The sequence below is a fragment of the Ensifer sp. EB106-05-01-XG146 genome, from assembly GCF_058791875.1.
Window position 1 is genome coordinate 852559 of record NZ_JBYTDX010000002.1, and the last position, 461373, is coordinate 1313931.

A 461373-nucleotide genomic window follows, 5' to 3' on the forward strand; every position below is an offset into this window, starting at 1 on the left:
AAATGCTCTGGACGCGCTGCATCTGCGGCAGTCCGTGCGAAACGCAGGCCGGGCACAGCATCTGAAACGCATGAAGGAAAACGACCCGGCCGCGAAGCTGCGCAAGGCTCGGACGTTCCTGTGTGTTGAACCAGGTCGAAACGGCGAGTTCCGGAGCCGCGGTCCTGTGATTGCTGTTCATTGTTCTCATCTCCAAGACGGCCGGGCGAACGCTCGTCGCCCGACCTTTGCGACATGTGCGGATCAGGCGGCTTCGCGAACGAGCTTCACGCCGGGGAAGTCGACCGGAACGGCAAGCGCGACGTTGATGTAGTTGGTGAACAGGTTGAGCGCGACATGCGCGATGATCTCGACGACGTCCTCGTCATCGAAGCCGGCGTCGCGCAAGGTGCGCACATCCGCGTCGGATACCTGTCCGCGCGCCTCGACGAGCTTCTGAGCAAAGGTAAGGGCCGCCGCCGTCTTCGGATCGGAGGACTTGCCGTGCTGCGCTGCCGTCATCTCCTCGGCGGTCGCGCCGGCCTTGCGGCCAAGTGCGGTGTGCGCCGCCAGGCAATAGTGGCAATCGTTGCGATCCGCGACGGCAACGGCGATCTGCTCGCCGAGCTTGGCGCCGAGGCGTCCCTTGCCGAGCGCGCCGAAGGAGCCCCACATGCTGGCAAGGGCCGCCGGTGAATTGGCGACGGCGCGGAACATGTTGGGTGCTACCCCGAAGGCGGAGCGGATTTCGCCAAGCAGTTCGGCGCTGGGGCCAGTTGCCGAAACGGGGTCGACTAGATTAATTCTGCTCATGGTTTTCTCTTTCTATTTGCTGGAGGGAGAAAATTGCCGGTCCGCCGATGGCAGTCGTCGGACCGGCGCCGACATCATCGTCTGTCCGCTTGCGACGCAGGAAACAGCGCTCGCGAATTCCGATGGTGAAGCTTGTGGCGAGGCGCCGGGGGGGAGCGACGCCTTCGGGACCGCCGGCATTGGCGCCGGCGGCTGGATCGCATGATCAGACCGTCTCGCGATTGAAGAGACGCCAGGCCGCCCTTTGTGCTTCGGGTTCTGCCGTTTCGTATTCGCCGCAATCGACGCGCAGTTCCGCCGGTCCGAACGCAGCATCGACGAACGCGCAGTGATGCGGCGCCTTCGGGTCGTCATAGACATGCGGCCGGAAGTATCGACAGTTGACGCACATGCGCTGTTCCGGGATGGCGCCAGCCGCCTGCAGACCACGGATGATCTTGACGAGATGCATGAGCAGATCCTGCTGCTCCAGCCTCGAAAGCGAAGCGATGGCATCCTCCGTGGCCGATGCGAGCCGCCCCGCCTGTCGTACTGCGTCCTCGCCGGCCGGCGTGGTGGCAACCGAAAGGGCGCGCGCGTCGCTCGGATCCGGCCGCTTCTCGACCAGCCCCTTGCGCAAGAGCGCGTTGACCGAGTCCGTCGTCGTCGGCTGGCTGACGCCGAGATAACCGGCGATCTGTTTTACCCGCATTCCGCCGCGTCTACGGGCAACCAGGAAGGTCAGGATCTGCAATTGCGTCGGATTGAGGCCGATCGCTTCCGCACTCGACCAGGCCTCCGTGCGCATGGCCGTCGCTACGCGGGAAAGGCCGTCGCCGATACGGTCGATCAGGGGCGGTGTCGTGTCAGGTTCCTTGCTCATGCGGTCGTTAATATAGGAATCCTATGTATTGTCAATGCCGACAAAAAAGCGGCGCGAATTTGACGCGCATCAAAGTGGAGGGGGCGTCTCAGGCTTAATCCTCTTCTCGAACAACCCGAGCACGGGCTGGTCGCTCAAATGGAGAAGACGATGTTGAATGCAATCAAGAGCGGATTTGGTATCGCGATCGCGGCAATGCTGGTCGCCGCACCGGCAGCCGCCGCGGACTTCGAAGTGCACATGCTGAACAAGGGCAAGGACGGCGCGATGGTTTTCGAGCCGGCGTCGCTGAAGGTTGCGCCTGGCGACACGGTCACCTTCATCCCGACCGACAAGGGACATAACGTCGAAACCATCAAGGGCATGATCCCCGATGGCGCCGAGGCTTTCAAAAGCAAGATCAATGAAAACTACAAGGTGACTTTCACGGCGCCGGGCGTCTACGGCGTAAAGTGCACGCCGCACTACGGCATGGGCATGGTCGGCGTCGTTCAGGTCGGCGATGCGCCGGCCAACCTGGAAGCGGTCAAGGGAGCGAAGAACCCGAAGAAGGCTCAGGAACGCCTGGACGCAGCCCTCGCGGCCCTCGGTAACTAAGCGACTTCTAGCGCTTCGGAGCGGGGTGGGGACAGGCCGCTCCTGGCGTCTGCGCACTGGGTGAGGCTCGGGCGCCATCATGCGGAACCAATGCGAAGCATTCGCGTTGGTTCCGCATGGATCAGATCACTGCCGAATTGTTCCCGCCATCGCAAATTCCCTATCCGGTCATTTTTGCGCGCATTCTTGGAGCGCTGCTGATGGGCGCGGTCATCGGCTTCGAGCGCGAGGTCAAGGCACGACCAGCCGGCCTCAAGACCCATATGCTCGTCTGCCTCGCAGCCTGCACCTTCGGCATCATCTCGATTGAAAGCGTCCGCCTCGGCGGCTTCTTCGACGAACGCGTCCGCATCGATCCTCTGCGCGTGGTGGAGGCGGTCACAGCCGGTGTCGCCTTTCTTGCAGCCGGCACAATCGTCTTGTCTCGCGGCGAGGTTCAGGGCCTGACGACCGGGGCCAGCCTCTGGCTTGCCGGCGCGATCGGCATTTCGGTCGGCTTCGGCCATTGGATCGTTGCCGGCCTGGCGGTCGGTTCCGCCTTCGCCGTTCTCACCATCATCGGCTACTTCGAAGCCAAGGCCGTGCGACACCAAAAGCCTGACGTGGAGCCGGAGGGTAAGGCGAGCGACGAGGGCGGCAAGAAGCAAGCCTAACGATAGGTTTGCGATAGTCCTGAGCGCCGTCTCGCGGCGGGTTCTGCAAGCCTTAGGGTAATCCCCCGCCGTCCCAGGCTAGGTGCAACGCAATGCTATTCTGCACAGAAAGGTTGTGTCCCGCTGGCGCCCTCGACCCGGCGTCGCCATCGTGTCTTCAGGGGCGAGCCCATCTGTTTATGGTCCGGTGAAAGCCGCCTGCGCCATATGGCGTGGCGAGGAAATGTGTTCGGCAATCCCGATCGAAACGGCTAAGCTCGTAAGCGGCCTGTTTCCAAGGAAGGTTCAATGGACGCCACCGGTTCCCTTGCTGCCAAGCTGTTGTCGGAGACCCTGATGTTCGACCAGACGTCATTGGCTGCGTTGGAAGCCTTGGCCGCCAATTCCGATCGCGGCATCGTGCGGCGTGGCGAGATCCTGGTCCGCCAAGGCGAACCGTCGGACCGGTTTTTCGTGGTCCTGTCCGGCCGCTTTACCGTGCACCGGGATGACGTCTCCGACCCTATTGCCGAGATAGGGCAGGGCGAACTCGTTGGCGAGGTCGGTTTCTTCGCCGGGCTGCCGCGCATGGCTACGGTCGTTGCTGCTCGCGATTCCATTGTTCTTTCGATCTGTGACCACCAGTTCGAAAAGGCGGCGAGTGCCCTGCCGAGCCTGCGCCAATCGGTCACCACGTTTCTGGCGCGACGGTTTGCCAAGCAGGCACCGGCTTCGCCGCATGCCAAGGGCGCCTGCCGGATAAGGACGCTCGCAATTGTTGCTGCCGGAAACAGCCGGGTTTCTCCCCGCTTCATCGACCTACTGCGCAAGGCTTTTTCCGGATCCACGCGCACGGCATTCCTGGCGAGGGCCGACATCGAAGAGCGCTTTCCCGGCGTTCCGATCGATGATCAGCCGGTGCTGGACTGGCTCAACCAATTGGAAGCCAAGACCGGAGGCATCGTCTACATCACCGACGACGAACCAAGCGACTGGACGCGTGTCTGCATCCGCCAGGCCGATGGTGTCCTGTTGGTCGGCGAGCCGTCCAACTCTGCAAAACTCAACCCGTCAGAGCAACTGGCGCTGTCAGTGCACTCGCCATCAAGCGTGCGGCTCGTTCTGGTGCATGACAAGCGCGCCGCAACGGTCGTCGGCACCAGCGGCTGGCTGAACGAGCGCCCCGGACTCCGGCAGCATCATCACGTGGCGCTCGAAGACATTGAGGATGTCGAGCGTCTCGTCCGCTTCATTGCCGGCGAGGCGAGGGGCTTTGTCGCAGCCGGCGGGGGCTCGCTCGGATGCGCGCATCTTGGCGTCCACAAGGCTTTTATCGAGGCCGGCACCTCCTTCGACTATCTGGGCGGCACCAGTTCGGGGGCGGCGATGATGGCGGGCTTCGCCCGCGGCATGAACGCCGACGAGATCAATCGTGGGACGCACGAGATCTTCGTCCGCAGCCGCGCGTTCCGTCGCCTGACCGTGCCGCAATATGCGCTGCTGGATCACAAGGTGCTCGACCGCACCCTGCAGGCGGAGTATGGCGACGTTCTTATCGAAGACCTCTGGCTGCCATTTTTCGCACTGTCGACCAATCTCAGCACCGGCCAGGCCCATGTCCATCGCCGCGGAAAACTGTGGCAGGCTGTCAGGGCGTCGGGCTCGATCCCCGGTATTCTGCCGCCCTTCTTCACGGCCGACGGTGACATGCTGGTCGACGGAGCGATCATGAACAATCTGCCGCTGGAGCAGATGAAGGAACTGAAGACAGGGCCGAACGTCGTCGTGAGCCTGGGTGGGGGTGGTCCCGGAAAACAGCACATCGACTATGACAGTATTCCCGGCGCGTCCGAACTGACCGTTCGGTTGCTCAACCCCTTCGGCCGCTCGGGCCTGCCGAAAATCCCCAACCTGATCCAGGTCATTGCCGCAAGCATGCTGGCGCACCGACCGCAGGAGATCGTTCTCGGGGAAAAGGACATCCTGATTTCCCCGCCGGTTTCAGCCGCGATCAGCTTTATGGATTGGAGCCGGCACTCCGAACTGTTCGTCGAAGCCTATCATTGGGCGAAATCATGGATTGATGAGCGTATTGTCGAGAACGACCCGAGGATGGAAGCCATTTGTGGCCTGCCGGCTCGCTATGGCTCGCCGGAAACACATGGCAGCGCGCAGGCGCATTCCGCGCTCTAGGATGCGCCCCGGCATCCGTGGCCTGATCGTGATGTAAGGCCCGCGAGTGCTTTGCATGCGCATGGATTTTCGACTGATCTTGCCGCCCCTGTTAAGTTGTCACTGTCCTCTTGCGGTTGTGGTATTTTAGGATAGCCTTGCATCGGGAGAGCCAGTCGCGGTTCTTTCGTTTTGCAGTGAAAAGACCAATGAATAGAGGGCCATCGGAGATATAGCGGCTCGCATTCGAAAATGTTTCGTCCCCGAATTGCACTGCCATTTGGGTTTCCTTGGATGTAACTGCGGGACGTCCCTGGTCATGTGATGCACGGAAGCCGTGTATCGCTTCGTCACAGAGCGCCCATTTGCTTGAAGTGGATCGACGTGATGTCTGACAACAAGAATGCCGGCGCACCTCCAAGTGCACAGGACCTCAGAATGCAGATGCTCCAGCGTGAAATGGACGAGATGGACAAGGAGCGGCGACTAAAATCCATCGAAGAGCAAAAGCTCGCCGACTTTGCCGCGGATTTTCTCAAGAAGCATGTAACGGAAGAGGAAATCGCCATCGTTCGCCGGCTGGTCGCGAACGCCGTGAAGGCCGGCAAGTTCGAAGCGATGGTCTACAGCTTCCCGTCCGAGCTTTGCACCGACAGCGGCCGCGCGATCAACAGCGGCGACCGGGATTGGCCGAACACGCTGCAGGGAAAAGCAAAAGAGTTCTTTGACCGCTATCAGGCCTTCGGCAAGCCAAGTGGCTACAAGTTGAAGGCGATGATCATCAACTTCCCGGGTGGCGTGCCCGGTGACGTCGGGTTCTTCTTGAACTGGGCTCCCGAAAAAGCCTGAGTACGACCGTCCCGGCGTTGCATCGCGTTGTCGCGCTGCGGCACGTCCCGATCGAAAGCGTTCAAAGCCCGCACCTTTGGTGCGGGCTTTTCAGTCTTATAAAACGTCGGGCACGTTTCTACGCACGTGGTCGTCCGCCGCAAAGTCATCCGGCCGCTTCTGGCGCTTGCCGAGATCGGGCTCCGAGAATTTCACGCGCTCGTATGGGATCGACGAGAGAATGTGCGAGATGCAGTTGATGCGGGCACGCTTCTTGTCATCCGACGGTACGATCCACCAGGGCGCGAAATCGGTGTCCGTCATACGGATCATCTCGTTGTAGGCGCGGGTATAATCCCACCAGCGGCGATAGGATTCGACGTCCATCGGGCTGAGCTTCCACTGGCGCAGCGGATCGGCAATGCGCTGCCGGAAGCGCTTTTCCTGCTCCTTCTCGCTGACGTCGAGGAAGTATTTGAGCAGGATGATGCCGCTTTCGACCATGGCCGCTTCGAAACGCGGCGCGAGCTCGAGAAAGCGTCGGGCACTGTCATCCGAGCAGAAACCCATAACGCGCTCGACGCCGGGGCGGTTGTACCAGGAGCGATCGAAGATCACGATCTCGCCAGCGGCGGGCAGGTGCTGGATATAGCGCTGCATGTAGATCTGCGACTTCTCGCGGTCGGTCGGCGCCGGCAGCGCGGTCACGCGGAAGACGCGTGGGCTGACACGCTCGGTCAGCCGCTTGATCACGCCGCCCTTGCCGGCCGCATCGCGGCCTTCGAAGACGATGACGATGCGCGCGCCTGTTTTCTTCACCCAGGCCTGCAGATGGGCGGTTTCCTGCTGCAGCCGGGCGAGCTCCTTGGCATAGCCCTCGGATGACAAGTCGTCCGAAGTCGTCGCGTCGGCGGCTATTTCGCCTTCGCTCTTGTCTTTGCCCTTTTTCTTCTTGCCGTCATGCTTGCCCATTTTTCCCTCCCGTTCGGACATGGTCATCTGGCTTGATCTCGATAGAACCGGTCGGCTGACCGTCGTTCCGCCCGTACTTGGTCTCGTAAGCGTCGAGCGCATCTTCCATTCCCTCGAAGATCATACCCGGGCCGATCTTCTCGACGACCCCGGAGCGCTCGAGCAGGGCGCGCGCATCGGTATGCAACTCGGCCAGGCCGAGCGTGACGCCGCGGTTCTTCAGGTCGCTCTGCAACTCTCCAAGCATGTCCGCGGCGGTGCTGTCGATTTGCGGGATGGCGCTCGCATCGATCACCAGCCAGCGAGTAGGTTTCGGCAAGCTCTCGGCGATCACCTCGAGGCGCTCGCGGACGTAATCGGCGTTATAGAAAAGCAGACTATCTTGAACCATGCAGGCACCGAAGCCTGGAACCGGGCGTGCCTCGGTCATGCGATGCAGCTTGTAGAAGCCGTCGCGCCCGGGGATGCGGCCCAGCATGGCGTCGTGCGGATACATGGTCTGCAAGATGAGGTAAACCAGTGTTGCAGCGATGGCGATGACCACGCCGTTCAGCACGCCGAGGCCGATCGGTCCCCAAAGGGCAATCAGCGCGAAAATGAACTCGATGCGGTTGACGGTCCAGATCCGTCTGAGGCCGTCGATGTCGATCAGGCTGAGCGCCGTTGCCGCAAGGATCGCCCCGAGCGCGGCGACCGGCAGAATGCGAAGGACGTCACCAAGAAAGAGCAGCACCACCATCAGGGTCCCTGCCGCAACGAGGCTCGCGATCTGCGAACGCCCACCCACGGCGAAGTTCACGGCCGTGCGTGAATCCGAGGCGGTCACCGGAAACGTCCCGAACAGTCCTGCCGCAATATTGGCGGCGCCGAAGCCGCTCAGTTCACGGTTCGGATCGACGCGGTAGCCGCCGAGCGCCGCAAAGCTGCGCGCTGCGATGACGCCGGAACCGAAACTGACGAGGAAGATTGCCGCGCCGCCGGTCAGCAATCCATCGATCGGCAGACCCTCGAGACGAGGCAGGACGAAGGTCGGCAAGCCGTCGGGAATGTTGCCGACGACCGTCATGCCGCGCCCTTCGAAGTCGAAGAGATATGACAACAACACCGCGACGAAGACGACGATAACAGGACCTGGAACGGGTGAGCGATAGAAGCGGGCGACCTGCAGCAGCGCAAAACACGCCAAGGCAAACACCAGAGTGGGCCAGTGGATGGAGCCGGCCTGCCTCAGAAGTTCGAGAATAGGGCTGATCAGCCCGTCCGACTCGATCTGGACGCCGGTGACGCGCTTGATCTGTCCAACCAGAATCGAGAGGGAAATTCCAGCAAAGAAGCCTGTGAGGATCGGGCGCGAAAGAAAGGTCGCGAGCACGCCGAGACGGACGAGGCGTGCAATCAGGCAGAGGAAGCCGACGATCAGGGCCAGCAGGGCCGCCGCCGTTACGCGGTCAGCGCCACCGGCAGAGGAGGCGAATACCGTCGTTAGCACGGCCGCCAGCACCGTCATCGTCGCCGCATCCGGTCCGACGATCAGTTGCCGCGACGGACCGAAAAGGGCGTAGGCGACAAGCGGCGTGATGCTCGCATAAAGGCCCGTCTCGGGCGGCAGCCCGGCGATGGCGGGATAGGCGATGGCGCTCGGCAATCCGACCGCGGCAATGGCGACGCCTGCGGAAATGTCGCTGCGCAACCAACTTCCCTGATACCCCTTAAGGTTGTCCAGAAGCGGCAGGCGAGGCAGGTTCAGCATGCTGACGGTCCCCGGGGGCACAGCCCTCTTAAAGTGCTCTAAACGCTACAAATCAGGCCGCGCGGGAAGCGCAAACAATGCACTCTACCATTGCGTACATTAGGGTTGCAAAACTTTCCTTTCATCGGCTTCGACAAAAAGACTAAAGTTGCAGACATTAGAGAGGCGGCCTGCCACGTCGATCCGGCAAGTGCCGAACCGAGGAATCTGCAACAAGTTATGAAGCCCGTGTCAGCTGAGCTTCAACGCTTCAGTAGTAGGGGGAGACACACGCCTGCCGCGGACCGTAATACGGCTGGAACGTGTCGTCATAGGCCCTGTAGGACCGGTAACGAGCGTAGCACCAGCGGGTGTGGGCGCTGCCTCCGTAATAGGTTTGGCGATAGTAGCGCGGCGCATAGTAGCGTGGGGCGGAATAGGTCGGGCCGTAATAGCCTTCGTCATAATAGCCCGGGCCATAGTAGCGAGGCTGCGCGAGCAGCCCGCCGATGATCGCGCCGGTTGCCAATCCGCCGAGCGCCCATGCCCAGTCATCGCCACCGCCGTGGTGATGCCCGTGGTTGTAGCCGCCGTGATAGCCGCCGCCGTGGTGCCTGTACTGAACCGGTTGGACTTGAGATGCCTCGATCTCCGCCGTAACGGCTGGAGGAAATGCCATGGCCGGCGGAACACTCGTAGCCACCGCCGCCAGTGACAAGGCAAAGATTGCTAGCCTCTTCATTGGCTTCACCTTCTTTCCACCCCGCGCCCGATTATAGCGCGGAACCGGTTCGATGGCACTTCGTTTTCCAGGGTGCTTCCGCCGCCCGACCAAGCGGCTGTCTATTTGACGACAGTCACGCTCAATACGCCTTCTTCGATCTTTCCGTCTTCATAGGGGGAGCGAATGACAAGCCGGTCGCGGCCGGTATAGCCGGGGTTCGGCGTATAGTAGGCGACGACGCCATTCACCTTGGTTGTCGCGCATTTTGACTGCTTGCCCACCAGTTTCGGATAGACCGCCTCGTGGACAATCTCCAGGTGGCCATGCTTGGGCTTCTCCGCAATCGTCATCGCCGGATAGTCGATCTGGCTGCAGTTATCGTCGATATGCCAGTTCTTGGCGACGAGCGTCTTCACCCCGCTGCGCGCCGTGATCGATAGCGCCTGTTGCCGGGAATCGTCGGAGGTTGTGGTGCAAGCCGACAAGGCGACAACGATTACGGGCAAAAAGAGATATCTAAAGGTTTTCATGAGGAATCCTGAGAATACTTTAAGTTTGGATTTAAGTCGCATGAGGGCCCGGGCCGCACCCGTTTCATCGAGATGCACCCCTTGGATCCACACGTCTTGCGTGTGCGATCATGCATTTTTTGGTCTCGGGGGACAGGGGGTGTCCTTCGCTCGTCGATCACGTGACTTTCAAACATTCCGGGCAAACCGGATGAGAACCTCGTTCACGACATCGGGGCGCTCCTGCGGCAGCCAATGGCCGCTGCCGGGCACGATGATGCTTTCCTTGAGCTGCGGGACGAGCGTCGGCATCGCATCGACAATTTCGCGCATCCCGGGGATGGCGATGCCCGTGTCGCGCTCGCCGACCATGAACAGGGCAGGAATTTCGACCTTTACGCCGGCGAAAGCGGCCTGCAGCTGCCAATTGCGATCGAGGTTTCGATAGTAGTTCAACCCTCCGCGAAAACCGGTCGTGGCAAAGGCGCTGATGTAGGTGTCGAGGTCTGCAGCGGTGAGCCAGTCGGGCATGCTGTCGGGCAGCGGCGCAAGCAGTCCATGCCGGCGCGATACCATGCCGAACGGATTGGGTGTCTGGTCTCCGGCCTGTCGCGCGCCCGCGTCGCCGGAAGCCGCAAAGAGGATCTTTCGCAGCGTCTGGCCGATGTCACGCTCCAGCTCCGCCTCGGCGACATCTGGCTCCTGGAAATAGAGCGTGTACAATTCTGCGTCGTCGGTCCGCGGGAAGATCCGGGTCGGCGGAACGGGCGGCTGGCCCATCATCGGCACGCTCATGGCGACGACGCCGCAGAAACGGTCGGGCCGCATCTGTGCCGCCTGCCAGGCAACGGTCGCGCCCCAATCGTTACCGACGAGGATGGCCGTTGATAGGTCGAGGGCATCCAGCAGAGCAATCATGTCGCCGACGCTGTGAAACACGCTGTATTCGTCGACCGATGGAGGACATTCCGAGAGGCCGTAGCCGCGCATGTCAGGCGCGATCGCGCGAAAGCCGGCCTCCGCAAGTGCCGCTATCTGGTGCCGCCAGGCATGGGAGGTCTCCGGGAAGCCATGGCAGAGCAGAACGGCCGGGCCGTTTCCCTGTTCGATAAAGCCCATGCGGATGGTTCGGGTCTGGATTGTCTGGGCCTGCATCTTCGTTCCTTCTCGACACTCTGATACCGTAATTGTATAAGTTACGGAAACAGGTGACGTCAAGAGTGCGTAACTTATATTGTTACGCTATGGGGAGTCGAATGAAGCAAGACAGCCGGTTGGCGCGGATGATCCATGTGCTCATTCACATGGCACTGCTCGGGGGACGGGAGACGTCAGAGACCATCGCCAAGATGCTGAACACCAACCCGGTGGTTGTTCGCCGGACGATGGGGGCGTTGAAGCGCAAGGGTGTCGTCGGTTCCGAAGGCGGCCGGGGAGGGGGCTGGGCGCTTCTGCGGCCGCTTGAGGAGTTGACGGTGCTCGATGTGCAGCGGGCGCTGGACGATGGGCAGGTTCTGGCGGCAGGCGTGTCCGAGGACCATCCGACCTGCCCGGTGGAGCGCGCAGCGAATGCGGCGCTGGTGGACGCCTTCGAAAAAGCGGAGCGGACCCTGCTGCAGGAGTTTGCCGAACTCAGGCTTTCAACGATTGCGGAGCGTGCGATGAAGGATGCTGCGGGGTCTCAGCGGGCAACGCACCTGGATCATCAAGCCTGAAGGCGCCACGCATGTGGGCGATGAGCCGGCGAAGCGGCAGGATCGAGCGAGCTTGTGGTCAGGCCCTTTCGCCAAAACTGAGCCGGCGGCTCTGCATGATCGTCCGGCAGGACAAGCGGCTTGATCTCGGCCTTCGAAAGACGCTGGCTGCTCTCATATCGCTGGCGGCGCCTGAGCGGCCGGTCAGCGAGCAGGACTAGGCGCGCGATACCGACGACCGTCTCGCCAGCTGATGCTCGCGCCAGATCGTGAAGAGACCGGCGCCGACGACGATGAGCGCGCCGACGATCATGTTGTGAGTGATCGTCTCGCCGAAGAGCATGACGGCGAAGATCACGTTGAGGACCAGCTGGAAATAGGTAACGGGCTGGACTTCGGCTGCCGGCAGCAGTCCGTAGGCTTTGATGAGGAAAAAGTGACTGAGGGTGCCACAGACGCAAAGCGCGGCAAGGGCAAACCAATCGGACGGCACCACCTCTGTCCAGTAGAACGGGCCGACCAGCGAGATCGCCACGGCGCCGACAACGCCGGCATAAAAGAGGCTCGTGACGGCCGAATCCTCGCGACTGACGGCGCGGGTGGCAATGCTGTAAAGCGCGAAAAGCACGGATGCTGCGAGCGGCAGAAGCAGCGACATGTCGAAGTGCACGTTGACGGGATTGATGATCACCAGAACGCCGATCAGACCGATCAGAATGGCCGCACCGCGCCGCCATCCCACGGTCTCCCCGAGAAGAGGGATCGAGAGGATGGTGATTATCAGTGGTGTCGCCTGAAAGATCGACTGGCTCATGGCGAGCCCGGCGTGAACGTAGGAAATGACGATGACGACGATTTCGGCGACGAGCAGCAGGCCCCGCACGACCTGCAGCCAGGGGTGGCGCGTGTGAGTGGTCTTGCGAAGTCCACCCGATGACGAGGCGGCGAAAGCGAACACGAAGAGCGCAAACGCCCAGAATCGGATCATCGTGATGAACAAAGCGGGGTAGCGGTCGCCAAGATACTTGGTGATGGCGTCCTGGCCAGCAAAGATGCAAATGGCAAGGAAGGCAAACAGATAACCGCGGGTCTTGGGGCTCATTGCACTACAAACTCAGAATCGCTGGCCCCCTGAATAGCATAGTCTTGTCGCCGGGGCTTGAACCAAACGACTTTGGTTTGATGATCCTGGATCCGCGGCAGCAGGCGAGGGGCGCGTCGAGCCGGGACTGCCCCCGCGAAGGGGCAGCCTGCCTCAGCTCAATGATATTTTTCCTGCTCGCGCGTGAGGATCGCCGGAGCGTTCAGCCCGGCGATCGGTTGGTTGACATCCGTCGGAATGTCACCTGACAGCTGCAGGTCGAGATAGCGCGCGCAGCAGACCCTCAGGAATGATGTGAAGTTCCCGAGATCATGCCCGGCATCGATGGACTCGTGGTGTAGCTTGGTGATCAGCTGCGTGACGTTCATACGATCGCGCCGCGCGATCTCCTCAAGCTTCGACCAGAAGAAGTTCTCCAGCCGGACGCTCGTCACCATGCCATCAATGCGCAGCGACCGGGTGGTGCTCTCCCAGAGCCGCGCATCCGCCTTTATGAACAACTCGCACATCTCGCCCCTCCCGTGGCTGCCTTCTCAGGCGGCGTCCGTTTGTAGCAGGGCCGAGGCGTCGAGCACAGCCATGAACTGGCGCAGCCACGACGGATGGGCGGGCCACGCCGGCGCGGTAACGAGGTTGCCGTCGGCGACCGCGTCGCTGATCGCGATATCCGCATAAATGCCGCCGGCAAGTTCGACCTCCGGACGGCACGCCGGGTAGGCCGAACAGGTGCGGCCCTTCAACACGCCGGCCGCCGCCAGCAATTGTGCGCCGTGGCAGATGGCCGCCACCGGTTTTCCCGCCGCGAAGAAATGCTGGACAGCCTTGATGACATCCGGGTTGAGACGCAGATATTCGGGCGCGCGACCGCCGGGTATGACCAGCGCGTCGTAATCTTCAGCGCGGATGGCGGAGAAGGTGGCGTTGAGCGCAAAATTATGGCCGCGCTTTTCGGAATAGGTCTGGTCGCCTTCGAAATCATGGATCGCGGTCGCAACCGTCTCGCCGGCATTCTTGCCGGGGCAGACGGCATGCACCGTGTGGCCGCAGGCGAGCAAGGTCTGAAACGGAACCATCGTTTCATAGTCTTCGGTGAAATCACCGGTGATCATCAGAATTTTCGAGTTTGCCATTTGTTTCCTCCCAAAAACCAATGGGCGGAGCTTAGCAATCCGGCTGAGGCAACGGGTACTAGCGGAATACTACAAAGGAAAATTCCGGGCAGGGCCGCGGACTATTTCACGGCCGTCGTTATCTTGGCGATCCCTTCCAGAGTGCGATGGACCGGGCACTTGTCGGCAATCTCGGCGATCTTGGAGCGAAGCTCGTCTGCGACCTCGCCCTCGATCGCTATGACCCGCTCGAACCGGTCGATCTTCCCGCTGTCGGCGCGCTCCGTTGCAGCGCAGTCTTCGCAATCCCGCGCATGGATCTTGGAATGCGAGACCTCCACCTTGATGCGCCCGAGCGGCAGCTTCTTGTGGTCGGCGTAGAGGCGCAGCGTCATGGAGGTACAGGCAGCAAGCCCGATCGACAGGTAGTCATAGGGCGATGGCCCGGAATCGAACCCGCCGACGCTTTGCGGCTCGTCGGCAAAGAGGCGATGCCTGCCGGCATGAACCGAATTCTGAAATTTGCCTTCGCCCGTTTCCGTCACCTGGACCTGTTCCACCGGCTCCGTGCCCTGCGGACTGTCGGCCACGAGATAGCGGCTCAGCCACTCCGCAATCACCCGGGCGGCGTAGGCGGCATCGGCAGGATCGGTGAGCAGATGGTCGGCCTTGTCCAGCGAAACGAAGCTCTTCGGATGTTTGGCCACATGGAAGAGGTCGCTGGCGTTTTCGATGCCGACCGTTTGATCCAGCGGCGCGTGGAGAATGAGAACGGGTTTCCTGAGCGTGGCCACAGCCTCATGAAGGCGCTGGGCGCAAGCGTCGTCGACGAACTGTTTCTTGATCAGGAATTTGCGACCGGCAAGATCGACTTCGGCGGCACCACTTTCCTCTATTTCCTTGAGGCTCGCTCCGAAGTTCTTGAGCACATGGCCGACGTCCGCGGGTGCGCCGATCGTGGCCACGGCGCGAACTTCCGGAATTTCGTTGGCAACCGCAAAGACGGCTGCACCGCCAAGCGAATGGCCAATCAGGAGCGACGGCGCCTCGAAGTGTAGCCGCAGATAGTCGGCGGCCGAACGGAGATCCGCGATGTTGGACGAAAAGTTGGTCGAGGCGAACTCGCCCTCGCTTGATCCGAGGCCGGTGAAATCGAAGCGCAGGACCGCGATCCCTTCGCGCGCGAGTTCGGCCGAGATCTGACGCGCCGCCGCCAGATCCTTGGAGCAGGTGAAGCAGTGGGCGAAAATCGCATAGGCCCGCACCGGGCCGTTTGGAAGGTCGAGTCTGGCGCCAAGAGTGGCGCCGGAATGGCCGGTAAATTCAAGTCGTTGACTATTGAAGTTCATGTGATGCTCCAGGAAGGAGAACAATCATCCCAAGGTCGCAACGACTGTCCTGAATTCGATTGATGCGGCCGGCATCCATGTCCGCCGAACCTGGCGGCTGCATGCGGACACGGTTCGCCAGACGCTCGCCGGGGCGTTTGTTACTCCGCGGCGGACCGTCGCGGCAGCACCCAGTTCGGACGCGGGAAGTGGCAGGTATAGCCGTTCGGATAGCGCTCCAGGTAATCCTGGTGCTCCGGCTCCGCCTGCCAGAAGTCGCCGACGGGTTCCAGTTCCGTCACCACCTTGCCCGGCCACAGGCCAGAGGCTTCCACATCGGCAATGGTGTCCTCGGCAATGCGCTTCTGTTCGTCATCGACGTAGTAGATCGCCGAACGATAGGAGGTGCCGATGTCGTTGCCCTGACGGTTTTTCGTGGTGGGGTCGTGGATCTGGAAAAACAGCTCCAGAATCCGCCGATAGGAGGTCTTCGCCGGATCGTAGAATATCTCGATGCCCTCGGCATGGGTTCCGTGGTTGCGATAGGTCGCATTGGGCACGTCGCCGCCGGTATAGCCCACACGGGTGCCGGTGACGCCGGGGAGCCTGCGGATCAGATCCTGCATTCCCCAGAAGCAACCGCCGGCCAGAACAGCTCTCTCGGTCATTCAGATATCCTCCACCTGGTTCGTGAGCGCGTCTTCGCTTTGTCTCCCACTGGCTGCGGGCCAGCGCGGGAGATGGACTGTAATATAGGAACTCCTGCTGCCAAGATCAGGAGGGCGGTTCCAAATCCGCGTTTTGGCTCGGCACGTGTCGAGTTGGACGCGCAAGCGCACGCGGCCCGTCAGGATCGCGGGAAGGGCGAGTTAGCTCTCCTTCCTATGCAACCGCAACGGTGACGATGCGCGCGCTAGTTTGCTGTCGGGGCGAGCAATCCATTCTATCGGGCGGCTGCCTCGCTTCCACGGGCTGCAGCCCTTCAGCTCGCCATCGGCATTCCAGGTGCGCGGTAACCTGTTTTCCCGAAACGGCGCCCAAGTAAGCAATCAAGAATTGCATGGCCGCGGGAAATAAATCTTCACTTGCCGCCTAGCTTCCGATAATGCGCGAGGGGTTTGCGCCTAAGAAGCTGCGCGCATGAGGAGAACCATCTTGAATGTCGATGAGAAGCTGGAACCAATTCTAACGGAAGTGCTGAGGCGCAACGCCGGCGAGCTGGAATTTCACCAGGCCGTACGGGAAGTGCTTGAAAGTCTGGGGCGTGTCATTGCCAAGCATCCGCGCTATGCGGAACAGGCCCTTATAGAACGGATATGCGAACCCGAGCGGCAGATCATCTTCAGGGTGCCTTGGGTCGACGACGCTGGGCAGGTACAGATCAACCGCGGCTTCCGCGTGCAGTTCAACTCCGCACTTGGGCCCTATAAAGGCGGGATACGCTTTCATCCTTCCGTCAACGTCGGGATCATCAAGTTCCTCGGCTTCGAGCAAACCTTCAAGAACGCCCTGACAGGCATGCCGATCGGCGGCGGCAAGGGCGGCTCCGACTTCAACCCGAGAGGGCGAACGGATGGGGAAATCATGCGATTTTGCCAGTCGTTTATGACCGAGCTCCACCGACACCTGGGCGAATACACGGACGTTCCTGCCGGCGATATCGGCGTCGGAGGCCGGGAGATCGGCTATATGTTCGGCCAGTACAAGCGGCTCACCAACCGGTATGAGGCCGGGGTGCTGACGGGCAAGGCGCTGATTTACGGCGGTTCGCGCGCACGCAAGGAGGCAACGGGCTTCGGTGCGACCTACTTCGTCCAGCGGATGCTCAGCACCAAGGGCCTCGATTTCGAAGGCAGGCGCGTGACCGTATCGGGATCCGGAAACGTCGCTATCTACACCATGGAAAAGGTCGCGGAGTTCGGTGGCAAGATCGTCGCATGCTCCGATTCCAACGGTTATGTCGTCGATGAGGACGGGATCGATCTCGAATTGGTCAAGCAGATCAAGGAGGTTCGCCGTGAGCGGATATCCGAGTATGCCAGGCTGAAAGGTTCCAAGGCACACTATTTCGAGGGCGGCTCCGTCTGGGACGTTCCTTGCGATGTCGCGATGCCCTCGGCGACCCAGAACGAGCTCACGGGCAAGGATGCCCGCACTCTGGTGAAGAATGGCGTCATCGCAGTAGGCGAGGGGGCAAACATGCCGTCGACCCCGGAAGCGGTTCGCATCTTTCAGGATGCAGGGGTCATGTTTGCCCCGGGCAAGGCCGCCAATGCGGGCGGTGTTGCGACATCGGCTCTCGAGATGCAGCAGAATGCCTCTCGCGACAGCTGGACGTTCGAGCAAACCGAAACACGGCTTGCCATTATCATGCAGTCGATCCACGACCGTTGCGCCGAGACCGCCGAGGAATACGGGAACCCCGGCGATTATGTGCTCGGGGCCAACATCGCCGGCTTTGTGAGGGTCGCCGAAGCGATGGACGCGCTCGGCGTCATCTAATGCTTCTGCTGGAGGGAGCCGGCTGGCGCTGGCTTCCTTCAGTAATTCGTCGAAGCTCTTGAGGACGCTGAGACTGTAGTACCACCGGTCACGGCTAGTTTCGCGAGCATGGCGCGCGATCCTATGGGGAGGCCGTACCATGCTGCTGGCTGGTCCGGGCTGCGAGACGGTAGCAAGAGCCAATCGGCGCAGATAGAATTTATGAGGCGACGAGACCGTCGAAAACCTCGAGCATGGCATCGCTGATTGCCTGGCCGAGGGCGGCCGCGGTTTGCGACAGGGCTTCCTCGTCTGCGCCCTGGGCTGCGATTGCGAAGGCTGCGCCTTCTCCCGTCACGATTTCCTGAGCGCGCTGAATGGCCCAAAGGGCAAAGTCGTTACGATCGCTGATTTCTACCGTTTCCATGATTTCCTCTGATTGTCCGTGTGGAAGAATTCTTGTGGCTTTGCCGGGCGGCCGAGAGCCCGGGGTCGGCTTGGCAACCCCATCTAACCGTCAACGGCATCACTGCCAAAGCCCTAGAACCGGGAGCAGGGTGCTTTGAAGCCTTAAAATGGCATCCGGGCTATCCGCCCATTTCCGTCGACTGTCAATCCGCAGTCGATGCCGCTTTGCAATTGGCTCGCCTTATCAGAGGCTTCGGGTCACCTTTTGAGAGACGTCGGCCTCCGTTGCGCAGCTGATGTTGACAATCGTAAGCGCCTGTTTGCGGGCCATCTTTTAGCTTACGTCCCGCTCCGGCGCGCGCTCGACGACCGACCGAGCCACCACGCGCCCTTTACCCGATTTTCAGGGGAGCTCGAAGACTACATGTCTTAGGAAGATGCCGAACATACGGTGCGCACGGTCATAGCGTGGGGCCGGGTCGACGCCGTACCGCCGGTGTCGATCCGCTCCAGCAACCGGCGAACCTGGCGGGTGCTTAGCTCAAGCACGTGCTCCGCCGACGCCAACGTCATGCGTCCGGCGATCACCTTCGACAAAACCTCAATCCGCTGCAGATCGCGCTCGCTCATCGCAATCAATCCCATCCGCAATCTCCCAGGTCATCAAAACCCGGGGAGAGTGACATTCCAACTTTGCAGGATCAGGACACTTTAACTTTGCGGTGTGAGTTCACGCCGAACTGCGACTTGCGCGTGCAACGCTAACCGACACGCCGCATTTGCGCGAGCAGTTTCTTGCGGAAGACTTCCGCAGGCGTTCGATAGCCGAGGCACTTTCGGGGCGTCGAGTTAAGCCGATCGCAAATGTCCTTCAGGTCACCGTCGGTGATTGATAGAGGATCCACCTCTCTCGAAAGCCATTTGCGAGCACGGCGATTGGTGTTCTCAACGGTGCCTTTTTGCCACGGCGACTGCGGGTCGCAGAACCATGTCTGCGTTCCGATGCCAGCCTGGAGATACGGCCATTCGCTGAATTCGGTGCCACGGTCAAAGGTAATCGACCGGCGGGCGAGATGGGGCAGGGACTGCAGCGCCTGGATCAGCCCGTCCATGATCGGCTTCGATTGCCGGTCGTTGTTGCGCAGGAAGACGGCAAAGCGACTGACTCGCTCGACCAGCGACGTCACATTGGCCTTGCCGAACTTCTTGCGAAATTGAATGAGATCGCACTCCCAATGACCGAACTGCTTGCGCTCGTCGACCGCGTCAGGACGATGGAGAATGTTGAGTTCCGGGCTGAAACGGCGGCCGTAGCGCCGCCTGGCATGCCGCGGTCGACGTCTCGCGCGACGTTCCGGCAGATGCCGCCACAGCTTGATGGCAAGGCCGTCTGCGGAATAGGCGAATTTGTAGATCGTCTCGTAGCTGACGGAAATCGGATGACGCTCAAGCCGCATGCGGCCGGCGATCTGCTGCGGCGACCAGCCATGCATGATCCGCTCGATCACCGATCGGCGCACATGCGCAAACCGAGCAAGCTTGCGCAGCTTGGCTCTGCGCTCACGCGCCATCTCGTTGGCCGTGACACAGTAGTAGCCGCTGAGCTCCGGCATTTGCACATCGTCGAAAGCATTGCGGCTGAGTTTGGCCGCCTCATCAACGCTTTCTCTCGTCGCGCAATCACCGCCGGATCGTTCATGAAATCCGTCCGCCGGCCAGGCTTGGGACCACGCTTCTGGTAGCCGTTGGCTGTGCTACCGTCTCGAATGCCGAACATATGATCCGTTTGGCCCGTTCGGCTCGGACCACTCTTGCTGCGCTGCTGTTGGCGTCCGGCCTGCATCTCGGCGACAATTGACAGCATGTCGTCCAGCCGCTTGTTGTCGACGACCTCGGCACGATGCACCGAGCGCAACGTATCGAAGGTCCTGTAGGGCAGGGCAAAGCTCTCGTGCATGATCTCAAGCCGACCGTCCGGATAATCGCAGACAATCACCTTCTGGCCCGCCAATGGCCTGGAAATCTCGGTCGGATCGAGAATGAACAGCACCTTGTCGTAACGCAGCGTCAGGGATTGCGACAGCGTGCGCACTTCCTTGCGGCACATGGCACCATCGAGGTTCTCATGGTCGGACAGCGGCCGGTGCATGTCCTTCGGATTGCGTGGTTGCTTGCCAAAACGAGTGTTGAAATCTGCAATGAACTCAGGCGCATAGACATTGGCAGCTTCGATCGTATCGATGCCGCGAAGTCGCATCTCCTTGACCAGCCGATCCTGCAATGTCTGGTTGGCACGCTCCACTCGACCCTTGGCCTGCGGGGTGTTGGCACAGATGATGTCGATATTGAGTTCATAGAGCGCCCGTCCGAACTGCGTCAGGCCGCTTGTCCGGTCTTTCTTCGACGCATGGAGCGAGCGGAAAACGCCGTGCTTGTCGCTGTAGAAGGCCAGCGGCTTGCCCCATTGCTGCAGATAGGCCTTCGTCGCGTGCAGATAATCGAATGTATTCTCCGATCCAGCAAAGCGAAGATGTAAAAGCTTGCCGGTGGCGTCATCAATATAGACGAGCAGGGCGCATTTGGGGCCGCGGTTCTCGAACCACCAGTGATGCGACCCATCGATCTGCACCAGTTCGCCAAAGCAGTCGCGCCGGCCACGTGGCTGGAAAACCCGTTTCTTGCGTTCCCGACGCGAGATCCAGATGCCAGCCTCGGTCATCCATTGCCGCAGCGTTTCCTTGGCAACAGAAATCCGGTGCAGCTCGATGAGCTTCTCGCGCGCCAGCGTCGGACCGAAATCCAGATAGCGTTCGCGGATCAGATCCAGCGCCGCATTGCGGAAATCCTCGCTGTGGCGCCGATTGCTCGGCCGGGATCGCTTCTTCGAAACAAGACCGGCCGGACCATCTTGATCATAAGCCTGCAGCAGTCTGTGGATCTGACTTCGACTGAGGTTGAGCAGTTCGGCAGCCTGGACAACGCTCAGGCGCTCGTCACGGATCTTCTGGATGACTTCGAGGCGATGCAACTCTTTCTGCGACATGGTGATCAAACAGGACATGACGACTCCGACCGCTCATGGTCTCGACCAGGCTGAAGGTCGTCATCCTTGCTCCCAACGTTGGCTTTGACCAGTGCGTCGAGAGGCGAGACTGTCGCATCTCTAACTGGCCCAACTGTCGCATTACTAAATAGCCACTACATGCAATGTGGCAGCGAAATTGAACTGTCCGCTTTGGCGCAAAGTTAAAATGTCAATTTGGGCGGCGCGTCGTCAGCCATTTAGACATGCGACACTCGACATCTCCGTTGGCGCTGAGGCAAGCCCCCGACCGAACCGGCTGGACCGGGTTGCAAGGGAAGGGAGGGGGCGGATGAGACGCACCCATCGGCTTTAGCTTGGACAGTTGAAGCAGCCGGTCATTCCGCCGCATCGAGGTCAGAGAGCGCCTGTCGCCGCCGGGCAATGACCGCAGGATCGTTCATGAAATCCTTCCGACGTCCCGGGCCGCGCGCGCGTCGAACGTAGCCGTTCTTCTCGCTGTTCGTCTTCACGGCGGGCTTCGTCTGCTGCTCCTGACGTTCCTTGATGTAGGTCAGGAGTTCACCGAGCCGCTTGTTCTCGGTGATCGCCGCATGCGTCACCCGCTGGTCCTTGTCGAACACCCGGTAGGGTAGGGAATGCCCCTTCCAACGCACATCCAGCCTGCCGTCGGCAAGCGCGTAGGTCTCGACATAGCGACCGACCAGCCCGCGCGTCACCTCGGTCTCTTCCAGCATGATCCGCTGGCGCTCGTACGAAAACGTCAACTGGGCACCGACATAACGCTGCTCACGTTTGCATAGCACGTCGCGCAGCCGATCCGGGGCAAGGTTCAGCGGCCGATGCAGATCATCAGATCGGGCAGGGGGAATGGCAAACTGGCGGTTATAGCGCTCCATGAACCGAGGCAGGAAAGCGTTGCCGTCGTCCATGCCGCAGACGCCCTCCAGACGCAGATCCTTAATCAACCGGTCCTGTAGCGTCCGGTTCATCCGCTCGACCCGGCCCTTGGCTTGACTCGAGTTTGCGCAAAGAATCTCGATGTTTAACTCGCAAAGTGCACGCCCGAACTGGGTCATGCCTTGGCCGCCCTTGGCATCCTTCTTCGCAACCCGGAACACCGAATGCTTGTCGGAATAGAAGGCGACGGGAGCACCATGCGCCTTCAGATAGAGTTCCAGCGCCTCGAAATAGCTGAACGCACTTTCCGAGCGCACAAACCGCAACTGCATCAGCTTGCCGGTCGCATCATCGATGAACACCAGCAATGAACATGGATCGCCGCGATCTTCGAACCAGCGATGCTCGGAACCGTCGATCTGAACCAACTCGCCGTAGGCCTCGCGCCGCAGCCGCGGCTGATGGAACGTCCGTCGCTGCTTGCGCGACAGCCACAAGCCGGCCTCCGACATCCATTGGCGCAAGGTCTCGCGCGACACCGTCAGACCATCACGCTCCGCAAGCTTCTCGGCCGCCAGCGTCGGACCAAAGTCGGCATAACGCTCGTGCACGATCGTCATGGCGTAATCGCGTACGCCGTCGCAGATCCGGTTGTTCGATGGCCGGCCGATCGCCTGGTGCCGGATCGACGCCGCACCGCCAGTGCTGATCCGCTCCAGCAACCGGCGAACCTGGCGGGTGCTCAGCTCAAGCACATGTGCCGCCGACACCAACGTCATGCGTCCGGCGATCACCTTCGACAAAACCTCAATCCGCTGCAGATCGCGCTCGCTCATCGCAATCAATCCCATCCGCAATCTCCCAGGTCATCAAAACCCGGGGAGAGTGACATTCCAACTTTGCAGGATCAGGACACTTTAACTTTGCGGGGGAGATCCTAACTGAAGTGCAACACGCCGGTTTTCAGGGTAGGGGTTCAGCCTCCCTCTTGCAAATGTGCCCGGAACACTTCGGCGGGTGTTCTGTAGTCGAGGCACTTTCTCGGCTGGTCGTTGAGATGGCGAGCAAGCTGGATGAGCTTGCGTTGCGACACGCCTGCAAGGTCGGTATCGCCTGGCATGTATCGACGGATGCGCTTGTTGATGTTTTCCACGGCACCTTTCTGCCACGGCGCGCTGGGGTCACAGAACCAGCTCCGCGCGCCGATGCCATCTTCCAAAGCCCTGAAGCCGGCAAACTCCGTGCCGCGATCAAAGGTGAAGCTCTGCCGGGCAAAGGCCGGCAAGGGAGAGAACGTTTCGATGATGTTGTCCATGATCGGCCGCGAGTGGCGGCTCTGGTTCTTGATCATGACGGTGTAGCGGCTCTTGCGCTCGATCAGTGAGGTTACGTTGGCGTTGCCCAAATCACGTTGGAAGATCAACAAGTCGCCTTCCCAATGCCCAAACTGCGAACGATCACCAATGAAATCAGGACGTTGCGATATCCTGCAGTCAGCGGGAAAAGTGCCGTCGCGCGGCTTCCTCGAGCCGCGGGGGCGGCGTTTGCGGCGGCCTTCCGACAGATGCTGATAGAGCTCCAGCGCCTGATCGTCCTTGCCGTAGATGAAGCGATAGATCGTCTCGGTACAGACCCGCACGGCGCTCACGCCATCGGCGAGCAGACGACCGGCGATCTGTTGCGGGGACCAAAGCGCCTTCAGCTGCTCGATCACCAGTTCGCGCAATTGTGGGTGCCGCACAAGCTTCCTCAAACGCTGCCGCCGCTCTTTGCGGATATCGTCAGCAACGGTCGGGAAGTAACCGCTATAGTCGGGCAGCTCGCGATCGCGGAAGGTGTTGCGCCGGATCTCACGATAAATCGTCGATCGATGACGACCAAGTTCGCGTGCCATTTCTTTGATCGGCAGTTTTCGTTCGACAAAGTGGAAGAGGCGGCGTCGATCGGCCAGATTCAGCTGCGAATAGCGTCGGGGCATGCCAAAATCTCCAAGGGGAAACCATTGAAATCATTGGCATGTCGCACTTCAAATTAGAATGTACCCGGCTACAGTTCTGAGTCGCATAACATACATTATGGAACTGGACGGTCATTTGGAAAGTGTTGCTTTTTCGTGCCAAATGACCTTTTAGGCGATCGTCCGAAACTGGCGTGAACGGCCATTTGGCTGTTGCGTTCTCGCGCTACATCGAAATGTAGCGCGTCCTTTCACCTGCAACGCAACATGCCACTCAATCTCAGTTCGACATCGTTGCCGCCAGCGACGGCTGGTTTGATCAGCGCCGGCTCGTCCGGGAACCTCGGCGATGAAAACGTCTTTGCGACCGTCGACACGCCGCAGTCATCTCCAGAGATCGTCGAATGCGCTGCCCATCCATTGAGAGCGTTGTTATTGACAACAACGCCAGAGTGTTGTTATCAATAACAACATGAAGGCCAGACTGATCGAGAAATCGCGAACGGTGATCAATGACAAGACGTATTTTGAGGTCGTGTTATGGCACCTACCCAACCCGGTTCCGGGCAGCACGCACCCGTTCAAGTATCGGCTGGCCCTCGTTGTGAACGGTGAGTGCGTTCTCCGCTACGACAATGAGCGCGGGAAAGGCGATCACCGGCACTTAGGTAACCGCGAAGAAGCCATCGAATTTACGTCCCTTGAAGCACTTTACGATGCCTTCCAAGCTGACATGGAAAGGATGCTCAGATGACAACTTTGACTGTGCGCTTGAGTACCATAGCGGATGCCAAGGCTCGCTTTGTCGAGGCCGGAAGGCGGGCGCTTGCAGGGGAGACAGCAGAGGCCGTACCTTCGGTCAACTTCACCTCCTACGATGACATGCACCGAGTGCTCGCGCCTTCCCGCCTCGCTATCGTCAAGGCGCTCGCGGGACACGGGGCGTTGTCGATCCGGGAGGTCGCGCGTCGGGTCAACCGCGATGTGCAGGCCGTTCATCGTGACGTGACGACGCTCGTCAATGCTGGTGTCATCGACCGGACAGAGAATGGAATCGAGTTTCCCTATGATCGCATTCATTTCGAGTACGATGTGAGCGCCGCAGCGTGATGAGGAAGTGTTGGCGCTGATCGGCTATGCGCGTTTCCACCCCCGAACAAACCGTCGCGGGACAGCTCGACGCGCTACGCAGGGTCGAGCTGTCCCGCATCTTCGAGGGAACCGCCTCGGGCGCGAACCGCGATCGGCCGCCGCCCGGTCATCATGCCCCTGGTCCGATCCAGGCTCTTGGACGGGACCTTGCTTCACACCGCCGTCACTCGGGCCGTCGAGACCGTGGTCTTGGTCGGGGATCCGAACCTCCTCAACGAGGTGATCTCCATGGCACCGAGGAGCCTGCAACGGAACAGTGCCCTGAACTTCGAAACGCAATAAAAAGCAACAACGGCCTCAGTAGGCGGCGCTACAGTGCCGTTCGTTGTTGCGAAGGTCTCCACAATAAGAGCAACAAACGTCCCAAAATCGGTACCGCAACACCGAGATAGAGGGCGTGACGCGTTCAGCCCCTGCCCTGCCGACATTCAGCCACTCACTCACTCAGCTACAGCAGCCGAAACTGCACTCTTTGGAACTTAATTGCTAGCATCCATTCGGGCCGCTTTAGCGGTTCCGTGCCGTGTCATCGAGGTCGATCCCGGCAAGACGCTGGTCTACACGGTTGCTGATTTCGAGCTGCACTGGACAATCCAGCCGGACGGTGACTGCTGCATTCTTCGGCTGGAGCGGCGGGGCTTCGGCCTTGAAAACCCGCAACACCGCTTTGCCGACGAAAACATGCCGACTGTTGGCGCACACTCGTCTTGCCGCGCTTGGCAACTCGAGGCCGCTCACATGACACCTTCGGCTTCTTGATCCGAGGCGCGGCAAACTAAACCTGCTGCGATCAAACTCCGAAGGCCCGGCGCCGATCACGTTGATCGTATTCTGGAAGACTGGCTATCGACCAGGCGGGCGCAAATCGGGCTCCCGCTACTCAGCGCCGGATAGCTCTCGCCGATCTTTAAGGGTGGACAGGAAGTTCTGCCGGAACATCTTCCCCTGACCTTCCGGCCATCATCCATGCCGGTTCCCACTGCCATCAAACATGTGGAGCGCTTCGGTGCTCGCCCCGACCTTCACCTCGTCACCGATCTCGTTGCGCGCGCGCCCGGAAACGCGAAAAACCAACTCGTCGCCGTTTTGGAGGCGACCGTGTATGAGGCTTTCGGCTCCGACCAACTCGATGCCGTCGATGCGCACCGTCGCTTCGAAGGCTCGCGCTGGAGCATCGGCTGACATCGGCGAAATATCTTCCGGACGGACGCCCAGCGTGTAATCGCCAGTCGGCCTGGTCACATCTGCGGCAAGCGACCAGCCCGCCGACATGTCCTTGCCGTGCAGCAGGTTCATCGAGGGCGAGCCGATAAAGGTGGCGACGAAGGTGGTCGCGGGCTTCTCGTAAAGCTCCAGTGGCGTGCCGACCTGCTCTATGCGGCCGGCGCTGACGACGACAAGCCGGTCGGCAAGCGTCATCGCTTCCATCTGATCATGCGTGACATAGACGCTGGTCGTTGCGAGCGAGCGCTGCAACCGTTTGATTTCGATGCGCATCTGCCCGCGCAGCTTGGCATCGAGGTTCGAGAGCGGTTCGTCGAACAGAAACGCGGCGGGTTGGCGAACGATTGCCCGCCCCATGGCAACGCGCTGGCGCTGGCCGCCCGAAAGCTGCCGTGGTTTGCGGTCGAGATAGGGCTCGATCTCAAGCGTCCTTGCGGCCGTGGCAATGCGCTGGTCGATCTCGGCCGGCGGTGTCTTTCGGTTCTTGAGCCCATAGGCAAGGTTCTGGCGCACCGTCATGTGCGGATAGAGCGCGTAGTTCTGGAAGACCATCGCGATGTCGCGCTCTGCCGGCTCGACGTCGTTGACCCGACGCCCGCCAATCAGGATATCTCCGCCGCTGATGTTCTCGAGCCCGGCGATCATGCGCAACAGCGTGGACTTGCCGCAGCCGGACGGCCCGACAAGAACGACAAACTCTCCGTCCTTGATCTCGAGCGAAACGCCCTTGATCGCTTCCACCGTGCCATAGGTCTTGCGCACGTCATTCAGGGTAATTTCAGCCATCACTTTTCTGTCTCCACAAGACCTTTGACAAACCAGCGCTGCATCAGCACGACCACGACGATCGGCGGGATGATCGCAAGGATCGCCGTCACCATCACATAGTTCCAAGGCGTCGAGGCGTCGGTAAAATCGATCATCCGCCGGAGCCCGATGATGATTGTGTTCATCTTCGCGTCATTGGTGACGAGCAGCGGCCAGAGATACTGGGTCCAGCCATAGATGAAGAGGATAACGAAGAGCGCCGCGATGTTCGTTGCCGAGAGCGGCAGCAGGATATCCTTCATGAAGCGAAACGGACCGGCATTGTCGATGCGCGCGGCCTCCACCAGTTCCCCTGGTATCGTCAGGAAGAACTGGCGAAAGAGGAACGTCGCCGTTGCCGACGCCATCAGCGGCAGCGTCAGCCCCGCATAGGTGTCGATCAAGCCGAGATCGACGATCACCTTGTAGGTCGGCAGGATGCGCACCTCGACCGGCAGCATCAGGGTGATGAAGATCATCCAGAAGAACAGCATCTTCAGCGGAAAGCGGAAGAACACGATCGCAAAGGCCGACAGGAAGGAGATAACGATCTTGCCGACAGCGATCGCGATCGCCACGACCGTCGAATTGAACAACAGCCGCTCGAGGCTGACGCCAACGACACGCTCGACGCCGCCGCCGATCGCCTCCCGATAGTTCTCGACGAGGTGATCTCCGACCACCAGCGACATGGGCGGCCGCACGATTTCGATCGAACTATGGCTCGAGGCGACCAAGGTATAGTAGATCGGCAGCGCGACGATGATGATCCCGATGACGAGTATCAGGTGGCTGATCGCAGTTGATATGGGACGGTTCTCGATCATCTGCGCCTCACGAATAGTGGACCCGCTTCTCGACGAAGCGGAACTGGAACGCAGTCAGCGCAATGACGATGATCATCAGGATCACCGACTGGGCTGCCGAACTGCCGAGGTCGAGATTGACGAAGCCGTCGTTATAGACCTTGTAAACGAGCGTCTCAGTGGCCTTGGCGGGGCCTCCGCCTGTGACCGCGTGAATGATGCCGAAGGTGTCGAAGAAGGCGTAGACGGTGTTGACGACGAGCAGGAAGAACGTCGTCGGCGCAAGTAACGGGAATACGATGGTCCAGAACCGTTTGGTGCCACGGGCACCATCGATGGCTGCCGCTTCGATCAGCGACTTCGGGATCGCCTGCAGGCCGGCGACGAAGAAGAGGAAGTTGTAGCTGATCTGCTTCCAGGCTGCCGCGACGATCACCAGAAACATCGCCTGGTTGCCGTTGAGCAGCGGATCCCAAGCGAAGCCATTGCGGCGCAGAATGTAAGAGAAGGTGCCCATTGCAGGGTTGAACATGAACAACCACAGCATGCCGGCAACAGCCGGGGCAACCGCATAGGGCCAGATTAGCAGCGTGCGATAGACGTTGCGCCCGCGCACCACCCGGTCGGCCGCCGTGGCGAGCAGCAGCGCGAGCGCCATCGACAGCAGCGCGGTCGCAAGGCTGAAGGCCACGGTGACCTTTAGCGAATGCAGATAGTCCGGGTTGGCAAGGATTGCCCGGAAGTTGGCGAGACCGACGAAGCCGGATTTAAGGCCGAACGGGTCCTCGCGCAGCACCGACTGGTAGAGCGCCTGGCTGGCGGGCCAAAAAAAGAAGATGACCGTCAAGACGATCTGAGGTGCCAGCAGAAGATACGGCAGCACCTTGTTTGGAAACACGACGGACTGCATGGACTCCCCTCCCCATCAAAGACCGGTCCGCACCGCCTTTCGGCGATGCGGACATTTCGTTTAGGAGGTCAGTTTCCGACAGCAGTCTTGATCGCTGCGTTTGCCTTCACGACACCTTCGCTGAGGGCCGTCTTGGCATCCTTCTGGCCGGCAAGCATCGCTTCGAACTCTTCATTGAGGATGTCGCGAACCTGCGGAAGGTTGACCAGGCGAACGCCCTTGGAGTTTTCGGTCGGCGCCTTGCCCATCATCTGCTTGATCGGCGTCTCGCGGCCCGGGTTCTTTTCATAGAAGCCGGACTTCTTGGTTTCCTCATAGGCTGCAAGCGTGACCGGCAGGTAGCCCGAAACCTGGTGAAGTTGGGCCTGAGTTTCCGTCTTCGAGAGGAAATGGAAGAACTCGGCCACGCCCTTGTATTCGCCATCGCTCTTGCCGGCGAACACCCAGAGGCTTGCGCCACCCGGGATGGTGTTCTGCGGGCCATGGCCCTCATAGTAGGGAAGCTCGCCGACACCGTAGTTGATGCCCGACTTGACGATGTCGCCGAGGCCACCGGAGGATTCCGTCAGGATCGCGCACTCGCCCGACATGAACAGCTGCTTGGCTTCCGAGGTGCGACCGCCGTAACGGAAGGTGCCGTCCTTGGCGAGGTCGGCGATCGACTGGAAGTGGTCGACGAAGAGCGGCGCGTCGATCTTCAGTTCCACTTCGAGCCCGGCAAGCCCGTTTTCGTTCGTGCCGTAGGGCACGTTGTTCCAGGCCGAGAAGTTTTCGGTCTGGATCCAGGTCAGCCAGGTCGAGGTGAAGCCGCAATTTGCCGCCCCGCTCGCCTTGATCTTCTTTGCCGCTTCGAAGACCTCGGGCCAGGTGGCCGGCGGCTTGGCCGTATCGATACCAGCCTTCGTAAAGGCGTCCTTGTTGAAATAGAGAATCGGGGACGACGAGTTGAAGGGGAAGGACAACATGGTCCCGTCAGCCTTGGAATAATAGGCGACGATGCCCGGCAGATACTGGTCCTTATTGAACTCGTAGCCGCCCTTCTTAAGCACCTCCGCCACGGGGACCACGGCACCTTCCGCGCCCAGCATCACGCCACTGCCGGCGTCGAACACCTGCAGGATGGCGGGAGCCTGCTTGGAGCGGAATGCAGCGATACCCGCGTTCAGGGTCTCGCCATAGGTGCCCTTGAACACGGGGACAATCTTGTACTCCGACTGGCTTTCATTGAATTCCTTGGCAAGCCTTTCAACGGTTTCGTTGTTGGCGCCCGTCATCGCGTGCCACCAGGCAAGCTCCGTTGCCGCGAAGGTGTTCGAGGCGGCGAAGATCGAGATTGCAGATGTGGCCGCAAGCGTCCATTTCAAAACTCTCATGGCGGTTCCTCCCAATATTGAGACGACAAGTCTCGGTGCTCAGTCGCGTTGATCCTCCTCAATCAGTCGCGCCTGACTTTCGCAGCGAAAGTGCGCTGATTAAAAACGAACGATAACGAACCTGCAAGAGAAAATAGAATGCAGAATTCGCAATTTTCCGCCTTCGGAATATTCGTTCTGTTTCATATATGAACGCTGGAGGCACAATTGTCCCGGGCGAGATACAAATCGCCAACCACCCACAGCCTGCGCGACCGACTTGCGGCCGATGGACTTGCCCGCCTCCTCGCCTTGATGCCTGTCGCCCTCCTGCTCTGCTAGGGGCGGCCGCCGGGGTTCTGACACTGCAGCCTATCGACGCGCCTTAGGACGTGTCGCGAGCACGTTGCGGATCGCAAAGCTCGAATGGATCCGGGAGACCCCCGGTAAAGCCGAGAGAATCTCCTTGTGGATGCGTTCGAACTCGCCGGCATTGGCGACTTCGACGCGCAGGAGATAGTCCGATCCACCGGTCATCAAAAAACACTCCCGCAACTCGGGATGTCTTCGTACAGCCGCCTCGAACCGGTCGAGATAGTCCTCCGTCTGGCGGTCCAGCGTGATGTTGATGATAACGGCAATGCTGGCCTCGACGTTCGAGGTGTCCACCAGGGCGGTATAGCCGCGGATGACGCCGGACTGTTCCATCAATTTTATCCGCCTTAGACAAGCGGATGGCGAGAGCCCGACCTCGGTCGCGAGGCTGGCATTGCTCCGGCGCGCGTCCAGGCGCAGCAGCCGAAGGATATTGCGGTCTATGGTGTCGAGCGCGGGCATTGCAGATTATTCCAATTCTTCGCTGTTTCATTCAAAGATCACGAATCCGTGCAACGATCAATCGACAATTCGTCGACAATTTTGCGATCGTTTCACTACCCTCCGGACAAGTTGGGAGGCTCGGCCATGGACGGCGCAGTCAGGGAAAATACGCAGCAGAAAGCGATCAAGGGCGGCGCCTCAGGCTACCTCACGATCGATCTTGCGGCGCTGGTTCGAAATTACGACCGGCTTGTGTCTGAAATTGCGCCGGCGCGGGCCGCAGCAGTCGTCAAGGCGGATGCTTATGGGCTTGGCGCGGACCGGGTCGCGGCGCGCCTCTATGACCACGGCTGCCGGCACTTCTTCGTGGCCCAGTTCGTGGAAGCTCGGCGCCTGCGACCTCAGCTTGCCCGCGATGCGATGATCTTCGTTCTGAATGGCCTGCAGCCGGGCAATGAGCTCGCCTGCGCCGACGATGGCATCGTTCCAGTCATCAATTCCCTCGAACAATTGCGGCAATGGGCCGGTGCGGCTGTAAACCTCAACCGTCGCCTTCCCGCGGCGCTGCAGTTCGACACAGGCATGTCGCGGCTCGGTGTCCCGCCGCAGGAACGACCGGCGATCGCATCGATGCTGCGGACCTGCGGCATGATCGACATCCAGTTTGTCATGAGCCACCTGGCCTCTGCCGACGATGTCTTGAGCGAGCAGAACGGCAACCAGCTTGCCGAACTCCGACGCATCGCCACGGAGTTTCCGGAATACGAACTGTGCTTCGCCAACTCGGGCGGCATTTTCCTCGGCGAAGCCTATCACGGCGTGCTCGTTCGGCCAGGGATTGCACTCTATGGTGGTGCTCCGACGGATGGTCATCCAAACCCGATGGAGCCGGTCATCAAGCTCGATGTTGCGGTGGTACAGACGCGTGAAGTGCCGACCGGAGCGCGCGTCGGTTATGGCGGCAGCCATGTCGCCGCAAGCCCGACCCGGCTTGCCACCATTGCTGCCGGCTATGCCGACGGCCTGCCGCGCAGCCTGAGCGATCGGGGTGCGGTCTATTGCGACGGTGTTCGCTTGCCGATCGTCGGCCGGGTGTCGATGGACAGCATCACCATCGACATCTCTGCCTTGCCGGAGGGGCGCCTACAACTCGGCAGCCTGGTGGAGGTCCTCGGGCCCAACCAGACACTCGAAGACATCGCACACGATGCCGGCACCATCTCCTACGAAATCCTGACCGGTCTCGGGCATCGCTACGAACGGCAGTATAGCTGAGCTTCCTTTCCTTTTGAGGACATCATGAAAGTTATCGTTCTCGGCGCCGGCATCGTCGGCGTCACCTCGGCCTACCAGCTTGCCAAGAGCGGACATGAGGTCACCGTCATCGATCGCCAGCCCGGACCGGCGCTGGAGACGAGCTTTGCCAATGCCGGCGAGGTTTCCTTCGGCTACTGCTCGCCCTGGGCAGCACCCGGGATTCCGATGAAGGCGATGAAATGGCTGTTCATGGAGCACGCGCCGCTCATCCTTCGACCGAAGGTCGATGCCGCCATGATCTCCTGGATGATCAAGATGCTCTCGAACTGTACGTCCGGGCGCTACGCGATCAACAAGAGCCGCATGCTCAGGCTTGCCGACTACAGCCGCATCTCGCTCGCTGCGCTGCGCGCCGAAACCGGCATCGCCTATGACGAGCGCATGCAGGGAACGCTGCAGCTCTTCCGCACCCAAGCCCAGCTCGACGCCTCCGGCAAAGACGTCAAGGCGCTCGCCGCCGACGGTATTCCCTACGAAGTTCTGGACCGCGACGGCTGCATTCGCGTCGAGCCGGCGCTAAAACATGTGCGCGAGAAGATCGTCGGCGGCCTGCTGACGCCGAAGGACGAGACCGGCGACTGCTTCAAGTTCAGCAACGAACTTGCGAAAAAGGCGGAAGCGCTCGGCGTGCGCTTCAACTACGGCAGCATCATCCGCAGCCTCGACGTGGAAGGCGGCCGGATCAAGGGCGTCGTCACGGCGCATGGCACGCTCAAGGCCGACGCCGTCGTCGTGGCGCTCGGCAGCTTCTCCCCTCTCCTCGTCAGGCCGCATGACATCCGTCTGCCGGTCTATCCGGTCAAGGGCTACTCATTGACGATCCCGATCACCGACGCTTCGCGCGCGCCGGAATCGACCGTTATGGACGAAACCTTCAAGATCGCCATCACCAGGCTCGGCGATCGCATCCGCGTCGGCGGCATGGCGGAAATCTCGGGTTATACCAACGATCTCGGCGAGCCTCGCCGCCTGACGCTCCAGCACTCCGTCACCGATCTCTTCCCGGGTGGCGACGTGTCGAATGCAAGCTTCTGGTCGGGGCTTCGCCCAATGACGCCGGATGGCACGCCTGTGATCGGCCCGACGAAGGTCGCCGGCCTTTATCTCAACACCGGTCACGGTACGCTCGGCTGGACGATGAGTTCCGGTTCGGCCCGCGTCATCGCTGATCTCGTCAGCGGACGCCAGCCGGAAATCGACGCCACCGATCTCGCGATCGCCCGCTACGCATAAGCGTGTTGCAATCAACCACCAATCTCGGAGACGATCATGATCCAGGAAATCCACACCACCGACGCGCCGGGTGCCGTCGGTCCCTTCTCACAGGCAATCAAGGTCGGCAACCTCCTGTTCGTCTCCGGTCAGCTTCCGATCGATCCGGCCACCGGAGAGTTCAACTCGGACGACGCGATCGCGCAGGCCGAGCAGTGCCTCAAGAACCTTGGGGCTATTGCGACCGCAGCGGGCACGACCCTTTCCAACACCGTCAAGACCACGGTTCTGCTCACCGACCTCGGACAGTTCGCGGAGATCAACAAGGTTTATGCGGGCTTCTTCGCCAAGCCGTTCCCGGCACGCGCCTGCTACGAGGTCAGCGCTCTGCCGAAGGGCGCGAAGGTGGAGATCGAGGCGGTCATCGCTATCCCGTAAAGTTTGCTGGCGCCGAAGCTCTTTCGGGAAAGGCGGGCGAAGCCGGCCGGCGGTCGACAGCCTCGCCGGCCAGGTTTCCGCGTCCGACAAAGTTCTGTTTCGTCATTTGGAAGACGAGGAAGACCTGATCATCCCGCTCATCTATCACCCAGCCCGGTTCCGCGCTTGCCTAGGGCTGTCGCTTGGCCTTGCCTCCTCCCCTCGCCTACGCAAACAATGAGTTGACCGTTTTAAGCGCCGAGGCGACACTTGTGATGTGCATCAAGGCAGGAGGGTAATGATGGCTGAGGCGGACCACTGGCGTCATATGGCAAGCGCACCGAAAAACGGGAGCCGGATCCTCGTTACGATCCGCCCGTCCGAACAGGGCGCCGCGGAAGTCGATCTCGCCTATTGGTCGAAGGGTGATCAGTTCGGGTCCGAAGGCTGGCGCGCCTCCGATTCCTCGCCCGGTCGCATCATCGAGTATCCCGAGCCTGAGCTGAAGTGTTGGATGCCGATGCCCATGGCCAATCTCGACCGCGCCGCTATGCCCCTGCCCTGGGAAGGCGAGGACGAACAGGAACTGGACGGCTCCGGGATCTAGTAGCCCACGCGCCAGCTCGTCAGGTAGCCCTTCGCTGTGCGTTGGCTTAGGCCGTCGCGTTGTCGAACTTTCTTCGCCAGGTCGAGCCGATGTTCTTCATATCGCAGGGCACGGCCGCGGTGGTGCTCACCGCGGCCGCACAATCTGGCTATCGCATCATCGCCGCGACATTGCCGCCGTCGACGGTGATGACCGCGCCTGTGCTCGTGCGTGCCTTGGCGAGGTGCACGAAGGCTTCGGCCACATCCTTGGCTGCGACTTCGCGATGAACGAGATTGCCGCGCATGTAGGCTTCCGGTGTGATGCCGCGGGCGCGGCTGCGCTCCTCGACCATCTGGTCGGTCATGAGACCGGTGCGGATGCGATCGGCGTTGACGGCGTTCGAAGTGATGCCGTCCGCGCCATGCTCGACGGCGTATTGCCGCATCAGCGCCATCAGCGCCGCCTTCGAGGTGCCATAGGGACCGAAGTTGGGGCCGGGATTGACCGCCTGCTTGGAGACGTTGAACACCAGCGCGCCGCCGGTGCGTTGCGCCTTCATGATCCTGGTCGCAGTCCGGGCAATGTAGTGATGCCCCCAGAAATTGAGCGCGAAGGCTTTCTCGAAGAGTTCGTCGGAGACCTCGATCATGGCGCCCTGGAAGGCAGCGCCGGCGTTCGAAATGACGATGTCGACACCGCCGAAATGTTCGGTAACGCTGGCGAGAGCGGCTTCAACGGCCTTGGGGTTGGTCACGTCGCAGGCGACGCCAAGGCCGCCAAGCCGGGCGGCCTCCTTCTTGACCGCCGCTTCGGCAAGATCGACGAGGGCGACTTCGGCGCCTTCCGCACGCAGCGCCTCGGCAATCGCAAGGCCAAGGCCGCCGGCGCCACCGGTCACCACCGCGACCTGTCGGCTGAGCGGCTTTTCCACCTGCTTCGCCAGTTTCACCTGCTCAAGCGACCAGTATTCGATGTCGAAGAGATCCTGTTCCGACAGCGCCTCGAAGCTCTCGATGCCCTCGGCGTTGCGGATGACGTTGATCGTGGCTTCCGCGACATCGGCGCCGACGCGTGCCGCCTTCTTGCTGGGACCTGCTGCGAAGAGGCCGACGCCGGCGACGTAGAAGACGCGGGGCATCGGGTCGAGCATCTTCTTGTTGCCGCCAACACGCGCGTTGTTGCGCTCGAAGTAGGCGCGGTATTCGGCGATGTAATCCGCCACCGCCGTGCGCACCGTCTCTGCCCAGGTGGCCATTTCTCCGGTAACCGGCGCCGGCAGGGCCAGTCCGAAGCGCTTGATGTGGATAACATGCTCCGGCGTCGCATTGCCGCGGCGCGCGAGATCGGCAGCGTTTTCTGCGTTGCAGAACGCGAGCACGGTCTCGCTCGCGCGGTGTTCGAGCACGAAGCGCTTCGGAGAGCCTTCGACACCGGTGTCGATGGCGACGGCGCCCCGCAGGATCGGGGCGATTTCGGCGGCCGACGCAATCGCTGCCGGTTGCTTTGCCTGAACGAACGGGCGCGGATTGCCTTTGGCAATGCGGCGCTCGGCCATGTCGATTGCCGCGATCATCTTTTCATAGGCTTCGCGCGGATCCTCCGACCAGGTGAAGATGCCGTGCTTCAAGAGGATCATGCCGTCGGCGGTCGGATCGGCGCGGAAGGCCTCGTCGCAGGCTTTTGCGAGATCGAAGCCGGGCATGACATAGGGAACGATGATCGTCTTGGGGAAGAGTTCGCGAACGATATCTTCCCCGTGCGGCTGGTTGGTCAGCGACACGATCGCGTTGGCATGGGTGTGGTCGATGTGCTTGAACGGCAGGTTGGCGTGCAGGATCGCTTCGACCGACGGGTTGGGCGCTGTTGGATCGAGCAGCAACCGGCGCTGCAGCATGACCATGTCGTCGTCGCTAAGCGCCTGGAAACCGACCATCGCCTGCAGGGGCTGCAGGCGGACGGCCGGCAGTCCTGCCGGCTCGATCGTGCCCATGTCCCAGCCGCTTCCCTTGACGCAAAGAACCGGAATTTCCGAACCGTCGAGATCGGTAAAGGTGGTCTTCACCGACGTGTTTCCGCCGCCGTGCAGCACCAGTTCCGGATCCGATCCGAGCAGGCGCGTGGTGTAGGTGCGGATCGCCAGGTCGCGGTTGACGCCGTTGCGGACGTAGGCGTCGACGACACTGGCATATTCGGTTTCAGACCATCTCGATTTCATGCAAAGGCTCCTCAGCTTCCGGCAGACATCACCTGCGACGGCTCCGGACAAAAATGACATGGCGGGACCATGCCCACCGAGCCACGGGAGGCTGACGGGAAAGGCCGCTTGGGAAATTTGGGATCGGCGTCTGGCGCGGGCCGCGTCGAAGAGGCGCGGGTCCGATCCTGTCTGCCGCGGTCTCGCCTGCCCATGCGGCCACATTCGCGGCCGCGTGCTCAAGCGCGATTCCGTTCTCGTCGTCCGTCACAACGGAACATAAACAAATGACAACATAGTGTGTCAAATGTCAATTGAGTGTTCGAATTTGTTTGACGGCAGCCGCTTTTCCGGTTTGAGGTGGCGCAAACGGTATCAAGCGGAGTGACGGATGACGGAGAGCGCGCGGGCAAGTTGGATGATCGGCGAAGGCAAGTCGTTGCCGCCCGAGTTCGATGACGGGGTCGTTTGGGCCGCCTGGCTCTACTACGTCGATCAACTGACCCAGAGCGACATCGCCAAGATCCTCGGCATGTCGCGCGCGACCATCGTCAACTACCTTCAGGAGGCCCGCGAGCGCGGCCTCGTCACCATCCGCGTCAACACCGATGTCGGCGGACGCGTCGCCGTGGCTCGCAAGCTCAAGGAGAAGTTCGGGCTCGAAGGAGCGCTGGTCATTCCCGCGGGAGAGCCTGCGTCGCTGGTGACGCGGCTCGGTGAGGCGGGCGCCCGCCTGCTTGCCGACATGATCAAGCAAGGCGACACGATCGGTGTTGCCTGGGGACGGACCGTGCTTGCAGTCGCCGACCAGATATCGCTGACCGAACCGCTCGATGGGCTGACTGTCGTCCAGGTCTCGGGTAGTTCCATCGCCAATCCCGAATTCTCGCCGGAGTTCTGTACCTCTCTGATGTCCCAGCGCATTCACGCGCGCTGCGTGAACCTTTTGGCGCCGGCGCTGCTGTCGACGCCGGAACTGAAACGCTGGCTTCTCTCCGAACCGGTGCTCGTCAAGCAGTTCGAGCTTATTCATTCGACCAACATCCTGGTCTTCGGCGTCGGCGATATCGGTCCCGACACGCTGATCCGGTCGGCCAATGTCGCAAGCCAGGAGGACTTCGACTCCTACCAGGCGCACGGCGCAGTTGCGGTGCTGATCTGCCGGTTCATCGACGAGGCGGGCCGACAGGTGAGCGGCGAACTCGACGATCGCATGGTGGGCATCGAGCTCGACGAACTCGTGCGCATTCCGAGCCGCGTCTGTGTCGCAGGAGGCGCGAACAAGGTAACGGCAATCCGCGCGACGATGAATGGCGGCTACGCCACTCACCTTGTCACCGACATCGAAACCGCCGAGATGCTGCTGGCCGAAGGGGCCTGAGGCGCTCCGTCAGGAGCGCCCTGCCCGCCGGTCAGCTTGCCTTGACGCGCGCGGTGCGCATGAATGCCTGCGTCCCCTCGAAGGAGGTGATGCCGGCATCCGATCCGAGACCGGTCGCCACCAGCGCGGCCGAGGCCTGCGCGAACTTCAGTGATGTCTCCGTGTCCATCTTGTGGTGCAGGCCGGCGATGAAACCGGCATTGAAGGCGTCGCCACAGCCGGTCGTATCGACGACGTCGATCTCGAAGGCCGGCAGTTTCACGGTCTTTCGGTCCGGATCCATGAAATAGACGCCGTCGCCGCCGAGTGTGAAAACGCAATGCTTCACACCGAGATCGCAGAAGAAGAGCGCCGCATCCTCGGCGGTTTTCCGCCCGGAAATCAGCATGGCCTCCTCCACCGACGGCATGAAGTAGTCGATATAGGGGAAGAGCGGGCGGATGAGGGAAAGCGTCTTCTCACTGGCGCCGAGCAGATCGAAGGTGACGATCCGGCCCTTGGCCTTGGCCGCTTCGAGAAGCACGCGGCTCGGCTCACCGTCGAGGCGGTCGAGCAGGCCCGTGCCGCCAAGGTGGACAATCGGCGCCGCCGTCACGCGATCGAGCGCTTCGGCTGCGATCTCGAAATGACCGGACGCGCCGCGGACGTGAAGAGCAGGCCTTTCGCCGTTGCGGCGGATGTTGAGGATCGTGGCAGACGTCGGAACGCCGGGGATCCGCTGCATCTCGGCCGTGTCGACGCCGAAGCGCTGCAAGGTCGAAAGTACGAAATCGGCCTTCTCGTCGTCACCGACGGCGCCAACCGCGAGGCAGTTGAGACCGAGCTTTGCAAGGTCGACGACGGTGCCCCCGGCGGTACCGGCAACCGTCAAGCGGATCTCGTCGATAAACTCGACATTGCCGCCCTCGGGAATGCGATCGACCGGGCGACCGAGGATGTCGAGAATGTAAAGTCCGATGACCGAAACATCGTGCGCCATGCACTCAAACCTTTCTCAAGGAAACAGGGTTGTCGAATGACGCCGGCCCTGACCGCGCTTGGCGGCCCCGGGGCCAGCCGTCAGGATTGTCTGCCGCGGATCGAGAAGATCGCGCCGGCGAGAATGATAAAAATACCGACGATGACGAGCTGCCAGGTGCTCGGAATGCCGACGAGAATGAGGACGTTACTGACGAGCGTGATCAGCACGACGCCCAGAAGCGTGCCGATGACGCTGCCGGAGCCGCCGGTGATACGCGCGCCGCCGAGGACCACCGCGGCGATGATTTCGAGCTCGGCGCCGGCGAGATCGAACGGGTTCGCCAGCCGGTTGCTGGAGACGTGAATGATCCCGGCGATGCCGGCGAGAAGTCCCGCATAGGCAAAGACAAAGATACGGACCGTGCGCAGGTTGTAGCCGAGCCGCTCGGCCACACCGGCGTTTCCGCCGACGGCGTAGACTGCACGGCCGATGAGGGTTCGCTCAAGGATCCACCAGGTGACGACAGCGGCGACGGCGAGGATGAGCACGAAGGCCGGCAACGTCGAGGTCGAGCCATTGGCACTGTAATGGGTGAAGAGTGAGAGCTTTCCGAACGCGTCCATTGCCGCAGGTATGTTCATGAACAGCGCCGTGCCGACAAAGGTGAGCAGGAAGCTGCGGATGACATATTGCGTGCCGATCGTCACGATCAGAGACGGCGCCTTGAGCGCGTGAACCAGAACGCCGTTGAGCGCGCCGAAACAGGCGCCGCCGATTGCGCCGAGCGCGAGGATCGCGACGATCGGCATGTCGGGCACGACATTCACGACCAGCATGGTGACGGCGTACATGACGAAGGCGGCAATCGCCGTGAACGAGACGTCGATGCCACCGGAGGCAAGGACGACGAGCACGCCGAGCGCGAAGAGGCCGCGGACGACGGACGCACGCAGGATGTCGAAAAGGTTCGACACCTGCCAGAAGTCCGTGTTGATCGCACCGACGACGAGCGAAACGGCGACGATCAGGATCAGCGTGAAGGCCGGAGGGTGGCGCATGAGCCACGTCCAGATGCCGGCAACGGCGCCCGCGCTTTCAGACCGGGGTGCTGCCGGGGAGAAGGTGGTTTCGCTCATTGAAGCCTCGCAATGGTATCGTCGGTCAGCGCGCGGGAGAGAACGTCTTCCGCCAGCCCCTCGGCGGCAAAGGTTTTGACGACTCGACCCTTGCGCATAACCATGATGCGGTCGCAGTTCTGCAGCAGTTCGGGCAGGTCGTCGCTGATGATGATGACGGCCATGCCGTCGCCGGCGAGCCGCTGGATGATCCGATAGATCGTGTCCTTGGAGCCGACGTCGACGCCGACGGTCGGGCCGTGCAGGATGAGCAGTTTTGGTTCGATCGTCAGCCAGCGCCCGATGAGCACGCGCTGCTGGTTGCCGCCGGACAACGACTGCACCGGCTTGTCGACGCCGGCCGAGACGACCTGAAGGTCGTCGACCGTGCGCTCGGCGAGCGCTCGGCTGCGGCGCCCGTCGACGATGCCGAAGGCATTGCGCAGCCGGTCGAGGACCGGAACCACGATATTGTCCTTGATCGATTGCGAAAGGAACAATCCCTCCGAGAGCCGGTCCTCGGGAACGTAGCCAATCCCGGAAGCGATCGCATCGGCGGGTTTGCCAAGGCGGATCTCGTTGCCTTCGAGAAATACACCGCCGCCGTCGGCCGGTGAAACGCCTGCAAGCGCAAGCGCCAGTTCGTTGCGCCCGGAATCGAGCAGGCCGGTAATGCCGATGATCTCGCCTTTGCGCAGCGACAAGGACACGTCAGCGAAAAATCCGCTCCGTGAGAGCTTTTCGACATTGAGCAGCTTGTCGCCGAGCGTGATGGCGGACCGCTGGCGGGTGTCGTCCAGCACCTTGCCCGTCATCCAGAAGGCCAGATCGGCCTTCGAATGGCCCTCGACGTCGCATTCGGCGACTTTCTGGCCATCGCGCATGATGATCGCCCGCCCGCCGAGCGACTTGCACTCGTCGAGCTTGTGGGTGACGAACAGCACGGCCACGCCCTTGGCGCGCAGGCGGTCGACGACGCCGATGAGATTGTCGACCTCGTGTTTGGTCAGCGCGGTCGTCGGCTCGTCCATGATGACGAGGCGGGCGTCGGAGGCGATTGCGCGGGCAATGGCAATCAGCTGCCGCGTCGCCATCGGCAACTCGTCCGTCCGCGTTGAAAGAAAGGTCCTGCTCGCCGGCAGGCCGACGGCCGCAAGGGCGCGCTCGGCCGTCGCCCGCATCTTCGGTATGTCGAGCCGCCGCGCAAGCTTGCCCGACGAGGACACCAACTGCTGAGTCAGGCCGATGTTCTCGGCGACGGAGAGATTGGGGAGCAGCGAGAAATCCTGATAGACCGTTTCGATGCCGGCAGCGAGGGCTGCAACCGGCGTCAGTCCGGTGACCGTCTTGCCGTCGATCAAGAGTTCGCCTGCATCAGCCCCTTGAGCCCCGGAAATGATCTTGATGAGCGTGCTCTTGCCGCAGCCATTCTCACCCATCAGGTGATAGATGTTGCCGGCCTCGATCGAAAGGCTCACGCCCTTGAGCGCGCGCACGCCACCGAAGTGCTTCTCGATGTTGCGCACCTCCAGAAAAGGGGTCGCGGGCTTGAGATGCGGTTCACCGCCAGTGGGCTGGGGCTGCATGGCTTTGTCCTGATGGTGCATGAGGGCGTTCGAGGGACACGCCGCCGCGCCGGTTTATGGCGCGACGGCATTAATCGGCAGAACCGATCAGAACGGGTATTTGCCGTAGTTCGACTTGTCGACGTCGACCCAGGCTTCGCCGACGACGATGATACCGTCACCGGCACCCTTCTTGACCGTCACCTTTTCGTAGCCGGGCACGCCGAGATCCATGCCGTCCTTGATCTCTTCGCCCTTGATGACCATGTCTGCCACCTTGTTCATGACGTAGCCGGCATCCTTCGGATCCCAGAAGCTGATGCCATCGACGGCGCCGGATTCAAGATAGGATCCGGTATCCTTCGGCAGACCGATGCCGAAGACGCAGGTCTTGTCCTGCAGGCCGGCCTCTTCGACGGCGCGGCCGATGCCGATGACGTCGATGGCGGAGCCGCCCTGGAAGCCCTTGATGTCGGGGTACTTGCGCAGGATCTCGCGGGCCTTCTCATAGGCGCGGTTGGCGTCGTTGAAGGATTCGTTCTTCTCCGAGACCAGCTCCATCTCTGGGTACTTCTTGGCGTTTTCAGCGCCGCCGTCAGCCCACTGGACATGCGTCAGGCTGCCGAGCGAACCGACGAAGGACGTCCATTTTCCTGATTTGCCCATGCACTCGGCGATCTTCTCGTTGAAGCGGGCGCCGAAGGCCTTGTTCTCGAAGGCTTCGATGTCGACGAGCGTGTTCTTCATGCTGTCGGCCTCGTGGGTCACCACCTTGATGCCGCGCTGGGCGGCGCGCTTCAGCACGCCTTCGAGCGACGACGCATCCATCGGCACGACGGCAATCGCGCTGACCTTCTTGGCGACAAGGTCCTCAATCAGGCGTGCCTGCTGGGCGGCATCCGCTTTGCCCGGGCCGATCTGGCTCGTGGCAACCGTGTCGTTGTCGTTGCCATAGGCGGCGACGCCCTCGGCCATGCGGGTGAACCAATTCTCGCCGGTGACCTTGACGACGGTCACGATGCTCGGCTTCTCCTCGGCCATGGCAGCCGCGGCACTCCAGATGGTGCTGAGAGCCACGGTGCAGGCGGCAATTTTACGAAAATCAGGCATAGTTCCTCCCATTGCGCCTTCGAAAGGAAAGAGCTGTGGCGCGCGAAGGCTCGCGCCCGGCCCTGGCGGAAACGGGGTTAGCTGCGGGCCGCCCTGAACCAGGCTTTGAAGTCGAAGCCGGAGGTGGCGATGAAAACGAGCAGAAGAACGCCCCAGGCGAGGTCTCGGAAGAAGTTCGAGATGTTCATGAAGTTGAAGAGGCTGGAGAGCATCTGCAGCGACGTTGCCGAAAGCACGACGCAGATGACTCGCCCATAGCCGCCCTCGGGGCGAACCCCGGCCATGACGGCGATCAGGATCGCGATGAGGACATAGGAGGTGCCGTAGTCCCACTTCACGCTCGAGGTGCGCGCGGCAATGACGATGCCGGCAACCGACGCCAATAGCCCACAAACCGTATAGGTCAGGAACAGGATGCGCTTTTCCGGGATGCCCGCGTAGCGCGCGGCCTTGGCATTGTTGCCGAGCAGAAGCAGACGTTGGCCGAAGGGCGTGAAACGCAGGATGGCGCCGATCGCGAGCGCGACGACCAGGAACAGAGCGAAGCATTGGGGCACGCTCAGGATCGTGGCATTACCGAAATCGTCGAGCGGCTCGACATAGCCGATGCTGAGCGCCGAACCATTGGTGAGAACGATCGCCAGGCCGGTAAAGAGCAATTGCGTGCCGAGCGTGGCGATGATCGGCGTCAATCCAACCTTCGCGATCAGGAAACCGTTCAGCATGCCGCCGACAAGGCCGATGCCAAGGGCTACGCCGAACAGGCTCCAGGTGAAGAGAAGCGGAGCCTCGTCGGCGGAAATCACGTCGCGCAGAAAGAAGTAGGCGGCAACGCCCGAGAGATTGGCAAGCGCGATGCCGGAAAGGTCGATGCCCCCGTTGCCGGACATCATGGCCAGCATGACGCCAAGGGCGAGGAAACCCAGTTCGGGGACCTGCGACGCCATGGACTGGAAGTTATAGAGCTCGACGAAACTCGCGCCGACGAGTACCGCACCGGCGACAATGGCGGCAACGTTCACAGTGGCGAGAAAGCCGAGCTGCCGATCCATCTGAAAAGCCACGATGTCCCCTCCCATGCTGGCATCTGTGCAGACGGAAATGCTTCCCGGTTCTTCGGCCTCAGGCTCCTGTCTCCCCTGAAACCAACCGATAACCGACGTCCTCTGTACATTTCTGACATTTGCCAGTCATCGGTGTGTTTTGTCAACAGCGTTCTTCTAGCTGTCCTGTAACCGAAGTGGAGGGTGAGCGGAAATGCCGGGTTGCTATCCTTCTCCTCCGTGGAACGTCCTGCTTGGCGAGACTGCCAAAGCGTCCTCAGCCCAAGCGTGACACCCGCCGGATTTGGAACGGCCAGGGCTGCAAACGGCAAGAATTGGGTGACAACGGGAGGCGAACGGTGGAGTTTGGCTCGGGCGCGTTACGCTTCGGCCTTCTGTTGAGCGAGCCATTCCCGAATGATGGTGGCGAGGCGTTGCGGCGCTTCCATCGGGACCATGTGGCCAGTGTCGGCGACGACCTCGAAGCTTGAGCCGACGAGCCCATTGTGAAGCTCCAGCGTTTCGGCGCGCGACCTCAACCGATCCTCTTCGCCGGCAATGACCAGGCTTGGGCACTGGATCGACGCCAGAGCGTCCCGTTCGTCCCTCCGCTCGATGAGAGCTTGTCGGCGAAAGGCGTCGCCTCCCATTCGATGGCCTGCCACCTGGATGCGATCGAGGATATCGGTCCGCCCCGCATTGTCGGGGTGCAGGGACGAGAGGATAGCCGATCGGCTGAGCCCCTTGAATGCCGTGCCAGCGGCCTGCCCGGCGACGACAGCCTTTCGCTGGCGCTCGACGTCGCTGTCGCCGCGCGCGGACGTGGCAATGAGGATCAGTGCGGTCACCCGGTCGGGCGCCTGCCGGACGATTTCCCGGGCGACGTAGCCTCCCATGGAGAAACCGGTGAGTATGAAGCGATCCGGGGCATCCATCAGCGTGCGACGGGCCATGGCTTCGATCGAGCCGTCTTGCGACAGGTCGGCATAGGTCGCGGGACCGTACTCGCCGAGTGCGGGAACCACATCGCGCCAGAGATCGGCGTCGAGCATGAAGCCCGGAACAAAGAGCATTGCCACAGTCGCCACCTCCCCGCACACCTGCTCGTAGATTGACCCTATCGGAAGAAATGGCGGCGGTCGTCAAGCGAGATGCCGCCTTCGGGCGGAAAGCCTCTTGCGCCCTGGCAGTCATGCGGCGCGAACCGTGCAGTGCGCCTGCCCCTTAGTCGACTTCCAAAGATCGGCTCAGCGCCGATTTCCAGCCGGCGATGAAATCCGCCGAGATGCGCGCCTGCGGTACCATCGTGTCGAAGCCGTGATAGGCGCCGGGAACCACGGACATTTCGACCGGCAAGCCGGCCTCGACGAGACGGGAAGCGAAATGTATCGACTCCTGTGCGAACAGGTCGAGTGTGCCAACGCCGATCCAGGTGGATGGCAGGCCAGCAAGATCGACGGCGCGTGCCGGAGCCGCCTCCGCCGGTGGTTCCGCCATCAGCGGCTTGCGACCGAGCAGGGAAGTCCAGCCAAAAGCATTCGACTGCGCGTTCCAGATGAAGGTTCCGACGTGAGCCGGTGGCAAGCGCAACACAGTGCGGTCGTCGAGCATTGGATAACGCAACAAGTGGAACCGGATCGGCCACTCGCCGCGGTCACGTGCCCGGAGCGAGACGGCAGCGGCAACCACCGAACAGTATTCCGACTGGTTAGCCAGATTTACCAGTATGGATCGAAATCGGCGTCTTATCGTTCCAATCTTCCCCGCCTACCTTTTGCGTCGACACTGCAACGCAAGACGGAGGAGGAACTGGACAGGGCCCGCTGACTTTCGGCGCTCCGAATGACAGCGCCTCCCCCAAATTCAGCAGACGCGGATAGGACGCGCGCTTGTCGCGCCCTCCCCGGCATCGAACAGCCGGAGGAATGGCGACGTTCGCGATCGTCTGACGTCCCAACAGACAATCTATCGAGGAGAGAAACGTGCTTGATCGCATTCAATCGCAATTCGCAGCCGCAGGTGCGGCGGTTTTCCTGGGTCTTTCGCCGGAGGTCGCCTTCGCCCAATCCCTGGAGGAGCGTCGCGAACGAGGCGCCGCCGTCATCCGGACCCTCAACAATGGCGTGACGCAGCCCAACCTGGAACGGATGCGGCAGGAGTTTCCCTTCCTTGCCGATGCGACCGAGGCCTATGCCCTTGGCGACGTCTGGGCTCGCCCGGGTCTCGACAACCGGACGCGGCAACTGGCGGCGGTCGCCGCCTTCGCTGCGATGGGCCTGACGGAGCTGATGAATGTCCATGCCGGATACGCGCTCAACATCGGTGTTTCCGAGGATGAGCTCAAGGAAATCATCTACATGGTAACTGTTCCGGCCGGATTTCCCCGCGCCATTGCTGCCTCGCAATCCTTGTCGCAGCTCTTTGCCGAACGGGCCGAAGCGGGCAAGGACAAGCCTGCGGGAGAGCAGCCATGAACAATCTCCCCAAGCTTGCCGCCGCCACCCTTGTTGCCGGTCTCGCATCTCTCGACGCGCCCATCTCCCGTCAAGCCGTCGCGGAGGACGTCATGAGCAGCGAGGCTCAAAGCAAGCAAGCAGATCATCCCTATGTCGGCATGTGGGTGACCGAGGACGGGCGGATCCGCCAGGAGCTGTTGCCGAACGGCCGTTATGACGAGGCGCGCGGAAACCGAAAGAGCGCCTATCAGGGGCGCTACGAAGTGACCGGCAACCAGATCGACTACTGGGATGACACCGGCTTTACGGCCGATGGCGAGTTCATGGATGACGTGCTGCACCATGGCGGCATGGTGTTTTACCGCGAAAGGTGACTGCGGAAGGGGAGCACGTGAAGACCGTCGTTACGGGATCGCCCCGATCCTTTGATGCCAACGATGGTTGCCGCGTGTCTCCCGCCCCGCCTCTGCAGCCGAATGTCCATTGCGGCTGCAGAGGCGGGGCGGGAGGCGGGGAAGAAGTGAAGGCTCTGCCGGGCTCTTGCGATCAGGGCAAGCCTTCTGGAGGCGATCACAGGCGCGGTAGAACTCGCGGTGACATTCTTTGATGCCTTGAAGGTTGTCGATCGGCGGGCCATGATTGCATCATCACTCTGCCCAATCACACCGACACTGGTAAGTTGAGCCGTCCAATGGCCGTCGATCTTAATGCCATCTCCGTCTTCATGGCCGTCGCCGAGGCGCGGAGTTTTCGCGCGGCTGCCGAGCATCTGGGCGTTACCCGATCGGCCGTAAGCCAGTCTCTGCGGCGGCTGGAAGATCGGCTCGGCGTTGCACTCGTGCAGCGGACGACACGCAGCGTCAGCCTTACGGAGGCTGGCGCGCAACTTTACCTGCGCGTTGCCCCGGCCCTCGCGGAGGTCGGCCTGGCCCTGGACGCCACAGCCGACCGGGACATGGCCCCAACCGGGCTGTTGCGGCTGGCGGTGTCCTCGATCGCCGAAAGGTTTATATCAGGGGCGCTGCTCGCAAGCTTTGCCGAGGCCTACCCCACGATCCAGATCGATGTGACCGTCACGGACGAGGAGTTCGACATCGTGGCCCAAGGCTATGATGTCGGGGTGCGGCTCGGCGAAGTCATCGAGCAGGACATGATCGCAGTCCCGGTATCGGCCGAGCAACGCCAGACCGCTGTCGCGGCGCCATCCTATATCGAACGCTTCGGCAAGCCTTTGCAGCCATCGGACCTCGCGCTGCACCGCTGCATCGGCTGGCGTCCGGCGCCTCAAACTGCACCTTATCGCTGGGAGTTCGGCAAGGATGGGCGCGAGTTCGACGTGGCGGTGAACCCGCAGATCACCACCAACGACATGTCGCTGATGATCCGGACCGCCTGCGCCGGGGGCGGCATAACCTTCGGCATGGAGGAAACCTTCAGACCCTATGTTTCCGCGGGACAACTGGTGCCGCTTCTCGAGGACTATTTCCCGCCGTTCGCGGGCTTTTATCTCTACTTTCCCAATCGACGGAACCTTGCGCCGAAGCTGCGCGCGCTCATCGAGCATGTGCGGTGGCGGCCCAACGCCGGATAGAGCGATCCGAAGCAGCTAAGCGACGATCTCGCGTACGAAGTCAAGAAAGGCGCAGAGTTTTGCAGGCATCAGGTCCGAGCGGCGATAATAGGCATGGAGCGGAAAGGTTTCTTCTGACCAGTCCGGCAGGATCTGGATCAAACCGCCGTCCGACAATTCGTCCCTGACATAGAGCTCGAGCAATTGCGCGATCCCCGCGCCGCTGCGGCAGGCGGCAATCAGCGAGCCCGTGTCATTGACCATGACCCGGCCGGTCGCCGCGAACGGTACGGCTTCGCCACGGCTCTGAAACTCCCAGGCGAAGGGGCGCCCGGTCGCCGGGTCGCGGATGAGGACGCACTGGTGCCCGTGCGAAAGATCGGCTGGCACATGCGGTCTGCCATATTTCTTTAGGTATTGCGCCGACGCACAGGTGAACACACGCGTTTCCAGCAGCAGTTCCGTATGCATAGAATAGGCGCCAGGCTCGCCGAAGCGTACGGCAACGTCCGTCCCCTCGCCGACAAAATCGCCGATCGAGTCACGCACGAAGATCTCGACCGACAGTTCCGGATAGCGTTCGAGAAAGTCATTGATCCTCGGGGCGAGCACGAAGTGCCCGAAGGTCCCATCGACATTGATCCGCAGCTTGCCACGCACGTGCGTTTTGGTGCCGCCGGCCATGATCGCGGCCTCCTCGATTGCCGAAAGAAGTGGCGCGACGAGTTCATAAAAGCGCCGCCCCTCGTCCGTCAGCGAGATTGCCCGGGCGCTTCGATTGAAAATACGTATGCCGACGCGCTCCTCCAATCGGGCCACTGCGCGGCTGACCGCAGGCTGAGTCAACCCCATTGCTTCACCGGCCCGGGCAAAGCTGCCGGCCTCGACGACTGCTGAAAGCACTCCGATCCCGCTGAGCAAGCGCGCATCAAACGTCATGACAACTCATACTTTCAGTAATTTATCTCCTGCGAATTATGCATTTTTTCTTCTCTCATGCCAGGCGTATCCTCCTCGCGATCAATAGACGGAACACATGAAAGGCTTGGCACATGAGCAACAGCAACAAGGTCGCGCTGGTTACCGGAGCGTCGCGGGGCATTGGGGCGGAAATCGCCAGGCGCCTCGCCGGTGACGGCTTCAAGATTGTCGTGAACTATGCGGGACGCACTGAGGCGGCCAAGGCGGTCGCGGACGAAATCATCGGCGGCGGTGGCGACGCACGCGTCATTCAAGCGGATGTCAGCGACGCCGGCGCGGTTGCCGCGATGTTCGACACGGCCACGCAAGCCTTCGGCGGGGTGGACGTCGTCGTCAACAGCGCCGGCATCATGAAGCTTGCACCGATTGCCGACGTCACCGACGACGTCGTCGACGATACCATCGCGATAAACCTGAAGGGCGCGTTCAACGTCTGCCGCGAGGCGGCGAAACGACTGCGCAACGACGGCCGGATCATCAACGTCTCGTCGAGCGTGATTGGAATGCGCCTGCCGACCTATGGCATCTACATTGCCACCAAGGCGGCGGTCGAAGGACTGACCCAGGTGCTGGCGCAAGAGATGCGTGGCCGCGGAATTCGCGTGAACGCGATCGCCCCCGGGCCTGTTGCGACGGAGCTGTTCCTGAGCGGAAAGAGCCCTGAACTGCTGTTCCGCATGGCAAAGATGAACCCCCTCGAACGGCTCGCTGAACCCGAGGATATCGCCCGTGTCGTCTCGTTCCTCGCCGGACCGGAAGGCGCGTGGATCAATGGCCAGGTCATCCGGGCAAACGGCGGCATGTGCTGAGCCGCACGCATCTCCTCACAACGAATGCTCATTCATGGAAGGAACTTCCCGTGACACAGGCTACCACGCATGCGAATGCCATGGTTCTGCCGGATCTGGGAGCAGCACCGGACTTTATCTGATCTTCAACCTCACCGCGGCCTTTGTCGCATTACTTGATGCTGAGGATCACAACGGGTGAAGTCGTGAGCTGGTTCGGCTGGGAAAAGCTCTTCAACGGCGACATGCCCCGTGACATCGAGCTTTTCCAGAGTCGGGGCCTCGATCCGGCCGCTCGCCTATCTGACTATCGCCTTGGAGCTTTTCGGCGGTATCGCAATTGCGCTCGGGCTTCTGACGCGCGCCCTCGCCTTCATGCTCTTCATCCAGATGATCGTCATTCTGGTTGTGGTGATGATCCCGCGCGGCACGGGCTTTCAGCTTTCGACGGTATGGATCGGCGTCTTTGCCTATCTCAGCGCCCATGGGATCGGACGCTGGGCGCTGGACCGGCCGATTGACCGGCAGGTCTGAGCGTTCCACCGCAGATCATGTGAGGCCAGGGTCTGCCTTGACCACGAGCGCCTGAATGGGCCGGTCGCGCGATAGCGCGGCTGGCCACCCGGCGGTTCGTTTCGGATACCGATCGGGAAGAACTGTTGTGTTCCCTAAACCTCTTTGCTAGAGGTTCCTTGTCGTATTCAGCTTAGGCGAGCATTCATTCGCATCGCCATGACCCGAACCGTCGGGGTCCGCAGCGCCGACACTCTCCCCCCAAAAAAAACGCTTCGATCCTTCCGGCGCCACGAACGGGCTAGACGTCTTCGCGCGCCGGTTCTCTCCTGCTTCTCAAGCTCAAGGACGATAATCCGTGCCCTCACGCTTCATTTTGCCCACCCTCGCGCTTGCCGTTTTCTTTGTCGGCGCGACCGAGTTCATGCTGTCGGCGATGCTTTCGCCCCTGGCCGTGGCCTTTGAGACGACGCCGGCGCAGGCCGCATGGCTCGTCAGCAGCTACGCGCTATCCTATGCCGTGGCCGCACCGATCTTCGGCTACCTTTCCGATCGCATAGACCGTCGCCGACTTCTGCTCGTGTCGCTGGTTCTGTTCTCGATTGACGGCCTCGCGCTGACGATCGCGCCGAGCTTCGGGGCAGCGATCGTCCTGCGGGTCTTCGGCGGCCTGGCGTCGGCGGCTCTGATTCCGACGGCCTTTGCCCTGGTGGCACACATCATCCCCGCGCACCGACAATCCGCCGCGATGGGAGCGGTGATGATAGGCATGACATCAGGCATCGTCTCGGGCCCGGTCATCGCCGGCGTCCTGACGGAGGCATTCGATTGGCGAACGCCTTTCCTGGTGACTGCCGCCGGCTGCCTCACGACAGTTGCCATAGCCCGGAGTGCGATTCCTGCCCGGGCGGGAAATCCCCCAGTGCCGAAGATGGGGCGCCCTGTCTGGCTCGGCCGTGGCAATTTGATCCGCCCCCTGGCCGCGAAAGGCCTTTGGAACGGAACGGCTGTCGCCGGTTTCCTTCTTGCCGGCGAGGTCCTGCGGCTTCGTTATGACCTCGGCGTTGCGGCCACCGGCGTCTCCATCTCGGCTTTCGGTCTGGGACTCTTGCTTGGCAACCTCGGCGTCGGCCGAGCCGCACGGTTGTTTTGCGGTGACAATCGCACGCTGATCGTTGCGCTGTTCCTCCTGAGTGCGGCGGTCGGCGGCTTCATGCTCAACCCCCTGTCGTTCACGGGGGACCTCGTTTTCCTGACGGCATGGGGCTTTGCCTTGGGGCTCGCCGCACCGACGAGCACCGCCATTCTTGCGAGCCTGGCCGGAGAGGAAAAAGGTCAGGTGCTTTCGCTTTCGGAAAGCCTCAACAACCTGACGATCCTGGCCGTGCTGCCGCTTGCTGCGATGCAGCTCGACGCGACTGGTGCAACTGGAGCGGCGCTGGTCCTTGCCGTATTCCTCGCGATCGGTGTTTTCCTCGCGATCGCGGACCTTGCCACCCGAAAGCCGACAGCGCCGTGAGACCTGTCTCGCGGGGGAAGGCCTGAGTCGGGGCGAACGAGGCGGCGGGGCAAGAACCGCGCCTTGCCGGCAAGCTCCGGGGCGTCCTCAGAGGAAGGTTGGCCAAGAAAGTGCCCGTGCGAGCCTAACCTCCCGCCCCGACAGCTCATTTTTTCGCGCGCAGCGTCATCCGGTGGTTGCCCGCCTATCGGAGGATGCATAAGCTCCCCGCCGCGCGGCATCGCCGCAGGCCGTTTCACGGCATCCTGGAGTCTAGAAATCAACCATGACAGTCGCCATCCCTGCCGTGACACGCCCGAAGACGCATCTGGCCGTCCTGGTCGTTCTCGGGGTCACCCATCTCCTCAACGACCTCATGCAGTCGCTGATCCCGGCCGCCTATCCGATCCTGAAGGACGCCTATGCGCTCGACTTCGTGCAGATCGGCATGATCACCATGACCTTCCAGATTGCCGGGTCTCTGCTGCAGCCGGCGATCGGCATGGTCACGGACAAACACCCCGCCCCCTATTCGCCAGTCGTCGGGATGATGTTCACGCTCTCGGGCCTGGTCAGCCTCGCCCTTGCCGATAGCTATTCCATGATCCTTGTCTCTGTCGCGCTGATCGGCATCGGGTCTTCCATTTTCCACCCGGAAGCCACGCGCATGGCGCGCTATGCCGCCGGCGGCCGGCAGGGATTGGCGCAGGGACTGTTTCAGGTCGGCGGCCAGGCAGGCGGCGCACTCGGTCCGGTTTTTGCCGCGGTGATCATCGTTCCCTGGGGGCAGCCGAGCCTCGCCTGGTTCGCCGCCCTGGCGTTGCTGGCAATGGTGCTTCTCGCGTGGATCGGCGGCAAGCAGCGGGAGATCAGCGCCGCATTCATGGCGCTGCGGGCGGACAGCAAGAAGGCGGGCAGCATCCGCCACGCGCCGGCGACGATTGGCGCCGCTCTGGTGGTCCTGACGCTGCTGATGTTCACCAAGAACGCCTATGGCGAAAGTTTCCGCTCGTTCTACACCTTCTACCTCATGGAGAAGTTCGGCCTCTCCATCCCTTCCGCACAGATGATGTTGTTCATCTTCCTGCTTGCCTCGGCCGCAGGCGCCCTGATCGGAGGGATTGTCGGCGATCGCATCGGACGCTACCGGATCATCTGGATCTCGGTTCTGGGGCCGCTTCCCCTGACGCTGATCCTGCCACATGCCGATCTGTTTTGGACCGGCGTGCTGACGGTGCTGATCAACCTGATCATGGCAAGCGCCTTCGCATCGATCCTGATCTACGCCATCGAGCTGTTGCCGAACCGCATCGGGCTTATCGGCGGGCTGTTCTACGGCTTGAACTTCGGTCTCGGCGGCATCGCGGCAGCGATTCTCGGGATACTGGCCGATAGTTACGGCGTCGAAACGGTCTATTATATCTGCTCGTTCCTTCCGCTTGCGGGGCTTCTCGCGTGGTTCCTCCCGAAGATCGAGGAAGGTCATTCTTGACGAACGTCTCCCGCTCTCTCGACGGAGAGGGCGGGAGAGGACATGCCCGATTGTGGGATGACGCAACGCGTTTCATACTCGCCCTGCGTCGGCGGCAGCAGCGTTCTAAAGAGAGGATAGTGACATGCATGAACTTGCAATTCTTGCCTCCATCCTGGGCGTCTTCCTGCTTGGAGCCATGAGCCCCGGGCCGAGCTTCATCGTGGTGTCGCGGATCGCGATCGCACGGTCCCGCGCCGATGGATTGATGGCAGCGGCCGGCATGGGCATTGGCGGCTTTTTCTTCGCCTGTATTGCGGTCGCCGGCCTGACGGCGATCCTTCTTCAGGTTGAATGGCTCAACATCCTCCTGAGGCTCGCCGGTGGCGCCTATCTCGTCTGGATCGGCATAAGCATCTGGCGGGCCGCACCGCAGAAGATAATGATTGCCGAGACACCCGCCGACCAGCCGAGCACGCTCTGGAAATCCCTGCTGCGGGGGCTCTTCGTTCAGATCTCGAACCCGAAGACGGCGATCTTCTACGCCTCGATGTTCGCCGCGCTGTTGCCGTCGCCGGCGCCTACCTGGATGCTTCTCGCCCTGCCCCCGCTGCTCTTCATCAACGAGTTCGCGTGGTACGCAATCGTCGCCCTCGGCTTTTCCTCCCACGGCCCGCGGGTCGTCTACCTGCGCTCCAAGACCTGGATCGACCGCGCCGCCGGCGCCGTGGTGGGCGCACTCGGGCTGAAGCTGATGACGGATAGCGCACGAACAATCGCCTGACGGCGCTTGTTCGCAGTGTTGCCTTATCCGAACGACCGGCGCGGCCGCCGGCACCTAAATCCGATCACCGGGCGGGCGGCCGCAACAGAGCGATCGTATTCAGCGCAGTGATGATGGCGAGCGGGAACTGGGCGATCCCCGTCAATTCAAAGAGCAAATTATCCGGCAACCGGTACACGGGCTCGGGAAACAGGGACCGTGCTGCATCTGTTCCGAAGCCGAAATAGGCGGCGTTCTTGACCACATGGTTCCAGCCTCCCTCGTAGATGCCGATCATTGCGACCGGAAAGGCGAGCACGACAAGGGCGGCCAGCCAGGTCGCGACACGTCCAGCTGTGGTCCCGCTCCTCGACCGGCCAACGAACAGGGCGGCCACAATGACTATTGCCGCCGGCACGGCCAACTGGACGATATGGAGACGCCACAGTGTTTCATAGATGTAGGCGCCATAGGCGTGATGCAGGCTCGTCAGGGTGAGCAGGAAAAGCGCGCAGGCACCCGCTTTTCGAAATGGGGAAGAGAGAGGGGACGTTGCAGAAAGCGCAACCATGGCTGTTCCTCGATGTTGACTAGACGACATTCGGCTAGCACGATCCGGAACACGGTGTTCGGAAAAGTTGCGAAACAGAAGGGCGCCTCGTGTACCGAATGGGACTGCAACGCGCGCTCGTTCGGAAAAAGGAGAACAAACTTGCCGATCGATCGACGCGTGGCCCGAACGCGCACGGCGCTCTATGAAGCACTTCTCGCCTTGATACGCCGCAAGCACTACGAACTGATCACCGTCGAAGACATCCTGACCGAGGCGAATATCGGGCGGTCGACGTTCTATGCGCACTTCACGTCGAAAGACGACCTTCTGAAACGCAGTCTGGAGCGTCTGCGCGATCTGCTGGTGACTGCAAAAGACAAGACGATCTCATCGCCACGCGAGCGGGAGCGAGAAGAGGCGTGGGATCCCAGCCGCGCCTTGTTCGAGCATGTCGCCGAACACGCGGACATCCAGGTCGCACTTGCCGGCGGACGCGGAGGTGGCATCGTTCGCGATGCGGTTGACGAGGTGCTTGCGGAGGTCCTTCGCCAGTCGCTCCCCGCAACGATGCATGCCGCTCTTCCGCGTGACCTCGTGATCCGTCACATGGTCTCCACGTTCAACGCCGTTCTGCGCTGGTGGCTGGAGGAGCGACCGGAAATGCCTCCTCGGGAAGTCGACGCTGCGTTCCGAAAACTTGTACTTGATGGCCTGCCGCCGGAGACATGCCGGCCCTTCATCATGACGTCGTGACCGACAGCCTGCGCGGCAACCGAGCTTTGCTCCGCCGCGAACACGAAGGATTCGCTGCGAGAAGATCGTGCGCCTAGTTGGCGCACAGCATTCGGGCGTCGAAAGCGCTTTGCTCTTTGTTAAAGCGCACTGCGATGGCCTTCTTCAAACCAACCGGGTGCACTTGAAGCACGCCGTCGGCCTGGCCGGTTTCGGCAGGCGTCTCGATCTGCCGATAATTCACGAGGCCGGGCACGAGATCTACCTGCTCGACATAGCCCGGTACTTAGAAGCTATAGACGATGTCCGTCGAGACGAGTTCGAGGTTCACCACCGCGCCGACGGGAAGCGTGAACCGAGCGCCAACGGCGCATTGGACGGTGGGATCATCTTCGAGACGTTGGCCTGGCTTGCGGTATTCGAGCGTGAGCGCCCCCTTATCCGCCCTCAATAGGATCGTGAGATCGTCGACCGACGACGCGGCCTCCTCTGCTGTTGCCATACCCGACGATACGAAGGCCATGGTAAGAAAGAAGATGATCCTTGACGCCCAAGTCATTGTTCGGTCTCTCCTTTAGATCGGCAGTCGATAGACCGCCGATGGTCCAATTCGACCCAAAGGTGATAGCTTTGCCAGGCTCAACCGGCAAGGCGGTTCGCTGTCACTTGCGCCACTTAGCCGGTCTACTTCCTGCCCGACGCCTGAACAACTGTGACGGCGATCATGTGGAAGACGTCGTCGGCGTTGCAGCCGCGCGAGAGATCGTTGGCAGGCTTCGCAAGTCCCTGCAGGATCGGGCCGATGGCGGTGGCGCCGCCGATGCGCTGGGCAATCTTGTAGCCGATGTTTGCCGCGTCGAGGTTGGGGAAGACAAAGACATTGGCCTCGCCATGCAGCGCCGATTGCGGCGCCTTTGCCGCGCTGACGGCCTCGACAAAAGCGGTGTCGAATTGCAACTCCCCGTCGATCACCAATCCCGGCGCTGAGGCATGGGCCAGGCGCGTCGCCTCCACCACCTTCGAAACGCGCTCATGCGCGGCACTGCCGGCCGTCGAGAACGAGAGCATCGCCACCTTCGCCGGTTTGCCGGAGAGCGCCTCGTAGGAGCGTGCCGAGGTCACGGCGATATCGGCAAGGCCGGTGGCGTCAGGATCCACAACCAACCCGCAATCGGCGAAAACGAAGGCGCCCTTCTTTTCGTGGTGCGGCGCGCAGAGCATCATCAGGAAGAAGCTCGACACCAGTCCGACATCCGGTGCCCGGCCGATGGTCTGGAGTGCGGCGCGCACGGTATCGGCGGTGGTGGCGACAGCGCCCCCGACCGTTCCGTCTGCCTGATCCTCGCGGACCATCATGGCCGCAAAGACAAGAGGCGAGCGTACGGCTGCTGCCGCGGCCGCTTCGTCGACACCCTTGCTACGACGGAGATCGTGGTAGGCAACGGCAAGGTGCTCAGTCAGCGCAGACGAAGTCGGATCCTCGATGCGGATTTCGTCTGGTGCGCCGCCGGCGGCGTGCAACTCCTCCGCGACGATTTTCCTGTCGCCGACGAGCGTGATCTTGGCGATACCGGCGCGCACGGCGCGCAAGGCGCCTTCGACGATGCGTGGGTCTTCGCCCTCGGCGAGCACGATATGGCGCGGGGCGGCTTTAGCGGCCTCGATAATGCGATCGAGCGGTTTCATCAGGCGTGCCCCAGATAGTGAATGCCGACGAGGATGAAGAGAGCGATGAAGACGGTTTCGGCGACGATCAGCGCGACGGCGTCGCCACCGACATCGAGCACGCGGCGAAGCGACGTGCGCATGCCGACGGCGACGATGCCGGCAAGCAGCGCCCAGCGCGACGTTTCCATGCCGGCCTTGGCCACCAGTTCCGGCACGAAACCGAAGGAATTCAGCGCTGCAAAGATCAGGAAGGCGACGACGAAGCCGGGCAAGAGCGGCGGGCGCTTACCGGTCTCGCCCTCAGGCTGCGGTACTTTGCGCAGTGACAGCGAAAAGATGAGCACGACCGGCGCCAGCATGGTGACGCGGATCAGCTTGACGAGCGTCGCCGTTTCGCCCGCCTCCGGCGAGACCGAGAAGCCTGCGCCGACGACCTGCGCGACGTCATGGATGGTGCCACCGAAGAAGATGCCCGTGGCGCGCACGTCGAGCCCCATGGTCTGGGCGAGGATCGGATAGGCAATCATCGCAAGTGTCGAGAGCACGGTGACCGAAAGCACGGTGAAGATCAGGTTGCGCTCGGAGAACTCGTTCTTGGGAAGAACGGCTGCGATCGCCATCGCTGCAGACGCTCCGCAGATTGCGACCGAACCGCTGGTGATAAGCGCCAGCCGCCAGCCACGCCCGAGAAGCTTTGCGGCAAGCAGGCCGAAGCCGATGGTCGCGGCGATGGCTGAGATGAGGAGCAGGATCGTGCTTGCGCCAAGCCCGATGAGGAGGTCGACGCTGATGCGCATGCCGAGCAGCGCCACACCGATGCGCAGCACCTTCTTGGCACAGAAATCGATGCCGGCGACGCAACGCCCTTCCTCGGACAGAAAGTGAAAGGCGATGCCGAGCAGGAGCGCCATGAGCATGGCCGGCGCGCCGTAGTGGTCGGAAAGGAATTGGGCAGCGACGGCCACCGCCGCGGTAACGGCAAAGCCAGGCCAGTAGGCCGCAAAGCCGGAGGGCACGCTTCGGAAGCGTTCGTGGACGGAGGCGACGAAGGTCATGGTTCTGTTCCGGTCATCTGCGGGAGGCTTCGCCCCGCCCGGGTACCGGGCGGGGCTTGACGTAATCGAGGATCAGGCCCGCTTCTGGGGACGCATGTCGGCGCGATCGATACCGGCAACGGGCACCGGCTTCTTCATCGCGTCTCGGCGGAAGGGTTCGCCGAGCTCCTGGTTGAGGATGACTTCGATGAAGGTTGTCACGCCCTTCTTCTGGTCGGCGATCGCAGTGGACAGGGCTTCGGTGAGAGCTGCGGTCGTGTTGACCGCCACGCCCTTCAGGCCGCAGCCTTCCGCCACCTTGGCGTAGGAGAGGTTGGGGTTGAGCTCCGTGCCGACGAAGTTGTTGGCGTACCAGAGCGTCGTGTTGCGCTTTTCGGCACCCCATTGGTAGTTGCGGAAGATCACCATCGTTATCGCCGGCCATCCCTCGCGGCCGATCGAGCCCATCTCGTTCATCGAGATGCCGAAGGCACCGTCACCGGCAAAACCGACCACTGGCACATCAGGGCAACCGATCTTGGCGCCGACGATCGACGGGAAACCGTAGCCGCAGGGGCCGAACATGCCCGGCGCCAGATATTTGCGGCCCGCTTCGAAGGTCGGATAGGCATTGCCGATCGCGCAGTTGTTGCCGATGTCGGTGGAGATGATCGCTTCCTTCGGCAGGGCCGCCTGGATCGCACGCCAGGCCTGGCGCGGTGACATGCGGTTCGGCTCGCGCGAGCGTGCGCTTTCGTTCCATTCCGTGCCCGGATCATCGTCCTCGTGATCCATCGAGGAGAGTTGCTGCTGCCAGGCCGAGCGGGTCTGGTGGATCGCGGCCTTGCGCTCCTCGCGGCCGGCATCGCCGGCAGACGGCGAGAGCAGCTCCAGGATCTGGCGGGCGACCTGCTTGGCATCGCCGCAGATGCCGACCGACACCTTCTTGGTAAGCCCGATCCGGTCGGCGTTGATGTCGACCTGGATGATCGAGGCGTTCTTCGGCCAGTAGTCGATGCCGTAGCCCGGAAGCGTCGAGAACGGATTGAGCCTCGTGCCGAGCGCCAAGACAACATCGGCCTTGGAGATCAGCTCCATCGCAGCCTTCGAGCCGTTGTAGCCGAGCGGGCCGACCGACAGGCGATGGCTCCCCGGGAAGGCGTCATTGTGCTGGTAGCCGCAGCAGACTGGCGCGTCGAGACGCTCGGCGAGCTTCATGGAATCGGAGATGGCATTGCCGATGACGACGCCGGCGCCGTTGAGAATGACCGGGAATTTTGCCTCGGACAAAAGCTTGGCCGCTTCGGCAATCGCCTGCGGGCCACCAGCCGGGCGCTCGAAGCGAACGATCGCCGGCAAGTCGACGTCAATCACCTGCGTCCAGTAGTCGCGCGGAATGTTGATCTGCGCCGGCGCACAGCCGCGCCAGGCCTTTTCGATCACCCGGTTGAGGACTTCAGGGATACGCGAGGGATCGCGTACTTCTTCCTGGTAGCAGACCATCTCCTCGAACATCGCCATCTGGTCGACTTCCTGGAAACCGCCCTGCCCGATCGTCTTGTTGGCCGCCTGCGGCGTGACCATCAGAAGCGGCGTGTGGTTCCAGTAGGCGGTCTTGATCGCGGTGATGAAGCCGGTGACGCCGGGGCCGTTCTGGCCGATCGCAACCGACATCGTGCCCGTGGCGCGGCTGAAGCCGTCGGCCATCATGCCGGCATTGGTCTCATGGGCGCAGTCCCAGAATTTGATGCCGGCCTTCGGGAACAGGTCCGACACCGGCATCATGGCCGAGCCGATGATGCCGAAGGCATGTTCGAGGCCATGCATCTGAAGAACTTTGACGAAGGCTTCCTCGGTGGTCATTTTCATGGGGTGGTTCCTTTCCTGGTATTATTTCAGAGAGTTAGAGGATCTCGTCACGGAGGTAGTACCAGCGGTACATTCCCCATTGGCCGAGCCGTCGGAACGGCGTCAGAAGCCCGTGGCCCGGCAGAGGCGAAGTGAAGATGGGAAGGTCGAGGCCGCCGCCTTTGCCGGCGACCATCTGGGCCATGCGACGGCCGGCCTGGGCGGAATACATCACGCCGTTGCCGCCATAGCCCATGGCGTAGAACAGCCTCTGGCTCCGGTCCGGCTGGAAGATGCGCGGCATCATGTCGTGGCTGACATCCACCCACCCCCACCAGGAGTAGTCGATGTCGATGCCGCGGAGTGCCGGGAACTTGCGGTAGAGACCGGCAAGCAGAAGCTCGAGATGCTTCGGATTGCTCGCGTCGCGTCCGGTGATGGCGCTGCGGCTGCCGATCTGCACCCGGCCATCCGGCAGCATGCGATAGTAGTGACGCAGCGTCCGCGTATCAGTGAGCGGGATGCGCGCCTTGAAGTTCAGCGCCTTCTGCTCGCTTTCCGTCAGCGGCCGAGTGACGATCGAGTTCGACAGGATAGGCATCAGTCGGTGGCGGGTGAGCGCGTTCATGCCGGGTGACGTGTAGCCGGCCGTCGCAATGCAGACGGCACGCGCCCGCACCGTTCCGCCAGGCGTCGTCAGGTAATGCATGCCGCCCTTGGCGGTGCAATCAAGCACCGGGCTCGACGTATGCACCTTTGCCCCCAGCTTGCGGGCAAGCCTGAGGTAGCCGAAGGCGAGCTTGGCGGCATGGATGCCCATGCCATCGGGCTCATACATCGCCCCGCGGGCTTCCTCGTCGCGAACGAAATCGCGGTGGATCTCGTCGCGCGAGACCATGCGGGCGCGATAGCCGAAGGTATCGTTGAGAACGCGAACCTCGCTTTGCAGCGCTGGCAGCATCTTGTCGCGGTGGGCGATATAGAGATGGCCGCCATCCTGCGGATCGCAGTCGATTTCGGGCTCGCGGACGAGAGAGCGAAAGAGGTCGAATCCCTCGGAAATCTCCGCATGCATCTTGCGGGCAACGTCCACGCCCCAGCGGGCGATCCATTGCGAGCGCTTCAGGCGGCCGGCAGAAATCTGTGCCTGCCCGCCGTTGCGGGTGCTGCAGCCCCAGGCGACGCCATTGGCCTCCAGAACCGCTGCTTTGATGCCGTGCTCGCGCGCCAGATGAATGGCGCAGGAGAGACCGGTATAGCCGGACCCGATGATCGCAACATCGACATCGATATCGCCCGTGATCGGACCGTCGTCCTCCGGTTCGGGACCGGCGGTGCCGATCCAGTAGGTCGGCGCATAGTCCTTGCCCGTGCCGGGGCTGCGGGCATGGTTGGGGTCATAGGCCGGGTCAAACGGCTCTCTTTCAGGCTTCAAGGGTGTGGCGCGCAGTTGCATGGCTCTAGCTCCAGGCCATCAGTAGCGGGGTTGCAGGACCGGGCGGTTCTTGCGGAACGCCTGCTTGCGCACGATCTTGCCGTTGCGGAAGGTGAAGAGGTCGCAGCCTTCTGCCTCGATGCGGCTGCCGTCGGCAGCCGTGCCGGAGAAGGTCCACTCGGACACGCCGCGATCGCCTTCGACGAAGTGGCTGTGGTTGCCCCATTCGGCGTCCGGCATCGATTTCCAGACGCCGCTGAAGGCATCTGCGATCGGACCGGTACCGACGAAACGGTTGCCGTAGACCTCCGGGCCGCCGACGGCGTTGAATACGCAATCTTCGGCGAAGAAGTGCATGACCCCGTCGATGTCATGCCGGTTGAAGGCATCGAACAAGGTTTTGAGATCGGTTGCCGTCAGTGTCATGGTCCTGTCCTTTGTCTTGGTCGTAAGGCATGGCTTCGCCGGAGACGGGAAAGGCCGTCTTCAAAAGGCCGCCAGGCCGTATTCAGTTGAAGTGTCGGAGGTGGTCGCCGGTTAGAGGCGGCCCTTCCAGGGGATCAGCGCCTTTTCGAGGTAGCGGATCAGAAGATCGAAGGCGAAGGCGAAGATGCCGATGATGAAGATGCCCATGATCACCGTGTCGCTTTCGAGGTTTTCGGCGGCATTCAAAACCATGAAGCCGAGGCCTCGGTTGGCCGCCACCATTTCGGCGGCAACCAGGGTGGTCCAGCCGACGCCGATGCCGATGCGCATGCCGGTGAAGATCTCCGGCAAGGCGGCCTTCATGATCACCTGACTGATGACCTGCCCGCGGGTGGCGCCCATCGCATAGGCAGCGTGGATCTGTTCCGTCGAGACCGAACGCACCCCTGCCCTTGCGGCAATTGCCATCGGCGCAAAGATCGCCAGATAGATCAGGAACACCTTCGGGAACTCACCGATGCCGAGCCAGATGATGACGAGCGGCAGGTAGGCGAGCGGCGGCAACGGCCGGTAGAATTCGATGATCGGATCGAACAGGCCGCGCACGAAGCGATTGACGCCCATGAGCACGCCAATCGGCACGGCGGTCAGCAGCGCCAGCAGGAAGGCGCCGAACACGCGGCCGATACTGGCAAGCGTGTGCTGCATCAGCGTCGAGTTCGAAACACCGTCGGTCATCGCCAGCATGAACTTGTCCCAGACCGCCAGCGGCGACGGCAGGAACAGCGGCTTGACCCAGCCGCCTTCGGTCACGAGGAACCAGAGAGCGACGATGACGACCGTCGTCGAAAAGCTGATGAGGCCGCTGCTGCCTTCACCGGGCGCGCCGAAGATCTTGCCGGCCTTTACGGGCTTGGCGCGTGTCACTCTGTCAAGCATGGGCCACCTCCGGGTTGCCGGACGCACGTTCGTCGCCATAAATGATGCCGAGCACTTCTTCGCGCATGCGGATGAATTCCGGGCTGGATTTGATTGCGCGCGCATTGCCCTCGGCGTGGAACCGCTTGTTGAAGTTGAGCTCGTAGGTGTGGGTGATGCGGCCCGGGCGCGGCGACATGACGATCAGCCGCGAGCCGAGGAACAACGCTTCTTCCACACTGTGGGTGATGAAGAAGAACATCTTGTTGGTGAGTTGCCAGACCTTGAGCAACAGTTCCTGGATGGTCTCGCGTGTCAGCGCGTCGAGTGCTGCCATCGGTTCGTCCATCAGCAGCATCGCGGGATCGCAGGTCAGCGCCCTTGCGATGCCAACACGTTGCTGCATGCCGCCTGAGAGGTGATAGATCATGTGGCGGTGGAAATCCTGAAGGCCGACCAGAGCTAGGTTCTTGGTGGCAAGATCCCGCCGGGTCGCCTTGTCGACGCCGCGCAGCTTGAGGCCGAACTCGGTATTCTCGATGACGTTCAGCCACGGCAGAAGCGCGTGCTTCTGGAAGACGACGCCGCGCTCGGCGCCAGGTCCGTTGACCTGGTGGTTGCCAAGGGTGATGTCGCCTTCCGACGGGGCCATGAAGCCCGCCATCAGGTTGAGCAGCGTCGTCTTTCCGCAGCCCGATGCGCCCAGCGCAACGACGAAGTCTCCGCTGTTGATGGTAAGGTTGACGCCTTTTAAGGCGATGATTGCCTGGTCCGAATAGAGGCCCGGGTAGGTCAGACTGATGTTTCTGACGCTCAATGTTTCCATGAGAAATGCCTCCCTGCACCTCGGTCACGGTCTATGGTGGTGCGCCGGCCGCTCCTCAACGGCCGGGGCAATCGACAGATTAGCCTATTGTGCGGCCGCCTTGGCAAAGTCGGCGTTCACATAAGGCGCGTAGTCGTCGAGCGACTGGCTGATCTGCTTCTGCTCGACGAGGAACTTGGCGCTTTCGGTCAGTGCACGCGTGGCGCCGCCGCCGAGCCAGACCTCGGAGGCCTGCTCATCCGCATTCGGGAACGAAAGCAGGCGCAAGGCTTCGACGGTGCTCGGGCCATCGCCGCCGATCAGCTTGACGATGCCTTCCACTTGTGGCGACTCCTCCGTCCACGCCGCCTTGTTGGCGTTGTAGTCGGCATAAGCGTCCGCCAGAACCTTGGTGAAGGCTTCCATCAGCTTCGGGTTCTCCGAGGCCCAGGCCTTGTCGACCACCAGCCCGTCGAAGGTCGGCACGCTAGCCGCGCCAATCACCTCGGAATCCGAGATCGTCTTGCCGGTCTTCTGGATTTCTGAGAGCGCCGGCGGCCAGACATAGGCCGCGTCTATATCGCCACGCTGCCAGGCGGCAACGATCTGCGGCGGCTTCAGGTTGAGGATTTCCACCTCGCGCGGATCGACGTTCCAGACCTTGTTCATACCGACCAGCAAGTGAAAATGCGACGTCGAGACGAAAGGCACGGCGACCTTCTTGCCCTTGAGATCGGCCGGCGTCTCGATGCCCGAGCCCTCGCGGGCGACCAGCGCTTCCGACTGACCGATATTGTCGAGGATCCAGAAGAGCTGCAGTTCGACGCCGCGCGTCGCGGCAGCCGCAGTACCTGTCGAACCGAGAACGCCGATCGGCACGTCACCGGAGGCAAGCGCCGTAGTGATGTCGCCGGCCGAGCTGAATTGGCGCCAGTCGATCGAATAGCCGGCCTCCTTGGCGGCTGCATCGAAGCGGCCATCGGCGATCGCAGCCACGAACGGGCCAACGATCTGCTGATAGCCGACGACGAGTTTCGTTTCGGCATAAGCGACGCCGGATGCGGCCAGGCTCGCGACAATGCTGGCGGCTGCGGCCAGTCGTCTGAAATGTCCATGTAGCATTTGTCTTCCTCCTCTTTGTTTATTCGCTGACCGTTTCTCCGGTCTTGCTGATGACGATAAGGCCGAGATCCGGCTTGCGTTATATCCAGTCTGGAAGTTGAATAGATCCAGTTTAGCGCCGTCGGGGGAGCAGGCGTCGTGCAGATGAACGTTTCCGAAACCATTTTTTTCATCGATCGCGACAGTGGGATCGGCCTGCAGGCGCAGTTGCGCGAGACGGTCGTTTCGGCCGTGCTCGCCGGAAGGGTGCAGCCGCGCGCGCATCTGCCATCCAGCCGCAAGCTCGCCGACTATCTGCGAATATCGCGCATCACGGTGACACTCGCCTATCAGGAACTGATCAACCAGGGCTATGTCGAGGCGGTCAACCGCAGCTCCTATCGCATCTCCGGCAATCCGCCGGGCATGGATGTGGAAGGGGAGCGCCCATCCGCCGGCTCCAATCCGATCGACTGGAGCCGCAAGATCAAGATGAGCTTTGGCGTCGTGCGCCAGGTCGCCAAGCCGCTGGACTGGCGGCGCTATCCATTCCCCTTCCTCTATGGCCAGATGGACCCAACACTGTTCGATCTCAATGCCTGGCGCGACTGTGCCCGCCGGGCTCTGGCGCGAGAGGATTTCGTGCTGATGGCGAGCGACTTTGCCGCGGCCGACGATGTGCGGCTGGTCAACTACATCTGCTCGCGCACGCTGCCGCGCCGGGGCATCCACGCCACGCCGGACGAAATCCTCGTCACCGTCGGCGCGCAGAATGCGCTCTGGATCGTGACCCGTCTGATCCTGGAGAAGGGCTCCGCCGCCGTCTGCGAAAACCCCTGCCATCCCGATATCAGCGCCTCGCTGCTGTTGAGCGGCGCCGACGTCACCACCGTCGATGTCGATGTCGAGGGCCTGTCACCGGATGCCTTGCCGGAAAACGTCGATGCCGTCTTCGTGACCCCGAGCCACCACTCGCCGACCGGCGCGACTATGCCAGTGGATCGGCGTACGCAACTGCTGCAGGCTGCGGAAGAACGGGATTTCGTCATCGTCGAGGACGATTACGAGTTCGAGATCAGCTACCTCGCTCCGCCTTCCCCGGCGCTGAAGGCGCTCGATCCGTCAGGCCGGGTGCTCTACATCGGCAGCTTCTCGAAATCGCTTTTTCCCGGGCTTCGGCTCGGCTACCTCGTGGCGCCAGCCCCCTTCATTCGCGAGGCGCGTGCGCTTCGCTCGCTGATGTTGCGCCACCCGCCCGGACACCTTCAGCGCACCGCAGCCTATTTCCTGGCGCTCGGCCATTATGACGCCGTGCTCCACCGGATGCGGACCGAATATCACAAGCGCCACGTAATCATGGCCGAGTCACTGCGTAGGGCGAACCTGAAAGTCGCAGGCTCCTCGACCTTCGGCGGCACGTCCTTCTGGATGGAGGGACCGGAAGGGCTCGATGCCGACCGGCTGGTCAGCGAATTGCGGCAGGACGGCGTGCTGGTCGAATCCGGCTCGCCCTTCTTCCCCAGAAGCGACCAGCCCTGCCGCTACTTCCGGATGGGATATTCGTCCATTCCAAGCACAAGCATTGCCGAGGGCGTCGCCCGGGTTCGCGCCCGCATCGACAGTCTTTGCGGCGGCAGCGAGCAGGCCTCCGTGGCGAAGTGACAGGTTGACCGCTTGTGGCTTTCCCTATCGAGCTGGCCGTAGCGTACCTTGGGCTAAGGCGTCCTCTCCATTGCCCACAATGTTGCTCGCGCCTGTGCAGATCAATCGGTCATTTGGATTGTCGCTATAATCGTATTCAAGATTGTCGACAAAGACGTTGACAAATACTTTTGGCGTGCGATGGTTTCGCTTAGCAGCAACGAGCTAGGGAGGAGCAGGTTGATGCAAGGGCTCCAGAAGACCGCGTACTCGCACGACTTTTCGCAATGCCGCACGTACGAGCCCGCACCGCCGGGCCGGCTCGCCTGACATCTCCTCATTCGATCGCCATTGCGGCGTCCAACCACCGACCTCGGGTTTCTGAACCGCCTCCATGAAGCGGCGCAGAGATATGCCCCTGTTCGAGTTGATGCTTGGCGTTGGCCATCGAATGACCGCCGATCGACAACGGGACTTGGTGCTTCAAGCATCGCCAGGAGGCTTTCGCTTGGGTGCATCGCCGTCCAGGAACGCCAGTTGATCAAGATTCCCGCATAGGCCGCCGAAGGTCTTTGCGGTGATCGACACGACCGAGAAGGTCATGCCGCGCAACAGCAGATCACGCCACTGGCCGCCCCTGTCGGGCGGCGAGATGGACGGCCTGTGAGCCGTCCTTGCCTCTTAAATAGAAGCTCCCCGTTCAAGGGGGCCGGTGACCTCAACAAAGGAGAACAGCAGAATGCTCAAGAAACTGATCCTCGCAGCCGCCATGTCGACGGCGCTTTCCGCGGCTGCTCACGCGGAGACGCTCAAATGGGGCTCTTCGCGCGATATCTACTCGCTCGACCCTTATTCCTATGGCGACAGCTACACGCTGTCTTTCCTCAATCACGTCTATGAAGGGCTCGTGCGCTTTGACGCCGACCTGAAGATCGAGCCGGCCCTGGCGACCTCCTGGGAAACGGTATCGGACACGGTCTGGCGGTTCCATCTGCGCGAGGACGTCAAGTTCCACAATGGCGCTGATTTCACGGCCGATGACGTGATCGCCTCGCTGACGCGGGTCAGCGATCCGGCATCTCCGCTGCGGGGCAACCTCCCGGCATACAAGTCGGCGAAGAAGGTCGACGACCGCACTGTCGATATCGAACTGACCGGCCCCTATCCGCTGCTCTTGAACGACCTGACGAACATCCACATTTTCGACGCCACGTGGCTCGCCGACAACAATTCGCTGAAGCCGACGGATGTCGGCAAGAAGATAGAAGGCTACGCTACCTACCACACCAACGGCACGGGTCCGTTCAAGCTCGAGAGCCGCACGCCCGACAGCAAGACCGTTCTGGTCAAGAACGGCGAGTGGTGGGACCCGGCGAAGTCCAACATCGATCGCATCGAGTTTACGCCGATTGTCTCAGCCGCGACACGCGTGGCGGCACTGTTGTCAGGCGAGATCGACTTCACTGAGAATGCGCCGGCGCAGGATCTTCCGCGCCTTGTCGCGCAGCCGGACCTGAAGGTGATGGAGCGCACCGACCTTCGCACCATCATGATGGGCTTCAACCGCAAACCGAAACTGGCCGACGGCGTCGACAACAAGTTCAACGACCTGCGTGTCCGCCAGGCCGTCGCCCATGCGCTCGACACAGAACTCATCCAGAAGCGGGTCATGCGCGGCAAGTCGAGGACAGCGGGTGCGATCGTTGCGCCGGAAATCCCGGGATATGTCGAAGCACTGGACAAGGTCGTGCCGTACGATCCCGAACTGTCGAAAAAGCTGCTCGCCGAGGCCGGCGCAAGCGATCTCCCCTTCACGCTCGTCTGCACGAACGAGGCCTATGTCAACGAAGAGGAGCTTTGCCAGAGCATCGTCAACATGCTGAGCCGCGCCGGCTTCAAGCCGCAACTCGACATCGGCCCGACGGCGGCACAGGCGCCCAAACGCACGGGCGGTCTGTCGGATGTCTACATCATCGGCTGGGCAAACGAGCCGATGCTCGACAGCTACTCGATCCTGCTTCAGATGATCGAGACGAGGAGCGACAAGGCGGGCGTCTTCAACTGGGGCGGCTGGAGCTATCCTGATATCGACAAGCTGATCATCCAGGCATCGACCGAAATGGATCGGACCAAGCGGCTCGATCTGCAGACCAAGGCACTGCAGATGGTCAAGGACGAGATCATCATGCTGCCGCTGCACCAACAGCCAATGGCTTGGGTGATGAGCAACAAGATCGATAAGGTCGCTCAGCTCGCCGACAACAAGCCGCGCCATTGGCTCACGCATATCGCGGACTAGCCCTGTTGCGGAGCTGGAACGGCGAACGTTCCGGCTCCGACAGGCCGGGACCGGCAGCCCGGACGCTGCCGGCCCCCTTCGTGCTTCTCCGCCTAGATCAGCCAGTCGGCGTCCAGCGCATAGGCCTCGATGGAATCGATCTTTATTTGCGACCCGTCGTCAAAATCGCCATCGGGTGTGCCGGCCATTCCGCCGACCGCGAGATTGACGAGCATGTACATCGGCTCGTGCATGTCCGCGGGGGTATCGGCGCGGGCGATCTCGGTATCGTCGAAATACCAGACGATCTCGTCTTCCGTCCAAAGCACGCCGTAATCGTGGAACCCGTCGGTATCGGCGACTTGCGCGCCGTCTCTGACGATCGTGTGCTCGCCGCTTTCACTGGAATGGGCGGTGGTGATGACGGTGTTGGTGTCCTGCCCGCGCATTTCGACGACGTCGAGCTCCGGCGGCCAGGAGCCGTCGGCGGGCAGCAGCCAGAAAGCGGGCCAGGCGCCCTGATCGTCCGGCATGTCGGCCCGCATCTCGAAGTAACCGTAGGTCTGCGCAAAGGACGAATAGGTCGTCAACATCCCGGACGTGTAGTCATAGCCGCCGATCTCCGACTGGATTGCGTCCGGTGCACGCTCTGCGGTGATCGTCAGTACACCATCCTCGACCGAAAACGGGTTAGCCGATGCGGTCGGCCCGTAACTCGGATTGACGTACCATTGCAGCTCACCGTTTTCCGAGAGCGTCGCCCCCTCTTCCGGCGCCCACCAGTATTTGGCATCCCAGATGCCGCCCGTGCCGTCGGTGAGCTGAAGCGTGTCGAAATCGTCCGAGAAGGTCTGCGTCAGGGCGGATCGGTCCAGGCTCAACTGGAATTGGCCCTCCTGCAGTTGGTCGGCTGTCGTATCGGCCAGGATCAGGCTTTCTCCATCGCCGAGATGGAGGCGGAGATCGTCTCCCTGCTGGCCTGCATTCGCCAGCACCTCTTCGAACGAGGTAATCCCGTATCCGTCGAGACGAATGCTATCGTTGGAGCTGAAGTCGGTGACAAGGTCGCTGCCGTTGCCGTGCTCGAACACGAAGGTATCAGCGCCTCCGGAACCGACCAGCACGTCATTGCCTGCGCGTCCGTCGATGGTCTGGCTGCCGGAGCCACCGGTGATGATGTTGTCGGCGCTGTTGCCGAAGGCGTGTCGACCGTCACCGGTGACGGTCAGGTTTTCGAAGTTCTCCGGTAAGCTGTAGCTCATCCAGGTATCGATCGTGTCTATCCCTTCGCCGGGTGCCTCTTCGGCCCGGTTCGTCGATGAATAGAGATAGTAGACGTCGTCGCCCGTGCCGCCGAACATGGTCACATCGACGGAACCGTCGCCCCAGATCGAATCGTTGCCGGGAGTTCCGTAGAGCGTGGACCCGGATCCGGTTGCGGAAAACCATGCGGTCGAACTTCCGCTGTAATGGAGCGGTTGTCCGAGGGCGTTCATGGCAGTTCTGCTCATCGAGAAGTCTCCTGTTTACTGGAGTGCCCCTTCCCGATGAGCACCTCTAGCATCTCAAGCTGTCGCCCACACCCCCAACATTTGCGGATAATCCGGAGCAGCGGCCTCCCCACGAGGGAGCCGAGCGGACCCAGCCTAGACGTATTTCGACGCGAGAAGTGCTGCGATCTCCGCCTGACAGTTCACGAGCGGACGTGTGTGCTGATTGGCTTTTGCCATCGCCATCGCGCCGGAATAGGCGGCGATGATCAGGGTGGCGAGGCTGTCGGGTTGAATGCCTGCGACGCGCTTCAGGCGGATGTCTTCCTGGAATCGCGCTGCGAGCGCTTCTTCCCAAGCCTCAAAAATTGCACCCAGCGCCTGCTGCATCTCGTCATCATGCCTGGAGACTTCGATCGCCATATTGTTCAGTGGGCAGCCGGAGACGGAGCCGTTTTCGGAGAGCTCGCTGATGATCTCGGTGAAGATCTGATCGATTGCTGTGGGCGTATCGCTCGAGATACGCAGCGGGTCGATCCACGTTTGCCGCACCGCTTCGGCGACGCGGTCGCGGATAACCGCCAATCCAAGTTCCCGTTTGGCCGGAAAGTGATGCGCCATAGCGCCCCCCGAGACGGATGCCTTCGCGCGCAATTCCTGCATTCCCGTCGCGAGATATCCTTGGGTGACAAAGGCCTGGTAGGCCGCATCGACGATCCTGCGGCGCACCGCTTGAGGATCGTTGGTTCTTTTGTGTTCGCTCATGACCGCCGCCTGAAAAATCGTTCGCCATAGTGCCTTGACAAAACAGGTCGATCAACCTGTTATTAGAAACAGGACAATTGACCTGTTTTGGAGGATTCATGGAACCGCACGCCGTTTACGAACTTCGCCGCTACCGACTTCATCCCGGCGGAAGGGATCGCCTGATCGACTTGTTTGACCGCGAATTCGTTGAACCGCAGGAAGCGCTCGGAATGCGTCTTGAAGGCGAATTCCGCGACTGCGACGATCCCGACGCCTTCGTCTGGGTACGTTCCTTTGCCGATATGCAAACGCGAACCGACGCGTTGGCGGCCTTTTATTCGGGCCCGGTTTGGAAGGACCATGGGTCTCGCGCCAACGAGACGATGCTCAACTCGGACAATGTGTTGCTGGTCAAGCCTGTCGCTGGCACGCAGCCGTTTCCTCACAACCTTGCAAGGGAGCAAGAGGTACAATCGACCAGAGGTGTCGTCACCGTGAACCTTTGCTCGCTGGCGCCCGGCACGGAGGACCGTTTCGCTGCATTCTTCATCGCCGAGGCACTGCCGATCCTCGAAGACGCCGGTGCTCGCATCGACGCGGTGTTCGTTACCGAACGCAGCGCAAACGCCTTCCCGAGGCTCCCCGTCCGTGAGGGCGAAACGGTGTTTATCTGGTTTGAAATGCATGAGGACGACGACGGCCTTTCACGGCATCGGGAGCAACTGAACAAGGACGTCAGATGGACCAGTGAGGTCTTTCCTCGAATGGATAGCCAGTGCTGGCGAAGGATCGAGGTTTCTCGGCTGACCCCGACGTCGCGATCGCTTTGCACCTTGTAGCTGGCGCCCATACACGACGGATCGGTACGAACGCACCCACAGCCGCCAGGAACGCATCCTGGCGGAACCAAACCAGCCTCCAAACGTTGTATTGGGTTAGGGGAGGCACGGAATGAAACACGCGGATGTTCGAACAGTCGCCAACTCCCAGATCAGACATATCTGGGACGTCGCGGATTATTGCCGGCGGACCGGTATTCACAAAACCGAAGAGCAGCGCCTGATCAAGATGCTCGGTAGACAGGCAACCAGCCACGAGCTCCAGATGAACATCGTGCGCGTTCAGACGCGTATCCGCTGAAGCTTCGACATGGGAATTGCGCGAGCGGTCACCGCGTGATCGGTGGCCGGTTTCGACTTCTTGCCCGTTCAGAAATTCCTAAACGTCTTCGCTACCTTAGTCGACGAACTCGACAATCACGCCAGGCTTGACCATCCCCGCCAACTCCTCCGCATCCCAGTTGGTCAGGCGAACGCATCCGTGCGATCCCGACTTGTCGATCATCGACGGCTCCGGCGTGCCGTGAATTCCGTAGGTGGGCTTCGAGAGATCGATCCAGACCGTGCCGACCGGACCGTTCGGACCGCCCGGCAAGGTCAAGATCTTTCGGTTGTCGCCCTGCTTGAAGTTGATCTTGGGATTGTAGACATAGGGCGGCATTCGGGCGACGCCTTTGACCTTGTGCGTTCCCGAAGGAGATGGCGTCTCCCGGCTGCCGATCGTTGCCGGATAGGCTGCGATCAGCGTATCGTCGGCGCCAAGTGCCACGATTTGACCGGTGCGCCGGTGCGCTTCAATGCGCTTGACCGTTCCCTGCGTCGATGGACCTGGGTTCACAACGGAAACCGTGTCACCGACCGAGAACGCCGAAGTCTGATTGAGCGCCTTGAGAAGATCGATATCCATGTGGAAGCGCTCCGCCAGCTTCTCGGCGACGCTCGTGTATCCGAGCTGAGCCATCTTCGCCTGCTCGGAGTAGTCTTCGGGGATCTCAGCGACCAATCCTTGAGCATCGTCTTCGGAGATGACGTAGGGCTCGACCACCGTCGTCTGCTCCGGCAGTCGCCCGATGACGTCGGCGTCCAATGTTCCGTCAGCGGACAGGCCTTGCATGGTCTCGAAGGCGGCGATCGCCTTGGCGACATTCTCACCGGCGAAACCGTCGATCACACCGGGCGACGCCCCCGCCCGATCGAGAAGCACCTGGAGCCGGACGATGGCGGGGTCTGGCTTGTCCGAGGTCTCGGTCGTCCGTTCCAACAATGTGGGTGTAATCGATGCACCGTCGATGGCGTCTGGCTGAAGCGTCTGGGCATTGGCCAGCGCGGCGGGGGATAGCAGCATCAGCGCCGCCAATGGAACCTTGTTTTTCATGATCTCTCAATCGATCAGCTCCTGATTTGTTCCCGCCTCGCGGCGCCAAGATGCTGCTTTCTCAGGTGCAAACGGCATTGACCTTGCGGCTTTTTCGCCGCCGCCAATCGGCCCCAGGCCGAGCCTCGATCCGTGGCCCCATAGGCGCACCGACCTCGTGTCAGAGAAAGTCTCTTGACAGAACACGAAAGTCGAAATCTTATTGTAAAGCGTTTTAGTAAATCGGTTTACAACGGCAGGGGATGGAGCCAAGGTGACCACACGACGCGTCACAGGTCTGAAGGATGTAGCCCGAGCTGCCGGTGTTTCCGTGACAACGGTCTCGCGCCTGCTGAACGGATCGCTCGACCTGCCTTTCGAAACGAAGAAGCGGATCTCGGATGCGATCCGCGACCTCAATTACCAGCCCAACCCGCATGCCCGCCGGCTCAGCCGCGGTCGTTCCGAGACGATCGGTCTTGTCGTTCCCGATATCGCCAACCCCTTCTTCGCGACGCTCGTGGCAGCTGTCGAAGAAGAGGCGGATACCCGCGGGCTTGCCGTCTCGCTTTACGCCACCCTGAACCGGGCCGGTCGCGAGGTCGCCTATCTCCAGCTGATCGAACGCAATCACGTCGATGGCCTGATCTTCGTCACCAACCACCCGGACGACGGTCAACTCGCCACGTTGATAAACCGCACCGGCAAAGTCGTGATCGCCGACGAAGACGTTCCCGGCGCGCAGGCGCCCAAGCTCTTCTGCGATAACGAGCTGGGCGGAGCGCTCGCAGGCCGGCATCTGGCGGAATTCGGGCACAGGGATGTGCTGTTCGTCGGCGGCCCGCAAGCGATGATCAGTTCGCGTCGGCGCTCCAACGGTCTTGAGCGGACGCTGCGCGATGCGTTCGGCGAGGATATCCGTCTTTTAAAATACGCCGGTGACTACACCGTGGCCTTCGGTCGGCAGGCGGCGAAGCGCTTCATCGAGGAAGGTCGCCCGGCAACGGCGATCTTCGCCAGCTCGGACGAAATCGCCATCGGCATGATCGAGGTCTTCCGGGACCAGGGGGTTTCGATCCCGGACGATGTTTCGGTCATCGGCTTTGACGACGTCGGCCCGCTCCATCTTTTCGGTCCGCCTATGACCGCCATTCGCCAGCCGGTCCGCGCGATCGGCGGGCGTGCCCTCTCCCTTCTTCTCGAAACAAACTGGCAGGGCAAACAGGCTCTCGTCGAAGAGCTCCTGCCAGTCGAAATCGTCGTGCGGAAATCCGTTGCTCCGCCTGCGAAACGATAAATCACGCAATGGAGAACCAACAGAGGATGAGAACATGAACTGGAATTTGAAACGCAGGACTTTAGTCGCCACGCTTGGTTTCACGGCATTGACGACCCTCGGCGCTGCTCTCTCGCCGGCCCTTGCCGCCGAAAAGACCTTTGCGCTCGTGCAAATCAACCAGCAGGCGCTTTTCTTCAATCAGATGAACGAAGGCGCGCAGAAGGCGGCTGACGCTGCCGGCGCGAAGCTCGTCATCTTCAATGCCAACAACGACCCGGCCGCGCAGAACAGTGCGATCGAAACCTACATTCAGCAGAAGGTCGATGGCATCGCCGTCGTCGCAATCGACGTCAACGGCATCATGCCGGCGGTCAACCAGGCAGCCGAAGCCGGGATCCCCGTCGTTGCCATCGATGCGATCCTTCCGGAAGGCCCGCAGAAGGCGCAGATCGGCGTCGACAACGCCACGGCCGGCGCCGACATGGGCAAGTTCTTCCTCGACTACATCAAGGCCAACGCCGATGGCAAAGCCAAGATCGGTGTCGTCGGCGCGCTGAACTCCTTCATTCAGAACGTTCGGCAGGAGGGATTTGAAAAGACCATCAAGGATGTCGACGGTATCAGCTCGGCCGGCGTCGTCGATGGACAGAACGTGCAGGACAACGCGCTCGCTGCCGCCGAGAACCTGATTACCGGCAATCCCGACCTGACCGCAATCTATGCGACCGGCGAGCCGGCCCTGATGGGTGCCATCGCCGCGGTCGAAAGCCAGAGCAAGCAGGATAGCGTGAAGGTCTTCGGTTGGGACCTGACGGCCCAGGCGATCGCCGGCATCGACGCCGGCTACGTCACCGCCGTGATCCAGCAGGACCCGGCTGCCATGGGTGCCGCTGCCGTCGACGCCTTGAAGAAGGTCTCCGACGGCGGCAGCGTCGAAAAGACCATCGCCGTGCCGGTAACGATCGTCACCAAGGACAACGTCGAGCCATATCGGGCGATCTTCAAATGATGACGACTGAAAGACAGCATCCTCCCGCTGTCGCTGGTGTCGGGGGGGCTCTGCCCTCCCGCACCGGTGTCAGTCCCCGCGTGTCCCTCAAAGGGATCGTCAAGACGTTCGGATCGCACCAGGCGCTGCGTGGCGTCGACCTCGACATCTATCCCGGCGAGTGCCTTGGCCTCGTCGGCGACAACGCCGCCGGCAAATCGACGCTGACCAAGGTCATCTCGGGCACCTACATTCCCGATGGCGGGACCATTACGCTGGAAGGCGAAGAGGTTCGGTTCTCAGGACCTGCGGACGCCCGTAACCGCAATATCGAAATGGTCTTTCAGGACCTGAGCCTTTGCGACCACATCGATGTGGTCGGCAATCTTTTCCTCGGTCGAGAAATCAGCAAAGGGCCATTCCTCGATACGAGGACCATGCTCGAGGAAGCACGCAAGATGCTCGATGCGCTGGAAATCCGCATTCCGCGTCTGACCGGCAAGGTCGCTCAGCTCTCGGGCGGACAGCGTCAGGCGATCGCGATCGCGCGCGCCGCTTCGTTCAATCCGAAAGTCCTGATCATGGACGAGCCCACCTCGGCGCTCGCCGTGGCGGAGGTCGAAGCCGTGCTCGCGCTGATCAACCGCGTCAAGGCAAAGGGCGTCTCGGTCATCCTGATCACCCACCGTCTCCAAGACCTGTTCCGTGTCTGCGACCGCATTGCCGTGATGTACGAAGGCACCAAGGTCGCCGAGCGCGAAATCGGCAAGACCAACCTGGAAGACCTCGTCAAGCTGATCGTCGGGGAAGGAACCAAGCAATGACGGCCTATACCGAACGTGCGAAAGGCTCGCCGGCGGCAGACTTCCTTTCGGAAAACGCCCAGGTCCTGTCGATCGCCTTTTTCTTCCTGGCCTGCGTCGTCTTTTTCGCGGCCACGACCGATACCTTCATGACGCTCGGCAACATTCTGAACGTCATCCGCCAGGCAGCGCCGATTCTCGTCGTCGCCGTTGCGATGACGCTCGTCATCATCACCGGCGGCATCGACCTCTCTGTCGGCTCGCAGGTCGCCCTGGTCAATGCGGTTGCGGCCATTGTCTTGGCCATGGGCTATCCTTGGCCTCTCGTCGTCGTCGCGATGCTCTTCTTCGGCGCCTTTCTCGGCTTCGTGCAGGGATGGTTCACCGCCTATCAGGGTATTCCGGCCTTCATTGTCACACTTGCCGGCCTGTCGATCCTGCGCGGCTTGGCGCTCTATCTGACGCAAGGGTACTCGATCCCGATCAAGGACGCTCCCGGTTTCTTCATGCTCGGCCGCGGCGAATTGCTGGGCGTTCCGATGCCTGCGCTTATCGCGGTTGCGGTCGCGGTCGCCGGTTATGTCGTCATATCCTCCACCAAATACGGCCGCCAGGTCGTCGCCGTCGGGTCCAACATGGAAGCGGCTCGCCGCGTCGGCATGCCGGCGAAATGGGTGATCGCCTCGGTCTATATGATCGCCGGCGTTGCCTGCGCCCTTGCTGGCCTATTGATCGCCGCGCGCCTCGGCTCCGGCTCTTCGAATGCGGCCGTCGGCTTCGAGCTTCAGGTTATCGCCGCCGTAGTGCTGGGCGGGACATCGCTGATGGGGGGGCGCGGCACGATCCTCGGGACCGTGCTCGGCACGATGACGATTGCGGTCATCGGCAACGGCCTGATCCTCATGCATATCTCGCCGTTCTTCACGCAGATTGTTACCGGCGCGATCATTCTCGTTGCGATCTGGCTCAACACCCGGATCTTCACCGCCAACTTTCGCTTCGGCGGCAAGAGATGACCGTCATGAGCAAGGAACTGTCAGAAGGACATGTGCGGTCCGGCAAGGTGATGACGGTGAACGGCGCGATCGACGCGAATCAACTCGGCATCACACTGATGCACGAGCATATCCTCAACGATTGCCGCTGCTGGTGGAACGCACCGCAAACGAAGGAGCGTCAGTATCTCGCCGAAGGCTTCGTCTGCATGGAGATCCTCGGCGAACTGCGCCAGGACCCCTTCGTTAACAAGCACAACATTACGCTCGACGACGAACCCTTGGCTATCGCCGAATTGCAGGCTTTCGCGACCGCAGGCGGCCGTACAGTCGTCGAACCTACCTGCAATGGCATCGGTCGAAACCCCCTCGCCTTACGGCGGATCTCCAAGGCGACGGGTCTCAATATCGTGATGGGGGCCGGATACTATCTTGCCTCCTCGCATCCGGCCGAGGTCGCCGACATGAGCGTCGACCAGATCGCCGACGGCATCGTCCGCGAGGCCATCGACGGTGTCGACGGCACGGGCGTGAAAATCGGACTGATCGGCGAGATCGGCGTCTCCTCCGATTTCACTCCGGCCGAGGAGAAGTCCCTGCGTGGGGCCGCCCGGGCGCAGGTCCGGACCGGTTTGCCGCTGATGGTGCACCTGCCGGGCTGGTTCCGGCTCGGCCATCGGGTGCTCGATGTCGTCGCCGAGGAAGGGGCGGATCTGCGCCACACCGTGCTTTGTCACATGAACCCGTCCCACGACGATTTCGCCTATCAAAGCGAGCTCGCCGAACGCGGTGCGTTCATCGAATACGACATGATCGGCATGGACTTCTTCTATGCCGATCAACAGGTACAGTGCCCGAGCGACGAAGAGGCAGCACGAGCGATCGCCAGGCTGGTGGACGCTGGCCACATGGACCGCATCCTGCTCTCGCACGATGTGTTCCTGAAGATGATGCTCAGCCACTACGGAGGCAACGGCTATGCCTACGTCCTGCGCCACTTCCTGCCGCGTCTCAAACGACACGGGCTGGAGGACGGCGCGCTCGACAGAATGATGCGGGACAACCCCCGCTCGGTATTCCGAACCGGGGCCTGATATCGGCTCCCAACGCAATTCAAGACAGACGGATAGACCATGACAAAGAAAGTGCTTCTCGTCGGCGAGAGCTGGGTAAGCTCCGCCACCCACTACAAGGGTTTCGACCAGTTCGGCAGCGTGACCTTCCATCTGGGCGCGGAACCGCTCGTCAAGGTGCTCAAGGACAGCGAGTTCGAGCTGACCTACATGACCGCACACGACGCCGTGGACCAGTTCCCCTATGAAATGGCAGGCCTCGACCAGTACGATGCGATCATCCTGTCGGATATCGGCGCCAACTCGCTGTTGCTGCCGCCGGCCGTATGGCTGCACTCGCGCACCGTTCCGAACCGGTTGAAGCTCATCAAGGCTTGGGTCGAAAAGGGCGGAGCGCTGTTGATGGTCGGCGGCTACTTCTCCTTCCAGGGTATCGACGGTAAGGCGCGTTGGCGCCGCACGGCTGTCGAAGACACGCTTCCGGTGACGTGCCTTCCCTATGACGACCGCGTCGAGATTCCCGAGGGCGCGGTTGCCGACGTCGTCAAGCCGGACCATCCGACCATGGCGGGGCTTTCGGGCAGTTGGCCGTTGCTTCTCGGCGTCAATGAAGTGGAGGTTCGCGATGGAGCCGAGGTCGTCGCCCGGCTTCCCGAAGATCAGGGCGGACACCCGCTGCTCGTCCTTGGCGGTTTCGGCAAGGGGCGCACCGCCGCCTGGACGTCCGATATCGGCCCCCACTGGCTGTCGCCGGCATTCTGCGAGTGGGAGGGCTACGGCCGCCTCTGGAAGAACATCCTTGGGTGGATGACGGCAACGGAGCGCTAACCGCAGCGAGGAGCGCGTGCTGGGGCAGCCTCAGCGCGCGGCCAGGATCGCTTGCAACTGCTCGATCGATGGAAACGCCGAACGGGTTCCGGGACGGCTGACAGTGATGGCGGCGGCGCGCGTTGCATGTTCGATCGCGGTGCGATCGAGGCGAGTGCCACGAAGTGCGGCGGATGCGAGCGCCACCGCCATGAACGTGTCGCCGGCGCCTGTCGTGTCGACGACGTCGCATTCGACGGCGCCGATCCGGACACTGCTTTCGGCGGTGACGAGCATGGCTCCGTCGCCGCCGAAGGTCAGGACGACTTCGCGAACGCCGGCCGCAAGCAGCTTGCGGGCAGCCTCTTCGCCGCTGGTACCGGTCATTGCCTGCGCCTCACCCTGGTTGAGGAAAGCAATGTCAACCAAGGGCCACAGGGTGCTGAAATAAGGACGCAAGGGAGACGGATTGAAGGCGGTGATCATGTGGCGGGCGCGCGCAGCTTCAAGGACACCGCGCGTCGTTTCGTCCGACAGGTTTCCCTGGAGCACAGCAAGGTCGCCGGGAACCGCGTCGGCCAGCGCTGCCACGGCGTCGGCAAGCGTGAGGTTCTGGGCAGAGTCGGTGGTCGTGATGTTGACGTTTTCTCCATCCGGCGTGGTCAGCACGATCGAGAAGTCGGTGGACTTGCCGAGGACCGGCACAAGTCTGCTGACCACCGGTTCGCTTGCCAGATGCTGGCGGATCATGTCGGCGCGAAAGCCGTCGCCGAAGGCTGCGACAAGGCTCGTCGGCAGGCCGGTGCGGGCCATGACAACAGCCTGGTTCGCGCCCTTGCCACCGAGGTCCCGGGACCGCTGGCTACCGTGGATCGATGCGCCCGCGGCCGGCATTTCCGACACGGCGATGGTCTCGTCCACCGTCACATTACCGATTACGTAAGCGTGCATGAACATACCTTCGAAAGGGAGAGAAATGCAGGAAATATCTGACAAGTCCACAAGCGCCATAAGGGAAATATTTGGGACTGACAAGGTTCTGATCGGCATGATCCATTGCCCGGCCTTCCCCGGTGCGCCGCGCTATCGGGGTGCCGATATGTCTGTTATCTACGATGCCTGCATGCGTGACGCCGAGGCGTTGGTCGAGGGTGGCCTGCATGGCCTGATGATCGAAAATCATGGCGACGTGCCGTTCTCCAAGCCGGAAGATATCGGCCACGAAACGGCAGCCTTCATGTCGGTCGTCACCGACCGGATCGCGCGGGCGACAGGTGTGCCGCTCGGCATCAACGTCCTTGCCAATGCGCCGATCCCGGCCTTTGCCATCGCCATGGCGGGCGGCGCCAAGTTCATTCGCGTCAACCAGTGGGCCAACGCCTATGTCGCCAACGAAGGCTTCATGGAGGGGCGGGCCGCAGAAGCGATGCGCTACCGTTCGCTGCTGCGTGCCGAGCACATCAAGGTCTTTGCCGACAGCCATGTGAAGCACGGCGCCCACGCCATCGTGGCCGACCGATCGATCCAGGAGTTGACGCGCGACCTCGCCTTCTTCGACGCCGACGGTGTGATCGCCACCGGTCAGCGCACCGGCAATACGGCAACCATCGAGGAGATCGAGGAGATCGGCTCGGCGACGCACCTACCGCTTCTGGTCGGCTCGGGCGTGACCAAGGACAACATCGTCGAAATCCTCAAGCGCACCAACGGCGTGATCGTCGCCTCGTCTCTGAAGCAGGGCGGGGTCTGGTGGAACCCGGTCGATATCGAGCGGGTTAAGGCTTTCCGCGCCGCTGCCGAACCCGCGCTGGAGGCGTGACGATGGCGGCTGAAACGCTTTCGGAACAGATCCTGCGGGAAAACGCCACCGTCTTCGAAGCCATGGTGAACCATCGCTTCGTCGAGGACATCGTGATGGGGCGCCTGTCCCCGCAGGTTTTCGAACGCTATCTCGTCTATGAGGGGGCCTTCGTCGAAACCGCGATCTCGATCTTCGCCTTTGCGGCGGCGAAGGCCGAGACGATCGAACAGAAGCGCTGGCTGATTGCCGTTCTGGATGCGCTCGCCAACCAGCAGATCGCCTACTTCGAACGGATTTTTGCCGAACGCAATATCGATCCCGGCGCCTATGATCTCAATGTTGCCGAGGTCGATGCTTTCCGAACGGGTATGCTGGACATCGCCCGCAACGGCGGTTTCCTCGATACCGTCGCTGCCATGTTTGCGGCCGAGTGGATGTACTGGACCTGGTCGAAAAGGGCCGCCCGTTCATCGTTTGCCGATCCACATTTGAAGGAATGGGTCGAAATGCACGCCGATGATGAGTTTGCGGCTCAGGCGAAGTGGCTGAAGCAAGAACTCGACGTTGCCGGCGACGCGCTCGAGGCTTCCGAGCGCAAACGCCTGAGCGCTATCTTCGGGCGAGCGCAGCAACTGGAAATCGCCTTTCATGACGCAGCCTACGTCTGATCAAGGCGACATTTGGGAACGACTATGACCTCTCGCACCACAGTGGACGGCAAGCGCCTGCTCAAGCGTCTTGATGACTTCGCAAAAATCGGCGGGACGCCGGCCGGGGGCGTCAACCGGCAGGCTTTGTCGGTGGAAGATCGGGGCTCCCGCCGGCTGCTAGCGGAACTCGCGCTTGCGCGCGGTTTCCGCGTCTTCCAGGATCCGATGGCAAACCTGTTCATCCGGCGGGAGGGCCTTTTTCCTCAAAGGCCGCCGTTCGTGATCGGCAGCCACCTCGACAGCCAGCCGACCGGTGGGCGCTTTGACGGAGCGCTCGGCACCCTGGCGGCCTTTGAGGTGATGGAAAGTCTCGAAGATGCTGGCATTGAGACTGATTTTCCGCTTGAGGTCGTTGCCTGGACGAACGAGGAAGGAAGCCGCTTTGCCCCCGGCACGATGGGATCGATGGCGTTTGCCGCCGGTGCCATCCCCGAGGCCTGGTCCGATCTTCGCGGCCGCGACGGAGCGTTGTTCGTCGATGAGTTGGAGGCAACACTGAAAGCCCTGCCGGAAGCCGAAATGCGCCCGCTCGGCTTCCCAATCACCGGCTACCTTGAGCTTCATATCGAACAGGGCCCGTCGCTCGAACGGGAGAACATACCGGTTGGCATCGTCTATGGCATCCAGGGCACGCGGTGGCTGGAGGTCAGGATCGATGGGCAGGCAGCGCATGCGGGCACGACGGCGCTCGAATTCCGGCGCGACCCGATGGCCGCGGCCGTTGCCGCGCTTGAACCACTGTATAGGAGCGCCATGCCGGGCGACCCGCGCGCACGCTTTACCGTCGGCCGCTTCGCAGTCGAACCAGGTTCGGTGAATTCGATTCCGGGGTCGGTCACGTTCACCGTCGATCTGCGCCACCCGGAGACCAACGCCATCGACTACCTGGAAGAGCGGGTCCGGCAGGCATGTGACAACGCCTCTAAAGCCAACGGTTGCCAGAGCGCAACGCGGCAAATCTTCGACATGCCGCCCGCCCTCTTTTCAGACGACCTGCTCGCCTGCCTCGATCGCGCTGCCGCATCGCTCGGACTGAAGACCAAGCGTATGCTCTCCGGCGCCTTCCACGATGCCTTGTTCGTCAGTCGTGTCGCGCCGGCAGCCATGATCTTCGTGCCTTGCCGCGACGGGCTTAGCCACAACGAAGCGGAATATGTCGAGCCCGCGCATTCCATCGAAGGTGCCCGTATGCTGCTTGCCGCGACCCTCGAAGCGTTTGCTGCGAGCGCATAGAGCGCGGCGCGGGTGCGGCTCGCCGCCCCTATAGCCAGCGCAGGCGCGCTTCGGTGTTGCCAGCGGGCATGCACTCTGAAACTGCTGCATCCGGCTGAATGATATTTTTTTCGTCGACGATGGATGAGAAATCGCATCGGCTCCGTATATGCGGGTATGGAATCGAAAAAAGGCGCTTTCGACGTTATTGGGCAGCTGGCCGCGCTGCGGCGCTATGCGCGTTCGCTTGCGCGCAATTCGCCTGACGCAGAAGATCTCGTTCATGATGCCTTGGTGAGAGCCTACGAGCGGCGCTCGACGTTCCGGTCGGGAGCGAACCTTCGAAACTGGCTTTTCGCCATCGTTCGCAACGCCCATATCGACCGCGTACGATCGGCGATGTCGCGCGGCCAGCGTGACAGCCAGACGGCGCAGGAAGCCGTGTCATCCTACCCGGCCCACCAGGAACACAGCGTCCGGCTCGCTCAGGTTCGCGAGGCGTTCATGCTGCTGCCGGAGGAGCAGCGCGAAGCCCTACATCTGGTTGCTGTCGAAGATCTCTCCTACCAGGAGGCCGCCGACATACTCGACATCCCCGTCGGGACCTTGATGTCGCGTGTCTCCCGTGCACGAGCAGCGCTCAGAGATTTCGAAAGCGGACGGAGGAAGCCTAACCATCTGAAGCTTGTCGGAGGCGACAATGACTGACGTCGATACGATTACCGATGGCGATCTCGACGCCTACATCGACAATCAGCTCGACGCAACCGGTCGGCTGCGGGTCGAGACCTGGCTTGCCAGGAATCCGGATGCGGCGGCGCGCGTCATGGCCGACCTCGGCATGCGCACCACGCTCAAACTGGCGATGACGTCGGATGTCGTTGCCGGTCGTCCAGAGACGCGCGAGGCGGCCCGGCGCCTTTCTTCTGGGCTTGCGAATGCGCGCGTTTGGAACGCGCTGCAAAAGGTTGCGGCGGTCGGCTTGATGGTGTCAGTCGGGTGGATTGCCCATTCGGCGGTCGGCCCGAGCGAAGTCAATGCCTCGGCCCATCCGCCGGCTTTCGTGGAGCACGCCATCCGCGCCCATCAGACCTCGGTCGTCAGGGCTGGAATGCCGTCGCAGCCTGAGGTTCAGACCTATGACCGGGACGACATTCGTGCCGCGACCGCCATCGTCATGCCGGAGCTCCCGAAGGGCTGGAACGTCGTCGATGTCCAGGTGTTCCCCTCGGAATTCGGACCCAGTGTCGAGATGAGCGTCAAGACCGATGCGGGCACGGTCATTTCACTTTTCGCCGGCAGGCCCGGTCGTTTCGCGGTCGAACCCGTGAAGGACCTCAACCTTTCCAATGCCGAGGCTGCCTGGTGGCAGGTCGGCGAGGTTGCCTATGCCGTCGTTTCAAGCAAGCCGGGCATCGGCCTCAGCGACGAGGCCGAGCTTCTCAAGAACTCACTTTACTGAGGAAACCTTCATGTATCAGAACCAGAACCGCTTCGGCGGCATGAGTCAGGCTTCGGCCGCCGCCCTCGACGAGGGCCTTCGCCAGCACATGCTGCGCGTCTTCAACTATATGGGCCTCGGCCTCGTCGTGACGGGCCTTGTCGCCTTCATCGTCGGCACCACGCCGGCGCTTTACGTGCCGATCTTCTCCACGCCGCTGAAATGGGTGGTGATGCTGGCGCCGCTCGCCTTCGTCTTCTTCTTTTCCTTTAAGATGCATTCGATGTCGGCATCCTCGGCACAGATGACCTTCTGGGCCTTCTGCGCCGTTATGGGCCTGTCGCTCGCTTCCGTCTTCCTGGTCTTCACCGGCGCCAGCATCGCCCGCACCTTCTTCATCGCCGCTACCATGTTCGGAGCGACGAGCCTCTACGGCTATGTGACGAAACGGGACCTCGCGAAGTTCGGTTCGTTCATGATCATGGGTCTGATCGGCGTGATGATAGCCTCGATCGTCAACATCTTCCTCGGTTCCAGCGCCCTTCAGTTTGCCGTCTCGGTGATCGGCATCGTCGTCTTCGTCGGTCTGACCGCCTGGGACACGCAGAACATCAAGGAGCAGTATGCCGACAACTTCGACCAGGAATCCCAGCAGAAGCTGGCGGTCTTCGGCGCTCTCTCGCTCTACCTGAACTTCGTCAACATCTTCCAGCTGCTGCTGAATTTCACCGGCCAGCGCGAAGAGTAACAGTCGCCGATATCAAGGACATATCTTATGGATCGCAATGATCAACAGGCCATAGACGGCCTGTTCTCCAAGCTCGCCCAGGCGGAGCGCCAATCCGCTCCGCGCGACGCGGAAGCCGACCGCTTCATAAAAGAGCGGATAGGCCAGCAGCCGGGCGCGCCCTATTACATGGCGCAGACGATCGTCGTACAGGAACAGGCACTGGAGGCGGCTCAACGCCGTATCGAAGAACTGGAAGCGCACACCGCACAAAGCCAGCAGCGCGGCGGCTTCTTCTCCTCGATGTTCGGCAGCAACGCTGCCCCTCAGCGCCCGGCGCCACAACAGGCCGGGTATGGCCGTGCGGCCCCGAGCTCGCCATGGGGCAACCAGAGCCAGGCTTACGGCCAGCCGATGCAACAGCGCACCGGCGGCGGCTTCCTCGCGGGCGCCGCGCAGACCGCAATGGGCGTCGCCGGTGGCGTCCTGCTCGGCAATGCGATTGCCGGCATGTTGGGTGGTAACGAGGCCCAGGCCGCTCAACCAGCCGCCCCTGCCCCGGAGCCGGAAGCGCCCGTTGACGACATGGATTTCGGCGGCGACGAAGATATTTGACGCCGCTTTTGGCTTCCGGGGACAGTCCCCCTCCCCCGGAAGCCAGCCTTCCCTCAGAGCCAACCCTTTCTCATGATCCCAGCTGCACCAAGCCCACCGCCTGTCCCCCATCCGGTCACGACGACCCGCCACCTTGTCGGTCGCGCAGGATGGGCGGAGTTCGGCTTGCTGTTTGCCGCCCGCTCCATGGCCTATCCGACAAGGCGGACCACGCGGCATGCCTGACGACGCCGACCCTGACCAACGTTCATCAGACCCCACAAGCGCGGCTCCGCTGAAGCGGTTTCGCGGTCACCTACTTTGCGCCCGCAACCGTCGACCAGACGGGCGGGCGACGTTTTTTCTTTTCCCATCAACAATAGAAGGATTGGCCTTGCCTTGAGGGCTGGCCTTTAAACCCAATGATGTTCGAATGGATGTCTGATCCGGCCGCCTGGGCGGGTCTCGCCACCCTCATCGTTCTCGAGATCGTGCTCGGTATCGACAACCTCGTCTTCATCGCCATCCTCGCGGACAAGCTTCCAGAGCATCAACGGGAAAGAGCCCGACTGATCGGCCTCGGACTGGCGCTGGGCATGCGTCTCGTCCTGCTTGCCTCGATCGCCTGGATCGTGACGCTGACCACTCCGTTGTTCACAGTGCTCGGCGCTGAGATCTCCGGCCGCGACCTGATCCTTCTGTTCGGCGGCCTGTTCCTTCTGTTCAAGGGGACGATGGAGCTGCACGAGCGCCTCGAGGGCCATGCCGGTCACAAGGAAGGCAAGGTGGAGCATGCGGTCTTCTGGCAGGTCCTCGTGCAGATCGTCGTCCTCGATGCCGTCTTCTCGCTGGACAGCGTCATCACCGCCGTCGGGATGGTTCAGCATCTCTCCGTGATGATGATCGCGGTCATTGTCGCCGTCGGCGTGATGCTGCTTGCGTCCAAACCACTGATGGCCTTCGTGTCGAAACACCCGACCGTCGTCATCCTCTGCCTCGGCTTCCTGATGATGATCGGCTTCTCCTTGATCGTCGAAGGGTTCGGTTTCCATATCCCCAAGGGCTACCTCTATGCGGCAATCGGCTTTTCGGTGCTGATCGAGGCCTTCAACCAGATCGGACGCCGCAACCGCGAACGCTTCATGACGACGGGTGACTTGCGCGAGCGTACGGCAAATGCCGTTCTCTCCCTCCTCGGTCGACGCAAGAGCGAGACGTCGCTCGGCGAAACGGCCGATGTCATCGCGGAGCGGGCGACGGAGGACGAACTGTTCACGCCGGTGGAGCACGAGATGATCGAAGGCGTACTGACACTTGCAGAGCGCCCGGCAAAATCGGTCATGACCCCGAGGCTTGATGTCGAGTGGCTGGATATCGAGGAGAGTGACGACGAGTTGCGCCGCAAAATCATCGAAACAGGTCATTCGCGCTTCCCGATCGGACGCGGCAATCTCGATGAGTTCCTGGGCGTCGCGCTGGCGAAAGACCTGTTGAGAGACCTGCTCGAGACCGGCAAGATCGACTTCAGCCGATCCCTTCGCCAGCCCCTGGTCGTGCATGAAACCGTCAGCGCGCTGCGCCTGCTTGAGCAGTTGCGCCAGTCTCCCCTTCAGGTCGCGATCGTCCTTGACGAATATGGCTCGATGGAAGGCCTGGTGACACCAACAGACCTGCTCGAAGCCATCGCCGGCGACTTTGCCGACGATGATGATGATCAGTTGACGGTCGAGCGCGAGGAAGACGGAGCGCTCCTCGTCGACGGGTGGATCGATATCCGGCATGTCTCAAAACTGCTGGAGGTCGATCTCGTGGATCAGGCCGACCGCTACTCCACGCTGGCGGGCCTCGTTCTTTGGCGCCTCGGACACCTGCCGAACCAGGGCGAAAGCGTCAGCTTTGGTGGCCTGACCTATGAAGTCGTCGCCTTGGATGGCCGCAACGTCGACAAGGTCAGGATCCGAAGGCCGCAGATGGAGGAACTGACGGGCGCCCAGTTTCGCTGAGCTTCCGCCAGGCTGAGATGAAGCAGTTGCACCGCCGATTTTGCGCCCGAGAGCGGCTATTCCGCCGGCTCGGGCGTGAAAAACACGTCGGCATGCATGTCTGAGCGGTTCAGGCCGCGCGCAAACGCAACCTCCATTGCCGCATCCACCATCGGCGGCGGGCCGGCGACATAGGCTTTCCATCCGTCGAGGTCAGACAGATCCTCGGCCACTGCCTCCGTCACGAATCCACGGCGGTATCCTGCCGAATCCGCCTCCGACAACACGGCCTGGAAGACGAGATTGGCGTGCCACTCGGCGAGCGCGCGAAAATGATCGACGAGGTAGAGATCACGCTCGCTGCGTGCGCCGAAGTAGAGATGGATCGGCTGCTTCAGGCCGTGGGCAAGGGCGGTTTCGACGATCGATTTGATGGGGGCGAGGCCGGAGCCGCCGGCGATGCACAGGATCGGGCCGGAGTGGTTCTCCCGCAGATAGGAGGATCCCATCGGGTATTCGAGCGTCACCTTGTCCCCGGCCTTCAGAGCGCCGTGCACATATTGCGAGGTCGCTCCGCCGACCACGTGGCGAATGTGGAACTCCACCCGGCCGTCGCCATGCCGGTTGGCCATGGAATAGCTGCGGGCGGGGACCCCGTCGAAACTCACCTGCGCATATTGTCCAGCGACGAAACGAGAGCTGCCCCCATCTTCCGCATCGATGCGCACCAGCTTGATGTCGTGCGTGAGGTCCTCCAGATGCGTAACGATGCCGCTTAGCCGTTGGGGCGTTTGGACGGCATCTTCTTCGCCGCCTCCAAGCCATGCCACGGCGGTGTCCGTTACCGGAAGCGCCCGGCAGGCAAGGATGAGACCGCCGGCTTTCTCCTCGTCGGTGAGGGCGAAGGGCGAATGCTGGAGAAGCTCCACCTCGCCTTCGATCAGCCGAGACTTGCAAGCGCCGCACCGCCCGGATCTGCAGCCATGGGGGTAAGGAAGCTTGGCGGCGAGCGCAGCGTCGAGAATGGTCTGGTCGGCGTGCACTTCGAGGTTTGTTCGTGCCGATCGTATGTCTATGCGTTTGACGGTCATATCAAATGTTTCCTCACAGAGTTCGAATTCTCTCGCGGGCCGGTTCCTGACGGCGGCAAGCGAAAATGCCCTCAGGCTGCGGCTTCCAGCGCTGGTAAGGTCAAGGGGTATCGGATCACCGCCGACGTTCTCAGTTTCGGAGATTGGAATGCGACGGCGAACCTGGACCGATCGCCTAGTGGGACTCTCGGCGCGACCACACGAATGACGGTGGCGTGGCGCCCCAGCAAAGAACACAGCTCAGTCGTGGTCGGCGCCCCCCGCCGGAGTGCCAGCCGCGGGGAATACACAAGACGAAAATCCAGATTTTCCAATCTCTTATCGGCAGAACCTGACCATTCGTATCAGGGTGAGCGAAAGAAGTTTCAGGAGGTCTTGACCTTTCCATCGTTGGAAACCGCACCTTCGCGAAGAACTGATCGCTGCCGTGGCCGCTCCGGCCGCAAGCGTGAACAAAATGAAGGTGAACGAGAATGAGTAAAAAGGCCGCCGCCCTGTTCCTAGCCGGTATCGCAACCGTTGGAGGGCTTGCGCTTGCCGACGGCGATGGAATGGGAACCTTCGCCAGTCGGCTTCTTGGGCTTGCCTCCTCGACCAGTGCGTCGGAGGCAGTCGCGGCGACCGGAACCACGGGTGCGCCCATGCCCAAGGTTCCGGTCGCCGAGGTCATCACGCGAGAGGTCGCGCCAGCCGTAGAGTTCACCGGCCACTTCGAGGCGGCAAAATCCGTTGAACTGCGTCCGCGTGTCGGCGGCGCCATCGACAGGGTGAGTGTTCCCGAAGGCGCTCTCGTCAAACCGGAACAGGTCCTGTTCCAGATCGATCCGCGACCGTTCCAAGTCGCCCTGGACGCCGCCAAGGCGCGGTTGAAACAGGCGATCGTTCTTCTCGATCACGCCGACATCGCGTTCCGCCGCGCCAAATCCCTGGCTCCGAACGGGACCGTGTCGCGCAAGACCTATGACGATGCCGAGGCAGTGCGGCGCCAACGGCAGGCCGAGGTCGAAATCGCCAAGGCGGCAGTGGCTGCGGCAGAGCTTGATCTCTCCTTCACGCGCGTCGCAGCCCCGATTGGCGGGCGGGTCGATCGTGTCCGGGTGACCGAGGGCAACCTTGTTTCAGGCGGCAATGCGGGTGCCGCCACGCTCCTCACCACCATCGTCTCCACGGACCCGCTCTACGTCTACTTCGACATCGACGAAGCGACGTTTCTCGATTTTGGCGGGCGAGCGCGTCCTGACACGGGAGAAGGCGGAACCGAGAAGCTGCCGGTCGGGATTGGCCTCATGACGGATGCCGGTTTCCCCCATGCCGGCGTGCTCGACTTCATCAGCAACCAGGTCGAACGCAGCACCGGCACGATCCGGGCCCGCGCGATCGTCCGGAATCCGGATGGACTGCTGGCCCCGGGTCTCTTTGCTCGGGTGAACCTTGTGACGGCCCAGCCAGCCCGCACCGTTCTGATCGACGATCAGGCGATCGGTACCGACCAGGGTCGCCGCTATGTGTTGACGCTGAGCTCGGGGAACAAGGCCGAGTACCGGCCGATCGAACTCGGTCCGATGATCGACGGCTTGCGTGTCGTCGCAAGCGGTCTCAGGTCGGGTGAGAAGATCATTCTCAAGGGCCTCGTGCGCCCTGGTATGGAGGTTGACCCGCAGATGGTTTCGATGGTGTCGGGCGAGGCGGCCGAAGGTGACTTAGCGGCCGCCGCTTCGCAGGAGGCGCGTCGATGAACATTCCACGCTTTTTTGTCGACCGCCCCATCTTTGCGGTCGTTCTCTCCGTATTGATGCTGATCGGCGGTGGCCTGACCCTCCTAAAGCTGCCGCTCAGCGAATATCCCCAGGTGACGCCGCCGACCGTGCAGGTGACCGCAAGCTATCCGGGTGCCAGCCCCGAAGTGATCGCCGAAACGGTGGCGGCTCCGCTGGAGCAGGTGATCAACGGCGTCGAGAACATGCTCTACATGAGCTCGCAGGCCGCAACCGACGGGCGCATGACGCTGACGGTGACCTTTCAGCAGGGCACCGATCCCGACATGGCGCAGATCCAGGTTCAGAACCGGGTTTCGCGCGCGCTTCCGCGTCTGCCGCAGGAAGTTCAGCGCATCGGTGTCGTGACGCAGAAGACCTCGCCCGACATCCTGATGGTCGTGCATCTGGTTTCGCCCGATGACCGCTACGATCCTCTCCACCTATCGAACTTCGCGACGCTGCAGGTCCGCGACCAGCTCGCGCGCCTGTCGGGTGTGGGTGACGTGCTCGTCTGGGGAGCCGGCGAATACTCCATGCGGGTCTGGCTCGATCCGGCCAAGGTCGCGGCGCGCGGATTGACCGCTTCCGACGTGGTTGCTGCAATCCAGGAGCAGAACGCTCAGGTGGCCGCCGGCTCCGTCGGCCAGCAACCGGATGCCTCGGCAGCGCTGCAGGTCACGGTCAACACGCTCGGCAGGCTATCCAACGAAGAGCAGTTCGGCGCCATCGTCGTCAAGACCGGCGCCGATGGCCAGGTCACCCGGCTGCGCGACATTGCCCGCATCGAGTTGGGCGCCGACTCCTATGCGCTGCGCAGTCTTCTTGACGGCAAGCCGGCGCTGGCGCTGCAGATCATCCAAAGCCCCGGCGCCAACGCGCTCGACGTGGCGAGCTCCATTCGCGCCACGATGGAAGACCTGCAGAAAGGCTTTCCTGAGGGCATAGAGTATCGCATCGCCTACGATCCCACCGTCTTCGTGAAGGCCTCGCTGGAGGCCGTGGTGATGACGCTACTTGAAGCGATCGTGCTGGTCGTCATCGTGGTCGTGCTTTTTCTTCAGACCTGGCGCGCGTCGATCATCCCGCTGGTTGCCGTGCCGATCTCCTTGGTCGGCACATTCGCGCTGATGTACATGTTCGGCTTTTCGCTCAACACGCTGTCGCTGTTCGGCCTGGTGCTCTCGATCGGGATCGTGGTCGACGACGCGATCGTCGTCGTAGAAAACGTCGAGCGTCACATCGCGCTTGGCGAAACGCCGAAGGAAGCGGCGCGCAAGGCCATGGACGAAGTGACCGGGCCGATCATAGCGATCACGTCCGTGCTCTCGGCCGTGTTCATTCCGTCAGCGTTCCTATCCGGCCTGCAAGGCGAGTTCTATCGTCAGTTCGCCTTGACGATCGCAATCTCGACGATCCTGTCCGCGGTCAACTCCCTCACCCTTTCCCCGGCACTTGCAGGCGTGCTTCTGAAGCCACACCACGGCGAAGTGAAGCGCGATCTCCTGACGCGCGTGATAGACGGCCTGTTCGGCTGGTTCTTCCGGCTCTTCAACCGGTTCTTCGAGCGCGCTTCGAACGCCTATGTCTGGTCCGTGCGCCGCGCCGTCAGGTTCAGCGCACTCGTCCTTCTCGTTTACGCCGGCCTGGTCGCCACGACATGGCTGGGCTTCCAGACCGTGCCGAACGGCTTTGTCCCGGCGCAGGACAAATACTACCTGGTCGGCATCGCCCAATTGCCGACGGGAGCCTCGCTTGACCGGACCGAGGCGGTCGTCAAGAAGATGTCGGAGATAGCCCTCGCGGAACCGGGCGTCGAAAGCGTCGTCGCTTTTCCGGGGCTTTCGGTCAACGGCATGGTCAATATTCCCAATGCCGCTGTCATCTTCACGATGTTGAAGCCCTTCGACGAACGGAAGGATCCCTCCTTGTCCGCATTCGCGATCGCAGGTCGCCTGATGGGTAAGTTCAGCCAGATACCCGACGGTTTTGCCGGCATCTTCCCGCCGCCGCCCGTCCCGGGTCTCGGTACGACCGGCGGTTTCAAGTTCCAGGTCGAGGACAGGGCCGGTCTCGGCTTTGCGGCGCTCGCCGAAGCGCAAGGCGCGATCATGGGCAAGGCGATGCAGACGCCGGAGCTTGCCGGAATGCTTGCAAGCTTTCAGGTGAATGCGCCGCAGGTGCAGGTGGACATCGACCGGGTGAAAGCCAAGTCTCAAGGGGTGCCGCTCAACACCATCTTCGAAACGCTGCAGGTCAACCTCGGTTCTCTCTACGCCAACGATTTCAACCGCTTCGGCCGGACCTATCGCGTGGTGGTCCAGGCAGACGCGCCATTCCGCATGCAGCCGGAAGACATTGGCCGGCTGAAGGCGCGCAACGCGGCGGGCGCGATGATACCTTTGTCGGCGCTGTTGACGGTCAAGCACAGTTCGGGACCGGATCGCGTCATGCATTACAACAGCTTCCCGTCGGCCGATATCAGCGGCGGTCCGGCGCCCGGCTATTCGTTCGGCCAAGCAACCGCGGCCATAGAACGGATCGCGGCAGAGACGCTGCCACCCGGCATGACCTTCGAATGGACGGAGCTCGCCTATCAGGAAAAGCAGGCCGGAAACACGGCGATGTACATTTTCCCTCTGTCTGTCCTGCTGGCGTTTCTCATTCTCGCCGCCCAGTACAACAGCTGGTCTTTGCCGTTCGCCGTGTTGCTGATCGCACCGATGGCGCTGCTTTCCGCAATCGCAGGCGTCTGGTTTACGGGCGGCGACAACAACATCTTCACGCAGATCGGCTTTGTCGTTCTCGTGGGGCTCGCGGCCAAGAACGCGATCCTGATCGTCGAGTTCGCGCGAGCGAAAGAGGATGAAGGTGCCGATCCTCTGTCCGCCGTGCTCGAGGCGGCCCGCCTTCGGCTCAGACCGATCCTGATGACGTCGCTTGCCTTTATCGCAGGCGTCGTTCCGCTGGTAATTGCTAAAGGCGCTGGCGCAGAGATGCGCCACGTCATGGGCATCGCCGTCTTTGCCGGCATGCTCGGCGTTACCTTGTTCGGCCTCGTATTGACACCGGTGTTCTATGTCCTGGTGCGGAAGTTGGCGATCCGGCGGGAAAAAGGCCGAATCCCTGAAGGGGCGTCGCTGGCACAGCGAGCCTAAACCAACCATAACCATCGCACGCGGTCATGTCGGGAAGCCAGATGGCCACGTGCGATGCCTCCCGTCCGAAGGCAAATCCGATCGGCCTGGCAAACTGAGCGCAAGTGCAAATAATCGTCAGGTTTGCCGGCTAGGGCGCACCTGGTTGCCAGACGCAAACCGCAGGGCTCACGCAAACGTGCAAGGACGTGACCGGCAAAGGATTGCATCGGGTCGAAACCCTGGTAACACCCGGCTCCTCAAGCACCGCGTTGGAAGATCAGCAAGCGGTCGACGTCGGAATTTCGAGTGGGGCGCTGCTTTGCCTGGCGCTCTTCGTTGATCCCGACCGAGCTGTCTCCCATATGCGACGAGCCCGGCCTCTCCTCCCGGCGGGCTCGACAACAACGACCCAGGAAGAATAAAAATGAACTATAATGGACGCCTATCGGGCAACTCCTTCGCTGCGCATAACCTGCGCGATCGCCTGGCGGCCGACGGTCTCGCCTATCTGGTCGCGCTGATGCCCGTATTCCTGTTGCTCTGCTAAGCTCGACTGCCGCGTTTCAGGACGCCTGTCGTGGACGCGCTCTGTTCGCGGCCTCAAAGCCACCTTCGGCGCAAGAAAGATCCCCATTCGGCTTCAATTCTCAGCTTTCGGAGGCGATCGCCGCTTGTGACGTGCGCGGCGTAGGAATTGGTAAAGGTGACGAGCAGGATGCGCGCCATCTTCGGATCTCCTTCGGTTCGCTCAAGTTCGTCGGCGATCTCTCGGTAGAGAGCTTCGCTCGACGTGGGCTCGGCGATACGCCGTTCCGCCATCTCTAGCATCCGTTCGACAAAGGCGAGATCGATCACATAGGCCGGCATCGATTTTCCGATCCTGATGATGCCCCGCTGCCTGCAGAAGAGGTCCGGCATGGTGTCTCGTGCGTGGGAACGCACGGGCGGTCCGTCTGAGAGAAGGTGGGAGTCCGGGGCGTGTCCTGTCCTGTTCGGAAAAGTATCATGCTCCATCTCCTTCTCACGCTATAGGCCCGGAAAGGATCGGGCCGAACGATATCCCTATGGGAGCCCAACCGCCAAAGGCGCGAAGAGTTCCAAGGGAAAATCAATTTTTGCGATCAAAGGCCGCCTTCGCGCGACGACGCCAAACGCATGGAAGGGAGCGCGTGAGACTACCGGCGCGTTTCTAAGGTCAATGCGAACCGCTCGAGCCCAGATGCTCGAACAGGTCTCGCGCCGGCGGGGACAGTTCCTCTTCCGCGCGCACGCAGACGGACAGCCGCCGCGTCGCCCAGTCATCAGCAAGGCGCACGAACGCGGTCTTGGCAGATCTGCCGCCGCGCCGTGCCGCCGTCTCCGGCATGATGGCAAGGCCGACACCCGCCGAAACCATGTGACACATGCCTTCGAAGCTACGCATGCGCGAGCGCATCTTCAGCGTCAGCCCCAATCTCCGAGCTTGTGCATCGATATGGCTCTGCAATGCGCCATCGGACAGGCCGACGAAAGGCTGGTCCGCAATGTCGGCGAAGAGTGCTCGCCTGCGTGCCGCGAATACGTGATCGCGTGGGATGACGACGACGAGCCGGTCGACGGCAAAGGGACGCAGTTGCAGGCCGCCAGTATCGACCGCGTCCGAAAGAATGCCGATCTCCACGAGGTCGGCGGCGACGGCTCTCGCGATCTCGATGCTTTGCCGTTCCTTCAGATCGACGTCGATCCGCGGATGCGCCGTCATCCAGGCGCCGAGCCGCTGTGGCAGAAACTCTGTGAGTGCGGCGGTGTTCACCGCAAGCCGGATTGTTGCTCGAAGGCCATCGGCGTGTTCACCAAGCTCGCCGCGCATCCGCGCCATCTGGCGCAGGATCAGCCGGGCGTGATGCGCGAGCGCTTCTCCGGCCGGTGTCGGCCGCACCCCGCGGCGACCACGTTCGAGCAGTTTGACTTTGCCGATCATCTCCATGTCGCGCAGACGTTCACTTGCCGCCGGCAACGAAAGCCCGGCATCCGCAGCACCATGGGTCATGCTGCCGGCATCCACCACGGCAAGAAACAGACGAAGGTCGATAAGATCGAAACGCATGCAAAGGAGGCTAACGGAAAAGCAGCCTTCGGACCAGCCGAAGTCTGACTGCGGATGATCCGCATTGTGCCGATGCGGGTATACGCTATGCCGATGGCATGCTCGATCTTGCTCCGTCCCTCGTCGTTGCGATTGCCGCAACTTTCTTCGCCGCCGGCATCCTCAAGGGCGTCACCGGCATGGGGTTGCCGACCCTGGCGATGGGCGTGCTCGGTACGCTCATCTCTCCACTTGCGGCCGCCAGCCTGTTGATTGCCCCGTCCTTCGTGACAAATGTCTGGCAGCTTCTCGCGGGCCCGAGCTTCGGCGCGCTTGCGCTCCGGCTTTGGCCGATGATGCTGGCGGTCGTTCTTGGCACGCTCAGCGGTGCTTCGGTGCTTGCCGGTGGCAGCACCGCGCTCACGACGGGCGCACTTGGTGCGGCCCTCCTTCTCTACGCCGCCTTCACGCTCTTTGCGCGCCAGCTTCGCGTTCCGGCGAAGTGGGAGCCGTGGCTGTCTCCCGTGGTCGGCGCGGCAACCGGGATCGTCACGGGCGCAACCGGCGTCTTCGTCATCCCGGCCGTGCCCTATCTGCAGGCGCTAGGTCTTGAACGGGACGAACTGGTGCAGGCGCTCGGCCTCTCCTTCACCGTCTCCACAGTCGCCCTCACCGCCGGGCTCGTCTGGCAGGGCGCTTTCGAGGCCGATAATCTGCTTTTCTCCGGCCTCGCGATTGCGCCGTCGCTCGCTGGCATGTGGGCGGGGCAAGTCGTTCGCAACCGTGTCGACCCGCCCGTATTCCGGCGCTGGTTCCTCATCAGTCTGCTCGTCCTCGGCGCCGAAATGCTTGCGCGGCCGCTTCTGTAGGTCCTCGCCCAGTCCGTGGTTTGGTCATCTTGGGACGGAAAACTGCCGCTACGGGACCCCTTACGCAAGACGCGGATCGCGCTGGCTGACGTTCCCAAGAGCTTTGCTGAGGAACATCGATCAATATATTGAAGAAACTACGTTTTAATGCCGACTCCGGCCCGGAATTCAGGCCGGCACGATCTTCAGCGCGATGACACCGCCGGCGATCACCAGCATTGCGGTTGCCCGCGAGACTGTGATGGTTTCTCCAAAGAGCAGCACACCGCAGAGCACGGAACCGACGGCGCCGATGCCGGTCCAGACCGCGTAGGCTGTTCCGAGCGGCAAGGTCTTGAGCGCCTGGGTGAGCAGGGACAGAAAGATCACCAGGGCAACGATCGAGACCAGCGTCCAGGACAGGCGGCTGTAACCGTTCGAGAACTTGGTGCTGACGGCCCAGGCGACGTCTGCAACGCCGGATAGCACGAGGTAGATCCAGGCAAGCGATGTGGATGACATGGCAATTCTCCAGGGTTCGGCAGATCGCGATCGGTTGCGGCTTCAGACGAGTTTAATAACGGCGACACCGGCCAACAGCAGCACCACGCCGCCCAGGCGCAGCCCCGACACGGACCTCTGCGGCAGACGGAACCAGCCATAGCGATCGACGAAGACACTTGCGACCTGCTGGCCGGCCACGGTGAGACCAACCGCCGCGGCCGCACCAATCGCTGGGATTGCGGTAAAGACCGTGGTGACATAGGTCGCTCCGGCGAGACCACCGAGCCAACCCCACCAGGGCATCGTCTGCACGCCGGTGATGTTGGGACGGGATGTCTTTTGCCCGGCGAGCACCAGAAGCATCACCGCGGCCATGGCGAGCGTGGCGACGAGAAACGAGATCGCACCCACCGCGAACGGCGCACCCCCGAGATCATGGCGCAGGAGCGCATTGACGGCACCCTGGACCGGGAGCACGGCCCCTGCCATCAGCGCAAGGGCAATCCAGCCAAGCCGGTCGACTTTAACATTGTCTTTTCCGCCTTGCCCGAACACCACCATAGCAACCCCGAGGAGCACGACGAGCGTGCCAACGGCGGCCCCGACCCGCAGTCCCGTCGGCGGAACGCCCAGCAAGCCGAAACTATCGAGCGTCAGGGAGGCGAGCATCTGTCCGGCTATGAACAATCCGACGGAAACGACGGCGCCAAGGCGGGGGAAGAGAACGATGGTCGAGACGACATAGACGGCTGAGGCGGTGCCTCCGACGAGATGCCACCACTTGACCGCGGGAATTGCACCAAGCGCGGCGATTGTTCCCGTCAGGAGGGTGACGAGAAGCAGCAGACCGGTACCAATCGCGAGCTGAAGTGTGGTCGCCGCAAAAGGCGATCCGACAGCTTTGGAAAGTTGTGCGTTGGCACCCGCCTGGACAGCGAGCAGACCACCCGCAAACAAGGCCAATGGGACGAACAGGGTCTCCATGACGGGACCTCCTTGATGAGAATGAGTTGAAAATGGAGGAAGGGTTGGTCAGGTGGATGCGCTCTGGTGCGCCCGGACCTGAGGAAGGTGCGGGACGGTCGGGTGATCACTCGTCTCAGGCACCAGATCGCTGAAGAATGGGATCATCTTGCGTCGCTCCACCGATCGGCCCATCCGATCGTGACACCATCTTTAGACGGTGCTCGGTTGCAGAACGATCTGTCGTTTCGCCTACTGCCTCTGCATATTTGCACAGCCGCTTCAATGACGGTACCACAGCGAATAAGGCGTTTGACCGTGGAGCTCGATTGCGCAGAGCGATTGACAATACGCGGTGATAGCGGTGCAAATTCGCTCATCCGATGAACAACCTGTCTTAGGTTTGCCCAATCATGCACAGCCATCACCGTATCGACTGGGAAGACCTCCGCTTCGTTCTGGCAGTCGCGGAGGCGAACTCCCTTGCTGCTGCTGCCCGGGCGCTTGGCGTCAATCACACAACAGTGTTAAGGCGTGTCGGGTCGTTCGAACAGAAGCTCGGGGTCCGGCTGTTTGACCGCCTCCCGTCCGGCTACATGCTCACCGCCGGCGGCGAGGAGCTGCTGGCCGTGGCCCGGCAGATGGCTGAAACGGTCACGGAGCTCGAGCGCCGCTTGACGGGTCAGGATCTGCGGCTCGAGGGTAGCCTGCGGATCACCACCACGGATACGCTGATGGCGTCCATCCTGCCGTCGATCCTGGCGGATTTCCGTCAACGCCATCCCGGCGTCCTGCTCGAGGTCAGCACCTCGAATGCGCTCGCAAACCTCTCGCATCGCGACGCGGACGTTGCCATCCGCCCCGCGGTCGATTCACCGGATGCATTGGTCGGTCGCCGGATCGCGAAGGTCGCTTTCGCCGTCTATGCGGCGCCGTCCTATCTCGATGTGCGGGAGCTGACAGCCGACACGCTGGACATTGCAGGGGAGCACTGGATCGGGCTTGGCGACGCGCTTGCGTCCACGAGCGTGGCACGATGGATGCGCGCGACGCTCGTGGCACCCGCGGTCTTGCGTTGCGATTCGCTGGTCACGGCCCGCGAGGCGGCAAAGGCCGGCATCGGTCTTGCGGCCCTGCCCTGTTATCTCGGAGACACGACGCCCGGTCTCATCCGCATCGGCGCACCGGTTGCCGATATGACGAGAGAGCTTTGGCTTCTCACACACGAGGATCTGCGGCGCACGGCCCGCGTCAGCGCCTTCACCGAGTTTGTTGGCGAGGCGCTCGCGAAACATCGGCCGCTCCTCGAAGGCAACAAGCCCTCCACTTAGAAGTTCCCCCGGGAACGGCCAATGCGGACGGAGCGCTTAAGATCGCTTTAAATCCAGTTGATCAGGGACACGTCAGATGCCAAGCTCAGTTTGCGAAACCTATCCCGGAATATGCGAAAAAAGCCGCCTGAAGTATCCGCGGCCACCCCGCCTCCTGCGTGCTGCCAACCAGAACCTCCGAGGTGCGCCACGGCCGATATCGTTCGCGCCGGTAGCCATTTCACTGACCGTTGAAAGCGAAAGCGCTTCGGCAATCCGGATCGGATCGGCTATCTCGATGCTGGGATTGCTCGTTCTTGCCGCGTACGCCGGGACGACGGCCGTTGCAGGCATTCTTGCCGGCGGATTCGATGGACTGTTGATCGAGGCGTCGTCGAACCTCTGGTGAGTTCGGCACTGGGCGACCCGTCGCCTCAGGCCGTCAGAAGCGATTGACCGCATTGCGGTTCGTCAACGTTCCCGTTGCAAAAGCAAGGCTTGCCGCGGCGACAAGCGTGTCGCTGTAGGCGGTCGCCTTTGCGACTTTCGCCTGGAGCAACGCCGTCTGCGCGATGCTGACATCGGTGATCGTGCCCAGGCCCTGCTTGTAGTAGTCGACCGCAGCATCGTAGGTCGTCTGAGCGGCCGTCGTCAGCTCGCTTGCGGCCGCATAGCCGGCCAGGCTGGTGCGCAGCAGATCATAGGCGACGACGACTTCCCGCGCCGCAGTGTTTTGCAACTGCGCCATCTCCTGCTCGGCAGCGCCGACCTGCGCCATCGCCGACTGCAACCGCGCGTCGCGCAGCCCGCCATCGTAAATCGGGAAGCTCAGGCCGATCATCAGGTTGGCGTTCGGCTGGTTGACGCGGATCGTCGAGCGCTGGTCGAAGCGGGTGTCTTCGACGCTGAGCGAGCCGATATTGCGGTTCACGTTGCCCACCAGCGCGACCTTCGGCATGAACTCCGCGCGGGCGGCCGCAATACCGTTCTTGTCGGCCTGCAGGCGGGCAAAAGCCGCCTGCACATCCGGGCGACGCTGGAGCGATGTCGCAATCAGCCGGTTGAGGTCCTCGGGCACAGCCTTCGGCAGAGCACGATTGCTGCCGTCGGCGATGCGGATCTCGAGCGTTGGCGAGACCCCGACCGCTTCGAGAAGCGTCATATAGGCATTGCGCTCGTGCCCTTGCGATTGGGTCAGGTTGAAGCGCGCCTGCGCCACTTGCTGGTTTGCCTGCGCGACTTCGATCGATGTGGCGATGCCGCGACCCATGCGCGCCTTGGCGGCTGCCTGGACAAGCTCGGCATTCTGCACCGTCTGGCGGGCGATCTTCAGCTGAACACGCGCCGCCGTCAGGACGAAATAGGCGTTGGAAACATCGAAGATCAGCTTCTGGTGCGTACCGTTGAAGGTCACGTTTGCGGCAAACGCCAATTGCGTTGCCGCCTCTCTCCCCGCATCCCGCCCGCCGAAATCGAGAAGCAGCCACTTGACCGTAAGGGATGGAATGAACTGCGCGCCAGTTGTCGTCAGCGTGCCGGGGGCGATCGGTATGGGACCGCCGATGCCGGGCGCAGTCGCCGACGTCTGCTCCAGACCGGCGAGTACATCGGCCGTCAGGAGAGGCAGGTACACCGCTTCGGTGATGCCGACGGCAATCGCCGCCTGCCGGGCGCGCTGCCAGGCGGCACGGGTGATCGGATTGGTTCGCTGGGCGATATCGACCAGTTCCGGCAAGCTGTAATCGTGTTTCGGATCGATCGACGGCGTCGCGATCGTAATCGGGATCTCAGGGTTCGGCGCGAGAGAGAAATCCGGCGCGCCGGCACTCACCTTCGAGGCGTCCTTGGTGCCCGTTCCCGAAACGGCCGGCCGGTCGGCGCTCGGTGGCGCCAGATCATCGAGTGCAGCGGACGTGCAGGCTGCCGGGATCGACAATGCGCCAAGGAGAAGAGAGCCTCGGGCAGCACGGCACATGCTTCGGCAAAGGGCGATCACCCCTACCGAAACCCACCTCGCCCCCGCAGAAACCATCATTCCAAGGCATCCCCCGCTGCCAGCCGCCGAACCACAGTCTCGATCTTCTCGTAGAGTGCAAGCCTCCAGGCGAGCTCGTCGCGAATTCGCCGGGGAAAACCTCCGGCATGTATGCTTGCCTTCCGGGCGCGGGCGAGACGCGCTTTCAGCCGCCGAAGCGCCAGGGCCAGATCCGCACTGGGCTTCGGCCGGTGCCATGCCTCTAATCCCTCGGCCTGATCGTTCAGCCATTGCGCCACCGCGTGTTCATAGCCGAGAACCGCGCGCTTCAGCGGCGTCGGCGCGCCCCGCAACGGACCGAAGGCCCGGTCGTGTTCGCGCAATTCGACGATCGGGGCGGCCAGTTCCTGCAGGCTGAGGGCAATGCGCTCCGTCGTCCGGGCATCGATGTCTCCCCGCCGCACGTTTGCAGGCTCGAAACGCAGCAGTTCACTCTGGCGCAATGCGCCAGCGACACCGCTGATCAGGTCGGCATAGTCGCCGGTGGGGCCGCCGCGGCGCGCTAACAGATTGGCAAGCGTGGCACCGCTCGTAGCAAGGCTCTTGCGTATTCCCTGCCCGATGCTGACCGGCCAGATCGTCGAGAAAACGACCGAAACGACGATGTTGCCGAAGACGATGCCGATGATGCGATCCCGCGCCTCGTTGAGATCCAGACTCGGGCCGAAGCCGTGCAGCACGACGAGAAAAAAGCAGAGCGCCATCTGCCAGCCGATATAGGAAATGCGCTCCGAGCCGACGGAGATCCATGCCGCAATGAGGCTGACCGCACCGACAAGAAAGGCGAGCTGGCCGATATCCGTCATGTGCGGCACGAGCCAGATCGTCGAGCCAATCGCCACGGCGCCGCCAAGGAGGCAGCCCGTCAGCCGCAGTGCCAGCTTGTGCATGGTCTCGCCCGTCGTTCCAAGCGCTACCATGAAACAGGTGATCAGGGCGGTGTGGATCGCAAACCAATCGAGGGCCGTGTAGGTGATGTAGGTGATCATCACCGCAAGCAGAGCCTTCAGCGCGAACTGCGTGTAGAGCGGATTGCTGAAAGCATCCGGCAGGAAGAACCCTCCCTTATGCGCATCTGACACCGGCCCGGGCGGGTCTGCCTCCGATAGGATATCGACGATCCTTTCGACCTCATGCGCCGGGAGCGCATCACCGGCTTCAAAGGCGCGAAAATCGGGTGAGCTTAGCAGCGTCTGTTCCGGCGGCTTCCGCCTGCGGATCGCTTCGGCAATGCGGCGAAGAACCTCCGGCGCCGCAGCGTTTTCCCGCGGCCTTCGTTCATCAAGCGATAGGGCGAGTGCCAGCGTCAGCAAATCATAGGACGCGTCCGTCGCCGCCTGCATGCGCGGCACGTCGTGCTTGTCCATCAACGCCAGAAGCTTTGAGAACCCGGCATATTTCTTGAGCTCGCCATTGCCTTCGGCCAGCAACGTCGCAGCCACGCGTTTCGCCGCGTGGTCTCCACTGGACAGGAGCTGGCCCGCCACCTCCAACCGCTCGGCGATCGCCGAGCGTAGCCGTCGCGCCGGGCTGTGGCCGGTGATGAGATGGATCGCGATCAGGTAGACCACCGGGAAGAACACGACCACCCACATCCAAGCGAGCCCTCGGATCAGCAGTTCCGGGATCGGCACGATATCGTAGAGCGTCATGACGAAGGCAAAGACCATGGCGACCGTACCGATCGGCGGCCCGGCACGGCTTGCCTGCGTCAGGTACATGCCGCCGAAGGTAAAAAAGGCGACAAGTGCCAGGCGCAGTGCCGGTTCGTCCGCCACCACCATCAGGCAGACGATGGCCAGCAGAATTCCGATCGTCGCCCCGACAAGCAAGCCGATGGCGATCAGGATGCCGGAGCCGCCATCAGCTCTGAACGCGAAGAAGACGAGATAACAGGAGATCGCCGCTTCGGGGACCCGCAGCGCCATCGCCGTTACAGCAACCAGCGTGGTGACCAGCGCCATGCGCAGGGAAAGGTCCAGCCGGCCCGGATAGGGTTGCAATTCGTCCCAGAGGATCGACGTGTAGCGGACGCTACTTCGCGGCTGGAACAGCATCGGCGTCGTTATGCGCGGGCCCGATGACGACGACGGCGGAGGCGCCGACGCGCATCAGGTCCTCCGGCGGATTTTCAAGCCGCACATGCACGGGAAAGCGCTTGGCGACCCTCACCCAATTCAGCGAGTTGGAAACGATCGGTATGCCGAGGATCGTGGCGGAGTCTTCCGAACGCACGCCCCAGCCGACACCCTCGACCGTGCCGGAAATACGGCGCTCCGGATCCGCCATCACGAAGACATCGGCGCGGCTGCCGATGGCGATCGCCTTGAGATCTGTTTCGCGGAAGAAAGCGACGGTTTCCCATTCGGCGGTATCGATCAGAGTGAACAGCGTTTCGGCGGGAACCACGACCTTGCCGACCGTCGTGCGCAAGCCGACGATCTTGCCGTCGAAGGGCGCCCGCACGACGGTGTTCTCCAGGTCCCGCTCGGCAAGTGCTACCGTCGCGCGTGCGACATCCGCCTGGGCTTTACGGGTGTCGAGGGTACCGATCACCCGGTTGGCTCCGTGGGCCGACTGCAACGCCTGAGCAAGGCTGACTTCGGCGTCTTTGACGGCGGTTCGCGCCTCGTCAACTTGCTGCGCCGTCACGAAGCGCTTCGGCAAGAGCGGCTCCAGCCGTTCCTGTGTCTGGCGCGCAAGCAAGACATTGTTCTGAGCACGGGCGATCTGCCGGTCCGCAACGTCGGCATTGGCGCGCTCGAGATCGAGATTGCGCTCTCCCTGCGCCACTTCCGACTGCGTCGCCTTCAGTTCGGCCTGCGCCTGTTCGAGACGCAGGCGATAGGGTTCCGGATCGAGGCGGAAGAGCACGTCGCCCTTCTTCACGCTCGCATTGTTACGCACCTCGACGGAGATTATCCGGCCCGGGACGCTCGCGGCGATCGCAACCGTCGGCGCATCGATTTCAGCGACGTCCGTGCGCGGGCTGCGATCGACCTGCCAGAAAGCGAAATAGACCGCAACGGCCGCACTGGCGATGATGAGCGGGCCGAGAGTGCGTGCAACTGCACGCCGGAAGACGTCACCGGCACTCAATGCGGCGCTCCGCCAAAGGCCAGAAACCAGTAGACGATGCTGGTGGTGAGCGCGAGCGAAAGGTAGACGAGAAGCGGCACGGGCAGGTGTTCGTCGATACCGGCGTGGACGAGGATCAGCCTTGCGACAACCGTGGTGACGATACCAAGCCCGGCACAAAGCAGCCAGGCTGGAAAGTAGGACCCAAACACCACGATCGAAGGGGCAAGCGGATCCCGGGCACACCCCGCGGCCGTCAGCATCCCCACCGATAAAAGTGCGCGCCCGATCGTCCACCGCCGGCGGCCGGCACGCATGCTAAGTCGAACCACACCATCCCCCGTGTCATGGCCATTGTCATGCAATTGCCGATACTGGTGAATTACGCGAGCCGATTCAACCATTCATGGACCTGCATCACCAGGGTTCGAGAAACGACCGGTCGTTGAGGGGCTGGTGATCTGTCGTTCTTGGGACGGACGGCCTCGCCCCATGTAGAGGCAATCAAGGGTCGGGCTAGTTGTCGGCGCGCTCCGCCAGGCGCCGCAGCCCGGGAATGTCCTTCAGCGTCAGCTTCTGCCGTCCGCCGACGACCAGACCCTGCCCCTCCCAGGCGCTGAGGATGCGCGAAACCGTGTGCAGCGTTGTCCCGGTCATCTCGGCGATATCCTGGCGTGAGATCGGAAAGTCGATGCGGATGCCGCCGCTTTCGGGTTTACCAGCCTGTTCGGCGAGCCGGAGCACCGTGTGCGCGACGCGGCGCTCGACCTCTTCGGTCGACATCTCGCGGATACGGGTATGCGCCTCGTCGAGCCGCTGGCCGATGGTGTGGAGGGCATTGACCGCAAGGTGAGGATTTTTCTCGACGAAGATGTTCCAGAGCTCCGTCGGCCAGGCGAGAACCAGGCTTTCGGTCGCCGCCGTTGCGGTGCCCGGATAGTCGCTGCGCTGGAGCGCTCGGGCAAAACCGAAGAGATCGCCGGGATTGACGACCCGCACGATGATCTGCTGCCCGTCCTTGGTGACCTGTGTCACCTTCAGCCGGCCATTCAGCAGCAGGAAGAAGAAATCGGCCGTGGCCCCCTGTTCGAACACGGCTTCGTTCTGCGGCACGCGCCGCACCGTGGCGCGCGTCAGCAGCGTGTCCAGTTCCGGGTCGCTCATCTTCTGAAACAGGGGGAGCGATTTGACGAGTGTGCGATCGAGTGCAGCCACGTTGGCCCTATATCCTGCCGATTTGAAATTGCCTTTGCTCTAGCATAGTGCCGGGTCCTGCAAAAGGACCCGGCATTTATGCCCGAGCGACGGTTTTCCCAGCAATTTCATCGGCCGTCTCATCTCAGCCCGCACCGTGGAGCCGCCGTTCAAAGGCATAGAGGTAGCCCGAATACCAGCGGCCGTCGCGCACGAGCCGGAAACCGAGATTGTCGGGCGGCACGCCGACGGCGCAGCCGCCGCTTTTCGGATCCCGGATGAAGAAGCTCATCGACGCCCGGTGCTTGCCGTTGACGACGAAGATGCCGCAAGCGGGAGCCTCCTTCAGCACCTCGCCGTCGTCGCCGATCGTGACGCGGCGGTGGCAGGTCTCGGTCCATTCCCAGACATTGCCGTCGAGATCGGCAACCCCATACTCGTTCTCACCGAAGGCGCCCGTGGGCAGCGGCCTCGGGTTCTTCGCCCTCTGCCGGCTGGATTCGCGCTCGTAGTCCGCAAGCCAGCGCAGCGCCGGATTGTCCTTGGTGCCGTCGATCCCCAGCGCATCGTCGGGGAATTTGGACCCGGCGGCAAACGCCCATTGCTGGTCGGTCGGAAGGCGCCAGACCTCGCCGGTCTTCTTGGTCAGCCATGCCGCATAGTCGGTCGCGTCCGTGTAATTGACCCCGGTCATCGGCACACCCGACAGGCCGGCGCCATGGCCGCCCTCCGGCTGCTGGCAGCCGCCATCGGCGACGCAGCGCTCGTAGTCGTCGCGCGTCACCTGATACTTCATGATCTCGAGCGGCTGCTTGATGGCTGCCACCACGATCGGCGCGTCGACGGCAAAACCGTTCTTCAGGAAGTGTCCCTCCGCCCGATAGCTCATCTGTCGCGGCGCGATCGTCACGGTCACCGGCGGCCTGATCGACGGATCGATGCCGTCCTTGAGATCGTCGAACAGCCCCACCTTCGCCGAAAGCACGCCGCCGATTGCCGCCAAAAGGACGACCGGTGCTGCTAGCGAGAGGAGCGAAACCGCAGTTTTCTTGGTGGTGGGCATGGAAGGTCTCCGGGGGAAGTGGCACGCGCCGGCAAGCGCGTGCCTTTGTTCGCGCGTGGGGTCGCTGTGAGCGCGGCCCCACGATCATCCGCTGTCACCCGGCTACATCGACGCCGGCTTGACGACCGATGTCATCAGATCGTCGTTCCATTCGCCGGTCACCTTGAAGTGGCCGGCGGCACCCAGCTCGAACGCCTCGATCAGGTTGTGGTTGACGTAGGCGTACACACCCGGCTGGCGGAAGGTGTAGAAGGCAGCGCCCGCGGTTCCGCCCGGAATGAGCCAGGTTTCCTGGTCGAGATCCGGCGGGTTGCGGAACTTGCCGGTCGCCCAGACATAGTCACCATGCCCGCCGATCAGGTGCGGCCGCGTATCGCGGTTGGCCTGCGAATGGACGACGAGCACACGCTCGCCCACGGCCGCAGTCAAAGCATGGTCGCCGGTCAGCGCGCCGACCGCACCGTTGAAGACGATGTGGGTCGGGGTCAGCGTGCGCATCGCCTTGACAGCATCTTCATAGGCTTCGCCGGGGGTTTCGTACTTCTTGTAGTTCCCGGCCTCGTCCTTCGGCACGTAGAAGTCCTGCTCGCCGACATAGTAGATCTTGTCGTACGTCAGCGGCTGGCCCTTCTCGTCCTTCAGTCCGTCGCGCGGCAGCACCATGATGGCGCCGTTCATGCCCGAGGTGACGTGCCAGGGCACCATGCCCTCCGGCGCGCAATGGTAGACGAAGACGCCGGGCTTGGTCGCCTTGAAACGAAGCGTGGTTTCCTCGCCCGGGTTCACCTGGGTCAGCGCCCCGCCGCCGAGCGCACCGGTTGCTGCGTGGAAGTCGATGTTGTGCAGCAACGTGTTGGTGTCAGGGTTGATCAGCCGCAGTTCAACATAGTCGTTCTCATGCACCACCATCAGCGGACCAGGCACCGAACCGTTGAAGGTCATCGCGTGGATCTCAGTGCCCTCGCGGTCGATCACCAGCTTCTTTTCCTCGATCGTCATGGTGAACTCGACGACGCGCGGTCCGGTCTTGGCGACCTGGTCATGGGCGTGCACGAAAGGCGGCTTGACGAGGTCGACCTTCACGCGAGACAGGGTCGAGATATCGACGGGGGCAGCACCGGCTGCCGCGGCAGCGCCAGCGGCATGCGCCTGAGCGGTGTGGAGAAGCGGCGCAACCGCGCCCGCCAGGGCAGCGCCGGCAAGCATCGTCCGGCGGGTCATCTGAAGTTGTTCAGTCATCTTGCTCTCCTTCGGCGCGTTCCAGCGGCCGGGATTGGCCTTTTGCGAAACGCGCCTGTATTCAACGAGTTAGGGTGGGCGGCGCCGACTTGGGCGGCCTCACCTCCGGTCTCGACCACCGGTCCCCCAGCAGTCACTAGAGAAGTAGAACCACAGACGAATCTCGTCTTTGTCTTGGAACAAATCGTTGCGAGGAGATCGCTTTTCTTTACGCCTTGCGACGTCGGCGGTCCGACCGGGCAGCGATACTTGCGTTTTCGCAAAGAGGGCCTTCGAACCCATTGATAGATCAAGCCTCATCCGCAAGTCCGCAAGGACGCACGACGAGGAACACGACCATGTTGGACAGATTGATAAGACCGAAACCGAGCGGCGGCATTCCGCGCGGACTCTCGACCACCGGCCCGGTGCTCTTCTCCTATGGCTTTCGGCCGTTCTTCCTCGCAGCCGCCCTCTGGGCGATCGGCGCCATGGCGCTGTGGATCGCCGCACTGATTCTCGGACTAGACCTAGCCGGCGACTACGGTGCCGCCCATTGGCACGCGCATGAGATGCTGTTTGGCTTTTCCTCCGCCGTTCTCGGCGGCTTTCTGTTGACGGCGATCCCGAACTGGACGGGAAGGCTGCCGGTTTCCGGCCGACCGCTCGCTGCCCTCTTCGGACTCTGGGTCATTGGTCGGGTTGCTCTCCTGTCGAGTGGTATCATCGGCCTACCCGTCGCAGCCGCTGTCGAGGCGCTGTTTCTGCCGGTGCTGTTGCTGATCTGCGCGCGCGAGGTGATCGTCGGTCGCAAGTGGAAGGACCTCAAGGTGATCGGCGGGCTCATAATTTTGTCGGCCGCCAATATCTGGTTCCACCTCTCGGTCCTCGGCAATCTCGATGTCGACGCCGCAGCGCGGCTGGCGATCGGGGCCTACACCATGCTGATCATGATCGTCGGCGGACGCATCGTGCCGAGCTTCACTCGCAACTGGCTGAACAAAGTTGGCCGCACCGATTTCCCCGTGCCCTACAACAGGTTCGACACCGCGGCGATCCTGATTGGCGTTGCAGCGCTCGGTGCCTGGACCTTCGCGCCCGTTCACATCGTCACCGCAGCGATTGCGGTGATCGCGTGCGCCTTTCATACGGTACGGTTGCTGCGCTGGCACGGATCACCGACCTGGCCGGAGAAGCTGCTCTTCGTTCTGCACGCGGCTTACGCCTTCGTGCCGCTCGGCTTCCTGGCCATATCGGCCGGCGCGATCGAGCTCCTCAGCGACTACCCGGTCATGCATGTGCTGACCGTCGGCGTGATCGCCTTCATGATGCTCGCCGTGATGACGCGCGCCACTCGCGGCCATACCGGGCGGCCGCTGGTGGGATCGGCACTCACCAGCGCCTCCTATGTCGCGATCGCGGGCGCCGCGCTAATCCGGCCGCTGGCCGAGGTGCTGCCGGAGCATTATCATCACCTGATCGCGCTCTCTGGTGCATTGTGGATCGCGGCCTTTGTGCTGTTCACGCTCGAATACGGACCGATGCTGGTGCGCGAGCGCCGCGCGCCGCGCGCCTCACCCTGACCGGACGTCGATACCCAACGCAAAAGGCGCCGCAGATGCGGCGCCTTTTCTTTTCTAGAAGGCTGGTCCTAGAAGATGCTGCCGTGGCCAAGTTCCAACGCGCCGTCGGCGATCATGTCAGGCGTCCACGGCGGCTCGTACGTCAGCCGGACCTCGGCATATTCGACACCCGGCACATACCAGACGCAGTTCTGCACCGCTTCCTTGAGGAAGGCAGTCGCCGGGCAGCCCTTGATCGTCGTCGTCATGGTGACACGGGCAATGCCGCCCTCCTGAACGTCGATGTCATAGATCAGGCCGAGATCGACGACGTTCTTGCCCATTTCGGGGTCGATGATGATGCGCAAGGCATCGCGGATCCTCGCCTCGAGGTCCAGGGTTTCAGGCGCCGACATGGGAGCGCCTCCCACCGATGCAGATGAGGATCCGGTAGGTCTCGCCGGTCGCATCGAAATTGCCGGCCCATTTGTGGCCGCGCTTGGCGAGCTCCGGATAAAGGAACAGCGGTTCGCGCGCGAGCAAGGCGAACAGAACCTCGCCTTCGGCCATCTTCTCGGCCGCTGCCAGAATGCGCACCATAGGCTCCGGCGGATCGAGCTCCGTCAGGTCGAGCTGGCGGCTCGGGTCGGGCCAGGCGTCGAGATCCGTTTCGCTGACCGAAAGCCTGATCCCCTCGACCTCGCCTTCGGGCGTAAACAGAACCTCCCAGTCGCCATTGTCGAGCGGGCGGTCCTGATGGGTGAAGCCGCGACCCGCCATGACGCTGAAGAGCGGAACGGGCCGGAAGGTCGCGATCAGCTTCAGCGCCTGGCCCGGCGCCAGGCTGTCGACTGCATTCATGATGGCCTGGAACGGGTCGCTGCCGCCGCGCAAGTGCGGTCGGACGTCGAGTTCATAAGGATCTTGGCTCATGGGAACCTCCGTGAGGAAAAGATGGCAGAAACAGGCCTGGTCGAACAAGTCCATCAGGCAATCGAAGTTCGGCCGGAACGTTGATCAGTCGCCGTGTTCGCACGAACTCCAGGATGAGCGCATTGACGGCAATCAACTGGCCGAGGCTTGCAAAACGAAAAATAGGCGCGCTGCCGATCAGGAGGGCGAGCGAGCCAACCGCGACCGTCAGATAAAAGAGCCGGAACCAGCGAAGGGCGGACGTTTCGCTGACGAGGTCCTGGACCCTCGGGGTCGGCATGCGCCCAAGCGCCGGCCCGTAACATTCGAGCCAGGTCATGAACGGCACGATCTTGTAGAGCTGGGCGAGCCCCATGCCCGTCAGCCATCCAAAGGTGGCGAGATAAATAACGGCGCCGATAGCCTCATCAAGGCGGCCGGCCGAGAGCAGCGCGACGAAGAGTATAGCCGCGGCGACCAGTGACACGAAGGCGCCGATGCTGGCGCGGCTGTTGAGTTCGATCGCCTTGCGCCGGCGCTCCCGATAGATACGCAGGATATCGCCGACATAGATCGCGACAACGGCCGCGCCGGAACCGACGGCAAGGAGGAAAAGCGGCGAGCGACCAACGGTGCCCACGAGAATGATGGGCACTGCGGCCGCCAGAACGCTGAGGCAAAAGGCACCAAGCATGAAGACAACACGGCTGCTTGTCCGCTCTTTGTCTGGCGACAGCATGAACATGGTCAAAAGTCGATAGCTGACGCCCATGGTGGTGAAGCTCAACCAGCCGCAGAGGCCGAGGGAGGCATGAAGCGAGAGACCATCGACGGTGAGGTCGATCGCGCCCGCCGCGTCGATCAGGCCCGAGAGCACGCCAGCATAGACGCCGCCGAGCAGCATCGTGCCGAAGAGAGCGGCAAGGCCGACCGCGACGAAGCGGGCCGGTAGTGGCAGGGGGCGTGCATGCCAAAGCGTGACCGCGAAGGAAAAGCCCAGCACCGAAAAGCCAACAATCGAGAAAGCGGCGCCAAGAGGAAGCAGCGTCACGGGAACATCGATCGCACCGGAAAGACCGACGAAGCCGAGGGTCAGGGTGGTGATGCCGCCAATAAGTATCAGGAGCGCCGGCAGGGCGACGCTCGGCAAGGACAGCGGCTGGCCGACGAGAACAGGTACGAATTGCAGCAATGCGCCGGTCATCAGCAGGCTTAGCCAACCGAGAGCGACAATATGGACGAGCGCCAGCGTTTCAGGCGCCTCAAGGGCTAAGACCGGATAACCAAAGCCGAGAACCATCATGGTCTCGCCAAGGACGAGGAAAATCAGCGCGGCCGCGAAATAGGACATGGTCCAGCGGGATAGCGTGGCTGCGAACATGGTGGTTCAACCCTTGGATCACGATGGCTCTGGTCGAGCCGAACAAGCGTGATCGATTCTCGTAAGTGGGAGCGGGATGAGAGCGGAAAATGACGCTCGCTTTTTCTCACCCCGCTCTTGAAGGACACCAGGGGCTCAGTGCCCGCCGCAGCAGCAGTCACAGCCGGAGGACTGTTGCCGACCGATCTCGACTCGCCATACCTCCGGCCCCTGCTCGAGGTATTCCCAGGTGAATTCGCCCGGATAGCGGGTTTCCAGCTGGTAGTGCAGTGGACGCGGATCGTGGTCGTTAACGATGATGAAGGCGCCACCCTCGGCAAGCGCGTTCAACATGCCGAAGATTTTCGGATGGCGTTCTACCGGCGGGATCGTCCGCACATCGATAAGGGGCTTGTCGGTCTCTGCAATGGTCATGGTTGTCCGCTTCTGAGCGCCGTGGTTTGATGATGATCCGGGAAACGCCGGCGCACACGCCCCGGATTTCCGCAACCTAGCGACAGCGCCGCCGCGACATTTTGTCGAAGCGCAAACAAATCTCGCTTTGGCCTCGACCAACCCCGTCCTTGACTTTTCGCAAAGAGGTGCCTGCCAGCGCGGCCTAGAAAAGCTGTATCCATCGCCACCCAGATGAGGACGAAATGTTAGCTTCCGCGCTCCTGAAATACGGTGAAATGCGCCTGCCGCGCTACACGAGTTACCCGACCGCACCGCGCTTTGCCGCTGATGTCGACGATCGCACCTACGGCGACTGGCTGAAGGCGATCCCCGAGGGGCAGAACGTGTCGCTCTACCTGCACATCCCCTTCTGTCGTTCCATGTGCTGGTACTGCGGCTGCCACACGACGATCACCAAGAAGGACGATCCGATCCTCGACTATCTCGATGTGCTCCGAGACGAGATCCGCATGGTCGCCGATACCATTGGCCGGCCGCTTCCGGTCTCGGAGGTACATTTTGGCGGTGGCACGCCGACGATCATCGAGCCACGTGAATTCCTTGCGCTGATGACGTTGATGGGCGAGCGCTTCGCGCTGTCACCATCGGCCAATGTCGCCGTCGAGATCGATCCGCGCCGGCTGACGCTTGCCATGGCCGAGGCACTCGGCGAAGGCGGCGTTAGGCGTGCCAGCCTCGGCGTGCAGAGCTTCGATCCCGTCGTGCAGAAGGCGATCAACCGCATCCAGAGCGAGAAGCAGACGGCCGAAGCCGTCGACCATCTGCGCGGCGCGGGCATCGGTGGCATCAATTTCGACCTGATCTACGGCCTGCCGCATCAGACGGTGCGCTCCTGCGTCGAGACGGTCGAAGCGGCCGTCGCGATGCGGCCGGAACGGTTCGCGGTTTTCGGTTACGCCCATGTGCCGAGCTTCAAGAAGCACCAGCGCATGATCGACGAGAACGCGCTGCCCGACAGTGCCGCCCGCGCCGAACAGGCGATGGCGATCAGCGAAGCGCTGGTCGAAGCTGGCTACCGCCAGATCGGCCTCGATCATTTTGCGCTTCCTGACGACGATCTCGTCACCGCCCAGGAGGCCGGGCAACTCCGCCGCAACTTCCAGGGCTATACGACCGACACTTGCGAAACGCTGATCGGTTTCGGCGCTTCGGCAATCGGCCGCTCGCACTACGGTTATGTCCAGAACGAGGTCCCCCCCGGCGTCTATGCAAGCCGCATCGCATCGGGACGGCTCGCAACCACCAAGGGCTACCGACTGACCGACGAGGACCGTTTGCGCGCCGCGATCATCGAACGGCTGATGTGCGACTTCAGCACGGATATGTCCGCAATCGCCGCAGCGCATGGCCGGGACTGGCAATCGTTCGTCGACGGCAATAGCAAACTGGCCGAACTGCGAAAGGATAGCGTGATCGATATTGCTGATGGCGTCATCACGGTGCGTCCCGAGCACCGCTTCGTCATCCGCGCGGTGGCGGCGGCCTTCGATGCCTATATCGACGAGTCCCAGAGGGTGCACAGCAAGGCGGCTTGAGTGCGCTGATCGCCGGGAAGGTTTGGCTATTGCCGCGCGTTCCCGGCGCAGTCACGCCGGCAAAGCGCCGTCCGTCTCTTCCGTCATGCTCGGGCTCGACCCGAGCACTTCGTTGTTTTGTGCCACGAAATACGTTCGGATGCGCCTTGGATCCTCGCCTCAAGGGCGACGATGACGAAGTTTGGGGCAACTGCGCTCCCTGAAAACGAGCCGTTTCCAAGCTTATCGCCGGCAGCTCAGCGATACACTTTGGCAAAACTGCCCATCCAACACGTCATGCCCGGCTTTTCCGAGCATCGAGACCCAGCCTCTTCCCCCCGAGAATAGCCGCGAGCGGATCGGCAAATCCGTCCCGAATGGCCGCGAAACGGCGCACGCGCGGCTGGCAAACGGCTTCCGTTGAATCAAAGAGGCCCGGCGGTTGCCGGGCCTCTTGCTTCTCTCTCGACTTGGGGACCGCCCTACCCCACCAGATTGCGGTAGATCGCCGGCAGTGCCGCCGGCAGCCGCGAGATGTTGCCGACTACGGAATAGCCGTTCTGGCCGAACATGGCGGGCACGTAGGACTTCGCCTCCCGGTCGACCGTGACAGCGAAGGTGTTTATGCCGCTGCGCCGTGCCTCCGTGACCGCGCGACGGCTATCCTCGAGCGCAAAACGCCCCTCGTAGTGATCGATATCGTTGGGCTTGCCATCGGTCAGAACAAGCAAGAGCTTCTTGCGGTTCGGCTGCCGACGAAGCTCGGCCGAGGCATGCCGGATCGCAGCACCGATGCGGGTATAGTAGCCGGGCTTCAGTGCGGCAATGCGCGCTTCGACCAGCGGCCCCATAGCCTCGTTGAAGGCCTTCACGGTTTCCACCCGCACCCAGTCACGCCGCCTTGAGGTGAAGGTAAGGATCGAGTGGTTGTCGCCGCAGGCCGACAGCCCGTGCGCAAGGATGAGCAAAGCTTCTTTTTCCACGTCGAGCACCCGCCGGTTGTCTGACCAGGAATCGGTCGACAGCGACACGTCGACGAGGATCGTCACCGCCAGGTCGTGCACCTGCGGCCGACTCATCAGATGGATGCGGTCGCTGCCCTGGCCGCCGGCGGCGAGATCGGTGCGGGCACGCACGACCGCGTCGAGATCGAGATCGGCGCCGTCAAGTTGTGCACGCAGCATCTCGTGCCGCGGGCGCAGCACTTCGAACTGGCGCCGCACCCGGCGGATCAAGCTCCGGCTTTCCTCGGTCAGTTCGCTCCGCTCTTCCTGGGCGGAAGCCGGCATTGCCAGCACGCGGCAATGGTCCTTGAGGTAATGCCCGGTCCGGTAGTTCCATTCGGGATAGGTCAGCTCGGCCGTCAGCGGCGTCGGATCGACGGCTTCCGGCGGCAGATCGAGATCGAAGCGGAATCGCGCCGAGGGCCGTCCCTTGCGCTCGCCGAGTGTCATGTCGTCCAGTTCCTCGGCAGCCTTGCTGTCGTGGTCGTCGCTGTCGTCGCCGGGACGGTCGACGTTGACCATCTCGGCCATGGCCAGGATCTTCTCGAAGCGATTGAGGATGAACGGGCTGCGTTCGCCCTTGCGGTTCTCCGGGTTTTCGCGCACCGCCACGTGGCGCTCAACCTCGACACCCTCACTCTGCGTGCCCGCTGTCGCGGCCACATCTTCGTCGCGCACGGTCGTGGTTTCGGCCCGCAACAGCGTGTCCGGCCATAGCGGCATCGGCAGCATCGGCAGGTAGCCGGGCGGCGCACGATGCGGGAAGATCACCGGCAGCGTCGTATCTGCCTCGCCTGTGGCCCTGCGCAACAGCCGCAGGATGCGGTTTTCCAGATGCTGCTCGATCGACGGCAGAGCGCCCCGGTTCCGCTCGGCAAGGGTCGCCTCGGCCAGACGCCGATAGCGCCGCCTAAGGCCTGGGAACCGCTGGAAGACGTCCTCGACCGTTTCCAGCGCGCGCGATATCAGCGCCAGGTCACGACGGAGCGGATCGGTCTCGCTGACGGGGTCGACCGGCATCGTCGCCATATAGGCGACGAGCCAGTGATAGAGATCCTGGTTCAGGTCTTTCGTCGGAAAAATGTCGATCTCGCCCGGCAGCATCAAGGACGCGTGGTCACGCGCCGGCTGGACGAGCTTCTCTTCGCCAAGTCCCATGCGCTGCCGCCACCGCAAGCGATGGGTCGACGTGCGCCCGCGGGCGGGCACGATCTGCACCGCTGGCTCGCCGCCATGTCCGCGAAAGCAAACGCCGAGCACCGGCAGCATGTCGGCGAGCTTCACCGCCTCCTCCGGATAACGCCGCCAGGTTCTGGTGTTGCCGACGAAACGGTGCCAGGCTCGTCCGACGGTTTCTTCGAGCTCGAGGAAATCAAGCATGGCTCACCTCAGGCGATCAGAGAACCGGCCACTTCGAGAAGTGCTGAGCGCACATCCGGTTCGTCGGTCAGAGGCTCGATCATCGCGGCCCGCACCGCATCCTTCACCGGCATTCCGGCATCAATCAGCGAGGCGCAATAGACGAGCAGCCGGGTCGACACGCCTTCTTCGAGATCATGCCCTTTCAGAGCGCGCAGGCGCTGCGCGAGGTTGACGAGCGGCGCCACCTGGCTCTCCAGCAGTCCGCTCTCTTGCGAAACGACTGAAATCTCGGCGTTGCGCGGCAGGAAATCGAACTCGATCGCCACGAAGCGCTGACGGGTGCTCGGCTTCAGGCTCTTCAAAAGGTTCTGGTAGCCGGGATTGTAGGACACGATCAGCATGAAGCTCGACGGTGCTTCGAGCAGTTCGCCGGTCCGTTCAAGCGGTAACATGCGGCGGTCGTCGGTCAGTGGATGCAGGACGACGGCCACGTCCTTGCGGGCTTCCACGATCTCGTCGAGATAGCAGACGCCGCCGTTGCGCACGGCCCGGGTCAGGGGGCCGTCGACCCAGACGGTGTCGCCACCCTTGAGCAGATAGCGACCGGTAAGGTCGGCGGCGGCCAGATCGTCATGGCAGGAAACGGTCGAAAGCGGCAGGCCGAGCTTCGCCGCCATGTGGCTGACGAAGCGGGTCTTGCCGCATCCTGTCGGTCCCTTCAGAAGCAGCGGCAGCTGGCGCACCCAGGCGCTTTCGAACAGCGCGCATTCATTGCCGGAGGGGCTGTAGGCGGGGATATCGAGCGCCGCGCGACTGACGGCAGATTGGACAGGGCTCATGGCAAGTCTCCATGCTGGGAATTTTTGGGGAGATGCCGGCGCGGCGAGCCGCGCCGGCTGGGCAGTTATTCAGCGGGTTGGACGACACCGGCGAGCTTCTCGCTACGCTCGCGTCCGGGCACCAGAACGGCCCAGATGAACATCAGCGCCGAGATCAGGACGACGGCACCGGAACCGAGGCGGATCCAGTAGAACAGCGCCAGCTGGTCCTGGACGTCCATGTAGCTTTCGCCGAGCACGCGCTGCAGATGCGCCTGGAGAACACCGGCAAAGGTCAGCGCGAAGGTCATGACCGACATGGCGGTGCACATGATCCAGAAGCTCACCATCGACAGCCACTGGTTATACGGCGCACGGCCGCGGATCTCCGGGATGGCATAGGCCATGACCGCGAGGTTCAGCATCACGTAGGCGCCGAAGAAGGCGAGATGTCCATGGGCCGCGGTCACCTGGGTGCCGTGGGTATAGTAGTTCACCGAAGACAGCGTGTGCAGGAAGCCCCAGACACCAGCGCCGAAGAAGGCCATGACCGAGCAGCCGATCGACCAGAGGAGGGCTGCGCGGTTCGGATGCTTGCGGCCGGCCTTCCAGGTCATCACGAAGGTGAAGACCACCATGGTGAAGAAGGGGGCCACTTCCAGCGTCGAGAACAGCGAACCGATCCACTGCCAGTAGCCCGGCGCGCCGATCCAGTAGTAGTGGTGGCCCGTGCCGAGGATGCCGGAGAAGAGCGCCAGGCCGACGATGACATAGAGCCATTTTTCGACGACCTCGCGGTCGATGCCGTTGAGCTTGATCATCAGGAAGGCGAGCACCGATGCCATGATCAGTTCCCAGACGCCTTCGACCCAGAGATGGACGACGTACCACCAGTACATCTTGTCGAGCGCCAGGTTGATCGGATTGTAGAAAGCGAAGAGGAAGAAGATCGCGACACCCCAAAGCCCGAAGATCAGGATGTTGGTGACGGTCGTCTTGCGGCCTTTCAACACCGTCAGCGTGATGTTGTAGAGGAACATCAGCGCGACGATGACGATACCGACCTTGATCGCGAAGGGCTGCTCGAGGAACTCACGCCCCTCGTGGATGTGCATGAGGTAGCCGACGACGGCAATGGCAGCGGCGATCAGGAAGATCCAGAACTGCGCGATGGCGATCTTCGTGCTGTAGAGCTCGGTTTCTGCCTCTTCCGGCAGCAGGTAGTAGGTCGCGCCCATGAAGCCCATGAGCAGCCAGACGATCAGCGCGTTGGTGTGGACCATGCGCACGATGTTGAAGGGCAGCAGCTCGGAGAGCGTGTTGGGCAGGACGTAGATGGTGCCGGCAAGCACGCCGAACAGCACCTGGGCGAGAAACAGGCCAAGCGCTCCGTAGAAATAGAGCATCGCGACCTTTTGGGTTTGGTATTTCATGGTGTCACACTCCACTCGGTTCGCTTAACCTGCCTCGTTCGGCGGCCAGTTCTGGGTCTTGATGCGGCTCGTCCATTCGAGGAAGTCAGCGAGGTCTTTGAGTTCCTGTTCGGTGAGATTGAACTGCGGCATCTGCCGCCGTCCCTCGATGCCGGTCGGCTGGGCAGCCATCCAGGCCTTAAGCGTATCGCGGGCGCCATCCGGATCGGCCTCGCCGCCGAATCGCTTCCAGACGTTGCCGAGCTCAGGCGCGAAATAGGCGCCCTCGCCGAGAAGCGTGTGGCAGTTGATACAGGAGTTCTTTTCCCAGACGTGTTTGCCGCGGGCGACCGCATCGGTCAGCGTCGTTTCATCCGTCGAAGTCGTCCGCATGTAATAGTGGCTGTGGGCGGTCAGCCCGACGAAGATTGCGAAGAAAAAGAAGGACCCGCCGTAAAAGACGTTACGGGCCCCGGTTTTGGTGAGGCGTTCTGCCATCACGTGGTCCTTTCGATTTCAGTTGGCCGCTGAGAGTGCGGCCGGCTGATCTGATCCCCTCCCCGTGCGGCGCAGCCGGCAACAATCGGGGCGACCTCATGTCTAGGGAAATCGGCGGCGGCTTCTTTGCGTTTCGGCAAACAAGTCCGCGGCTAGCCTCAGCTGATGAAAGCAGTGCTCAGGACCAGCTTCGCTGCAGCGACGAGGACGAGTGCTGCGGGCCAGATCAAAAGGCCAAGACGAAGGGCCGACGGCGCCTGCCGGAGCCCCATGAAATCGAGCGCGACGAACCGGCTTTTGACGATGGCGAGCCCGAGCAACACGACGATGACGAGGGTGGCCGGCCCGGCGACCGCCATCAGCGCCATGCCCGACATCACGGCTACGGCAAGCAGCAGCCAGGTCTTGAACAATTGTCTGGGATTGCGATCGGTCATGGCACTCACACGAGATAGACGAGCGGGAACATCACGATCCAGACCAGATCGATCACGTGCCAGAGCGTGGTGATCAGCTCGACATTGCCGGGTTTCGGTCGCCAGGCAACGATGATGAGCACGAAGGCACCGAAGACGACGTGCAGCAGATGGAAGCCCGTGACGAGAAAATAGAGCTCGAAGAAGGAGCCGAACTGAGGATCGCCGGCAACGCCGGCCTCGGCGCTATATTCGAAGAGCTTGATCCCCACGAAGGCGAAGCCGAAAAGTGCTGCATTCACCAGCGCCCGCCGACGCTGCTTAAGCGATGCACTCGGCCTCGTCGCCAAGGCCGCCTGCCAGCCGCTTGTCAAAAGAACAAGCGTGTTGATACCGGCAAGCAGCGGATCGAGATGCGAGCGGGCGGCGGCAAACGCGTCCGGCTGGAGAAGACCCACAATCAGGAAGCCGACAAGCAGAATACCGAACGCGGCAAGTTCACTCCAGACGAGCACCCAGAGCAGCAAGGCGTCCGTCGTATCCTCTTCCACCGTTGCGGCAATCGGATGACTGCGGGCATCCATGTCAGCGCCTCCGTTCAAAAAACATCGTTCGAGCTAGGCGCGAGCGCGCACCCTGTCTTTGCGATTGAGCAAAGAAGCCGGCAGGGGGCGGGGCTATTGGCTGACAACAAAGGAGCCTTCCGATGACAGACGCACAGATCGGCCTTTCCGTCGCCACCCCCATCATCATCGTCTTCGCCCTCGTGCTCTATCGCATGGGCGTGCTTCAGCGCGGCGCGGCGCTGTCGGCGATCCTCTCCTCCGTTGCGATCGCCATCGTTCTGTTTCTCGATCGCTGATCTGCAGACTTTGAGAAATGTCAAAGAGGATCATTGCCGTCGGGTGTAGTTCGAACCAACACTCAACGGAGCAGATCGATGCAGCAGCAATTTTCAGAACATCACGAGCTGGGGCAGGCTTACCGCGAGCTTTTATCCCTGTGTGATAGCCTCGAGACGCTGGCCGATTCCATCCCGGCCCGCATCGACCTGACGAGCTGCCGCGTGATCCTGACGGAGCTGCCGGAAAAGCTCCGGCGCGTCCACGCGCTGGAGGAAATGATCCTGTTTCCAGCAGTCGAAATTCAGCGGGCAGACGACGGCCGTTACGCCTTGATCGCACGGCTGCGCGCCGAGCATGACCAGGACGATCGGGCAGCCGTCGAGCTGGTACGTGTGCTGAAGGCGGTTCTCGACAACAGGCCATCGCTCAGCTGGGATGCGATCGGCTACATGCTGCGGGGCTTCTTCGAAACTGTTCGCCGCCATGTCGCAACGGAGCGCCTGCTTCTCTGGCGCCATGCGTGAGACAACCGATATGACCTATTTTCTCCTCGCCTTCGCCGTCTTCCTGCTGCTCCATCTGGTGCCGGCCTGGCCGGCGTTACGCCAGGGCCTGATCGACCGGCTCGGTCGCTCGACCTATTTCGCGGTATATTCGCTTCTTTCCGTGCTTGCTCTCGGCTTCGTCTTTCACGCGGCCCTTCAGCTCGATTTCATCCCGCTCTGGGAACCGGCAGCCTGGCAGGCCTGGGTAACCTTCGTGCTGGCGCCACTCGGCATCTTTCTCGTGCTGGCTGGCCTCTTCAGCGAAAACGCGCTGTCGATCTCCATCTATCAGGGAAACGAGCGGCCCGGCGCCATCGTAACGATCACCCGTCACCCGGTGCTCTGGGGCTTCCTGCTCTGGGCCGCCGGTCACATCGTGCCCAATGGCGACTTGCGCGCGCTGGTTCTTTTCGGCGGTTTCGCACTGTTTTCCGCCGGTGGCTTCTTCATGCTTGAAAAGCGTGCCCGCCGGCGTTTGGGTGACGGCTGGCAAGCGGCCTCGAAGGGCACGTCAGTCTGGCCTTTTGCGGCCATCATTCGAGGCGAAACCCGTTTGCGCGCCGATCCCGTGATGATCATCGCCGCCTTTGCCACCGTCGCGATTGCCGTGTGGCTGCTGCTTGGCGGCCACGAGGTCCTGTTCGGCGCCGATCCGCTGCTTCAGGCCACCGTCTCCTAGATCACGATGATTTTTGGTCCTCACCCTGCCAGGCCATAGCCTGCGGGGTGATCGGCAGTGCCAGCAGGTCGATCGCTCGGGCCGCCAGATGGTCGACGATGGCCGAGACGCTCTCAGGCCGATGATAGAAGGCCGGCACCGGCGGCATGATAATCGCCCCCATTTCCGTGACGGCGCACATATTGCGCAGGTGACCGAGATGCAGCGGTGTCTCGCGTGCCATCAGCACCAGCCTGCGCCGCTCCTTCAGATGCACGTCGGCTGCCCGTACCACGAGGTTATCGGCCATGCCGGCAGAGATCGCCGCAAGTGAGCGCATGGAGCACGGCGCGACGATCATGCCGGCCGTCGAAAACGATCCGCTCGCAATCGCCGCGCCGATATCGGCGTGGTCATAGGTCCGCGCGGCCAGACGCAGCAGGGATGGAAGAGCGCCTGCGCCGACCTCATGCGCGAGCGTGCGGTGCGCCGCCGGCGACAGAACCAGATGCAGCTCGACGCTTTCGATTTCGCTGAGCCGCTGCGCGATGCGCACCGCAATCGCAGCACCCGAAGCCCCGGTGACACCGAGGACGATCTTCAACCGGTTCATCGGGTCAGCCCTCCAAGCCCGAGACCGGCCCAGATCGCATCGACCTGACCCACGACCTCCGGCGACATTTCGAGCACCCGCCCCCATTCACGGTCGGTCTCGGCGCCGATCTTGTTGGTGGCGTCGAGCCCGAGCTTGCCACCGAGGCCGGAGCGTGGCGACGCGAAGTCGAGATAGTCGATCGGCGTGCCCTCGATCACGGTCACGTCGCGGCTGGCATCGAAGCGGGTTGCAAGAGCCCACATTACGTCGGACCAGTTGCGCACGTCGATATCCGGGTCGACGGCGATGATCAGCTTGGTGTAGCTGAACTGCGGCAAGACAGACCAAAGCCCCATCATCACGCGCTTGGCCTGACCGGGATAACGCTTGTCGATCGCGACGACCATGGCTCTGTAGGAGCAGGCCTCCGGCGGCAACCAGAGATCGGATATCTCCGGAAACTGCTTGCGAACCAGTGGCACGAACAGCCTGTTCATCGCCTCTCCGAGCCGCGAAGGCTCGTCCGGCGGTCGGCCGGTATAGGTGGAAAGATAGAGCGGATTCCGACGCATGGTGATCGCCGACAGACGCATGACCGGGAACGGCTCCACCGAATTGTAATAGCCGGTATGGTCGCCATAGGGGCCCTCCTCCGCGGTCTTGCTCGCCGAGACCGTACCCTCGATCACGATCTCCGCATTGGCCGGCACTGAAAGTGGCACGGTCTTCGCCTTCACGAGTTGCGTCCTGCCGCGCCGAAGCAGGCCTGAGAAATTCAGCTCGCTCAGTCCGTCCGGCAGCGGCATGACCGCAGAAAGGATCGTCGCTGGGTCGGCACCGATGACGACCGCGATCGGCATGTCCTGACCCAGGCGTTGCCAGAGACGCTGGTGGCGGGCGCCGCCGCGGTGGGCGAGCCAGCGCACGATGGCGCGATCGGGCCCCAGCACCTGCATGCGATAGATCCCGACATTGACATCGAACGGATCATCCGGCGCGCGCGTGATCACCAGTGGCCAGGTAATCAGCGGCGCCGGCTCTCCCGGCCAGCACCATTGAACCGGCAGGCGCCCAAGGTCGATTTCCTGATCGCGCCAGACGACCTCCTGACACAGCGCACGCGTTACCTTTCGTGGCCGCATATACATCGCCGATCGGAGCAGAGGCAGCCGATCCCAGGCGTCGCGCAGCGACTGCGGCGCTCTCGGATCGCGCAGCTCCGCAAGTTCACCCGCAAGCGCATCGAGCCCGCCCGGCGCCAGGCCGAAACCACGCTCGATCCGGCGTTCCGACCCGAAGAGATTGGTCAGAAGCGGGATCGGTTGTGCGGCGCCTGTCGCATCGACCGGCCGCTCGAAGAGAAGCGCCGGCCCGTCGGCGGCAAGCACGCGGCGGTGGATTTCGGTCACCTCATGCACCAGCGAAACCGGTCGCGAAATCCGCTTCAAATCGCCTTCGCGCTCGAGCACGTCGATAAAATCCTGAAGCGTTGCAAAGCCCTTTGACGGGCGAAAGGTCCTGTTCATGGAGCCTGTTTGTGGCGGCGAATGGTCCTTGTCTTTGACGTGGCGCAAACAACGACCGGCAGCAGGCGACTAGCATGCGCCGCATCGTTCGATTCCGACGCTCCACAGGTAGCAAATGACACTTCCGCTCGCGATCACCGCCCCCCTTAGCTTCGTTCCCATCATCGCCATCGAAAGCGTGGTGCAGCGCGTCTTTGCCCGCGTGATCGCGAGCCATCCGGGCCTCTTCGACCGTCTCGCGGATCATGCAGCCAAGCGCTACGCCTTCCAGCCGTCTGACCTGCCGATCGGCTTCCTTGTCGAACCGGCCGTGCCGCGCATCTCCGTACATCGCAAGGAGCGCGCGCCGGTTTCCGATGCCTGCATGGAAGGCGAGCTCGTACTGCTCTTGGCGCTGCTCGAGGGCCGCATCGACGGCGACGCCGTTTTCTTCTCGCGCGATCTTGCCGTCAGCGGCGACATGGAGGCGATGCTGGCGCTGCGCAACGCACTCGACGATTGCGAGATCGACCTTCCAAGCGATCTCGCTGAGATGGCCGGACCGCTGGCGCCGCTCGTGCGTCGCGCGGGAGAACAGATCCGCGAACGGGCGCTTGGCCGCGTTCTCAAGGAGGAGGCTCCCCAATGGAACTGATCTGCCCCGCCGGCACACCCGCTGCCTTCCGCGAAGCCGTCGATGCCGGCGCCGACGCGGTCTATTGCGGCTTTCGCGACGAGACGAACGCCCGCAATTTTCCGGGGTTGAACTTCTCACGCGACGAACTCCGAACGGCAATTGCCTATGCCAAACAGCGCAGGGTGATGACCTTCGTTGCGATCAACACCTTCATGCGCGCCGGCCAGGAGACGCTGTGGCATCAGGCGGTGGATGACGCCGTGGCGCTTGGTGCCGATGCCGTCATCCTCGCCGATTTCGGCCTGATGGCTTATACGGTGGAACGCCATCCGCAGCAGCGGCTGCACGTTTCCGTCCAGGCCTCGGCCTCGAATGCCGACGCCGTGCGCTTCCTCGTCGAGACCTTCGCGGCAAAACGCGTTGTGTTGCCGCGCACCCTGACGATCGCCGACATCGCTCGCCTTGCCAAACAGATCGATTGCGAGATCGAGGTCTTTGCCTTCGGCGGCCTCTGTGTCATGGCCGAGGGGCGCTGTTCGCTTTCTTCCTACGCCACCGGCAAGTCGCCCAACATGAACGGTGTCTGCTCGCCCGCAAGCCACGTGCGCTATCGCCAGGACGGACGCGAGCTGGTGTCTGAGCTCGGCGATTACACGATCAACCGCTTCCCGGCGGGCGAAGCCTCTGGCTATCCGACGCTCTGCAAGGGGCGCTTCGACATTGCGGAGGACCGCGGCTACGCCTTCGAGGACCCGGTTTCACTCGACGTCATGGACCATATCGATGCCCTGCGCAGCGCCGGCGTCAGCGCGCTGAAGATCGAGGGCCGGCAGCGCGGCAAAGCCTATGTCGCCGAGGTCGTGTCAGTGATGCGGCGGGCACTGACCGCCAGCGCCACCGAGCGGCCCGCATTGATGTCGCGGCTGAAGGCGCTCAGCGAAGGCCAGAAGACGACAACAGGCGCCTACGAAAAGCGCTGGAGGTAATCGGCCCATGACCATATCGACAAGCCCATCCAAGCCCGTCCTGAGCCTCGGCCCGGTCTACTATCTCTGGGATGGCCCCAAATGGCGCGATTTTTATTTCCGCATTGCCGACGAAGCGCCGATCGCCCACGTCACGATCGGCGAGGCCGTCTGCTCGAAGCGGCTGCATTTCATCGAGCCCTTTGTCGGCGAGGTCATCGAACGGCTGGAGAATGCCGGCAAGCAAGTAAGCCTCGCCTCGCTCGCGCTGGTGACGCTGGAACGTGAAAGCCAGTTGGTGCGCGGGCTTGTGCGTGACAGCGCCCATCCGATCGAGGTCAATGACCTATCCGCGCTGCACCTGCTTGCCGGCAAGCCGCATTCGATCGGGCCGCTGGTCAACGTCTATAACGGCGCGACCGCCCGGCTCTTGGGGTCGAGGGGCGCGACGAGCATCTGTCTGCCGCCTGAACTGCCGATGACGTCGGTGCGCGGCATTATCGAGGAAAGTCCGGGGGTCGACTTCGAGGTCTTCGCGTTCGGCCGCGTACCGCTGGCGATTTCGGCGCGTTGCGCCCATGCCCGCTCCAAGGGGCTGATCAAGGACAATTGCCAGTTCATCTGCGGCGAAGACCCTGACGGCCTGACCGTCGAGACCCTCGACAGCCAGCCTTTACTGGCGCTGAACGGCGTACAGACCATGTCGCACACCTGCCAGGCGCTGCTGCAGGAACTGCCGGAGCTTGCCGCTGGCGGCGTTTCCCGCATTCGGCTGTCGCCGCAGGATTGCGACATGGCGGCCGTGGCCCGCATCTTCGACGATGTCATCGCCGGGCGATGCTCACCACGTGAAGCACAGGCGGATCTTGGTGGCGTTTACCCAAACAGGCCGTTTTCCAATGGTTTCCACCACCGTCAGACAGGAGCGGCATGGATATCCGCAGACGCTGCTGCAAGGGCAAGGTAGTCGGTTACTGGGAGGTGTCCCGACCGCCGGTTCGGGCGACCGCCATCGCTTCAGCCTGCCGGGACCCCAATGGGCATTGAGCTGGAGAACAGGTTCAAGGCGGCGTACTGCAGGAGCATGATCGTCTTGCCATCGCGGATGGCGCCAGAGCGGATCATGGCAAGCGCCTCGTCTATGCCAAGTTCGAGAACTGCGATATCCTCGCCTTCGTCTTTGTTGCCGCCGCCTTGCGATGTGCGGTCGCCGGGCTGGTACTCGCCAACGAAGAAATGCAGGCGCTCGGTCACCGAGCCTGGGCTCATGAAGGCGTCGAACACCTGTCGCACGTCGTGCACGCGAAAGCCCGTCTCCTCCTCCGTTTCCGCGCGGATGCGCGCTTCCGGTTCGGCGTTGTCGAGCAGTCCCGCCGGGGCCTCGACGAGCAGATCGTCATGGCCGTTAACAAAGGCTGGGTAGCGAAACTGTCGGGTCAGGATCACGGTGCGGCGGACCGGATCGTAGAGCAGGATCGTCGCGCCGTTGCCGCGATCGTAGGTTTCCCGTGATTGCCGCTGCCAGCTCCCGTCCTCGCGCAGAAAGGAAAAGGTGGTTTTCTTCAGGACGTACCAATCATCCGAGAGAATAGTGACGTCTTCCACTTGAATTCGGTGTGCAATGCTCATGCGCCCTCCATTGATAATGGCTGTCATGCGGTCGTGCAATTTCGTGCATTTGTGTGCAATGTCAAGATTTTTCGTGTACGGACGTCGCAATGCGGCAGGGATATCGGGCGGTGTTTGTTGCGGAAACGGCGAGTGCCGCGGGGGCAATCCCGCGGCACTCGGGTCAGCCGATTATGGCCTAACGGCATCTGCCTATCGCAACGGGAAGGCGACCGGCCGGATCGGAGCTGCGTCGGCGCCGCGGAACTTCAAGGACGCACCAACGAAGGCGAACTCGTAGACCCTGTCCTTGGACAGTTGTTCGAGATTGATGAGCTCGATGATCGGAGCGCCTTGCTGCGCGAGCAGGTAGGTATGAACGGGAATGTAGTTGTTTCCCGTTTCGGCCGGGAAGGCTTCGAAGCTCAGGTTATCGGCGCCCACCACCATGGCGCCGCCGTCCTCGACGAGGAACTTTGCCGCGTCGATGCTGAGGCCGGGAGGGTTGCTCATATAGGCGGACTTGTCTTCGTAGTTCTGCATGCGACCCGTGCGGATCAAGGCGACATCGCCCTCCGCCAGCGTCACGCCCTGGCTTTTCAGCGCGTCTTCGAGATCGTTGCGCGTGATCCGGTAGTTGTCGGGCAGCATCTGCATACCTTTCGCTGCCGCGACGTCGATCATCACGCCGCGCGCAACGATCGCCGGCAGTTTTTCGGCGCCGGTGATGGTCCAACCCTGGTCCCCGAGGTGATCGGCGGCGGCATAGCCATTCCAGATCTTGCCGTTCAGGCCGAAGTGATTGAGCGCGTCAATGTGGGTGCCCATGTGGGCATACATAGAAACCGCCGAGCCGGTGTAGCTGACATGGGCGTTCATCTCCTTGCCGACCTTCATCGGATCGGAGACCAGAGTGCCATTCGGCGTGTGCGTCATCCACATCTGGTAGGGCGGGTCCCCGGCCGCCTCCCAGCTGGGCATGCCGATGAAATACTCGACCGCGAGGTCGTAGGACTTGCTGCCCTCTATCCGCGACAAAATGGCGGCGCGGGAATCCGGCGTGATGAGGTTGAGGCGCCCGATCTCGTCCTTCGGTCCCCACGGGCTCTTGCCGACCTCCTGAGCGAAGGCCGTGCCGCCGAAGAGGCTGGCGACGAGAGAAGCGACCAAGACACGCTCCAGGACTGCGGTGTTGAACATGATGAACTCCTTCTTCTGGTCTTCCATCGACATCAGGAAGCTGGGCTCACGATATTGCTAGCGTTGATGCGAATAATCAGCGATGAACGGAAAACATAATTTACTCTGGAGAAAATATGGATCTGCTGGCCGCCATGCGTTCGTTCCGCCGCGTCATCGAGCTTCAGAGCTTCAACAAGGCGGCGGAGGAGCTCGGACAGTCGAACGCGTCGATCAGCAAGCAGGTCCGGCAACTGGAGGAACGGCTCGGGGCCGTGCTTATCGTGCGCACGACCCGGCGCATGAGCCTGTCGGAAAACGGACGCGCCTATTTTTCCGAATGCTGCCGGCTTCTCGACGAGCTCGATCATCTGGAGCGCACCACCTCCGGCGAGGCAGGCGAGATCAACGGCCGGCTCCGGCTCAATGCGCCTCTCTCCTTCGGATTGACCGTGCTTGCGCCGATGCTCGCGCGCTTCATGACGCTTCATCCGCAATTGAAGGTCGACATGACGCTCGACGACCACGTGCTCGACGTCGTTTCGGAAGGCTTTGACGTTTCCATCCGGGTGCGCGCGGCTCTGACGGATTCATCGCTGATCGCCCGGCGGCTCGGCGACATTGGCCAAGTCATCTGCGCCGCCCCGGCCTATCTCGCAGACAATGGCACGCCCGCGACCGTTGCCGATCTCAAGAGTCACCATTGCCTCACCTATCGCCTGGCCGACCAGCCCGGCAGCTGGAGGCTGGAAGGGCCTGACGGCGCCGTCATGATCGACCTGCCGGCACGTTTCGTCGCCAACAACAGCCTGATGCTCAGCGAAATGATTCAGGCGGGCATCGGCATTGGCGTGTTGCCCTCCTTCATCGCCACGCCGTTGCTTGCCGAGGGCAAGCTCTGCCAGGTGCTGCCTGGTCACAAGCTCGCCGAACGCGGCATCTACGCGGTCTATCCTACCAATCGGCTGTTGCTGCCGAAGGTGAAGGCCTTCACCGAGTTTCTGGCAAGCGAGATGCGACAGGCCGGGCTTTAAGGGCTCGGCGTGACAATACCTCAGAACCGAGTCGTGAGGTTCACGCGGAATATGCGCCCCGGTAGCCGCATTGAGATAGCGGTCATGTTCGGCCAACTGAAGATGGCGCGGGCGCCGTCGATCCCGAACGCCTCGTAATCATGTTACCTGGGTGACAGCTCAGATTATGGAATGGCCAAACTTTCCAAATTCGTTTGACAGCAATCGGCGGCGCGAATATTTTGGAAAGCATAACGTTTCCTTATTTGGCCAACCGTTCATTTCGACGCGCGCCGCACCGGTGAAAGGAACCGGAAATGAGCCAGCAGTCATTCAGCATCGAAAATGCCCAGCCCGTGGAACCGATGGAGTCCGTGCCCGGCGTGGAGGCACAGCGGACGCTGCCTGTCATCCCGACTGTGAACGCCACGAACGCTATCGGAACCCGCAGGCGCTGGCTTCGCAATGTGCTTTTCGCATCCGTTGCCATCGCCGCCGTCGCCGGCGCCACCGATTTCGGTTGGGCTTACTGGACGACGGGTCGCTTCGAGGTGTCGACCGACGACGCCTATGTGAAGGCCGATAGCACGACCATTGCCCCGAAGGTCTCGGGCCATATCGCCGAGGTACTGGTCACCGACAACCAGCAGGTCAAGGCCGGACAGGTTCTCGCCCGCATCGACGATCGCGACTTCACGGTCAGCCTCGAACAGACCAGGGCCGGCGTCGAAGCCGCCGAGGCCAATATCGCAAACAAGCAATCGGCTCTCATCGCACAGCAATCCGTGATCGATTCGGCCAAGGCGACGGTCGAGGCCGACAAGGCGGATCAGACATTCGCCGAGCAGGACGACAGGCGCTATTCGGAGCTCGCAAGGCAAGGCTTCGGCACCCTGCAGAACGCGCAACAGGCGGCCTCACGCATTGCCGCTGCAAGGGCCGCGGTGACGCGCGACACGGCAGCGCTCGCAAGCGCGGTCAAGCAGCTCGACGTGATCAAAGCCGAAGTCGCACAGGCAAAGGCCGCGCTCGACAGCGCGAAAGCGGCCGAGCATCAGGCCGAGCTCAACCTATCCTACACCGCGCTCGCAGCACCGATCGACGGCGTGATCGGCAACCGCACCTTGCGCGTCGGCCAATATGTGCAGGCCGGAACGCAGCTGATGGCAGTCGTTCCCACGCACGCGGCCTACATCGTTGCCAACTACAAGGAAACACAGCTTGCCGATGTCGTTCCCGGCCAGACCGTGGCGATAGAGGTGGACACCTTCCCGGGCCAGGTCTTCGAGGGCCACGTCGACAGCATCTCGCCGGCAAGCGGCCAGGAATTTGCGCTGCTGCCGCCCGACAATGCGACGGGAAACTTCACCAAGGTGGTGCAGCGCATCCCCGTCAAGATCGTGATCAATCGCGACAGTCCGCTCGACGTGGTGCTGCGGCCCGGCATGTCCGTCTACCCGACGATCGACACCCGAACCGCAGGAACGGCGGTGGCCGCCGTGTCGGCAAGCATAAACTGAAGGACGCTCAGGCGCCGTTCCCAGCTTTGAGGGCTGGCAGGAGGATGCAATGTCCACCACCACGATGCCCATGGTTTCACCCGGCGTGCGTGAGCCCGCAGCAACGTCGCCCGACAAGGCAAGTACGACGGCCTGGATTTCCGTTCTTGCCGGCCTGATCGGCGCCTTCATGGCGATCCTCAACATCCAGATTACCAACGCCTCGCTGCTCGATATCGAAGGCGGCATCGGTACCGGCGTCGACAACGGCGCCTGGATATCGACCTCGTATCTCATCGGCGAAATCGTCGCGATCCCGCTCACCGACTATTTGAGCCGCGTCTTCTCGTTCCGGCGCTATATGCTGACGAACGCCATCCTGTTTCCGCTGTTTTCGGCGGCCTGTGCGTTTGCCCATGATCTAGGCTCGATGATTGCGCTGCGCGGTCTGCAGGGTTTTGCCGGCGGCGTGCTCATTCCGATGGCCTTCACCATGGTGTTGACCCGCCTGCCCAAAGCGCAGCAGCCGCTCGGCCTGGCGCTGTTTGCGCTCTCGGTCACCTTCGCCCCGGCGATTGGCCCGACGATCGGCGGCTATCTCACCGAGAATTATGGCTGGCAGTCGATCTTCTTCGTCAACGCCCCGCCGAGCCTGGTGATGGTAATTGCGCTCTACTTCACCCTTGAGAAGAAGCCGATGCAATTGTCCCTGCTCAAGGAGGGCGATTGGGCCGGCATTATTACCATGGCCATCGGCCTTTCGGCGCTACAGACGGTTTTGGAGGAAGGCAACAAGGACGACTGGTTCCAATCGCCGTTCATCGTCAAGCTCGCTTTGACGGCGGCCGTGTTCCTGATCGCCTTCATCATCATAGAGCTCAAGGTCGAAAAGCCACTGGTGCAATTACGCCTGCTCAAGCAACGCAATTTCGGGGTCGGCGTTCTCGTCAACGTGCTTGTCGGCGTCGCCCTGTTCGGCACGGTCTACATCCTGCCGCAGTATCTCGGCCAGGTGCAGCGCTACAATGCCGAGCAGATTGGCCTCGTGCTTGCCTGGACCGGGCTGCCGCAGCTTCTCATCATCCCGCTCGTGCCGGCGCTGATGAAGCGGTTCGACGTGCGCTACATCGGTTTCGTCGGCATAAGCATCTTCGCGGCCAGCTGTTTCATGAACACGACGCTGTCGCTGGACAGTGCCGGCGACCAGTTCTTCATCCCGAATATCGTACGCGCCATCGGTCAGGCGCTGGTGCTGACGCCGATCACGGTGATCACCACCGCCCGTATCGCTCCAAGCGATGCGGCAGCCGCCTCGGGCCTGTCGAACATGCTGCGCAATCTCGGCGGCGCCGTCGGCACGGCCACCCTTGCGACGGTGCTGACCAAGCGTGAGCAGTTTCACTCGAACATCATCGGCCAGTCGGTGACTGTCTATCGCGACGAAGTCCGCGACCGGATCGGCGATCTGACGCGGCATTTCATGGCGCATGGCGTCACCGATGCCGCCGTCGCACAGCACAAGGCGATCGCCGTGATCGGTGCTACGGTTCGCCGGCAGGCGCTGATCCTCGGTTTCAGTGATACCTTCGCGGTGATCGGGATCGTGCTGGCGCTTGCAGCCATCGCGCTGCTCTTTACCCGAAAGATCCAACTCGGCGGCGCCGGCGCGGGTGGCACACACTAATTTGAAGATACGATGGAGGGAGGAAGGCCCATGCAAGGTTCCAGACCGGGTAGTCTCTATCTGGAGGATCTTCACGTCGGACAACGCTTTACCAGCGCGACGCATACGGTCGACGAGGCGCAGATCAAGACTTTTGCCGCACAGTTCGACCCGCAGCCGTTTCATCTGGACGAGGCGGCCGCCAGTGACACGCTCTTCAAGGGCCTGGCCGCAAGCGGGTGGCACACGGCGGCGATCACGATGCGGCTGAACGTGGAGACCGGCCTGCCTTTCGCCGGTGGCCTCATCGGCGCGGGGGGAGACATCACTTGGCCGGCCCCGACGCGGCCCGGCGATACCCTGCATGTCGAAAGCGAGGTGGTCGAGATCATTCCCTCGCGCTCGAAACCCGACCGCGGCATCGCCGTCGTCGTCAGCCAGACGATCAACCAGCGCAACGAGGTCGTGCAGATCCTCAAGGCGAAGCTCGTCGTCGTGCGAAAGCCGAGCTGAAGCGACTGTCTGGATTTTCTGTTGTCACGGTCGTATTTTCTCAACCGATGCCGCGCTCAGCCGGGCAACATACAGAGCAGGCTGCGCAAGCAAGCCTCAAATGACAAGAATGATCTATGCCACCGAACAAACGAGCGTTACTTGAGCGGTCCATTTGCTTTGTTGCCCTCTGGTGTCTTTTCCTGCTGACCTTGCCCCGTTGAAATAATCCATTTTGAAGTAAGCTCTGGCCCATTGAGAGGACCAGGGAATGAAGCGCAACCGTTTCACAGACGAACAGATCATCGTCATTTTGAAGGAGCACGAGGCTGGCACGCCCGTCTCGGAGCTTTGCCGCAAGCACGGCGTCAGCGATGCCAGCATCTATAAATGGAAGGCCAAATTCGGCGGCATGGACGTATCCGAAGCCAAGCGGCTGAAGACGCTGGAAGACGAGAACACGAAGCTGAAACGGCTCCTGGCAGATGCGATGCTCGACAATGCGGCCTTGAAAGACCTTTTGGGAAAGAAGTGGTGACGCCCGCAGCAAGGCGGAAAGCTGTCGCTCATCTGATGGATCACCACCAGATGAGCGAACGGCGGGCGTGTAAAGCCATCGGCTTTTGCCGGATGATGATCCGTTACGAAACCAGGCGCAGCGATGACCATGACCTTCGCGAGCGGATGAAGGCGCTGGCGCATGAACGCCGCCGCTTTGGATATCGACGCCTTCATGTGCTGCTCAGGCGTGAGGGTCACCTTGTGAACCACAAGCGGCTCTTCCGGCTCTATCGGGAAGAGAAGCTGACGGTGCGCAAGCGCGGCGGTCGGAAACGAGCGATAGGCACACGAGCACCGATGCTGATCCCGCTTGCCGCCAATGATCGCTGGTCACTGGACTTCGTGTCGGATCAACTCACCGATGGCCGCAGGTTCCGGATTCTGACGGTCGTCGACGATTGCACCAGGGAATGCCTGGCTCTCGTCGCCGACACGTCGCTCTCCGGCCTGCGGGTCGCCCGTGAGCTGGATCGGATCATCGAGGGACGAGGCAAGCCGAAGATGATCGTCAGCGACAATGGCAGTGAGTTCACCAGTAACGCGATCCTGCAATGGACGGATCGGAGCAAGGTGGATTGGCACTACATCGCGCCGGGCAAGCCGATCCAGAACGCCTTCATCGAAAGCTTCAATGGGCGGCTGCGCGACGAGCTCTTGAATGAGACGCTCTTCTCGTCACTGGCCCATGCTCGATCGGCGCTTTCAAACTGGCGCAGCGATTACAACGATCATCGACCACACTCTGGACTCGGCTGGATGACACCTGCCGAGTTCGCTCAGACAATCAACCCGCGACGTGATGCGGTGCTGCGCAGCCGGAATGGCTCCGCACCGCAACCCGCCGCTACCGCCCCCAATACAGCAACCCAAAACCGCTGGAGCAAACTCAAAACTGGATAAAACTTGGGGGCAAGGTCACTGCTTGTCGGGGCGGCAGCTTTTCGGCGCCCGTGACGGTCCGGCCCTGGTCTCCGAGGTGACCGATCGTCGCATAGCCATTCCGTTCTGATTTCCCGTCGCATTCAATTCTAGAACCGCAGCTAGATTCCCGATCGCTGTTGAAGTACATTCTGTTTTAGCCGCTGCGGGGACGGTCTTCAGCGCGCGATCAGGGGGATGCGGATGAGCAGCATTCTGAAGCGTGTTGCCAGGCGAATACGCAAGCGTATGAGCCTAACCTCTCATGCGATATCGGCGGACGCTTTTCTGATTTCCTACCCGAAATCAGGAAGGACTTGGTTTCGCTTCCTCCTGTCTCAATACTTCGCTGGGGTCGCCGGCGAAGGCGAAGCCGTAAATCTTCACAACATGTTTTCGATTATCCCCAACTATGATCTCGATGGGATAAGAGGCATTCCCGCATTTCGCTTCGAAAATGGTCAGATCCCGAAAATCTTGGTCAGCCATCTCGAGTACCGAACGAGCCATTTCCTCATGCGTCCAGCAATCTTGATGATCAGGGACCCTCGCGACGTGCTGGTATCAGCCTACTTCCATGCGACGCGACACAAGCATCGCTTCGACGGTAATATTGACGCGTTTATTGAAGATGCCATCCAAGGTGCTCCTAGCCTGATAGATTACCTTAACGGCTGGGCGAGCGGCTTGCAGCGCCGGAGGCACCATATTCTCAGCTACGAGGACCTTTCTGCAGATCCAAGCCGCCACACGCGCAACGTTCTTCAGTTTCTAGGTTGCACGGTCGATGACGTCAACCTCGAAAAGGCGGTGCGTGCGGCGCAGTTTGATGCGATGCAAAGCCGCGAGCGCGTTGAGGGAATACCCGCTCACGATTACGACCGCAGCGATGACGAAAGCCTGCGCATGCGTCGAGGAAAAGCGCATGGGTTTATGGATTATCTAAGCGCGAAACAGGCGGAGCGTATTCTCCAACTATGTCGATTACGGCTTTCACCGGGTGCAAAAGACCTGGTTTCCCATTCAGGCCTCGACTTGCGCTCGACTTGATCGCGCGGGTACATTTATAGGCGCTGTCACGATGCTCCAAATCGCATCACTGCGAGTATATATTCGGATGCCGCGCTACTCTGGAGAATGATCTCATGATTTCGGCGCCTGATGACACCATAGTACAACTACGAATTTATAGATTATTGCATTTGTGAATATCCTAGCGGATTACTGCTAACGGCTTACCGAAAATTTTTGTCGCTCGCCAGCATGGCTGGCATTGCACTCTGGAACGCGCGTGACCATCCGCAAGAAACTCCGACGCGCCAGGCAGGCGTTCAAAGAAGTCTTAAGTAAAGAAAGGAGCCTAAAGGATAGGCTGCAGGCGGTTGCGCATCTGCTGGCCGGCAACTTCCTTGGCTCAATAGTAGGGCTCGCCGGTTTCGCTTTGACCGCACGGGCGCTCGGCCCGGCCGACTACGGCACCTTGGCGCTATGCTTTGCCTTCACCCGAGCGGTCGAGCGACTTGTCAGCTTTCAGTCCTGGCAGCCGCTCATCAAGTTCGGAGCCGAAGCGAAGGAGGCCGGGCGCGACGGTGATCTGCGAGCAATCCTGAAGTTCGGGTTGCTGCTTGATGTGGCAGCTGCAATCGCAGCCTGCCTCATAGCGATCATGCTGGTTCTTTTCGCTGCTCCTTTCATGGGCGTTTCGGAGCAAATCAAGGGATTGGCTTTTGTCTATTGCTTTGTCCTGCCTTTCCAGATTTCCGGCATGCCGACCGCCGTCCTCAGGCTGTTCGGTAGGTACGCGTCACTTGCCTATGGCCAGGTAATATCCAGCCTCTTGCGTGTCGCCCTTTGTTTTCTCGGCTATATTGCCGGGGCGGGACTCTTCGAGTTCGCATTGATCTGGATGGCCACACAGATCTTGAACTCCATCTCGCTGGTTGCCTTTTGTCTCCTTGCCCTCAAACGCGAAGGCCTGCTTTCCGGGCTGGCATCGGTCTCGCTGGCGCGGCTCCGAACGCGCTTTCCCGGGCTGTGGCGTTTCGCGATCTCGGCGAATGTGTCGCTTACCATTCGCGCCAGCGCCAATGAGCTCGACACGCTGCTTGTTGGCTATCTCGCCGATCCGACTTCAGCCGGAATGTTTCATATCGCCAAGCGTCTCGGCCGACTTGCACAACAGGCTGGGGTGCAGGTCCAGGCCGTCCTCTATCCTGAGCTCGCTCGTGTGTGGGTCTCAGGCGTCCATTCCGAGTTCCGTCGCGCGGTGTCGCAGACGCAATGGCTACTTCTTGCATTTGGCGTCGCGATGATCATCGGTTTCTACCTTGGCATTGAACCGGTGTTGAAATGGACGGCGGGGCCACAATTCGCCGGCGCCGCACCCCTTGTGATGGTTCAGTCCATTGCAGTAACCCTTACGCTGGTCGGGGCCGTCTTTCGTTCGGCGCTTCTGGCGATGGGTGAGGAGAACAAGATCCTCTCGAGCGTACTCGTCGCGGTTGTCGGATTCTACGCCACGGCATTGATTTTTATCCCACAATTAGGTGCTATGGGAGCCAATATCGCCCATATCGTCATGTCAGTTATCTGGCTGCTGGGAATGTACGTCGCTTATCGCCGGCGCGCTTAGGAGAATACGTCCCGTCTCGGTTGTATACCGCCCTCAATCGGGATCGTGGTGCGTCTCCGGCGGCGCGATGTGCCGTCGGCCGGTCTGGCCTCATCTGTGCGCCGGCCGGCAAGACCGGGTCCGGCAGAAGGAACCTCATTTGCCGGCCGGCGCTTAGGTCGGCCTAGCGCTTGGGTCGGCCATGCGCAGTGTTTGCCCCGGTACGCGAAGCGATTGCCCGGCAAATCCTCGGCACTCGCATCCCAATGCCGCCGCCCGGCAACTCCTTCAGACACTTCAAGGCGCCGCAACGAGCCGGCCCGCATGTTTGCTCGTCTGCTTGATCTCGTCTGGGAAGGCTATCTGCCCAACGGCGCGACATACTACATAGATGTCGTCTCCGCCTACCGGTCGCCGACCACCGACAACATGCTCCGCGGACGTTCGCGCATTTCCGGTGTCGCCAAAAACGGCCAGCATACGCTCGGCACCGCGATGCACTTCTTCCTCCAAGGGACACCAAACTGGCGGCATTGCAGATGCAGGTCGGCGGCGTTGGTTACCATCCCACATCGGGCGCGCCCTTTCGTCCATCTCCGATGTGGGGCTAGTGCGCGCGTGACCGCGCATGTCGCGCCAGGAATTGGTCGAGATCTTCCCGAATGGCAAGACTTTGCATGTTCCGGCCGACGTGAAGCCGCTTCCGGAATACAATGTCTCCACGACACTACGAGCGTGGGTGAGTTCGACCTCCTTTGCGGCCGCAAGTTTAACCGGTCCGTCGCGTTCGAACGATTATCAGCCTCCTCTGCGCTTGCGACAGCGTCACTTCCAACGTTGCCGCAGCCGTCCGCTGCTGGTGAGGACGATGAACCGGCGGTGAGGTGCCTTCCGGCATGCCGGCCTGGAAGTTCGAGCAGCTGGTTTTGCCGGCTGGGCTGCGAGGTTCTGTCGCAAGCGCCGACGACACGAGGCGTGATGCGCAGCGGACGTGGGCATTCAGCGAGCCCATTGGGTTCAACACGGAACGCTTCGGAGGAGACGGTTGATCCGCGGCAACAATCGCTCGGTCATAAAGATCGAACCTGTTCATGAATGGCTCCGGTGCCGGGCGGTTCATTGCCTATAAGCCTTCGCTGCCTCTCCGGCAGGCTAAGGAATCTCCTTCCTGCGACAAAGAGATCGTAAATTCGGTTCTATGGTTCAAAGCGGATCGCGCGATTGTGTCCCACTGAGCGAGTATGTTCTCGGCTGAATATTTTCTTGCACTGGCTTCCGCATTCGCGCCAAGTCGAGCCCTGAGAGCGTCGTTCTCGAGAACATTGGACAGCGCTTCGGCAAGTGCATCGACGTCGCCATTGGAAACGAGGATCCCGTTTTCCCCGTCGCGCACCATGTCCGTCGGCCCCCATTCGCATGCGAAGGAAACCACGGGTACGCCGGAGGCCATAGCTTCAAGCAACGCTATGCCCCATCCTTCGTAGCGTGATGATAGGACGAAGACGTCGGCAGTCTCCACCCAGAGCCCTGGGCGCGCTGTGACGCCGGGCAACTCCACTCTCTCAGTCAATCCAAGTTGATCGCGCAAGTCTTCCAGCTCTTTTCTGGCTTCGCCCTCCCCCCAAATGACTAGCTTCCAGTCAGGGTGTTTAGGGGCGACTTTTGCGAAGGCTTGCAACAACAAATCGAAACCTTTTTGCCACGTCAAGCGTCCGACCGCGGTCAAAGTATTATTGCCACGCCGTTTTTTCCACCCGCTGGGTAGATTGACGGCATTGGCGATCACCCAACCCTTCCGACGAACCTCCCATGGGAAGTAGTCGAGGGCGCCACTTGTCATCGTGACGAGCCCGAACGCACGCGGATACAATCGCGCCTGAAGCCACTTCCAAAGCGGGCCGAACGGCTGCAACTCCGGATTATTGCGCTCGGATACGACAACGGGATATGGCAGGCCGGTGGTGGCCAACAATGCCAACACGTTCGTCCGGGTAAGAAAGCTAAGCACAAAGTCGGGACGTGAGCGCCTTATGGCGGCGCGCAACCGCTGGATTCTCCTCGTCACCAACCACGCGGCCTGCAGCTTCGATGCCTTTTGCGGCGGCAAACCGATTCGCTCGATGGAGACGCTGGGATCAAACTCATAATAGGGCTTGGCTGCCGGCGCTTCCTGGGTAATTAGTGTTACGACACAGCCAATGCGAACCCAATGGTTTGCAACAAGGCTTACCACATGTTCGGTTCCACCTGCACCGAGTGCTGGAACGATAATAGATATCCTTGCACCGGACACGGGCAGGCCACTAACAGCCTCGACATTCGCCCCGGAACTCAATTTTTACAGCCCTCCATCATCTCAACGTACTCAACATTATCGAACCCGGAAACGCAATATAGCATCCGGTATAGATCGCTACGCACCTATCGGGTCACTTGGTTGGTAATCCCCCCGCCGAATAACGGACTTCAAAAGTAGAATTTTCTCGGGCTTTATGATCGAGGAGATTTTGATGAAGACGAGCAGATTCAGCGAACCGCAAATCCTTGCAATCCTGCGCCAGGCGGAGGGCGGCGTTGCCGTTCCTGATCTATGCCGGGAGCACGGGATGAGCACGGCGTCGTTTTACAAATGGCGAGCCAAATACGGCGGCGTGGACGCGTCGATGATCAGCCAGATGAAGGCTCTTGAAGACGAGAACCGTCGGCTGAAGAAGATGTATGCGGAGATGAGCATGCAGGCGGAACTGCTCAAAGAGGCTCTTAGAAAAAAGTGACGCGGCCATCTCAACGCCGGGAGCCTTTCGGCAAATGCGAGCATTTTCCTGTCGGCCAAGGGATGGCCGGGAAAGCGGTGGCGTTGCACGGGGTGAGCATTGCACTCGCCTGCCGCACCTTTGGTGTCAGCGAGACCTGCTATCGTTACAGCGCCAAGCTGAACGACGAGAACGAGCAGATCGCCGATCTCCTGATCGGGTTGACGCGGGCGAAGAAGAGCTGGGGCTTCGGCCTTTGCTTTCTCTACCTGCGTAATGTCCGGGGGCATCGCTGGAACCATAAGCGGGTATACCGCATCTATCGCGAGCTGGAACTGAACCTCAGGATCAAACCACGCAAGCGGTTGAAGCGCGAGAAGCCGGATGCTCTGGCCGTACCGGAGAAACCGAACCTGGTCTGGTCTATGGACTTCATGGCGGATCGTCTTGAGGATGGCAGGCAATTCCGCCTGTTGAACGTTCTGGACGACTTCAACCGCGAGGGGCTGGGCATCGAGGTGGATTTCTCGCTACCTGCCGAGCGTGTCATCCGCAGCCTGAACGAGATCATCGAATGGCGCGGCAAGCCGATGGCAATACGGGTTGACAACGGACCTGAATACGTCAGCGGCAAGCTGATGGAATGGGCAGCGAAATAGGGCATCGCCTTGAGCCACATCCAGCCGGGAAAGCCGCAGCAGAATGCTTATGTCGAACGCTATAACCGGACCGTTCGACATGAATGGCTCGACCAGCACATCATCGAAAGCATTGAGGAGGCACAGGAATTTGCCACGCAGTGGCTATGGACCTACAACAACGAACGTCCCAATATGGGCATCGGCGGCATCACGCCCGCACAGAAACTGAAAATGGCCGCGTGAATTCTACCGCGGAGCCCCGTTGAAAACGGGGGAATTACCGGTTGATAGTTCCAAGCATGATGATGTGTTCATGCTTTGGTGACGATTTTTCAACTGCGATGAGCGTTGCTTTGCGATTTCTATCGGCCATCAATCAGAGCGAGCGGTTGAAGGCAAGGCGGAGTTTCGCGTGGCAGGTTGAGGAAAAGGATGAACCGTCTCGATCTAAGAAAGCCGCAAAAGACTTAGAAAGACTTAAGTCAGCATGAAGCCGCCACCTTACTTTTGGGCTGAAGATGAGCGCGCTCTGACATTGGGCGCCGGGCGGGTTTGGAGACGTCCACCGGAAGCGGGAAAGAAACATCCCGTTGACAATTGAACAGATACTTGTGAGAATTCGCATATACTTAAATAAATTTCGAAGCCCGGGTGCAGCCGCGGGACGGAGTTGCTTATGTCGAGCCTGGATTGCGGTCGCAAGGCGGAAATTGAGCCCACCGCCCTGCCAAACAATATAATCAGGAACCTGGTCCGCTCGCTCGGGGACTGGTTGCTCGGCGCGGAGCCCGAACGCTTGATTAACATTGGCAGGCTGGTGACTGCGGTTTTCGCAATCTTCGCCATCTACCTTGATCCCACCCAGCCGACATCCCTGCTCTATGAATCGAGGGTTCTGCTGGGCTTCTACATTCTCCTCTCAGTTCTGTTGGTCCTGCGCCCGTTGCGCAAGCCGCTCGACAGCGTGGTTCATCTCCTATTCCACGTCGTCGACGTCGTGGTCCTTGCCTGGTTGACGCTGCTGACGAATGAGCTCACCAGCCCGTTCTTCGCCGTCTTGCCTTTCGTTCTTCTGGCAATGACGATGCGGTGGGGTCTGAAAGGGGCAGCATTCGGCGCATTTGTTTTGTTGTTGGTCCAGTTGGTTGTTGGTTTACCGGACCTGAGCGATGGCGACTCGGAGCTCAACCTGTTCATTATGCGGTCCACCTATTTCGTCCTTTCCGCCGTGATCCTTGGCTATTTCGGCGCTTACCGTGAGCGCAGCCGCCAGCACTTGGCTCAGCTCGCCGAGTGGCCATTTGAAGCCGTTGCCAATGACCGTACGTCTTGGCTGGGGCTGCTGTTTAGGCATGGATCCCGTGTCCTCGGGGGGTCTCGGTTGTTCGTCGTTTGGCGCGACCAGGAAGACGAAACTGGTTGCGTCGCCTACTGGGCGAACGACCATTTGAAGCTGGTAGATGTCGGGCGTTCGGATTTCTGGCGGCGCCACGATCTTCAACCCCCGCGACGAGGGGATGGTCTGGCCGCGCTATCGAGAACCGAGGCGGATTTGCTCCTTCTCATCGCGGATTTGCCAGAATTTTCGGCAGTCGCAGGCGAGCGTATCAGACGCATCTCAGCGGCATATTTTTCCAGCGTGCGTTATCGCGGACGCGTATTCGTTATCAATTCGCCTCGCCGCCCGGACGAGGGAAGTGCGATGACGGAGATCATCGCGACCCGCCTTGGCTCGGAGCTCGAGCGGCTCGCGTTGACACAGCGCTTAACGGAAGCCGCCTGCTCCGAGGAACGCGTGCGGCTGGCCTGTGACTTGCACGACAGTGTCTTGCAGAATCTCTCAGCCGCACGATTGAAACTGAAGCTCGTCGGCGAGGCTGCCGGTAGCTACTCGAAGCTCCCGCTCGAAGAAGTGGGGTCGCTCATCCTGGAACAACAGCAACGTATCCGCCACTTTGTGGAGGACAATCGCACCGCCGAAGTACCTGTCACAAACCTGCTCGAGCAAAGCCTATCGGGCTTCGCGAACTTGCTGGCAGACCAATGGAACTGCCAAATCGCCATCGCCATTACCCCACCCGGACTGACCCTACAGTATTGGATGGTGCACGAGATCAAGCAACTGATCTCGGAAACGGTCGCAAACGCCGTGCGTCACGGGCGCGCCACGCTATTGCGAATCTCAATTCGTCAAAGCGACTGCGGTCTGCAAATCGAGTTGAACGACAACGGGACGGGAATGCAGGCCCCGGCGAAATCGCCGAGGCCCTCATCGCTTTCGGCACGGGTGGACAAGCTCGGAGGCGCGCTCACGGTTTTCCGAACCGCGCCTGGCTTCGGCATCAGTATCAGTCTACCGAGGTTGGCGGGGAGGCTCTAATGCATTCAGTGGTTCTCGCTGACGACCATCCTCTGCTGCTCAGCGGTCTTCAACAAAATCTGATGGCCGCACCTGATTTTGATGTGGTGGGAGTTGCCGCCAACGGAAAAGACGCGCTCTACCTCGTTCGTGACCTTATGCCCGATATCGCCGTCCTCGACGTGACGATGCCGAGGATGACGGGGCTCGAAGTGCTGCATGCGCTGAACGACGAACAACTGTGTCTGAAGGTGGTCTTCCTCACCGCAACGATAAGTGGTGCGCAGATTGCTAATGCGATATCCAGCGGGGCGCGGGGAATATTGCTGAAGGAATATGCGCCAGAGGCGCTGCTCGATTGCCTCCGTCATGTTGCTAAGGGCGAGAAATGGCTGCCGGCCGAGATCGCGGCCAAGGCAAGTGAACCGGCTCATGCAGCCTCGAAGAAGATCGAACTGCTTACTGCCCGCGAACGGGAGATAACCGCGCTCATATGTGGCGGCTTGTCGAACCGGACGATCGCCCAGAAATTGGGCGCCTCGGAAGGAACGATTGGGATCCATCTCCACAACATTTACCGCAAACTGGAGATCACCAATCGAACGAGCTTAGCGGCACTGCACGTGCAATATATGGCAGCGCGCAATGGATGAGGCCAGTCAATGTTCCAAGAGCCGATTCGGAGCGATCATCCGCGCTTGCCCTAGTCTTGCCGCGAGTTTCGCATTCATCGTTCACGTCGCGACGTTGATTTCGGGGAAGCCTACGCCTATTGCAGAATGTGGCCGTTGCTCCCCAGGTGGTCGCCACCCTCACCTTTCGCAGATTTCCTCCTACGAGCTGTACGGCGCGACCTGACGCACGCTCCAACCGTGGTACCCGTTCATCGCCGGTTGATAATCGACGCTTGCTTGGCGATGGTTCTCGCGTGGTAGGGTTCAGCCGTCAGTTCCGCATCTCCGCGGGGACGGTGATCGGGAAGGTTATCGTCGAACGCATTCTTAATCTAGTTACGTTCGTGACCGGAGAGCAATCGTTATGGTCTGCTCGATCTTTTGGCCGACCCTCACTGGTGTGGTATTTAAAGCTGGTTCTCGTCGTCGCCCTCGTCGGAGGAGTTGCGATGTTGTTCGCGAACCGGATACTTCTGGCGCTGTGGGATAAAACGGCGACTGCGTCGGCAACCAAGCAACGTCTCGGCCAATCTCCTGTGACCTTCTGCACTTTGGTGTCGATCCCACTGCGACGAACCCGCACGAGCGGGTCGCGCGCACGGTTGCCCGCCTCCGGTATTCTCCAACAGGCGGGATGTCAGAGCGCCCTCCCAAAATCAGAGCTAGCATCGGTGCTGCTGATAGAGCCACCCGTCCCGAAAATGAGGCTCGAAATCCTTGATCTGGTGGACAAGATCGACTTTGGCCGGGTCGTTCACCTCGTCTTCAATCTCCTGGGACGACCTTCAGCATCGGGGGTAAGCGAAGGGACTTGCTAACGTCCATTCTCAAGCCGCTGCACCGCAAAAAGCGCGGGCGTCTGAACGGCGTCGCACGCAAAGACCTTATCGGTGGTGGTCTCAATCGGCTGGGCCACGCCGTCCGGCGAGTTTTTTTCTACCAGTCGCGATTTATTGGCACTTCGCGGGAGACGGCGAACTGTCGTATCGCGACCAGCCTCCCGCCTGCGTCGAGACAGCGCTGCACGAAGGTCTTCGACATGGACTACTTTCAACCGCCGCGGCAGGCATCGACGCTTCGGACCTAAATATTCGAACCTGCACAATTTTCTCGCACCATGAAATGCGGCAGCAGTTCGTCGAGCGAAAGATGACGCGTATCAAACTCGTCGCGCCAATTATCAAGGACGTAGGAGGAAGTGCGGTTGTAAAGCCCGCGCTTGATTTCAGATCCCCGACGCAGCGTCCTATCCGGATAGGCCATGAGTGTCGCGTCCAAGGCGACGTTGACGCAGGCGTTTCGATATTTGTGAAGAACTTCTCGCGGGAGAAATGCGCAGGCCGGTGCAGATACAAGTTCGGTCCTGTTTCCACGATGCGCTTCTTCAGCCTCGCGTCGGTTGTCGGCGCCGTCCAGACGGTGCGAAGGTTTCCCGCAAGTGCGGTTGCCTGTGATGCGGACATGGGCAACGGCTGCGGCGTAACTGTCCGATGTTTGGCAATCTTGGCCTCGATCTCGCCGACGCGAGCAAGCGCCTTGTTCCAGCGCGCTTCGAGCTCCGACGTCACCAGCCTGTTCTCCGGATCAGCCGCCTCGAGGTCGCGTAGTAGGGCATCCTGAAGCTGGTCGCGTTGGCTGGCCATATTACGTTCCGCCTCGATGGCGGCGGCAATGGGTCCTGGTTCGACCACGCCGAGCAGTGCCTCTTCGATCGCGTCATCGACCCGCAGACCGCCGAAGGCATGAAGACGAGTGCAATGGCTTCCTGGATGCGTCGGTCGGGATCCTTCTCGATACTGTCACCGGCCTTTACGAAGCCGACCGGAACAGTGACGACGAGTTCACCGCGGTGAGCCTTCTCATAGCGGGCGGAAAGGGAACGCTGACGCAAGAGATCGAGCTCATACTCGTTGAGGCTGCCTCGTTTCGTGAGAGACCAATGCTGCGCCCATTACCGCTGTTTGCGATGAGGCATCGGCGTCTTCCAGTAACTTTGCCAAAGCATGCAGGGTTGCGAGATCGACGTGCGGAACTGGCAGGCTGAGCCAATATCCGCTCACGGAGCGGTCGAACATCCATGCTGGGACTTCAAGAAGTCGATCAGAAGAAGAACCAGAAAGGCTGCAGCGGAAAATATGCGTCCCTTTGGACGCCTCATGGACGTGAACAAATCGCCCGGACCAGGGCTGCCACGGATACAAAAGTTCGCGAACCTCGGTCCCGTGGGTGTTCTGTCGTCGTGTTGTACAACCGAAACAGACCCCACTCATCGCTCGGAAATATCACGCCCAGCGAATTCGCAAAGAAAATGGCTATGGAAAAACAGGCCGCATGAGGCCAAGACAGCAAACCAAAGACTCTCCCGAAGTCTGGAAGGAAATTGGGTCTCAGGTCATATTCCCTCGCGCTCGAAACCGGACCGCGGCATCGCCGTCGTCATCAGTCAGACGATCAACCAGCGCAACGAGGTCGTGCAGATCCTCAAGGCGAAGCTCGTGATCGCGCGCAAGCCGGGCTGAAACGGCCGGCCGTGCTTGGCGATCGTTCGGGGTAGCGCCGCGCGACGCGCTCTGGATTTTCTGTCGTCGGGACCGTATTTTCCCGGCAGGCGCCCCGCGCAGCCAGACAGCAGCAATGGAAGGCTGTGCAAGAAAGCCTGCAAATGACAAGAATGATCAATGTTACCGAACAACCGTCCGTTTCTTGAGCGGCCCCTCTTCCTTGCTGCCCTTTGGTGTCTCCTCCTGCTTGTCGGGGCCGTGGCTCTCGGCACTCGTGAGCGACAGTCCCTCGTTGCCGAACTGGAGCAGGAAAGTACCATGCTCCATGGGCTGGCCTCCCAGCGCGCCGATCAGCACGATGCCCATTTGACGGCGCTTTCGGCCGTGGCGGTTGCGTCCGAAGGGCGCCGGCACGATCTCTTCCTGGATGTCGCGCGCACGATTACCCGCTTCTATCCGCGCATTGATGAAGTCCAGCTGGTCCCCATCGAGCCGGGAGCAGAGACGATTGGGACCGCGACGCTCGATGCGGCGACAGCCGAGGGAATACGCGCGGCGGCCAAAGCCTCCGATGGCCGGATCACGCTTCTGCCGCATCCGCAGCGCCCCGATCATTACATGATGGTCAAGCGCAGCCCCAACACGAACGAGGCGCGGTACGGGTTGATGCTCGCCATCGATGCCGGCAAGCTGATCGGCGATGGCGGGCCTTTCTGGTCCCGACCGAGCACGGCCGTCCGGCTTTCATTGCCCGATGGGCACAGTCTGCTTCAGCCGGCCACGCTGCCCAATGCCATCCGCTTCTCCAGGCCGCTCAGCAGCGCGTCACAACCTCTCTTGCTCGAAACCGGTATGGATATCGGTCTCTCCGATATGTTTCCGCCCCTACAGACTGGCCTGACGTTCGTCGCCCTGACGCTCGCCTATCTCGCAGGCTTGGCGGCCTTGCGCCAACGGGCGCGAACCCGCGCGGCGGAACAGCAGGCACGGCTGAGCGCGCTCGATTCGCGGCTTAGCCATGCCTCACGGGTCAATGCGCTTGGAGAGATGGCAAGCGGCATGGCCCACGAGTTGACCCAACCCTTGACCGCAATCCTCGCGCAGGCTCAAGCCGGGCGCCGCCTGCTCAACCAGGGGAACCACGCTGCCCTCGCCTCCGTGCTCGACGATACCGTCAGTCAGGCGCGCCGGGCTTCCGGTATTCTGGAGCGGTTCCGCAACTGGTCGCAGCCAAATACGGTACCTGTGAGCGCCTTTGACCTCCGCCGAGCGCTCGGCAATGTCGAGGCGCTGCTGGAGCAGGACGCCCGGTCCCGCAGCATCCTGCTGGAGTTCCACCTGCCGGAAACGCCGGTGATCGTGACAGGCGACCCGGTCGAAATCGAGCAGGTCGCCTTCAATCTGGTGCGCAATGCGATGGAAGCGCTTGACGGTCACGCAGGCGAAGCGCCCCGCGTGGTCGTGACCTTGAGGCAAGAAGTCTCCATGGTGGTTTTCGATGTCGTCGACAATGGTCCGGGAATCCCCGAAGCCTTGCGCCCGCGCCTTTTCACCCCGTTCATGACGACGCGGGCGGGGGGCACGGGACTTGGCCTCGCGCTCAGCCAACGCCTGGTGGAACGCGCCGGCGGCGAGATTACATTGGTGGCCGGCGACGAGGGCGCCACCTTCCGGGTGACACTGTCCAAGGCGCGAGCCCGTCTGGAAGAGACACAATGACCGTTCCCGTCTATCTCGTCGACGACGACGATGCGGTCCGCCGCGCGCTCGGCCTGCTGCTCTCGACGGTCGGCATCAAAGTCATCCCCTTCGCCGATCCGCAGGCTTTTCTCGGGCAATTGTCGCGCCTTGAGCCGGGTTGTCTGATCCTCGACATCCGCATGCCCGCCATCTCCGGGCTGAAGCTGCAGGAAAAGCTCCGCGAAAATGGCGTGGACTGGCCAATGATCGTCATTTCCGGCCATGGCGATATCGAGGCCTGTCGGCGGGCCTTCCGCAACGGCGCCATCGACTTCCTTTCGAAACCCATCGACGAAGAGGACCTGATCGACGCGATCCACAAGGGGCAGGAGATACTGATGCGTACGATGCAGGCACGGGCGGAAAAAGCGGAAACGCTTGCCCTCTTGGCAGCGCTCACGCAGCGTGAGCGCGAGGTTCTCGATCGCATCGCTGCAGGTTTCACCACCCGCCAGATCGCCGAGGGGCTCGGCCTCTCACCGCGAACGGTGGAAAGCCATCGCGCAGCGATCGGCGCCAAGCTCGGCAGCACCTCGCAGGCAGAGATGACCCGCATCTGGCTCGAAGGGACGCAAACTCCGTAGAACTACGGATGGTGATGGAAGAGCTACGAATATCGATGGACGGCGTTCCGCAATAACCTTTCCATATCAACAGGAAAGGAACCCATTGATGATCCGCAATATCGTGCTTGCAGCAGCTCTTCTCGCTCCCGTTGCCGCCACCGCCCAGGAGCTTCCGACCGCCGCCTACCTGCCGCTCGACATGGCCGTCAAGGCGGCCGACGCAGCGCTGAAGGCATGCGCCGCCGAAGGCCACAATGTCAGCGTCGCGGTCGTTGCACGTGACGGTTCGACCAAGGTGCTGCTGAAGGCCGACAATGCCGGTCCGCACACCGGAAACAGCGCACAGGGCAAGGCCTTCACCTCGGCGGCCATGGGGCGCGATACGGCTGGCCTCGGTGAGTTCATCGCTTCCAAGCCCGCCAATGAAGGTCTCCGCGACATGGACGCACGCATGGTCATCCAGGCCGGCGGCGTGCCGATCAAGTTCGGCAAGGCGCTCGTCGGTGGCATCGGTGTCGGCGGTGCGCCGTCGGGAGACGTTGACGCGAACTGCGCGACAGCAGGCCTTGCTGCAATCGGCGCGAAGTAATTCGCTCCAAGGGAGGCTCTTGCTCTTGAAACGGCGGCGGGCCTCTCCATTTAAAGGCCACCACCCGTTTCGAGAGCTCTCAGCCGTCGGCGCCTTTAGCGTGCGATAGCGGCACTCCGGGTTAAAAACAGGGCGCTCCCCGGCAAGGGTCGAGCGCCCTGTTTGCTTTTGCAGGTCACCGATCAGCCGAACGATCTCACCAAGTCTTGCTGAGCTTCAACGTGACGGTGCGTGCATCGCCATATCCGCAGACAAGCAGGCCATTGCAGCCGCTGACATAGTTCTTGTCGAACAGGTTGGTGACATTGAGGGCAGCGCCCCAGCCGTCCTTCTCGTAGCGCAGGGCTGCGTCGAAGACGGTCGACGCCGGCACCTTCGCGGTGTTTTCCTTGTCCGCCCAGCTCTCGCCGCGATAGCGCACGCCGGCGCCGAGGCTGAGGCCTTCCAGCGCGCCCTGCTGCACCGTATAATCGAGCCACAGCGAAGCCTGCGTATCGGGGACGAGATAGGGCGATTTGCCGATCAGCGCACGGTTTGCGTCCTCGGTCACCTCGATATCCATGAAATCGAGGCCCGCAATCAGCTTCCAGCTTTCGTCGAGATTGACCTTGCCCTCGAACTCGATGCCGCGGGAACGCACTTCGCCGGTCTGGGTCGAGATGCTGGTCAGCGGATCGGTGACGAGAGCGTTGCGCTTGGTCAGCTGGTAGATGGACGCCGTCAGCACGCCATCAAAAAAGGTCGGTTCGTACTTGATCCCGGCCTCGAACTGCTCACCCTCTTCCGGCTTGGTGTTGCCGGTCGCCGTTACCGCTACGACCGGATTGAAGAAGGTCGCGGCGCTGACGTAAGGGGTGAGGCCGTTGTCGAATTCATAGGCAAGGCCGGCGCGGCCGCTAAGCGCGCCTTCGCTGTAGTCGAAACTCGAATTCTGGGTCGGCGCCCAGAAGGTCGGCCCGTTGTCGGTCTTGGTGTCGACATAGTCGTAACGGCCGTTGAGCGTGACGAGCCAGCCGTCGCCAAAGCGGATCTGGTCCTGCGCGTAGACGCCGATCTGCTGCTGTGTGATCACCTGGTTGATGTAGATGGCGTTCGCGGGTTGCGGCGCGCCATAGACCGGATCAGTAGCGCTGATCGGCGTTCCCGCCGACGACGCCTGGACGTGGTCCAGCCGGAAGAACTTGTAGTCGAGACCGACGAGCAGCGTATGCTCCAGCGTTCCCGTCTCGAACTCGCCTTCAAGCCGGTTGTCGACGGCGAACGTATCGACCTTCGACGTCGCCTCGAAGCCGAGGCGATAAAGCAGGTTGTCCGGGGTCGCCGGCGTGTTCGAAACCGGAAAAGGAAGGCTCGGATCGTAGTAGCCGTAGGTGTAAGGCCCGTTCTCGTGCTTGTAGAGATGGCCGTAGCGAAGGTTCTGACTGAACTGCCAGCCGCTGTCGAACTCGTGCTTGAATTCGTAGCCGAGCTTCTGCTGCGCATAAGTTCCGGTATCGATGTCCGGCTCGCCAAAGAAGGCCTTGCGGTCGATCTTGCCGAAGGGCGCATCGACGACCGAGCCGACATAGGGCAGGAAGCCGCCACCGGTATGAACCTGGTCGAGGCCCTGCAGCAGGCCGTAGACGGTCAAGCTGGTCGCGTCGTCGGGCTGATAGGTGATCTGCGGCAGGATGAAGCCGCGCAGATCCTCCGAATGGTCCACATAGTTGTCGCCACCTGAGATCTTGCCGGTGACGCGATAGTTGATTGCGTCGTCCAGCTGCCGGTTCACGTCAATCCCGAGGAAGGCATTGCCGTTGTTGTTGATGCCGGTCTCGACATAGGCGGAGGTTTCCCCCGTCGGCCGCTTGCTGATGAGGCTGACGATCCCGCCCGGATTGGCGCCGCCATAAAGCACCGAAGCCGGACCTTTCAGCACCTCGACACGTTCCAGCATGAAGGGATCGATCTGGAACCCGCCAAAGCCGTAGGAGAAGAGGTTGAGGCCGTCGAGGAACACGCCGGTTTGCGTCGCGTCGAAGCCGCGGATGTAGAACCAGTCGGTATCCGGATCGACGCCGAAGGGCTCGGCCATCACGCCCGGCGTGTAGCGCAGCGCTTCGTCGACCTTGTTGACGACGCCGCGGTCGTCAAGCTCCTCGCGTCCGACGACGGAAACGCTCTGCGGGATCTCAGCGATCGGAGTTGCGGATTTCGAGCCGGTCGTCGTCGCCTTGGCGACATAGCCGTCGACCGGACCTGTGGCGTCGTTCTCCGTCCTCGCGCCGGTCGCCTCGATCGTTTCCAGCCTTGTCGCCGGCGCATCCTGCGCCATTGCCGCGCCGGTGGCCAGAACCGCAATGGCGGCGACCCCGCTTGCCAGCCACTCCGTCAGCCGTACTGCCTTACCTCTTACCATCATCTGTCTGCCATCTCACCCGAACCACCGCAGTGCCTTACAGGCGGCGCGGCTTACACCCTCTAATAAGGTGAGTCTTTATATCAACTATTCCGGTGGCTCTTGTCGCGATCAGCGGAAATTGAACGTTTCTGGGCTATTTGATGCGAACAACCGCCCTTCAAGATGGAACTTGCTCAGCTCAATCGGCTGCGTTTCCAAGACGCAGGCGTCGCGCCCACGAGCTTGCGGAAGACCCGGGTGAAGTGCGCCTGGTCGGAGAAGCCGGTCTCGGCCGCAACCGTCGTCAGCGACGCCTCGTTCTTCAGCAACAGTTGCTTGGCTCTTTCAACCCGCGCATTGGTCTGCCACTGGTGCGGTGCCATGCCGGTCGACGCCTTGAAGGCGTGGCTGAAGTGCGACTGCGACAGTCCGGTAAGGGACGCCAGCTCCTCCAGGCGGATGTTGCGCCCCCAGTTCTCGTCGATGTATTCGACCGCCCGGCGGAGTTGCCAGGTGGCAAGCGCGCTGCGTTTGCGGGCATCGCTGCGATTAAGCTTCATCAGGTCGATGAACAATGCGACCGTCAGGCCATCGCCGTAGAGATCGTGCAAGGGCTGCGGATTGAGGCACTCGGCGGCGATCAGCTGTGCAAGCTGCAGGAAGCGTTCGTCGTAAAACATCAGCCGTGGCGTGTCGCATCGCCCCGCATCGAGCTCCTCCTCCAGCCGTCGGCCGAGAACCTCGAGATTGAAATGCAGGTCGAGGTGGCGGATACGCCTGACATCGACCATGTCCGCCCAGATTTCCATGCCCGCCGGGATATAGGAAAGCGCCTGCTGGCGCTCGTTCTCGACCGCGCCGCGCCCATCGGGCGAAAGTCTGACGTTGCAACGGCTACCGCCTTCAGCGTCGAGCACGATGAACATGCGCGGATCATCCGAGAGATAGTGGCCACCTGCCCTCGCCTCACATTCGACGTCCCAGACGTCGGCGATGATCCCGTTCCATTCCCGCCGGTGGAGCCCGCCGATCACCTTGAACCCGGAAATCTTATTCTGCATCCGCGGTTGAAACGACATCTAGGCGTATCCAATGCTCTAGGGACGAGGCGACGCCTCCGGCTAATTCCTTCCTCTATTACTCATCTTTAATGTTTGACGGAAGCCCCATTGACACGACCGGTCAATGGGCCTGGACGTTTAGGCGACCCGCCGCCGGTAGACGAGCCACGCGCCCCCGGCACTCATGGCCGCCAGCGCGAACCAGGTCAGCGCGTAGACAAGATGGCTGTTGCGGAAGCTGACGACTGTGAGACCGCCGATCGGTAGGCCACCTGGGTTTGGCGTCGCGTCCGCGTCGATGAAATAGGGCGCGACATCCGTCAGCTCTTGTGCTGCCGCGATTGCCGCGACATCGCGGGAAAACCAGCGATCGCCAGCCGGATCGTTGGAGCGAAGAAAGGCGCCGACGGGTTCGCTGATGCGCAAGAGCCCGGTGATCCCGGTGGTCCCAGGCGTTTCGCCTTCGGCGCGGGCAGTCCGATCGCGCCGGTCAGCGGGCACGAAGCCGCGATTGACGAGAACCGTCGTGCCGTCTCCGCGGCGCATCGGCGTCAAGACCCAGAACCCGGCGCCCCGCTCGGTTACGGCCTGCACCAGAACCGACTTGTCGTGGCTAAAGGTACCCGTTGCCGTGACGCGAAGGTATTCGTCGTTCTCTCGGGTGATGCCGCCCCAGTCCGGTCGCGACGGGGCCGGGACGGCGTCAGCGTGCACGCGCGCATCGACGCGAGCGATCAGGTCAAGCTTCCAGAACAGCCGCTGGATCTGCCAGGTCCCGAGCGCCACGAAGATGGCGCAAAGAAACAGGAGCGCGCCGGTCAGAAGGAACCTGGCGCGAGAGGATGCTTTCGCACCCTCCCCTTTGACGTCGCGGCCGCCGGTCATGTTCGCGTCTACCCGCCCCTGATCAGGGCATGTTCTTCATCATCTCGTGGGTCATCGGCATCATGTTCGTATTGAGATGATGCATGACCCAGAGCGAGCCGGCGAGCGCAATACCGACGATGATGATAGTGAAGATCAGCGCCATCAGCGTCCAGCCACCTTCCGAACGGGCGTTCATGTGCAGGAAGTAGATGACGTGCACGACGATCTGGACGACGCCGATACCCATGACGAGCACGGCGGTCAGCAACTTGCTGTCGAGCGCGCCGCTCATGACCAGCCAGAACGGGATCGCCGTCAGGATCGCCGACAGGATGAAGCCCGTCATGTAGCTCTTGAGCGAACCATGCCCGGCAGCGTCGCCCGGATGGCTGTGCGCGTGGTGAGGCTCGAACGCGCTTTCGTGGCCAGGATGCTGCGAACTCATCCGAGTACTCCCAACAGATAGACGAAGGAGAAGACGCCGATCCAAATGACGTCGAGGAAGTGCCAGAACATGGAGAGGCACATCAGGCGGCGGCGGTTTTCCGGGTTCAAGCCATGTTTTTTGACCTGCACCATCAGCGTGACCAGCCAGATGATGCCGAAAGTGACGTGCAGCCCGTGCGTGCCGACCAGCGTGAAGAACGAGGACAGGAAGGCCGAACGCGTCGGACCGGCACCCTCGTGGATCATGTGGTAGAACTCATAGAGCTCGAGCGCGAGGAAGATCGCTCCGAACACGCCGGTGACGCCGAGCCAGAACAGCGTCTCCATCTTGGCGTTGCGCTCCATCTGAAGCATGGCAAAGCCGTAGGTGATTGACGAGAACAACAGCATCGCCGTGTTGATGGCGATCAGGTTGAGGTCGAACAGGTCGGCTGGTGCGGGACCTGCCGCGTAGTTGCGCCCGACCACACCGTGCGTGGCGAAGAGAACGGCGAAGATCAGGCAGTCGCTCATCAGGTAGAGCCAGAAGCCCAGCATAGTGCTGTGCTCCGGGTGGTGCTCTTCCTTGAGGTAGAACTGCGGCTTTTCTGTTTCTTGGACTTGGGTTTGGCTCATCGTTTCAGATCCGTTCCGCAAGCAGTTTCGAGCGTGCGTCTTCGGTCGCCGCGACGGTTTCCGCGGGAATGAAGAAATCACGGTTGTAGTTGAAGGTATGGCCGATGGAGACCGCAATCAGGGCGATGAAGGATATCGCCGCCAGCCACCAGATGTACCAGATCAACGCGAAGGCGAGCACGACGCTGATGCCGGATAGAATGATGCCAGTGCCGGTGTTCTTCGGCATGTGGATCGGCTTGAAGCCTTCGAGCGGACGCTCGTAACCCCGGTTCTTCATGTCGTACCAGCTGTCATGGTCGTGAACGACGGGCGTGAAGGCGAAGTTGTAGTCCGGCGGCGGCGACGAGGTCGACCACTCGAGCGTGCGGCCGTCCCAGGCATCGCCTGAGGTTTCACGCAGTTGGTCGCGACGCAGGAAGCTGACGACAAGCTGGATGATGAAGGACGCGATGCCGATGGCAATCAGGACCGCACCGAAGGCGGCGATGATGAACCAGATCTGCAGCGAGGGATCCTCGAACTGGCTGACACGCCGGGTGACGCCCATCAGGCCGAGCACGTAGAGCGGCATGAAGGCGAAGAAGAAGCCGATCTGCCAGAACCAGAAGCTCATCTTGCCCCAGAAGGGATCGAGCTTGTAGCCGAAGGCCTTCGGCCACCAGTAGACAAGGCCGGCCATCAGCCCGAACAGCACACCGCCGATGATGACGTTGTGGAAGTGGGCAATCAGGAACAGCGAGTTGTGCAGCACGAAGTCGGCCGGCGGGATCGCCAGCATGACGCCGGTCATGCCGCCGATGACGAAGGTCACCATGAAACCGATCGTCCACAGCATCGGCAGTTCGTAGCGGATACGGCCGCGATACATGGTGAAGAGCCAATTGAACATCTTCGCCCCGGTCGGGATCGAGATGATCATCGTGGTGATGCCAAAGAAGGCGTTCACCGAAGCACCCGAACCCATGGTGAAGAAGTGATGCAGCCACACCAGGTAGGAGAGGATCATGATCACGCAGGTGGCGTAGACCATCGACGTATAACCGAACAGGCGCTTGCCGCAGAAGGTCGCGACGACTTCGGAGAAGATGCCGAAGGCCGGCAGTACGAGAATGTAGACTTCCGGGTGGCCCCAGATCCAGATGAGGTTGATGTACATCATCGGATTGCCACCAAGGTCATTGGTGAAGAAGTTGAAGCCGAGGTAGCGGTCGAGCGACAACAGCGCAAGCGTCGCCGTCAGGATCGGGAAGGTCGCGACGATGAGGATGTTGGTGCACAGCGACGTCCAGGTGAAGACCGGCATCTTCATGAAGGTCATGCCCGGAGCGCGCATCTTCACGATCGTGGCGATCAGGTTGATGCCGGATAAGGTCGTCCCGACGCCCGCCACCTGTAGGCCCCATATGTAATAGTCGACGCCGACGCCGGGACTGTAGTCTGCACCCGAGAGCGGCGGATAGGCGAGCCAACCGGTGCGCGCGAATTCACCGACGAACAGCGACATCATGATGATGACCGCACCGCCCGTCGTCATCCAGAACGAGAAATTGTTGAGGAAGGGGAACGAGACGTCGCGCGCGCCGATCTGCAGCGGCACGACATAGTTCATGAAACCGGTGACGAAGGGCATCGCCACGAAGAAGATCATGATCACGCCGTGGGCAGTGAAGATCTGGTCGTAGTGGTGCGGGTTGAGATAGCCTTCGTTGCCGTTGAAGGCGATCGCCTGCTGTATGCGCATCATGATCGCGTCGGCAAATCCGCGCAAAAGCATCACGATCGCCAGGATGATGTACATGATGCCGATCTTCTTGTGATCGACCGACGTGAACCACTCGTTCCAGAGATAGCCCCAGAGCTTGTACTTCGTGATCAGCGCGAGGATCGCCAGGCCGCCGACGGCCACGGCTGCGAAGGTCACGACAAGGATCGGCTCGTGGTATGGGATCGCTTCCCAGGTAAGCCGCCCGAAGATGAATTGCGTGAGGCTGGTGTCACCAAACATGGGTCTTCCAATATGTCTCGAATTGCGGCCCGAAGGGCCCTGGCGCTCGCTGGATCAAGGCCGGCGAGCGCGCGAAAGTCCTAGTGCGTCTTGTGGATGTCGTGGTTCATGGGCTCAGCCGCGGGCCGCTCTTCCTTGACGCCCTCGGCCGGTTCCTCGCTCTTGGCGGGGTTACCGGTTTCGGGGAAGGTCGCGGCCGGTGCGGCCGCTTCGGTCACTCCGCCCGTATGGCGGTTGTCATGCTCGAGTTTGGCGCGGTTCTCATGGCTTTCGACGCCGGCTCCGCCCATCATGTCGATGTGCATCATATCCTTCATGCACATCTGGCCTTCGCGCACGCACATGTTGAGAACGGCTTCATAGAGGCCGTTTTCGACGGAAGCGTAGTAGCGCACCGGCTCCTTCACGCTCGGCTTTTCGAGCTTCAGGTAGGCGTCGCGATTGAGCATCGTGCCGTTCTGCTTGACGCGGGCAACCCAGGCGTCAAAGCCCGCCTGGTCCACGCCGTGGAACTTGAAGCGCATGTGCGAGAAGCCGTCGCCGCTGTAGTTGGACGAAAGGCCCTCGTATTCGCCTGCCTTGTTGATGACGGCGTGCAGCTTGGTCTGCATGCCGGGCATGGCATAGATCATGCCGGCGAGCGCCGGAACGTAGAACGAGTTCATCACCGACGAGGCAGTGATCTTGAAGTTGATCGGCACGTCGACCGGCGCCGCCATCTCGTTGACCGTGGCAATACCGTATTCCGGATAGAAGAACAGCCATTTCCAGTCGAGCGCGACGACTTCGACCGTGATCGGCTTCGTCTCTTCGGTCACCGGGCGCGCCGCATCGATCCGATCGAGCGGTCGATAGGGGTCGAGCTTGTGGGTGCTGACCCAGGTGATCGCGCCGAGCGCGATGATGATCGCGAGCGGAGCCGACCAGATGATGACTTCGAGGCCGGTGGAATGGTGCCATTCCGGATCATACTTGGCGGCCGTGTTCGACTGGCGATAGCGCCAGGCAAAAAACAGCGTCAGGAAAAGGACGGGAACGATGATCAACAGCATCAGGACCGTCGAAATAACGATCAGATCCCGCTGCTGCGCGGCGATATCACCGGAAGGCGACATGACCACCATGTTGCATCCCGAGAGAACGGAGAGCAACAGGACGGCAATCGTCGATCGTCCGGCTAAACTGTATGGCTTCGGCATTGCGGCCTCAACTTGCGTTTTGTCTAGTCGGCATTACTCGGGCATGATCGGGCATGGAAGTGAGGTCCATCGTCGCAGCGCAACATTTTGCCGCAGTGCAGTGACGACCGTATCGCTCTATGCGCGTTTGTACGGGCGCAAAGGCATATTGTCGGTTCGATGCCGGCTGTTCCAGCGAACGTTAGGCACGAACTCGAATGAGGCATGTGCGCAGGTACGTGCACGGCATTCTTGATATCAGACGCCAATTGGTCAACACTCTAACGACAAGACGTTCGATCGTCGGAGAAATTCATGGTTTCGGTCGCTAACCCAACATCGTCTGGTCTCGAGCGGGATGCACGTCGCATTCACGAGGACGACAAGCCTCTGTCCCCGGGCAGCATCGCCATCGGCGTGGTCATTGGACGAACCTCGGAATTCTTCGACTTCTTCGTCTACGGCCTCGGCTCGATCCTCGTTTTTCCGAAGCTGATTTTCCCGTTCGCGCCCAATGCGGTCACCGCGACGCTCATGTCCTTCGCGCTGTTCCCGCTCGCTTTCCTCGCCCGCCCGGTCGGCTCCTTCGTCTTCATGTGGGTCGACCGCAACTACGGGCGCGGCACGAAGCTGACGATCGCGCTCGTCATTCTCGGTGGCTCGACGGCGTCAATCGCCTTCCTGCCCGGCTATGACACGATCGGATATTGGGCGGTGGCGCTATTGGCGCTGTTCCGGCTGGGCCAGGGCTTTGCGCTCGGCGGCGCCTGGGACGGCCTCGCATCGCTGCTGAACCTCAATGCGCCGCAGAATCACCGCGGCTGGTACGCGATGATCCCGCAGCTCGGCGCGCCGATCGGCTTTGCGCTTGCGAGCATCCTCTTCGGTTATTTCGTCAGCAACCTTTCGCAGGAAGATTTCCTCGCCTGGGGTTGGCGCTATCCGTTCTTCGTCGCCTTTGCGATCAACGTCGTGGCGCTTTTCGCGCGCCTGCGCATCGTCGCCAGCAAGGAATTCGGCGCCGCCATGGAAGCCAAGGAGCTTGAGGCGCGGCCGGTCTTCGAGATGCTGAGCAAGCACAGCATCGACGTCGTGCTCGGCGCCTTCGTGCCGCTCGCAAGCTTCGCGATGTTCCACCTCGTCACCATCTTCCCCTTGAGTTGGGTGACGCTCAATGGCGGCCAGTCGGCGGCTGAATTCCTGTGGGTGCAGGTCGCCGGTGCCGTCGTCGGCGCCATCGGCATCGTGCTTTCGGGCGTAATTGCCGACCGGGTCGGTCGCCGCAACCAGCTGATGATCGGCGCGATCCTGATCGCGATCTTCAGCTTCTCGGCCCCCTTCCTGCTCGATGCCGGCGGCAAGGGCCAGGACGCTTACATCCTGATCGGCTTCGCCATCCTTGGCCTTTCCTTCGGCCAGTCCTCGGGCGCCGTCTCCTCGCGCTTCACCCAGTACTATCGCTACACGGGTGCCGCCCTGACGTCGGACCTCGCCTGGCTCGTCGGCGCCGCTTTCGCGCCGCTCGTGGCACTCGGGCTTGCCAGCAGCTTTGGCATCATCTTCATCGGCGGCTACCTGATTTCGGGTGCGATCTGCACGATCGCGGCGCTGAGCCTCAGCCGCGCGCTCGACCAGCAGTAAGATCCAGAGGCAGGCGGGGCGCAGTTACAGGCGTCCCGCTTGTTCGTCCTTTCCTCGCGTGACCTTGATTGCGAGGGACGGAAACGCGACCGGATTGACCGGTCCTGCAGCCGTCAAAGGCGGACTTCGACCTCAAACCCCTGCGTCTTGCCGCGCGCCGGCGAAGCGATGAGCAATTGGCCCTGCATCTGCGCGACCAGCCGCTCAACGATGGCAAGCCCGAGCCCGGAACCGGAGGCCTCGGTCGGCCCGCGGACGAAGCGCTTGGTCAGGTTGGCGCGGACGTCCTCGGCGACAACAGCGCTTTCGTTCGTGACGCGGATACCCATTGGGTCAACATGGAGATCGACCCGGCTGCCCGGCGGACTGTGGATCAGGGCGTTTTCAAGAAGATTGCGCAAGACGATCGCAAAGGCGTCCACGCGGATCGGCCGTTCAAGTACGGTGCCCTTGGCGACCTGAACGTTCAGGCGGTTGGCGCCGAGCGCGGATCGCTCCAGATCCTGCATCACGACCATCAACACCGGCAGCAGATCGTGCTGCTCGTCCGAAATGGCAATCTCCGCTTCGGCGCGCGACATCTGCAGCAACTTCTCGGCAAGCCGGCTCAGATGCACGAGCGCACGTTCAATCTGGGCGGTTCGCGGTTGGTATGGCGGCGGCACCTCGCGCGCCAGCCGTTGGGTCTGCGCGAGCGCACCGGCAATCGGGGTCCGCAGCTCATGGGCGCTGTTCGAGGTGAATTCCCTCTCCGCCTCTAGGCCCGCCTTCAGCCGCGCCAGAAGCAGGTTCACGGAACGCGCGATCGCCCGCAGTTCGCGCGGCAGCGTCGCCTCGTCGATCGGCGCCAGATTACCGCTGTCCTTGGTCAGGATATCGTCGCGCAGCTGCGACACGGGCGACAGCGTGCTGCGAACGACGAAGACGATCGCAAGGATGCTGCCCGGTATCAGCACGAGCAGCGGCAAAAGCAGCGCCGTTCCGCCTTCCATGAGCGCTTCTGTGCGATGTTCGATCGCATCGGCAACTTGCACATAGAGTGATCCGTCAGTCGTTCTGGCCGTGTAGATCCGATGGGTGGGGGTCTGCGAGAAGCCGGTCGCAAGGGGAACCGCGAAGGGCTCCGGCGCGCCGTCGTCAAACAGCACGCGGCCGTCGCGGTCGCGCACCTGGTAGGTAAGGAATTGCGAATTGAGCGCGGGCGCCACAACCGACGCCTGGGCCAAGCCACTGGGCGCGTCCCTCGTTGTCTCGTTAGCCACGATCTGCAACAATCGTTCGGCGGTTTCCTGCACGCCGCTGTCGAAGATTTCGGTGAACTCGTCCTGCATCACATAGACGCCAAGCCCGAGCGCAACAAACCAAAAGAGGGCGACGACGCTGGTGAGCGCAATGGCCAGTCTGCGGGTCATGCTCCTCTTGTCGGACATGCGATCACCTGAGGCAGTAGCCGAGGCCGCGCACGGTCTCGATCCGGTCAGCTCCGATCTTCTTGCGCAGGCGGCTGATATAGACCTCGACTGTATTGCTTTCGATCTCGGCACCGAAGGCGTAAAGCGCATCGTGCAACTGCGCCTTCGACACGAGGGCGCCGGGATGCGCGGCCAGCTTGTCCAAAACGGCCCATTCCCGAGCGCTCAGGCTCTGGCTGTCGCCATTAACGGCGATCTTGCGGTGAACCTGGTCGATCTCGATGCCGGGCAGCTTGACCGTCGGCGTCGCGTTGCCCGTATAGCGCCTGGAAACGGCCAGCATGCGGGCCGTCAGTTCATTGAGATCGAAGGGCTTGACCAGATAGTCGTCCGCCCCGCTGTTGAGCCCCTCGATCCGGTCGGATATCTGGTCGTGCGCTGTCAGAATGATTACGGGCGTGCCGTCGCCGCTTGCGCGGAGAGAGCGCAGGAGCGTCAGCCCTTCGCCATCGGGCAATCGCAGATCGAGCAGGATCAGTCCGTAGGTTACCGTATCGGTCGCCGCCACCGCATCGAGGATGCGCTTGAACCAATCGACCGCGTGGCCGGCGGCGGCGCCATGGTCGCGCAGCGCCTCCCCCAGAACCTGATCGTCTTCGACTAGTAGGACTCTCAAGATATCACCGGACACTTGTTCGTCCTTGCCTAGGGTCGATCGGGGATGGCCGTCAAGTCCTTGAGCGCCCAAGCGGCGAAATGCGGTGAGGCCGCCCGTCTCGGCCGCCGCATACGGGGCCAAAAAATGGGAGGATTTCAGGAGGCGACGGGATCGCGAAAGGCCCCGCGCCTCTTCTTGTAGCTGATCACCGCCGTCGCGATCCCGACCAGAGCCATCGCGCCGCCAAGTACGGCCAGCACGCCAACATTCCGGCCTGATGGCTCGTAGGTCGCGAGCTTGTACATCTCCGTTGCGAGCACCGCGATCATGGCCGCCGAGACGGTGGAATAGTCCTTGCCGACGACACGTCTGATGTTGAACGCCATGCCTTCCGTGGATTGGCTGAAGTTTGAAAGGCGCAGCGCCCAGCGCGGCACGTCACGGCAATAGACCTGATAGGCTTCGCCGAAGGTGCGAAGCAGAAAAGCCTCCTCCGCATAGACAATGCATTGGTACATGAAGGCAAAGAGCCCGATGCCGATCACGATGAGCAGCGGGTTGCCGTGTAGCAGGAAAACGCCGCAGTAGAGCAGCATGTTGCCGACATAGAGCGGGTTCCGGCAAACGCCGAACATGCCCTTGGTTGCCAGGTCCTTGGCGTAGACCCTCTTTTTCAGGCCGCCACGCTGGATGTACTTATAGCCGACGACCGTCGCGCGAAGCGCCAGACCGGCCAGAATGACGAGGATCGCGACCGCATCCTTGGCCAGCGTCAGCAGCGGGTTGTCCAAGACCAATGCCGGCGGCGGCATCAGCAGGAACAACACCACGATGATCGTGGGAAAAAGCTGGTTGCGGAAGCGGAAGAGAAAATTGCCGATCGCGATCATGGTCGGTCCGTCCTACTTGATCGCGACAATGCCGCAGAAATTATACCAGCGGAAAAAGACCTCGACGCTGCGGAAACCCACTTCCTTCAGCAGCTGGAAATTTTCCTCCAGGCGGTACGGAATGAGGACGTTTTCAAGCGCCTCGCGCTTCCTGGCGATCTCGATCTCGGAATAGCCGTTGCGGCGCTTGTAGTCGTAGTAGTGCTCGATGAACAAGCGGTTGAACGTCGAGTCCTCGCTGGTCAGCTTCTCGACGAGCAGCACAGCGCCGCGCTCGTTGAGGCCGTCATAGATCGAGCGCATGACGCGCTCGCGGTAGAGGGGGCGCACGAACTGCAAGGTCAGAAGCATCAGGACGACGCTGGCATTGTGGATTTCGATGCCGTGGTGCAGGTCGCCGCCCCTGAGATCAATCGCCCGGTTGGAATTTGCCTGGCCGATCTTTTCCTTCGCCTTCTCGATCATGTCGGGTGCGTTGTCGATGCCGACGAAGCGCACGGCGGGATCAACCATGGCGTCGAGCCCGAGCAGCGTCGTCGCGGTCGAGCAACCGATGTCGTAGAGGTTGGTATCGGCTTCGGCAAAGTCGCTGGCGAGTTCGCAAACCATCCGCTGGATTTCGCCGTAGTAGGGAACCGATCGGCTGACCATGTCGTCGAAGACGGCGGCCACGGTTGCATTGAAGGCGAAGTCGCCGACATTCTGGTCCGGTGCGGCGAAAACCTCGTCCCGGCGGTGGCTGTTGTCGTGCACGTGTAGATGCGGGGCCTTGCCAACCATTCGCACTTTCCTTTCTTTTCCGGAGCACGCCAAAGGAGAGGGCAATCGCCTCTGTCCCCGGAGCGATCGATGCACCACACAAGCCACCCTAACCTGACACGAACCTGAAAGGTTTGGCCGCAGTGGGTTCGGCAGATCGGGGTGCCGGGCGGGGATCACGGCGTGATCACGCGATTTTGCCGGCAGGTGCGCGCGCTTTTGTCGATAATCGGCGGCGCGAAACCGGAGCAACGACCATGCGGCCGAGACTAAGTTGTACAGCGTTGATCGCCAGCCTCGTCATGTCGACGGCCGCTATGGCGTGGGCCGCGGAGCTGCCACGCTCCGGCGAGCCGACATTCGACCGGGTGATCGAACTCGTGAACGCGAACTTCTATGACGGCAAGGCGCTCGACCGTTTCAATACCACCGCCCAGGCTGAGATCACGGATCCCGTGGCGGCACTATCCAGGACGAGTGCGTCTTCCCGCGTCGATGCGGCGATCGCGTCCGTCCTTGCAAGTCTCGGGGTTTCCCATACCGGACGTTTCAAAGCCGACACGATCGACTATTTCGAGCTCGCCGACATTTTTCGCTTCGCCATCCGTGACGATATGCGGCGTCTTTTTCCGCCGGATGGCGCCGCGCGCTATCCCGGCATCGGCATGGTGACGACGGTTAAGAATGGGCAGCGGTTCGTCAGCGATGTTTATGACGGATCGGCTGCAAAGAAGGCGGGCCTCCTCGTTGGCGACCAGATCCTTTCGGTCGACGGGCAGGCTTATCATGAGATCGGATCCTTCGAAGACAAGGTCGGCCGCACGGTCGAACTTCGGCTCCGCCGCCACCGCGATGCGGAGCCATTGTCGCTGCAGGTTCCGGTCGAAAGCTTACGACCACTTCAAATGTTTGAGCACGCGATCGAAGAAAGTGTCGCGCTCATCGAGACCGGCGGCCGGAAGGTCGGCTATGTGCGGCTCTGGACCCTTTCCACGCGAAACGGGCTCAATCTCGTCGCCGAGGCGCTTTCGAGCGGCCGCTTGAAGGATGCGGAAGGCCTCGTCGTCGACTTGCGCGGCCGCTGGGGCGGCGGGCCGGCAGACGCAGCCGAGTTTCTGGTCGGTGGTACGCCGACGTTCCGGCTGATTCCACGCCGGGGCGAAGCCACGCTTGCCAATTTCCGCTGGCAAAAGCCTGTGGTCGCGCTGATCGACAACGGAACCCGCAGCGGCCTCGAACTCTTTGCCTACACGCTGCGGCAACACGGGATCACGCTCGTCGGCGAGCGGACGGCCGGTGCTCTGCTTGCCGGCCGTGCCTATGTGCTACCGGACGACAGCCTCTTGGAAGTGGCGGTTTCGGATGCGGTCATCGGCGACGAGCTAAGGCTCGAGGGGGTGGGCATCGCGCCGGATGTGCAGATGGCCTTTCCGCTTGCCTATGCGGCCGGCAAGGATCCGCAGCGGGAAGCCGCGATCGCTGAGATGGTTCGCGTGCTCCAAGCCACGCCGGCGCCAGAAACCCTGCCGGCGCAAGAACCGGCCGCAACCCGGTGACGCTTGGCGCCTCGCAGAACTATGTGTCAGCCGATGCCGCCGCCTGCGACAATCTCCCGTCCGAGTCTCACAACTTCGCGCACAAACAGGTCCAGGTCCTCCCGTCGCGTCCGGTGATTGTTGACTGCCACGCGCAGGCAATGCTCGCCGTGTACCGTCGTGTCGGAGATGACGGCGGTCCCCTCGTCCTGAAGCCGCAGCATGATTTCCGTGTTCACTGCCTTCAATCGCTCAGCCGTCATTTCCTCCGGATGGTAACGGAAGCAGACGATGTTGATGTTGGTCGGCGCCACGAGTTCGAGTTGGGGCTCTGCCTCGACGAGGCCGCTCAGATAATGGCCTTGAGCAACATTCTGGTCGACGAGGCGGCCAAACTTCTCGATGCCGTGCTCCATCAGTGACACTGCTCGATCGCGCGGCGCAAGGCGCCGATATCGATGCGCGGTTCCGCATCCGTCGCGATGCCTCCATCCTTAATGCTCTCAATCTGATCTATGCGAATCTACTTCACAACTCACGTGGGCTTCCTCGGCCCGATCGTACCCGTTCGCAAATAAAATCAGCAATTGCGGGAACCGCTCCAGTGAAATCGATTTCGCTCTTAAACGCACTAAAGTTGATTTCCGGGATGTTGGTCTCTTTAGGCTCCTCCACTACCACCGTGCCGCCAGCCTCCTTAATCGCCTTCAGTCCCGACCATCCATCCTTCAACAGTCCTGTAAGGGTTACACCAATTACGCGTCTTCCGACGCTATGGGCGAGTGACTTAAAGAGCGCATCTATTGTGAACCCTCGATAATATCCGTCAGCGAGGAGGCGCGTCCGGGGTCCAGGCCCGACTGTCAGCAGCTTGTCCGGCGGTCCGACGAAGCAAGCCCCTGTCTCAAGGGGATCTCCCTCTATTGGAACAACAACACGCAAGTGGGCCACCCGCCTCAAAGTCTCTGGCAGATAGCTATGGGGGAATGGAGACCGGTGAAGAACCACTAGGACGGCCGCCGACAGGTTTTCCGGCAGTCGCCCAACGAGATCAGTGACGCCTTCTACCCCGCCAGCAGGCGCACCAATTGCCACAATGTCAGGTCTCATGGATCAAACTGATACCAGCGCTACGATATATTAGGTCTATCTCATTTTACCGCGCTGCGCGACATCATTTCAAGACACGTGAAGGGTTTGTAAAAAGGCGACGCGCGAGGCGTCGCCATGCCCGAACGCTCAGTCTAGCGATGTTTGGTGGGACCACTTATCGACTGCATCCACCGTCGAACTCCGCTACGAAGACAGTTCTGGTCGCAAACTTCCTATGTCCAAGGCGCGCGCCAGATTGTGGTAACGGAGCAGGGCTGCCGGACAGTTACTCGCGCGAAGATCTGCCCGCCGACCAAAGATCGCGATCTCTCGTACTTCTCCGTAATCCGGCGAAGCACATCTTGAAGGTATCTCCGGACAGCTCAAGTCCGGCTCATCGACAGAGCAGACCTCCTTCGCCCGCAGAAAGCGAGAATTCGGCTTTCTACAAACGGCTTGATTTCGCGGACAAGCGGCAGTCGACAACCGTATGGACTTGCATGATAATACCCACATGGCGCGAGAAAATGGCACGGTCTCACCTAGAGGGGCAGAGTATACCGCAAGCCTGCGACGGGCAACGCTCTTCCTTGGGTTCCTTTACCAGTTGATGCAGTTCGTCATCAGCAACACGCTGTGGGCTTCACTCGGATACGACCCGACAGCGATCTTGCCGATGACGCTCATCCTAATGCTGAGCGGAACACTCATGTCCTACGCGATGGCGGCGGTGCTCTTTCTCTTCCGTGACCAGTCCATCGTCTTCAAGCTTTTGCTCGGCTCCGCCCTGTCGCTCGGGGCCGGAGCGATCAACGCGGGCGTCGATTTCCTCAGTCATGGCCTGATTGAGCATGGCGACCAGATCGGGACTGTCTGGACCAATGTTAGGTACGACGTCATCTACTGCACAGCCCTGTTTCACGGATGGGCTTTTCTCTACATCGCGCTTCTGGCGAATTTCGAACTACGCGGGCGGCGCTGACTGTGCAATAGCGGGCGCTGTGCTACCAGGTCAATCCGCTCTTTCTGTGCAACAGGCCGGCGATTTTGGGCGTTACGACAACCAGAGCTTCTACCCTAGCTGCGATAGAATCAGCCTGCATGCCTCGAAAGAGCGGATTGCGCCGACTTTAAGGAACCGGTAATATAATTCGATGAGCTGAGAGCAGCGAAAGTGCAAGGAATCGGAGTGGCCGACCTCGCCAACGCGCGCATAACTATCATTGTTTCTGCACTCGGCGCCGGCGGCACCGAGCACGTCGTCAGTCTCGTTGCCAGCCACTGGGCCCGCCTCGGCTGCACCGTCACGGTGATTACGCTCGAAGCGCCGACCTCCGAACCCTATTACAGGCTCGATCCGCGCGTCACCATCGAGCGGCTCGACGTGCCGGTTCAGAAGGCTGGTAAGCTGCGGGCCGCCTGGCTGGTGGCAAGGCGGCTCTACCGACTGCGCTCCACGATCAGCCGCACCCGTCCCGACTTCGTGCTGAGCTTCCTGACGCGCACGAACGTGTTGACGCTGCTCGCAACACGAGGCCTCAGGCTCCCGGTGATCGTGTCCGAGCGCAACAACCCGGCGGTGCAGCCCTTCGGCCCCTTCTGGAAATGGCTGCAGCTTCGTCTCTACCCGCGCGCCTTTGCGCTGGTGACCATGACCAAGGGCGCGCTGGACTATTTCCGGCCGAATGTGCGCCGCTCCGGCCGGGTGATCGCCAATGCGATCAATCTGCCCGACGGCTGGCAAAAGAAGCGCGGCAACAATGTGCTCACCGCCGTCGGGCGCCTGACTGAGCAAAAGGGCTTCGATCTGCTGCTCGAAGCCTTTGCCAAGGTGGCCAGCGACCACCCCGAATGGAAGCTCGTCATCTGGGGCGAAGGCAAGGCGAGAAAGGCGCTGGAAGCCCAGCGCAACGCGCTCGGATTGGCCGACCGGGTGGAAATGCCCGGCCTCACCGCAAAACCCGGTCTCTGGGTCGAAACCGCCGACCTCTTCGTCCTGTCATCCCGCTACGAGGGCTGGGGCATCGCCCTGCTTGAAGCGATGGCCGCAGGCCTCCCCGTCGTCTCTTTCGCCTGCGAATGGGGCCCGACCGACATGATTGCCAACGGCGAGGACGGCATCCTCGTCGAAAACGGCGACATCAACGCCCTGGCCGAAGCCCTCTCCAACCTGATGGGCGACGAGACCCAGCGCGCCCGTCTCGCGGCCAACGCCGAAGCCAATGTCAGGCGCTACGACGCCGAGCATATCCTCTCCCAATGGGACGCCGTGGCGATGGCGGCGCGAGAACACACGGCCGGACGCAAAACCGAAATCCTGCGCCGTCCCCGTCTTCGGCTAGACGCTTGATCGCGCTTGCTGGGAGCGGTGTGTTGAAGGCCGTGCGGAGTGCACATGCGAGACATCGCCAACAGGTAGGCTTGTCCCTGTTGGGAGCCCAGACACGAACTCGGTGCCTCAATTGCGGAAGAGTCGCGGTTCGGTCGATCTCCGGAGGGCCTGTCGCTGATGGTCAGCGCCGTCGGCTTCTTTACGTCGTAGCCGCCAAAGGCACTACACGATGGATGTCCGACCAAGCCGACCAATCTCGATAAGCGCAATCCCCAGCGGGCTGCACCGACGGCTTCAGCCTGACGTGGTCCGCGCGTCCCGACGACGGGACCCTGCCACCGGGCGTGGTGGGGGTTACCTGCCCGAGCTTCGGTATCGGTACTTGACGTCGCCGTTTCGCCAGCCCTCAATCAATAAGTGTGTCGGAGGCTTTCTCGCGATCCGCCCTCAGCGACCAGTGATGATAACCGTCCTTGATGGCCGCCTGCCGAACCATCGCCTCACCGAACGGCGCGAGCCATCCGAGCACCAGTGCGTCCCACTTCTTCTAGCCGGGGGTCCCGGGTCTCTCTTTGCTGGTCGCGGATTTGATCGAGATGCGCCGACATGCCGGTTCCTCCCTCAGTGCCGTGTTTCGACCTCGCTCACGAAACTATGAACCCTCTGGGAGGGGTGCAATTCAACTTTCCGGCCGCAATTCGGGCAGCATGCCGCATTGACACGGATTTAACGATCCGCGCTGTGACCGCGGTTACACGTGGGCGCAGCCAATCCGCGCTAGGGAGAGAGGGTAAGGCAGGCTATATTCTACTTGAGGAGACCGGGAAGGAGAGATTCGCACCGATGTCGAACCGGACGAACGGCGAAAATAGCGGCCGGATAGAACCAAGCGACGAACAATCCCTCGGTGATCAATTGCGGATGATGCATCGGGCCTTCATGGCCTCGCCACTGCGCAACAAGATCATTGGGCTGAGCATCAGCATCACCGTTGTCATCGTTGTGACGGCTTTTGGTCAGATCATCCTCAACCGATGGTACAAGCCGTTCTACGACACGCTCGAGCGACGCGACCTTCCGGCCTTTCTCCATCAACTCGTCGTCTTCGCCCAGATCGCCGGCGTGCTTCTCGTTCTCAATGTTCTGCAAACCTGGCTCGGCCAGGTCATCAAGCTGCGCTTGCGCGAAGGCCTGACCCAGGACTTGATCACTGAATGGATGCGCCCGACGCGTGCGTTCCGGCTGGCGAATGCCGGCGCCATCGGCATCAACCCGGACCAGCGCATCCATGAGGACGCGCGCCACCTGACCGATCTCTCGGCCGGACTTTCGATCGGCCTCTTCCAATCCGGCATTCTGCTGGTGAGCTTCATCGGCGTGCTGTGGTCGCTGTCCGACGGTTTCGTCTTCCATGTCGCGAGCTATTCCTTCGACATTCCCGGCTACATGGTCTGGGCCGCGATCCTCTATGCCGGCACCGCCTCCTGGCTGAGCTGGCTCGTCGGCCGGCCTCTGGTGGCGCTCAATGGCGAACACTATGCCCGGGAGGCGGCGCTGCGTTTCTCGCTGATGCGCGTCAACGAACATATCGAAGCCGTGTCGCTTTCGTCAGGCGAAGCCAACGAGAAAAAGCGGCTGCAGCGCGACCTCGCCTCGGTGCTCGAGATCAGCTACGGCTTGCTGCGCGCCGTGACGCGGCTCACCTGGGTGACCGGCGGCTATGGCTGGATTACCGTCGTTGCGCCGATCGTCATTGCCGCACCGGTCTATTTCGCCGGCGATCTGAGCTTCGGTGGGTTGATGATGGCCGTCGGCGCCTTCAATCAGGTGCATGCGTCGCTGCGCTGGTTCGTCGACAATATCGGCGCGATCGCCGACTGGCGCGCCACATTGCTGCGCGTCGCCGCCTTCCGCTCGGCTCTCTTGATGACCGACGAACGGCATGAGGGCGACAAGCGCATCGACTTCAGGACCTCCGATACGCCGCAGATGAGCTTCGACAACATCGAGATCGTCTCGCCGACCGGCTGCATCCAACTTCGCGAACCGAGCGTCACCATCGATCCGGGCGAACGCGTGCTCGTCACCGGCGCGCCGGAGGTGGAAAAGGCGCCGTTCTTCCGCGCGATCGCCGGGCTCTGGCCCTGGGGGCACGGCCGCATTGCGCTGCCGGTCGACGACGGCCTCGCCTTTGTGCCGAAGTCTCCCTATTTCCCGCCGGGCACGCTTGGAGAAGTGCTCGCCTATCCGAGCCCGCCCGATACCTACAGCAAGGGCGAACTCGCCGCCGTTCTCTCGAAGGTCGGCCTTGGCCGCCTGAGCGGCCGGCTCGACCAGGATGCGCGAAAGCAGATGAACCTCAGCGAGGCCGAGCAGCGCCTACTCGCCATTGCTAGGCTCAGCCTGCACAAGCCGCGCTGGCTGATCATCGACGAAGCGCTCGATACCCTTGAGGACGACGCCTACCAGCGCGTGCTGAAGTTCATGGACGACGAGCTTCAAGGTGTTGCGATCGTCAACATCGGACGCACCGAACGCGGCAGCGACTTCTTTACCCGCGTGCTCCACCTCGACAAGAACCCGACCGGCAACACGCTCAGGCGTCTCCAGCCGCGCAGCCTGCAGCCGGCCGATCCGCAACTGGTGGACTGAGAAGGTGAACGTGCCCTTCCGTTAAACAACGGGGTGCGACTGCCGCCATAGTCATCTGATTGCAAAGAAAAACCGCGCGTTCGGTGGAACGCGCGGTTTTGTCTATCCTAGAGTGGGCTCGCTTAACCCGAGCGCAGCTTCATGTGGCGGTTCACGTCCTTGTATAGCAGGTAGCGGAACTTGCCCGGACCGCCGGCATAGCAGGCCTGCGGGCAGAAAGCGCGCAGCCACATGTAATCGCCGGCCTCGACCTCGACCCAGTCCTGATTGAGCCGGTAGACGGCCTTGCCTTCGAGCACATAAAGGCCGTGTTCCATCACGTGCGTCTCGGCAAAGGGAATGATCGCGCCGGGCTCGAAGGTGACGATCGTCATGTGCATGTCGTGGCGCAGGTCCGTCGGGTCGACGAAGCGGGTCGTTGCCCACTTGCCTTCCGTGCCCGGCATCGGCGACGGAATGATTTCGGCCTCGTTGGTGAAGAAGGCCTCCGGCGCGGGCAGGCCATCGACGTACTCGTAAGCCTTGCGCACCCAGTGGAAGCGAACGATCGCTTCACTTCCGTTGCGAACGGTCCAGTTGCTCGCCGGCGGAATGAAGGCGAAGCCGCCCGGCTGCATCTTATGCGCCTTACCGTCGAGCGTGATGGTCAATTCGCCCTCGACGACGAAGATCGCGCCCTCGGCGCCTTCGTCGAGTTCCGGCCGGTCGCTGCCGCCGCCCGGAGCGATTTCCATGATATATTGTGAAAATGTTTCAGCAAAACCGGAGAGCGGCCGGGACAGTATCCACAGCCGGGTCTTGTCCCAGAACGGCAAATAGCTGGTGACGATGTCCATCATCGTCCCCTTCGGAATCACCGCATAGGCTTCGGTGAAGACCGCGCGATCCGAAAGGAGTTGGGTTTGGGGCGGGTTGCCGCCATGCGGCGCATAGTAACTACGGTTGGTCATATCTTCCTTCAGTCTGCTTGCAGGCACCGCCTCCTCTAAAGTGCGGTGCAATGGGTCGCGCGCGCCGCATCAAAGCAATGCGGTGCGAAGATCGCGGGGCTGGTCTTTCTCCTCGTCCAGGTCCAGCTCCGCTTCGACGTGGTTCAGGTGCTCGGCCATTTCCTTGATCGCGCTCGCGACGTCGCGTGACGCGATGTACTCGACCACGGCCAGATGTTCGTCCGGTCCGCAATTGTGCAGGTGGTTCGACCGGTACATTGCGGTGATCAGGGATGTCCGGGACACGAGGTCGCGCAGGATACCGAAGAGGAAGGCAGACCCCGAAAGCTCCGCGAGCAACAGGTGGAAACCACCGGAAAGCCGAACGATATCAGAGAGATTGCCGGATCGGCCGGCAATGCGCTCCTCTTCGATATGGGCGCGCAACCGGACGATATCCTTGGGATTGGCGCGCTCGCAAAGCCGCTCGACGACCCGCTGTTCGATCGCCCTGCGGGCAACGAAGACATCGCGTGCCTCGTCTACCGAAGGCTCGGAGACGAAGGCGCCCCGGTTCGGCATGATCGTCACCAGGCCATCGCGCTCGAGCGCGGTCAGTGCCTGGCGGATGCGAGCCCTGCTGACGGAGAATATTTCGGCAAGTTGTTCTTCTTTCAATCGCGTTCCCGGCCGTAGCCGACGCTCTGCAATCGCAAGCCAGATCTTCTCGCAAATGATCGCCGTCGGAGCACCGGCGACTTCGTCCGCGTTATACATGAAATCTCCCTTAGCCGTTCGCTTACTCTCGCCGTGCGGCGCTCAAAGTCAATTCCATCCGCTGCAGTTAGATATTGACTACAAAATTGTAGACAATATTGTGTACCGCAACTTGATGTGCAATGGCAACCGCTTAAACACGACCGTGCGACCGGCAAATAGACCGGGCCGCGGCGCCAATTGAGAGCTCCGATGGACTTCGATTTCACAGAACTGCCGGCCCAGGACCGTTACCGCCTGCTGACGAACTTCATCGGTCCGCGACCGATCGCGCTGGTCTCGACGCTCTCGCCGAGCGGACAGGACAATGCCGCGCCGATGAGCTTTTTCAATGTCTTCTCGCACGACCCGCCGATCGTCATTCTCGGTATCCAGACCCGCCCGAACGGGGAAGAGAAGGACACGGTCGCCAATATCCGGCGCACCAACGAGTTCGTCGTCAACATGGTGGACATGGCGATCGCCGACCAGATGCTGGTCTGCGGCCTGTCCTTCGAGCCGGATGTCGACGAAGTGGCAATCGCCGGACTGACGGCGGCTGACGGCCTCAAGGTCGGCGCCCGCCGTATCGTCGAGTCACCCTGCTCGATGGAATGCCGCGTTGAGCGGCTGATCGAATATGACCGCCGCGTCATCGTTCTCGGCGAGGTCGTTCATATGCACGTGCGTAAGGACTGCCTCGACGAGGAAGGCCGCTACGTCGACCCGTCCCAATACCAGCCGATCGCACGGCTGCACGCCAACAACTACATCACATCGGATCGTCAGTTCGTCATGCCGACGCCCGACATTACCGCCTATGCCCCCCTTGCAAACGCCATGCGGAAGACGAGCTGATCCATGCGTATCCTGCTGATCAATCCGAACTCCACCCGCTCGATGACCGAACAGGCGCATCGCAGCGCCGAGCGCGTCGCTGCATCCGACACCCAGCTCGAATCGATCAACCCGACATCGAGCCCAGCCAGCATCGAAGGCCATGCCGACGAAGCGATGGCTGTGCCAGCGATGCTTGCGGAAATCCGCAAAGGCGAAGCGCGCGGCATCGATGCCTATGTAATCGCCTGCTTCGACGATCCCGGACTTGGCGCTGCACGCGAGATCGCTCGCGGTCCGGTCATCGGCATCTGCCAGGCGGCCGTGCAGGTGGCGATGAACATTGCGACCCGCTTTACGATCATCACCACCCTGCCCCGCTCCGTGCCGATCATCGAGGACCTCGCCGAGGCCTACGGTGCCGGCCATCGCTGCCGAAAGGTGCGATCGGTCGACATGCCCGTGCTGGCGCTGGAGGAGGATCTCGCCCACACCGAGGAGATGCTGGTTCAGGAGATCCTGAAAGCACGCCAGGAGGATGGCGCCGAAGCGATCATCCTCGGCTGTGCCGGTATGTCTGAGCTCTGCGACTGCCTGAAGGCGCGTACCGGCATGCCTGTGATCGACGGCGTGACGGCAGCCGTGAAGCTTGCCGAGGCGCTCGTCGGGGGCGGTTATGTCACCTCGAAGGTCGGTGCGTACGACTATCCGCGCGCCAAGGAAGCGCCGGCCTGCCGGCTGGTCGACGCCAGCTGAGCGCATCCGAATATGTCAACGGGCGCATTGGCGCCCGGGACATTTTGTTTCCGGCGCCGTGCTGTCAGCGCGTCAGGGCGTCAAGCTGCTCCTCGAGCGTCGCCACCTTCCGCTCAAGCGCTTCCAGTCGTTCTTCGAGAGCCAATAGGGCCGAACCGCTCGGCGCCGACGACACGGCCGCCCTTTCGGCAGGCTGCTCGACTTCACCACACAAGAGATGCGCGAAGCGGTCTTCGCGCTGGCCGGCACCCCGGTTCAGTTGAACGATGAGCGGCGGCCGGCGGCCCATCATCAGATCCAGATTGTCCTTCAGCTCCTCGATCGACGAGAACCGCGCCATGCGCTCGCTGCGCGCCCAAAGCTCGTAGGCCGTCTGCGGGCCGCGCAGAAGAAGCAGGCCGAGCACGACGATCTGCGGCGACGTCAGCGCGAAGCGGTTGGCTGCGAGGTGCTCGTAGCGCTCGACCCGCGAGGCAAATGCTTGCCGGACCAACCCTTTCTGCCCCAGAGACGAGAGAGCGCGGTGGATCTCGACCTGCTCGAGCGCCATGACGGGATCGCGCGCCGTTTTCTGGTTGGCAGCCGAATGCGCCGAATTGAGCGTCAGCGGATAGACGTCGGGCGTCGTTTCCTTCTTCTCGATCAGGCATCCGAGAACGCGGGCTTCAACGGCATTGAGGACGGGGAAATCGGTGTCGGAGGTCGTGTTCATAAGCCAACTCTTCAAATCAACGCATTTCGATCCCGGCCGGATGTCCCGAGCGGGAAGCGGTCCGACCATTGGCCCCTACCCTAACGTGAGTGTTGGAGCCCGGGAATGGTCATCGGTCTATTTCGTTGAATTCCGGTTAGCAGCCTAGCACTTGCCCCACGACAGCGATGCGAAAGGGGCATGCGAACTGCTTGGCGCAAATACTGAAAATCGCCGGCGGCAAAAAAGAGGCTCCGCGACTGGTACGACACGGAGCCCAAGTCTTCAGGGAAAGAGGTGGGCGTTACGCTGCGTTGATCGCCTTCACAGTTTCTTCGATGCGGTGGCAGGCGGCACGCGAGCCGTCAGCGAAGCTGCGCATCTCCGGCCGCTCGCTCTTGCAGCGCTGGTCTGCAAACGGGCAACGCGGATGGAAGGTACAGCCGGACGGCGGGTTCAGCGGGCTCGGCACTTCGCTCGCCGCAATGCTGCGCCCGCGCTTTGGATGGGCAATATCCGGGATCGTCTCCAGCAGCAGCTGGGTATAGGGATGCCTCGGATTGGCAAAGAGCGTCTCGGTGTCTGCCTCCTCGACGATGCGTCCGAGATACATCACGGCGATCCGGTCCGACATGTGGCGAACCACGCTCATGTCGTGGCTGATGAACAGATAGGTCAGCCCCATCTCGTCCTGCAGCTTGCGCATGAGGTTGAGGATCTGCGCCTGGACCGACACGTCGAGTGCCGAGGTCGGCTCGTCGCAGACGAGGAACTCCGGCTCGCCGGCAAGCGCGCGGGCAATCGAGATACGCTGGCGCTGGCCTCCCGAAAACTCGTGCGGGAACTTGGCACCGTCCGAGGGCGCAAGGCCGACGATCGTCAGCAGTTCGCCGACCCGGTCCATGATCTCGGCTTCGGAGTTGCGCAGCTTCAACTCGCGCAGCGGTTCGGCGATGATGTTGCGCACCCGCCAGCGCGGATTGAGGCTTGCATAGGGATCCTGGAAGATCATTTGGGCCGAGAGCGGCTCGCCGTTCTTGCTCGGTGCAAACCGCACCTCGCCTTCGCTGGCGCGATAAAGACCTGTGACCAGCCGCGCCACCGTCGACTTGCCGCAGCCAGATTCGCCGACGAGGCTCAGACAGCCGCCCATGGGCACGCTGAAGCTGATATCGTCCACGGCGCGCACGAACTGCCGCGGTTTGCGCTCGATGACCCGGTTCAGCCAGGGTGCCGAAACGTCGAAGTTGCAGGTCAGGTCGTTGACCGTCAGGGCATCACTCATAGCACTCCTCCTGCATTGAGCCAGCATGCGGCGACGCCGGTCCCGACCGGCGCCGGTTCGGGCCTATCCTTGCGGCAACGCGGCCCGGCATCCGGGCAGCGCGGGTTGAAGGCGCAGCCGGCGGGGATCGCGTTCAGCCGCGGCATGGAACCGTCGATCTGGTTCAGCCGCTCGACGCGGCGGCCAAGCGCCGGGATCGAGCCCATCAGGCCCCGCGTATAGGGATGACGGGCGTTTTTCAGCACCTCGGCGACAGGGCCGATTTCGACGAGCCGCCCGGCATACATGACCGCGACGCGATCGGCCGTCTCGGCAATCACGCCCATGTCGTGGGTGACGAGCATGACCGCCGTTCCGTGATCGTCGCAAAGACGGCGAAGCAGCGAGGTGATCTGCGCCTGGATCGAAACGTCGAGCGCCGTCGTCGGTTCGTCGGCGATGATCAGCTTCGGTTCCGCGGCAAGTGCCAGGGCGATGACGACGCGCTGGCGCATGCCACCCGAGAACTGATGCGGATAGTGGTCATAGCGTGCCTCGGGCGCCGGAATGCCAACTTCCTTCAGGAGCTGGATCGCCCGCGCCTTGGCATCGGCCTTGGAAAGCTTCAGGTGAAGGCGGATGGTCTCAACAAGCTGCGCCCCGACGGTGAAGAGCGGGTTCAGCGAGGTCAACGGATCCTGGAAGATCGCACCGATCTGACGGCCGCGCACCTGCTGCATCTGCTTGTCGTCGAGCTGGTCGATGCGGCGGCCGCCGACCCAGACCTCGCCGCCGGAAATGCGGCCAGGCGGCTCCAGAAGACCCTGGACGGCAAGACCGGTCATCGACTTCCCGGCGCCGGATTCACCAACGACGCCAAGAATTTCGCCGGGGCGAATGCTGAGCGAAACGTCGGATAGCGCCTGCACCGTTCCATGGCGGCCAGGGAATTCGACGCAGAGACCGCGCACGTCGAGCACGGCCGATGAGGTATGTTCAGTCATCGCTGCACCTCCAATGGGTAGCTCGGCGGGAAGATCTCGCTGACAGGCGGGTGACCGAAGCTCCGCTCCGGATACTTGGCAATCAGGCCATCGAACTGGACCTGTGCCTGCGCGCGTGCCGCGTTCATGTCGAAGCCTGCCACCTCGCCATCGCGCATCGACAGACGGCCATCGACGAAGACCGCCTTGGTGACGCGTCCGGAACCACCGACGACGAGCGTCGTGATCGGATCGATCGCCGGCGCCATGTGATGGTCCATGAGATCGAACACGGCAATATCGGCACGGGCGCCCGTTTCCAGGCGACCGAGATCCGAGCGACCGAGGGCCTTGGCGCCGCCAAGTGTCGCAGCATCAAAGAGATCGGCGCAGCTGACGGCTGACGGGTCGCCTTCGACGACGCGGGCAGCGATCAGGCCGACGAGTAGGTTCATGAGCATGTCCGGCGGCGTCGTATCGGTGCCCATGGCAATATTGACGCCGCGGGCCTTGACCGAGCGGAACGAGTTGAGCGTGCTGCCGCCGCGGGCCGAAACCAGCGGGCAGTGCACGATACTCACGCCGTTTTCGGCATAGAGACGCAGATCGTTGTCGGTCGCCTGGGTCGCATGCGGCGCAATCAGCCGGTCGCTCAAGAAATCGAAGCTCGCCAGCCATTCCGGCGCCGTCTTGCCATGCAGGCGGCGGACGGTGTCGACCTCCATCGTGCCCTGCGCAGCATGAAGCCGGATCGGGCAATTGAGGTCGCGCGCCGCATCGGCGGTGCGCACCAGCAGTTTCTCGGTGCAGGTTTCCACCCGGTCGGGAGCCAGCAGGCCCTTCACCAGGCCACCATGGCGACCTTCATGGTCACGGATGAAGCCAATCGCGTCGTCAAGGCCCTTCAGACCCCTTGCCTCGTCGAAGATCGCTTCGAGCTGACCCGGCGCCGTCACCATCATGCCGCCGGCGCGATAGGCCGGGCTCAGATAAACGCGAAGACCCAGGTCACCTGCGGCGTCGGATGCGGCGGCGAATTCAGCAACGGTCTCGCCCCATTCGCGATAGAAAAGCGAGGCGATCGGCGCTGCGGTGGTGATGCCATTCAAGAGAAGCTGCGCGAAGGCGAAGCGCTTCTGGAACGCCAGCTCCTCCTGCGTGTACATCTCATAGGGGCCGCGCTCGATGTAGCTCAGCGGCCAGACGCGACCCTTGGCCCAACCAGGCTGATGGTCGATCGCTAAGATCGTCGTGTCGAGATCGGACAGCGCATCGAGGTCGATGAGCCCGGGGCTGATCATGGCTGCGCCGAGATCGATGCGGCGTGCCACCTCTCCTTCGAAACGTGGGCCGACATAGAGCAGCGTGCCGCCCTCGATGACGACTTCGCCGTTCGGGATCAGCCGGTGCGAACCGTCGCGGTGCCCGAGCACCCATTGTGCTGTCAGAAGCGTGCGTCCTTCGGCGCGCTCACCGAGCGTCAAATCCTTGATGTTGGTCATGGGATCGCCACCTCCGCAACGCCGTTGCGGGCGACGACGCGGCCACGCTTGACGACCAGCGGCCGCGGCGCGACGTCGACGACGGCATGCGCCAGCGTCTCGCCGGTGAGCAGGGTGAAATCGGCATCGCAGCCAACATCGAGGCCATATCCCTTGATATCCATGACGTCGGCGCCGCCCTTGGAGCAGACGTAAAGCGCATGTTCGAGATCGACGTCGCGGCGCAGGCCGTTCTTCATGCCGAGGATCCGCGCACGATCCATCATGTCGGGTTGGCCCCACGGACCCCAGGTGTCGCGGATACCGTCGCAGCCGGCAGCAACCTTCACGCCGGCATCCTTCAGACGCAGGATCGAAGGCACGGTCGAAGACGGAGAGCCTGTCGTGACGATACGGATATCGAGTTCGGCGATCTGTTCGATGAGACCGCCGACGCGCAGATAATCCGGTGCGCCGAGCGCAAAGGCGTGGCTGATTGCGACCTTGCCCTGCATGCCGATCGCGCGGATGCGCTCGAACATCATCTCCATGCTGAAGGCGCCGAGTTCGCCCTGCTCATGCAGGTGAATGTCGATCGGCTTTCCATGTTTTTCGGCAAGGCCGAAGATCGCGTCGAGATGGCCCTTCGGGTCGCGATCGATGCCGCAAGGATCAATGCCGCCAAGGACTTCCGCGCCATTGCTCAGAGCCTTGTCGAGCAACTCGACAGTGCCGGGCCGCGTGACGAGGCCTGACTGCGGGAATGCGACGACCTCGATATCGATGACATCTTTCAGCACCTGGCGGGTCTCGATGATGCCTTCCATCAGCCGAAGGCCGTGGGTGGTGTCGATGTCGACATGGCTGCGGATGTGGCTTGCGCCATTGGCAGCGAGCATGATCGCCTGGCGCATGGACTGACGGTGCGGGTCGATGCCGATTTCCAGCCGCTTTTCGCGTTCGAAATCGATGCGTTCGCGCAGCGTTGCGGTCTTGGCGTTGACGTGCCAGGGCATGCCCCAGACCGACTTGTCGAGATGGGTATGCGCCTCGATCAGACCGGAGATCACGATATGACCGTTGCCGTCTTCCACGGCCACGCCATCGGCGGAAATACCCTTGCCGAAGGCGGCGATCTTGCCGTCGCGCACGAGGATGTCGGTCGCTTCGCCGGCATTGGGCCTGACGTTACGGATCAGGAGATTGGACATCATTCACCTCAATTTCGGATTGAGCGCATCGCGCAGCCAGTCACCGAGAAGGTTGACCGAAACCACGAGAAGGCAAAGCTGGACGACGGGGAAGAGCACCACCCACCATACGCCCGAAAACAGGAACTGGTTGCCGAGACGGATCAGCGTTCCAAGGCTCGGCTGGCTCGGCGGCATGCCGATACCCAGGAATGAAAGCGTCGCTTCGGTCAGGATCGCCATGCCGAAGTTCAGGGTCGCAGCAACCATGATCGGCGTCAGCGTGTTCGGCAGGATGTGCTTCAGCATGATGCGCCGCGCTGGAGTTTTCAGAAGACGCGCCGCCTGAACATATTCCTTGCCGCGCTCGACGATCGTCTGGGCGCGCACGGTACGGGCATATTGCACCCAGGCGCTGAGTGTGATCGCCAGCACCAAAACGGCGGCAGAGCCGACGTCCCGCAGTTCCGGCGGCAGCATCTGGCGCGCGACGGCACTGACGAGAATGGCGATCAGGATCGTCGGGATCGACAGAAGCACGTCGCCGATGCGCATCAGGAAGTTGTCGATGAAGCGGCCGAAATAGCCGGCAACGAGGCCGAGGCTAAGGCCGACGGCGAGCGAAAGCACGACCGAGGCGACGCCGATCAGGATCGAGATGCGCGAGCCATAGAGAATGGCCGAGAGCATGTCGCGCCCTTGCGTGTCGGTGCCGAGCACGTAAGGCCATTGGCCGTCGGCCTCCCAGATCGGCGGCAGCTCGGAGTTCCAGAGCTCGAGCTGAGCCGGATCGAAGGGGTTCTGCGGCGCAATCAAAGGTGCTGCAAAGGCGGTCGCGATCAGGAACGTAAGGATGATCGCGCCGATGATTGCCGAAGGCTTGTGGGTGAAGGACCACCAGAGATCGCTCTGGCGCCAGCGGGCAAGCCGCGAAGGCTTGCGCGCCGGTGTGGTTTGCTGGACGTGATCTGTCATGGCAACGACCTCAGCGGGTTGCATCGCGCAACCGCGGATCGATGACCGCATAGGCGATATCGACGAGCGTATTGAGCGTGACGAAGATGAAGGAGACGATGCAGAGATAGCCCGCCATGACCGGCATATCGAGGAAGGTGACCGCCTGGATGAAGAGCATGCCCATGCCCGGCCACTGGAACACCGTTTCGGTGATCAGCGCGAAGGCGATCAGCGAGCCGAAGTTCATCGCCGTCATGGTGACAACCGGCATCAGACAGTTCCTGAGCGCATGTCGGAAATAGATCCGCCACCGCGGCACGCCACGGGCGCGTGCGAACTTGATGAAGTCCGAGCGCAGCACTTCCATCATTTCTGCGCGCACCAGACGCATGACCAGAGTGATCTGGTAGAGCGCGAGTGCGAGCGACGGCAGAAGCAGCGATGCGCGGCCCGACGACGTCAACAGGCCGGTGCTCCACCAGCCGAGCTGCACCACATCGCCGCGCCCGAAAGCAGGTACGAGGCCGAGTGTTACGGCGAAGACGAGGATCAGAAGGATACCGACGACGAAGCTCGGCAAGGAGACGCCGATGATACTGACGAACTGCAACCCCTCGGAATACCATCGCCCTCGGTGGATCGCGGTCAGGACACCAAGTGGAAGACCGATCAGGAGCGACAGGACGGTTGCGACCAGCGCCAGTTCCATCGTTGCCGGGAAGCGCTCGGCAATGAGCTTCATCACGTCCTGGCCGTTGCGGTAGCTGATGCCGAAATCGCCCTGGGCGGCATTGCCGACGAAGCGGCCGAACTGGGTTAGGAACGAATCGTTGAGCCCGAGCTTTTCGCGCAGCTCGATACGGTCGGCCTGCGACATCTGCTCGTTGGCCATCAACTCGACCGGATCGCCGGCGAAGCGGAAGATCAGGAAGGCGAGCAGCGCGACGGCGAGCATGACCAGCACGGCATTGGCCAGCCGCTTGATGAGAAAGACAATCATTGGGTTTCTCGCTGAATGAGGAGCCCCGGCAAAGCACGCTCTGCCGGGGCAAGAAAACTCAATCGCCGATACGGGTCAGCCAGTGACGCGGCTTGTTGTCGGCCCGAATGGTCACATCCGTGACGTTCTTCGACATTGCCCAGGCCATCGGCTGCTGATGCAACGGGATCATGATGACCTCATCCTTGGCGAACTTCAGCGCCTCGGTTTCGATCGCCAGACGCTTGTCGTGATCCATCTCGAGCGCGGCCTTCTTCACCATCGCGTCGAGTTCCGGATAGGACCAGCCGCCATAGTTGGCGACGCCGGCCGCGCCTTCACGGGTCGAGAGAACCTGAACCAGGATCGAATAGGCATCGAGCGTCGGCTCGTTGGCCCAGCCGATCATGTAGGCGTCGGACTTGCCGCCGGCGCGCTTCGGCGCCTGCACGGCGCGCGGACCGATGTCGAGGGTTGGCTTCAGGCCGACGCGCGACAGCATAGAGACCAGTGCGCTGCAGACGTCTTCTTCGTTGACGCTTTCGTCGTTCATGCAGACGAGCGTGAACTCCTTGCCGACGGCGCCTGCCTCTTCGAGCAGCCTCTTGGAGAGTTCCGGATCATAGGCGGTCGGCACATCGAGTTCGGCGCTGTAGCCCGGGATTTCCGGAGCAACCATGGTGCCGGCGACATGCGACTTGCCGCGCATCACGCGCTTGAAGATCAGTTGGCGGTCGATGGCATGGTCAATCGCCTGGCGCACCTTGATGTTGTTGAAGAAGTTTTCGCGACCGTCGGCGAAGGTCTCGTGACGGTTGAAGACCATGTGCACGGTGCGCAGGTCAGTGCGCTCGATGACCTTGATGTCCGGCGAGCTCTTTAGGCGCTCAAGATCCTGCACCGGCGCACCATCGGTCAGATCGATTTCGCCCGAAAGCAGCGCTGCAACGCGGGTTGCGGCCGAGGTAATCGGCATGAATTCGATGCGGTCGAGATTGTGCTTCGGCGTATCCCACCAGCCGTCGTTCTTGATGAGAACGGTCTTGCTGTCGGGCACGCGCGATTCGACCTTGAACGGGCCGGTGCCGTTGGTGTTGTAGGTGGCGTAGCCTTCGACCTTGGCGCCGACATCGGTCGGCAGCTCGGACTTGTTGTCGACCAGCCAGTCCTTGTCGAACATGAAGATGTTGGTCATGTCGTTGAGGAAGAGCGGGTTTGGCGAATTGACTTCGATGTCGACCGTGTAATCGTCGACCTTGGTGGTCGAGACATAGGCCGGAATGTTGCCGCGCAGCGGCGAGGTCGGATGGCTGACGCGGGCCATGGAGGCGACGACGTCGTCAGCGTTGAACTCGGCGCCGTTTTGGAACTTTACGCCCTTGCGCAGATGGAAGCGCCAGACCTTGTCCTTGACCATCTCCCAGCTCGTGGCGAGGGCCGGCTCGACCTTGAACTCCGGCGTATAGCGGGTCAGGCCTTCGTACACGTGGTTGAGGAAGGCCAGGTTCGAGGTGCTGCCATAGGAATAGGGGTCGAGCGAGAAGATATCCCGCGGGCTACCCCAACGCAGCGTTTCGGCGGAGGCCGAGGATGCGAGAAAGGCAAATGCCAACCCCGCGAGGAGATGCTTTCTCAGTTTCATGTCGTTCCCTCTGTTTTCTCATCAGTCGCCATATGCAGGCGCCCTCACCCACTCGTGAGCAAGTGGCCCTAGATTTGAAGCTGTCGGCGACAATGTCAACTATTTTGTCGACAATTTTGTATGCATGATTGTTTAAAGTCGCATACGGCGGTGAAAACGACGGCCCACCAGCGGACGAGGGCAAGGGAAAAATAAGGGGGAAGCGGCAACCATGGAGCGAATCGAAACCGGAGAAGCGCCCTTGCAAACCGGCGGCGGGCATCCTGGCATGTCTGCGTGCAAACAGGATTCGTTAGGAAACACCCGTATTTAGGAGTGTTTCCGCATGTGAACGTGGCGGAGACCTTGCCACCAACGACCTGCGAGCCTTCCCGTGGGATGGTGCGCGCGCCGGTGGCGGCGGTTGCGATCGCAGCCCCCGCTGACATCGGCTGCAGATCTTGACACGTCCGCATGACCAGCTCGCCCGCGTGGCATGCGCAAATCTCCGGAATTGGCCGAAGGTGGCACATGGCGGGCCACGGGCGTCTCCACCGGTGCGGCAATGCGCTCAGCCAGCATACCTGCTTCCCACGCTCCAAAAAACCGTGGGCAAGCTGAAGTCCATGGCTAGGCTCGGCGCTGCAGCTCTCCTAGATTGGCCGCTCGAAAATGTGAGGAGAAATGCGCGTGAAAGTCTATCTCGCTGGCCCGGAAGTGTTTCTGCCCAATGCGGCGGAGATTCAGAAATTGAAGGCAGAGTTGGCGCGTGCAGCCGGGTTCACACCGCTCGTGCCCGGCGATCTTGAGATTCCGCCGGCTCCGACCAAGCATCAGCGCGGCCTTGCGATCTACGCCGTCGACGAAGGCATGATGCTTGCCGCCGACATGATCATCGCCAACCTGACACCGTTTCGCGGCATCAGCGCCGATGTCGGCACGGTCTTCGAACTCGGCTTCATGTGCGGTCACAGCAAGCACGTCTATGCCTATACGAACACCTCCCGCAGCTACTACGAGCGCATCTTGCACGACCACTACGGCGGCAAGGCCGGCTTGCGCCTCGACGGCCGCATGGCCGGTCCGGACGGGCTCAGCATCGAAGACTTCGATATGGCCGACAACCTGATGCTCGATGGCGGCGTTCTGCGAAGGGAAGGCAGGCTCGTCCAGCGCGAAGTGCCTGAGGCCGATCGCCTGACCGACCTGCAAGCCTTCAAGGAATGCCTTGCGATTGCCGCAAAGCGGCATTTGGCATAACGACCGATTGGGCCGCGGCTTTGTGACGGCGATCAGTCGCTGGCGCAGGGCCAGCCCGCCGGCGTGCTCATGCCGGCGGGAAGCTTGGTCGAGCTGTCACCGCAAGTCATGTCGACCTGCTCCTGTTCAAGTCCGGTTGCCTCGGACAGGTCGACGCCCTCGATACGTGTCAGGAACATGAACGCCCCCTGGAAATCGATCGGGCCGGAAAAATTCGTGCTGGTCAGGTCCGCGCGCGAAAGGTTGGCATGGGTAAACCGGGTTCCGGTGAGCTCCGCCTTGTCGAAATTCGCCCGGCCGAGTTCGGCCTTTTCAAAGCTTGCCCCCGTCAGGCGGGCACCGCTGAAATTGGCCCGCTGCAGCTCGGAATTGACGAACGATGCCTTCTCGGCGGAGACGCCTGCGAAATTGCACCGATAGGCTTCGATTTTGGAGAAGTTCGCGCCATTCGCGGTAGCCCCCGCAATCGAGGATCGAACCAGAGTTGCCTTTTCCAGATTGGCTTCTGTCAGGTTCGCACCGCGCAGATCCGTCAAGGTGAAGTCGGTGTTGACGAGATTGGCACCCTGAAGGTCGCTGCCGCCGAGCATAAGCGCTTTCTTGTTGCAGTCGGTCCAATCGGCTCCAGGCGATGCGGAATCCTTGCAACTGGCGGCATGCGCCATCGACGGCGCTGCGAACGCCACTAGGCCTATAGCCGCCGCCGGAACGACCAGTGCCTTCATGACGTCGGCCACGATCCTCGATGCCTTTGCGCTAGCCGGGCGCAGCGTACCGCGCTCCTGGCCGAGATTGATTTTGAGGATGTTCATGGCGCCGCTCCAGGACCCGAGGGTCGAATCGATTGCATATCAGGTGCTTCGCGCGCCTTTCCGCCGACTGGCATCGCCGGTCATGCGCGCGTGTTCGTTAAACGTATGACGTTGCTCGCCTTTATGCAAATGACAGAAATGAAAACGGTCCGTTTCAGATCGATACGGCCAGCAGCCAGTCACGCAACGCCGCGCTTGGTCCATGGTCGCCGATCGCTGACGGCGACAGCAGATGATAGGCCGTACCGTCTTCGATAAATCCGCATGGCGCGGCCAGGATGCCATTGTCGATATCGTCGCGGACGAGTTGCCAAGGCCCGATCGCCACGCCGATCCCGGCGATGGCCGCCTGAAGGCTGATATAGAAATGCTCGAAGACTTGGCCGCGCTGTTCGGGTGCGGCGCGGTCTGCCGTCGTCCCCCAGGTCTCCCACGCATTTGGCCGCGTTCGCGTATGCAAGGGGATCGCGTCCTTGCGCAATTGAGGCAAAGAGCCGGCCTCAGCCTCGTTAAAAAACAGGGCGATTTTGTCCGTTCGGCAGACCGGACCTATTCGCTCCGGAAAGAGCGGCACGGCATGAGTGCCGCCCGATCGAGGAAAATCATCGCGCCGGATCGCCAGATCGATGCCACGGCCCAAGGACACCGGCCCACCTCCGGTAACGAGGTGGATAGACACCTCAGGATGCCGCGCCTGGAAATCAGGAAGGCGCGGTATCAGCCAGCGCATCAGAAGGGTCGGCTCGCAGGACACCACCAGCGCCGGCGTTCGCGCCACGTCCCTGATCTCCCGGACGGCACTCTCCACCAGACCGAAACCTTCGCGCACGGCCGCCGCCAGCTTTCGCCCCGCTTCCGTCAGGAAGACACGCCGGCTGCGGCGCTCGAACAGCGCCACGCCGAGTTCGTCTTCGATAAGCCGGACCGCGCGACTGATCGCGCCGTGCGTCAGATGGAGCGCGTCCGCGGCGCGACTGAAGCTCTCGAGTCTGGCCGCCGCCTCGAAACAGCGTAGCGCCGCCAGCGGCGGAAGCCACGTCGCCGACATCTGTGAGTGCAGCTCACCAAAATGGTCAGAACTCATCGTTAGTCGCTTCTCATCGATCAAGTTATTTAGACATTAATGAAAGAGACGAACGGGAAAGACAATGACTGAACTGTTAGCTGTAGTAACCATTACAATCTTTGCCGTCGTCAGTCCGGGACCGGATTTCGCGATGGTGACACGCAACAGCCTGCTTTTGTCGCGGCGGGCCGGCGTCCTGACGGCGCTCGGTATCGCCGCCGGCGTCTGGGTCCATGTCGCCTACACTTTGCTCGGCGTCGGCCTCTTGAGCCAGTCGCTATTTCTCTTCACAGTTCTGAAGTTCGTCGGCGCCGCCTATCTGATCTGGCTTGGCATCAGGATGCTACGCACCAAGCCAGCCGAAACGACGGGCTTGGCCGCACATCCCGCCCTCTCCGACATCGGTGCGCTGCGTGTGGGGTTTCTCACCAACGCGCTCAACCCCAAAACGACGATCTTTGTCGTCAGCCTGTTCATGCAAGTCGTCGGGCCGACCACGGCTCTGCCCGTCCAGATGGGTTACGGCGCGTTTATCTCTGCCGCACATCTGATCTGGTTCGCAATCGTTGCCCTGTTCTTTTCCTCCGGCACGGTACGGCTTCGTCTTATCGCGCTTCGCCATTGGATCGATCGCACCTTCGGCGCCCTGCTCGTCGACTTCGGCGCGTTGCTGGCAACGGCAAGCGTGACACGCTAGGCGACGCTTGGTCGCGGGCGCGCCGCTGCATTCCCACTGTTAACACTTGCCCTCAATCGGATAACCATGCAATATCCATACAATTAGCATGAGGTAATCGCGATGGTGGACGTGCGCTTGGGAATTTCGTGGCAACCGGTAATCCGTAAATCGGATGGACCGCTTTATCTCGCGATCGCCGACGCCATCGCTGCCGATATCAGCGAAGGGCGCCTGTCCGAGGGGATGCGTCTGCCGCCGCAGCGCACGCTTGCCGAGGCGCTGGGGATCGACTTCACCACCGTCAGTCGCGCCTATAACGAAGCCCGGCATCGCGGCCTCGTCGAGGGCCGGGTCGGCCAGGGCACCTACGTGAAAACGCGACGCATCCGAACCGGCCGTACGCCGGCAGGCGGCCTCATCGACATGAGCATGAACCTGCCGCCGTTGTTCGACGACCCGATGCTCGCCGCTCGGCTCTGGGACGACATGGCGGCGCTGCAGGCCGATCATGGGCTCGAACTCCTGATGCGATACCAGCCGCCGGGCGGCACCCTGCACAACCGTGCTGCAGGCGCCGCATGGCTGAAACCCAGGCTGGGCGAGGTTCCGGCTGAGCGCGTTCTGATTGCCGCTGGCGCGCAAGGAGCTCTGCTTGCCACGCTTGGCAGCCTGACCAAGGCCGGTGACATGATTTGCGCCGAGGCAATCACCTACCCCGGCCTCCGCGCGCTCGCAGCACATCTCGGCATCAGGCTGCACGGCCTCGCCATGGATCGAGAGGGCCTCCTGCCCGAAGCATTCGAAGAACTCTGCGCGAAGCAAACGCCGAAAGCGCTCTATTGTAATCCGACGCTTCACAATCCCACGACAACGACACTTTCGCTCGAACGGCGCCAGGCGATCGTCACAATTGCCCGGCGGCACGACGTAGCGATCATCGAAGACGATGCCTATGGCGCCCTTCCCGTTTCGACGCCGCGCCCGTTGGCGGCGCTGGCGCCTGACCTCGTCTACTATGTCGGCGGCCTTGCGAAATGCCTGTCGCCGGCCTTGCGCATCGCCTATCTTGTCGTGCCGGACAGCCGAAGCTCGGTCCGCGTCGAAGGCGCGATCCGGGCCACTGTCGGCATGGCGTCCCCTCTTGCGGCCGCTATCGCCACGCGCTGGATCGAGGACGGGACGGCTGACGCCGTGCTCGCAGCCATACGTAGAGAGACGGCGGCGCGACAGCGCATCGTCTCCGAGCTTCTTCCAGCCGGCGTCGCACAAACGCATCCGCATGCGTTTCACGCCTGGCTGCAGTTGCCGCCGCCCTGGACACGCGGCGAACTGAGCGCGCGATTGCAGGCAGCCGGCATCAGCGTCGTTGCAAGCGACGCCTTTGCGCTCGGCGCGCCACCGGAAGCCGTCCGCCTCGGCCTGGGCGCCGCTGCCGGCCAAGCGGAGCTGCGACGCAGTCTTCTCGTCATCAACGACCTCATCGGCCGGCCCCCCGCCGCCTCAAGCTTCGTGGTGTAAATGATCGGCGGGCGAAATTGTCGCAGACATGTATGCATACAATAAATTGACAATGTATGTTTTTCGGCGCCTAATCCTGGCGAGCCTGATGCGGCCCCAAGAAGAAGAAGCGGCCGCATATCCAGGCAATCTCGGCGCAAAACTCCAGCGCCAACCGGAACGCCTGAAAGGAACAAACATGTCTTCCGATAGTGATTGGCCGCCGATCCCGCCCATGCAGACTGGCTTGCGCGGCCGCTGCCCGCGCTGCGGGCAAGGGCACCTGTTCAACGGCTTCCTGAAGATGCGCAAGGAATGCGAAGTCTGTGGCCTGGATTACTCCTTTGCCGATCCGGCCGATGGCCCCGCTTTCTTCGTCATCTGCTTTGCCTGCGTACCGAGTGTTTTCCTTGGCGTCTGGCTGGAAGTTCAATACAGCGCACCGCTCTGGATACACCTACTGGTGACCGGGCCCTTCATGCTGCTGACCTGCATTCCGCCGCTTCGCCCCCTGAAGGGCTGGCTCGTCTCAAGTCAGTTTTTCTACAAGGCTGAGGAAGGCAAGGTCGTAAGGCGAAACACCGAGCCGCCGGTGGCGACGACGCAGTAGGTCCTGAGTGCCGGAGAAGCCTAGAACCTCCAAATATATCGCTAGAAAATAATTGCGCCGCCTACTGTTCATAGTTGACGGCGCTTTCACCGGATGTCTCTCTTCTTAAAGGCCGGCTCTACCAAACGAGGTTTGGAAGAGGATGAAGCCACCGATCTTGAGGCAGATTTCGGTGCCCGGGATGTAGAAGTATCCAGTGCCGAAGCGTCGCAAACGCGAACGTATTCCATGGCTCCGGCTCCGCTGGGATCGGCGGCCTGGGCGCCGGAAAATGCTGCGAGAGCAGCAGCGGAGCCGAGAGCGATCTAGGTGGCAGTCGGACGACCAGGTTCTCGGCTACGTCCGTCTGCAGCGTAACTTCTAACCCGATTAAACTCGGATGAAGGAGGCCCGCAACATCTCTCGACCTTGCGGGCTCTCTATGTGTTGTGCCATTACGGCGGATCGCGTGAGCGGCTTAGTTTGCCGGTGTCGGCTCTCCAAGTGAGAGCATCAGCCGGTTTGCCCAGTTGAAGAAGGCGGCACCATGGATGACGTCGGCGATCTCCAGTTCGTCGAGGCCCGCTGCCGAAAGTCGGGAGATGTGCTCCTCTCCGAAGGCGGGCGGGGTCGCCGTCAACGCCACAGAAGCGGCGACGATTGCATTCCAGCGCTCGCCGAGATCGGTTCCGACGCCCTCGTCGAGGAGCTTCTGCACATCCTCTGTGCGCTTTGAGTGATGCGAAGCGAAGCGCGAATGTACCGAGGCGCAGAAGATGCAGCCGTTATATCTAGACGCGGCGGTCGCCGCCAGTTCGCGCTCGGCGCGCGGCAGGCCCGAGCGGGTGTTGTAGAAGATGTCCTTGTCAGTTTTCGTGCGCGCTTCAAGCACTTCCGGATCGCGCACGAGCAGGCGGAAGTAGGGCGACTTTGCGCGCCCAGCCTCGACCAGGCCTTTGAGGTGACGCTCCGTCAGTTCTTCCTCAGGCAAAGGCTGCAGCCACGGTGTCCATCCGATCTCGGCCTGCGTGAAGGTAACAGGCGGATTTTCAACGATCGGGATGATGGCATGTTCGGTCATTCGCATGTCCTCTTGAGGTCTTAAGCCGTAGCGCGCTTCGTGGCGGTCGACAGTAAGCCAAGACCGGTGATCACGCGGATCTGAAACGCAACGAAGGAAACCAGCTGGGACAGGGTCACGACACCATTTGTCGTCCAGCCAGCGTCGAGCAAGGCTTGCAACGCCTGCGGGCTGGCATCACGCAAATGGAAGACCAGCAGGTGGGCGTGCTCCAGCGCCGCGGACAGCTTACGACCGAGCACCTCGCGGCTTGACCGTGATACTTGATAGAGTGGGCCGGCTTCGTTCTCTCCATTAAGGGGCCCGTCCGGATAGTTGCCGTATGGCCCTGTTGCCCGTCCTGCCCCGATCTCGGCCTTGATAACCTCGATCAACCAGCGATCGGTGTCGCTATCCTCGAAAGGACTGCTGTAAAATCCGAAAATGTCCGGCTGACGGTGCAGGCCGGCAACGAAACTTGCGATCGCATGCCGCTCCGCCGCCGACACGTCGCCGAAATCCGCGGGCTGAAAGAGTGCAAGATAACTATTCTGCGCCTGTTCGCGGGTTTCCGGCCGTTGGGCGCGAGTGCGGTCGAGCGCCGACCCGGCGGTGATGCCGGCCAGCAGATCGATGATATCCGGTGACGTGGTGGTCATGACGTCGTCTCCTTTGAAAAATGGAACCAGCTGTCCGTTTCAACCGACGGCGCCGAAACGCCGGGCATGGAATTTCTCCTGCGGCGACCAGCCGAGCGCCGGAGCGACCTTGGTGGCGATGAGCTCGATGGAGCGCAGAATCAATAGGTGCGGCGGATCAACGGAATGAACCTGGAACACCAGATCGGTGACACGCTCCAGCGTCTCATCTGCGCTGAGACTGGCGATGACGTCGTCAACGGAGCCGACATGTACGTCGAAGGCCGCAATCAGATCGGCAAGCGAATTGCCGGGAACTGTATGACCGCTAGCGATCAGTCGTTCCGCACCCCGTCTCAACCCAACCTCGGCAAGCCGCAACGCTTCGGCGCGGCTGTCGGCAACGAACAGGCTGCGTGAACCGAGGATACGCGGCGCGCGGCCGGAAGGAAGCGCATGCAGATAGGCGTCGATGATCGGGTTTTGCAACTCCGCCAACGAAGCGTGCGGATTGTCTTCTGGCCGCGGTTGGGTGCGTGACAACATCAGGCCGTCGCCGGCCCGCCCAGCCCGCTCGCCACCCGCCACCGAAAAGGTTGCCTGCCAGATACGGCCGAGCAGTTGCGGCGCTGACGGGTAGAGGCGATCTCCGCCTGGAAGGCCACGACCTGCCCAAGCGTCGAGAACCGTTTGGAGATGCCTGCCGAAGATCGCGCCGCGATCGGCGCTTTCCAGGCCAAAGGCCGTGAAGGAGGACGGCGTGCCGCCGGTCCCGAACCCGACCTCCAGTCGCCCGCCGGAGAGCAGATCGAAAACGGCGGCGTCCTCGGCCACCCGGATCGGATTTTCGAGCGGCAGCGTAATGACACCGGTCCCGAGGCGGATGCGCGTCGTCTCCGCGGCGACATGGGCAAGGAAAACCAGGGGCGCCGGAAGGCCGCCTTCGTCCGCGTGGAAATGGTGCTGCGCGACCCAGGCCGTGTCGAAGCCGAAACGCTCGGCGGTGACGATCTGCTCCTTTGCGTAGTAGTAGCGGGTGCCCGCCTGAACGTCGTCGAGCAGTCGGGTAAAAAAGCCGAGGCGTTTGCGTGGCGTCGTCTCAATCATGGTCGGTCCTGTCTGTAGTCCGCTGCTTCAGGCCGCAGCCCGGCGGTTGCGTCCGGGAATGGCATTGATCAGCTCACGGGTGTAATCGCTGCGAGGGTTTTCGAAGACGTGGGAAACGGTTCCGCCGTCGACCAGCCGCCCATCCTTCAGAACCGAAACGGTGTCCGAGATCTGACGCACCACGGCGAGGTCGTGGGAAACGAAGAGGTAGGTGAGCCCGAGATCGCCCTGCAGTTCGTCCAAGAGGTCGAGAATGCGGGCCTGCACGCTGACGTCGAGTGCGGAAACCGCTTCGTCGAGCACAACCAGTTGCGGATCGAGCACGAGCGCCCGGGCGATGGCAACACGCTGGCGCTGGCCGCCGGAAAGCGCATGGGGCCGCCGTGCAAATGCGTCCTCAGGCAAACCGACGCGGCCAAGGATCGCCCTTGCCTTCTCCTCACGATCAGAACGTAGAAGTCCCGGGTAATTCGTCAGCGGCTCGGTCACGATCTGCAGCACGCTTTGACGCGGGTCCAGCGAGCCGTAGGGATTCTGGTAAACGAGCTGGACCTTGCGGCGGAACTGCCGAAGCCCTTCTCCGCTCAGGCCCGAGACATTGGTGCCGTCGATCTCAATCCGGCCGGCCGTCGGCCTGTCAAAGCCGACGATGTTGCGGATCGTCGTCGTCTTCCCAGAACCGGATTCCCCGACGATCGCATGTGTCGTTCCGCGCCGGACGCGGAAGCTCAGGTCGTCGACGGCGCGTAGCGGGGATCCGCCGTCCTTGCGAACGAATTCGCGGACAAGGCCCTCGACGACGACGATATCGTCTGGAGCCTCCGCAACGGGTGGTCGAACCGTTGCCAACCTCGGGGGGGGCGGTAAAGGATGGCGCGTCCGAAAGCAGTTGTTTCGTGTAGGGACTGCGTGGTGCGGCCAGAATAGCGCCCGTTGCGCCCTGCTCCTGGATCCGGCCGCCCTGCAGGACGACGATCCGATCGGCTCGGTCGGCGGCAACACCGAGATCGTGGGTCACCAGAAGCACGGCCGTACCATATTCCGTTCGCAACTCGTCGATGAGATCAAGAATGCGCTTCTGGACTGTGACGTCGAGCGCGCTGGTCGGCTCGTCGGCGATGATCAGCTGCGGCTTCAGCGCAATCGCAATCGCAATCAAGACCCTTTGGCGCATGCCGCCCGACAGTTCATGCGGATACTGCCGCGCCCGAAGTTCCGGCTCGCTCAAGCCGACGCGGGCCAGAAGAGAGAGCACCCGGGCCTCGATCTCGTCGGATCGCAGCGCGCCGTGGATGCGGAACATCTCGCCGAGTTGCGAGCCGATCGTCTTGACCGGGTTGAGCGAACTTCCCGGATCCTGTGGCACGAGGCTGATCCTCGCGCCGCGCACCGTGTCCAGTTGCCGATCCGTCCAGCGGGCAATGTCGGTTCCATTCAGCTTGATGGTGCCGCGTTCCACTCGGCCATTCGCAGCGAGCAGACCGATGATCGACTGTGCGGTCGTCGTCTTGCCGGAACCGGATTCACCGACAAGGGCCACAACCTCACCTGGCTTGATGCGAAACGAAACGTCATGAACGGCGCGGCGTTCGCCGCTGCTGTCAGCGTAGGCAATGCAAAGATCCTCGACCTCGAGAACGGGGGGAAAAGGTCCAGGTATGACGGTCATGCTGCGGCCCTCCCGAAAGATTGGCTGACGCGATTGGCAGCCAGCACGACGAGGACAACCACGATGCCGGGCGCGGTGGTCAGCCACCATGCGGTCGAAATGTAATTGCGCCCCTCGGCGATCAGCAGCCCCCATTCCGGGGTCGGCGGCGGCGCGCCGTAGCCGAGAAATCCGAGCGTCGAAATCTGCAGTACGGCCGATCCGAATTGCAGCGCGGCAAAGGCGACGACCGAGGTTAAGGAATTCGGCAGAATATGGCGCCACAGAACCGAGGCGAAGGTCCCGCCACTGCCGAAGGCCGCCTCGACATAATCGCTGCGACGCACGCGCACGACTTCCGCCCGCGCCAGCCGGGCAAAGCCTGCGACCGAGGTGACCCCAACAGCGATTGCCGCGTTCACAGTTCCAAAGCCGAGCAGGATAATGATGCTGAGCGAAAGCAGCAGCGGAGGGATCGACAGGAGCACGTCGACAACGCGCATGATCGCATCGTCGAAGCGACGCCGCACCGAACCAGCGACGACGCCGAGACCGGTGCCAACCGCAAGTCCCAGCCCAACGGCGACAAAAGCACCTGTCAGGGAATGAACGGCCCCGTAGACGATGCGCGCATAGAGATCGCGCCCGAGCGCATCGGTTCCGAGCAGATGATCGGCGCTCGGCCGCTGCAACTGCGCGCCACCGACGCCCTCAAGCGGGTTGTAGCCTGTGAAGAACGAGGGGGCGACCGCCCAGAGGAAAACAGAACCGAGGATAAGCCAGGAAAGGGCCAGTCCTACGGGTACACGGCGCAGCCGCGATGCCGCGCCAGAACGCCGCTCGCTCTTTGCCCTTGGCGCCGCAATAGCGTCATCGCGAAGCGTATCGAAGGTCGTCATGCAACGGCTCCCGTTTTGGTCCTGAGGCGTGGGTCGAGCACCGGATAGAGCAGGTCCACAGCGAGATTGATGATCACGAAGGCCAGCGCAGACAGAACGACGATCGCCTGAAGCACGGCTGCGTCCTGGCTGCCCACGGCGCGTTCGGTCAGCCCGCCAATGCCGTTCAGCCCGAAGACGGTCTCGGTCACCACGGCCCCGGCAATCAGTTCGCCGAACAACACGCCGGCAATCGTCAGCGTCGGAAGCAGCGCGTTCTTCGCGACGTGCCGCCAGAGAACCCAAAGGCGAGTGGCGCCCTTTGCCCGCGCCACGGCGACGAAGGGCCGCGTCATCACCTCGTCGATATTGCGAACGAGCACCTGCGCCAGTGGCGCGGAAATCGGCACGGCAAGCGTTGCAACCGGCAGGATCAATTCCTGCCAGGGACCAGGGTTGATGACGGGCACGAGTTTCAGGCGGAAGGAGAAGATCTGGATGAGCATGATGCCGAGCCAGAAGGTCGGGATAGAAATGAAGAGCGACGGAACCGACTGCAGCGCGCCACGCAGCCACGCAAACGGCGCGAGACTGGAGAGGAAAGCGATGACGGTCGCCAGGATCGCAGCTAGCAGGAAGCCTAGCCCCGCGAGCTTCAGCGTTGCCGGCAGATGCGCAGCAAGCAGACTTGAAACCGGAACACCGGCTTGAACCGAGTAGCCGAAGTTGCCGGCCAGGAACTTGCCGATAGTCCGCGCGTATTGCACCGGCACGGAGCTATCGACCGCATAAGAGGCGCGGATTTCGGCGACCTGTTCGGCGGTCAGGCCGAGATCGGGGTTCTGGAACTTAATGAGGATCGCATCGCCGGGCATTGCCTGCAGCAGCACGAAAGAGATCGTGAATGCGGCCCAAAGCACAAACAGAGCCTGAGCAACACGATTGAACAAATAGGCGGACATGATCCGTTCCTCGCAGGCGGATTTCAGAGACGACGGCCACCGACGTTGCGGTGGCCGTCGAACCGATCAATGTTCAGCAAGCCAGGTGCTGTAGAAGCTTGGACGCCCGACGGCCTCGAATGCCACACCCTGGACGTAGGGCGCACCTGCATAGGCCTGCGGCTCCTCGAAGATCGGGATCGCATAGGCTTGATCGACGACGTAATCCTGAACCTCGCCGGCAATCGCGAGGCGCTTCTGGCGATCCGGCTCGGACGCGAGCGCATCGAGCAGACCATTCAGCTTGGTATCGACGAAGCTCTGGACCTTGTCGCTAAGCCCGCCCTTCTGGCGCAGCACATCGCGGTTCTTCGGATAGTACTGGCTCTTGATCACATCGGGATCGGCACGGCCGACCATGGCAGGCGACACCGGCGTCTTCAGCGGATCGAGATCATCCACCGTCTTGCTGCCGCTATCGCCGGCAAGAACGCTCAGCTTGACGCCCACCTTTCCCCACTGCTGCGCGACCAGTTGCAGCGTTTCCTTGTTCTGCGGCTGCGGCAGCGATTCATAAGCCGTCAGCACCAGTTCCTTGCCGTCCTTCTGGCGCAGACCGTTGGCGGCGACCGACCAGCCCGCTTCATCGAGCAGGGCCTTGGCCTTCGCCGGATCAAAAGCGAGCTTGGCCGAGATATCCTTGGAGCCGAGGGCCGACGACGCGATGATCGAGGTTGCCTGCGGATAATTGGCAGAAAACAATGTGGTGACGATTTCCTTGGTGTCGGTCGCATGCAGCAGCGCCTGACGCACCCTGATGTCGGACACCAACGGGTTGTCTGGGCGGAAGACGACACTGTTGTTCACCCCGCGGGTGGAAGGCGCGTAGATCTGATAGTCCTGCGCCTCGACTTGGCCCTCGTCATAGGCCTGGACCTGGCGGATGAAATCCGCCTGCCCTGCGAGCAGTGCACCAATGCGCACGCTGTCTTCACCGGTGATGATGTACTTGATGCCGTCGAGATAGGCGCGGCCCTGGTGTTCGAGTTTGGCCGGGCCCCAATTGTATTCGTCGCGCGCCTTCAGGTTCAGTTCCTTGCCGATCGTCTCGCTCTCGACGACGAATGGGCCGGAGCCGATGATTTTCGTGGCGTCGCCGAGTTCTTCGAAGGGCAGTGCCAGCGTGCTTGCCGCGACCAGGCCCGAACCGATCACGGACGTTCCCTGAAGGAACCCCGGCGACGGCTTCTTGAAGTAGAATTTGACCGTCAGCGGATCGACGACTTCGCTGCGCTCGTAGTTGTTGATGACCTCGGAGACCGGCTGCTTCAGGGCTTTGTTGCCGAGGCCGAAGACGTCGTAGTTCTTGGCAACGGCAGCCGCGTCGAGCGGCGAACCATCGGAGAACGTCACGCCGGGACGGATCTTGAACGTATATTCGGTCGCATTCGCGTTGACCGTCCAGGACTCGGCGATCCAGGGCTCGATCTCCAGCGTCTTCGGGTTCTGATAGGTCAGCTTGTCGGTGATCTGGTTGAGGATGCCACCGTTCGGATAAAAGCCGCCGGCCGGCGGGTAGAGGTTCGTATGGGCCTGCTGCTCAAGATAGATCAGCGTACCGCCCTTGACCGGATCTGCCGCTTGCGCCTGCGCGTCGCTCAGAGCCAGGCCAGTGGTCGCAAGTGTGGCGAGCGTCAGTGCCAAGCGTTTCAGTTTCGTCGTCATGAGAGCCTTCCTTCAGAAATCTGGAGGCTATGGTACGACTGCGGCCGGCGTAATCAATTAAATCTAGTAAATTAATATGCTATATGTTTTACCCGAACCGAAAGAAGCATCTAGCTCGCCGTCGCCGGGGGAGATAATTGTCCCTTCCCGCATTTTTCCCACCAATTTTGAAGGGCCGGGATCGACGGAAGTGTGGAAAGAAGCCCGCTGGTAACCACCGCCACATACGCGACATGGACACGTGCTTGATTGCGCGCGGCATTGACACCATTGTCGTCATCCGTTGAAAAATCTTGGCAATTTCTCTGAACCTCCCAAGGATCGTAAGCATCATGGAAAGCAATAAAGTCCTCGTCGTCGGCGGTGCCGGCTACATCGGCTCGCATACGTGCCTCGAACTCGCCAACAAGGGTTTCGAGCCTGTCGTTTACGACAACCTTTCGAACGGCCACGAAGAATTCGTCAAATGGGGCGTGCTGGAAAAGGGTGATATCCGCGACCGAAAGCGGCTCGACGAGGTCCTTGCCCGTCACAAGCCACGCGCCATCCTGCATTTTGCCGCGATGATCGAGGTGGGTGAATCGGTGAAAGACCCGGTTTCCTTCTACGACAACAATGTCATCGGCACGCTGACCTTGCTTTCGGCTGCCCTTGCCGCAGGCGTCGAAGCTTTCGTCTTCTCTTCGACCTGCGCCACCTATGGCCTGCCGGAGAGCGTGCCGATCGACGAACAGCACCGCCAGGCGCCGATCAACCCTTACGGCCGGACCAAATGGGTGTGCGAACAGGCACTGAAGGACTACGGGCAGTACAAGGGCCTGCGCTCGGTGATCCTGCGCTACTTCAACGCCGCTGGCGCCGATCCGGAAGGCCGCATCGGCGAGTGGCACGAGCCGGAGACGCATGCCATCCCGCTCGCCATCGACGCGGCCCTCGGCCGACGCCAGAGTTTCAAGATCTTCGGCACGGACTACGACACCCGCGACGGCACCTGCGTGCGCGACTACATCCACGTGCTTGATCTTGCCGACGCCCATGTGCGCGCGGTCGAACACCTGCTTTCGGGCGGCGACAGCGTCGAGCTCAATCTCGGCACAGGCACCGGCACGACCGTCAAGGAACTCTTGACGGCGATTTCCGAGGTTTCGGGACGCGAATTCCAGGTCGATCTCGTCGACCGCCGCGAAGGGGATTCGACCACCCTGGTCGCCAACAACGACAAGGCGCGCGACATTCTCGGCTGGGTTCCGAAATACGGTCTCACCGACATCACGCGCACGGCCTGGAACTGGCATTCCCGTCGTAATCAGGGTGTCTGAGACACAGACCACGTCTGGCGCGGCGGTGATCGCCGCCCCAGACGGCTCCGATTTGTCAGGCCGTGTGCTGCACCGGCCTTGAGAAAAAGCCCGAGCGCAGCCGTGTGGCCAGCGGCTTCTCGATCAGAAGATAGGCGAAAACGCCAAGCGCAGTCCCTGCAATGACCGCCAGCAGCGCCGATGTGAGCAGCCCTATACCCATCATTCCACAAGCCTTGACCACGACCGAAATCGCAAAGGTGTGCCAGAGGTAGATCGAGTAGGATGCGTCGCCGAGCATCATCGGCAGCCTGCTGGGGCGGAACCAGCCCTGCGCTTCGAGCGCCAGCGTTCCCAAGACGAGCATGACGGCCAAAGGCCCGAGGATGAATTCGTCGAAAGGCAGGCGAAGCACGGCGACCGCCGCAAATCCTGAAAACGCGCCGGCGACAAGCATAAGGCCGGACTTTGCGCCGGGCACCCTGCCTCTCAGCCACAACTCGGCGACGACCATGCCTGCCACAAATTCAAGAATAATCGGCCGCGTATAGGTGACGAAGAGCGCGTTGTCGCTGTCGACGGCAAAGCCGATGGCAACCAGCGCCGAGAAACAGCCAGCGATCGCCGGCAACCGGCTCGACCGCGGCAACAGCAGTGTCAAGGCGAAGATCGCATAGAAGAACATCTCGTAGTTCAGCGTCCAACCCTGCACCAGCACTGGCCAGATTTCGCCGCTGCTTGGCGATCGCATGGGAATGAACAGCAGCGAGGAAAGCACATGCGCGTTGCTCAAGACCAGATTGGGAAACAGGCCAACAAGGCCGCCGATGACCATGACCGCGGTTGCGAGCCAGTAGATCGGCGCGATCCTCTGAATGCGATCACGGAGGAAGGCGAGCGGTGACACCGGCCGCCGTTCGCTGATCACCCACATGATGAAGCCGCTGATGACAAAGAAGACGTCTACGCCGGCAGCACCAATTGCGAAGTGGTGCCCGGTGCGCTCGGCGGCATGAAAGACGACGACCCCGAGCGCTGCGACGGCCCGCAGATACTGAATGCCATAGATCGTCGTCGTCGGGGCGCTGATCATTGATACCTCAGTCGTAGCGGGATCTCCGATACGGCCGGCGCCGGACGATCTTCGACGCTCTGGTGCGTGCGCGCTTCCGGTAAAGTCAGCTTTCCGGCGGCGAAATAGAGCAGGAACGAGCCGATGTGATAGGGGTTCATGATGTCGATTTCGACGAAGGACCGCACCAGCAGAAGCAGCGCTATGCCGAAGAGCACGGAAGATTGCGTGTCATCATCCTGCGTCAACAACCGCTTGGTATGCCCGAGCACGGTTATCAGAAGGATGCCGGACAGAAGCACGAGCCCGATCGCGCCGGTCTCCACCATCGCTTCGATAAAGGTGTTGTGGAAGTGGAAGCCGGAGCGCGTGGCAATATAGAACTCTTCCCACAGGCGTTCGGGCTCCGAGAAGCCCTGGACCCAATAGGCCTGATAGCCGACACCGACCAGCGGTGACGACATCGCCGCCTCGATGCCCTGCTGCCACAGATAGGTCCGTCCGGTTAGGGTGGAATCCTTGCCGAAAAGCCCGAGGACAAGATCGACGCCCCCACCATAGATGGCCGCAACGGCGACCATGACGCCACAGACGGCGGCGGCGAGGAAGAGCCCCTTGCGGTGCGCCGGCGACAATAGTCCGACCAACCGCATGCCCAGCCACAGCCCGATGATGACCACTGTGGTCAACACCGACGTCGCCGATTGCGAGGCAAAAAGTGAATAGGCCGACAGCAACGCGACCAGGCTGGCTGCCGCGAACCACAGGCCGCGTTCGCCAAGCGCGATCGGCGCGACAAAGGCGAAATAGATGCCGAGCGAGGCGTAGAAGCCCAGCTGGTTCTTCGAGGCGAAAGCGCCGACGAAGCTGTAAGTGCCGTCGAGAGGATCGAGGTGGTAGACGCCGAAGAGGAGTGAGTAGACGAGAACGACGCCGGTTCCGGCAATCGCGCCGCGCACCAGGGTCCTGATGTCGACAACCCGCATGGCAATCAGGGCGCAGATCACGTGGGAGAGATACTGTATCCCCGTTCGCGCCGTCATTCCGGGCGCCGCCGACCAGAAGACCGACAGGCAGGCGAAGATCGCAAATCCTAGGATCCAGAGGCGGATTCCGTAGTTGCCGAGCACACGACGGTAATCGACCAGCACCAGCGGCAGCCACAGGCCATAGTAGAGCAGGATCGACGCCTGTCCGAAGCGCGAGGAATAGGCGAAGACGAAGAGCGATAGCGCGATCGCAACAGTGCCATAGACACCATTGCGATCGGGAGAAATCAGGCTCGCCTTCGAAATTTTCACAGCCGTTCCTACTGCGTTGCCAGGTTGGCTTCGACCTTGATCACGTCACCCGGCAATACAGGCGTATTTTCGTCGGCGGAGATCTCCGTCGGCTTTCCGTCGCGCTCGCGCATGATCGAATAGGCGATCGTCGCCTCCGCCGTATTGTCCTTCGACTGCGCGGCTTCGGCCGATTGCAGCAACGCTTCGGCCATCAAGTCGCGGCTGGTGCCGAGCTTGATCGAAAGCGTGTCGAGTTCGGCCTCGGTGTTCTGCAGGTCCTGCGCCAGCTGAGCGTCCCAATCGTTGCGAAGATTGGTTTCGTCCTGGCCCGCCTTGCTGACATCCTGTTTCGCCTTCAGCGAAGCTGTGTCGATGTCGAGAAGGGCGGCCTGCAGTTCGGCTACGCGCTGCTCCAGGGACAGCTTGCGCTGGCTGAGCGCCAGGCCCTTTTCGGCGAGGCTTTCGACCTTCTCGCGGTCTTCAACGACGAGCTCGAGTTGGCGGTTCTGGGTTTCCGTCTTCTTTGCCAGCGACTGGATTTCGCTTTCGAGCAAGGACTTCAGATCGGCGAGCGACTCCAATTGCAGCTTCTGCTTCCTGTCACGCGAGGCCATCAATGCGGTCTCGTTTGCGAGAAGCTTGTCGATACCGGGAACGCCCTGAAGGTCCTTCGGCAGTTCGATGCCATCCTTTTCGGCGATCTCAGCCTGAAGGCGGGCGCGACGGATCAGCAGCCGGTTGCGCTCGGACGTCTGGACGCTCGAATCGCCATGCGCATTTATGTAGTCGCGCGCAAAGCGCTGGCCGCTTTCCGAACGGCGCAACCCGCCGCCAAGGCTTACGGCCTTCAGCACCGTCAGATTGGGGGCAAAAGGATATTCGCCGGGCTTCTGGACCTCGCCTGCGAGGTAAACCGGGCGGTACTGCGCGAGTTCGACGGAGGCGGACGGCCGATCGCGCAGACCGAAGAGCGTCTGCATCTTCTCGCCGATCGCTTCACCAACTTCGGTCGTTGTCTTGCCCGCCGCCGGCAGGTCGCCGATGAAGGGTAAGGATAGAGCACCCGAAGGACCAACGGTGTACTCGCCGCTGACGACTGACCAGTCGCGGACAGCCCCCTCCGCGGTCTGCCATTCGGCCACGCGAATTCTCAGCCTATCCATAGTGCCGAGCTGATACTCATCGGCCCAAGCCGGAAAAGCACAAGTGAGCGCCGCGGCGATGAGCACCGCCCGGCGCAGGAAACGGGGTAGCGTGCGCGGCATGCGCGACTTTCCCGACAGATGATGTTCTCTCATTTGGGCTTCCCGAATGAAGGCGCCTTCCCGCGACCGGTCGCGCGGGCTTTTCAGGCGCTATTTCGTCAGTAGCTGCCGCGCGAAAGGCAAACGGCGGGAATGGTTCTGACAACGATGAAGAAGTCCTTCAGCAGCGACCAGTTCTGGACGTACTGGGTATCGAACGCGATGCGGGTTGCGTAGGATACGTCGTTGCGCCCGCTGATTTGCCAAAGGCCGGTAAGACCGGGTCGGGATTGCAGGTAGTAGACGGCGGCGCTGTCGTAGAGCTCCAGTTCGTCCTCCACCACCGGGCGCGGGCCAACCATGCTCATTTCACCGCGCACGATGTTGACGAGCTGCGGCAGTTCATCAAGGCTTAGTTTGCGCAGGACACTGCCGACGACCGTGACACGCGGGTCGTCCTGCAGTTTGCGCGTCGCGCGCCATTCCTCGTAGGCGGCCGGATTGGCCTTGAGGTAGTCCTGCAGGATCCGGTCCCCATCAGGGCGCATGGTGCGGAACTTAAGGCAACGGAACGACTTGCCGTTGTGGCCGATGCGGCGGTGGCCGTAGAAGATGCTGCCGCCGTCGGAAAACTTGACCAGCGCCATGAGCATCAGGAACAGCGGGCTTAAGAAAACGAGGGCGAGGGAAGCGGCAAGCACGTCGAAGCCACGCTTCGAAACGCCACCCACGGGTGGGATTGCCGCAAACTCTGCGGCACTGAAAAACGGCGAATTGGCCGATCTGGTCGCAGACTTCATAGAGGTGACTCCATTTACGTTTGGCGATTTGTCGGTCTCCCCAGGGGGGCCTACAGCCCACACTGGGGCGCGCTCATCGTGAATAATGAACGTCCGGTAAGGATTTGCTTTTTGAAGGCGAAATAAAGGCGAGTATCCAAGCAGGGGCCAAAATGCGTATATCACCACTTTCGAATATGCAATATTTCTCGTGACGGGCGCTGTTATATTATTGCGAGAAACAGTATCACCTCGCACGTATTCCTGTATTGTTTCTGGCGAGCCAAATTACATTTCCGGAGAAGTGGTGATATCTTCGCAGGCCGATGTTTTCTTTGAGCTTCGGGAGCGTGATTTCCCCTGCTCTAAAATTATCGGTCGTCCGTATTTCACAAATTTTGCTGCGTCGCACCAAGTCTTCGCGGCGCACACAAAGACTCGCAACATCGTTCAAACTTGTAATAAAAGTTGATCAGCACGTGAGTGTGGCGGCAACCATCGGGCGACGCGGAGACCGTCTCCCGACGGGAGGTGGAAAATCAGCTGCCGAGCGCAGGCTCGCGTCACAATGGCGTTCGAGGCCAATCAACTGATTTTGATTCGATCGACGCTGCTCGAAACGCGACATAAAGATTTGCCTGTTTCTATGTGCCAAAGCGGCGGCTATTGCCGGTTGCAGCCGATGTCCGTCGCCAATATATTAACATTTGAGAGGAAAGGCCGATTTTGCGATGACGTCTGCAGCGATAGAACCGATTGCGAGCTAGTGTCATGTACGCACCACGCGTCTTCGTGAGTATGATCGGCGCCCTGACGGTTTTTGCTGTCGTCACCTATTTCCTCAATGGCTCTCTCACATCCACGCTGATCCAGACGGCGATCTGTGCGGTCCTCATTCAGATCGGCTATTTCCTCGCGGTCGTTTTCCTAATCTGGAGGAAAGCGCGTGAGCGCGGAAAAAAAGCGGCTGAAGTGCTGCAATCGGCCAATCACGACAAGCCGGGCAGCAATAGCCACCGCCTGGACCGGCCCGGTCACTTCAATCGTTGACCGCACGGCCGGACAAGCCTGCCTCGCCATTCTTCAAAAAAATCGCCTTTGACGCGGTTGCGACATGATCGCCCTGCATGGTGCGGCCCGTTACGGCAAGATTCCATGCCGGGCTGCATGATCTAGCGGGTCGCCAATGACCCGGCTGCCTCATGCAGCGATCGAGAACTGGTGCAGTCCACTTGGCCCCTAGGCGCCGCGCTGCCCGCGAGACACGATACTGGAGGCCCTCATGACCACAGTCGCCCGGACAGATGTCTGCGTCATCATTGCTGCGAAGAATGCCGAGGCGACCATCGCCCGCGCGGTCGCGTCGGCGCTGGCCGAACAAGAAACCGCCGAAGTGATCGTGGTGGATGACGGCTCCACCGATCTGACCGTCGCCGCGGCGCGATCTGCCGACGATCACAGCGGACGGCTGACGATCGCACGCTTTGAAAGCAATCGCGGTCCTTCAGCAGCGCGCAACCATGCGATGGCCATCAGCCGCGCCCCGGTCGTGGCGATCCTCGACGCCGACGATTTCTTTCTACCGGGCAGACTCGGCAGGCTGCTCGCAGTAGAGGAGTGGGATTTCATCGCCGACAATATCGCCTTCATGGGCGAGGCCGCAGTGACTGGTGCGGCTCCAAGGGTCGATGACTTCCCGCCACGGCCGCGCCTTCTCGGCCTCATTGATTTCGTCGAGGGCAATATTTCGCAGCCGGGCGTGAAACGTGGCGAGATCGGCTTCCTGAAGCCGCTGATGCGCCGCCGCTTCCTCGATAAGCATGGCATCCGCTATCAGGAGGCGCTTCGTCTGGGGGAGGATTATGACCTCTATCTTCGCGCACTGGCCAAAGGTGCACGCTACAAGGTCATTCAAAGCTGTGGCTATGCGGCGATCGTGCGCGGCAATTCGTTGAGCGGCAGCCACCGGACCGAGGATCTAAAGCGCCTCTACGAGGCCGACCGCGTCATACTCGCGGCAAACGACCTCGACGGTGAGGCAGCGGCTGCCGTGCGACGGCATGAGCGTCACGTGCGTGGCCGCTACCAGCACCGACACTTCCTCGACCTCAAGAAAGAGCGCGGTGCTATGGCTGCGATCGGTTACCTCATGCGGCGCCCGGGCGCCGCGCCGGCCGTCACCGCCGGTATTTTCGCCGACAAGACGGAGCGCTTCAGGCCGCGCCAGGATGCGGCACCGGCGGGCGGAGGCGCGGCAGTGCGCTACCTTCTGCCCATCGGCGCGGAGCACGCGCGCTAGCACCACGCGTTGCGGCGTCGGCGCCACGTCGAACCATCGCGAGCGGAATACGCTCCGGTATCTCGTCCGGAGCGTCGTTTGTCACATCCTAGAAGTAGGCGCGCCGTACGGCGGCCAACGCATCCTGGAAGCGTTCCTTGCGTTCGGCGAGCCGGCTGTCGCTGCTCAATTGCGGCTCTGCGCGAGTGGCCTGCCAAAGTGCAAGCGTCGACGGCGCCGCAAGCACCTGCTTGGCCGCGCTGCGCAAGAACGTCTGACGCGGTTCTCTGGCCGCGACGATCACCTCGCCGTCGGCGGATCGCAGGTTCGCAGCCTCCGGCACGGTCTGCGCCTCGAAGCCCATGCCCCAGAAACGTGCGCCCTTGATCATGGCTTCGGTGCGGCTCGAGACCGGAACATGGCGGGGACGGTATTCGACGCCGACGGTTTTTGCCCAGTCGTTCCACTTGAAGCTGTTGATGCTGTCCGACGTCGTCACCGCCACCCAGGGAACGCGGAATGCATCGGCAAGAATCGCCCCATGCATCGATTCGGCGACAATGAACTCCGATTGGGCGATCTCGCGGATCACGCTCTTGGCCTCGCCGCGCGGGTCGATGTAGTGCAGGCCGACGGTGCCGCAGGTGACGGGCCACATACCGGCGATCGCACTTTCCCAATGGGGAATGAAACTGCGCTTGTATAGCTTAGGCAGGTTCCGGAATTCCGGCATGTCGGCGACCATGACCGCGGGATCGACAATACCGCGCTCCGGCGCAAGGCCGATCTTCTCGGCTGTCAACGGCCCGCGCACGCAGCGAAGGTCCCATTCGGCGGCATCCCGCATGTCCGGCAAGCTGCCGTAGCCGAAACCGCTGCCAATAACGAGCTTGCGGACGCCATCAGGCAGAAGCGCGCGGTTGAGCACCGTGCCGACGCCGACAAGGAGGATGTCGTCATGGACATCGCGAAAACCCGGCAGCAGGAAATCCCAAAGCCAGAGGTTGAGGTCGTCGCCGAAATTGCCGTGCTGAGATTCCCAGTAATAGGGCTTCATGGGCGGTCCCTTCTTTCAAATGCGAGATAGGTTCGATGCCGCGCGTTGCGGGCTTGTTCTTCCTCCAAAAGGAGTTTCTGTCCGGATCAGCGTGAACGGGAAAACTTGCCGACGGCAAGCTCGAATGCGCTTTGCAACAGCTTGGGATCGCGCAGGACCCAACGTGCCAGCAGTCGAAACTGCGGCGACTTCCGCCGCTTCAGCCGGCGCGCCTGGCTCCAGAGCGCCTGACGACGGGCCGTGTGTTGGTAGGACTGGATCGACGCGACGGCCGATGGCTTGCGCGAAAGCCGGTGCTCAAGCGTCTCAAGGGCAACAAAGGTGTTGAACTGCTGCTGCAGGAATTGCGGCGAATCGTTGTCGATCGAGTGGAAGATGTTGATGCCCTCCCCGCGCACGGCACCGGCTGCATCGCAAAGCACGACACGATTTGCCGCCAGAATGCAGTCGCAGAAGAACAGCACGTCCTCGGCCGCGAGACGCAGCTCGGCATCAAAGCGCACCGTCTCGAAAAGCCGGCGACCAACCACCATGCAAGACAGGTGCAGGAAGCTCCAGTTCCGCAGCATGACATTGGAAAGATCGGGAATTTCGACGACAAGCGGGCTTTCCTGCAAGCGCACGACCGTATCGCTTGCCTCGAGGTCGGCGACGCCGAAATGGTAGTAGAACGCCTCGCCGCCTGTTATCGACGCCCAGTAACAGTCGGCACCAAAGCGGCTCATGCTGTCGACGGCATTTTGGAGATGATCGGTGGTCCAGAGGTCGTCGGAATCGAGGAACGCGGCGAACGCGGCGTCGGCCGGAACGTTGTCGAGCCCGGTGTTGCGCGCGCCGCCTGGACCCTTGTTGTCCTGCCGGATCACCGTCACGCGCGCCCGCTCGCCATCGGCAAGCGGCCTCAACTCCTCGTCGATCGAGTAGGGAGATTGATCGTCTATCACCAGGACATGGAAGTCTTGATAGCTTTGGGCAAAGACGGACGCGAGCGCGCGCCGAAGAATACCCGGCTCCTTCTGGTAGTAGGGAATAATAACAGTCAGCTTCGCCATCTTTTCGCCCCTGCGGTTTCTCTAAAAGAGTATTTCGTGGTCTCCTCCCACCGGGTCGCGACCTCAAATCTAGCGCTTGCCCTTTGTCGGAAATCCTTCAAAGGCATCACGGGATGCTCACATGCCTTCAAACGTAAATGCCAAGTCTGTGACTCGGAACGTCGGCTGGAGCGTCCTTTCAAAGACAGGCACATTCGGGCTGAAGTTTGTCACCGTGCCGATTCTTGCGCGTATCCTGACGCCCGAGGAGTTCGGAACGGTCGCCGTCGCGCTCACCGTCGTGCAGTTTCTGGCGATGATCGGCGGCGCCGGTCTTGCCTCCGCTCTGATCATCCAGCGCGACGAGGACATGGACCTCATCCACTCCGCTTTCTGGGCCAATCTGGTGGTTTCGCTGATGATGGCGCTTGGGCTTTTCGTCTTTGCCGAACCGCTGGCGAGCCTGCTGGGTGCGCCGGAGGCAAGCCATCTGCTCCAGATCATGAGCCTGCTCATCCCATTGCAGCTTGCCGGCGATGTTGCTTATTCACTGCTTGCCCGGCGGATGAATTTCAGCAAGGACGCGGTCTGGACCATGCTCTCCGAAATCCTCGGCGCGCTCATCGCGGTCGGGGCGGCGCTTCTCGGCTTTGGGGTGTGGTCGCTGCTCGCCCAGCTTTTCGTTTCTGCATTCATCCGTTTGGCCGGTCTCTACGCCGTCTCCGGCTATGTCCCCCGTTTCGTGTTTTCGGCAAGGCGCGTACTTTCGCTCTGCCGCTTCAGCTTTGGCATGATGGGCTCCGAGATCGCCAACTTCGTCACCTTCCAATCGCCGATGGTCGTCATCAGCCGTTATCTCGGCCTTTCGGATGCCGGCGCCTATTCGGCGGCGAACCGCTTTTCCAGCATTCCGAACCAGATCGTCCTTTCAGCAGTCATGGGCGTTCTCTTTCCCGCCTTCAGCCATATGGGCGAGGATCGCCAGCGGCGCTCGCAAGCGCTGATGCTCAGCACGCAGGTCACCACCGTGCTGCTCGCGCCAATGATGTTCGGCCTCTGGGCGCTTGCCGAGCCGGCGATGCTCGTGCTCTTCGGACAGCAATGGGCCTCAGCCTGGCCGGTGCTCGGCCTGCTCGCCCTGTCGAAGGGCCTGCTGACACCCTGCAGCACCTACATTCCGTATCTCAAGGGTATCGGCCAGGGCACGACCCTCTTCTGGTGGGCGGTGATCCGGGCAATCGCCACCACTGCCGCCGTCGCCTATGCCGCGATCGGCGGATCGCTCGTCGAAGCGATGATCGCCCTCTGCCTCGTGAACCTAGCGACGCTTGTCGGCTATTCCTGGGTTGTCTTTCGCGCCGACCTGCTGCCCTTCCTGCGCGGGTTCCTGATTTCGGTGAGGCCGCTGGTCTCGGCTTTCATCATGGCTGTCGTCGTAAGGCTGCTGCTGGACCACTACGGCACGCTTCTTCCAAGCGCGGTGCTCCAGGTTCTTGTTGGCGCCGCGATCGGTGCCCTGATCTATCTGGTGCTGGTACTCGTTACCGAACGGTTGCTGCTGGCAAAGCTCACCGATATGGTTCGTTCCCGTGGTGCTTCGAGCTCGGTACCGTCCGCCGCCGAATAACGGCTGGAACAGCGCTAAAGACTGCCCCACCCTTGCCGCATTTCGGCGAGGAATGAGATCCGCGGCATTGTCTCAACTGAAAAACAGAAGAAAAAGCGCACAACTTTTCGGCGTCAAATATGCACTTTAACAAGCAGAAGCATCAGAAAATCAGCGGCCGTTAATATTCCGCAACTGACGCCCACGTCATGGTTTTTTCCCAGTCCAAGTGCGGGGATAGGCCTATTTTCCTAGTATTGCCGCGATTTCTAATGCTGCATCGCAGCAAACAAAGGCCGATTCGTTTGCTGCAGCGCCATATTTTGATCCGTGCCCGAGCTTAATCTTCTGGATGCGGGCTCTGGTCTGCTCTGTTGAAACGGCCGCTTCTAAACGCGCTGCCAGATGGGGGTGACGGATATCGTTGATGTGAACGCGAATATCTCCTCGCGGATCAATCTGATGCGCATCGTGCTGATCTCAGGCATTGTCTTTGTGCATGTGCCTTACGATCCGGCGACCAGTCCGTATGTCGGCACCTATGGCGGCATCGACTGGTTGCGCATTTTCCTGGGCGACAGCCTCTTCCGTGTCGCCGTCCCTTGCCTCAGCGCGATTTCCGGTTATCTCCTGTTCCGTCGCGGTCTCGAAAATTTCGACTATGGCCGGACGCTGAAGTCCAAGGCTCGGACGGTACTTTTGCCATTCCTGTTGTGGAACCTGGCGTTTCTCGCGCTGGTTTTCGTCGCGCAGAGCAAGGACATCAGTTCGGGCTATTTGCCGGAGGTCATCGGAGCCAGCCCCAGAGAGTGGCTGAGCTTTGCCTTCGCGCTCGAGGATCTGCCGATCAATCTACCGCTCTATTTTCTGCGCGATCTCCTGCTATGTATCGTTCTTTCGCCTGCGCTCGCGTGGCTGATCAAGCGCTATCCGGCACAGACGCTCGCCGTCCTCTTCGCCTATGCAGTGCTGCCCGTTCCGAACGGCATCTTCTTGAAGAAGTCGATCCTCTTCGGGTTTAGCGCCGGCATCTACATGAGCCTGCATCGCATCGATGTCCGCAGCTTCGATCGCTTTTCCTGGCCGATTACCATCGCGTTCCTGAGCGCAGCCGTGCTCCTGTCCATCCTGCTCTATCAGTTTGGCCCGAATTTTCCGGTGTGGCTCGAAATGCTGCGCAGTCTGATTGCGATTTCCGGCATCGTCGGTTCCTGGGCGGTTTCGGCACTTCTCGTGCGAACCAACATCGGCGCTCAGCTTTCGCGCGGCAGCGGTCTCAGCTTCTGGATCTTCTGCACGCACTTTCCGCTACTCGTGCTCTTCTGGATGATCTGGAACCGCTCGGACATCGGCTACTACCCGGCGTTCTACTGCGCGGTTCCGCTCATCACGATCGCCTTCCTCGCCGGCGCCTACGCTCTTTCCGCGCGCTGGCTGCCAGCCCTCACCGCTATTCTCACCGGCAGCCGGACCGGCTCCGCCCGCGACATGCGTGCGCGGACAGGGGCTGTTCGCGCCGGTCCCTCCCCCCAGCAAAGGACCTGACCATGAGATCGAAACGACCTCACCGCCTCGCCCTGCTCACCCTTGTCGCCGTCGGCCTTGCCGGTCCGGCCCTGGCCGAAGAGACCACGACGGGTGCGTCTTTCATCGACAACTTCGATACACTCGACACCGCCGTCTGGTACGTCTCGGACGGCTGGAACAATGGCGCGCATCAGAACTGCACCTGGTCGAAGAAACAGGCGAAGGTCGTCAACGGCATCGCCGAACTGACGTTTGCTGAAGGAAAACTGGGCGAGCGCAATTACGCCTGCGGCGAAATTCAGACGCGCAAGCGCTTCAGCTATGGCACCTACGAGGCGCGGATCAAGACGGCCGACGGCTCGGGGCTCAACTCCGCCTTCTTCACCTATATCGGGCCGGCCGACAAGAAGCCGCATGACGAGATCGATTTCGAAGTGCTCGGCAAGAACCCGGCAAAGGTCCAGATCAATCAATACGTCTCCGCCAAGGGCGGCAACGAGAAGCTGGTCGACGTGCCGGGCGGCGCCAACCAGGGCTTCAACGACTACGCTTTCGTCTGGGAGAAGGAGCGTATTCGCTATTACGTAAATGGCGAACTGGTCCACGAGGTCACCGACCCAGCGAAGATCCCGCCCAATCCGCAAAAGATTTTCTTCAGCCTTTGGGGAACCGATACCCTGACGGATTGGATGGGCGCCTTTGCCTACAAGGGTCCCTCGATGATGCAGGTCGACCGGGTCGCTTTCACCGCGCCGGGAGACGAGTGCCAGTTCCCCGAGTCGATCGCCTGCAAAATAAACTAGCCGACGATGGGAGCCGCGCCGGTGGGCGTGGCTCTCGCCGTTGCAAGGCGCAAAATTTGAACCGGCGCAGCCGGACAGAAAACTGGATGTTCATGCTGCAGATACTTTACTTCGCCCAGGATCTTGCCGACCCCGCCGTTCGCCGACGCGTGCTGATGTTGCTTGCCGGCGGCGCAAAGGTGACGCTTGCCGGGTTCAGGCGCGACGCAAACCCGCTGGCCGCGATCGATGGCATCGTACCTGTCGAGCTCGGCAACACCCATGACGGCCGGTTCGTCCAGCGCGTCGGTGCGATCGCGAAGAGCTGTCTCTCGCTGAAGCAGGCGCTGCGCCGCGTCGAACGTCCAGACCTGATCATAGCCCGCAACCTCGACATGCTGGCCATCGCCAGGAAGGCCGTCAGCCTCTTCGGCGGCGACGTCCCAATCGTCTACGAATGCCTCGACATTCACCGCCTGCTCCTTTCCCCCGGCATCGCTGGCAAGGCGTTGCGGACAAGCGAGCGCCTGCTCGGCCGTGACGCGCGCCTTTTGATCACCAGTTCTCCCGCCTTCGTCGAGAACTATTTCCGCCCGTTATCGGGTATCTCGGCACCGACCATGATGCTTGAGAACAAAGTGCTCGAGCTCGACGAAACCGATGCACGACCATCGGTGACCGCTGCCGCCGCACCGACACATGGCCCATGGCGGATTGGCTGGTTCGGTGCTCTGCGCTGCCGCAAATCACTTGCGCTGCTGGCGACCTTCTCGCGCCGCATGGAGGGTCGCTTCGAGATCGTGCTGCGCGGCCGGCCGGCCTATCGCGAGTTCGACGACTTCGACGGCTTCATCCGCAACGAACCTTTCATGACGTTTCACGGCCCCTATCGTAGCCCGGAAGAGCTTGGCGCGATCTACTCCGACGTGCACTTCACCTGGGCGATCGACTTCTTCGAGGAAGGTCAGAACTCCGATTGGCTGCTGCCGAACCGGCTCTATGAAGGCTGCCGCTTCGGGCGGGTGCCGATTGCACTTCGCGGCACCGAGACCGCGCGGTTTCTGGCCATACGTGGTCTTGGCGTGCTGCTCGAAGAAGCTGATGCCGACGCGCTTGCCGCACTCATGGGGTCGATGACCTCCGAGATTTACGACGCTACATCCCGGCGGATCGCGGCCTGCGCGCCGGAAACCTGGATCTTCAATCGCAGCGATTGCGAGGGCCTCGTGCGCCGTCTCTCGGCCGTCACGTCCGCCGCTCCGCCGCGCATCGCGCTGGACTTCCCGCAAGCACATCAAAACACCTCAACGCCCCAAAACGAAGGTGGATTGTCATGAGCATACGTGTCCTCATCGTCATTCCCTGCCTCAACGAGGCGGAACATCTGCAGGGCCTCGCCGAAGCCTTACTACCCGCGGCAAGGCGCCTCAACGGCGCCATCCTGATCGCCGACGGTGGCAGCACCGACGGCACCCGTGAGATCGCGGCGCGTCTTGCCGAGAAGGATCCGGCCGTGCTGGTGCTCGACAATCCGAAACGCATCCAGAGTGCTGCGATCAATCTCGCCGTCGCACGCCACGGGGTCGGTTTCGACTACATGATCCGCATCGACGCGCATGGCACCTATCCGGACGATTACTGCGAGCGCCTCGTCGAGGAGGCTCTTCTGACCGGCGCGGACTCCGTCGTCGTCGCCATGCAGACGGTTGGCTTCACGCCCTTCCAGAAGGCCACGGCCTACGCCCAGAATTCCAAGCTCGGCAATGGCGGCGCCAAGCACCGTCTCGGCGCGGCGAGCCACTGGGCCGATCACGGTCATCATGCGCTGATGCGCATTTCCGCCTTCCAGGCGATCGGCGGCTACGACGAGATCTTCAGCCACAACGAAGACGCGGAGTTCGACTATCGCTTCCGCCAGGCGGGCTATCGCATCTGGATGACCGACCGGACCAGCATGGTCTACTACCCCCGTGCCAAGGTCGGGCCGCTCTTCCGCCAGTATTTCGCCTATGGGCGCGGACGCGCACGCAATGTGTTGAAGCACCGCGCCTGGCCGAGCCTCAGGCAGTTGCTGCCGCTTGCCGTCGCTCCGGTCGCCGTCGGCGCACTGCTCGCGGTCGTCAGCTGGCTTGCGGTCGTTCCGGTCGTGCTCTGGGCTGTGGCCTGCATCGGCTACGGCATATGGATGGCGCTCGGCCAGAAGAACCCCTACGGCCCGCTCGCAGCCATCTCGGCAATGGTCATGCATTTTGCCTGGTCGGCCGGCTTCTGGCGGGAATTGCTCACCACGCGCAACCGGAGGGTGGCACCATGACCAACACCGTCGCCCGGACACAGATCGACATAGCGGTGTGCACGTTTCGCCGGCCGGAGCTTGCAGAAACGCTGCATTCCCTCGCGCTCATCACCGTGCCTGCCGATGTGGCGATCCGCATTATCGTCGCCGACAATGACGTCACGCCGAGCGCCGAGGCGCTCGTCAACCAGATGCGCCCGACCATGCCTTGCGAGATCCTCTACGTGCATTGCCCGGCGTCGAACATTTCGATCGCCCGAAACGCCTGTCTCGACAACAGCACCGGGCACTATCTCGCCTTCGTCGACGACGACGAGAGGGTGTCGAGAACCTGGCTCGTGCAATTGCTCGATACCGCCGTAACGACCGGCGCCGATGTCGTGCTCGGCCCGGTTCGTGCCGAATACACGCTGTCTGCCCCGAACTGGATGCGCCGCGGCGATTTTCATTCAACCCGGCCGGTCTGGGTCGATGGCGAGATCCGCACGGGCTACACCTGCAATGTTCTGATCGATCTCACTCGCCCGGTCGTCTTCAACAGGCGGTTCAATCTGGCGCTCGGGCAGACAGGCGGTGAGGATACGGAGTTCTTCCGCCACATGCATGCGGATGGTGGGCGTCTGGCCTATGCGCCCGATGCGCTGGTCTTCGAACCGGTACCGGAGAAACGCGCGCGACTTGCCTGGCTTGCAAAGCGTCGGTTCCGTTCCGGCCAAACCCATGGCCGGCTTTTGAGTGAACCGGGCCAAGCCGGCAGCCGAGTTGCCGAAATCGTCCGCGCGACGGCGAAATCAGGCTATTGCGCCATCGCAAGTATGCTGCTGTTCGGATGGCCGGTCGCCCGCTCGCGCTACGCGCTGCGCGCAATCATGCATGCGGGCGTCGTCAGCGGCCTCATTGGCGTGCGCGAGCTCCAGCAATACGGAGCGGCGACCGCTTGATGACGCAACGCGCCCCCGACGTCAGCTTCGTCATCGCGGCCTATAACGCTGCCGACACGATCCGACGGGCCATCGACAGTGCGCTTGCGCAGAAGGGCGTCGACGTCGAGGTGATCGTCGTCGACGATTGCTCAAAGGACGAGACCTGTGCGGTCGTCGAAGAACTCGCTGATCCGCGCGTGCGGCTGCTGCGACTTGCCGAGAACCGCGGGCCTGGCGGCGCGCGCAATGCCGGTCTCGAAGCGGCCCGTGGCGACTGGATCGCCATTCTTGACGCGGACGACACGGTTAGCCCTCAGCGGCTGTCGCGCATGATCGGCCTTGCTTCCTCGACCGAAGCTTCGATTGCGGTCGACAACATCGACGTCCTCAATCTCGATGGGCGGCTGGAGCGCATGTTTCCCGAAGCCGAGCTTGAGCGCCGTCGGACGCTCACGCTTGCGGCCTTCATCGGTTCCAACGTGCTTTTCCGCTCCACCTTCAATTTCGGCTACATGAAGCCGATCTTCGAGCGCCGGTTTCTGAACGAACACCGCTTGCGCTTCGAGGAAACGATCCGCATCGGCGAGGACTACATCCTGCTCGCCTCGGCGCTTGCTCATGGCGGCCGCTGTGTTGTCGATCCCTCCGCCGGCTATTGCTACCACATCCGCGAGGGCTCGATCTCGCGCGTGCTCGAACTGCGCCACATCGAAGCGATGATGACGGCCGACCGGGAATTCCTTGCCAGGCACACGCTCGATGCCGAGGCGCTGGCTATGCAGCGCCGGCGCGACAAAAGCCTCGTCGAGGCGCACGCCTTCCTTCGCCTTGTCGAACACCTGAAATCCAGATCGTTGGCCGGAGCTACCCAGGTGGCTCTGACCAACCCCAGAGCGCTTCGGCACCTCAGAATGCCGATCGCCGTGCGATTGCGCCGGCTCTTTGCGCCAATCGCACGCATGAAGCCTGCCACCTCGACGGTGGCGGCCGAACGACCCACCTCGGGCGAAAGCCCACACGTAAGTAAAGGATAAGACCATGGACCGTATCAGGACCGTCAGGAAAGCTGTGATCCCGGTCGCCGGCAATGGAACGCGGTTTCTTCCCGCGACGAAGGCGATACCGAAGGAGATGTTGACGATCGTCGATCGTCCGGTCGTGCAATATGCGGTCGATGAAGCCCGTGAAGCGGGCATCGAGCACATCGTTTTTGTGACCAGCCGCAACAAGCAGGCGATCGAAGACCACTTCGACGACACGCCTGAACTCATCTCGTCGCTGACCCGCTCCGGTAAGAACGCCCAGATTTCCGAACTGGAGCAGATGCTGCCGCGCGCCGGTTCCGTCAGCTTTACCCGCCAGCAAGCGCCGCTCGGCCTCGGCCATGCCGTCTGGTGCGCCCGCGATCTCATCGGCGACGAGCCCTTTGCACTGCTCCTGCCGGACATGCTCTGCCACGGCGGACGCGGCTGCATGGCCGGTCTTGTCGACCTCTACCGTCAGACCGGCGGCAACGTTGTCGGCGTCGAGCAATGCACTCCGGAAGATGCCTCGAAATATGGCATTGTCGGCAAGGGTGCTGCCGTCCCCTATGGCTTCGAAGTCACCCAAATGGTGGAAAAACCGCTTATGGGCGAAGCCCCGTCCAATTTTTATCTGAACGGTCGCTACATCCTGCAGCCGCAGATCTTCGACATACTCGCCCATCAGCCTCGCGGTGCGGGAAACGAGATCCAGTTGACCGACGGCATGCTGAAACTGTCGCAAAATCAAGCGTTTCACGCTCATCCCTATGATGGGCGCACGTTCGACTGCGGCTCCAAGGAAGGCTTCATCGCGGCAAATGTCGCCTTCGCGCTGGCGCGTTCCGATCTCGGCGACGCGGTCTATGCCTCGGTCAAGGACATGGTCCTGTCTCACGAAGGCCGCATCCGCGCCGCATAACTGGCTTCGGCGCCTCTTTTGAAAACAAGAGGCGCCAGCCTTCGGACCAAAGGGAAACGGACAGAGCGACCCAATGAATCAAAGAAGTCTCCCCTTCAACAGTGTCGTACCGCGCAACGTGGAGGAGCCCGACGGCTTCATCGACCTCGATCGTCTGTTTTCGGTCGTCTTGCGTCGCGCCAGAATGGTCGGCCTGTTTGTGGCGCTCTTCATCGCGCTCGGTGTCGCCTACCTGGTCTTCGCAACACCGCTCTACACATCGGCAACGCAGGTCCTTCTCGACGAGAACCTGTCGAAATTTGCCGAAGAACAGGCGCCGCCGCAAAACAGCGCCCTGCTCGACACCCAGATTGCCAGCGCCGTGGAAATCCTGAAATCCGGCGAACTCGCCCTGCGTGTCGTCGACAAGATGAACCTTGCCGACAACGACACCGTCCTCAATCCACCGCGCTCGCCGTTCGACGTCGTCAAGGACGGGTTGAAGTCCGTTACGAGCATCTTCTCGAGCGGACCGGAGATTTCCGAAGATATGGCCCGCAACGGCCGCAGGCAAAAGGCGGCGGCCCTGCTCCAGCAGGGACTGGCCGTCGAACGCGTGACGCGAAGCTCCGTCGTCTCGCTTGCCTATCGTTCCAGCGATCCGCAGCTTGCCGCCGGCATCGTTCGCACCTATGCCGACGCCTATCTCAACGACCAGCTCAACGCCAATTTCGAGGCGACGGAACGGGCCTCGGTCTGGCTACAGGAACGTCTTGCAGACCTTCGGCAGCGCACGCAGACCGCGTCGCTAGAGGTCGAAAAATTCCGCAGCGAAAACGGCCTGACGCTGGCGCGCGGCGAACTCATGTCGGAACAGCAGCTGGCAGACCTCAACAGCCAGCTGATCATTGCCCAGGCCGATAGCGCGAGCGCTTCGGCGCGCTACAAGCAATTCCAGGCGATCGTCGACCAGGGACCGGAGACGGCCGTCAAGAACGCCACGATTTCCGCCAAGGAAGGCGACAACTCGGTCATACGCGATCTGCGCACGCGCTACCTTGCGGTCAGCAAGCGCGAACAGGACGTGAGCCAGAGCTTCGGCGCCGACCATCCGCAGGCCGTGTCGCTGCGCAAGGAGAAAACCGATGTCGGCCGCCAAATCTTCCAGGAGCTGCAGCAGCTGACGGCAAGCTACCGCAACGAATACGAGGTGGCGCGCTCACGCGAAGCGTCGCTGCGCGAAAACATAGAAGGCACCACCGGCCGCAACGCAAATGCAAATGTCTCGCTCGTGCACCTGCGCGAACTGGAGCAGCGGGCAGCCGCGCTGAAGACGCTCTATGAGACCTATCTGAACCGCTACGAGCAGGCCTCGCAGCAGCGCTCCTTCCCGATCGCCAAGGCGCGGGTGATTTCCAGCGCCGGCGTCCCGGCCTCGCCTTCGAGCCCGAAGAAGACGATGGTGCTGGCCCTTTCGGCGGTGCTCGGCCTGATGGCGGGCGGCGCGTTTGCTGCCTTCCAGGAGTTCCGCGAACGGACGTTCCGGCTCGAAGGCGACGTGCGCGCCATCCTCGGGCACCGGTCGTTCGGCTACATTCCATTGGTCGGCCCACGTCACCCTGGAACGACGGATCTCGTTCGCGCCAAGCTGATGAAGAACAAGATGCCGCCGCCGGTAACGCAAGGGGCGCCGTCGTTCGAGCGCCTCAGCCGCATCGTGCTCGACGCTCCGCGCTCGTCCTTCACCGAGACCTTCCGCAACGCCAAGCTCGCCTGCGACCGGATGCTGACCGGCAACGGTTCACGCGTCATCGGCATCGCTTCGGCGGTGCCCGATGAAGGCAAGTCGATCATTGCCGCGAATTTTGCAGCCCTCCTTGCCGCAAGCGGCAAGAAGACCCTTCTGATCGATGCCGACATCCGCAAGCCGGGTTTGAGCAAGATGATCAATCCGCCACCGAAGGCGGGTCTGGTGGAAGCGTTGACCGGGCAGGCATCCTGGCCGGCGGGCATCAAGATCGACCAGCAGACGAAGCTTGCGATCCTGCCGGTCGGAGGTGAAGCCGTGGACGGAAATGGCCCGTATGACAGCCATGAGCTGCTTGCGTCGCCGGCCATGGCCGAGCTTATCGACAATGCACGCAAGTCCTTCGACTATGTCGTCGTCGACCTCGCGGCACTCGCCCCGGTCGTCGATGCCAAGGCCTTCGCGCCGCTTGCGGACGGCTTCCTCTATGTCGCCGAATGGGGCCGGACGCCGTCGCGCCTGGTGCGCGACCTCTTGCATTCGGAGCCGCAGATCAATGCCAAGATCCTCGGCGTGATCCTCAACAAAACCGACATGCAGGAACTGGCAAAGTACAGCGACTTTGGCGGTGCCGAGCATTATCGCCACCGCTATGAGAAGTATTACATCGAAAGCGCCGGCACGCGCCGCAAGACCGAGGCTGCATGAGGCTCAGCATCCGCCAAATTGCGTACCTCGGATCGGAAATGGTCCGAGGATGCTGAGAGTGCATGGGAGCTGCGGGATCGCGTATGTCATTTGCCGCGTGAGCCCCATAAAATATGATTGTTTTTATCATGTTTAAATGATACGTGCCGCAAACCGTGAGACCGTGGCGATGAACAGCGATATGCCGAAATATGACAGTGAGCTGATTGCGATCATTTTAGCGACGCTCGGAGCGCTGCTTCTGGTCGCAAGCGCTTTGCTTTTTGTCGTTGTCTGAATCGGAACATGAGCTTGGGGGCATCCAGGCGGTCTCACCTGAGTTTGGAGATTGATGCATTTCTGGACGCCCGAGCCCTGCTGGCTCCCTACGGTACCAGGGCGAGTGAACGGGCCATTGTCGTGGCGTAGCGGCCACGTGACGCTCGCTCAACGAGTTCGTTAAAAATGTTCCTTTAGCCGGATATCAGAAACTAACGATTTTCTCGTATGGATTTCCTCAGGCCTCAGCGCCGCCGAAATCCAAACGGGGAGATAAATGGAGAAGCAACGAGAAAGCAGGATTGATCTTCTGCGTGGGCTCGCTCTCCTCTTGATCTTTGTCGGCCACTCCGAGTTCACGTTTTCGGGTTTTGTGCAGCATTCTCGCGGTTTCGCAGATGCTTCCGATGTCTTTGTTCTCTTGGCTGGAATATCCGCTGCCCTTGCCTACTATCGCACCGATGGTTCGGTCCTGTTCCTGCGACCGTGGAAACGCGCCTTCGCCTTGTATCTCGTCCACGTCTTGTTGTTTTCGGTGCTGGCAAGCATCTCGGCCGCACTGATGCTGGCCGTTGGTCCATCGACTTGGTCCGATATGAATTCATTCTGGAGCGCGCCTTTTCAGCACGGAGCCGAGGCCCTTCTGCTCATGTACATGCCGGGAAATCTCGATATCCTGCCTTTGTATATGGTGCTGCTTGGTCTCACGCCGTTTGCCATCTGGCTTCACAGTCGCTCGCGAACGATGTTGCTGAGCTTTTCGTGCCTGCTCTGGTTGGCCGCTGGGATTGGTCACATCAATCTTCGGAACTGGGCCCTAGATGGACGTGAGTGGTATTTTGATCCGTTTTCTTGGCAGTTTTTGTTCATCATCGGGATCGTTGTCGGCATTGGACTGAAACGGTCGACGCCCGTGCTCAGCTACAATCGCGTGGTGTTCCTCGTGGCCGCCATCTTTGCGATCACTGCCATCCCGATAAATCTTGCCGTGTATCTTCGCCTTACAGAGCCGCCGTTCAGCGAGCTGTATCATCAGCTCGTTTCTAAAACGAACAGCGGCCCGCTGCGCATCCTAAATGTACTGGCGATCCTGTATCTTGCCTGGAACATCCGAGCCGTGCAGCTCGCGGCCCGTCAGCCAGCCTTTCGCCTGGTCTGCGCTGCCGGTAAGCACAGCCTTCCTGTGTTTTCCGTCGGCGTAATCCTTGTTTGTGTAGCCAAGACAGTTGTGGCCGCCACACCAAACCCGTCGCTTCTGGTACAAGCGATATTACTGGTTGCCGGTTGCCTCTTGCAGTTGGCCGTCGCGTGGTTACTTGAGGAGCGACAGCGAAAAGCCACCTGGCATGCGCATACCGCAATATCGATCCCAAAACGGTCTTGACCTTATCATTCAGCTGGCGGCCGGAGCATTGCTCCAGATAACAGACACATTGTTGCCCGCAGCACTTAAACCCTGAGCCTAAAACCGGCTAGTTCGACCGCTTCTCGAACTTACGTTCACCTCGCAGATACGCGGGGATCCCGCGCTTTAAAGTGTGCAGACAAAGTCGGATCGCGTTCAAGTAAGTCCCGCCATTCCTGCTCAGTGATGAGCCCGAGCCTAAACTGCTTCAGGAGAAATTTCTGCTCTTCGCTAAGTCGTGGGAGTTCGTCGGGCTCTGACCACCCGAACAACATGTAGTCAACCAATTTCCGTAGAAAGTGCCTCATCCCCATTTCATTCCTAACCACAAGGAGTTGATGCAAGAAATCTAGCATTGCGTGCACGTTTCGCGAAAGCGTCAGCTCCTACACTCAGACGAGTTCATAGCAGCTGGGACAAACCATGATTTCAGACGAAACTGCCATGATGGCCTGGAGCATTTCAGCCCGACATCTGGCACGAGGACAACGTGACCCTACGACGATGGTTGCTGAGGCGATTGCCTTGGAGCGGCAACGCTGTTTGGGCATTGTCACCGAATGCTGCGGAGAAAACAGCGACGTCGCCAGAAAGCTACAACGCTCTGACAGATAAGGTCCAAATTTCGATTAGCCTATTCGCCCGGTTGTAGATGGTCTTAGCCTGCCGCCGCCTCGCTAGTTGTAGGGGTCGTACGACCGACCGCGAAGCACCGGCTCATGCACAACGGAACCCGCCGGATGAGCAACCCTTCTCCAGTTGACGGAAGGAGGATGATTTCAAAACAATCACGACAGTGCTCAATCTCTCCAGAAGAGCGGTGTCAGGATGACCAGCACCGTCAGGATTTCCAGACGGCCGAGCAGCATCATGAGCGACAGGAGATAGAGCGCCGGGTCGGTCAGCGTCGAGAAGTTGCCGGCCGGCCCGATGATCGGGCCGAGCCCGGCGCCAACGTTTGAAAGCGCCGTTGCGACCGCCGACACCGCCGTGACAAGATCATAGCCCATCGCCCCCATGGCGAGGCTCCCGAAAGCCCAGATGAACATGTAGGCCGTGAAGAACATGAACACGGTGCGCTGCACGTCTATGTCGACAAGTGTCTTGCCGTAGCGCACCGTGTGGACCGCATTGGGGTAGATCAGCTTGAAAAGACCGGCGCGGATTGAATTGAAGATGATGATGAAGCGGTAGGCCTTCATGCCGCCCGCCGTCGAACCGGAGCAGCCGCCCATGAAGGTGGCGGCAAAGGCAAGTGCGACGATGAACTCACCCCAGAGCATATAATCGTCGCTGGCAAAACCGGTGGTCGACAGGATGGACGAGACCGTGAAGAAGCCGTGCGCCAAAGCCTCGTGCGCCGAGACCCCGTTGACGATCCGCTGGTAGAGGCTTGCGGCGAGCGCAAGTGCCGTCAGATAGGACAGAAAGACGATGATCTGCGGATCCTTCAGCGTATCGAGCCGGCCACGAACGATAAAGAGGATGAGCACCGAAAACGGCAGGCTGCTCAACGCCATGAAAAAGGTTGCGACCCAGAGGATCGGCACGCTCTTGAAATAGCCGAGCGAGGCATCGTGGGTGGAGAAGCCACCGGTCGCGACCGTCGACATCGCGTGGTTGATCGCGTCGAAACGGCTCATGCCCAGATAGGAGAACATGACCGTGCACGTCACCGTCATCACGACATAGATCAAGATGAAGGCGCGCGTGAAGGTGACGATGCGGGCGAAGGGCTTCTCGGTGGTGTCCGAGGACTCCATCTTGAAGAAGGACATGCCGCCGACCCGAAGATAGGGCATGACGAAGAGCCCGAGCGCCACGATCCCGATACCGCCGAGCCAGTGCAGAACCGAGCGCCAGAGAAGGATACCCGGAGGCGCATGGTCGAGGCCGCTGATGACGGTCGAGCCCGTCGTGGTGATGCCGGAGACCGATTCGAAGAAGGCCTTGGCGAAATCGAGCTTCAGCGACGACAGCCAGAACGGCACGGCGCCGACGAGAGACACGACGATCCAGAGAAGATTGACGACCAGAAAGCCCATCTTGCGGCTAAACAGCGGCGAGCCGCCCTGCGTGGCAGCGATCGCCAGAAGCGACAGACCGCCAGTCGCAAAGGCCGAACCGGCAAATACCCTCCAGTTGGGATGGCCATAGACCAGATCGACTGCGGCCGGCAGCAGCATCGCGAGCGACAGATAGAACGCGGCCTTCGCGGCGATGTTGATCGCGGTCTGATAGAGGGGTGCATGCAACGGTTGATCGCCTCAGCGCTTTGTCCAGGACCGAATCGGTCCTCTGGATTTGCGGCCATTCAACCTCAAAGGCGCGCGATTCGCACCGGCTCGGGGCAGAGAACCCTCTGGTAACCAACAGTCAGTCCCGTATTTTCGTCGATTCTGTCCCATGGGCGCGGCAATCGTGTCCAGGCGTTCCCGGCAAATGCCGCGCGAAAGGCGCCATTTGCATGCTGCGCGGCATTTTGTCCAATCAATTCTAACTCACGAAAAGATCACGGCTTTTGGCCGCGACAAGTCATCACCTTGACTTATTTCCACGTGTAAAGCCTGCTTCATCTATTCCACATGCAACCTTGAGCACAACCGATGACCCCCGCCCGTTTCACCCAATGCCTTCTCGTTCTTCGTTGGACGCCTATCAATCTGGCAAGCGCTCTCCATTGCAACCTTGCATGGATCGAGGCGATGGAGACCGGGGACGAAAAGGTGCCGGAGGAACTGGCGACCTGGTTGGAAACGCTGGCGCGAACCCACGAGGAACTCGGTATCCCCGTTACCTACCGTGGCAAGGGGCTTGAGCCTGCGACGAACCGCGCAATGCGGTGATAACTACTCGCTGGGGTCGTTGGGTTCACCAGTTTCTCCGCGCCTTCAAAAGCCGAGCGCTCGGTGCCGACGATCAGCCGCATCCGCCAGAACGCGGACCTAATTTTGTCTGGAGGTCAGAAATGAACATCAAGAGCCTTCTTCTCGGCTCCGCTGCAGCTCTCGCAGCAGTTTCCGGCGCTCAGGCAGCCGACGCAATTGTCGCAGCCGAGCCGGAGCCCATGGAATACGTTCGCGTTTGCGACGCTTTCGGCACTGGTTACTTCTACATCCCGGGCACCGAAACCTGCCTCAAGATCGGCGGCTTCATCCGTGTTCAGGGTTCGTTTGGTCGTGACGCTGCTGACAGCCGTTACAACCAGGAATTTGACGGCAACCCGGGCGATCAGTCCACCTCGGACTGGGACGTTTTCTCCCGCGCTTACATCTCGTTTGACGCCAAGAGCGACACCGAGTACGGCACGCTCACCGGCTTCTTCGCTGCTGAGTTCAACGCTGACAACGACACCGACATCGGCGACAGCTTCATCGACGTTGACGAAGCCTACATCCAGCTCGGTGGCCTCAAGGCCGGCTTCTTCTACAACTGGTGGGATAAGGGCCTGAACGGCGAAACCGACTCGCTCGGCAACGTCACGGAATTCAACTCGATCGCCTACCTCTATGACGGCGGCTCGTTCCAGGCTGGTATCTCGGTTGACGAACTCGAAGGCACCTCGACCAAGTCGAACGGTGTTGGCGTTTCCGGTATCGTTTCGGCTTCGCTCGGCGGCGTTTCCTTCGACCTGCTCGGCGGCTACGACACTGAATTCGAAGAAGGCGCAGTTCGCGGCTTGCTTTCGGCTGACCTCGGTCCGGGCGTCTTCCAGCTCGCTGGTATCTGGGCTTCCGACCCGAACGCTTACTGGGCACGTTCCGAGTGGTCCGTTGCTGCTTCGTACCGCTTCAACGCTACGGATAAGCTCGCCATCACTCCTGGCGCTCAGTACTTCGGCAGCCTGCAGGATTCGCTCACCAGCTTCGGTAACGACGATGCATGGCGCGCTGGTGTAACGGTTGACTACAAGATCACCGAAGGCCTCGCTACCCGCGTGTCGGTTCAGTACGAAGATGAAGACAACGGCGACGACCAGGTATTCGGTTTCGTCCGCCTGCAGCGCGACTTCTAAGATCGTCTGACTTCGGTCAGAAGCGTGGCCCGCAACTCTTTCGAGTTGCGGGCTGTTGCTGTTTCGCAACGTTTGCATGTCATCGAGCCACCGGATTCGCCCAAGGTGAAGGCATTGGCTTGAACATAGCTGGTTTCTCGGCCTCATTCGCAAGAGGGAGAGGGAAACTGCGAGCGTGGGACAGGACGCTGAAAAACAAGCGGGCGACTTCAGCTTTCCGGATATGCGTTCGGGATATGAAGTCAGTTACAGTTTTAGCCCGCAACGCCCGATCGGGATGGTGAAGGAAACCACTCTGGGCGAACTGCTTCAGCGCTATGCCGATGTGTTGTGGGAAGAGGGCAGCCACAAATATAACGTAAAAGCCTTCATCGGCGAACTTGACGAGATTTTGATCGGCATCAGGTTCACAACGTTCTCACACGACATACTCGACAGCCTTATCGGCGCACTACGCAAACGCGGCAACAGCAACGCAACCATCAACAGGAAGATGGCGGCGCTGAGTAAGTTGCTGCGGAAAGCGTACAAGATGGGTGACATCCACAGTTTGCCCGAGTTCAAGCGACAAAAAGAAAGAGCCGGACGCCTCCGCTTTCTAGAGGCCGCCGAAGAGGAAGCGTTGTTCCGAGAAATCGGCAACCGTTCGGAGCTCTATTTGCAGCTTTCCATCTTCCTCGTGGACACCGGCGCCCGCCTCGGCGAATCCATCGCTCTCAAATGGAATGATATTTATGAGGGCCGCGTGACATTCTGGGTCACCAAATCCGGTCGCAGTCGCACTGTGCCGCTCACCGCCAGAGCGAAAGATGCGATGAACCTGCTTGCCGATAGGTCTCCCGGACCATTCTCTTCGGTTGACCCTCAAAAATACCGTGCGGTCTGGAACGCAGCAAAACAAGAGGCCGGACTAGGCGCGGAAGAGGATATTGTCCCGCATGTCCTACGGCACACCTGCGCGTCTCGACTGGTGCGCGGCGGCATCGACCTTCGGCGGGTGCAAATGTGGCTCGGGCATCAGACACTCGAGATGACAATGCGCTACGCCCACCTGGCCTCGCACGATCTCGACATGTGCGTTCCGGTGCTTGAGCGCCATCTGAAATAACACTCGCTACTGGTCCCTCGGCATGACTTACCAGCAAGGTCGCTGTGCTGAACTTTAGCTGGCGAGCCGATCAGTCAGATGCGGAAAAATTTCCGATTCTGACTAGCAGTCATGAAATACGTATCCCTTCGGCGTGAACCGCCTTGCGAAGTTCCGCGTCTCCCGTGATTCTGCGCTCTTAAGAGTGGACTTAAGAGTGCATTGAGCATGGGACATGCAGTTTTGCTGACGGGGCCGGAGCGGCGTCGGCGATGGTCGTTGGAAGATCGAGCGCAGATTCTGGCCGAGGCTTTCGCGCCAGGCGCGGTGGTTTGCGAAGTCGCACGCCGTTTCGATGTTGCGACTGGGCTGATCTATACTTGGCGACGGCAAGCTTTGGCGCAGGAAGCCGGTCCGGCGTTCGTCCCGGCCAAGCTCGTTGACGTCCCGAACAATGGTGATGCGGCCGAGCCGGCCATGTGCGTGGACTTCCCGAGTGACGTGAAGGTGAGGATTGGCGCAGCAGCGCCATGCGACCTAGCAGCCGCGATCATGCGAGCGCTCAAATGATCCCGATCAGTTCCGGGGTGCAGGTGTGGATCGCAAGCGGTCACTGCGACATGCGCAAGGGCATGCAGGGTCTGGCGCTGCTGGTGCAGGAGGGCCTCGGCCGCGATCCATTCAAGGGCGATGTCTTTGTCTTTCGTGGTCGCAGCGGCCGACTGATAAAGGCCCTTTGGCATGATGGGATCGGTCTATCGCTGTATGCGAAGCGGCTTGAGCGCGGCCGCTTCATTTGGCCGGCGACGGAGGATGGCGCGATCGCGCTGACCGCCGGTCAGATGTCCTATCTGCTGGAGGGGATTGATTGGCGAAACGCGCAACAGACCTGGCGCCCGACCAGTGCCGGGTGACCGTCCGAAGGCGATCATTCCGCAACAAGTTCTTTGAAATGCTGAGCAAATCAGGGCTTCTGTGATTCACTTCGGGCATGGAAACTAGCCCCGATTTGCTTCCCGACGATGTTGCCGCCCTGCGAGCAGAGCTCATCGCGGCACGCGCCAAGGGTGCCCAGATCGAGGCTGAAATACTCCCCGTTTCCATCGAGTGCTTCTCGGGTCGCGTGGGCAACGTTGTTTTTAATCAAGAGATTGCAGAAAGCGGCAACAACTTAGTCTCCCGAAGGCATCTGTCCGCCTTGATGCGAGTCGGTCAGAGCACGACGCCGGGGAGAACGATCGCTAGCGGCTAGTGCGTGGAATGGCCGCGGCTAGCATTCTTAGGAGGTCATGTTCCAACTTTTGGCACAGGGTCTCATATTCTTTCGCCCGAGCTGGGTCCGAGACCCGAGACCTCCTGCTTGCGCAGTTCATCGCGAGCGATAGCAGTTCTGCCGTAGGCTTCGAGTAAATCGGATATAGCGAGGAAGTTTGCATCGGCAATTTGTTTTCGATGTGTTGGGAAGCGTAACATCATCCTCGCTCTGCCGGCCTTCTCCCACTCCATTTCGCTGACCTCCCAGATTGCGAATCTGAATCCGCCCACTCACGTGCGGTATCTCGCAATAGTGTTATACATCGCCTCAAACGTCGCTAAACGGGGTCAGCGAACACTTTCAGTACTGGAGGTCGGTTATTTAGATTGTGCAGCCGTGCATAGGCCCCATTTCGCTGGGCAAGCTCTCGATGTGTACCTTCCTCGACGACCCGGCCATCCTTCATAACGACTATCTTATCAGCGTTGACTACCGTGGAGACCCGGTGGGCTATTACAATAACGGTGCGTCCGCTCATGGCCTCCTCGAGCGCCTTTTGGACGGCCGCTTCCGACTCTGCGTCTAGCGCGGACGTTGCCTCGTCAAGAAGAAGAATGGGGGCATTGCGCACGAGGGCACGAGCGATCGATATGCGTTGCCGCTGGCCGCCCGAAAGCGTCATGCCCTGCTCGCCCACGGGAGTATCATATCCCTTCGGCTGCGCTAAGATGAAGTCATGCGCATAGGCGAGGCGTGCTGCCTCTTCAATCTCAGCGTCCGTGGCTTCGGGCCGACCATAGCGGATATTGTCTCGGATGGAGCCTTCGAAGAGATAAGGCTGCTGCGAGACATACGCGAGATTGTTGCGCAGAGAGTGCTTGGTAACTTCGGCTATGTCCTGACCATCAATCAGGATTTGCCCGGATAAGGCATCATAAAATCGCGGGATGAGGCTAATGATAGTGGACTTGCCGGCCCCAGAAGGACCGACCAGCGCTGTCGTCTTTCCGCCTTCAGCACGGAAACTCACGCCTTTCAGGATCTCATCTTCCTTGCCATAGCCAAAGTGGACGTTTCGCAACTCCACCGTCGCGTCTCTCAGTTTCAGCTCCCTAGCCTCGGGGTGATCCCGCTGATGCGGAACTGTATCAAGGATTTCGTAGAGCATATGGGCATTCACGGCAGCGCGTTCCAAGGATACCTGCAAACGCGCCAGGCGTCGGGCTGGATCATACGCTAGGAGAAGTGCTGTAACGAATGCGAAGAACGCCCCAGGGGGCACGTCGCTATAGATCGCCCGAAAGGCGGCATAGGCAAGCACACTTGAAATTGCCAAACCGGCAAACGTGTCTGTCATTGGGGCTGTGCGCTCGCTCAGGCGCGCAATTCGGTTGGCACGACTTTCGGCACGCTCGATAGTCGCATCGACCTTGCGGCACAACTCCTGCTCCATCGTAAAAGCCTTGACGATAGAAATGCCCTGGATCGTTTCCTGCATCGCCCCGAGGACGCGGCTATTTGCCTCCACTGCCTCGCGAGTTGCCAGTCGAAGCCGCTTCGAGATGTAGCGCAACCCGAGGACCAACATGGGCGCTACGAGAAAAATGATAAGTGAAAGCACCCAATCCTTGCTGAACATCACGCCGATCAACCCGATGAGCGTGAGGAGATCACGAGCGATCGAAGTCACGGTTACATTCAACACGTCGCGGATGCCGCCGACATTTTGATTAATTTTTGCAAGCAGACGTGCCGAGCGTTGCTCGTGATAATAACCGACGCTCAGCGCCATCAGGTGTGAGTACAGCCGCCGCTTATAGTTCGCGACGATGTTGTTACCTATACTAGAGAGGGTGACCGCTTGCCCATAAGTTGCTAAACCCCTCAATACAAAGGCGGCAAAAAGCGAAATACAGACGACAACAACGACATCTCCTCGCTTGTTGGCGAACGCTTCGTTGATCACGGTTTCCATGATCCAGGCTGTAAAGCCCGTCGTCGCCGCCATTATAAGAAGGCAGCCAATAGCGAATGCGTATCCCCAGATGTGGTCGCGAGCGTTTTCGGCGACAACGCGCCGAAGAACTCGCGTGATTGCTTCAGAATCGCCTGTCGGCCGTTTTGAATGCTTCACCCTCAATTAGCTGATCCCTTGTGCATATCAGCGACATTGTCAAACTCCCGTTTCTATATGGCCGTGTTAACCGTTTGGCGAGTCCTGTCGGTTCCAAGAAAATCAAATGTGCCGTTGTATCAGGTCCGGAGGCGTTAGTTTGCGAGATTCGCGATTTCCTCGAACATAGACTTCGCGTCTCGGCGTGCTTTCTGAATGTAGGCAGCAGTTGCATCGTAATCGGCATTCCGCCACTGATCTATTTTATCGAATGCAATCTTTGCATCGTCGGCCAGAAACCTTGTAAGTCCCGCGTCAGTTAACATACCGATCATTTTTGAAGTGTTCGATGACATCCCGACAAATGGCGTTCCAGACAGTATCGACATACATACCGCATGGAAGCGGCCCCCGATGACTCCTCGAGCCGAGGCAATTCGCGAGAGTATCTGTTGGGAAGATAGAGGTTCGCCGAATTGTCGGGTCATCTCCATACGCCGCAACATATTCGGCTTAAACAGCGATTTTCTGAATGCGCGTATGGGACTGATCTGTCGGCGTTGAGAAGGGCGCGGCGCCTGAGCCACCATACCAGAGTCCATGAAAACCAAGTCTGGTATCTCCCCTTCCCCTAAAAACGGATTGTTCGGCTCTGAGGTGTCGAGGTGAAGAAAAGAAGTATGATTTCTCCTCAGCGCCTCCTCCTGGGCATTTTTTGCAACATTTCTGTTGGCGTTGTCGGTCACGATGATTGTAGCTGTCCTTGGTCCGCCCAAGAATGGCTTCATAACATCACTCGACAATGTGAGATCTGGCACAACCTCAACCGTCAATCCGACCTGCCGTGCTTCGTAACCGCTGACAGACTCTCGAACATAAATCTTCTCGAACGCCTGACATGCTTTTGCAATTGCCGCGTCGTTTCGTTCGTATACGCTGTTGATCAGAAAACTTGGGACACCGGCAGCCTTGCAGAAGGGGGCGACCTCGGCAAGCGCACTCGCTTGCCTCGTGCCATCGTGCAGAGTTCCCTCACCATTGACAATCACGAGATCTGCAGATCGCATGGATGTGAGAAGGTCCGGATGCTCTCGCCAGTCGGTGTGAACTGACGCAGATGTAGCGATCCGAATTCCCGCCGATTTCGCCAACCGAGCGATTTGGCTAACGACAACACGACATCCAAGATGTGCTTTTGTGGACGTATCATTGATCAGAATTGCCGTCTTCAACCTGTTCATCCCGAGCAGCCGAACTCGTCGGACGTTGGAATAAGTGACGGAAAGGTCGGCAACAAAGTTGATGAAAATTCCACCCGAAAGCAACCCTACAGCCTAAGCTAATGAAGGCGCAACTAAATTACCTGCCCTTCTCCCGTTAAATACCCATCATCGGTGCAATGCCCGACCTCCCGCCTGCAGACGATCACGGCAGCGAAGAGCCGCGAGCCGTGCTCAGGGTGCACAAACACGAGATACGTCATGCGTCCTAGACGGCAAGGTCCTTGCAACGCTCGAGGCTTTGGTGGTGAGGCTCATGTTCACCCGCAGGCGCGCCGGCGTCACCAAGGAGAACCGGATTTCCCCGTAAGGCCCATCACCGAGGAGGCACGAATTGTTGGCCGCGCTGGCGACGCAAGCTCTGATTGGAGGTTATTCCAAGCATCTGCACTAGCGCCAATCACGATAGTGGGTCTCCGAGAGTGGACGACCTTTGATCGGTGACTGGACCGTTCCGCTTTTGTCCATTGCCCAACTAAGGATTGCATCTGCCTGGGCACGCATCCTAGTTCTGACCTCATTTGGGTCTATATCCTCGGTTGCGAACGAAGGCGTCAGTTGATCAACCCCGCTTAGTACATCGTGCGTTAGGTCGGTGCCAGGGGTGTGTTCCAGCGCCTTCGCTACGAGGCGTCGCAGAACAAATTCCAGGGTTGCAACTCGCAACTGTTCATCATCGATACGCAAAACACCCCCCCACTCAGTGCTGTGTGTATTCAACTTGTACCTTTAACAGCTGCACCAGACGTTCGCAACGTAAACGTCTACGCCAGATCCGCCAGCGCACTCGGGAAGGGGCGCTCACCGGGGAAGGTTTCGTCAACATGGCGTCCCTGATCAGGGACGCAGAGTGTGCCCAGACCGCCGATGGCCCAGCGCTGCTCCCCGCAGAGCTCCAGCAACTAGCCTCACGAATGTCGGATAAAATGAGGATATCAGGAACGCGGTGCTGAGTTGCGAGATAGTTGGCTCACATCGATCAAATCCAGCACCGGACGGAACACCTTGGCAAGACTCGTTGCTCCCTTTCCAGACAAATGATCTTCGTCCTTATACAGCACAGTGCCGCCACGCATGGCATGGCAACGGACTGCGTCGCAAATGGCACTCAGCGGATCAACGAGCAACGATCCCGTGGCCTTCGCGACTTCTGTTAGAACCGCACGTGCCAAGGCCTGTCGTTTGTAGGTGTACTCCAGAGAAGGGGCTATCTCTAGGGTGCTACCGCGGACAACCGCACGGGCGAGTGCTTCGGGAACCTCGTGGCCCATTTCCGGCACATCCATCACCAAAACTGTTGTCGTTCCCTGCCGAGAGAAATGGGCTATGGTCTCCTCGAGACTTTTTTTAACAGGCGCTGACCAGTCCGCTGTCGAGGGTGGAACGCTCGGGTCAAAGACGTGCCCTCGGCGTGGCAACTCCGCTCTGTGAACGTATTTCGGCCAGTAACCCACCATGAACACGTACGGAAATCTCCCCTGTTCGATGAAGGCCATCACTGCCGAATTGTGATCGACACATCGTTTCACCGCCCAGGATGGTCCGAAATCTGCCTCCGGCAGCGGCGGGCAAGAACCTCTACCAACAAAGACACCCGCCACTCCCGCTTCGCGAGCAGCGAGATCGATCGCCGGCGCAAGCGCGGCAGCATGAGAATCCCCCCATACAACAAACAACGGGCTATCCTTGGTCCTGTCTCCTAGTCTGCAAAGCTCACCTTTTCGTATCTGGTCCGGCGTTAGGCCGTTTCCGTTAGAATCGGTGAAACACTCCGCCCGGAAGAATGGGCTGTCGTCGAAGGTAGCTTCATAAAGCGTGCGAGCTTCGTCGGGCAACCTTTGTGGCACCCCATCTAGGTTGTTAACGAAGAGTGCGAAGGCAACGGCGCTGGCAATTGTTGTGCCGCTCAGCATGAACATAGGCGCGCCCGAGAGGGCAAGCCTTCCATGGCGAAAAGGCTGCTCTACGAACCGCCACGAAACATAAGCCGCCACGAAGGAGAGCGCGACGATAAGCAAAGCGAGCTCAGACGTGAGAGCTCCGTCAAGAAGGTAGCGGGCATAAACGAGGAGGGGCCAATGCCAGAGATAGAGCGAATATGATATCCGCCCAATAAAGACGGAAACGGAGTTGTCGAGCAACCGCGCGAACGGGCCGTCTTGGCAATGCGCATGGATTATGAGTGCCGTTCCAAGGCAAGGAAGTGCGGCGGCCAAGCCAGGAAAGGCAGTGCTTGGCGAATAGAGGAAGATGGCCGAGAACACCATGAGGAGCCCGACCCCCGTTAGCATCTGCCTCATCCGTCCCGAACAGGTCGGATGTGGCAAAAGAGCAACGGCGGCACCTATCAACAACTCCCAGACGCGAAAGTGCAGCAGATAAAACGCCTTCTGCGGATTATCGTAGACCTCAACAGCACTAACGGCGAAGGACAAGGCCAAAACTGAAAGAACAACTATGAGTATTTTTTTGCGAGAAACTTTGTAACATATAAATAACGCGACCGGGAATACGATGTAGAATTGCTCTTCGACAGAAAGAGACCAAGTATGAAGCAGGGGTTTCAAGTCGGAATCAATATCGAAATAACCGCTCTCCTGTCGAAACAAAATATTCGAGACAAATACCGCAGCGGCGCCTAGGCTACTGGAAAAATACGTGAGCTCCCGAGGCATGAATATAAACCATGCAGCGACAGCGCAAATCGCCATCATGACGAACAGCGCCGGGAATATTCGGCGCATGCGGCCTGCGTAAAACTCAATGAAACTGAAGCTGCCTCGCTCGAGAGAGCTTAAGATAGTTCTGGCCATGAAGAAGCCGGAAAGGACGAAAAACACGTCCACCCCGACAAATCCCCCACCGAAGATACCGAACCCGGCATGGAAAAGTAGAACCGATAAGATTGCCACGGCCCGCAGGCCGTCGAGGTCGGGTCTGTAACCCCGATGATGTGGAATTCCGGTCAACATGCCCCCTTTGCCAATTTCACTGCACGGAGCAGCGCGGCAGGCCATCTATCGTCGTTAGGTCAGACCGAAAGCTAGGCGACGCCGGCACGCAACAAATCATGCACATGCAGGATACCCGTTGGCTCGCCCAAATCACCTACAACGAACAGAACCGTTATCTTTTGCGATTGCATGAGTTCCATTGCGGCGCTGGCCAGCAAGTTGCGGGGAATAACGCGAGGGCTGTGCGACATTACCAAATCAACGGTCAGGGCCAGAAGGTCTGAGGACATGTGTCGGCGCAGGTCTCCGTCGGTGATGATTCCGGCCAGCTTACCGTCTGCACCCAAAATGCCAACGACTCCGAACCCTTTTGAAGACATCTGGATCACAGCTTCGCTCATGGGCGCGCCGGAAGATAGCAAGGGCATGGCATCACCAGAGTGGGCGAGCTCTTCGGCAAGCATTAACTGTGAACCTAGCTTGCCGCCGGGATGGAATGTCTTGAAGTCGGCGGGCGAAAACCCCCTTTTCTCGAGCAGGGCAATCGCCAGGGCGTCACCAACCGCCAGCTGCAGCAATGCCGACGTTGTCGGCGCAAGTCCATGCGGACACGCTTCCTGCACTTTTGGAAGAACAATCGCGATAGTGGAGTTGCGCGCAATTGTGCTTTCCAAACTAGATGTGATGCAAATCACCGGTACATTGAACCGCTTGGAATAGGTCAGCATGTTGCCGAGTTCGAGCGTTTCTCCCGACCAAGACAAAAGAACCAGCAAATCTTGCGCCGTGATCATGCCGAGATCTCCGTGGCTTGCCTCCGTCGGATGCACGAAGTAGGCGGAAGTCCCCGTCGAAGCGAGCGTCGCCGCGATCTTGCGGCCGATATGCCCGCTCTTGCCAACTCCGGCGACGACTACCCGTCCACCGCGCGAGGCGAGCAAATCGACAGCTTCGATGAAACTTTTGGACAATTCTGCTTGCCGAGCTAACTCGGCGGCGAGCGCCGCTATGCCGTCTGCCGCAGTGCCTAAGGTTCGAGTAATTGAAGCCAGCACTGCGTCACGAACAGTCATTTTGGTATCCTAGTTGGTGAGCCTTTTTAAAGTGCCCGGAAATCAGATCAAAGTGGCAAAATTAGGCAGTTGCCAGTTTTTTGACATATTCCAGTTGGCTGGAGGTGTTTTTCGCATATGGTTCAATGGAAACCTGCTTTGCCGGAAGTCCGTACACAGCAGCCGCGAATTAGTTGCGATCCTGGAACCCGCTGATGACGAGTGAGCTTGTGACGATTGAAGAGCTTCGCGAAACCCATCGCCGCTGGCTGGCGCAACTCGGGATCCTCGACGTGCCTTGGCTGATCTTCGGATCGGCACCTCGTCCCACCCTGCCATCCGACCTGATCGGACATTGTGCCCGCGTTGACGTGAACAACTCTGGCAAGACGGCAAACGCTTTGGGCCTCCCCGCGGCAGACCTGACGTTCCGCAAACGTAAGAAATCCTGGGGAGAGCATCCCTTTGTAAGAACCAGAGGCCTGCTCTGGCTCCACAGAAGACCTCTCTGGGTCATGCATCTCAAACTGCTCTTGAAGCCAAGCGTACGCTACAAGAGCTTGATGCGCGCTACGAAGGCCGAGCGCGAAGCAATCGTGAGCCATGTCACCGGGGGCCTTCCTGCTGACGTGGGAGACGTCGGCAAGGTGACGAACGGCGTGGCGGCTCTCTGCTACGGGCTGTTCGTCGGTGTACCCTCTGTCACCTTGACCGGCTTCTCGCTGACCCAGATGGGGCATTCCTACAACGACAAGGGCAAGGAGCGACGTCAAATTGCGGAAGACACTTTCGTCCTTAATCTCCTGAAGGAGCGGGGTGACGTGTTTACGACAGAGCCGGAGCTCTCTGAACAGATCGGCCTCCCCTTCATTCGCAACAAGGACGAGCTTGCGGTCTGTATGTCCCGCCGCTCTGGAAGTCAGTTGGAATTCGCCCACATGTAGCCGAACGCGTAAACATCGCCGGGACGCCCGGCGTTGTATGGAATTGACACGAAGGCCGGCTCTGGACTGGTAACAGCGAAATTCTGTTCCGCCAGTAGCCTCTCAATACGCGGCGGAAGCTTTTCGCGGTTCGCACCTTCCGCCGGCCATACGGCCAAGATTCGGCCTCGCGGCACAATGCTCTCGCCCTCTAGGTCCGGGGAAAAGCCCGGGAGAATGATTGGGGTGCCGGGGAACTGGATCCTCAGATTGCCCGCCACGATCCGATCGTCAACCACAATCGCGGCAGGCGGCACTCCCCTCTCGGCGCTCACGGCTCGTGCAAAGCCATTATAGGGCGTATGCGCAAAGGAGTAGTCGCCGATCACAGGACCAATGAAAACCCGCGCCCACAGCATCAGGATAACGCCGACCGAGGTAACACCGGCGACCAATAAAAGTACCGGGAGCCGCGGGCCCGGATCGATGCGGGCAGCATCAATCTTGAGCGTCAAATAGAGTGGCAGAAGCGCAGTAAAGAGTGCCAGCCATTTCACGCGAATGTGCGTTGCACCCATTGCAATAACAATCAGCGCTACCAGAACGAAGCTAGCAACGAGCATTCTTCCGACGACCCGTGTCCAAATGCTTTCGGCGCGCAGGATCTTGCCTATATCCGCATAGAAGGCTGCAGCGAAAACCAAGACAGTCGGCGCGACACCTTTGATTGCGGCAATCACAAGGGAAACTAGCCCTTCGATCGAATGCGGCAGAAGAGCGGTCTCTGCCCCCTCTTTCATCTCCGCGACGGTCACACCGGTCGCATGCCCAAGGTTGTTGATCACCCAATAGGCGTGCGGTCCGACGACGGTGGCAGCGGCGACGGCGCAGGCGAGCACGCGCCAGTCGAAAATGCGCTTTCGCAACGCTGCTTCCGGAAGAATGGCGATCAAAGCCGCCGCAGGTACGATGACGAAGTTGTACTTGGACAAGATCCCGATACCTACCACTGCGCCAACGAACAGATACCCGCCAATCCTCGGAGGATGCTTGAGGACGCGGAAGAAGCAAAAGAGGAACAGCGACACCGAAAAGAGCGCGGCAACCGTATGAGACAGATCGCGCTGAGACAGAAGGAAAACCGGGGGAAGCGTCAGCGCTCCCAGGATGGCGACTGCCGGAAGTAAGCGGCCGTCGGTGAGCGTTCGAACCGTCAAGCCGTAAAAGACGAGGAATCCGCACATTAGGGCGTTTTTCAGGATTGTCAGCGACGCGACAGAGATCCCGAAGACTGCGGCGACGCCATATTGGAGCCAATTGTAGAACGGCGGTTGAGCTCCATATCCGAGCATCAGATACTGCGAAAGAAATGCCTGTTCAGACTCGTCAATTTCGAGGGAATCCGGGCGGAGAATTTTCAGAACAACGCTCAACAGGCAGTAACTGGCGACGAGCACGTAAATAGCATCCGCTCTTTTTAATAGGAGGCTGCGCATATTCTCTCCGGGCTCGAAGTTCATAAGTGCGGCTGTTCGCACTCCGAAAGTAGCTACTAAGATAACTAGAAGGGATTTGCCAGATACGATCGCGTCGGTTACGAAACCATATGGTAGAGCAGATGGAATTTTGGGGAGAGAGATGATGACATACGAAGGCCGGATTCATGCCGCGGGCCAAGCTCGCGATTGTCCTAGGCTTCACGTTGCCATCTTTTTTGGTTAAACCAGCCAGGCCTTGGACATTTTGAACCAACTAGAATCGGAAGTGTCATGACGCAAAGCGCTAATATTTACATCGGTTTCGACAGCAAAGAAGTAGTAGCATACCACGTTCTTTGCCAAAGTATTCTTGAGAAGAGCTCCATTCCGGTGAAGTTCACGCCTATTTCTCTCAACAACGTTGAGAACATCTTTACCCGCGAGCGCAATCCTCTTCAGTCGACGGAATTCTCTTTCTCACGTTTTCTAGTGCCCTACCTAAGCAATTACGAAGGCTGGTCGCTGTTTGCCGACTGCGACATGTTGATGCGGACTGACATCGCAAAGCTCTGGAACTTGCGAGACGACCGCTACGCCGCGATGTGCGTCAAGCACAACTATGTTCCCAAGGTTGAGACGAAGTTCCTGGGCCAGGTTCAGACCAAATACGAAAAGAAGAACTGGTCCAGCGTAATTTTGTTTAACAACGCAAAGTGCCGCAAACTGGATCTTGACTACGTCAACACCGCAACCGGCCTTGAGTTGCACCAGTTCAAGTGGCTGGAATCCGACGATCTCATCGGCGAACTGCCTGCCAGCTGGAATTGGCTCGTTAACGAGTACGAGCATTCGCCGGATGCGAACCTCGTTCACTTCACGGATGGCGGGCCTTACTTCGACGAATACAAAAACGACGATTACGCCGATGAGTGGTTCGCTGCACGTGACCGCGTTTTGCATGTAACGCAGCGCGCCGGCTAAGGCGCAAAAAGTCACCGGATGTCGAGCCGTTTGGGGGGCGCAGCGGTCTGCATCGCGCGGCCCCCAAATCTGCTAACTTCAGTCGGGTTTCGTTATTTTGTCGCTGAAACCAAAGCCGAAATCCTTCAGAGCCGAGATAGAAGAGTGGTTGAAGATTTCGATGCCACTTTCGGCCGCCACATTTTTCGCCAGGACAAGGTGATCGATGATCCGAACCTGCGCTCTGCGAATGCCGGAATAGGCTTTGTCTGTCGTCTCGTAGAATCTCGCCTGGTCAGCATTGCCAATATCAATTCCCAAAAGCCCGATTTCACGAGGCTTCCACCCGACGGCGAATTGCATCGCCGAGACGGCCACCGAGCCAGCCTGAAACACAGCAGTGAACGGGCTTTCGGAAAACCCCGCTGCACCATCGTCAGTAAGCCTCGTGTAGGGAAGCCCGCGTAATTCCGCAGTCGCCCGGCGACCGATACGGTACGGTTTCCGGACATTGTCGATCAAGGCAATCCGTCGGCCCTTTAGCCACGACGTGTCCAGTTCACAGATCGCCCTGATCACGCTCACCGAGAACAGACAGAGACTCTGTCCCGGAATTTTCTGGACAAGCTCGAAGTGCCTCCAGATGAACCGCTCGTCTTCGATAGCAATTGCTAAAGGCTCTTCTATGACATCTGGAACGAGGCTCAAGGCTCCGTTGAGGAGTATGCAAGAAGATCCATCAACGCGGGTCAGATCGTTCTGCTCGATGGAGGGCCCGGAGCCAACGATCATCAGCTTCGATGGACGCGATGGTAAGCTGTGGGAAGCAGACAGAAGCGTTCCGACGTGCCTTCCCCGGTACCAGATGGCGCCGTCCTGAGTTTCGGTCGCAAGATTCAGCTTAAGACCTGGAAACCAATCCTGAGCATGCGCTCGCGAGCCGCCCAGCGCGAGGCGGACGGCAATTTTGATGAGCGAACGGGCGAATGGACGATTTGAGCTCATTACTCTTCCTGAGGTGACGCCGATCCTTTGACTGAGGTCGACTCCGCTAAGCTAACTACCTAACCCGTTCCACAAGGGGATGCCGAGCTCCTCTGACACCAGGGGGTCAGCCGTATAGATTGGTCGACCGGCTTGCAGGAGCTTGGCGACGAGCTGTTTGTCCATCTGCGTATGAAGCCGTGTGAGGCCTGCCTGATTGTAAACATGCCCTGCTGAATTGGGATTGATCCCAGTGATGATGACCGCCGGCGCTCCGTTATGAAGAGCAAAGAGCACTGCGTTCATTCCGTTTGAACATTTAGAATCCGCATCCAGCTCCAGCGAGCGCAAGCCTGCTACCCGGTCAAGCAGCGCCATGCGCTCGTAACGATCGACGATCTGCAGGGTGTCATAACTGTAGTCGAACGCGCGCAGACCCTCTTCCAGCCGCTGAAGGTCATCCTTTCTCCAGAGCAAGACATAGAGAGCGCCCGTTCGCCGCCCCTTTAGCACGCGCCGGACTTCGATAGCATTGGGCGTCGTGCCCTCGACTTGATTGAACATCATCATCGTTACAGCCGGGATCTCAACTCCCCATCCAGCGCTGACGGACTGGGAACCGTTCACAGTAATAACTGCGAAGTTCTCGTTGAATCCAGCAGGCTTGTGGGAGACCGGCGCAGACCCAACAACCACGACCGGTCCAATGAAGGGACTGGGCGCCGATGGGGGCGCCGGGCGCATCAGCCAGTACTTCGTGTTTCTGTATATGCGCTTGCGCGTGTCTGAGATCCACGACCCCATACGAACCTCGCTTACTGTCGTTGCAAAAACGACAGCTTCCCTCTAGCGTTTCTTTAAGAACTTTGGCTTCAGTCGACGCAAGAATTCGTCGAGCGACCGCAGAACGTTCGTCAATGAGATCAGCTTGTCGACTTGGGCGTCTGTCTGGCTGAGACGTGAGGACAAGACTTCAGCGATCGTCGAGGTAATGTCAGCCGCCGTCAGTTCCGGGAAACGGGAGGCAAGCGAAGCATAACTGTTTTTCGCGACGCCATCATGGATTGACAACTTTCCCACCCTGGCAAAGAGACGCAGAAAAACCTGCTCAAACGTCCAGTCATGGACGGCTACGACCCGCCATTTGTCGCTCCGCTTGGCGGAAAACCCCGCCAGCACAATTTTGCTCGGTAGCTGCTGGTCGACCAGCCACAGCGCAATTGCGAAGCCGCTGGTCGGCAACTTCTCCTGAGGGTAGAACTCACCGCAGAAGCCGGTTAGGTCGAGATGCCCCGTCGAGGTGCCTAGATAGTCCGCACTCGTGTTCAGGCGCTCGCTCCTCGCCAAGCGAATATTCATGATCCCGAGGAACCGTTCGGGCGCAAACAATTTGACGACGTCGGCAACCTCGTGCCGGTAAACAATGTTCGCGCCTCCGGGCTGCGCGCGCGACACCAGCAGGGCGTTTCCGGAAAACTGCTCGTCGAGAACTTTGTAAACTTTGTTGAAAAAGACGAAGAGCGCCGTCTGCGGGTATTCGGCTTGAAGCTCCCGGATATTCACCTCTTCGCTATTCGCGACAAGGACGATGTGAGAGAAGCTGGCAAGGAGGGTACGCCATTGACCTGCCTCCGTAACATTCGCCGTCGCTCCGGGGGCGCGGAAATCCATCGAGCATCAACCCTAGGTTACTGTACTTCTGGAGCACCACTACGACGTTTGCGCCCGTGACGCTAGGTTGTCCTCTCTATACTGATGATTTTTTTCGAATTAAAGCAAGGATGCTTGATAAAATGCGAAATGCATGTTCAAGAAGCCGACAGGTCTTCACCTTCCTTCACGCAGGTCGCTGGACGCAATGCTCGACAACCAAGGAGCGTCGATGTTTGGACTGAAGGGTAAGCGGCATCTTACCAGAGAGCTGGGTATCACCCCTCCGGTGCCAGAGCCGGGCCGACACGGGATCGCGCTTGTCGCCTGCGTCAAAAATGAAGTTCGCTATATCGAGGAATGGGTACGCTTTCATAAGGCCGTAGGCGTGTGCCATTTCCATCTCTATGACGACGCTTCAACTGATGGGACGTTCGACTTACTACGGAATGTCTTGAGCCAGGATGAACTGACTGTCATCCCGTGGAAGATGCGCATGCGCGACGAAGAATGTGGCGAGCATCTGAATGGCCAAACCATTGCTTTCGCTCACGCGATCCTGAACTTTGGCGGCAGGTACGACCGTATGGCGTTCATTGACGTTGACGAATTTCTTTTGCCGAAAAAAGGGCGGACCCTACAGGATGCACTGCGTGGTGCAGAAGGGTTTCCGAATGTTTCACTGCCATGGCACATGTTTGGCCACGGCGGGCATGTTGAACGACCGGCAGGGCCTGTTTGCCTCGAGTATACGATGCGCGTTGCCGACCCCCTGCGCCAGCATCTCGACGCCAGCAATTTCAAATGCATTGTCGATCCCGTCGAAGTTACGAAAGTGGCGGTACATCACTTCCAGACACGGTCCCACGGTGACCGGACGTCGAACGATGCGGGGAAAACGTTTGCTAAGAAGCACAGGAAAGCTGCCGATTTTTATTCGGCGGAGTTTCTTCAGCTCAACCACTATTACGCAAAATCGGTCCAGGAGCTGAAAGAAAAGACGGAACGAGGCTGGTCCTTTGATAGTTCAATCGACAAATACAGAACTAAGGTGTCGGCAACAATTAAATACATCGAAGACAACGTTGTGGAAGATCGAAGCATGGTGGACTTCATCAGAAACAGCGGAATCACACTAATCTAGTGAACTCTTCCACGGGCGTGGGCTCCAAGAGTTATTCGGAGGAAAGTTCGGATTGGAATGAGTGGTTTGCAAGAGCAAAGTGGCGGAGGCCGATCATCAAACCTGAGCTGTGTATGGGCGGTCGCGGAAAGCAAAGCCGGGACGCTTACGCAATGTCTCGGCGTCGGAAGACAATTCGATCCGGAACCGGTTGCCAAGCTAATCAGTAGAACCCGCGGCATAAAGCGGCTGTTTGAACCGCCCCTCTTCCGCAAAAGGGAGAAGCGTCCTGAACTTGTAATTTCCTGTGGCTTCCGCGCCGAGCCCGCAGTCCTTCAGATCAAATCCGCCTATGGCGGGCGGCCCCTTACAGTCCACCTTCAGCGTCCGCGCATCGAGGGGTATGATTTGGTCTTCGTGTCGCGCCATGATTGGGTGGATGAGTTGGCTGATCGGCCGAACTATCACAAGATGGTGGGGGTACCGCATCAAATCACCTGGGCACGACTTGCGCCGCTGAGAGAAGAGGCGCGCCAGCGATTTTCTCCCGACGGGCGCCCGATCGCGGCGCTCTTTGTTGGGGGATCCAACGGCGCATACCTCTATGACGAGGGCGCTCTTGAAAAAATCAAACACGCTGTCCGTCAACTGAGCGATGCGGGCTGGTGCGTTGTGGCCTCTGTCTCACGCAGATCCGAGGACAATACGCAGCAGGCCCTCATGAGCCTGAAAAGCGAGCATGTCTTTGTATGGGATCGGCTGAGCGACAATCCCTATCTGGCCTACATGGCTGCCGCAGATGCCTTCGTTGTTGCGAAGGATTCAATCACGATGCCATGCGAAGCGCTGGCGACTGGTAAGCCAGTCTTCTCGCTGGACCTGACTAACGTTGAAGGTCCGCGGCTCGAAAAATTCGAGCGCTACCACAGGGACCTTCAAAACACCTTGCAACTGACCAGGCCATTTGAAGGCACGATCTATCCCTACACCTACGAGCCACTCGACGAAACGAAACGCATTGCCTCGGTCATCCGAGCCGAAATGAAACAAGATAAATCTTAGCCTCGATACTCATGCTTACTCGCGCCAATGCTCGGCCACCCAGGCCGTCGGGCGTATATAGTGCCGCAGGTACTGAAAGGCTCCTTTATTTTTCCTTTGCTGCGGATCGAAGACACCAGCGACATGTTCGAGTGCCGATTTGCGAGGTCCCTTCGTTCCATATCGTCCCTCGATCGCATGCTGCGGGTGAAGACCTCGCGGGAAGATCACCACGAGCGCGTCTTTGGGGAGACGGGGAGCGAGGAAATAATTGAGAGGGAAAGGCCAGCGGCAATCCTGACGGAAATGGAGAACCCACTTTCGTGGGAAGAACTTTGCGCCGCCGGGCGCATTCCGGCTCACGAAGCGCTGCTCATAGCGATACTCGTCAGCGACGCCCTGCGGGTCGGATCGAAACTTTTCCTGAAGCGGGAGGAGTTTGCCCACGGGGAACCGGAAGAGCGACGTCTGGCCAAGACGCTCAAACGGCGTCGTTTGATTTCTCGTCATCACCACATCCTCGGCTTCGCCGACTTCGAAGAAGGGATCAAGCGACGAGACGATTACTAGGTCAAGGTCGAGAAAAAGCACCGCTCCCTTTAGGTTACCGAGCGTCGGCCCCCAGAGTCGCGCCTTCGGCCAGATACCTCGTGTATTGACGGGCATGTTCTCAATATCGAGAGGCGGCAGATCTTCGCACCGGATTTCCGAGTTAAGCCCCACACGGTTGTCGGTGAAACAAGTAAACGTGAAAGGAGGCGTTATGTTGCGCGCAACCATCGCATAGAGTCTGTTGATGAACGGCGCGCCATATTTCGTACCCCAATTGATGCAAATGACCTGCTTTACACCACCGCTTGCCGCCAAAATACTCGAAGTCATAATGCTCGATCCTGTTTTCTATCGGTTTTCTCTTCAGTCTTCGCGCAAATCGGTCGGTTCTTCTATGAACTTTATCTGATTCAACGTGTTCTCACGTATTACTTGCCACTAGGCCCCACGCCAAGTGTGTTCCGGATTTTCTTTCGGTTTAGATGATCGGAGGTTCCGCGTTTCTGCGCGTTGCAGCGAATCACTTGAACGTTTCACAGACTTCGCCACGCACCCCTTCAGGGGTTGACTTGCGATGGCACGTAATCGCCGCCTTTCTGAGGACGCGGGATATACCACTTTCGAAAGAATAGCGCATGGTCTATGCCAACTAAGTCGTAATCGGGAGAGAGGGATGCGCATCATCGTGGTGATTGGGTTAGTCGCCGCCGCAACTCTGGCAGGCTGCTCTTCTGCGAGGGAGATGGCACGGATGAATACCTATAATTTCGAAGGTGAAACAATTGAATTCGAGGGCGACACCTTTCGAGTTTATCGGCACAAATCGGAAAAATCTCTGATGGTTTCGCCGGTCGCGGCCTCTCAGGCCTCGCCCAAATTCGTTACTCCCTTAACGTTTGATCAAAAGCTGGAGAGCACCGCCGAGAGATATCTTAAGGATCGAGGCGAACGCGGATGTGTAGTCGGGGCCGCGAGATCTCTTGGAAACGAGGTGTATGAGTTCTCGTATAAGTGCAAGTAGAATCCGCGCTGCGAAGTGTCCGAAGGTCGCAAGAGCTGCGCGGGCCGGTGTCTAATCCCGCGGGGTGATTGACTTGCCAATCCGACCGCATCGACGAAAGTGCGCCCCATGATGTTACCTGGTGCCCCAGGCCAACCCCAGGCATGATATGGCGGTCTCGACCTACGTACCGCGCCGCGATCCGCGACGCGCATTTCGACACCCATGCCTTTTCATGAATGATGACGCGGCCAGATTTTGAGCCCGCGTTGACGACGATATCATCCATGAGACGTAAAACATTCCAGCAACGAACACTTTCGGGACGCGGTGTAATACGGTCAAAGTTCCATCGCCATGTCCGCCGCAAATTGTCGGCTTCTTCACCCGAGCTGCGTACTACGGTGCGATGGCCAAAGCCCCGGCTGGACTGAGCCCGCCACAGCGCCATAGCCGGTAGTTCTGTTGGGTGTCCCAGTCGTAGTAGTAGGCGGCATCCAGGCGTTTTTCTTCGGAAAACCGCTCGAACACCGTCCGCATGGCCGTCATCGCCCCTTCGCGTTCGCGATCGTCGACGGGGCAGCTGCGCGCCGTGTTGGCAATCCCCCATTCCGTCACCCAGCAGGGCCGACCCCGCTCGGCAGGCGCGCAGAAATCGAGAAGTTTGGTGACGATCGAGGTGATTGCAGCCTTATCCTTGCGCGCCGGGTAGATGTGAATGCCATAGGCATCGACGAGCGCGTCCATGCCCCGCGCCTTCAAAAGGGCGATCACCTCGCCCGGGTCCAGCCGCTCCATTCCCTGGCGGTCCGCTTCCTTGGCTCCCATGTCGGAGAGCCCGGCAGAGACGATGATCGCCTTGCTGTTGCCGCTCGCTCTTACGGCGTCGCGGGTGATCTTCAGCGCCTCGACGTAGTTGTCGAGGCCCTTTCCGAACGCGTGGGCATCCTTGAGTTCGCCGAGATGTCGCGGCGTCGCTTGGCCCGGCTTCTCGTAGACGGCGAGGTCGCCGTTATAGCCGGCGAGGTTGATCTCGTTTCCGGGTTCTACCGCGTCCAGACGGATGCCAAGGGCATCGATGCGCTGCAGAGCTGACGCCAGGCCGACGCGGTAACGATCAAGGTCCAGATCGGACAACCGGTTGATATCCCAGATGCGCCCGAAGCCGGTGCGCGGGCGAACGCTGTCCGGATAATAGCTTTTGTTCGACAGCTGGATTTCGAGCAGGATCCGCAGACCCAGCCGGTTGGCAATCTCCAGAGCGTCGATGCTTTTGTCGACAGGGCGCGACAGCGATAGCCGCACATGCGTGGCGCCGCTGTCGGCGATTTCGCGAAGGATGCGTTCCTGATCCGTGCGCTCCAGCCAGGCGAGATTGAGCCGATTGACGCCGTAGCGCGCAGCCGCAGCCTCGCCCGCGAACGCCGGAGCGCCACGCGAAAGCGCCGCCCAGAAGACCAGGGCGGCAAGGAGCAGCGCCAACGGCGCTGCCCGGGTCAGGGGCAGATTAAATGCCAACCTGTTTAAGCGCACTTTGGAAGTTCGCCTCGCATGCCGAATAGCGTTCGGTAACCGCCTGCGCATCGATCTTCGACAGGAAGTTGGCGAGATGCGCCTTCTTGTCCGCCTCACGATTCCAGACGCCCGCCTCGATATAGGGGAAGCCGATGAATTCGAGCATCTCGCGCATACGGTCGTCGACGGCGATCATCAGCGAAGGCGTGCCCGCCTGCATGCCAATGACGCAGCCATGGAAGCGCCTGCCCATGCAGAGGTCCCGGGTCGATGACCAGGCGCGCCACTGGTTGGTGTCGAAGAACACCATCAGTTCATTCTGCCGCTGCCATTTTTCCTGATGCTTGTATTCGGTCTTGCCGGTGATGCGGCCGCTGGAGCGGTCATAGACCGGCGCGTTGTCATCCACGGGAAGCGTCAGGTTATAGGCGACGATTTCGTCCTGGATGACGTAGCTGGCCACGCTCTCCGGCTTCAGGAGCGCGTGGGCATCGACGATGGTGTCGGCGACGCTACCGAGATAGCCGCCGAGCGCGAGCTTCTGTGCCGAGGCAAGGTCTGCGTTTGCAAGCGACGTCAAGGAGTGGCGCATCTCGTTGGGAGCGAAGAAGAGCGAGGGGCAGCCGGTCGGCTTGACGAACTTCATGCCCTCCGCGCGCAGGAACTCGGCGGTGAAATAGCCGCGGGTCAGGAAGAAGCTTTCCTTCTGCTTCAAGACCTCGAGGAACCGCAACGTACCGGCCGGCAGGTTTTCTTTCAGACCTTCACGCTTCTGGATGCCGATGCCCATCACCAGAACCGGCATCTTCAGCTTCTCGAACACATCCGCTTCGAGATCGGCCGAGTATCCCGGACGCAGCAGGTTCGCCGAAGCGAACACGCACATGTCAAATTCCTTGTTCAGGGCATCGTAGACGTCGTTGGCGCCGCGGCTGTTGACCAGATGCCAGAACGGCACATAGGTCACGTCATGACCGCGCAAGGCATAAGCTGCGCCCTCGCCGATCAGGTAGTTGCCGGTGTTGGCGATCTTCTTGACCTGGTCGACCAGATCCTTCTTGCTTCGGATATCGTCGAAGTAGGGTTTGTGATGAACCGTCGCACCGGAAACGCGCGCCACGGTACGCTGGAGGTAGGAAGGGATTCCGGTGAGCAGGATACGCATCGATACACCTGGTTTGTGGACTGGCCCACAGAGTTGAGGAAGAGGGAGGGCGGCACGAGGAAGCGGATCTGCAAACCTCACCGTGCCGCCCGAACATCATGAATTGAGCGCCTCGGATCGAACGCGTCCGAGGCATCACGGCTTAGAGGCCGATGCCGATCTCGCGCAGCACCGTACGGAAATTGCGTTCGCGATCGGAGTAACGGTCGACCAGTTCCGATGCGTTCAGCCCGGCCAGATGGCTGGCAACGAACTCCGCCCGGTTTTCCGCCTTTTCGAGCTCCTGGACGTCGACCGACGGCAGGCCGGTAAAGCCCAGCATTTCGCGCATGCGGTCGTCGACGGCCACCATCAGGCTCGGCACGCCTGCCTGCATGGCGATGATCGAGCCATGGAAACGACGGCCGAAATTGAAGTCCATGTGCGAGGCCCAGGCGCGCCACATGTTGGTATCGAAGAAGGTGCGCACATCGAAGGGGACCTTCTGGCGCTCAGCGCCCGGAAAAGCCAGTTCGCCGAGCATCTTGCCCGAGCAGGAATCGAAGACCCTGCCATCGGCATCCGGCTCGACCTTCATGTCGAAGTGCAGGAATTCGTCCTGGATGATGTATTGGGGCTTGGCGCCTTCTGGGTTGAGCGCGATCGCATCGACGATGCAATCGTGATTGGCGCCGAGATAGCCCGAAAAGATCGTCTTTGCCTGACCGATCTTGACGTCAGGCAACTTCTTCATCGAGGCGCGCATGTTGTTCGGCGCGAAATAGACCGAGGGGCAGCCGGTTGGCCGGACGTACTTGAACCCCTGGTCCTTGAGGTAGCCGGCGGTTTCGTAGCCGCGGGTCAGGAAATAGTGCTCGCGGTCCTTGAGAACATCGAGCAGGCGCTTCGTCCCCTCCGGCAGGCCTGTTTCCAGGTCCTTGCGGTTCTGGTGGCCGATGCCGAGCATGACGATCGGCATCTTGAGCTTGCTCAAGACATCAGCCTCGGCATCCGCAGAAAGCCCCTTGCGCAACAGATTGGCGCAGGTGAACACGCAGATGTCGAAGTTGTTGTTGAACTCATCGAAACCGGTGCCGTTCTTGTGGGCGTTGTAAAGATGCCAGAACGGAATCTGCTTGGCGTGCGGCGCGATGGCGCGCAGAGCCCCCTCACCGATCAGATAGTTGCCGGTGTTACTGATGTTGCGAAGCTCCTGAAGAAACTCGTCCTTGGATTCGGGTTGTTTTTGCCGTTCCGAATAGGAAACCGACAGGCCATTGGCGCCGTTTGCGAGGCGCGTGTAATGACCAGGAATACCCGTCAGGAGGATTCTTGGACGCATGCGTAAGTCCCTTCTCTTTGAAAAGTCGTACGGGTCGATCAGCCTGCAGCTGCGACGCCGGTATTGGATGTGTCTCGCGCCCGGATGACCTTGGCACGCGAAAGCGAGGAATTGTTCACGGCGCCGTCGCACCAGCCGAGGAACTCGGAGAAGGAGTTGGACCAGGCGCGGCGCGCCGCTGTTCTCAGGCAACCTTCCATGATCGGCGCCAGCAGGTTGCGATCGCGCGAAACCTCGGCGATCGCCTTGACCATGTCGCGCACCACCTGGGGATCGGACGAGGCATTGATTAGGATGCCGTCCTCGCGATCGACGATCAGTTCGTCGACGGCGCCAACCGCGGTTGCGATCGGCACGCAGCCGAGCTGTTGGGCTTCGGCGATCATCAGCGGGGCACCTTCCCAGCGCGAAGGCATGATCAGAACATCGGCCCAGCCGAGCGCCTTGATCAGGTCGCGGCTGGCAAAGACCGGTGGGCGCACGTCGACGCCCAGTTCCTTGAGCCGGTCCGTCCAAGAGAACGAGGCATCCGCCAGGATCTCGCCACCGATCGCCCGCGCATCGAACGACACGTGTGCGGCCCGCAGTTCGGCGATCGTCGCGGCCAGGCGGTCGATGCCCTTCTGCTGGTCGAGACGGCCCATGTAGAGCAGCCGCAGCCGGTCGTCCTTGCGCTCGATCCGCCGCACCTGCAGCACGTCTGCAAGCACCTTGGGCGGCACGGAGAAACTTGCGCCGTTGGGAACGGCAAAGATCTTTTCGAGCGGCACGCCGAAGCTGTGCAGGTAGAACTTCAGTTGTTCCGAGCAGGTGAGGAAGGCGTCGTAGCAATGCTCGTGGGCGATGGCTGCAAAGGGCTGGCCGGCCGGGCGCTTGAACGGCGTGTTGTCGACGACGTGCAGATAGCAAGCCGTGCGTGTCCCTTCCGAGCGCAGCCGTGCGATCAGCGGATGCATCGCCATCACGTGGTTGTTGATGACGAGATCGAAGCCTGAGAGCTGACCTTTAAGCGCACCCCAATCGACTTCATGATGGTCGGCAATGAAATCCTGGCCGAGGAACGAGCCGGAGCCGCCCCAGGCCGGGATGCCCTGATCCCAGAAGTGAACATAGTCGAAGCTCGAATCGAACTCATCGATCACGTCCATCCGGCTGGTGCCGAGCACGAACAGATGCGTCTCGTAGCCCGCGGCCCTAAGTTCACGCGAGGCGGCGTAGATGACCTTCTCGGCGCCGCCAAACGACGCGTTCGGCACGAGAAGCGCTGCAGTCTTCTTACCGGCTTCGCTGTGCCCGAGCGGCAGCACCGGCGAGCCGCCGATTTCTGTTCGCAAGGCCTTGTGCAGGTCGGAATAGGGCATGAGCCGCGCGGGTCGCCAGGTCCAGCGACGGCCGGCCGTGCGGCGAAGCGGACTGGTGGCGACCGCGTTGACGCAGTTGATCATCACCTGTTGCGGCGTGATCAGCGTGCGGCGCGGCAGAGCGCGCGGGAACGGGAAGCGCACATTGAGAACCGCCGAGGTCGGCCAGACCTGCTGCGTGCCGATAGAGGCAAACCAGTCGAGCGCATTGTTGCGGATGACGTCGCGCAGGAGCGCCGTCGAAATGAAGATGAGATCCGGTTGGCCGAGATGCTGGGCGCCGGCGTCGAGGAAGGTCGGCTCGATCTTGCGCTGCGTTGCGTCGTTGCCGAGATGAACGAAAACGACGTTGGCCTTCTCACTCAGGCGCTCCAGGTGGCAAAGCACGTTGGGCAGCATGCGCGAGCGCAAAAGCAGATCGATCGTCGCACCGCTGCCGGCCATGACGAAGGGCGGGAAATGCACGTTGTCGGGCTCGCCGGTGCTTGCCCAGAAGGCTGGGATGATGTCGTCGAGGCGCAGCCGCTTCGGTTGCTTCGTCGGATCTGTGAAGAACGAGATCGCCGCGTCTTCGGTGCGCGCGAAGAGATAACGCGGGCACTCCTCATGCTCGAAATCGACGAGCATTGGCCGCTGGAACAGAGCCTTGTGGCGCTTTCTGAGGAAGCTCACGGATGTCGCGCGGTCGCGGTTGGCTTCCTTGAAACGGCTTTCGGCGCGCAGGCGGTATTCGAACGTCGTGTCGTGGCAGGGGGTTCCGACAAAACCGTGCTCGACGCAGGAAAGCCAGAACTCCCAATCCTCAAAACCGTTCTGTCGGTCGTCGTTGAACCGAACGCCCTCCTGGAAGACCTCGATCGAGATCATCGAGCCGGTGTCACAGATGTTGTCCGTGATGCAGTGGACGAGCCGCGAATACTGGTTGCCGTAATGCGCTCGCCAGCTCACCGAGAAGGTGTCGATGTTGGTATAGACCCAGCCGGCGCCGCTTTCGTGCAGGCGCCGATAGAGGGTCTCGATCGTTCCCGGCAAGACTCGGTTGTCGGCATCGAGGAAATAAACGGCCTTCGCCTCGGGCAGATTTTCGAGCACGTAGTTGATGGCGCGGTTGCGCGCACCGCCGGGGCCGGCGTTACGCCCGAAGACCACATGGATATCAGGGTGGGCCGCGGTATAGAGCAACAGCTGATCGAACGTTTCCTGCCGCGGGTCGCCGTCGACCGAAACGACGATGGCAATACGGCAACCCTCGAGATCCGATGCAAGCGCTGATTCGAGCGCTTCGAGCGCCAGCGCCGCGTGGCCATAGAGCGGCATGGCGATCGCGATGAGGTCCCTTGGATCGCTATTGCTGTGCATGAGACGCACCACCCGACTGCTTGACCATCCGGAAGCCCGACACCTTGAGCCAGGAGAAATCGACCGAGTCGGTTACGGCGCGGCTGAGGATCATCAGATCCATGGGCTGGCGCACCGGCTCGTCGAGCTGGAAGTTGATGTTGATCGGCTGCTCGTTGGTGACCTCGCGCCAGCCGCTGAAGAAGGCGGACGGCTTGACCACCCCCTTGCGAGCCAGTTCCGCCACTTCGGAGCGCGCGTTCGAGCCCGCTGGAGCGAGCAGGAAGCTGACGGCCGCCGGGGCGCCCTTGGGATGATCGACCACAGCGCTTGCGGAGAAGGATATGGTGCCGGGCTCGACAGCGCGACCGACGGCGCCGGCCGACACGCCATTTGCAAGCGGATGGCAGACGACGGCGTGTTCGTGTTCGAGAAAGCGTACCGTCTGGAATTCCGGCACGACCGGCGTCACCGATACGTCGACGATCTGGCTGAGCAGATCGACCGACAGGCGATAATCCTCGATGAAGTGGCCGTCGAGCAGCGCGGTCGGCGCGATCATGTTCGGCATGCGCGTCGGCTTGACGCCGGGCAGACCGGTATAGACGCGGAACGCTAGAGGGCGCAGGTCAAGGTCGGCGTGGCGGGTCTCGGACCGAGCCGTATAGTGTTCACTGGCGATGGGATAGCCGAGTGAAAGCCCGACCGTTTCACTACCGGTCGTCGAAACGCGCAGCCGCAGGGTCTTCGCGCCCCCCCCGCAGGTGCGCGGCAGGGCAAAGAAGTTCCAGCCTGGAACGAGCTGCGAGAATGGAACGGCCCACTCGGCAACCCCCTCGCCGCTCTCGACATAGCTCAAGACGACGACCAGTTCGCCGCCATCCCGCGGGACCGAATTGAAGTGAAGGGCGATGCCGGCGACGCCATGGCTGGAGACCGGCAGGAGCTGTTCGACAAAGGCATTGGCAATCAGATGGCCGATGCCCTCGTCCTTGGGGTCGACATAGGGGTCGTGCGCAAAGACTTCGGCGACCGGCTCCCAGTTGCGTGCCTGGAACGCATCTTCAAGCGCGCGGTAGTTTTCAAGCAGCGTTTCACGCTCGCGGCGAAGCAGCGCAAGCTCGGATGTGATTGCCGACGAGAACCGGGCAAGCCGCCCGACACCCCCGTCGACCAGCGCCTGAATGAGCCCAGCGCTTTCGCTGACGGCCTCGGCGCTCAAGCGCTTGATCGGGATATCCGGGACGGTCCCAAGTGCTCGCAGCGAGACAATGCCGTCGGCCAGATCCGCCTCGCCCTCCCTAGAAAAGGCGAGCCCGATCAATGGAAACACGTTTTCGAGGGTCGCATCAGGCCGATCGCCTGCCGGAAGAAAATGAACCAGGTGCTCGATGCCACTGCCCTGGACACTCGCCCTATCGTGATCCGAGGCCAACACCAGCTTTCTCTTCGCCTGCGAATACCTCACGCCAGAAGACACCAACCCTTGCACGCGCCACCCTCAATTCAACCGAATTCTCTCTGTAGTTGAATCCCCCGATCCGAAATAAACCGGCGAATTCAACGACCTAGAGAAAGCATATCAAGGTTATTTGCACTGCACAATAAGTTATATTTGCGTTTCTCGTGAAATAATAGTTCGGGTTTTGAAGTATTATACAGATGAGACCCGTAATATTTGAGTGGATCCGGGGGTTCCCATTGCCTTATCCAGCAATGTCATCTGTCGCGCAATGCAATCGCCCAGACGGAACCTTTGCTCGACGGTGCGGCGGGCGGCTGCACGCAAGTCGGAATACTTCTCCGGTTGCTGCAAAGCGCCAGAGATCGCCTCCGCGAGCGCATCCGTATCGAAGAACGGCACGAGCAGGCCGTTGCGGCCGGAGCTCAACACCTCCTGCATCGGCGCGGTGTCCGATCCGATGACGAGAGCGCCGCAGGCCATGGCCTCCAAGACCGACCAGGAAAGCACGAAAGGATAGGTCAGATAGATATGGGCGGTTGAAATCTGGAACAGCTGCTTGAGGACACCATGCGGCACCACGCCTGGAAACAGGAACCGGTCGGCCGGGATATTCAGGGATTGAAGCAGATAGTCCTTCCACGAGCCGCCACCGGGCGGTGGGGCGCCGTAACTGACGCCGTCGCCACCGACGAAAACGAAAAGCGCATCGGGATGGCGCTTCGCGACCTTTGCGGCCGCCTCCAACGCCTGCGGGAAGCCGCGATAGGGCTCGAGATCGCGGGCGACGAAAGTAACGATCGGCGGATCACCCGCCTTTAGCACCCGTCCGTCCGGAAGCTTCAACGATGCCGACGGATCGGGACGGAAGACGCGAGTGTCGACGCCCTCGTGGCAGACGGCGATACGGGCGCGATGCTCCGCCGGATAAAGGCTCCGTTGCCATTGGGTCGGGCTGAAGCCGCCATCGATCGCATCAAGCGTCAGGAGTTGCGCCATGTTGCGCAGCCGCAGTCGCTTACGCGTATCCTGGTCGGGCTTGTCGTCGGGAGCAAAGCCGATATCGGCCCCTTCGGCGCGGTAGAAAAACTCGCAATAGCCGAGTGCCGGGACATTCGGCAACACATCCTTGACGAAGGTCATACCGCCCCAGCCGATGTGCCCGACGATAACGTCGGGCACCTGCCCCTGGCGGGCCATGGCATCGAAGGTTTCGGCGACCCGGTGACCGATCCGGACATGATGGTCAGGCACACCAAGGTGCCTTGCCATCTGCGAATTGGCCTGCGGGCCGGGTTCTGCTCTGTGGCGAACGACACGCGTTGCCGGAATCCGCTGATCCACGGTTTCCGTCACGAGTGTCACTTCATTTCCGGTCTGCGCCAAATGAGACGCGAGAGCGGCGAACTGGCAGAAGCCGCGCCGGTGTACAAATGCTACGTGCATATTCCCTGCCTATAGCCGTTGAAAGGACAGCCTGTGCGCGGGCATCTCAGATGCCGTAGCGCGTTGCATTCCCCCAAACCAGCTCGAGCCGGTGCAGTGTTTGAAATGCGGTTTCGAGATTGCGCCGGTCCTGCTCGCCGTGGCTGAGGACACGTTCATAGGCGCCAGCCGCCTTGCGTAAGGAATCGCACAATTGCTTGCCCTTCTCCGAAAGCTTGATGCGGGCCGAGCGCCGATCGCGCTGGGAGGCGGCCCTGTCGATATACTCTCCGTCGCCCAACTGCTTCAGGTAGTAGGAAACGTTGGAGCCGACATAGTGGCCACGGTCCAAAAGCTCCGCCACCGACACTTCCGCGTCGCCGATCGCCAGAAGGACCATCGCCTGTGCCGGGCCGATATCGTCGACGCCAAGCTTCGTCAGCTCGGCACGCAACAGGCCGGTAAAGCGCCGGCTGGCCCGCTCCATCATCCGTGCCAACTCGAAATATGTGACCACGGACGCTTCGCTCTCCTGGTCAATATTGTCATGTTCAGGGGCACTTCCAGCTGCGTCATCCCCGGGGCGGATGGCAACAGCGCCGCCAAAATCTGCGAACGGATAGAGAATCCTTTGATTCATCCCTCTCTCCAACTGAGCATTACTACAATATTCAAAAATTACTTCAAATTTTGAAGCAATTTTTCGCCCCCTTTACTCCCCCCGAATACGACTATCTTGAGCATTCCACCATTATTGTGTCACACTTATCACGGCAACACTGTGATTTAAGTGATAACAAACAAAATAGCTTCCTCAAGACCCCAACGAACTTATCCAGAAAATCGCCACGCGTGACAGCAAACGAGGCAATATGATTAGCAAGAACCAAATTGGGCCAAAGAAGGCACAAAATGGAGCAAACGATCCGCGGCTGCTTATTTTGAAGGCGCGCCGCGTGTTCGTTTTGGCACTTATTTATGCAGCCGTGCTGAGTGCTTGCATCGGCATATTGCAGCTCTCGACACCACTCTACATGATGCAAGTTCATGACCGCGTTTTGAACAGCCAGAGCATGGACACGCTGACCATGCTGACGATTCTCGTCATCGGCGCGCTCGTGATCTACGGCGTGCTCGAATACATCAGGGCTTTGACGTTCCAGGCGATGGGTAGTGCGGTCGTGCGCTGGCTGAACCTGCCGGTGCTGACCGCCGCCGTTCAGGCGGCCGCCGATCAAGGGCTGACCCGGGCGACCCAGTCGCTACGGGACCTGGCGGAATTGAGAAGCTTCCTCACAACCTCTGCCGTCAGCGCCCCACTCGATGCCGCCTGGTCGCCGATCTTTCTCGGGGTGCTCTTTGCGCTGCACCCAATGTTCGGCCTTCTTGGCGCCATTTCCATTGCCCTGCTCGTATGCTGTGGATTGCTGACTGATTTGCTGACTCGCCGGCTGATGAAAGAGGCCAATCAAGCCAATATCGAGGCCGTTTCGAAAATTGGTTCAAGCTTGCGCCATGCCGAGGCGATCGAGGCCATGGGCATGCTGCCGGCACTTGCCCGCCGCTGGCGCACCGCACAGCTGCACGCGCTCGACGCGTTGGAAACCAGCGGAAGCCGCAGCAAGGCGATGGCTTCAATCACCCGTTCGCTGCGCTTCATGATCCAGGCGGCCGCACTGGCAACAGGCTCTATCCTCGTGATGAAACAAGAGATTTCCCCCGGCGCGATGATGGCGACGACCATCCTCGTCGGACGCCTGCTCGCCCCGTTTGATTCGATGATCGAGAACTGGCGTCAGTGGGTGCTCGCCATCGCAAGCTGGCGCCGGATAGAGACTGCGCTGAACCAGGATCTGGCCGTACGCCAGACCATGCCGCAGCCGCGCACGCAGGGCGATCTTGTTGTGGATAAGCTCGTTTACGCGGCGCCCGGCCTCGATGTGCCGATCATCAAGGGCGTTTCCTTCTCGCTCTCGCCCGGCGAAGTTCTCGGCATCGTCGGCCCCTCGGCGGCGGGCAAATCGACACTGGCCCGGCTCCTCGTCGGAATTCAGAAGCCGACCACCGGCGGCGTCTTCCTCGACGGCAACAATGTCTATCTGTGGGAGCGCGCTTCCTTTGGCCAGATGACCGGCTACCTGCCGCAGTCGGTTTCGCTGCTCGAAGGAACCATCCGCGACAACATCTCGCGCATGGAGGAAGGCGAACCCCAAAAAGTGCTCGAAGCGGCTCGGCTTGCTGACGTGCACGACATGATCGGGCGCCTGCCGCTCGGCTACGACACTCCGGTCGGCGATGGCCACCTGACGCTTTCGGGCGGCCAGCGCCAGCGCATAGCTCTTGCCCGCTGCCTTTACGACCATCCTCGCCTGATCGTTCTCGACGAGCCGAACGCCAATCTCGACGCCATCGGCGAGCGCGCATTGATCCGCGCGATCGAGCGGGCGCGCAACGACGGTGCGATCGTCATCATGATCGCCCACCGGCCGACGATCATGCAGGCCGCCGACAAGCTGCTCGTTCTTGAAAACGGGCGCATCACCCAGTTCGGCCCGCGCACCGACGTGGTCGCATCCATGACACCCGGCGAGCCGAGACGGGAAGGCGTATCCGCATGACGAACAAACAGAACCTGCCAGCCTCTCGCGACGCACGCACACTCGTGGCCAAGGACGACCACGCGAACTTGCCCGCGATCCCCGAGCGGCCCCACCCTCTGCACGGGCTGGATGCGGACGCAGAAGGAAGCGCCACCGCGCCGCTGCGCGGCGTGGTCCTTGCGGGCCTGACGACGATCCTCGTCGCCTTCGGTGGTTTCTTCGGTTGGGCGTTTTCAACGGAACTCAGCAGCGCGTCGGTCGCAAGCGGCACGATCGTGGTCGATTCGAAGCGCAAGACCGTCAGCCACTTCGAAGGCGGCATCCTCGACCGCCTCCTGGTCCAGGAGGGTGACCGGGTCGCAGCCGGCCAGCCGTTGCTCAAGCTCGAAGATACGCGCGCCCGCTCCGACCTTCAGGCACTGCAAAGTCGCCGCATCGGCCTGATTGCAAAGCTCGCGCGCCTACGCGCGGAGCAGAGTGGATCGCAATCAATCGCTTTTCCTGATGACCTGACAGCAACATCTGACGCTACGGCCGAGGACGCGATCAAAGCGGAAACGAACTTCTTCGACAGGCGCCGTGAAGCCAAAACCGGTCGCCTGGAGATTCAGCGCAAGACGATCGAGGAATTCTCGGAAAAAGCGAAATCGCTGACGGAGCAGATCCGCGCAACCGATCGGCAGGTCGAACTTATTACCGAGCAGCGAACATCAATCGCAACGCTGGTCGCGAAGGAATATGCACAGCGCTCGAAGCTGATCGAGATCGATGCAAAGCTCAGCGAGTTGGCCGCAACCCGCGGTGAGCTTGCGGGCAACAAGGCCCAGGCAGAAAAGGCGGAAGCCGGCGCCGAGCTCGGCTTGACCGGGATCGAGAATGAGTTCCAGTCCGAGATCGCCGGGGAAATCACCACGGCCCGTCTTGAGCTTTCCGATGTCGAAGAACGATTGGTGTCAGCCAAAGACATCCTGACGCGCCTCGACATTCGCTCGCCGCAAGCGGGTATCGTCACCAACATCCAGCTACGCACGGCAGGCAGCGCCGTCTCCGCGGGGCAACCGCTTCTCGATATCGTGCCCGAGGACGAGCCACTGCTGGTAGAAATGCATGTCGGCACCCGTGACATCGACAGCATCGATATCGGTTCGAAGACGCAGATCAGGTTGACAGCCTACAACCAACGCACGCACCTGCCTCTCGACGGCGAGATCAGCTATGTGGCGGCCGATCAGTCGGTGGATGAGAAATCGAACGTCTCCTACTATGTGGCGCGTGCCCGCATTGCGGCCTCGTCGCTCAGCGCCAACCCGGACATTCGCCTCTATCCCGGCATGCCCGCCGAAGTCCTGATCGTCCATAAGCCGCGCTCGGCGATCGACTACATGGTCTCGCCGATTGCGGACAGCCTGAACCGCGCATTCCGGGAAGACTGAACCAGATCTTCAGAGAGCATCCGAAGCCGGCGAAATTTGAATTCGCCGGCATTTTATTTCTAATTTTGAATTGAATTCCAAGTAATATAGAAGATACTTACCCCTTATATCGTGGGGATAATCATCAAAAAGACACAAAATATACATCACAGGTAGAGCTTTATAATACAACACAGCCGAATTTCTTTTGTTTTTGCTGTTGCCATATGTTTTTTTGCAGTGCAATGTCCCGGCGCTCATCCAAGGTTTGAGGCCAGAGATGGGCGTAAGCAACAACTAAGAGGAGTAGCATATGGCCACGTTGGAAGGCGGCGCGTATGATGACGCCCTTTTTGGCTCACGCTTCGACGACTTCATCCACGCTCGCGCTGGAGATGACTTCGTGAACGGAGGCAATGGCGACGACACCATCTTCGGTGATGAAGGTGATGATCTGCTGTTTGGCGGTAACGGAAACGATGCCCTGTTTGGCGGCTGGGGAGACGACGTTATCCATGGCGAGAACGGGAACGACGTCCTGTTCGGCGGCCAGGGTGATGACCTGCTTTACGGCGACAACGGGAACGACATTCTCATTGGCGGCGGCGGCAGCGACCTGCTGATGGGCGGCCGAGGCAGCGACATCCTGTTTGGTGGTGCCGACAACGACATCATCAACGGCGGCCAGGGCGACGACGTCATGACCGGCGGGGAAGGCAGCGACGTGTTCGTGTTTGACGGCGGTGGCGGCAACGACGTCATCCTCGACTTCACGCCCGGCGAAGACCTTCTGCAGATTTCGAAGGACATCAACGGCCTCGACATTTCGTCGCCGGAAGATCTGGCATCGCGCGTCACCCAGGTTGGTGGCAACGTGGTCATCGACTTCGGCCATGGCGATACGCTGACGCTCGTCAATGCGGACGCCGACGACATCCAGGCGAACCCGAACCACTACTTCACGATCCATTGAGATTGACTGGCGCGCCCCACTTCCTCCCGTGGGGCGCCCTCCCTTTTCGTCCTTCAGGAGTAGCGCGTGACGGCAGACGACCGTATCAGAAGCTTCGGCCTCGACTTCACAAGCGCCGCAGCATTCAGGCTCGGCTTCGACGTTGCTGTGCTGATCTGGGACGCACCTTCCGAACCTCCGGCAAAGACCAAATACGCTCTTTCCGCGTCGCGGTCCCTCGTCCCTCTCGTCAGCATGGCGCTTCCGCGCGCTCTAGGTGGCCAACGGATCTTCTGGGCGATGCGCCCCGGAACCGAGCGTGAGCTCGCCGAAATCGCCGCGGATGGCGCGGTTTTGCAGACGGTGGTTCTGGAACCAACCGCCAAGCTCCCGTTCCTCGATCTGGCGGCCCAGCTTTCCGATCTTAAGCCCGAAGGTCGTCTCAAGTTTCTCAACAATCTGTTGACGGTCTGGCGAAGCGCGTTTCGCCTGTCTCGTGACGAGTTCTTTATTGGCCTCGTCGATGACGTGATCCACGCCCTGAGCCTTGGGCAGCGCCCCGCAACCATCGCCTGTCGGCTCGCGCATGGACGCTATCTGGCAGAGACGACCGTCAATGCCGAGCTCGGCGAGATCAACGCCATCTATGCGCTCGGCGCCGAGGCAATTTTGCCGCTACCGCAGCAATTCGCCATCACCGGCCGAACCGAGCGCGGTCAGCGCCGCTGCCATTTCGTTCTTGAATCGCCGCGCGCGCCCCAGGCGCTCTCACTCATCATCATGGGAAAGCGCGGTATCGCCGTGCGCGAGCTTTCGCCGCGCGGTTCCCGATATCCCAACCTCCAGCAATGGTGGCCTGAGCACGGCGCAGCGCCGGGCTTGCGCGAGTTCGTCGTGCGGTCCTTGAGCGAGGTTCCGGAGAGCGGCACGGCGCTTGCGATCGACCTGCAGCTTCGCTCCACCCTGCCGGCAAGGCAGGCCGGCAAGTCCGCACTCCATCCAGGTGCTGAGATTGACCTCGCCCTTGCTATGTCGGAAGGCCTGCTCATCGGCGGATGGACGCGGGACGCGAACGGCGTCCTTGCCGGCATCGACTATCTCCAGGAAGACGGCACGGCCTTGCCGCTCGATGGCAACTGGTATGAATTTCCGGGCTGGGCCCGCGGCGCCGAAGAAGGCTCCAAGACCGACGTGACCGGTTTTGTCAGCTGGCTGCCGATGCGCGATCCGCTTGGTCCCCTTCTTCAGCCGCGCTTCCAGTTGCGGCTGGCGTCCGGCGCAGTCAAGCCGCTGGTGCCAAAACCGCAACCCTTCGATCCTGCAACGCAACGCAACCGCATCCTGCGTGCCGTTCCGCCCCAGCACGCCAACGATCAGGCATTCCGCACGATCCTTGCGCCGGCGCTGAGAGACGTGGAACAGCGGCTGGGCAAGACGATCAGGGTCGACCAGACCAAGGACTTCGGCCCGATGATGGCCGCGCCAATCGTCTCGATCGTCGTTCCCCTCTACCGCGTGCTCGACTTCCTGCGCTTCCAGCTGTCGGGACTTGCGACCGATCCTTTCGTCGCGGCCAACGCCGAGATCATCTACGTGCTCGATTCTCCCGAGATCCACGACGAGACGGAGCACCTGCTCGGTGGCTTCCATCTGCTTCACGGGCTTTCGATGAAGCTCGTGGTGATGAACCGCAACGGCGGCTATGCCCGCGCCTGCAATGCCGGCGCACGCTTTGCCCGCGGTTCTGTCATCGTCATGCTCAACTCGGACGTCGTGCCCTGTGGGGCCGGCTGGCTGGAAAAGCTTGCGCTGCCGGTGCTGAAGGAAAAGTCGATCGGCGCCATCGGCCCGAAACTGCTGTTCGAGGACGGCTCCCTGCAGCATGCGGGCCTCTATTTTGCCCGTAACAAGCAGGACATCTGGCTCAATCACCATTTCTACAAGGGCATGCCGGGCGCCTATGCGCCGGCGCAGGAAATGCGGAGCGTGCCCGGCGTCACCGGCGCCTGCCAGGTGATGCGCAAGGAGGTGTGGGACCTCGTTGGCGGCTATGCCGAGGACTTCGTCATTGGCGACTACGAGGACAGCGATCTCTGCCTCAAGATCCGCCAAGCCGGCTTCGACATCGTCTATGAGCCGGCAGCCTGTCTCTATCATCTGGAGCGGCGCTCGATCAGCCGCAGCCAGGATTACACGCGCGGCGTCGCCAGCCAGTACAATGCATGGCTGCATACCGAGCGCTGGAACCAAGACATTACCACCCTGATGCCATCCTACCTCGGCGCCGAAGAGGCGGCAGCGCCGAGCACCCGTAAGCCTGCCGCCAGGAGCGCCGCATGAACCAGCCCGCACTTCGCCACGCAGACAACCTGCAGCCGGCCTGGCAACAGAACGAAGACCGTATCGAAGGCATGCTTCAGACGGTTCTCACTAATCGTTTCTTGCCGCAGCCGGACCAAAACAGCGTCTTCGTCGGAGATGGCAACTACCGGGCTGTCGGCGCGGAGTTTCTCGGCCACTTCATCCGCATGGGCGGATTACAGCCGAAAAGCAGCGTGCTCGACATCGGCAGCGGCATCGGCCGCATGGCCGTTCCGCTGACTCAGTATCTCGATAGCGATCACGGGCGCTACGTCGGTATCGACCCGGTGGAAGGCGGCGTCACCTGGTGCCGTCAATCCGTCACGCCGGTCTATCCGAATTTCACCTTCCAGCATGTCGACATCGCCCACGAACTCTACAACCCATCAGGCAGAATCAACGGCAAGGCGCTGAAGCTGCCCTACCCCGATCGCCAGTTCGACTTTGCCATCATGACGTCGATCGTCACCCATCTGCCGCCGGACGAGGTGCTCGTCTATTTCAGCGAGATCAACCGGATGCTGAAGCCCGGCGGGCGGCTCTTCGTCACCGCCTTCGTGGTCGATAGCATCGCCGCGAAGGATGAACACGGCCGGCGGGATCCCCGCCTTGCCTTCGTTCGCAGCGGCGACGGCCCCTGCTGGTTCGTGCCCGGCCTGCCGCCGCTTGCCGCCGTCGGTTTCGACGACGGCTTCCTCGACCGGGCGCTGGAGCGGGCAGGCTTCACGACGGTCCTGAAATCGCTCGGTCACTGGCGGGGCCAAAGTGCCGGTCACTACCAGGATGTCTTCGTCGCCGAACGCCGGAGTGTGAGCGGATGAAGAAGCGTATTCTGGTCGCCGCGCACAACCATCCAGCACTTCACCCCGGCGGCACGGAGATTTTCGCGCACGACCTCTTCCGTGCCTATCAGCGGGCCGGTCACGAGGCGCTCTTCCTCGGCGCCACCAACCAGACCCACCGCCAGGTGCGGCCCGGCACGAGCTTTCAGGCGATCGGCCCCGAAGGCGACGAGGTGCTGTTGTGGTCCGGCCATTTCGATCGCTTCTTCATGAGCCAGATCGACCTCTATGGCGTCGTGCCTGACCTTACCGAGCTTTTGCGCGATTTCCGGCCGGATGTGGTTCACATCCACCATCTCCTGCTGCTTGGCGCCGAGTTTCCGCACATCGTCCGCCGCACCCTGCCCGACTGCCGGATCGTGATGACCCTGCACGACTACTACCCGCTTTGCCATCACGATGGGCTGATGGTGCGCACCAGCGGCAAGGAGCTTTGTCACAAGTCGAGCCCCGACCGTTGCCATAGCTGTTTCAAGGACATTCCGCTCGATCGTTTCGTGTTGCGCGAGCAGCATCTGAAAGCATTGCTCAGAACCGTCGATCGCTTCATCTCGCCGAGCCAGTTTCTGAGACAACGTTTCATCGACTGGGGTCTTAACGGCGACCAAATCGACGTGATTGCTAACGGCCTGCCGCCACGAGACGCGCCGTCGCGCAAGGGCCAGCCGGAGAACGATCGGCCGGTCTTTGGCTATTTCGGCAATCTCAATCCGTGGAAGGGCACGTCGGTGCTTCTCGAGGCTGCGCGGCAGCTAATCGACGAGGGCCTGCGTTTTGAGCTGCGGGTGCACGGGGGCGCCCCCTTCCAGGCCGACAGTTTCAAGGACGAGATCGCCCGGCTCTTCAAGAAGACGGCGCCTTCGGTCCAACAGCGCGGCGCCTACAGGCGCGAAGACATCGGCGGCCTCATTGCCGCTGTGGACTGCACCATCGTGCCTTCGATCTGGTGGGAGAACGCGCCGCTCGTCATCGGCGAGGCCCAGTCTCAGCGCAAACCGGTGATCGCCAGCAATATCGGCGGCATGGCCGAAATGGTGCAGGACGGCGTCAACGGCATCACCGTCTCACCAAACGATCCGCGTGCGCTGGCCGCCGCCATGCGCCGCATGGCGGAAAGCCCTGACCTTCGGCGCCGCCTTTCGGCCAATGCCCGCAAGCCCAACGATATCGATACCACTGCCCGGCGCTATCTCACGCTCATCGACGCGATCGAGCCCCGAGAAACCGTCGCCGCCTAGAGGGAAGACCATGTCTGTAGCAGCCGACAAACCGGACGTCGCACCGGAGCAAAACAATGCAAAGCCGCTGAAGGGCCGCGTGGACGCGATCGACCAGGGCCGCGTCTTCGGCTGGGCATTCGACCCGGAAACTCCGGAAAAGCGGCTTGCCATTCGCGTGCTTCTCGACGGCAAGGTGATCGCCGAGGCGCTCGCCGACCGCAACCGGCCCGATCTCAAGCGCAACGGCATTGGCGACGGCAACCACGCGTTTGAAATCGCGTTGCCCGAGATGGCGAGCGCGCGCAGCGGCGAACTCGTCGTGCTTGCGGCGACCGGCAAAGGCGGCGAACTGCCGCTTCGTGTTCCCAAGCCCGACGAACAGGCGGCCGAAGCGCTGATTGCAGCACCGCTTGCAAAAGTGCTCGACAAGCTCGACGTGCTGATGGCAGCGCAACGGCAATTGCAGGTCTCGCAGCGTTCCGCCCTGCGGTCGAAAGTTGACGACGGCGATGAAGCCGAAAGCCCCGGACTTGCAGCAATCAGCAATGATGTCGCGAACCTCCGCGGAGAAATCACCCAGCGACTGACCGATCTCGACGTTCATCTGATGCGGCTCGACGGTGTAATCGCGGGTATGGAAAAGAGCCTCAACGCACTGAAGCAGCGCTCGAATGGCGATTTGAAGCCGGCGTTTCTGCTTCTCTTTGTCCTTGCAGGCTTTGCGGCAGGCGCGATCCTTTCCGTCTTCCTTCGGACCTGAGGCGCATCTCATGCCCAGTACGGAACTCAGCCTGTCCGCAAGCCCTGCACCGCTTGGCCGCATTGCGCGCAGTGGACGGATCATCGCCTGCCCGATCGACGAAACACTGCTGCTCGTTATCGGAACCGGTGGCCCGATGGCCGATCAGTTGCCGGTCGAGATCAATGAAGATGCGTCAAGCCAGGTCATGGCGTCGGTCGTCGGCTGGCGGCTGGCGACACCCCAGTCTTCCGCCACGCATGGCTTTGCCGCGCTGTTGTCGGTCGAAGGTTCTGAGCGGCTGCCGACTACGCTGCGCTTCGGCAAGGCGGGTAACGGCAAGCGCTATATGGTTGCGCCACGCACCGTTTCGATCGGTGAAGTCACGGCGATGCTAAAGGATTTCGCCGGTCCGCAGCTGGTACACGTGCTCGGTCGTCTGGTGGACGTGCTTATCAAGCCGCCGCATGCCGATCAACGGCTCGCGGCCATTACGACCCTGCTTAAGACCGGAGCGGCGAGCGACGGATATATCGAACTGCTCGGCGAGGGGCATGATGGAACCATCGCCCTGAAAGGATGGGCGCACGACCTGCCCGCCGGCGTCTGCCGGGCGATCGTCAAGAGCGAGGATACCTTCCTTGCCGATTGCAACGTCGCCATTTTCCAGCGCAACGACGCGCCTGACGGCTCGGCCGGTTTTGTCGGCCTCCTGTCCGCAAACGATCTGCCCCGCGCGCGCGACATCAAGGGCATATTCTATCGCGGCCGCGGCGCCTGGCGTTATGCCGGGCTCCACGAACGCCGGGTCGTGACCGGTCCGCTCGAGACACCCAGCCATATCCGCGCGATGCTGCTCCAGAGCCAGAGCTCGCCGCAAGTCATGCTTCGCCTGCGCGATGCCGCGAGCGGATACGATGGCACCGAGACGATCTCAAGCCTTCCGGTTCCTGTCCGCCTTGGCGTGGATGCACTCTACCAGGGTGGGGATGGTGCCTTCCTGATTTCGGGCTGGCTTTTAGACCCTGATGGGCATGTTGAAAGCGTGCGACTTTGCCGACAGGGTGGCGGAGTGCGGCTGGACGCAGCCTGGACGCGCACCGAACGATCCGACGTCGAAGAGGCCTTCGTCGATCGGCCGGAATTCAAAAGCGCGATTTCCGGCCATCGCCGGTCCCATGGCTTTATCGGTCGCGTCGAGGCGCTTGGTGGCGAGGCGGAGGGACCAGTTCACCTCGAACTCACCCTCAGAGACGCCCGCCGCGCCTACATGCCACTTTTCCCCGTGCGGCTACCGGCACGCGCCGCCGCCCTACGGCTGCTTGGCTCGATCGATCCGACAAGCTGGGCCCTGCCCGATATCATCGACCGGCAGATCGTCCCGTTCCTGACGGCGGCGCGCAGCACCGCACCGACCATCGAGACCGTTGTCGACATGGGCCCCTTCGACCAGGCCGAGGGTACCGCCATCCTTCTTGTCGCCGGAGAAACCGAGACGGATTTCGCACCGCTTTTGGGGCTGCTCGCGCTTGATCCGCAAACGCGCCGGGCGCCGATTGCGCTCGTGCTCCAGGCCGAGCAGTTCCGACGGCACGCGGTCCACATCCGTCAAGTCTCCGAATTCTATCGCTTGCCGCTGCGGCTCGTCTCCGTCGAAGGCGCCGGCGATGCATGCGACCTGGCGCAAGCGGCCGCTGGGAGCACGAACAGCGATGCCGTCGTCCTGCTTTCCGCGTCGCTGACGCCAGCCAATGCCGGGTGGTATCAGGCACTCGTTGCCGGTTACGAGATAAAGACGGGAAGCATCATTTCGCCGACCCTTGCCTATGAGGATCACTCGATCCGCTGGGCCGGCAGCACGTCGCTCGATCGCCACGACCATCTTCAATCTAGCCGCTACGCCGGCTATCCTGTCGGCGCCGTCAATCGCCTGAAGCTGACCCGGGTCGCAACTGCATCGCTCGATTGCTGCATCCTGCCGCGTGAAGCGCTTATGGAGGACGCAGGTCTGTCGCCGACCTATCTCGGCGCAGCGCTGAAGGGCCTCGATCTCGCCCTTCGCCTGAGCGGAAAGGGCTATGAGGCTTACTGGCTTCCGTCCCTGCAGATGGTGGGGTCGGACGAGGTACCCGGAGCGGGCTCTGCCGCCACCGCCCGGTTCGTGGAGCGTGTCGACCGGACGCTCTTCCGCGCCCGATGGATGCCCGCCCCCGAAACCGCCCAAACATTCTTCGAGGAGACCGACGCATGAGCGAAAAACTCCGCGTACTCGTGGTCTCCCATGGCCACCCGACCCATTCGCTTGGCGGGGCGGAAATTGCTTCGCATGGTCTTCACAAGGCGCTGAACGGCCTGTCGGGTGTGGAATCGATCTACCTCGCCCGCGTCGGCAATCCGGTTCCGCGCCATGGCGCTTCCGCGCTGATGAGCCTGCGTCTCGCCATGGACGAAGTGCTCTACCACGCCGAAGACTTCGACCATTTCTTCCTGTCGAACGGCGATACGGACGCCATCCGCCGCGACCTCTTGCGGTTCGTCGGTGACATCAAGCCTGATGTCATTCACTTCCATCATATTCTCGGCTTCGGCCTGGAAGCGCTCTATGCCGTTCGTGATGCCCTGCCCAAGGCACGCATCGTCGTGACGTTCCATGAGTATCTGCCGATCTGCCACAATCACGGGCAAATGGTGAAACGCCCCTCGGGCCAGCTTTGCAACGGCGCCTCACCGATCAGTTGCCACACGTGCTTCCCCGAAATCCCGGTGTCGCGCTTCGTTCGCCGCGAACAGTTCGTGCGCGGCATGCTCAATCTCGCCGATGCCTTCATCGCGCCGAGTGCCTTTCTCGCCAACCGCTATGTCGAATGGGGTCTTGAAGCCGCAAAGATCTTCGTCATCGAGAACGGCATCGTCATGGGCGACAAGGCGCCAGCCCGCGAATTGCCGTCGCCGACGGCGCGACGCAACCGCTTTGCCTATTTCGGGCAGATGACGCCATTCAAGGGCGTTCACGTGCTGATCGACGCGGTATCACGGGTGCCCGACGACATCTGGGGCGATGATTCCTCGCTGATGATTTTTGGCGGGAACCTCGAGCGTCAGCCAAACGACTATCAGGAGAAGGTAGCGAAACTCATCGAGGACGCCGGTCGTCGCGTCCGCTTCTATGGCGCCTACCAGAACCAGGACATGCCAAGGCTGATGCGCTCGGTCGACTGGGTGGTAATGCCCTCCGTCTGGTGGGAGAACTCCCCTGTCGTTATCCAGGAAGCGCTGCATCACGGCCGGCCGATCCTGTGTTCAGACATCGGCGGCATGGCCGAAAAGGTTCGCGACCGGCTGGACGGCCATCACTTCCGCGCCGGGAGCGCCCAGGATCTGGCGGACCGGCTGATCGACGTCTTGGCCGCCCCGCGGGCATGGGACAATCTGCGTGCGACACTTCGACGACCGACGAGCCACGTCGATTGCGCACGCGAGCATGTGGCGCTCTATCGCAAGATGCTCAAGGGCGAGCAATCCGCCCTGCCCAGCGCGGCAGTGGCCTGAGGTAGAGTCGAGGCAATGCCAAACGGCTCAACCAGATCGCGACATACTGCCAAGAACGCCTTGGACCTCGGCGACGTTCGAAGGCCCATCGATCGACCCTCTATCGTTGCCCCACCAATGATGAAAATGATGCACTGGCCCATGCCCCTGGCCGATGGCCAGGCCGTCGGCCGCGACCAGCGCATCATGCAGATAGACCTTGGCTGCGACGACCGCGTCGTCAATCGGCTTACCTTTGGCAAGCGCCGAGGCGATTGCGGCCGAGAGGGTACACCCGGTGCCATGATCGTTCCTGGTTTCGATCCGCGGCCGCGACAGGTGCAGGACCGTTTCCCCCCTATAGAGGCTGTCGACAGCATCCCTGCCCTTGGCATGTCCGCCCTTCATCAGCACCGAACGCGCACCGAGCTTCAGAAGCATCTCGGCCTGGCGCGCGATCTCAGCCTCCGTTTCAGCGATCGCACGTCCGGTCAGCAGCGCCGCCTCGGGCAGGTTCGGCGTGAGAATGAGCGCCAGCGGCAGCAACTCCTCCTTGAGCGTCGCGATCGCGTCCGGGCGCATCAGGGGATCGCCGGAGGTTGCCACCACCACCGGGTCGATGACAGCCAGCCGGTCGTAGCGCTTCAGACCAGCTGCGATCACCGCGATCGTCTCGCGCCGCGAGACCATGCCTATTTTCACCGCTCCCACGGCGAGATCCGAAAACACCGCGTCGATCTGAGCCGCAACGACGGTCGGGGAGATATCTTCAACCGCAGAAACGCCACGGGTATTCTGCGCCGTGACCGCAGTGATCACGCTTGCGCCATAAACGCCGAGCGCAGAGAACGTCTTCAGATCCGCCTGGATGCCGGCCCCGCCGCCGGAATCCGAGCCTGCGATGGTGACGGCGATCGCGGTCATAGCCCCACCTCCTTGAGACCTGAGCCTTTTCGGTTTGAGTCAAGAACAGACACGAGCAAAGCGACCTCCCCGAAATGGACGGAGATCCGGTCGACAAGCGCAGAGACGGCTGGTGAGCAGAAGGGCCCTCGCCGTTCCTACGCCGGTATGATCCGGATCAGGTTCAAGGGTCTGGCTCACCGCCATCTCAGCACCGTGACAGTGCGCCCCTCGGCAGGAGGGATGCTAGGGGGGCATGGGCGGGGATGTCAATTGATAGATGCAGCGGATCCAAGCCGCATCTTTCCACACAGGCCCTGCGGACCAAGCGATCGAGAAAGAGGCCGTGGAATGGCACGTCCGCTTCGCGATCCCATTTTCCCGGGATCGTCAGCAATACAGACGCAACATATCGTTAGAACGCCACAAGCGCCGTATGATTTCGCGCACGGGAAACAACGATGAAGGACGATACGATGCGGATCGAAGAAACGGCCATTCCCTCTGTTTTCTTGATTAAGCCTAAGCGATTGGTCGATACGCGTGGCTACTTCGCCGAGACCTTTCGGGCTGATCAATTCGCCGAAATCGTCGGGACGCACTCTTTCGTCCAGGACAATCAATCGCTGTCGCTTGAAGCCGGCACTGTGCGCGGACTGCACTTCCAACTGCCGCCGCGCGCACAGGGAAAACTGGTTTCCTGTAACGCCGGCGCGCTCTGGGATGTGGCGGTGGACCTTCGCCGCGGATCACCGACCCACGGGAAGTTCGTGGCCGCTGAGCTTTCCGAAGAGAACGGTCACCAGCTCTGGATTCCGCCGGGTTTCGCCCACGGCTTCTGTACCCTGAAACCCGCAACCGTGGTCAGCTACAAAGTGACCGACTACTACAGTCCTGAGCACGATCGCGGGCTTCTTTGGAACGACCCAGAGCTCCGGATCAATTGGCCCGTATCTCCGAATTACGCCATCCTGTCTGACAAAGACAGGAACCAGCCAAGACTTTCCGAGCTTCAATCCAAGTTCGGATCAGAACTCTAGTCTCGATATTTATCTTAGAAGGACTTCACTGAGATATGCGTGTACTTGTTACCGGCGGGGCTGGTTTTATTGGTTCAGCGGTTATTCGACACCTCATTATCGACAAGGGATATGACGTGTTGAACGTTGATAAGTTGACCTACGCGGGAACCCTCAGCTCCCTTTTGCCCGTCGCAAACAACCCCTCCTATCGCTTCCTCAAAGCTGACATCAGCGATGGGCGAGCGATCTCGGAGGCCTTTTCCACCTTCGGACCCGATCGCGTCATGCATCTCGCTGCCGAGAGTCACGTCGACCGGTCAATTACCGGAGCAAGGGACTTCATCGAAACTAACGTTGTCGGGACATTCAACCTGCTAGAATGCGCAAGGGCCTATTGGCAGTCCATGGAAGATGAGGGCAAACGCAGGTTTCGCTTTCTTCACGTTTCGACGGATGAAGTGTACGGCTCGCTCGCGGATGACCAGCTCTTTTCCGAGGAGACGCGATACGATCCGAGCTCGCCTTACTCGGCATCGAAGGCCGCCTCCGATCATCTCGCCAAAGCATGGGCACGCACCTACGGCATGCCGATCTTGGTTTCCAACTGCTCAAACAATTACGGTCCCTATCACTTCCCCGAAAAGCTGATCCCGCTGACCATCCTGAATGCGCTCGAAGGCAAGCCACTCTCGATCTATGGCGACGGCACGAACATTCGCGACTGGCTCTTCGTTGAGGACCATGCCCGTGCGCTTGAGCTGATCGCCGAGCGCGGCAGAATCGGCGAAACCTACAATGTCGGTGGGCGCAACGAACGGCGGAACATCGATGTAGTCAGGCACATCTGCGCCACACTCGACGTGCTTGCCCCTGCATTCCGCCCCCGGGACGAGCTCATTCAGTTTGTCGAGGACAGGCCGGGGCACGATTTGCGCTACGCTATCGACGCGACGAAGCTGGAAGAAGAGCTCGGCTGGGCGGCGGAAGACAGCTTTGAAAGCGGGATGGAGAAGACGATCCGCTGGTATCTGGACAACGAATGGTGGTGGGCCCCTCTTCGCAAGGGATATGACGGCGTTCGCCTGGGTGCGCTGCATGCGGGTGTCGGGCAATGAACCAGATATCGCGCATCGTTGTCACCGGGCTGAACGGCCAGGTCGTTCAGTCGCTTGTCGAGCAGGGAAAGAGCCGCGGCGACTTCGAGGTGGTTCCGCTCGGTCGCCCGCAATTCGATTTGGAGGATCCAGGAGGCATAGAGGGGGTCGTCAGGGCAGCGGTTCCTGACGTCATCATCTCGGCCGCCGCCTATACCGCAGTTGACCAAGCCGAGACCGACAAGACCAGGGCATACGCAGTCAACGCGGTCGCACCGCAAGAATTGGCGCGCGTCGCAAAAGCCCTGAATATCCCGATCATCCATCTATCGACCGACTACGTCTTCGACGGGACAAAAACCATGCCATATACCGAAGGCGATACGGCGCGCCCGGTAAACGTCTACGGCAAAAGCAAGTGGGAAGGCGAGCGAACGGTCGCCGCCGCCACCGATAATCATGTCATTCTGAGAACCGCTTGGATCTACAGCCCGTTCGGCAGAAATTTTGTCCGGACCATCATTCGCAACGCCCGCAACAGAGCCGAGCTATCGGTCGTTACGGACCAGACAGGGAACCCGACATCCGCGCTGGATCTGGCAACCGCGATCATCGGTGTCGCGAAGAATCTGCTGGCATCAGATGACCTGGCACTGCGCGGCACGTTCCATCTGGCGGGAACTGGTGATGCGACTTGGGCCGACGTGGCGGAAGAAATCCTCGCCCAGTCTGAAGGGCTGGGCGGCCCGTTTGCCAAGGTCAACCGCATCTTGACGGCAGACTACCCAACTGCGGCCGCGCGGCCCTCAAACTCACGCCTGAACTGCAGCAAAATCGCGCGACACCACGGCATCACCCTGCCCCACTGGAAGAACTCCATCGAAGCCACCGTACGCCGCGTCATCCAGCACCAGACGGACCTGGAGGTGACGAAATGAAGGGCATTATTCTTGCAGGCGGAAGCGGTACCCGTCTGCATCCGATGACATTGGCAAGCTCGAAACAACTGCTTCCAATATACGACAAGCCGATGATCTACTACCCCTTGTCAACCCTGATGCTCGCGGGGATTCGCGACATCCTGATCATCACCACACCGCGGGACCTCCCCAGCTTTCAACTCCTGCTGGGCGACGGGTCGAAATGGGGAATCAACCTGAGTTACGCCGAGCAACAATCCCCCGATGGCCTTGCCCAGGCCTACGTAATCGGCGCCGACTTCGTTGCGGGCCATCCCTCATGCCTCATTCTCGGCGACAACGTCTTTTTTGGACATGGCATCACAGAGCTCTTCAAGCGGGCGATGGAACGCAAGGAGGGCGCGACTGTCTTCGCCTACCATGTCAGCAACCCGGAACGATACGGCGTCGTCGAATTCGACAGCGAGCTGAAGGCTGTCGCGATCGAGGAGAAGCCTGCCAAGCCCCGCTCCAACTGGGCCGTCACGGGCCTCTATTTCTACGACGAAGAGGTCGTAAACATCGCTGCCGACCTGACACCTTCCGCCCGGGGCGAGTATGAAATTACGGATGTGAACCGCGCTTATCTCGAACGGGGCAAGCTTCACGTCGAAAGAATCGGGCGGGGATATGCTTGGCTCGATACGGGTACGCCCGACAGCTTGCTGGAAGCATCAGAGTTCGTAGGAACCTTAGAGCGGCGACAGGGATTTAAGGTGGCTTGCCCGGAAGAAGTTGCGTATCGCGCCGGCTACATCGATGGTGATCAGCTGGAGACCCTTGCACGACGGTATGGCGAGACGTCCTATGGTCACTATCTGTCCAACTTGTTAGAAACGCCTGAGCATGCGTAAGCTGTCGCTTCAATCTAGTCGCCTTCGATAGCTATTCGAACGGATCGCTACGGCTGCCTATAATGAAACGCGACTTTCGAGATTGGTTCTCTCATGACGAATGAGGTCGCCACGGGCAAATCACATCCGATCGCGTTACGTAGTCGCGAAGAAGTGCGGCGGGCCTCCGAATCAAAAAGGCTCCCATTGCTTTCGGAGCGCAGGGAGCCTTCAGTCTGAGCGTTCGAATTCACAGACGCCGAGGAAGATATTCCGCTTATCGAAAAGAGCAAGCGAAATCAGAAATCCGCTGAGACCGTAAAATGTCTGTTTGGATGGCTTGTCCAGATTTGAGAGTGGCGCCTTGAAGATCGTCACAGCTCTAATATCCGAATTGCCCGCTACGGCGATTCGAGATGGTTGAATTGAACCCTATTGGGCAGCAGAACTGCAATTTTTCCGGCCGCTTGGCATAACGACAGACACCGGAAGAACAGTCTAGGGAAAGAACATACGGCCTTACAAGATCTACCGAGCAAGGATGCTGCTATCTCTGCTTCTTCATATCTGAATACGAAGAACCCTTCGGCGTCTGTCGCGAGATCGTTACCGCCCCTGCTCATGCCGAGCGCCTCGATGAGACTGAGATCTCGAGAGCCAAAGGCCTGCCGCTTGTTGGATTTAACAGCGCCCAGAACCGTAAACTGCCGAGGGTCGCGAACCAGGGTTATCTCGTCACCGGATTGAACCCAGATGTTTTCTGTAGGATTGTCGATGAGCGCGCTCTTCAAGACGGTGCCAGATTTGTTCCCTCGGGTTACAGTGACAAACGTGTCATAGGTCTCACCGCGTACACCTCCCGATTTCGTGATTACGTCAGTGAGCTTCTCGCCTGCCAGGCTGAGCGGAACGACAGAAGCAGCGTTGACCGCGCCGGTGTCCGTGACGTTGCGCGATGCGGTGTCCAGCGAAGTGACAATGACGTCAGGCTCAACGGCGTACCCCTCCGGTGACGGCCGCCTTGCTGAGTTAGGCTGAAGGCTGCAAGTCCTAGTGCAAGCACTAGACCGTATGTTCGTCGCGTGAAGGCGGCTCGTCCCGATTATGCTGCGTGCGGGGATTGCTCTGGATGGGCCAGAGCGGAGCCCCAAGCTTAGCGAGGGCGAACATGAAGGAAAATAACGCAATATTCGTCGGGCTGGACGTTTCAAAACTGAAGATTTCCGTCGCGGTCGCGGAGGGAGAACGCAGTGGCGAGGTCCGTTTTCTGGGCGAGATTTCCTCAAAGCCCGCATCAGTGGCTGCGTTGGTCCGCAAGCTCTCCAAGCCCGCGCGTACACTTCACTTTTGTTACGAGGCGGGTCCTACAGGTTACGGTCTCTACCGCCAGATCGTGGAATTGGGACATGAATGCGCTGTAATGCTCCGTCCCTTATTCCCAAGCGCCCAGGCGACAGGGTGAAGACAAATCGTCGGGATACAATGAGCTTGGCACGGCTGCATCGTGCGGGCGAATTGACGCCGGTCTGGGTTCCTGACGAAAGCCACGAGGCTATGCGCGATCTGGTGCGTGCACGCGATGCGGCTCAAGAAGCCGCTGAAGCAATTGCGCCAACAAGCTCCAGTCCTTTTTACTTCGTCACGGCCGCATTTATACAGGGCGCAAGCCGTGGACACGGGCGCATGCCCGCTGGCTTAATGGCATATCTAGGCTTGGTGCCGTCAGAAAGCTCGACGGGCGAACGCATCAAACGTGGCGGGATCACCAAAGCGGGCAACATCCGGGCGCGCCGCGCACTCATAGAAGGGGCTTGGACATATCGCTACCCGGCGCGTGTGAGCCCGACGATCCAGGCTCGGCTTGTAGGCCTGCCGAAGGTGGTCCGGGACATAGCGTGGAAGGGACAGGTGCGGCTTTGCACGCGTTATCGCCGGCTAATCAGCGCCGGCAAGGCAAAGACAGTCGCGGTAACCGCTATCGCGCGGGAAGCCGCCGGTACCCTTCCATGTGACGCCGCGGGGCTTCGCCGGGCCGAACCTCTTGGCAATGATCCTGTTTGAGAAGTTCGGTCAACATCAGCCGCTGAACCGGCAGAGTGAGCGCTATGCCCGCGAGGGCATCGACCTCAGCCTCTCGACGCTCGCCGACCAGGTCGGGGCCTGCGCCGCGGCGCTGAAGCCGCTGCATGGGCTGATCGAGGCGCATGTACTTACCGCCGAGCGTCTGCATGGCGATGACACCACCGTGCCGATCCTCGCCAAAGGCAAGACCGACACGGGACGCATCTGGACCTATGTCAGGGATGACCGGCCGTTCGGTGGGCAGTCGCCGCCGGCGGCGCTCTACTATGCCTCGCGCGATCGGCGACAGGAGCACCCCGAGCGTCATCTCAAGAGCTTCACCGGCATTCTGCAGGCCGACGCCTATGGCGGCTACAATCCGCTGTTTAAGGTGGATCGTGTGCGGATTTCGGATTAACGGGACAGCGATTCCGGTAAATCCCGGACAGTCGTTTCACTAAATCGCGGACAGTCTCGCGGGATCGACTTTCGTTCGCCTGGTTGATGTCATTTGTTATTGATTTCGGCGTTTCGCGTTTCGGTCAAGAGCGAGGTTTGCTTTTGCTTCCTCATGCTATCGCCTTCGAGCGCAATTCGGTGAGAGTTGTGAACGATGCGATCGAGGATGGCGTCAGCGATGGTTGGTTCGCCGATCATCTCGTGCCACTGCGCCACGGGGAGTTGGGCGGTGATCAGAGTTGATTTCCTGCGGTAGCGCTCTTCGAAGATTTCCAGGAGATCCAGCCGCTGCTGATCGCTGAGCGCATGGGTTCCCCAGTCATCCAAGATGAGCAGTTGAACACGTGCGAGCTTGTCGACCAATCGAGGGAACCGACCGTCGAGGCGCGCCAGTGCCAAATCCTCGAAGAGACGAGGCATTCGGACATAGAGAACGGAATAATCGAGGCGGGCTGCTTGCCGTCCGATGGCACAGGCAAGCCAGGTTTTGCCGGTTCCCGTTTGTCCGGTCAGGATCAAGTGCTCATGGGCTTTGAGCCATTCGCCTTGTGCCAGGGAGAGAAGCTGTCTGCGGTCAAGGCCGCGATGGGCGGCGAAGTCGATGTTCTCGATGCAAGCGTCGGGGAAGCGCAATTTGGCGATTGCAAGCCGGTTGGTCAGGCGCTTGTCACCGCGCACGGCCATCTCCCGGTCGAGCATCAGACCCAGCCATTCGTCGCGGTTGAGATCGCTGCCCTCGGGCTGATTGGCCAGTTCACGATAAGCTGCTGCCATGCCGGATAGACCGAGTGCGTGCATCTGGTCGAGGGTTGGATGTGTGAGCATTCAAGTGTCTTCCTTTCTTCACTGGTAATAGGAACTGCCGCGGATGTTGCCATGCGGCGGGGCTGGCTTGACCGGCTCGGCGGCTGGTGGAGCTTGATCGAGGCCGGATTTGAGGATGGTGCTGACGGAGGAATAGCTGGTCGCATTGATCGTCAGCGCCCGATCGCACGCGGCTTCAAGACGCTCAGGTCCGTACCGGCGCGCGAGTGATAGAACGCCTTGAGCGGCGCGGTATCCCTGCTGGGGATGGGGCCTGTCGCGCATCAGCCGTTCGATCAGGATCGCAGCGTTGCGGCCAATCTTTGCGGCCTGCTTGATCAGGCTCGCCGGGGTGGTGTTGGCATAGTGCTGATGCGTCTTGGGCATGTGTTCGTTGACGGTGACGTGACCAGCCCGCTGCGACGTCCGGCGGTGACTGGCGACGCGTTGGTGATCATGGAAGACCTCGACGATCCGGCTTGTGAGCCGGACATCGACCTGGCGGCCAATCAGGCGGTGCGGCACGGAGTAGAAGGCCTTATCGACCTCGACATGATAGTCGGGATGAACCTTTGCCGATTTCCATTCGGAATATTCGAATGGCGTTGCTGGCAAGGGGGCGAGCGCGTCGCGTTCGATCGCTTCGAAGAGTTGATGTCGGGATTTGCCAACACGCCGCATCGGCCGGTTATTGAGATCGTCGAGGAGCTGGCTGATCCGCACATTGAGATCAACGAGGCTGAAGAAGCGCTCATTCCTCAGTCGCGCCAGGATCCAGCGCTCAACGATCAGAACGCTGCCTTCGACCTTGGCTTTGTCCTTCGGCCGTTTTGGGCGGGTCGGCAGGATCGTCGTGTCGTAATGTTCGGCGAATGCTGCAAAAGTGGCGTTGATGGTCGGCTCGAACCACAAGGGCTTGGCAACGCCGGCCTTGAGGTTGTCGCAGACGATCGCTTTTGTTACGCCACCGAAGAAGCTCAAAGCCCGTTGCTGACCCTCGATCCAGTCTGGCAGCCGTTGAGTGAAGCTCGCATAGGCGAAGGTGTACAAAGAGGCCGGCAGAACCGCGACGAAGATCTGCGCCGGCCGGATCTCGCCCGTCGCCGGATCAATGACGGGGACGGTGTGACCAGCATAGTCGGTCTGCATCGCCGCGCCGGCGGTGTGGCGATTGCGGAAAGTGGCGCTGGCGCGCTGTTCGAAAGCGGCGAAGCGCTCACAGAACCAAGTGTATCCATAACCGTTCGGGTGCCGCTCGCGATATTCCTGCCACAACAGCGTCAGCGTCACGCCCTTTCGCTTCAGTTCACTGGCGATCTGGCTCCAGTCAGGCGCGTGCATATCCTGGGGCGGGCGGCCGCGACGATGGAACAGGCGACGCTGCAACACAGCGTCCTCGTCAAGGCCAGGCGGCAACGGCCAGCCCGTCAGCCCGGCCTCACGCGCCCGCAGCAGGTAGGTCGAAATGGTCGTTTTGCTGATCTTCAGCCGTTCCGATATCGCACGAACCGAAAGCCCCTGTTCGTGCGTCAGTCGCAATATCGATCGAATGTCCTTCACGTCAGTAAGTCTCGCCTGCTTCCGTTTCGCCATTCCCCGCACCCCTCTCAAATCGGGGTCCAGAATGGCAAAACGGCGCGTGCGAAAGTCGATGTTTTAATCGCCGAAAGACTGTCCGGGATTTACCGGAATCGCTGTCCGGGAATTAGCGGAAATGCTGTCCCGGATTTAGTGAAATCGCTGTCCGGGATTTAATGGAAACCCTGTCCGCGAATTACCGAAACCCGCAGGATCGTGATCCTGGTCCGTTGACCCAGGCACTGTGTTGGGCGCATTCGCGACGCAAGTTCTTCGTGCTTGCCGACATCGCCACCAACGCCAAACGCGGAAAGCATGCTGCCGCGATCTCGCCGGTTGCCCTCGAGGCGGTCAAGCGCATCGACGCGCTGTTCGACATCGAGCGCGACATCAACGGACTTTTGGCCAACGACCGGCTGCAACGACGTCAGCAGGACAGCCGTCCGCTCGTTGATGAGCTTGAGGTCTGGCTTCGATCTGAGCGAACAAAGCTGTCGCGCAGTTCACCGGTCGCCGAGCCGATCGATTACATGCTGAAGCGCTGGGACGGCTTCACATCCTTCCTCAGCGATGGCCGGATCTGCCTCACCAACAACGCCGCCGAACGGGCGTTGCGCGGCTTCGCTCTGGGCAGGAAGGCATGGCTCTTTGCCGGCTCCGACCGTGGTGCTGATCGCGCCGCCTTCATGGCAACGCTGATCATGAGCGCCAAGCTCAATGACATCGATCCACAAGCGTGGCTCGCCGATGTGCTCGCTCGCATCGCCGACACCTCGATCACCAGGCTCGAGCAATTGCTCCCGTGGAATTGGCAGCCACCGAAATCCCGACAACATAAGGCTGCTTAGCCTGCGGCCCTGGCCGGATGGTTACGCTCTGTCACAATCCGTCTTGAAGAAGGCGCGTCTGACGCCCGGATCGCCGCTGTCGTGCGTGCATCCGCAGGTTCGGCATGATTTTTCCATCGAACCGTGTGCGGATCATGGTGTCGACCAAGCATCAGCAAGTCAGCAAGTCGGCCGTCACCGGAAGGTGCGGTCAAACACCGCTTACTTAATTACCGGGCGAAGTCAATTTTCGGACTGTGGAAGGAGATGCTAATGTCGAAGACTTGAACGCTCCGAGCTTAGGGTTCATTCCTCCCGGAATGTCCGATGCAGCTGGTCCAAGAGTGGTTTTACAAGATAAGAAAGTACGGTTCGGTTGGCCCCATGCATGAAGACTTCAGCAGGCATACCAGGATACATGGACAAATTGTCGGCCGTTGCGGGGTGACCTTTGAAGGGTCGGATCTGAACGGAATAGTAGCTAACACCTGTTGCTTTATCGGTGACGAGATCAGGTGCAATTGTCTTAATCTGTCCACTCACTTCCGGAGTAGTCCGCTGATTAAATGCAGTAAATCGAATACTAACAAGCTGACCCGCCCGCACTTGGTCAATGTCTTTCGGCGCCAACCGCGCTTCTAACTCGAGACCCGCATCGGTCGGGACAATCTGCATCAGCGTTTCGCCCGGATTGATCACACCGTTCACGGTATGCACGGCGAGTTGATGCACCCGGCCGGAAATAGGCGCCACGATATCGAGCCGGCGCAGCTGATCCATGGCAGCTGTACGCCGCTCCTCGAACTCGACAATCCTCACCTCGGCCTCGGACAGCTCTTTCGAAACTTCAACTCGCCGATCTTCGTCCAGCTGGAGCATCTGCAGGTCGATCTCGTCGGATCTTCCGCGCACCTGCGCCCTGGCAGCGAGTTTCTGACCACGGTCCCCCTCAAGCTCAGCCCGCTGACGCTTCAACGCCGTCACGCGCTGGATTGGTGTCAACCCGTTCCGATAGAGCGCTTCGACACCGACCAATTCGTCAGCGATCAGCGACAATGCATCGTCTATGGCTCGAAGCTGAACGGTGAGCCCCTCACCCTCATCGGCGAGTTGCGCCTTACGTGACCGGAGTTGTTCCTTCATGCCCGAGAGGTTTGCCATTCGGTTGATCAAAAGCTGGCGTTCGCTTTCGATGAGGTCTTGAGACGAGATGCGCGTCCCAACAGCATCGAGCCCAAGATCGAAATCCACCATCGTGCCGCTGGAGCGCTCTACCAAAAGGCGCGCGCGCCGCGCATACAAATGAGCAAGCGAACTTTCTATAACCTCGAAATTGGATCGAACCACAGTGCTGTCCAAACGAAGCAATATCTGTCCGGCATCGACCGCCTGGCCTTCGGCGACCAGGATCTGCCCGACGATGCCTCCCGACAGGTGCTGGACCGACTTGGCGTTTCCTTCTACGGTCACGACCCCGCTCGCAACCACGGCGTACGACAACTCTGTTGTATAGGCCCAGCCGGCGACCCCACCAACCAGTGCCAAGGCCAAGGCGTAGATCGCTAATATGTGAACTCTTAGCGTCCTGAAGCTACTGCTCGGGCGTCCTTCACCGGTCATGCGTTTTCGCCCTGATTGTCGCCCACGACCTTAAGCGCGCCACCCCGTTCTGAATGTTGGGGCCGTCCTTGCCGCAACACGGCAGCGAGGACTTGATCTTTCGGGCCTATGGCCTGCGCGCGGCCGTCACTCATCATCAAGACAAGGTCCACGCTCTCAAGCGACGAGGGTCGGTGAGCTATGACAATCACGATACCGCCGCGCTTGCGAACACCTGCAATTGCTTCAATGAGCGCAACATCGCCCTCGGCGTCGAGGTTCGAGTTCGGCTCATCCAACACCACAAGAAATGGGTCGCCGAAGAGTGCGCGCGCCAATGCGATCCGCTGGCGTTGACCAGCAGAGAGCGCTGACCCTTCTTCACCAATCTCTGTCCCGTAGCCATTGGGAAGGCGCAGAATAAGGTCGTGCACGCCTGCTGCTTGAGCAGCTCGCACAATCGCCTCGGGATCTTCCGGCTCGGAGAAACGGGCAATGTTCTGCGCCACAGTGCCGCCGAACAACTCCACATCCTGCGGCAGATATCCAAAATGGCTGCCAAGGTCGTCCGATCCCCACTGATCGAGGGCGGCTCCATCGAGACGAACCGCACCGCGGTGTAACGGCCACACCCCGAGTATCGCACGAGCAAGCGATGACTTACCGGACCCACTTTGGCCGATTACGCCCAACGCACTGCCTGCAGACACTGAAAAACTAACGTCCTGCACGATGATGCGCCCCGCCGAGGGAGGCCCGCTGCTCACACCCTCAAGCCTCAAGCTATTTTTTGGGGCAGACAGGGCCATTGGCTTGGGTTGTTCCCGAAGGGCGACAAGGAACTCATCGAGGCGCCGCCAGCTTTGTCTTGTTGTGACAAGGTTGCGCCAGTTCCCGATAGCGAGTTCCACTGGCGCCAACGCTCGGGCGCATAAAATTGAGCCGGCGATGATGATTCCAGCTGACGCTTTGCCCTCGATCACGAGAACCGCCCCAACGGCCAGCACACCCGACTGAATGGCCATCCGAAACATCTTGGAGGTCGCACCATACCGGTTCACGACGTCCGATACGTGCGTGTTGAGCCTGCGCACCTCGCTGCCGACCTGCTCCCAACGAGCGGCCAGTGCTGGAATCATTCCCATGGATTGAGAGACTTCTGCATTGCGCTGCGAGAGCTTCGCAAGTGCATTTCTCTGACTGACCGCTTCGGTTGCCTTGGCAGCTGCTTTCTGCATGCCCCGGTTTGTCAGAAATGTCAGAAGTAGGAGTATCAGGGCGCCGGCAATTGCCGTGAAGCCGATCGCCGGATGAAACAGGAAGCAAACCGCGATGTAGATCGGCAACCACGGGAGGTCAAAAAGCGCGGCCGGCCCGGAGCTCGACAGGAAGGATTTGACCTGGTCAAAGTCCCTCAAAGCCTGGAGCCCGTCGCCATCCATTTTCGCGCGCAACGGGGCTGCGACCAGAGCGCGGAACACGGAGCTCGTCAGGCCCTCATCAACTACCGCGGCGATGCGGATAAGCATGCGTCCACGAAAAACCTCGAACGCGCATTGGAACGCGTATAGGAGGGCCGCAAGGAAGCTGATTGCTATGAGCGACGGGATGCTATGACTGGGCAGAACCCGATCATACACCTCCAGCATAAAGAACGAGCCGGTCAGGTAGAGAATGCTGATCAAAGCGCTGGCAACGCCAATCGCAATGAAGGCTGACCGACAGTTTCGGAGCAAGTCACCTGGACGCTCAGCCTTCATTCCATGACCCTGAATTCAACTCTCCTTCGTCCTGCTAGAGAATGAAGTAGTCTTTGGTGAGCGTAATCGGATCGTCAAAGTGTATCTTGAGGTCCGCAACCTTATCGCCATTTGCATCAGCGTAGACGTATGTGTCGGATGCTTCCTTCACATATCGAACTTGGCCGGCCGCACCAGTGAACCCACCCGTGCCAATAAACGCGAATGCTTGATCGCCTGCCGCCGTCGTGCTCGCGTCTATCTGGGAGAGATCTATGCGGTCGCCATCGCTCGGCTTGAAGTCGAAAACGGAATCAAATGTCGCTCCGGCCGAATCCGCGGGAGATGCGAACACAAACTTGTCAGCGCCAGTTCCACCATAAAGCCGATCGGTGCCGGCTCCACCGAATAGCCAATCGTTGCCGAGCCCCCCGCCAAGAACATCGTTACCGTGTCCTCCAGTCAGGGCATTCACGCCCCCATCACCGGTGAGTACGTCCGCAAAACGCGAGCCGAGAAGATTCTCGATGCCATAGTAGGTATCGCCCTTAGCGTCCCCGGTGTTGCTTGCGAGGTCCGCCAAGTTTGCTCTAACAGCCGCCGATGCTGAAGCGTAGGACGCAGTGTCACTGCCGTTGCCACCGTTCAAGACATCGCCTGCGGCCCCGCCGGCGAGCGTATCATGACCTCCTCCTCCAGTGAGAACGTTGGCGGCCGCATCACCAGCGAGAACGTCATTGAAGCGTGAACCGGAAAGGTGTTCGATCGAAATATACGTGTCACCTTTCGCATCTCCGGTGTTGCTGGCGGGCGCCACAAGGCTAGCGCTTACACCGGCCGCAGCTGTCGCGTACGAGGCCGTATCGCTACCGTTGCCACCATCGAGACGGTCGCCGCTGGCACCGCCAACGAGAGTATCGTTTCCTTCTCCGCCCTTGAGAACGTTGCCGCCGGCATTGCCCGTGAGCACGTCGTTGAAGCGCGAACCTAGAAGGTCTTCCACGTCGAAGTACGCGTCGCCGGCTGCATCGCTGGTATTGCTTGCGGGATCAACGAGACTCGCGTGCACGCCTTGATCAGCCGTGGCATATGAAGCGGTGTCGGTTCCAGCGCCACCATAGATCCAGTCGGCACCCTTCCCGCCGATGATCGTGTCATTACCGGCATCGCCATAAAGATCGTCGTCACCACGGCCTCCGTTGAGCGTATCGTTACCGTCGTAGCCCATCAAGATATCAGCGAGATTGCCACCGGTAAGTGTGTCGTTCCCTCGGAGCGCATTAGCGATAACCGCGGCGTCATCCGAAAGGCTCCAGGTATCGGCAGCAGCAACGATGCTGCTCGCAGAAACACTTATGCTTTCGAAGATAAAAAGGTTCGCGCCATTGTAGGTGCCGCCGTAACTGGCCACGGTGCCGGCATAGGGAACGCCGTCTGCGTCATATTTGAACCCCGTCCCCCGAAATTCGTCAGCGGTCCCATCCGCGTAATTCACGCGAAACACGGTCGATGAACGTGAATAGGTCGACCCGTAAAATAGGTTGCTGAAATCGAAGATGGTTTGATCGAAACTGAAGTTTCCCGCGACCGTAAGCTTGGCCATGCCATGTTCCCCTAACCCCAATGCCAAAGTGATAGAACAAATCTAAGTTGCGTTCAATCTCGCTCGTCTGAACCAAAGACGACGTCTTTGGAAACGGTCGGATGGCCTAGTTCGCCGACGTCATTTCGACGTTCGTATTGATGCTTGCGTCGAAGACCTGGACCAGGGAGTAGTCCTTATCATAAGCATTAAATTGAGGTCATTACGTCGATCGAGCGGCTGCACTGGTCTCGGGACCTCGTTGGCCGCGGCGACGCCTCCGGCGCAAGTGTTTTATAGATCGCCCAGGCGGCTGGCATCCATGTGAGCTGAATCTTCCGCTGGCGCAAGAAGCTCTGTCAAATCTCCGCGCCGCCTTGCTCGTAGAAGCTAGAGCCGTCATGATCAAAATCAGGTTGGCAATTTGCTCGCTGGCGCTCTTTTCAACCGCCTCCAACCGCGCGATCTCCGCCCGGCCGCCTTCAGACGGGCGCGGTACCGATGGTCTGGCACCTGTCGTCAGCAGTGAACATGGAAGCGCCGGGCTCCGGAGCGATCTTACGCTTCCGCGGGAAGCACGGAAGCACGCCGACCGGATCAAGCTTCGATGGTGGGATGGCCAAGGGTTCTGTCTATTCTACAAGATTTGCGGGCGCGGCTACTTTCCTTCGCCGACGGCAAAAGATGATGTTGCGAATCTAACCGAGGCTCAGTTGTCGACGCTTGTTGAAGGGATTGACTGGTGCCAACGAGCGTGGACTTGCGCCGTTGGCCGCGCTGGATAAAATCTATATCTTACAGTGACATCCGGTCAAGACGCTAATGCTTTCGCTGTAAACCGGCCATGTTTTGTTACTTGTCCCACGAAATGGCGCGCTCGAACCACACGCCGCTGAGTGGGTACCGAGGACAGTAACCTCGAGGATTTAGCTAGGGAGAGCGACTTTTGCTGTGCGACTAACCCGTTGAGTTGCAGCCTAAGTAACACTAGAAGACGTCGTGATCAACTGAGGCGAACAATGTCATTCCTTAAGACTCATGTCCAAGTAGTTGGCGCCTTGCTCGTTCGTGAGGTTACGACTCGATACGGCGGGAAGCCTGGCGGTTATATATGGGCCATCCTTGAACCGGCGTCCTACGTCATAATGATGACCCTCGTCGTGGGCGGCATTGCTCACCAACCGGCTCTAGGAACGAGCTTCAGCGAGTTCTTTGCGACTGGCTATCTAAGTTTCTTCTATTATGCTGGGTGTGTTGGATACCTGACCTCGGCAGTTCGCGCCAATAAGACCCTGTTGAGCTACCCAAACGTCGCTCCGATCGACACGATTCTAGCGCGCCTAATCGTTCAGACGCTTACGACCACCTTGGTCAGTGTTTTGGTGTTAGGAACCATTATATACTCACAGCGATTCCCGGTATCCATCCGTTGGGGGTACATTCTCGAATCTGTTGCCGCGATGACAATTTTGGCGGCAGGGGTGGGGCTTGCCAATTCGGTACTCGGCCCGAAGTACCCTCTATATGAACAAATTTTTGGGATAGTTTCGCGCCCGCTGATGATCCTCTCGGGCGTCATGTATCTGCCGGATTTAGTGCCTCATCCGTTCCGAGACGTATTGCTGCTAAACCCCCTATGTCATGCAACGATGCTATTTCGCGAAGGTTTTTATCCAGAATACCGGGCGACTGAGTTCAATTCGACGTACATGTGGTTGTTCGTTCTTTTCGTATTTGCAGTAGGCAATATGATTTTCACCTCCAGTCGAAAAACCCTTCGGGATGACTGAAACAGGTCTCACGCTTCAGGGCTGCTAGCCGCCCCTTTCTCCAGTTGCCGCTCTCGCAATCGGTATTCAATCGCCGCAAGGCAAATGGCGATGGCTGGTGTAGCCGCTTCTTCCGGATGCGCGTCGCCAATTATAGCCTTTGCACGGCCGGCCCCGCTCCAACTGAAGCCGCCGAAACCGACATGGGGACAAACCCTGTTGAGAAACAGGAGGGCGGCATCCGTTGATCCTGTAAAAAACGGGAGTTTGAGTAGGACGACTCCATCCAGCTCCCAAGATGCACTGGGGAATTGTTTTCCGTTCCGAACCAGAACATCTTCCCTCTTCACCCAGCCGCCAATACGGGCAATCTTCTCGTCCATAATGCGGTCCGGACCGCTCAGACCACGAAGGTCGTTCAAGAAATTGACTACACTCACTTCATGCTCCGTTCATCTGGATGTGGGGTTATAATGTAGGAAGTTGGTGATGTCACTCTAGCCGTAGCCGGTGGGTGGTTCGCGCGACCGGCTCGAGCAGGATCTCGCCAGGCCGACGTCGATCGCATGCCTGTCCGGCAACGACAACGCGAAAGCCGCCGTTGGTTGCGATGATCGTAAGCGGTGTTTTTACCGCACCTTCCGGATCACTTCGTGATTGACGATGTTGAGCCCGAACGAGGGCCTGGAATATATGTCGATTTCACAGCTTACGCCTACATCTAACGATGACGAGCCGGCACGTTGGTTTGAGGTTTTCACTGGCAGCGGCCGGCGGCGGGAGTGGAGCGACGAGCGCAAGGCGCAGATCGTCGCGGAGAGTTATGAGCCGGGCGTGACGGTCTGCACCGTGGCTCGACGTCATGGATTGACCACGCAGCAATTGTTCACCTGGCGTCGGTTTGCCCGCAAGCCGCTCGAAGATGTGCTGGTCGTCGAGGACGTTCCCATGTTTGCACCAGCGGTCCTGGATATGCCTGCGAAGGCTGTAGCGAAAGAGTGTGGACCGGCGCGCGCATCGAGAAAGAAGTCGAGCGGCGAAGCAATCGAATTGGAGAACGGCGGGGCGATCGTGAGGATCGCGTCCAGCGCGGACGCAGCCACGATTGCCGCCGTCATCCGGGCTGTGAAGGCGAAGTCGTGATCGGGCCGTCGGGAGCAGTAAAGGTCATGATCGCCACCCGGCCTGTCGACTTCCGCAAAGGCGCGGAGGGTCTGGCGGCGCTGGTCAAGGCAGAGATGGGTGCAGACCCGTTCTCCGGTACGACCTACGTGTTCAGAGCCAAGCGCGCGGATCGGATCAAGCTGGTTTTCTAGGACGGCAGTGTATCTGGTGTCCAAGCGGCTTGAGGATGGTGGTTCCACTGGCCAAATATGAAGGGCGGTGCGATGCGCCTGACAACGGCACAGTTCTCGGCATTGTTCGAGGGGCTGGACTGGAAGCGCGTTCGCGCACCGCTCGAGGCGCGTGTTCCGAAGCAGGCTAGCTAGTTGCCGCGACCCATTGAAGCACGTTGCCCAACGCCCTCGTTTTTAGTCGCCGGATTATGCTGTTGTCGCTCCATGGCGACAACGGCCGACGAACTTCCTGAGGACCTGAGAGCACTCAAAGCCATGGTGCTTTCGCGGGATGTAGAGAATGCCCGTCTGCGCCAGATCATCAAGGAATTACAGCGTCATTGCTTCGGTCGCCGGGCCGAGACGCTTCCCGAGGATCAGCTTGTCCTTGGGCTCGAACAAGCCGAATATGTCGAGGCAAACGGTCTGGCAGATGAGGAGTAAGCATCGAGCGATCTGCGCCGGGAACAGATCGCCAAGCGGCGGACAAACCGCGGTGCTCTTCCCGCTCACGTACCGCCCATCGATGTGATCATCGACATTGAGAGGCATGACTGCCCCTGCTGCGGCAATGGCCTGCAACGGATCAGCGAAGACGTCAGCGAGAAGCTCGACATCGTGCCGGCCCAGTTCCGAGTTCTGGTGACGCGCCGTCCCAAATATGCCTGTCGCGCCTGTGAGGAGGTGGTCGTCCAGGCGGCAGCTCCCTCACGGTTGATCGAAGGCGGCATTCCGACCGAGGCGACCGTTGTCCAGGTACTGGTCTCCAAATATGCTGATCACTTGCCACTTTACAGGTAGGCGCAAATCTACAAGCGCCAGCGGATCGATCTTGATCGCTCAAAACTCGCAGACTGCGTCGGCCGAGCCGCCTGGCATCTGCGCCCAGTTCATCAAAAGTTGCTTGAGCATCTGAAAGCCTCGACGAGACAACCGCCCCGGTGCTCGGTCCGGTTCGGGGACGACGAAGACCGGGCAGTTATGGGTATACACCCGCGATGACCGGCCATAGCAGGGAGCCGACCCGCCCGGTGTCGTCTATATCTATGCACCCGATCGCAAGAGCGAACGTCCTATGGCGCATCTCAGCGGCTTCGTCGGCGTGCTGCAGGTGGACGGCTACGCCGGCTTTCAAGCGCTCGCCGCCGCAAAACTGTATCTTGGCATTCTGCTAGAGCCATGTGCGTCGGCGTTTCTACGAGTTGCCGGCTGCCGGTCCCGCGCCCATCGCCAGTGAAGCGCTCAGACGTATCGCTGTGCTTTACAAGGTCGAGGATGGCATCCGTGGTTGGACCCTTGATGAGCGCCGCGCTGTCAGACTGGAAAAGAGTAACCATCCGGGCAGGCCGCAGGCTAGGCAGCCTGATGTTGTCGGGATTTCGGTGGCTGCCAATTCCAAGGGAGCAATTGCTCGAGCCTGGTGATCGAGGTGTCGGCGAGCCACGCTTGTGGATAAATGTCATTGAGCTTCGCGCTTTTTACCGACCGGCGAACTATGCCGAATGCCTCTTCTGATGCTGACGGCACACCGTGCGTTCCCGGCCAATTCGGCGGGGAGCCGTTGGGTGGCACTCGGCATAGTTCTCATGCTCAGAGCGTATTCAGGAATTCCAGAAGCCGGTCGCTTGGTCGAAATCGTTCGGCCTTGGCGCGTTCGTAGGGCGGCAGCTTTGCGAGTGCGGATTCCTTCAGTTCAAGATGTGCATGAGGATAGGTCAGCGTCGTTTCCACAGCCTCATGGCCCAGCCACGGGCAATGAATGAGCAGTCGACGCCCGCCTGTAGCAACGCCACGTGCATTGCCGACCCAAACCTTCTTTCGACATCTTGGCGGCGTAGACACGCGCAAACTCCTGATACCATGGAGCAGCTTCCTTCGCGTCAATTGCGACGGAGAGATCCTAAGCTATGCCGGCTGGGCGACGACCGCTATGCTGCCGGAAACGTTGAAAAAACTTGATTAATCGGCATTGTTCGCCGGTCGGCATAAACGGCCAAACTCAACGACGTCGAGCCAAGTCCTATCTCATCGACGTGCTCGCCAGGGTCGCCAACGGCCATCCTAACAGTAAGATCGACGAATTGCTGCCGTGGACCTAGCTTAAGAAGCCAGAAACCGTAGAATACCGCTTACGTAACTAACGGGATCGACTAATATTCACCGCTGATACGAGTTACGCAGTTTTTAGCACAGGTTTCGCACACGGAGGAAGATCAACTGCCATAGTCACGTCTGCGGAAATTACTCAAGAGTGCCCAAGTTGCTTTTATCCCACTCAATGCACTATTAGTGTGCCTCGGTGGTGGGATTTTTCGGAAAAGCACTCTGTCAGAATGAATTGAGCCGTCGAACGTTTCGTGGGTGAACATCTGGCTATCATCCAAGAATAGTTCACAGACTAGTCTCAATTGTTGCGTAGCTGTTTGCTTGATTGTGAACCATTGGCTGACTTGGAGATTCTTTGCAGGATGCATTGTTCTCGAGGAATCATAGGTCCAATTGAGGTCATCAATCAAAATATATCCTCCAGATTTCAGCATGCGGATGCATAGAGCAACAGCAAGTCCATCCGTGGGAAAGTTGTGTTCACCCTTTAGGAAAACGAAATCAAAGGCCTTTGCTTTACGCGATTTGATGTCGAGTAACAGTGGCGCCAAACTCCAGTTGTAGCTGTCCAGAGTTTTCCGCGAGTGTCCATGCGGGCGAATATTCTGGATTCCCTTGTTCTTCAAATCCCTTGTCAGCTCGGTTACTGTCTCGACATAGTCGAAAATATGCAGTTCGCCGCGATTGCGCATCATCTTGGCCATGGCAAGGGTTGTGGCGCCTACCCCGACGCCGATTTGAGCAACCCGCGGGTACTCATTGTTGTTCAGGACGTGACGCAATGTAAGAACTGCGTCTCGACAGGGTTTGGACATTTGCTGAAACTCCACTGTTCCAATTCGCTCAAACAAAAAATTACTGAAGCATAATTCTTAGTTCGCTTATCACGATTCTGTCTTCTATCTCTGGTTCCCCTGAATGTCTAAATTCTGTTATCCAGAAGTTCGGACACGTCCTCGCCGATGCAATGCGGTCATCTACCCCGTGCGCAATAAGGCTTTTAGGCTCCATGATCTCTTCGGTGAGAGAGTGCCGCGATTGTCTGCACGTGGCTTGGAGACCAAAGGCAGCCTATTTGAAAGCCGCGACCAGCTGCTCAAGCCGCTGAACGCTGCCTTGCGCGGCGATCAGCGTCGCCTTCAATGCAGCAATATCGTGGGCAAAGTCGGCGGCGCCCAACATGTCGGAAGTTTTTCTAATTCCCTCCGTTTCATCGCCGGAATTTGCAGCCCAAGTCATCGTGACGCACCTGTTCGATGGAGTGTGGCGCTCTCGACTCCACGGCACGGACCCGAGCAGTCGAGCCCAGCAAAAACAGCGCCTCGAAGCGGCACGCCCAGTTCGTCGCTCACGGTGGATCGCACGTCCAGGCTTACTGTCGTGAAAACCTCCGAAGTAGTCGCCTTGGAGAAACGTCCGTTGCGCGTCCAAATCAATCTGATCATAGATTGGATTGGCGAGCATAACGTGGGAATGGCATACAGGTTACGCAAATGAAGCATCGTTGTAGATCCTCTTGCAATTCTTAGTGCACGACCCAAGACACATCGGTGTTTGGCGATTGGGGAATGTCGTACAATGTAGCTCATGCCTGCCATTTTCGGGAGGGGCGGTCAGGTACCGAAATGTCTTCTACGCCGGCTGGCCCAGCGGCGTGATGCTAGGTTCGTTCCTCGTTCGGCCGTCATGCAACCGCCCGCGGTATAGCGGGCGGTTGCAACGTTCAGGTAGGCCCTACTGAGCAGGGGGCGTTGTTGCGGGTTGCGTCGTCGACGGCTGGGTAGTCGAGGGAGTCGTTGTTGACGGTTCAGACGTTGATGGTGCGGTCGTCGAAGGCTGGGTGGTTGTTGATGGTTCTGTAGTCGATGGGGGCGTCGAAGTTGAGGGAGTAGTCGATGGTTGAGATGTCGTCGCCGGCGGTGTTGACGTTTCCGTGGTCGCTTCCTTCTTGGGCATGAGGAAGATTATTGCGAGGATTGCCAACACGGCAACAAGGATTCCGATGAGCGTATTCCGGTTCATTATTGGCTCCTCTTTGGATGCGTCCGACTCGATAATTGTCGCACAGCAACCGAAATGTCAGTTCCCGGTGCTCGGTCGGAGACGGTCGTTCTCTCAGACGAAAAATAGAAACAAGTTGGAGCCATGAGAATGCGAGAACGGCGCCTGCCGTGAAGTCGCACAGCGACAGGGCGTTCTCCGGCTACGAGGATGAATTTTTCCGACAAGTCAGAAGAAACAGAGGGCGAAAATGACCGCCGCAGCAGGCTAGAAATCGGTACGCGGTGCAGAGAGCCCGTCTGGCGACAGCACGAACCGGGCTTATTCGTGTGCGCTCGGAGAATGAGCGTTGGCATGAATAGCTATGTCTGAACGTATGTCCGAACATAGAGACTTCCGTATGAGCGAAGCCGTTGCGGATCTGTTGGAGGGCGCTCAGCGGCAGTTTCGACGCCGGTCAGATGAATTCAAGGCGGCAAGTTTGGAGTCTGGGGCGAGCGTTTCGGCGGTGGCGAGACGCATCGGCTTTGATCCCTCGCAGTTTTTCACGTTGCGGCGCAACGCCGCCTGAAAGCCGAGGTCGTCGTCGGTACGGCTGGAATGGCCTGCTCCACTGTGGACATCATCAACGGCGGCGTCGTGATCTGCGTGGATGTCGGATCGACGAGTCTCACCTTGTTAGGCTGATCCGCCTTAGCCGGAGCCATGGTCTGCGCGCCGGTTTGCTTAAAACAGAGGTAAATCCAGGGCGCGGCCACGCTTTTTCAGGCGCTATTCTAAACGGACCAGAACAACAGGGCGCCTTCGCTAGGCGGCCGAAATCGCAGCAATGATCAATCAAAGTTGTTGGCCGCGCACATCGCGACTTATCCCGATCAAACCCGGCTAGTTGCCAGGACGCCCAAATATGCGATCGAATAGTCTGTTTCGAGGGAGTGTGGCTGAATGTCGCGGCAGCTAGAAGGGTCGATGTTTTCGCTTGTAAGCGACCAAGAGCAGCAAAGCGAACACCACGATCGCGACTGACCAGAAATCTGTGGTCTGATCCCAGTTCCAAAGCCAGAACTTGTAGGCTTCGAGATGCGGCGGCGGCATATGCACACTCATCTCGTAGTCTCTCTTCTCGCGCCCATGAAAGTGGCCGGCGCCGAAGGCAAGCCCGATGATGATTGCGTCGCGGCAGGAGTAGAAGAGCATGCCAGGAACGGCAACGACAGCGGCAATGCACAGCGCCTCAACAATATGGCCAATGACCTTGCCCCCAAGTTTTATCCAGTTTTGAGTTTGCTCCAGCGGTTTTGGGTTGCTGTATTGGGGGCGGTAGCGGCGGGTTGCGGTGCGGAGCCATTCCGGCTGCGCAGCACCGCATCACGTCGCGGGTTGATTGTCTGAGCGAACTCGGCAGGTGTCATCCAGCCGAGTCCAGAGTGTGGTCGATGATCGTTGTAATCGCTGCGCCAGTTTGAAAGCGCCGATCGAGCATAGGCCAGTGACGAGAAGAGCGTCTCATTCAAGAGCTCGTCGCGCAGCCGCCCATTGAAGCTTTCGATGAAGGCGTTCTGGATCGGCTTGCCCGGCGCGATGTAGTGCCAATCCACCTTGCTCCGATCCGTCCATTGCAGGATCGCGTTGCTGGTGAACTCACTGCCATTGTCGCTGACGATCATCTTCGGCTTGCCTCGTCCCTCGATGATCCGATCCAGCTCACGGGCGACCCGCAGGCCGGAGAGCGACGTGTCGGCGACGAGAGCCAGGCATTCCCTGGTGCAATCGTCGACGACCGTCAGAATCCGGAACCTGCGGCCATCGGTGAGTTGATCCGACACGAAGTCCAGTGACCAGCGATCATTGGCGGCAAGCGGGATCAGCATCGGTGCTCGTGTGCCTATCGCTCGTTTCCGACCGCCGCGCTTGCGCACCGTCAGCTTCTCTTCCCGATAGAGCCGGAAGAGCCGCTTGTGGTTCACAAGGTGACCCTCACGCCTGAGCAGCACATGAAGGCGTCGATATCCAAAGCGGCGGCGTTCATGCGCCAGCGCCTTCATCCGCTCGCGAAGGTCATGGTCATCGCTGCGCCTGGTTTCGTAACGGATCATCATCCGGCAAAAGCCGATGGCTTTACACGCCCGCCGTTCGCTCATCTGGTGGTGATCCATCAGATGAGCGACAGCTTTCCGCCTTGCTGCGGGCGTCACCACTTCTTTCCCAAAAGGTCTTTCAAGGCCGCATTGTCGAGCATCGCATCTGCCAGGAGCCGTTTCAGCTTCGTGTTCTCGTCTTCCAGCGTCTTCAGCCGCTTGGCTTCGGATACGTCCATGCCGCCGAATTTGGCCTTCCATTTATAGATGCTGGCATCGCTGACGCCGTGCTTGCGGCAAAGCTCCGAGACGGGCGTGCCAGCCTCGTGCTCCTTCAAAATGACGATGATCTGTTCGTCTGTGAAACGGTTGCGCTTCATTCCCTGGTCCTCTCAATGGGCCAGAGCTTACTTCAAAATGGATTATTTCAACGGGGCAAGGTCACCTCCAACGCAGTCTCCATGGAGAAACTCCTTTCGCTCGTCCATAGAAAGGCCATCACAGATCATAGCGACGAGGACAATGTGGGAGCAGAGCACCGGTTACCGCCTGAGAACACCGCTTACCGATGATCGCTCGCTCGTAGCGTTCCGAACCCCCCCACCTGTTCGAGCCTCTGCTGGAACAGTAACTTCTCCGGCAGCATCCGCAGAAACTGCTTCGGCGCTGCGGAGCGCGAGATCGGCCACAGACGTGTGTCTTTTCCGCCCGCCATGATGAGAGGAACAATTTTCGACGTCATGCAGTCTACCGTGAGGTACACACTTTTTTCAGCGTGTTGGGACTACGGTGTAGCCAGCCACGACCTAACGCCGATTTTCAGGCTGACGTCGTGAAGGAATTGACGCTGTAATGGTTCCAACTCCTGCTATAGCAGCGTTTGAATAACAGCTTTTGATATCCGTCTTCTCGTTCTGATTTGACAAAGAGATCACGTTCAATTGTTACTCGACCAAAGCTTTGCGCCTAGTGCTGCCGCGCATAGCGCCAGAGCGGGAGTGGAAGCCCTGTGGTATGGACCATTGTTAATACGAGCCACACTGCCGCTTTCCTCCCAACTTACGCCTCCGAGACTGACGGGATCTATGAGTAGGGCAAGATCATGCGCCCGATCCACAGAAGCCGTGAACTGGGGAACCTTCCCAAATTCTCCATTGAGCGGATCGGCCCAAACAACAGTTCTAACCGTCTCCTTCGATCCTTCCCTTTCTACATACTCAACTTTCTTTTTGTAACCAACCTGCTGGGCAATCTCAATGTCGAGCGATCGATCCGCTCCCTCCGCGGCCTCTATCTGACGAATTAGTTCCTGGAGCGACATACGAATCTCCAACTCCGGCCCGTTTTGTTTCTACCAAGCTGCCTTTTGGGGCTGATATACTGCGCTACAAACTTCTATGGTTCGCGAACAACGCGGTCTCAGTAAATTCTCAAGACATTGCAGTTTCGAGATTTTCCTCGTCACATACCACACGAGCCGCTTTGCTGCTCGCAGTCTCGACCACGTTCACCTTTGGCCCACGATCATTAGATGCGACGGCCTGCTTGTGAGATGGCCGGTAAGACGCGATCTCTCGGCCATAATAATGAGCGAATAGGGTTCTCATTACGTGGTTCACGCCGGGTTCCGTCACAGAGCGAAGATCTTTCTCATAATATCCGCCCCGAGAGTAATTTCCGGTTATAATCTCATAAGATGGGAAGTAGTCTATCCTTTGGTCTTTCTCTGCAATCTCTCCGGCCACGGCCCGAAGGACGGACTTGGAATACGTAGTAGACGACAGAACGTGACGTGGCTCTGCAGTCGCCACCAAGGGTACTGGCGATACCGTGAGTATAACCTTAAGATTCGGATTGATATCGAACAAGCGAGACAGCGCGCTCTGCAAATCGGCGTAGGTCTCCGAGAAATTCAAGTTCTTGAAACGGTGCAGCGTGGGGTCGAAATTCCCGACTCCACATCCAGGGCAAATCGGATAGACTGCGCCGTCTACGGTAGACTCCCAACATTCGGTTAGACCGAGCGTGAAGACGAACACATCCATTTCCTCGAAAAGGGATCTCACCGCAGCAAAATGCCTCTCCCTGTCAAGTCTATACTCACGAAGCGAGCCGAACCCGCCCGGCTGTATGAATGGTCGGAAAGGGTCCACGAACCCATCCTCGGTCACCCAGACGTCATCATTGGGTACAAATTCGCCGTAGGCCCTTTTGATTAGTTGAAGCAACTGTCGAGTTGTATAGATATTGCCATATCTGGCTGAGAACGTGCCGTAGTTGAACTCTTCGAGTATCTCGCTTCCTAGAACTCGGTTCCCTGGCTCAGTTACAAAATAACTGCCACCTTCCTGCTTAAGGTAGCGCGCAACATGTTGGGCGAAGCAGCTACCTGCGGTGGCTATTTTTTCCGAAGATTCCAGTCCAAACTTAACGGAAACCACCGGATCCACGTCGTTCGCCTTCACGGCTTCAATTGCCTTACGCCAATTGGAAGTCGCCGGCATTTCCCTATAGGGACAGTTGTATGATTTGCCCATCAATGGTTCCAATCCTGCACAATGCGCTCACAGCAAGAAAGCAGTTCGACGCCGTATAGAAAGTTAGCGTGAACTGCGTCCTTCTTGTACTCATCCGCTAAAAAGCCCGCCTCATTCGAGGTCGCGGGTACTTCCCGAACATATCGCACACCAGCTGCGTCGCAAATCTCTTGCATGATGAGTGTTTGGGTCAGCCACAACTTCAAACGCACGTATTTATCATTAACAATGGCAGTGGAGTTGTTAATCTCATTATTTTGGCGAAGCTTCTCGGCTACAAAATCGCCATCTTCGATCGGCGGAGGCGCCTCAAAATGCATAATTCCGGCGTACCCAAGTTTGCTCAAACGGTGCATGAGCGCCGTCAGACCAATACACTGTCGTTGTATCAGGCTTTTGATTGCGCCGAATGGTACCAGGTCAGCACCATCGTTTAACGGCAGCGCCTCATAACCTGGTACGACAAAGTCGAAGGCAGGTCCTTCGAGCAGCAATCCGACTGCATTGTACGCGTTTCCCTGACATACGGACGCTAGATATACGTCATTCGCTCCCGCAGGCGGGTGTGTATTTAGTACAGATAGCAAGGCGGCGTTGATCTGCTCAGCCCCTCTGGCATTGTAATTGATGAGATCTCCTGGGAACTGTTTGGTACCACAAAGCGGGATCTCTAGGCTGAAATGATCCGTATTTGGCGTGAAACTCCCGGTCTTCCATGCCGCGCGCAGAGCCCAGACATGGCTGTGACCAAATATTATGACGCGTTTCGCTTTTACGGTACTCACCAGCGCTTCCATGCCTTTACCTCGTTTGAAATCCGTGCCGCAAGAACCAATGCTCGCGAATGGTCATCAAAAACGGAACCACCTGCGGCCCTTTCGGATCGCGGACAACAATCCTACGGAAATTCCGATCCGATTCCGTTTGCCATAAAGACGCTGTCCTAGTGGCTTAGTCTGCTCACCAGATTTCGCCGTTGCGTCACCGGCGACGCTGCTCTTCTTCGAAGCAGCAGACTTCTTGTCGCTCGCTTCGATCAAGAGATCCAGAAGCTGCCCCAACTGAGCCGACACAACTGCAGGGCTATAGTACTCGGCGCGCTCCAACAAGTCTCTCACGATCGCTTGATGGTCCTCTGCTGAAAGGCCCGCCACCTCAAGCACAGCACGGCGAAGATCTCCGTGCACATCAGGGTCATAAAGGAACCTATGCACGGAAGCCGGAAGGACCTCAACAAATTGCGGCGTTCGTGGACCGATTACGATTTTTCCGAATGAAATACCGAGGAGTGCTGCACCGGAGGTTAAGAAGCGATCATACGGAAGAACCAAACACCCGGCGTTGGCCATCAAATCCGGTATACTGGCGTCAGGGATGTGACGAAGATCGAAGAACACATCGTCCCTCCCGGCACACGATGCCTCTAGCTCCGCTCCGTACCCATCTCCTGAAATTGCGGCTCCTGCGACGTGTATTCGCAAGTTGTTTTCCCGGGTGAAAGTCGGATCAATTTCCAAGAAAAGACGCTCTAGATTCTTATATCTTCGCACCAAACCGAACGACAAAATAGTACGATTGCACGACAAAGCTCCGACGTCGACGGGATCGGCCATCTTCCCGCCGTATACTCCTAAATAAGATGGATGCGGAAGCATAAAGACTTTGTTCGCGTAATTAATACCCTGATCCAACAAGAGCGCGATCGTCCTTATGTTATGAACCAGTATTCTATCGCATCTCTTCGCAATTTCCGCTCGTAAATTCAAGAATATATCTACATACTCTAATTCGTGCGGAAGGGAATTGTGTACCGTCCACAGAACTACGCCACCAAGTTTCTTATAGTAATCGAGTCTCGCCACAAAATATCTGACCAAGTGCTGAGCTTCTTCCTCGCTGCAGCAATGTCGAATGAGGTGTTCCTCCCAATGAATGTGTAGAGCCCCTACTCCATGCTCCCTTAGCTCCTTGACTGCAAGATCAATATCGCCTTTTACTGGTTCATACTTGTCTACGATAGAACTGTAGATTGCCTTCGTATACGGGTTACCTTGAAACAGGGTGCAATTAATAACCTTCATTTCCAACCTTTAGGGCAATATAATTTCTGGAGCTTTGAACCGCCGTTCAATTAAAGGAAACGGCATAAAGGAGCTCTCCCCACTAGAGATTCGGTCGTGATACTGTCTAGAATTGAAGTGGTATAATTGACGCGGCTCTGTGAATCCGGTTCGCGTAATCCCAAATTCCTCACTCGCGGTCAACGAACCAGACCTAGCCCGACCGAACAGCAGCGGCATCCGAAGGCGGGCCACTGACAAGGGGCCGTAAGAGAGCGTCATCCGCTCAATATACTCAAGGTCTGCCGCGATACGTACACTATCGAAGAACCCTAGCTTCTCGATGGCGGCCCGCCTAAACACCAATGAAATGCAGCAACCGTGGGAGACCTGTCCACCCGCCTTAATCACAATCTTTCCGTCTGACGCCATCCGGAACCAATCCGTTGTGAGACCGATCAACTTACTCCGAGTCAGCAACGCCTGAACACTGACTGCAATTCGATCCGGGTGAGACCAATCATCGGAATCCTGTAACGCAATATATTCCCCCCGTGAATGCAGTATGCCGATGTTCTTGCTGACGTACGTACCGTCGTTGGTGGTTTTGAATATCAATTTCACCCGAGAGTCCTTCTCCTGAATCTCTCGCAAAACTGAACGCGTTTCATCGGAGGAGCAGTCATCTACTATCAACAACTCCAAATTTTTGTAGGATTGCCGTAGTATCGAATGTACTGCAGTTTTCACAAATGGCCCCACATTGTAAGTTGTCATGATCACAGACACTAGGGGGCCGTTGTCCAGCAAGCCAGAAAACTCCGGCTCTCGAGGATAAGTTCCCACACCAAGCAGGCGATCAAATTCGAATACCGCTCCATTAGAGCTCGAGCGGACACACTGGACCCCCATCTCGTCAAATATCGGGTCCAAGCATCCGAGCGAGGCCTCAAAGCCGCCAATTTCTCGGACTACGGCGCATTTGATCAGTGGCAACTCCAGCGAAAGGTGCCGCTCGCCTTCTTGGGCGGGCGGGAACGCTTCGAGGGCTACCTCTCCCGCTCGCCCTTGCTCGACCAAGGCAGCGGCAAGCAGAAGCGGAAACTTTAAAGCGTCCGGGAACGTGGCAGATAGTTCGCGAGCGAGATCCTCGGCTTCCCTGAATTTCCCCGCAAAGAAGAGAGTCCGTACATACTCGAATGCCGTGGAATCCTGTGTGTTCCAGTTATCCCCAAGTGCAGTCAACGCCGCTTCGAAATCACCGGTGTCACGTAAAGCTTCGCTGTGGAGAAGACGCACCCGTTGGGATGTTTCGAAGCTGATCATATCCGTAGCGAGATCTAAAATCTCGCGGGGATCTTTCTTGCGGTGTTTACGTGCCCGTATATAGTCCCATAATATTGCAGGATTACTTGGTTCCTCAATTCTTAGGGCGGCTAGAATGTGCTCAGCGGCCTTGAAGTCTTCCGCATACATTAAGGCTCTCGCCAAGTTGTGACGAGCACCAATCTCTTTTGGTCCCTGCGCGAGTTTACGTTGGCAATTCTCAAGCTTCTTTTTCAAATGTCGATCGAACGCAATCGTCGACCGAAGGGGCGCCTTCTTCAGAGAGTCGTACTCTAACCGGAGCACACGATCGAGTAGCGCTTCGTTCGAGGGGCGCAGTGACAAGGCTTTGTTCAAATAGGGTAGCGCACGCTCGCCGGCTCTGACTCGGTCGTAAAGGCTGCCGAGCAACGAGTTGTGATCGTAGTCATCTTTTGCAGGCTCGCCGTAACGCTCCAAGCGAACCAATGCCGCTTTATACTCCTTTCGAGCTTCCAACCGTCTGCAGAGAAGTACCGCTGTGCGCTTACTGCACCGGTAGCTCTCCACATACGCGAGCGCATCAAGAACCTTATATCGCTCATTCCTATCCGAGTACGATTTCGCGAATTGCTCGACGTCGAAAACCCTGTCGTTCGAGAGTTTCTCCATGCACTTCCCCAATTCAGCGGGATGGAGAAATGAATCCACCAATGCCTGAACCGCGACCATTTCGCCCAGGCCCTCGCGCCTTGCCCAAGCAAGCGCTTTCCTAGCAACGTCGGCATCGCCGACTGCGGTCATATGACCCTTGAACTCAGAAACACACTCCCGCGCAACTAAGCGAAGCAAGCTGTCCGTCGTCGGGAGATTTGCCAAGGAGGTGGCTAGCTCGTAACGATCGAGACATTCCTGCATCTGTTGGCGCGAAAATAGCACGCGCGCAGACATTATCGCCGCGTCTTGGAAGTCGGGTGAGGCTGCAAACAACCTATCAAGCTCAGCTAATTCCCCGGATTCCCGGGAGAGGAGTTCAACTCGAAGGATCTCACATGGAAGATCATTCGATGAGTTGCCTGCGCTACCCCCCAAGATCTTTACCGCATCGGCAAACCGGCCTTGATTGGCCGCATGGATCGCTTCACTTCTTAGCTTGTTCATCAGCTTTATCCAGTCATTGCGGATCGGGCACGGCCCAACCGTGGTCATGCATCAAACGCGCGCTCCACGCTTGGATGGCTATCTCCAGCTTTCTCGCGGACAGAACGCGAGCTCATCGATGCCATCATCCCACTGCCACTGCACCCACACTTTATCGAGGAATCATTTTCCTGCGCCGGTGGCGGAATGCATCTGCTCACGGTACTTTCTTGGCCAGACCCGGAACCCAGAATATGCATACTTCACGCCGCTTGCCCCAAGAATAATTAGTAAACACCTTTAGGCCTCTTGCCCCGACCTTTCGGGTGAACTCTTTATCGATGGAATTTAGATGATCCCTCGTAGTCAGTGGAAACTCGCGCCAAGGACACGCTATGATGACGAAGTCGGTCGCGAGTTCCTGCATACGTCGAACAAACTGCGCCGGCTCAGATACATGCTCGATTACGTGGGATGCGATGATGAAATCCCATGTGCGCTCCTTGATTTCGAAGATGTCAGACACCAACAAATCAACACCTGGCGCAATGATTTTACCAAAATCCTGAAACTTGTCCGTGATGTCCAAAGCTTGAACATCGAGTTTGAGGCGATTGTACGACTCTGCCGAATGAATATCACGCAGCAATGCAGTTCCCGCCAGATTTTGCGGCCCGACGTCAAGGACAGATTTTCGAATATTTTCAGGCTCATGCGCATACAGCTCATGTATTACAGGGATAATCTCCACCATAAAGAGCAAAGACTGAGGTACGCCTTTCTGAATAAACAAATCGGCATCCATGATACCTTTCGAGTGCAGTGATTCTCGAAGGAGTGCATTTCGTTCGTTCGTGTGCGCTTCGATGCGACCCTTTAGTGGCGCGTTTTCTTCTTTGTGTTCGCTTGCGGTTTTCACGTTCAACTCCAAGTCATCAATCGAGCATGTTCAATCATCTATGTATCGCTAGGGCGAGCATATTAGACAATAAATCGTCTGTTGATCGCGTTGCATTCGTTGATTCTCTTTTTTCCGCGCGAGGGCGACTGATGTTTTGTATTTGCGATAACGCGCATCTTTGATGTCGAGTCCGAAAAGCGGGCCGATCCAACCCATCGCAAGAAGCTCAGAAAAACGTCCGAATTCTTTGTGCAACAATTGTTCGCGGAGAGCTCTCAGTAAAAACCTACGGGCAAAGGTGTATTTTCCCAAGGCCTGTAGGTCTTCAGCAATATTTCTGTAGAGCTCCCCCCTATTCACTGCTGTATCTCCTGATATATATTTGCGAAACATCAACATATGCGAAATTAAGCGCTTCCGACCATTATTGCTGATGCGAATGCTCTGATGATCCACATAAACGCATAAAGGCTCGGAGACACCGACATACTGAACGTATTCCGACAGCCTTATGAAGAAGTCCCAATCTTGACAAGCCGAGAGCGTTTCGTCGAAGCCGCCGATGAAACGCGCCACCCACGTCTCCACGATAATTGAACTTAGTGTGCCAATGAAGTTGGACGCGAGCAATTTCCTCCGACGTAGACTCTTACCGCCGAACTGAAGCGCGATGACGTTTCCGCGTTCATTGACGCGGTATCTTCCTGTTGCCGACAAGATTGGCCGACCGTCCATATTTCGGGCATTTCTGACCGCGCCCATTTGAACTTCGATTTTGTCCGGCAACCAAAGGTCATCGCTATCCAAAAACGCTACAAATCTGCATTGGCACGCCCTTAGACCGACATTACGACAATAATTAGCACCCCGATTCTCCGAATTCTCAATCAGTTGGATATCTAATGCCGTACGAAATTCTGCAATCACCAGCCTTATTTGCTCGAGTGCATCTCGATGAGAACAATCATCAACGACAAGCACTTGTCGGGGCAGAACGGTTTGCATCACAATTGATTGCAGCGCGGTCCGCAGCGGCTCTACTCGGTTGAAGTTGGGTATCACAACTGCGAGATCTTCGGTGAAGCTATGCATAGTCAAGATATTGCCCTGATAAACTCTTCGGTCTGCCGTCGTTGGTCGTGATACTTGGTAGCATGCGCCAGTGCGCGCTCAGCGATTCCGTTCAGTTTCTTTGCATTACTGAGGCACTCGTTGATAGCAGACGCCAATGCGTCTGGGGAGGCCTCGTCAACCAGAATGCCGGTCTCCTCATTCTTGATCACCTCAGGGATTCCCGAGTGGCGCGTCCCGAGCACTGGTAATTTTCGTCTCATCGCCTCCAGGATGACAATTGGCAACCCTTCGGAATCCCCGTTTTGTGCTGTTTTGCTCGGCACGACGAGCAGGTCGCACCGTTGAAGAATGTCGTTAACAAATTCCTTTGGCTTCGCCCCATAAAAAATGAACTGTCCACTATTTGACTGGAGGGCGAGTTGCTGGTGTCGCTCAAGATCAGGGCCATCACCAACGCAATGCACTCGAATTTGAGCTGACGTAGTCTCCGTTAACGTGTGGATCGCAGCGGCGAGGTCGTCGAATCCTTTTTTCTCTGTGAATCGCCCGACGAAGAGAATATTGAATGCCTCGTCGCTGCACAGCTTCCCTAAAACCGGGGTGGGCGCTGAGGTACCTAAGTAGATTGTTTTAATATCTCTTATTTCAGTCGCATCTCGCAATTTATCAGCCCAAACGCGGTTGACGCAAACGGCCAAATCGATGTGTGGAGCTGCCGCTCTATAGTGAGCCCAGCCATTCTTGACAATGTAGGAGGAGATATCGTGCCCATGGAAGACAACGACGTTTCTCGCTTCGGGAAAGAAGTGCTTTTTTAGAGCGACCCCGATACGATAATTACTTCCAAAGTGAGTAACAATCACATTAGGGGGCGCTGGAAGCGTGACCGCAAGGTAGAGGCTCGGATAAGAAATCTTTCCGCGACAATACAGAACTAGCGCTGTGATCGCACGCGAGGGCCTACGGAAAATAGAACCAAGTAGTCTCTTTAAACTCCTAGTATCAGCGGGCCGCGCGTATAGCATCTGATCCGTGTAATCCGCAGGCCCTGCTTCGAACCGAAACTTTGTTTTCGATCTAGCGAATACGACAACGTGCCCCATCGATAGCCGTGAGATCGACCGGATTTGGTCATCAACAAAGGTCTGCGAGTACTGGGGGTACAAGCCATTCAGAAATAGAAAATTCATGCTCACGCCCTGAGGCTACTTTTCGTACGCCGCTGCGCGTTAGTTGAGATTTCACGCAACAAGAGACTGTATCGGTCCATACCTTGGCAAACGCCAATCCGGCGCTGCCACTTGCGACACGCCCCGATCAGGCGCGATCGCGGATATTATAGTATCCCATCACCGCGATTCCCCAAGCAAACAATAGCCCAATTGCGACAAGTCCGACATTGAGGAGCCTCATAGGATACTGAGCCATTTCCGAAAGAGTGGGTTCTATAAACAAGGCGAGGTAGCGTTGACGATTGTTCGCTTCCAAACGCGCCTTCTCCAGCGCGCCCAAGCTGGACGTGTAAGCCCGCTCTGCGAATTCGCGCTCCGTTTCCAATCCTTCGTACTCTTGAATTCGCCCAGCAACATCCAAGGAGCTGGCGCTTTCTCCTGCGGAAGTAGACGTGACGCCTGCCCCCAGTCGCTGTCGCTCGTAGTTTATTTGGCGCTTAAGACTGTCAATACGAGTGGTTAAAACTTTCATGCGTGGTGCGTCGTCGTTCATTTGACTCTTCGCGGTAGCGAAGTCCGCGTTCAGCTTAGTGAGTTCGCGCTCCAGTCCGGCGATGAGTTGGGCAGCCAGTTTCGCTCCCTCGATTGGATCCACTTCCTGAGATCTGTCGCGGTATTCGCGTAGGGCAACGCGCGCGGCCGCAAGCCTCACCTCTGAATCTGAAACTTCTTTCTCAGCGGCCCGAAGAACATCGCTTCGCGCCTTTATTGAGAGATTATTGACCATGCGGTCACTCTGCGCCACGACAAAGTCCGCTATTTCTCTCGCGGTGTTGGGTTCAAAAGCTTTGACATGTACATCTATGATACCGGAAGCGTTGTCATAATGGACTTCAATCATGCTGCGCCAATAGGCCAGCTTATCCTCAATCGGTAACTCTCGGCCCATCCCATAGAAAAAATCCAGTCCTCGTGTTGAGAACAATTTTTGCAAGTCAAAATTCTGGTCGACTTCAGATACCATCTTCTCGCTACGCACGTAATCCATGAGGATGTAACTGTCGGAAACTGTGCTTCCGCCCGCAGATTGCGTGAACATTCCCATTATGTCGGATGTGCCTCCTGCATCAATGCTACGAACGGCAAATGAGGCATTGCTGTGGTACTGATCAACAGCGATAAATGCCATATAGAGAGATGTCAGCAGCACCGGTAGCGCAACCATTACGACGAACGATCCGGCAATCACCCTGTGCCGCAGTGGCGCCCGCATGACCCAGTGCTTAGCGTTCGCCTGGTCATCATTCTCGGCCGTCACGTCGATTAGACGCTCGTGAACAGGGGACGCCGGGTTGAATTGCGGCTTACCGAGCAGTCGCTCAAGCACTTGTACGCCGCGGCCAGTCACCGCGGCGGAAGTCGCCTGTGGATGTGAGATTTCGTTGACCTCCGCGTCCACCGCGTTGGTCCTACGGCGATTTATCGCGAACATCTAGCTTCCCCTCATATTCCGGTCGTGGACGCGAATCGCGTCCTCAATATCTTCGTAGTAGGTCAAAGTTCCGCCTTCGAGAACTACGCCAGAGCTGCAATACTCGCGAACCGTTGAAGTACTGTGCGAGACCATTATTACATCAGAGCCCTGCAACCGGGTGCGGAAGACATCGTGACATTTCTTCTTGAAATTTGCATCACCCACGGCCGTTATTTCGTCAACCAAATAATAGTCGAACTTAATACCCATGCTCAGGCCAAAAGCGAGGCGGGCCTTCATGCCCGACGAATAAGTTCCAACCGGTGCGCGATAGAAAGGGCCTAACTCCGCGAAGTCTTCTACATAATCCGCCAATTCACCAGTGTCTACGCCATATATCCTTGCAACGAAGCGGACATTCTGTTCGCCAGTTAACGCACCCTGGAAACTACCTTGGAAACCTAGTGGCCACGATATCCGACCCTCTTTAACAATTCGCCCCCCATCCAATCTAAGCGTACCTGCAATCAATCGTAGCAAGGTTGACTTCCCAGCACCATTCCGTCCGAGGAGGCCGATACTGCGACCTCTGCTGAATACGACGCTAGCATTTTGCAGAATCGTCTTGCGAATACCCTTCGTTGTCACATATTTCGTAGCCCGATCAAACTTGATCATTCTTTCCTCAAGACGGCTGAATAGGAAGTGAAAATCAGCATCCCAACAAAAAACGTCAGAAATGAGAGGAGGTATAAGTACTCAAGATCAGCTCCAATTGCACGATACTCTGGATAGAAACCAGTTCGAAAAATCATAATTATATGAGCCAAGGGATTCAAAAGAACTACGGATTGGTAGGGATGCGGTATCGAGTCCACAAGAAAAAATACACCAGACACAAGAAATAATGGCCTGTTTACAATATTGAATATTTGCTCGTATGCCGGGAATTTTACAAAAAGGACGTTATTCATCATCCCAATACCTATTCCCAAGAGGCTTGCGTTCAAAATTGCATGAAATATTGGCGGCCAACTTATTGAGAAGTGCAAGCGCGCAATCGTTAATATTGTTCCAAGCACAATTGTGGCTACCAAAGCAGTTGTTCCCGCTTGCAGTATACAGCGTGCAACAATGGTATCGATCGGCGCTACACCCGGATAGCTCAAAAGCGCTCTGTTAGCGCGTACTGCGCTGTTCAAGTACGCACTCATCGCCTGGTAAAACTGGAACGCGATGTACCCCGTCGCAAAGAAGAGAGCGAAGCTGGTTCCAAGTGCGGGTGAATGCGCGATCGCCTGGAATATCGATACCAGCAAAAATATATGTGCCGAGGGATCAAGCAAAGCCCAAACGTATCCACCCGGCTTTGAGCCAAATCTCGTTGTTGTTTCCCGAACAAGAAGGGCTCCTACTACTCGAAGATGAGTTTTCGCGTGACTCACTGACGACATCCTACCGCAGAATTTTCTTCAGAGGCCACCAAGGGCAGGCCAAACCCATTCTACCTTGGAGAAACCTCAACTGGCCCTCAGACAGCCGCAGCGTTGTGAGCCAGCAGATCGAGAACCCAGCATTTAGGGCCGTACAATCACGTCTTCAGCCAATCGCTACGCTCGCTGCCGTACCCACGTTCGCGTAACTGAAGCCATACTTTACCACCTCGTCCGAACGGTAGATGTTGCGGAGATCGACGAGGACGGGGGCCTTCATCACGTTTTTCAGCCGCCGGAAATCGAGCGCGCGAAACTCGTCCCACTCTGTGACAATCACCAACGCGTTCGCTTCGTTCGCCGCTTCGTAGGGGTCGGCTGCATAGTCGATCCCGTCGATCACCTTCTTCGCGTTTTCCATGCCCTCCGGATCATAGCCGATGACATGGGCGCCAGCGTCCTGCAGCGTCTGGACGACCACGATCGCCGGGCTGTCGCGCATGTCGTCGGTGTTGGGCTTGAAAGTGAGGCCGAGGATCGCGATCTTGCGGCCGCGCACGTCCCCACCGGCCGCTGCGATGACCTTGCGGCCCATGGCCCGCTTGCGGTTGTCGTTGACGGCCACCGTCGTCTCGACCAGTCGCACCGGGCTGTCATAATCCTGCGCGGTCTTCACCAGCGCCAAGGTGTCCTTCGGGAAGCACGATCCGCCGTAACCTGGACCGGCATGCAGGAATTTCGAGCCGATTCGGCCATCGAGGCCGATGCCGCGGGCGACATCCTGGACATTGGCACCGACCCGCTCGCAGAGATCCGCCATCTCGTTGATGAAGGTGATCTTCATCGCGAGGAACGCATTGCCGGCATATTTGATCAGCTCGGACGTGCGGCGCGAGGTGAAGACCAGCGGCGACTGGTTGAGATAGAGCGGACGATAGACCTCGGTCATCACGTCCCGCGCCCGCGCGTCGTCGCCCGAAAGGCCGATGACGATGCGGTCGGGCCGCTTGAAGTCCTCGATCGCGGCACCCTCGCGCAGGAATTCCGGGTTGGAAACGACGGCGAAATCGGCGTCCGGATTGGTTTCGCGGATGATGCGCTCGACCTCGTCGCCGGTGCCGACCGGAACGGTCGATTTCGTCACGATCACGGTGAACCCCTTGAGGTTCTCGGCAATCTCGCGCGCAGCCGCATGCACATACGAAAGGTCGGCATGGCCGTCACCGCGCCGTGACGGCGTGCCGACCGCAATGAAGATGACATCGCTGTCGGCGACGGCGGCAACGAGATCAGTCGTGAAGGTAAGGCGGCCCGAAGCGACGTTGCTGGCCACCAACTGGTCGAGGCCGGGTTCGAAGATCGGAATGCGCCCCTGCATCAAGGCGTCGATCTTGCTCTCATCCTTGTCGAGACAAACGACGTCGTGACCGAAGTCCGCAAAACACACGCCGGAAACAAGGCCAACATAGCCGGCGCCGATCATCGTTATTTTCATGAACTCTTCCTTGGTTTTTCCGAAGACCTGTACTCGATTTTGAGACGAGTGTCAGCAGTTGAATAATAAGGTCGGCTACAACAGCGCGGTCGCCCGCGAAGAGGCGAACCTCCAAGCCAATGCCATGCCTAAACACTGGAATGGATTGGCATTCACGTACCCAATGGAGTGGTCCGAATCTTCTCCAACGTGTTATACGCGATTTCGATTGTTGAGCGTGGTAGAATGCTGGCGGCCCGTGCCGCTACCAGCAAGCAAAGCAATGATCGTGGCGCCGTCTTTGATAAAGACAGTTGTCGAATTCAAAGCTGGGAGCAACATGAGATTAAAACTATCCATCTATGCGGGCATAAACGATTCCTGTTAAAGGCGTTCAAGTCCTTTAAGGAACGCCGTCAGTTCCTCTGCATCTAACCTAGTTGATTGCCACGCCGCCGGATACGCCGCCATGCGAAACCGGGCGATCGCGCTCGTCGTCCCTGACTGTTCGGCTGTCGCTGCCGCAATCGAGGAAAGAGGAGGCATTCCGTTGTTTTCACTGCTCTCCGAATTCGCCGCCGGCGTGCGGGAAGGTATGTCGGCCCCAAATGACAAGTTCGGCCGCACGGCAGCGTGGATGATCGCCAAGGCGGACAAGTGGCCAAGCAAGGTTGCAGCTTTCGTTGGCAGTCATGGCTTCCTCGGCCACAAAATGCGCGAGATAGGCTCCCGGTCTTACTTCCACGAGCATGCTCCAGACTTCGACCTGTTGATACGACGGTCATCTCGACACCACCGAGATCCCACACGCGATACTCGATCTTCTGCAGCGCTATCGCGATTTGATCGGTCTCTCTATTTGCCGCCGCCGTGTGGAGGAACGATTTCGGCGATCCGCGAGGAAAGTTCAAAGGCAAGCCTATCGCTCTCGTCAAAGATTTGACACCAGCCTGGTAGCACTCGGAGGTGACGTCGTGACAGTGGCGGTCTCGACGCCCCTAGGGACGAACAATCCTACAATAAGGCTAATCGACAAGGTATCGACAGGGAGGCCAGTAAACCGCTCTGCCTTTCGGGCTCTTGACACCGAAGAACGTTTAGGCGTGACGGAGGTGAACACAGGCGGCAATCACGCCGCGCGCCGGATCCTTGCAATCTCCTGCACGAGATAGTCGATGGCAGTCAGCGCATCCATCTCCGCCCATGTTTCAGGGTGTCGGTAGACCGGATAGAGGCTGAAAGCCGCCATGGTCAACTGATCAATAGTCGGCCGCACCGCGGATCTGCGCAACAGGGCGCTCCGCGACGCATCGCCGGATCGGTCGTCGGTCAGACCCCAGCCCGCATAAAACGGTGTCGCGTAGCATCGCACCGGCAGTCCGCGCAGAAGGGCGTCGAACCCCATCTGACTAGAGACCGTCCAGACCTCGTCGACGGCACTGAGGATCGAAGCGGCGGAGACCTTATCTGCCACCAGGATGACCCCTCGCACCTTGGTCGCGCGCTCGGTCATGTAGCCTTTTCGGTGCCCCGCAATCACATCAGGATGGGTGCGAACGACGCATTGCGCGCCACTATCGAGCACGTCGTCCAACATGCGGTGGAAGGAGGCGGTTGAGCCAAGCGCCTTTTCGACCGAAACATCGCCGAAGACCTGATCCACGAGAAGCACCCTACGCCGGCTGGTACGCTCGATACGCGGGCTTTGATGAGGAAGATTGTTGTATTTGGAGAGTTTGTTGTGAACCAGCGCCTCTCGGATTGCGGAGCCTACGTCAGCGGGTAACGAAAGGCCAGCCTCCGCAATCAGCAGTTCCAGACGCGATGCCAGCCCCGCATCAACGGGCAGCGCTTTATCATCAATGACGATCGATATTGGCTGGCTTCCGTCTTTACCGAGACCTACAGAGCGTAGGAAACCGTCCTCAAGGTGCCAATGCGGCAATCCTCTAACGCGAGCTACCCTCGTGGCCCATTTTGCCGGTGAACGGCCGCCCCACGCGATAATTCCATCAAGTGATGGCGAAAGTGTTGTGTGAAGCGGTGCCTCACCGAAGTAGTGTCTAAGCCAAGGGAATGCTTGGCGCACGAAACAGGTCGCGCCTAATTTCGCACCCCATTTAGGATGCCAGAGACGTTCCGTTATTGTAGCCGCCGACGGCATTTGGTTCAGCATGCTCATTCCGTTGTTTGATCCATCGCATTTCATAGCCTCCCATGGCCAAGCACTACCTTCCTCCAAGAAGAGCAATTGGGAACTGAGCGGCGAGAATACCTATCGGCGCAATTTCATTACCGGAAAGCAATCAGAGATTCCGCTTTGCGGTTCGAGATTTGGTGAACCGTTTGCAGTCCAAGGTCAAGCACAAATGCCACCGTGTCGAACAGCAACAGCGTCCGGGCCGCCACAAACTCGGCAGGGGCTCGCGGAGCAAAAGCGCGTTCGGCCAACACCCTAGAGTGCAAAGCCGCAACTCAGCACGACCGCAGTTTCGTGCTGCCATGGCTAGACCATCTGCTTCAGTCCATCGTTGCCTGGCGGGTGTCAACTCTCTGCCGAGCCAGAATTAGAGCAGAACAAACGATTGGAACGCCCGCGCCTCCCATCAGATTCTGAGATCTCGCCAGCTTCCGCCACAGTGAACTCATTTCCCAATCGCAGCGCCGAAGCCTCCCTCTCAAACGCCTCCACCCGTCGATCATAGTTCGGCGCGACCGTCCCCATCACTCGATCCCAGAACGAGAAATAGTTCGCATAATTGTATTTGAACTCGGCGTGGTGCTGGTCGTGATAGGTCGTGCAAAGCATCGGTGAGGGATAGCGCGCGGTGCGTGAGGCGAAGTATTCGAAGCCGGCATGGCCGAAGGTGCCGTTGATCTGGTCGAAGAGGCGGTGTGCCAGAAGAATGATCGGCGGGAACGGCACGAGAAGCGTGATGACGGCGTAATAGCCTTGGCTCATGGCGGTATCGACCAGGCCGATCGAATCGTTGCTCCAGGCCGTCGGCGCGACACTGCGGTGATGCAGGAGATGATACTTATAGAAGAGCTTGGTGTGCAGCAGCCGGTGGGCGAAATAGAACCAGGCGTCGAAGAGCACCATGCAGAGCACGAAGAGCGGAACGGCCGCCCACCAGCTGAACTCCCAGGGCGAGAACAGGGTCCAGCCCTTGTACTGGACGAAGAGGCCGATAGTGACGGACGTGCAGGTGACGAGGATCGAGGCCATGCTCTGGCGGATCTCGATCGCCTTGCGCTTCTCGCCGCGCCGCCCCTTCTGGATGCGGCGCTCGGGATTGCGGTCGTTGAGCCAGGTGATGCCGTAACCGAGGATGAAGTACAGCGCCACCGTCGCCGCGTAAATCGCGGCCAGCAAGCCGACAAAGGTGAGACTGTCCTGAAGAAGGGCGCTCAAATCGTGATCCGTCGCGGAAAGAAAAGTTGAACTGGCGTGTGGACTATACCAAGCACCCTCTTTCGCGCAAGGCGTACAGCTTTAGCCGCGCTCAAACTCGGCCAGAAATGCGCGCAATTCTGCGCCGTCAATGCCGACGAGGTGGCCCTCCTGCGGATACCTGCCCGAGCGCACATCCTCGGCAAACTCCGAGAACGCGGCGATCCGTTCGCGCTGAAGCAGGTCGTATTCGGCGGCAAAATTGCGATAGGTCTTGGCGTGGCGCGGCACGTGGCCGCGATTGCTGCCGAGCACATCGGCGGCAAACAGATATTGAGCGTCGCAGCCGGAACCCGCTCCCATCGAAAGCATCAGCATCGAGGTTCTGGCACTGATCGCCCCTGCAACATCTCCAGGAACGACCTCGATTTCTGCCGCGAAGGCGCCGGCTTCCTCAAGCGCCTTGACCTGTCGCCAGATCTCGAGCGCACTTGCCGCGGTTTTGCCGACGGCGCGGAAACCGCCGGTCCAGGTGGCCTTGGAGGGAATGAGGCCGACATGGCCGCAGACGGGAATGCCCTCCTCGCGCATCCGCCGGACGGTGGAAAGCCCTGCAGCACAATAGACCGCGTCACCGCCGGCCTTCAACGCCTTGAAGGCTGCACGCATGTACTCTTCCGCCGTGACGTAGTCGCCATATTCGAGGCCAGGAAAGGCAAAGCAGGTCGGCGCAACCTCGCGAAACTCCGGTCCTAAGAGCGTCGGGGGAACGGAAACGAGATCGATGCCGGCGGCCTCCGCCGCTTCGGCCTCATCCAGCGTTTCCACGCGCAGCATGGTGAGTTGGCGTTTGCCCTTCATCGACAGGAGATCGGCAACGGTCGGACGGTGGCTTTTCATGAGAAGGCTCCGGAAATCATGGAAACAGGGCAAGATTTGCCGCTTGCGCTAGGCGGCGAGCAGTGCTTTGAGCTTGGTTTCGGGCGAGATGAGCGCCTGCGGATCGGGTCGCTTTCCGGCTGCAATCAGCATTTCTGCTAGCCGGATGTCGCGCGCGACCGCATTGCCCGGTCCGATGCCGGAGGCCGCAAGCAGCCGACCGGTATCGTTGAGGTGGAAAAGAATAAAAGCGTCGTCACCGAGTTCACGCCGTACGATCGTCGCAGCGCCGTCGGCAAGCCCTGCGATCTGCAGCGTCAGATCATACTGATCGGACCAGAACCACGGCACTGTGGTGATCGCCTCGCCACCGCCGAGCAGATTGCCGGCAACGAGCGTTCCCTGATCCTGCGCATTGCGCCACGCCTCAAGGCGTATCCGGCGATCCCCATAGTGACAGAGCGGGAAAGAGCAGCAATCGCCCGCGGCATAAATATCCGGATCGCTGGTTTGAAGCGTTGCGTCGACCGCAATGCCGTTGTCGATTGAAAGGCCGGCGACGGCTGCAAGCTCCGTGTTCGGGACCGAGCCGATGCCAATGACAACGAGATCGGCCTCGATTGCCTCGCCGCCGGCGAGAACGACCCGCGCGCAGCTCTCGTTCGCTTCGATTCGCTCGATCTTCGCGCCGCACCGTATGTCGACGCCTTCTGCGCGATGCCGCGCGGCAACGATTGCGGCGATCTCCTCCGGCACCCCGCGCGAAAGGATGCGCGGCAACCCTTCGATCAGGATCACGGCAGCACCAAGCCGGCACGCCGTTGCTGCGAGCTCCAGACCGATGAAGCCACCGCCGATGATCGCAAGCTTGCGACCGGGCGAAAGTTCGCGGCGGATCTCTTCAGAATCGGCGTGGGTTCTAAGCGTGCGGATGCGGCGTGACGCCTCATCTAAACCGGCGATGGTTCGCGCCCGCGCACCGGTCGTCAACAACAGCCGGTCATAGGTGATGCTGCTTCCGTCTGCGAGCGTCACGCGCTTTTCGGTACGATCGATGGCCATGACCGGGGTATCCGTCAGCACTTCGATCTCTGCCGCCGCGTAGCGCTCGGCATCGGCGACATATTTCGGCGGGACCTCTCCCTTGAGACCATCCTTCGAAAGAGGCGGCCGCTCATAGGGAAGATGCGGTTCCGCACCGATCAGTGTGATCTTGCCGTCGTATCCTTTTTCCCTGAGGGCAAAGCCGGCCCTTGCGCCACATTCGCCGGCGCCCACGATGACGATGGAACCCATCTCAACCTCCCTGCTCGCCGCGACGAGCCCAATCCTATCGAGAGCAGCTTCAACCGAGCGCGATGAACACGCGTCCTGCCTCGACCTTCACCGGATAGGTCTTCAGGTTGACGCAAACGGGAGCGCCCTTGGCCTGGCCGGTCTTGTAGTTGAAGCGACCGTTGTGCTTCGGACATTCGATGATGTCGTCCATGACCAGCCCGTCGGCGAGATGGATGTGCTCGTGCGTGCAAAGCCCGTCGGTGGCGAAGTATTCGTCGTCGGGGCTGCGGTAGACCGCAAAGGTCCGTCCGTCGTGATCGAAGCGGATGACATCTTCCTCGTCGATTTCGTCCGCTGCGCAGACTTCAACCCAGCTTCCGCTCATGATTTCTTCCCATTTCCTGGCATTCGTTGGTTATTCGGCTGCGTGCACGATCGCATCGCTGTGAAACTCTTCCCGGTAGGGCTTCGCTGTTGCCGGCAACTCGCGCTTCAGGAAGTAATCTTCGTTCCGCAACTGTCGAAGAAAGGCCGGGATCATTTCGCGGTAGCCGTGCAGCATCGACGGGTTCGGTTCCGGCAGATCATGTTTGATCATGGCGTGCAGCTTCGGCAGCGCGTGGTAAGGCACCATCGGGAACATGTGGTGTTCCACATGGTAATTCATGTTCCAATAGACGAAGCGGCTCACCGAGTTCATGTAGACCGTGCGGCTGTTCAGCCGATGGTCGGTCACGTTGTCGGCAAGACCACCATGCTGCAGCAGCCCGGTCAGCACGTGGTGCCAGGCGCCGTAGAGCCTGGGCAGACCGATCAGCATCAGCGGCAGGATCGAACCGAGATAGAAGCAGGCGGCAATCGTCGCGGCATAGATCGCAAACCAGATGCGTGCGACCAGGATCGCCTTCGGCTGCTCCATTTTAGGGATGAAAGTTGCTTCCTCGGCGCTGATGATACCGAACGTGTTGCGCACCATATCGATCACCGCGTGCCAGACATCGAGCACGCCGAAGAAATTGAGGACGAGGCGAAGGAGATCCGGCGGCCGCATGACGGCAATTTCGGGATCCCGGCCGACGATCACGGTATCCGTGTGGTGGCGGGTGTGGCTCCAGCGCCAGGTGACCGGATTGCGCATGATCATGAAGCAGGCGATCTGGTAGACCACATCGTTCATCCACATCGTCTTGAAGGCCGTGCCATGGCCGCATTCATGCCAGCGGCTATCGGAGGCGGATCCGTAGAGAACGCCATAGGCAAGGAAGAACGGGACGGCCCACCAGGTGCCCCAGAAGGTGATGCCAAGTGCGCCGAACAGAACGAGACAGCCAAGCCAGATCGCGGTGTCGCGGATGGCCGGACCATCCTCGCGCTTCATCAGTTCCTTCATCTGCTTGCGCGGAATGTCGGTGTGATACCACTCTGCGGCCGAGAGACCGTTGGCGACCGCCGCCTGGGCATCTCGGCCAAGCAGGCTGTAGTCTCGCTTCGTCGGCATCATCGTCATCTGCGCTCCTCCCCGAGGTCCGACCCGATCTGGCCGACGACGTCTCATGTCGTGCAATGACGATAGGTTGACTTTTGCCAGGCCTCAATGCAGCAATGATATATTCTATCAAATGATGTCATCACCCACATTTCATGCGTGATACAAACCTATCAGGAGCCGCGATGAGCAACCGACCGACAATTGCCGACCTTGCGCGCACTGCCGGCGTCAGCGTCGCCACCGTCGACCGCGTACTCAACGGGCGCCATCCTGTGCGCGAGGAAACCGCGCGCCGGGTCTATGAGGCGGCCAAGTCAATCGGCTATCACGCCGTGGGCCTGATCCGGCAACGCGTCTTTGAGGACCTGCCGCAATACAAGCTTGGCTTTGTGCTGCAAAAGCCGGAGCAGGCCTTCTATCAAACGGTTGCGAAGGAAATCGAAATCGCGGCACTGTCGCTCTCGCATGCCCGCGTCTTCGCCCAGATCGATTTCGTGGCAAACTCCACCCCATCGGCCATCACGGAAAAGCTCCGGGCCGCTGCGGCGCGGAACCAGGCCATTGCGCTTGTCGCTCCCGATTACCCGGCCGTGACCACCGCAATTGAGGAACTTAAGGAGCGCGGCATCCCGGTCTTCTCCCTGCTTTCGGATTTTGCCGCCGGCGTTCGCGAGGGCTACGTCGGCCTCAACAATCACAAGGTCGGCCGCACAGCCGCGTGGATGATCACAAAGGCGGCCAAGCGCCCCGGCAAGGTCGCGGCCTTCGTCGGCAGCCACCGCTTTCTCGGCCACGAGCTTCGGGAGATTGGCTTTCGTTCCTATTTTCGCGAGCACGCACCTGATTTCGAAGTGCTGGATACGATGGTCAACCTCGACACCGCCGAGATCACCCATGAAGCGACACTTAATCTGCTGCAGCGCCACCCGGACCTGATCGGCTTTTATGTCTGCGGCGGCGGTATGGAAGGGGCGATCTCGGCGATCCGCGAGGAAAAGCTTGAGGGAAAACTGATCGCTGTCGTCAACGAGCTGACACCGGATTCCCGTGCGGCCCTTGGCGACGATGTCGTGACCCTGGCAATTTCGACCCCGACGGCCGCCCTCGCCCGGGAAACGATCAACCTGATGATCCAGGCGATCGACAAAGGCCCGACCGGGGCGCCGGGGCAAACTTTCCTTCCCTTCGACCTTTTTACGCCGGAGAATATCTAGCGGTTCCTGATGGAATTCCATCATTGACGAAAGGCAATCTTGCAGGGATGCAAGACCTTTGCGCGTTGCGCGCTTTGACTGCGCTCCAACAGTTGGTGAATTGTCCGCAAGGCTATAAATGGAATGAACGTTCTATTTATAGCCTTTGGCCCATCCCCACTGGAGGAGACATTCCCGTGACCGCCCTGCCCTTCGCCCTCAATCACATGACGACGCCGAATCTACCGCTTGGCGACTTTTTCCAACTCGCCAGATCGCTCGACATGACCTCTGTCGAAATCCGCAACGATCTCACCGGTAACGCCATCCTGGACGGCACGCCGGCGAAGCATGTCGCCGCCCTCGCCGGCCGTCACGGCATCACGATCATCTCGATCAATGCCCTTCAACGTTTCAACGAATGGAACGAGGCCCGTCAGGCCGAAGCCGAAGTACTGATCGCTTATGCGCGCGACTGCGGCGCCAAGGCCCTGGTGCTCGTTCCCGTCAATGATGGCACGGGCCAGGCCGATGGCGAACGCCGGGCAAATCTTCGCAAGGCTCTTTCGGCACTGAAGCCGATGCTCGAAAAGGTCGGAATCATCGGCCTCGTCGAACCACTCGGCTTCGAGATCTGCTCGCTCCGCTCGAAGACGGAGGCTGTTGAGGCAATCAAGGCAGTCGAGGGTGTGAAGACTTTCCGCCTGGTGCACGACACGTTTCACCACCACCTCGCCGGTGAGCATGCGGTCTATCCCGAGATGACAGGCCTTATCCACATTTCCGGCGTCACCGATGAACGCGTGGCCGTGTCGGATCTGCGCGATTCGCACCGCGTCCTCGTCGATCGGAGCGACCTGCTCGACAATGTCGGACAGATTCGGCGCCTGCGCGCGGCGGGCTATGCAGGGCCACTTTCCTTTGAGCCCTTCGCCGCCGAAGTCCACGGACTGGCGGATCCGGCCGCAGCCGTCAGGCAGAGCGTGGACTACATCCAAACCCAGATCTGAGCTTCCCCGGCCCGAGGCCGGCAAATCAACAACGGGCGCCGCATCAGGCCTTGACGGCGCCCGCATAAAATGGAATACATATTCCGTAATCGCAATTTACTGGTTCGTTTATTCCGTTTTATTCAAAAGCGCAACGGGAGTGCCGCTTTTGAAATGAATGAGCGCAATCCGGCATTGCGTCCCCGGCAGGAGAAGGTGGCGCCGGGCACCATTGTGGAGGAGAAAGACAATGAAGAAACTCGTGCTCAGCACAGCGCTGGCGATGATGATGTCGACGGCAGCCCATGCCGAGACTATCGGCGTATCCATGGCCCTTTTCGACGACAACTTCCTGACGGTCTTGCGCAACGGCATGTCCGATTACGCCAAGACGCTCGATGGCGTCGAACTGCAGATCGAAGACGCGCAGAACGACGTCTCCAAGCAGCAGAGCCAGATCCAGAACTTCATCGCCGCCGGCGTGACCGCGATCATCGTCAACCCGGTCGATACGGATGCGACGGCTGCAATGTCGAAGATCGCTGCGGATGCCGGCATCCCGCTCGTCTACGTCAACCGCGAACCGGTCAATGTCGACACGCTGCCGGAAAAGCAGGCTTTCGTCGCGTCGAACGAACAGGAATCCGGCACGCTGCAGACGCAGGAAATCTGCAAGATGCTCGGCGGCAAGGGCAAGGCCGTCGTGATGATGGGCGAACTGTCCAACCAGGCGGCCCGCATGCGCACCAAGGACATCCACGACGTGCTTGCCACCGACCAGTGCAAGGGCATTGAGATCGTCGAGGAGCAGACCGCCAACTGGTCGCGCACGCAGGGCTCGGACCTCTTGACGAACTGGCTTTCGGCCGGTCTTGAGTTTGACGCCGTCATCTCCAACAACGACGAAATGGCGATCGGCGCGATCCAGGCGCTGAAGGCCGCCGGTCGTTCGATGGACAGCGTCGTCATCGGCGGCATCGACGCAACGCAGGACGCTCTGGCAGCCATGGCCGCCGGCGATCTCGACGTCACGGTGTTCCAGAACGCCGCCGGCCAGGGCAAGGGCTCGGTCGACGCCGCACTGAAGCTCGCAAAGGGCGAGCCGGTGGACAAGAAGGTCTACATTCCCTTCGAGCTCGTCACCAAGGACAACCTCGACAAGTACCAGGCGAAGAACTGATCGCCACAGTCGGGAGCGCGGGCAAACCCGCGCTCCCCCTTTAAAATGCAGGTCCGTCCGCAAATGCCTGCGTCCAATGGATGCCGCATGCGGTAAGATGGGCTGGTCACCCGCCAGCGACGAGGACTTTCCGCGACAGCCGGAAACGACGGGGAGGCAAGGAACATGACGCTCAGTCCGACAACGATGGCAGCCGTGCGCGCCAGCGGCGCGGTACCCAAAGCCGAATATCTTCTTTCTGCGGAAGGGATCCGCAAGGAATTCCCTGGTGTCGTCGCGCTCGACGATGTCGAGTTCAAGCTGAAGCGCGGCACGGTCCATGCGCTGATGGGCGAAAACGGCGCCGGCAAATCGACGCTGATGAAGATCCTCGCCGGCATCTACACGCCCGACAAAGGCGACGTGAAGCTTAAAGGCGCCGAAATCCGGCTGAAGTCGCCGCTCGACGCCCTCGAAAACGGCATCGCCATGATCCATCAGGAGCTGAACCTGATGCCGTTCATGACGGTGGCGGAAAACATCTGGATCCGCCGGGAACCGAAGAACCGCTTTGGCTTTGTCGATCACGGCGAGATGAAGCGCATCACCGCCCGCCTGTTCGATCGCCTGAAGATCAAGATCGATCCTGAAATCGAAGTGCGTCACCTGTCAGTGGCCAACCGCCAAATGGTCGAGATCGCCAAGGCGGTCTCGTACGAATCCGACGTGTTGATCATGGACGAGCCGACGTCTGCGCTGACCGAGCGCGAGGTCGCGCACCTTTTCGAAATCATCCGGGATCTGCGCGAACAGGGCATCGGCATCGTCTACATCACCCACAAGATGAACGAGCTGTTCGAGATCGCCGACGAGTTCTCGGTGTTTCGCGACGGCAAGTTCATCGGCACGCACGCGTCGAGCGACGTTACCCGCGACGACATCATCCGCATGATGGTTGGTCGCGAGATCACCCAGATGTTTCCGAAGGAGGAAGTGCCGATCGGCGACGTTGTCCTGTCGGTCAAGAACCTCGCGCTTGACGGAGTCTTCCGCGACGTCTCCTTCGACGTGCGCGCCGGCGAAATCCTCGGCATTGCCGGTCTCGTCGGCTCCGGGCGCTCGAACGTCGCCGAAACCCTCTTCGGCGTGACGCCGGCAAGCTCGGGCACGATTTCGATCGACGGCAAGACACTTTCAATCGACAGCCCGAACACGGCGATCCGCAACCGCATGGCGTTTCTGACCGAAGACCGCAAGGACACCGGCTGTCTCCTGATCCTCGATATTCTCGAAAACATGCAGATCGCCGTGCTTCAGGACCGCTTCGTCAAGGGCGGCTTCGTCACCGAAAAACAGGTCACTGCGGCCTGCGAAGAGATGAGCCGAAAGCTGCGTGTCAAGACGCCGAACCTGCAGGAGCGCATCGAGAACCTCTCGGGCGGCAACCAGCAGAAGGTTTTGATCGGCCGCTGGCTGCTCACAAATCCGCGCATCCTGATCCTCGACGAGCCGACACGCGGCATTGATGTCGGCGCCAAGGCGGAAATACACCGTCTCGTCACCGAACTCGCGCGCAACGGCGTCGCCGTCATCATGATCTCTTCGGAGATGCCCGAGGTCCTCGGTATGAGCGACCGCATCATGGTCATGCACGAGGGCCGCGTCACCGGCTTCCTCGGCAGGGCTGAAGCAACCCAGATCAAGGTCATGGAGCTCGCCGCGAGCTGAGCGGGAAACGACCCCAAAGGGAGGACTGAAAATGGATACCAATGTCGCCGCACAGGGCGCGAGCGCACCGCTCTCAGGGACAAGGCGCCGCTTGCCGCCTGAATTCAACATCTTCTTGGTCTTGATCGGTATCGCGCTGGTCTATGAGATCCTCGGCTGGATTTTCGTCGGCCAGAGCTTCCTCATGAACCCGCAGCGCCTGACGATCATGATCCTGCAGGTTTCGGTGATTGGCATCATCGCAGTCGGCGTCACCCAGGTCATCATAACGGGCGGCATCGATCTTTCCTCCGGTTCCGTCGTCGGCATGACGGCGATGATTTCGGCAAGCGTCGCCCAGGCCTCCACCTGGCCGCGCGCGCTCTATCCATCCTTGACCGACATGCCGGCAATCGTTCCGATCGGGCTTGGCATCGGCATCGGGCTACTTGCCGGCTTTATCAACGGTCAGCTGATCGCCCGCACCAAGATCCCGCCCTTCATCGCCACACTCGGCATGATGGTTTCGGCACGCGGCATTTCCAAGTGGTACACCAAGGGCCAGCCGGTCTCAGGCCTCACCGATCAGTTCAACTTCATCGGAACCGGCATCTGGCCCGTCATCGTCTTCTTAGTCGTCGCGCTCATCTTCCACATCGCGCTGCGCTACACCCGCTACGGCAAGTTCACCTATGCGATCGGCGCCAATGTGCAGGCAGCCCGTGTCTCCGGCATCAATGTCGAGGCGCATTTGATCAAGGTTTATGCCATTGCCGGCATGCTGGCGGGGCTGGCTGGTGTCGTCACCGCCGCCCGTGCCCAGACCGCACAGGCCGGCATGGGCGTTATGTACGAACTGGACGCGATCGCCGCGACCGTTATCGGCGGAACCTCGCTGACGGGTGGCGTCGGCCGGGTCACCGGCACGGTCATCGGCACCATCATCCTTGGCGTCATGACCTCAGGCTTCACCTTCCTTCGGGTCGACGCCTACTACCAGGAAATCGTCAAGGGCCTGATCATCGTCGCGGCTGTCGTCATCGACGTCTATCGACAGAAGAACCGCAAGAAGGCCTGAGTCCCAAAAGCAATACCCTCCTCCCAGTGAAGCCAACTGGCCGGGATGACGAAGGTCATTCCGGCATTTTATTTTGTTCAGAAGGCTATATCGCCAGGCTTCAAGCCGTTTTCCACATATGCTTGGCGCGCAGGGCTGCCCCGGCGCACGCGCTCTGGCAAAATCCTTGGCGATGCACTATATCGCAGGCGTTCAAAACTATTGGAGACTTCTCATGTTGTCGCAGCGCAAGCTTGCGAGCCAGTTTCAGCCGCGTTTCGTTCTTCAGCTTTGGAACGCGATGCTGCGGGTACAGACCCGCGAGACAGCTTCCTTCTTCGGCCACCGCGGCCGCTAAGCAAGACCCAAAAAACCAGAATTGCCCCAGCCACGTGAGCGTGTCGCCTGACCGCTCGCAGATGGGTTTCGCTCAACCGGCCCGTATTTGGCGGCGCCGGGCTGAGCCTATTCGTGCTTAGCCCTCTGGAAAGCGGATGGTCACCTTGAGGCCGCTGCCGTCAGCCCCCTCACTGAGGCTGGTTGTCGCGCCGTAAAGCTCGGCAATCTCCTCGACGATCGGCAGCCCGAGCCCGGAGCCCGGAGCATCACTGCCGCCGCGCTCGAAACGCCTGAGCACCGTCTCGTGCAATTCCGGCCGAATGCCCGGTCCGTTATCCTCCACCTCCAGCGACACCGAACCGTCCCGCGAAAAGACACGGCTCGTCACTTCCGCACCGCGACCGGCATAAAGCAACGCATTGCCGATCAGGTTCTTGAGCAGTTCGCCAATAAGCAACGGCTCGGCGCGGATGAAAGCCTCGCCCTCGCCGTCAAAGCCGAGATCGATATCCGCGTCGCCGGCCGCCGGCACATGCTCTGCCGTTATCTCCCGCACCAGTTCGACCAAATCGATGCGCTCGAGCGAACCGGTTTCGTCCTTGCCGGCAGCGTCGATCTTCGCCATCAGCAGCAGCTGTCCCAGAATGCGCTCGGCATTGGCGACCGCCTCGTCGGCCTTTTTTACAGCACTTCTCGTCTCCTCGATCGAGCCGGCGCGTTGTGCCAGGGCGAGCTGCGTGCGGATAATGGCGAGCGGCGTGCGCAGCTGGTGGCTGGCATTGCCGGTAAAATTGCGAAGCGCATCAAGCGCCGACTGCAAGCGCCCCATGAAGGAATTGACCGTGTCGACGAGGCCCTGGACTTCGTTCGGAACCCGCTCGCCGATCGGATGCAGATCGTCCGGACTGCGCTCCGAGATCGCGTCCCCCAGCCTGTAGAGCGGGCGCAAGGAAAACGTAACCGCGACCCAGACGATCACCGCCGCACCCGCAATCATCATGCCGAGGCGGAGCGCCGAGCGCACCAGGATCGTCTGCGCCAGATGTCGGCGCGCGATCGTCGTTTCGGCAACCGTGACCACGAAGGGCACGGAATTGATGCCGGTTGACGCCGAGCGGCGAAGGGCGGCGATGCGGATCGGTTCGCCGCGGAAGATCGAATCCGCAAAGGTGGTCGATGCGCCCGGCTCCTCCGCCAGCGACGGCAGCGTCTGGTAACCGGTGATGAACTGGCCGGGCGGCCCGTCGACCCGGTAGAACACCCGGTCCTGCGCGGCCGACGTCAGCATTTCCAGCGCGACATAGGGGATGTCGACTTCGAGCGACCCGTCTTCCGCCACGACCACGCGCTCGGCGATTGCCAGCGCCGAACCGGCAAGCACCCGGTCGGAAACGACGTTGGCGGTCGTCACCGCCTCGCGGTAGGTATCCATCAGTGCAATGACCCCGATCACCACCGTCGAGATCAACAGCCAGCCAAGCAGGCGCCGGCGGAGGGAATAGACCGTCGTCCTCATTCCGGCCCGGCCGCTTTGTCGAGATAGTAGCCGATGCCGCGCGCGGTGCGCACGGTCAGCCCATGCGGTGCGAGCCGCTTGCGCAGCCGGCTGACATATTGCTCGATCGCGTTGGGGCTCAAGTCGTCGTCGAACCCTGTCAGCGACTGCATGATCGCATCCTTGGCGACCACCTTGCCGGCACGCATGAACAGAAGCTCAAGAAGTCCGAGCTCGCGCGCCGGGATCTCGATCGGCGCGCCGCCGGACGAGAAGCTGCGGGTGTTGAGATCGAGTGACACATTGCCGTAACTGACGGTCGAGGCCCTGAGGCCCGCCTGACGGCGCAAGAGCACGCGCACGCGCGCTTCGAGCTCGCCGACGTCGAAAGGTTTGATCATGTAGTCGTCGGCGCCGAGGTCGAGCCCCTTGATCCGCTCTTCGGACGCGCCCCTTGCCGTCAGGATCAAGACCGCGGCGCGGTTCTGGCGAGCACGCATCGCCCTCAGCACATCGAGGCCATCCATTTCCGGCAGATTGAGATCGAGAATGACAAGATCGAACGTTTCGGTGGCGGCCACCGCATGCGCCGACGCACCGTCACTGACGACATCGACGGCGTAGCCGCTGCCGCGCAAGATCGCCGACAGGCCCTCGGCCAGGTCCTGGTTGTCCTCAACAAGCAAGATACGCAATTATCATCACTCCCCCGACCACCTTATCCGCCGACGCCTTGCTTGTGAACGGTACGGCACTGAGGCATTGTGGATTCATGCGGTTCTTGATTTCTTTTCTTTTTTTCGCCATTTGTCCTCAGCTGCTCCTTGCGGCCCCCATCATATTCCCGGCTCTTTCCGGCAAAGCGGACGTGCGCACGCTGGTCGTCTATTCATCGCTCGACGAGCCGCTCGCAAAGCCGATGATCATCGGTTTCCAGCGGGCCAATCCGGATGTTGCCGTGCGCTATGAGGACATGCTGACCGGAGAAATCTACGACCGCATCATCAAGGAGACCGACGCCGGAATGAAGACGGCGGACTTCGCCTTTTCTTCCGCCATGGACCTGCAAGTCAAGCTCAGCAACGACGGTTACGCCCAGCGCAGCGACCTGCCGATGAGCGACCGCTGGCCCGCCTGGGCCAACTGGCGCAACACGGCTTATGCGCTGACCTTCGAGCCTGCCGTCTTCGTCTATCACAAGCCGAGCTTCACCAAGGAGAAACCGCCGTCGACGCGCGCGGAATTCGTCGATTACCTGAAGCGCCAGGGCGCGGCCGTCTTCGGCAGGATCGGAACCTATGACATCGAGCGGTCCGGCGTCGGCTTCCTCTTCATGTCACGCGACCAGGAACAGTTCGGCGATATCTGGGATGTCATCCAGGCCATGGGTGCGGCCGGCGTCAAGCTCTACTCGACCAGCGAAGCAATCCTCGAGCGTGTCGCCGACGGCCGCTTCGTGCTCGGCTACAACATCCTCGGATCCTATGCGGCGGACTGGGCGGCACGGCATCCGGATGTCGGCATCGTTCTGCCGAAGGATTATACCGTGGTGATGTCGCGCATCGGCCTCGTCCCGCAAGCTGCCGCCTCCCCCGACCTCGGCCGGCGCTATCTTGAATTCTTCATGTCGAAGGAAGGCCAGACGATTATGGCCCGAGAGTTGCAGATCCCGGCCGTCAGCCCCGAGGTGGCGGGAGAAAATACCGCCAACACCATGCAGGAGATGCTTGGCGGCCAGTTGCGCCCCGTCCCGGTAAGCCCGGGACTGATGGTCTATCTCGATCAGGTAAAGCGCTCACGGCTGATTGCCAAATGGAACGAGGTTCTGAGGCTCCATTGAAGACGACGGACCGGAAGCGCGGCGCTCCCGGTCCGATCGCAAATCCCGCCACCTTCAGGCTTAAGCCTTGTTCCGCGTACGCCCGGACCGTAGGGCCTGCGCGGAAAGGTTCAGTTCGACGGCAGCAAGCACCAACGCCTTCAACGCCTCTTCGTCGATCGCCTCGCCCTCGTGGATATCGATGGCGCGCCGGACATTGCCGTCAAGGCTGGAATTGAAAAGACCTGCCGGATCGTCGAGTGCTGCCCCCTTGGCGAAAGTCATTTTCACAACCGCTTTATAGGTCTCGCCGGTACAGATGATGCCGGCATGCTCCCAGACCGGGACGCCTCGCCATTTCCATTCCTCGACGACGTCAGGATCCGCTTCCTTGATCAGCTTGCGTATCTTCGCAAGCGTCGCACCGCGCCAGTCGCCAAGTTCCGCGATCCTCGCGTCAATCTGCCCGGAGGCAGAAGCGGCGGCTTCTGCCGCATCGTCGTTTTTCGCCTTGGTCGTCGCTTTTGCCATCGTATTTACTCTCCCATCATCCTTGCCGGAGCTCGCCTTCAGGCGGGGCCGGTGCAAACCGTCTTCGCCTTTGTCGGCGTTGCTCCTCATACCTAGGCTCGGGCCGGCTGGCGGCAATATCCGAGCAACGATTCGTGGTCCCGTCCCGAAATCCGGTCGGGACCTGGCTCAATTTGAACGCCGGGAACCGGCAACATCGCCTGTCAGCGCATGCGAGAATCTAAAATTCCGTAAACGATGCTGCAGGATTTTCGCATTCGGGGCTTGATGTCAGCTAAATGTCAGCTTTCTATGGTGCCTTAAGGTCACTGGCACCCGTGGAGGCGGGCCGCCGGTTGCGTACTGGGAGGAAGCCACCAATCCGGTCAAGCGATAAGGGTCGAAAGAGCCCGTCGCCGTCTTCCCGTTCGCACACAGCAACAACGTGCGCGGTGAAAACGCGCCTCACGGAGGACTGACCTTGAAACATATTTTCCTCGCAACGATTCTCGCCGGTGCGATGTCGCTCCCGGCTGTTGCCGCTGATTACACGATCATTGCACCTGCAAACCCGGGCGGCGGCTGGGACCAGACGGCGCGTTCGCTGCAGACGGTCATGCAGCAGGAAGGCATCTCCGGCAACGTTCAGGTTCAGAACGTGCCGGGCGCCGGCGGGACCATCGGTCTCGCCCAGTTCGCAAGCCAGCAGAAGGGCAACCCGAACGCCCTGATCGTCGGCGGCTACGTCATGGTCGGTGCAATCCTCACCAACAAGTCCCCGGTCACTCTTAAGGACGTCACGCCGATCGCGCGTCTCACCGGCGAATACGAAGCGGTCGTCGTTCCGGCCTCGTCCGACATCAAGACCATGGGCGACCTCGTCGAAGCCCTGAAGAAGGATCCGGGCGCCGTGTCCTGGGCTGGCGGCTCGGCCGGCGGTACCGACCACATCGCCGTTGGCCTGATCGCCAAGGCGGCCGGCGTCGATCCGACCAAAATCAACTACATCGCCTATTCCGGCGGCGGTGAAGCGCTTGCTGCTATCCTCGGCAGCCAGGTTACCGCAGGTATCTCGGGCTACGGCGAGTTCGAATCGCAGGTCAAGGCCGGCACGCTCCGCCTGCTCGCCGTCTCCAGCGCCGAGCGCATTGCCGGCGTTGATGCTCCAACGCTGAAGGAATCGGGCGTTGACGTCGTCGTCGAGAACTGGCGCATGGTCGCAGCCGCTCCTGGCCTCTCGGACGAGCAGAAGGCCGCCGTTTCGGCCGATATCGAGAAGCTCGCGAAGTCCGCTGGCTGGCAGGAAGTCCTGAAGACCAAGGGCTGGCAGGACAGCTATCTCGCCGGCGATGCCTTCAAAGCCCAGCTCGACAAGGACGTTGCGGCGACCGAGGGCGTTCTCAAGGACATTGGACTGGTGAAATGATCAAGGGGCATCACCCTTCAACTGCAACGCGTCGCCCGGATCGGGCGGCGCTTTTCATCGCGGTGGTTCTCGCCGCTATCGCTGGACTCATTTTCTGGGATGTGTCGCGCCTGACGGGCGCTGCCGGCTACTCCCAGGTCGGGCCGACGACGGTCCCCTATGCGATCGCCTGCTGTCTTTTCGGCCTTGCGATCTGGACCGCGATCGAAGCGTTTCGCGGCGATTTTCCAGAGCGTGAGCACCAGGAAGTCGCTCCGGTTATCTGGATCGTCGGTGGTCTTGCCGCCCAGATGCTGCTGTTGAACATTGCAGGCTTCTCGATCGCCACCGGCATTCTGTTCGCGTTGACCGCACGCGGTTTCGGCAAGCGCAAGCTTTGGTTCTCGCTCCCCGTCGGCATTGCGATCTGCTTTGTCGTGTGGGTGATCTTCGCCAAGCTGCTGCTCCTGTCGCTGCCCGCGGGGCCGCTTGAACGCCTGTTCTTCTAAGAGGGCCGACGACCATGGCTACTTTTGAATTCCTGATGCAGGGATTGCTGGTTGCTGCGCAGCCAATGAACCTGCTCTACGCGCTGATCGGCGTAACGCTCGGCACGGCGGTCGGCGTCCTGCCCGGCATCGGCCCGGCACTGACCGTGGCGCTCCTGCTGCCGGTCACCTACCGTCTCGATCCCGGCGGCTCGCTGATCATGTTTGCCGGCATCTATTACGGCGGCATGTATGGCGGCTCGACCACGTCGATCCTGCTCAACACGCCCGGTGAAAGCGCCTCGATCGTGACTGCGCTCGAAGGCAACAAGATGGCGAGGGCGGGTCGCGGCGGGCCCGCACTGGCAACGGCGGCGATCGGCTCCTTCGTCGCCGGCCTGATCGCCACGCTTGCTCTTGCCTTCATCGCGCCTTACATCGTCAAGCTGGCCCTGGTTTTCGGTCCGCGCGAATATTTCGCGCTGATGGTTCTCGCCTTTGTCACCGTTTCCTCCGCCTTCGGCGACAGCACCCTTCGCGGTCTGACATCGCTGTTTGTCGGCCTGGCGCTTTCAGTCATCGGCATCGACCAACTGACCGGCCAGGCACGTCTTTCCTTTGGCGTTCCCGAATTGCTTGACGGCATCGAAGTCACGACGCTCGCCGTTGCCATGTTCGCCATCGGCGAGACGCTCTACATCGCTGCACAGGGCGACAAGGGGCCCGACAAGGTCGAGGCCGTCCGTGGCTCTGTATGGATGAATGCGGCCGACTGGGCACGCTCCTGGAAGGCGTGGCTGCGCGGTACCCTCATCGGCTTCCCGATCGGCGCCATGCCGGCTGGCGGCGCTGAGATCGGCACCTTCCTGTCCTACGCCACCGAAAAGCGTCTGACGAAGCATCCGGAAGAATTCGGCAATGGCGCGATCGAAGGCGTCGCCGGTCCGGAAGCGGCCAACAACGCCTCGGCCGCTGGCACGCTCGTGCCGCTCCTGACGCTTGGCCTGCCGACCACGGCAACCGCGGCGATCATGCTTGCCGGCTTCCAGCAGTATGGCCTCCAGCCCGGACCGCTGCTGTTTGCGACCAATCCGCAGCTCGTCTGGGGCCTGATCGCCAGCCTTCTGATCGCCAACTTCATGTTGCTGGTTCTGAACCTGCCGCTCATCGGTCTTTGGGTGAAGCTGCTGACAGTTCCGAAGCCTTGGCTCTATGCCGGCATCCTGCTGTTTGCCACGCTCGGCACGATCGGGGCCAACCCGTCGGTCTACGAGCTCGGCATGTTGCTCGCCTTCGGCCTGCTCGGTTACGCGATGCGCATCTTTGGATATCCGATCGCGCCTGTCGTCGTCGGCCTGATCCTGGGCCCGCTCGCCGAACAGCAGCTGCGCCGCGCGCTCGCGATCAGCCAGGGGGACTACTCGGTCCTGTTCACCTCGCCGATTGCCGCAGGCCTCCTGATCATCGCAGCTGCAGCGCTGATCGTACCGCTCATCCTTCGGGCCCGTGGCCGCGGCGAAGTCCTTTCGCAGCTCGCCGCCAACGAAGACTAAGCCCCAATAACAATCGGGTCCGGAAACCCTTTCGGACCCGATCGACATAGCGCCTCCTCCCAAGGCCTATCCGAAGGCCCGGCCGGTTTGAAAACCGACCGGGCCTGCTTCCTTTGCATGGCTGGCCTGTCCGATTGTGCATTGCAATAAGACTGGCCAGACCCCATCTTTTGCTCATCAAGGAGAAAACGAAAGCGAGCAAGAAGATGGCTACCACAACTTATCACAAGGGTTTCATCGGTCGTGCATTCGCAGTTCTCGGCGCTGCTAGCGCTGCCGCCGCCGCTGTCGAAGGTCACCGCCGCCCGAAGGCAAGCGACCTGCGTACGCTGGGCATCGATCCGGCGAACTTCCCGGACACGCGCCGCGGCTAACATATTCCAGCGCCCCGAGGGGCGCCTTATCCTCCCAAGGATAGAACGGCTCGGGGTCGAGAGACCACCGAGCCGTTGTATTTTCCGGCAGCCGGCATCTTCAGCCCCCGGCACTTCATAGACCCGGCTCAAGAGGGCAGACGGTCCGACGCCCACTCGTCCCAAGTTGAAGCAGCGTGCTTTCGTTGCATGGCTGGGGTGTTTCATTGTGCATTGCAAAAAGACCGACCAGACCTCATCTTTATTTCATCGAAGAGAAAACGAAAGCGAGCAAGAAGATGACTACCACAACCTATCACAAGGGTTTCATCGGTCGTGCATTCGCAGTTCTCGGCGCTGCTAGCGCTGCCGCCGCCGCTGTCGAAGGTCACCGCCGCCCGAAGGCAAGCGACCTGCACACGCTGGGCATTGATCCGGCGAACTTCCCCGACACGCGCCGCGGCTAACAAATTCCAGCGCCCACGAGGGCGCCTTATCCTTCCAAGGATGATGAAGAACGGCTCGGGGTCGAGAAACCACCGGGCCTTGCTATTATGGAAAAGCGCGTCCCTCCTCGTCGGGGTTCGTCGAACGCCGTCAACGCGTTGGCGGCGTATCTAGGACATCAACGAGGCGTCGCGCGACGTCGCCTCACTTCTTCGCGCGATAGATCAATACCGGTATCGTGGAGTGAGCCAGCACCTTGGCAGCTACGCTGCCGAGCATCAGGCTTCCGACGCCACTGCGACCATGGGACGCCATGATGATGAGATCGGCATCTTTGTATATCGCCTGGTCGCAGATTGCGCGGTAGACCTCGTGGCTGCGGACCTGCTCCGTCTGGCACTCCACGCCTTCCGCCGCAGCCTTGCGCGCTAAAGCCGCGAGCATTTCCGCGGCATGTTTGCTGGCCAGCGCCTCGTATTCGGTGCGCGTGCTCGACAACTGCTCGGGATCGACCGAATAGAGGTGGAATGGTTCGGTAACGGCGAGGATGTTCACTCGTGCGCCGACGTCCTTTGCAAAGGTTATGCCTGCGTCGACAGCGATTGTTGCTAAGGGCGAGCCGTCGGTGGGTATAAGAATATTGCGAAACATGGGATCCTCCTCTTCCAAGCTCCAGAGGAAGCTTAGTGCCTGGAGCGGCCTATTCCTTTGATCCCGATCAACGTTCCGGATTTCAGCAGGGAGGCGAATACTTAGCGACCTTTGTCGAAGCGGAAAAAATGTCGCAGTCGCCGCCGCAGGATGACGGACCAAGGCACCTCGGCATTGATCGCCTGGTAGCCAGCTTGTGTCAGCGAGAATTCAACGTGACCGTCATCTACCTCTCTTCGCGTGATGTATTGCATGTTCAGGGCGCGAAAGACCGTCGGGTGCAGTTCCGGTGGCCAGTAGATTTCATCTCCCGGCACCCGATAGGCGCCCGCGTTATAGAGCTCCTCAAGCACGTTCCTTATATCACTGGCCAGCATTCGATGTTTATCCCGCGCAGCGTGTGGTGTGGCAATGTGCGACACGACGACCTAACGAAATAGGTCGTCGCTCCAGCACCGTTCCTAAACATCTATTCGTCAATGGGCCCTGAAATAGACTTCCGTTACGCGAAACTGCCCATCGATGCGCTTGCATTGTACGATGACGTCAATGGCGATTTTCAAGAGTTCGCGAATGTCGGTGCGCTGCAGGTATTGTCCGCCCTCCGATTCCTTTACCAGAAGGGTCAACTGTTCAAACGCCAGTTTCGCGGAGTCAGCGTGCACCGTTGTGATTGAGCCGGGATGCCCAGAGTTCACGTTGCGGATGAAGTAGAAAGCCGTCCCATCGCGCAGTTCCTGCAGTAGGATTCGATCGGGCCGCATGCGCAGACAGGATTCCAGGAGCTCCTTCACGCCGACTTTGGCGAGCCCCTGACCTCCCTTGGAATAGAATAACCGCGCGTGGTTCGGCTGATGAATCACGAGTTCCGGCGTGTCTTCGATAGAGATGACCCGCTCATCATCCGGAATATAACGAATGAGTGCCTTGGAGAGCGTTGTCTTCCCCGACCCCGTCGCTCCTGAGATGACGATATTCTTCCGGGCCAGCACCGCCTGGCGAAGGAACTCGGCCCACGCGCCCGCCTGATGCAGATCGATGAGTTTCCGGTCCGTCGCACCGGCCATGTGACTGCCGGGCGCCATGTCAGTGAACAAGCCACCCTTCTCAAGGTCGCCAAGACTTAATGCGGCCGACGAGGGCTTTCGGATGGTGATGCTGACCGTGTTCCGAGTGGTCGCAGGCGGGATGACGATCTGGATTCGCTCATTCCCCGGCAGTGTTGCCGACAGGATCGGCCGCGTTTCATCGATGGATTGATGGGAAAGACTAGCCACGGCCCTGGCAAGGCGCATCAGCTTTTCAAAGGATAGCTCCGGCAGATTATGGGTCCGCCATCCACCAGAGCCTTCTGTCAGCACCTGGCCTGGCCTATTGACGATCACTTCGTAGAGCGAGGGGTCGTCAAGGTACGGCATGAACGGAGACAGCAGTTCACGAACGACCGTCGCATCAGGACCTTCGGTCATCGCCCGCACCCTACTTCGTCACGCGCGCCGACCGCGGGCGGACATCTCCCAGCAACGCGCGGTCAAGGATTTTGTTTTTCGGCCCGATCACGCGCAATCCGTAAACACCGGAAAAATCGAGATCACGCGCGACGAAGATCGAGACAAGCTCGCCTTGGTTCTTATTGAGCGTTGGCGGAATGTTGATCGATTGCTCGACGGCGATGGCTGCCGCCTGCTGGCCTGCGTTTGTGGTGGTCTCAGCGTCGACGTCGCTGTTACGCAGGCGACTGTTGGCGTAGCTCGTGGCATCGCCGACGATGGACAGGAGAAGCGCACTCCCGAACCGCTCCCACCAGTGAGTGTCGACATAGCCATTCACGCCCGCCCGGCCGAGCGCATCCGTTGCCGGCGAAGCCAAGGTGACGATGACGCCGTTCGGGGTTTTCGCGCGGTTCCAGAGCACGAATAGGCGCTTCTGTCCTCGCTGGAGGCCGCCCCGATATTCGCCAACAACTTGCGTACCTTTCTCCATCAGGACAACCCGGCCATTGTCCGATAGAACATCTCGGTTGATTACGCAGCTGGTGAAGCCGGGTTGATCGGATGCCATGGCAGTTTCCAATACGCACGGAATTGACGATCCCATTGCAACTACGAAGTTCCGATTGCCGAGCGTGCCGGCGCGCGAGCCCTCAAGCCTGGTCGGCCGTAGCAGCCCGTTGAACCGCTGCTCGTCGGCGTTGGCCGAGTTCTGACCCATCATGCTTCCATCAAGCGGCACGAAATGGCTGTCCGCGGGCACCGCCGGATCCGCGGTCTCATGGTGCGACGTTGAGTTCTTCTGTCCACCGCTGAAGGCCATGACCGGCGCCCGGCGCGCCGAGTCGAGCAGCGGATCTTCGGCCTGCACCTCCTCTGCCGCGAGCGGGGTCGGCAGCTTCACTTCCGGCACGGCTTGGACCGGCTCCATCTTCTCCTTGACGGGCTCGAAATTCGCCGTTTGCCGGATGACAACCCGCTCGGGTCTGGTTCTGTCCGTCGGAGTGTGCTCGCCGCTCATCGACCACAGGGCGAAAGCGACAAAGGTAACAACAGCCAGTGCAACCGCGCCGCGCTTCAAGACAGGATTGCTGTCGATCCTCCCCCCGGGAACCGTTTCGCCGCGCTCCCCCGGTATCCGGTTTTCATCTTCCTCAAGCATGACTGTCTCCTATTGCGCCGCGCCGGCTTCAGTCCGAACGACCCGCTCGACCGACGGCGAGGTCGTGTTGGTGTCCGGGTTGATACCGACGCGGTCATAGGCCTCGTTGAAGACGCAGAGCACGTCCCGTCCCCTCCGCAGGATGAACTTCCGGCCAATCGCGTGGGCCAGGACAAGATTGCCGTCTACGGATTTCGGCACCAGGCTTTCACTACCGTCTGAGTTCTCGATGTAGATCGCGGGTATTTCCTGATTGCCGACGAAGGCAAATGTCGTGACCTTGCCATTGTCGTAGACCGAGTGCGGCTCCAGCGCCTGGGAGCCCTGCGCCGAATAACGCCAATTCCGAGCACCATAGCCCTCATGAATGGCCAGGGCATTGTCGGCCTCCTTCGACTGAGCAGCGATCTCTCGCGCCGCCGCAGCTTGGCGGCGCCGCTGCGCTTCATCGGCCGGGTAGCGGTACTTGACGTAGAAGTAGGTGTTATGACCCACCTCCACTTTTCCGTCCCGCACCATCAGTTCCATTTGGTAGCTTCGGGTCGAGCCGTCGCGCCGAGTGGAGACGACAGAGAGATTGGTGACCGGCTGATTTTCCCGCGGTTTGAGAAACAGGATGTTTCCTGCCGGCGCCACCTCCCAAGCTACACTGTTGCCCAGCGCAACATGGGCGATCTCCTCGTCGGCCGCGAACTCCACCTGCACCGAAGAACGCAAGGAGCCTATGATGCGAGTGATGTTGTAGGGCTGGTAATCGACAAAGCGGACACGACTGTCCTGCGCTGCGCCGCGCGGAATTTCGAGTGCAAATACCGTTGAGGCGGACGCCGTAAGGAGGAGAGTAACAATGAAAATAGTCCGCATCAGTTGATGGCCTCCGGATCGGCTCGGTATTCACTGACGGCAAAACCGAGAGGATTCACCAGCCGATCCGTCGACGACATCGGCGCGTTTGCATAGGAGAACGTCAGCGTCGCAACCCAATGGGTTGTCCGGACTTCTTCCCCGCGGGTGATGGTGCGCATGTAGCGGACGGAGACGACATGCGAATTGATCAGCGAGATCGATGCGATGCTGATGCGTGCGGTGGCGCCGCGCCCATAGGTGTTCTGCGGCGACGCCGGATTGCTGCCGCGATAGAGGGCCGAGAACCGAGCCTGCTCCGGCTGCGTCGAGAGAAGCGCGACTGAGCGGAAGTTCTCCTCTGCCTCGCTCCAGACGTAGCCTTCGCGAGCGCGGACGTATTTCGCGGCGAAGTATTTCGTCACGGCCTCGTCATAGGTGCCGGGCGTCGACGTCAGCGCCGAGACGACATCAACGATACCTGTCGAATTGTCGACCCGCACGACAAAAGGCTCGACCGATTTCAACGGCGTGAGGCCGGCAATGGCAAGGATCGAAGCGCCGGCGAGAATGGCTGCCGCGACGGCAATGGACCAGGCAACGCGTGAAGAGCGCTCGACCTGGAGCATGCGTTCCTGGTCGAAGCGCCGCGCCTTCTCAAAGTATGTCTTGAGTTCGTCGCCGGAGACCATCGCGTCAGCCCCCGCATGGACGATAGGAGGCGTCAACGTCGGACTGAGCAAAGGCGGAAGGTCCCCTGCCCTCTTCGACATAAGCGGTGGCGACGGACTGAGAGGTCGCCGGTCCCGCATAGGACTGTTTCTGTTTGACGTTGCTATTGTCTTCCCACTGCCACATCGAGCGATTGAGGGCGCGGCGCGAATAGCCATCGCAATTCGGGACCGGATAGGTCAGCGATGCGCAGCCGCTTAAGGCAGCCGCCATGCAGAGCAGCGGAAATGTTCTGATCATTCCTGAAGAGCCTTATTCTTGTTCGTGCGAAAAGCGTCACAATCCCGAGCCCTTCGGGCTCAGGGTTCGACCAATGGCCCGGACACCGCGTCCGGCCGCACGGGCGGTATGGGACGCCGCCCAAGCGAGCGTGCTTTCGTGGGCGTCGCGTGCAGCGCCGTAGCCGTAGGTCAACGACGCGCCGCCGGCGGCAAGCGCCGAAGCAATGTTCGGAAGCTGATAGAAGACATAGAGGGCAGCGAGGCAGATGGCGCAGAGCGCGGTTGGACGCATCAGCACGTCGGTATATCCTTGAATTGCCGTGAAGGTCGTATCGATGCAGGTGATCAGCAGTGAGCCGACGGCGACGACGAGCACCTGGAGGATCACGAAGTTCGCAAGCTGTCCCAGCCACGCCTCGGTGAAGCGCCGCGTCGCCTGAAACATCGCCAGGGCCACGAAGATCGGACCGATGGCGAGCACGATGGCGAGCGCCAGCCGGGCATAGAGCGATACGATATAGCCAATCGCCGCGACGATGAAGCTCGCGCCAATGGCCATCATGCCGCCGATGCCTGTCACGAAATCGACCGGCCAAGAGGAGCGGGCCCAGATCTCCTTGGCACACGCGTGCCCCTTATCGAGCAGGCTGTCGAAGGTTGAGGCACTTGGTGCTGCGCCGGTGTTCAACGCCTGCGAAATCTCACGCGGCAATCCCTCGAAGAAGATGTCGGTGACGTAGGTCTGGTATTCGTCGGCGTCCCTCACCAGCATCACGATGATGGCGAGCTTGATCGTCCGAAATGCGAAGTCGAGGATCGGTTCCTGGACCGAGCCGCGGAGCACGAGATAGCCGTAAAGCACGACATAGAGCGTGACCGCTGCCGTCAGGGGGCCCGAAATCCACTCTGAGATGTTCGAGGTCCCGTCGGAGACGAAGGTCTCCAGCGGAGCCTTGAACTGCTCGTCGACGAAGGCAAAGACCTGATACATGCCCTCAACCTCCAGGTCCCTTTCACATCCGCTTAAGACGGGCCTTGAAGTCTGCGGCCGCGGCGTTTTGGCAATTCGGGGTATTGCCTAATTCACCAGGGTTGTTGCGACACGTCGCGATGATTTCGGACAGCAGGGCCTCGTCGGCGATGAGTTCGTCGACAGTGTAGGTGCGCTCGGCCTGCTCGGAGCAGCTAACCAATAGGACAGCGAGAAGAACGACATGCCTCTTCATTGCAGTGCCGCCCCCATCGCGTCGAGGCGCCGGCGCCAGTCTTCCGCCTTGCGCTGCTCGTCAATTTGGGCCTGTGCCTGCTGGACCATTCGGAGGGCCTCCATGCGCAGTACATCGGTCTGGAGGAAAGCTGTTTCCGCCTGAAGTCGCGCCTGAAGGTCGGCTATGTCCTTGGCGTCAGCCGCGGTCGAAATCTTCTCGCGGAGTTGGTCAATGCCATCGACGCGCTTGGCCGCGGCATCGAAGATATGCTGCGCTAGGCTCATCTGCCCGGCATTCTTGTTCTGAATGCGGGAAAGCTCCTGCGCGTAGAAGTCCTCTGCGCTGGTCCGATAGGTCGAATTACCCTCAAGGAATTTCGTGGCCGTATCGCCGAACACGCCCGTTCCGCTTCCCTTGAACAGTCCATCGATGACGTTAAAGTCCCCAGGCAGCGCCTTGCGGACGGCAGGATCGTTCAAGACGCCGGCAACATCCGCCATGTCGGTGATCTTGTTGAGCGAGCCGTAAAGCTGCTGCGCCTGCTCTATCTGCTGATTGAGCGCATCAAGCTGGGCTTTCAGTTGAGCGATACTCTCGAGGTGCTTGGCGATCGCGGTTCGGTCGATCACCGGGATCCCCTGCCCGGCTGCCGTGCCGGCGCAGAGAATGAGCGCCGCGGCTATTGCCGCGCCGTGAATTCGATTAGAAGCCATTAGCTCAAACTCCTTCTTTGCTGAAAAATCGGAAGCCAATCCGCGAGCCGGTCGCCGACTTCTGTGCGGATTGCATCGGCGAGTTCGACATTCGCGGTGCGGCCGGAGAGGATGGCAAGTTCGTCGTCAAAACCGCCTAGGTTCAGTTCGGCGACAACGCTATTGTGTCCTTGCTTCAATATGAATCGGCGGCTCTCGACGGAGAGCTCGCGTGCAATGAGTTCATACTCCCGCTCGGTGAGCTTGAAGCCGTCGACATAGTCGGCGTAGTTACTGCGGGAATTCGGTAGGAAGATCTGCGTCGGGCATTGCTCGATGATCGTATGAGCGATCGGCGATACGATCGCATCGCGCGGGCTCTGCGTAGCAAAGAGCATAAGCCCGTTCTGCTTGCGGATCGTCTTGAGCTTGTTCTGTGCGAGATCGCGAAACCCTTCATCCTGGAGCGCCTTCCAGAACTCATCGATAACGATGATGATGCGCCTGCCATCGATCAGTTGCTCGACGCGATGAAAGAGGTAGGCCATCAGCGGCGTGCGGATTTCCTCGTTGTCGAGGAAATCGGTCATGTCATAGCCGACGAATTTGCCGTCGAAGCCGATGTCCTCAATGATGTTATCGAACACCCAACCGAGCGGCCCCCCTCTCTCCCACCGCCGCAGACGCGCGGCAATGCCTTCGGGATCGGCGTTGTTGAGGAAGGTCCTGAGCGCGCCGATCGTCCGGCGCTCCACCGGCAAGTCGGCAAGGCCGTCGATGGCGACGGCGATATCGCGGAGTTCGGTCACCGTCAGTTCCCGTGTTGCCGAGCCGACAAGCCTGCCGACCCAGCGCGTGAGAAACACCTTGTTGTCCGGCGTCGGTTCCAGTGCCTTCAGGGGAGCGCACCCGGTCGGGGCACCATTCTTCAACGGCAGATAGGTGCCGCCGGCGGCGCGCACGTAGAGATCAGATCCCCTGTCCTTATCGAAAAACACAACATGCGGGTCATGTTTCTCCAGCTGCGACAGCATGAAGTTCAAAAGCACGGTCTTGCCGGCACCGGACGGTCCGCATACGAAAGTGTTGCCGAGATCGCCATAATGGAAATTGAAGTAGTACGGTGACCCCGACGCCGTCTTGAGAAGAGCGACGGCAGGTCCCCATTCATTGCCGTGCTTCCGACCGATCGGGTAGGAGTGGAAAGGTGCGAGCGCCGCGAAGTTGCGCGACGTGATCGCGCCGGACCGGGCGCGATAGCGGAAGTTTCCTGGTAGTTGCGCCCACCAGGCCGGCTCGAGGCCGAGATCCTCGCGCGCGACGACGGCGGCTCCACCGGTCAGGCTGGCGCGCGCCTTGGCGAGATTGTCGGTCAATTCCTTCACCGATGGGGCAAAGACGGAAAGCGTCAGATGGTGCTCGCCTAGCACGAACCGATTGGACTCCAGATCGTCCATCGCCCCATCAAGTTCCTCGATCTGTGAGGCCGCCTTGTCCCCACTGCTGACCATCTGGTTTTGCTTGCGGCCCATGATCACGCGCGCGTCCGCCTTCGAGACGAAGGAGAAGGATTGCGTCAGGATCAGTTCGAAGGGACTAGTGAGCACACCGTCGAGCATGCCGGTCCGAGTTCTGGCCGGATATTCCTTAAAACTCAGCATGCCGGCAAAGCGGCTTTCGGCCTCGTGCCGGATCTCGACTGTCTCGCGGCCGACAATGACACGATCCGAGTAGATCGCCGAGGCGATACGCCCCTCCGTCAGCGGGACCGGCTCCCGACGGCCGCCGACGAACTGATGCAGCACTTCGCTCGGCTCCGAGAACAACAGGCCGTCACGTTCGTAGAGGCACAGCACGCGCGGTTCGAAGCGTTTCAACGCCGCTGTGACATCGATGACCTTGTCGCGGAGCTGCTTGAGGGCTTCCTCGTCGAGTTCGGCCCCGGCCTGACGTGCCCGACGCAAGCGCGCCAGCAGCCTTGCCGCCTTGTCGGACGGATCGCGGGCCGGAGACCACAGGATCGTCAGATAGAGGTCGTTGCGAAACAGGTCCTCCCCAACCATGCGCGCGCGATACTTGTCATTGAGCGCCGCCGAGAAAGGTGTAGTGAACGTGCCTTCCGGATAGCTGTTGTCGCGACGGCGGATGAGATGAGTCCACAAGGCAAGCCGCTCGTCGGCGATGTTCCGATAGAGCGTGTTGAGGTCCCTATGGAGAGCATTCAGGTCGAGAACATCCGCGGTCTCGAAAGAGACGCCTTCAAGCGCGATCATTACCATCAGCGCCCGGGAATCGAGCGCGATCGTCGACACGTCGACATGGCGGACATAGGGGATGAAGGTCTCCGGACCGAGTTCGCGAGATCTGAGTGTGGTCAGGCTAGGCAAATCCGAGGTCCCTTTCATCGTATTTCCGGGCGAGCTTCAGGGGACTAAGCGTCGCTCCGCCCCAAAAGGCGCTGTTGCGCGACCGGCCGCGTGTGTCCACCCAAGCCAGCAAGATGCGGAACATGTTGTGGTCGTGTTTGACGAGCGCGCGGAAAATGAGGTGAAAGACGACGCCAACAGCCAAGTAGGCGATCGAGCCGGCGACGATGTAAAGAATGGTCGTCAGCATGATGTTCATGCCCATGGCTTCCATCGTCACGCCAGCGATCATCGCCGGCCGGGTGCAAGCGATGAACAGCGTGTCTTCCTCAAGGATTGGCCGAAAACTCGCCATGGCGTCAGCTTCCGACGATGGTGTTCACGAGTTCGGTAGCGCCGAAGATGCCGCCAATGCCGATGATCCAGAACCCTGCGCGCCTCAGATCCATGTAGCCGAACATCCAGGCTATGCAGATCACGATGATCGCGATGACGGCCAGAAGCTTGGCGATGTTGCCTGTCAGCATTTCGACGATGTTCTGCAGCACGGTCTCGATGCCGGCCGCCTGCGCGAAGGCAGGTTCGACCATGGATGCCAGGATGGCCATTGCCATTACGGCGGATGCGGCGATCGGGCGGATACGGGCGCTGAAAGTCATTCACTCTCCTCCATATGACTGTTCTGAAACACGAGGACGGAGGACCTCCGTCTCGATCTGAAAACGTCCCAGGACGGCACCGACGCCGTTTGATCGGCAAGGGCCTCGTCCTTGCGTGCATCGCCGATCGCCTCGACAAGAGGCGCTTCGTTGAGCTCCCTCTCCCGTCCATCATCTTCGATCATGAGCGTCGTGATGGTGCTGGCGAGCCGGCTTTCTTCCTGGCGGACCTGCTCATCGTACCTGACCATCGCGCCGACGGATGGATCGTTCCGTCCGTAGTAGGAGTGCAGCATCACCTGTTCGGCCCGGCTCGGGTCCGCTCCCGCTTTCACGGCCAGCCGGTAGTATCCGTCGAGAATGGTCGCCGTGGCCCGAAGGTTGCGGCATGGGTCGAAGGCATCTGAAATCGAAAGGTTGAGCTTGCGGAGTTCTTCCATGCCGATGCCGCCGAGACCGAGCTGTATGTCGTGCCGCTCGGCTGCCAATGACGTGGCGATTGCGATCGCCTTCACCTTGGTCGTGGGCTGCACCGAGAGTGTTGCGCCGCTGTTGACCCGGATGGCGAAGGGTTCGAACCGGCTTTCAAGGCTGACGATGGCGGCGAGCGTCTCGGTTGCAATTGTGGGTGCGCAGGTTTGCGCCAAATCGAGGAAAGTAACAGGCATGCTCAGTACCACACTCGTTGCTTGCCAACCCCGTCGATGATCACGTCGACGTAATGGGGTTGCGGGCGGATGTTCGGTCGCGTCGTCAAATAGCGCTGACACTGCGTACGGCCGTCTCTCCGCCGCCATGCTGCCGATGAGTTCATCCGATCATCGTTGGAGTAGCATTCAGCGTTCGAGACGGTCTGTGGCGTAGTCGAGATACAACTCGCTTCGAGCCCATGGTCTCCATACCGCGTTGTCAGGCGATAACCGTCATTGCAATAATAGGGGTCGTATCGAGGACGCGAGGCCTGAAACCCAACGCTGCCGCAAGTGGGAAAGGAGCGCCCTCTTGCAAGCGCACGCCAGAGCCTGTGGATTGGCGCCCGGCACTCCGCGTATTGCGTAGGACCGCTCGGATTGGAAAGGCACAGGATAACCTGGCACCCCCATTCAGCCGCTCGCGCTTTACTCTCGAAAACAAGACAGAATGGCGCTAGACTGGCTGCAGCGACAAATGCCCGTGCAAGAGACTTATTCATGACCACCACCTTCACTGAAGCGATTGTGCGCAATCCTAACAGCGGCGCGATTTGGCGACGCGTTTTACCATCATATATATGACAGTATAAAAAATGACAAGCGCACTCAATGCCCATTGGCAGAGCCAGCTGTTTTCGGCTTACGCTCTGCAGGAAGTTTTCGACAAACCGGTTGAGGGAGAGACGCCGCAATCGCGTTTGAAGCAGGTCGGAATGATGACGGTGCTCTACATGATGCACCAAAACCATGAAAAGCTAACACTCTCGAATATAAGCCAAATTACCGGTTTGACGCGCAATGCTGTGGCGGAATCGATCGATCCTCTGATCGCGCGGGGGATATTGACCGAAACGATTGTGAAGAACTCGATGGGACGAGGAACTGCGAGGCAGTTTGAGTTCTGCCCGGACGTTTTCGATCGCCTAAGGTTAAGTCCAGAGCAGCAGAAATCTGGAGCTTAGTGATTTTTATACGACACTAACAGCATCACGCGACGGCGGCGTTGAACCAGCGCGCGCAGCATCGTGACCTTTCAGAAGGCGTAGGTTTGGGGCCGAAAAATTCAACTCGGCCATCCAGGTCTGCTTTTCGGCGGCCGTCAGGCGAATGCCTGCATCGCGATATCCCATGAGGTACTTTATTCACTTGGCCGTGCGCCGCAGCTCTTCCAGTAGCGGTCGCAGCTTGCGCTTGCACCGGTGCTGCTCGATAAGCCCATCAAGGTGCGCAAGCCACTGGGCGGACCGCCCGCAAGCCTTATGCGCGCGGGCGGCAATCCCGAGCCACAATGCGGCCGTCTCATAGCGGCTTGATCTTCCTTCAGACATAATCGTATCGGCCATGCGGCATGCAAGGACAATCACCCAATCGGGGTGATCCGCCAATGCCCGTTCAGCAAGTCGACCCAGCGTAGGGTCACGTGGACTGAAGAAACGCGTTTCCTGCAGGTCGATGGAAGCAACGGCGTCCGCGACCAAATCCTCGTCGAGCAGGATTTCGATCCGCTCATAGGCGTAAGGTGCCGCCGTCAGCGCCGCAAGCAGCAATTCGCGCAACTTCGGCCAATCCGACGGAGCAACGAGTTTCTTGGCCACGCGGAAATCTTCCCGTGTAAAGCTTTCTTCGAAGGCTACTTGCGTTGCCTTGAACATCATATCCCGATTGCCTACCTCATGCGCCTTTTCGCGCAGCCAGCGTGCCAGCATTGCCCTGCCTGTTCTGTGATGCCAGTTTTCTTCGCCTTCGCCGCACCCGTCTCGCGACAGTCCCCAGGCCGCAACGTCGATCGCGGCTTCCACCCGACCGACAGCCGCGACGGCCTCCGCAAGCCGCAGGAGATCACCATGTGTGGTCAGGCGCAGATGGGCGAGCGCGACCGCCTCATCGACACGCCCCGTCTGCGCCAGCTTCACCGCATGGTCGCAAAGAAACCCCGCCGCACGGGAAAGGTTGAGGAAATCCTCACCGCGCCCCATGGCTTCGAGCGCGGCAAGTCGGACCCGTGTCAGATCGTCATCGAGCGGATCGCTACTTCCCCCAGGCGGCCAGCTCTGCCCAAGCCCTGCGAGCGTGGCCTGAAGGCCTGGCTCGTCCCAGCCTTGCATGCAAGCTGCAATGGCAGTAGCAAAGGCATCGTCGGCGCCAAATTTTGCGAGTTCTCCCTGCCAGTCGGCCAGTTCGCCGGCGAGGTCATCGCGCGCCTCCTGCGAGACACCATTCATGAGGGCGGCTTGCGCGATCAATTGATCAAGCCGCGGAAAGAACTCATTCAGGGTTTCATCCCAATCGGCGTTTTCCGGCCAACATGCGGCCAGCCCCGCGGCCACGGATTTCAAGATCGTCAATGCATGGTCGCCGCGCCCTACGGCAAGAAAAGGTTCAGCCTCGTCAATCAGTTGTTCGAGCGCCGCTTGATCGATACCCCCAGCCCGCTCGCCCCAGCTGTGCCGATGCCGCCCCGAACCGGTCGAAGAGAAAAGCGCTTCGGCGCGACGACGAAACGGCACAGGATCGAGCAGCGCGCTTGCCTCGTCAGCCACCAAAACCGCAAATCTGGCATCGAGCCAAAGGGCAAAACCCTCGTCTCTCTCGGTGCGTTCGAGCACAAGTGCCTCAAGCCGTTCACGCGAAAGCGTCGGTAGAAGATCCGGAAGCTTGTTCACCACTTGTTCCATCTGTACTCCTCAAAACTTCGACTTCAGATGCTTGGCAGCGATGCGCCTGGCTTCAAATCAGCTTTAGCTTCGTCGCAAGAGCCGTCGCCTGCGGAAGCGAGTAGGCATTTAGCTTCCTGCGCGCATTATTCATGTGGAAGTTGACGTTCCAGTAGCTCATGTTCTCGATGTCGGCGATTGCTCTCATGGATTTGCCCTCGGACGCCCACTTGAGCATAAGCGCCTGTCTAGTGGTCAAAGCGATGCTCGGTTTTGCGGTAGGCTCAATGTTCGTTTGCTCGATCCGCACATGAAGCTGGGCGACCGCCATGGCGGCCGCTACCGGATCGACATCACCTTTCAGCGAGAGGGAAGGCTTGTGTGAGGCCATGGTCAGCATTGCTATACGTCTGAACGCAGTCGCGACTGGAATGGTGATCCCCGACCGAATACCGAAACCGGCGGCATCCAGATAAAACTGCCGAACGCGCCTCGATCTAACAGTCCTTGAATTTTCGGAAGACCAAGTGAACGCCTTCATCGTCGCCCTTGCAATCTGGATCACAGGATCGATCTCGTTGAAGCTTCTGGCGAAGTACCAATCCTGCCATTCGGGATGATAATTCGAAACGGCGAATGTTCCGATTGGTTGAAGATTAAGGTAGGCGTAATACTCGAAGCCGAGCTCTTGCGCGAGCTCGGTGAGCGCTTCATTGAACATCTCCTTGGTGCGCGCCACGGTGGAAACATCGGTTAGCTTCTGAAACCAGCCCTTCACCTTCTCCTCCTTTTTGCCCTCTCGTCTTACTCAATCAATACTCGGCCCAGCGACATTCTGGACCTTTTGGAGTGCCGCCGGCAAGTTGTGCTCCTGCCAAGGACCGCCATCGCCAACCTCTGACGGCTTACGTTGCCACTTTCCTACCTACTCGCCATGGGCCGGAAGACCGCGCTTGGTGTTGTTTCTTCCGGTATCGTCGCCCACAGCTTTAAGGGATCTGGATGCCGCCGCCAGCGTGCGGGCAATTTCTACGATCTCTTCACGGTTCGCGGTCGGGTCCTCTTTGTTCCAGGCAAGCCCCATGCCGATCGTAAAATCCAGCCCCTCCACTTCCCGAAGCCGGAACGACTGGTGGGGCAAATCTCTGGTCCATTCCGGCACGAAACCTACGCCCATCCCGGCCGCGACCAGCGAAACCAAGGAGAGCGTGTCGTCGCAACTACAGGCAACCTGATCAAGAAGGCCAAATTTTTTGAACTGCTCGAAGAAGTACTTTTCCGTGTAAGATAGATTTGAGCGGGAAAAGGAGATGATCCGCTCCCGTTTCAGATCGCTCATTGTGACGGTCGCCGCCGTCTCAAGCCGGCTGCCAAGTGGCACCGCCAGAAGATATCGTTCGTTGGCGATGCTCTGCCAACGGAGCGATCCAATGTTTTCGACCGGTCGGATGAAGCCAAGGTTGATACGCCCCTTCTCCAGGTCGCGGATGATTGCATCCGTGGAACCGCTGCTCACGTGTATCTGAATATCGGGAAATCGCTTGCCGAGCTTGTTCAGAAAAAGCGGCAAGACACCGAAGGTCGCGGGATATATGGTTCCGATGGTGATCCGATCGACATTCTTGCCGGCAACAGCCCGGACGATAGCGGAACTGTTTTCGATCTCCCGCAGAACATTGATGCACCGCTCGTAAAAAACTTCGCCGGCTTTTGTCAGTTGAACACGACGCGTAGAGCGGATGAGAAGCTGAACGCCGAGCTCCTTTTCCAGCGTTTGTATCTGCACGCTAAGGGCTGGCTGCGCCATGGAGAGCGTCGCCGCAGCGCGGCCGAAATGCAATTCCTCCGCCAGGGTTGCAAAACATCTCATTTGACGGAATTCCATTCGCCTGCCCTCTGCATCCGTGCAAGTCATTCTACAAGGAGATAGATCATCTATTAATCGTCCATATAGATCAATCTGATATTTTTTAATAATGCGAAACCCATTAATTCCTGCAGTAGACGACGAATCGTCTTTATCCTATCGGTTGAGTATGAAAACGAGCCTGGAACATCTTCCCGAGAAGAAGCAGCGCGAACTTGCGCGCGTCGTGGAGATCATCCACGAGGAGTTTGCCGATGCGCTCCAAGGCGGCTCGGCCGATTTCAAGAAGCGCGGTCGGATCCTGAAGATCATCCTCTTCGGTTCCTACGCCCGCGGCACCTTTGTCGACGAGCCGCATACGATGAAGGGCTATCGCTCCGATTACGATATCCTTGTCATCGTCAATTCGAAGAAGCTCGCAGAACCGGAATACTGGGACAAGGCGACCGACCGGTTGATGTGGGACAAGAGAGTCTCGACGCCGGTTGGGCTGATCGTCCATGGCGCCCGGGAGGTGAACAACTTCCTTGCGGACGGACAGTATTTCTTCGTCGATATTCTGCGCGAAGGCATCGTGCTCTACGAACTCGACGACCGGGCTCTGGCGGAGCCGAAACGACTCTCGCCTGCCGATGCGCTCAGGGTCACGAAGGACCACTTTGCGAATCGATTTACGGAAGCCCAGTTGATGCTTCGGACGGGACAGTGGCAAGCTGGCCAGGTTGGTGATGCCCCCGAGTGGAACCGTCTTGCTGCGTTTAGCTTACACCAGGCCAATGAGCAGGCTTACGCCTGTCTGCTCCTCACCCTCACCAACTACAGCCCACCTTCGCACAACCTCAAGTTTCTCCGCGGTCTCGCCGAGGATCGGGATCAGCGGCTGATCGACGCCTGGCCGCGCGACCAGCATCGTTTTACCGCCTGGTACAACATTCTCAACGAAGCCTATGTGAAGGCCCGCTACTCGAAGCACTTTGAGATTACCGAAGAAGGGCTCGGTTGGCTTCTAGAGCGGACGGAGCATCTTCTTCGACTCGTTGAGCTGGTATGTCAGGAGCGACTGGCGGAATTGGGCTCAGCCTAGCTTCCACATTCCTACAACTCCGTACGGCCTGCGTTGAAACGAATTCAGGGCGCGATCAAGCTCGGGATCCTACCACCCCAAAGGTGCCCCAGACCATGCCCGAGCCACCTTCGACATCGCCGATGAAATCGGATGCGCGCCGTCTCCGCAGCGTCCTTAGCGCCGCGCTTCAGGGGTCAGTGAGCGACGAGTTCGTGAAGACGTACTATTTGCGGGATGCATCAATTAGCCACTCGTCTGGTGCACTGGTTGTCCCGCTTGATGCAGGCGATCTCGGCCGTCGAGCATTCGGCAACACGGTTGACGACAACGCAGTGCGAGCACTGATCGGTGAATTCCAGGCAATCCGGATTGGCCTTGATGAAGTCTTGCAGGCTGGCATTCTCGGTCTGCTGCGGCTCAGGAACGGGATCGGCGCCGGGCGTGTCCGCCGCGCGAGCTGTCACTATGCCTGCAATGGCAAGCGCCAGGCAAAGCGCGACACGAAAGCTGCACTGCCTCATCCCCTGCTCCTTCCAGACTAACCCCGAAACGACGCGAAACAGGCCATCGGCCGGAGCTGTACAATTTCAAAGAGTGCCGTCACAACGGCCGCCGTGCAAGCGACCGTCCGGCGCCCTCACCCCAGTTCGTTACGGATCGCCCGCATGAACACCTTGGCGCCGATACCGATCAGGCCATCGGGAAAATCATAATCAGGATTGTGCAGCCGCGCGTGGTTTTCGCCAGCGCCGAGAAAGAACATCGCCGAAGGCGCCACGCGCCCGAAAAGGCCGAAATCCTCCGAACCCTTCATCGGCAGCACGCCCTCGCCGCGATCGTGGCTGACGCCCTCCTCGTCCATAGCGCGCTCCAGCGCGCTTACGGCGGCGTCCGCGTTGCTGCACTGGTGGAACACGTCCTCGTAGCTGATCGCCACCTTCAAGCCGGCAGCACCGGCCTCTTTCGCAACCAGCGCCTCGGCACGGGCCACAAGATCGGCCATGCGCTCGTCGGTCAGTGTGCGCAGCGTCGCCCAAATCTCGGCATAGCCGGGGCTGATGCCGAAGGCCGCCTCGCCAAGCCGCGCATGTGTCACGGTGACAAGCGTATAGTCCTCGTCGAGCGGCCCGTTGTTGCCAAGCGCCGTCAGCCCGGAAAGCAACGCGGCCATCGCAAAGGTCGGCGCAATGCCGTCCTCCGGCGTCGAGGCATGCGCGGTCTTGCCGGAAAGCGAAATCCGCATGCCGCGCGAGGCGCAATTGACCGGTCCTGAGCGCAGCGCCGCATGGCCAAAGCGTAATCCCGGAAAATTGTGCAGCGAGAAGGCCAGATCCGGCTTGATGTCAGCAAATTTCGGATCGGCAAGCGCGGCCGCGGCACCGGCGCCGTTCTCCTCCGCCGGCTGGAACATCAGGATCGCGCGGCCTCTCGCCGGGCGCTCGCGTCCAAGCCCTTTGGCCAGCGCCATCAGGATTGTCATATGTCCGTCATGGCCGCAGAGATGCCCCTTGCCCTTAATCTCCGAGCGATGGCCGATTTCCGAAATCTCCTCGATCGGCAGCCCGTCGAGCTCGGCCCGCACCATGACGGTCGGACCCGGCTCGCGTCCTTCATAGATTGCCGCCACCCCGTGCCCGCCAAGGCCGGTCATCACCGCGTCCGGCTTCGTCTCAGCCAACGACGCCACGATCGTTTCCGCCGTTTCCCGCTCCTCGCCCGAGACTTCCGGCCGCCGGTGCAGGTCGCGCCGAAAAACGGTGAGCGCCTCAAGTTCACGGTCGATCAGAAACATTCACGCGCCTCCGCTTCTTTATCAGGATAGAAGCTCCAGTTTCCGGCTCCACTGCTCATGCCTCTGGACAACGCATGATCCTGGTGACCTGGCCCCTTCAAAAGTCTCCCAGCCACGACCTTAGACCATCTTCGCTATTGAAAGAGAAGCGCGAAAGACGTCGTTGGACACAGCTGCAGTGGATCGACTTCAGCCCGATCTCACACTTGCTTTGCCGGTCGCACTGGAACTTGTTCGCCCACGTCGCAACCAAGAAACCGGTTTCTCGAAACTGCGCCCAAAGTACGCACGGCTCTCGGTCTTCAAGTGAGGCCTCCAACTTGAATGATCGGTTAGCGGCTTCAGACGCGACACGTCTTTGTTCAGACTGCACAGAGCTTGTCGCGCAAGCTGCGTCATATCCGGTTGAATGGCGTATCACACCCCAATTGCTGCAAACTCCAACTTCCCCTACATTGACCAAGTGGTAAAAAAGACGCGCGCCAAACGCGCAATCAATCAGAGGGGAACTTAATGCAAAGCGATTCCTTCAATTTTGCCATTTCCAGAAGAACCCTGATCAAAGCTGCTGGCGCTTCCGCCGTGGTGGCGGCGACGGGTCTGCCGGGCCGTCTGCTCGCTGCGGATCCGATAAAGGTGGCGGCCATCTACACCGTTCCGGTCGAGCAGCAGTGGGTCAGTCGTATCCACAAGGCAGCGAATGCAGCCAAGGAGCGCGGCGACATCGAATATGTCTATTCGGAAAACACCGCGAACAACGATTACGAGCGCGTCATGCGTGAGTATTGCGAGGCGGGTCACAAGTTGATCCTTGGCGAGGTCTTCGGCGTCGAGGATGCGGCCCGCACGGTTGCCAAAGACTACCCGGATGTCGCCTTTCTGATGGGCTCGAGCTTCAAGCCCGACGCCGCTATTCCTAACTTCTCAGTTTTCGACAACTATATCCAGGACGCATCCTATCTGTCCGGCCTTGTCGCCGGCGCAATGACGAAGTCCAAGAACATCGGCATGGTGGGAGGCTATCCGATCCCAGAGGTTAACCGGCTGATGAATGCATTCATGGCCGGCGTGAAGGAAGTGGCCCCGGACACCAAATTCCAGGTCGCCTTCATCGGCTCATGGTTCGATCCGCCAAAGGCCAAAGAGACCGCTTTCGCCCAGATCGATGGGGGTGCGGACTTGCTATATGCCGAACGTTTTGGTGTGTCCGACGCCGCCAAGGAGAAGAAGGTCTTGGCCATCGGCAATGTCATCGATACCCAGGCGGACTATCCGGACACCGTTGTCGCATCCGCACTGTGGCATTTCGAACCGACGCTAGACAAGGCGATCAGCGAAGTGAAGGCCGGCGCGTTCAAGGCTGACGACTATGGCATCTATTCCTTCATGAAAAACGGCGGCTGTTCACTGGCGCCTTACGGCACCTTTGAGAGCAAGGTTCCGGACGCCATCAAGGTCAAGGTCGCGGAAAAGGAAAAGATGATCAAGGACGGTTCGTTCGCCGTCGAGATCAACGACGCCGAGCCGAAGTCGACCTAGCCTTCCTTCCTCGCGTTCATGGGAGAAGTGGTCGGCTGTGGCGGACCAGGAATTACACTTCGCCAACAGCGACCATTCTCTCCTTGGACGGGAAAGGAAGTCCCCACAACTCCTCTTCCGGTCGCCGACGTGTCTAGCAAAACCGCCCTTCGTCTTTCCCGCATCAGCAAGCGCTTCGGCCCACTCAGGGCTAACGACGCCATTTCGTTTGAACTCAAGCAGGGCGAAGTCATAGCACTTCTCGGGGAGAACGGCGCCGGCAAGACGACTCTGATGAACATTCTGTTCGGCCACTACGTCGCCGACGAAGGAACCGTCGAGGCATTTGGCAAGCCGCTACCGCCGGGAGATCCGCGCGCTGCCATAGATGCCGGCGTAGGCATGGTTCACCAGCACTTCACCCTCGCTGACAACATGACGGTGCAGGAAAACATTGCGCTTGGCACGCAGAGCATTTGGCGCCTGCGGCTCGACCGGGCCGCCGCGCGACGGCGCATCGATCGATTGTCCGCTGATTTCGGCCTCGCCGTCGACCCCACAGCTACCGTCTCCAGCCTTTCAGTCGGCGAGCGCCAGCGCGTCGAGATTCTAAAGGCTCTTTATCGCGAAGCCCGAATCCTAATCATGGACGAGCCGACGGCCGTCTTAACCCCCGCCGAGACTGAGGCACTGTTCCGGACGCTGAAGCTGCTCGTCGCCAAAGGCCTGTCGATCATCTTCATCTCTCATAAATTGCACGAAGTGATGGCCGTCAGCGATCGTGTGCTGGTGCTGCGTTCCGGTCAACTTGTCGGCGAGCGAGAAACAGGTTCGACCGATCGCAAAGAACTGGCCGCGCTCATGGTTGGAAAAGAGGTCAAGCCAGCCAACGTCAGTCCGCTGAAGCTCGGAGCACCGCTGCTGGCACTCGAACAGGTCTCCGCAACGGCCTACAACGGGGCGGGCCTCGACAAAGTATCGCTCACCCTTACAGCCGGTGAAATCACCGGAATTGCCGGCGTCGCCGGCAATGGTCAGGCTGTCCTTGCTGCCCTTATAGCCGGCATCCGGCGTCCCACCAGCGGCAGCATTTCCATCGCTGGACGGGACGTCGCCGACTGGTCGCCGCGCGCCGCGCTCGCACATGGCGTGGCCCGCATTCCGGAAGACCGCCACGCTATCGGCAGCATCGGCGACATGAGCGTGACGGAAAATGTCATCGCCGAACGCTACCGAAGCCCTCGGTTCAGCCGCATGGGCTTCCTGAATTGGAAAGCCGCCGGGCGTTTCGCAGAGAAACTCATTGCCGACTACGACGTCAAATGCCCTTCGCCCGAAGCACGCATACGCCTACTCTCAGGCGGCAACATGCAGAAGCTCATTCTCGGCCGGGCCCTTGATGCCGACCCCGCGGTCATCCTGGCAAGTCAGCCGACACGCGGCCTCGATGTCGGCGCCGTCGCCTATGTTCATCGCATGCTGCTCTCAGCGCGAGATCGGGGCGCCGCGATATTGCTCATTTCGGAAGATCTCGAAGAAGTCCTGGCATTGTCCGACCGCATCTTCGTTATGTTCAAGGGGCGCCTTTCCACACCCTCTGCAAGGGGCGAACGCAGCATTCGGGAACTGGGGGAACTGATGGCGGGCCACAGCGGGGAGCGCGGCGATCATGCGGCTTGAACCGAAACCCGCGCTGTCCCTGGCGATCACCTTGCTGTTTCCGCTGGCTGCCATAGGCACCACACTGGTGCTGACGTCGGTACTGGTTCTCGCCGCCGGCGCTTCCCCACTGTCCGTCTTCTATCTTGTGGCGAAGGGGGCGGCCGGCTCACAGTTCGCATTCCTAGAGACCTTGACCCGGGCGACGCCACTGATCTTCACGGGTTTGGCGATCGCCGTCGCCTTTCGGGCAAAGCTCTGGAACATCGGCGCAGAAGCCCAACTCTACATCGGTGGCGTCGTCACCGTGGCGCTGGGAACGGGCGCACTGCCCCTGCCTTCGGTTGTTCTAATCCCGGTAATTATGGTCGCCGTCATGGCCGCAGGCGCGTTGCTTCTGCTCGGCCCAGCCGTGCTGAAGACGCGTTTCGGCGTCGACGAGGTGGTCACAACGTTGCTGCTTAACTTCATCGTCCTGCTGTTCGTGTCGATGCTGCTCGAAGGTGTGCTCAAGGATCCGATGGGGCTCGGCTGGCCGCAATCGCAGAAGGTCATTGCCGAAGCACAACTGCCGCGCCTTATCCAGGGCAAGCGCCTGCACTATGGCTTCATCATCGCCCTTGCTTCGGCCGTCCTCATCTGGATCGTCATGAAAAAGACGGTTCTCGGTTACGAAATGCGCGCCGTCGGCATCAATCCCGAGGGCGCACGTTTTGTCGGAATTCTGGTCGACCGCACTCTGATGAAGACGGCGTTGCTTTCGGGAGGACTGGCCGCTCTCGCGGGTTTTTCCGAAGTCTCCGGGCTCAAAGGCAACCTGACGCTCGACCTGTCGCCAGGCTACGGCTACGCGGGCATCGTCGTCGCTATGCTGGCCATGCTGAATCCGCTCGGCGTCATCGCCTCTGCCATCTTCGTCGCCGGCATCTTCGTCGGCGCAGATGCCATGAGCCGAGTGGCCAAGGTACCGAGTTACATAGCCGACGTCATGGTCGCCACCTCGTTACTGACGATGGTTGTCGCGATCCTTCTGACGCGATTCCGAATCAGGTGGAGATGACATGGACGCGCTCGAAATCCTCTTCACCGCTTCTTTCTGGGTTGCCGCAATCCGCATAGCATCTCCGCTGATTTTCGCGACGATGGGCGAGTTGATCTGCGAGCGCGCGGGCGTTCTTAACCTCGGCATCGAGGGGATCATGACGGTAGGCGCTTTCGCCGGCTGGTTTACCGTATACTCCGGCGGCGATCTTTGGGCCGGCTTGCTGGTCGCTGCCCTTTTCGGTGCTATGTTCGGCCTGCTGCATGCGACGCTTACGGTACCACTCGGACTGTCGCAGCACGTCGTCGGCATCGGTGTTACGCTACTTGCCACAAGCCTTACCTATTTCATCTATCGCCTTGCGCTGCCCGAAGTGACGTCGCCGCCCAAAATCGAGCCGTTCCAGCCCCTGCCGATCCCGGGCTTATCCAGCATCCCGGTCGTTGGCGAGGCGCTGTTTACCCAGACGCCATTGACCTATCTCGCATTCATCTCGGTTGCAGCCGTTGCCTGGATCCTCTATCGCACGCCCATCGGTCTCGCCGTTCGTGCTGCCGGCGAAAATCCGTCAGCGGTCGAAGCGCAGGGCATTTCGGTCACGGGCATCCGCATGGGCGCCGTTGTCGTCGGTAGCGCGTTGATGGCGGTCGGCGGCGCCTTTCTCACCACCTCGGCTTTCAACTCGTTCTTCTTCCAGATGATCAATGGACGCGGCTGGATTTGCATCGCACTCGTCGTCTTTGGCTCCTGGCGGCCAGGAAAGGCGCTGATCGGCGCCGTCCTCTTCGCCGCCTTCGATGCCTATCAGGTTCGTCTGCAGCAAATTTCGGGCGGCATCGTGCCCTATCAGGTTTTCCTGATGATGCCCTATGCGCTGTCGATCCTGGCGCTGATCCTGGTCGCACGTCGTGCTGCTTACCCTAAAGCTTTGATGATCCCGTACCAGAAAGGCGAAAGATGAGTTTTGACCTGATCGTAAAAGGTGGCACGCTACCCGATGGCAACGTCGCCGACATCGGCATCAAGGGCGATAGGATCGCCGCGATCGAGCCACGCATCGATGCCGAGGCTGGTCGTGTCGTCGACGCCTCGGGCGACCTCGTCAGTCAGCCCTTTGTCGATCCGCATTTCCATATGGACGCAACGTTGTCCTACGGCCTGCCACGTATCAATGCCTCAGGTACGCTGCTCGAAGGCATCGCGCTGTGGGGCGAACTCAAGCCGCTCCTGACCCACGAGGCCGTCAAGCAGCGGGCGCTAGCTTATTGCGACTGGGCGGTCTCGATGGGTCTCCTCGCCATCCGCACCCATGTCGATACATGCGACGACCGCCTTCTTGCGGTGGAAGCACTGCTAGAGGTCAAGAAGGAGATCGCCGCCTATATCGACCTCCAGCTTGTCGCCTTCCCGCAGGACGGGTTCTATCGCTCCCCGAATGCTCGCGAAAACACCATCCGCGCCCTCGACATGGGCGTCGACATCGTCGGTGGCATTCCGCATTTTGAGCGGACCATGTCCGACGGCACGCGTTCCGTTACCGAACTATGCGAGATCGCGGTAAAGCGCGGCCTGATGGTCGACCTGCATTGTGACGAGACGGACGACCCGTTATCGCGCCATATCGAGCAGCTTGCCTATGAGACCCAGAGGCTCGGCCTGCAAGGCAGGGTAGCTGCCTCGCACCTTACATCGATGCATTCGATGGATAACTACTACGTCTCGAAGCTACTGCCGCTGATTGCGGAAGCCGACATCTCAGTGATCCCCAATCCACTCATAAACATCATGCTTCAGGGGCGCCACGACACCTACCCTAAGCGCCGTGGCCTGACGCGAGTGCCCGAGATGCTGAAGGCCGGCATCCGCACCGGCTGGGGTCAGGATTGCGTGCTCGATCCCTGGTATTCCCTCGGTACAGCCGATATGCTCGACGTCGCCTTCATGGGAATGCACGTCGCCCAGATGTCCTCGCCCACAGACATGCGCACCTGCTTCGACATGGTCACCAAGATCAATGCCGAGATTATGGGCCTCGATCATCTCGGTCTAGCCGTGGGCAAATCCGCAAGCCTCGTCGTACTCCATGCGGGCAACCCCATCGAGGCGGTGCGCCTGCGTGCCGAGCGGCTCTGTGTCGTCGCAAAGGGCAAGGTCGTGGCAGAACGCGAAAAGCGCGATACGACTCTGTCCATTAAGGGCCGTCCCGCGACCATCAACCGCCGTCACATTGTGCCACTGCAAGCGTTTTAATATGCGCACGCACCCGCGCACCGAAGCGCTAACATCTTTGACTTCCCCTAAACATTGGAGGCCTGCGCCTCCAGATAGGGCAGATCACCATGCCAACACCACGACGTTCGGCCTGGTTGGCAATGTCGCCGAGCGTGGCTTTGCGCTGCAGCAGTGCTTTCCGAAATCCCTCGATCGCGACCGGAAGACCGATCTGTTCCCGCACCAGAACGCAACAACACTTTGCCACCTTGCCCCGGTCGCATGAGATCGAGTTTGGCTGCTATCACGGCCTCGATCCTGTTTGGAGGAAACCTTCCTTTCACCGAGCAAGTCAAGCTCTCACTTGAAATCTCGCTTGTCAGTGTGTATATGCAAATGTATATGCAGAGGAGAGTTTTATGCCGCAGATTAGACACAACGAACCTCCTGCGAGGGAAGCTAAGCTCTTCCGGAATAACAAGAGCCAGGCTGTTCGCATCCCGGCTGACTTTGAGCTTCCCGGCGATCGAGTGATGATCCATCGCGACGGGGATCGGCTTATAATAGAGCCGCTGCGTCGCAAGAACCTGCTGGAAGTCTTGGCAGGTCTGGATCCTCTTGGGCCTGAAGATCAGTTCCCAGATATTGACGAGACTTTGTTGCCCGCCAAGGAAATCGACCTGTGAGCAACCTTTTCATGCTGGACACAAATATCGTGTCCGAATTGGCTCGGAACCCGAGAGGGCAGGTCGCTGAACGTATTGCGGCGGTCGGGTCGGAGGCAATCTGCGTCAGCATCATAACGGCGGCAGAATTGCGTTATGGATGCGCCAAGAAGGGTTCCCCAAAGCTGCTGGCCCAAATCGAAGCCCTTCTAGAAAGCATTCTGGTGCTCGCGCTCGACGTGCCCGCCGACGCCAAGTACGGCAACATCCGCACTGAGTTGGAAGCTGCAGGCAAACCAATCGGCCCAAATGACCTATTGATCGCTGCTCATGCCTGTGCCGCAGGCGCAGTCCTCGTCACAGCCAATGCCCGTGAGTTCACGCGCATTCCCAACCTTCGGGTTGAAAACTGGCTGGACGCGACCTCAAAGCAACTTAGGGGTGCATCCAACTGAGAAATGATCAAGTTAGGCAAGGCTCCAGCATCCGCAATGCCGGCGCCGCTTAACAGCTTGCACAGGAGCCAGATCATCTCGGGCGTCAGCCCGAAAACTTCAAAGAAGCTCGACCAAAGATTTCAGCGCAGAGTTTTGGACTTCTCCCAGGGCGGGAAGTAAGCTAAGATTCAACCTGTTCGATATGAGCGGCACCGTGTGCTTCCGGACGACGCGATCTTCGCTGTGAGACCGTCCGGCCACATTTCCTCGCCGGACTCTCACAGGAGAGTCGCCATGTCGAAGCCTTTGAAGAATCTGGAACCGTCAAACGAGGCGGGTGCGCAACATGACGTCGCGGTGGCGGCGGCTGTGGAACTTGCGATGGAGTTTTACGGCTGCGACGCCGTGACCGCTGCGGCCAAGCGCGCATTCGAGGCCAGGGATCTCAATCGCGAAAGCCATTACCGGTTCTGGCTTCATATCTTCAAATCCCTGAAAGCCAATCCACGCCTAATCAACGAAATCTGCCAGCCGGGGTGACAGAGCGGCTGCCTGTGGCAACGCGCATAAACCCAAGCGCGGATTCATAGAGCTTGAGGCCCTCAAGACCGAATCCGCTTTGAGCCGTCGGCCAGTTCAGCGAATGCAACACGATTGATATGATTTCAGTATCAATACCGGGAAATCGATATTGGAGATCGCAAGACTGGCTGGCGCAATGTCACCGTACCGACAACACCAACAAAGGGGATCGTCATGAAGTACACTGCGCTGTGCGCGCCCGCGATCGTATCAATGGTTTTGGCTGCGAACGGCCACGCCGAAACGCTCATCGTCAACAGCTATGGCGGGCCGTACGAAACTATCATTCGGGAGCGGATCATTGAGCCTTTCGAGGCCAGGTTCGGGATAAAGGTAATCTACGACGCCGTCGGTTCGGCCTCCCAGGATTACGCCAAGATCAAGGCGACGAATGGCCGCCCTGGCTTCGACGTCGTCGTAATGACCGCTTCCCAATCGCTCGAAGGGTGCAAGGAGGGCCTGCTTGAGGAGTTTTCACCAGAGGAGGTTCCTAATCTTGAGCGTCTGTCGTCGGTGATTGCCGGCGTTGCTGGTCCCTGCGGCGCGGTTCACGAAGTACAGTATCTCTCGCTTCTTTACCGGACGGACAAGCTGGCAGATCGTCCAAATTCCTGGAACGCGCTCTTGGATGATGGCCTCAAGGGCAAAATCATCCTGCCGACATTCCAAAACGTGATGGCCGCCTACCTGATGGAGATCTTCTCGGTCGCCCATGGTGGAGATCTGCTCGAGAACGTCGATCCCGGCTTTGCCGCCATGGCCAAGCTCGCCGGACAGTCGATCGGCTTTGAGCAGTCATCCTCAGTCATGGAAACGTACCTCAAAGGGGGCGACGTCTGGGCGATGCCATTCTGGAACGGGCGCGCGCAGCTGCTCGTCGATAGCGGTTTGCCGGTCGACTATGTTCTGCCGAAGGAAGGCTCTATCCCCTTGGTCGCAACCCTGAACGTGCCGAAGCACGCGGCGAACCGAGACGCAGCTCTCAAGTTCGTGAACTTCTTTCTCGAAAAGACCAGCCAGGAGGCATGGGTCACCGGCTACAAGGTCGGCAGCGGCAGGATCGACATCGAGGTGCCCGCCGATATCCGCGCCAAGCAGATCACCACCGAGGCCGATCTGAAGGCCCTTCTGTTGCCCGATCTCGCGGCGGTCGCAACACGGCTTTCCGCCTGGGGCGAACGATGGGAACGTGATGTCGTCGCGGCGGCCAAGTGAGGTAGATCATGGCCGTCATTGTTTGCTCCACTCCGACAAAGCCCCCGCCCGCCGGAGCCCCTGTCAAGGGACTTCTGCCGCTGATCGCGCCGTCACTCGTCCTGGTGCTCTTCTTCGCGATACCGATGGGCATGATGATAGGGATCAGCTTTCAAAGTCAAACGGAGGGCGGCCCGACACTTGCGAGCTACAGCCGCTTCTTCAGCAACGACCTTGTCCTTGCTGGCCTGGCCCGCACCGTCGTGATGTCCAGCCTCGTTGCGGTCTGCGTGACCGTCTTAGCCTATCCCCTCGCCTACTATCTGGCTCGCGCCACGTCGCGCTGGCGAACGGTCATCTTCGCGCTTGCCATTGCGCCCGAATTGGCGGGGGTCGTGCTTCGCACCTATGGCTGGCTCATCATTCTTGAAGATCGCGGGTTTATCAATTCCGCGCTGATGTGGACCGGATTGATCACGGAACCCTTGCCTTTGTCGAAAAACCTTTTCGGCGTCGTGGTTGGGCTTACTCACGTCATCCTGCCATTTGGCGTGCTGTCGCTTCTGACGAGCCTCCAGGGTATCAACCCCAGTCTGGAAAAATCTGCGCAAATTCTTGGCGCGTCACGTCTTGCTGTAATCCGGCACATCATCCTGCCGCTCTCCGTGCCAGGAATCGTAAGCTCCTTCTTGATTGGCTTCACCATGGCCGCAAGCGCCTATGCGACCCCTGCCCTCCTTGGCGGCGCTGGTTTCAAAGTCATGGCCACAATGGTCTACGAGCAGGTGCTGTTCTATCTCGATTGGCCCTTCGCGGCGGTCATGGCGAACGTTCTTCTCATCCTGATGCTGGCCGCCGGCTTCGTCGGATCCAAGCTGGAGTCGCGCCTCCACCAAAAACTTCACCTTTAATTTCGGGAGGCTCCGATGAACCGACTGCTCACATATCTGTTCAGGATGGCGCTTGTCGCCATCCTTGCCTTTATCACTCTTCCGCTGGTGGTCGTCGTTGCGGCCTCTTTCAGTCCAACTTCGGCTGTGACGTTCATCCCAAGCGAATGGACCTTTCAATGGTACGCGGCACTATGGACTAGCCGCTGGCTCGATCCGTTTCTACTCAGCGTCGAACTTGCCGTCATCGTATCGCTCGCTAGCGCACTGCTCGGCGTCGTTGGAGCTTACAGCGTCGCCTACGCAAAATGTCCGGGGCATACCGCCATCATGGCGTTCCTCTTGTCACCCATGTCGGTCCCGCAAATCGTCAAGGGCGTGGCCGTCGTCCTGTTCCTGTCCTCGGTTGGACTTTACGACCTGCTAGGGACACCCGGCCTTGTCATGGCTCACGTCATTCTGACGTTGCCCTACGTCGTGCGCATGGCGGCCACCGCGATGTTTGGTTTCGACAAGCGGCTGGACCGCGCGGCACGCGTATTGGGCGCTAGCGTCACGCAGAGGATCCGATACGTGCTGTTACCGCTGATCCGCTCCGGCCTCTTTTCGGGGATGACCTTCGCCTTCATCATTTCCTTCAACAACATCCCGCTCTCCGTCTTCCTGGTCAGACCCGGTCAGACGACACTTCCGATTACCGTCATCAATCATCTCGAATACAGCCTGGATCCGGTGCTTGCGGCCGTGAATGTCGCATCACTCCTCTTCATCCTTGGCGTAATCATCCTTTTCGAAAAGATCGGCGGCTTCTCCGCCCAATTCCACGGGGGTAGCAAATGACCACCATCGATATTGAACTCCTTTCCGTCAGCAAGCAGTTCGGTGCAAACCGCATCGTCGACGATATCAGCCTTGCCATCCCTAAGGGAAAATTCGTCAGCATTCTTGGTCCGTCCGGATGTGGTAAGACGACGACCCTCAATATGATCGCCGGATTTGAAGCGCCCTCGAGCGGACAAATCCGAATTCGCGGCCGCGATCAGCAAGGCGTCCCGCCGGAAGCCCGGAAAATCGGACTGGTCTTCCAGAACTACGCACTCTTCCCGCATATGACGGTCGCCCAGAATGTCGGCTTTGGCCTAAGGATGCAGGGCCGGCCCCGCGAGCAAATCGCCGACGGTGTCTCACGAGCCTTGAAAAGTGTCCATCTTGAGGGCTTTGAGGATCGCTATCCGACGGAACTTTCAGGGGGGCAACAGCAACGGGTCGCAGTCGCCCGGGCGATTGCGCCCTCGCCGTCGGTGCTGCTTCTCGATGAGCCGCTCTCAAACCTTGACCTTAAACTCCGGGAAGCGATGCGCGTCGAGCTGAAAGAGATCCAGGAAGATCTCGGCATGACCTTCATCTATGTCACACACGACCAGGAAGAGGCGATGGCCATGTCCGATCGGATCATAGTCATGCATGGCGGAGTGGTCGCGCAGGAAGGAGCGCCCGCGGATATCTACGGCCGCCCGAGAACCTCCTTCGTGGCAGATTTCATAGGCAAGTCCAATATCCTCCCGGCATCCGCAGAGACCGGGGCCGATCGGAAGCTGAAGGTTTCCCTCGGCGCGGGAAAGGCGGTGCTCACCGCCGAGCCGGCAGAGGACGTTGATCCTGACGATGTGCGCTTCTGCTGTATCAGACCGGAGGCCGTTAGGCTCGCAGATGCGGCAGGGGCCCTCGACGAACCGGCAAACCGCCTGACGGGAACCGTCCAAAAGGTCGTCAATTTGGGCGCCTATCTCGAGGCCTGGATGCTCGTCGATGGCGGGATCACCTTGAAGTCCATGATCCGCTCGACCCGTCTCGAGAAGCTCTCGGCCGGCTGCCGCGTAGACCTCGCCATCGCCCATTCCGCTGTCCAACTGCTGCAGCAATAGTGACATTCATTGTATTCCAATATTAATGCAAACGAATTGATATTGGAATTCCGACTTATCACTCCGCTAAGCTCTATGTGATCCCGAGCCCGGGATCTTCCCACACAGAGGCGAAGACACCCATGAAAACAAGAGTTTCGGCAATCCAGAATGACAGCAACGTCTGCGCAGATATCGTCGGGTTCGATTTCTCCGACTACAACGACGCGGACATTGCGGCAGTTCGATCCTACTGGCTGCAATACGGCGTCATTCGCTTTCGGGCGACCGATATCACAGACCAGCAGCAGGTCGACTTCTCCCGTCACTTCGGAGATTTCGTCATCCATCCCAAGCAATTGCAGGAAGGCGGACACCCGATCCATCGCGAAATCCTGGTGATCAGCAATGTGATGAAGGACGGCAAGCCGAGCGGCGCGCTCGGCAACAGCGAGGCGACGTGGCACACGGACACATGGTTCTACGAACGCCCGCCCGCCGGCGCCATCCTCAGGGCTATCGAGGTTCCCGCTGCCGGGGGAGACACGTATTTCCTGTCGACCTACCAGGCTTTTGAAACGCTCCCCGAGGAGCTACGCAGTGCTGTTGAGGGGCGGCAGATCTTCTTCCAGAACGTCTACGACAAAACGGGGAAATTGCGCCTCGGGAAAGGCGAACCGACGAGCGCGGATTTTCGCGAGTGGAGCGGCGTCGTTCATCCGCTGGTCAGAAGCCACGGCGAGACGGGCCGCAAAGCGCTTTATCTTGGCGGGACGTCGGAAGGGGCGTGGATCGTCGGCTTGCCGCTCGATGAAAGCAACGACCTGATCTCAAGGCTTTGGGAGCACACCACCAACACGCCGGAAGTCTTCGTCCAAAAATGGAGCGTCGGCGACATCGTGATGTGGGACAACCGTTGCACGATGCACCGTCGCGATTCATTCGACCCGAACACGATTCGGATTATGCATCGGACGACGACATCCGGCGAGCGCCCGATCTGATTTGTGAACAACAGGGCAGATCGGAGATCATCGATGTCCCAGCCTTACAAGATTGAAAAACAGCCGGAAGCAATACCGGACGCACTGCGAACCCTGCTTGAGGGAGTCGAAACCGCAACCATCGGCCACTTCGAATATCTTGGATTTGTTGGGGCAGGAATTGCGCCGGTCTTTCCGGCCAAGGCAATTGGAACGGCAGTCACGGTCGCCGCGCCCGGCCGCGATGGAGCCGTCATCTATACGGCAATCGATCTGCTCCGCCCGGGGGATGTTCTCGTCATCTCCCGGGTCGACCGGGACGACGTTGCCTGCGTCGGCGGCGGTGTCGTTGCTGCTGCCCGAGCGCGTGGCGCCGTCGCCATTATCGTCGATGGTCCTTGCACCGACATCGAGGAGATCGGCGCCAGCCGGTTCCCAATCTGGTGTCGCGGAGTCTCGTCCAAGACGACCAGCCGCCGGCACCAGATCGGTGGCGCGATCAATGTCCCGATCGCCTGCGGCGGGGCGGCCGTGCTGCCCGGGTATGCGGTCTTAGCAGATACGGAGGGTGTCTTCGTTGCCGATCCCTCCGAAATGCGCTGCATCGCGGACGTCGCCCTCGAGCGCCAACAGCGTTCCCTTAAGCTCCGGCCCTACCTTGAGGCCGGCCATTCCATCTTCGAACTGGATCGGATCGTATGATGAAGATTTCCCTCGTCCAGATGAACTCCCAACCCGACCGCGACATTAATTTACGCGCGGCCGAGAGCCTGATGCTGCAGGCAATCGCACGCGATACACCAGATCTCATCGTTCTCCCGGAACATTTCGACTGGTCCGGCGGCACGATGGCGGAGAAACTGGCGGCGGCTGATCATATGCCGGGCGGCGACGCCTATCGCATGTTGCAGACGTTCGCCGCCCGGCAAAAGGTCTGGATCCACGGCGGCAGCTTGCTCGAAAGGGTCGATGGAAGTTCGAAGATCTACAACACAACGGTCGTCTTTGACCCAGAAGGTAACGAGGTCGGCCGCTACCGCAAAGTTCACCTGTTCGACATCGAGGCGCCAGATGGCAAGATGTATCGAGAATCCGCCACCGTTGCGCCTGGAGAAAGCCTGTTCGTTTACGAATCCGGCGGTTTCAGGATCGGCTGTGCGATCTGCTACGACCTTCGCTTCCCCCGGCTCTTTGATGCGCTTGCAGACGCCGGCGTCGATGTGGTCATTCTGCCCGCGGCCTTCACGTTACAGACGGGAAAGGACCACTGGGAAGTGCTCTGCCGTGCACGCGCGATCGAGCACCAGGTCTATTTCGTCGCCTGTGGTCAGTGGGGAGGCTACACTGCAGCGGACGGAGATCGCCGTTTCACCTACGGCAACTCTCTCGTCTGCGACCCCTGGGGACAGGTTGTAGCCCGCGCCGTCGATCAGGTCGGTGTGGTTTCCGCACACCTCGATCTCGAGCGTGTGGCGGTAGTCCGCAAGCTCATTCCCGCCGCGTCGCACAAGGTTTCGTTTGTCGATCAAGCACGCGTCGACCGAGGTTGCAGGCGCAGTGATCGTTGCAATTCCTCTTGCAGCTCGTCTGCGCAGACCTTCGGGGCACCAATTTCTTATAGTAGCACGTAGACAACGCGCACCTGAAAATGGACCGCCAATCGCCATCGTCGGGTAATCGGACACCGATATGACCGCTTTCATCACGCAAACGCTCGGCAGCTATATCGCCGAGGAAGCACTCACTCGTGTTCCGAGCGACGTTTTCGACAAGAGCAAGCTTTGCCTTCTAGACTCCCTTGGCTGCTTGTTCGGTGGGCGCCAGCTGCCCACGGCTGGAATGCTGAGAAACCTACGGGTGGACAGCCAGGTCGCACCCTCCTCCGGCGGACCTGTCAGTGGCTGTGCCGAACCGGCGGCTGCCGCCTTCGTCAAGGCAACTTTGATCAATGCGCTCGACTTCGACGACATCTACGAGAAGGGCCATCCCGGAGCCACCGTGATTGCGGCAGCCTTATCGGTCGCTGAGCACACGAAGTCTTCAGGCACAGAATTCCTCGAGGCCGTGATCATCGGCTATGAGGTGAGTTGCCGCGTTGGCATCTCACTGGCTCACGTTCAGCCCAGAAAGGCGATTCACGGCCATGGGACTTGGCAGATATTCGGTGCAGCAGCAGCGGCCGCGAGACTCATGCGTCTCGACGCCGGACGAGCGGCGCATGCCATCGCGATCGCTGCTGCGAATGCGCCAGTAGCGTCCGTCATGAAGACCGTCTACGGAGACGCGCCTTCGATGGCGAAGAACAACTTCGGCATGGCCGCGCAAATGGGAGTCTTGGCCGCACGCCTTGCCGCTGCCGGCTACGAGGGGCCTTTGGATGTCTTCGAGGGTGAGACAGGTTTCTGGCGGATGGCGGGCGCCGACGAGTGCCGTTTCGATAAACTGACCAAAGGTTTGGGGGCCGCCTACGAAATTCTTCGGGTTGGCTTCAAGCCATTCAGTTGCTGCCGACTTATCCTAAGCAGTGTCCAGGCCAGCCGCGACGTCATCCGTATGGCCGGCATTGATCCTGCCGACGGATTGCATGCCAAGCTGATCGTGACCGCGCCTCCGATCGTGTGCGAACCGCCATTTAGCAAAGTGCGTCCACGGGACATGTGGGCAGCACAGTTCAGCGCACCGCACGCCATAGCCATGGCCGTATTCGGCGTCGAGCCCGGCCCCGACTGGTTCGTGGAGGATTGGCTTCATGACGAGATCGCCGGGCGGTTTCAAGACAGTATCGAGCTCAGGCCACATACCAGCCACGCCTCGCCTCGAGGCGCTCACGCCGCAAGCGCTTGGTTACAGTTGCGCGACGGGCAAAGCTTCGAAAGGCACGTGGACGTTGCGGAGGGAGAGGCAAGTAACCCCATGCCGAAATCAGCTCTCGAGGGTAAGTTCTTGCGACTTGCGAGTCCGGTCGTGGGAGACAGCGGTGCTTGCGAAGCCATTGATAACGTGTACGCGCTGGATAAGGCGGGATCGCTCCGGACGCTCCTTCGCGTATTGGTCAGCTGATACCGGCATATACCGACATGACACATTTTGTTCGCAAGCTAAGTCTGCAACCGCAGATCAACACCTTGGGGACGGGCGTCCCCACGGTCCTTCCCCCTGGCCTGCATAGCGACCTCAGCGAAGACGTGCGGGCAGCCAAATTCTCTAGTCATTCGCTGCGCGCCGGCTTGCCCTCCACGGCCGACGTCGACGAGCCCCACGTGCAGAACCGCAGCTACCACCTCCGACGCGACCGATTTAGGGTCAATCTGAGGAGGGCCTCGGGGCTGTAAGAATCTTAACCCGCCAGCATACGTGCGAGCATATTTCTGATGTGGTCCTAGGCGCCGTAGAAAATTGCCGCGACAACGATTGCGCAGCTATGTTCCACCGGTAGAAACCGGATCCCGGGATGAATAACGGGGCGCAACCCGTAGGGCTTATCGACGAGACGATCGACCTCGACGTGCACTTTGCGGATCCGTTTAGCAGTGCGCTCCACCGCCTGTCAGGCGCATCCCCAAGTTCGACATAGGCGTCGAACAGATGATCGAAGACCAACTCGAAATCGCGTTCGGCATCCTCAGAATATTCAAGAGTCCACACGAACAACCCGTCGCTTCCGCTCGATCATTGCCGCGACGCCGCTTTCTATTTCCGTCGCAGAAATCATTGGCCCGTTCAATCGCTGCTGGACCAATTCGCGGAGCGCTGCGGTTTCGACGGCCTCAGATTTGGTCTTTTGGCCTAGCAGTTCCAGGCCATGTTGAAGAACAGAACTCATGCTGGAATACCGACCGCTCTCCACCAGCGAACGGGCAAACGAATCCTGCTGCTCGGTCAACGAGATCGACGATTTCACACTCATCGGCTTATCTTCTTTGAGCCTAAGTTGCTACTCAGTAGCGCCTCAGCGGCGGAAGTCGTTCATTTAAAGACGACAAAAATGTATCCGAACCTTTCCTTTAATCCCTCCGTTCCAGATGTGAAATTGCTCCCGGTCGCATGACGTCGACAATTCCACGGAGAACGGTGATGGAGAGCACACCCAGATACATTTCACTTGCGGAAATGAAGCGCCTCGGCGTCCGTCTCGAGGCCTCCGCGCTCCACGATGCCGCCAGGGCAGCTTGGTCCGACATCCGCTTGGGCCAAGCCCATGGTCTCAAATCTGTTTTGTCCTTTCCCGAAGCCGCCTTATGGAACCAACCCCAGTTTGAAGCTTACCGCGATAGGTTGCAAGGCGAGCGATTGGGCTGGAAGCTCTCGGCGCTTTCCAGCGTCGGGGCCAGATATGCGGCCGTGAAGGTGGTCGGTGCCAATGCGATAAACCGTCGACTGGGTCAGCCGCGTTCGACGTCGACGATCCTGCTGCTAGACAGCTTCACGCTGCGCCCGCTTTGCGTGATGGACGGAACCGATATCTCTGCCGCAAGAACGGCAACCTATGCCTCGATGGCGCTTGAACTTTTCTTCCCCAAAACAGAAGAACTCTCTGTTTTCCTCTTTGGAGCAGGCCCCATTGCCGAGCAGATCATTAGAGTGCTCGATCATTTCGGAGCCGGCATCGTCTCGAAGATATTCGTGCGCAGCCGCTCAGGCGCTTCCGCGCGCCAACTCGTTAAAAGACACAGACAGTCACCTCGAATTCGGCTTGAGGCTGTCGCGGATAATAAAAGGCTGCGTGATTGCCGGTTTGTCATCACCGCTACCAATGCCAGCGCACCGGTGTTTGAGAGCGAAGAGGTTTGCCCAAACGCCGTTGTTCTGCATCTTGGGGGAGACGAGGCTCCATCCGGCCATATCCAAAAAGTTCTTCGGTCGGGACTGACGCTCTGTGATGACGTTTCGATGGTGTCGCGGCGAAACTCGCAAAGCCTGGCGCTCTACTTCTCACGCAAGGGATCGACATTGGAGCAGCTTGGCCCAGCGCTCGGTGTCATGAACTTAAAGGATTTCTGTGACGCGGGCGGCGGATCGGAATTACCGATCCTCATCACGTGCGTCGGGTTACCCATGCTGGATCTGTACGTCGCCGCTCATGTTTACGAAACCTGGTTCTCGCCAGATGGGGGCGCGGCTTCATCCGTCCACTCATCTAGCACGAACTGACGCCAGGCAGCCTAAGCTTTACGGAGAGGGCTGATGTATGTCACCGAGATCCTTGCAGATTATCTGGCGAATTATCCTTCCGACGCTCTGCCGCCCGATCTGAGGCTAAGTGCCACTTGCTGTATTGTGGATGCAGTCATCGCTTACGTCGTCGGCTGCGATGCTCCGAGTGCCCGCGCAATGCGCGCGGTCGCCCGGCAAGACTTTGGAAGCGGCCAGGCTTCAGTCTGGTTTACGGGTGAATGTCTCGGGGTCACTGCTGCGGCAGTCTGTAACGCTGCCTCAGCCTCCGCACTCGATTTCGATGACGGCCATCGCGCCGCGCGCGGTCATCCCGGTGCGGCTGTGATACCCGTAGCACTCTCCGTGGCATCTACGAATGGTTCATCCGCCGATGATCTCCTGACCGCAATCGCTCTCGGATACGAGACCGGAATTCGCATCGCGGTGGCGCAGAACCCGCAAGCTATCAAAAGCCGACAATCGGGACGTTGGACCGGCTATGCTGCCGCGGCCACGGCCGGCCGCCTCTACAGAACCGATCCCCCGGCACTCGCACACGCACTCGCTGTAGCCGGGGTCCTCGCGCCAAACCAGGAGGCAAACGGCAGCTCCGGCTATGCCAATCTCACCGGGAACGACGTCAAGGAGGGTATTCCCTGGAGTGTCCTGACGGGCCTGACCGCCTTGCGTCTTGCGGAGCGGGGATTTACCGGGCCGCAGGATCTGCTCGATCATGCGTCGCACTTCGACCGGCCGAGCATCATAGCGGACTTGGGTGATCCAACTGAGATCTCGAGGGTCTATTTCAAACCCTATTCCTGCTGCCGCTACATCCATCCCGCTCTTGATGCCTTCGCGGCGCTTTCGTCAGGTGCTGACATCAGGACCGAACAAATCGCATCAATCGAAGTGCAGACCTTTCAATGGGCTCTCCGACTTTCAAACACCGTGTCTCCCAATACATTGACGGAGATCCAATACAGTCTGCCTTATTGCATAGCGATTGCTGTTGTCGATGGAGCTGCGGCGCTGGCGCCGGTCGGTGGTGCGCAGCTGGGCAGGCCGGACCTCATCGAATTCGCCCGCAAGGTTCGTCTCTCGGTTAATCCTGAGATCGACGCCCGTTTTCCGGGTGAGACCCTTGCGCAGATATGCCTGCGAATGACCGATGGCAAATCGATCACATCCAAGGTGACCTCGCCACGCGGGGACAAGGCGCGTCCCTTAGACTGGGAGGATCTCATCAATAAGTTCTCGGCAGCGACGCGGGGCAAGCTTTCTCCCAGGGCGCAAAATACTGTCCTGGAGGCTTTTGAGACGCTTAAAAATGGAGATGCGGCCCCCCTCCTCCAGCGCCTAAGGATGCGATTGATCGACTGACCTCGACCACTACTGCACTTTGTGTCAATCGGATCGTATCCGGCGCCGAAATCTCGCAACTGCAGCCGCGGTCAGATAAGCCGGCCATTCCTGACGACTATACGGCCTGCGATCACGACATGCCTGACCCGGCTCAGATTAACGTGGTCGACAACGATCAGGTCTGCGCGCTTGCCTTTTTCAATCAGTCCGCGGTCACCGGCCATTTGAGTGAAGACACGCGCGACATTCCCGGTCGCAAGGGCCACCGCTTCGGCCGCAGACAATTGCTTCTTTCTGACCATTCGCTGGATCGCTTCAAGAATTCCATCCCAATGCCCGCCGGCAAAATCGGTCGAAATCGTATCGACACAGCCCGCATCGATCAGTGCGTCAAGGTTGGATGGATCGTTGCGCCAGCGCGTCCCTATACAATCCAGTGTCGAAACATCGATGATGGCCCCTTTCCCTCTCAGGTTCTGGGCGTTCGAGACTGCCTCCTCCGGGAGAAAGCTCGGGTGATTGCTATGACCGGCGACGAGACGTGCTTTCGGGTGCTTCTCGACCGCGGCAATCAGACGCTTCGCAGATGGTGCCGCATTGTGGAAGATCGCGGGATATCCTAACCGCTCGGCTTCGCGTGCGATTTCATCGAATCCGGCCAACGAGAGGGCAACCGAAGGCATCACCGATCGCGTAATGATATCGCGAACGCGATCCGCATCGGCGAGCCCGGAAAGACCGCAACACTCCAACTCGTTAGTCAGTTTTAAATTCGACAGGCCTTCCGCCGGATCGAGATAGCGGCCAAGAACCGCGTTCTTCAAGCGCCTCGCGGCTGCGGGTGTCATTTCGACCCCGAACTCTTGCAGAAAGGCTTGCGGGATGAACCTGTATTCTTGCGCGCCGCCACCCAGTGTCTGCCCACCACCTGCCTCGCCAAGGGCGACCGCGCCGCAGGCCAACAGGTCATCTGTCGTCGCGCTCAGGTGTCGTGCTGAAAGTCCCTTGCCGTCGACCACAAGCGCCGCCTCGATGTTTTTCGGAGTGTGAGCCGTGGAAACGCGGATATCCATGGCATGACGTTCTACGTTGTCGACATCTATTTCGTCGGCCATGGCCAGACCGCAGACGTTCAAAAGGGTGGTTGTTCCCTGAAGAAGATGACGGTTCCGGAAATAGGCAACATCATCGCCTGCAAATGGCTTCGAACCGCTCGGCATGGAAGGCCCCCGAATACAGCCGTGCGCATGTGCATTGATGAGACCTGGCATAACGATGCCGCCGGCCGCATCGATGGTTTCTCGCGCCGCGATTTCAGCGCCTGCGGCGGCGTCGACACCTATGATCCGTCCCTTCCGGACATATACGGCAGCCCGCTTGTGAAACGTCTTGCCGTCGCCAGTGATGAGACCTCCATTTCGGATTACCAGATCCATGACAGCTGTTCCTTTCGTCAACCGGGGGGCTGTCCTAGTCGCCAGTCCCTTCGCCCGGCCGAGCCGGGTTGTACTGCGATCGTTCCTGACTGGAACCATCGAGCATGTAGCCGGACGATCGAACCGTGCGGATGAGATCAGGGCCGCAGGTCACGCTCAGCGCCTTGCGCAGTCGACCGATATGAACATTCACCGTCTTGACGTCGACGAAACGGCGCTCCGGCCAACCAGCTTCAATGAGTTGTGCGCGACTGCACGCCTGCTCGTGGTTCTCCATCAGAAACTGCAGCAGCCGGAATTCGATCGGTCCCAAGTGGACGTTGATGCCGAGACGCCTGACGCTGTGCCTGTTGGTATTCAGTTCAATCCCTGCATAGACGAGGATATGACCGTCGTTCGCCATCGGATCCGACACTTGCGGAAGGAGGATACGGTCGCGCAGGAAGCTGAGCAGCTTAGAGGGAGTGATCGGTCTTACGAAATTCTCGTCAATCCCGGCTTTCAGCAGATCGATAAACCGACTTTCCGCACCGGGGCCAATCAACCCGACCGTCGTAATCCCGAATGTCCGCGGCTCCTGCTTCAGCTTTACACAGGCTGCGGGAGCCCAATTTTCTCCCGATCGACAATCAAGAAGAATGGCTGCGACATCGTACTCGCCTGCAAAATGGACGATCTCCTCGACCCCGGAACCAAGAATGACCTGATATCCCTCGGATTCCAGGATGTGGACGAGTAGCAGATAGTAATCCGCATCGGTCGAACCGATCAGGATCTGCGGTCGCGCGGAATTCAAAGACCTCTCCTCTATTGCGCAGCGTCAGTTGTGATCTGATCCCTCGTGAGGACCTGCATCGTCCTCTGTGGGTGTGGCCGCTTGCGCTAAATCGGCAGAAGGCGCCGTTCCACGCCGTGCCACCTCAAGCAGCGAAGTTGTGGTGCACATGTGTTCCTGGCGACAGGCAGCAGCGCGAATCCGATTAAGGCTCGCGGCGTCGGCAGGAAGCACGCCTGCTACGGCCATCGTGCTGCCGATGGGACACGGCTGACCAAGACGTTGCATCGGCCAGCCGGCGCGTTTCAAAATGCGCTCGAACCGCAGGTCCGTTGCCGTGACGATTTCATAATAGCCGTTCGCCATCGACCACTCGATGATGCCGGCGAACATCTCAAGCGTCATCCCATGGAGAACTCCCCCTGTCCTGCCCTCGTCGAGCACCGTGTCAACGCAAAAGCGCGAGCTTTCGACCATGCCTGCATGGGCGTCGAGCCGTCGCGATGAGAGGAGCTGCGGAAACGTATTGGCGAGCATCGTCGGCCCGGTAGCGGGGAGAAGCCTCGCGCAGCCCGCCACTGCACCTGTGGTAGAAACGGCCAAGATATAGGTGGGATTGAGTTGATCGTAAGCATCGGCCTCACGATCGTCCCTTATGTCTACATCCCAGTCCAGTCTGTCGCCAAAGACTCGCGCACGCAGCCGATGCATCGAGTCGATCAAGTCAGCAAATTCTCCGCGCGCTGCAGCCGGCACAGCTAGTATCTCCATCTCCATTCTCCGAAGAAAACCTGCTTCAGACCACTGGACACGAGTTTCCGCCCTTAGGCGACTAATAGAATTAGTAGTCGAGCGCTCGACCAAAGCGTGCATGAATATCACACGCATGAGTTGTCATACATCAGCGATCTGTATCGAAAACCGTGCCACGAGCGTGCAGGACCGAGGTGGCGAAGCAGCCGAGAGCCGAAATTGATAATTCAATGCACGCGAGGATTTGCAGCAAGGAGTGCCGATGTACAAGCATACCGCAGAAGCGTTCGTAGCAGTCCAGAATGCGGAACAGGGCGTAAGCGAGGTCTTCGCCCGCTACCGCGAATACTGGAGCCCGATCGGCGCCACGGGGGTCGATCGGTCGCTGGACTTTGGTGACGCACGCGTGACGCTGAGGCCGACGGACGAGGGCTTGCATTTTCGGATAGACGCGCAGGACACCCTCGCCTTTTACGGTATCTGGACGCTTTTGCAGGTAGCCTTGGCCGCGCTACCGGAATTTACAGGTAAAGACGTTGGGTGGCACCCGGCCGACCGGTTCCCGTGTCTGTCAAAGGTTTTTTTTCGTAGAATTCTATCACCTGATTGATAAACCGGAGCGTGTACTTGCACCGGATTGATGCCAAAGGAGAAACGTCATCGGATTCCAACCCCGTTCTTCGGTTCGGTCTGCGGAGCAACTCGCTGCCGCGCCGTGCAGCAAGGACCGGCTGCCGAGACACCTGAGTGAATGAAGCTCTTTGAATTGCCTCTACCGCTCGACACCAGGACCCCGATTGACCGCCTGTCGTTGGCGCTCGGAAACGATCTTCTGGCCGCTATCTGCCCGCACGATCTGCTGAAGAAGCTTCAACTTCTCCTGCATTGCCTCGAATGCATTCCGTTGCGCTGTCGACACAAAGTTGAAAACGTCCCTGTTCCCACGCAGGAACGCGTTGCGGCCGAAGCGCTCGTCGAGCGCCCGGCTGACGGCGACGAATTCTTGGGCGACGTTCGGATCGGTCAAACCCGCAGCAACGGCGAGCCCGCCACTCTTCTTCTTCATTCTTGCCGTCAACTGCCGCAGCGTATCCTCAGCCTTCCGCGATAGGCCGGGAATGGCGACCCCCATACGCCGGCGCTCTGCGGCGATAGCCTTGGTCTCGGCCTCAAACGCCGCGGCATAAGACGCTCCGAGAGAACGGACACAGCTTGCTGCTTCCGATACGCCCTGAAGCGCAGCCTTCCGCTCCCGGCCGGGAGCAAGCAACTTGTCCATTAGGCGACCGGAGCCGCGCAGCCCCCCAAAGGCGGCCGGATCGTTGGTGACCGCTGCGGCAATCCGCTCGCCGGCAAAACCCTTTGCGACAAGCTCCTCGATCTTGGCGACCGCGCCGGCCGGATCGCGCCAAATGCGTGTCGCTGCATCCATGAGCGCGGCGCGATGATGATTGTAATAGGGAGCGGCAAGCGCCCTTTCCCGTGATTCATCGGCGACGGATGTCTTGAACTCCGTGACGGCGGCAAGCATGGGCAACACGTGCACTGCTTCCTTTCCGAACTCGATACTTGCGCCGGCAACGATTTTCGAGCGATCCTGCTTTTCTACGCGATGTTGCTCGTCGCTAAAACGCCTGATCACCTCGAACAGGCGCACCAGTTTTTCACGGTGCTCAGTGGCGAGATTTTCCGGCATCCGCTCTTCAACATTTCGCTCGGCGATCGGATCGGCCCTGGCGGTGAATGCAGACCAGCCAAAGCGTGAGGTCAACGCCTCGTTGACCGCCTTGACCTCCTGCACCAGAAAACGGTCCTCAGCGGCGTAGGCGAAGGCCGTCTTGTAGGCATCGACCCCGCCGCGCTCCCGGACCGCCTCGACTTCGACGAGACGCGCCATCGCAATTTTCGAAAGCGCGGGAATGGACAATGCCATATGAGCGCGCCGCTGCTGCTCGCGGCTGGCGAAGCGCTCCGCCTGCCTGCGGAACTCGGTTGCATGCGCGCGCGCCAAAGTCAGCAGCTCCGATAAGGTGGCCATGGCTGCGTTGCGCTCGTTTCGAGCGGCGCGGCCATCGGCCATGCGGTCAGAGCCGCGTAATCGGCCAAGGCGTTCGGGTGCAAGGCCAAGATCTTCGGCAATCTTGCGCGGCTCGACGTCTCCGCCCGATACCAGAGCGTTGAGCGCCGACAGCGCGCCACCCGGGTCGCGATAGATTTTCTGCAGCACCGGCCGGAGTATTTCCTCCCGCTCCTTCCACTGTTGCGAGGCGAGCTGCGCGAGACGCGCATCCTCTTCAACGCTGCGGGGGAACTCGGTGGCGGGTGGAAGCAAATAGTTTCCGGCTAACGGGATGCCGGCAACCAAGGATACTCTGCGCTCCTCGTTGTACGAGACGCTCCGTTCCCGGTCGATTGCAAAATCGAGCGCTATGCTCGCTCGCTCCCAGAGCTTCGCCAACCGCGACCGCTTCTCCGTAAGCCACGCCAGCCGCCGCGCCGCACCCTCCTCCAGTTCCGCAGCGGCCCGGGCGAGCGTGTCGATGCCACGCCGCTGGGCAAAATCAAGGACATGCTCCCGATAGCCTTCCTTACTTTCGAAATCGAGCGTCGTCGTCTTGGCGCCGGATCGTCCGAGGCGCTCAGCAAGCTTTCTGAACACAAGCGGCCGACGGCTTTCCCGCTCGATCCTCGCCTTGCGCGCATCGACAGTTTCGATTTGGGTTGCAGTCCAGACGTTGCGCTCGACCTGACGTTCCTCGAGACGCTTCTTGCCGGTCTTTTCATCAGTGACGGGCACCCTTACCGTGACCGTTTCGACGCCATCCTTGCGGAGCATCACAGTATCACCGGTCCTGATTCCGCCCTCCTCGAGTGCCTTCGGCAGGCTCACGCCCCAAAGTCGATGAACGGTTCCGTCGTCCGTCCTCACATCGGCGTAGGGGCTTTCCTTGGCATCTTCATCTTGCGGCCGGAACTTGGCCAACCCGGTATCCATCATTTCACCGGTGACGCCGGCTGCATGGTCGACACGTGCGCTACGCGCCCACTGCGGCTTCGGTTCGAAGTTCTCGCGCGCCACGTAGAGATCGGCGCGGTTACGATGCCTGGTCATCGCCACATAGGTCAGATGCTGGTCCATCATTCCGGTGGCGAGCACGAAGGTCCGGTCGATGGTCGAGCCTTGAGATTTGTGGATGGTCGCGGCGTAGCCGTGATCGACATTGCTGTAGCTATCCTCGCTGATCACGACGTCCCGGCCATTGTCGAGATGTACAGTCAACAGTGCGTCAGCGCGTTCGTCGCCGGATGAAACGACCGTGCCAAGCATGCCGTTCTTGACATATTGGGGACCAAGCCGCTTTGCCCGTGGTTCGAGGACGCGGGCGTTTTCGAGGAAGATCACCCGGTCGCCCGCGGCAAACTCACGAAGCCCACGTGCCGTCCGGAATTGGCGCGCACCTGTCAGCGCGCCCTCGTCGATCATGACCTTGCGCAAGGCCTCATTCAGCTTTCTGACGTCATCGTTGGTGTGAGCAAGCACAAGCAGTTCGTCGCCGCGAAGACGTCCCGGATGCTCGCCCACGGCAGATTTCTGAAGCAGGTCCCGGCGGGCGTCGGCCCAATCGGCAACGAGGCGGTCTATGATCTCGGCCCTGGTTTCGGTCTCGACAATGCAGCCCCTCTGCGCGTAGGCATCAAGGCCCTCTTCGACCTTGCCGCGCGCAAGGAGACGGGAAGCATCGCGCGCCCAGACATCACGCTGCCGCCGCACGCCGGCAAGTTCCGCGAAGCCGATCCGTTCGGTGATTGCCCGGAACGCCGCACCCGCCTGGATCGGCTGCAGTTGCATCGCGTCGCCGACCAGCACGGCTTTTGCGCCTGCGTCCTCCACAGCCTTGAGGATACGCGCCATCTGCTGCGATGACACCATGCCGGCCTCATCGATGACGAGCACATCGCCGCGCTCCATTGTTTCGCGCCCCCCGGCCCAGGCAAGCTCCCAGGACGCCAGCGTGCGCGACCGGATCCCGGAACTGTCCTCCAGCCCTTCCGCAGCCTTGCCGGCTAGGGCCGCGCCGATCACCCGTCGGCCGTCGCTTTCCCATGCGACGCGGGCCGCCGAAAGCAGTGTCGACTTACCGGCGCCGGCAAACCCCACGACCGCCGCAATGGCATTATCGCGCGTGACATGACGTACCGCATCGACCTGTTCCGCATCGAGCCTGAAGGATTTTTTCGGATCGGCCGTTTCGACGCTTCGGACGGCGGCGGCGGCCTTGGCACCGGAGACGCCGAAGCCCTTTCGCATCGACAGAACCTCGGCTGACTGCGCCATGTCATATTCGATGCGCAGGATCCCCCGCGTTGTGAACACCGCCGGCTCTGTCACCTTGCCCGTTTGGGTGTCGATCTGCTGCGCCTTCAGCAGCACGAGGTCGTCCGAAGCCATGAGCCGCGCGCGGATATTGGCGAAGTCCACTGGATCATCGACATAGCGGTGCAGCGTCTTGGCGATTTCGCGCTCGTCAAAGGTGGAACGTTCGTTGCCGAGCTGCTTGAGGAGAAGCGCAGGATCCGCGAGTAGCCGGTCGGCCATCGCCTGCCGCCGCGCTAGATCGGCGGGCGCGAAATACATCTCGACACCCTTGCGCGCGAGCGCCGCCTTCTCCGGGCCGAGGTGTTTCTGCGCGATCCCATTGAGGCCCTGCTCAGCATAGGAGCGGCCGTCGAGACGGAGCTCATGGCCGGCCAGCGCCAGGTGGCGGTTGACCGTTTCCGCCCACGCGACCTTCCATGCCTTCATGGTTTCTTTGTCGCCGGCCCAGAGCTTGTAAACGATTTTGCCGTTCGGCCTGTTCGGCGTAACGACACGCAACGGCTCTCCGTCATCGCCCAGGACTGGGACCTTCTTCGGCCCAAACCCCTCCTCCGTAATAGGCCTGAGCGTCGTCATCAGGTGGATATGCGGATTGCCGTCCTTGTCGTGATAGACCCAGTCAGCGACCATGCCCTTCGACGTCAAATTGTCTCGGACGAACTCGCGCACCAGCGCGATATTCTCCGCCCGCGTCAGCTCCTCGGGCAGCGCGATGATCAACTCCCGCGCAAGCTGCGCGTCCAACCGCGTCTCGAACGCATCTACCGCATTCCAGAACACCTCGCTGGCCTCCGCGACGGTCTTGTCGTCGACTGTTCTCTTCAGCCAGAGAGGTATCTGGTCCGGCAGCGCCAGCTCCTCATGCACCAGCTCCGACGCGCCGCCACGGTAGCTGAAGGACGTCCCGGCCTGCTCGTCCGTCATCCGGGCGCGGTGGCGGTAGGCGGCGGCCGAGACGATGCTGCGCCCCCCTCCCCTGCTGATCACCTGCGCTCTAACGAACATGATCGCCACGAGTGTCTCCGAAGCTTTCAAGCACGTCGCGCCAGCGACGTATATTGCGCCCTCAAACCGATCGGACCGGAGGGCCGATGCCGCTCTTCCGTAAAGACGGCCGATGCCGAAATTCCGGCTGCGGCTTTTTCGGGGTGATGCAACCTATCCTATTTTACTATCACTAAATAGATAGTATAACTATCGCCGTGAGATTGCTCCGACACGAGGGACGCTGGAATGGCCGTAAAATCATCGCTCTCTGATATCGATGCCCAGATCGAGAAGCTGCGCGAGCGCAGACGAACGCTAATCGTAAAATCCGCCGAGCGGTTTGCGCGCGCCGCGACAAAAACGGGATTGGCGGAAATGGAGATCACGGAGGAAGAACTCGACGCGATCTTCGAACAGATTGCCGCGCGATTTCGCAAAGAGGAGAAGAAGGGGACTGCTGGCGCAACAGCTTCGTCGCGTCGACAGCCAGGTGGCGGGTCTGGAACGACGGCGGAGGTTTTTCATGACGACTGATCGCAAACGAGAGGCCCGCGAGAAATTCCTGCTCGGTGGCATCGTCGTCAGAGCGGGTCTCGCGGGGGCCGACCGAGCGTTTCTGCTTGGTGGCCTAACGGAACTGGCAAGTGTCGTGCCCGGCACCGACGAGCATCGGCGGCTGCGCGATATCGGTGAGCAAGCCTTCAAGGCGACTTCGCATGATAGAGGATCATCTCACATCGAGGAGGCGGCGAAGTGGCACTAAAGGAAAGACTGCATCCCAGCCTGCTGCTCGTTCTGGTGCCAATTGCCGTCACCGCCTTTGCCGTCTACATCGTCGGCTGGCACTGGCCGAAGCTTGCCGGCGAGCTATCTGGAAAAACATCATACTGGTTCCTACGAGCCTCGCCCCTGCCCGCGTTGTTGCTTGGGCCGGTCGTCGGATTATTGACCGTTTGTGCGTTGCCGCTGCACCGGCGAAGGTCGATCGCGATAGTGAACCTTGTCTGCTTTCTGTTCGTGGCCGGCTTCTATGTCCTGCGCGAGTTCGATCGGCTCGCGCCGTACGTGGCGAGCGGTGCGGTCTCGTGGGACCGGGCACTCTCCTATCTCGACATCGTCGCCGTCATTGGCTTGGTGGCCGGCTTCCTGGCGGTGGCGGTGGGCGCGCGCATCTCCACGGTTGTTCCAGAACCGGTGAAGCGAGCCAAGCGCGGGATCTTCGGGGACGCGAACTGGCTGTCGATGGCCGCGGCGGGAAAGCTGTTTCCGCCAGATGGCGAGCTCGTCGTTGGCGAGCGTTACCGGGTCGACAAGGAAGTCGTTCATCAATTACCTTTCGATCCGAACGATCCAGCAACATGGGGCCAGGGCGGCAAGGCATCATTGCTGACTTACAAACAGGATTTCGATTCAACGCACGTGCTCTTCTTTGCCGGGTCAGGTGGATACAAGACCACCAGCAACGTCGTGCCCACGGCGCTGCGTTACACCGGGCCGCTGATTTGCCTCGATCCATCGACCGAGGTCGCGCCAATGGTGGTCGAGCATAGAACCCGCGCGCTCGGCCGCGAGGTGATGGTGCTCGATCCGACGAGCCCGATCATGGGCTTCAACGTACTCGACGGCATCGAGACATCGAAGCACAAGGAAGAGGACATCGTCGGCATTGCTCACATGCTTTTGTCGGAGAGCGTGCGCTTTGAAAGTTCGACTGGCTCCTACTTTCAGAACCAGGCACACAATCTGCTGACCGGTCTGCTCGCCCATGTCATGCTGTCGCCCGAATATGATGGGCGACGGAACTTACGCAGTCTCCGGCAGATCGTATCCGAGCCAGAACCCTCTGTGCTCGCCATGCTGCGCGACATCCAGGACCATTCGGGATCGGCCTTCATCCGCGAAACGCTGGGCGTCTTTACCAACATGACTGAGCAGACCTTCAGCGGCGTCTATTCCACGGCCTCTAAGGACACGCAATGGCTGTCGCTCGACAGCTACGCGGCGCTTGTCTGCGGGAACGCGTTCAGGTCGAGCGACATCGTAGCGGGCAAGAATGACGTGTTCATCAATATTCCGGCATCGATCCTGCGCTCCTATCCGGGTATCGCCCGCGTGATCATCGGCTCGCTGATCAACGCAATGGTGCAGGCCGATGGCACCTTCAAGCGCCGTGCGCTGTTCATGCTCGATGAGGTCGATCTGCTCGGCTACATGCGGGTGCTGGAAGAGGCGCGTGATCGCGGCCGAAAGTACGGAATCTCCATGATGCTTATGTACCAATCGGTCGGACAACTGGAGCGGCATTTCGGGAGGGATGGCGCGACGTCGTGGATCGACGGCTGTGCCTTTGCCAGCTATGCCGCGATTAAAGCGCTCGACACGGCCCGCAGCGTCTCGGCCCAATGCGGCGAGATGACCGTCGAGGTGAAGAGAGGCTCACGCGTCATTGGCTGGGGCCCAAAAAACGCAGGATCGCGCCTATCCGAAAGCGTCAATCTCCAGCGCCGACCGCTGATCATGCCGCACGAGATCACGCAGTCGATGCGCAAAGACGAGCAGATCATTATCGTGCAAGGTCATAGCCCAATCCGCTGCGGGCGCGCGATATATTTTCGGCGGAAGGACATGGATCAGGCAGCCAAGGCAAACCGCTTTGTCCGGATTTAACCTTCCACGCCAAGCCAACAATTACCCGTGCTTATTGCCCCGGCCGACATCCGGCTTGAGTGGCGTCAGCACCGCCGATACGAGCCCGAGTTGTCTTCGTGACGCGAGCGGTAATGTCCTTGCCGACCCCTCGCCCTTGGCAAGGATCTTAAGGTCGACGCACAAGTTCCTCATCTGGCAATTTTCGCTCTGGTCCAAATCGGGTTCGAGCGCGGTGTAAAAATCGAGCGGGATGTAGCTTAAAGCAATCGCAGTGAGTGTGTGCTGCGCTTGAACGCGCTTGCTCTACCCGATGCTCTCGAAGCCGTTCACCAACCCGGAACGTCCGATCTTTCGGCAACTGGTGTGCGGACCTGTTTGGTCTGAAGAGCGAACCATCGGCAAGGTTTGCCTGCGTCGAATTATTCAGGCAAGCGCTCGTCCTCGACCAAAAGACGTCGACGGCACTTACGAAGTCCGCAAAGAGGCTGTTGGAAATGGTTTCGATGGTTCCGACCGAGCGCGCTTCGGACGCGCATCAGGGCTCATAGTCGTTAATGTTGAGGAGGACCAAGCGCGGCTTGTCGCCCTGGGTGATCGTTACTGACCAAGACAGGGGGCGATGATGTCCCCGGATTTCCGGGAAAAATCGCTCGTCGCATAGGAACCCGAGCGCGGGTTGGCGATCTGCTATATTCTTGGATTTGCCGTAAATGCGAGCCTGGCGAAAGCCTCCCTAGAAGGGAGGCTCGCTGCTGACGCGGCCCTCGAGCTCGGCTACGATGACCTCAAGCTCCGCATAGGCCTGTTCCAGTTCGGCCTGGATCTGGGCGCGTTCAGCCGGGTCGCAGCAGTTCAGCTCGCGGCGCAATTCCTCGATGTGGGCTTCCAGTGCAACCGTCATTTTCGTCATCTCCTTGGCTGTTGGGAAAGATGACGCCGCCGGCCGCGAGAATTGGGCCGGGTCAAGGATCGCGAATGCGACCGGCGGAGCCGGCGAGTGGGGGAGCCGGAATGCGGAGCATTTCGGGGGGACCGCTCGTCCTTTAGGCGGCACGATTCCTCGCGGCAGACTTGGCGATCTGAGCAGATAGTTTTTCATCTCGTGTGGCAGGATAAAAGAACAGGTGCGGGCTCGATGCCCGTCCTGTTTCTGGGTACAAACGTGGGCATCCCGCTCGGGATCGGTCGCATTCAGAACGAGCGGGTGCCGGTCCCGATTGATCGGGACCGGCGCTGGTGGCTCAGTTTGGGTTATTCCAGATGATCACCTTGCGGTTCGGATCGCCGCCGGGAGCCTGTGCGAGGTTGCCGAAGATCACGCCGATCTCTGGAGCCTCCAGTTTCACGGAGAGGTACTCTTCTCCGGTCTGGCGGGCGATACGGTTCCACGCCGCGCCGATTTCGAACCCGGTCTTTCGGTGGATGACGCGATAGTCAGGGGCCTCTTCGCTCGTTTTGTTGGCGTTGGGGACGATAGCGATCGGGGCGTTCACTCGGATGGTGGCGAAAACGCCTTCGAGAGTGCCATCGGTCTTCTGCGTGAGAGCTGCGATCGTGGTGGCCATAGTATTGTCTCCTTCGGTTGCTCGGGACCATTCCCGATAGCGCGCGAGGAGACGGCCGATCTGCTGCGGTCATCTCGCACAAATATTCTGCTAAATTCCATGTTCTGCTCAAAAAAACGCGTGCGCGTTTGTCATGCTTGCTGGAGGAAAGCATCCGGTGCCCAGCAGTGATCCAAAAATGGAATTTTGCAGAATATTTGGGTGAGACGTACCCCTTCAGGGGTTGACCGGAAAGGCAGGCGGTCGGCTAAAGGGCGATGTAGAAGAGGGAATGATCTAGTGCAACCGACGCCGGCGACAGACCGTTCCGGCCACCCGCCGGCACCTCATAAGACCGCGGCACATTTCAACTGGGCACGCCGCCCAACGATACGCCCGTCCCGGTCTCTGCCCATTGGAAGCAGCGAGCAGCACGGACTGCCGCCAGATCTCTCGGATGCACATTGCGCGGTCGCGGTGACCACATCGCCCGCAAACTGGATTGCAAGTCTCCGCCCCGGCCATCGCCGGGATCGACAAACGAACTTCAACGATGCTGCCCCTAGCCGCGTTGCCGCGTCAGACGCGCGCCAATTGCCATCCACCGTCCTGAGCGACCGACGTCGTACCGCGCGGCCAGGAGTTACGGCTCGAGGTCACGCCCCTCGCGTTCGCCAGGCAGCCGATCGCTCCGGCGAAAAATTTCTCCTTGTTCTTTTGACACGTGAGGAAACCATCTTTGCGTCGAGGTTGCTCATCGACCCATGTTCGCTCGCAACCTCGAAATCAGCACGAAGCGGGATATCCCACATCGACTGAGCCAGACGGATTCGCTGCCGGCCGGGTGACATCGCCGATTGCCCATTTCTGTGGTTGCTTCCCCGATTATGTCCCGGAGCTGGAGCGACTTCGGCCCCGCCCAATCTCATCGATTCGCAAAGGTCGCTATGGCGCTCCGATTGCAGTGCGTTTGAAAGCCTTGCTGCGATCCAGCAGTACGGGCCCTCGGCGACCCGGCAAGTCGCCGAACCTCCGATAGCGCTAGGAATCGTTGTGTTTTCAGTAGCGACGGATGCTTTCCTTCCAATTATCATGCTCCAGGGATTGGGATGAAAGCCAGCGCCACGTGAAGGTGGATCGACGTCGCATCCATGAAGACGCTTGCCAATGCTGCGGCGAGAAATTTACTTTTGGCACCGCCTTCATCTCCGTGGCGACAGCATAGGGCGCTATCCCTTCCACTTTATACTATCTTTTTTGTTATAGTATAACCGAAAAATCCATGCTACATCGTCACTGACCCTTAGGGCCTATTGAATGGGAAGCGGAGGCGAATGTGCGACGGTTTCTGATCGGCGACAGGCTGTTCGAGGAGGCATCGAGCGAATTCCGGGCTCTTCTTCCACGTGCTTATGAACAGGGGCTTCGGCCATATTGCCAGTGCAAGGAGCCGCCGGTTGCGATGTACATCGCGCGGCTCGATGAGCAACACCTCGTCAAACGCATGCCGCTTTCCGGGCGCAATCATGACCCGGCTTGCCCATCCTTTGAACCTCCCTATGAATTGTCCGGGCTCGGGCCTTTGATCGGCAATGCGATCCAGGTCGATGCGAACGGGCGAGCAATCTTGAAGATCGATTTTTCGATGACGAAGAAAGGTCCACGAGCGGCCGCATCTCGATCGGCAGGTCCGCAAGAGTCCGCCATTCGCAATGAGCCACAGAAGCTCTCGTTGCGCGCAACGCTGCACTACCTGTGGGAAATGGGAGAATTGACCGAATGGCAGCCCTCCTGGACTGGAAAGCGCGGCTGGGGTCGGGTTCGCACGAGCCTCATGAATGCCGCGTCGCAGATGACGACCCGCGGCGGACAGCTGAGCGATATGCTGTTTGTGCCGGAGGCGTTCCATCATGAGGACAAGGAAGCAATTGCCGCACGCCGAGTAACCGCGCTTTGCGGTGCGCAAGCGTCCGGGACAGGACCGCGCAAACTGATGATCGCTGTTGCGGAAGCAAAGGAGTTCATCCCCGCACGCGTCGGACACCGGATCGTGGTGCGGCATCTGCCCTTTCCCTTCATGCTTGAAGACCAAGCATGGAGGCGGTTGAACGCCAGATACGAAACGGAACTTGAATTGTGGCGTGCGAACGACGAATTGCACCTCGTCATGATCGCGACGTTTGGGATTTCGGCATCCGGGGTTGCAGCCGTCGAAGAAGTCGCGATGATGGTGGTGAACGAGAACTGGATCCCACTCGAAAACGTCCATGAGCGCCATCTTCTGAACAGACTGGCAGGGCTGCGACGCAAGTTCGTCAAAGGCTTACGCTTCAACCTCTCACACGAGCAACCAATCGTGTCGGTCACCTTGCCGGAACAGCGACCCTGCCCGGTTGCGATGTTTATCGTGTCGGCCGGTGCAGGTGGGAACTACCAGCGGGCATTGACGGAAATGATCGAGGCACGACCGGAGATGACGCCTTGGATTTGGTACATTGCCGAGGGAGACATGCCGCAGTTGCCGTGATCGTCAGAATGCCGGCTGCGTTGCCTTTGCTCGGACAACGGTGGTGGCAAGCTTTTAGATGATGAAGGAAGGCGCAAAGGGAAACGGACGGTTCGCAGAGTTCACGAACAAATCCAGGTTCTGCGGACAGCATCAGCGCACTTCGCCATGGGCTACAGCTCCCTTTCTTGTCGGCAACTTTTTATCGGTAGAGGGTGCTAAGCAACAGAGATGCCGTCATGCGGCGAGCCGCCATAACTTGCTTTGCCGACTGCCTTTCTTCAGAAAACTCAAATGTCCGATTGCCGCGACGACGGCAACCGGCAATTTCAAACACCGCGCCCCTGCCGCCGCCGTCGGCGCACCCATCACCTCGCATTTTCGCTCGCGAGGTGATGATCCATGGCATTTTCTCTTGAAAGGGACGCCTAGCCGGCGCCCCTTGCCTCATTTTGCTTGTCTTGTTGTGCATGCATCCAGTCGGCAATCTCCTGCGCTTTGCTGGCAGCAGTGAAGATGGCGCGCTTGTCGGAATGCATCACGTCGATCCACGATGCAATATAGCGGGCATGGTCCGGACGCGGCTCGACACTGAGGCCCAGATCGGCGCAAATCATTGCACTCAGGAGCTCGACCGTGCATTCCTCCATTGCATAGGCGGCCGAGCCGAAACGTCCAGAGAGATCGCGGTTGAGACGGTGGCTGGCGCCAGATGCATGGCCACATTCGTGAAGCAGCACCGCGTAGTAGGCGACCGCATCGCGGAAGCACGCGAACCTTGGGATCTGTACCTGATCCGTAGCCGGGCGATAGTAAGCTTGCGAGCCGCCGTGGCAGATATCAATGCCGAGGGCCGCGCAGAACCGTTCGGCCCGGTTGATCCGCTTCGCTTCCGGCAACACCGGGCTCTCGGGCGGTGTGTAGCCGTCAACCTGGGCGCAGTTAAAAACCGAGTAGCCACGAGCAAACATGGACCGGGCGGGTTCGTCACGATTTGCGTCGTCGGCTTGGTCCTCCGTTTTGTCGCGATCGTGGGTCTTCCAGAACACGACAAGGTGACCGTGCTCGCCCTTACGAACCTGAGCGCCGAGCGCTTGCCATTGGTGGTAAGTGCCCCAGATCCCGGTGGGATAGCCGGCCGCGTGGGCCGCAGCCCAGAGTGAGAGGATGTTGACGCCGCGATAAGTCCTGCTTGAGGCGATGTTGACGGGCGTGGTGATGGCCGATCCGTCGTGATGCCAGGGCATTCTGTAGTCACCGGCGCCGACCTCGATGGCGGCGATAATCTGGTTAGTGACGCGCTCGTAGATATCGACTTGTGTTTGGCGTCTGCGATCTTTGGTCATTGGTGCCTCCTTTAGCTCGCCCCCTCCGTCGAGGGCGAGGCGGCAGGGGCAGGCGCGGGAGGCCGGCCCGTCACACCCTGTTCTCGGTGCTTGTGCGGAACAGGGTTGATGGGCTGGCAGCGTCTGCCACAACCGAGCCATGTCTCGACGGGCGTGCTGAAGGAGAGGCCGATCATGATCGACGCCCGAAAAGTCCGGGCTCTTGCGCCACATCAACTGGCCTCGTCTGGCGGAGAGTGCTTGAGGAGACACCCCTGGCGACAAGATCGGGTCGGGCCTGTCGAAAGTCCTCGATGACGATAGCCCCCTACGCGACCTCCAACGTCAGCACATGGATGTGTTTACAAGCGTGCGGTGATGCCGCATTTTCGAACGCCTTGGCACCGTGCAGGGGCGGCTTTGGTTCGGCTTCTAAGGCACGGATTCACTCTCTACGGGTTCTCCGAAAGGACCGTCGCTGACGAGCTAAGACAGCCTGGAAACGTGGCATTCCCCCTCACCGGACCGTTCGATGTCACCCGGTGGGCACCGACCTCGCTGCATGAGCGCGGCCAGCGGGCGGTTCGTTTTGAGGGTACTCGAGGGGCGCGACGGCCACGCGCAACGCCGTGTCGCTCTCCGGCTAGAGCGCGCTCATCACGCCGTCAGCGGTACTGATGAACCGGTGTACGCGCCGCTTGTCGCGCACAATGGCTTCGCCCATTCATGGGCGTGGGTCGATCGAACACGGGCCTTCATCCTCGGCGACTGGGACACACCTCAGTTCGCAGGGCGGTTTTTCTGGCTATCGGTGGGCGGTTAGGACTTGTGATCTCGGAAGCGGGAATGAGCACACTTGATGATCCCGCCTCTGGGTTTTAGACGGCGCTTACCGTTGCCGGCGCCCTCGCCAACGGAAGAGACATCGGCGGCAGCCAAAGGTAGTCGGCGTTGGAAATAAGCCGCCGCAAGGCTGACCTTGGAAGGACACAGCACGCTTTGTACGGGCTCGATCCGGCAGATTGATCTACGGTGCTTTAATTTAACCTTGGGCCGGCCAGGCGTAGAACCCGCGCACCGCTTCAGATGGCCTTCGTGGGGAGACGGCAGGATTAGGCGGCATCACTGGGACGGCGATCAGGATTTCCGATTTGCTTAAATTGCGATCGACGGCTGAATTGAGAGCACAGGTACCCTTTGCCGTTGACCACGGATGTACTGGCATCGGCATGGTGCGATCACGAAAGGTCGGGTTTAACCCGGCCTTTTTGTTGGATGACGCTTTTCTTGGTCCTGTGCCCGCCGTCATTTTGCCATTTCAAAGCAAAACCACCGATCCCCCTCGAGAAGTTGCTCTCGATAAAGAATAGGCCCGGCGGACATGCCCGCCGGGCTCATTATCAAGTCAAGAGATCCGATCAGGCTCGCAGTTGCTCCTGCGAATCCCGCGTTTGCACCTCTTCCATTTCGCGTTCGCGCCTATTGTGGCGAATGGACGACCAGAGCGAGATACCGATGAGCGCAGCACCTCCAAGGCCGGTGATGACTTCCGGAATGTGGACCAGCGTCTGAAAGTACATGACCACCGAGAGGACCAGGATCGCGTAGAACGCGCCGTGCTCCAGGTAGCGATACTCGTTGAGCGTTCCCTTCTCAACCAGCATGATCGTCATCGAGCGCACATACATGGCGCCGATGCCGAGGCCAATCGCAATGACGAAGAGGTTCTGCGTCAACGCAAAGGCGCCGATGACGCCGTCAAACGAGAAGCTGGCATCGAGAACTTCGAGGTAGAGGAAGGCGCCGAAACCGCCCTTTGCCGCCGCATTCATGGTCTGCTGCGAGGCATCAAGCAGACCGCCGACCACCTCAACCACGAGGAACGTCAAGAGGCCGTAGATCGCCGAATACACGAATGTGTGGACCTCTGCCGGTTCGAGCAGCGTCGAAAAGCTGAGAATGAGGGCGAGAACGAACGCAATCTCGATACCCTTGATGGTCGCAAAGCGCGCCATCTTGGTTTCGATCCACTTGATCCAGTGCACGTCCTTTTCATGGTCGAAGAAGTAGGTCAGGCCCACCATCATCAGGAAGGTGCCGCCGAAGGCCGCTATCGGCAGATGCGCGTCGTTCATGATGCGCGCATATTCCTCAGGCTTGCTTGCCGCCAGAACGATCGCTTCGATCGGGCCGATCTTCGCCGCGATGACGACGATCAGGAGCGGAAAGACAATACGCATGCCGAAGACGGCGATGATGATGCCCCAGGTCAAAAAGCGATGCTGCCACTCGGGCGTCATGTCCTTGAGCTTGTTGGCATTGACGATGGCGTTATCGAACGACAGCGAGATTTCAAGCACCGCAAGCACGGTGCAGATGAAGAAGACGGAGGCCATGCCACCGATGGTGCCGGTCGACTGCCAGCCGAGCCAGGCGCCGAGCACAAGGCCGACCACCGTGACGATGAAGGCCCAGGTGAAATAGCCGAGCGCGCTCGAATGCGATTGAGGCTGGTTCATCGACGTGCCTCCTTCGCGCGGACGACGCCGGATTCGGTGAAAAGATGAGGTTTCAAAACAGAAATGCGCACGGCCGAAGGGGCACATGCGTGAGGCATGAGATCAGTTTTCATGAGAGCTAATCCGCCGGCTAATTTGCTGGCGGTACCGACATCACGAGAGCGCCGTAAAAACTCTCGCCAGAGGGGCCCGGCACCAGTGTTCGACCCGCGATCCGATGTCTGGACGGCGGGCACGCTTGACTAATTAGCAGTGTCGGGCGGAACGTCAAGGGGGCGGCCACTCGCTTTGATGGTGGATCGCCAAACGGTTGTTGCCAAGCCCTGTCTTGGTTCGGCCGCCGCACCCAGCGTCGTCACCGATTCATTCGCAAAACTTATGGTTCCATACACAGACGGCAATGGATCGGCCGCGCTGAATGTGGCATGGCGTGCGCAACTTATTGAAGGCCCTGACATGACCGTGATCTCCGCCCCCATAACCGCCCCGAACGCCGCCCGGACCGGGGTTCTCATCATGCTGCTCGGCATGCTGATGTTTTCGCTGAACGACGTCATGGGCAAGTGGCTGGTCGCGACCTACTCCGTCAGCCAGTTGATGGTGATCCGAAGCGTTGCGGCACTTCTGTTCCTGTCGCCCTTCATTCTCAGGCGCGGCCTGCGCTCGATGTTCCAGGTCGAACGTCCCGGCCTCCAGGCCCTTCGCTCGCTGCTCTTTGCCATCGACGCCTCGGCCTTTTATTTCGCGGTCGCCTACATGCCGCTTGCCGATACCATGACGTACTGGCTGGCAGCGCCGATCTATGTGGCGGCGGCCTCGCCGTTCCTGCTTGGCGAGAAGGTCGGCTGGCGGCGCTGGACGGCGATCCTCATCGGCTTTGCCGGGGTCCTGATCGCGCTCGAACCCTCCAAGGAAAGCCTCGGCCTTCCGGCCCTGATTGCGCTTGCCGGCAGCACCGCCTTCGCCTTTGCCCTCATGCTCGGTCGCACGCTTCGCTCTACGCCCGACACGACGCTGGTCTTCTGGCAGATCGTCGGCGCGCTTATCTTCTCGCTCGTCGGCGTTGCCGCCAATCCCGCGGGCTGGGCACCGGTCGATGGCGAGGCGCTTCTGCAGCTTGGCGCGCTCGGCATCGTCGCGATGCTCGCGCATATCCTCGTCAATCGGTCGCTGAAGCTCGCCGATGCCGCCACCGTCGTCCCGCTGCAGTATACGCTGCTCTTTTGGGCGGTCGTATTCGGCTGGTTCTTCTTCGGCGACACACCGCGTCCGACCGTGCTCATCGGCGCGGCATTGATCGTCGCCTCGGGCCTCTTTATCTTCTTCCGCGAACAGCAGTTGAAGAAGCGAAAGGCAAAAGCCTGACCTCCACTCCCGGCGGGGTTCCATCATCGGCGACACTCTGCTACGCCGCCGAGATCAGAGCGTGAAGGAGATGCCCGTGGCCAAAGCGATCCATTCGATGATCCGTGTTCTCGACGAGAAGCGATCGATCGACTTCTATCGTGTGGCCTTCGGGCTCGAAATCGCCGAGCGGCTGGAGTTCGAAACCTTCGTGCTGATCTATCTCAGCAACGAAGAAAGCGAATTCGAACTGGAGCTCACGGTCAACAAGGACCGGACCGAGCCCTATGCGCTCGGTGACGGCTATGGCCATCTGGCGCTGTCGGTCGACGACCTCGCTGCCGAGCACCAGCGGTTGACGGACGCTGGCCTTAACCCGGGCAAGATCGTCGAATTCAACCGCGACGGCACCCTGCTTGCGCGCTTCTTCTTCCTGGTCGATCCGGACGGTTACAAGGTCGAGGTACTGCAGCGCCACGGTCGCTACAAGTGACCGGGCGGTCACGGCAATCAACGAAAACAATAGCGATTATCGCGCCTATCTATTTCGCTTATAGGCGAGCGCGACTTAGTCTTCCCTGGAAGCATCAAGAATGATGCACAACAGGGGGAACGCGAATGAAGAAGCGGATTGCAGCAGCAGTGCTCGCCATCATGGCGACAACGGCGGTCACGGCCCAGGCCGCCGAGAAGATCAAGATCGGCACGGAGGGCGCCTACCCACCCTTCAACTTCATCGATCCGGCCGGCAAGATCGGAGGCTTCGACGTCGACATCGGATTAGCACTTTGCGAGCGCATGAAGGTCGAATGCGAAGTGGTCGCCCAGGACTGGGACGGCATCATTCCCGGTTTGGTGGCCAAGAAATACGACCTGATCATCGCTTCGATGTTCATCACCGAGGAACGCAAGAAGCAGGTCGCCTTCACCAATCCCTACTACCTCGCAGCCATGACGCATGCGGCCCCGAAGGGTGCAGGCTTTACCGAGTTCACCAATGAGGCGCTCAAGGGCAAGGTGATCGGCGCACAGTCAGGCACGACCCAGGCCGAATACATCACCGCCACATACCCCGATGCGGAGATCAAGCTCTACCCGACCCAGGACGAGGCGAACCTCGACATGGTCAATGGCCGCCTCGACCTTCAGGTTGGCGACATGCTGCCGCTGCTCGACTGGGTGACGAAGAATGCCGACGGAAAGGCATGTTGCGAACTGATCGGCGAGCCGATCACCGACAAGAAATTCGTCGGCGAAGGTGTCGGCATTGCTGTGCGCCAGGAGGACAACGACCTGCGCGAACGGCTGAACAAGGCGCTGGACGAAATCCGCGCCGACGGCACCTACAAGAAGATCAACGACAAGTACTTCACTATCGACGTCTATACGATGAAGTGACGCGTGAAGGCGGGCGGAACAGCCCAATTTGAGATCCGGCCGCGCCCCAAGGGCGCGGCCGGATCCTCTTTTCTTACTCTTCTCTTATCGCGCGCTGCTTCGCCACGATCGCCTTGAATTCGGGATCGTCGACGAGCGACTGCACGGCCCAGTAGCCTTCGAGCCACTCGGCCTCGCCTTCCCAACCGCCATCAACAAGCTGGCGGAGATTGGCAAGCGCCCGAGTGCGGTCGCCGGCAAGCATCCAGGCTCCGGTTGCGTGGAAGCGATTCCAGTTGATGTGATCGCTTGCCTTCTCCAGATGAAGGCCCCATTCCAGGCAAGTGTTGAGGTCGAGATCGCCGACGTTCTCTGCCGGCAGGTTACCGCTATAGCCACGTGCCGGTCGCGTTCGATGAGGCCACAACCCTTGGCTATTGCGATCAGAACCCTTGTTCGAGGCGTGCGTATGCCACTCGATATCGGGACGTCCGCGCTTCATGCACTCGGTAATCGTCGCAGCCGCTGCCGCTTTGCCAAGCCCAAGGCGCCGATAGGCAGGTTCGGTCCCGACACCCACTTCGCAACGGGTACCGCTGACGCTGTCGGTTGCGCAATGGCTGACGACGGATCCGTCGTAAAGCACACAGAAGCCGATGGCGTTTTCCAGGAAGAGTTCGGGAGAAGCTCACCCTTCCATGAGATCGGTTACCGTCTCGATATTGCCGGGTTCCAGATCGAGCAGGCGCTGGTCGATCGGCACGAGACGGAAGCCGTCAGGCAACACCGTCGCAGCAAGACCAAGACTTGCTCCCGGCAAGCCCATCCTGACGCGCGGATGGGGCCGGGCGAAGCGATTAGACCAGATATCGCCGAGACGATCGGACCAGCGGTCTTCGACGAAGAAATAGGCCCAGTCAGGGATCAGTTCCTTCAGGGCGGCAAAGCTATCGCCCGCCTCGTCGAGCAGGCCCGCGAGATAGTAGGCATCGCCATTTGCGAGCACCGCGACGCGCGGTTCGACCGGACGATCGACCCAGACTTTACCTTCTACGATGCCGTCGAGTACGGCATCAATGGCTAAGTGGGTGGAAGAAATGCATTTTAAGACGGTGTGAGCAGCCGGATAGGCCACTTGTTCGAGTAGAAACATGAAAATGCAATCCTGTTGCGGCGGGATATCCCATCCCTGCCGCTGGAAGAAAGAGTAGAGACAAACAGGTCGTCCCGTTTCAGACCGGCTTTAGCCGACCGGCGCACGGCGTTGGACACTGTCATCTCCCACCCTCTCTCTTCCTGTGCGCCCGGATCGGGCGCGATTGCACTCGACGAACTAGACAGCCGAGCCGGACGGAACAAGCGCTTTACGGTGACCGCTTCAGATGGCCCTGCGGCCTGTGCGCTTGCGCCATTGGCGGCTGGAACGACAGGCGCTAAAGCTCTCCTGCCGGGATTTGGTGTGGCGTCAGCCCGGAATTGGCGGAATGCATCGGAGACCGACATGTTCGACCTCAGCGGAATGACGGCATTGGTAACGGGTGGCGGCCGCGGTCTCGGCTTTGAAATGGCAAAGGCACTCGCGCGGGCCGGAGCTACCGTGGCGATCAACGGCCGCAATGAAGCAGCCCTCGATATGGCGCGCCACAAGGCTGCCTCCGACGGCATCGCATTCGACATCGTGGCCGGCGACGTTTCGACGGATGCGGAAAAGATCGTCGCTGCCGCCGCCGGCAGGACTGGCCAACTCGACATCCTCATTCACGCCGTTGGCGAGCGCGACCGGCGTGGGACCGAAGTCATGGATCCCGCCGCCTTTGCCACCCTCGTCAACACGGACCTGACGGCTGCCTATGCGATGGCGCGGGCAGCACTTCCCTATTTCCGCCGCTCCTCGTCCGCCCGGCTGATCTTCGTCACATCGATCGCCGCCTCCGTGGCGCGGCCGGGCGACCCAGCCTATACCGCGGCCAAGGGCGGTCTTGACGCCCTCGCCCGTTCGCTGGCGGTGGAGTTTGGATCGGCGACACTGACGGTCAACGCGATTGCACCCGGCTGGTTTGCAACCGAGACCAATGCCGCACTCGCCTCCGATCAGGCACTGCAGGCCTTCGTCGATATCCGAATTCCCTTGAAACGCTGGGGCCGACCGGAGGAGATCGCGCCGGCCGCCGTGTTTCTGGCCTCGCCTGCCGCCAGCTTCGTCAATGGCATAACCTTGACGGTGGACGGCGGCATGACCGCGCAGATGTGAACGTCATCGTAGACAATCTTCCTGGTGCAGCGGCTGGTTTCGGGATTCGCCTTGGCGCTGTGTGCTTGGAACCGGAATGCCTGTAGATCGGCGCTGCCGCGCCGCAGTCTTTCCGCGTGACCGTCTTCACCACCGCTCGGTACCGGCCGCCAGGCCTTCGGCAAGCAGCGTGGCGAGGTTCGACGCCGGCTTGTCGGCTTTTGCCTTCAGCCGCAAGCTGAATTCCGCATTCGGCAATGCCGGCAGCGAAAGTGCCGGGGGGGCGACCTCGATCCCTTCTCCGACGAAGCGCGCCGTGCGCGCGGTAACGGCAATCCCGCTTCGCACCGCTGCCCGCAGGCCGGAAAGGCTGGGGCTTGTCGCCGCTATGCGATAACGACGACCCGCCTCGTCAAGGGCTGCCGTCGCGGCCGCACGAAAGCCGCAGGGTAGATCCAGCACCGCGATCGGCAACTCGCTGTCAGCCGTGGACGGAGCATCCGACGCCGATAGCCACAGCATCGGTTCGCGCAAAATGGTGATCTCGTCGGGCGTCGGCCCCTCCCGCATGACGATCAGCACTTCGATCAGCCCCTGATCGTAGGCCGACGTCAGTTCGCGGGATCGGCCGACCCTCAAGTCCAGCCGCACGCGGGGGTGGGTGCGCCCGAAGCGGCGCAGGAGATCCGGCAAGTTGCTGTCGGCGAAATCCTGGGTGCAGCCGAGCGCCAGACGGCCATCGGTACTGGCCCCCTTTAGGCTTAGCCATGCATCACGGTGTACCTCGAGAATGCGGCGTGCATGAACAACCAATTCCTCTCCGGCCGGCGTCAAAACCCGCCCTCGACCTGAGGGCGCGAGCAGCGGCTCGCCGATCATCATTTCCAGGCGCTGCATCTGGGCAGTCACCGCCGACGGAGTCCGCCCAACGGTCGTGGCCGCATTCGCAAGGGAGCCACTCTCGGCGAAAGAAAGAAAGGTACGGAGGAGATCGGGATCAAAAGCCTGCATAACTTCAACATAATCGAAGTTATCATGCGAAACAATTCGATTTTCTAGAACATATTGAAGTGGCAAATTGGGCTCACAAAGAAACAGGAAACCCGAAAGGAACCACCCAATGCCCATCATCAACGTCACCGTCAGCGGCAAGCCGGACACCGCACTCTCGTCACGGATCGCCGCTTCTGTCAGCGAATTGACGGCAGCGCACCTGCGCAAGGATCCGACGATCACAGCAATCGTCGTCACTTATGCGGATCCGGAACACTGGTTCGCTGGCGGAAAGTCGCTTGCCGAGCAGGATACCAACAGCTTCTGGCTCGACATCAAGGTCGTCGACGGGACCAACACCAAGCAGGAAATGGCTGCTTATCTCGAAGCCATCTTCGGGCGCTTTGAACAATTGCTCGGACGGGTACACCACGAGAGTTACGTTCTCGTCCACGAAGTTTCGGCTGCCGCCTATGGCTATGGCGGAGAGACGCAGGAATTCCGCTACATCAGCGGTAGGCTGAAGTCCGGCGATTGAAACCCTTTGTCACCACAAGGGCAAAGCGCATGATAGCAAGCGCATCTCCCACGCAGTAATCGAAGAAACGGCAGCGGGTGTGGCGAGTGTCCCTGTCGATTGCCAAGTGAAAACGACGCAACTCACCTCCACCGATGCATCTTATAGTGCGACAACCCGTGGCCAGGCAGCCAAACGCCCGGGGGCTCCCCTCGACCGCTGGCGCCACTTTGACTTCAGGCCTTGCCGCCTCGCCGGGAGGTGAGCGCGACGAGCGCCTCACGCATATCCGGTCAAGTCTTCGGAACCACGTCACATCGAGGTCGAGGCGCTGATCCACTTGGAACTGCAGGACGTTATCGGCGCGCTTGCCTTGAAGGACGAGCGAGATCCGAGCCAACTGATCGAAGCGGTCGGGCAGGCGCCTCTTTCCGCCGGTTAATCTTCTTCGTGAAAGTCTCTGCATCGCCCTCGGCGGCCCACCGGTTGAAACCCGAGCGGTCCGACAGAATGACTCGTCGGCGCCGATGCCAACTTGAGGCACCAGCCAGACGGCATGGACCGCCTGTATGGCGAAGACGACAGGGCCGCCGACCGCAGCGGCAGCGGCCAAAGAAAGACGGCTGGGTATGAAGCTATCCCCTCAACCTGCTTCGCCAAAACTTCAGGTCGGCGTTCTTCCGGCAGAAGAGGAAGCCTTGCGAGGCCCACGGGTCCGATGATGATGATGATTAGCAGGTTCTGCCAAGGGATGCCTCCGATCGCCGTCAGGATCGAAGCACCGCCGCTGATGACCGGGACACTAACCTCTTTCGACTTCCACCACGGTGCATCGAGACTGAAAGGCATCACAGGAACGGGGCATCTCCTCGGCAACCGGTACCACCTTGACCTCTCGTCCTGCAGCCTCGCAGGCGTGAGCGCGACGAGAGCTTTGTGAATGTTGGATCGCGTCTTCGGGCCGAGGTCACCGTCGACGTCCAGTCGTTGGTCAGCCTGGCACTGTCGGATGCTGTCGGCGTTATAGCCGCGAGAACGAGCGAGATCGGCGTCCGGCGTCGAAGCGGTCGGCAGGGCCATTCTTGCCGCCATTGCTCTCCTTCGTGATGGTCTCGCCGTCGACCTCATCGGCCCAGCGGTTCAGCCCGCGGGTGGCCCAATAGAACAACGGACGAGGCCTTCCCAAAGGTCAGTGTTGACCCCATCCAAATCTGTGACGAAGTCGGGGCAGGCGGCGCGACACCAAACCGCGGAACTGGCGATAGTTGTCCTTGCCCGTCAACTGCGTGCCGGTGCGGCCACGATAGAGGTAGTCGTCGCCGTCCTTCTCCTCGTGTTGCCAAATTCGGTTCGCGTATCGTAGCGCTGCTACGCCGGGGTCCGGCACCAGATCTCGCAATCGTACCTGAAGTCGCCGCTTTCGTGCATCAACCTGCGCACCGAGTTGGCCTGTTCATCTCCGGTTTTGGTTGTCGTGATACAATTCACGAGTCGGATCCATCCAAGAGGAGTGAAACATGAGCCGAAATACCGTCCTCGGAATAATTCTCGCCGTGGTGGTGATCATCCTGGTCGTCGTCCTAATGCCAAAGAAGGAAGCGCCTACGGAAACTGCAATGCCGCCAGCAACGACGACTGAGCCGACGACATCTCAACCGTCGACGACCACGCCATCGACAACTGAGCCGGCAACAACCCAGCCATCAACAACGACCCCGTCGACGACAGCACCGGCAACCGCTGAGCCGTCAACGACCCAACCTTCGACGACCACTCCGTCCACTACGGAGCCGTCAACAACGACACCGTCAACTACTCAGCCGTCTACGACGCAACCTTCAACTACGACGCCGGCTCAATAAGGCCTGGTAGCGACCACCCTACGCTTAGACAGCGGTTAGCGGTGGTCGCGCTTGCCCAACCGGATTCCTGTGGTCGCGTAATCATTCTAACCGCAACCAACAAACGTGTCTGCGAGGACGAAATACCCCGAACGCCGCAATGACGAACCGCTCGAACGCTGAGAAGGTCCATCGTCCCTGGGGCACGATCGCCGTCGACAATGTGGCAAGCACAAAAATGCTCACCTTGAAGAATAAGGCGCGTCGCAGTTCGGGATACGGTACATCCATCAGCCGAGGCACGTAGCCGGGTTCAAGCCACAGATAAGCATGGAGGCTGTTCGGCCTGACACCACGCCTTTGTTGTGCAGAATGCCGGTCAATACCGCTATGGCTGCCAAGATGCCTAAAAGCATCCAGACAATGCTCTCAATCGTGGCTTTCGCGCTGTTGCGCTCCCTCATCTCGGCTCGGCTTGTCGCCGCCATCGCCGTTTCGCGGTCCTGGGTCGCCGGGGTTGTCGTTGCGTGGCCCGGGATCACCCGGGTTTTCAGGCCGAGGTCCGGGATCGCGGGGCTTCTCTGGCCGTGGGCCCGGATCGCCAGGCTTTTCTTCCCTTGGTGGCTTTTCCTCTCGCGGTTTTTCCTCGCGAGGCTTTTCCTGGACGGCGGGGGCCGATCGCATAGGGTTGGAGCGGTCGGTGTCATCGAACTTGGCCGCCCTTAATCCGCAGCCGCCCCCGGCCCAACCCAGCGCACCAGACAACCTCTGACCTCCGGAGAGGAACGGCAGCGCCTGGGCATTACCCAGGGATTTCAACGTCGTGCGGCTGACCCGTTTCGGTTCGGTGGCCCTCCGGCCAGGCTTGGCGATGACGCAATCGCAGCGCTGCGTCAGCTGCCGGCAGCCGCCTGGACCGCAGAAATCCGCCGCGCCGCTGAGCAGCACCACCGCGGTGGTGCCATCCGGGCCGACAAAGAAGTCGAAGGCGGTGCCGCGCACCCCTATGGTGCCGGCCGGCGTGACGATTTCATAGGCGGAATGGCCGGATTTGCCGCTGATCCAGCGGAACGTGCCCTTGGCGGCCATGATGGTCAGCTTCTTCACCGACTTCTTGTCGTCATAGACGAACTTGTCGATGACGACGGAAGACCCCCAGCCGACGGCAAGCTTGGTGCCGTCCTCGAAGACAAACTGCCCGAGCCCGGACTTCGATGTCGATATCCGTTCGTTCTTGTAGACAGGGTCTCTGACCGCAATCGCACCCCGCGCACCGTTGACCGCTGTCCGGATCTCCACTGCCTTGCCGACCGGTTCGGCGGCAAACAGGGACATCGGACCAAGGACCACGGCACAAAGCCCAAGTGCGGCACCACGCAAGCAGAACATGGCACCCTCCAAAGAACTATTGTTATCATATTTCAAAGATTTACGTCTTCTAGCGAAATTGAGGTAAGAGACACCATCGCGTAACCCTATGGGGTGTAGCCGACGCCCACTCGCAGCAGACGCAACTAACGCCGACAGCGATTTCGGTGTGTCCTTTCCTGACTTTCCAGGTGTCATAAGAGCAGGCACCAGCTTGGAAAATGCGCGCGCCATGGCTGAGGAAGCCTTGGCGCTGCATATCAACGGCCTAGTCGCTGATGAGGAAGCTACTCCCGACTTTCATCTTTGGATGCCGTGATGGCCGATCCTGGAAATATAGCGGGAGTTGCGATTCTAGTAGCGCATAAGACTGAGGCGAAAGAAATCGGTCCGCGTAAAGGGCACTTTACCTGAAAATGTTGTCAGGCGACATGTAAAACTGGTCCGGTGGAGGTGCGGACGAATTCTTGGACTGCTTATGCTGCAATTCCGAGGTTCCGGCGGTATTCCGCGGGGCTAAGGCCACCGAGTGAGATTTTTATGCGATGCTGATTGTACCACCGGATATAGGAGTCCACCTGCTGCATGAAGTCGTCAAGCGTCGTGTTGATCCAGTCGCGATGGTAGTACATTTCGTTTTTTAGCCTTCCAAAGAAGCCCTCGCAGGCTGAGTTATCCGGTGAGCACCCTTTGCGTGACATAGAGCGGGCCAGCTGAGCATTGTGCATGCGCGACAGCCAGCCAGGCCAGCGATAATGGGCACCGCGATCAGAGTGCACAACTGGACGCTCGGAAACGCTGATCGTTTCGATTGCGGCATCGAGCATGGTGTTCACGAGTTCTGCGTCTGGACGTGTGCTCACGGACCAACTGACAACAAGCCCGTCGAAGCAGTCGATAATAGGCGACAGATACACTTTCCCCGCCGGCAACTGGAACTCCGTGATATCGGTAAGCCACTTCTCGTTTGGCCTTGCAGCGTGGAAATCACGATTGACCAAATTCTCGGGTGCAGCGTCTAGTTCCCCTTGGTAGGACGTGTACCGACGTCGCTTCACGGTGGCGACGATGAGCTGCTCCTGCTTCATCAGGCGGCGGACGACCTTTTCGGAAACCTGCTCTCCTCTCCTGGTCAGGGCCGCATGAATGCGTCTGTAGCCGTAACAGTTACGATTGGCTTCGAAGAGAGACACAATGGTTTGGCGAAGCTTGGCGTATTGGTCATCAAGGCCAAGCAGAGAGCGATGATAAAAATAGGAGCTGCGGGCGAACTCAAGCCGCGTGAGGAGTTCTGGTAACGCATAGATCTGTCTCAGGGCATCAACCAGCAGGGTCTTTTCCCGGTTTGCCAGGAGCCGCAGGTCGATGCCCAGATCTTTTTTTAGGAGTTCGTTAGCCTTCTTCAGCAGGTCGTGCTCGAGTTGAAGGCGCTGCACATCTCTACGTAGCGCCTCGAGTTCACGCTCGAGTTCGTCTCGGCTGGCTGTCGGTGGTAATTCGCGACGGCGTGTCATGGATGCAGGGACCTCACGACCAAGTTTCTGGTTCTTCCAGTCGTACAACGTCTGCCGGCTCACGCCTACCTTCTGAGCCACCGAGCGGGCACTCCCCCGCCGAGAGCACAAATCGATCACGGCCGTTCGCTTCTGTTGCTCCGATCTCGTAATAGCGGTTGCGTTGCTGCTGAGAACTCGTCGCCTGCCATCGGGTTCATATTCGTCGATCCAAGCCGAGAGCTTTCCACGGCAAGGGTAGCCAAGCGCCTTGATGGTCCATGCTATGCAACGGCCGTGGCTCAGATAGTGCTCGACGGCAATCCGCTTCTGCTCATCCGAATACCGTCGTTTGGTGCGAACATAACCTGCCGACAAGCCGGGACCGCGTTCGTACTCGCGGCACCATTGCTTGAGAGCATTCTTCGTCGGATAGCCCAACTGACGGATCGTGGCCTTCACGCGTCTACCAAGCTTGATGTAGAGCTGCACGGCTCTCATGCGGTCTTCGTACGAATACATGAACTATCTCCTGCTAGTCCAAGAATTCGTCCGCACCTCCGGTAGCGACACCTAAAACTGGTCCCCCTTTCAGACCTTAGGAGGGACTAATGGACGTTGAGACAGGTACGAAGATCTCCGCGAGATTGGCGCGGAGAGAAGCGATGCTCGAACCGGACGAGGTGACTGCGATGCTGCGGCTCAAGAAGCTGGGGTGGGGCACGCGGCGGATCGCGGCGGAGCTGGGGCTTGGCTATTCGCGTCGCACATACGCGACGGCGTTTCTCCACGACCGTCAGTCTGCCTGGTTCGATGGGATGGAGGCAGCCTTCAGGCATTTTGGCGGTGTCACAAGCGAGGTCCTTCTCGATAATGCTGCGGCATTGGTAACACGGCACGACGCGGTGACCCGCGAGGTCGTGTTCAACGATCGGCTGCATGCCTTCTCCCGCTATTGGGACTTCCGTCCTCGCGCATGTGCACCATACCGGGCTCGTACCAAAGGCAAGGACGAGCGAGGCGTCGGGTATGTGAAGCACAACGCACTTGCCGGACACAGCTTTGACAGCATGGAAGGCCTTCACCTGCACCTTGCGTGGTGGATGCGCACGGTTGCCGATCTTCGATGCCATGGCACGACAGGCGAACCACCACTTGAGCGCTTTGTCCGCGACGAAGCTATGACGCTACACCCACTAAATGGCAGGCCGCCATTTCGTCAGATCCGAGAACTGCTGCGCAAGGTCCACGCCGATTGCGCCGTTGAGGTCGACACCAACGCCTACTCAGTCCCGTGGCGGCTCATCGGCGAGATTGTCGAGGTGACGATCAGCGGTGGCCAGGTCCGCGTATTCCATGCTGGTCAGCTTGTCGCGAGCCACGCCGAGTCACACGGGCGTCATCGTCGCCTGACGGATCCCGCCCATTTTGTCGGCGTCAGCGGCTTCGGCATGCCTGTCAAGCAAGCCGCGCAGGCCGATCCGCCCGCTCCCAAGCTGCCCGAACTTCTTCGCCCACTGTCGGAATATGAGCGGTTGATCGGAGGGCAATGGTGATGGCAGTTGATCACGACACGCTGATCGGCTGGCTGAGCCGGCTGAAGCTCACCGCCATCCGCGACCAGCTCGACAACCTTCTTGACGAAGCCTCGCGCGCGGATCTCACCATTCGCGAGACGCTCGCATTCCTGTGCGAACGCGAGATTGCAAGGAAGGACGAGAGACGCATCATCATGGCGATGAAGATCGCGCATTTCCCGCATGCACGAGATCTCGAGGGATTTGATTTCGAGGCGCAGCCCAGTGTCGATCCGCAACAGATACGAGAACTCGCCACCGCCCGTTGGGTGGCAAATGGTGATGCCTTGCTGCTGCTCGGTCCACCTGGCGTTGGGAAGTCCCATCTCGCGATTGCGCTTGGAAGAGAGGTCATCCGTCAAAACTACACGGTGTTGTTCACAACGGCGCAGGCATTGGTCGCAACGCTCGTGAGAGCACATGGCGAAGGACGCCTGGAAGAACGACTTGGGTTTCTCGCCAAGCCCAAGCTGCTCATCATCGACGAGCTTGGCTATCTTCCACTCGAGCCCAATGCAGCCCACTTATTTTTCCAGCTCGTATCGAGGCGCTACGAGCGGGGTGCAATGCTCGTCACTTCCAACCGCAGTGTCGGAGAATGGGGAACAGTGTTCGGCGACCCCGTCGTGGCAACTGCTATCCTTGATCGGTTGCTGCATCACAGCCACGTCATCACAATCCGTGGCGACAGCTACAGGCTACGAGAAAAGCGCCGTAGCGGGCTTCTACAAAAGTCCACGACGGCAGCCGGTATGGAGAGTAACTAAACACCCTTGGCGGACCAGATTTGCGTGTCGCCTAAGGACCAGTTCACGATGACGCTTGATAAATGTTCTTCAGCAGATCGACGCCTTCGCTGAGGCTCACTGACTGACCCGATCTTGGTTGCTGGCAAAGGCCGCCTGCGGCCGCCAAACGAGAAATGGAACTCACGGCGGCGTAAGGTCATAAAACGCGAGGCTCCCCTCGCGTTTTTCTTTGCCGACCTCAAGCCATATCGACCCAATTTGGGTAGAGCCATATCTGCAAAGCCGCTTTGAGGCCCCGGGAAGAAATCCCTCCAAACCATGTGATGATCCCTTTTGTTTAGAATAGAAGACCCCGCTCAATTGCAGGCAAGATCAATGCAGCGTGAGGCGAGAGGCATCGCCCTGCGACGAGCTGCAGGGCCGTGGCATTTGGCCACAGCCTCTCGAAACCCACGATGTCATCGCGTATCTCAAACCTCCTGGCCACAGCCGCCAGCGAGCGTGAGATTGTCATGAAGCAGCGCGATACACGGAAATACGACCAGCAACTTGGCTTGATCGTTTTGGCAGCCTTCTTGGCCGTCCTCCTCATTCAGGGCGCCATGCTGTTCCTATCGATTTGGCTTGGTGCGTAGCAGCAGCGCGTGCGTCCGCTCAAATTTGCCTCTTCGCTAGGAAAAACGGCCCACTGCCCCGGCATGGCATTATGCCGGCTAGGGGAACGTGATGGGCTATGTCTGGAGTGGCGGGCGCCGCATGGAGATTGCGCGATATCGTGCTAGCTGCCTTACTGATGACCGTCACCGCTCAAGTTGTGAGCAAGGCGAAGTCTCAGCGCACGATTCGGAAAAGCGAGAGCACACGCTCAACTGGTGATCAATCGAGGCGAATCATGATTCCCCACGAAATAGCAAGAGAGGCATGTAGCCTTGCAACTCGTCACCTCGCGCGGGGGGAACGCCATCCGACCATGCTGATTGGCCAGGCTATTTTCCTGGAACGCCAACGCTGTTCGAAAGTCGAATTTTGTTGCGCAAGCAGCGAAGTAGTTAGTGAGATCCGGGCGCGTAAGAGGAGAAAAGGCCCCGAATTCCCACAAGGTGATCCGGGGTCTTCTGCCCGAGCATTCAATTTCTACAGACGTCTAAAATCAGCGCCATTCCCTCGCGGAATGCAACCAATCGATTGCAATTGCGCGCCAAGACGAGGGCCGCTTGGACTGTTAGTTGCCGAGATCCGCGGCACGGTGCATCGCGACTGCGCCGGTGTTCGCCACTCTCAGGGGCTGACCTACGATACCAAAGAACTTTGAGATGTCCGTCGTCAAGTGGCGCGACACATAGATGATGTCGCGGTTGTTGACCGGGAACGTTTGTCCGACCAACAGGCTGTCTGGACGGCTCATGTCTAAGCGGTAGACAAGCGGCACTCTCCCATGGCTGTCGGGCCGCATTCCCTTCTTAAGCATCGCGTCATATCGAGATCTACCGAGCAGGGATGCTGCTATCTCTGCTTCTTCATATCTGAATACGAAGAACCCTTCGGCGTCTGTCGCGAGATCGTTACCGCCCCTACTCATGCCGACCGCCTCGATGAGACTGAGATCTCGAGAGCCAAAGGCCTGCCGCCTGTTGGATTTAACAGCGCCCAGAACCGTAAACTGCCGAGGGTCGCGAACCAGGGTTATCTCGTCACCGGACTGAACCCAGATGTTTTCTATAGGATTGTCGATGAGCGCGCTCATCAAGACGGTGCCAGATTTGTTCCCTCGGGTTACAGTGACAAACGTGTCATAGGTCTCACCGCGTACACCTCCCGCTTTCGTGATTACGTCAGTGAGCTTCTCGCCTGCCAGGCTGAGCGGAACTACAGAAGCAGCGTTGACCGCGCCGGTGACCGTGACGTTGCGCGATGCGGTGTCCAGCGAAGTGACAATGACGTCAGGCTCAACGGCCTTGCCTTTGAGCGCCTCAACGATCGCGCGTCTCGCTTGTTCCAGGGTCAGTCCCGCAAACCTGACCTCGCCGACGTAGGGGATTGCGGCTTTCCCATCCGGTTGAACGACCACAGGTATCTTAGCTGCCTTCGACTTAGAGGTTGAGAACAGGCCTTCGGCCCCAGCTTCAAATATGGAGACCAAGAGGCGGTCGCCTATCCCGACAGTCGCGCTTTCCGGTCTTCCACCCATACCTAGGCGCCTTGAGAGCGTCGTCTTTGAATAGGCTGAAATTAGGCTGGCCGATCGATTATCGACGTCAACAACTTCATAGACCGTCGCGTCATTGCGGTGGAGCTCTTCAGGTGACTTGCCGGCGTCTGAAAGGATAGCATCAGTTAGCGGCCCCGCTCCAGGAACCACGTCCTGACAGGATGTAAGTGCTGAAACGAGAAACAAGGCAACAAGAATGCACTTCAAGCTAACTTTCCCTTTAGAAGGCGGGGCTTCCCGGTTGAGCGTTCGACTTCGCAGACGCGGCATTGATGCGCCAAAGACCGATGCGGTTTCAAGCATTTTCATTACTGATCTGGCAAATTGAGTGCACGCGGGCGCCGCATGAAGACCGCGCGATGCGCGGGCGTCGTTCAGTGCACGTTTGTTCTAGCTTCCAAGCGTTCGAGGCGGCGGTGAACGCACGCCACCTGACGACGCTTCGGTAACGACCTACCGCCGCAATCCCTCTTGCTCTCCGCCGTTCATCGCCTGCAAAGGCCGGGCGCTGAGAAGTGTCTCCCGGACCATGCCGACTTTGCTGTCATACTTGTCCAGCTGTCGCCAACCTCCTGAGCCGTGACGACGCATTGCGTCCTCCTGGTTCATCCGGTGTTGAAGAAAAGTTGAAGTGCAAGAGCCCTTTCGCCATGCTCTAACCATTGCGATTGCCAATCGCCCGGAAAAACTGAGGACCTGCCGGTGGATTTCGAACGGATCGGACGCGCCCGCCTGATGATGCGGCTCCCTCATCATCGAAAGAAGCTCGCGGAGAGTGAATTCCTAGCCCTAACCAGCCTGATCGAAAACTACGGCGCGGCAGTGATTGAAAATAAAGAACACGATTGCCAGGCAATTGAAGAAAAGGTCGATCGACTTCTCTCGTCGCTTTTCTCCTGACTTTGGTGGGTATGCCGCTTTCCCGGTCGGGCAAAATAGCTTATTTTAGACTTGTCTTATATTCTGATAGGTAGCCGGCAGGAGGGTATCCATGGGGCTTGGCGGGACAACGATCAGAGCCGAATTTCTGGGCAACTATTCTGTCGCGTCCCTCGATCCCCTTTTGGGGGTCTTCGAGCTATCAACTTCGACGAATACGATGATCGAGGTGCTGCTGGACCGGTACAGCGCGGAGGCATTGCTGTCGGCCCTCGCGCAGTTCCTGGCGCAGGGAGAGGCTTCGGAGTTTGATGATGGGATGTGAAGGGTTTGTTCGACGATGTGCGCTACCATCCAGACGAGGCGTGACGCCGGCTGGAGGATGTGTGATGGGCTATGATTGGAATGGCGCTCGCGGGCGCCGCATCAAGATGGCGCGATTGGGAACGGCCGTCGCGCTGGCGGCCTTGCTGGTGTCAGTCGCGGCCGAAGTCGTCACGCGAGCGATCTAGCAGAAGCTAGGCGATGGGCTATCAGCCTCCGAGCATCGCCGGTCGCGGCATCGATCATCATTTTCGAGCCTCATGTCTTCGCCGGGTCTCTGCCCAAGGCATCACAGATTTTCTGCCACGATTTTGAGCCCATTCCCATCATCCGCAACGCGTCTGTCGTGGGGATGTTCTTCATGTCGTCGACGGTCTCATATCCCCGCCGTTTGAGCTCGCCAAGGAGCTTCGGGTTTCTCAGCCTCAGGTCTGAAAGCTTCGTGGTCATGCCCCATCAGATCAGGCTTTCGGGCATCGCGCAATTTGTAGGATTCTCCAAAAGGCTCGGAATAAGTCGCCGCACGTGATAGTGTTAGAACGAGCCCGAGTGATCCTTTCGCTTGCTCGGGCTTCTTGGCACAGCACACTTCTTCGGCCCCATTGGTTGCTCTCTGGGGCCATTTTTTCGGCGCCTCCGGACGTTGCCTGTTGCCTATGATCCATTACCCCCACGCGTCTAGGCCGAGCTCAATCGATAGTCCCCGGAACGGAGCCTGTTGGCACTGCGCCGACCTCAGGACCCGCTCTCCCGGACGGGGCCGCTGCTTTGAGCGGCAACGTCCCAGACTTAGGTCCGACGTGTTGACGCAAAGGTCCGGGTTGCATTGCCGAATCGAAATTGCTCCGCCACTTGCCGGTTAAGCACCAGCGGTTTCAGAAGCCGAGGCCGTTGAAGCCGGAGATCCCCGAGCGCGGCTCTGAAAGCGACGGGCCGGGCGGTTCAGCTCAGGTTCAGGCTTATGGAGCCAAGCTGAGCCTAGAAAGGATGAGTCAAATGAAACTGAACGTATCCACCCTTGGCGCCGTCGTCCTGGCGGCATCTTTCGCGCTACCGCTAAACGCCGCGCCAATCTTCGTGCCGAAGCCGGAACAGGGGCAGACCGGCGATGTCCATCAGGTAAAGCACCGCAAACATCGCCATGAGCATGCGGATCGCCACTGGAAACGGAAATACGCCCATCGTCACTGCGGCTACTACGACAGGTGCTACCCCCGCTATTCCCGGTATTACGGCTATCGTGACCATTACCGATACGGCTATCGAGACTACTATCAGCGGCGGCAAGGCGTGACAGTCTACTTTAATTTCTAGCCGGCAACTCTCGCTTAACACCGCCCTTGGGCGACCTGGGGCGGGGTTTTCGTCGTTGGATACCGATCGGGCCTCTTCGCACAGCACACTCCTCGGCCCCGTTGGTTGCACCTTTGGGCCTTTTTTTTGCGAAGACGGGAACTCAATAGCGCCGTCGGCGTTTCTCGCCTGTGGCAACCCTGAGTCCCCCGATCAGGATGACGCCTTCACGATCTGCCCGGATCTGAAAGCCACGACAGTGCCCCAATGGCCTCGCTCTCCGCGGCGAGGCCATACTTTTTGGCGGGGACTGCTTTGCTCCCCTGACGGAAAGCGCCTGCCCCACCCACCCACAATCTGGCATTGTGCGTGGCCGAGAGAGGGAAGCTCGTGTCTTACGATTGGGAAGGAGCCCGGCGGAAGCGGAACAAGAGCCCTCGGCTCTGGCTTTTGGTCGCCTTCGCAGCTTGGCTGGTCGCTCTCGCTTTGGCGCAATAGGTGGGTTCTTGTTCCATGTGGAGCCACCTGAGGAACCTTTCGCACACGTCCGCGTTGAGGCCTACTGGTGATCTTGGGTACCTTCGGATCAAGGTTGGGAGCCTCGTTGCCTTGCCGTCGAAGATCGGCTCTTCTTATCTGTTGGAACCCAAATCGTCCGTTGCGGTTTATAGAACTGCTCCGAGGGTTTCCCATTTTCCCTCCGGGGTGCTTAGGAATTGGCCCCCCAAAAGGCCCAGAGGGGCCAATTCTTTTTGTTGGGTGCGAGCAGGCTCGCGGTCTTCCATTGGCACCTGTCGCCGCAGGCATTTTGGGGCATCTGAGCGCCTTTCTTCCGTGGGGGCTCGTCACAGCCTCCTCCTGTCCAACGGAGGACCTGACATGGACGACGAGATAAACCTTGCCGAATTAAACGACGTAGACTTGCATATACTGCTCTTTGCCGTGGCACTTCTTTTCCCCAATGCCTCTGAGGATAGGGTGTTTCGCAAGATCGCCGAAGAGGCGCAGCGGCGTGGGTGGACAAAGGCGCCGGATGAGGCCGTTACCCACTGATCCGGGTCAAACGTCCGAGGTTGGCCGACCTGAAACGCGGACCTAGCCCTTCCCCCCGCGTCTCGGCAATCCTAGCCGAAATGATTATGCAGGTTCACCCCAGAGTAGGATTGTGCCCGACCAGCACATTTGCGACGATGCAACCGTGGCTGCACAACAGGACTAATCCATGGTTGTGTTTTTCATTGCCGTGCGACCATAGCATTATTGTAAGCATTGCGTTTTTTATGGTTTGACGACCTTCCACGGATGAAGCCCCGCAATCCCCATGCGGGGCTTCATTCGTTTGAGTGCGTGCGAGTAGATGGCGCACACGCTCTTTCGTGGCTCCGCCGTTTGAGTTTCTGACTTTTGCGGAACCATTCCCAGATCAGGGTGACACCTGCACACTCCCTCCGGAAGTGGAGTCTGATAAGTGCCTATGGCCTCGCCCCGACGGGTCCATTCCCCTACTGGTTGTGGGAGCTACGGATGGTCAGGATGGCGCAGAACAATTCCCTACAGTCGTGTAGGACGGCGGCCCGATTGTTCCTTCTCCCAGGAGCCCATGGATCAGCCACTCTTGGCCCGTCGTGTCGTGCCGGACCACTTTTCTCCCGCTCCCGGCTTGCAGGTCTAGGCGGAACCAGTCCCGGCGTGGTAGGTTTAGAGATCGTCCTGGCGCCCGTTCACCAGGACAATTTGGCACGTACCTTCAAGGGCCCCGTTATCGGCTTTCGGGGCCCTTTTTTTTCGCTCGGGGCTGGGACCTCTATCAGACTTACGCGTTTATACGCCTGCCTATGATCAATGTACCCCCGTAGGATCTAGGATAGGCTCCATCTATTAGGAGCCAATTGGCACCTTGGTGCCGAGGCCCCGCTCTCCCCGGACGGGGCCGTTTCCTTGCCTGCCCTCCCAAATCTTTAGGATCATTTTTGCTTCTAGCAACGCCCCCGCGCTTCGTATTAGCCTCCCGATCGAAGGAGGATCCGACATGACCGAAGACAAACGCCAAATGAAAGCGAGCGAAATTCCTGCATTTGTCGATGAAGTGATCGGGGCCGGTTGTAACATCACGGCCGTGGGTCATGACAGGTATGTGCTTGGGGACATCGAAGAGCAGGACCGGGCGAAAGACGAACTCGACAGGATCACGGGGAAGTACGGCAACCGCGATCCTTTGAAGTTGCAGCTTGTCGCCTACCTTTGGTCGATCGGCCGATTCATTGACCTGGAGACTGAGGGGACGCGCCATTGACTGCAGAAAACGCCGGCAACGCCCCGGGCAGAGACAGCGACCTAAGTAGCGCTGCGCATATACACGATAACCGTCTTTTCCTCACAGGCGCAATCTTGCATTGTGCGCTACCGAGAAGGAGGCGCAGATGTCTTACGATTGGGAAAGTGCCAGACGGCAACGGTACAAAGGCGCGCGCCTTTGGCTTTTGATCGCGTTCGCAGCCTGGTTTATCGCCATCGCGCTAACGCAATAGTTGGAACGGCGCGATGTTCCGAACGATTGCCGTCATCACCTGTATCTTGGTCGCGGGCATGCCGCTGACAAGTTGCGCAGGCCGCTCGTGCCGGGATTGGCCGGGAACATGCGTCATCCAGTGATGGCAGCGTCACATGGAGAGGGAACCGCCTTACCCTGCTCTGCGTCCCGGCTTATCCCTTTCCTATGATGACAAACGCGATGCGTCGGATTGCCTCGGCAAAGCTCACACCAATCGTGGCAATGCCAGTGACACCGAGCGCGCCGATGCCCATGAGCTTCCATCGCTTGACGGCATCGGTTACTGGCTTTATCTCCGAGACGTCCTCGCCGATCGTGGCAACCGATGCCTCGACGTGCCCGACACGGTCGACAAGCTGATCCTGCACTGGTGAGCGGCGGCGCGACTGGTCGCCGCCCTATCCTGCGCTCGCACCGAGCCCTCCTCCAAGCGGCGGATCGATTCCTGTAAGCCTCGCATGCATTGTTCTGCCTTTCGATTTTCCGGGTGCCCGACCGGGCGCCGTCCTCGCGGATCTCGGCGACCAGCCAAACGAGACCGGCTAGAACGAGCCTGCGGGTTTCGGCAATTCGCGGACATGGGTTCCATTAAATCCCGGAAAAGCGATTTCACTAAATCCGGGACAGCTTCGGCCGGCGCCCGCGACGCCTCGTACGCGTCGAGGAAGTTGCGATAATAGCCGGCAATCAGCTTCGCCTTGTCGTTCCCGTTGACGATGTTGAGGGCACCGACCGGATCGCCGTTGATTGGTTGAAATAGTCGGCGTGCTACTGGCCGGTGAACATGCCACGGATCATGCCATCGAACAGAATGCGGATGGCCGTCGGCATCTCGGCCGCCGTCTCCGGCGCATCGGCGAGGCCCAACTTCTTATAGTTGTCCTTGCCGGTCATCTGCGGCAAGTCCGCGGCCGCGATGGCATAGCCGTCGTCGGGGCGCCGTGTTGCCCATCCGGCCGCCATAGACCTTGTTTGCGAGCTTGCGCGGATTGTGGTCGAAGGGATTAGCGCTGCCGATCGTCGGAAGCGCGAGGGCCACACTTCGGCGATACGCTCGGCCGAGTAGTTCAGGTTTCGGTCATCGGCTGCATCGTTTCGCCGGTTTCGTGAAAGACCGTCCCCAGCATATAGGCGAGATGGCGATTGTCGAGCACCTTACCGATAGACTGGCGCCGATCCCGCTCGTCGAGGATGGCGTTCATAGTTAATCTGGCTCTGTTTCAGGCGGCCGCCAAAAGGCGCGCGCCTCGCATAGGCGAGGAACGTCGTTCTGTTCATCGGGTCTGTCCTCTCTTTTGAGGGAGTTAAGACGCGGGAGCGCGAGACATGTCAAATTTAATAGTCAGAGCGCACTTCCCCGGCCAAAATCGCCCCGTGTTGGGCTGTAAAACGGGCTTCTGCGGCTAGGAGCCCAGATTGGAGGAAGACTGCGGCATGTTTAACCAAACGCGATCCGGGTACATCCTTCCTGACGACTTCAACATCGTTTCCACCGTCTTTAAGAAGGTCGTGGCCGCGAGGAACATCGATCGTCACAGCGACGAAGCTGAATGCTTGGCGCGGCAAGCGCTTTCCCTGTTCATGAACGGCAACCGAGATGCATGGGAACTCGAATGCAGACTCAGAGATTCCTGCCGCTCAATGGTAAATTTCTCAGGAGGCGCCGGAAGCACCGAAGTCATAGACCTGCTGCCCGAGCTGTCAGCATGGGCGCGCAACCTGACGGTCTCGCCAGAGGCTGCAACCGCCCTGACTGAGCAAACCCTGGAATATGCGATCGACCACATGTCTGAATTTTTAGAGACGTCCGACATTCGTGGCTGGCTCGTCCGATCGATGGTCGAGCTTCGGCTTGGTCGGGGTCGTCGCTCACGTTCTGGAAAGCCACGCGGAGGGAGCGATGGGCTATGACTGGAGATGATACGCGACCGCAGTATGGAGAAAGAGGACGGTTTGGAGATCTGCCGTGAAGCAGCCAAGATGATGCGGCAACGGCGTCAACGACTCCAATGATCACGTACCTGCAGCAACACTAAATTACCCCACACGCCTGCAATCTGCGGTTTTGCCTTTCACGCGCAGGGAAGAATCGGCCGGAGAGCTCATCGGTTTTAGCGAGGTCGCTCGCAATTGAAATTTCGATTTAACCCTTCCTTGGCTGCGCCATCTTAGATTGCACACCGAAGGGGGAGCGAAATGCAGAAATTCAGGGAACTAGGACGTCGCCGGTTATGGGTGAGACTGCCGAAATTTCGACGGGCGCTCGAAGCTGATGTCCGCCCGGCGGAGCTGAATGACCTTTTCGAGGCGTATGCGCTCGCAGCCGAACGATTGGAAGAACTGCAAACAGAACAACATCCAGACCAATGTCTTGTATTCGAGTACGAGGTAGCAAGCAGGGGGATCGAAGAGGTGGTAAAGAGCCTTCTGACTGCTACCCCCGGCAATGCGGCAAACAACACGACGCCTGTCGCGTAGCTGCGAGACGCAAAAAGGCCCCGGAACCCCACGAGGATGATCCGGAGCCTTTCCGTCTGAGCGTTCGATTTCTACAGACGCGCCATTTATTGCTGAAAGTTCCGAGATTTCAAGGTGTACCCCACCTGACCAAGCACGGTATGACGCCGGCTGGGGAATGATGGGCAATGACTGGAGTGGCGCTCGCGGGCGCCGCGTGAAGATTGCGCGATATGGAACGGCCGTCGCGCTCGCGGCCCTACTGTTTTCGGTCGTGGCCCAAGTGGTGGGGCGAACGATATAGGGAAAGTAGATGGATGCTCTGGGCGGTTGGGATGATCGCAGGGCGCGATTGCGGAGTTGCTACCGCGAAGACCGAGTCCTAAAGACAACGCAAGATGGCTGCCCGCGACGGAAAACGGCAAACCGGTGTCGCAGAGCCAATGGTCGCCAGTGAGCCGCCGCTCAATCGAAGCCCCGTCAACGGAACGGAAGTATCGGTCCAGCGCCGTCTCATCTATCGGTATCGCGTCAATCGCAACGCGATACCTCCGTATAGACCTCGCGGGCGTCAGAACCGGACGCGCGCACCGACTTTCGCACCAGCCGCCTGCGAACCGTCGCCCTCGATGTTGAAGAGCAGCGAGAAGTCGAGGTCCCAGTTGTCGTTGTTGCTGAGCGCGAGCCCGGCCGAGACCCGGCCAAACAGGCCTTCGCCATCGAGCGACGCAAAGCCGACATCCGCGCCGACCGTCGGCGACAGGATCAGGCCGTTTTCCAGTTCCAGCGTCCGCTCGACATCAAGACCGATGCTGAAGCGGGCTTGCTCCTCGATGAACCCCTTGAGGTCGATCGTCTCTCCGAGCGCGTTCCTGGCGGTGTAATCGTCGACCTCTTCGTTAAAGTAGACGGCCCTGAGCTTCGGGGTGAGCACCGTGATCTCGTCGAGCTGCCACTCGCCGGTCAGCTTGACGTCCGCCATCCAGCGGGTCGTGTCGAAGGTGCCGGTGAAGATACCGGTATCGATGTCGTTCGAGGAGCCGCCATAGAGCAGGTTGGCATCGAGGAACACACCTTGTCCGATTTCGAACGACGCATAGGGACCGGCAAGCCAGCCATTGCCGGTCAGTTCGGCGTCCTCGTCGGTCGGGTCGCTCGTGTAGTCGTAGTGGAACGACAGGCCGACCAGCGCCCGCTCGCTGATCAGGTAATCGGCGCCGATCGAAAACAGGGCGAAGTTGCCCCACTTGTCACTATCGTCGTCCTTGTCCTTGTGGAACAGAAAGCTGCCATCCATCCAGACGTCGAAGGGCTGGTCGGTCTTCACGAAGGTTTGGCCGGCAGCCGCCGCGTCGGCTGCGTCGCGCGCCGCCTGGATCTGCGTGAGGCTGGTGGAAAACCCAAGGCGCGCGCCATTCTCCGATGGTGTGACCGCCGTCGTCACCGGATCGGTGCTCATCGCCGCCCGTCGCCGCTCGATCAGCCCCGGAACCTTGACCGTCGACGACAGCAGGCTCTGCCGGTTGCGCACGAAATCGCGTACCAGGCCGTCGATCTCTTCCCCGGCTGCGACACGGTCCAGTGCGATCTTGTAGGTGACAGTTCCAGCACCCGACGTACCGAGTGCGCTTCTCAAGGTGTAGCTAACCACCGCCGAACCGGAATAGGAAGGATTGGGCGTGAACTTCAGATAATAGCCGACCGGCGTAAAGCTGCCGGCGGCTGCAAGCTCGCCTTCGATGATCTCGGCTGTGCCAGCGATCGGCGGCGAGACCGAGGCGACGGCGGCACTGGTGAACGGACCGCCGGTGGCACCGGCGTTGAGATAGACGTTGTTCGGTGTCGTGCCGGCGGGCACGTCGACGACGATGCTGGGCGCCGTCACCGCACGCGGGTTGAGTTTGAGCGTATAGACCGCCGAACCGCTGGCGCCACGGCTGTCGACGACGCCAATGGTGAAGCGGTAGGTGTCGGGCACCGCATCCGCGGCCAACGGCCCGGTCAGTTCGCCGGTCGAGACATTGAGCACCATGCCCTTTGGCAAAGTGCCGCTCTTGACGCTGTAAACCAGGGCGCCGGTGCCGCCGCTTGCGGAAATCGGCGCAGAATAGGCCTCACCGACCATGGCATCCGGAAGGCGGCCGGCCGCCGGGCTGAAGACGATGTTGGCCGAGACGACGGCAATGCGATAGCTCGCCTGCCCCGTCGCCCCGTTGGCGTCCGTCGCCGTCACCGTGAAGGCGAAGTCGCCGTCGGCGCCCGGTCGCCCGGAGATCGCGCCGCTGACTGGATCGAGCGTCAGCCCGCCCGGCAATGTCCCGGATGTAACCTGATACAGATAGGGTGCCGTGCCGGCGCTGGCCGTCAGGCTCTGGCTATAGGAAACCCCGGCGACGGCGGCCGCAAGCGTGCCACCGGTCGGAGAAAGGACGAGCACCGGCGGCGAGACCGTCACCGTGACGGTTGCCGGCGTGGATGTGCCAGTCGCATTCGTCGCCGTGTAGGTGAAGCTGTCGGTGCCGGAATAGCCGGGTTGGGGTGTATAGAGGATCTGCAAGCCGGACACCGACGCATTGCCGCGCGGCGGCGGGCTTGCGATCGCGAGCGATGCGGCTGCACCGCCCGAAATGCTGGGCGAGATGACGTTTGCCGTCGAGTTTGCGGCAACCGTAAGCGCAACCGCACCGGCCGACGGCGCCTCAACCGCCACTGCCAAGCTATAGGTGACAGAGCCGGTCGCGCCGTTCGCGTCGGTCGCCTCGATCGTGAAGTTGAAGTTGCCGTCCACCGTCGGTGTGCCCGACAGGCGGCCGTTGGCCGCGAGCGTCAGGCCAGGCGGCTGCGAACCGGTGATCGCGTAGCTGTAAGGCCCGGTTCCGCTGGTCGCCGAAATCGTCTGATCGTAGGGCTGGGCAACTGTCGCCCCGGGAAGCGGTCCCGGAAGGGGCGAAAAGGCGAAGATCGGTGGAGACACCGTCACCGTGACTGTCGCCGGCGCCGATGTCCCGGTCGCGTTCGTTGCGGTGTAGCTGAAGGTGTCAGTACCGGAGAAACCCGCGGCGGGCGTATAGTTGAACGACGTTCCAGCCACCGTGGCAGTGCCGTGTGATGGCGCGGTAGTGACGGTTACGGAAGCCGCAGCGCCACCGGAAAGATTGGGCGCAATGACATTCGCCGTCGAGTTGGCGGCAACCGTCTTCGTCGTTGCTCCGGCAATCGGCGCTTGCACCCGAATAATCAGGCTGTAGCTGCCGCTGGTCCCGGTCGCACCATAGGCATCGGTGGCCGCGATCGTGAAGGTGAAGGTACCGTCCTCGTTCGGCGTGCCCGAAAGAACGCCCGACGACGCCAGCGAAAGCCCGCCCGGCAAGGCGCCACTCGCGATCGCGAAGCTATAGGGCGATGTGCCATCCGTGGCCGTGAAGCTCACGCTATAGGCGGTCGCCACGGTTGCAACCGGCAGTGAGCCCGCAGCCGGTGAAAAGGCAAAGATCGGCGCCGAGACCGCGAACGACTGGCTGACACTGGGTGCCGCCAGATAGGCGCCGTCGCCGGCCTGTGAGACCTCGATGGTGCAGGTGCCGCCGTTGCGGAAGGTTGCCGCACCGCTTGAAGTGACGACGCAGACGCTGGGCGTCATGGATTGCCAGGCCACAGGGAGCCCGGAACTGGCGCTCGCAATCAGGTTCACCGGCGTCGTATAGTTCTGAGGTCCGGGATTGGAAAAGATGATCGTTTGCGGCCCCTTCGGGGTGACAGAATTGGAGGCGCCGGACGCGAGCCCCGTACCAGTGCTGTTGGCAGCCGTCACCGTGAACGTGTAGCCGGTGCCATTCGTCAGGCCGGCCACCGTGAGCGGGCTCGCGGGGCCTGTCTCGGTCAGGCCGCCGGGGCTGGCTGTGACGGTGTAGCCGGTGATCGGCGCACCACCAGTATTGACCGGCGTGGCAAAGGAGACCTCGGCCGAGGCGTTGCCGGCCGTGGCTACAACGCCGGTCGGCGCGCCCGGCGCAATCGCGTTGACCACGAACGATCGGCTAACCTGCGTTGCCGGCAGATAGGTACTGTCGCCGGGCTGGTCGGCGTTGATGGTACAGGTGCCGATCGATACGAAGGTCAGAAGTCCAGCGGGACTGATCGTGCAGACCGCCGTCGTCGACGAGGTGAAGTTCACTGTCAGGCTTGAGTCCGAACTCGCCGTCAGGGTCGGCGTCGTGCCGAAGTTCTGGGCACCCGGATTGGCAAAGGTGATCGTCTGGATCGTGCGCGGCGTCACCGCGTTGGAGGCGGCCGACGCAGGGCCAGGACCGGCGTTGTTTTCAGCGACGACCGTGAACGTATAGCTCGTGCCGTTCGTCAGCCCGGTGATGACCACCGGACTGGAGGTGCCGTCTCCCGTCAAACCGTCCGGGCTCGATGTGACAACGTAGCGCGAGATCAGCGCCCCGCCGTTGCTCGAGGGCGCAACAAAGGCAACCATAGCCTGGCTGTCGCCAGCCGTCGCAACAACTCCCGTCGGTGCCGCCGGAGCAACCGCATTCACTATGAAGCTCTGGCTTACCCGTGGCGCAGCCTCAGTGGCCGCGTCACCGGTTTGATCTGCGTGAATTGTGCAAGTACCCATGGATTGGAAGGCCAATTTACCGCCAGGATCGATTGTGCACACACCTGCTGTCGCGGAGGTGAAGCTGACGGGCAAGCTGGAACTCGCAGTTGCCGTCAAGGTGGGCGTCGTACCAAAAGTTTGGGAACCGGGGTTGGCAAACGTTATCGTCTGCGGCGCTTTCGGCGTCACGGCGTTGGAAGCACCGGAAGCGACACCCGTCCCGGCAAGGTTGGTTGCTGCGACCGTAAACGTGTAACTCAGGCCGTTGGTCAAGCCAGTGACGTCGATCGGGCTTGACGGTCCCGTCGCGGTTACGCCGCCTGGGCTCGCTGTAACTGTGTAGCCTGTAATCGAGCTGCCACCGTTAAAGGCAGGCGCAGAGAAACTCACACGTGCGCTAGCATCATTCGCCATCGCCGCGGGCCCAGTCGGAGCATCAGGAGCGATGGCAACGACATTGATGCTGTAACTTTCGCTGGCCGTCCGGCTATGCATGTCGGTGGCCGTGATGGTGAAGCTGAAGGCTCCCGCAACCGTTGGCGTCCCGGTGATTGCGCCGCTTGCAGACGCAAGGCCGAGACCGGGCGGCAGTGTGCCCGATGCTAAGGAGTAGGTTACCGTCCCGAGCCCGTTTACGGCGGCAATCGACGTGTCGGAGTAAGCCGTCCCCGCCGTCGCTGCCGTCAACGCGCCGCCCGCGGGCGTGAGCGTCATCGGTGGCGCGGAAATCGCGATGCTGTAGGCGGCCGACGCCGAACCGGCGGTCGAGCCTGTCGCTGTGATCGTGAAATTTTTGGTACCGTATCCGGCCGCCGTCGGCGTACCGGCAATCGCCCCAGCCGAACTCAGACTGAGGCCGTCTGGAAGCGAGCCCGCCGTCACCGTATAGGTGAACGTCCCCAATCCGCCGCTAGCAGAGATCGACGCACCCGGGTAGACGACGTTCACGTCGCCACCGACAAGGGCCCCACCCGCCGGCGTCAGCACCACCGGTGGGGCCGCGATGGTGATCGAATAGGCCTTGGAATCGGTGCCGACGTTCGCAGCCGTGGCCGTCACCGTGAAAGGCGCGGAACCATAGGCGTCAGGAAGCGGCGTTCCGGTGATCGCGCCCGTCGAGGGATTGATGGTGAGCCCTGCCGGTAAGGCACCTGCCGACACCGAATAGGTGATCGCACCGACACCCCCGGTCGCCGAAATCGAGCTGTTTGAGTAGGCAACGCCCACCGTTCCCCCTGACAAGGCGGTGTTGTTTGCCGGCGTCAGCACTACGGGGGGCGCACTGACGGCAATGGAGTAGTTCGCGGTGGCCGAGCCAGAGGTCGCCGCCGTCGCCGTGACGGTAAAGTTTGCAGTCCCGATCGCGGCAGCGGTGGGCGTCCCGCTGATTGCGCCCGTCGTCGTGTTTAAGGCGAGACCTGCGGGAAGCGAACCCGCGGTCACCGCGTAACTGATTGCCCCGGCCCCCCCGCTCGCCGAGATCCCTTGCGAATAGGCGCTGCCAACCGTTGCGGCAGGAAGCGCGCCGCTCGCCGGGCTGAGCGCCACTGGCGGGAAGGAATTGATGGTGGTGGTAAAATTCTGCGCCACGAAATGGACGCCACCGGTCGAGATCGTCGTGCTATCCTGGATTTTTATCTTGAAGTTGAAGCTTCCTGCCGTCGTTGGTGCGCCAGACAGTTGCCCGCTCGTTGAAAGGCTTAATCCGGTCGGCAAGGTGCCTACGTCCAGAGTATATGTATACGGCGGCGTACCGCCGGACGCAGAAAAATGGACGCTGTAGGCGGCCCCTACTCCGCCGTCCGGTAGACTATCCGGGGTAACGTCAATCACGGGTGCCGCGATCGTCGGATTGTAGCTTTTGTCGTAGGTATGCGCCGTCGGCGTGGTGGAATCGGTCACTCGTACTATGAAGTTATAGGGGCCCGAGCCGGTCGGCGTTCCGGATATGACCCCGGCAGCCGAAAGCGTCAGGCCAGGTGGCAGCGTCGTCCCACCGCTGAGCGCATAAGTATAGGGACCAGTGCCGCCGGTGGTGTTGAGTGTCTGAATGTAAGCCGCACCAATGACAGGTGTCGGCATATTTGCCGGCGTCACGGTCAACGGTGAGCTCGATGGCGCAACCGTCACGTTAAATGTGACTGGCGATGAGGGGCTTTCATCATAGACGACGAAGCTGTCAGAGGTCGCCCCGTCTCCGTTGTTGGTGTAAATAAGGGCGTTCGTATTGGTGGGCATACCGAAGGTTAGACTGCCGTGGGACGGGTTGGTCACAGCCGGCTGGATAAAGCCCCACTCCGAGCAGGTGATGACACTTGTCCCGCCGGACTGCACTGTCACGTTCTGGGTTGTTCCGCAAAGACCAGCCTGCGCCGAAGACACAGGCACCATCGCCACCACGAAAAGGAACGTGAGGAAAAAAAAGAACAGCGCAATGTAACCGCGCCCGGCGCCTGCCCGACCAAAGATCTCTTGAAACATGTCCTGCCCCTGTACGCACTGCGCGCTTCATGGACGCGGGTCCATCGCCACGATCAGTCCTTCCCAACCCCAGCCACTGCTTGACACGAAAATTCGAGTCACACAACCAGGACTAGTGCGACTTATGCGGGAATTCAAACAATAAAGAGTCCGCACACCCCCCTTCCCAAGATACGCGTTATGAGGGAGAGTGCGAAGAAGGCGCAAACTAGAGTCGTTGAGATTTATCGGAAGGGGCAGCGATGACCGAGGTCTATGTCGGGCAGATCATGATGACCGGATTTGGTTTTGCGCCGAAGGGCTTTGCTCTCTGCAACGGTCAGGTGATGGCAATCGCCCAGAATCAGGCCCTGTTTTCCCTGCTGGGCACATTCTACGGTGGCAACGGCACGACAAACTTCATGCTACCAAATTTGCAAGGCCGCGCGCCTGTGTCCTACGGCAATTCTGTCGATCCAAGCTGGCAACCTACCACCGCGATGGCGGAGATTGGAGGCGTGGAGACCGTGACATTAAATACGCAGCAGATCCCCTCTCATCTCCATCAGGGTAATGGAACGACGACCGTTGGAGATCAACGTGCGCCGTCGCTCTTCGGTACGACAACTCTGCCGATTTACGCGCAACCCGGTGGGTCTGAGGTCCCTCTATCGTCCCAGAGCATCGCGCCTGCGGGCGGTGGGCAGCCGCACGCGAATATGCAACCCTTCAACGTCATCAACTTCTGCATCGCGCTGTCGGGCGTCTACCCGTCGCGCAACTGAACTCAGCCACCGGAGGTAAGCATGAGCACTCCCTATGTCGGGGAAATACGGATATTCGGGTTCCCCCGGGTTCCCACCGGTTGGCAGACCTGCGACGGTTCGCTGCTTTCGATCGCGGAATATGAGATGCTTTACACGCTGCTCGGGACCACCTACGGCGGAGACGGCCAGTCAACATTTCGTGTGCCTGACCTACGCGGCCGCGTGCCGATGCACTGGGGCACGGGTCAGGGCCTGACGACGCGGGTGCTCGGTCAGATTGCTGGCACCGAAAACGTGACACTGGTCAGCACCCAACTCCCACCGCATGGCCACCCGATAGTCGCAACGACGGCCACAGCGGACGCGACGGCGGTCGGGCCGACTGTCATGTTAGGAGCGGTTGCCAGCGACACACTCTACGCAACGGACGTGAGCGGCCTGACCGGGCGCGGGACGTCGCCGAATTCGACCAGCCCCACAGGCGGCAGTCAGCCTCATGACAACACGATGCCGACGCTGACGACGCACTTTTGCATTGCATTATACGGAATCTTTCCGCAGCAAAGTTGATTCGGGCCTGTATTTCACAGTAAGGGGATAAGAATGACAGAGCCTTTCATTGGTGAGATCCAGCTCTTCAGTTTCAATTACGCACCCTATGGCTGGGCACTCTGCAACGGACCGTTGATGCCCATCCAGCAAAATACCGCGTTGTTCTCGCTCATCGGCACGTCGTATGGCGGCAACGGTCACAGCAATTTCCAGTTGCCAAACTTTGCAGGACGCGCACCCTGCAATCAGGGCACGGGTCCAGGTCTTACGCCCCGGACGATCGGAGAGGTCTTCGGGACGCAGAATGTTACACTGCTTTCAACCGAAATGCCGGCACATACGCATTCACTGACGGTCTACAATCAGACTGACGGGACGAAAAGAGCAAGTACGCCTTCAGCCGGAAACTCACTCAGCCTGCCAACGCAGCATACGGTCATGGCGGTGAATACTGCCCAGCCGGATGCCCAGTTTGCTCCCCCCATGATCGGTCTGTCGGGTGGAAACCTCCCGCATGAAAACCGCCAGCCCTACCTGGGTGTAAATTTCTGCATCGCGCTTAACGGCGCCTTCCCCTCGTTCGGGTGAAACCCTACGCTGACATTTTCGCGGTCGATTTTCAGATCCGGTCTGATCCACCTCGTTTGGGGGTGCAGGGCATGTCCCTGCGTCATGCCGCGTCAGTGGATGCGCCATTCTTGCTCGAGCTCTACTCGTCGTTTCGCGCGGACGAACTGGCGGCCGTTCCATGGTCGCCTGAGCAGAAGCAGGTCTTTCTCGAACAACAATTTATCGCCCAGCATCGCCACTACCGGTCGGTCTATCCGGACGCGGACTATCTCGTTGTCGAAATCGGAGACAAGCCGGTCGGCCGGCTCTATCTGGACGCCGAAAAGGAGCGCTGGCTCATCGTCGATATCGGATTTTTGCCTGAGTGGCGCCGCCAGGGCAAAGGCACAGCCTTACTGACGGCTATTCAGCGTGAGGCCGCAACCTCAGAGGCGTGCGTTCTCACCTTGCATGTCGAGCAACGAAACTTTCGAGCCCAAGCGCTTTATCAGCGCCTTGGATTTCGGGGCATCAACGATGTCGGCTCGCATATCAAGATGGAGTGGTCGCCCGGCGATTTCGACGAAGCGGAGCCCCGCTGACCGCCCACTTCAGCGTCAATTGAAAACGGCCTGGTAGACAATACCCTGCTTGTCGCGGGCAACCGGCACGAGAAAAATGTCCAGTGCGCCGAGCGACGCATTTTTAAGCCGGTAGATCTGTTGCGGCAGCACGATCGCTGAACCGCTGCGGAAGATCAGCGAAAAGGGCGCGCGAAGCATGCCCGGCAAGATCGGCGTCGTACCGGGTGTGGCTTCCGCAAGTGTCAAAGGCACCGTGCTCTCACCAAGGGACAGCTCGAACGCCTGACCGACGCAACCCGCGAAATGTTGAAGCGTCAGCAGTTCCATGCGCAGATCCCCTCGATGATTCCCGTTTGGGTCGTTTCCGGCGTTTCTACACCATGGAAGTTGAACAAAAAAGTCTCAAGGGCGAGGAATGGCACGCACCATGCTTGCAGCAAGAGGACGCCAATAGCGCGATCGCCCCCACTCCGCAGCAGGCGAGCATCGCCGCCTGCTCTGCCATCGAGATCACTGCAGCAGTCGCGCGAGCCCGGCCCGAAGGTCGGTCACGCAGCGATAGTCGAGTTTTGCGTGAAGCGATTCGACGCACCCCCGCGAGCGCCTGACTTCACCCGAAAGGCTGTCGATATAGGTGATATCCGAGCGGCTGCCGGTTTCCTCGATCATGATCCGCGCAAGGTCGCTGATCGATGTCTCGACGCCGCTGCAAACATTGACGATGCGCGCGCCCGTGTCCCAGCGGCCAAGCGCGTGCAGCAAAGCCTCCACAACGTCATCCACATGGACGAAATCGCGGGTCTGACGGCCATCCCCATGGATCGTGATGTTTTCACCGCGCTCCAGCCGTTCGGCGAACTTCGCGATCACGCCAGAATAGGGAGACGATGGATCCTGCCCCGGCCCGTACACGTTGAAGAAACGCAGTCCCAGGTTCGCTATGCCGTAGACCTCATAGGCAGACCGCGCGTGAAGTTCGCAGGAAAGCTTGTCCGCACCATAAGGCGACAACGGAATGCAACGTCCGTCTTCCGAAAGCGGCAGATCCTGGCTTGCCCCGTAGACCGCAGCCGATGAGGCGTAGACAAGCGGAAGATGAGCGCGAGAATGGGCAAGTTCCTCGATGATCGTGAGGAACCCCGTTATGTTGATTGCGTGCGATGACGTCAGTTGTCGCTTGCACCGTTCGACCGACGAGATCGCCGCCAAATGGATACAGGCATCCACATTGGCGAGCGCGCGGCGCACGGCGTCGCGGTCGAGCACCGACCCTTCGATGAAGGTCGCAGCCTGCGGGACGTTTTCTCGCTTTCCCGAACTCAGATCATCAAGGACGGTCACGTCATGGCCGGCCTTTACCAGCCGACGCGCGAGGTGCGCGCCAATGAAGCCGGCTCCACCGGTAACCAGTATCCTGTTCAAGCCGTTTTCCCTCGCGACACCTCATCGCGATCGGAGGCGCCTGGATCTTAAGTGTAGGTGGATTCCTGAGCCGCCGAGCCGACCGTGGAGCGCGACCGGCACTCGGCCAGTGCGTCCGTGACCGGACCTTCCGTCTGGGTTGCAATCTTCCTTGTCGCCCAGGCGGCGTCAAGCCTCCCGCAGCCAGGTTTACCGTTTCGCAGAGACTTGAGAAGGAACAAGGCTAAGGCTTGCCCTCGAGAAGACCTATAGGGAGAGCGTCAGGGCGCCGGACAGCCGAGGATCAGGTCTTCGACCTCCGATCCGGAACCGACGCGCATCAGCACCGTGAACGTGCCGTCGGCACCCACTTCGAAAAGCGTGCCCCCGTTTTTGCGCTTCTCGTTCGTGCGGTCATGATCAGCAGGCTTCCGGCGCCGCACAGATTGGATCGAATGTTCGACCGGCCGATCGGATCTGCGCGGCAGAGAAGTAACTCCTGTTGAGAATGGTCGCGGGTCTGTCGACACCGTCGACGGTCGTTTCAAACAGTTTCTTCCTGGCGACCTCAAGGCCAGAAGCTTCAGGCACGGCTTCCGCCCAGTGGGGGTGAGGCGCGCCAGCGGTTCTTCACTCGGGCACCGTTATTTCGCGACACAATATGAGACGGCTCTGCAACATGAGCAGAGCGCCCGACCCAAACGGCATCGCCCGGCTACTGCGGGAGGCTCAAATGTGCGCCCCACTGCTAGCTACTGGTCCAACGATCCATCCAAGAATTGAACATCAGGATCGTCCAGAGGTGAGGTCCCCAATCACGCTTGCCCGTTAGATGCTCTTTCCAACGCGCCTCGATCAGTTCCGAGCGAAATACACCGTCGCGACGCAGCCGAGATGGAGATAGGGTTTCGCTCGCCCAGGCACGCAGCGGACCGCGCAGCCAAGCATTAAGCGGGATGCCGAACCCGCGTTTCGGTTGATTCATGAGTTTTTCTGGCAACCGCCGCGCCAGCAGTTTGCGTAGCGCGAGCTTGCCTTGCCCCTGCGAAAAGCAGAGGGCCCGCGGCGCACGCCAAGCCAGTTCGACAAAACGGTAGTCGAGAAGAGGTGCGCGCATTTCAAGGCCGACAGCCATCGAAGCGCGGTCCAACTTAACCAGGATATCGTCCGGGAGATATGACACCATATCCCGATACATCATCCTGTCCACGGGATTGAGGGCAGCCGGAATTCGCTTGGACGACATTGCGGTGGGTGGTTCATGTCCGCCGATGACGACATCGGTCGCATCCGGCCACTGAGAGACGAAATTCAAGTATCGGTCGTCAGTATCATGGATCTGAAGCAGCTCGGCCAGCCGCTTCATGCGACTGCCGGTGGCCTCGTCCCGCAAGGCTGCGGGAAGAGCGCGGCGGCCAAGTGGCGCTGCGACATCAAGCAACCACCCCGGAGTGAATTTCACGGCTCGAAGGGCAATCGGGGGCGCCATTTTCGCCAGACGATCAAACGTCAACATTCGTTGATATCGCTTGTAACCGCCGAAAAATTCATCGCCACCGTCCCCCGAAAGTGCAACCGTTACGGTCTGTCGCGCCAGTTTCGAAACCAACAGAGTCGGGATCTGCGATGGATCGGCGAAAGGCTCGTCATAAACATCAGGCAGGTCGGATATCAGCTTGAACGCAATCTCCGGTTCGGCGGTAATTTCCGTGTGATCCGTCTTCAGGTGGCGAGCAACAGCCGACGCAGCATCCGCCTCGTTATACTGTTCTTCCATGAAACGAACCGTATAGGTCTTAACGGGAGAGGTAGAGACTTCCTGCATCACAGCCGACACCAGCGAGGAATCAACGCCACTGGAAAGCAGCGCACCTACCGGCACATCCGACACCATGCGCTCGCTAACGGCTGTCTTCAGACAGTTGTCGAGTAGTTCCAAGGCTTCCTCTTCGGATTCGATCGGACGCGCATATCCACGTTCGGCCACATCAAACGCGTCCCAGTAGAGCTTCGTCGAGGCGAGCACCGCGGCAATTGAGGGCGGAGGTTCGTCAACAGAGATGCTGACCGTCGATCCATGCGGCAATTTGAATATGTTACGAAAGATCGAGTAGGGAGTGGGAACGTAGTTGTACCGCAGGTACAATGCGACTGAGCCGCGATCAATTTCCGGCGAGCGGAACGACGGATGTCGCCTGATACTCTTCAGCTCGGATCCAAAGACGACTGCCTCACCGGACAATCCGATGTAAAGGGGCTTCTTGCCAATCCTATCGCGGGCAAAGATGACTTTGCGCTCGACGCTGTCATAGAGAGCGAAGGCGAACATCCCATTGCAGCGCTTGAGCGTGTTTTCCAGACCATATAGCTCGACCGCTTCGATAAGAACCTCCGTATCGGAGTGGCCGCGAAATCGAACTCCCCGCGTCTCCAGTTCGGCCCGAAGCCCAAGAAAGCCATAAATCTCGCCATTGTAGACAATCGAATAACGCCCGCTGGCGGAGTGCATTGGCTGCGCTCCTCCGGGCGAGAGATCAATAATCGACAGCCGACGATGGCAGAGGCCGACATGCCCGTCTTCAGCCAGCCAGATCCCGCCGGCGTCGGGACCGCGATGGGCAAGTGCCTCCGCCATTGATCGCAGCGTGGCGTTCGATCTTTCCTGCTGGCGTCCCGCGTAGTTTATGAGGCCTGCAATTCCGCACATCACTGGTCCCTCACCGAATGGTCATTCTTCTGATAGCGTCATGGATGCGATTTGCATTCGTGCGCGCTACGAGCGTTCGCCCCGTTCGCCGATTAGACTCAAGAGACACCCGATGCGTCAGGCGCAGGATCGTTTGGGCGCCGGTAGAGGCTTGCCGACACCGGGCACCTCGCCACTCGATCCGTAACATGTGCGGGCTAAGTCCTTGAACTTTCTTCAAACGAAGCGAAAAACACGACACGTCGCCGATATCCGCAGCCACTCGACAAGTCGAGTGCTCGTCACCATGTACCGCGCACATCCTGCATCCGTCCTTGACTTCCGCGGGGACGTTCCAAACCCGTAAGAACTATTCATGAAACAAACCATGCCGCCGCCGGCCATGAGAGCTTTAAACATAAAAACCTTAGTTAAGTATCCGACCGACAATAATGAAAAATGATAACACTTCCGTCAAAGGAAATCCAACTTCGATCCAATTCTTGTTTTGAGTTCTCAGCATCCGGCGCGCGACTTCTTCCATCGACGGTGGTGGTTCCTGAGCATGAAGCATATGGGGCGAAAGACCAGGCCGTTTCTAAGCGAGCTTTCATTCCAGTTGCCGTCGAATCCTGATCGCAGATGACGTCATAGGCGACATGGTTCGATCGATAGGCACCCCGCGCCGCAGCGCACGCGGGCCATGCGACCAATGCTGATGGTTGTTCGAAAACCTTGATCCCTCAGATAAGCGCCATGCGCTCGAGAAGAATCTTGTTCACGGCATGCACATCAAACTTGGATTGGGCAAGTTCCCGAGACCTGAGACCCATGTCTGTGATCAGCGAAGGCGCCCTGAGGAAGCGGCACATGGCTTCGGCCAGTTGCTTGGCGTTGCGCGGCTCCACAAGGTAACCGTTGAGCCCGTCGACCACTGTCTCGTCGCAGCCCGGCAGATCGGTTGTGACGATCGCGCGCCCCGTCGACATCGCCTCGAGAATGCTGCGCGGTATGCCCTCGCGATAGTAGGACGGAAGGACGAAGACGCTGCAATCGCTGAGATGCGGGCGCACATCCGTGGTTTCGCCGAGATAGTTCAGGCTGCCGTCCTTGACCCATCCATCGATGGTTTCAGCGGAGATCGCGGCCGGACTCGGATCGAACTGCCCCAGAAGACGAAATTCGGCCTCCGGGAATTGCTGGCGGACGAGGCGTGCGGCCTCGACATACTCGCTGATCCCTTTGTCCTTCAGCAGGCGGGCGACGAGCAGAAAGACCGGGCGCCCGCTGGGCGGGCTCGAAAAGGCATAGTGGTCGAGGTCGACGCCAGAGCCCGGCACGAGCGTCAAGTCGCGCTGATCGGAAATCAGCCTGCAGCTCTCGATATCAGCCGAATCCGCGCGATTATAGGCAAAGACCCCGCCTGCCCCCTTTAGCGCCAGTCGGTAGAGCAACACGCTCAGTTGCTTGATGCGGCGCCCGACCCACCGCTTTCCTGCGGCTTCCGAATAGACGTGGCCAAGGCCGGTCACGAGAAAATACCGTCGCTTGACGCCAGCCAGACGAGCGGCAATGCCGCCGTAGACGATCGGCTTCATCGTATAGGGGATCACGACATCGATCTGCCGCGAGCGTAGCAGCCGCGTGTAGGACCAGAGCGTCGCGAGATCCGTCAGTGGGTTGAGCCCGGTGCGGCTCATGGGCGAGCGGACGAACTCTACACCGATCGCGGCAAGCTGCCGGACGACGTCCTCGTCCTGCTCCGGCCCGACGGCCAGGACCGAATGGCCGGCCTCCACCAAGCGTCGCAGCAACTCCAGGCGAAAATTGGTGAGAGAGCGACTGTAGCTCGAAAGTACCGCGATACGCTGTTTCGGAACTACGCTGGCAACCGCCGATCCCGCGGCGGCAGCCGCCCGCTGTGGCGGCAGCCTGACCGCAGAATAGTCGCTCGCGTCAATCAACATGCGGGAAGCTCCATACGAGCGTTAGAAAAGATCGCACTGGTCACATCGGCATCGGCGTCGAAGGCGGCCCCCGCCTAAGGTTCGACAGCGCTGCTTGCAGGACATCGTCGGTGGGATGCGCGGCATCGGCGTCAGCGGCCCCATCCTCCCCGTCGTCCGACGAGGCAGCAGCCGCGCCTTCAGCCGGGTGTTTGTCGAAGCCCGGAATGAGGCTGTTCATGATCGCAAAGACCATCGCCTGATCACCGAGTTCGGCAAATAGCTTCAAGCGCGCGAACATCTCCTTGAGCGTCGCCAGGGGCACGGCATTCGGGATCGCGCCGAGCACACCTGGAATAGGTGAACTTATGCGTTGCTCGCCACTGTCGAACAACTCCTCATAGAGCTTTTCGCCGGGCCTGAGACCGATGATATCGATATCGATGTCCTTGCCCGGCGTCAGGCCGGCAAGCCGGATCATCCGCTTGGCGATGTCGATGATCTTGATCGGCTCATTCATGTCCAGAACGAAAATCTCGCCCTTGCCGATTTCGCCTTCCAGACCATAGGCCGAAGCCTGCAGTGTCAGTTCGACGGCTTCGCGAATGGTCATGAAGAAGCGCGTCATGCGCGGATCGGTAACAGTGAGCGGGCCACCCTTGGCGATCTGCCGCTTAAACAACGGGATCAGCGAGCCGCTCGATCCGAGCACGTTGCCGAAGCGAACAGTCATGAAGCGCGGGCCGGAACCCTTCTTCAGGCAATGAAGGTCGAGCGCCTGGCAATAGAGTTCGGCCAGCCGTTTGGTCCCGCCCATCACGCTGGTCGGATTGACGACCTTGTCGGTCGACACCTGCACCATCGCCTGCACCTTGAAGCGGCGGGCGGCGTTCGCGACGTTCATCGTGCCGATCACATTGGTCAGTACACCCTCGCAAGGGTTAAGCTCCACCATCGGCACATGCTTGAGCGCGGCGGCATGGAAGACCAACTCCGGCCGGTACTTGCCAAAGACGTCGTTGACGCGATTGGCCCGGCGTACGTTGCAAAGGTTTGCGGTCCGCTTGACGGCCGGATAGCGCTCGCCGAGTTCCATGTCGATCGCATAGAGATTGTATTCGCAGTTCTCGACCAGGATGAGTTCGGCCGGTTCACGCGCCGCCACCTGCAAGGTGAGTTCGCTGCCGATCGAACCACCGGCGCCGGTGATCAGGACGCGCCGACCGCGGACGAGGCGAAGAATTGCCTCGTTGTCGAGGGCTGCCTGCGGGCGCTCCAGAAGATCCGTCAGCTCGATCGAGCGTAGTTCGAAACGGCTTTCCTGCTTGGCGCTCTTGAGTTCCGTGATCTGCGTCAGGCGCGATACGGTCATGCCACGCGCTTCGGCGCGCCGCATCACATCCTCAGCGGCTTCGCCGAACGCCGAAAGCGATTCGGTAAAGACGACATGGCGCGGCAGCTGTCCATTTTCTGCGAGCGCGCAGACCACAGTTTCGAAATCGCTGAGCGCGCCTAGGATCGGAATCCCGCGCAAGGTCATGTCCGTATGTTCCGGCGTCACTTCCAAGCAGCCGACTGGCTTATGGCTGCAATGCGGATCGCGGCGGAGCGCTCTCAGATAGAGATCTGCCGCATGGCCGCTGCCGACGAGCAAGGTCGGGATCTGGTCGGCATTGCCGTCGGCGACCGGCTGCCGCCGCGTTGGGCGCAACGCCAGTTCGTCGAGCCGGAAGCTCAGCCGCGAAGCCGAAAGGAATGCGGTCAAAAGCAGCGCCTCGAGCGGCACAACGCTTCGCGGCATATCCTGGAGGCGGTTCGCAAAGAACGACATCAACACCAGCGCCGCCGAGCTGATCAAGACGGCCTGAAGGATCGAGCGCAAGTCCGAGACCGAGCAGTAGCGCCAGTCGCGGGCGTACAATCCCGCAATCGGAAAGGCAAGCGCACAGGCCAGAAGATATTGCGGCCCGGTCGCCAGCAGCGCCCAGATAAGCTCCGGTCGCGTCGACATGGCGTCGAAGCCATAGCGCAAGAAAAAGGCGGCCACGAGCGCCAGGGCTGCAGACGTTATGTCCATCGCATAGAGCACGCGCGATCGACGAACCTGCTTGACCGACGATACGGCGGTTCTTGCCGCCAAGCGCAGAAGCGCACGTCCGACGGCGGCAAACCAGGCGAGTATGGTGAGGAACCTTGCCCAGTATCTCGCCACAGACGGCGGAGACGGGGCGACGGCTTGCGTTGGCTGGGCAGCGGCCTCGTTGCGATGCATGCGACACCCTTCGATCGATAGAACGCCATTCAATCGCCGCGCCGATAACGGACGGACGAGTGATGCGCCTTGAGACGTCATGTCTCGTTGAATGTGTTTGGAATAAACTTCTGATACCGATCAGATCATACAAATTTACCTGAAATCTATTTTATCTATGCACTGATACAAGTTTTGGTCTTCGCAATAAAATACGCCAACTTCGCCGAAACTCTCGCACACCAAGAACCGCGTGTAAATTATCTTTTCGTTTTATTGGAAGAAATTTACCTAATTATATTAGAACTCAATAGTATCACTTCAAACTAATCCGTAATACTTTAGGATTAACTAGCGAGCATTCCACCACACGGATGAAAGAACGCGCCGTTCAAAACAAAGAACTAAAACATAAAAACTGAACGCAAATCCGATATTTTTACATTAAACGGTCGTTATTTTTCGCATGTAAAATAATCGATAGAACAACCGAAAGAATAACCGAAGTTATACATCAGATAAATCTTAGCGCGGCTGGAAACGGCGCTTCAATACCCTCCCGCGCGGTGGAACGCTCTCGGTTAAGGATCGAGGGACGCCGACAAGTGCTCCTTAACCACCGGAAACGGACCCGCCAACCAGGCCCCGGAGCGCGTCCCTGGAACATCGGAGTATACCTCGGCCAGTGCAATCCTGCGCTGGAAGGGCCTTGTGGGATCATTCCCCCGCAAAGGCGCGTCGATAGGAGTCGGAAATCGGCCGGATCAGATACTCAAGGAAGGTGCGGTCGCCGAGTTCGATAAAGGCGTCTATCGGCATCCCCGGATGCAGCTGCTCCATGCGCACGCCGGGCGGCAGCGGCGTATCCAGGCGCAACACGGCCCTGTAATAGGGCTCGCGCGTCGCCGGATCGGTCAGGCGGTCGGCCGAGACATGGGCAACCGTCGCAGAGACCTCCGGCGCCAAGCTGGTGTTGAGCGCCGAGAGGCGGACCCTCGCCGGCTGACCGATATGGACGACGTCGATGTCCTGCGGATGAATACGCGCGTCGACGACCAGGTCCCCTGTCGGCAGGATCTCCATGATCTTCTCGCCGGGACCGACGACACTGCCGACGGCATTGTAGACCGAGGCGACGACAACGCCGTCCACCGGCGCTTTGACGACGGTGCGCTCGAGCACACGGCGCGCGGCCTCGACTTGTTCTTCGATGTCGGCAAGCCCGGCCTTCACCTCGTTCATCGCGGTCACCGCCTGCTCGACGCGCTGGTTCTTCAGCCGTTCGATCTGCTCACGCGCTTCTGCGACCTGCGTGCGGCTCGACGAGGCTTCCGCCTGCAGCATGCCGACCTGGCCGAGCAGGTCCGCTTCGACGCGAAGAAGCTGCGTGTACTCCGTGCGGTTCGTCAGCCCCTTTTCCAGGAGATTGAACTTTCGCTCGGCTTCACCGCGCACGATCTGCGTCTGCTTCTCGACCGCCGCCTTCTGCGCGCCCAAGCCATCGAGCGCATCGTTGAGGCTTTCGACCCGTTGCTGCAGAATAACGGTCTCGGAGGTGAAGCGGGCAAGCCGGGTCTGGAACTCCTTTACCTGCTCTTCCGTAAGGTCACGGCTTGCGGAGGACATCGTGGCCGGCGCGTTGCCGATCGCGATCGTCAGATCCCGCAGCCCGTCCCGTTCGGCGGCAAGGCGCGCCTCCCGCGCTTTTAGCGCCACCCATTGCTTGGCAAGGCGGTTGAGCTGCGTGCGGGCGACGGTGTCGTCGAGGACCACGAGCGTCTGCCCCCTTGCGACCGCATCGCCCTCGCGAACCGCGATTTCGCTGACGATCCCGCCTTCCAGATGCTGCACGAGAACATTACGGCCCGTGGCCGTGATCGTGCCGGAAGCGACCGCAGCACCGGAGAGCGGCGCCGTTGCCGACCAATAGCCGAAACCGGCAAGGATGAGAACAAGCGTCCCATAGCCGAGCCGGGCGACCAGCCCGGTATCGGTCACGATTGTCTCCCGCCAGGAGCGCGGAGTACCCGCCGCCGTCATGGCCGATCCCCGGTTCTGCCAGGTAGGAAGGTGGAAATGTTTGTCGGCGGCGGGTTCGCCTGTCGCTTGACAGCCGCGGCCTTCGCGGCCCGGTCAGCCCTTTCGGACGGCGCCCGTCGCGCCACCTCGTCCGTCGGGCCGAAGTCGTCGATCCGGCCATTCTTCATCACCAGGATCCGGTCGCAGGTGGTTGCGATCGAAATGCGGTGCGTGACAATGACGACCGTGACGCCGCGCGCTTTCGCGTCTCGCAGCGCCCGTCCGAGTGCCGCTTCCCCTTCGCTGTCGAGGTTGGCGTTCGGCTCGTCGAGAACAAGGAGCCGCGGGGAGCCGTAGAAGGCGCGCGCAAGCCCGATGCGCTGCCGCTCGCCGCCGGAGAGATTGTTGGAACCCGGCCCAATCGGGGTCTGATAGCCCTTCGTCTGCGACAGGATGAGATCATTGGCATGAGCCGCACGCGCGGCCGCAACCACCGCCTCGTCGGCTGCATCCGGCTCGAAGCGGGAGATGTTGGCAGCGATCGTGCCCGGCAGCAGCTGCACGTCCTGTGCGAGATAGCCGATCAGACTGCCGAGCTGCGTCGCGTCCCAGGTTCTCAGATCCGCACCGTCGATGGTGATCGAGCCCGCCGTCGGGATAACGGCGCCGGTCAGAAGCCGCGCGAGCGTCGATTTGCCCGCCCGGCTCGGTCCGACCACAGCAACGCTCTCACCAGCAGCGATCGTGAAATTCAGCCGCTTCAGGATCGGCTCAGGGTCGGCTCCGGCATCGGGCGAAACATAGAGCAAATCACGCACGGCGATATCGCCGGCGGGGTTCGGCAGCAGAAGCTTGCGGCTATCGGCATCGCCGGCCTCGATCACCTTTTCGAACCGCTGCCAGGCACTGCGCGCATCCATTGCCTGCTTCCAGATCCCAACCAGCTGATCGAGCGGCTGCAGCGCGCGGCCCGATAGGATCGACGACGCGAAAATCATGCCGGCAGTCATCTGCCCCTTTAAGACAAGGGTCGCGCCAACAGCGAGGATCGCCATCTGCAGGATCATTCTGATCGATCGCGATATGCCGCCGAAGATGGCGTTGACGACGAGGCTTCCGTCCGCTGCCGCGGTCGCGGCAGCAAACTGTCGGCCCCAAACCTCGCTGACATTGTTCGTCATGCCCATCGCACGCACGGTCTCGGCATTGCGGCTGAACATCTGCGCCGTCAGATTGGCGCTGGTTATACGCTCCTGTGCGAACTGCGACGCCTTCTTGTTCATGTACTGATTGAGGAAAACCAAGAGCAAGATCACGATCCCGCCGATCGTCGTCATCAAGAAGAGCAGCGGATGAAGGAGATAAAGGAGTGCGGCGAACACCGGCGAGAACGGCAGATCAAAGAGGACCGGCGTGCCGCGTGAAGCGACAAAGCCTCTGATGGTCGCAAGATCGCGCAAGGGCTGGATGTCACCTGGCTCCCGCCCCGTTGCCGTGACCACGTTCGCAAAGGCGGTCGCCCCGAGCTCGCTGTCGAGTTTGGCCGCCATGCGCACCGCATAGATCGTCCGAATCACATCGAGCAGGCCGAGGAATGCGAAGGCAAGGAACGCGATAATCGTGAGATAGACGAGCGTTTCGATGCTCGAAGAGGGCAAAACCCGATCATAAACCTGGATCAGGAACAGCGGCGAGGTCAGGGCCAACACGTTGACGACCGTCGAGAACAAGCCGAGATCAATGACGCTGCGCAGGAACGCAGAGCGTAAACTGCCGCTTGTGATTCTTTTGTCTACCATGCTGCAACTACGCCATTTCTAGGAATTTAAGTGGGGCCGTATCGATGGAAATGTTCCGCGATGTCAACATGCCGGGGGTTGAGTAGGTACTATACATCTGTTGTAGGGGTTGCTTATAGATGCTATTTTAAGCCCCCACCATTTAACGCGACAGATCACAGTTTTCACACGCTGAGGTCGCTTGCTGTCTTTGCGCAGCGGTCGGTAAAAGCAACGGCGCGTATTCTGCCCCACTAATAAAGGATGGAAACATGATCGTTAAGGGAAGACCCGTAGCTGACACGCTTTATGGCACGAACGTAGCTGACACAATTTATGGATATGGCGGCGACGATAGCCTTTGGGGCTATGCCGGAGACGACTATCTCGACGGTGGCGACGGCAACGACCGGATGTATGGAGGCGACGGCAACGACTTCTTCAAGGCCGGTCCAGGCGACGATTATGCTGAAGGCGGCGTCGGCAACGACTCCTTCGATGGCGGCCTTGGCAACGACCACTTCGTCGGTGGCCTGGGCAACGACATCTTCGACGGTGAAGATGGCGACGACATCCTCGACGGCGGAGATGGCCATGATCACATGCTCGGCGGTGGCGGAAATGACACATTCTATGGCGGCGCCGGCGAGGAATACATCGACGGCGGGTACGGGAACGATATCATTCATGCCGGTGACGGCAACGATGGCTTCGTCAATCGCGTCGATCCCGCAACCGGCAAGGTGACCACACAGGCCGTCAGCGGTGGCGCCGGCAACGACTACATCTATGGCGAAGGCGGCAACGATGCGCTGAAGGGCCAGTCGGGGAACGACCACGTCTATGGCGGCATCGGCGATGACCGGGTCGACGGCGGCGACGGCGACAACTATCTCGACGGCGGCGACGGCAACGACATTCTCGATTCCGAGAACGGCCGGGACGAGGCGCATGGCGGGAGCGGTGCCGACAAGATCGCTGTCGGCGCGGGTGACGACCTCGTCTACGGCGACGGCGGAAACGACAGCATCAGCGGCGAAGACGGCTCCGATGTTCTCAACGGCGGCGACGGCGACGATTTCTTCTATGCCGGCCTCGGCAACGATACCGTCCGCGGTGACGCAGGCAAGGACACGCTCATCGGCGAGTCCGGCTCTGACACGCTTTGGGGCGGTGCTGATGCCGACCGCTTCGTCTTCAAAGGCGCCGGCGCGATCGATGGTGGTCGTGACGCCATCATGGACTATCAGGATGGCCTCGATCGGATCGTGCTGGAGAAGCTCGGCATCACCCGCTACGCCAACACCGGTGGCCCCGGCACGGTCTATGCGTATGACGACCCGAGCGGCGACGTGATCCTGAAGGCGCACGATTCGGCCGGCCACGCCTTCCAAATCGTCGTCGACGATCCGAACGGGACTCTGTCTGCGGCCAACTTCAGCGCGGCGGACTTCACCTTCGCGTAAAATACCGGCGGCCGCGAGTTTGAATACGCGCTCCGCGGCCGCCACTCCCACCCGTTCCCGCCCATGTTGGCAGTCCTTCTCGCGACAAGCTCACCGAGAGACCGCTTCACCAGCGGCGAGTGATCGCAATGCGTCGTCCAGTTCGTCGAGATCGCTGATCCGCCTGTCGGCTTGGTGCGCCTCGTGCGGCGCCGCTATGCGGTGAACCCGCTCTTCGCGCGCCACCATCACAGTTTTCCACCCGCGCCGGCGCGGCGTGACGAAATCTTTCACCGGATTGTCGGCGACGTAGACGAGATTGTCGGGTGTGAGCTCCGCCCAGGCCTCGATCGCCTCATAGGCGCGTGCATGCGGCTTCCAGAATTCTCTCCCCCAAAGATCAGTGAAGATTACCCGGTCCACCAGGGCTTCGAGCCCCAGCGCTTTGACCTTAGCCTGTTGCGTGGCCGCTGGCCCGTCTGTGATGATCGCCCTTCGGCCGGCGCGCGCACGCTCCAGATAGCGGCGAGCATCGTCGGCGAGGGCTATTTCCGGCCGGTGTCCGCGATAGACGCCGACCAACTGGGTTACCAACACCTCGTTAACGGCAATGCCCATCGCTGCCAGAGCTGTATCGAAAACGCGTCCACTTTGCCCGCTCGCAGCAGCTGCCTCGCAAAACCCGGCAAAGCCTTCCGCGCCGATATGGTTCGCCAGCCAAGCATCGGCGGCCTTGAAGCCGCTCAAGGCAAAATCCCGCTCCAGATAAAGCGTGTCGTCGAGATCGAAGACAAGCACCTGCTCGCCCATCCGCCTATCCCCTGAAGACCGCCGCGTCGTATCGCAGCATCAGCACACCTTCTCGCCAATCGTCGTGCGCCGTTCTCGGTAGGCCCGCCACTTCCTCCAGCAGCCATTGGGCAAAGGTCGCGCCGGCATGATCCACAAGCGGATAGCCTCCGCCGAAGCGGGCGTTGATTTCGATCACCCGCGGGCCGCTGAGCCGATCGTCGATGACCTGGAAACAGAACGCGCCGCGCAAGTCCGGCAACGCTCGTAAAATACCCTCAGCCATAGCCCGATGCGGCGAATGGCGCTCGGTGACGCCCTTTTCAACCTCGCCCGCCCTTACGCGCAAGCGCCGATGCGAAATGACCGACTGCAATGTGCCGCCGTCATCGACGAACGCATTGACCGTATGCTCCGGACCGTCGAGATATTGCTGCAGGATCATCGGCTCTGCGGTCGTTTCAGGCAGGTCAGCCATTGAGCGCACCATGCTGATCGAGCGGCTTGCACTCCCGGCATTGGGCTTGAGGAACAGCGGCCAGTCCCAGCTGGAAAGCTCGCCGCGAACCTCCTCCAGCATGCCGGTTCGCGGGACGGGCAAACCAACCGCGTCGAGCACACGCATGGTTTCGAGCTTGTCGCGCACAACGTCGATGACAGGCGGAGTGCTCACATGCACGCGGCAATCGAAGCGGTCGAAATCCCCCGCCGCTGCCGCAAGCGGCACCAGTTCGGGATCGATCGTTGGTACGAGCAGGCGCACATCATGTGCCCGCGCAATCTCCGCCAGGCGGCCCGTGAACTCCGGGTGATTATAGGCGGGTACCGCGAAAGCTCGGTCTGCAACGGCACAGGCCGCGCTCAGGTCAGGATCAAGGTCGCACGCCAGAATCTGGATATCGATATCAAGCGCGCGCGCTGCCCGGCGAAAACACTCGATCAGGCCAACACGTCTTCCTGCGGAAGAAAAGAGGATCTTGAACGATCGGTACGCCATACACGCCTTCTCCTTGACTGTTAGGCCGACGGGCAAAAGCAATCGCCGTGGCCCCGCCTGACTGAACCCTTTGCCAATGCCCGCGCGGCTACGCGCCCAACTTGCTGTGCACCGGGGGGCGCCGGCCGTCGGCCGTGCGCCACGCGGTTACCTCGATGCACTCAAGGTCTCCACACATCACGGTAAAACCATTCGCCGTATGGGTCTGAACTTGCGCGGCAAGGCCGATGTAGCGGAAGGACTCCGCGAAGACCCGCGCCGCATCGATATGGATGACCTTTCCGTCCTGGCGCGAAAAAGCGCCGGGATAGGGCTCGCCGACCGCCCTGATCAGTCGCAGCACCTCCACCGCTGGGCGCTGCCAATTGATCAGGCCGTCCTCCGCGACACGCTTTGCACAATAGTTCGCCAGGCTGTGGTCCTGCTCCATCCGCGGCGCCTTGCCGGCTGCGGCCAATTCAACGGCCTCCGGCACCATCTCCGCCAGATTGCACACATGCTTGCCGTAGAGACTACGCGCCGTCTCATCCGGCGCGACGGAAAAAAGGCGCTGCAGGATGATGGGGCCGGAATCCGTGCCCTCGTCTATCCAGAAGAGCGACGAACCCGTCGTCTTTTCATCAAGCAGGATGGTCCAGGGGATAACACCCCTGCCTCTCAGACGTGGCAGCGCCGACGGGTGAAAACCGATCACGCCCAGGCGCGGGATGGCACGAAAGGCCTGACGGCAGATCTGCGACCAGCCGAGGACCAGGATGAGGTCCGGGGCGCTCGCGCGGATGGCTGCAAGCGTCTCTTCGGCGTTCACGTTTGTCGTATGGCAGACCGCGCTGGCTGCCGCGCGCGCCGGCGTCGTCAAGTCCGCGAAATCGGAATGGCGATCCGCAGCCTCCGGCGGCAACGTAACCACCAGGGACGGCAGCATCCCCTTCGCCAGCAGGGCATTGAGCGCGATCAGGGATCCTTCGACGGCACCAACCAGAGCAAAACGCATTTTGGTTCTCAAATGCACAATGTGTCAGAGCGTAATATACAACTCGGATCACAACCAAGGGAAGAAATAACCCATCCGGGCGATATTAATGTATTTCAAGTATGATATGACGGGATGCTATTTCAGAGCCGGGCTATACTGCAAGAGAATAATTGCATGACAGTGTCTGCCGTTGTATCTTGAAACCACTGCTTTTCTGGGGTGCGCCCTGGAAGGCCAATTTAGAGTACGAACCTATTTCAGAATAATCGCGTCCGACGTGTCTAATCGAGGCAATAGGAAGTTGATTTCTTGGCGTGCACTGCGACGCCCAGGAATTTAATGCTTGTGACCAGCGCCGGGACGCACACCAGTGTGCCCTGTCGTCAGGCTCAGGGAATGCGGAGGAAGGCCCAAGCGGCGGCGCAACTTCGGATCCACGGTATGATATTGCATTTGATCACCAATTTCAGCGCAAGCGCCGGAGCTGAGACGATGCTCGCGCGCCTGCTCAAGGCGTCATCTGACGAACGCGTCATGGTCGTATCGCTGCTCGATGTCTCGGCGCGAAACCGTGACCTTGCGGACAATCCGCGCGTCGAGTATGTGGCGCTCGGCGCGCACTCGCTCCCGGCCATTTTGCAGGGCACGATGCGGCTTGCCAGCATCATCCGCCAGGAAAAGCCGAGTGTCATGCTCTGCTGGATGTACCACGCCATGGTGGTCGGCACGGTGGCTGCTAAACTTGCGCGTCGCGCAACGCCGGTCATCTGGAATGTGCGCCAGTCGCTGGATGATGTCGCCTCGCTGTCGCGAAGCTCGTATATGGCGATCGCCGCTGCCCGGGCGCTCTCCGGCTCGGCCTCCGGCATTATCTACAATTCGTCGCGCGCCTGCGAAATGCACCGCGCCTATGGCTACCGCAACCTGAATTCGGTCGTCATCCCGAATGGCTTTGAAATTCCGGCGGTTTCGGCAGGCCATGAAGCATCGCCCCGACGGATCGGAATCGTCGCGCGTTTCCACCCGCAGAAGGACCACGCCACGTTCTTTCGCGCCGCCGCTTCGGTGTTGCGCACCCATCCCGACACGCGCTTTCTTGCCGCCGGACGGGGGTTGGCCTGGGACAATCCCGAAGTCGTGCGGCTGATTGCCGACGCCGGATTGCCAAGCGAGGCCATCGACCTTAGGGGCGAAGTCGCGGACATGGAGGATTTCTACCGAAGTATCGACATCCTCGCTCTGTCCTCCAGAACCGAAGGCTTTCCAAACGTCGTTGCCGAGGCGATGAGCTACGCAAAAATGGTGGTGGCAACGGACGTCGGAGACGCAGCGGAGGTTGCCGGCAATGCCGGGATCGTCGTGCCCGCCCGTAATCCCGAGGCCTTTGCCGACGCCATGCGCAAGGTGCTCGACCTATCGCCGGAGGAATATGCCCGCTACGCGCATCTTGCCCGAGATCGTATCGAAAGCGAATACACGCTGCACCACATCGAACGGCGCTACTCCAACTACCTGAGGAACTTCTAGCAGCCACCGCACGGCTAAAGCTGCGGAACGAGAATTCGGAGAAGGGGGACCGACACGTGAACCAGAACAAAAAGAGGACTCGACCTACGCGAATGCCGGCGGACTTGGCGCCGACAGTCAGGCGGGCATCATGACGACGCCAATACGCGCAGTCATCATCGACGACCATCCGCTCGTCATCGTCGGCGCCCGCACGACGATTGAGACGACCAACGATATTGTCTGCGTCGGCTCGGCCGGAACGGGTGCGGATGCTCTGGCACTGATCAAGGAGACCGGGCCGGAGGTTTCGGTCATCGATATTGCCCTTCCCGACATGAGCGGCCTTACGCTCGCGGAGCAAATCCTCCAGCAGCAGCTTTCGGCCTATGTGGTGGTGATGACGATTTACCCGGAGCGCTCCTACGCGCAGCAGGCGCTTCAGATCGGCGTGAAGGGCTTCATCCAGAAGTGCTCTGGGCCCGAGCACCTGCTGCTTGCAGTTCGCTCCGTGACGCATGGTGGGCTCTATCTCGATCCGCCAACTGCCCAGGAACTGACCCGCTTGGCACCAAATCCAGGGTCGCGCGCGATGAAGACAGCCGGTGTGCCGGGGCTGACCCGTCGCGAGCAGGACGTTCTACGCCTCGTCGCCCTTGGGTACTCCAACAAGGAAATTGGCGCGCGCGCCAATGTCAGCGTCAAATCGATCGAAACATACAAGGCCCGCGCGACGGAGAAGCTGCAACTCCACACGCGGGCGCAGATTGTCCATTTCGCCTTGACCCACGGCTGGATGAGCGCCGTCTAGGCCGTGGGCGGGTCGGGCGCAGGCGGGACGTCCGCCTGCCTCAATCGAGACAGGAGCCGCCATTGCGAATTGTGTTTGTGCTTTCGGGGCTTGGTGCGGGCGGCGCTGAAAAGGTCGTCAACATTCTTGCGCGCCATCGCTCTGCCCGCGGTGACGACGTGCACGTGCTCGCGCTCAATGCTGAAACCCCGGAGACCTACTTTGCCTATGACAGGTCCGTCCGTGTGGAAGCGCTCGGCGGCGGCTCGTCGGTGCCTGTCTTCAGGACGGCCGAGCGTGTCGCCCGATTGCGCGCGCGCCTGCGCGCCCTGTCACCCGACCTCGTCATTTCTTTTCTTACGAAGGTCAACATCATGGTCGTACTTGCCAGCCGCGGCCTCCGCCTGCGGCTCGTCCTTTCTGAGCGAAACAACTTTAAAACGCAGGATATGAACAAGCTGTGGCGATTGGCGCGGCCGCTGGCGGCTCGCCTGGCGGAGCGGCTGGTGATGCAGACGACGGAAGCGGTCAATTCGCTGCCGCCGGCCCTCAAATCCAAGGCGGTGATCATCCCCAACCCGATCACGCTTCAGCATGTGCGTGACAAACAGTCAGGTACCAACACCCGGGTGCTAGCCGTCGGCCGCCTTGACAGGCAGAAGGGCTTCGATCTGCTGATAGACGCCTTTGCCGATATCGCGGGGCGCACGCCGAACGTGACGTTGACCATCTACGGCGAAGGCCCGGAACGGCCCGTGCTCGAGGAACAGGTCCGACGCCTCGGCCTTTCGAACCGCGTTCGTATGCCGGGCACGACCAAATCACCGGTCGAATGGATCAACGCCGGCGATATCTTCGTCCTCAGTTCGCGCTTCGAAGGCTTCCCAAATGTGCTGCTGGAGGCGATGTCCGCGGGCCTTGCCAGCATTGCGTTTGATTGTCCCTGGGGGCCGTCGGAAATCATCGACACGCCGGCGGTTGGCATGCTCGTTCCGAAGGAAGACACTCGCCGGCTGGCAGACGCGATAGCCCGCCTGGCGGCCGACGCGATACTCCGGCACCAGATCGGCGCCATGGGCGCACGCGCGGTTGCCGCGCGCTACGCCATCCAGTCGGTCCTTCAGCAATGGGACAATGTCATTGCAGCGCCTGAAGAGACCCAGACGCTTTACCCGGCAGCGCGCGTCTCGACCTGATACGGCACCGCCTTAAGAAGGCGAGGCCGGATCCCCGATCACGATCCGGGCGTCGTTGCTGGCTTCAGATAGAGGGTCGGAACCCCATATCTGTCCTTAAAGCCGAGAGAGGCGGACTGCACGTAGCCGTGGCTTTCCGCAAAGGCACGCATCGGCTTTTCCAGTTCTTCTTCAAAGCCAAGTAGAAACGCTGCCGGCGGGTCTTTCTCGAACAGAGCTTCAATCGTCGATGGCGATGTCATCTTATAGTACTTCGCCAGCTCGGGGCTCGTCATGTCGGCGGTGCGGTAGGCAAACGGCCCAGTCGCCAACTCGGCATAGACATCGAGGCCGCCTTCCATCGGATAGATAGGCGCGAGCGTCGCAACCTTGCCGGTGACGCCGGCAGCCTGCATCCTCTCAGCAATCGTCACTCCTGCCTCATGCACGCGCATTGTCGTCCACTGCTGCGGATGGGTCGCGTTGCCGAGGTATTGACCAAGGCGCGGCGCGTTGACCGCAAGGACGACAAGTACGGCCGAGAGCAGGATTGGCCGCACCATGGGGAGCGCGCGCGGCCCGAGTGCCTCGAGCAAGAGACCGAATGCCAGCGGAAGGCAGACGAGCGGTGGTGCAAAATACTGCGGGAACCCGGGCGTTGGAACGAAGCTCAGCACAAAGCTGCAGAAGAGCACGCCCGCAAGCACCAGCAACTCCCCCATGCGCAGCTTTGGTTCGGCTGTCACATTGTCGGGGCGCCGGGCAAGAACGATGAACGCGATGGCGACGAGCGCCGCAAGCGCCACGGCCACGGCCGGCGCAAGCCATATATCCTGCGCCATGACCAGCTTCTGGGCGAGCGACATCGCACCGCCCTCCCCGTCGCCGCTCATCAGCCGCCAATACTGCGGATGCGGACCGGTATGGTAGCGCACCACATGCGCCAGGAAGAGCTGGGGATCCCTGACGAGATAGAAAAGGATCGGCGCCCCGCCGACAAGTCCGCCGACCAAAAGCGGCGTCGCGACCTTTACGATACGATCCTTCAGCGCCAGCGATCGCGGCAAAAGGAATGCGGTCACGGCCACGGCCGGGATGAAGGCGATGGCGCTCAGCTTGAAACACACGGCCAAAGCCAGCAGAAACCCGGCCAGCGCCACCAACAACGAACGGCGCTGTTCATTACGCAGGGCGAGAAGAAAAAGACTGAGGCCGAGAAAGGCCAGCGGCCACGGCAGAAAATTGTTGGTGGCGGTAACACCCGTCTGCGTCAGGAACAACTCGTTCACCAGCGACAGGATGCCGACACAGACAGTTGCCCAAGCCGAGCGCGTCAACACGTACACCACGCCACCGACAGCAACAGTCAGGAGGACCCAGGCTAGGAAAACACCGAGGCGACCGCTTAAGAGCAGGTCGCTCGACCCGGTCAGCTTGCTGATGCCGTAGAAGTACCACGCGGAGGCCGGCGGATGATTGTAGAAGAAGTCGGCGTAGAGCGCATTTTCGCTCAAGAGCCTGGCCGGCGGGACATAGAGCTGCTCGTCTCGCCGTAAGTCGAAATTCATGATCCGAAGAAACAGAAAATAGAAAACGAACAGGAAGAACAGGGCCACGGCAACTTGATAGAAAATCCCGACTGATTTTCCTTCCACCGAGTCCTGCCTTTCGGAAGAAACAATTACTGGATAGGTCATTCAAAAACTCCGAACAAACTTAGACGAAGTATAAAACACAGGCTCGCGACGGGAACGATGCAGTCGCACATGGCTTCAAATGCATCACATAGGATCGTAATGCGCAGCGACGCATGGCCTAGCGGGACAACCCCGACAAGCGTGCAAGGATAAACCTGACACATAAAAAGGCTTGCGGCCAAGCAGAATATAAGGTATTTCTTGTATATTAGTTACTTAACATAACGGAAACCCTGGGACTTATCCAGACATATTCCGTAGCCCGCAGGTAACCTCCTGCCTTTATTGTCGTGCATTTTTATCAGTTATTGAAAACACTCAAGTCGCGCATTGGATCGCGATTGCTCATGAATTAAACCTGACACGTCAAACACTATCCCAAACATATATTCTTGGAGACCGCTATGAAAGTCGTTCTCTTTGCGGGAGGGCTTGGCTCGCGCCTGGCCGAGGAAACCACGCGTATTCCCAAGCCAATGGTCGAGGTTGGTGGCAAGCCCATCATTCTTCACGTCATGGATATTTACAGCCACTGGGGGCACCGCGACTTCGTCGTTGCCGGCGGCTATAAATGCATGTCTATCAAAAGCTTCTTCCATAACTTCCATCTGTCGACCGCGGACTTTACCGTCGCGCTGGGAAGCGGCTCAATGGTGCTGCACCCCAATCATCCGCTCGACTGGAATGTCTCTGTGGTGGACACGGGCCTGTCGACGATGACCGGAGGGCGGCTCCTTCGACTGCGCGAATGGCTCGACAACGAGCCCTTCATGGTGACCTATTCGGACGGCGTGGGAAACATCGACATCGAGGCCCTACTGGCGTTTCACCGCTCGCACGGGCGCCTTGCAACGGTCACCGCCGTGCAGCCGCCGGCCCGCTTCGGCAACCTCGAGATCGAGGGCGACCAGGTCGTCGAGTTCACCGAGAAGGTGCAGAAGAAGGAAACCTGGATCAACGGCGGCTTCTTCGTCTTTGAACCCGGCGTCCTCGACTACATTCCGAGCCTTTCCGAACCGCTCGAAATGTCGCCGCTGACCAATCTCGCCAGGGACGGTCAACTGTTTGCCTACAAGCATCACGGCTTCTGGCATCCGATGGATACGATCCGCGATCGCGATTACCTGAACGGGCTGTGCGAAAGCGAAGATCCGCCGTGGCTGCACTTTGAACGCGATCACCTGTCCGCCGCGACAGCCGCACCCTCCACCCATCACGTACGGATGTAGGACATGGCTTTGATCACCAGCGAGGTCGACCTTGCCGAGGCGTTCCGCGGTCGAAAGATCCTGATCACGGGACACACCGGTTTCAAGGGAGGCTGGCTCTCGCTCTGGCTAAGGCGACTGGGTGCATCGGTGGTCGGCCTCTCGCTGCCACCGTCGATACCGTCCTTCTACCTGGCGACCGGCCTCGGCGACGTTATCGACGGCCATGAGGGCGACATCCGGTCTGCCGCCGACGTGGCGAGGGCAATCGACGGACAGGATTTCGATCTCGTCATTCACATGGCCGCGCAGGCCGTGGTTCGCGCCTCCTTCGAGAACCCGGTCGACACCTATGCGACCAATGTCGTCGGCACCGCCATCGTGCTCGATGCGGCAAGGCGCATGAAATCCCTGAAGGGCGTGATCGTCGTCACCAGTGACAAGTGCTACGAGAACCGCGAATGGGTCTGGGGCTATCGGGAAAACGACCCGATGGGCGGGCGCGATCCTTATAGCTCATCGAAAGGCTGCGCCGAACTCGTCGCAGCGGCCTATCGATCATCGTTCTTCAACGATCCCAAAGGCCCACAACTCGTCAGCGTGCGCGCCGGCAACGTCATCGGCGGTGGGGACTGGGGCGCTGACAGGCTCGTGCCCGATCTGGTCCGGTCGGTGGAAGGCGGCAGCCCCGCGCGGCTGCGCAATCCGTCGAGCGTCCGGCCATGGCAGCACGTCTTCGAGCCGCTTCGCGGTTACATGATGCTGGCGGCGCACCTGCTTCACGGCAGAACAAGCTTTGCCGGGGGCTGGAACTTTGGCCCCGACCAGGAAGCGACCGTCAATGTCGGAACGCTTGCCGACATGGTCGTCGACCAATGGGGCGATGCACCACCGAAATACATCGTCGAGCCTCGGGTGGATGCGCCGGCGGAATCGACCATCCTGCGCCTCGACAGCACCAAGGCCCGCACGGAACTAGGCTGGAAGCCGGTGCTGCGCCTGCGCGACACCGTGGCCATGACCGTCGCCTGGTACCGCAAGTACAGGGAGGATCCGAGAAACATCCGGTCGTTCTCGGAGCATCAGATCGAGCAATACGCCGCCGCCTGGAAACAGGAAGCCGAACACGAACCAAAACCATTGCCATTGCGCGACATCGGAGATTGGAAAGATGCGAGTTAATTACGGACAGTCCGTTTACGGTCAGGAAGAGATCGATGCCGTCGTGGCAGTCCTGCGCTCATCGACACAGATGGGCACGGCCGTCAGGACAATGCAGGAACGTGTCGCGATGCTCTTTGCGAAACGGCATGGCATCATGGTGAACTCCGGTTCGTCCGCGAACCATCTCGCCATCGAAATCGCCGACCTTCCGAAGGGATCCGAGGTCATCACGCCCGCATTGACCTTTGCGACGACCGTTGCCCCGATCGTGCGCGCCGGTCTTATCCCGGCATTCGTCGACGTCGTCGAAGGCACCTACAATATCGACGTCGATGCGATCGAGCGGATGATTACCAGGAAAACGAAGGCGGTGATGATCCCGTCTCTGATCGGCAACCTGCCCGATTGGGATCGCATTCGCGCCATCGCAGACGCGCACAAACTGCTGGTGATCGAAGACAGCGCCGACACGTTGGGCGCGACGATCAGGGACACCAGCACCGGCGCACGGTCCGACATTAGCACGACCAGCTTCTACGGCTCGCATGTCATCACCGCGGCGGGCAACGGCGGTATGGTTTGCGTCAACGACGACGAACTGGCGCGAAAGGCGATGCTCTATCGCTCCTGGGGCCGCACATCCTCGCTCTTTGTCGAATCCGAGACCATCGAGAACCGGTTCAACATCGACCTCGACGGCTTCGATTACGATGCGAAGTTCGTGTTCGAAGTGCTGGGCTTCAACATCGAACCGTCCGAAATGGGCGCAGCGTTCGGGCTTGTCCAGCTCGATCGGCTGCAGCAGAACATCGATGCGCGCGAGCGCAACTTCGCCAAGCAGCGCGCCTTCTTCGAGACCTACGAGGACTGGTTCGTCCTGCCGGAGCAACTGCCGCTTTCGCGAACCGGATGGCTGGCGTTCCCGATGACCGTGCGTGCCGATGCGCCGTTCACCCGCCGGGAGATGCAGATCTTCCTCGAACAGCGCGACATCCAGACCCGTCCGGTGTTTACCGGAAACATCCTGCGCCAACCGGCGATGATTGGCGTTCATAGCAAGGTCGAGCCGCGCGGCTATCCGGTCGCCGACGACGTGATGCGTGGCGGCATCCTGCTCGCCTGCCACCATGGCCTGACGCAGGCGCACCTGGACCATATCCACCAGTCGTTCCGCGATTTCGCCACGCAATTCGCGAGCTCGGGCGCCAGCAAGCGCCGCCAGCAGCAAGCAGCCTCCTTTGAGCAACCTGGAGCTTGAAAATGACACGCCTTATGAGATGCCGCGCCTGCCTTGCAGCCGACCCGCTGACGTTTCTCTGCATGGGCGATCACCCGCCGGCAAACAGCTTTGTGCGCCCGGAAGATGTGCCCGAGAAACAGCCCATGTATCCGCTAGACTCGCAGGCCTGCCTGACCTGCGGACTGATCCAGGTTTCCGACCAGGTTCCCGACGGATTCTTTGAGCACTATCTCTACGTCCCATCGAGCGCCACATCCATGCATGACCATTTTGCAGGGCTGGCCGGGATCTTGAAGAAGGCCGCCGGCGATGGGCTGATCGTCGACATCGGCTGCAATGACGGCCTCCTGCTTTCGGCGTGCAATAAGGCGGGCGGAAAGACGCTCGGCGTCGACCCGGCGGCAAACCTGGCCGAGATCGCCCGCTCGCGCGGTGTCAACGTCGACGTCGGCTACTTTACCCACAGCGGAACGGCCCGACTGATCAGTGAGTACGGTTCGGCAAAAGCGATCGTCACCACGAACACGTTCAATCATATCGGCGATCTTCATGACTTCATGGCTGGCGTCAAGGGCTGGCTGGCCGACGATGGTGTCTTCGTCATCGAAGTGCCCTGGGCGAAAAATCTTCTCGAAAACAACGAGTTCGACACGATCTATCATGAGCATGTATCCGAATTCAGCCTCCTCTCGCTCGTCAAGCTCGGCGAGTACTTCGATCTCGACGTCGTCGATGTTCATCGTCTCGGCGTGCATGGAGGCTCGATGCGGGTTTTCCTCAAACACGCTGCCACGGCCACGCCCCCGACGGCGATCGTCAGCGAGATGCTTGCGGAAGAGCTCGATGCAGGGATGCTCGAGGCGGATACCTATCTTGCCTTTGCCGAGCGCATCCGAAGGATCGGCGTCGATCTCATCGCCATGCTGGACCAGCTCAAGAAAGACGGCGTCACCGTCGCAGGCTACGGCGCCCCGGCCAAGGGAAACACCTTGCTCAACTATTTCGGCATCGGTCCGGATAGACTCGATTATCTCGTCGACCGCAACACACTGAAGCAGGGCCTATATTCGCCGGGTATGAAGATCCCAATCCGCTCTCCCGAGATATTGAAGGAGAACGCGCCGGACGTGTTGCTGGTGCTCGCCTGGAATTTCTTCGACGAGATCCGGTTGCAGCAGACGGACTTCGCCGCCCATGGCGGCCGGTTCCTCGTGCCGCTGCCCTATCCGACTATAGTCAACTAAACGTTCGCAACCGGTGTGCCCGTGCCGTCGGGCGCGGGCACACCGATCGCTCCAATCCGATCAGGCGCAGATAGGAAAAGGCGCATGTCGAGAGTACTGATCACCGGCGCGGCTGGTTTCATCGGCTCGCATATGGCGCGGGGCTCGCGGGATGCCGGCCACGAAGTTCACGTCGTGGTGCGGCCGGGTTCGGACGACAGCCGACTCGATGGCCTCGAAGCTTCGATCATCCGGCACGACTTCGACCTTCAGTCCGAAGACGCGATGAAGCGCTGCCTCTCGGAGGTGACGCCGGACATGGTCTTCCATCTCGCCGCCAAACCGAGGCGGCGCGAGGAAGCGGAACTCGCCGATGTAAAGGCCGGGACCAGCGAACATCTCAGCGCCCTGTTGAACTTGCTTGGCGCTGCAAGCAGCGTCGCTCGTCCGCCACAGAAGATCATCAGGACCGGATCCATCGCCGAGTATGGTATCGCAGCCACGCCCTATGACGAAGATGTCAGGGAAATGCCGGTCACGGCCTATGGCGCAGAGCTTGCCGCTGCGACCCATCTGGTCGGCGGGCTGCAGCGGCGCCTGCCCTTCCCCGTCATCACCGCCCGTTTGGCACTGGTCTACGGTCCTACGCAATCGACCGAATTCATGGTCCCCCTGTTCATCGAGCGCTGCCTCGCCGGTCAGCCTTGCATCGTTCACCAACCGGACGACCGCCGTGACCTGCTGCATGTTGGCGACGTCGTCGACGCCCTGCTGCGCATTGCCGACGCTCCGATCAGCACGCGTATCGTCAACATTGCAAGCGGCATCGCTCCGACCATGCGCGAGGTCGCAGCGCTGATCGTCGAGCGGACCGGCGCCGATCCCAACCTCATCGAACTCCGGGAGGGAAGGCCGTCGACGGGCAGGCGGGAATTGCGGGCTTCGGTCGCGCGCGCCAAGGACCTCTTCGGCTGGAGCGCGCGCATCCCGCTGCCGCAGGGGATTTCCCGTACCGTCGAATGGCAGAGGCAAGCGGTCGCGCCGCCCAGCGCAAGCAGTGCCGCGACAGCAAAAGACGGCCTAAAGGTGGTGGCCTCGCAATGAACAAGAGACCGAAAATCTCGATCCTGGTGCCTGCCTTCAACGAAGAGGCCAATGTCCGACGCGCTCATGAGGCAATCGTCGACGTGTTCCAAAGGTTGCCGGGATACGACCGCGAGGTGATCTTCACCGACAACCACTCCACCGACCGGACCTTCGATATTCTTTCGGAGATCTCGCGCGAGGACCCGACGGTCAAGGTCATCCGCTTCAGCCGCAACGTTGGCTATCAGAGGTCGCTGCTGGTCGCATATAAGAATGCGACAGGAGATTGCTCTGTTCAGATCGACTGCGATCTCCAGGACCCTCCGGACCTCATTCCGGGCATGGTCGACCTGTGGCTTCAGGGACATCAGGTGGTCTATGGCATCCGCCGGACCTTGAAGGACGGGTGGTTGACGACGCGCATTCGTCGCGCATTCTACTGGTGCATCAATGCGCTCAGCGAAGACGACCTGCCGCTCAATGCCGGCGAATTCCGGCTCGTCGATCGGCGCATTCTCGACGAGTTGCGCAAGGTCGACGATACGTCTCCTTATCTGCGCGGACTGATCAGCGCGATGGGATTTAAGCAGGTCGGCTTCGAATACGACCGCCAGGCCCGTGTTGCCGGCGAGAGCAAGTTTCCCTTCCGTGCCATGCTGTCGCTCGCGGTCGACGGCATACTAAATCATTCGCTGACACCGTTGAGGCTCGCCTCAGTGGCGAGCCTCGTCATGGGCACGGCCACGCTGCTGATGCTTCTCGGCTATCTCATCGGCAAGCTTCTCTTCGGCCAGGATTGGCCGGCGGGCTTTGCGACGACGACGATCCTGCTGCTGATTTCGATCACCCTGAATGCGATCTTCCTCGGCATCATGGGCGAATATGTGGGTCGCATCTTCATGCAGTCGAAACATCGCCCCACACCGATCATCGAGGCCTCGTTGAACGCTGAAATACATCGTCAGCCGCCGACGGCCGTACCGGAATGGAGGCGCGCGAATGTCGCGACCGACAGCCAACGGCAGTGAGAGGGGCCCTCGCGCTCACGCAACGCTGGCACGCTTCGCAGCCGTCGGGGCCGTGACGACGCTGCTCGATCTGGCGTTGTTCAACACCCTCTTTTTCCTGGGTGCACCGCCTTCGCCCTCCAACCTGCTATCCTATTCCTGCGGCATTGCGCTCAGCTACGTCCTTAACCGCACGTTTACCTTCCGTGCTGCCCATAACTACGTGCAGGCGGTAAAATTCGTTGTCGCGACGCTGGCCGGCCTTGCAATCTCGACAGTATTTGTCGCCAGCCTGGCAATGCTCATTCCTGCCCCCATAGCCAAGTTTGTCAGCATCCCCGTCGTCTTCTTGTGGAACTACCTGACGGCGCGGCTGTGGGTATTTCGTCATGCATCGGGGGAAGTCGCACCCTAGCCCGGCATGAACCGATTGTCGTCAAATAAAGCCACGGCGATATTTACTATATACGAAATTTAGAATATAAAGAGTGCTGGTAGTAAACAAACTTTTTCTGCGGTGCAGCGAAAAGATAGTCTGCAAACGAAATATAAATATAAGTCCAATTTTGCGATTTTTTATTTCACAAATACAATCTTTATAATCTTCCGTATGCATGAACTTGGAAATACTAATAAGGGTAAAATAGTTAAATCGTAGAAGTTTTCGTAAATAAATTTCGGAGTAACAATTTCATGTCGCTAACTCATTTGCAGCGCCTTGAAGCAGAGGCGATTCACATAATCCGTGAAGTCGCGGCGACTTTCAGCAAGCCGGTCATGCTCTATTCGATCGGCAAGGATTCCTCTGTAATGCTGCATCTGGCGATGAAGGCATTCTATCCTGCAAAGCCGCCCTTTCCCTTCCTGCACGTCGATACGACCTGGAAGTTTCGCGAAATGATCGCGTTCCGCGATTGGATTGCAGCGGAGCTCGGCATCGACCTCATCGTTCACATCAATCGCGACGGCGTGGAGCGTGGCATTGGTCCTTTCAGCCATGGCTCAAACGTGCATACGCACGTGATGAAGACGCTGGCACTTCGTCAGGCACTCGACAAGTATGGCTTTGACGCCGCCTTCGGCGGAGCCCGGAGGGACGAAGAGAAAAGTCGCGCGAAAGAGCGCATCTTCTCCTTCCGCAACAGCCAACACGCGTGGGATCCCAAGAACCAGCGGCCGGAAATGTGGAGGAGCTATAACACCCGCATCGGACCGAACGAGTCTATCCGGGTCTTTCCCCTGTCGAACTGGACCGAGCTCGACATCTGGCAATACATCCTCAGGGAAAAGATCCCGATCGTTCCGCTTTATTTTGCGGCGCGGCGCCCGGTTGTCGAACGCGACGGAGCGCTCATCATGGTCGACGACGACCGCATGCCGCTGGGCAAGGGCGAGAAGATCGAACGGCGAACGGTTCGTTTCCGCACACTCGGTTGTTACCCGCTCACGGCAGCAATCGAATCGACCGCCGCAACCCTTGAGGACATCGTCGGCGAAATGTTGACCGCCCGGACATCGGAGCGGCAGGGCCGGCTGATCGATTCTGACGAAACAGCGTCGATGGAACGCAAAAAGCGGGAAGGATACTTCTGATGACAGCCTTCAGCGCACGCGCAACCCCCAACAATGTCGCCGAGTATCTGGCCAAGCAGGAGAAGAAGTCGCTCTTGCGTTTTATGACCTGCGGCTCGGTGGACGATGGCAAGTCGACGCTCATCGGGCGGCTGCTCTACGACAGCAAGTTGCTCTTCGACGATCAGCTCGCCGCACTCAAGCGTGATGCCCATGGCCGCGTCGCCAGCCGCATCGACATCGACTTTGCCTCTTTGATCGACGGGCTCGAGGCCGAGCAGGAGCAAGGCATCACCATCGACGTCGCCTATCGGTTCTTCGCCACGGCGCGGCGCAAATTCATCGTCGCCGATGCTCCCGGACATGAGGAATACACGCGCAACATGGTCACGGCCGCCTCGACGGCAACGTTGGCCGTCGTGCTCGTAGACAGCCGAAAGGGTATCCTACGCCAGACGCGCCGTCATTCTTTCATCGCCTCATTGCTCGGCGTCCGGCACATCGTGCTTGCCGTTAACAAGATGGACCTCATGGGCCACGATCAGCGGGTGTTCGAAACGATCGTGGCTGACTACACGGCATTCGCGCAAAATCTCGGCTTTGCGACAGTGACGGCCATCCCGATCTCGGCCCGCTTTGGCGACAACATGACGAGCCTGTCACCGAACATGCCCTGGTACAACGGCGTCACTCTGCTCAATCATCTCGAAACGGTTGCGATAGATGACGACGAGGGAGAAGAAGAAACGCCGTTTCGCTTTCCCGTACAGCTCGTTATGCGCCCCAATCTCGACTTCCGCGGCTTTGCCGGCCAGGTCGCATCAGGCAGCATCGATGTCGGCGATCCCATCGTGGTGGCGAAATCCGGCCAGTGCTCGAAGATAAAGGAGATCGTAACATATGACGGCAAGCTCGGGCGCGCCGTCGAAGGCCAATCCGTAACGCTCGTGCTGGAGGACGAACTAGAGGTCTCACGCGGCAACATGCTGGTGCGACCCGAGGAACGTCCCCACGTTGCCGATCAGTTTATGGCCCATGTCATTTGGCTACATCCGGACCCGATGCTTCCCGGGCGCAGCTACGTCCTGCGGACCGAAGTGGACAGCGTCAGTACGACAGTCACCAGCCTGAAGCACCAGATCGACGTCAACACGTTCGCCGAAGAAGCTGCGAAGTCGCTCGGCATGAACGAGATCGGCGTGTGCAATCTGTCAACCCAGACGCCGATCGTCTTCGACAGCTACCGGTCCAACAGGACCACGGGCAATTTCGTGCTGATCGATCGTTTCACCAATGCAACCGTCGGCGCCGGAATGATCGACTTTCCGCTTCGCCGTGCGCTAAACGTGCATTGGCAGGCACTGGATATCAACAAGCGCGCGCGTGCAGCCCTCAACGAACAGCAACCGCGCGTTCTCTGGTTCACGGGCTTTTCAGGCTCCGGCAAATCGACGATCGCCAACATCGTGGAAAAGATGCTGCACGCCAAGGGACAGCACACCTTCCTTCTCGACGGGGACAACGTGCGGCATGGCCTCAACCGCGACTTGGGCTTTACCGAAGAGGACCGCGTCGAGAACATTCGTCGCGTCGCCGAGGTCGCTAAGCTGATGACGGAAGCGGGCCTGATCGTGCTCGTCTCGTTCATTTCGCCCTTCCGCTCGGAACGGCGCATGGCGCGGGAGCTGTTCGAGCCCGGTGAATTCATCGAGATCTTTGTCGACACCCCCATCGAGGAATGTGCTCGACGCGACCCCAAGGGGCTCTACAAGAAGGCTCTCGCTGGCGAAATCAAGAATTTCACCGGCATCAGTTCGCCTTATGAGCGGCCGGAGGCACCGGAGATCCACCTTCAGACCCTCGGTCAAGACGTCGAGATACTGGCGGGAGAGATCGAGGTCTATCTGCAGCAACAATAACGTCGCCTCTCATGGCGCCGAGCGCGTGGCGAGAGAGAACAGTGGGAGGGCGGGAATGATCGATACGCTGACAGCAGCCGCCATTGAGGCGGGCAAGGCCATTCTCGACGTCTATGTTCGCGATTTTGATGTCGATGAAAAAGCCGATAGCTCTCCGGTTACCGAAGCCGATCGACGTGCCGAGGAGATCATCCTTGCCATACTGGGGCGTGCCTTTCCCGAAATTCCGGTCATCGCCGAAGAGTCCGTGGCCGCTGGCGAAGTGCCCGATATTGGCGGGCAGTTCTTTCTGGTCGATCCGCTTGATGGCACAAAGGAGTTCATCAATCGAAGGAGCGATTTTACCGTCAACATCGCACTGATCCGCGAAGGCGAGCCAGTGAGTGGAATCGTCTTCGCTCCGGCGCGCAAGGTCGGGTATACCGCCGAAGGCGGCAAGGCGACCAAATTCCATGTGGCCGATGACTTCGTCGTCACGGAGATCAAGGAGATCCGCTGCCGGGAAAGACCTGAAACTCTGACGGCGGTTGCAAGCCGTTCCCACGCCTGCAGCCAAACAACCGATTTCCTTAAGAAGAACGCGATCATCGACTGCACGTCTGTCGGGTCATCGTTGAAATTCTGCCTCGTCGCCGAAGGGCTGGCCGACGTATATCCGCGATTTGGCCGCACGATGGAGTGGGATACGGCGGCAGGTGACGCAGTATTGCGAGCGGCCGGCGGCCGCGTAACCACAATCGACGGTCAACCATTTCTTTACGGAAAGACACGCCAGCCCAACGATTGCGACTTTGCAAACCCCGGCTTCATCGTTTGGGGACATGATTGCCGTCCGTTCTTCGCGGAAGCAGATCGCCCCCCTCTGGGTGAAGGCCTGGCGGCAGTCGGATCCTAGAGGCGACCGCCGCAAACATGTTATCTGCTGCATTCATAACGTATCGGTTGAAGGAGACTGCCAGCCATGAGTGCGACCATTGATCTGTCGGTTTCGGACAGCACACCGAAAGATCCTGCCTCCGTCCGGCCGACTGACGCCGGCGGATCGGTCAAGGCCCGTAGCGTTGACTTTTCGTACATCGACTTTCTGATCATTGGCGCCACCAAGAGTGCGACCACCTGGCTCCAGCGATCGTTGCAGCAGGATCCCAGCGTCTACATGCCGGATCCTGAACTGCACTATTTCAGCCGAAACTACGACCGCGGTGACGATTGGTATCTGTCAAATTTCAATGGGCAAGGTCATAGGCAGTTGCGCGGCGAGAAGTCCAACTCGTATCTGGACGTGCCGCAGGCGGCGGAGCGCATAAGGGAAAAGATGCCACACGCTCGTCTGATCGCGCAATTGCGCAACCCGGTGGATCGCGCCTATTCTGACTATTGCATGCTCTATCGTCGCGCCGAAGTGGACCGCGATATCGCGAAGTACCTGGACCCAAGACAGGCGGCCGGTGGACGCTTCCTCAATGGCGGTCTCTATTTCGGGCAATTGCAAAACTATCTGGAAAGATATTCCAAGGAGAAGCTTCTTGTACTCTTTTACGAAGATCTGAAGACCGATGCTGGCGCGCAACTCAGTCGGGTCCGCAACTTCCTCAACCTTTCGAACGAACTGCCACCTTACCCGCTGACGCGGAAAGTCAAGGACAAGTCGGAGCCGGTCGTCAGCCCGCGCCTGCGCCGCATGTTGAACTCGTTGAAACCAATCGTCGCTCCGTTGCGGCAAACCAGGGGCTTTAAGAAGTTGCGCTCATTCATAGCGGGCGAAGTCCAGTATACGCCGCTGAGTGACGATTTACGCGAAAGAATGACTGAGTACTACGCCAGAGAGACGGAAAACCTAAGCGCGCTCGTGGGACGAGATTTGACAGGGTGGCTGAGAGGCGAAGCGATCAGACGTGACCACATGTAACCGAACAACGCCGACGGTGACTGGTTGCTTTATGCGCCGTTTGCATTGGCGAAAAAAGAAGGATGCTGAGAGGATGGAACACTCGCAGAACTCATACAACTGCGTTGTCAATTGCATAGCTTCGCTGCATTTTCGCGAGTGAGGCGAGAATGACAGAATCCAATCATCGCACGGCGCCTCATCCCTGTTTCCCTAGACGCGCTCGTACCTTGGACATCCACCTGTCCGCGATCGAGCGCGGCGTCGTGTACTTGGCCGTCTTTCTTGCGCCTTATGCAACCTTACGGATTTCCGATCTCTTTTTTACTGTCAGCGACCTTTTGTTCTGCGTAAGCTTATTTTTGCTCATCATTCTGCGTCAGATCAGCAAAAGACCCCTCGACAATTTGACGGGTCCTTGGATTTTCGCGTTCATGCTTCTATTGATTGGGATGATGGTCGGCAGCTTGGTCCACGGTCGGCCCGATCGTGGAATAGTCGTTATGGCGCAGTATTTCTTCGCCTATCTTATCTTAATGCTCGTCCTCATCCGAAGTGACACTCGAGAAACCTACCGCCTAGCTGCAATCTTTCTTTTCAGCGTGCTGCTGATCGATCTTCATGGAATAATCACGTTCTACACCGTGGGTTACGTTCCCAGCGATGGAAAGGGAGTGGTAACTGGAGGAAAGCGCCTCGCGACCATGCTTAGAAATCCCAATCTTGCAGCTGCGATAAATGCGTTGACGCTTCCAATTCTTCTTTATTTCTGGTCTTCCGGACGCCTGAGGTATTGGATTGCCGTCCCGGCCGTTGTGCTCGTAGTCGGAACCGTTGTTTTGACAAGCTCCAACAGCGGTCTATTCGTAACTGCAATATCGCTAATTGTCTTTGTCGCGCTGATCTCGACTCGTCGGCTGGTTATGCGATTGTCGCTAACAACGGTCCTGGTCGTTGCGGCGCTAGCAATCTTCGGCAGTAAAGATATGTTGCCGCAAACATTTCAGAAGCGTGTGTTGGGCGCTCTTTCCTCAGGTGACATCGCCGAAGCGGGAACCTTCGCCTCAAGAGCTGAGCTTATGCAAGAAGCGCTTCAAATCGTTTCCGACGACAAGATCTGGTTGGTTGGCATTGGGGCGGATCAGTTCCGTGAGAGAAGCGTGCAGGATGCTCCTGTCCATAATCTTTACCTCCTTCTTTGGGCTGAGGGTGGTCTGGTTGCGCTCTTCGGCTGGTTGATGTTTGCCGCGGTAGGCTTCCTCCTATGGCTGGCAGTGAAGCGCGGGGGCGGAGATAAGTATGCCGCCGCCGCCGTGCTGACCACCATCGCTGCGCTGCTCACGATCGCTCTGTCCAACCCGCACATGTATGCAAGATATTGGACTATCCCGGTATTTTTAACATTTGGTCTGGCATTGGTGCGCCTTAAGCGCACCCATCCCCGGCCCGACAGGAGTATTTGGATGGCGACGGGCGAGACTGCTTTGACAAGCCCCGGCAGACAGCCTCAAGGTAAAGGGCTTCTTAATCCCTAACTCTTTCAAATACTTCTTTACCAAGAAGCATGTTAAGATCAAGGATTTCGTAGCCATACTTTTATCCATTAAATTGAGTTCATAAACGGAGTTGGGCCAATGACAACGTTCGTTCTTGATGACAGCGGAACTGGTCGCGCCCGCTATCGCGAAAGTGTGGAGTCTGCCATCCATCGAGACGGCCAAACTATGGGCATCTCTGATGCGCGGGCCCTGCTAAAACGACGCCGCTGGCTCATTGCCTCCGTCATAATCGGTTGCACGATGCTGGCAGCGATTGCGTCCTTTACTCTGCCGAAGAGTTACACGGCGAGCTCGCAGGTTGTCTTGGAGCGGAAGGATGTACGGCCATACGCGACAGATGCGGCCTTGACATCGATCGACCGTGACCGCTCGGCGGCGGAAACCGAAATGGACGTTCTACAATCGCGCCAGTTCGCTGGACGCATCGTTGATCGATTGAATCTCGTCAAGGACCCGAAATTCAATGCCTATGCCCTTTATAAGGAAAAGCCGCCGAGCACGAGCGAGCGGTTTCTCAGATCCCTCGAGAGCGCCACGGGCCTCGTTCTGCTTCCAACGGATGGCGCCAAGGTTGTTCCCGGTCTTAAAGAACAGCGCGATCGTGCTATATCTGCGCTGCTTTCTCAGTTCAATGTGAGCCGCACTGGGGAAAGCCTCGCCGTGCGCATTACGGTGGTCAATCCGGATCCAAAGCAGGCTGAAGAAATTGCAAACACCATCGCGTCTCTTTATGTGCAAACCTCGCTCGAATTTAAGCAGAACGAACGCATAGCAGATACGCAACGGGCCCTTAACACCGGAGGCGCTGTAGCATTCCTCCGCCAAAGCATGACGCAACCGCTTTTGATTACGCTGCGCAACGAAGAGGCCCGTTTGCAGCAAGAAAGGGCCGAACTTGCATCTAAGCTGGGAAAGAGCCATCCGCAAATGGTGGATGCGGACGCACGAATTGCGGGTGTCCGCACGATGATCGAAGACGAAGTCCAGCGGATTCTGTCGGACCTTGAAGCAGAATCGCTAAAGCCTAGTGCACGAATCGTGTCGATGGCTGAAACACCAAACTCACCGTCATTTCCTCGACCGGGCGTGATCATTCCAGCTGCACTAGTTGGCTCCACCCTTCTAAGCCTTTTGCTGGCGCTCTTGGTCGAAATCACGGATACCCGGATCCGCAGCGGACGACGCGTTGCGGAGCTCCTTGGGGCCCCCAACCTCGGCTATGTTCCAAAAGGATCGAAGCAACTATCGCAGGGTGTTCAGCGGCCTTCCTCAATTGCGGACTGGACCAGGTTCTCATCCGCGGAAGCAGAACGGTCCGTCTACATGACCTGCCGCTTTTCGGACGCAAAACAATCTCACCGCGTCCTGATGATGACTTCGTGCCACGATAACTCAGCCAACGCCTCGACGGCTTGGGGCGTCGCAACGGCGGCCGCCGCCGACGGCCGCTCCACCGCATTCTTGAATCTGGACTCGCGGCCGGACATCGGACCTCCACAAGGTACGGAGTCCTCTCTGCGACCGATCGAACGGTACCTCAGGAACGAAGCGTTGTTGTCGGAGGTTGTCCAGACCGTCTCGACCTTGCCTGGCTTTGGGTTCATCGATTTGACACCGTCAAGGGCGGGTCCAGTCAGATCTTTGGACTCGAACAAGCTCCGCGACCTGATAGCAGATCTCAAACAGAACGGTTTTGACCTGATCATAATTCATGCCCCACCGGCGCTAACGTCTGGCGATGCCAATTGGCTCTCTCCCTTCGTCGATGGTGTCGTCTTGATGTTGAGCTGGGGCGAAACGACTGAACAGCAGCTACTGGATGCCGTGGTCCAACTGCGCTTGAATCATGCCCAATTGATCGGAACGGTTATCCATCAAGTGGATCCCCGGATTCACCTCAGCCATCAGTACGGGGGGGTGGTGCTGACATCCAACCGTGTCCCCGCTGCTCGAAACTGGAGACCAACGCCAGTACGCAAATGGACCGGAAACCCACTCCCACCGCAGGCAGCGTTCAAACCTTCTCCCGAACAGAGACAGGCCCCAATCGATGCTTGACGCTTCGGCTGAGGAATATCGAGCGCGAACAAAAATCGGAGTTGATTTCAACCCGGTGAGGGAGTGCCCATACGTTCATCACATCGCGGGATAAAACGGCATGGCCATGATTCAACGTACTCATCCGAGGTGGGCCGCCTTGTCAGAGGTGTCGGATTTGGCACTGACTGTTATTGACGTCAATAAGGACAGTGCGGAATGGAACGGCTTGAGATTATCGATAGCGGCCGGCGGCGACGCTTCAGCGACGACGCAACATCCAGTTGCCACGCTCGTGCGAGCCGGCGCCATTCATATAACTGCGAACCTCTCGGCGACAATCTGCAGTTCGTCTCTGTGAGCTATTCGGAATTCGGCTTGTGTGCGACGATGGCGCGGCGACATGGGATATCGAGTGCCCAGTCGAAGCCCGCCCAGGCCCAACGCTCGTTATGCAGCGTCAGCCATAACAGCGCCAAAACGGCATGGTCGATCTTGTGTCCTCATCGATCTCCCTGAACCGACGTTACCACGCGCGGCGCTCAAAATCATGCGGCCCCCTCGGATGGATACGATCCAATTCGGGAAAGTTATTCGGCAATCAATCCTTTGGAGACTCCAGATCGCCGGCTAGGTAATGAAGAAACTCCTCCAAATTTGTCCATCCGTCGCCATCGGCATCCTGTTTGCCGTCCTCGGTCACGGATGGATTTAGCTGGTTTGCAATCTCCCAGTCATCAGCGATGCCGTCCCTGTCGTTATCGTCGTAAGGCACGCCCGCTGCAAGTTCCGGCCAGCCGCCGACGTCGCTTGGGTCTGTCTCCAGCAGATGCCCCTCCCGCTTGCGGACCTGTTCAATGATACGCTGATCAACGGCGTCGCGTCGTGGTTTCGTTGCGCCGGCGTTTTCAAGAACCTCGTCATAAGCTGTCGACGATGGGGAGGCGCGAACAGGAGGCGCATTAAATGGTTTGGTTGCTACGTTCCTCCTGTGCTGCTCCGCAATTACGAGATTTTCGGGTTGTCCGGCATCTACGCGGTAAGGCTCGTCATAGTTATCCTTCAGGTAAATCGAGTGCCCAAGGCCACTTTCGTCAAAGAGATGCACCATGTGGTCATCTCTTAATTTTCTTCCGCCGATCTTGTAGTTGCCGACAACATTGGCCCGTGTTCGAGCCCACTCGTCGCCAAAACTCACGACATACTGCCATTCTGGCGAATAAAACACGTTGTTCACCACATCCGCCACAGCACCGGGAATTTTCATCTTTATCTGCGGATTCCTGAATTTGCCAAAGGCGAAAAGAGTGTGATGTACGGTGACATTGCCCCCCTTGGTGAACAGCATATTCCGAGCCCGGTTCTCTTTCTGCGGGCCTCCTTGCAACAGTGGCTCGCTCGCAATTCCCCACTGCCACGTGAAGTTGGTGGCGTCTTCTGAATCGACTATCTCATCCGAACCCCAACTTACCGAGATATGGTCGAGCATAATGTTCTTTGCCCCCTCTGAATACATTCCGAGCGCTCCTGAGCAGCAGGAATAGACCGCGTGGGGACCGGGTCGTAGGCGAAGGTGCCTGATGATCACATCATTCGTCAGAATTTCAATCGAGGGCCGGATTTGTTTCTCGCCGTTGCGCACGGCAATCCCGCCTCCTGGCGCCGTCTCTCCAGCGATTGTCAGGAAGGGGTTGCGAACGACCAGCGATTTCCGCCGCAGGGTGATCGTCCCACCGGTTCGAAAAATGCAGGTGCGCGGACCGACGGCATCTATACACTCCCGCAGAGAGCCCGGCCCCGCCTCCTCGGTGTTCGTTACGAATATCGCCCGGCCGCCTCGTCCTCCAACGGCGCCCGCACCGAAACCTTCAGCCGTTGGAAAGGCGCGCTGGCGACTATCTGACAGCTTGGGCGGCAATGGCTCACGCATCGCGCTACTTTCCTGGGCCATTGCCGCTGGTGGCAGACCCCACGATGCGACAAAGATGCCAACATACAAGAGCCACTCAGTGAACCTAAAACGAAACTCGCCAAAATCGCCTGCCAGCCTTTTCATCAAAAAATATCCATGGACCGTTGCAACATAGAATCTGATGCCGGCAGGCCCTCTACGTCGACGAATCGCTGGACCTCGGGCACCCGTAGACCTTGCTTAAAGATATCCGTACCGCTTCAGCATCCACCCACCCAAACGTTGAAACGAGAGCTGTTGACCGACAGGCATCCGTGTTCTCCAAGACTCATCTTTTTGCAAAGTAATGCCTGCATTCATCCGCAATCGATTCCCGGCAACCTGATGCTCCGGATCCAAAGGCTCTCCGGCTCCAAGGGATAATCCAATCTGGTGCAAATCCAGGTCGAGAAATGATCCAATTTGCTGCATCACGGCAGCAGGGTTTGATGCAAAGTCCTCATATCTCACGCGCAGAATTCGCTCGGTACCAAGCTTGCGGGACAAATACTCGACCGCCAGGTTGACCACGCTCCATCGCAGCGCCGTCCTGAGAACCGATTTGGCACGGATTTCCTTCTGAAACCCGGACTTTGCATCTCGACCGTAGCTTCTCGACAATGACCAAGCGACACCACGCCCATCACGCACAAGGTGAATAACGCGCATGTCAATCCCAGGTATTTGCGCGAGCGCCATCGCTCTACCCGGCAGCTTCGAAGAATCTACGATCAATTTCTGGCTGGAACACGACGCCATTATTTCAAACAAGCGCTTAGTTCGAACCGAATATTGCTCGAATGATCTGCCCAGGCCGATGTTGCAGACTAGTTTTATCAGAACCGAAAGCCCCTCGAACTTTTTCTGAAGGGCGCGGTATTCGGCCAACATCCTGGTATCGTCATCGTCCGACCATTCCTGGCAGACCGCGCTCCAGAAAGAGCAATCGCAAATGGGATTTCCGCAAGCACAATACTCGTTGTGAGCCCAAACATGCCGTGTCAGTGCCGATATTTCGCCCGCACCGACAATATCCTCATGTTGTCCAAGCGCTATATCGAGTATTGTTGATCCGCTGCGGCCATAGCCGGCAATATAAACAACGCGAATTGGTTGAGTTCCCATAGATGGAAGCCTTCCTTTAACGAGGCTCTCACTTTATCGTCGTGAGCTGGACCAGATACGTTGCATAGCTACGTGTACCACAATTAATGATTATGCAGTAGTGTGCAATACAATTGACTTATGCCATCTATGTGAGTTTTCTTGCTATATTTGTTCAAAGAAGATGTTCTTGCTTTGGCGCTGATCTCGCGCCAATGCTCTTTGTCCAGCAACAGGCGTTCCATCGGCACAACGAACGCCTTGGGATTTTCCGGCTCTACCAGATAACCGGTGAAGCCATCTTCAATCGCCTCCGGATTTCCTCCATGATCAGTCGCGATTACGGGGGTTTCCAGCAGCATGGCTTCGATCAGTGTCCGCCCGAAAGGCTCGTTCACAGCCGGCACCAGCAGCGCGTCCAAGGCGCTCATACAGGGCGCGACCGGGGTCCTAAAACCCATCAAATGGATTCGGTCAGAGATACCAAGCGCGTGCGCGCGTTGACGAACCCTCTCGTCCATATCAGGGTGTTCGGGTAAAGCGCCTCCGAAAAGCAGGCCGGCAAGCGGGAAGTCTGGATGACGCTCTAGGAAGGCATGCACTGCTTCCACGAAACGAACGGGCCGTTTGCGATCCACCAACCCACCGACATATCCGACGAAGCGGGTCTCCGGAGCGAGGTGGAGTTCGTCGATGAAACCCTTCCGGCAGACCTCTCTATCCGGTAAGGTCGGAGGGTGCTCAAACGGACTGTGCAGCACGGTAAACTTGTGCGCGACGGGAAGTAGCGGTTTCGCAGGCTGAACAAACCTTGAGACACCCACGATATGATTGGCCAGAAGTGGCGCGACGGTCCTGACGCCCTGGGCCTTCGGATCTCCGCGGTGATGCCACACGAGTTTGCTGCCGGAAAGCCTTGTTGCCAGCGCCCAGGTCGCGTGCATCTGGCCGTCATTGGTGTGCACGATGTCTATCGAGTTGGCACGCAAGAACCGAACAAGAAGCGCGGTGGTGCGAACTAGCGCCCTCGCGCCCGCCAAACCGGCCGCCAGGCCCCCGCCTCTTGCGGTCGGCAAAAGACTGACATCTGGCGCCAAGATCGGCGAAAGCCCGCACTTCCTCAAGTATTCCTCAAGAACGAGACCGCTTCGGTGAACCACGACAATCGGCTCGAATTTCTCCCTGTCGAGCCCAGCGATTAGACCTACAGCAGAAATATGGCTCCCCCCCAATTTGTCACCGCCAAAAGGAAAAGCGATTATAATCTTGCGGGAGGAATTATTGGAACTTTGCGCTGACACCTTCATTTGGACACGCACGACGCCCTCCCCTCAACAAATAATAAACTAAATATCTTATAAAATATACTACAGATATTATGACACTTATCGTCAATCAGCAAATGAATTAAACAGGTTCTCATCCGAATACATGCTCTGAACCATCGCCCGGCGTTAACTTGCAAAACGGCGACCTTCTGCTTGCCTCAACAACGTCTTCCGCATCGAACGCCGCTACACTTTAGGTGTACTCTGTCGTGCGGCCCACAATCGTCGCTCGCTGATCCGATCGCCCAAAACCATTACCAGAACCGTTTCAACAGTGATCTTGAGGTCAAGCCAGAAGGATCGGTTGGCAATGTACCAGATATCGAGATCGAGCTTGTCGTCGTTCGAAAGAATGGCATTGCCGCTGATCTGGGCCCAGCCGGTGAGCCCCGGACGGACGCTGCAGCGACGAACCCCGCGCTCACCCAGCGCATCGATCGTCTCCGGAAGAATCGGCCGCGGGCCGATGAGACTCATATCGCCGATCAGGATGTTCCAGAACTCGGGCAACTCGTCCAGACGCGTCCGGCGAAGCAGAAGCCCGAACCGCCCTGTGCGCTCGGCGTCGCTGAGGAGACGCCCTTCGGCGTCCCGTGCATCCGACATCGACCGAAACTTCATCATGCGAAACGGGCGCCGGTCGAGCCCCGCCCGGGTCTGGTAAAACAACACGGGCCGCCCGAGCCAGATGGCGACCGCAATCCCGACCACCAGCATGATCGGCAGGCTCAATAGGCCCGCGATCAACGCAAAGACGATGTCAAAGCACCGCTTCATCTGCAACTCCCATGCACGGGTCGGCACATAGCCGGGCAACCGCGTCCCGGCTACTCGACCTTTTCCGAAATCGCGGCTTTATGCCCGCGCTTCCATTTTAATCACCAGCGCGCGTTGACCTAGAGCGGGAAGAGACGCTTCGGTGACGACGGCATGCAAAATGCGGGCGGCCTTAGTCATCGCCTCTTCGCTCTGCGCCGGATCAACGAGAAGCGCGATACTGGTTTCGCCCAGCCGGCGTGCGACCGGGAGCCGCTCGGAGGGCGAAAGCCCAAGATCGGTAAAGCACTTCTCCCGGTAGACCTCCGAGCAGCTTCCGGAAAAACACGGCACGCCCGCCGCATTCATCGCCGCGACGATCCAGTCGCGGTCGTGTCCGGGCTTCAATGCCTCCGGGCGAACGAAAGCGTAGTAGCGGTAATAGGCGTGGTGATATCCCTTCGGCAACGTCGGCACGCGCAACGCTACAAGCTCTAGGGCCACCTCGTCGAGGATCGCAGCGTTGCGAGACCTTGTCGCGTGCCATCCCGGAAGGCGCACCAATTGCCTCGAGCCGAGAACGGCCGAAAGCGATGTCATCCGCCAGTTCGTGCCGATCGTTTCATGCAGCCAGCGGAAACCCGGCGGGTGCTCTCTGAGGAATGCTGCGTCATAGGATTTGCCGTGGTCCTTACGGCTCCAGGCCTTCTTCCATAGTGCCTCGTCGTCAAGAGCGATGAGGCCACCCTCGCCGCCGGTCGTGATGATCTTGTCCTGGCAAAAGGAGAATGCGGCGATATCGCCGAAACTTCCGACCGGCTTGCCGTCAATCTCCGCTCCGTGGGCCTGCGCGCAATCCTCGATCACCCATAGTCCCGCCTGTCTGGCAAGGGCCATGATTTCCGGCATGTCGCAGGGAAACCCGGCCAGGTGGACCGCGATGATGCCCTTTGTCCGGCTGGTGATCTTCGGTGCGATCGTTGCGGCGCTGATGTTCTGGCTATTCTCGTCGACATCGGCAAAGACGGGAACGCCGCCGCAAAACGAAACACACGACGCTGAGGCGACGAAGCTGCGCGGTGTGACGATCACCTCGTCGCCGGATTCGAGACCGAGCGCGAAAAGCGCCAGCTCCAGCGCAAGTGTACCGTTTGCAAGCGCGATGGCGTGCTTGCGCCCGAGTGCACGGGCATAGGCTTCCTCGAAGGCTGCGACGTGCGGCCCGGTCCAGGCATTCACCTTGCCCGACCTCAGGACCGCGGCAACATCCGCAATCTGTTCCTCGTCATATACCGGCCACGTCGCCACAGCTTGCTCCCTCGCTCGACTGAAAACTCCGGAAATATCAGATGACCTGCCGCACCATCACGAAGGCCTCGGCGGCCGATTTCAGCACGGTTGCGCCGCGCAATGTGGCGAGCGCGTTCAAGGTCTCGAGGCTGCGCTCATGCGGCGGCGCCCGAACCTGGGACTTGAACGCCTTCATCGCCGCAAGCTTTCGAGCGATATGGTCGCTGATGTCGACAAACACATTCGGTGCGAAGCCCGGCGTCACATAAGGCGCGTTCCAGTTGGTTTCCGACAGCGTCTCGTAAGCCAGGATCACCTTGGGATAACCGGGCTGATGCGGCCTTGAGGCCACCATCGACGACAGGAAGATCAATTGATGATCGACATGCATGTCACCGACAAAGGGGATGATCAGCGTCTGCGGCGCGATGGAGCGCACCAGCTCAAATAGCGCGGCGTTAAGCGCCGAATGGGAGGTTTCGGAAAGGGCTGCGGCGGGAAAGCCCAGCCAGCGCGTTTCCTTGACCCCGAGAATCCGATGCGCCTCATGGGCTTCGGCCTGAACGGCTTCCACCGAGGCGCGATCATAGGCCGGTGGTTTTCCCTCCGTGACAACAGCCACGAAGACGTCGCTTCCTTGCGCCGCCAGCCGCGCCATCGTTCCGCCGGCGCCCAGAACCTCGTCGTCGGGATGCGGTGCGATGACTAGCGTTCGTCCGAGCGTCTCCATCAGGCTCATCTTACGGCCTTTGTCGTCACAGCGCTCAGGTGTGACTTCGCCACCTTCGACTGCCTTACATTACAAGCCGAGGCGGTGTTTCCTGGCTGCCATCCGCCTTCAATTCTACGCCTCAAACTACTCTCCTGTTCACGATACGAGGTATGGCGGGCGCTGCGATTACATTCCCGCGATCGAAACGACGATCACATCGCCTGGCAACACGTCGGTGAGAGCGCTCGCCTTGATACTCGTTCGCGCCTTGACCGGACCGCGGCGGATCTCGTAGACGAATGAAATCTCATTCTGCTTTTGCGTATCGGTGTCTGCTGCGGCCAGGAGCAAATACTGCTCCTCGGTAGTCCGTCGAACGGTCTCCAACTTCTTGAGCGTCGCTTCCCTTTCTTGAAGCAACGTCAGGATTTCCTTCTCGCGGTTGGCCTGTAGAGTCGCGAGCTGCAGTTTGAGATTTCCGAGTTCGCGGTTCTGGCGACCGATTTCCGCATAGATTTCAAGCAGTCTCGACTTCTCATTGGAGGTTGCGGTCTTTACGCGAGAAAGCTGCGACTCCGTGTTCAGTTCGCGTTTTCTGAGCGTGATGGTACGTTCCACCTCCTGCTCATTAAGAGCGACCACCTCCTCCTGCTGTTCCTTGAGCTTACCCAGAATTACGAGGCTTGCCTCGGTTTGCGTCACCCCCTGCTTGAGGATTTCACTCTGGTTCATCGTCGACACCAAATCCGTCTTCAGGATTTTCTCTTCGAGCGAGATGATTGAAGCGATCGCCGCGTTGTCAATGTATTTCTTAACGCTTTGAGGCAAATCGGTGAGGTCGACCTTATCCGAGCCACGCAACTGTGCATAGAGGCGCGCTGTATAGATCCCCTCGCGCACGATCTCGACATCCGTTTCGTCAAGACTTCCGCGCAGCTTGGCTAGTGCTATGATCCGGTCCGCAGGATTTGTGGCGGCGGATTGCGCACCGCCGGCAAGGCCAACGGCCTGTTCGACTATCAGACCCGGATAGTACGGGAATGAGCCCGGGGCCCTGACCACGCC

411 protein-coding genes, 22 pseudogenes and 1 riboswitch (2 of these 434 cut by a window edge) are annotated in these 461373 nt (G+C 60.2%); of the genes and pseudogenes, 202 read left to right on the forward strand and 231 right to left on the reverse strand.

All coding sequences use genetic code 11. The features are described 5' to 3' along the window. The 3 genes from AC3WVQ_RS23980 to AC3WVQ_RS23990 all read right to left on the reverse strand — a co-directional run. A protein-coding gene (locus tag AC3WVQ_RS23980; protein WP_210187492.1) for a peroxiredoxin family protein crosses the window boundary here: on the reverse strand, positions 1-181 show its start. The gene continues 374 nt to the left of window position 1, outside the view; only the first 181 of its 555 coding nucleotides appear in the window; it begins with the start codon at positions 179-181; the stop codon falls past the left edge of the window. A 62-nt stretch (positions 182-243) separates the two neighbouring features. Then, complete coding sequence (locus AC3WVQ_RS23985; protein ID WP_089046055.1) at positions 244-792, reverse strand: carboxymuconolactone decarboxylase family protein; 549 nt, start codon at positions 790-792, stop codon at positions 244-246. Between the two features lie 205 nt (positions 793-997). Then, positions 998-1654 (reverse strand): MarR family winged helix-turn-helix transcriptional regulator, encoded by a 657-nt coding sequence (locus tag AC3WVQ_RS23990; RefSeq protein WP_060520557.1) that lies wholly within the window; start codon positions 1652-1654, stop codon positions 998-1000. Positions 1655-1804: 150 nt separating this feature from the next. Here AC3WVQ_RS23990 and AC3WVQ_RS23995 point away from each other — a divergent pair, with 150 nt between their 5' ends. The 4 genes from AC3WVQ_RS23995 (at position 1805) to AC3WVQ_RS24010 (ending at position 5904) form a co-directional block, all read left to right on the forward strand. Beyond that, a complete protein-coding gene (locus tag AC3WVQ_RS23995) occupies positions 1805-2251 on the forward strand; it encodes a pseudoazurin (protein ID WP_082005895.1) in 447 nt (148 codons plus the stop codon). A 116-nt stretch (positions 2252-2367) separates the two neighbouring features. Further along, complete coding sequence (locus AC3WVQ_RS24000) at positions 2368-2904, forward strand: MgtC/SapB family protein (RefSeq protein ID WP_034801997.1); 537 nt, start codon at positions 2368-2370, stop codon at positions 2902-2904. A 288-nt stretch (positions 2905-3192) separates the two neighbouring features. Continuing rightward, positions 3193-5076 (forward strand): patatin-like phospholipase family protein, encoded by a 1884-nt coding sequence (locus AC3WVQ_RS24005; RefSeq protein ID WP_492383052.1) that lies wholly within the window; start codon positions 3193-3195, stop codon positions 5074-5076. A gap of 366 nt (positions 5077-5442) precedes the next feature. Beyond that, complete coding sequence (locus AC3WVQ_RS24010) at positions 5443-5904, forward strand: hypothetical protein (RefSeq protein ID WP_034802042.1); 462 nt, start codon at positions 5443-5445, stop codon at positions 5902-5904. Positions 5905-6000: 96 nt separating this feature from the next. Here AC3WVQ_RS24010 and ppk2 read toward each other — a convergent pair whose 3' ends face one another. From ppk2 to AC3WVQ_RS24035, 5 genes are all read right to left on the reverse strand, one after another. Then, entirely contained in the window at positions 6001-6855 is an 855-nt protein-coding gene (gene ppk2 / locus AC3WVQ_RS24015) for a polyphosphate kinase 2 (protein ID WP_060520555.1), read from the reverse strand. After that, positions 6842-8605: a SulP family inorganic anion transporter gene (locus tag AC3WVQ_RS24020; protein WP_492383053.1), complete on the reverse strand. Its 1764-nt coding sequence runs from the start codon at positions 8603-8605 to the stop codon at positions 6842-6844. The genes ppk2 and AC3WVQ_RS24020 overlap by 14 nt, the downstream gene beginning before the upstream one ends. Before the next feature lie 250 nt (positions 8606-8855). Beyond that, entirely contained in the window at positions 8856-9326 is a 471-nt protein-coding gene (locus AC3WVQ_RS24025) for a BA14K family protein (RefSeq protein WP_034802004.1), read from the reverse strand. A gap of 101 nt (positions 9327-9427) precedes the next feature. Then, complete coding sequence (locus tag AC3WVQ_RS24030) at positions 9428-9838, reverse strand: hypothetical protein (RefSeq protein ID WP_060610776.1); 411 nt, start codon at positions 9836-9838, stop codon at positions 9428-9430. Between the two features lie 168 nt (positions 9839-10006). Beyond that, positions 10007-10972: an alpha/beta fold hydrolase gene (locus AC3WVQ_RS24035; RefSeq protein WP_492383054.1), complete on the reverse strand. Its 966-nt coding sequence runs from the start codon at positions 10970-10972 to the stop codon at positions 10007-10009. 101 nt (positions 10973-11073) lie between these two features. On the opposite strand from AC3WVQ_RS24035, the gene AC3WVQ_RS24040 reads away from it, so the two are divergent. Further along, entirely contained in the window at positions 11074-11532 is a 459-nt protein-coding gene (locus AC3WVQ_RS24040) for an Rrf2 family transcriptional regulator (RefSeq protein WP_060520551.1), read from the forward strand. A 196-nt stretch (positions 11533-11728) separates the two neighbouring features. Here AC3WVQ_RS24040 and AC3WVQ_RS24045 read toward each other — a convergent pair whose 3' ends face one another. The 5 genes from AC3WVQ_RS24045 to msrA all read right to left on the reverse strand — a co-directional run bounded on the left by AC3WVQ_RS24045 (position 11729) and on the right by msrA (position 15718). Further along, the gene (locus tag AC3WVQ_RS24045; protein WP_492383055.1) at positions 11729-12613 is read right to left on the reverse strand and encodes a DMT family transporter; all 885 of its coding nucleotides are present in this window, start codon (positions 12611-12613) and stop codon (positions 11729-11731) included. A gap of 158 nt (positions 12614-12771) precedes the next feature. Then, the gene (locus AC3WVQ_RS24050) at positions 12772-13122 is read right to left on the reverse strand and encodes a ribbon-helix-helix domain-containing protein (protein WP_060520550.1); all 351 of its coding nucleotides are present in this window, start codon (positions 13120-13122) and stop codon (positions 12772-12774) included. A gap of 24 nt (positions 13123-13146) precedes the next feature. Next, positions 13147-13743, reverse strand: coding sequence for a DJ-1/PfpI family protein (locus AC3WVQ_RS24055; RefSeq protein WP_034802015.1), 597 nt, complete (start codon positions 13741-13743; stop codon positions 13147-13149). A gap of 101 nt (positions 13744-13844) precedes the next feature. After that, a complete protein-coding gene (locus AC3WVQ_RS24060) occupies positions 13845-15071 on the reverse strand; it encodes a bifunctional alpha/beta hydrolase/OsmC family protein (RefSeq protein ID WP_492383056.1) in 1227 nt (408 codons plus the stop codon). A gap of 140 nt (positions 15072-15211) precedes the next feature. Further along, positions 15212-15718, reverse strand: coding sequence for a peptide-methionine (S)-S-oxide reductase MsrA (gene msrA, locus AC3WVQ_RS24065; RefSeq protein ID WP_060520547.1), 507 nt, complete (start codon positions 15716-15718; stop codon positions 15212-15214). A gap of 472 nt (positions 15719-16190) precedes the next feature. Between msrA and gdhA the strand changes: the two genes are divergently transcribed. Then, positions 16191-17552, forward strand: a complete 1362-nt coding sequence (gdhA, locus tag AC3WVQ_RS24070; protein ID WP_234824627.1) for an NADP-specific glutamate dehydrogenase — start codon at positions 16191-16193, stop codon at positions 17550-17552. Between the two features lie 199 nt (positions 17553-17751). Here the strand turns inward: gdhA and AC3WVQ_RS24075 are convergent, their stop codons facing one another. The 6 genes and pseudogenes from AC3WVQ_RS24075 to AC3WVQ_RS24100 all read right to left on the reverse strand — a co-directional run bounded on the left by AC3WVQ_RS24075 (position 17752) and on the right by AC3WVQ_RS24100 (position 23860). After that, positions 17752-17958 carry a hypothetical protein gene (locus AC3WVQ_RS24075; protein ID WP_060520539.1) on the reverse strand — a complete coding sequence of 69 codons (207 nt, stop codon included), beginning with the start codon at positions 17956-17958 and terminating at the stop codon, positions 17752-17754. Between the two features lie 443 nt (positions 17959-18401). Then, positions 18402-18584, reverse strand: a pseudogene (locus tag AC3WVQ_RS24080) (ISNCY family transposase); the annotation flags it as partial. A gap of 116 nt (positions 18585-18700) precedes the next feature. Further along, a pseudogene (locus AC3WVQ_RS24085) lies at positions 18701-19618 on the reverse strand (IS30 family transposase); the annotation flags it as partial. Next, positions 19585-21000: pseudogene (locus AC3WVQ_RS24090) on the reverse strand (ISNCY family transposase); the annotation flags it as partial. The pseudogenes AC3WVQ_RS24085 and AC3WVQ_RS24090, both read right to left, overlap by 34 nt. A 359-nt stretch (positions 21001-21359) precedes the next feature. Next, on the reverse strand, positions 21360-22733 hold the full coding sequence (locus AC3WVQ_RS24095) for an ISNCY family transposase (RefSeq protein ID WP_492383057.1): 1374 nt from the start codon (positions 22731-22733) through the stop codon (positions 21360-21362). A gap of 125 nt (positions 22734-22858) precedes the next feature. Further along, positions 22859-23860 (reverse strand): IS30 family transposase, encoded by a 1002-nt coding sequence (locus AC3WVQ_RS24100; RefSeq protein ID WP_159416224.1) that lies wholly within the window; start codon positions 23858-23860, stop codon positions 22859-22861. A 451-nt stretch (positions 23861-24311) separates the two neighbouring features. Between AC3WVQ_RS24100 and AC3WVQ_RS24105 the strand changes: the two genes are divergently transcribed. Further along, positions 24312-24593: a toxin-antitoxin system TumE family protein gene (locus AC3WVQ_RS24105; RefSeq protein ID WP_134887845.1), complete on the forward strand. Its 282-nt coding sequence runs from the start codon at positions 24312-24314 to the stop codon at positions 24591-24593. After that, positions 24590-24949 (forward strand): HVO_A0114 family putative DNA-binding protein, encoded by a 360-nt coding sequence (locus AC3WVQ_RS24110; RefSeq protein ID WP_060529084.1) that lies wholly within the window; start codon positions 24590-24592, stop codon positions 24947-24949. Before AC3WVQ_RS24105 ends, AC3WVQ_RS24110 begins: the two co-directional genes overlap by 4 nt. 549 nt (positions 24950-25498) lie before the next feature. On the opposite strand, the gene AC3WVQ_RS24115 is transcribed toward AC3WVQ_RS24110, so the two are convergent. From AC3WVQ_RS24115 to AC3WVQ_RS24140, 6 genes are all read right to left on the reverse strand, one after another. Beyond that, positions 25499-25729: a hypothetical protein gene (locus AC3WVQ_RS24115; RefSeq protein WP_252160883.1), complete on the reverse strand. Its 231-nt coding sequence runs from the start codon at positions 25727-25729 to the stop codon at positions 25499-25501. Between the two features lie 222 nt (positions 25730-25951). Next, the gene (locus tag AC3WVQ_RS24120; RefSeq protein ID WP_034790367.1) at positions 25952-27001 is read right to left on the reverse strand and encodes a sn-glycerol-3-phosphate import ATP-binding protein UgpC; all 1050 of its coding nucleotides are present in this window, start codon (positions 26999-27001) and stop codon (positions 25952-25954) included. Next, entirely contained in the window at positions 27001-27849 is an 849-nt protein-coding gene (gene ugpE / locus AC3WVQ_RS24125) for a sn-glycerol-3-phosphate ABC transporter permease UgpE (protein ID WP_492383058.1), read from the reverse strand. The genes AC3WVQ_RS24120 and ugpE overlap by 1 nt, the downstream gene beginning before the upstream one ends. 7 nt (positions 27850-27856) lie before the next feature. After that, positions 27857-28738, reverse strand: coding sequence for a sn-glycerol-3-phosphate ABC transporter permease UgpA (gene ugpA / locus AC3WVQ_RS24130; RefSeq protein ID WP_034790369.1), 882 nt, complete (start codon positions 28736-28738; stop codon positions 27857-27859). Between the two features lie 68 nt (positions 28739-28806). Then, positions 28807-30111 carry a sn-glycerol-3-phosphate ABC transporter substrate-binding protein UgpB gene (gene ugpB, locus AC3WVQ_RS24135; RefSeq protein ID WP_113187769.1) on the reverse strand — a complete coding sequence of 435 codons (1305 nt, stop codon included), beginning with the start codon at positions 30109-30111 and terminating at the stop codon, positions 28807-28809. A 351-nt stretch (positions 30112-30462) separates the two neighbouring features. Beyond that, complete coding sequence (locus AC3WVQ_RS24140; RefSeq protein ID WP_034790372.1) at positions 30463-30927, reverse strand: Lrp/AsnC family transcriptional regulator; 465 nt, start codon at positions 30925-30927, stop codon at positions 30463-30465. Between the two features lie 126 nt (positions 30928-31053). On the opposite strand from AC3WVQ_RS24140, the gene alr reads away from it, so the two are divergent. The 4 genes from alr (at position 31054) to AC3WVQ_RS24160 (ending at position 34462) form a co-directional block, all read left to right on the forward strand. Then, entirely contained in the window at positions 31054-32184 is a 1131-nt protein-coding gene (gene alr / locus AC3WVQ_RS24145) for an alanine racemase (protein WP_492383059.1), read from the forward strand. A 24-nt stretch (positions 32185-32208) separates the two neighbouring features. Continuing rightward, positions 32209-33459, forward strand: a complete 1251-nt coding sequence (locus AC3WVQ_RS24150; protein ID WP_192372228.1) for a D-amino acid dehydrogenase — start codon at positions 32209-32211, stop codon at positions 33457-33459. Positions 33460-33495: 36 nt separating this feature from the next. Further along, a complete protein-coding gene (locus tag AC3WVQ_RS24155; protein ID WP_060610740.1) occupies positions 33496-33876 on the forward strand; it encodes a RidA family protein in 381 nt (126 codons plus the stop codon). Between the two features lie 280 nt (positions 33877-34156). Continuing rightward, positions 34157-34462 carry a hypothetical protein gene (locus AC3WVQ_RS24160; RefSeq protein ID WP_060610737.1) on the forward strand — a complete coding sequence of 102 codons (306 nt, stop codon included), beginning with the start codon at positions 34157-34159 and terminating at the stop codon, positions 34460-34462. Between the two features lie 148 nt (positions 34463-34610). Here AC3WVQ_RS24160 and AC3WVQ_RS24165 read toward each other — a convergent pair whose 3' ends face one another. Beyond that, positions 34611-36659, reverse strand: coding sequence for a bifunctional aldolase/short-chain dehydrogenase (locus AC3WVQ_RS24165; RefSeq protein WP_492383060.1), 2049 nt, complete (start codon positions 36657-36659; stop codon positions 34611-34613). A 370-nt stretch (positions 36660-37029) separates the two neighbouring features. Here AC3WVQ_RS24165 and AC3WVQ_RS24170 point away from each other — a divergent pair, with 370 nt between their 5' ends. After that, entirely contained in the window at positions 37030-38019 is a 990-nt protein-coding gene (locus tag AC3WVQ_RS24170) for a sugar-binding transcriptional regulator (RefSeq protein ID WP_252160886.1), read from the forward strand. 31 nt (positions 38020-38050) lie between these two features. Here AC3WVQ_RS24170 and AC3WVQ_RS24175 read toward each other — a convergent pair whose 3' ends face one another. The 7 genes from AC3WVQ_RS24175 to AC3WVQ_RS24205 all read right to left on the reverse strand — a co-directional run bounded on the left by AC3WVQ_RS24175 (position 38051) and on the right by AC3WVQ_RS24205 (position 45502). Next, entirely contained in the window at positions 38051-38998 is a 948-nt protein-coding gene (locus AC3WVQ_RS24175; RefSeq protein WP_252160887.1) for a carbohydrate kinase family protein, read from the reverse strand. An 80-nt stretch (positions 38999-39078) separates the two neighbouring features. Next, a complete protein-coding gene (locus AC3WVQ_RS24180) occupies positions 39079-40038 on the reverse strand; it encodes an ABC transporter permease (RefSeq protein WP_252160915.1) in 960 nt (319 codons plus the stop codon). A gap of 74 nt (positions 40039-40112) precedes the next feature. Next, positions 40113-41681 carry a sugar ABC transporter ATP-binding protein gene (locus tag AC3WVQ_RS24185; protein WP_492383061.1) on the reverse strand — a complete coding sequence of 523 codons (1569 nt, stop codon included), beginning with the start codon at positions 41679-41681 and terminating at the stop codon, positions 40113-40115. An 87-nt stretch (positions 41682-41768) separates the two neighbouring features. Next, the gene (locus AC3WVQ_RS24190) at positions 41769-42770 is read right to left on the reverse strand and encodes a substrate-binding domain-containing protein (RefSeq protein WP_089044878.1); all 1002 of its coding nucleotides are present in this window, start codon (positions 42768-42770) and stop codon (positions 41769-41771) included. A gap of 77 nt (positions 42771-42847) precedes the next feature. Continuing rightward, positions 42848-43822, reverse strand: a complete 975-nt coding sequence (locus tag AC3WVQ_RS24195; protein ID WP_134887846.1) for an ABC transporter permease — start codon at positions 43820-43822, stop codon at positions 42848-42850. Positions 43823-44193: 371 nt separating this feature from the next. Further along, positions 44194-44886: an alpha/beta fold hydrolase gene (locus AC3WVQ_RS24200; RefSeq protein WP_210337640.1), complete on the reverse strand. Its 693-nt coding sequence runs from the start codon at positions 44884-44886 to the stop codon at positions 44194-44196. A 151-nt stretch (positions 44887-45037) separates the two neighbouring features. After that, positions 45038-45502, reverse strand: a complete 465-nt coding sequence (locus AC3WVQ_RS24205) for an alpha/beta hydrolase fold domain-containing protein (protein ID WP_492383062.1) — start codon at positions 45500-45502, stop codon at positions 45038-45040. Between the two features lie 344 nt (positions 45503-45846). On the opposite strand from AC3WVQ_RS24205, the gene AC3WVQ_RS24210 reads away from it, so the two are divergent. From AC3WVQ_RS24210 to AC3WVQ_RS24220, 3 genes are all read left to right on the forward strand, one after another. Next, positions 45847-46287: a carboxymuconolactone decarboxylase family protein gene (locus AC3WVQ_RS24210; protein WP_210338678.1), complete on the forward strand. Its 441-nt coding sequence runs from the start codon at positions 45847-45849 to the stop codon at positions 46285-46287. After that, positions 46284-46643: an Atu4866 domain-containing protein gene (locus AC3WVQ_RS24215; protein WP_180316589.1), complete on the forward strand. Its 360-nt coding sequence runs from the start codon at positions 46284-46286 to the stop codon at positions 46641-46643. Before AC3WVQ_RS24210 ends, AC3WVQ_RS24215 begins: the two co-directional genes overlap by 4 nt. A 317-nt stretch (positions 46644-46960) precedes the next feature. After that, complete coding sequence (locus AC3WVQ_RS24220; RefSeq protein ID WP_492383063.1) at positions 46961-47860, forward strand: LysR family transcriptional regulator; 900 nt, start codon at positions 46961-46963, stop codon at positions 47858-47860. 15 nt (positions 47861-47875) lie between these two features. Here the strand turns inward: AC3WVQ_RS24220 and AC3WVQ_RS24225 are convergent, their stop codons facing one another. Beyond that, the gene (locus AC3WVQ_RS24225; RefSeq protein WP_134887838.1) at positions 47876-48778 is read right to left on the reverse strand and encodes a LysR family transcriptional regulator; all 903 of its coding nucleotides are present in this window, start codon (positions 48776-48778) and stop codon (positions 47876-47878) included. A gap of 113 nt (positions 48779-48891) precedes the next feature. On the opposite strand from AC3WVQ_RS24225, the gene AC3WVQ_RS24230 reads away from it, so the two are divergent. The 5 genes from AC3WVQ_RS24230 to AC3WVQ_RS24250 all read left to right on the forward strand — a co-directional run bounded on the left by AC3WVQ_RS24230 (position 48892) and on the right by AC3WVQ_RS24250 (position 53874). Continuing rightward, entirely contained in the window at positions 48892-49629 is a 738-nt protein-coding gene (locus AC3WVQ_RS24230) for an SDR family oxidoreductase (RefSeq protein WP_034790416.1), read from the forward strand. Between the two features lie 231 nt (positions 49630-49860). Then, positions 49861-50142, forward strand: coding sequence for a DoxX family protein (locus AC3WVQ_RS24235; RefSeq protein ID WP_060610703.1), 282 nt, complete (start codon positions 49861-49863; stop codon positions 50140-50142). 337 nt (positions 50143-50479) lie between these two features. After that, positions 50480-51640: an MFS transporter gene (locus AC3WVQ_RS24240; protein WP_492383064.1), complete on the forward strand. Its 1161-nt coding sequence runs from the start codon at positions 50480-50482 to the stop codon at positions 51638-51640. A 265-nt stretch (positions 51641-51905) separates the two neighbouring features. Then, on the forward strand, positions 51906-53111 hold the full coding sequence (locus AC3WVQ_RS24245; RefSeq protein WP_492383065.1) for an MFS transporter: 1206 nt from the start codon (positions 51906-51908) through the stop codon (positions 53109-53111). Between the two features lie 124 nt (positions 53112-53235). Further along, the gene (locus AC3WVQ_RS24250; protein ID WP_492383066.1) at positions 53236-53874 is read left to right on the forward strand and encodes a LysE family translocator; all 639 of its coding nucleotides are present in this window, start codon (positions 53236-53238) and stop codon (positions 53872-53874) included. Between the two features lie 64 nt (positions 53875-53938). On the opposite strand, the gene AC3WVQ_RS24255 is transcribed toward AC3WVQ_RS24250, so the two are convergent. Continuing rightward, positions 53939-54424, reverse strand: coding sequence for a hypothetical protein (locus AC3WVQ_RS24255; protein ID WP_492383067.1), 486 nt, complete (start codon positions 54422-54424; stop codon positions 53939-53941). Between the two features lie 141 nt (positions 54425-54565). On the opposite strand from AC3WVQ_RS24255, the gene AC3WVQ_RS24260 reads away from it, so the two are divergent. Then, complete coding sequence (locus tag AC3WVQ_RS24260) at positions 54566-55159, forward strand: TetR/AcrR family transcriptional regulator (RefSeq protein ID WP_060610676.1); 594 nt, start codon at positions 54566-54568, stop codon at positions 55157-55159. A gap of 73 nt (positions 55160-55232) precedes the next feature. On the opposite strand, the gene AC3WVQ_RS24265 is transcribed toward AC3WVQ_RS24260, so the two are convergent. From AC3WVQ_RS24265 to tauA, 10 genes are all read right to left on the reverse strand, one after another. Further along, entirely contained in the window at positions 55233-55394 is a 162-nt protein-coding gene (locus AC3WVQ_RS24265; RefSeq protein ID WP_492383068.1) for a hypothetical protein, read from the reverse strand. A 30-nt stretch (positions 55395-55424) separates the two neighbouring features. Then, a complete protein-coding gene (locus AC3WVQ_RS24270) occupies positions 55425-55697 on the reverse strand; it encodes a hypothetical protein (protein ID WP_492383069.1) in 273 nt (90 codons plus the stop codon). Positions 55698-55822: 125 nt separating this feature from the next. After that, entirely contained in the window at positions 55823-56824 is a 1002-nt protein-coding gene (gene pta / locus AC3WVQ_RS24275; protein ID WP_492383070.1) for a phosphate acetyltransferase, read from the reverse strand. Further along, positions 56824-57861, reverse strand: a complete 1038-nt coding sequence (locus AC3WVQ_RS24280) for a YeiH family protein (protein ID WP_492383071.1) — start codon at positions 57859-57861, stop codon at positions 56824-56826. Before AC3WVQ_RS24280 ends, pta begins: the two co-directional genes overlap by 1 nt. Positions 57862-57933: 72 nt before the next feature. Further along, on the reverse strand, positions 57934-59709 hold the full coding sequence (gene xsc / locus AC3WVQ_RS24285) for a sulfoacetaldehyde acetyltransferase (protein ID WP_034790425.1): 1776 nt from the start codon (positions 59707-59709) through the stop codon (positions 57934-57936). 34 nt (positions 59710-59743) lie between these two features. Then, on the reverse strand, positions 59744-61144 hold the full coding sequence (locus AC3WVQ_RS24290) for an NAD(P)/FAD-dependent oxidoreductase (RefSeq protein WP_034790426.1): 1401 nt from the start codon (positions 61142-61144) through the stop codon (positions 59744-59746). A gap of 18 nt (positions 61145-61162) precedes the next feature. Beyond that, positions 61163-61543, reverse strand: coding sequence for a nuclear transport factor 2 family protein (locus tag AC3WVQ_RS24295; RefSeq protein WP_090297417.1), 381 nt, complete (start codon positions 61541-61543; stop codon positions 61163-61165). Positions 61544-61660: 117 nt separating this feature from the next. Next, entirely contained in the window at positions 61661-62488 is an 828-nt protein-coding gene (locus tag AC3WVQ_RS24300) for an ABC transporter permease subunit (RefSeq protein ID WP_034790428.1), read from the reverse strand. Further along, positions 62481-63293 (reverse strand): taurine ABC transporter ATP-binding protein, encoded by an 813-nt coding sequence (locus AC3WVQ_RS24305; protein ID WP_492383072.1) that lies wholly within the window; start codon positions 63291-63293, stop codon positions 62481-62483. The genes AC3WVQ_RS24300 and AC3WVQ_RS24305 overlap by 8 nt, the downstream gene beginning before the upstream one ends. A gap of 84 nt (positions 63294-63377) precedes the next feature. Continuing rightward, positions 63378-64394 carry a taurine ABC transporter substrate-binding protein gene (tauA, locus tag AC3WVQ_RS24310; RefSeq protein ID WP_034790430.1) on the reverse strand — a complete coding sequence of 339 codons (1017 nt, stop codon included), beginning with the start codon at positions 64392-64394 and terminating at the stop codon, positions 63378-63380. A gap of 144 nt (positions 64395-64538) precedes the next feature. Between tauA and pdxR the strand changes: the two genes are divergently transcribed. Continuing rightward, positions 64539-66035 (forward strand): MocR-like pyridoxine biosynthesis transcription factor PdxR, encoded by a 1497-nt coding sequence (gene pdxR, locus AC3WVQ_RS24315; RefSeq protein ID WP_060521160.1) that lies wholly within the window; start codon positions 64539-64541, stop codon positions 66033-66035. Between the two features lie 718 nt (positions 66036-66753). Next, positions 66754-68313 (forward strand): ABC transporter substrate-binding protein, encoded by a 1560-nt coding sequence (locus AC3WVQ_RS24320; RefSeq protein WP_034790432.1) that lies wholly within the window; start codon positions 66754-66756, stop codon positions 68311-68313. Between the two features lie 92 nt (positions 68314-68405). Here the strand turns inward: AC3WVQ_RS24320 and eglC are convergent, their stop codons facing one another. Together eglC and AC3WVQ_RS24330 are read right to left on the reverse strand one after the other, a co-directional pair. Then, the gene (eglC, locus tag AC3WVQ_RS24325; protein ID WP_492383073.1) at positions 68406-69803 is read right to left on the reverse strand and encodes an endo-1,3-1,4-beta-glycanase EglC; all 1398 of its coding nucleotides are present in this window, start codon (positions 69801-69803) and stop codon (positions 68406-68408) included. A 135-nt stretch (positions 69804-69938) separates the two neighbouring features. After that, a complete protein-coding gene (locus tag AC3WVQ_RS24330) occupies positions 69939-70547 on the reverse strand; it encodes a TetR/AcrR family transcriptional regulator (RefSeq protein ID WP_090297348.1) in 609 nt (202 codons plus the stop codon). Positions 70548-70645: 98 nt separating this feature from the next. Between AC3WVQ_RS24330 and AC3WVQ_RS24335 the strand changes: the two genes are divergently transcribed. Beyond that, the gene (locus tag AC3WVQ_RS24335) at positions 70646-71368 is read left to right on the forward strand and encodes an NIPSNAP family protein (protein ID WP_112772381.1); all 723 of its coding nucleotides are present in this window, start codon (positions 70646-70648) and stop codon (positions 71366-71368) included. Between the two features lie 112 nt (positions 71369-71480). Further along, positions 71481-71669 (forward strand): hypothetical protein, encoded by a 189-nt coding sequence (locus tag AC3WVQ_RS24340; protein ID WP_034790447.1) that lies wholly within the window; start codon positions 71481-71483, stop codon positions 71667-71669. A 96-nt stretch (positions 71670-71765) separates the two neighbouring features. On the opposite strand, the gene AC3WVQ_RS24345 is transcribed toward AC3WVQ_RS24340, so the two are convergent. Then, complete coding sequence (locus tag AC3WVQ_RS24345) at positions 71766-72743, reverse strand: L,D-transpeptidase family protein (RefSeq protein WP_112772382.1); 978 nt, start codon at positions 72741-72743, stop codon at positions 71766-71768. A gap of 253 nt (positions 72744-72996) precedes the next feature. Between AC3WVQ_RS24345 and AC3WVQ_RS24350 the strand changes: the two genes are divergently transcribed. The 6 genes from AC3WVQ_RS24350 to AC3WVQ_RS24375 are packed head-to-tail and all read left to right on the forward strand — an operon-like array spanning position 72997 to position 78688. Further along, complete coding sequence (locus AC3WVQ_RS24350) at positions 72997-74019, forward strand: LacI family DNA-binding transcriptional regulator (protein WP_090427740.1); 1023 nt, start codon at positions 72997-72999, stop codon at positions 74017-74019. 34 nt (positions 74020-74053) lie between these two features. After that, complete coding sequence (locus tag AC3WVQ_RS24355) at positions 74054-75010, forward strand: substrate-binding domain-containing protein (RefSeq protein ID WP_060521156.1); 957 nt, start codon at positions 74054-74056, stop codon at positions 75008-75010. Further along, the gene (locus AC3WVQ_RS24360; RefSeq protein ID WP_492383074.1) at positions 75010-75813 is read left to right on the forward strand and encodes an ATP-binding cassette domain-containing protein; all 804 of its coding nucleotides are present in this window, start codon (positions 75010-75012) and stop codon (positions 75811-75813) included. The genes AC3WVQ_RS24355 and AC3WVQ_RS24360 overlap by 1 nt, the downstream gene beginning before the upstream one ends. Next, positions 75810-76808, forward strand: coding sequence for an ABC transporter permease (locus AC3WVQ_RS24365; protein WP_492383075.1), 999 nt, complete (start codon positions 75810-75812; stop codon positions 76806-76808). Before AC3WVQ_RS24360 ends, AC3WVQ_RS24365 begins: the two co-directional genes overlap by 4 nt. 5 nt (positions 76809-76813) lie before the next feature. Then, the gene (locus tag AC3WVQ_RS24370; RefSeq protein ID WP_492383076.1) at positions 76814-77881 is read left to right on the forward strand and encodes a phosphotriesterase family protein; all 1068 of its coding nucleotides are present in this window, start codon (positions 76814-76816) and stop codon (positions 77879-77881) included. A 39-nt stretch (positions 77882-77920) separates the two neighbouring features. After that, on the forward strand, positions 77921-78688 hold the full coding sequence (locus AC3WVQ_RS24375) for a glutamine amidotransferase (protein ID WP_060521153.1): 768 nt from the start codon (positions 77921-77923) through the stop codon (positions 78686-78688). 30 nt (positions 78689-78718) lie between these two features. Here AC3WVQ_RS24375 and AC3WVQ_RS24380 read toward each other — a convergent pair whose 3' ends face one another. After that, positions 78719-79618 carry a ribokinase gene (locus tag AC3WVQ_RS24380; protein WP_060610860.1) on the reverse strand — a complete coding sequence of 300 codons (900 nt, stop codon included), beginning with the start codon at positions 79616-79618 and terminating at the stop codon, positions 78719-78721. A gap of 25 nt (positions 79619-79643) precedes the next feature. Between AC3WVQ_RS24380 and AC3WVQ_RS24385 the strand changes: the two genes are divergently transcribed. From AC3WVQ_RS24385 to AC3WVQ_RS24420, 8 genes are all read left to right on the forward strand, one after another. Beyond that, positions 79644-80486 carry a BtpA/SgcQ family protein gene (locus tag AC3WVQ_RS24385; protein ID WP_112772383.1) on the forward strand — a complete coding sequence of 281 codons (843 nt, stop codon included), beginning with the start codon at positions 79644-79646 and terminating at the stop codon, positions 80484-80486. Positions 80487-80488: 2 nt separating this feature from the next. Next, a complete protein-coding gene (locus AC3WVQ_RS24390; RefSeq protein WP_112976886.1) occupies positions 80489-81136 on the forward strand; it encodes a TenA family protein in 648 nt (215 codons plus the stop codon). Positions 81137-81160: 24 nt separating this feature from the next. Beyond that, complete coding sequence (locus AC3WVQ_RS24395; RefSeq protein WP_492383077.1) at positions 81161-82411, forward strand: Zn-dependent hydrolase; 1251 nt, start codon at positions 81161-81163, stop codon at positions 82409-82411. Positions 82412-82567: 156 nt separating this feature from the next. Beyond that, entirely contained in the window at positions 82568-83098 is a 531-nt protein-coding gene (locus AC3WVQ_RS24400; RefSeq protein WP_060529059.1) for a sigma-70 family RNA polymerase sigma factor, read from the forward strand. Continuing rightward, the gene (locus tag AC3WVQ_RS24405; RefSeq protein WP_060529058.1) at positions 83091-83852 is read left to right on the forward strand and encodes an anti-sigma factor family protein; all 762 of its coding nucleotides are present in this window, start codon (positions 83091-83093) and stop codon (positions 83850-83852) included. The genes AC3WVQ_RS24400 and AC3WVQ_RS24405 overlap by 8 nt, the downstream gene beginning before the upstream one ends. Before the next feature lie 10 nt (positions 83853-83862). After that, positions 83863-84579: a Bax inhibitor-1/YccA family protein gene (locus AC3WVQ_RS24410; protein ID WP_034790478.1), complete on the forward strand. Its 717-nt coding sequence runs from the start codon at positions 83863-83865 to the stop codon at positions 84577-84579. Between the two features lie 27 nt (positions 84580-84606). Beyond that, complete coding sequence (locus tag AC3WVQ_RS24415; RefSeq protein ID WP_060582271.1) at positions 84607-85173, forward strand: DUF2076 domain-containing protein; 567 nt, start codon at positions 84607-84609, stop codon at positions 85171-85173. Between the two features lie 401 nt (positions 85174-85574). Beyond that, positions 85575-87155: a TerC family protein gene (locus AC3WVQ_RS24420; RefSeq protein ID WP_268087656.1), complete on the forward strand. Its 1581-nt coding sequence runs from the start codon at positions 85575-85577 to the stop codon at positions 87153-87155. Positions 87156-87211: 56 nt separating this feature from the next. Here AC3WVQ_RS24420 and AC3WVQ_RS24425 read toward each other — a convergent pair whose 3' ends face one another. Further along, positions 87212-88225, reverse strand: coding sequence for a 2Fe-2S iron-sulfur cluster-binding protein (locus AC3WVQ_RS24425; protein ID WP_060521146.1), 1014 nt, complete (start codon positions 88223-88225; stop codon positions 87212-87214). Positions 88226-88698: 473 nt separating this feature from the next. On the opposite strand from AC3WVQ_RS24425, the gene AC3WVQ_RS24430 reads away from it, so the two are divergent. From AC3WVQ_RS24430 to AC3WVQ_RS24440, 3 genes are all read left to right on the forward strand, one after another. Continuing rightward, the gene (locus AC3WVQ_RS24430; RefSeq protein WP_492383078.1) at positions 88699-89961 is read left to right on the forward strand and encodes an efflux RND transporter periplasmic adaptor subunit; all 1263 of its coding nucleotides are present in this window, start codon (positions 88699-88701) and stop codon (positions 89959-89961) included. Next, positions 89958-93137, forward strand: a complete 3180-nt coding sequence (locus AC3WVQ_RS24435) for an efflux RND transporter permease subunit (protein WP_268087654.1) — start codon at positions 89958-89960, stop codon at positions 93135-93137. The genes AC3WVQ_RS24430 and AC3WVQ_RS24435 overlap by 4 nt, the downstream gene beginning before the upstream one ends. Positions 93138-93543: 406 nt before the next feature. Then, positions 93544-93666, forward strand: coding sequence for a hypothetical protein (locus tag AC3WVQ_RS24440; protein WP_268087653.1), 123 nt, complete (start codon positions 93544-93546; stop codon positions 93664-93666). 53 nt (positions 93667-93719) lie between these two features. Here AC3WVQ_RS24440 and AC3WVQ_RS24445 read toward each other — a convergent pair whose 3' ends face one another. Next, entirely contained in the window at positions 93720-93986 is a 267-nt protein-coding gene (locus AC3WVQ_RS24445) for a hypothetical protein (protein WP_090297322.1), read from the reverse strand. 328 nt (positions 93987-94314) lie between these two features. Continuing rightward, on the reverse strand, positions 94315-95205 hold the full coding sequence (locus AC3WVQ_RS24450; RefSeq protein WP_112976895.1) for a LysR family transcriptional regulator: 891 nt from the start codon (positions 95203-95205) through the stop codon (positions 94315-94317). 98 nt (positions 95206-95303) lie between these two features. Between AC3WVQ_RS24450 and AC3WVQ_RS24455 the strand changes: the two genes are divergently transcribed. Beyond that, positions 95304-96053 carry a sulfite exporter TauE/SafE family protein gene (locus AC3WVQ_RS24455; protein WP_492383079.1) on the forward strand — a complete coding sequence of 250 codons (750 nt, stop codon included), beginning with the start codon at positions 95304-95306 and terminating at the stop codon, positions 96051-96053. A 168-nt stretch (positions 96054-96221) separates the two neighbouring features. Here the strand turns inward: AC3WVQ_RS24455 and AC3WVQ_RS24460 are convergent, their stop codons facing one another. Continuing rightward, positions 96222-96554: a DMT family transporter gene (locus tag AC3WVQ_RS24460; protein ID WP_034790543.1), complete on the reverse strand. Its 333-nt coding sequence runs from the start codon at positions 96552-96554 to the stop codon at positions 96222-96224. Positions 96555-96596: 42 nt separating this feature from the next. Continuing rightward, complete coding sequence (locus tag AC3WVQ_RS24465) at positions 96597-97520, reverse strand: DMT family transporter (protein ID WP_034790550.1); 924 nt, start codon at positions 97518-97520, stop codon at positions 96597-96599. Between the two features lie 392 nt (positions 97521-97912). Between AC3WVQ_RS24465 and AC3WVQ_RS24470 the strand changes: the two genes are divergently transcribed. Then, positions 97913-98830, forward strand: a complete 918-nt coding sequence (locus AC3WVQ_RS24470; protein ID WP_159415985.1) for a LysR family transcriptional regulator — start codon at positions 97913-97915, stop codon at positions 98828-98830. A 421-nt stretch (positions 98831-99251) separates the two neighbouring features. Here the strand turns inward: AC3WVQ_RS24470 and AC3WVQ_RS24475 are convergent, their stop codons facing one another. From AC3WVQ_RS24475 to nirK, 7 genes are all read right to left on the reverse strand, one after another. Then, positions 99252-100844: a TolC family protein gene (locus AC3WVQ_RS24475; RefSeq protein ID WP_082566507.1), complete on the reverse strand. Its 1593-nt coding sequence runs from the start codon at positions 100842-100844 to the stop codon at positions 99252-99254. Next, a complete protein-coding gene (locus AC3WVQ_RS24480) occupies positions 100841-102901 on the reverse strand; it encodes an FUSC family protein (protein WP_492383080.1) in 2061 nt (686 codons plus the stop codon). The genes AC3WVQ_RS24475 and AC3WVQ_RS24480 overlap by 4 nt, the downstream gene beginning before the upstream one ends. Continuing rightward, the gene (gene mdtN, locus AC3WVQ_RS24485) at positions 102879-103943 is read right to left on the reverse strand and encodes a multidrug transporter subunit MdtN (protein WP_404527074.1); all 1065 of its coding nucleotides are present in this window, start codon (positions 103941-103943) and stop codon (positions 102879-102881) included. The genes AC3WVQ_RS24480 and mdtN overlap by 23 nt, the downstream gene beginning before the upstream one ends. After that, positions 103940-104254 carry a YtcA family lipoprotein gene (locus AC3WVQ_RS24490; RefSeq protein ID WP_234824515.1) on the reverse strand — a complete coding sequence of 105 codons (315 nt, stop codon included), beginning with the start codon at positions 104252-104254 and terminating at the stop codon, positions 103940-103942. The genes mdtN and AC3WVQ_RS24490 overlap by 4 nt, the downstream gene beginning before the upstream one ends. Before the next feature lie 184 nt (positions 104255-104438). Beyond that, complete coding sequence (locus AC3WVQ_RS24495; protein WP_082566519.1) at positions 104439-105086, reverse strand: Crp/Fnr family transcriptional regulator; 648 nt, start codon at positions 105084-105086, stop codon at positions 104439-104441. A gap of 175 nt (positions 105087-105261) precedes the next feature. Further along, the gene (locus tag AC3WVQ_RS24500) at positions 105262-106179 is read right to left on the reverse strand and encodes an SUMF1/EgtB/PvdO family nonheme iron enzyme (protein ID WP_051659201.1); all 918 of its coding nucleotides are present in this window, start codon (positions 106177-106179) and stop codon (positions 105262-105264) included. 102 nt (positions 106180-106281) lie between these two features. Then, positions 106282-107418, reverse strand: coding sequence for a copper-containing nitrite reductase (gene nirK / locus AC3WVQ_RS24505; protein WP_192339580.1), 1137 nt, complete (start codon positions 107416-107418; stop codon positions 106282-106284). A 338-nt stretch (positions 107419-107756) separates the two neighbouring features. Between nirK and AC3WVQ_RS24510 the strand changes: the two genes are divergently transcribed. Next, positions 107757-108980 (forward strand): NnrS family protein, encoded by a 1224-nt coding sequence (locus tag AC3WVQ_RS24510; RefSeq protein WP_060521139.1) that lies wholly within the window; start codon positions 107757-107759, stop codon positions 108978-108980. 68 nt (positions 108981-109048) lie between these two features. On the opposite strand, the gene AC3WVQ_RS24515 is transcribed toward AC3WVQ_RS24510, so the two are convergent. The 4 genes from AC3WVQ_RS24515 to AC3WVQ_RS24530 all read right to left on the reverse strand — a co-directional run bounded on the left by AC3WVQ_RS24515 (position 109049) and on the right by AC3WVQ_RS24530 (position 111666). Further along, positions 109049-109375, reverse strand: coding sequence for a metal-sulfur cluster assembly factor (locus AC3WVQ_RS24515; protein WP_034790566.1), 327 nt, complete (start codon positions 109373-109375; stop codon positions 109049-109051). After that, on the reverse strand, positions 109362-109892 hold the full coding sequence (locus AC3WVQ_RS24520; RefSeq protein WP_492383081.1) for a DUF2249 domain-containing protein: 531 nt from the start codon (positions 109890-109892) through the stop codon (positions 109362-109364). The genes AC3WVQ_RS24515 and AC3WVQ_RS24520 overlap by 14 nt, the downstream gene beginning before the upstream one ends. Further along, complete coding sequence (locus AC3WVQ_RS24525) at positions 109873-111252, reverse strand: hypothetical protein (RefSeq protein ID WP_492383082.1); 1380 nt, start codon at positions 111250-111252, stop codon at positions 109873-109875. Before AC3WVQ_RS24525 ends, AC3WVQ_RS24520 begins: the two co-directional genes overlap by 20 nt. Positions 111253-111387: 135 nt before the next feature. Beyond that, positions 111388-111666 carry a DUF2249 domain-containing protein gene (locus tag AC3WVQ_RS24530; RefSeq protein ID WP_192339585.1) on the reverse strand — a complete coding sequence of 93 codons (279 nt, stop codon included), beginning with the start codon at positions 111664-111666 and terminating at the stop codon, positions 111388-111390. A 224-nt stretch (positions 111667-111890) separates the two neighbouring features. Here AC3WVQ_RS24530 and hemN point away from each other — a divergent pair, with 224 nt between their 5' ends. Beyond that, positions 111891-113243 carry an oxygen-independent coproporphyrinogen III oxidase gene (hemN, locus tag AC3WVQ_RS24535; protein ID WP_492383083.1) on the forward strand — a complete coding sequence of 451 codons (1353 nt, stop codon included), beginning with the start codon at positions 111891-111893 and terminating at the stop codon, positions 113241-113243. Between the two features lie 461 nt (positions 113244-113704). On the opposite strand, the gene AC3WVQ_RS24540 is transcribed toward hemN, so the two are convergent. The 6 genes from AC3WVQ_RS24540 to AC3WVQ_RS24565 all read right to left on the reverse strand — a co-directional run bounded on the left by AC3WVQ_RS24540 (position 113705) and on the right by AC3WVQ_RS24565 (position 119316). Beyond that, complete coding sequence (locus AC3WVQ_RS24540; protein WP_492383084.1) at positions 113705-115606, reverse strand: nitric oxide reductase activation protein NorD; 1902 nt, start codon at positions 115604-115606, stop codon at positions 113705-113707. Positions 115607-115614: 8 nt separating this feature from the next. Next, positions 115615-116427, reverse strand: a complete 813-nt coding sequence (locus AC3WVQ_RS24545) for a CbbQ/NirQ/NorQ/GpvN family protein (RefSeq protein ID WP_060521135.1) — start codon at positions 116425-116427, stop codon at positions 115615-115617. A 65-nt stretch (positions 116428-116492) separates the two neighbouring features. After that, positions 116493-117839 carry a nitric-oxide reductase large subunit gene (locus AC3WVQ_RS24550; RefSeq protein ID WP_034790597.1) on the reverse strand — a complete coding sequence of 449 codons (1347 nt, stop codon included), beginning with the start codon at positions 117837-117839 and terminating at the stop codon, positions 116493-116495. A 24-nt stretch (positions 117840-117863) separates the two neighbouring features. Continuing rightward, positions 117864-118316, reverse strand: a complete 453-nt coding sequence (locus AC3WVQ_RS24555; RefSeq protein WP_492383085.1) for a c-type cytochrome — start codon at positions 118314-118316, stop codon at positions 117864-117866. Between the two features lie 158 nt (positions 118317-118474). Next, positions 118475-118753, reverse strand: a complete 279-nt coding sequence (locus AC3WVQ_RS24560) for a cytochrome C oxidase subunit IV family protein (RefSeq protein ID WP_034790601.1) — start codon at positions 118751-118753, stop codon at positions 118475-118477. A gap of 5 nt (positions 118754-118758) precedes the next feature. Further along, positions 118759-119316, reverse strand: a complete 558-nt coding sequence (locus tag AC3WVQ_RS24565; protein ID WP_089044839.1) for a cytochrome c oxidase subunit 3 — start codon at positions 119314-119316, stop codon at positions 118759-118761. A gap of 122 nt (positions 119317-119438) precedes the next feature. Here AC3WVQ_RS24565 and AC3WVQ_RS24570 point away from each other — a divergent pair, with 122 nt between their 5' ends. From AC3WVQ_RS24570 to AC3WVQ_RS24580, 3 genes are all read left to right on the forward strand, one after another. Next, the gene (locus AC3WVQ_RS24570) at positions 119439-119594 is read left to right on the forward strand and encodes a hypothetical protein (RefSeq protein ID WP_492383086.1); all 156 of its coding nucleotides are present in this window, start codon (positions 119439-119441) and stop codon (positions 119592-119594) included. Between the two features lie 78 nt (positions 119595-119672). Next, positions 119673-120101 carry a hemerythrin domain-containing protein gene (locus AC3WVQ_RS24575; protein ID WP_492383087.1) on the forward strand — a complete coding sequence of 143 codons (429 nt, stop codon included), beginning with the start codon at positions 119673-119675 and terminating at the stop codon, positions 120099-120101. Between the two features lie 10 nt (positions 120102-120111). Next, positions 120112-120801 carry an NnrU family protein gene (locus AC3WVQ_RS24580; RefSeq protein WP_113187775.1) on the forward strand — a complete coding sequence of 230 codons (690 nt, stop codon included), beginning with the start codon at positions 120112-120114 and terminating at the stop codon, positions 120799-120801. A 1-nt stretch (position 120802) separates the two neighbouring features. Here AC3WVQ_RS24580 and AC3WVQ_RS24585 read toward each other — a convergent pair whose 3' ends face one another. Both AC3WVQ_RS24585 and AC3WVQ_RS24590 read right to left on the reverse strand, forming a co-directional pair. Continuing rightward, entirely contained in the window at positions 120803-121393 is a 591-nt protein-coding gene (locus tag AC3WVQ_RS24585; protein WP_113293273.1) for a UbiX family flavin prenyltransferase, read from the reverse strand. Continuing rightward, the gene (locus AC3WVQ_RS24590) at positions 121390-122901 is read right to left on the reverse strand and encodes a UbiD family decarboxylase (RefSeq protein WP_492383088.1); all 1512 of its coding nucleotides are present in this window, start codon (positions 122899-122901) and stop codon (positions 121390-121392) included. Before AC3WVQ_RS24590 ends, AC3WVQ_RS24585 begins: the two co-directional genes overlap by 4 nt. Positions 122902-123016: 115 nt before the next feature. On the opposite strand from AC3WVQ_RS24590, the gene ubiT reads away from it, so the two are divergent. The 3 genes from ubiT to ubiV are packed head-to-tail and all read left to right on the forward strand — an operon-like array spanning position 123017 to position 125449. Next, on the forward strand, positions 123017-123535 hold the full coding sequence (gene ubiT, locus AC3WVQ_RS24595; protein ID WP_060529036.1) for a ubiquinone anaerobic biosynthesis accessory factor UbiT: 519 nt from the start codon (positions 123017-123019) through the stop codon (positions 123533-123535). Next, on the forward strand, positions 123526-124503 hold the full coding sequence (gene ubiU / locus AC3WVQ_RS24600) for a ubiquinone anaerobic biosynthesis protein UbiU (RefSeq protein WP_492383089.1): 978 nt from the start codon (positions 123526-123528) through the stop codon (positions 124501-124503). The genes ubiT and ubiU overlap by 10 nt, the downstream gene beginning before the upstream one ends. A 7-nt stretch (positions 124504-124510) precedes the next feature. After that, the gene (gene ubiV, locus AC3WVQ_RS24605; protein WP_492383090.1) at positions 124511-125449 is read left to right on the forward strand and encodes a ubiquinone anaerobic biosynthesis protein UbiV; all 939 of its coding nucleotides are present in this window, start codon (positions 124511-124513) and stop codon (positions 125447-125449) included. Positions 125450-125499: 50 nt separating this feature from the next. On the opposite strand, the gene AC3WVQ_RS24610 is transcribed toward ubiV, so the two are convergent. Together AC3WVQ_RS24610 and AC3WVQ_RS24615 are read right to left on the reverse strand one after the other, a co-directional pair. Further along, a complete protein-coding gene (locus AC3WVQ_RS24610) occupies positions 125500-126111 on the reverse strand; it encodes an NUDIX domain-containing protein (RefSeq protein WP_492383303.1) in 612 nt (203 codons plus the stop codon). Between the two features lie 192 nt (positions 126112-126303). Next, the gene (locus AC3WVQ_RS24615; RefSeq protein ID WP_342242311.1) at positions 126304-127290 is read right to left on the reverse strand and encodes a cyclase family protein; all 987 of its coding nucleotides are present in this window, start codon (positions 127288-127290) and stop codon (positions 126304-126306) included. A gap of 116 nt (positions 127291-127406) precedes the next feature. Between AC3WVQ_RS24615 and AC3WVQ_RS24620 the strand changes: the two genes are divergently transcribed. The 8 genes from AC3WVQ_RS24620 (at position 127407) to AC3WVQ_RS24655 (ending at position 137121) form a co-directional block, all read left to right on the forward strand. After that, entirely contained in the window at positions 127407-128303 is an 897-nt protein-coding gene (locus AC3WVQ_RS24620) for a LysR family transcriptional regulator (protein WP_492383091.1), read from the forward strand. Between the two features lie 296 nt (positions 128304-128599). Further along, positions 128600-129802 carry an HlyD family secretion protein gene (locus AC3WVQ_RS24625; RefSeq protein ID WP_060529031.1) on the forward strand — a complete coding sequence of 401 codons (1203 nt, stop codon included), beginning with the start codon at positions 128600-128602 and terminating at the stop codon, positions 129800-129802. A gap of 70 nt (positions 129803-129872) precedes the next feature. Then, positions 129873-131465 (forward strand): DHA2 family efflux MFS transporter permease subunit, encoded by a 1593-nt coding sequence (locus AC3WVQ_RS24630; RefSeq protein ID WP_492383304.1) that lies wholly within the window; start codon positions 129873-129875, stop codon positions 131463-131465. A 30-nt stretch (positions 131466-131495) separates the two neighbouring features. Continuing rightward, complete coding sequence (locus AC3WVQ_RS24635) at positions 131496-131957, forward strand: MaoC family dehydratase (protein ID WP_342242313.1); 462 nt, start codon at positions 131496-131498, stop codon at positions 131955-131957. A 250-nt stretch (positions 131958-132207) separates the two neighbouring features. Further along, positions 132208-133397, forward strand: a protein-coding gene (locus AC3WVQ_RS24640; protein WP_112773475.1) for an IS3 family transposase whose coding sequence is annotated in 2 segments (ribosomal slippage) — positions 132208-132457 and positions 132457-133397 — 1191 coding nt in all. Because the reading frame shifts where the segments join, the coding sequence is not laid out codon by codon here. A 222-nt stretch (positions 133398-133619) separates the two neighbouring features. Then, positions 133620-134465, forward strand: a complete 846-nt coding sequence (locus AC3WVQ_RS24645) for a sulfotransferase domain-containing protein (RefSeq protein WP_082572824.1) — start codon at positions 133620-133622, stop codon at positions 134463-134465. 241 nt (positions 134466-134706) lie between these two features. Next, the gene (locus AC3WVQ_RS24650; protein WP_060529027.1) at positions 134707-136047 is read left to right on the forward strand and encodes a lipopolysaccharide biosynthesis protein; all 1341 of its coding nucleotides are present in this window, start codon (positions 134707-134709) and stop codon (positions 136045-136047) included. A gap of 303 nt (positions 136048-136350) precedes the next feature. Continuing rightward, positions 136351-137121, forward strand: coding sequence for a peptidoglycan L,D-endopeptidase MepK (locus tag AC3WVQ_RS24655; RefSeq protein WP_492383092.1), 771 nt, complete (start codon positions 136351-136353; stop codon positions 137119-137121). A 28-nt stretch (positions 137122-137149) separates the two neighbouring features. Here the strand turns inward: AC3WVQ_RS24655 and AC3WVQ_RS24660 are convergent, their stop codons facing one another. Next, a complete protein-coding gene (locus AC3WVQ_RS24660) occupies positions 137150-138361 on the reverse strand; it encodes a glycosyltransferase family 4 protein (protein WP_060529176.1) in 1212 nt (403 codons plus the stop codon). Positions 138362-138536: 175 nt separating this feature from the next. Between AC3WVQ_RS24660 and AC3WVQ_RS24665 the strand changes: the two are divergent. From AC3WVQ_RS24665 to AC3WVQ_RS24675, 3 genes and pseudogenes are all read left to right on the forward strand, one after another. Next, positions 138537-139663 (forward strand): annotated as a pseudogene (locus AC3WVQ_RS24665) (IS3 family transposase). A 433-nt stretch (positions 139664-140096) separates the two neighbouring features. Beyond that, a complete protein-coding gene (locus AC3WVQ_RS24670) occupies positions 140097-141800 on the forward strand; it encodes a sensor histidine kinase (RefSeq protein WP_156623676.1) in 1704 nt (567 codons plus the stop codon). Beyond that, complete coding sequence (locus AC3WVQ_RS24675) at positions 141800-142432, forward strand: response regulator (RefSeq protein ID WP_060529178.1); 633 nt, start codon at positions 141800-141802, stop codon at positions 142430-142432. Before AC3WVQ_RS24670 ends, AC3WVQ_RS24675 begins: the two co-directional genes overlap by 1 nt. 1104 nt (positions 142433-143536) lie before the next feature. Here AC3WVQ_RS24675 and AC3WVQ_RS24680 read toward each other — a convergent pair. Next, a complete protein-coding gene (locus AC3WVQ_RS24680) occupies positions 143537-143716 on the reverse strand; it encodes a hypothetical protein (protein WP_492383093.1) in 180 nt (59 codons plus the stop codon). Between the two features lie 368 nt (positions 143717-144084). Between AC3WVQ_RS24680 and AC3WVQ_RS24685 the strand changes: the two genes are divergently transcribed. After that, a complete protein-coding gene (locus AC3WVQ_RS24685) occupies positions 144085-144306 on the forward strand; it encodes a hypothetical protein (protein ID WP_492383094.1) in 222 nt (73 codons plus the stop codon). Between the two features lie 303 nt (positions 144307-144609). Next, positions 144610-144972: a hypothetical protein gene (locus AC3WVQ_RS24690; protein ID WP_492383095.1), complete on the forward strand. Its 363-nt coding sequence runs from the start codon at positions 144610-144612 to the stop codon at positions 144970-144972. 162 nt (positions 144973-145134) lie between these two features. Here AC3WVQ_RS24690 and AC3WVQ_RS24695 read toward each other — a convergent pair whose 3' ends face one another. After that, positions 145135-145281 (reverse strand): hypothetical protein, encoded by a 147-nt coding sequence (locus tag AC3WVQ_RS24695; protein ID WP_492383096.1) that lies wholly within the window; start codon positions 145279-145281, stop codon positions 145135-145137. Between AC3WVQ_RS24695 and AC3WVQ_RS24700 the strand changes: the two genes are divergently transcribed. The 3 genes from AC3WVQ_RS24700 (at position 145273) to AC3WVQ_RS24710 (ending at position 147849) form a co-directional block, all read left to right on the forward strand. Beyond that, positions 145273-146673, forward strand: coding sequence for a sensor histidine kinase (locus AC3WVQ_RS24700; protein WP_342242775.1), 1401 nt, complete (start codon positions 145273-145275; stop codon positions 146671-146673). The two genes, AC3WVQ_RS24695 and AC3WVQ_RS24700, sit on opposite strands and share 9 nt — an antisense overlap. Then, complete coding sequence (locus AC3WVQ_RS24705; RefSeq protein ID WP_342242774.1) at positions 146670-147278, forward strand: response regulator transcription factor; 609 nt, start codon at positions 146670-146672, stop codon at positions 147276-147278. The genes AC3WVQ_RS24700 and AC3WVQ_RS24705 overlap by 4 nt, the downstream gene beginning before the upstream one ends. A gap of 88 nt (positions 147279-147366) precedes the next feature. Further along, complete coding sequence (locus AC3WVQ_RS24710) at positions 147367-147849, forward strand: GlcG/HbpS family heme-binding protein (RefSeq protein WP_255380998.1); 483 nt, start codon at positions 147367-147369, stop codon at positions 147847-147849. 196 nt (positions 147850-148045) lie between these two features. Here AC3WVQ_RS24710 and AC3WVQ_RS24715 read toward each other — a convergent pair whose 3' ends face one another. The 7 genes from AC3WVQ_RS24715 to cyoA all read right to left on the reverse strand — a co-directional run bounded on the left by AC3WVQ_RS24715 (position 148046) and on the right by cyoA (position 156426). Then, positions 148046-150250, reverse strand: a complete 2205-nt coding sequence (locus AC3WVQ_RS24715; RefSeq protein WP_492383097.1) for a TonB-dependent siderophore receptor — start codon at positions 150248-150250, stop codon at positions 148046-148048. 173 nt (positions 150251-150423) lie between these two features. Then, positions 150424-151308 (reverse strand): helix-turn-helix domain-containing protein, encoded by an 885-nt coding sequence (locus AC3WVQ_RS24720; protein WP_342242772.1) that lies wholly within the window; start codon positions 151306-151308, stop codon positions 150424-150426. Between the two features lie 120 nt (positions 151309-151428). Next, entirely contained in the window at positions 151429-152175 is a 747-nt protein-coding gene (locus AC3WVQ_RS24725; RefSeq protein WP_492383098.1) for an SURF1 family protein, read from the reverse strand. Between the two features lie 22 nt (positions 152176-152197). After that, complete coding sequence (gene cyoD, locus AC3WVQ_RS24730) at positions 152198-152602, reverse strand: cytochrome o ubiquinol oxidase subunit IV (protein WP_342242770.1); 405 nt, start codon at positions 152600-152602, stop codon at positions 152198-152200. Further along, complete coding sequence (cyoC, locus tag AC3WVQ_RS24735) at positions 152599-153219, reverse strand: cytochrome o ubiquinol oxidase subunit III (protein WP_492383099.1); 621 nt, start codon at positions 153217-153219, stop codon at positions 152599-152601. The genes cyoD and cyoC overlap by 4 nt, the downstream gene beginning before the upstream one ends. Positions 153220-153223: 4 nt before the next feature. Next, positions 153224-155227 (reverse strand): cytochrome o ubiquinol oxidase subunit I, encoded by a 2004-nt coding sequence (gene cyoB, locus AC3WVQ_RS24740; protein ID WP_089044826.1) that lies wholly within the window; start codon positions 155225-155227, stop codon positions 153224-153226. 80 nt (positions 155228-155307) lie between these two features. After that, a complete protein-coding gene (gene cyoA / locus AC3WVQ_RS24745) occupies positions 155308-156426 on the reverse strand; it encodes a ubiquinol oxidase subunit II (protein WP_492383100.1) in 1119 nt (372 codons plus the stop codon). Between the two features lie 294 nt (positions 156427-156720). Between cyoA and AC3WVQ_RS24750 the strand changes: the two genes are divergently transcribed. After that, positions 156721-158046 carry an MFS transporter gene (locus AC3WVQ_RS24750; protein ID WP_034790732.1) on the forward strand — a complete coding sequence of 442 codons (1326 nt, stop codon included), beginning with the start codon at positions 156721-156723 and terminating at the stop codon, positions 158044-158046. Positions 158047-158159: 113 nt separating this feature from the next. On the opposite strand, the gene AC3WVQ_RS24755 is transcribed toward AC3WVQ_RS24750, so the two are convergent. The 4 genes from AC3WVQ_RS24755 to cmoA form a co-directional block, all read right to left on the reverse strand. Next, positions 158160-159476 (reverse strand): sensor histidine kinase, encoded by a 1317-nt coding sequence (locus AC3WVQ_RS24755; protein ID WP_342242767.1) that lies wholly within the window; start codon positions 159474-159476, stop codon positions 158160-158162. A gap of 4 nt (positions 159477-159480) precedes the next feature. Beyond that, entirely contained in the window at positions 159481-160134 is a 654-nt protein-coding gene (locus tag AC3WVQ_RS24760) for a response regulator transcription factor (RefSeq protein WP_492383101.1), read from the reverse strand. 137 nt (positions 160135-160271) lie between these two features. Then, on the reverse strand, positions 160272-161006 hold the full coding sequence (locus AC3WVQ_RS24765) for a methyltransferase family protein (RefSeq protein WP_492383102.1): 735 nt from the start codon (positions 161004-161006) through the stop codon (positions 160272-160274). A 12-nt stretch (positions 161007-161018) separates the two neighbouring features. After that, positions 161019-161786, reverse strand: a complete 768-nt coding sequence (cmoA, locus tag AC3WVQ_RS24770) for a carboxy-S-adenosyl-L-methionine synthase CmoA (protein WP_112983592.1) — start codon at positions 161784-161786, stop codon at positions 161019-161021. A 236-nt stretch (positions 161787-162022) separates the two neighbouring features. Between cmoA and AC3WVQ_RS24775 the strand changes: the two genes are divergently transcribed. After that, a complete protein-coding gene (locus AC3WVQ_RS24775; protein WP_446718234.1) occupies positions 162023-163321 on the forward strand; it encodes a S41 family peptidase in 1299 nt (432 codons plus the stop codon). Positions 163322-163347: 26 nt separating this feature from the next. Here AC3WVQ_RS24775 and AC3WVQ_RS24780 read toward each other — a convergent pair whose 3' ends face one another. Next, on the reverse strand, positions 163348-163716 hold the full coding sequence (locus tag AC3WVQ_RS24780; RefSeq protein ID WP_342242764.1) for a hypothetical protein: 369 nt from the start codon (positions 163714-163716) through the stop codon (positions 163348-163350). Between the two features lie 112 nt (positions 163717-163828). Then, the gene (locus AC3WVQ_RS24785) at positions 163829-164410 is read right to left on the reverse strand and encodes a chemotaxis protein CheB (protein WP_446718233.1); all 582 of its coding nucleotides are present in this window, start codon (positions 164408-164410) and stop codon (positions 163829-163831) included. A 496-nt stretch (positions 164411-164906) separates the two neighbouring features. On the opposite strand from AC3WVQ_RS24785, the gene AC3WVQ_RS24790 reads away from it, so the two are divergent. The 3 genes from AC3WVQ_RS24790 (at position 164907) to AC3WVQ_RS24800 (ending at position 169376) form a co-directional block, all read left to right on the forward strand. Continuing rightward, a complete protein-coding gene (locus tag AC3WVQ_RS24790; RefSeq protein WP_342242763.1) occupies positions 164907-165374 on the forward strand; it encodes a hypothetical protein in 468 nt (155 codons plus the stop codon). Between the two features lie 207 nt (positions 165375-165581). Then, complete coding sequence (locus AC3WVQ_RS24795; RefSeq protein ID WP_342242762.1) at positions 165582-166742, forward strand: glycosyltransferase family 4 protein; 1161 nt, start codon at positions 165582-165584, stop codon at positions 166740-166742. 825 nt (positions 166743-167567) lie between these two features. After that, positions 167568-169376 (forward strand): ABC transporter ATP-binding protein/permease, encoded by a 1809-nt coding sequence (locus AC3WVQ_RS24800; protein ID WP_342242761.1) that lies wholly within the window; start codon positions 167568-167570, stop codon positions 169374-169376. 122 nt (positions 169377-169498) lie between these two features. Here AC3WVQ_RS24800 and AC3WVQ_RS24805 read toward each other — a convergent pair whose 3' ends face one another. Together AC3WVQ_RS24805 and AC3WVQ_RS24810 are read right to left on the reverse strand one after the other, a co-directional pair. After that, positions 169499-170326, reverse strand: coding sequence for a bifunctional allantoicase/(S)-ureidoglycine aminohydrolase (locus tag AC3WVQ_RS24805; RefSeq protein WP_342242760.1), 828 nt, complete (start codon positions 170324-170326; stop codon positions 169499-169501). 69 nt (positions 170327-170395) lie between these two features. Then, positions 170396-171082: a GntR family transcriptional regulator gene (locus AC3WVQ_RS24810; protein WP_060521105.1), complete on the reverse strand. Its 687-nt coding sequence runs from the start codon at positions 171080-171082 to the stop codon at positions 170396-170398. Positions 171083-171274: 192 nt separating this feature from the next. On the opposite strand from AC3WVQ_RS24810, the gene AC3WVQ_RS24815 reads away from it, so the two are divergent. Continuing rightward, positions 171275-171919, forward strand: coding sequence for a flavin reductase family protein (locus AC3WVQ_RS24815; RefSeq protein WP_192493642.1), 645 nt, complete (start codon positions 171275-171277; stop codon positions 171917-171919). A gap of 3 nt (positions 171920-171922) precedes the next feature. Beyond that, positions 171923-172654, forward strand: coding sequence for an aspartate/glutamate racemase family protein (locus tag AC3WVQ_RS24820; protein WP_492383103.1), 732 nt, complete (start codon positions 171923-171925; stop codon positions 172652-172654). Between the two features lie 64 nt (positions 172655-172718). Here the strand turns inward: AC3WVQ_RS24820 and AC3WVQ_RS24825 are convergent, their stop codons facing one another. The 8 genes from AC3WVQ_RS24825 to AC3WVQ_RS24860 all read right to left on the reverse strand — a co-directional run bounded on the left by AC3WVQ_RS24825 (position 172719) and on the right by AC3WVQ_RS24860 (position 181841). Further along, the gene (locus AC3WVQ_RS24825) at positions 172719-173366 is read right to left on the reverse strand and encodes a YceH family protein (protein ID WP_112772743.1); all 648 of its coding nucleotides are present in this window, start codon (positions 173364-173366) and stop codon (positions 172719-172721) included. A gap of 283 nt (positions 173367-173649) precedes the next feature. After that, positions 173650-174630 carry an ABC transporter ATP-binding protein gene (locus tag AC3WVQ_RS24830; protein ID WP_492383104.1) on the reverse strand — a complete coding sequence of 327 codons (981 nt, stop codon included), beginning with the start codon at positions 174628-174630 and terminating at the stop codon, positions 173650-173652. Next, the gene (locus AC3WVQ_RS24835) at positions 174627-175613 is read right to left on the reverse strand and encodes an ABC transporter ATP-binding protein (RefSeq protein WP_034797922.1); all 987 of its coding nucleotides are present in this window, start codon (positions 175611-175613) and stop codon (positions 174627-174629) included. Before AC3WVQ_RS24835 ends, AC3WVQ_RS24830 begins: the two co-directional genes overlap by 4 nt. Beyond that, positions 175610-177094 carry an amidohydrolase family protein gene (locus tag AC3WVQ_RS24840; protein WP_159415963.1) on the reverse strand — a complete coding sequence of 495 codons (1485 nt, stop codon included), beginning with the start codon at positions 177092-177094 and terminating at the stop codon, positions 175610-175612. Before AC3WVQ_RS24840 ends, AC3WVQ_RS24835 begins: the two co-directional genes overlap by 4 nt. After that, positions 177091-178284 carry an amidohydrolase family protein gene (locus AC3WVQ_RS24845; RefSeq protein WP_159416118.1) on the reverse strand — a complete coding sequence of 398 codons (1194 nt, stop codon included), beginning with the start codon at positions 178282-178284 and terminating at the stop codon, positions 177091-177093. The genes AC3WVQ_RS24840 and AC3WVQ_RS24845 overlap by 4 nt, the downstream gene beginning before the upstream one ends. Positions 178285-178287: 3 nt before the next feature. Then, the gene (locus AC3WVQ_RS24850) at positions 178288-179238 is read right to left on the reverse strand and encodes an ABC transporter permease (RefSeq protein WP_060529200.1); all 951 of its coding nucleotides are present in this window, start codon (positions 179236-179238) and stop codon (positions 178288-178290) included. 10 nt (positions 179239-179248) lie between these two features. Further along, positions 179249-180220, reverse strand: coding sequence for an ABC transporter permease (locus AC3WVQ_RS24855; RefSeq protein ID WP_034797927.1), 972 nt, complete (start codon positions 180218-180220; stop codon positions 179249-179251). 58 nt (positions 180221-180278) lie between these two features. Continuing rightward, positions 180279-181841: an ABC transporter substrate-binding protein gene (locus AC3WVQ_RS24860; RefSeq protein WP_112772744.1), complete on the reverse strand. Its 1563-nt coding sequence runs from the start codon at positions 181839-181841 to the stop codon at positions 180279-180281. Positions 181842-182504: 663 nt separating this feature from the next. Between AC3WVQ_RS24860 and AC3WVQ_RS24865 the strand changes: the two genes are divergently transcribed. Beyond that, complete coding sequence (locus tag AC3WVQ_RS24865; RefSeq protein ID WP_060521100.1) at positions 182505-183080, forward strand: nucleoside 2-deoxyribosyltransferase; 576 nt, start codon at positions 182505-182507, stop codon at positions 183078-183080. A 32-nt stretch (positions 183081-183112) separates the two neighbouring features. Here the strand turns inward: AC3WVQ_RS24865 and AC3WVQ_RS24870 are convergent, their stop codons facing one another. Next, complete coding sequence (locus tag AC3WVQ_RS24870) at positions 183113-183805, reverse strand: pentapeptide repeat-containing protein (protein ID WP_492383305.1); 693 nt, start codon at positions 183803-183805, stop codon at positions 183113-183115. 241 nt (positions 183806-184046) lie between these two features. Then, a complete protein-coding gene (locus tag AC3WVQ_RS24875) occupies positions 184047-185000 on the reverse strand; it encodes a LysR substrate-binding domain-containing protein (RefSeq protein WP_492383105.1) in 954 nt (317 codons plus the stop codon). Between the two features lie 40 nt (positions 185001-185040). Between AC3WVQ_RS24875 and AC3WVQ_RS24880 the strand changes: the two genes are divergently transcribed. From AC3WVQ_RS24880 to AC3WVQ_RS24890, 3 genes are all read left to right on the forward strand, one after another. Further along, positions 185041-185655 (forward strand): LysE family transporter, encoded by a 615-nt coding sequence (locus AC3WVQ_RS24880; RefSeq protein ID WP_492383106.1) that lies wholly within the window; start codon positions 185041-185043, stop codon positions 185653-185655. 102 nt (positions 185656-185757) lie between these two features. Beyond that, entirely contained in the window at positions 185758-187155 is a 1398-nt protein-coding gene (locus AC3WVQ_RS24885; RefSeq protein WP_342242757.1) for an aminotransferase-like domain-containing protein, read from the forward strand. A gap of 178 nt (positions 187156-187333) precedes the next feature. Beyond that, the gene (locus AC3WVQ_RS24890; protein WP_060529243.1) at positions 187334-187744 is read left to right on the forward strand and encodes a DUF983 domain-containing protein; all 411 of its coding nucleotides are present in this window, start codon (positions 187334-187336) and stop codon (positions 187742-187744) included. A gap of 120 nt (positions 187745-187864) precedes the next feature. On the opposite strand, the pseudogene AC3WVQ_RS24895 reads toward AC3WVQ_RS24890, so the two are convergent. The 8 genes and pseudogenes from AC3WVQ_RS24895 to AC3WVQ_RS24930 form a co-directional block, all read right to left on the reverse strand. After that, a pseudogene (locus AC3WVQ_RS24895) lies at positions 187865-188049 on the reverse strand (porin); the annotation flags it as partial. A 152-nt stretch (positions 188050-188201) separates the two neighbouring features. After that, positions 188202-188804, reverse strand: a complete 603-nt coding sequence (locus tag AC3WVQ_RS24900) for an alkylhydroperoxidase domain protein (RefSeq protein ID WP_060582940.1) — start codon at positions 188802-188804, stop codon at positions 188202-188204. 20 nt (positions 188805-188824) lie between these two features. Then, the gene (locus AC3WVQ_RS24905; protein ID WP_492383107.1) at positions 188825-189442 is read right to left on the reverse strand and encodes a CMD domain protein; all 618 of its coding nucleotides are present in this window, start codon (positions 189440-189442) and stop codon (positions 188825-188827) included. A 39-nt stretch (positions 189443-189481) separates the two neighbouring features. Next, positions 189482-190528: a putative FMN-dependent luciferase-like monooxygenase gene (locus AC3WVQ_RS24910; protein ID WP_492383108.1), complete on the reverse strand. Its 1047-nt coding sequence runs from the start codon at positions 190526-190528 to the stop codon at positions 189482-189484. A gap of 27 nt (positions 190529-190555) precedes the next feature. Beyond that, a pseudogene (locus AC3WVQ_RS24915) lies at positions 190556-192197 on the reverse strand (dipeptide ABC transporter ATP-binding protein). After that, positions 192194-193075, reverse strand: a complete 882-nt coding sequence (locus AC3WVQ_RS24920; protein WP_034797950.1) for an ABC transporter permease — start codon at positions 193073-193075, stop codon at positions 192194-192196. Before AC3WVQ_RS24920 ends, AC3WVQ_RS24915 begins: the two are co-directional and overlap by 4 nt. Further along, a complete protein-coding gene (locus AC3WVQ_RS24925) occupies positions 193072-194016 on the reverse strand; it encodes an ABC transporter permease (RefSeq protein WP_060521090.1) in 945 nt (314 codons plus the stop codon). The genes AC3WVQ_RS24920 and AC3WVQ_RS24925 overlap by 4 nt, the downstream gene beginning before the upstream one ends. Before the next feature lie 66 nt (positions 194017-194082). After that, entirely contained in the window at positions 194083-195720 is a 1638-nt protein-coding gene (locus AC3WVQ_RS24930) for a TIGR04028 family ABC transporter substrate-binding protein (RefSeq protein WP_492383109.1), read from the reverse strand. Between the two features lie 332 nt (positions 195721-196052). On the opposite strand from AC3WVQ_RS24930, the gene galE reads away from it, so the two are divergent. Next, on the forward strand, positions 196053-197039 hold the full coding sequence (galE, locus tag AC3WVQ_RS24935) for a UDP-glucose 4-epimerase GalE (protein ID WP_060521088.1): 987 nt from the start codon (positions 196053-196055) through the stop codon (positions 197037-197039). A 55-nt stretch (positions 197040-197094) separates the two neighbouring features. Here the strand turns inward: galE and AC3WVQ_RS24940 are convergent, their stop codons facing one another. From AC3WVQ_RS24940 to AC3WVQ_RS24955, 4 genes are all read right to left on the reverse strand, one after another. Continuing rightward, positions 197095-198111: an acyltransferase family protein gene (locus AC3WVQ_RS24940; RefSeq protein ID WP_492383110.1), complete on the reverse strand. Its 1017-nt coding sequence runs from the start codon at positions 198109-198111 to the stop codon at positions 197095-197097. Continuing rightward, positions 198108-199391: an O-antigen ligase family protein gene (locus AC3WVQ_RS24945; RefSeq protein WP_492383111.1), complete on the reverse strand. Its 1284-nt coding sequence runs from the start codon at positions 199389-199391 to the stop codon at positions 198108-198110. The genes AC3WVQ_RS24940 and AC3WVQ_RS24945 overlap by 4 nt, the downstream gene beginning before the upstream one ends. A gap of 8 nt (positions 199392-199399) precedes the next feature. Continuing rightward, a complete protein-coding gene (locus AC3WVQ_RS24950) occupies positions 199400-200671 on the reverse strand; it encodes a polysaccharide biosynthesis/export family protein (protein ID WP_034797963.1) in 1272 nt (423 codons plus the stop codon). Positions 200672-200736: 65 nt separating this feature from the next. Further along, a complete protein-coding gene (locus AC3WVQ_RS24955; RefSeq protein WP_492383112.1) occupies positions 200737-201417 on the reverse strand; it encodes a sugar transferase in 681 nt (226 codons plus the stop codon). 750 nt (positions 201418-202167) lie between these two features. Here AC3WVQ_RS24955 and AC3WVQ_RS24960 point away from each other — a divergent pair. Together AC3WVQ_RS24960 and AC3WVQ_RS24965 are read left to right on the forward strand one after the other, a co-directional pair. Beyond that, complete coding sequence (locus tag AC3WVQ_RS24960; RefSeq protein ID WP_090428043.1) at positions 202168-202446, forward strand: exopolysaccharide production repressor protein; 279 nt, start codon at positions 202168-202170, stop codon at positions 202444-202446. A 232-nt stretch (positions 202447-202678) separates the two neighbouring features. Then, complete coding sequence (locus AC3WVQ_RS24965; protein WP_492383113.1) at positions 202679-203695, forward strand: glycosyltransferase family 2 protein; 1017 nt, start codon at positions 202679-202681, stop codon at positions 203693-203695. Positions 203696-203783: 88 nt separating this feature from the next. Here the strand turns inward: AC3WVQ_RS24965 and AC3WVQ_RS24970 are convergent, their stop codons facing one another. Both AC3WVQ_RS24970 and AC3WVQ_RS24975 read right to left on the reverse strand, forming a co-directional pair. After that, entirely contained in the window at positions 203784-204731 is a 948-nt protein-coding gene (locus AC3WVQ_RS24970; protein ID WP_060529216.1) for a polysaccharide pyruvyl transferase family protein, read from the reverse strand. A gap of 86 nt (positions 204732-204817) precedes the next feature. Then, positions 204818-205783: a glycosyltransferase family 2 protein gene (locus AC3WVQ_RS24975; RefSeq protein WP_034797973.1), complete on the reverse strand. Its 966-nt coding sequence runs from the start codon at positions 205781-205783 to the stop codon at positions 204818-204820. A 121-nt stretch (positions 205784-205904) separates the two neighbouring features. Here AC3WVQ_RS24975 and AC3WVQ_RS24980 point away from each other — a divergent pair, with 121 nt between their 5' ends. The 10 genes from AC3WVQ_RS24980 to AC3WVQ_RS25025 all read left to right on the forward strand — a co-directional run bounded on the left by AC3WVQ_RS24980 (position 205905) and on the right by AC3WVQ_RS25025 (position 218916). Beyond that, positions 205905-207389, forward strand: coding sequence for a lipopolysaccharide biosynthesis protein (locus tag AC3WVQ_RS24980; RefSeq protein WP_492383114.1), 1485 nt, complete (start codon positions 205905-205907; stop codon positions 207387-207389). Between the two features lie 408 nt (positions 207390-207797). After that, positions 207798-208913 (forward strand): acyltransferase family protein, encoded by a 1116-nt coding sequence (locus AC3WVQ_RS24985; RefSeq protein ID WP_492383115.1) that lies wholly within the window; start codon positions 207798-207800, stop codon positions 208911-208913. A 2-nt stretch (positions 208914-208915) separates the two neighbouring features. Further along, positions 208916-209698, forward strand: a complete 783-nt coding sequence (gene exoK / locus AC3WVQ_RS24990; protein ID WP_060644388.1) for an endo-1,3-1,4-beta-glycanase ExoK — start codon at positions 208916-208918, stop codon at positions 209696-209698. A 92-nt stretch (positions 209699-209790) separates the two neighbouring features. After that, entirely contained in the window at positions 209791-211014 is a 1224-nt protein-coding gene (locus AC3WVQ_RS24995) for a glycosyltransferase family protein (RefSeq protein WP_492383116.1), read from the forward strand. After that, on the forward strand, positions 211011-211991 hold the full coding sequence (locus AC3WVQ_RS25000) for a glycosyltransferase family 2 protein (protein WP_034797997.1): 981 nt from the start codon (positions 211011-211013) through the stop codon (positions 211989-211991). The genes AC3WVQ_RS24995 and AC3WVQ_RS25000 overlap by 4 nt, the downstream gene beginning before the upstream one ends. Further along, positions 211988-212914, forward strand: coding sequence for a glycosyltransferase family 2 protein (locus tag AC3WVQ_RS25005; protein ID WP_090428058.1), 927 nt, complete (start codon positions 211988-211990; stop codon positions 212912-212914). Before AC3WVQ_RS25000 ends, AC3WVQ_RS25005 begins: the two co-directional genes overlap by 4 nt. Continuing rightward, a complete protein-coding gene (locus AC3WVQ_RS25010; protein ID WP_492383117.1) occupies positions 212914-213930 on the forward strand; it encodes a glycosyltransferase family 2 protein in 1017 nt (338 codons plus the stop codon). The genes AC3WVQ_RS25005 and AC3WVQ_RS25010 overlap by 1 nt, the downstream gene beginning before the upstream one ends. Positions 213931-213934: 4 nt before the next feature. Continuing rightward, complete coding sequence (locus tag AC3WVQ_RS25015) at positions 213935-214840, forward strand: UTP--glucose-1-phosphate uridylyltransferase (protein WP_492383118.1); 906 nt, start codon at positions 213935-213937, stop codon at positions 214838-214840. A 73-nt stretch (positions 214841-214913) separates the two neighbouring features. Beyond that, on the forward strand, positions 214914-217274 hold the full coding sequence (locus AC3WVQ_RS25020) for a polysaccharide biosynthesis tyrosine autokinase (protein WP_492383119.1): 2361 nt from the start codon (positions 214914-214916) through the stop codon (positions 217272-217274). A 535-nt stretch (positions 217275-217809) separates the two neighbouring features. Further along, positions 217810-218916 (forward strand): OpgC family protein, encoded by a 1107-nt coding sequence (locus AC3WVQ_RS25025; protein WP_492383120.1) that lies wholly within the window; start codon positions 217810-217812, stop codon positions 218914-218916. A gap of 821 nt (positions 218917-219737) precedes the next feature. On the opposite strand, the gene AC3WVQ_RS25030 is transcribed toward AC3WVQ_RS25025, so the two are convergent. Next, positions 219738-221192: a TrkH family potassium uptake protein gene (locus AC3WVQ_RS25030; protein ID WP_492383121.1), complete on the reverse strand. Its 1455-nt coding sequence runs from the start codon at positions 221190-221192 to the stop codon at positions 219738-219740. 351 nt (positions 221193-221543) lie between these two features. Here AC3WVQ_RS25030 and AC3WVQ_RS25035 point away from each other — a divergent pair, with 351 nt between their 5' ends. The 5 genes from AC3WVQ_RS25035 (at position 221544) to tnpB (AC3WVQ_RS25055) (ending at position 224953) form a co-directional block, all read left to right on the forward strand. After that, positions 221544-221783: a hypothetical protein gene (locus tag AC3WVQ_RS25035; protein WP_492383122.1), complete on the forward strand. Its 240-nt coding sequence runs from the start codon at positions 221544-221546 to the stop codon at positions 221781-221783. A 122-nt stretch (positions 221784-221905) separates the two neighbouring features. Then, positions 221906-222952, forward strand: coding sequence for a porin (locus tag AC3WVQ_RS25040; protein WP_492382598.1), 1047 nt, complete (start codon positions 221906-221908; stop codon positions 222950-222952). A 223-nt stretch (positions 222953-223175) separates the two neighbouring features. Continuing rightward, positions 223176-224060: a tyrosine-type recombinase/integrase gene (locus AC3WVQ_RS25045; protein WP_492382917.1), complete on the forward strand. Its 885-nt coding sequence runs from the start codon at positions 223176-223178 to the stop codon at positions 224058-224060. A 207-nt stretch (positions 224061-224267) separates the two neighbouring features. Next, on the forward strand, positions 224268-224609 hold the full coding sequence (gene tnpA, locus AC3WVQ_RS25050; protein ID WP_492383123.1) for an IS66-like element accessory protein TnpA: 342 nt from the start codon (positions 224268-224270) through the stop codon (positions 224607-224609). Beyond that, positions 224606-224953 carry an IS66 family insertion sequence element accessory protein TnpB gene (gene tnpB / locus AC3WVQ_RS25055; RefSeq protein ID WP_492383124.1) on the forward strand — a complete coding sequence of 116 codons (348 nt, stop codon included), beginning with the start codon at positions 224606-224608 and terminating at the stop codon, positions 224951-224953. The genes tnpA (AC3WVQ_RS25050) and tnpB (AC3WVQ_RS25055) overlap by 4 nt, the downstream gene beginning before the upstream one ends. 678 nt (positions 224954-225631) lie before the next feature. On the opposite strand, the gene AC3WVQ_RS25060 is transcribed toward tnpB (AC3WVQ_RS25055), so the two are convergent. From AC3WVQ_RS25060 to AC3WVQ_RS25075, 4 genes are all read right to left on the reverse strand, one after another. Then, a complete protein-coding gene (locus AC3WVQ_RS25060; protein WP_492383125.1) occupies positions 225632-227434 on the reverse strand; it encodes an ABC transporter ATP-binding protein in 1803 nt (600 codons plus the stop codon). A gap of 128 nt (positions 227435-227562) precedes the next feature. Continuing rightward, on the reverse strand, positions 227563-228639 hold the full coding sequence (locus AC3WVQ_RS25065; RefSeq protein ID WP_492383126.1) for a polysaccharide pyruvyl transferase family protein: 1077 nt from the start codon (positions 228637-228639) through the stop codon (positions 227563-227565). Between the two features lie 983 nt (positions 228640-229622). Continuing rightward, a complete protein-coding gene (locus AC3WVQ_RS25070; protein ID WP_492383127.1) occupies positions 229623-231659 on the reverse strand; it encodes an acyltransferase family protein in 2037 nt (678 codons plus the stop codon). A gap of 71 nt (positions 231660-231730) precedes the next feature. Beyond that, positions 231731-232714, reverse strand: a complete 984-nt coding sequence (locus AC3WVQ_RS25075; protein ID WP_492383128.1) for a KpsF/GutQ family sugar-phosphate isomerase — start codon at positions 232712-232714, stop codon at positions 231731-231733. Between the two features lie 194 nt (positions 232715-232908). Here AC3WVQ_RS25075 and AC3WVQ_RS25080 point away from each other — a divergent pair, with 194 nt between their 5' ends. Then, positions 232909-233637: a hypothetical protein gene (locus AC3WVQ_RS25080; protein ID WP_492383129.1), complete on the forward strand. Its 729-nt coding sequence runs from the start codon at positions 232909-232911 to the stop codon at positions 233635-233637. Here the strand turns inward: AC3WVQ_RS25080 and AC3WVQ_RS25085 are convergent. Continuing rightward, positions 233613-235112, reverse strand: coding sequence for a glycosyltransferase family 39 protein (locus AC3WVQ_RS25085; RefSeq protein ID WP_492383130.1), 1500 nt, complete (start codon positions 235110-235112; stop codon positions 233613-233615). The genes AC3WVQ_RS25080 and AC3WVQ_RS25085 overlap by 25 nt on opposite strands. A 273-nt stretch (positions 235113-235385) precedes the next feature. On the opposite strand from AC3WVQ_RS25085, the gene AC3WVQ_RS25090 reads away from it, so the two are divergent. Beyond that, positions 235386-236075 (forward strand): glycosyltransferase family protein, encoded by a 690-nt coding sequence (locus AC3WVQ_RS25090; protein ID WP_112985407.1) that lies wholly within the window; start codon positions 235386-235388, stop codon positions 236073-236075. A 78-nt stretch (positions 236076-236153) separates the two neighbouring features. Here AC3WVQ_RS25090 and AC3WVQ_RS25095 read toward each other — a convergent pair whose 3' ends face one another. From AC3WVQ_RS25095 to AC3WVQ_RS25105, 3 genes are read right to left on the reverse strand one after another with little or no spacing between them, the layout of a single operon-like run. Continuing rightward, positions 236154-237059, reverse strand: coding sequence for a glycosyl transferase (locus AC3WVQ_RS25095; protein ID WP_112985406.1), 906 nt, complete (start codon positions 237057-237059; stop codon positions 236154-236156). Positions 237060-237110: 51 nt separating this feature from the next. Then, a complete protein-coding gene (locus AC3WVQ_RS25100; RefSeq protein WP_134886925.1) occupies positions 237111-237842 on the reverse strand; it encodes a membrane-anchored protein in 732 nt (243 codons plus the stop codon). Positions 237843-237884: 42 nt separating this feature from the next. Next, positions 237885-238709 (reverse strand): 3-deoxy-manno-octulosonate cytidylyltransferase, encoded by an 825-nt coding sequence (locus tag AC3WVQ_RS25105; protein WP_112985404.1) that lies wholly within the window; start codon positions 238707-238709, stop codon positions 237885-237887. A gap of 211 nt (positions 238710-238920) precedes the next feature. Between AC3WVQ_RS25105 and AC3WVQ_RS25110 the strand changes: the two genes are divergently transcribed. Together AC3WVQ_RS25110 and AC3WVQ_RS25115 are read left to right on the forward strand one after the other, a co-directional pair. Continuing rightward, positions 238921-239832 (forward strand): glycosyltransferase family 92 protein, encoded by a 912-nt coding sequence (locus tag AC3WVQ_RS25110; protein ID WP_492383131.1) that lies wholly within the window; start codon positions 238921-238923, stop codon positions 239830-239832. Positions 239833-239889: 57 nt separating this feature from the next. Beyond that, positions 239890-240873 carry a mitochondrial fission ELM1 family protein gene (locus AC3WVQ_RS25115; protein ID WP_492383132.1) on the forward strand — a complete coding sequence of 328 codons (984 nt, stop codon included), beginning with the start codon at positions 239890-239892 and terminating at the stop codon, positions 240871-240873. A gap of 15 nt (positions 240874-240888) precedes the next feature. On the opposite strand, the gene AC3WVQ_RS25120 is transcribed toward AC3WVQ_RS25115, so the two are convergent. Beyond that, the gene (locus AC3WVQ_RS25120; RefSeq protein ID WP_134886928.1) at positions 240889-241734 is read right to left on the reverse strand and encodes a glycosyl transferase; all 846 of its coding nucleotides are present in this window, start codon (positions 241732-241734) and stop codon (positions 240889-240891) included. Between the two features lie 343 nt (positions 241735-242077). Here AC3WVQ_RS25120 and AC3WVQ_RS25125 point away from each other — a divergent pair, with 343 nt between their 5' ends. Next, a complete protein-coding gene (locus AC3WVQ_RS25125) occupies positions 242078-242425 on the forward strand; it encodes a hypothetical protein (RefSeq protein ID WP_492383133.1) in 348 nt (115 codons plus the stop codon). 378 nt (positions 242426-242803) lie between these two features. Here AC3WVQ_RS25125 and AC3WVQ_RS25130 read toward each other — a convergent pair whose 3' ends face one another. From AC3WVQ_RS25130 to AC3WVQ_RS25160, 7 genes are all read right to left on the reverse strand, one after another. Continuing rightward, positions 242804-243865: a glycoside hydrolase gene (locus tag AC3WVQ_RS25130; protein WP_492383306.1), complete on the reverse strand. Its 1062-nt coding sequence runs from the start codon at positions 243863-243865 to the stop codon at positions 242804-242806. 46 nt (positions 243866-243911) lie between these two features. Next, complete coding sequence (locus AC3WVQ_RS25135; RefSeq protein ID WP_492383134.1) at positions 243912-245084, reverse strand: polysaccharide pyruvyl transferase family protein; 1173 nt, start codon at positions 245082-245084, stop codon at positions 243912-243914. 142 nt (positions 245085-245226) lie between these two features. After that, positions 245227-246405 carry a polysaccharide pyruvyl transferase family protein gene (locus tag AC3WVQ_RS25140; protein ID WP_060521073.1) on the reverse strand — a complete coding sequence of 393 codons (1179 nt, stop codon included), beginning with the start codon at positions 246403-246405 and terminating at the stop codon, positions 245227-245229. A 38-nt stretch (positions 246406-246443) separates the two neighbouring features. Continuing rightward, positions 246444-249125, reverse strand: a complete 2682-nt coding sequence (locus AC3WVQ_RS25145; RefSeq protein ID WP_492383135.1) for a glycosyltransferase — start codon at positions 249123-249125, stop codon at positions 246444-246446. Further along, positions 249112-250584 (reverse strand): DUF6212 domain-containing protein, encoded by a 1473-nt coding sequence (locus AC3WVQ_RS25150; RefSeq protein WP_492383136.1) that lies wholly within the window; start codon positions 250582-250584, stop codon positions 249112-249114. Before AC3WVQ_RS25150 ends, AC3WVQ_RS25145 begins: the two co-directional genes overlap by 14 nt. A gap of 174 nt (positions 250585-250758) precedes the next feature. After that, complete coding sequence (locus AC3WVQ_RS25155) at positions 250759-252012, reverse strand: glycosyltransferase family 4 protein (protein WP_492383137.1); 1254 nt, start codon at positions 252010-252012, stop codon at positions 250759-250761. A gap of 46 nt (positions 252013-252058) precedes the next feature. Continuing rightward, entirely contained in the window at positions 252059-252631 is a 573-nt protein-coding gene (locus tag AC3WVQ_RS25160; RefSeq protein WP_034798035.1) for a MarR family transcriptional regulator, read from the reverse strand. Positions 252632-252863: 232 nt separating this feature from the next. Between AC3WVQ_RS25160 and AC3WVQ_RS25165 the strand changes: the two genes are divergently transcribed. From AC3WVQ_RS25165 to AC3WVQ_RS25205, 9 genes are all read left to right on the forward strand, one after another. After that, entirely contained in the window at positions 252864-254609 is a 1746-nt protein-coding gene (locus AC3WVQ_RS25165; protein WP_112772768.1) for a type I secretion system permease/ATPase, read from the forward strand. Beyond that, positions 254606-256024: an HlyD family type I secretion periplasmic adaptor subunit gene (locus AC3WVQ_RS25170; RefSeq protein ID WP_492383138.1), complete on the forward strand. Its 1419-nt coding sequence runs from the start codon at positions 254606-254608 to the stop codon at positions 256022-256024. Before AC3WVQ_RS25165 ends, AC3WVQ_RS25170 begins: the two co-directional genes overlap by 4 nt. Positions 256025-256316: 292 nt before the next feature. Continuing rightward, on the forward strand, positions 256317-256976 hold the full coding sequence (locus tag AC3WVQ_RS25175; RefSeq protein WP_060644398.1) for a calcium-binding protein: 660 nt from the start codon (positions 256317-256319) through the stop codon (positions 256974-256976). Positions 256977-257042: 66 nt separating this feature from the next. Next, entirely contained in the window at positions 257043-259295 is a 2253-nt protein-coding gene (locus tag AC3WVQ_RS25180) for a glycosyltransferase family 2 protein (RefSeq protein WP_492383139.1), read from the forward strand. Then, positions 259292-260137, forward strand: a complete 846-nt coding sequence (locus AC3WVQ_RS25185; protein WP_060521064.1) for a class I SAM-dependent methyltransferase — start codon at positions 259292-259294, stop codon at positions 260135-260137. Before AC3WVQ_RS25180 ends, AC3WVQ_RS25185 begins: the two co-directional genes overlap by 4 nt. Then, a complete protein-coding gene (locus AC3WVQ_RS25190; RefSeq protein ID WP_492383140.1) occupies positions 260134-261396 on the forward strand; it encodes a glycosyltransferase family 4 protein in 1263 nt (420 codons plus the stop codon). Before AC3WVQ_RS25185 ends, AC3WVQ_RS25190 begins: the two co-directional genes overlap by 4 nt. A 10-nt stretch (positions 261397-261406) precedes the next feature. Next, complete coding sequence (locus AC3WVQ_RS25195; RefSeq protein WP_492383141.1) at positions 261407-262138, forward strand: hypothetical protein; 732 nt, start codon at positions 261407-261409, stop codon at positions 262136-262138. Positions 262139-262148: 10 nt separating this feature from the next. Then, positions 262149-264368, forward strand: coding sequence for a hypothetical protein (locus tag AC3WVQ_RS25200; protein WP_492383142.1), 2220 nt, complete (start codon positions 262149-262151; stop codon positions 264366-264368). Next, entirely contained in the window at positions 264365-265666 is a 1302-nt protein-coding gene (locus AC3WVQ_RS25205; protein ID WP_492383143.1) for a glycosyltransferase family 4 protein, read from the forward strand. Before AC3WVQ_RS25200 ends, AC3WVQ_RS25205 begins: the two co-directional genes overlap by 4 nt. Before the next feature lie 27 nt (positions 265667-265693). Here AC3WVQ_RS25205 and thiD read toward each other — a convergent pair whose 3' ends face one another. Next, positions 265694-266569, reverse strand: a complete 876-nt coding sequence (thiD, locus tag AC3WVQ_RS25210; protein ID WP_192372314.1) for a bifunctional hydroxymethylpyrimidine kinase/phosphomethylpyrimidine kinase — start codon at positions 266567-266569, stop codon at positions 265694-265696. Between the two features lie 117 nt (positions 266570-266686). Next, positions 266687-266790: riboswitch (TPP riboswitch) on the reverse strand. 234 nt (positions 266791-267024) lie between these two features. Here thiD and rfbC point away from each other — a divergent pair. From rfbC to AC3WVQ_RS25240, 6 genes and pseudogenes are all read left to right on the forward strand, one after another. Continuing rightward, positions 267025-267588, forward strand: coding sequence for a dTDP-4-dehydrorhamnose 3,5-epimerase (gene rfbC, locus AC3WVQ_RS25215; protein ID WP_192357585.1), 564 nt, complete (start codon positions 267025-267027; stop codon positions 267586-267588). A 35-nt stretch (positions 267589-267623) separates the two neighbouring features. Continuing rightward, a complete protein-coding gene (gene rfbB, locus AC3WVQ_RS25220) occupies positions 267624-268685 on the forward strand; it encodes a dTDP-glucose 4,6-dehydratase (protein ID WP_492383144.1) in 1062 nt (353 codons plus the stop codon). Further along, positions 268682-269602, forward strand: coding sequence for a dTDP-4-dehydrorhamnose reductase (gene rfbD / locus AC3WVQ_RS25225; protein ID WP_492383145.1), 921 nt, complete (start codon positions 268682-268684; stop codon positions 269600-269602). Before rfbB ends, rfbD begins: the two co-directional genes overlap by 4 nt. Then, positions 269599-270477 (forward strand): glucose-1-phosphate thymidylyltransferase RfbA, encoded by an 879-nt coding sequence (gene rfbA / locus AC3WVQ_RS25230; protein WP_492383146.1) that lies wholly within the window; start codon positions 269599-269601, stop codon positions 270475-270477. The genes rfbD and rfbA overlap by 4 nt, the downstream gene beginning before the upstream one ends. Before the next feature lie 1147 nt (positions 270478-271624). Further along, positions 271625-272517: pseudogene (locus AC3WVQ_RS25235) on the forward strand (IS110 family transposase). Continuing rightward, positions 272444-272917: pseudogene (locus AC3WVQ_RS25240) on the forward strand (IS66 family transposase); the annotation flags it as partial. The pseudogenes AC3WVQ_RS25235 and AC3WVQ_RS25240, both read left to right, overlap by 74 nt. 107 nt (positions 272918-273024) lie before the next feature. Here the strand turns inward: AC3WVQ_RS25240 and istB (AC3WVQ_RS25245) are convergent. Next, positions 273025-273801, reverse strand: coding sequence for an IS21-like element helper ATPase IstB (gene istB, locus AC3WVQ_RS25245; RefSeq protein WP_060521043.1), 777 nt, complete (start codon positions 273799-273801; stop codon positions 273025-273027). 18 nt (positions 273802-273819) lie between these two features. Then, positions 273820-275373 (reverse strand): IS21 family transposase, encoded by a 1554-nt coding sequence (gene istA / locus AC3WVQ_RS25250; protein WP_492382697.1) that lies wholly within the window; start codon positions 275371-275373, stop codon positions 273820-273822. A gap of 200 nt (positions 275374-275573) precedes the next feature. On the opposite strand from istA, the pseudogene tnpC (AC3WVQ_RS25255) reads away from it, so the two are divergent. After that, positions 275574-276206, forward strand: a pseudogene (gene tnpC / locus AC3WVQ_RS25255) (IS66 family transposase); the annotation flags it as partial. 285 nt (positions 276207-276491) lie between these two features. Here tnpC (AC3WVQ_RS25255) and AC3WVQ_RS25260 read toward each other — a convergent pair. Genes AC3WVQ_RS25260 through AC3WVQ_RS25270 form a run of 3 tightly spaced genes read right to left on the reverse strand, consistent with a single transcriptional unit; the run spans position 276492 to position 281126 of the window. Next, the gene (locus AC3WVQ_RS25260; RefSeq protein ID WP_492383147.1) at positions 276492-277805 is read right to left on the reverse strand and encodes an HlyD family type I secretion periplasmic adaptor subunit; all 1314 of its coding nucleotides are present in this window, start codon (positions 277803-277805) and stop codon (positions 276492-276494) included. Next, positions 277802-279544 (reverse strand): type I secretion system permease/ATPase, encoded by a 1743-nt coding sequence (locus tag AC3WVQ_RS25265; protein ID WP_492383148.1) that lies wholly within the window; start codon positions 279542-279544, stop codon positions 277802-277804. Before AC3WVQ_RS25265 ends, AC3WVQ_RS25260 begins: the two co-directional genes overlap by 4 nt. 34 nt (positions 279545-279578) lie before the next feature. Beyond that, positions 279579-281126 (reverse strand): calcium-binding protein, encoded by a 1548-nt coding sequence (locus AC3WVQ_RS25270; RefSeq protein WP_492383149.1) that lies wholly within the window; start codon positions 281124-281126, stop codon positions 279579-279581. Between the two features lie 380 nt (positions 281127-281506). Between AC3WVQ_RS25270 and tnpB (AC3WVQ_RS25275) the strand changes: the two genes are divergently transcribed. Beyond that, complete coding sequence (gene tnpB / locus AC3WVQ_RS25275) at positions 281507-281890, forward strand: IS66 family insertion sequence element accessory protein TnpB (RefSeq protein ID WP_492383150.1); 384 nt, start codon at positions 281507-281509, stop codon at positions 281888-281890. Between the two features lie 234 nt (positions 281891-282124). After that, positions 282125-282895: an ABC transporter permease gene (locus AC3WVQ_RS25280; protein ID WP_492383151.1), complete on the forward strand. Its 771-nt coding sequence runs from the start codon at positions 282125-282127 to the stop codon at positions 282893-282895. 8 nt (positions 282896-282903) lie between these two features. Here the strand turns inward: AC3WVQ_RS25280 and AC3WVQ_RS25285 are convergent, their stop codons facing one another. Continuing rightward, on the reverse strand, positions 282904-283314 hold the full coding sequence (locus AC3WVQ_RS25285) for a hypothetical protein (protein WP_492383152.1): 411 nt from the start codon (positions 283312-283314) through the stop codon (positions 282904-282906). A gap of 223 nt (positions 283315-283537) precedes the next feature. Between AC3WVQ_RS25285 and tnpA (AC3WVQ_RS25290) the strand changes: the two genes are divergently transcribed. From tnpA (AC3WVQ_RS25290) to tnpC (AC3WVQ_RS25300), 3 genes and pseudogenes are all read left to right on the forward strand, one after another. Further along, positions 283538-284017, forward strand: coding sequence for an IS66-like element accessory protein TnpA (tnpA, locus tag AC3WVQ_RS25290; protein WP_492383307.1), 480 nt, complete (start codon positions 283538-283540; stop codon positions 284015-284017). Next, positions 284014-284364: pseudogene (gene tnpB / locus AC3WVQ_RS25295) on the forward strand (IS66 family insertion sequence element accessory protein TnpB). Before tnpA (AC3WVQ_RS25290) ends, tnpB (AC3WVQ_RS25295) begins: the two are co-directional and overlap by 4 nt. A gap of 72 nt (positions 284365-284436) precedes the next feature. Further along, positions 284437-285542, forward strand: a pseudogene (gene tnpC / locus AC3WVQ_RS25300) (IS66 family transposase); the annotation flags it as partial. Between the two features lie 22 nt (positions 285543-285564). On the opposite strand, the pseudogene AC3WVQ_RS25305 reads toward tnpC (AC3WVQ_RS25300), so the two are convergent. Further along, positions 285565-285693 (reverse strand): annotated as a pseudogene (locus tag AC3WVQ_RS25305) (transposase domain-containing protein); the annotation flags it as partial. A 108-nt stretch (positions 285694-285801) separates the two neighbouring features. After that, complete coding sequence (locus tag AC3WVQ_RS25310) at positions 285802-286053, reverse strand: hypothetical protein (RefSeq protein ID WP_492383153.1); 252 nt, start codon at positions 286051-286053, stop codon at positions 285802-285804. Positions 286054-286200: 147 nt separating this feature from the next. On the opposite strand from AC3WVQ_RS25310, the pseudogene AC3WVQ_RS25315 reads away from it, so the two are divergent. Beyond that, positions 286201-286310, forward strand: a pseudogene (locus tag AC3WVQ_RS25315) (transposase domain-containing protein); the annotation flags it as partial. Between the two features lie 114 nt (positions 286311-286424). On the opposite strand, the gene AC3WVQ_RS25320 reads toward AC3WVQ_RS25315, so the two are convergent. From AC3WVQ_RS25320 to AC3WVQ_RS25330, 3 genes and pseudogenes are all read right to left on the reverse strand, one after another. Beyond that, the gene (locus AC3WVQ_RS25320) at positions 286425-287132 is read right to left on the reverse strand and encodes a class I SAM-dependent methyltransferase (RefSeq protein ID WP_492383154.1); all 708 of its coding nucleotides are present in this window, start codon (positions 287130-287132) and stop codon (positions 286425-286427) included. Positions 287133-287251: 119 nt separating this feature from the next. Continuing rightward, positions 287252-287499: pseudogene (locus AC3WVQ_RS25325) on the reverse strand (IS66 family transposase); the annotation flags it as partial. A 625-nt stretch (positions 287500-288124) separates the two neighbouring features. Beyond that, positions 288125-288388 (reverse strand): hypothetical protein, encoded by a 264-nt coding sequence (locus AC3WVQ_RS25330; protein ID WP_492383155.1) that lies wholly within the window; start codon positions 288386-288388, stop codon positions 288125-288127. Between the two features lie 330 nt (positions 288389-288718). Between AC3WVQ_RS25330 and AC3WVQ_RS25335 the strand changes: the two genes are divergently transcribed. Next, a complete protein-coding gene (locus tag AC3WVQ_RS25335) occupies positions 288719-288889 on the forward strand; it encodes a transposase (protein ID WP_492383156.1) in 171 nt (56 codons plus the stop codon). 386 nt (positions 288890-289275) lie between these two features. On the opposite strand, the gene AC3WVQ_RS25340 is transcribed toward AC3WVQ_RS25335, so the two are convergent. From AC3WVQ_RS25340 to rkpK, 15 genes and pseudogenes are all read right to left on the reverse strand, one after another. Next, on the reverse strand, positions 289276-289515 hold the full coding sequence (locus AC3WVQ_RS25340) for a hypothetical protein (RefSeq protein ID WP_492383157.1): 240 nt from the start codon (positions 289513-289515) through the stop codon (positions 289276-289278). Positions 289516-289586: 71 nt separating this feature from the next. After that, positions 289587-290776 (reverse strand): IS3 family transposase gene (locus AC3WVQ_RS25345; protein WP_113544760.1). Its coding sequence is split into 2 segments (ribosomal slippage): positions 289587-290527 and positions 290527-290776, totalling 1191 coding nucleotides; the frame shifts between segments, so codons are not numbered across the junction. A 221-nt stretch (positions 290777-290997) separates the two neighbouring features. Beyond that, positions 290998-291138 (reverse strand): annotated as a pseudogene (locus tag AC3WVQ_RS25350) (sugar phosphate nucleotidyltransferase); the annotation flags it as partial. A gap of 195 nt (positions 291139-291333) precedes the next feature. Then, positions 291334-291717 (reverse strand): hypothetical protein, encoded by a 384-nt coding sequence (locus AC3WVQ_RS25355; protein WP_492383158.1) that lies wholly within the window; start codon positions 291715-291717, stop codon positions 291334-291336. Positions 291718-291826: 109 nt separating this feature from the next. Beyond that, positions 291827-292933 carry a GSCFA domain-containing protein gene (locus tag AC3WVQ_RS25360; RefSeq protein ID WP_492383159.1) on the reverse strand — a complete coding sequence of 369 codons (1107 nt, stop codon included), beginning with the start codon at positions 292931-292933 and terminating at the stop codon, positions 291827-291829. Beyond that, on the reverse strand, positions 292933-293730 hold the full coding sequence (locus tag AC3WVQ_RS25365; protein WP_492383160.1) for a hypothetical protein: 798 nt from the start codon (positions 293728-293730) through the stop codon (positions 292933-292935). The genes AC3WVQ_RS25360 and AC3WVQ_RS25365 overlap by 1 nt, the downstream gene beginning before the upstream one ends. A gap of 54 nt (positions 293731-293784) precedes the next feature. Further along, entirely contained in the window at positions 293785-295014 is a 1230-nt protein-coding gene (locus AC3WVQ_RS25370; protein ID WP_492383161.1) for a glycosyltransferase family protein, read from the reverse strand. 9 nt (positions 295015-295023) lie between these two features. Next, positions 295024-297459 carry a glycosyltransferase gene (locus tag AC3WVQ_RS25375; RefSeq protein ID WP_492383162.1) on the reverse strand — a complete coding sequence of 812 codons (2436 nt, stop codon included), beginning with the start codon at positions 297457-297459 and terminating at the stop codon, positions 295024-295026. A 196-nt stretch (positions 297460-297655) separates the two neighbouring features. Beyond that, complete coding sequence (locus tag AC3WVQ_RS25380) at positions 297656-298357, reverse strand: class I SAM-dependent methyltransferase (protein WP_492383163.1); 702 nt, start codon at positions 298355-298357, stop codon at positions 297656-297658. Positions 298358-298405: 48 nt separating this feature from the next. Continuing rightward, on the reverse strand, positions 298406-299431 hold the full coding sequence (locus AC3WVQ_RS25385) for a glycosyltransferase family 2 protein (RefSeq protein WP_492383308.1): 1026 nt from the start codon (positions 299429-299431) through the stop codon (positions 298406-298408). A 2-nt stretch (positions 299432-299433) separates the two neighbouring features. Further along, the gene (locus AC3WVQ_RS25390; RefSeq protein WP_492383164.1) at positions 299434-300276 is read right to left on the reverse strand and encodes a glycosyltransferase; all 843 of its coding nucleotides are present in this window, start codon (positions 300274-300276) and stop codon (positions 299434-299436) included. 454 nt (positions 300277-300730) lie between these two features. After that, the gene (locus AC3WVQ_RS25395) at positions 300731-302077 is read right to left on the reverse strand and encodes a KpsE/RkpR family capsule polysaccharide export protein (RefSeq protein ID WP_492383165.1); all 1347 of its coding nucleotides are present in this window, start codon (positions 302075-302077) and stop codon (positions 300731-300733) included. Next, positions 302078-302737 carry an ABC transporter ATP-binding protein gene (locus AC3WVQ_RS25400; protein WP_492383166.1) on the reverse strand — a complete coding sequence of 220 codons (660 nt, stop codon included), beginning with the start codon at positions 302735-302737 and terminating at the stop codon, positions 302078-302080. It abuts the gene before it with no gap. Continuing rightward, entirely contained in the window at positions 302734-303504 is a 771-nt protein-coding gene (locus AC3WVQ_RS25405) for an ABC transporter permease (RefSeq protein WP_492383167.1), read from the reverse strand. The genes AC3WVQ_RS25400 and AC3WVQ_RS25405 overlap by 4 nt, the downstream gene beginning before the upstream one ends. Positions 303505-303658: 154 nt before the next feature. Further along, complete coding sequence (rkpK, locus tag AC3WVQ_RS25410; RefSeq protein ID WP_492383168.1) at positions 303659-304987, reverse strand: UDP-glucose 6-dehydrogenase; 1329 nt, start codon at positions 304985-304987, stop codon at positions 303659-303661. 529 nt (positions 304988-305516) lie between these two features. Here rkpK and AC3WVQ_RS25415 point away from each other — a divergent pair. Next, a complete protein-coding gene (locus AC3WVQ_RS25415; RefSeq protein ID WP_492383169.1) occupies positions 305517-305909 on the forward strand; it encodes a hypothetical protein in 393 nt (130 codons plus the stop codon). Positions 305910-306095: 186 nt separating this feature from the next. Here the strand turns inward: AC3WVQ_RS25415 and AC3WVQ_RS25420 are convergent, their stop codons facing one another. From AC3WVQ_RS25420 to AC3WVQ_RS25445, 6 genes are all read right to left on the reverse strand, one after another. After that, the gene (locus AC3WVQ_RS25420) at positions 306096-307130 is read right to left on the reverse strand and encodes a capsular polysaccharide export protein, LipB/KpsS family (RefSeq protein WP_492383309.1); all 1035 of its coding nucleotides are present in this window, start codon (positions 307128-307130) and stop codon (positions 306096-306098) included. A 381-nt stretch (positions 307131-307511) separates the two neighbouring features. Next, entirely contained in the window at positions 307512-308381 is an 870-nt protein-coding gene (locus tag AC3WVQ_RS25425) for a sterol desaturase family protein (RefSeq protein ID WP_492383170.1), read from the reverse strand. 81 nt (positions 308382-308462) lie between these two features. Then, a complete protein-coding gene (locus tag AC3WVQ_RS25430; RefSeq protein ID WP_492383171.1) occupies positions 308463-309260 on the reverse strand; it encodes a 3-methyl-2-oxobutanoate hydroxymethyltransferase in 798 nt (265 codons plus the stop codon). Positions 309261-309308: 48 nt separating this feature from the next. After that, on the reverse strand, positions 309309-310535 hold the full coding sequence (locus AC3WVQ_RS25435) for an NAD(P)/FAD-dependent oxidoreductase (RefSeq protein WP_492383172.1): 1227 nt from the start codon (positions 310533-310535) through the stop codon (positions 309309-309311). A gap of 49 nt (positions 310536-310584) precedes the next feature. Further along, entirely contained in the window at positions 310585-310902 is a 318-nt protein-coding gene (locus tag AC3WVQ_RS25440) for a MocE family 2Fe-2S type ferredoxin (RefSeq protein WP_492383173.1), read from the reverse strand. A 30-nt stretch (positions 310903-310932) separates the two neighbouring features. Then, positions 310933-312024 (reverse strand): fatty acid desaturase family protein, encoded by a 1092-nt coding sequence (locus AC3WVQ_RS25445; RefSeq protein ID WP_492383174.1) that lies wholly within the window; start codon positions 312022-312024, stop codon positions 310933-310935. Positions 312025-312188: 164 nt separating this feature from the next. On the opposite strand from AC3WVQ_RS25445, the gene AC3WVQ_RS25450 reads away from it, so the two are divergent. From AC3WVQ_RS25450 to AC3WVQ_RS25475, 6 genes are all read left to right on the forward strand, one after another. Next, entirely contained in the window at positions 312189-313220 is a 1032-nt protein-coding gene (locus AC3WVQ_RS25450; protein WP_492383175.1) for a LacI family DNA-binding transcriptional regulator, read from the forward strand. Positions 313221-313396: 176 nt separating this feature from the next. Further along, positions 313397-314209, forward strand: a complete 813-nt coding sequence (locus tag AC3WVQ_RS25455) for a TIM barrel protein (protein ID WP_492383310.1) — start codon at positions 313397-313399, stop codon at positions 314207-314209. 229 nt (positions 314210-314438) lie between these two features. Next, positions 314439-315368 carry a sugar ABC transporter substrate-binding protein gene (locus tag AC3WVQ_RS25460; protein ID WP_113079427.1) on the forward strand — a complete coding sequence of 310 codons (930 nt, stop codon included), beginning with the start codon at positions 314439-314441 and terminating at the stop codon, positions 315366-315368. A 165-nt stretch (positions 315369-315533) separates the two neighbouring features. Beyond that, a complete protein-coding gene (locus AC3WVQ_RS25465; protein ID WP_404527295.1) occupies positions 315534-317075 on the forward strand; it encodes a sugar ABC transporter ATP-binding protein in 1542 nt (513 codons plus the stop codon). A gap of 31 nt (positions 317076-317106) precedes the next feature. Continuing rightward, the gene (locus tag AC3WVQ_RS25470; RefSeq protein WP_034800589.1) at positions 317107-318132 is read left to right on the forward strand and encodes an ABC transporter permease; all 1026 of its coding nucleotides are present in this window, start codon (positions 317107-317109) and stop codon (positions 318130-318132) included. Positions 318133-318346: 214 nt separating this feature from the next. Next, positions 318347-318469 (forward strand): hypothetical protein, encoded by a 123-nt coding sequence (locus tag AC3WVQ_RS25475; protein ID WP_255381084.1) that lies wholly within the window; start codon positions 318347-318349, stop codon positions 318467-318469. A 117-nt stretch (positions 318470-318586) separates the two neighbouring features. Here the strand turns inward: AC3WVQ_RS25475 and AC3WVQ_RS25480 are convergent, their stop codons facing one another. After that, entirely contained in the window at positions 318587-319966 is a 1380-nt protein-coding gene (locus tag AC3WVQ_RS25480) for a sensor histidine kinase (protein WP_492383176.1), read from the reverse strand. After that, positions 319963-320640, reverse strand: a complete 678-nt coding sequence (locus AC3WVQ_RS25485) for a response regulator transcription factor (RefSeq protein WP_192357644.1) — start codon at positions 320638-320640, stop codon at positions 319963-319965. Before AC3WVQ_RS25485 ends, AC3WVQ_RS25480 begins: the two co-directional genes overlap by 4 nt. A 77-nt stretch (positions 320641-320717) precedes the next feature. Between AC3WVQ_RS25485 and AC3WVQ_RS25490 the strand changes: the two genes are divergently transcribed. Beyond that, entirely contained in the window at positions 320718-321785 is a 1068-nt protein-coding gene (locus tag AC3WVQ_RS25490; RefSeq protein WP_192357646.1) for an ABC transporter substrate-binding protein, read from the forward strand. 60 nt (positions 321786-321845) lie between these two features. On the opposite strand, the gene AC3WVQ_RS25495 is transcribed toward AC3WVQ_RS25490, so the two are convergent. Continuing rightward, positions 321846-322295 (reverse strand): DUF1801 domain-containing protein, encoded by a 450-nt coding sequence (locus tag AC3WVQ_RS25495; RefSeq protein ID WP_034800579.1) that lies wholly within the window; start codon positions 322293-322295, stop codon positions 321846-321848. A 460-nt stretch (positions 322296-322755) separates the two neighbouring features. Here AC3WVQ_RS25495 and AC3WVQ_RS25500 point away from each other — a divergent pair, with 460 nt between their 5' ends. From AC3WVQ_RS25500 to AC3WVQ_RS25520, 5 genes are all read left to right on the forward strand, one after another. Beyond that, positions 322756-323700 (forward strand): Bug family tripartite tricarboxylate transporter substrate binding protein, encoded by a 945-nt coding sequence (locus AC3WVQ_RS25500; protein WP_034800577.1) that lies wholly within the window; start codon positions 322756-322758, stop codon positions 323698-323700. Further along, a complete protein-coding gene (locus AC3WVQ_RS25505) occupies positions 323697-324188 on the forward strand; it encodes a tripartite tricarboxylate transporter TctB family protein (RefSeq protein ID WP_034800575.1) in 492 nt (163 codons plus the stop codon). Before AC3WVQ_RS25500 ends, AC3WVQ_RS25505 begins: the two co-directional genes overlap by 4 nt. Before the next feature lie 14 nt (positions 324189-324202). Next, on the forward strand, positions 324203-325720 hold the full coding sequence (locus tag AC3WVQ_RS25510; RefSeq protein WP_060583819.1) for a tripartite tricarboxylate transporter permease: 1518 nt from the start codon (positions 324203-324205) through the stop codon (positions 325718-325720). A gap of 206 nt (positions 325721-325926) precedes the next feature. Beyond that, on the forward strand, positions 325927-326094 hold the full coding sequence (locus tag AC3WVQ_RS25515; RefSeq protein WP_089045897.1) for a hypothetical protein: 168 nt from the start codon (positions 325927-325929) through the stop codon (positions 326092-326094). Between the two features lie 278 nt (positions 326095-326372). Further along, positions 326373-326540 (forward strand): hypothetical protein, encoded by a 168-nt coding sequence (locus AC3WVQ_RS25520; RefSeq protein WP_089045876.1) that lies wholly within the window; start codon positions 326373-326375, stop codon positions 326538-326540. Between the two features lie 184 nt (positions 326541-326724). Here AC3WVQ_RS25520 and AC3WVQ_RS25525 read toward each other — a convergent pair whose 3' ends face one another. The 15 genes from AC3WVQ_RS25525 to AC3WVQ_RS25595 all read right to left on the reverse strand — a co-directional run bounded on the left by AC3WVQ_RS25525 (position 326725) and on the right by AC3WVQ_RS25595 (position 337736). After that, the gene (locus AC3WVQ_RS25525) at positions 326725-327171 is read right to left on the reverse strand and encodes a universal stress protein (protein WP_060529669.1); all 447 of its coding nucleotides are present in this window, start codon (positions 327169-327171) and stop codon (positions 326725-326727) included. 101 nt (positions 327172-327272) lie between these two features. Next, positions 327273-327548, reverse strand: coding sequence for a hypothetical protein (locus AC3WVQ_RS25530; protein WP_492383177.1), 276 nt, complete (start codon positions 327546-327548; stop codon positions 327273-327275). A gap of 99 nt (positions 327549-327647) precedes the next feature. After that, positions 327648-328640, reverse strand: a complete 993-nt coding sequence (gene virB11 / locus AC3WVQ_RS25535; protein WP_404527282.1) for a P-type DNA transfer ATPase VirB11 — start codon at positions 328638-328640, stop codon at positions 327648-327650. A 10-nt stretch (positions 328641-328650) separates the two neighbouring features. Next, the gene (gene virB10, locus AC3WVQ_RS25540) at positions 328651-329823 is read right to left on the reverse strand and encodes a type IV secretion system protein VirB10 (RefSeq protein WP_404527281.1); all 1173 of its coding nucleotides are present in this window, start codon (positions 329821-329823) and stop codon (positions 328651-328653) included. A gap of 9 nt (positions 329824-329832) precedes the next feature. Beyond that, positions 329833-330687: a P-type conjugative transfer protein VirB9 gene (gene virB9, locus AC3WVQ_RS25545; RefSeq protein WP_112984675.1), complete on the reverse strand. Its 855-nt coding sequence runs from the start codon at positions 330685-330687 to the stop codon at positions 329833-329835. Beyond that, positions 330687-331358 carry a VirB8 family type IV secretion system protein gene (locus AC3WVQ_RS25550; protein ID WP_492383178.1) on the reverse strand — a complete coding sequence of 224 codons (672 nt, stop codon included), beginning with the start codon at positions 331356-331358 and terminating at the stop codon, positions 330687-330689. The genes virB9 and AC3WVQ_RS25550 overlap by 1 nt, the downstream gene beginning before the upstream one ends. Positions 331359-331362: 4 nt before the next feature. Next, the gene (locus AC3WVQ_RS25555) at positions 331363-331638 is read right to left on the reverse strand and encodes a hypothetical protein (protein WP_112975802.1); all 276 of its coding nucleotides are present in this window, start codon (positions 331636-331638) and stop codon (positions 331363-331365) included. Positions 331639-331674: 36 nt separating this feature from the next. Next, entirely contained in the window at positions 331675-332610 is a 936-nt protein-coding gene (locus AC3WVQ_RS25560) for a TrbL/VirB6 family protein (protein ID WP_192372723.1), read from the reverse strand. Positions 332611-332632: 22 nt separating this feature from the next. Then, a complete protein-coding gene (locus AC3WVQ_RS25565; RefSeq protein ID WP_034800549.1) occupies positions 332633-332845 on the reverse strand; it encodes an EexN family lipoprotein in 213 nt (70 codons plus the stop codon). Then, the gene (virB5, locus tag AC3WVQ_RS25570) at positions 332842-333540 is read right to left on the reverse strand and encodes a P-type DNA transfer protein VirB5 (protein WP_192372758.1); all 699 of its coding nucleotides are present in this window, start codon (positions 333538-333540) and stop codon (positions 332842-332844) included. Before virB5 ends, AC3WVQ_RS25565 begins: the two co-directional genes overlap by 4 nt. After that, complete coding sequence (locus AC3WVQ_RS25575; RefSeq protein WP_492383179.1) at positions 333540-335906, reverse strand: VirB4 family type IV secretion/conjugal transfer ATPase; 2367 nt, start codon at positions 335904-335906, stop codon at positions 333540-333542. The genes virB5 and AC3WVQ_RS25575 overlap by 1 nt, the downstream gene beginning before the upstream one ends. Beyond that, positions 335899-336240, reverse strand: a complete 342-nt coding sequence (locus AC3WVQ_RS25580) for a VirB3 family type IV secretion system protein (RefSeq protein ID WP_060529680.1) — start codon at positions 336238-336240, stop codon at positions 335899-335901. Before AC3WVQ_RS25580 ends, AC3WVQ_RS25575 begins: the two co-directional genes overlap by 8 nt. A gap of 4 nt (positions 336241-336244) precedes the next feature. Continuing rightward, entirely contained in the window at positions 336245-336544 is a 300-nt protein-coding gene (locus tag AC3WVQ_RS25585; RefSeq protein ID WP_060643736.1) for a TrbC/VirB2 family protein, read from the reverse strand. After that, the gene (locus tag AC3WVQ_RS25590) at positions 336541-337212 is read right to left on the reverse strand and encodes a lytic transglycosylase domain-containing protein (RefSeq protein WP_112975799.1); all 672 of its coding nucleotides are present in this window, start codon (positions 337210-337212) and stop codon (positions 336541-336543) included. The genes AC3WVQ_RS25585 and AC3WVQ_RS25590 overlap by 4 nt, the downstream gene beginning before the upstream one ends. Before the next feature lie 2 nt (positions 337213-337214). Beyond that, positions 337215-337736, reverse strand: a complete 522-nt coding sequence (locus AC3WVQ_RS25595) for a hypothetical protein (protein WP_112975798.1) — start codon at positions 337734-337736, stop codon at positions 337215-337217. Positions 337737-337829: 93 nt separating this feature from the next. Between AC3WVQ_RS25595 and AC3WVQ_RS25600 the strand changes: the two genes are divergently transcribed. Then, complete coding sequence (locus tag AC3WVQ_RS25600) at positions 337830-338198, forward strand: helix-turn-helix domain-containing protein (protein ID WP_112975797.1); 369 nt, start codon at positions 337830-337832, stop codon at positions 338196-338198. A 180-nt stretch (positions 338199-338378) separates the two neighbouring features. Here AC3WVQ_RS25600 and AC3WVQ_RS25605 read toward each other — a convergent pair whose 3' ends face one another. The 3 genes from AC3WVQ_RS25605 to AC3WVQ_RS25615 all read right to left on the reverse strand — a co-directional run bounded on the left by AC3WVQ_RS25605 (position 338379) and on the right by AC3WVQ_RS25615 (position 341775). Further along, positions 338379-339842, reverse strand: coding sequence for a hypothetical protein (locus tag AC3WVQ_RS25605; protein WP_492383180.1), 1464 nt, complete (start codon positions 339840-339842; stop codon positions 338379-338381). Positions 339843-339963: 121 nt separating this feature from the next. Next, positions 339964-340668, reverse strand: a complete 705-nt coding sequence (locus AC3WVQ_RS25610) for an autoinducer binding domain-containing protein (protein WP_371813735.1) — start codon at positions 340666-340668, stop codon at positions 339964-339966. 147 nt (positions 340669-340815) lie between these two features. Next, a complete protein-coding gene (locus AC3WVQ_RS25615; protein ID WP_492383181.1) occupies positions 340816-341775 on the reverse strand; it encodes a LysR family transcriptional regulator in 960 nt (319 codons plus the stop codon). Positions 341776-341926: 151 nt separating this feature from the next. On the opposite strand from AC3WVQ_RS25615, the gene AC3WVQ_RS25620 reads away from it, so the two are divergent. Then, positions 341927-342841 carry a nucleotidyltransferase and HEPN domain-containing protein gene (locus AC3WVQ_RS25620; protein WP_192372756.1) on the forward strand — a complete coding sequence of 305 codons (915 nt, stop codon included), beginning with the start codon at positions 341927-341929 and terminating at the stop codon, positions 342839-342841. A 221-nt stretch (positions 342842-343062) separates the two neighbouring features. On the opposite strand, the gene AC3WVQ_RS25625 is transcribed toward AC3WVQ_RS25620, so the two are convergent. Together AC3WVQ_RS25625 and AC3WVQ_RS25630 are read right to left on the reverse strand one after the other, a co-directional pair. Then, positions 343063-343344 (reverse strand): hypothetical protein, encoded by a 282-nt coding sequence (locus AC3WVQ_RS25625; protein ID WP_112975793.1) that lies wholly within the window; start codon positions 343342-343344, stop codon positions 343063-343065. Between the two features lie 116 nt (positions 343345-343460). Beyond that, entirely contained in the window at positions 343461-344615 is a 1155-nt protein-coding gene (locus AC3WVQ_RS25630) for an amidohydrolase (protein ID WP_112975792.1), read from the reverse strand. 513 nt (positions 344616-345128) lie between these two features. Between AC3WVQ_RS25630 and AC3WVQ_RS25635 the strand changes: the two genes are divergently transcribed. The 16 genes from AC3WVQ_RS25635 to AC3WVQ_RS25710 all read left to right on the forward strand — a co-directional run bounded on the left by AC3WVQ_RS25635 (position 345129) and on the right by AC3WVQ_RS25710 (position 360760). Continuing rightward, positions 345129-346154, forward strand: a complete 1026-nt coding sequence (locus AC3WVQ_RS25635; RefSeq protein WP_492383182.1) for a BMP family protein — start codon at positions 345129-345131, stop codon at positions 346152-346154. Between the two features lie 18 nt (positions 346155-346172). Next, positions 346173-347813: an ABC transporter ATP-binding protein gene (locus AC3WVQ_RS25640; protein WP_492383183.1), complete on the forward strand. Its 1641-nt coding sequence runs from the start codon at positions 346173-346175 to the stop codon at positions 347811-347813. Next, a complete protein-coding gene (locus AC3WVQ_RS25645) occupies positions 347803-348852 on the forward strand; it encodes an ABC transporter permease (RefSeq protein WP_060529687.1) in 1050 nt (349 codons plus the stop codon). Before AC3WVQ_RS25640 ends, AC3WVQ_RS25645 begins: the two co-directional genes overlap by 11 nt. A gap of 1 nt (position 348853) precedes the next feature. After that, positions 348854-349795, forward strand: coding sequence for an ABC transporter permease (locus AC3WVQ_RS25650; RefSeq protein WP_060643743.1), 942 nt, complete (start codon positions 348854-348856; stop codon positions 349793-349795). Next, positions 349792-351084: an amidohydrolase family protein gene (locus tag AC3WVQ_RS25655; RefSeq protein ID WP_112984687.1), complete on the forward strand. Its 1293-nt coding sequence runs from the start codon at positions 349792-349794 to the stop codon at positions 351082-351084. Before AC3WVQ_RS25650 ends, AC3WVQ_RS25655 begins: the two co-directional genes overlap by 4 nt. Before the next feature lie 380 nt (positions 351085-351464). Next, positions 351465-351731: an AbrB/MazE/SpoVT family DNA-binding domain-containing protein gene (locus AC3WVQ_RS25660; RefSeq protein ID WP_034800189.1), complete on the forward strand. Its 267-nt coding sequence runs from the start codon at positions 351465-351467 to the stop codon at positions 351729-351731. Then, on the forward strand, positions 351728-352165 hold the full coding sequence (locus AC3WVQ_RS25665; RefSeq protein ID WP_034800191.1) for a type II toxin-antitoxin system VapC family toxin: 438 nt from the start codon (positions 351728-351730) through the stop codon (positions 352163-352165). Before AC3WVQ_RS25660 ends, AC3WVQ_RS25665 begins: the two co-directional genes overlap by 4 nt. A gap of 276 nt (positions 352166-352441) precedes the next feature. Then, positions 352442-352687, forward strand: a complete 246-nt coding sequence (locus AC3WVQ_RS25670) for a Y4oE-related protein (protein ID WP_492383184.1) — start codon at positions 352442-352444, stop codon at positions 352685-352687. A gap of 216 nt (positions 352688-352903) precedes the next feature. Next, the gene (locus tag AC3WVQ_RS25675) at positions 352904-353944 is read left to right on the forward strand and encodes an ABC transporter substrate-binding protein (protein WP_492383185.1); all 1041 of its coding nucleotides are present in this window, start codon (positions 352904-352906) and stop codon (positions 353942-353944) included. Between the two features lie 8 nt (positions 353945-353952). Next, positions 353953-354834 (forward strand): ABC transporter permease, encoded by an 882-nt coding sequence (locus tag AC3WVQ_RS25680; protein ID WP_371813733.1) that lies wholly within the window; start codon positions 353953-353955, stop codon positions 354832-354834. 15 nt (positions 354835-354849) lie between these two features. Beyond that, on the forward strand, positions 354850-355653 hold the full coding sequence (locus AC3WVQ_RS25685) for an ABC transporter permease (protein ID WP_492383186.1): 804 nt from the start codon (positions 354850-354852) through the stop codon (positions 355651-355653). Then, the gene (locus tag AC3WVQ_RS25690; RefSeq protein ID WP_492383187.1) at positions 355650-356738 is read left to right on the forward strand and encodes an ABC transporter ATP-binding protein; all 1089 of its coding nucleotides are present in this window, start codon (positions 355650-355652) and stop codon (positions 356736-356738) included. Before AC3WVQ_RS25685 ends, AC3WVQ_RS25690 begins: the two co-directional genes overlap by 4 nt. A gap of 122 nt (positions 356739-356860) precedes the next feature. Further along, positions 356861-357721 carry a TauD/TfdA dioxygenase family protein gene (locus AC3WVQ_RS25695; protein WP_112975786.1) on the forward strand — a complete coding sequence of 287 codons (861 nt, stop codon included), beginning with the start codon at positions 356861-356863 and terminating at the stop codon, positions 357719-357721. A gap of 33 nt (positions 357722-357754) precedes the next feature. Next, entirely contained in the window at positions 357755-358402 is a 648-nt protein-coding gene (locus AC3WVQ_RS25700; RefSeq protein WP_112772566.1) for an RraA family protein, read from the forward strand. Beyond that, on the forward strand, positions 358402-359331 hold the full coding sequence (locus AC3WVQ_RS25705; protein ID WP_192372696.1) for a carbon-nitrogen hydrolase family protein: 930 nt from the start codon (positions 358402-358404) through the stop codon (positions 359329-359331). The genes AC3WVQ_RS25700 and AC3WVQ_RS25705 overlap by 1 nt, the downstream gene beginning before the upstream one ends. A 58-nt stretch (positions 359332-359389) precedes the next feature. Further along, the gene (locus AC3WVQ_RS25710; protein WP_192372694.1) at positions 359390-360760 is read left to right on the forward strand and encodes an MmgE/PrpD family protein; all 1371 of its coding nucleotides are present in this window, start codon (positions 359390-359392) and stop codon (positions 360758-360760) included. Positions 360761-361079: 319 nt separating this feature from the next. Here the strand turns inward: AC3WVQ_RS25710 and AC3WVQ_RS25715 are convergent. Beyond that, positions 361080-361351: pseudogene (locus AC3WVQ_RS25715) on the reverse strand (type II toxin-antitoxin system RelE/ParE family toxin). Beyond that, positions 361332-361607: a type II toxin-antitoxin system ParD family antitoxin gene (locus AC3WVQ_RS25720; protein ID WP_492383188.1), complete on the reverse strand. Its 276-nt coding sequence runs from the start codon at positions 361605-361607 to the stop codon at positions 361332-361334. The pseudogene AC3WVQ_RS25715 and the gene AC3WVQ_RS25720 overlap by 20 nt, the downstream one beginning before the upstream one ends. A 167-nt stretch (positions 361608-361774) precedes the next feature. On the opposite strand from AC3WVQ_RS25720, the gene AC3WVQ_RS25725 reads away from it, so the two are divergent. Together AC3WVQ_RS25725 and AC3WVQ_RS25730 are read left to right on the forward strand one after the other, a co-directional pair. Continuing rightward, positions 361775-362851 (forward strand): ornithine cyclodeaminase, encoded by a 1077-nt coding sequence (locus AC3WVQ_RS25725; protein ID WP_181529597.1) that lies wholly within the window; start codon positions 361775-361777, stop codon positions 362849-362851. Between the two features lie 33 nt (positions 362852-362884). Beyond that, positions 362885-364234 carry an MmgE/PrpD family protein gene (locus AC3WVQ_RS25730; protein WP_492383189.1) on the forward strand — a complete coding sequence of 450 codons (1350 nt, stop codon included), beginning with the start codon at positions 362885-362887 and terminating at the stop codon, positions 364232-364234. A gap of 71 nt (positions 364235-364305) precedes the next feature. Here AC3WVQ_RS25730 and AC3WVQ_RS25735 read toward each other — a convergent pair whose 3' ends face one another. The 3 genes and pseudogenes from AC3WVQ_RS25735 to traI form a co-directional block, all read right to left on the reverse strand. Then, entirely contained in the window at positions 364306-365652 is a 1347-nt protein-coding gene (locus AC3WVQ_RS25735; protein ID WP_492383190.1) for an amidohydrolase family protein, read from the reverse strand. Between the two features lie 34 nt (positions 365653-365686). Then, positions 365687-366448: a winged helix-turn-helix transcriptional regulator gene (locus tag AC3WVQ_RS25740; RefSeq protein WP_177235740.1), complete on the reverse strand. Its 762-nt coding sequence runs from the start codon at positions 366446-366448 to the stop codon at positions 365687-365689. A 159-nt stretch (positions 366449-366607) separates the two neighbouring features. Beyond that, a pseudogene (gene traI / locus AC3WVQ_RS25745) lies at positions 366608-367198 on the reverse strand (acyl-homoserine-lactone synthase); the annotation flags it as partial. A gap of 244 nt (positions 367199-367442) precedes the next feature. Here traI and rctB point away from each other — a divergent pair. Then, entirely contained in the window at positions 367443-367790 is a 348-nt protein-coding gene (gene rctB, locus AC3WVQ_RS25750; protein ID WP_060529699.1) for an SMa0974 family conjugal transfer regulator, read from the forward strand. Positions 367791-367952: 162 nt separating this feature from the next. Here the strand turns inward: rctB and traA are convergent, their stop codons facing one another. Next, the gene (gene traA, locus AC3WVQ_RS25755) at positions 367953-372572 is read right to left on the reverse strand and encodes a Ti-type conjugative transfer relaxase TraA (RefSeq protein ID WP_492383191.1); all 4620 of its coding nucleotides are present in this window, start codon (positions 372570-372572) and stop codon (positions 367953-367955) included. Between the two features lie 219 nt (positions 372573-372791). Between traA and AC3WVQ_RS25760 the strand changes: the two genes are divergently transcribed. Genes AC3WVQ_RS25760 through traG form a run of 3 tightly spaced genes read left to right on the forward strand, consistent with a single transcriptional unit; the run spans position 372792 to position 375212 of the window. Further along, positions 372792-373079: a TraC family protein gene (locus tag AC3WVQ_RS25760; RefSeq protein WP_492383192.1), complete on the forward strand. Its 288-nt coding sequence runs from the start codon at positions 372792-372794 to the stop codon at positions 373077-373079. Further along, on the forward strand, positions 373069-373308 hold the full coding sequence (locus AC3WVQ_RS25765) for a conjugal transfer protein TraD (RefSeq protein ID WP_492383193.1): 240 nt from the start codon (positions 373069-373071) through the stop codon (positions 373306-373308). Before AC3WVQ_RS25760 ends, AC3WVQ_RS25765 begins: the two co-directional genes overlap by 11 nt. Then, positions 373299-375212, forward strand: coding sequence for a Ti-type conjugative transfer system protein TraG (gene traG, locus AC3WVQ_RS25770; protein WP_159415868.1), 1914 nt, complete (start codon positions 373299-373301; stop codon positions 375210-375212). Before AC3WVQ_RS25765 ends, traG begins: the two co-directional genes overlap by 10 nt. A gap of 430 nt (positions 375213-375642) precedes the next feature. Here traG and AC3WVQ_RS25775 read toward each other — a convergent pair. The 3 genes and pseudogenes from AC3WVQ_RS25775 to AC3WVQ_RS25785 all read right to left on the reverse strand — a co-directional run. Continuing rightward, a pseudogene (locus AC3WVQ_RS25775) lies at positions 375643-375878 on the reverse strand (type II toxin-antitoxin system prevent-host-death family antitoxin); the annotation flags it as partial. 49 nt (positions 375879-375927) lie between these two features. Next, on the reverse strand, positions 375928-376095 hold the full coding sequence (locus AC3WVQ_RS25780) for a hypothetical protein (protein WP_167550717.1): 168 nt from the start codon (positions 376093-376095) through the stop codon (positions 375928-375930). 340 nt (positions 376096-376435) lie between these two features. After that, the gene (locus AC3WVQ_RS25785; protein ID WP_034800240.1) at positions 376436-376759 is read right to left on the reverse strand and encodes a DUF736 domain-containing protein; all 324 of its coding nucleotides are present in this window, start codon (positions 376757-376759) and stop codon (positions 376436-376438) included. A gap of 1315 nt (positions 376760-378074) precedes the next feature. On the opposite strand from AC3WVQ_RS25785, the gene AC3WVQ_RS25790 reads away from it, so the two are divergent. Next, complete coding sequence (locus AC3WVQ_RS25790) at positions 378075-379265, forward strand: DUF1173 domain-containing protein (protein ID WP_192445538.1); 1191 nt, start codon at positions 378075-378077, stop codon at positions 379263-379265. A 407-nt stretch (positions 379266-379672) separates the two neighbouring features. On the opposite strand, the gene AC3WVQ_RS25795 is transcribed toward AC3WVQ_RS25790, so the two are convergent. Together AC3WVQ_RS25795 and AC3WVQ_RS25800 are read right to left on the reverse strand one after the other, a co-directional pair. Beyond that, positions 379673-380590: an ArdC family protein gene (locus AC3WVQ_RS25795; RefSeq protein ID WP_492383194.1), complete on the reverse strand. Its 918-nt coding sequence runs from the start codon at positions 380588-380590 to the stop codon at positions 379673-379675. Between the two features lie 1397 nt (positions 380591-381987). Next, a complete protein-coding gene (locus AC3WVQ_RS25800) occupies positions 381988-383088 on the reverse strand; it encodes a DUF475 domain-containing protein (protein WP_034800249.1) in 1101 nt (366 codons plus the stop codon). A 456-nt stretch (positions 383089-383544) separates the two neighbouring features. Between AC3WVQ_RS25800 and AC3WVQ_RS25805 the strand changes: the two genes are divergently transcribed. The 3 genes from AC3WVQ_RS25805 to AC3WVQ_RS25815 all read left to right on the forward strand — a co-directional run bounded on the left by AC3WVQ_RS25805 (position 383545) and on the right by AC3WVQ_RS25815 (position 385830). Further along, entirely contained in the window at positions 383545-384453 is a 909-nt protein-coding gene (locus AC3WVQ_RS25805; protein ID WP_159415864.1) for a DMT family transporter, read from the forward strand. Positions 384454-384529: 76 nt separating this feature from the next. Then, entirely contained in the window at positions 384530-384925 is a 396-nt protein-coding gene (locus AC3WVQ_RS25810) for a VOC family protein (protein ID WP_492383195.1), read from the forward strand. 125 nt (positions 384926-385050) lie between these two features. Then, on the forward strand, positions 385051-385830 hold the full coding sequence (locus AC3WVQ_RS25815) for an ABC transporter substrate-binding protein (RefSeq protein ID WP_492383196.1): 780 nt from the start codon (positions 385051-385053) through the stop codon (positions 385828-385830). A 73-nt stretch (positions 385831-385903) separates the two neighbouring features. Here AC3WVQ_RS25815 and AC3WVQ_RS25820 read toward each other — a convergent pair. Then, a pseudogene (locus tag AC3WVQ_RS25820) lies at positions 385904-386482 on the reverse strand (GNAT family N-acetyltransferase); the annotation flags it as partial. Positions 386483-386497: 15 nt separating this feature from the next. Next, positions 386498-386962 carry a GNAT family protein gene (locus AC3WVQ_RS25825; protein ID WP_192357937.1) on the reverse strand — a complete coding sequence of 155 codons (465 nt, stop codon included), beginning with the start codon at positions 386960-386962 and terminating at the stop codon, positions 386498-386500. A 348-nt stretch (positions 386963-387310) separates the two neighbouring features. Between AC3WVQ_RS25825 and AC3WVQ_RS25830 the strand changes: the two genes are divergently transcribed. Then, on the forward strand, positions 387311-388060 hold the full coding sequence (locus tag AC3WVQ_RS25830; RefSeq protein ID WP_192357935.1) for an SDR family oxidoreductase: 750 nt from the start codon (positions 387311-387313) through the stop codon (positions 388058-388060). A gap of 126 nt (positions 388061-388186) precedes the next feature. Here AC3WVQ_RS25830 and AC3WVQ_RS25835 read toward each other — a convergent pair whose 3' ends face one another. Continuing rightward, a complete protein-coding gene (locus tag AC3WVQ_RS25835; RefSeq protein WP_492383311.1) occupies positions 388187-389050 on the reverse strand; it encodes a LysR substrate-binding domain-containing protein in 864 nt (287 codons plus the stop codon). A gap of 109 nt (positions 389051-389159) precedes the next feature. Here AC3WVQ_RS25835 and AC3WVQ_RS25840 point away from each other — a divergent pair, with 109 nt between their 5' ends. After that, a complete protein-coding gene (locus AC3WVQ_RS25840; protein WP_113079466.1) occupies positions 389160-389570 on the forward strand; it encodes a tautomerase family protein in 411 nt (136 codons plus the stop codon). 2249 nt (positions 389571-391819) lie between these two features. On the opposite strand, the gene AC3WVQ_RS25845 is transcribed toward AC3WVQ_RS25840, so the two are convergent. After that, complete coding sequence (locus tag AC3WVQ_RS25845; RefSeq protein WP_420844950.1) at positions 391820-392779, reverse strand: FecR family protein; 960 nt, start codon at positions 392777-392779, stop codon at positions 391820-391822. Positions 392780-392867: 88 nt separating this feature from the next. On the opposite strand from AC3WVQ_RS25845, the pseudogene AC3WVQ_RS25850 reads away from it, so the two are divergent. Then, positions 392868-393188, forward strand: a pseudogene (locus AC3WVQ_RS25850) (type II toxin-antitoxin system HicB family antitoxin); the annotation flags it as partial. 46 nt (positions 393189-393234) lie between these two features. On the opposite strand, the gene AC3WVQ_RS25855 reads toward AC3WVQ_RS25850, so the two are convergent. Further along, positions 393235-394773: an IS3 family transposase gene (locus AC3WVQ_RS25855; RefSeq protein ID WP_457578758.1), complete on the reverse strand. Its 1539-nt coding sequence runs from the start codon at positions 394771-394773 to the stop codon at positions 393235-393237. A gap of 227 nt (positions 394774-395000) precedes the next feature. On the opposite strand from AC3WVQ_RS25855, the pseudogene AC3WVQ_RS25860 reads away from it, so the two are divergent. The 3 genes and pseudogenes from AC3WVQ_RS25860 to AC3WVQ_RS25870 form a co-directional block, all read left to right on the forward strand. Continuing rightward, positions 395001-395807, forward strand: a pseudogene (locus AC3WVQ_RS25860) (Mu transposase domain-containing protein); the annotation flags it as partial. Further along, positions 395804-396595, forward strand: coding sequence for an IS21-like element helper ATPase IstB (istB, locus tag AC3WVQ_RS25865; protein ID WP_089046329.1), 792 nt, complete (start codon positions 395804-395806; stop codon positions 396593-396595). The pseudogene AC3WVQ_RS25860 and the gene istB (AC3WVQ_RS25865), both read left to right, overlap by 4 nt. Before the next feature lie 494 nt (positions 396596-397089). Next, positions 397090-397212 (forward strand): hypothetical protein, encoded by a 123-nt coding sequence (locus AC3WVQ_RS25870; protein WP_255381107.1) that lies wholly within the window; start codon positions 397090-397092, stop codon positions 397210-397212. 587 nt (positions 397213-397799) lie between these two features. Here AC3WVQ_RS25870 and AC3WVQ_RS25875 read toward each other — a convergent pair. Beyond that, complete coding sequence (locus tag AC3WVQ_RS25875; protein WP_112976870.1) at positions 397800-398993, reverse strand: polysaccharide biosynthesis/export family protein; 1194 nt, start codon at positions 398991-398993, stop codon at positions 397800-397802. A gap of 495 nt (positions 398994-399488) precedes the next feature. Between AC3WVQ_RS25875 and AC3WVQ_RS25880 the strand changes: the two genes are divergently transcribed. The 3 genes from AC3WVQ_RS25880 to AC3WVQ_RS25890 all read left to right on the forward strand — a co-directional run bounded on the left by AC3WVQ_RS25880 (position 399489) and on the right by AC3WVQ_RS25890 (position 400177). Beyond that, positions 399489-399686, forward strand: a complete 198-nt coding sequence (locus AC3WVQ_RS25880) for a hypothetical protein (protein WP_060529396.1) — start codon at positions 399489-399491, stop codon at positions 399684-399686. A 91-nt stretch (positions 399687-399777) separates the two neighbouring features. Then, positions 399778-399990: a hypothetical protein gene (locus tag AC3WVQ_RS25885; protein WP_112976864.1), complete on the forward strand. Its 213-nt coding sequence runs from the start codon at positions 399778-399780 to the stop codon at positions 399988-399990. A 64-nt stretch (positions 399991-400054) separates the two neighbouring features. Then, positions 400055-400177, forward strand: a complete 123-nt coding sequence (locus tag AC3WVQ_RS25890) for a hypothetical protein (protein WP_255381108.1) — start codon at positions 400055-400057, stop codon at positions 400175-400177. A 70-nt stretch (positions 400178-400247) separates the two neighbouring features. Here AC3WVQ_RS25890 and AC3WVQ_RS25895 read toward each other — a convergent pair whose 3' ends face one another. Then, on the reverse strand, positions 400248-400439 hold the full coding sequence (locus AC3WVQ_RS25895; protein WP_112976863.1) for a hypothetical protein: 192 nt from the start codon (positions 400437-400439) through the stop codon (positions 400248-400250). Between the two features lie 441 nt (positions 400440-400880). Between AC3WVQ_RS25895 and AC3WVQ_RS25900 the strand changes: the two genes are divergently transcribed. The 3 genes from AC3WVQ_RS25900 (at position 400881) to AC3WVQ_RS25910 (ending at position 403575) form a co-directional block, all read left to right on the forward strand. Further along, entirely contained in the window at positions 400881-401303 is a 423-nt protein-coding gene (locus AC3WVQ_RS25900) for a hypothetical protein (RefSeq protein ID WP_492383197.1), read from the forward strand. Between the two features lie 858 nt (positions 401304-402161). After that, entirely contained in the window at positions 402162-402335 is a 174-nt protein-coding gene (locus AC3WVQ_RS25905; RefSeq protein WP_162728862.1) for a hypothetical protein, read from the forward strand. Between the two features lie 976 nt (positions 402336-403311). After that, positions 403312-403575, forward strand: a complete 264-nt coding sequence (locus tag AC3WVQ_RS25910) for a Y4lK-related protein (protein WP_246812617.1) — start codon at positions 403312-403314, stop codon at positions 403573-403575. Positions 403576-403985: 410 nt separating this feature from the next. Here the strand turns inward: AC3WVQ_RS25910 and AC3WVQ_RS25915 are convergent, their stop codons facing one another. The 3 genes from AC3WVQ_RS25915 to AC3WVQ_RS25925 all read right to left on the reverse strand — a co-directional run bounded on the left by AC3WVQ_RS25915 (position 403986) and on the right by AC3WVQ_RS25925 (position 405035). After that, a complete protein-coding gene (locus AC3WVQ_RS25915) occupies positions 403986-404201 on the reverse strand; it encodes a DUF1515 family protein (RefSeq protein ID WP_250807053.1) in 216 nt (71 codons plus the stop codon). A 400-nt stretch (positions 404202-404601) separates the two neighbouring features. After that, positions 404602-404796: a hypothetical protein gene (locus tag AC3WVQ_RS25920; protein WP_252160680.1), complete on the reverse strand. Its 195-nt coding sequence runs from the start codon at positions 404794-404796 to the stop codon at positions 404602-404604. Positions 404797-404900: 104 nt separating this feature from the next. Next, complete coding sequence (locus AC3WVQ_RS25925) at positions 404901-405035, reverse strand: hypothetical protein (protein WP_255381111.1); 135 nt, start codon at positions 405033-405035, stop codon at positions 404901-404903. Positions 405036-405249: 214 nt separating this feature from the next. Between AC3WVQ_RS25925 and AC3WVQ_RS25930 the strand changes: the two genes are divergently transcribed. Continuing rightward, positions 405250-405744 carry a hypothetical protein gene (locus AC3WVQ_RS25930; RefSeq protein ID WP_162728861.1) on the forward strand — a complete coding sequence of 165 codons (495 nt, stop codon included), beginning with the start codon at positions 405250-405252 and terminating at the stop codon, positions 405742-405744. Between the two features lie 285 nt (positions 405745-406029). Continuing rightward, positions 406030-406311 carry a hypothetical protein gene (locus AC3WVQ_RS25935; RefSeq protein WP_252160681.1) on the forward strand — a complete coding sequence of 94 codons (282 nt, stop codon included), beginning with the start codon at positions 406030-406032 and terminating at the stop codon, positions 406309-406311. 550 nt (positions 406312-406861) lie between these two features. Here the strand turns inward: AC3WVQ_RS25935 and AC3WVQ_RS25940 are convergent. Continuing rightward, entirely contained in the window at positions 406862-413377 is a 6516-nt protein-coding gene (locus tag AC3WVQ_RS25940) for a putative Ig domain-containing protein (RefSeq protein ID WP_492383198.1), read from the reverse strand. A gap of 242 nt (positions 413378-413619) precedes the next feature. Between AC3WVQ_RS25940 and AC3WVQ_RS25945 the strand changes: the two genes are divergently transcribed. From AC3WVQ_RS25945 to AC3WVQ_RS25960, 4 genes are all read left to right on the forward strand, one after another. Then, positions 413620-414141: a phage tail protein gene (locus AC3WVQ_RS25945; RefSeq protein ID WP_060529399.1), complete on the forward strand. Its 522-nt coding sequence runs from the start codon at positions 413620-413622 to the stop codon at positions 414139-414141. Between the two features lie 21 nt (positions 414142-414162). Next, on the forward strand, positions 414163-414693 hold the full coding sequence (locus AC3WVQ_RS25950) for a phage tail protein (protein ID WP_060529400.1): 531 nt from the start codon (positions 414163-414165) through the stop codon (positions 414691-414693). Positions 414694-414726: 33 nt separating this feature from the next. After that, entirely contained in the window at positions 414727-415263 is a 537-nt protein-coding gene (locus AC3WVQ_RS25955) for a phage tail protein (RefSeq protein WP_060529401.1), read from the forward strand. A 71-nt stretch (positions 415264-415334) separates the two neighbouring features. Continuing rightward, a complete protein-coding gene (locus AC3WVQ_RS25960; protein WP_082572862.1) occupies positions 415335-415826 on the forward strand; it encodes a GNAT family N-acetyltransferase in 492 nt (163 codons plus the stop codon). A 15-nt stretch (positions 415827-415841) separates the two neighbouring features. Here the strand turns inward: AC3WVQ_RS25960 and AC3WVQ_RS25965 are convergent, their stop codons facing one another. The 7 genes from AC3WVQ_RS25965 to AC3WVQ_RS25995 form a co-directional block, all read right to left on the reverse strand. Continuing rightward, positions 415842-416135 (reverse strand): DUF6916 family protein, encoded by a 294-nt coding sequence (locus AC3WVQ_RS25965; protein WP_492383199.1) that lies wholly within the window; start codon positions 416133-416135, stop codon positions 415842-415844. A gap of 183 nt (positions 416136-416318) precedes the next feature. Beyond that, a complete protein-coding gene (locus tag AC3WVQ_RS25970) occupies positions 416319-417230 on the reverse strand; it encodes an NAD-dependent epimerase/dehydratase family protein (RefSeq protein ID WP_492383200.1) in 912 nt (303 codons plus the stop codon). A gap of 727 nt (positions 417231-417957) precedes the next feature. Continuing rightward, complete coding sequence (asnB, locus tag AC3WVQ_RS25975) at positions 417958-419916, reverse strand: asparagine synthase (glutamine-hydrolyzing) (RefSeq protein WP_492383201.1); 1959 nt, start codon at positions 419914-419916, stop codon at positions 417958-417960. Positions 419917-420638: 722 nt separating this feature from the next. Continuing rightward, positions 420639-421862 carry a glycosyltransferase family 4 protein gene (locus tag AC3WVQ_RS25980; RefSeq protein WP_060529406.1) on the reverse strand — a complete coding sequence of 408 codons (1224 nt, stop codon included), beginning with the start codon at positions 421860-421862 and terminating at the stop codon, positions 420639-420641. 40 nt (positions 421863-421902) lie between these two features. Beyond that, positions 421903-424113: a polysaccharide biosynthesis protein gene (locus AC3WVQ_RS25985; RefSeq protein ID WP_492383202.1), complete on the reverse strand. Its 2211-nt coding sequence runs from the start codon at positions 424111-424113 to the stop codon at positions 421903-421905. A 696-nt stretch (positions 424114-424809) separates the two neighbouring features. After that, positions 424810-426090 (reverse strand): HlyD family type I secretion periplasmic adaptor subunit, encoded by a 1281-nt coding sequence (locus AC3WVQ_RS25990; RefSeq protein WP_492383203.1) that lies wholly within the window; start codon positions 426088-426090, stop codon positions 424810-424812. Between the two features lie 38 nt (positions 426091-426128). After that, complete coding sequence (locus tag AC3WVQ_RS25995; protein WP_492383204.1) at positions 426129-427910, reverse strand: type I secretion system permease/ATPase; 1782 nt, start codon at positions 427908-427910, stop codon at positions 426129-426131. A 251-nt stretch (positions 427911-428161) separates the two neighbouring features. Here AC3WVQ_RS25995 and AC3WVQ_RS26000 point away from each other — a divergent pair, with 251 nt between their 5' ends. Further along, entirely contained in the window at positions 428162-429355 is a 1194-nt protein-coding gene (locus tag AC3WVQ_RS26000; RefSeq protein WP_492383205.1) for a calcium-binding protein, read from the forward strand. A gap of 90 nt (positions 429356-429445) precedes the next feature. Here the strand turns inward: AC3WVQ_RS26000 and AC3WVQ_RS26005 are convergent, their stop codons facing one another. From AC3WVQ_RS26005 to AC3WVQ_RS26015, 3 genes are read right to left on the reverse strand one after another with little or no spacing between them, the layout of a single operon-like run. Continuing rightward, positions 429446-430144 carry an HAD family hydrolase gene (locus tag AC3WVQ_RS26005; RefSeq protein ID WP_060529410.1) on the reverse strand — a complete coding sequence of 233 codons (699 nt, stop codon included), beginning with the start codon at positions 430142-430144 and terminating at the stop codon, positions 429446-429448. A 4-nt stretch (positions 430145-430148) separates the two neighbouring features. Then, complete coding sequence (locus AC3WVQ_RS26010) at positions 430149-431162, reverse strand: ATP-grasp domain-containing protein (RefSeq protein ID WP_492383206.1); 1014 nt, start codon at positions 431160-431162, stop codon at positions 430149-430151. Positions 431163-431208: 46 nt separating this feature from the next. Continuing rightward, positions 431209-432114, reverse strand: a complete 906-nt coding sequence (locus AC3WVQ_RS26015) for a methionyl-tRNA formyltransferase (RefSeq protein WP_060529412.1) — start codon at positions 432112-432114, stop codon at positions 431209-431211. 423 nt (positions 432115-432537) lie between these two features. Between AC3WVQ_RS26015 and AC3WVQ_RS26020 the strand changes: the two genes are divergently transcribed. The 3 genes from AC3WVQ_RS26020 to AC3WVQ_RS26030 all read left to right on the forward strand — a co-directional run bounded on the left by AC3WVQ_RS26020 (position 432538) and on the right by AC3WVQ_RS26030 (position 435588). Then, the gene (locus AC3WVQ_RS26020; RefSeq protein ID WP_060529413.1) at positions 432538-433623 is read left to right on the forward strand and encodes a glycosyltransferase; all 1086 of its coding nucleotides are present in this window, start codon (positions 432538-432540) and stop codon (positions 433621-433623) included. Positions 433624-433753: 130 nt separating this feature from the next. After that, entirely contained in the window at positions 433754-434413 is a 660-nt protein-coding gene (locus AC3WVQ_RS26025) for a response regulator transcription factor (protein ID WP_060529414.1), read from the forward strand. A 71-nt stretch (positions 434414-434484) separates the two neighbouring features. Next, the gene (locus tag AC3WVQ_RS26030) at positions 434485-435588 is read left to right on the forward strand and encodes a glycosyltransferase family 4 protein (protein WP_060643782.1); all 1104 of its coding nucleotides are present in this window, start codon (positions 434485-434487) and stop codon (positions 435586-435588) included. Between the two features lie 38 nt (positions 435589-435626). Here the strand turns inward: AC3WVQ_RS26030 and AC3WVQ_RS26035 are convergent, their stop codons facing one another. Then, positions 435627-437264, reverse strand: coding sequence for a glycosyltransferase family 39 protein (locus tag AC3WVQ_RS26035; RefSeq protein WP_492383207.1), 1638 nt, complete (start codon positions 437262-437264; stop codon positions 435627-435629). 404 nt (positions 437265-437668) lie between these two features. On the opposite strand from AC3WVQ_RS26035, the gene rfbF reads away from it, so the two are divergent. From rfbF to AC3WVQ_RS26100, 13 genes are all read left to right on the forward strand, one after another. Continuing rightward, the gene (gene rfbF, locus AC3WVQ_RS26040; RefSeq protein WP_492383208.1) at positions 437669-438493 is read left to right on the forward strand and encodes a glucose-1-phosphate cytidylyltransferase; all 825 of its coding nucleotides are present in this window, start codon (positions 437669-437671) and stop codon (positions 438491-438493) included. A gap of 3 nt (positions 438494-438496) precedes the next feature. Further along, positions 438497-439654, forward strand: coding sequence for a CDP-glucose 4,6-dehydratase (rfbG, locus tag AC3WVQ_RS26045; protein ID WP_492383209.1), 1158 nt, complete (start codon positions 438497-438499; stop codon positions 439652-439654). Then, the gene (locus AC3WVQ_RS26050) at positions 439644-440894 is read left to right on the forward strand and encodes a DegT/DnrJ/EryC1/StrS family aminotransferase (protein ID WP_060643785.1); all 1251 of its coding nucleotides are present in this window, start codon (positions 439644-439646) and stop codon (positions 440892-440894) included. Before rfbG ends, AC3WVQ_RS26050 begins: the two co-directional genes overlap by 11 nt. Before the next feature lie 2 nt (positions 440895-440896). Beyond that, complete coding sequence (locus AC3WVQ_RS26055; protein ID WP_060529419.1) at positions 440897-442120, forward strand: class I SAM-dependent methyltransferase; 1224 nt, start codon at positions 440897-440899, stop codon at positions 442118-442120. Between the two features lie 84 nt (positions 442121-442204). Then, positions 442205-443203, forward strand: coding sequence for an NAD-dependent epimerase/dehydratase family protein (locus tag AC3WVQ_RS26060; RefSeq protein WP_060529420.1), 999 nt, complete (start codon positions 442205-442207; stop codon positions 443201-443203). After that, a complete protein-coding gene (locus tag AC3WVQ_RS26065; RefSeq protein WP_060529421.1) occupies positions 443200-444213 on the forward strand; it encodes a glycosyltransferase family 2 protein in 1014 nt (337 codons plus the stop codon). Before AC3WVQ_RS26060 ends, AC3WVQ_RS26065 begins: the two co-directional genes overlap by 4 nt. Beyond that, complete coding sequence (locus AC3WVQ_RS26070; RefSeq protein WP_060529422.1) at positions 444185-444607, forward strand: GtrA family protein; 423 nt, start codon at positions 444185-444187, stop codon at positions 444605-444607. Before AC3WVQ_RS26065 ends, AC3WVQ_RS26070 begins: the two co-directional genes overlap by 29 nt. A 278-nt stretch (positions 444608-444885) precedes the next feature. Then, positions 444886-445785: a sulfate adenylyltransferase subunit CysD gene (cysD, locus tag AC3WVQ_RS26075; RefSeq protein WP_492383210.1), complete on the forward strand. Its 900-nt coding sequence runs from the start codon at positions 444886-444888 to the stop codon at positions 445783-445785. Then, positions 445785-447683: a sulfate adenylyltransferase subunit CysN gene (gene cysN / locus AC3WVQ_RS26080; RefSeq protein ID WP_060529424.1), complete on the forward strand. Its 1899-nt coding sequence runs from the start codon at positions 445785-445787 to the stop codon at positions 447681-447683. The genes cysD and cysN overlap by 1 nt, the downstream gene beginning before the upstream one ends. A gap of 55 nt (positions 447684-447738) precedes the next feature. Next, positions 447739-448578 carry a 3'(2'),5'-bisphosphate nucleotidase CysQ gene (gene cysQ / locus AC3WVQ_RS26085; protein WP_492383211.1) on the forward strand — a complete coding sequence of 280 codons (840 nt, stop codon included), beginning with the start codon at positions 447739-447741 and terminating at the stop codon, positions 448576-448578. A gap of 66 nt (positions 448579-448644) precedes the next feature. Beyond that, positions 448645-449592 carry a sulfotransferase family protein gene (locus AC3WVQ_RS26090; protein ID WP_492383212.1) on the forward strand — a complete coding sequence of 316 codons (948 nt, stop codon included), beginning with the start codon at positions 448645-448647 and terminating at the stop codon, positions 449590-449592. Positions 449593-449741: 149 nt separating this feature from the next. Next, positions 449742-451106, forward strand: coding sequence for an O-antigen ligase family protein (locus tag AC3WVQ_RS26095; protein WP_492383213.1), 1365 nt, complete (start codon positions 449742-449744; stop codon positions 451104-451106). Positions 451107-451205: 99 nt separating this feature from the next. After that, positions 451206-453188: a GumC family protein gene (locus AC3WVQ_RS26100; RefSeq protein ID WP_060643788.1), complete on the forward strand. Its 1983-nt coding sequence runs from the start codon at positions 451206-451208 to the stop codon at positions 453186-453188. Positions 453189-453583: 395 nt separating this feature from the next. On the opposite strand, the pseudogene AC3WVQ_RS26105 reads toward AC3WVQ_RS26100, so the two are convergent. The 8 genes and pseudogenes from AC3WVQ_RS26105 to AC3WVQ_RS26140 all read right to left on the reverse strand — a co-directional run. Next, positions 453584-453678 (reverse strand): annotated as a pseudogene (locus AC3WVQ_RS26105) (DUF6429 family protein); the annotation flags it as partial. A gap of 90 nt (positions 453679-453768) precedes the next feature. Continuing rightward, entirely contained in the window at positions 453769-455223 is a 1455-nt protein-coding gene (locus AC3WVQ_RS26110) for a hypothetical protein (protein ID WP_060529428.1), read from the reverse strand. A gap of 96 nt (positions 455224-455319) precedes the next feature. Continuing rightward, positions 455320-456243, reverse strand: a complete 924-nt coding sequence (locus AC3WVQ_RS26115) for a sulfotransferase family protein (RefSeq protein WP_060529429.1) — start codon at positions 456241-456243, stop codon at positions 455320-455322. 83 nt (positions 456244-456326) lie between these two features. Further along, positions 456327-457541 (reverse strand): glycosyltransferase family 4 protein, encoded by a 1215-nt coding sequence (locus AC3WVQ_RS26120; RefSeq protein WP_156623628.1) that lies wholly within the window; start codon positions 457539-457541, stop codon positions 456327-456329. Between the two features lie 195 nt (positions 457542-457736). Next, positions 457737-458366, reverse strand: coding sequence for a sugar transferase (locus AC3WVQ_RS26125; RefSeq protein ID WP_492383214.1), 630 nt, complete (start codon positions 458364-458366; stop codon positions 457737-457739). Between the two features lie 39 nt (positions 458367-458405). Continuing rightward, positions 458406-459614 carry a DegT/DnrJ/EryC1/StrS family aminotransferase gene (locus AC3WVQ_RS26130; RefSeq protein ID WP_492383215.1) on the reverse strand — a complete coding sequence of 403 codons (1209 nt, stop codon included), beginning with the start codon at positions 459612-459614 and terminating at the stop codon, positions 458406-458408. A gap of 37 nt (positions 459615-459651) precedes the next feature. Beyond that, a complete protein-coding gene (locus AC3WVQ_RS26135) occupies positions 459652-460335 on the reverse strand; it encodes a PIG-L deacetylase family protein (RefSeq protein ID WP_060529432.1) in 684 nt (227 codons plus the stop codon). 159 nt (positions 460336-460494) lie between these two features. Beyond that, positions 460495-461373: the 3' portion of a polysaccharide biosynthesis/export family protein gene (locus AC3WVQ_RS26140; protein WP_082572867.1), read on the reverse strand. 369 nt of this gene lie beyond the right edge of the window; the window shows 879 of its 1248 coding nt (coding positions 370-1248); its start codon lies beyond the right edge, outside the window — the gene reads right to left on this strand; its stop codon occupies positions 460495-460497.

Excerpts from the sequence above, each read along its gene's own strand:
- AC3WVQ_RS23985 (WP_089046055.1), bottom strand. The coding sequence starts at position 792 with ATGAGCAGAATTAATCTAGTCGACCCCGTTTCGGCAACTGGCCCCAGC.
- AC3WVQ_RS23990 (WP_060520557.1), bottom strand. The coding sequence starts at position 1,654 with ATGAGCAAGGAACCTGACACGACACCGCCCCTGATCGACCGTATCGGC.
- AC3WVQ_RS23995 (WP_082005895.1), top strand. The coding sequence starts at position 1,805 with ATGTTGAATGCAATCAAGAGCGGATTTGGTATCGCGATCGCGGCAATG.
- AC3WVQ_RS24000 (WP_034801997.1), top strand. The coding sequence starts at position 2,368 with ATGGATCAGATCACTGCCGAATTGTTCCCGCCATCGCAAATTCCCTAT.
- AC3WVQ_RS24005 (WP_492383052.1), top strand. The coding sequence starts at position 3,193 with ATGGACGCCACCGGTTCCCTTGCTGCCAAGCTGTTGTCGGAGACCCTG.
- AC3WVQ_RS24010 (WP_034802042.1), top strand. The coding sequence starts at position 5,443 with ATGTCTGACAACAAGAATGCCGGCGCACCTCCAAGTGCACAGGACCTC.
- ppk2 (WP_060520555.1), bottom strand. The coding sequence starts at position 6,855 with ATGGGCAAGCATGACGGCAAGAAGAAAAAGGGCAAAGACAAGAGCGAA.
- AC3WVQ_RS24020 (WP_492383053.1), bottom strand. The coding sequence starts at position 8,605 with ATGCTGAACCTGCCTCGCCTGCCGCTTCTGGACAACCTTAAGGGGTAT.
- AC3WVQ_RS24025 (WP_034802004.1), bottom strand. The coding sequence starts at position 9,326 with ATGAAGAGGCTAGCAATCTTTGCCTTGTCACTGGCGGCGGTGGCTACG.
- AC3WVQ_RS24030 (WP_060610776.1), bottom strand. The coding sequence starts at position 9,838 with ATGAAAACCTTTAGATATCTCTTTTTGCCCGTAATCGTTGTCGCCTTG.
- AC3WVQ_RS24035 (WP_492383054.1), bottom strand. The coding sequence starts at position 10,972 with ATGCAGGCCCAGACAATCCAGACCCGAACCATCCGCATGGGCTTTATC.
- AC3WVQ_RS24040 (WP_060520551.1), top strand. The coding sequence starts at position 11,074 with ATGAAGCAAGACAGCCGGTTGGCGCGGATGATCCATGTGCTCATTCAC.
- AC3WVQ_RS24045 (WP_492383055.1), bottom strand. The coding sequence starts at position 12,613 with ATGAGCCCCAAGACCCGCGGTTATCTGTTTGCCTTCCTTGCCATTTGC.
- AC3WVQ_RS24050 (WP_060520550.1), bottom strand. The coding sequence starts at position 13,122 with ATGTGCGAGTTGTTCATAAAGGCGGATGCGCGGCTCTGGGAGAGCACC.
- AC3WVQ_RS24055 (WP_034802015.1), bottom strand. The coding sequence starts at position 13,743 with ATGGCAAACTCGAAAATTCTGATGATCACCGGTGATTTCACCGAAGAC.
- AC3WVQ_RS24060 (WP_492383056.1), bottom strand. The coding sequence starts at position 15,071 with ATGAACTTCAATAGTCAACGACTTGAATTTACCGGCCATTCCGGCGCC.
- msrA (WP_060520547.1), bottom strand. The coding sequence starts at position 15,718 with ATGACCGAGAGAGCTGTTCTGGCCGGCGGTTGCTTCTGGGGAATGCAG.
- gdhA (WP_234824627.1), top strand. The coding sequence starts at position 16,191 with ATGAGGAGAACCATCTTGAATGTCGATGAGAAGCTGGAACCAATTCTA.
- AC3WVQ_RS24075 (WP_060520539.1), bottom strand. The coding sequence starts at position 17,958 with ATGGAAACGGTAGAAATCAGCGATCGTAACGACTTTGCCCTTTGGGCC.
- AC3WVQ_RS24095 (WP_492383057.1), bottom strand. The coding sequence starts at position 22,733 with ATGGGATTGATTGCGATGAGCGAGCGCGATCTGCAGCGGATTGAGGTT.
- AC3WVQ_RS24100 (WP_159416224.1), bottom strand. The coding sequence starts at position 23,860 with ATGCCCCGACGCTATTCGCAGCTGAATCTGGCCGATCGACGCCGCCTC.
- AC3WVQ_RS24105 (WP_134887845.1), top strand. The coding sequence starts at position 24,312 with ATGAAGGCCAGACTGATCGAGAAATCGCGAACGGTGATCAATGACAAG.
- AC3WVQ_RS24110 (WP_060529084.1), top strand. The coding sequence starts at position 24,590 with ATGACAACTTTGACTGTGCGCTTGAGTACCATAGCGGATGCCAAGGCT.
- AC3WVQ_RS24120 (WP_034790367.1), bottom strand. The coding sequence starts at position 27,001 with ATGGCTGAAATTACCCTGAATGACGTGCGCAAGACCTATGGCACGGTG.
- ugpE (WP_492383058.1), bottom strand. The coding sequence starts at position 27,849 with ATGATCGAGAACCGTCCCATATCAACTGCGATCAGCCACCTGATACTC.
- ugpA (WP_034790369.1), bottom strand. The coding sequence starts at position 28,738 with ATGCAGTCCGTCGTGTTTCCAAACAAGGTGCTGCCGTATCTTCTGCTG.
- ugpB (WP_113187769.1), bottom strand. The coding sequence starts at position 30,111 with ATGAGAGTTTTGAAATGGACGCTTGCGGCCACATCTGCAATCTCGATC.
- AC3WVQ_RS24140 (WP_034790372.1), bottom strand. The coding sequence starts at position 30,927 with ATGCCCGCGCTCGACACCATAGACCGCAATATCCTTCGGCTGCTGCGC.
- alr (WP_492383059.1), top strand. The coding sequence starts at position 31,054 with ATGGACGGCGCAGTCAGGGAAAATACGCAGCAGAAAGCGATCAAGGGC.
- AC3WVQ_RS24150 (WP_192372228.1), top strand. The coding sequence starts at position 32,209 with ATGAAAGTTATCGTTCTCGGCGCCGGCATCGTCGGCGTCACCTCGGCC.
- AC3WVQ_RS24155 (WP_060610740.1), top strand. The coding sequence starts at position 33,496 with ATGATCCAGGAAATCCACACCACCGACGCGCCGGGTGCCGTCGGTCCC.
- AC3WVQ_RS24160 (WP_060610737.1), top strand. The coding sequence starts at position 34,157 with ATGGCTGAGGCGGACCACTGGCGTCATATGGCAAGCGCACCGAAAAAC.
- AC3WVQ_RS24165 (WP_492383060.1), bottom strand. The coding sequence starts at position 36,659 with ATGAAATCGAGATGGTCTGAAACCGAATATGCCAGTGTCGTCGACGCC.
- AC3WVQ_RS24170 (WP_252160886.1), top strand. The coding sequence starts at position 37,030 with ATGACGGAGAGCGCGCGGGCAAGTTGGATGATCGGCGAAGGCAAGTCG.
- AC3WVQ_RS24175 (WP_252160887.1), bottom strand. The coding sequence starts at position 38,998 with ATGGCGCACGATGTTTCGGTCATCGGACTTTACATTCTCGACATCCTC.
- AC3WVQ_RS24180 (WP_252160915.1), bottom strand. The coding sequence starts at position 40,038 with ATGCGCCACCCTCCGGCCTTCACGCTGATCCTGATCGTCGCCGTTTCG.
- AC3WVQ_RS24185 (WP_492383061.1), bottom strand. The coding sequence starts at position 41,681 with ATGCAGCCCCAGCCCACTGGCGGTGAACCGCATCTCAAGCCCGCGACC.
- AC3WVQ_RS24190 (WP_089044878.1), bottom strand. The coding sequence starts at position 42,770 with ATGCCTGATTTTCGTAAAATTGCCGCCTGCACCGTGGCTCTCAGCACC.
- AC3WVQ_RS24195 (WP_134887846.1), bottom strand. The coding sequence starts at position 43,822 with ATGGATCGGCAGCTCGGCTTTCTCGCCACTGTGAACGTTGCCGCCATT.
- AC3WVQ_RS24200 (WP_210337640.1), bottom strand. The coding sequence starts at position 44,886 with ATGCTCTTTGTTCCGGGCTTCATGCTCGACGCCGATCTCTGGCGCGAT.
- AC3WVQ_RS24215 (WP_180316589.1), top strand. The coding sequence starts at position 46,284 with ATGAACAATCTCCCCAAGCTTGCCGCCGCCACCCTTGTTGCCGGTCTC.
- AC3WVQ_RS24220 (WP_492383063.1), top strand. The coding sequence starts at position 46,961 with ATGGCCGTCGATCTTAATGCCATCTCCGTCTTCATGGCCGTCGCCGAG.
- AC3WVQ_RS24225 (WP_134887838.1), bottom strand. The coding sequence starts at position 48,778 with ATGACGTTTGATGCGCGCTTGCTCAGCGGGATCGGAGTGCTTTCAGCA.
- AC3WVQ_RS24230 (WP_034790416.1), top strand. The coding sequence starts at position 48,892 with ATGAGCAACAGCAACAAGGTCGCGCTGGTTACCGGAGCGTCGCGGGGC.
- AC3WVQ_RS24245 (WP_492383065.1), top strand. The coding sequence starts at position 51,906 with ATGACAGTCGCCATCCCTGCCGTGACACGCCCGAAGACGCATCTGGCC.
- AC3WVQ_RS24250 (WP_492383066.1), top strand. The coding sequence starts at position 53,236 with ATGCATGAACTTGCAATTCTTGCCTCCATCCTGGGCGTCTTCCTGCTT.
- AC3WVQ_RS24255 (WP_492383067.1), bottom strand. The coding sequence starts at position 54,424 with ATGGTTGCGCTTTCTGCAACGTCCCCTCTCTCTTCCCCATTTCGAAAA.
- AC3WVQ_RS24270 (WP_492383069.1), bottom strand. The coding sequence starts at position 55,697 with ATGACTTGGGCGTCAAGGATCATCTTCTTTCTTACCATGGCCTTCGTA.
- pta (WP_492383070.1), bottom strand. The coding sequence starts at position 56,824 with ATGAAACCGCTCGATCGCATTATCGAGGCCGCTAAAGCCGCCCCGCGC.
- AC3WVQ_RS24280 (WP_492383071.1), bottom strand. The coding sequence starts at position 57,861 with ATGACCTTCGTCGCCTCCGTCCACGAACGCTTCCGAAGCGTGCCCTCC.
- xsc (WP_034790425.1), bottom strand. The coding sequence starts at position 59,709 with ATGAAAATGACCACCGAGGAAGCCTTCGTCAAAGTTCTTCAGATGCAT.
- AC3WVQ_RS24290 (WP_034790426.1), bottom strand. The coding sequence starts at position 61,144 with ATGCAACTGCGCGCCACACCCTTGAAGCCTGAAAGAGAGCCGTTTGAC.
- AC3WVQ_RS24300 (WP_034790428.1), bottom strand. The coding sequence starts at position 62,488 with ATGCTTGACAGAGTGACACGCGCCAAGCCCGTAAAGGCCGGCAAGATC.
- AC3WVQ_RS24305 (WP_492383072.1), bottom strand. The coding sequence starts at position 63,293 with ATGGAAACATTGAGCGTCAGAAACATCAGTCTGACCTACCCGGGCCTC.
- tauA (WP_034790430.1), bottom strand. The coding sequence starts at position 64,394 with ATGCTACATGGACATTTCAGACGACTGGCCGCAGCCGCCAGCATTGTC.
- pdxR (WP_060521160.1), top strand. The coding sequence starts at position 64,539 with ATGAACGTTTCCGAAACCATTTTTTTCATCGATCGCGACAGTGGGATC.
- AC3WVQ_RS24320 (WP_034790432.1), top strand. The coding sequence starts at position 66,754 with ATGCTCAAGAAACTGATCCTCGCAGCCGCCATGTCGACGGCGCTTTCC.
- eglC (WP_492383073.1), bottom strand. The coding sequence starts at position 69,803 with ATGAGCAGAACTGCCATGAACGCCCTCGGACAACCGCTCCATTACAGC.
- AC3WVQ_RS24330 (WP_090297348.1), bottom strand. The coding sequence starts at position 70,547 with ATGAGCGAACACAAAAGAACCAACGATCCTCAAGCGGTGCGCCGCAGG.
- AC3WVQ_RS24335 (WP_112772381.1), top strand. The coding sequence starts at position 70,646 with ATGGAACCGCACGCCGTTTACGAACTTCGCCGCTACCGACTTCATCCC.
- AC3WVQ_RS24340 (WP_034790447.1), top strand. The coding sequence starts at position 71,481 with ATGAAACACGCGGATGTTCGAACAGTCGCCAACTCCCAGATCAGACAT.
- AC3WVQ_RS24345 (WP_112772382.1), bottom strand. The coding sequence starts at position 72,743 with ATGAAAAACAAGGTTCCATTGGCGGCGCTGATGCTGCTATCCCCCGCC.
- AC3WVQ_RS24355 (WP_060521156.1), top strand. The coding sequence starts at position 74,054 with ATGAACTGGAATTTGAAACGCAGGACTTTAGTCGCCACGCTTGGTTTC.
- AC3WVQ_RS24360 (WP_492383074.1), top strand. The coding sequence starts at position 75,010 with ATGACGACTGAAAGACAGCATCCTCCCGCTGTCGCTGGTGTCGGGGGG.
- AC3WVQ_RS24365 (WP_492383075.1), top strand. The coding sequence starts at position 75,810 with ATGACGGCCTATACCGAACGTGCGAAAGGCTCGCCGGCGGCAGACTTC.
- AC3WVQ_RS24370 (WP_492383076.1), top strand. The coding sequence starts at position 76,814 with ATGAGCAAGGAACTGTCAGAAGGACATGTGCGGTCCGGCAAGGTGATG.
- AC3WVQ_RS24375 (WP_060521153.1), top strand. The coding sequence starts at position 77,921 with ATGACAAAGAAAGTGCTTCTCGTCGGCGAGAGCTGGGTAAGCTCCGCC.
- AC3WVQ_RS24380 (WP_060610860.1), bottom strand. The coding sequence starts at position 79,618 with ATGCACGCTTACGTAATCGGTAATGTGACGGTGGACGAGACCATCGCC.
- AC3WVQ_RS24385 (WP_112772383.1), top strand. The coding sequence starts at position 79,644 with ATGCAGGAAATATCTGACAAGTCCACAAGCGCCATAAGGGAAATATTT.
- AC3WVQ_RS24390 (WP_112976886.1), top strand. The coding sequence starts at position 80,489 with ATGGCGGCTGAAACGCTTTCGGAACAGATCCTGCGGGAAAACGCCACC.
- AC3WVQ_RS24395 (WP_492383077.1), top strand. The coding sequence starts at position 81,161 with ATGACCTCTCGCACCACAGTGGACGGCAAGCGCCTGCTCAAGCGTCTT.
- AC3WVQ_RS24400 (WP_060529059.1), top strand. The coding sequence starts at position 82,568 with ATGGAATCGAAAAAAGGCGCTTTCGACGTTATTGGGCAGCTGGCCGCG.
- AC3WVQ_RS24405 (WP_060529058.1), top strand. The coding sequence starts at position 83,091 with ATGACTGACGTCGATACGATTACCGATGGCGATCTCGACGCCTACATC.
- AC3WVQ_RS24410 (WP_034790478.1), top strand. The coding sequence starts at position 83,863 with ATGTATCAGAACCAGAACCGCTTCGGCGGCATGAGTCAGGCTTCGGCC.
- AC3WVQ_RS24415 (WP_060582271.1), top strand. The coding sequence starts at position 84,607 with ATGGATCGCAATGATCAACAGGCCATAGACGGCCTGTTCTCCAAGCTC.
- AC3WVQ_RS24420 (WP_268087656.1), top strand. The coding sequence starts at position 85,575 with ATGATGTTCGAATGGATGTCTGATCCGGCCGCCTGGGCGGGTCTCGCC.
- AC3WVQ_RS24425 (WP_060521146.1), bottom strand. The coding sequence starts at position 88,225 with ATGACCGTCAAACGCATAGACATACGATCGGCACGAACAAACCTCGAA.
- AC3WVQ_RS24430 (WP_492383078.1), top strand. The coding sequence starts at position 88,699 with ATGAGTAAAAAGGCCGCCGCCCTGTTCCTAGCCGGTATCGCAACCGTT.
- AC3WVQ_RS24435 (WP_268087654.1), top strand. The coding sequence starts at position 89,958 with ATGAACATTCCACGCTTTTTTGTCGACCGCCCCATCTTTGCGGTCGTT.
- AC3WVQ_RS24440 (WP_268087653.1), top strand. The coding sequence starts at position 93,544 with ATGAACTATAATGGACGCCTATCGGGCAACTCCTTCGCTGCGCATAAC.
- AC3WVQ_RS24445 (WP_090297322.1), bottom strand. The coding sequence starts at position 93,986 with ATGCCGGCCTATGTGATCGATCTCGCCTTTGTCGAACGGATGCTAGAG.
- AC3WVQ_RS24450 (WP_112976895.1), bottom strand. The coding sequence starts at position 95,205 with ATGCGTTTCGATCTTATCGACCTTCGTCTGTTTCTTGCCGTGGTGGAT.
- AC3WVQ_RS24455 (WP_492383079.1), top strand. The coding sequence starts at position 95,304 with ATGCTCGATCTTGCTCCGTCCCTCGTCGTTGCGATTGCCGCAACTTTC.
- AC3WVQ_RS24460 (WP_034790543.1), bottom strand. The coding sequence starts at position 96,554 with ATGTCATCCACATCGCTTGCCTGGATCTACCTCGTGCTATCCGGCGTT.
- AC3WVQ_RS24465 (WP_034790550.1), bottom strand. The coding sequence starts at position 97,520 with ATGGAGACCCTGTTCGTCCCATTGGCCTTGTTTGCGGGTGGTCTGCTC.
- AC3WVQ_RS24470 (WP_159415985.1), top strand. The coding sequence starts at position 97,913 with ATGCACAGCCATCACCGTATCGACTGGGAAGACCTCCGCTTCGTTCTG.
- AC3WVQ_RS24475 (WP_082566507.1), bottom strand. The coding sequence starts at position 100,844 with ATGATGGTTTCTGCGGGGGCGAGGTGGGTTTCGGTAGGGGTGATCGCC.
- AC3WVQ_RS24480 (WP_492383080.1), bottom strand. The coding sequence starts at position 102,901 with ATGCTGTTCCAGCCGCGAAGTAGCGTCCGCTACACGTCGATCCTCTGG.
- AC3WVQ_RS24495 (WP_082566519.1), bottom strand. The coding sequence starts at position 105,086 with ATGAGCGACCCGGAACTGGACACGCTGCTGACGCGCGCCACGGTGCGG.
- AC3WVQ_RS24500 (WP_051659201.1), bottom strand. The coding sequence starts at position 106,179 with ATGCCCACCACCAAGAAAACTGCGGTTTCGCTCCTCTCGCTAGCAGCA.
- nirK (WP_192339580.1), bottom strand. The coding sequence starts at position 107,418 with ATGACTGAACAACTTCAGATGACCCGCCGGACGATGCTTGCCGGCGCT.
- AC3WVQ_RS24510 (WP_060521139.1), top strand. The coding sequence starts at position 107,757 with ATGTTGGACAGATTGATAAGACCGAAACCGAGCGGCGGCATTCCGCGC.
- AC3WVQ_RS24515 (WP_034790566.1), bottom strand. The coding sequence starts at position 109,375 with ATGTCGGCGCCTGAAACCCTGGACCTCGAGGCGAGGATCCGCGATGCC.
- AC3WVQ_RS24520 (WP_492383081.1), bottom strand. The coding sequence starts at position 109,892 with ATGAGCCAAGATCCTTATGAACTCGACGTCCGACCGCACTTGCGCGGC.
- AC3WVQ_RS24525 (WP_492383082.1), bottom strand. The coding sequence starts at position 111,252 with ATGTTCGCAGCCACGCTATCCCGCTGGACCATGTCCTATTTCGCGGCC.
- AC3WVQ_RS24530 (WP_192339585.1), bottom strand. The coding sequence starts at position 111,666 with ATGACCATTGCAGAGACCGACAAGCCCCTTATCGATGTGCGGACGATC.
- hemN (WP_492383083.1), top strand. The coding sequence starts at position 111,891 with ATGTTAGCTTCCGCGCTCCTGAAATACGGTGAAATGCGCCTGCCGCGC.
- AC3WVQ_RS24540 (WP_492383084.1), bottom strand. The coding sequence starts at position 115,606 with ATGCTTGATTTCCTCGAGCTCGAAGAAACCGTCGGACGAGCCTGGCAC.
- AC3WVQ_RS24545 (WP_060521135.1), bottom strand. The coding sequence starts at position 116,427 with ATGAGCCCTGTCCAATCTGCCGTCAGTCGCGCGGCGCTCGATATCCCC.
- AC3WVQ_RS24550 (WP_034790597.1), bottom strand. The coding sequence starts at position 117,839 with ATGAAATACCAAACCCAAAAGGTCGCGATGCTCTATTTCTACGGAGCG.
- AC3WVQ_RS24555 (WP_492383085.1), bottom strand. The coding sequence starts at position 118,316 with ATGGCAGAACGCCTCACCAAAACCGGGGCCCGTAACGTCTTTTACGGC.
- AC3WVQ_RS24560 (WP_034790601.1), bottom strand. The coding sequence starts at position 118,753 with ATGACCGATCGCAATCCCAGACAATTGTTCAAGACCTGGCTGCTGCTT.
- AC3WVQ_RS24565 (WP_089044839.1), bottom strand. The coding sequence starts at position 119,316 with ATGGATGCCCGCAGTCATCCGATTGCCGCAACGGTGGAAGAGGATACG.
- AC3WVQ_RS24570 (WP_492383086.1), top strand. The coding sequence starts at position 119,439 with ATGACAGACGCACAGATCGGCCTTTCCGTCGCCACCCCCATCATCATC.
- AC3WVQ_RS24575 (WP_492383087.1), top strand. The coding sequence starts at position 119,673 with ATGCAGCAGCAATTTTCAGAACATCACGAGCTGGGGCAGGCTTACCGC.
- AC3WVQ_RS24580 (WP_113187775.1), top strand. The coding sequence starts at position 120,112 with ATGACCTATTTTCTCCTCGCCTTCGCCGTCTTCCTGCTGCTCCATCTG.
- AC3WVQ_RS24585 (WP_113293273.1), bottom strand. The coding sequence starts at position 121,393 with ATGAACCGGTTGAAGATCGTCCTCGGTGTCACCGGGGCTTCGGGTGCT.
- AC3WVQ_RS24590 (WP_492383088.1), bottom strand. The coding sequence starts at position 122,901 with ATGAACAGGACCTTTCGCCCGTCAAAGGGCTTTGCAACGCTTCAGGAT.
- ubiT (WP_060529036.1), top strand. The coding sequence starts at position 123,017 with ATGACACTTCCGCTCGCGATCACCGCCCCCCTTAGCTTCGTTCCCATC.
- ubiU (WP_492383089.1), top strand. The coding sequence starts at position 123,526 with ATGGAACTGATCTGCCCCGCCGGCACACCCGCTGCCTTCCGCGAAGCC.
- ubiV (WP_492383090.1), top strand. The coding sequence starts at position 124,511 with ATGACCATATCGACAAGCCCATCCAAGCCCGTCCTGAGCCTCGGCCCG.
- AC3WVQ_RS24610 (WP_492383303.1), bottom strand. The coding sequence starts at position 126,111 with ATGAGCATTGCACACCGAATTCAAGTGGAAGACGTCACTATTCTCTCG.
- AC3WVQ_RS24615 (WP_342242311.1), bottom strand. The coding sequence starts at position 127,290 with ATGTTCAACACCGCAGTCCTGGAGCGTGTCTTGGTCGCTTCTCTCGTC.
- AC3WVQ_RS24620 (WP_492383091.1), top strand. The coding sequence starts at position 127,407 with ATGGATCTGCTGGCCGCCATGCGTTCGTTCCGCCGCGTCATCGAGCTT.
- AC3WVQ_RS24625 (WP_060529031.1), top strand. The coding sequence starts at position 128,600 with ATGAGCCAGCAGTCATTCAGCATCGAAAATGCCCAGCCCGTGGAACCG.
- AC3WVQ_RS24630 (WP_492383304.1), top strand. The coding sequence starts at position 129,873 with ATGGTTTCACCCGGCGTGCGTGAGCCCGCAGCAACGTCGCCCGACAAG.
- AC3WVQ_RS24635 (WP_342242313.1), top strand. The coding sequence starts at position 131,496 with ATGCAAGGTTCCAGACCGGGTAGTCTCTATCTGGAGGATCTTCACGTC.
- AC3WVQ_RS24645 (WP_082572824.1), top strand. The coding sequence starts at position 133,620 with ATGAGCAGCATTCTGAAGCGTGTTGCCAGGCGAATACGCAAGCGTATG.
- AC3WVQ_RS24655 (WP_492383092.1), top strand. The coding sequence starts at position 136,351 with ATGTTTGCTCGTCTGCTTGATCTCGTCTGGGAAGGCTATCTGCCCAAC.
- AC3WVQ_RS24670 (WP_156623676.1), top strand. The coding sequence starts at position 140,097 with ATGTCGAGCCTGGATTGCGGTCGCAAGGCGGAAATTGAGCCCACCGCC.
- AC3WVQ_RS24675 (WP_060529178.1), top strand. The coding sequence starts at position 141,800 with ATGCATTCAGTGGTTCTCGCTGACGACCATCCTCTGCTGCTCAGCGGT.
- AC3WVQ_RS24680 (WP_492383093.1), bottom strand. The coding sequence starts at position 143,716 with ATGGCCTATCCGGATAGGACGCTGCGTCGGGGATCTGAAATCAAGCGC.
- AC3WVQ_RS24690 (WP_492383095.1), top strand. The coding sequence starts at position 144,610 with ATGGACGTGAACAAATCGCCCGGACCAGGGCTGCCACGGATACAAAAG.
- AC3WVQ_RS24700 (WP_342242775.1), top strand. The coding sequence starts at position 145,273 with ATGCTCCATGGGCTGGCCTCCCAGCGCGCCGATCAGCACGATGCCCAT.
- AC3WVQ_RS24695 (WP_492383096.1), bottom strand. The coding sequence starts at position 145,281 with ATGGAGCATGGTACTTTCCTGCTCCAGTTCGGCAACGAGGGACTGTCG.
- AC3WVQ_RS24705 (WP_342242774.1), top strand. The coding sequence starts at position 146,670 with ATGACCGTTCCCGTCTATCTCGTCGACGACGACGATGCGGTCCGCCGC.
- AC3WVQ_RS24710 (WP_255380998.1), top strand. The coding sequence starts at position 147,367 with ATGATCCGCAATATCGTGCTTGCAGCAGCTCTTCTCGCTCCCGTTGCC.
- AC3WVQ_RS24715 (WP_492383097.1), bottom strand. The coding sequence starts at position 150,250 with ATGATGGTAAGAGGTAAGGCAGTACGGCTGACGGAGTGGCTGGCAAGC.
- AC3WVQ_RS24720 (WP_342242772.1), bottom strand. The coding sequence starts at position 151,308 with ATGTCGTTTCAACCGCGGATGCAGAATAAGATTTCCGGGTTCAAGGTG.
- AC3WVQ_RS24725 (WP_492383098.1), bottom strand. The coding sequence starts at position 152,175 with ATGACCGGCGGCCGCGACGTCAAAGGGGAGGGTGCGAAAGCATCCTCT.
- cyoD (WP_342242770.1), bottom strand. The coding sequence starts at position 152,602 with ATGAGTTCGCAGCATCCTGGCCACGAAAGCGCGTTCGAGCCTCACCAC.
- cyoC (WP_492383099.1), bottom strand. The coding sequence starts at position 153,219 with ATGAGCCAAACCCAAGTCCAAGAAACAGAAAAGCCGCAGTTCTACCTC.
- cyoB (WP_089044826.1), bottom strand. The coding sequence starts at position 155,227 with ATGTTTGGTGACACCAGCCTCACGCAATTCATCTTCGGGCGGCTTACC.
- cyoA (WP_492383100.1), bottom strand. The coding sequence starts at position 156,426 with ATGCCGAAGCCATACAGTTTAGCCGGACGATCGACGATTGCCGTCCTG.
- AC3WVQ_RS24750 (WP_034790732.1), top strand. The coding sequence starts at position 156,721 with ATGGTTTCGGTCGCTAACCCAACATCGTCTGGTCTCGAGCGGGATGCA.
- AC3WVQ_RS24755 (WP_342242767.1), bottom strand. The coding sequence starts at position 159,476 with ATGTCCGACAAGAGGAGCATGACCCGCAGACTGGCCATTGCGCTCACC.
- AC3WVQ_RS24765 (WP_492383102.1), bottom strand. The coding sequence starts at position 161,006 with ATGATCGCGATCGGCAATTTTCTCTTCCGCTTCCGCAACCAGCTTTTT.
- cmoA (WP_112983592.1), bottom strand. The coding sequence starts at position 161,786 with ATGGTTGGCAAGGCCCCGCATCTACACGTGCACGACAACAGCCACCGC.
- AC3WVQ_RS24775 (WP_446718234.1), top strand. The coding sequence starts at position 162,023 with ATGCGGCCGAGACTAAGTTGTACAGCGTTGATCGCCAGCCTCGTCATG.
- AC3WVQ_RS24780 (WP_342242764.1), bottom strand. The coding sequence starts at position 163,716 with ATGGAGCACGGCATCGAGAAGTTTGGCCGCCTCGTCGACCAGAATGTT.
- AC3WVQ_RS24785 (WP_446718233.1), bottom strand. The coding sequence starts at position 164,410 with ATGAGACCTGACATTGTGGCAATTGGTGCGCCTGCTGGCGGGGTAGAA.
- AC3WVQ_RS24790 (WP_342242763.1), top strand. The coding sequence starts at position 164,907 with ATGGCGCGAGAAAATGGCACGGTCTCACCTAGAGGGGCAGAGTATACC.
- AC3WVQ_RS24800 (WP_342242761.1), top strand. The coding sequence starts at position 167,568 with ATGTCGAACCGGACGAACGGCGAAAATAGCGGCCGGATAGAACCAAGC.
- AC3WVQ_RS24805 (WP_342242760.1), bottom strand. The coding sequence starts at position 170,326 with ATGACCAACCGTAGTTACTATGCGCCGCATGGCGGCAACCCGCCCCAA.
- AC3WVQ_RS24810 (WP_060521105.1), bottom strand. The coding sequence starts at position 171,082 with ATGTATAACGCGGACGAAGTCGCCGGTGCTCCGACGGCGATCATTTGC.
- AC3WVQ_RS24815 (WP_192493642.1), top strand. The coding sequence starts at position 171,275 with ATGGACTTCGATTTCACAGAACTGCCGGCCCAGGACCGTTACCGCCTG.
- AC3WVQ_RS24820 (WP_492383103.1), top strand. The coding sequence starts at position 171,923 with ATGCGTATCCTGCTGATCAATCCGAACTCCACCCGCTCGATGACCGAA.
- AC3WVQ_RS24825 (WP_112772743.1), bottom strand. The coding sequence starts at position 173,366 with ATGAACACGACCTCCGACACCGATTTCCCCGTCCTCAATGCCGTTGAA.
- AC3WVQ_RS24830 (WP_492383104.1), bottom strand. The coding sequence starts at position 174,630 with ATGAGTGATGCCCTGACGGTCAACGACCTGACCTGCAACTTCGACGTT.
- AC3WVQ_RS24835 (WP_034797922.1), bottom strand. The coding sequence starts at position 175,613 with ATGACTGAACATACCTCATCGGCCGTGCTCGACGTGCGCGGTCTCTGC.
- AC3WVQ_RS24840 (WP_159415963.1), bottom strand. The coding sequence starts at position 177,094 with ATGACCAACATCAAGGATTTGACGCTCGGTGAGCGCGCCGAAGGACGC.
- AC3WVQ_RS24845 (WP_159416118.1), bottom strand. The coding sequence starts at position 178,284 with ATGTCCAATCTCCTGATCCGTAACGTCAGGCCCAATGCCGGCGAAGCG.
- AC3WVQ_RS24850 (WP_060529200.1), bottom strand. The coding sequence starts at position 179,238 with ATGACAGATCACGTCCAGCAAACCACACCGGCGCGCAAGCCTTCGCGG.
- AC3WVQ_RS24855 (WP_034797927.1), bottom strand. The coding sequence starts at position 180,220 with ATGATTGTCTTTCTCATCAAGCGGCTGGCCAATGCCGTGCTGGTCATG.
- AC3WVQ_RS24860 (WP_112772744.1), bottom strand. The coding sequence starts at position 181,841 with ATGAAACTGAGAAAGCATCTCCTCGCGGGGTTGGCATTTGCCTTTCTC.
- AC3WVQ_RS24865 (WP_060521100.1), top strand. The coding sequence starts at position 182,505 with ATGCGCGTGAAAGTCTATCTCGCTGGCCCGGAAGTGTTTCTGCCCAAT.
- AC3WVQ_RS24870 (WP_492383305.1), bottom strand. The coding sequence starts at position 183,805 with ATGAAGGCACTGGTCGTTCCGGCGGCGGCTATAGGCCTAGTGGCGTTC.
- AC3WVQ_RS24880 (WP_492383106.1), top strand. The coding sequence starts at position 185,041 with ATGACTGAACTGTTAGCTGTAGTAACCATTACAATCTTTGCCGTCGTC.
- AC3WVQ_RS24885 (WP_342242757.1), top strand. The coding sequence starts at position 185,758 with ATGGTGGACGTGCGCTTGGGAATTTCGTGGCAACCGGTAATCCGTAAA.
- AC3WVQ_RS24890 (WP_060529243.1), top strand. The coding sequence starts at position 187,334 with ATGTCTTCCGATAGTGATTGGCCGCCGATCCCGCCCATGCAGACTGGC.
- AC3WVQ_RS24900 (WP_060582940.1), bottom strand. The coding sequence starts at position 188,804 with ATGACCGAACATGCCATCATCCCGATCGTTGAAAATCCGCCTGTTACC.
- AC3WVQ_RS24905 (WP_492383107.1), bottom strand. The coding sequence starts at position 189,442 with ATGACCACCACGTCACCGGATATCATCGATCTGCTGGCCGGCATCACC.
- AC3WVQ_RS24910 (WP_492383108.1), bottom strand. The coding sequence starts at position 190,528 with ATGATTGAGACGACGCCACGCAAACGCCTCGGCTTTTTTACCCGACTG.
- AC3WVQ_RS24920 (WP_034797950.1), bottom strand. The coding sequence starts at position 193,075 with ATGACGACCTTCGATACGCTTCGCGATGACGCTATTGCGGCGCCAAGG.
- AC3WVQ_RS24925 (WP_060521090.1), bottom strand. The coding sequence starts at position 194,016 with ATGTCCGCCTATTTGTTCAATCGTGTTGCTCAGGCTCTGTTTGTGCTT.
- AC3WVQ_RS24930 (WP_492383109.1), bottom strand. The coding sequence starts at position 195,720 with ATGACGACGAAACTGAAACGCTTGGCACTGACGCTCGCCACACTTGCG.
- galE (WP_060521088.1), top strand. The coding sequence starts at position 196,053 with ATGGAAAGCAATAAAGTCCTCGTCGTCGGCGGTGCCGGCTACATCGGC.
- AC3WVQ_RS24940 (WP_492383110.1), bottom strand. The coding sequence starts at position 198,111 with ATGATCAGCGCCCCGACGACGACGATCTATGGCATTCAGTATCTGCGG.
- AC3WVQ_RS24950 (WP_034797963.1), bottom strand. The coding sequence starts at position 200,671 with ATGAGAGAACATCATCTGTCGGGAAAGTCGCGCATGCCGCGCACGCTA.
- AC3WVQ_RS24955 (WP_492383112.1), bottom strand. The coding sequence starts at position 201,417 with ATGAAGTCTGCGACCAGATCGGCCAATTCGCCGTTTTTCAGTGCCGCA.
- AC3WVQ_RS24960 (WP_090428043.1), top strand. The coding sequence starts at position 202,168 with ATGTACGCACCACGCGTCTTCGTGAGTATGATCGGCGCCCTGACGGTT.
- AC3WVQ_RS24965 (WP_492383113.1), top strand. The coding sequence starts at position 202,679 with ATGACCACAGTCGCCCGGACAGATGTCTGCGTCATCATTGCTGCGAAG.
- AC3WVQ_RS24970 (WP_060529216.1), bottom strand. The coding sequence starts at position 204,731 with ATGAAGCCCTATTACTGGGAATCTCAGCACGGCAATTTCGGCGACGAC.
- AC3WVQ_RS24975 (WP_034797973.1), bottom strand. The coding sequence starts at position 205,783 with ATGGCGAAGCTGACTGTTATTATTCCCTACTACCAGAAGGAGCCGGGT.
- AC3WVQ_RS24980 (WP_492383114.1), top strand. The coding sequence starts at position 205,905 with ATGCCTTCAAACGTAAATGCCAAGTCTGTGACTCGGAACGTCGGCTGG.
- exoK (WP_060644388.1), top strand. The coding sequence starts at position 208,916 with ATGAGATCGAAACGACCTCACCGCCTCGCCCTGCTCACCCTTGTCGCC.
- AC3WVQ_RS24995 (WP_492383116.1), top strand. The coding sequence starts at position 209,791 with ATGCTGCAGATACTTTACTTCGCCCAGGATCTTGCCGACCCCGCCGTT.
- AC3WVQ_RS25000 (WP_034797997.1), top strand. The coding sequence starts at position 211,011 with ATGAGCATACGTGTCCTCATCGTCATTCCCTGCCTCAACGAGGCGGAA.
- AC3WVQ_RS25005 (WP_090428058.1), top strand. The coding sequence starts at position 211,988 with ATGACCAACACCGTCGCCCGGACACAGATCGACATAGCGGTGTGCACG.
- AC3WVQ_RS25010 (WP_492383117.1), top strand. The coding sequence starts at position 212,914 with ATGACGCAACGCGCCCCCGACGTCAGCTTCGTCATCGCGGCCTATAAC.
- AC3WVQ_RS25015 (WP_492383118.1), top strand. The coding sequence starts at position 213,935 with ATGGACCGTATCAGGACCGTCAGGAAAGCTGTGATCCCGGTCGCCGGC.
- AC3WVQ_RS25020 (WP_492383119.1), top strand. The coding sequence starts at position 214,914 with ATGAATCAAAGAAGTCTCCCCTTCAACAGTGTCGTACCGCGCAACGTG.
- AC3WVQ_RS25025 (WP_492383120.1), top strand. The coding sequence starts at position 217,810 with ATGGAGAAGCAACGAGAAAGCAGGATTGATCTTCTGCGTGGGCTCGCT.
- AC3WVQ_RS25035 (WP_492383122.1), top strand. The coding sequence starts at position 221,544 with ATGACCCCCGCCCGTTTCACCCAATGCCTTCTCGTTCTTCGTTGGACG.
- AC3WVQ_RS25040 (WP_492382598.1), top strand. The coding sequence starts at position 221,906 with ATGAACATCAAGAGCCTTCTTCTCGGCTCCGCTGCAGCTCTCGCAGCA.
- AC3WVQ_RS25045 (WP_492382917.1), top strand. The coding sequence starts at position 223,176 with ATGCGTTCGGGATATGAAGTCAGTTACAGTTTTAGCCCGCAACGCCCG.
- tnpA (WP_492383123.1), top strand. The coding sequence starts at position 224,268 with ATGGGACATGCAGTTTTGCTGACGGGGCCGGAGCGGCGTCGGCGATGG.
- tnpB (WP_492383124.1), top strand. The coding sequence starts at position 224,606 with ATGATCCCGATCAGTTCCGGGGTGCAGGTGTGGATCGCAAGCGGTCAC.
- AC3WVQ_RS25070 (WP_492383127.1), bottom strand. The coding sequence starts at position 231,659 with ATGTTGACCGGAATTCCACATCATCGGGGTTACAGACCCGACCTCGAC.
- AC3WVQ_RS25075 (WP_492383128.1), bottom strand. The coding sequence starts at position 232,714 with ATGACTGTTCGTGACGCAGTGCTGGCTTCAATTACTCGAACCTTAGGC.
- AC3WVQ_RS25080 (WP_492383129.1), top strand. The coding sequence starts at position 232,909 with ATGACGAGTGAGCTTGTGACGATTGAAGAGCTTCGCGAAACCCATCGC.
- AC3WVQ_RS25085 (WP_492383130.1), bottom strand. The coding sequence starts at position 235,112 with ATGCGCAGCCTCCTATTAAAAAGAGCGGATGCTATTTACGTGCTCGTC.
- AC3WVQ_RS25090 (WP_112985407.1), top strand. The coding sequence starts at position 235,386 with ATGACGCAAAGCGCTAATATTTACATCGGTTTCGACAGCAAAGAAGTA.
- AC3WVQ_RS25095 (WP_112985406.1), bottom strand. The coding sequence starts at position 237,059 with ATGAGCTCAAATCGTCCATTCGCCCGTTCGCTCATCAAAATTGCCGTC.
- AC3WVQ_RS25100 (WP_134886925.1), bottom strand. The coding sequence starts at position 237,842 with ATGGGGTCGTGGATCTCAGACACGCGCAAGCGCATATACAGAAACACG.
- AC3WVQ_RS25105 (WP_112985404.1), bottom strand. The coding sequence starts at position 238,709 with ATGGATTTCCGCGCCCCCGGAGCGACGGCGAATGTTACGGAGGCAGGT.
- AC3WVQ_RS25110 (WP_492383131.1), top strand. The coding sequence starts at position 238,921 with ATGTTTGGACTGAAGGGTAAGCGGCATCTTACCAGAGAGCTGGGTATC.
- AC3WVQ_RS25115 (WP_492383132.1), top strand. The coding sequence starts at position 239,890 with ATGAGTGGTTTGCAAGAGCAAAGTGGCGGAGGCCGATCATCAAACCTG.
- AC3WVQ_RS25120 (WP_134886928.1), bottom strand. The coding sequence starts at position 241,734 with ATGACTTCGAGTATTTTGGCGGCAAGCGGTGGTGTAAAGCAGGTCATT.
- AC3WVQ_RS25125 (WP_492383133.1), top strand. The coding sequence starts at position 242,078 with ATGCGCATCATCGTGGTGATTGGGTTAGTCGCCGCCGCAACTCTGGCA.
- AC3WVQ_RS25135 (WP_492383134.1), bottom strand. The coding sequence starts at position 245,084 with ATGCGTATCCTGCTCACCGGAATCCCTTCCTACCTCCAGCGTACCGTG.
- AC3WVQ_RS25140 (WP_060521073.1), bottom strand. The coding sequence starts at position 246,405 with ATGCGTCCAAGAATCCTCCTGACGGGTATTCCTGGTCATTACACGCGC.
- AC3WVQ_RS25145 (WP_492383135.1), bottom strand. The coding sequence starts at position 249,125 with ATGCACAGCAATAGCGATCCAAGGGACCTCATCGCGATCGCCATGCCG.
- AC3WVQ_RS25155 (WP_492383137.1), bottom strand. The coding sequence starts at position 252,012 with ATGCACGTAGCATTTGTACACCGGCGCGGCTTCTGCCAGTTCGCCGCT.
- AC3WVQ_RS25160 (WP_034798035.1), bottom strand. The coding sequence starts at position 252,631 with ATGAATCAAAGGATTCTCTATCCGTTCGCAGATTTTGGCGGCGCTGTT.
- AC3WVQ_RS25165 (WP_112772768.1), top strand. The coding sequence starts at position 252,864 with ATGATTAGCAAGAACCAAATTGGGCCAAAGAAGGCACAAAATGGAGCA.
- AC3WVQ_RS25170 (WP_492383138.1), top strand. The coding sequence starts at position 254,606 with ATGACGAACAAACAGAACCTGCCAGCCTCTCGCGACGCACGCACACTC.
- AC3WVQ_RS25175 (WP_060644398.1), top strand. The coding sequence starts at position 256,317 with ATGGCCACGTTGGAAGGCGGCGCGTATGATGACGCCCTTTTTGGCTCA.
- AC3WVQ_RS25185 (WP_060521064.1), top strand. The coding sequence starts at position 259,292 with ATGAACCAGCCCGCACTTCGCCACGCAGACAACCTGCAGCCGGCCTGG.
- AC3WVQ_RS25190 (WP_492383140.1), top strand. The coding sequence starts at position 260,134 with ATGAAGAAGCGTATTCTGGTCGCCGCGCACAACCATCCAGCACTTCAC.
- AC3WVQ_RS25195 (WP_492383141.1), top strand. The coding sequence starts at position 261,407 with ATGTCTGTAGCAGCCGACAAACCGGACGTCGCACCGGAGCAAAACAAT.
- AC3WVQ_RS25200 (WP_492383142.1), top strand. The coding sequence starts at position 262,149 with ATGCCCAGTACGGAACTCAGCCTGTCCGCAAGCCCTGCACCGCTTGGC.
- AC3WVQ_RS25205 (WP_492383143.1), top strand. The coding sequence starts at position 264,365 with ATGAGCGAAAAACTCCGCGTACTCGTGGTCTCCCATGGCCACCCGACC.
- thiD (WP_192372314.1), bottom strand. The coding sequence starts at position 266,569 with ATGACCGCGATCGCCGTCACCATCGCAGGCTCGGATTCCGGCGGCGGG.
- rfbC (WP_192357585.1), top strand. The coding sequence starts at position 267,025 with ATGCGGATCGAAGAAACGGCCATTCCCTCTGTTTTCTTGATTAAGCCT.
- rfbB (WP_492383144.1), top strand. The coding sequence starts at position 267,624 with ATGCGTGTACTTGTTACCGGCGGGGCTGGTTTTATTGGTTCAGCGGTT.
- rfbD (WP_492383145.1), top strand. The coding sequence starts at position 268,682 with ATGAACCAGATATCGCGCATCGTTGTCACCGGGCTGAACGGCCAGGTC.
- rfbA (WP_492383146.1), top strand. The coding sequence starts at position 269,599 with ATGAAGGGCATTATTCTTGCAGGCGGAAGCGGTACCCGTCTGCATCCG.
- istB (WP_060521043.1), bottom strand. The coding sequence starts at position 273,801 with ATGCTCACACATCCAACCCTCGACCAGATGCACGCACTCGGTCTATCC.
- istA (WP_492382697.1), bottom strand. The coding sequence starts at position 275,373 with ATGGCGAAACGGAAGCAGGCGAGACTTACTGACGTGAAGGACATTCGA.
- AC3WVQ_RS25260 (WP_492383147.1), bottom strand. The coding sequence starts at position 277,805 with ATGACCGGTGAAGGACGCCCGAGCAGTAGCTTCAGGACGCTAAGAGTT.
- AC3WVQ_RS25265 (WP_492383148.1), bottom strand. The coding sequence starts at position 279,544 with ATGAAGGCTGAGCGTCCAGGTGACTTGCTCCGAAACTGTCGGTCAGCC.
- AC3WVQ_RS25270 (WP_492383149.1), bottom strand. The coding sequence starts at position 281,126 with ATGGCCAAGCTTACGGTCGCGGGAAACTTCAGTTTCGATCAAACCATC.
- tnpB (WP_492383150.1), top strand. The coding sequence starts at position 281,507 with ATGATCAAAATCAGGTTGGCAATTTGCTCGCTGGCGCTCTTTTCAACC.
- AC3WVQ_RS25280 (WP_492383151.1), top strand. The coding sequence starts at position 282,125 with ATGTCATTCCTTAAGACTCATGTCCAAGTAGTTGGCGCCTTGCTCGTT.
- tnpA (WP_492383307.1), top strand. The coding sequence starts at position 283,538 with ATGTTGAGCCCGAACGAGGGCCTGGAATATATGTCGATTTCACAGCTT.
- AC3WVQ_RS25320 (WP_492383154.1), bottom strand. The coding sequence starts at position 287,132 with ATGTCCAAACCCTGTCGAGACGCAGTTCTTACATTGCGTCACGTCCTG.
- AC3WVQ_RS25335 (WP_492383156.1), top strand. The coding sequence starts at position 288,719 with ATGAGCGAAGCCGTTGCGGATCTGTTGGAGGGCGCTCAGCGGCAGTTT.
- AC3WVQ_RS25340 (WP_492383157.1), bottom strand. The coding sequence starts at position 289,515 with ATGCTCTTCTACTCCTGCCGCGACGCAATCATCATCGGGCTTGCCTTC.
- AC3WVQ_RS25355 (WP_492383158.1), bottom strand. The coding sequence starts at position 291,717 with ATGTCGCTCCAGGAACTAATTCGTCAGATAGAGGCCGCGGAGGGAGCG.
- AC3WVQ_RS25360 (WP_492383159.1), bottom strand. The coding sequence starts at position 292,933 with ATGGGCAAATCATACAACTGTCCCTATAGGGAAATGCCGGCGACTTCC.
- AC3WVQ_RS25365 (WP_492383160.1), bottom strand. The coding sequence starts at position 293,730 with ATGGAAGCGCTGGTGAGTACCGTAAAAGCGAAACGCGTCATAATATTT.
- AC3WVQ_RS25370 (WP_492383161.1), bottom strand. The coding sequence starts at position 295,014 with ATGAAGGTTATTAATTGCACCCTGTTTCAAGGTAACCCGTATACGAAG.
- AC3WVQ_RS25375 (WP_492383162.1), bottom strand. The coding sequence starts at position 297,459 with ATGAACAAGCTAAGAAGTGAAGCGATCCATGCGGCCAATCAAGGCCGG.
- AC3WVQ_RS25385 (WP_492383308.1), bottom strand. The coding sequence starts at position 299,431 with ATGCATAGCTTCACCGAAGATCTCGCAGTTGTGATACCCAACTTCAAC.
- AC3WVQ_RS25395 (WP_492383165.1), bottom strand. The coding sequence starts at position 302,077 with ATGTTCGCGATAAATCGCCGTAGGACCAACGCGGTGGACGCGGAGGTC.
- AC3WVQ_RS25400 (WP_492383166.1), bottom strand. The coding sequence starts at position 302,737 with ATGATCAAGTTTGATCGGGCTACGAAATATGTGACAACGAAGGGTATT.
- rkpK (WP_492383168.1), bottom strand. The coding sequence starts at position 304,987 with ATGAAAATAACGATGATCGGCGCCGGCTATGTTGGCCTTGTTTCCGGC.
- AC3WVQ_RS25420 (WP_492383309.1), bottom strand. The coding sequence starts at position 307,130 with ATGCCGTCGGCGGCTACAATAACGGAACGTCTCTGGCATCCTAAATGG.
- AC3WVQ_RS25430 (WP_492383171.1), bottom strand. The coding sequence starts at position 309,260 with ATGAAAAGCCACCGTCCGACCGTTGCCGATCTCCTGTCGATGAAGGGC.
- AC3WVQ_RS25435 (WP_492383172.1), bottom strand. The coding sequence starts at position 310,535 with ATGGGTTCCATCGTCATCGTGGGCGCCGGCGAATGTGGCGCAAGGGCC.
- AC3WVQ_RS25440 (WP_492383173.1), bottom strand. The coding sequence starts at position 310,902 with ATGAGCGGAAGCTGGGTTGAAGTCTGCGCAGCGGACGAAATCGACGAG.
- AC3WVQ_RS25445 (WP_492383174.1), bottom strand. The coding sequence starts at position 312,024 with ATGACGATGATGCCGACGAAGCGAGACTACAGCCTGCTTGGCCGAGAT.
- AC3WVQ_RS25450 (WP_492383175.1), top strand. The coding sequence starts at position 312,189 with ATGAGCAACCGACCGACAATTGCCGACCTTGCGCGCACTGCCGGCGTC.
- AC3WVQ_RS25460 (WP_113079427.1), top strand. The coding sequence starts at position 314,439 with ATGAAGAAACTCGTGCTCAGCACAGCGCTGGCGATGATGATGTCGACG.
- AC3WVQ_RS25465 (WP_404527295.1), top strand. The coding sequence starts at position 315,534 with ATGACGCTCAGTCCGACAACGATGGCAGCCGTGCGCGCCAGCGGCGCG.
- AC3WVQ_RS25470 (WP_034800589.1), top strand. The coding sequence starts at position 317,107 with ATGGATACCAATGTCGCCGCACAGGGCGCGAGCGCACCGCTCTCAGGG.
- AC3WVQ_RS25475 (WP_255381084.1), top strand. The coding sequence starts at position 318,347 with ATGTTGTCGCAGCGCAAGCTTGCGAGCCAGTTTCAGCCGCGTTTCGTT.
- AC3WVQ_RS25480 (WP_492383176.1), bottom strand. The coding sequence starts at position 319,966 with ATGAGGACGACGGTCTATTCCCTCCGCCGGCGCCTGCTTGGCTGGCTG.
- AC3WVQ_RS25490 (WP_192357646.1), top strand. The coding sequence starts at position 320,718 with ATGCGGTTCTTGATTTCTTTTCTTTTTTTCGCCATTTGTCCTCAGCTG.
- AC3WVQ_RS25495 (WP_034800579.1), bottom strand. The coding sequence starts at position 322,295 with ATGGCAAAAGCGACGACCAAGGCGAAAAACGACGATGCGGCAGAAGCC.
- AC3WVQ_RS25505 (WP_034800575.1), top strand. The coding sequence starts at position 323,697 with ATGATCAAGGGGCATCACCCTTCAACTGCAACGCGTCGCCCGGATCGG.
- AC3WVQ_RS25510 (WP_060583819.1), top strand. The coding sequence starts at position 324,203 with ATGGCTACTTTTGAATTCCTGATGCAGGGATTGCTGGTTGCTGCGCAG.
- AC3WVQ_RS25515 (WP_089045897.1), top strand. The coding sequence starts at position 325,927 with ATGGCTACCACAACTTATCACAAGGGTTTCATCGGTCGTGCATTCGCA.
- AC3WVQ_RS25520 (WP_089045876.1), top strand. The coding sequence starts at position 326,373 with ATGACTACCACAACCTATCACAAGGGTTTCATCGGTCGTGCATTCGCA.
- AC3WVQ_RS25525 (WP_060529669.1), bottom strand. The coding sequence starts at position 327,171 with ATGTTTCGCAATATTCTTATACCCACCGACGGCTCGCCCTTAGCAACA.
- AC3WVQ_RS25530 (WP_492383177.1), bottom strand. The coding sequence starts at position 327,548 with ATGCTGGCCAGTGATATAAGGAACGTGCTTGAGGAGCTCTATAACGCG.
- virB11 (WP_404527282.1), bottom strand. The coding sequence starts at position 328,640 with ATGACCGAAGGTCCTGATGCGACGGTCGTTCGTGAACTGCTGTCTCCG.
- virB10 (WP_404527281.1), bottom strand. The coding sequence starts at position 329,823 with ATGCTTGAGGAAGATGAAAACCGGATACCGGGGGAGCGCGGCGAAACG.
- virB9 (WP_112984675.1), bottom strand. The coding sequence starts at position 330,687 with ATGCGGACTATTTTCATTGTTACTCTCCTCCTTACGGCGTCCGCCTCA.
- AC3WVQ_RS25550 (WP_492383178.1), bottom strand. The coding sequence starts at position 331,358 with ATGGTCTCCGGCGACGAACTCAAGACATACTTTGAGAAGGCGCGGCGC.
- AC3WVQ_RS25555 (WP_112975802.1), bottom strand. The coding sequence starts at position 331,638 with ATGATCAGAACATTTCCGCTGCTCTGCATGGCGGCTGCCTTAAGCGGC.
- AC3WVQ_RS25560 (WP_192372723.1), bottom strand. The coding sequence starts at position 332,610 with ATGTATCAGGTCTTTGCCTTCGTCGACGAGCAGTTCAAGGCTCCGCTG.
- AC3WVQ_RS25565 (WP_034800549.1), bottom strand. The coding sequence starts at position 332,845 with ATGAAGAGGCATGTCGTTCTTCTCGCTGTCCTATTGGTTAGCTGCTCC.
- virB5 (WP_192372758.1), bottom strand. The coding sequence starts at position 333,540 with ATGGCTTCTAATCGAATTCACGGCGCGGCAATAGCCGCGGCGCTCATT.
- AC3WVQ_RS25580 (WP_060529680.1), bottom strand. The coding sequence starts at position 336,240 with ATGGCGAGTTTTCGGCCAATCCTTGAGGAAGACACGCTGTTCATCGCT.
- AC3WVQ_RS25585 (WP_060643736.1), bottom strand. The coding sequence starts at position 336,544 with ATGACTTTCAGCGCCCGTATCCGCCCGATCGCCGCATCCGCCGTAATG.
- AC3WVQ_RS25590 (WP_112975799.1), bottom strand. The coding sequence starts at position 337,212 with ATGCCTGTTACTTTCCTCGATTTGGCGCAAACCTGCGCACCCACAATT.
- AC3WVQ_RS25595 (WP_112975798.1), bottom strand. The coding sequence starts at position 337,736 with ATGAATAAGTCTCTTGCACGGGCATTTGTCGCTGCAGCCAGTCTAGCG.
- AC3WVQ_RS25600 (WP_112975797.1), top strand. The coding sequence starts at position 337,830 with ATGACAAGCGCACTCAATGCCCATTGGCAGAGCCAGCTGTTTTCGGCT.
- AC3WVQ_RS25615 (WP_492383181.1), bottom strand. The coding sequence starts at position 341,775 with ATGGAATTCCGTCAAATGAGATGTTTTGCAACCCTGGCGGAGGAATTG.
- AC3WVQ_RS25620 (WP_192372756.1), top strand. The coding sequence starts at position 341,927 with ATGAAAACGAGCCTGGAACATCTTCCCGAGAAGAAGCAGCGCGAACTT.
- AC3WVQ_RS25625 (WP_112975793.1), bottom strand. The coding sequence starts at position 343,344 with ATGAGGCAGTGCAGCTTTCGTGTCGCGCTTTGCCTGGCGCTTGCCATT.
- AC3WVQ_RS25630 (WP_112975792.1), bottom strand. The coding sequence starts at position 344,615 with ATGTTTCTGATCGACCGTGAACTTGAGGCGCTCACCGTTTTTCGGCGC.
- AC3WVQ_RS25635 (WP_492383182.1), top strand. The coding sequence starts at position 345,129 with ATGCAAAGCGATTCCTTCAATTTTGCCATTTCCAGAAGAACCCTGATC.
- AC3WVQ_RS25640 (WP_492383183.1), top strand. The coding sequence starts at position 346,173 with ATGGGAGAAGTGGTCGGCTGTGGCGGACCAGGAATTACACTTCGCCAA.
- AC3WVQ_RS25645 (WP_060529687.1), top strand. The coding sequence starts at position 347,803 with ATGCGGCTTGAACCGAAACCCGCGCTGTCCCTGGCGATCACCTTGCTG.
- AC3WVQ_RS25650 (WP_060643743.1), top strand. The coding sequence starts at position 348,854 with ATGGACGCGCTCGAAATCCTCTTCACCGCTTCTTTCTGGGTTGCCGCA.
- AC3WVQ_RS25655 (WP_112984687.1), top strand. The coding sequence starts at position 349,792 with ATGAGTTTTGACCTGATCGTAAAAGGTGGCACGCTACCCGATGGCAAC.
- AC3WVQ_RS25660 (WP_034800189.1), top strand. The coding sequence starts at position 351,465 with ATGCCGCAGATTAGACACAACGAACCTCCTGCGAGGGAAGCTAAGCTC.
- AC3WVQ_RS25670 (WP_492383184.1), top strand. The coding sequence starts at position 352,442 with ATGTCGAAGCCTTTGAAGAATCTGGAACCGTCAAACGAGGCGGGTGCG.
- AC3WVQ_RS25675 (WP_492383185.1), top strand. The coding sequence starts at position 352,904 with ATGAAGTACACTGCGCTGTGCGCGCCCGCGATCGTATCAATGGTTTTG.
- AC3WVQ_RS25680 (WP_371813733.1), top strand. The coding sequence starts at position 353,953 with ATGGCCGTCATTGTTTGCTCCACTCCGACAAAGCCCCCGCCCGCCGGA.
- AC3WVQ_RS25685 (WP_492383186.1), top strand. The coding sequence starts at position 354,850 with ATGAACCGACTGCTCACATATCTGTTCAGGATGGCGCTTGTCGCCATC.
- AC3WVQ_RS25690 (WP_492383187.1), top strand. The coding sequence starts at position 355,650 with ATGACCACCATCGATATTGAACTCCTTTCCGTCAGCAAGCAGTTCGGT.
- AC3WVQ_RS25695 (WP_112975786.1), top strand. The coding sequence starts at position 356,861 with ATGAAAACAAGAGTTTCGGCAATCCAGAATGACAGCAACGTCTGCGCA.
- AC3WVQ_RS25700 (WP_112772566.1), top strand. The coding sequence starts at position 357,755 with ATGTCCCAGCCTTACAAGATTGAAAAACAGCCGGAAGCAATACCGGAC.
- AC3WVQ_RS25705 (WP_192372696.1), top strand. The coding sequence starts at position 358,402 with ATGAAGATTTCCCTCGTCCAGATGAACTCCCAACCCGACCGCGACATT.
- AC3WVQ_RS25710 (WP_192372694.1), top strand. The coding sequence starts at position 359,390 with ATGACCGCTTTCATCACGCAAACGCTCGGCAGCTATATCGCCGAGGAA.
- AC3WVQ_RS25720 (WP_492383188.1), bottom strand. The coding sequence starts at position 361,607 with ATGAGTGTGAAATCGTCGATCTCGTTGACCGAGCAGCAGGATTCGTTT.
- AC3WVQ_RS25725 (WP_181529597.1), top strand. The coding sequence starts at position 361,775 with ATGGAGAGCACACCCAGATACATTTCACTTGCGGAAATGAAGCGCCTC.
- AC3WVQ_RS25730 (WP_492383189.1), top strand. The coding sequence starts at position 362,885 with ATGTATGTCACCGAGATCCTTGCAGATTATCTGGCGAATTATCCTTCC.
- AC3WVQ_RS25735 (WP_492383190.1), bottom strand. The coding sequence starts at position 365,652 with ATGGATCTGGTAATCCGAAATGGAGGTCTCATCACTGGCGACGGCAAG.
- rctB (WP_060529699.1), top strand. The coding sequence starts at position 367,443 with ATGTACAAGCATACCGCAGAAGCGTTCGTAGCAGTCCAGAATGCGGAA.
- AC3WVQ_RS25760 (WP_492383192.1), top strand. The coding sequence starts at position 372,792 with ATGGCCGTAAAATCATCGCTCTCTGATATCGATGCCCAGATCGAGAAG.
- AC3WVQ_RS25765 (WP_492383193.1), top strand. The coding sequence starts at position 373,069 with ATGACGACTGATCGCAAACGAGAGGCCCGCGAGAAATTCCTGCTCGGT.
- AC3WVQ_RS25780 (WP_167550717.1), bottom strand. The coding sequence starts at position 376,095 with ATGACGGTTGCACTGGAAGCCCACATCGAGGAATTGCGCCGCGAGCTG.
- AC3WVQ_RS25785 (WP_034800240.1), bottom strand. The coding sequence starts at position 376,759 with ATGGCCACCACGATCGCAGCTCTCACGCAGAAGACCGATGGCACTCTC.
- AC3WVQ_RS25795 (WP_492383194.1), bottom strand. The coding sequence starts at position 380,590 with ATGACCAAAGATCGCAGACGCCAAACACAAGTCGATATCTACGAGCGC.
- AC3WVQ_RS25800 (WP_034800249.1), bottom strand. The coding sequence starts at position 383,088 with ATGAACCAGCCTCAATCGCATTCGAGCGCGCTCGGCTATTTCACCTGG.
- AC3WVQ_RS25805 (WP_159415864.1), top strand. The coding sequence starts at position 383,545 with ATGACCGTGATCTCCGCCCCCATAACCGCCCCGAACGCCGCCCGGACC.
- AC3WVQ_RS25815 (WP_492383196.1), top strand. The coding sequence starts at position 385,051 with ATGAAGAAGCGGATTGCAGCAGCAGTGCTCGCCATCATGGCGACAACG.
- AC3WVQ_RS25825 (WP_192357937.1), bottom strand. The coding sequence starts at position 386,962 with ATGTTTCTACTCGAACAAGTGGCCTATCCGGCTGCTCACACCGTCTTA.
- AC3WVQ_RS25830 (WP_192357935.1), top strand. The coding sequence starts at position 387,311 with ATGTTCGACCTCAGCGGAATGACGGCATTGGTAACGGGTGGCGGCCGC.
- AC3WVQ_RS25835 (WP_492383311.1), bottom strand. The coding sequence starts at position 389,050 with ATGCAGGCTTTTGATCCCGATCTCCTCCGTACCTTTCTTTCTTTCGCC.
- AC3WVQ_RS25840 (WP_113079466.1), top strand. The coding sequence starts at position 389,160 with ATGCCCATCATCAACGTCACCGTCAGCGGCAAGCCGGACACCGCACTC.
- AC3WVQ_RS25845 (WP_420844950.1), bottom strand. The coding sequence starts at position 392,779 with ATGTTCTGCTTGCGTGGTGCCGCACTTGGGCTTTGTGCCGTGGTCCTT.
- AC3WVQ_RS25855 (WP_457578758.1), bottom strand. The coding sequence starts at position 394,773 with ATGTATTCGTACGAAGACCGCATGAGAGCCGTGCAGCTCTACATCAAG.
- AC3WVQ_RS25870 (WP_255381107.1), top strand. The coding sequence starts at position 397,090 with ATGAAGCAGCGCGATACACGGAAATACGACCAGCAACTTGGCTTGATC.
- AC3WVQ_RS25885 (WP_112976864.1), top strand. The coding sequence starts at position 399,778 with ATGGGGCTTGGCGGGACAACGATCAGAGCCGAATTTCTGGGCAACTAT.
- AC3WVQ_RS25890 (WP_255381108.1), top strand. The coding sequence starts at position 400,055 with ATGGGCTATGATTGGAATGGCGCTCGCGGGCGCCGCATCAAGATGGCG.
- AC3WVQ_RS25895 (WP_112976863.1), bottom strand. The coding sequence starts at position 400,439 with ATGACCACGAAGCTTTCAGACCTGAGGCTGAGAAACCCGAAGCTCCTT.
- AC3WVQ_RS25905 (WP_162728862.1), top strand. The coding sequence starts at position 402,162 with ATGGACGACGAGATAAACCTTGCCGAATTAAACGACGTAGACTTGCAT.
- AC3WVQ_RS25910 (WP_246812617.1), top strand. The coding sequence starts at position 403,312 with ATGACCGAAGACAAACGCCAAATGAAAGCGAGCGAAATTCCTGCATTT.
- AC3WVQ_RS25920 (WP_252160680.1), bottom strand. The coding sequence starts at position 404,796 with ATGGCGGCCGGATGGGCAACACGGCGCCCCGACGACGGCTATGCCATC.
- AC3WVQ_RS25925 (WP_255381111.1), bottom strand. The coding sequence starts at position 405,035 with ATGAACGCCATCCTCGACGAGCGGGATCGGCGCCAGTCTATCGGTAAG.
- AC3WVQ_RS25935 (WP_252160681.1), top strand. The coding sequence starts at position 406,030 with ATGCAGAAATTCAGGGAACTAGGACGTCGCCGGTTATGGGTGAGACTG.
- AC3WVQ_RS25940 (WP_492383198.1), bottom strand. The coding sequence starts at position 413,377 with ATGTTTCAAGAGATCTTTGGTCGGGCAGGCGCCGGGCGCGGTTACATT.
- AC3WVQ_RS25945 (WP_060529399.1), top strand. The coding sequence starts at position 413,620 with ATGACCGAGGTCTATGTCGGGCAGATCATGATGACCGGATTTGGTTTT.
- AC3WVQ_RS25950 (WP_060529400.1), top strand. The coding sequence starts at position 414,163 with ATGAGCACTCCCTATGTCGGGGAAATACGGATATTCGGGTTCCCCCGG.
- AC3WVQ_RS25955 (WP_060529401.1), top strand. The coding sequence starts at position 414,727 with ATGACAGAGCCTTTCATTGGTGAGATCCAGCTCTTCAGTTTCAATTAC.
- AC3WVQ_RS25960 (WP_082572862.1), top strand. The coding sequence starts at position 415,335 with ATGTCCCTGCGTCATGCCGCGTCAGTGGATGCGCCATTCTTGCTCGAG.
- AC3WVQ_RS25965 (WP_492383199.1), bottom strand. The coding sequence starts at position 416,135 with ATGGAACTGCTGACGCTTCAACATTTCGCGGGTTGCGTCGGTCAGGCG.
- asnB (WP_492383201.1), bottom strand. The coding sequence starts at position 419,916 with ATGTGCGGAATTGCAGGCCTCATAAACTACGCGGGACGCCAGCAGGAA.
- AC3WVQ_RS25980 (WP_060529406.1), bottom strand. The coding sequence starts at position 421,862 with ATGTTGATTGACGCGAGCGACTATTCTGCGGTCAGGCTGCCGCCACAG.
- AC3WVQ_RS25985 (WP_492383202.1), bottom strand. The coding sequence starts at position 424,113 with ATGCATCGCAACGAGGCCGCTGCCCAGCCAACGCAAGCCGTCGCCCCG.
- AC3WVQ_RS25995 (WP_492383204.1), bottom strand. The coding sequence starts at position 427,910 with ATGGTAGACAAAAGAATCACAAGCGGCAGTTTACGCTCTGCGTTCCTG.
- AC3WVQ_RS26000 (WP_492383205.1), top strand. The coding sequence starts at position 428,162 with ATGATCGTTAAGGGAAGACCCGTAGCTGACACGCTTTATGGCACGAAC.
- AC3WVQ_RS26005 (WP_060529410.1), bottom strand. The coding sequence starts at position 430,144 with ATGGGCGAGCAGGTGCTTGTCTTCGATCTCGACGACACGCTTTATCTG.
- AC3WVQ_RS26015 (WP_060529412.1), bottom strand. The coding sequence starts at position 432,114 with ATGCGTTTTGCTCTGGTTGGTGCCGTCGAAGGATCCCTGATCGCGCTC.
- AC3WVQ_RS26020 (WP_060529413.1), top strand. The coding sequence starts at position 432,538 with ATGATATTGCATTTGATCACCAATTTCAGCGCAAGCGCCGGAGCTGAG.
- AC3WVQ_RS26025 (WP_060529414.1), top strand. The coding sequence starts at position 433,754 with ATGACGACGCCAATACGCGCAGTCATCATCGACGACCATCCGCTCGTC.
- AC3WVQ_RS26035 (WP_492383207.1), bottom strand. The coding sequence starts at position 437,264 with ATGACCTATCCAGTAATTGTTTCTTCCGAAAGGCAGGACTCGGTGGAA.
- rfbF (WP_492383208.1), top strand. The coding sequence starts at position 437,669 with ATGAAAGTCGTTCTCTTTGCGGGAGGGCTTGGCTCGCGCCTGGCCGAG.
- rfbG (WP_492383209.1), top strand. The coding sequence starts at position 438,497 with ATGGCTTTGATCACCAGCGAGGTCGACCTTGCCGAGGCGTTCCGCGGT.
- AC3WVQ_RS26050 (WP_060643785.1), top strand. The coding sequence starts at position 439,644 with ATGCGAGTTAATTACGGACAGTCCGTTTACGGTCAGGAAGAGATCGAT.
- AC3WVQ_RS26055 (WP_060529419.1), top strand. The coding sequence starts at position 440,897 with ATGACACGCCTTATGAGATGCCGCGCCTGCCTTGCAGCCGACCCGCTG.
- AC3WVQ_RS26060 (WP_060529420.1), top strand. The coding sequence starts at position 442,205 with ATGTCGAGAGTACTGATCACCGGCGCGGCTGGTTTCATCGGCTCGCAT.
- AC3WVQ_RS26065 (WP_060529421.1), top strand. The coding sequence starts at position 443,200 with ATGAACAAGAGACCGAAAATCTCGATCCTGGTGCCTGCCTTCAACGAA.
- AC3WVQ_RS26070 (WP_060529422.1), top strand. The coding sequence starts at position 444,185 with ATGTCGCGACCGACAGCCAACGGCAGTGAGAGGGGCCCTCGCGCTCAC.
- cysD (WP_492383210.1), top strand. The coding sequence starts at position 444,886 with ATGTCGCTAACTCATTTGCAGCGCCTTGAAGCAGAGGCGATTCACATA.
- cysN (WP_060529424.1), top strand. The coding sequence starts at position 445,785 with ATGACAGCCTTCAGCGCACGCGCAACCCCCAACAATGTCGCCGAGTAT.
- cysQ (WP_492383211.1), top strand. The coding sequence starts at position 447,739 with ATGATCGATACGCTGACAGCAGCCGCCATTGAGGCGGGCAAGGCCATT.
- AC3WVQ_RS26090 (WP_492383212.1), top strand. The coding sequence starts at position 448,645 with ATGAGTGCGACCATTGATCTGTCGGTTTCGGACAGCACACCGAAAGAT.
- AC3WVQ_RS26095 (WP_492383213.1), top strand. The coding sequence starts at position 449,742 with ATGACAGAATCCAATCATCGCACGGCGCCTCATCCCTGTTTCCCTAGA.
- AC3WVQ_RS26100 (WP_060643788.1), top strand. The coding sequence starts at position 451,206 with ATGACAACGTTCGTTCTTGATGACAGCGGAACTGGTCGCGCCCGCTAT.
- AC3WVQ_RS26110 (WP_060529428.1), bottom strand. The coding sequence starts at position 455,223 with ATGAAAAGGCTGGCAGGCGATTTTGGCGAGTTTCGTTTTAGGTTCACT.
- AC3WVQ_RS26115 (WP_060529429.1), bottom strand. The coding sequence starts at position 456,243 with ATGGGAACTCAACCAATTCGCGTTGTTTATATTGCCGGCTATGGCCGC.
- AC3WVQ_RS26135 (WP_060529432.1), bottom strand. The coding sequence starts at position 460,335 with ATGAGCCTGATGGAGACGCTCGGACGAACGCTAGTCATCGCACCGCAT.